The organism is Acidovorax sp. BLS4, assembly GCF_032929295.1.
GTDB lineage: Bacteria > Pseudomonadota > Gammaproteobacteria > Burkholderiales > Burkholderiaceae_C > Paracidovorax.
On the sequence record NZ_CP136797.1, the window covers coordinates 4,762,949 to 5,218,560 of the forward strand.

The 455,612-nt window shown below is 67.1% G+C and carries 382 protein-coding genes, 2 tRNA genes, 7 pseudogenes and 1 riboswitch (2 of these 392 running past the window's edge); of the genes and pseudogenes, 182 read left to right on the forward strand and 209 right to left on the reverse strand.

All coding sequences use genetic code 11. The features are described from left to right. Positions 1-620 carry the 5' portion of a GntR family transcriptional regulator gene (locus R1Z03_RS21970; protein ID WP_284429148.1) on the reverse strand. 58 nt of this gene lie to the left of the window's left edge, so the window shows 620 of its 678 coding nt (coding positions 1-620); the start codon lies at positions 618-620; its stop codon lies beyond the left edge, outside the window. A gap of 466 nt (positions 621-1,086) precedes the next feature. Between R1Z03_RS21970 and R1Z03_RS21975 the strand changes: the two genes are divergently transcribed. The 12 genes from R1Z03_RS21975 to R1Z03_RS22030 all read left to right on the forward strand — a co-directional run bounded on the left by R1Z03_RS21975 (position 1,087) and on the right by R1Z03_RS22030 (position 16,933). Further along, positions 1,087-1,848, forward strand: coding sequence for a DUF969 domain-containing protein (locus R1Z03_RS21975; protein ID WP_284429147.1), 762 nt, complete (start codon positions 1,087-1,089; stop codon positions 1,846-1,848). A 2-nt stretch (positions 1,849-1,850) separates the two neighbouring features. After that, a complete protein-coding gene (locus R1Z03_RS21980; protein WP_272564729.1) occupies positions 1,851-2,807 on the forward strand; it encodes a DUF979 domain-containing protein in 957 nt (318 codons plus the stop codon). Between the two features lie 18 nt (positions 2,808-2,825). Further along, positions 2,826-3,521: a pyroglutamyl-peptidase I gene (pcp, locus tag R1Z03_RS21985; RefSeq protein ID WP_284429146.1), complete on the forward strand. Its 696-nt coding sequence runs from the start codon at positions 2,826-2,828 to the stop codon at positions 3,519-3,521. A gap of 85 nt (positions 3,522-3,606) precedes the next feature. After that, the gene (locus R1Z03_RS21990; protein ID WP_284407592.1) at positions 3,607-4,374 is read left to right on the forward strand and encodes a LamB/YcsF family protein; all 768 of its coding nucleotides are present in this window, start codon (positions 3,607-3,609) and stop codon (positions 4,372-4,374) included. Then, a complete protein-coding gene (gene pxpB, locus R1Z03_RS21995) occupies positions 4,374-5,993 on the forward strand; it encodes a 5-oxoprolinase subunit PxpB (protein ID WP_317360458.1) in 1,620 nt (539 codons plus the stop codon). The genes R1Z03_RS21990 and pxpB overlap by 1 nt, the downstream gene beginning before the upstream one ends. Before the next feature lie 52 nt (positions 5,994-6,045). Beyond that, positions 6,046-7,788, forward strand: a complete 1,743-nt coding sequence (locus R1Z03_RS22000) for a biotin carboxylase N-terminal domain-containing protein (protein WP_284407593.1) — start codon at positions 6,046-6,048, stop codon at positions 7,786-7,788. Positions 7,789-8,256: 468 nt separating this feature from the next. After that, complete coding sequence (locus R1Z03_RS22005) at positions 8,257-8,820, forward strand: cytochrome b (protein WP_317355161.1); 564 nt, start codon at positions 8,257-8,259, stop codon at positions 8,818-8,820. 98 nt (positions 8,821-8,918) lie between these two features. Continuing rightward, a complete protein-coding gene (locus R1Z03_RS22010; RefSeq protein ID WP_317355164.1) occupies positions 8,919-9,494 on the forward strand; it encodes a YceI family protein in 576 nt (191 codons plus the stop codon). A gap of 77 nt (positions 9,495-9,571) precedes the next feature. Continuing rightward, entirely contained in the window at positions 9,572-10,150 is a 579-nt protein-coding gene (locus R1Z03_RS22015) for a YceI family protein (protein WP_284424585.1), read from the forward strand. A gap of 181 nt (positions 10,151-10,331) precedes the next feature. Further along, positions 10,332-10,790, forward strand: coding sequence for a hypothetical protein (locus R1Z03_RS22020; protein ID WP_317355168.1), 459 nt, complete (start codon positions 10,332-10,334; stop codon positions 10,788-10,790). Between the two features lie 270 nt (positions 10,791-11,060). Continuing rightward, positions 11,061-12,755 carry an amidohydrolase family protein gene (locus tag R1Z03_RS22025; RefSeq protein WP_317355170.1) on the forward strand — a complete coding sequence of 565 codons (1,695 nt, stop codon included), beginning with the start codon at positions 11,061-11,063 and terminating at the stop codon, positions 12,753-12,755. A gap of 197 nt (positions 12,756-12,952) precedes the next feature. Beyond that, positions 12,953-16,933, forward strand: coding sequence for a hypothetical protein (locus R1Z03_RS22030; RefSeq protein WP_317355172.1), 3,981 nt, complete (start codon positions 12,953-12,955; stop codon positions 16,931-16,933). 262 nt (positions 16,934-17,195) lie between these two features. Here the strand turns inward: R1Z03_RS22030 and R1Z03_RS22035 are convergent, their stop codons facing one another. From R1Z03_RS22035 to R1Z03_RS22050, 4 genes are all read right to left on the reverse strand, one after another. Next, complete coding sequence (locus R1Z03_RS22035) at positions 17,196-17,432, reverse strand: CARDB domain-containing protein (RefSeq protein WP_317355174.1); 237 nt, start codon at positions 17,430-17,432, stop codon at positions 17,196-17,198. A 30-nt stretch (positions 17,433-17,462) separates the two neighbouring features. Further along, entirely contained in the window at positions 17,463-18,299 is an 837-nt protein-coding gene (locus R1Z03_RS22040) for a hypothetical protein (protein ID WP_317355177.1), read from the reverse strand. Positions 18,300-19,207: 908 nt separating this feature from the next. Further along, positions 19,208-19,891 (reverse strand): hypothetical protein, encoded by a 684-nt coding sequence (locus tag R1Z03_RS22045; RefSeq protein WP_317355179.1) that lies wholly within the window; start codon positions 19,889-19,891, stop codon positions 19,208-19,210. 1 nt (position 19,892) lies between these two features. Further along, a complete protein-coding gene (locus R1Z03_RS22050) occupies positions 19,893-20,645 on the reverse strand; it encodes an RHS repeat-associated core domain-containing protein (RefSeq protein WP_317355181.1) in 753 nt (250 codons plus the stop codon). Between R1Z03_RS22050 and R1Z03_RS22055 the strand changes: the two genes are divergently transcribed. Together R1Z03_RS22055 and R1Z03_RS22060 are read left to right on the forward strand one after the other, a co-directional pair. Continuing rightward, positions 20,631-21,293, forward strand: a complete 663-nt coding sequence (locus tag R1Z03_RS22055; protein WP_317355183.1) for an RHS repeat-associated core domain-containing protein — start codon at positions 20,631-20,633, stop codon at positions 21,291-21,293. The genes R1Z03_RS22050 and R1Z03_RS22055 overlap by 15 nt on opposite strands. Beyond that, positions 21,290-21,736 (forward strand): hypothetical protein, encoded by a 447-nt coding sequence (locus tag R1Z03_RS22060; protein ID WP_284407380.1) that lies wholly within the window; start codon positions 21,290-21,292, stop codon positions 21,734-21,736. The genes R1Z03_RS22055 and R1Z03_RS22060 overlap by 4 nt, the downstream gene beginning before the upstream one ends. Before the next feature lie 58 nt (positions 21,737-21,794). Here the strand turns inward: R1Z03_RS22060 and R1Z03_RS22065 are convergent, their stop codons facing one another. Next, entirely contained in the window at positions 21,795-22,697 is a 903-nt protein-coding gene (locus tag R1Z03_RS22065; RefSeq protein ID WP_272549336.1) for a LysR family transcriptional regulator, read from the reverse strand. A gap of 186 nt (positions 22,698-22,883) precedes the next feature. Between R1Z03_RS22065 and R1Z03_RS22070 the strand changes: the two genes are divergently transcribed. The 5 genes from R1Z03_RS22070 to R1Z03_RS22090 all read left to right on the forward strand — a co-directional run bounded on the left by R1Z03_RS22070 (position 22,884) and on the right by R1Z03_RS22090 (position 28,420). Beyond that, entirely contained in the window at positions 22,884-23,609 is a 726-nt protein-coding gene (locus R1Z03_RS22070; RefSeq protein WP_317355187.1) for a pirin family protein, read from the forward strand. Positions 23,610-23,719: 110 nt separating this feature from the next. After that, a complete protein-coding gene (locus tag R1Z03_RS22075) occupies positions 23,720-24,406 on the forward strand; it encodes a hydrolase (protein ID WP_317355191.1) in 687 nt (228 codons plus the stop codon). 45 nt (positions 24,407-24,451) lie between these two features. Next, entirely contained in the window at positions 24,452-26,341 is a 1,890-nt protein-coding gene (locus R1Z03_RS22080) for an amidohydrolase (RefSeq protein WP_317355194.1), read from the forward strand. Positions 26,342-26,355: 14 nt separating this feature from the next. Beyond that, positions 26,356-26,763: a DoxX family protein gene (locus R1Z03_RS22085; protein ID WP_317355197.1), complete on the forward strand. Its 408-nt coding sequence runs from the start codon at positions 26,356-26,358 to the stop codon at positions 26,761-26,763. Further along, complete coding sequence (locus tag R1Z03_RS22090; protein WP_317355200.1) at positions 26,753-28,420, forward strand: MFS transporter; 1,668 nt, start codon at positions 26,753-26,755, stop codon at positions 28,418-28,420. The genes R1Z03_RS22085 and R1Z03_RS22090 overlap by 11 nt, the downstream gene beginning before the upstream one ends. A gap of 237 nt (positions 28,421-28,657) precedes the next feature. Here the strand turns inward: R1Z03_RS22090 and R1Z03_RS22095 are convergent, their stop codons facing one another. From R1Z03_RS22095 to R1Z03_RS22105, 3 genes are all read right to left on the reverse strand, one after another. Continuing rightward, positions 28,658-29,086 carry an Hsp20/alpha crystallin family protein gene (locus tag R1Z03_RS22095; RefSeq protein ID WP_317355203.1) on the reverse strand — a complete coding sequence of 143 codons (429 nt, stop codon included), beginning with the start codon at positions 29,084-29,086 and terminating at the stop codon, positions 28,658-28,660. Between the two features lie 26 nt (positions 29,087-29,112). Continuing rightward, complete coding sequence (locus R1Z03_RS22100) at positions 29,113-29,559, reverse strand: Hsp20/alpha crystallin family protein (protein ID WP_284431668.1); 447 nt, start codon at positions 29,557-29,559, stop codon at positions 29,113-29,115. A 261-nt stretch (positions 29,560-29,820) separates the two neighbouring features. Further along, a complete protein-coding gene (locus R1Z03_RS22105; RefSeq protein WP_317355205.1) occupies positions 29,821-31,905 on the reverse strand; it encodes a molybdopterin oxidoreductase family protein in 2,085 nt (694 codons plus the stop codon). Positions 31,906-32,002: 97 nt separating this feature from the next. Between R1Z03_RS22105 and R1Z03_RS22110 the strand changes: the two genes are divergently transcribed. Next, complete coding sequence (locus R1Z03_RS22110) at positions 32,003-33,145, forward strand: ABC transporter substrate-binding protein (protein ID WP_284431661.1); 1,143 nt, start codon at positions 32,003-32,005, stop codon at positions 33,143-33,145. A 22-nt stretch (positions 33,146-33,167) separates the two neighbouring features. Here R1Z03_RS22110 and argE read toward each other — a convergent pair whose 3' ends face one another. After that, the gene (gene argE / locus R1Z03_RS22115; protein ID WP_317355206.1) at positions 33,168-34,322 is read right to left on the reverse strand and encodes an acetylornithine deacetylase; all 1,155 of its coding nucleotides are present in this window, start codon (positions 34,320-34,322) and stop codon (positions 33,168-33,170) included. A 45-nt stretch (positions 34,323-34,367) separates the two neighbouring features. Beyond that, positions 34,368-36,077, reverse strand: coding sequence for a methyl-accepting chemotaxis protein (locus R1Z03_RS22120; protein ID WP_317355207.1), 1,710 nt, complete (start codon positions 36,075-36,077; stop codon positions 34,368-34,370). 339 nt (positions 36,078-36,416) lie between these two features. On the opposite strand from R1Z03_RS22120, the gene R1Z03_RS22125 reads away from it, so the two are divergent. From R1Z03_RS22125 to R1Z03_RS22140, 4 genes are all read left to right on the forward strand, one after another. Next, positions 36,417-37,622 carry a M20 aminoacylase family protein gene (locus R1Z03_RS22125; protein WP_272549320.1) on the forward strand — a complete coding sequence of 402 codons (1,206 nt, stop codon included), beginning with the start codon at positions 36,417-36,419 and terminating at the stop codon, positions 37,620-37,622. 152 nt (positions 37,623-37,774) lie between these two features. Next, entirely contained in the window at positions 37,775-38,878 is a 1,104-nt protein-coding gene (locus R1Z03_RS22130; protein ID WP_317355209.1) for a M14 family metallopeptidase, read from the forward strand. 198 nt (positions 38,879-39,076) lie between these two features. After that, a complete protein-coding gene (locus tag R1Z03_RS22135) occupies positions 39,077-40,888 on the forward strand; it encodes a methyl-accepting chemotaxis protein (protein WP_317355211.1) in 1,812 nt (603 codons plus the stop codon). A gap of 109 nt (positions 40,889-40,997) precedes the next feature. After that, positions 40,998-41,252 (forward strand): acyl-CoA-binding protein, encoded by a 255-nt coding sequence (locus R1Z03_RS22140; protein WP_284415135.1) that lies wholly within the window; start codon positions 40,998-41,000, stop codon positions 41,250-41,252. Positions 41,253-41,332: 80 nt separating this feature from the next. Here R1Z03_RS22140 and R1Z03_RS22145 read toward each other — a convergent pair whose 3' ends face one another. Together R1Z03_RS22145 and R1Z03_RS22150 are read right to left on the reverse strand one after the other, a co-directional pair. After that, on the reverse strand, positions 41,333-41,641 hold the full coding sequence (locus R1Z03_RS22145) for a polyhydroxyalkanoic acid system family protein (RefSeq protein ID WP_284407393.1): 309 nt from the start codon (positions 41,639-41,641) through the stop codon (positions 41,333-41,335). Continuing rightward, a complete protein-coding gene (locus R1Z03_RS22150) occupies positions 41,634-42,848 on the reverse strand; it encodes an aminopeptidase (RefSeq protein ID WP_317355215.1) in 1,215 nt (404 codons plus the stop codon). The genes R1Z03_RS22145 and R1Z03_RS22150 overlap by 8 nt, the downstream gene beginning before the upstream one ends. 95 nt (positions 42,849-42,943) lie before the next feature. On the opposite strand from R1Z03_RS22150, the gene R1Z03_RS22155 reads away from it, so the two are divergent. After that, a complete protein-coding gene (locus R1Z03_RS22155; RefSeq protein ID WP_317355217.1) occupies positions 42,944-43,630 on the forward strand; it encodes a DNA-3-methyladenine glycosylase I in 687 nt (228 codons plus the stop codon). Between the two features lie 15 nt (positions 43,631-43,645). Here the strand turns inward: R1Z03_RS22155 and R1Z03_RS22160 are convergent, their stop codons facing one another. Both R1Z03_RS22160 and R1Z03_RS22165 read right to left on the reverse strand, forming a co-directional pair. Continuing rightward, a complete protein-coding gene (locus tag R1Z03_RS22160; RefSeq protein ID WP_284427181.1) occupies positions 43,646-44,194 on the reverse strand; it encodes a hypothetical protein in 549 nt (182 codons plus the stop codon). Between the two features lie 72 nt (positions 44,195-44,266). Next, a complete protein-coding gene (locus R1Z03_RS22165) occupies positions 44,267-44,701 on the reverse strand; it encodes a helix-turn-helix domain-containing protein (protein WP_317355221.1) in 435 nt (144 codons plus the stop codon). Positions 44,702-44,775: 74 nt separating this feature from the next. Between R1Z03_RS22165 and R1Z03_RS22170 the strand changes: the two genes are divergently transcribed. Next, positions 44,776-45,663, forward strand: coding sequence for a class I SAM-dependent methyltransferase (locus tag R1Z03_RS22170; RefSeq protein ID WP_317355225.1), 888 nt, complete (start codon positions 44,776-44,778; stop codon positions 45,661-45,663). 6 nt (positions 45,664-45,669) lie between these two features. Continuing rightward, positions 45,670-45,837, forward strand: coding sequence for a hypothetical protein (locus R1Z03_RS22175; protein WP_317355228.1), 168 nt, complete (start codon positions 45,670-45,672; stop codon positions 45,835-45,837). Between the two features lie 107 nt (positions 45,838-45,944). On the opposite strand, the gene R1Z03_RS22180 is transcribed toward R1Z03_RS22175, so the two are convergent. The 7 genes from R1Z03_RS22180 to R1Z03_RS22210 form a co-directional block, all read right to left on the reverse strand. After that, complete coding sequence (locus tag R1Z03_RS22180) at positions 45,945-46,115, reverse strand: hypothetical protein (protein WP_272567028.1); 171 nt, start codon at positions 46,113-46,115, stop codon at positions 45,945-45,947. Positions 46,116-46,233: 118 nt separating this feature from the next. Continuing rightward, positions 46,234-46,629 (reverse strand): RidA family protein, encoded by a 396-nt coding sequence (locus tag R1Z03_RS22185; protein ID WP_372588286.1) that lies wholly within the window; start codon positions 46,627-46,629, stop codon positions 46,234-46,236. 2 nt (positions 46,630-46,631) lie between these two features. Continuing rightward, on the reverse strand, positions 46,632-48,311 hold the full coding sequence (locus R1Z03_RS22190; protein WP_317355232.1) for an AMP-binding protein: 1,680 nt from the start codon (positions 48,309-48,311) through the stop codon (positions 46,632-46,634). After that, positions 48,308-49,582 carry an acyl-CoA dehydrogenase family protein gene (locus R1Z03_RS22195; protein WP_317355235.1) on the reverse strand — a complete coding sequence of 425 codons (1,275 nt, stop codon included), beginning with the start codon at positions 49,580-49,582 and terminating at the stop codon, positions 48,308-48,310. Before R1Z03_RS22195 ends, R1Z03_RS22190 begins: the two co-directional genes overlap by 4 nt. Positions 49,583-49,586: 4 nt before the next feature. Further along, positions 49,587-50,441 carry an enoyl-CoA hydratase family protein gene (locus R1Z03_RS22200; protein WP_284401418.1) on the reverse strand — a complete coding sequence of 285 codons (855 nt, stop codon included), beginning with the start codon at positions 50,439-50,441 and terminating at the stop codon, positions 49,587-49,589. Further along, positions 50,438-50,938, reverse strand: a complete 501-nt coding sequence (locus R1Z03_RS22205; RefSeq protein WP_317355240.1) for a MarR family transcriptional regulator — start codon at positions 50,936-50,938, stop codon at positions 50,438-50,440. Before R1Z03_RS22205 ends, R1Z03_RS22200 begins: the two co-directional genes overlap by 4 nt. A 4-nt stretch (positions 50,939-50,942) precedes the next feature. Continuing rightward, positions 50,943-53,372, reverse strand: coding sequence for a bifunctional salicylyl-CoA 5-hydroxylase/oxidoreductase (locus R1Z03_RS22210; RefSeq protein ID WP_317355243.1), 2,430 nt, complete (start codon positions 53,370-53,372; stop codon positions 50,943-50,945). A gap of 117 nt (positions 53,373-53,489) precedes the next feature. Between R1Z03_RS22210 and R1Z03_RS22215 the strand changes: the two genes are divergently transcribed. The 3 genes from R1Z03_RS22215 to R1Z03_RS22225 all read left to right on the forward strand — a co-directional run bounded on the left by R1Z03_RS22215 (position 53,490) and on the right by R1Z03_RS22225 (position 55,931). Beyond that, positions 53,490-54,779, forward strand: a complete 1,290-nt coding sequence (locus R1Z03_RS22215) for a cyclopropane-fatty-acyl-phospholipid synthase family protein (RefSeq protein ID WP_317355245.1) — start codon at positions 53,490-53,492, stop codon at positions 54,777-54,779. 64 nt (positions 54,780-54,843) lie between these two features. Then, positions 54,844-55,167: a DUF1840 domain-containing protein gene (locus tag R1Z03_RS22220; protein ID WP_284415164.1), complete on the forward strand. Its 324-nt coding sequence runs from the start codon at positions 54,844-54,846 to the stop codon at positions 55,165-55,167. A gap of 353 nt (positions 55,168-55,520) precedes the next feature. Further along, on the forward strand, positions 55,521-55,931 hold the full coding sequence (locus tag R1Z03_RS22225; RefSeq protein ID WP_317355248.1) for a structural protein P5: 411 nt from the start codon (positions 55,521-55,523) through the stop codon (positions 55,929-55,931). Positions 55,932-55,968: 37 nt separating this feature from the next. Here R1Z03_RS22225 and R1Z03_RS22230 read toward each other — a convergent pair whose 3' ends face one another. From R1Z03_RS22230 to R1Z03_RS22270, 9 genes are all read right to left on the reverse strand, one after another. Continuing rightward, positions 55,969-57,027, reverse strand: a complete 1,059-nt coding sequence (locus tag R1Z03_RS22230; protein ID WP_372588187.1) for a Bug family tripartite tricarboxylate transporter substrate binding protein — start codon at positions 57,025-57,027, stop codon at positions 55,969-55,971. A gap of 218 nt (positions 57,028-57,245) precedes the next feature. Further along, complete coding sequence (locus tag R1Z03_RS22235) at positions 57,246-58,235, reverse strand: tripartite tricarboxylate transporter substrate-binding protein (protein WP_284401408.1); 990 nt, start codon at positions 58,233-58,235, stop codon at positions 57,246-57,248. A 183-nt stretch (positions 58,236-58,418) separates the two neighbouring features. Continuing rightward, complete coding sequence (locus R1Z03_RS22240; protein WP_272567046.1) at positions 58,419-59,666, reverse strand: phenylacetate--CoA ligase family protein; 1,248 nt, start codon at positions 59,664-59,666, stop codon at positions 58,419-58,421. A gap of 107 nt (positions 59,667-59,773) precedes the next feature. Then, positions 59,774-60,583 (reverse strand): ABC transporter ATP-binding protein, encoded by an 810-nt coding sequence (locus tag R1Z03_RS22245; RefSeq protein ID WP_272567047.1) that lies wholly within the window; start codon positions 60,581-60,583, stop codon positions 59,774-59,776. A 206-nt stretch (positions 60,584-60,789) separates the two neighbouring features. After that, a complete protein-coding gene (locus tag R1Z03_RS22250) occupies positions 60,790-62,115 on the reverse strand; it encodes an ABC transporter substrate-binding protein (RefSeq protein ID WP_317355267.1) in 1,326 nt (441 codons plus the stop codon). A gap of 53 nt (positions 62,116-62,168) precedes the next feature. Further along, on the reverse strand, positions 62,169-63,245 hold the full coding sequence (locus R1Z03_RS22255) for a branched-chain amino acid ABC transporter permease (RefSeq protein ID WP_272567051.1): 1,077 nt from the start codon (positions 63,243-63,245) through the stop codon (positions 62,169-62,171). A gap of 31 nt (positions 63,246-63,276) precedes the next feature. After that, positions 63,277-64,206 (reverse strand): branched-chain amino acid ABC transporter permease, encoded by a 930-nt coding sequence (locus R1Z03_RS22260; protein ID WP_272567053.1) that lies wholly within the window; start codon positions 64,204-64,206, stop codon positions 63,277-63,279. 16 nt (positions 64,207-64,222) lie between these two features. Next, positions 64,223-65,008, reverse strand: coding sequence for an ABC transporter ATP-binding protein (locus R1Z03_RS22265; protein WP_284401399.1), 786 nt, complete (start codon positions 65,006-65,008; stop codon positions 64,223-64,225). Positions 65,009-65,031: 23 nt separating this feature from the next. Beyond that, positions 65,032-66,978, reverse strand: a complete 1,947-nt coding sequence (locus R1Z03_RS22270; RefSeq protein WP_317355270.1) for an AMP-binding protein — start codon at positions 66,976-66,978, stop codon at positions 65,032-65,034. A 272-nt stretch (positions 66,979-67,250) separates the two neighbouring features. Here R1Z03_RS22270 and R1Z03_RS22275 point away from each other — a divergent pair, with 272 nt between their 5' ends. The 3 genes from R1Z03_RS22275 to R1Z03_RS22285 all read left to right on the forward strand — a co-directional run bounded on the left by R1Z03_RS22275 (position 67,251) and on the right by R1Z03_RS22285 (position 71,087). Continuing rightward, positions 67,251-68,435, forward strand: a complete 1,185-nt coding sequence (locus R1Z03_RS22275) for an ATP-binding protein (protein WP_317355273.1) — start codon at positions 67,251-67,253, stop codon at positions 68,433-68,435. A gap of 53 nt (positions 68,436-68,488) precedes the next feature. Next, complete coding sequence (locus R1Z03_RS22280) at positions 68,489-70,168, forward strand: AAA family ATPase (protein WP_317355276.1); 1,680 nt, start codon at positions 68,489-68,491, stop codon at positions 70,166-70,168. Between the two features lie 73 nt (positions 70,169-70,241). Then, on the forward strand, positions 70,242-71,087 hold the full coding sequence (locus tag R1Z03_RS22285) for a general secretion pathway protein GspB (RefSeq protein WP_317355279.1): 846 nt from the start codon (positions 70,242-70,244) through the stop codon (positions 71,085-71,087). 160 nt (positions 71,088-71,247) lie between these two features. On the opposite strand, the gene R1Z03_RS22290 is transcribed toward R1Z03_RS22285, so the two are convergent. Beyond that, positions 71,248-72,441, reverse strand: a complete 1,194-nt coding sequence (locus tag R1Z03_RS22290; protein ID WP_317355282.1) for an ABC transporter substrate-binding protein — start codon at positions 72,439-72,441, stop codon at positions 71,248-71,250. 127 nt (positions 72,442-72,568) lie between these two features. Here R1Z03_RS22290 and R1Z03_RS22295 point away from each other — a divergent pair, with 127 nt between their 5' ends. Next, entirely contained in the window at positions 72,569-73,354 is a 786-nt protein-coding gene (locus tag R1Z03_RS22295; RefSeq protein WP_284431645.1) for a Crp/Fnr family transcriptional regulator, read from the forward strand. Here R1Z03_RS22295 and R1Z03_RS22300 read toward each other — a convergent pair. Beyond that, positions 73,341-74,948 (reverse strand): methyl-accepting chemotaxis protein, encoded by a 1,608-nt coding sequence (locus R1Z03_RS22300; RefSeq protein WP_317355286.1) that lies wholly within the window; start codon positions 74,946-74,948, stop codon positions 73,341-73,343. The two genes, R1Z03_RS22295 and R1Z03_RS22300, sit on opposite strands and share 14 nt — an antisense overlap. A gap of 319 nt (positions 74,949-75,267) precedes the next feature. On the opposite strand from R1Z03_RS22300, the gene R1Z03_RS22305 reads away from it, so the two are divergent. The 3 genes from R1Z03_RS22305 to R1Z03_RS22315 all read left to right on the forward strand — a co-directional run bounded on the left by R1Z03_RS22305 (position 75,268) and on the right by R1Z03_RS22315 (position 79,303). Further along, complete coding sequence (locus R1Z03_RS22305; protein ID WP_372588188.1) at positions 75,268-75,888, forward strand: methylamine utilization protein; 621 nt, start codon at positions 75,268-75,270, stop codon at positions 75,886-75,888. Continuing rightward, positions 75,885-78,221, forward strand: coding sequence for an EAL domain-containing protein (locus tag R1Z03_RS22310; protein ID WP_317355289.1), 2,337 nt, complete (start codon positions 75,885-75,887; stop codon positions 78,219-78,221). Before R1Z03_RS22305 ends, R1Z03_RS22310 begins: the two co-directional genes overlap by 4 nt. A gap of 314 nt (positions 78,222-78,535) precedes the next feature. After that, positions 78,536-79,303: a pseudouridine synthase gene (locus tag R1Z03_RS22315; RefSeq protein WP_317360460.1), complete on the forward strand. Its 768-nt coding sequence runs from the start codon at positions 78,536-78,538 to the stop codon at positions 79,301-79,303. A 143-nt stretch (positions 79,304-79,446) separates the two neighbouring features. On the opposite strand, the gene R1Z03_RS22320 is transcribed toward R1Z03_RS22315, so the two are convergent. Then, entirely contained in the window at positions 79,447-80,739 is a 1,293-nt protein-coding gene (locus tag R1Z03_RS22320; protein ID WP_317355292.1) for a polysaccharide lyase family 1 protein, read from the reverse strand. Between the two features lie 240 nt (positions 80,740-80,979). Here R1Z03_RS22320 and htpG point away from each other — a divergent pair, with 240 nt between their 5' ends. Continuing rightward, complete coding sequence (gene htpG, locus R1Z03_RS22325; protein ID WP_272567069.1) at positions 80,980-82,968, forward strand: molecular chaperone HtpG; 1,989 nt, start codon at positions 80,980-80,982, stop codon at positions 82,966-82,968. Positions 82,969-83,084: 116 nt separating this feature from the next. On the opposite strand, the gene R1Z03_RS22330 is transcribed toward htpG, so the two are convergent. Further along, on the reverse strand, positions 83,085-83,555 hold the full coding sequence (locus R1Z03_RS22330) for a hypothetical protein (protein WP_317355296.1): 471 nt from the start codon (positions 83,553-83,555) through the stop codon (positions 83,085-83,087). A 309-nt stretch (positions 83,556-83,864) separates the two neighbouring features. Here R1Z03_RS22330 and xrtH point away from each other — a divergent pair, with 309 nt between their 5' ends. The 3 genes from xrtH to R1Z03_RS22345 are packed head-to-tail and all read left to right on the forward strand — an operon-like array spanning position 83,865 to position 86,702. Beyond that, a complete protein-coding gene (gene xrtH, locus R1Z03_RS22335; protein WP_272549279.1) occupies positions 83,865-84,422 on the forward strand; it encodes an exosortase H in 558 nt (185 codons plus the stop codon). A 13-nt stretch (positions 84,423-84,435) separates the two neighbouring features. Continuing rightward, complete coding sequence (locus R1Z03_RS22340) at positions 84,436-85,230, forward strand: exosortase H-associated membrane protein (protein ID WP_317355300.1); 795 nt, start codon at positions 84,436-84,438, stop codon at positions 85,228-85,230. 59 nt (positions 85,231-85,289) lie between these two features. Continuing rightward, positions 85,290-86,702 carry a carbohydrate porin gene (locus tag R1Z03_RS22345; RefSeq protein ID WP_317355302.1) on the forward strand — a complete coding sequence of 471 codons (1,413 nt, stop codon included), beginning with the start codon at positions 85,290-85,292 and terminating at the stop codon, positions 86,700-86,702. A gap of 491 nt (positions 86,703-87,193) precedes the next feature. On the opposite strand, the gene R1Z03_RS22350 is transcribed toward R1Z03_RS22345, so the two are convergent. After that, complete coding sequence (locus tag R1Z03_RS22350; protein WP_317355303.1) at positions 87,194-87,412, reverse strand: hypothetical protein; 219 nt, start codon at positions 87,410-87,412, stop codon at positions 87,194-87,196. Between R1Z03_RS22350 and R1Z03_RS24985 the strand changes: the two are divergent. After that, positions 87,384-87,965 (forward strand): annotated as a pseudogene (locus R1Z03_RS24985) (DUF6531 domain-containing protein); the annotation flags it as partial. The gene R1Z03_RS22350 and the pseudogene R1Z03_RS24985 sit on opposite strands and share 29 nt — an antisense overlap. A 696-nt stretch (positions 87,966-88,661) precedes the next feature. Beyond that, the gene (gene ligD / locus R1Z03_RS22360) at positions 88,662-91,211 is read left to right on the forward strand and encodes a DNA ligase D (RefSeq protein WP_317355308.1); all 2,550 of its coding nucleotides are present in this window, start codon (positions 88,662-88,664) and stop codon (positions 91,209-91,211) included. Between the two features lie 30 nt (positions 91,212-91,241). Here ligD and bioB read toward each other — a convergent pair whose 3' ends face one another. From bioB to scpA, 8 genes are all read right to left on the reverse strand, one after another. Further along, positions 91,242-92,300 (reverse strand): biotin synthase BioB, encoded by a 1,059-nt coding sequence (gene bioB / locus R1Z03_RS22365; protein ID WP_284399720.1) that lies wholly within the window; start codon positions 92,298-92,300, stop codon positions 91,242-91,244. A 352-nt stretch (positions 92,301-92,652) separates the two neighbouring features. Beyond that, complete coding sequence (locus tag R1Z03_RS22370) at positions 92,653-93,129, reverse strand: VOC family protein (RefSeq protein WP_284399723.1); 477 nt, start codon at positions 93,127-93,129, stop codon at positions 92,653-92,655. A gap of 171 nt (positions 93,130-93,300) precedes the next feature. After that, positions 93,301-95,349, reverse strand: a complete 2,049-nt coding sequence (locus tag R1Z03_RS22375) for an acetyl/propionyl/methylcrotonyl-CoA carboxylase subunit alpha (RefSeq protein ID WP_317355313.1) — start codon at positions 95,347-95,349, stop codon at positions 93,301-93,303. A gap of 75 nt (positions 95,350-95,424) precedes the next feature. Continuing rightward, entirely contained in the window at positions 95,425-95,964 is a 540-nt protein-coding gene (locus R1Z03_RS22380) for an NYN domain-containing protein (RefSeq protein WP_272569491.1), read from the reverse strand. 14 nt (positions 95,965-95,978) lie between these two features. Further along, on the reverse strand, positions 95,979-97,511 hold the full coding sequence (locus R1Z03_RS22385; protein ID WP_272569492.1) for an acyl-CoA carboxylase subunit beta: 1,533 nt from the start codon (positions 97,509-97,511) through the stop codon (positions 95,979-95,981). Positions 97,512-97,544: 33 nt separating this feature from the next. Beyond that, complete coding sequence (gene meaB / locus R1Z03_RS22390) at positions 97,545-98,702, reverse strand: methylmalonyl Co-A mutase-associated GTPase MeaB (protein ID WP_372588189.1); 1,158 nt, start codon at positions 98,700-98,702, stop codon at positions 97,545-97,547. Next, positions 98,699-99,163 carry a GNAT family N-acetyltransferase gene (locus tag R1Z03_RS22395; RefSeq protein WP_317355320.1) on the reverse strand — a complete coding sequence of 155 codons (465 nt, stop codon included), beginning with the start codon at positions 99,161-99,163 and terminating at the stop codon, positions 98,699-98,701. The genes meaB and R1Z03_RS22395 overlap by 4 nt, the downstream gene beginning before the upstream one ends. Before the next feature lie 61 nt (positions 99,164-99,224). Then, positions 99,225-101,390, reverse strand: coding sequence for a methylmalonyl-CoA mutase (gene scpA, locus R1Z03_RS22400; RefSeq protein WP_284431139.1), 2,166 nt, complete (start codon positions 101,388-101,390; stop codon positions 99,225-99,227). Positions 101,391-101,514: 124 nt separating this feature from the next. On the opposite strand from scpA, the gene R1Z03_RS22405 reads away from it, so the two are divergent. Together R1Z03_RS22405 and R1Z03_RS22410 are read left to right on the forward strand one after the other, a co-directional pair. Further along, positions 101,515-102,150, forward strand: coding sequence for a GntR family transcriptional regulator (locus tag R1Z03_RS22405; protein WP_284431140.1), 636 nt, complete (start codon positions 101,515-101,517; stop codon positions 102,148-102,150). Positions 102,151-102,311: 161 nt separating this feature from the next. Further along, positions 102,312-104,390, forward strand: a complete 2,079-nt coding sequence (locus R1Z03_RS22410; RefSeq protein ID WP_284431141.1) for a bifunctional diguanylate cyclase/phosphodiesterase — start codon at positions 102,312-102,314, stop codon at positions 104,388-104,390. Positions 104,391-104,431: 41 nt separating this feature from the next. Here R1Z03_RS22410 and xopAP read toward each other — a convergent pair whose 3' ends face one another. Further along, positions 104,432-105,412, reverse strand: coding sequence for a XopAP family type III secretion system effector (xopAP, locus tag R1Z03_RS22415; RefSeq protein WP_317355328.1), 981 nt, complete (start codon positions 105,410-105,412; stop codon positions 104,432-104,434). 381 nt (positions 105,413-105,793) lie between these two features. Further along, positions 105,794-106,915, reverse strand: a complete 1,122-nt coding sequence (locus R1Z03_RS22420; protein WP_317355331.1) for a saccharopine dehydrogenase NADP-binding domain-containing protein — start codon at positions 106,913-106,915, stop codon at positions 105,794-105,796. Between the two features lie 162 nt (positions 106,916-107,077). Here R1Z03_RS22420 and R1Z03_RS22425 point away from each other — a divergent pair, with 162 nt between their 5' ends. From R1Z03_RS22425 to rsxB, 5 genes are all read left to right on the forward strand, one after another. Continuing rightward, positions 107,078-107,530, forward strand: coding sequence for an Lrp/AsnC family transcriptional regulator (locus tag R1Z03_RS22425; protein ID WP_272569505.1), 453 nt, complete (start codon positions 107,078-107,080; stop codon positions 107,528-107,530). A gap of 162 nt (positions 107,531-107,692) precedes the next feature. Further along, positions 107,693-108,733 (forward strand): tRNA dihydrouridine(20/20a) synthase DusA, encoded by a 1,041-nt coding sequence (gene dusA, locus R1Z03_RS22430; RefSeq protein WP_317355334.1) that lies wholly within the window; start codon positions 107,693-107,695, stop codon positions 108,731-108,733. A gap of 126 nt (positions 108,734-108,859) precedes the next feature. Continuing rightward, positions 108,860-109,930 carry a (p)ppGpp synthetase gene (locus tag R1Z03_RS22435; protein WP_317355337.1) on the forward strand — a complete coding sequence of 357 codons (1,071 nt, stop codon included), beginning with the start codon at positions 108,860-108,862 and terminating at the stop codon, positions 109,928-109,930. A 214-nt stretch (positions 109,931-110,144) separates the two neighbouring features. Beyond that, complete coding sequence (locus R1Z03_RS22440) at positions 110,145-111,572, forward strand: polyhydroxyalkanoate depolymerase (RefSeq protein WP_317355340.1); 1,428 nt, start codon at positions 110,145-110,147, stop codon at positions 111,570-111,572. Beyond that, the gene (gene rsxB / locus R1Z03_RS22445) at positions 111,569-112,243 is read left to right on the forward strand and encodes an electron transport complex subunit RsxB (RefSeq protein WP_317355343.1); all 675 of its coding nucleotides are present in this window, start codon (positions 111,569-111,571) and stop codon (positions 112,241-112,243) included. The genes R1Z03_RS22440 and rsxB overlap by 4 nt, the downstream gene beginning before the upstream one ends. Before the next feature lie 76 nt (positions 112,244-112,319). Here the strand turns inward: rsxB and R1Z03_RS22450 are convergent, their stop codons facing one another. Next, positions 112,320-113,816, reverse strand: a complete 1,497-nt coding sequence (locus R1Z03_RS22450; protein ID WP_317355345.1) for a methyl-accepting chemotaxis protein — start codon at positions 113,814-113,816, stop codon at positions 112,320-112,322. A 212-nt stretch (positions 113,817-114,028) separates the two neighbouring features. Here R1Z03_RS22450 and dapC point away from each other — a divergent pair, with 212 nt between their 5' ends. From dapC to R1Z03_RS22480, 6 genes are all read left to right on the forward strand, one after another. After that, the gene (dapC, locus tag R1Z03_RS22455; protein ID WP_317355347.1) at positions 114,029-115,231 is read left to right on the forward strand and encodes a succinyldiaminopimelate transaminase; all 1,203 of its coding nucleotides are present in this window, start codon (positions 114,029-114,031) and stop codon (positions 115,229-115,231) included. 8 nt (positions 115,232-115,239) lie between these two features. After that, entirely contained in the window at positions 115,240-116,064 is an 825-nt protein-coding gene (gene dapD, locus R1Z03_RS22460; RefSeq protein ID WP_272569511.1) for a 2,3,4,5-tetrahydropyridine-2,6-dicarboxylate N-succinyltransferase, read from the forward strand. A gap of 88 nt (positions 116,065-116,152) precedes the next feature. Beyond that, complete coding sequence (locus R1Z03_RS22465; protein WP_284431151.1) at positions 116,153-117,313, forward strand: PilT/PilU family type 4a pilus ATPase; 1,161 nt, start codon at positions 116,153-116,155, stop codon at positions 117,311-117,313. A 40-nt stretch (positions 117,314-117,353) separates the two neighbouring features. Then, complete coding sequence (dapE, locus tag R1Z03_RS22470; protein WP_317355350.1) at positions 117,354-118,529, forward strand: succinyl-diaminopimelate desuccinylase; 1,176 nt, start codon at positions 117,354-117,356, stop codon at positions 118,527-118,529. Then, a complete protein-coding gene (gene prmB, locus R1Z03_RS22475) occupies positions 118,526-119,467 on the forward strand; it encodes a 50S ribosomal protein L3 N(5)-glutamine methyltransferase (protein WP_317355353.1) in 942 nt (313 codons plus the stop codon). Before dapE ends, prmB begins: the two co-directional genes overlap by 4 nt. A gap of 144 nt (positions 119,468-119,611) precedes the next feature. Continuing rightward, a complete protein-coding gene (locus tag R1Z03_RS22480) occupies positions 119,612-121,654 on the forward strand; it encodes an ATP-binding cassette domain-containing protein (RefSeq protein WP_317355355.1) in 2,043 nt (680 codons plus the stop codon). 410 nt (positions 121,655-122,064) lie between these two features. On the opposite strand, the gene phbB is transcribed toward R1Z03_RS22480, so the two are convergent. The 3 genes from phbB to R1Z03_RS22495 all read right to left on the reverse strand — a co-directional run bounded on the left by phbB (position 122,065) and on the right by R1Z03_RS22495 (position 126,036). Further along, complete coding sequence (gene phbB, locus R1Z03_RS22485; protein ID WP_284404332.1) at positions 122,065-122,802, reverse strand: acetoacetyl-CoA reductase; 738 nt, start codon at positions 122,800-122,802, stop codon at positions 122,065-122,067. 218 nt (positions 122,803-123,020) lie between these two features. Further along, entirely contained in the window at positions 123,021-124,202 is a 1,182-nt protein-coding gene (locus R1Z03_RS22490) for an acetyl-CoA C-acetyltransferase (protein ID WP_317355360.1), read from the reverse strand. 109 nt (positions 124,203-124,311) lie between these two features. Beyond that, a complete protein-coding gene (locus tag R1Z03_RS22495; protein ID WP_317355363.1) occupies positions 124,312-126,036 on the reverse strand; it encodes a class I poly(R)-hydroxyalkanoic acid synthase in 1,725 nt (574 codons plus the stop codon). A gap of 133 nt (positions 126,037-126,169) precedes the next feature. Between R1Z03_RS22495 and R1Z03_RS22500 the strand changes: the two genes are divergently transcribed. Beyond that, on the forward strand, positions 126,170-126,517 hold the full coding sequence (locus R1Z03_RS22500; RefSeq protein ID WP_317355366.1) for a hypothetical protein: 348 nt from the start codon (positions 126,170-126,172) through the stop codon (positions 126,515-126,517). Here R1Z03_RS22500 and R1Z03_RS22505 read toward each other — a convergent pair. Further along, positions 126,425-127,321: a laccase domain-containing protein gene (locus tag R1Z03_RS22505; RefSeq protein ID WP_317355369.1), complete on the reverse strand. Its 897-nt coding sequence runs from the start codon at positions 127,319-127,321 to the stop codon at positions 126,425-126,427. The two genes, R1Z03_RS22500 and R1Z03_RS22505, sit on opposite strands and share 93 nt — an antisense overlap. Before the next feature lie 14 nt (positions 127,322-127,335). Next, positions 127,336-128,004 carry a maleylacetoacetate isomerase gene (gene maiA / locus R1Z03_RS22510; RefSeq protein ID WP_317355372.1) on the reverse strand — a complete coding sequence of 223 codons (669 nt, stop codon included), beginning with the start codon at positions 128,002-128,004 and terminating at the stop codon, positions 127,336-127,338. Between the two features lie 159 nt (positions 128,005-128,163). Between maiA and R1Z03_RS22515 the strand changes: the two genes are divergently transcribed. Continuing rightward, complete coding sequence (locus R1Z03_RS22515; protein ID WP_317355375.1) at positions 128,164-128,859, forward strand: fumarylacetoacetate hydrolase family protein; 696 nt, start codon at positions 128,164-128,166, stop codon at positions 128,857-128,859. A gap of 95 nt (positions 128,860-128,954) precedes the next feature. Then, positions 128,955-129,503: an NUDIX hydrolase gene (locus R1Z03_RS22520; RefSeq protein ID WP_284431158.1), complete on the forward strand. Its 549-nt coding sequence runs from the start codon at positions 128,955-128,957 to the stop codon at positions 129,501-129,503. A gap of 135 nt (positions 129,504-129,638) precedes the next feature. On the opposite strand, the gene R1Z03_RS22525 is transcribed toward R1Z03_RS22520, so the two are convergent. The 10 genes from R1Z03_RS22525 to R1Z03_RS22570 all read right to left on the reverse strand — a co-directional run bounded on the left by R1Z03_RS22525 (position 129,639) and on the right by R1Z03_RS22570 (position 145,360). Further along, positions 129,639-130,421, reverse strand: a complete 783-nt coding sequence (locus tag R1Z03_RS22525; protein ID WP_372588190.1) for a transporter substrate-binding domain-containing protein — start codon at positions 130,419-130,421, stop codon at positions 129,639-129,641. A gap of 187 nt (positions 130,422-130,608) precedes the next feature. Further along, positions 130,609-130,833: a hypothetical protein gene (locus R1Z03_RS22530; protein ID WP_317355378.1), complete on the reverse strand. Its 225-nt coding sequence runs from the start codon at positions 130,831-130,833 to the stop codon at positions 130,609-130,611. Next, positions 130,830-131,360 (reverse strand): type VI secretion system amidase effector protein Tae4, encoded by a 531-nt coding sequence (locus tag R1Z03_RS22535; RefSeq protein WP_317355381.1) that lies wholly within the window; start codon positions 131,358-131,360, stop codon positions 130,830-130,832. Before R1Z03_RS22535 ends, R1Z03_RS22530 begins: the two co-directional genes overlap by 4 nt. Before the next feature lie 96 nt (positions 131,361-131,456). After that, the gene (locus R1Z03_RS22540) at positions 131,457-134,033 is read right to left on the reverse strand and encodes a transglycosylase domain-containing protein (protein ID WP_317355384.1); all 2,577 of its coding nucleotides are present in this window, start codon (positions 134,031-134,033) and stop codon (positions 131,457-131,459) included. Between the two features lie 104 nt (positions 134,034-134,137). Next, a complete protein-coding gene (gene ligA, locus R1Z03_RS22545) occupies positions 134,138-136,369 on the reverse strand; it encodes an NAD-dependent DNA ligase LigA (RefSeq protein WP_372588191.1) in 2,232 nt (743 codons plus the stop codon). Next, positions 136,359-136,895: a hypothetical protein gene (locus R1Z03_RS22550; RefSeq protein WP_284399789.1), complete on the reverse strand. Its 537-nt coding sequence runs from the start codon at positions 136,893-136,895 to the stop codon at positions 136,359-136,361. Before R1Z03_RS22550 ends, ligA begins: the two co-directional genes overlap by 11 nt. 33 nt (positions 136,896-136,928) lie before the next feature. Further along, complete coding sequence (locus R1Z03_RS22555) at positions 136,929-138,035, reverse strand: cell division protein FtsZ (protein ID WP_284425601.1); 1,107 nt, start codon at positions 138,033-138,035, stop codon at positions 136,929-136,931. A 28-nt stretch (positions 138,036-138,063) separates the two neighbouring features. Then, entirely contained in the window at positions 138,064-141,588 is a 3,525-nt protein-coding gene (gene smc / locus R1Z03_RS22560; RefSeq protein WP_284431160.1) for a chromosome segregation protein SMC, read from the reverse strand. Positions 141,589-141,798: 210 nt separating this feature from the next. After that, on the reverse strand, positions 141,799-142,131 hold the full coding sequence (locus R1Z03_RS22565; protein WP_317355388.1) for a YnfA family protein: 333 nt from the start codon (positions 142,129-142,131) through the stop codon (positions 141,799-141,801). Between the two features lie 76 nt (positions 142,132-142,207). Then, the gene (locus R1Z03_RS22570; protein ID WP_317355390.1) at positions 142,208-145,360 is read right to left on the reverse strand and encodes an EAL domain-containing protein; all 3,153 of its coding nucleotides are present in this window, start codon (positions 145,358-145,360) and stop codon (positions 142,208-142,210) included. A gap of 239 nt (positions 145,361-145,599) precedes the next feature. On the opposite strand from R1Z03_RS22570, the gene R1Z03_RS22575 reads away from it, so the two are divergent. Next, a complete protein-coding gene (locus R1Z03_RS22575; protein ID WP_284431163.1) occupies positions 145,600-146,070 on the forward strand; it encodes a CopD family protein in 471 nt (156 codons plus the stop codon). 60 nt (positions 146,071-146,130) lie between these two features. On the opposite strand, the gene R1Z03_RS22580 is transcribed toward R1Z03_RS22575, so the two are convergent. The 4 genes from R1Z03_RS22580 to R1Z03_RS22595 form a co-directional block, all read right to left on the reverse strand. Further along, complete coding sequence (locus R1Z03_RS22580; RefSeq protein ID WP_284431164.1) at positions 146,131-147,309, reverse strand: hypothetical protein; 1,179 nt, start codon at positions 147,307-147,309, stop codon at positions 146,131-146,133. A gap of 378 nt (positions 147,310-147,687) precedes the next feature. Further along, positions 147,688-148,026, reverse strand: a complete 339-nt coding sequence (locus tag R1Z03_RS22585) for a DUF3325 domain-containing protein (protein ID WP_317355397.1) — start codon at positions 148,024-148,026, stop codon at positions 147,688-147,690. After that, positions 148,019-149,701 carry a PepSY-associated TM helix domain-containing protein gene (locus tag R1Z03_RS22590; protein ID WP_317355400.1) on the reverse strand — a complete coding sequence of 561 codons (1,683 nt, stop codon included), beginning with the start codon at positions 149,699-149,701 and terminating at the stop codon, positions 148,019-148,021. The genes R1Z03_RS22585 and R1Z03_RS22590 overlap by 8 nt, the downstream gene beginning before the upstream one ends. An 88-nt stretch (positions 149,702-149,789) precedes the next feature. Then, positions 149,790-150,089 (reverse strand): iron uptake protein, encoded by a 300-nt coding sequence (locus R1Z03_RS22595; RefSeq protein WP_272569545.1) that lies wholly within the window; start codon positions 150,087-150,089, stop codon positions 149,790-149,792. A gap of 177 nt (positions 150,090-150,266) precedes the next feature. Between R1Z03_RS22595 and R1Z03_RS22600 the strand changes: the two genes are divergently transcribed. Beyond that, positions 150,267-150,938: a hypothetical protein gene (locus tag R1Z03_RS22600; protein WP_284404359.1), complete on the forward strand. Its 672-nt coding sequence runs from the start codon at positions 150,267-150,269 to the stop codon at positions 150,936-150,938. A 38-nt stretch (positions 150,939-150,976) separates the two neighbouring features. Here the strand turns inward: R1Z03_RS22600 and R1Z03_RS22605 are convergent, their stop codons facing one another. Continuing rightward, positions 150,977-152,242 carry an SLC13 family permease gene (locus R1Z03_RS22605; RefSeq protein WP_284431168.1) on the reverse strand — a complete coding sequence of 422 codons (1,266 nt, stop codon included), beginning with the start codon at positions 152,240-152,242 and terminating at the stop codon, positions 150,977-150,979. Between the two features lie 244 nt (positions 152,243-152,486). Here R1Z03_RS22605 and R1Z03_RS22610 point away from each other — a divergent pair, with 244 nt between their 5' ends. Continuing rightward, positions 152,487-154,322, forward strand: coding sequence for an ABC transporter ATP-binding protein (locus R1Z03_RS22610; RefSeq protein ID WP_317355405.1), 1,836 nt, complete (start codon positions 152,487-152,489; stop codon positions 154,320-154,322). A gap of 143 nt (positions 154,323-154,465) precedes the next feature. Here the strand turns inward: R1Z03_RS22610 and R1Z03_RS22615 are convergent, their stop codons facing one another. Next, positions 154,466-154,624, reverse strand: coding sequence for a hypothetical protein (locus R1Z03_RS22615; protein WP_284431368.1), 159 nt, complete (start codon positions 154,622-154,624; stop codon positions 154,466-154,468). 25 nt (positions 154,625-154,649) lie between these two features. Next, the gene (locus R1Z03_RS22620) at positions 154,650-155,633 is read right to left on the reverse strand and encodes a TerC family protein (protein ID WP_284431367.1); all 984 of its coding nucleotides are present in this window, start codon (positions 155,631-155,633) and stop codon (positions 154,650-154,652) included. A 229-nt stretch (positions 155,634-155,862) separates the two neighbouring features. On the opposite strand from R1Z03_RS22620, the gene R1Z03_RS22625 reads away from it, so the two are divergent. From R1Z03_RS22625 to priA, 3 genes are all read left to right on the forward strand, one after another. Then, complete coding sequence (locus R1Z03_RS22625) at positions 155,863-156,777, forward strand: LysR family transcriptional regulator (protein ID WP_317355411.1); 915 nt, start codon at positions 155,863-155,865, stop codon at positions 156,775-156,777. A 79-nt stretch (positions 156,778-156,856) separates the two neighbouring features. Continuing rightward, positions 156,857-157,969, forward strand: coding sequence for a uroporphyrinogen decarboxylase (gene hemE, locus R1Z03_RS22630; protein WP_317355413.1), 1,113 nt, complete (start codon positions 156,857-156,859; stop codon positions 157,967-157,969). Positions 157,970-158,621: 652 nt separating this feature from the next. Continuing rightward, the gene (gene priA, locus R1Z03_RS22635; protein ID WP_317355414.1) at positions 158,622-160,763 is read left to right on the forward strand and encodes a primosomal protein N'; all 2,142 of its coding nucleotides are present in this window, start codon (positions 158,622-158,624) and stop codon (positions 160,761-160,763) included. Between the two features lie 73 nt (positions 160,764-160,836). Here priA and R1Z03_RS22640 read toward each other — a convergent pair whose 3' ends face one another. The 5 genes from R1Z03_RS22640 to R1Z03_RS22660 form a co-directional block, all read right to left on the reverse strand. Then, positions 160,837-161,787 carry an AEC family transporter gene (locus tag R1Z03_RS22640; protein WP_317360465.1) on the reverse strand — a complete coding sequence of 317 codons (951 nt, stop codon included), beginning with the start codon at positions 161,785-161,787 and terminating at the stop codon, positions 160,837-160,839. Between the two features lie 135 nt (positions 161,788-161,922). Then, a complete protein-coding gene (locus tag R1Z03_RS22645) occupies positions 161,923-162,282 on the reverse strand; it encodes a hypothetical protein (protein ID WP_272566851.1) in 360 nt (119 codons plus the stop codon). An 85-nt stretch (positions 162,283-162,367) separates the two neighbouring features. Further along, positions 162,368-162,769 carry a roadblock/LC7 domain-containing protein gene (locus R1Z03_RS22650; protein WP_317355418.1) on the reverse strand — a complete coding sequence of 134 codons (402 nt, stop codon included), beginning with the start codon at positions 162,767-162,769 and terminating at the stop codon, positions 162,368-162,370. 6 nt (positions 162,770-162,775) lie between these two features. Beyond that, positions 162,776-163,318 (reverse strand): GTPase, encoded by a 543-nt coding sequence (locus tag R1Z03_RS22655; RefSeq protein ID WP_317355421.1) that lies wholly within the window; start codon positions 163,316-163,318, stop codon positions 162,776-162,778. After that, complete coding sequence (locus R1Z03_RS22660; protein ID WP_284431361.1) at positions 163,315-164,022, reverse strand: hypothetical protein; 708 nt, start codon at positions 164,020-164,022, stop codon at positions 163,315-163,317. Before R1Z03_RS22660 ends, R1Z03_RS22655 begins: the two co-directional genes overlap by 4 nt. A 270-nt stretch (positions 164,023-164,292) precedes the next feature. Between R1Z03_RS22660 and R1Z03_RS22665 the strand changes: the two genes are divergently transcribed. From R1Z03_RS22665 to R1Z03_RS22680, 4 genes are all read left to right on the forward strand, one after another. Next, entirely contained in the window at positions 164,293-166,356 is a 2,064-nt protein-coding gene (locus tag R1Z03_RS22665; RefSeq protein ID WP_317355424.1) for a UvrD-helicase domain-containing protein, read from the forward strand. Then, complete coding sequence (locus R1Z03_RS22670; RefSeq protein ID WP_317355427.1) at positions 166,353-166,556, forward strand: hypothetical protein; 204 nt, start codon at positions 166,353-166,355, stop codon at positions 166,554-166,556. The genes R1Z03_RS22665 and R1Z03_RS22670 overlap by 4 nt, the downstream gene beginning before the upstream one ends. Before the next feature lie 14 nt (positions 166,557-166,570). Beyond that, positions 166,571-167,800, forward strand: a complete 1,230-nt coding sequence (locus R1Z03_RS22675) for a phospholipase A (RefSeq protein ID WP_372588192.1) — start codon at positions 166,571-166,573, stop codon at positions 167,798-167,800. Positions 167,801-168,040: 240 nt separating this feature from the next. Further along, positions 168,041-168,427 carry a hypothetical protein gene (locus tag R1Z03_RS22680; RefSeq protein ID WP_272566840.1) on the forward strand — a complete coding sequence of 129 codons (387 nt, stop codon included), beginning with the start codon at positions 168,041-168,043 and terminating at the stop codon, positions 168,425-168,427. Between the two features lie 16 nt (positions 168,428-168,443). Here R1Z03_RS22680 and R1Z03_RS22685 read toward each other — a convergent pair whose 3' ends face one another. Further along, on the reverse strand, positions 168,444-168,929 hold the full coding sequence (locus R1Z03_RS22685; protein WP_272566839.1) for a universal stress protein: 486 nt from the start codon (positions 168,927-168,929) through the stop codon (positions 168,444-168,446). A gap of 131 nt (positions 168,930-169,060) precedes the next feature. Between R1Z03_RS22685 and tgt the strand changes: the two genes are divergently transcribed. Together tgt and R1Z03_RS22695 are read left to right on the forward strand one after the other, a co-directional pair. Next, entirely contained in the window at positions 169,061-170,233 is a 1,173-nt protein-coding gene (tgt, locus tag R1Z03_RS22690) for a tRNA guanosine(34) transglycosylase Tgt (RefSeq protein WP_317355432.1), read from the forward strand. 91 nt (positions 170,234-170,324) lie between these two features. Next, positions 170,325-171,014: a glutathione S-transferase family protein gene (locus R1Z03_RS22695; RefSeq protein ID WP_284431359.1), complete on the forward strand. Its 690-nt coding sequence runs from the start codon at positions 170,325-170,327 to the stop codon at positions 171,012-171,014. Between the two features lie 44 nt (positions 171,015-171,058). Here R1Z03_RS22695 and R1Z03_RS22700 read toward each other — a convergent pair whose 3' ends face one another. From R1Z03_RS22700 to R1Z03_RS22715, 4 genes are all read right to left on the reverse strand, one after another. Beyond that, positions 171,059-172,192 carry a zinc ribbon domain-containing protein gene (locus R1Z03_RS22700; RefSeq protein WP_317355435.1) on the reverse strand — a complete coding sequence of 378 codons (1,134 nt, stop codon included), beginning with the start codon at positions 172,190-172,192 and terminating at the stop codon, positions 171,059-171,061. 98 nt (positions 172,193-172,290) lie between these two features. Next, the gene (locus tag R1Z03_RS22705; protein WP_284431357.1) at positions 172,291-173,094 is read right to left on the reverse strand and encodes a DUF2145 domain-containing protein; all 804 of its coding nucleotides are present in this window, start codon (positions 173,092-173,094) and stop codon (positions 172,291-172,293) included. A gap of 11 nt (positions 173,095-173,105) precedes the next feature. Further along, complete coding sequence (locus R1Z03_RS22710) at positions 173,106-173,576, reverse strand: hypothetical protein (protein WP_317355436.1); 471 nt, start codon at positions 173,574-173,576, stop codon at positions 173,106-173,108. 95 nt (positions 173,577-173,671) lie between these two features. Continuing rightward, positions 173,672-174,199, reverse strand: coding sequence for a YiaA/YiaB family inner membrane protein (locus tag R1Z03_RS22715; RefSeq protein WP_284402463.1), 528 nt, complete (start codon positions 174,197-174,199; stop codon positions 173,672-173,674). Positions 174,200-174,417: 218 nt separating this feature from the next. On the opposite strand from R1Z03_RS22715, the gene R1Z03_RS22720 reads away from it, so the two are divergent. Next, on the forward strand, positions 174,418-176,010 hold the full coding sequence (locus tag R1Z03_RS22720; protein ID WP_317355438.1) for a surface layer protein NpdA: 1,593 nt from the start codon (positions 174,418-174,420) through the stop codon (positions 176,008-176,010). A 287-nt stretch (positions 176,011-176,297) separates the two neighbouring features. Beyond that, the gene (locus R1Z03_RS22725) at positions 176,298-177,911 is read left to right on the forward strand and encodes a surface layer protein NpdA (RefSeq protein WP_284431353.1); all 1,614 of its coding nucleotides are present in this window, start codon (positions 176,298-176,300) and stop codon (positions 177,909-177,911) included. A 158-nt stretch (positions 177,912-178,069) separates the two neighbouring features. On the opposite strand, the gene R1Z03_RS22730 is transcribed toward R1Z03_RS22725, so the two are convergent. Further along, positions 178,070-178,591 (reverse strand): Lrp/AsnC family transcriptional regulator, encoded by a 522-nt coding sequence (locus R1Z03_RS22730; protein ID WP_317355444.1) that lies wholly within the window; start codon positions 178,589-178,591, stop codon positions 178,070-178,072. A 218-nt stretch (positions 178,592-178,809) separates the two neighbouring features. Between R1Z03_RS22730 and R1Z03_RS22735 the strand changes: the two genes are divergently transcribed. Continuing rightward, positions 178,810-179,826, forward strand: a complete 1,017-nt coding sequence (locus tag R1Z03_RS22735; RefSeq protein ID WP_317355447.1) for a 1-aminocyclopropane-1-carboxylate deaminase — start codon at positions 178,810-178,812, stop codon at positions 179,824-179,826. A 23-nt stretch (positions 179,827-179,849) separates the two neighbouring features. Next, on the forward strand, positions 179,850-182,546 hold the full coding sequence (mdeB, locus tag R1Z03_RS22740; RefSeq protein WP_317355450.1) for an alpha-ketoglutarate dehydrogenase: 2,697 nt from the start codon (positions 179,850-179,852) through the stop codon (positions 182,544-182,546). Positions 182,547-182,592: 46 nt separating this feature from the next. Here the strand turns inward: mdeB and R1Z03_RS22745 are convergent, their stop codons facing one another. Together R1Z03_RS22745 and R1Z03_RS22750 are read right to left on the reverse strand one after the other, a co-directional pair. Next, positions 182,593-184,536: an MFS transporter gene (locus R1Z03_RS22745; protein ID WP_317355453.1), complete on the reverse strand. Its 1,944-nt coding sequence runs from the start codon at positions 184,534-184,536 to the stop codon at positions 182,593-182,595. 26 nt (positions 184,537-184,562) lie between these two features. After that, on the reverse strand, positions 184,563-185,534 hold the full coding sequence (locus R1Z03_RS22750) for a hypothetical protein (RefSeq protein WP_317355456.1): 972 nt from the start codon (positions 185,532-185,534) through the stop codon (positions 184,563-184,565). A 143-nt stretch (positions 185,535-185,677) separates the two neighbouring features. On the opposite strand from R1Z03_RS22750, the gene R1Z03_RS22755 reads away from it, so the two are divergent. The 5 genes from R1Z03_RS22755 (at position 185,678) to R1Z03_RS22775 (ending at position 190,381) form a co-directional block, all read left to right on the forward strand. After that, positions 185,678-186,409 carry a helix-turn-helix transcriptional regulator gene (locus R1Z03_RS22755; protein ID WP_284402471.1) on the forward strand — a complete coding sequence of 244 codons (732 nt, stop codon included), beginning with the start codon at positions 185,678-185,680 and terminating at the stop codon, positions 186,407-186,409. Between the two features lie 51 nt (positions 186,410-186,460). Beyond that, entirely contained in the window at positions 186,461-186,994 is a 534-nt protein-coding gene (locus tag R1Z03_RS22760) for a DUF2867 domain-containing protein (protein ID WP_317355460.1), read from the forward strand. Between the two features lie 137 nt (positions 186,995-187,131). Further along, positions 187,132-187,554: a YXWGXW repeat-containing protein gene (locus tag R1Z03_RS22765; protein WP_272566806.1), complete on the forward strand. Its 423-nt coding sequence runs from the start codon at positions 187,132-187,134 to the stop codon at positions 187,552-187,554. A gap of 148 nt (positions 187,555-187,702) precedes the next feature. Beyond that, positions 187,703-188,722 (forward strand): tripartite tricarboxylate transporter substrate binding protein, encoded by a 1,020-nt coding sequence (locus R1Z03_RS22770; RefSeq protein WP_317355463.1) that lies wholly within the window; start codon positions 187,703-187,705, stop codon positions 188,720-188,722. Between the two features lie 150 nt (positions 188,723-188,872). Further along, a riboswitch (glycine riboswitch) is annotated at positions 188,873-188,983 on the forward strand. Between the two features lie 93 nt (positions 188,984-189,076). Then, a complete protein-coding gene (locus R1Z03_RS22775; RefSeq protein WP_284431346.1) occupies positions 189,077-190,381 on the forward strand; it encodes a D-amino acid dehydrogenase in 1,305 nt (434 codons plus the stop codon). 147 nt (positions 190,382-190,528) lie between these two features. On the opposite strand, the gene R1Z03_RS22780 is transcribed toward R1Z03_RS22775, so the two are convergent. After that, positions 190,529-191,845 carry an FIST N-terminal domain-containing protein gene (locus tag R1Z03_RS22780; RefSeq protein ID WP_317355467.1) on the reverse strand — a complete coding sequence of 439 codons (1,317 nt, stop codon included), beginning with the start codon at positions 191,843-191,845 and terminating at the stop codon, positions 190,529-190,531. A gap of 71 nt (positions 191,846-191,916) precedes the next feature. Continuing rightward, positions 191,917-192,807 carry a PhaM family polyhydroxyalkanoate granule multifunctional regulatory protein gene (locus tag R1Z03_RS22785; protein WP_317355468.1) on the reverse strand — a complete coding sequence of 297 codons (891 nt, stop codon included), beginning with the start codon at positions 192,805-192,807 and terminating at the stop codon, positions 191,917-191,919. Positions 192,808-193,083: 276 nt separating this feature from the next. Here R1Z03_RS22785 and R1Z03_RS22790 point away from each other — a divergent pair, with 276 nt between their 5' ends. After that, a complete protein-coding gene (locus tag R1Z03_RS22790; RefSeq protein WP_284402479.1) occupies positions 193,084-193,578 on the forward strand; it encodes an HU family DNA-binding protein in 495 nt (164 codons plus the stop codon). 97 nt (positions 193,579-193,675) lie between these two features. Here the strand turns inward: R1Z03_RS22790 and R1Z03_RS22795 are convergent, their stop codons facing one another. Further along, positions 193,676-194,428, reverse strand: coding sequence for a tyrosine-protein phosphatase (locus tag R1Z03_RS22795; RefSeq protein WP_317355472.1), 753 nt, complete (start codon positions 194,426-194,428; stop codon positions 193,676-193,678). A 336-nt stretch (positions 194,429-194,764) separates the two neighbouring features. On the opposite strand from R1Z03_RS22795, the gene R1Z03_RS22800 reads away from it, so the two are divergent. From R1Z03_RS22800 to R1Z03_RS22810, 3 genes are all read left to right on the forward strand, one after another. Beyond that, positions 194,765-196,213: a diguanylate cyclase domain-containing protein gene (locus R1Z03_RS22800; RefSeq protein WP_317355477.1), complete on the forward strand. Its 1,449-nt coding sequence runs from the start codon at positions 194,765-194,767 to the stop codon at positions 196,211-196,213. Between the two features lie 189 nt (positions 196,214-196,402). Continuing rightward, entirely contained in the window at positions 196,403-197,236 is an 834-nt protein-coding gene (locus tag R1Z03_RS22805) for an alpha/beta hydrolase (protein WP_317355480.1), read from the forward strand. Positions 197,237-197,240: 4 nt separating this feature from the next. After that, positions 197,241-197,546: a cupin domain-containing protein gene (locus R1Z03_RS22810; protein ID WP_284431340.1), complete on the forward strand. Its 306-nt coding sequence runs from the start codon at positions 197,241-197,243 to the stop codon at positions 197,544-197,546. 127 nt (positions 197,547-197,673) lie between these two features. Here the strand turns inward: R1Z03_RS22810 and R1Z03_RS22815 are convergent. The 19 genes and pseudogenes from R1Z03_RS22815 to nirB all read right to left on the reverse strand — a co-directional run bounded on the left by R1Z03_RS22815 (position 197,674) and on the right by nirB (position 218,928). Beyond that, a tRNA-Phe gene (locus R1Z03_RS22815) sits at positions 197,674-197,749 on the reverse strand. 51 nt (positions 197,750-197,800) lie between these two features. Next, positions 197,801-198,496 carry a response regulator gene (locus R1Z03_RS22820; protein WP_284431266.1) on the reverse strand — a complete coding sequence of 232 codons (696 nt, stop codon included), beginning with the start codon at positions 198,494-198,496 and terminating at the stop codon, positions 197,801-197,803. Between the two features lie 38 nt (positions 198,497-198,534). Beyond that, on the reverse strand, positions 198,535-200,811 hold the full coding sequence (locus tag R1Z03_RS22825) for an ATP-binding protein (RefSeq protein WP_317355486.1): 2,277 nt from the start codon (positions 200,809-200,811) through the stop codon (positions 198,535-198,537). Next, entirely contained in the window at positions 200,808-201,431 is a 624-nt protein-coding gene (locus tag R1Z03_RS22830; protein ID WP_317355489.1) for a DUF4390 domain-containing protein, read from the reverse strand. The genes R1Z03_RS22825 and R1Z03_RS22830 overlap by 4 nt, the downstream gene beginning before the upstream one ends. Continuing rightward, positions 201,421-202,755, reverse strand: coding sequence for a 16S rRNA (cytosine(967)-C(5))-methyltransferase RsmB (rsmB, locus tag R1Z03_RS22835; RefSeq protein ID WP_317360466.1), 1,335 nt, complete (start codon positions 202,753-202,755; stop codon positions 201,421-201,423). Before rsmB ends, R1Z03_RS22830 begins: the two co-directional genes overlap by 11 nt. Positions 202,756-202,946: 191 nt before the next feature. Continuing rightward, positions 202,947-203,480: a LemA family protein gene (locus R1Z03_RS22840; RefSeq protein ID WP_272566791.1), complete on the reverse strand. Its 534-nt coding sequence runs from the start codon at positions 203,478-203,480 to the stop codon at positions 202,947-202,949. Positions 203,481-203,598: 118 nt separating this feature from the next. Then, complete coding sequence (rpoC, locus tag R1Z03_RS22845) at positions 203,599-207,834, reverse strand: DNA-directed RNA polymerase subunit beta' (protein WP_272566789.1); 4,236 nt, start codon at positions 207,832-207,834, stop codon at positions 203,599-203,601. A gap of 17 nt (positions 207,835-207,851) precedes the next feature. Further along, positions 207,852-211,964 carry a DNA-directed RNA polymerase subunit beta gene (gene rpoB, locus R1Z03_RS22850; protein WP_317355493.1) on the reverse strand — a complete coding sequence of 1,371 codons (4,113 nt, stop codon included), beginning with the start codon at positions 211,962-211,964 and terminating at the stop codon, positions 207,852-207,854. A gap of 275 nt (positions 211,965-212,239) precedes the next feature. After that, positions 212,240-212,617 (reverse strand): 50S ribosomal protein L7/L12, encoded by a 378-nt coding sequence (gene rplL, locus R1Z03_RS22855; RefSeq protein WP_272550599.1) that lies wholly within the window; start codon positions 212,615-212,617, stop codon positions 212,240-212,242. Between the two features lie 39 nt (positions 212,618-212,656). Continuing rightward, positions 212,657-213,181 (reverse strand): 50S ribosomal protein L10, encoded by a 525-nt coding sequence (gene rplJ, locus R1Z03_RS22860; protein ID WP_272566785.1) that lies wholly within the window; start codon positions 213,179-213,181, stop codon positions 212,657-212,659. A 35-nt stretch (positions 213,182-213,216) separates the two neighbouring features. Continuing rightward, positions 213,217-213,387, reverse strand: coding sequence for a hypothetical protein (locus R1Z03_RS22865; protein ID WP_317355499.1), 171 nt, complete (start codon positions 213,385-213,387; stop codon positions 213,217-213,219). 29 nt (positions 213,388-213,416) lie between these two features. Next, positions 213,417-214,112, reverse strand: coding sequence for a 50S ribosomal protein L1 (rplA, locus tag R1Z03_RS22870; RefSeq protein ID WP_272566783.1), 696 nt, complete (start codon positions 214,110-214,112; stop codon positions 213,417-213,419). 1 nt (position 214,113) lies between these two features. After that, positions 214,114-214,545 carry a 50S ribosomal protein L11 gene (gene rplK / locus R1Z03_RS22875; RefSeq protein ID WP_092941599.1) on the reverse strand — a complete coding sequence of 144 codons (432 nt, stop codon included), beginning with the start codon at positions 214,543-214,545 and terminating at the stop codon, positions 214,114-214,116. A gap of 107 nt (positions 214,546-214,652) precedes the next feature. Next, on the reverse strand, positions 214,653-215,246 hold the full coding sequence (gene nusG, locus R1Z03_RS22880) for a transcription termination/antitermination protein NusG (RefSeq protein ID WP_272566782.1): 594 nt from the start codon (positions 215,244-215,246) through the stop codon (positions 214,653-214,655). After that, positions 215,246-215,629: a preprotein translocase subunit SecE gene (secE, locus tag R1Z03_RS22885; RefSeq protein ID WP_317355509.1), complete on the reverse strand. Its 384-nt coding sequence runs from the start codon at positions 215,627-215,629 to the stop codon at positions 215,246-215,248. Before secE ends, nusG begins: the two co-directional genes overlap by 1 nt. A gap of 89 nt (positions 215,630-215,718) precedes the next feature. Next, a tRNA-Trp gene (locus R1Z03_RS22890) sits at positions 215,719-215,794 on the reverse strand. A gap of 13 nt (positions 215,795-215,807) precedes the next feature. Further along, positions 215,808-215,897 (reverse strand): annotated as a pseudogene (locus tag R1Z03_RS22895) (elongation factor Tu); the annotation flags it as partial. A gap of 121 nt (positions 215,898-216,018) precedes the next feature. Continuing rightward, complete coding sequence (nirD, locus tag R1Z03_RS22900; protein WP_317355512.1) at positions 216,019-216,417, reverse strand: nitrite reductase small subunit NirD; 399 nt, start codon at positions 216,415-216,417, stop codon at positions 216,019-216,021. 66 nt (positions 216,418-216,483) lie between these two features. Next, positions 216,484-218,928, reverse strand: coding sequence for a nitrite reductase large subunit NirB (gene nirB, locus R1Z03_RS22905; protein ID WP_317355515.1), 2,445 nt, complete (start codon positions 218,926-218,928; stop codon positions 216,484-216,486). 10 nt (positions 218,929-218,938) lie between these two features. On the opposite strand from nirB, the gene R1Z03_RS22910 reads away from it, so the two are divergent. Next, the gene (locus tag R1Z03_RS22910; RefSeq protein ID WP_317355518.1) at positions 218,939-219,079 is read left to right on the forward strand and encodes a hypothetical protein; all 141 of its coding nucleotides are present in this window, start codon (positions 218,939-218,941) and stop codon (positions 219,077-219,079) included. A 253-nt stretch (positions 219,080-219,332) separates the two neighbouring features. Here the strand turns inward: R1Z03_RS22910 and R1Z03_RS22915 are convergent, their stop codons facing one another. Then, entirely contained in the window at positions 219,333-219,920 is a 588-nt protein-coding gene (locus R1Z03_RS22915; RefSeq protein ID WP_317355522.1) for a MarR family winged helix-turn-helix transcriptional regulator, read from the reverse strand. Positions 219,921-220,036: 116 nt separating this feature from the next. Here R1Z03_RS22915 and R1Z03_RS22920 point away from each other — a divergent pair, with 116 nt between their 5' ends. From R1Z03_RS22920 to R1Z03_RS22930, 3 genes are all read left to right on the forward strand, one after another. Beyond that, positions 220,037-220,837, forward strand: a complete 801-nt coding sequence (locus R1Z03_RS22920) for an SDR family oxidoreductase (RefSeq protein ID WP_284431553.1) — start codon at positions 220,037-220,039, stop codon at positions 220,835-220,837. A 101-nt stretch (positions 220,838-220,938) separates the two neighbouring features. Further along, positions 220,939-222,015 (forward strand): alkene reductase, encoded by a 1,077-nt coding sequence (locus R1Z03_RS22925; protein ID WP_317355527.1) that lies wholly within the window; start codon positions 220,939-220,941, stop codon positions 222,013-222,015. Between the two features lie 140 nt (positions 222,016-222,155). Continuing rightward, positions 222,156-222,590: a GNAT family N-acetyltransferase gene (locus R1Z03_RS22930; protein WP_317355529.1), complete on the forward strand. Its 435-nt coding sequence runs from the start codon at positions 222,156-222,158 to the stop codon at positions 222,588-222,590. A 76-nt stretch (positions 222,591-222,666) separates the two neighbouring features. Here the strand turns inward: R1Z03_RS22930 and R1Z03_RS22935 are convergent, their stop codons facing one another. From R1Z03_RS22935 to R1Z03_RS22950, 4 genes are all read right to left on the reverse strand, one after another. Then, positions 222,667-224,385, reverse strand: coding sequence for a methyl-accepting chemotaxis protein (locus R1Z03_RS22935; RefSeq protein ID WP_317355532.1), 1,719 nt, complete (start codon positions 224,383-224,385; stop codon positions 222,667-222,669). Positions 224,386-224,796: 411 nt separating this feature from the next. Beyond that, positions 224,797-226,431 carry an efflux transporter outer membrane subunit gene (locus tag R1Z03_RS22940; RefSeq protein ID WP_317355536.1) on the reverse strand — a complete coding sequence of 545 codons (1,635 nt, stop codon included), beginning with the start codon at positions 226,429-226,431 and terminating at the stop codon, positions 224,797-224,799. Further along, on the reverse strand, positions 226,428-229,586 hold the full coding sequence (locus R1Z03_RS22945) for an efflux RND transporter permease subunit (protein ID WP_317355538.1): 3,159 nt from the start codon (positions 229,584-229,586) through the stop codon (positions 226,428-226,430). The genes R1Z03_RS22940 and R1Z03_RS22945 overlap by 4 nt, the downstream gene beginning before the upstream one ends. Before the next feature lie 13 nt (positions 229,587-229,599). Then, positions 229,600-230,934, reverse strand: a complete 1,335-nt coding sequence (locus R1Z03_RS22950; protein WP_317355542.1) for an efflux RND transporter periplasmic adaptor subunit — start codon at positions 230,932-230,934, stop codon at positions 229,600-229,602. Between the two features lie 521 nt (positions 230,935-231,455). Here R1Z03_RS22950 and R1Z03_RS22955 point away from each other — a divergent pair. The 3 genes from R1Z03_RS22955 to R1Z03_RS22965 all read left to right on the forward strand — a co-directional run bounded on the left by R1Z03_RS22955 (position 231,456) and on the right by R1Z03_RS22965 (position 234,535). Beyond that, a complete protein-coding gene (locus R1Z03_RS22955) occupies positions 231,456-233,105 on the forward strand; it encodes a methyl-accepting chemotaxis protein (protein WP_317355544.1) in 1,650 nt (549 codons plus the stop codon). Positions 233,106-233,236: 131 nt separating this feature from the next. Further along, positions 233,237-233,884: a DUF937 domain-containing protein gene (locus tag R1Z03_RS22960; RefSeq protein WP_317355545.1), complete on the forward strand. Its 648-nt coding sequence runs from the start codon at positions 233,237-233,239 to the stop codon at positions 233,882-233,884. Between the two features lie 204 nt (positions 233,885-234,088). Next, positions 234,089-234,535 carry a CBS domain-containing protein gene (locus R1Z03_RS22965; protein ID WP_272568313.1) on the forward strand — a complete coding sequence of 149 codons (447 nt, stop codon included), beginning with the start codon at positions 234,089-234,091 and terminating at the stop codon, positions 234,533-234,535. 31 nt (positions 234,536-234,566) lie between these two features. On the opposite strand, the gene R1Z03_RS22970 is transcribed toward R1Z03_RS22965, so the two are convergent. From R1Z03_RS22970 to R1Z03_RS22980, 3 genes are read right to left on the reverse strand one after another with little or no spacing between them, the layout of a single operon-like run. Then, positions 234,567-235,520, reverse strand: coding sequence for a DUF2145 domain-containing protein (locus R1Z03_RS22970; protein ID WP_317355552.1), 954 nt, complete (start codon positions 235,518-235,520; stop codon positions 234,567-234,569). Beyond that, positions 235,520-236,032, reverse strand: coding sequence for a hypothetical protein (locus tag R1Z03_RS22975; RefSeq protein ID WP_317355555.1), 513 nt, complete (start codon positions 236,030-236,032; stop codon positions 235,520-235,522). Before R1Z03_RS22975 ends, R1Z03_RS22970 begins: the two co-directional genes overlap by 1 nt. A gap of 8 nt (positions 236,033-236,040) precedes the next feature. Further along, positions 236,041-236,709, reverse strand: a complete 669-nt coding sequence (locus tag R1Z03_RS22980) for a DUF3313 domain-containing protein (RefSeq protein WP_317355558.1) — start codon at positions 236,707-236,709, stop codon at positions 236,041-236,043. Positions 236,710-236,868: 159 nt separating this feature from the next. On the opposite strand from R1Z03_RS22980, the gene R1Z03_RS22985 reads away from it, so the two are divergent. Next, the gene (locus R1Z03_RS22985; protein ID WP_284403023.1) at positions 236,869-237,489 is read left to right on the forward strand and encodes a TetR/AcrR family transcriptional regulator; all 621 of its coding nucleotides are present in this window, start codon (positions 236,869-236,871) and stop codon (positions 237,487-237,489) included. 164 nt (positions 237,490-237,653) lie between these two features. Next, the gene (gene treF, locus R1Z03_RS22990; RefSeq protein ID WP_317355560.1) at positions 237,654-239,324 is read left to right on the forward strand and encodes an alpha,alpha-trehalase TreF; all 1,671 of its coding nucleotides are present in this window, start codon (positions 237,654-237,656) and stop codon (positions 239,322-239,324) included. A 37-nt stretch (positions 239,325-239,361) separates the two neighbouring features. Here treF and R1Z03_RS22995 read toward each other — a convergent pair whose 3' ends face one another. From R1Z03_RS22995 to R1Z03_RS23020, 6 genes are all read right to left on the reverse strand, one after another. Continuing rightward, entirely contained in the window at positions 239,362-240,777 is a 1,416-nt protein-coding gene (locus tag R1Z03_RS22995) for a hypothetical protein (protein ID WP_317355562.1), read from the reverse strand. Positions 240,778-240,896: 119 nt separating this feature from the next. Further along, entirely contained in the window at positions 240,897-241,154 is a 258-nt protein-coding gene (locus R1Z03_RS23000; protein WP_317355565.1) for a hypothetical protein, read from the reverse strand. Positions 241,155-241,345: 191 nt separating this feature from the next. Continuing rightward, the gene (locus tag R1Z03_RS23005) at positions 241,346-242,152 is read right to left on the reverse strand and encodes an ABC transporter ATP-binding protein (RefSeq protein ID WP_284411785.1); all 807 of its coding nucleotides are present in this window, start codon (positions 242,150-242,152) and stop codon (positions 241,346-241,348) included. Further along, positions 242,149-243,096 carry a nitrate ABC transporter permease gene (ntrB, locus tag R1Z03_RS23010; RefSeq protein ID WP_317355570.1) on the reverse strand — a complete coding sequence of 316 codons (948 nt, stop codon included), beginning with the start codon at positions 243,094-243,096 and terminating at the stop codon, positions 242,149-242,151. The genes R1Z03_RS23005 and ntrB overlap by 4 nt, the downstream gene beginning before the upstream one ends. Positions 243,097-243,150: 54 nt before the next feature. Further along, positions 243,151-244,395 (reverse strand): CmpA/NrtA family ABC transporter substrate-binding protein, encoded by a 1,245-nt coding sequence (locus R1Z03_RS23015; RefSeq protein WP_284411788.1) that lies wholly within the window; start codon positions 244,393-244,395, stop codon positions 243,151-243,153. Between the two features lie 419 nt (positions 244,396-244,814). Further along, a complete protein-coding gene (locus R1Z03_RS23020) occupies positions 244,815-245,441 on the reverse strand; it encodes an ANTAR domain-containing response regulator (RefSeq protein WP_272568327.1) in 627 nt (208 codons plus the stop codon). Positions 245,442-245,684: 243 nt separating this feature from the next. On the opposite strand from R1Z03_RS23020, the gene R1Z03_RS23025 reads away from it, so the two are divergent. Both R1Z03_RS23025 and tsaD read left to right on the forward strand, forming a co-directional pair. Continuing rightward, positions 245,685-246,836: a branched-chain amino acid ABC transporter substrate-binding protein gene (locus R1Z03_RS23025; protein WP_284411791.1), complete on the forward strand. Its 1,152-nt coding sequence runs from the start codon at positions 245,685-245,687 to the stop codon at positions 246,834-246,836. 91 nt (positions 246,837-246,927) lie between these two features. Beyond that, on the forward strand, positions 246,928-247,968 hold the full coding sequence (gene tsaD / locus R1Z03_RS23030; protein ID WP_317355576.1) for a tRNA (adenosine(37)-N6)-threonylcarbamoyltransferase complex transferase subunit TsaD: 1,041 nt from the start codon (positions 246,928-246,930) through the stop codon (positions 247,966-247,968). A 179-nt stretch (positions 247,969-248,147) separates the two neighbouring features. Here the strand turns inward: tsaD and R1Z03_RS23035 are convergent, their stop codons facing one another. Continuing rightward, positions 248,148-248,573, reverse strand: coding sequence for a CopD family protein (locus R1Z03_RS23035; protein ID WP_317355579.1), 426 nt, complete (start codon positions 248,571-248,573; stop codon positions 248,148-248,150). Next, on the reverse strand, positions 248,570-248,896 hold the full coding sequence (locus R1Z03_RS23040) for a DUF3817 domain-containing protein (RefSeq protein ID WP_372588193.1): 327 nt from the start codon (positions 248,894-248,896) through the stop codon (positions 248,570-248,572). The genes R1Z03_RS23035 and R1Z03_RS23040 overlap by 4 nt, the downstream gene beginning before the upstream one ends. Before the next feature lie 112 nt (positions 248,897-249,008). Between R1Z03_RS23040 and R1Z03_RS23045 the strand changes: the two genes are divergently transcribed. Next, on the forward strand, positions 249,009-249,992 hold the full coding sequence (locus R1Z03_RS23045; RefSeq protein ID WP_317360467.1) for a helix-turn-helix domain-containing protein: 984 nt from the start codon (positions 249,009-249,011) through the stop codon (positions 249,990-249,992). 122 nt (positions 249,993-250,114) lie between these two features. On the opposite strand, the gene R1Z03_RS23050 is transcribed toward R1Z03_RS23045, so the two are convergent. Continuing rightward, positions 250,115-250,492 (reverse strand): Hsp20/alpha crystallin family protein, encoded by a 378-nt coding sequence (locus R1Z03_RS23050; RefSeq protein ID WP_284431568.1) that lies wholly within the window; start codon positions 250,490-250,492, stop codon positions 250,115-250,117. Positions 250,493-250,837: 345 nt separating this feature from the next. Here R1Z03_RS23050 and R1Z03_RS23055 point away from each other — a divergent pair, with 345 nt between their 5' ends. Together R1Z03_RS23055 and R1Z03_RS23060 are read left to right on the forward strand one after the other, a co-directional pair. Further along, on the forward strand, positions 250,838-251,647 hold the full coding sequence (locus R1Z03_RS23055; protein ID WP_284411802.1) for a DUF2242 domain-containing protein: 810 nt from the start codon (positions 250,838-250,840) through the stop codon (positions 251,645-251,647). 224 nt (positions 251,648-251,871) lie between these two features. Then, a complete protein-coding gene (locus R1Z03_RS23060) occupies positions 251,872-253,284 on the forward strand; it encodes a branched-chain amino acid ABC transporter substrate-binding protein (RefSeq protein ID WP_317355584.1) in 1,413 nt (470 codons plus the stop codon). 55 nt (positions 253,285-253,339) lie between these two features. Here the strand turns inward: R1Z03_RS23060 and R1Z03_RS23065 are convergent, their stop codons facing one another. The 5 genes from R1Z03_RS23065 to R1Z03_RS23085 form a co-directional block, all read right to left on the reverse strand. Further along, positions 253,340-253,906, reverse strand: coding sequence for a histidine phosphatase family protein (locus tag R1Z03_RS23065; protein WP_317355587.1), 567 nt, complete (start codon positions 253,904-253,906; stop codon positions 253,340-253,342). 59 nt (positions 253,907-253,965) lie between these two features. Further along, positions 253,966-255,048, reverse strand: coding sequence for a lytic murein transglycosylase B (gene mltB, locus R1Z03_RS23070; protein ID WP_317355588.1), 1,083 nt, complete (start codon positions 255,046-255,048; stop codon positions 253,966-253,968). Between the two features lie 7 nt (positions 255,049-255,055). Next, positions 255,056-257,104 carry a DUF3488 and transglutaminase-like domain-containing protein gene (locus R1Z03_RS23075; RefSeq protein ID WP_317355592.1) on the reverse strand — a complete coding sequence of 683 codons (2,049 nt, stop codon included), beginning with the start codon at positions 257,102-257,104 and terminating at the stop codon, positions 255,056-255,058. A 129-nt stretch (positions 257,105-257,233) separates the two neighbouring features. Continuing rightward, complete coding sequence (locus R1Z03_RS23080) at positions 257,234-258,274, reverse strand: DUF58 domain-containing protein (RefSeq protein WP_317355595.1); 1,041 nt, start codon at positions 258,272-258,274, stop codon at positions 257,234-257,236. 80 nt (positions 258,275-258,354) lie between these two features. Beyond that, positions 258,355-259,275: a MoxR family ATPase gene (locus R1Z03_RS23085; RefSeq protein ID WP_284427892.1), complete on the reverse strand. Its 921-nt coding sequence runs from the start codon at positions 259,273-259,275 to the stop codon at positions 258,355-258,357. Positions 259,276-259,312: 37 nt separating this feature from the next. On the opposite strand from R1Z03_RS23085, the gene R1Z03_RS23090 reads away from it, so the two are divergent. From R1Z03_RS23090 to R1Z03_RS23105, 4 genes and pseudogenes are all read left to right on the forward strand, one after another. Continuing rightward, positions 259,313-260,272: a histone deacetylase family protein gene (locus R1Z03_RS23090; RefSeq protein WP_272552001.1), complete on the forward strand. Its 960-nt coding sequence runs from the start codon at positions 259,313-259,315 to the stop codon at positions 260,270-260,272. 25 nt (positions 260,273-260,297) lie between these two features. Next, on the forward strand, positions 260,298-261,098 hold the full coding sequence (locus R1Z03_RS23095; protein WP_284407439.1) for an enoyl-CoA hydratase: 801 nt from the start codon (positions 260,298-260,300) through the stop codon (positions 261,096-261,098). A 110-nt stretch (positions 261,099-261,208) separates the two neighbouring features. Further along, entirely contained in the window at positions 261,209-262,531 is a 1,323-nt protein-coding gene (locus R1Z03_RS23100; protein ID WP_317355603.1) for a mechanosensitive ion channel domain-containing protein, read from the forward strand. Between the two features lie 140 nt (positions 262,532-262,671). Beyond that, positions 262,672-262,776 (forward strand): annotated as a pseudogene (locus tag R1Z03_RS23105) (electron transfer flavoprotein subunit beta/FixA family protein); the annotation flags it as partial. Between the two features lie 60 nt (positions 262,777-262,836). Here the strand turns inward: R1Z03_RS23105 and R1Z03_RS23110 are convergent. From R1Z03_RS23110 to R1Z03_RS23125, 4 genes are all read right to left on the reverse strand, one after another. Next, complete coding sequence (locus tag R1Z03_RS23110; RefSeq protein ID WP_372588194.1) at positions 262,837-263,112, reverse strand: H-NS family nucleoid-associated regulatory protein; 276 nt, start codon at positions 263,110-263,112, stop codon at positions 262,837-262,839. A gap of 127 nt (positions 263,113-263,239) precedes the next feature. Further along, positions 263,240-264,778 (reverse strand): hypothetical protein, encoded by a 1,539-nt coding sequence (locus R1Z03_RS23115; RefSeq protein WP_317355609.1) that lies wholly within the window; start codon positions 264,776-264,778, stop codon positions 263,240-263,242. Between the two features lie 224 nt (positions 264,779-265,002). Then, complete coding sequence (locus R1Z03_RS23120) at positions 265,003-266,550, reverse strand: hypothetical protein (RefSeq protein WP_317355611.1); 1,548 nt, start codon at positions 266,548-266,550, stop codon at positions 265,003-265,005. Between the two features lie 72 nt (positions 266,551-266,622). Next, positions 266,623-267,621 (reverse strand): DNA-binding protein, encoded by a 999-nt coding sequence (locus R1Z03_RS23125; protein WP_317355615.1) that lies wholly within the window; start codon positions 267,619-267,621, stop codon positions 266,623-266,625. 90 nt (positions 267,622-267,711) lie between these two features. On the opposite strand from R1Z03_RS23125, the gene R1Z03_RS23130 reads away from it, so the two are divergent. From R1Z03_RS23130 to R1Z03_RS23140, 3 genes are all read left to right on the forward strand, one after another. Further along, positions 267,712-268,911, forward strand: a complete 1,200-nt coding sequence (locus R1Z03_RS23130; protein ID WP_317355618.1) for a site-specific integrase — start codon at positions 267,712-267,714, stop codon at positions 268,909-268,911. A gap of 417 nt (positions 268,912-269,328) precedes the next feature. Further along, complete coding sequence (locus tag R1Z03_RS23135; protein ID WP_317355622.1) at positions 269,329-269,979, forward strand: hypothetical protein; 651 nt, start codon at positions 269,329-269,331, stop codon at positions 269,977-269,979. Beyond that, a complete protein-coding gene (locus tag R1Z03_RS23140) occupies positions 269,976-270,641 on the forward strand; it encodes a hypothetical protein (protein WP_317355623.1) in 666 nt (221 codons plus the stop codon). The genes R1Z03_RS23135 and R1Z03_RS23140 overlap by 4 nt, the downstream gene beginning before the upstream one ends. Before the next feature lie 205 nt (positions 270,642-270,846). Here the strand turns inward: R1Z03_RS23140 and R1Z03_RS23145 are convergent, their stop codons facing one another. After that, entirely contained in the window at positions 270,847-273,255 is a 2,409-nt protein-coding gene (locus tag R1Z03_RS23145) for a heavy metal translocating P-type ATPase (RefSeq protein WP_317355626.1), read from the reverse strand. A 173-nt stretch (positions 273,256-273,428) separates the two neighbouring features. Here R1Z03_RS23145 and R1Z03_RS23150 point away from each other — a divergent pair, with 173 nt between their 5' ends. Both R1Z03_RS23150 and cueR read left to right on the forward strand, forming a co-directional pair. Beyond that, a complete protein-coding gene (locus tag R1Z03_RS23150) occupies positions 273,429-273,620 on the forward strand; it encodes a heavy-metal-associated domain-containing protein (protein ID WP_100409530.1) in 192 nt (63 codons plus the stop codon). A gap of 98 nt (positions 273,621-273,718) precedes the next feature. Then, positions 273,719-274,279, forward strand: coding sequence for a Cu(I)-responsive transcriptional regulator (gene cueR, locus R1Z03_RS23155; RefSeq protein ID WP_317355633.1), 561 nt, complete (start codon positions 273,719-273,721; stop codon positions 274,277-274,279). 115 nt (positions 274,280-274,394) lie between these two features. Here the strand turns inward: cueR and R1Z03_RS23160 are convergent, their stop codons facing one another. From R1Z03_RS23160 to R1Z03_RS23180, 5 genes are read right to left on the reverse strand one after another with little or no spacing between them, the layout of a single operon-like run. Beyond that, complete coding sequence (locus R1Z03_RS23160) at positions 274,395-274,733, reverse strand: copper-binding protein (RefSeq protein WP_317355636.1); 339 nt, start codon at positions 274,731-274,733, stop codon at positions 274,395-274,397. 40 nt (positions 274,734-274,773) lie between these two features. After that, a complete protein-coding gene (locus R1Z03_RS23165; protein WP_317355638.1) occupies positions 274,774-275,259 on the reverse strand; it encodes a cupredoxin family protein in 486 nt (161 codons plus the stop codon). A gap of 39 nt (positions 275,260-275,298) precedes the next feature. After that, a complete protein-coding gene (locus R1Z03_RS23170) occupies positions 275,299-276,711 on the reverse strand; it encodes a multicopper oxidase family protein (protein WP_100409526.1) in 1,413 nt (470 codons plus the stop codon). Positions 276,712-276,730: 19 nt separating this feature from the next. After that, positions 276,731-278,164 (reverse strand): TolC family protein, encoded by a 1,434-nt coding sequence (locus tag R1Z03_RS23175; RefSeq protein ID WP_317355641.1) that lies wholly within the window; start codon positions 278,162-278,164, stop codon positions 276,731-276,733. Continuing rightward, positions 278,161-278,478 carry a hypothetical protein gene (locus tag R1Z03_RS23180; RefSeq protein ID WP_317355643.1) on the reverse strand — a complete coding sequence of 106 codons (318 nt, stop codon included), beginning with the start codon at positions 278,476-278,478 and terminating at the stop codon, positions 278,161-278,163. Before R1Z03_RS23180 ends, R1Z03_RS23175 begins: the two co-directional genes overlap by 4 nt. 146 nt (positions 278,479-278,624) lie before the next feature. On the opposite strand from R1Z03_RS23180, the gene R1Z03_RS23185 reads away from it, so the two are divergent. Next, positions 278,625-279,311: a heavy metal response regulator transcription factor gene (locus R1Z03_RS23185; RefSeq protein WP_317355645.1), complete on the forward strand. Its 687-nt coding sequence runs from the start codon at positions 278,625-278,627 to the stop codon at positions 279,309-279,311. Further along, positions 279,308-280,714 carry a heavy metal sensor histidine kinase gene (locus tag R1Z03_RS23190; RefSeq protein ID WP_317355647.1) on the forward strand — a complete coding sequence of 469 codons (1,407 nt, stop codon included), beginning with the start codon at positions 279,308-279,310 and terminating at the stop codon, positions 280,712-280,714. The genes R1Z03_RS23185 and R1Z03_RS23190 overlap by 4 nt, the downstream gene beginning before the upstream one ends. A 40-nt stretch (positions 280,715-280,754) precedes the next feature. On the opposite strand, the gene R1Z03_RS23195 is transcribed toward R1Z03_RS23190, so the two are convergent. Both R1Z03_RS23195 and R1Z03_RS23200 read right to left on the reverse strand, forming a co-directional pair. After that, positions 280,755-281,279: a DUF4148 domain-containing protein gene (locus tag R1Z03_RS23195; protein ID WP_317355649.1), complete on the reverse strand. Its 525-nt coding sequence runs from the start codon at positions 281,277-281,279 to the stop codon at positions 280,755-280,757. A 93-nt stretch (positions 281,280-281,372) separates the two neighbouring features. Then, positions 281,373-281,642, reverse strand: a complete 270-nt coding sequence (locus R1Z03_RS23200; protein ID WP_317355652.1) for a hypothetical protein — start codon at positions 281,640-281,642, stop codon at positions 281,373-281,375. 517 nt (positions 281,643-282,159) lie between these two features. Here R1Z03_RS23200 and R1Z03_RS23205 point away from each other — a divergent pair. From R1Z03_RS23205 to R1Z03_RS23245, 9 genes are all read left to right on the forward strand, one after another. Further along, the gene (locus tag R1Z03_RS23205) at positions 282,160-282,501 is read left to right on the forward strand and encodes a four-helix bundle copper-binding protein (protein WP_317355654.1); all 342 of its coding nucleotides are present in this window, start codon (positions 282,160-282,162) and stop codon (positions 282,499-282,501) included. Positions 282,502-282,529: 28 nt separating this feature from the next. Next, positions 282,530-282,943, forward strand: coding sequence for a DUF305 domain-containing protein (locus R1Z03_RS23210; RefSeq protein WP_317355656.1), 414 nt, complete (start codon positions 282,530-282,532; stop codon positions 282,941-282,943). A gap of 201 nt (positions 282,944-283,144) precedes the next feature. Continuing rightward, positions 283,145-283,384: a DUF2933 domain-containing protein gene (locus R1Z03_RS23215; protein ID WP_317355659.1), complete on the forward strand. Its 240-nt coding sequence runs from the start codon at positions 283,145-283,147 to the stop codon at positions 283,382-283,384. Between the two features lie 41 nt (positions 283,385-283,425). Further along, entirely contained in the window at positions 283,426-285,837 is a 2,412-nt protein-coding gene (locus tag R1Z03_RS23220; RefSeq protein WP_317355662.1) for a heavy metal translocating P-type ATPase, read from the forward strand. 313 nt (positions 285,838-286,150) lie between these two features. Further along, a complete protein-coding gene (locus tag R1Z03_RS23225) occupies positions 286,151-286,510 on the forward strand; it encodes a DUF4148 domain-containing protein (protein ID WP_317355665.1) in 360 nt (119 codons plus the stop codon). A gap of 211 nt (positions 286,511-286,721) precedes the next feature. Further along, positions 286,722-287,135, forward strand: coding sequence for a hypothetical protein (locus tag R1Z03_RS23230; protein ID WP_317355667.1), 414 nt, complete (start codon positions 286,722-286,724; stop codon positions 287,133-287,135). Between the two features lie 75 nt (positions 287,136-287,210). Then, the gene (locus R1Z03_RS23235; RefSeq protein WP_317355671.1) at positions 287,211-288,536 is read left to right on the forward strand and encodes a TolC family protein; all 1,326 of its coding nucleotides are present in this window, start codon (positions 287,211-287,213) and stop codon (positions 288,534-288,536) included. 12 nt (positions 288,537-288,548) lie between these two features. Further along, complete coding sequence (locus tag R1Z03_RS23240) at positions 288,549-290,066, forward strand: efflux RND transporter periplasmic adaptor subunit (protein WP_317355674.1); 1,518 nt, start codon at positions 288,549-288,551, stop codon at positions 290,064-290,066. Then, a complete protein-coding gene (locus R1Z03_RS23245; RefSeq protein WP_317355676.1) occupies positions 290,063-293,188 on the forward strand; it encodes an efflux RND transporter permease subunit in 3,126 nt (1,041 codons plus the stop codon). Before R1Z03_RS23240 ends, R1Z03_RS23245 begins: the two co-directional genes overlap by 4 nt. Before the next feature lie 53 nt (positions 293,189-293,241). On the opposite strand, the gene R1Z03_RS23250 is transcribed toward R1Z03_RS23245, so the two are convergent. The 4 genes from R1Z03_RS23250 to R1Z03_RS23260 all read right to left on the reverse strand — a co-directional run bounded on the left by R1Z03_RS23250 (position 293,242) and on the right by R1Z03_RS23260 (position 295,210). Next, positions 293,242-293,409, reverse strand: a complete 168-nt coding sequence (locus R1Z03_RS23250) for a hypothetical protein (RefSeq protein WP_317355679.1) — start codon at positions 293,407-293,409, stop codon at positions 293,242-293,244. Between the two features lie 74 nt (positions 293,410-293,483). After that, a complete protein-coding gene (locus tag R1Z03_RS24990; RefSeq protein ID WP_372588195.1) occupies positions 293,484-293,807 on the reverse strand; it encodes a heavy-metal-associated domain-containing protein in 324 nt (107 codons plus the stop codon). A gap of 233 nt (positions 293,808-294,040) precedes the next feature. After that, positions 294,041-294,493 (reverse strand): PaaI family thioesterase, encoded by a 453-nt coding sequence (locus R1Z03_RS23255; protein ID WP_317355682.1) that lies wholly within the window; start codon positions 294,491-294,493, stop codon positions 294,041-294,043. 279 nt (positions 294,494-294,772) lie between these two features. Beyond that, positions 294,773-295,210 carry a helix-turn-helix domain-containing protein gene (locus R1Z03_RS23260; protein ID WP_317355685.1) on the reverse strand — a complete coding sequence of 146 codons (438 nt, stop codon included), beginning with the start codon at positions 295,208-295,210 and terminating at the stop codon, positions 294,773-294,775. A 177-nt stretch (positions 295,211-295,387) separates the two neighbouring features. On the opposite strand from R1Z03_RS23260, the gene R1Z03_RS23265 reads away from it, so the two are divergent. Beyond that, on the forward strand, positions 295,388-295,828 hold the full coding sequence (locus R1Z03_RS23265) for a hypothetical protein (protein ID WP_317355688.1): 441 nt from the start codon (positions 295,388-295,390) through the stop codon (positions 295,826-295,828). On the opposite strand, the gene R1Z03_RS23270 is transcribed toward R1Z03_RS23265, so the two are convergent. Beyond that, positions 295,825-296,127: a helix-turn-helix transcriptional regulator gene (locus R1Z03_RS23270; RefSeq protein ID WP_317355692.1), complete on the reverse strand. Its 303-nt coding sequence runs from the start codon at positions 296,125-296,127 to the stop codon at positions 295,825-295,827. The two genes, R1Z03_RS23265 and R1Z03_RS23270, sit on opposite strands and share 4 nt — an antisense overlap. A gap of 111 nt (positions 296,128-296,238) precedes the next feature. Here R1Z03_RS23270 and R1Z03_RS23275 point away from each other — a divergent pair, with 111 nt between their 5' ends. Further along, positions 296,239-296,691, forward strand: coding sequence for an HAD domain-containing protein (locus tag R1Z03_RS23275; RefSeq protein ID WP_317355696.1), 453 nt, complete (start codon positions 296,239-296,241; stop codon positions 296,689-296,691). A 263-nt stretch (positions 296,692-296,954) separates the two neighbouring features. Here R1Z03_RS23275 and R1Z03_RS23280 read toward each other — a convergent pair whose 3' ends face one another. From R1Z03_RS23280 to R1Z03_RS23305, 6 genes are all read right to left on the reverse strand, one after another. Next, positions 296,955-299,915, reverse strand: coding sequence for a Tn3 family transposase (locus R1Z03_RS23280; RefSeq protein WP_317355701.1), 2,961 nt, complete (start codon positions 299,913-299,915; stop codon positions 296,955-296,957). A gap of 263 nt (positions 299,916-300,178) precedes the next feature. After that, a complete protein-coding gene (locus tag R1Z03_RS23285) occupies positions 300,179-300,787 on the reverse strand; it encodes a thioredoxin family protein (RefSeq protein WP_317355704.1) in 609 nt (202 codons plus the stop codon). Between the two features lie 131 nt (positions 300,788-300,918). Further along, positions 300,919-303,135: a thioredoxin family protein gene (locus tag R1Z03_RS23290; protein WP_317355707.1), complete on the reverse strand. Its 2,217-nt coding sequence runs from the start codon at positions 303,133-303,135 to the stop codon at positions 300,919-300,921. A 47-nt stretch (positions 303,136-303,182) separates the two neighbouring features. Beyond that, positions 303,183-303,986 (reverse strand): alanyl-tRNA editing protein, encoded by an 804-nt coding sequence (locus R1Z03_RS23295; protein WP_317355710.1) that lies wholly within the window; start codon positions 303,984-303,986, stop codon positions 303,183-303,185. Then, positions 303,983-305,488, reverse strand: coding sequence for an MATE family efflux transporter (locus tag R1Z03_RS23300; protein ID WP_317355712.1), 1,506 nt, complete (start codon positions 305,486-305,488; stop codon positions 303,983-303,985). The genes R1Z03_RS23295 and R1Z03_RS23300 overlap by 4 nt, the downstream gene beginning before the upstream one ends. A gap of 58 nt (positions 305,489-305,546) precedes the next feature. Further along, on the reverse strand, positions 305,547-306,563 hold the full coding sequence (locus R1Z03_RS23305) for a zinc-binding alcohol dehydrogenase family protein (RefSeq protein ID WP_317355715.1): 1,017 nt from the start codon (positions 306,561-306,563) through the stop codon (positions 305,547-305,549). Positions 306,564-306,664: 101 nt separating this feature from the next. On the opposite strand from R1Z03_RS23305, the gene R1Z03_RS23310 reads away from it, so the two are divergent. The 3 genes from R1Z03_RS23310 (at position 306,665) to R1Z03_RS23320 (ending at position 310,258) form a co-directional block, all read left to right on the forward strand. After that, positions 306,665-307,618 carry a LysR family transcriptional regulator gene (locus R1Z03_RS23310; protein ID WP_317355718.1) on the forward strand — a complete coding sequence of 318 codons (954 nt, stop codon included), beginning with the start codon at positions 306,665-306,667 and terminating at the stop codon, positions 307,616-307,618. A 71-nt stretch (positions 307,619-307,689) separates the two neighbouring features. Beyond that, entirely contained in the window at positions 307,690-308,049 is a 360-nt protein-coding gene (locus R1Z03_RS23315; RefSeq protein ID WP_317355722.1) for a DUF2946 domain-containing protein, read from the forward strand. Positions 308,050-308,194: 145 nt separating this feature from the next. Further along, positions 308,195-310,258, forward strand: coding sequence for a TonB-dependent receptor (locus tag R1Z03_RS23320; RefSeq protein WP_317355724.1), 2,064 nt, complete (start codon positions 308,195-308,197; stop codon positions 310,256-310,258). An 81-nt stretch (positions 310,259-310,339) separates the two neighbouring features. Here the strand turns inward: R1Z03_RS23320 and R1Z03_RS23325 are convergent, their stop codons facing one another. Then, complete coding sequence (locus R1Z03_RS23325) at positions 310,340-312,133, reverse strand: methyl-accepting chemotaxis protein (RefSeq protein ID WP_317355727.1); 1,794 nt, start codon at positions 312,131-312,133, stop codon at positions 310,340-310,342. A gap of 235 nt (positions 312,134-312,368) precedes the next feature. Between R1Z03_RS23325 and R1Z03_RS23330 the strand changes: the two genes are divergently transcribed. Continuing rightward, positions 312,369-313,697 (forward strand): sulfatase, encoded by a 1,329-nt coding sequence (locus R1Z03_RS23330; RefSeq protein ID WP_284407212.1) that lies wholly within the window; start codon positions 312,369-312,371, stop codon positions 313,695-313,697. A gap of 7 nt (positions 313,698-313,704) precedes the next feature. Next, positions 313,705-314,559: a creatininase family protein gene (locus R1Z03_RS23335; RefSeq protein WP_317355731.1), complete on the forward strand. Its 855-nt coding sequence runs from the start codon at positions 313,705-313,707 to the stop codon at positions 314,557-314,559. Positions 314,560-314,572: 13 nt separating this feature from the next. Here the strand turns inward: R1Z03_RS23335 and R1Z03_RS23340 are convergent, their stop codons facing one another. Further along, complete coding sequence (locus R1Z03_RS23340) at positions 314,573-314,965, reverse strand: carboxymuconolactone decarboxylase family protein (protein WP_317355733.1); 393 nt, start codon at positions 314,963-314,965, stop codon at positions 314,573-314,575. A 161-nt stretch (positions 314,966-315,126) separates the two neighbouring features. Between R1Z03_RS23340 and R1Z03_RS23345 the strand changes: the two genes are divergently transcribed. Both R1Z03_RS23345 and R1Z03_RS23350 read left to right on the forward strand, forming a co-directional pair. Further along, a complete protein-coding gene (locus R1Z03_RS23345) occupies positions 315,127-316,002 on the forward strand; it encodes a LysR family transcriptional regulator (RefSeq protein ID WP_317355736.1) in 876 nt (291 codons plus the stop codon). Between the two features lie 81 nt (positions 316,003-316,083). Continuing rightward, positions 316,084-316,605, forward strand: a complete 522-nt coding sequence (locus R1Z03_RS23350; RefSeq protein WP_284431381.1) for an HD domain-containing protein — start codon at positions 316,084-316,086, stop codon at positions 316,603-316,605. A gap of 25 nt (positions 316,606-316,630) precedes the next feature. On the opposite strand, the gene R1Z03_RS23355 is transcribed toward R1Z03_RS23350, so the two are convergent. Next, the gene (locus R1Z03_RS23355; RefSeq protein WP_317355741.1) at positions 316,631-317,536 is read right to left on the reverse strand and encodes a LysR family transcriptional regulator; all 906 of its coding nucleotides are present in this window, start codon (positions 317,534-317,536) and stop codon (positions 316,631-316,633) included. 96 nt (positions 317,537-317,632) lie between these two features. On the opposite strand from R1Z03_RS23355, the gene R1Z03_RS23360 reads away from it, so the two are divergent. From R1Z03_RS23360 to R1Z03_RS23370, 3 genes are all read left to right on the forward strand, one after another. Next, entirely contained in the window at positions 317,633-318,103 is a 471-nt protein-coding gene (locus R1Z03_RS23360; protein ID WP_317355744.1) for a cyclophilin-like fold protein, read from the forward strand. A gap of 102 nt (positions 318,104-318,205) precedes the next feature. Beyond that, entirely contained in the window at positions 318,206-319,360 is a 1,155-nt protein-coding gene (locus R1Z03_RS23365; RefSeq protein ID WP_317355746.1) for an alpha/beta hydrolase, read from the forward strand. Then, a complete protein-coding gene (locus R1Z03_RS23370; RefSeq protein ID WP_372588196.1) occupies positions 319,357-320,598 on the forward strand; it encodes an MFS transporter in 1,242 nt (413 codons plus the stop codon). The genes R1Z03_RS23365 and R1Z03_RS23370 overlap by 4 nt, the downstream gene beginning before the upstream one ends. A gap of 27 nt (positions 320,599-320,625) precedes the next feature. Here the strand turns inward: R1Z03_RS23370 and R1Z03_RS23375 are convergent, their stop codons facing one another. After that, the gene (locus R1Z03_RS23375) at positions 320,626-321,516 is read right to left on the reverse strand and encodes an aldo/keto reductase family oxidoreductase (RefSeq protein WP_317355751.1); all 891 of its coding nucleotides are present in this window, start codon (positions 321,514-321,516) and stop codon (positions 320,626-320,628) included. Positions 321,517-321,678: 162 nt separating this feature from the next. On the opposite strand from R1Z03_RS23375, the gene R1Z03_RS23380 reads away from it, so the two are divergent. Next, entirely contained in the window at positions 321,679-322,581 is a 903-nt protein-coding gene (locus R1Z03_RS23380; RefSeq protein WP_284431386.1) for a LysR family transcriptional regulator, read from the forward strand. A 45-nt stretch (positions 322,582-322,626) separates the two neighbouring features. Here the strand turns inward: R1Z03_RS23380 and R1Z03_RS23385 are convergent, their stop codons facing one another. The 12 genes from R1Z03_RS23385 to R1Z03_RS23440 form a co-directional block, all read right to left on the reverse strand. Beyond that, a complete protein-coding gene (locus tag R1Z03_RS23385; RefSeq protein WP_317355754.1) occupies positions 322,627-323,298 on the reverse strand; it encodes a histidine phosphatase family protein in 672 nt (223 codons plus the stop codon). 141 nt (positions 323,299-323,439) lie between these two features. Beyond that, positions 323,440-324,546 (reverse strand): hypothetical protein, encoded by a 1,107-nt coding sequence (locus R1Z03_RS23390; protein ID WP_317355757.1) that lies wholly within the window; start codon positions 324,544-324,546, stop codon positions 323,440-323,442. 3 nt (positions 324,547-324,549) lie between these two features. Beyond that, on the reverse strand, positions 324,550-325,644 hold the full coding sequence (locus tag R1Z03_RS23395) for a hypothetical protein (RefSeq protein WP_317355760.1): 1,095 nt from the start codon (positions 325,642-325,644) through the stop codon (positions 324,550-324,552). 485 nt (positions 325,645-326,129) lie between these two features. Next, positions 326,130-327,086: a threonine dehydratase gene (locus R1Z03_RS23400; RefSeq protein ID WP_317360469.1), complete on the reverse strand. Its 957-nt coding sequence runs from the start codon at positions 327,084-327,086 to the stop codon at positions 326,130-326,132. 74 nt (positions 327,087-327,160) lie between these two features. Next, positions 327,161-327,805: a LysE family translocator gene (locus R1Z03_RS23405; RefSeq protein ID WP_284431390.1), complete on the reverse strand. Its 645-nt coding sequence runs from the start codon at positions 327,803-327,805 to the stop codon at positions 327,161-327,163. Next, positions 327,805-328,509, reverse strand: coding sequence for a VOC family protein (locus R1Z03_RS23410; RefSeq protein ID WP_284431391.1), 705 nt, complete (start codon positions 328,507-328,509; stop codon positions 327,805-327,807). The genes R1Z03_RS23405 and R1Z03_RS23410 overlap by 1 nt, the downstream gene beginning before the upstream one ends. Then, positions 328,506-329,381 (reverse strand): PhzF family phenazine biosynthesis protein, encoded by an 876-nt coding sequence (locus R1Z03_RS23415; protein ID WP_284431392.1) that lies wholly within the window; start codon positions 329,379-329,381, stop codon positions 328,506-328,508. Before R1Z03_RS23415 ends, R1Z03_RS23410 begins: the two co-directional genes overlap by 4 nt. Before the next feature lie 218 nt (positions 329,382-329,599). Next, positions 329,600-330,466, reverse strand: a complete 867-nt coding sequence (locus tag R1Z03_RS23420) for a PhzF family phenazine biosynthesis protein (RefSeq protein WP_317355765.1) — start codon at positions 330,464-330,466, stop codon at positions 329,600-329,602. A 14-nt stretch (positions 330,467-330,480) separates the two neighbouring features. Continuing rightward, positions 330,481-331,101, reverse strand: coding sequence for a glutathione S-transferase family protein (locus R1Z03_RS23425; protein ID WP_284403002.1), 621 nt, complete (start codon positions 331,099-331,101; stop codon positions 330,481-330,483). 3 nt (positions 331,102-331,104) lie between these two features. Further along, a complete protein-coding gene (locus R1Z03_RS23430; protein ID WP_317355767.1) occupies positions 331,105-332,295 on the reverse strand; it encodes a PLP-dependent aminotransferase family protein in 1,191 nt (396 codons plus the stop codon). A 109-nt stretch (positions 332,296-332,404) separates the two neighbouring features. Next, on the reverse strand, positions 332,405-333,394 hold the full coding sequence (locus tag R1Z03_RS23435) for a DMT family transporter (protein ID WP_284431396.1): 990 nt from the start codon (positions 333,392-333,394) through the stop codon (positions 332,405-332,407). Between the two features lie 52 nt (positions 333,395-333,446). Further along, on the reverse strand, positions 333,447-334,046 hold the full coding sequence (locus R1Z03_RS23440) for a LysE family translocator (RefSeq protein WP_284403005.1): 600 nt from the start codon (positions 334,044-334,046) through the stop codon (positions 333,447-333,449). Positions 334,047-334,172: 126 nt separating this feature from the next. Here R1Z03_RS23440 and R1Z03_RS23445 point away from each other — a divergent pair, with 126 nt between their 5' ends. The 13 genes from R1Z03_RS23445 (at position 334,173) to R1Z03_RS23505 (ending at position 349,558) form a co-directional block, all read left to right on the forward strand. Beyond that, complete coding sequence (locus R1Z03_RS23445) at positions 334,173-335,645, forward strand: PLP-dependent aminotransferase family protein (RefSeq protein WP_284403006.1); 1,473 nt, start codon at positions 334,173-334,175, stop codon at positions 335,643-335,645. Positions 335,646-336,059: 414 nt separating this feature from the next. Beyond that, entirely contained in the window at positions 336,060-336,800 is a 741-nt protein-coding gene (locus R1Z03_RS23450; protein ID WP_284431512.1) for a 16S rRNA pseudouridine(516) synthase, read from the forward strand. 64 nt (positions 336,801-336,864) lie between these two features. Further along, the gene (locus R1Z03_RS23455; RefSeq protein ID WP_372588197.1) at positions 336,865-337,920 is read left to right on the forward strand and encodes a YncE family protein; all 1,056 of its coding nucleotides are present in this window, start codon (positions 336,865-336,867) and stop codon (positions 337,918-337,920) included. A 15-nt stretch (positions 337,921-337,935) separates the two neighbouring features. Continuing rightward, the gene (locus R1Z03_RS23460; RefSeq protein WP_317355773.1) at positions 337,936-338,751 is read left to right on the forward strand and encodes a polysaccharide deacetylase family protein; all 816 of its coding nucleotides are present in this window, start codon (positions 337,936-337,938) and stop codon (positions 338,749-338,751) included. Between the two features lie 38 nt (positions 338,752-338,789). After that, positions 338,790-339,833 carry a sterol desaturase family protein gene (locus R1Z03_RS23465; protein WP_317355776.1) on the forward strand — a complete coding sequence of 348 codons (1,044 nt, stop codon included), beginning with the start codon at positions 338,790-338,792 and terminating at the stop codon, positions 339,831-339,833. Positions 339,834-339,870: 37 nt separating this feature from the next. Next, on the forward strand, positions 339,871-340,746 hold the full coding sequence (locus R1Z03_RS23470) for an EI24 domain-containing protein (protein ID WP_317355779.1): 876 nt from the start codon (positions 339,871-339,873) through the stop codon (positions 340,744-340,746). Next, positions 340,743-341,564: a molybdopterin-binding protein gene (locus R1Z03_RS23475; RefSeq protein ID WP_317355782.1), complete on the forward strand. Its 822-nt coding sequence runs from the start codon at positions 340,743-340,745 to the stop codon at positions 341,562-341,564. Before R1Z03_RS23470 ends, R1Z03_RS23475 begins: the two co-directional genes overlap by 4 nt. 169 nt (positions 341,565-341,733) lie before the next feature. Beyond that, complete coding sequence (gene glnA, locus R1Z03_RS23480; RefSeq protein ID WP_272551879.1) at positions 341,734-343,149, forward strand: type I glutamate--ammonia ligase; 1,416 nt, start codon at positions 341,734-341,736, stop codon at positions 343,147-343,149. Between the two features lie 194 nt (positions 343,150-343,343). Continuing rightward, positions 343,344-343,850 (forward strand): hypothetical protein, encoded by a 507-nt coding sequence (locus R1Z03_RS23485; RefSeq protein ID WP_284431517.1) that lies wholly within the window; start codon positions 343,344-343,346, stop codon positions 343,848-343,850. 5 nt (positions 343,851-343,855) lie between these two features. Further along, positions 343,856-344,929, forward strand: a complete 1,074-nt coding sequence (gene glnL / locus R1Z03_RS23490) for a nitrogen regulation protein NR(II) (protein ID WP_372588198.1) — start codon at positions 343,856-343,858, stop codon at positions 344,927-344,929. Positions 344,930-344,971: 42 nt separating this feature from the next. Then, positions 344,972-346,588, forward strand: a complete 1,617-nt coding sequence (gene ntrC, locus R1Z03_RS23495; protein ID WP_317355785.1) for a nitrogen regulation protein NR(I) — start codon at positions 344,972-344,974, stop codon at positions 346,586-346,588. Positions 346,589-346,783: 195 nt separating this feature from the next. Beyond that, on the forward strand, positions 346,784-347,752 hold the full coding sequence (locus R1Z03_RS23500) for a PA2169 family four-helix-bundle protein (protein WP_317355788.1): 969 nt from the start codon (positions 346,784-346,786) through the stop codon (positions 347,750-347,752). A gap of 669 nt (positions 347,753-348,421) precedes the next feature. Then, positions 348,422-349,558 (forward strand): hypothetical protein, encoded by a 1,137-nt coding sequence (locus R1Z03_RS23505; RefSeq protein WP_317355790.1) that lies wholly within the window; start codon positions 348,422-348,424, stop codon positions 349,556-349,558. 35 nt (positions 349,559-349,593) lie between these two features. On the opposite strand, the gene xth is transcribed toward R1Z03_RS23505, so the two are convergent. The 3 genes from xth to R1Z03_RS23520 all read right to left on the reverse strand — a co-directional run bounded on the left by xth (position 349,594) and on the right by R1Z03_RS23520 (position 352,284). Further along, positions 349,594-350,370 carry an exodeoxyribonuclease III gene (gene xth / locus R1Z03_RS23510; RefSeq protein ID WP_317355793.1) on the reverse strand — a complete coding sequence of 259 codons (777 nt, stop codon included), beginning with the start codon at positions 350,368-350,370 and terminating at the stop codon, positions 349,594-349,596. Between the two features lie 341 nt (positions 350,371-350,711). Further along, positions 350,712-351,080, reverse strand: a complete 369-nt coding sequence (locus tag R1Z03_RS23515) for a response regulator (RefSeq protein ID WP_284427740.1) — start codon at positions 351,078-351,080, stop codon at positions 350,712-350,714. Positions 351,081-351,210: 130 nt separating this feature from the next. Beyond that, positions 351,211-352,284: a mechanosensitive ion channel family protein gene (locus tag R1Z03_RS23520; RefSeq protein WP_317355796.1), complete on the reverse strand. Its 1,074-nt coding sequence runs from the start codon at positions 352,282-352,284 to the stop codon at positions 351,211-351,213. A 403-nt stretch (positions 352,285-352,687) separates the two neighbouring features. Between R1Z03_RS23520 and R1Z03_RS23525 the strand changes: the two genes are divergently transcribed. After that, complete coding sequence (locus R1Z03_RS23525; RefSeq protein ID WP_317355799.1) at positions 352,688-357,604, forward strand: PAS domain S-box protein; 4,917 nt, start codon at positions 352,688-352,690, stop codon at positions 357,602-357,604. A gap of 12 nt (positions 357,605-357,616) precedes the next feature. Beyond that, on the forward strand, positions 357,617-358,747 hold the full coding sequence (locus R1Z03_RS23530) for a two-component system response regulator (protein WP_284427742.1): 1,131 nt from the start codon (positions 357,617-357,619) through the stop codon (positions 358,745-358,747). Between the two features lie 93 nt (positions 358,748-358,840). Here the strand turns inward: R1Z03_RS23530 and R1Z03_RS23535 are convergent, their stop codons facing one another. Next, positions 358,841-359,773 (reverse strand): inositol monophosphatase family protein, encoded by a 933-nt coding sequence (locus R1Z03_RS23535; RefSeq protein ID WP_284427743.1) that lies wholly within the window; start codon positions 359,771-359,773, stop codon positions 358,841-358,843. Positions 359,774-359,910: 137 nt separating this feature from the next. Here R1Z03_RS23535 and R1Z03_RS23540 point away from each other — a divergent pair, with 137 nt between their 5' ends. Beyond that, positions 359,911-360,705, forward strand: a complete 795-nt coding sequence (locus R1Z03_RS23540) for an RNA methyltransferase (RefSeq protein ID WP_317355802.1) — start codon at positions 359,911-359,913, stop codon at positions 360,703-360,705. A 45-nt stretch (positions 360,706-360,750) separates the two neighbouring features. Then, positions 360,751-361,536 carry a serine O-acetyltransferase gene (cysE, locus tag R1Z03_RS23545; protein ID WP_317355805.1) on the forward strand — a complete coding sequence of 262 codons (786 nt, stop codon included), beginning with the start codon at positions 360,751-360,753 and terminating at the stop codon, positions 361,534-361,536. Between the two features lie 106 nt (positions 361,537-361,642). On the opposite strand, the gene mog is transcribed toward cysE, so the two are convergent. Together mog and yjgA are read right to left on the reverse strand one after the other, a co-directional pair. Continuing rightward, positions 361,643-362,257: a molybdopterin adenylyltransferase gene (gene mog / locus R1Z03_RS23550; RefSeq protein WP_317355808.1), complete on the reverse strand. Its 615-nt coding sequence runs from the start codon at positions 362,255-362,257 to the stop codon at positions 361,643-361,645. Beyond that, entirely contained in the window at positions 362,250-362,915 is a 666-nt protein-coding gene (gene yjgA, locus R1Z03_RS23555) for a ribosome biogenesis factor YjgA (protein ID WP_284431525.1), read from the reverse strand. The genes mog and yjgA overlap by 8 nt, the downstream gene beginning before the upstream one ends. Positions 362,916-363,001: 86 nt before the next feature. Between yjgA and pmbA the strand changes: the two genes are divergently transcribed. Then, entirely contained in the window at positions 363,002-364,411 is a 1,410-nt protein-coding gene (pmbA, locus tag R1Z03_RS23560; protein ID WP_284402734.1) for a metalloprotease PmbA, read from the forward strand. A gap of 85 nt (positions 364,412-364,496) precedes the next feature. On the opposite strand, the gene R1Z03_RS23565 is transcribed toward pmbA, so the two are convergent. The 12 genes and pseudogenes from R1Z03_RS23565 to R1Z03_RS23615 all read right to left on the reverse strand — a co-directional run bounded on the left by R1Z03_RS23565 (position 364,497) and on the right by R1Z03_RS23615 (position 377,622). After that, the gene (locus tag R1Z03_RS23565; RefSeq protein ID WP_317355813.1) at positions 364,497-364,766 is read right to left on the reverse strand and encodes an IPTL-CTERM sorting domain-containing protein; all 270 of its coding nucleotides are present in this window, start codon (positions 364,764-364,766) and stop codon (positions 364,497-364,499) included. A gap of 488 nt (positions 364,767-365,254) precedes the next feature. Next, positions 365,255-366,067 (reverse strand): 4-hydroxy-2-oxoheptanedioate aldolase, encoded by an 813-nt coding sequence (hpaI, locus tag R1Z03_RS23570; protein WP_317355816.1) that lies wholly within the window; start codon positions 366,065-366,067, stop codon positions 365,255-365,257. Positions 366,068-366,123: 56 nt separating this feature from the next. Continuing rightward, positions 366,124-367,134: an NAD(P)-dependent oxidoreductase gene (locus R1Z03_RS23575; RefSeq protein ID WP_317355819.1), complete on the reverse strand. Its 1,011-nt coding sequence runs from the start codon at positions 367,132-367,134 to the stop codon at positions 366,124-366,126. 101 nt (positions 367,135-367,235) lie between these two features. After that, the gene (locus R1Z03_RS23580; protein ID WP_317355821.1) at positions 367,236-368,264 is read right to left on the reverse strand and encodes a tripartite tricarboxylate transporter substrate binding protein; all 1,029 of its coding nucleotides are present in this window, start codon (positions 368,262-368,264) and stop codon (positions 367,236-367,238) included. 158 nt (positions 368,265-368,422) lie between these two features. After that, positions 368,423-368,524, reverse strand: a pseudogene (locus tag R1Z03_RS24995) (aldehyde dehydrogenase family protein); the annotation flags it as partial. A gap of 137 nt (positions 368,525-368,661) precedes the next feature. After that, positions 368,662-370,296 carry an ABC transporter ATP-binding protein gene (locus R1Z03_RS23585; protein WP_317355824.1) on the reverse strand — a complete coding sequence of 545 codons (1,635 nt, stop codon included), beginning with the start codon at positions 370,294-370,296 and terminating at the stop codon, positions 368,662-368,664. 2 nt (positions 370,297-370,298) lie between these two features. Then, complete coding sequence (locus R1Z03_RS23590) at positions 370,299-371,177, reverse strand: ABC transporter permease (protein ID WP_317355827.1); 879 nt, start codon at positions 371,175-371,177, stop codon at positions 370,299-370,301. Positions 371,178-371,197: 20 nt separating this feature from the next. Further along, entirely contained in the window at positions 371,198-372,154 is a 957-nt protein-coding gene (locus tag R1Z03_RS23595; RefSeq protein WP_272568392.1) for an ABC transporter permease, read from the reverse strand. A 37-nt stretch (positions 372,155-372,191) separates the two neighbouring features. Continuing rightward, the gene (locus R1Z03_RS23600; protein WP_317355831.1) at positions 372,192-373,811 is read right to left on the reverse strand and encodes an ABC transporter substrate-binding protein; all 1,620 of its coding nucleotides are present in this window, start codon (positions 373,809-373,811) and stop codon (positions 372,192-372,194) included. A gap of 93 nt (positions 373,812-373,904) precedes the next feature. After that, a complete protein-coding gene (locus tag R1Z03_RS23605) occupies positions 373,905-375,194 on the reverse strand; it encodes an FAD-binding oxidoreductase (protein ID WP_284431441.1) in 1,290 nt (429 codons plus the stop codon). 41 nt (positions 375,195-375,235) lie between these two features. Continuing rightward, on the reverse strand, positions 375,236-375,901 hold the full coding sequence (locus R1Z03_RS23610) for a haloacid dehalogenase type II (RefSeq protein ID WP_272568388.1): 666 nt from the start codon (positions 375,899-375,901) through the stop codon (positions 375,236-375,238). Between the two features lie 215 nt (positions 375,902-376,116). Then, a complete protein-coding gene (locus tag R1Z03_RS23615; protein ID WP_317355834.1) occupies positions 376,117-377,622 on the reverse strand; it encodes an aldehyde dehydrogenase family protein in 1,506 nt (501 codons plus the stop codon). A 233-nt stretch (positions 377,623-377,855) separates the two neighbouring features. Between R1Z03_RS23615 and R1Z03_RS23620 the strand changes: the two genes are divergently transcribed. The 7 genes from R1Z03_RS23620 (at position 377,856) to R1Z03_RS23650 (ending at position 384,890) form a co-directional block, all read left to right on the forward strand. Beyond that, positions 377,856-378,755, forward strand: a complete 900-nt coding sequence (locus R1Z03_RS23620; RefSeq protein WP_284411889.1) for a GNAT family N-acetyltransferase — start codon at positions 377,856-377,858, stop codon at positions 378,753-378,755. A gap of 39 nt (positions 378,756-378,794) precedes the next feature. Beyond that, positions 378,795-379,730, forward strand: coding sequence for a glyoxylate/hydroxypyruvate reductase A (locus tag R1Z03_RS23625; RefSeq protein ID WP_317355837.1), 936 nt, complete (start codon positions 378,795-378,797; stop codon positions 379,728-379,730). A 191-nt stretch (positions 379,731-379,921) separates the two neighbouring features. Then, positions 379,922-381,325: an aspartate aminotransferase family protein gene (locus R1Z03_RS23630; protein WP_317355840.1), complete on the forward strand. Its 1,404-nt coding sequence runs from the start codon at positions 379,922-379,924 to the stop codon at positions 381,323-381,325. Positions 381,326-381,413: 88 nt separating this feature from the next. Continuing rightward, a complete protein-coding gene (locus R1Z03_RS23635; protein WP_272553201.1) occupies positions 381,414-381,908 on the forward strand; it encodes an Lrp/AsnC family transcriptional regulator in 495 nt (164 codons plus the stop codon). Positions 381,909-381,925: 17 nt separating this feature from the next. After that, positions 381,926-382,300, forward strand: a complete 375-nt coding sequence (locus R1Z03_RS23640) for a (2Fe-2S)-binding protein (protein WP_317355843.1) — start codon at positions 381,926-381,928, stop codon at positions 382,298-382,300. Next, positions 382,297-383,721: an NAD(P)/FAD-dependent oxidoreductase gene (locus R1Z03_RS23645; RefSeq protein WP_317355846.1), complete on the forward strand. Its 1,425-nt coding sequence runs from the start codon at positions 382,297-382,299 to the stop codon at positions 383,719-383,721. Before R1Z03_RS23640 ends, R1Z03_RS23645 begins: the two co-directional genes overlap by 4 nt. Continuing rightward, positions 383,718-384,890, forward strand: coding sequence for an FAD-binding oxidoreductase (locus R1Z03_RS23650; RefSeq protein ID WP_317355849.1), 1,173 nt, complete (start codon positions 383,718-383,720; stop codon positions 384,888-384,890). The genes R1Z03_RS23645 and R1Z03_RS23650 overlap by 4 nt, the downstream gene beginning before the upstream one ends. Before the next feature lie 10 nt (positions 384,891-384,900). Here the strand turns inward: R1Z03_RS23650 and R1Z03_RS23655 are convergent, their stop codons facing one another. Further along, positions 384,901-385,827: a LysR substrate-binding domain-containing protein gene (locus R1Z03_RS23655; RefSeq protein ID WP_317355852.1), complete on the reverse strand. Its 927-nt coding sequence runs from the start codon at positions 385,825-385,827 to the stop codon at positions 384,901-384,903. A 154-nt stretch (positions 385,828-385,981) separates the two neighbouring features. Here R1Z03_RS23655 and R1Z03_RS23660 point away from each other — a divergent pair, with 154 nt between their 5' ends. Next, the gene (locus R1Z03_RS23660) at positions 385,982-386,416 is read left to right on the forward strand and encodes a RidA family protein (protein WP_317355854.1); all 435 of its coding nucleotides are present in this window, start codon (positions 385,982-385,984) and stop codon (positions 386,414-386,416) included. Between the two features lie 21 nt (positions 386,417-386,437). Here the strand turns inward: R1Z03_RS23660 and R1Z03_RS23665 are convergent, their stop codons facing one another. From R1Z03_RS23665 to R1Z03_RS23680, 4 genes are all read right to left on the reverse strand, one after another. After that, positions 386,438-386,791, reverse strand: coding sequence for a cupin domain-containing protein (locus R1Z03_RS23665; RefSeq protein ID WP_317355857.1), 354 nt, complete (start codon positions 386,789-386,791; stop codon positions 386,438-386,440). An 80-nt stretch (positions 386,792-386,871) separates the two neighbouring features. Beyond that, positions 386,872-388,092, reverse strand: a complete 1,221-nt coding sequence (locus tag R1Z03_RS23670; protein WP_317355860.1) for a M20 aminoacylase family protein — start codon at positions 388,090-388,092, stop codon at positions 386,872-386,874. After that, on the reverse strand, positions 388,089-388,787 hold the full coding sequence (locus tag R1Z03_RS23675; protein ID WP_317355863.1) for an HAD-IA family hydrolase: 699 nt from the start codon (positions 388,785-388,787) through the stop codon (positions 388,089-388,091). The genes R1Z03_RS23670 and R1Z03_RS23675 overlap by 4 nt, the downstream gene beginning before the upstream one ends. A gap of 206 nt (positions 388,788-388,993) precedes the next feature. Then, the gene (locus tag R1Z03_RS23680; protein ID WP_317355866.1) at positions 388,994-389,953 is read right to left on the reverse strand and encodes a radical SAM protein; all 960 of its coding nucleotides are present in this window, start codon (positions 389,951-389,953) and stop codon (positions 388,994-388,996) included. A 655-nt stretch (positions 389,954-390,608) separates the two neighbouring features. Between R1Z03_RS23680 and R1Z03_RS23685 the strand changes: the two genes are divergently transcribed. From R1Z03_RS23685 to R1Z03_RS23710, 6 genes are all read left to right on the forward strand, one after another. Continuing rightward, on the forward strand, positions 390,609-391,886 hold the full coding sequence (locus R1Z03_RS23685) for a tyrosine-type recombinase/integrase (RefSeq protein WP_317355868.1): 1,278 nt from the start codon (positions 390,609-390,611) through the stop codon (positions 391,884-391,886). 557 nt (positions 391,887-392,443) lie between these two features. After that, positions 392,444-393,874, forward strand: coding sequence for a hypothetical protein (locus R1Z03_RS23690; RefSeq protein WP_317355871.1), 1,431 nt, complete (start codon positions 392,444-392,446; stop codon positions 393,872-393,874). A gap of 5 nt (positions 393,875-393,879) precedes the next feature. Beyond that, positions 393,880-395,763, forward strand: a complete 1,884-nt coding sequence (locus R1Z03_RS23695) for a hypothetical protein (RefSeq protein WP_317355874.1) — start codon at positions 393,880-393,882, stop codon at positions 395,761-395,763. A 3-nt stretch (positions 395,764-395,766) separates the two neighbouring features. Continuing rightward, positions 395,767-396,201: a hypothetical protein gene (locus tag R1Z03_RS23700; protein WP_317355877.1), complete on the forward strand. Its 435-nt coding sequence runs from the start codon at positions 395,767-395,769 to the stop codon at positions 396,199-396,201. 777 nt (positions 396,202-396,978) lie between these two features. Continuing rightward, a complete protein-coding gene (locus R1Z03_RS23705) occupies positions 396,979-397,704 on the forward strand; it encodes a hypothetical protein (protein ID WP_317355880.1) in 726 nt (241 codons plus the stop codon). Between the two features lie 15 nt (positions 397,705-397,719). Then, complete coding sequence (locus R1Z03_RS23710) at positions 397,720-398,358, forward strand: hypothetical protein (RefSeq protein WP_317355883.1); 639 nt, start codon at positions 397,720-397,722, stop codon at positions 398,356-398,358. Positions 398,359-398,546: 188 nt separating this feature from the next. On the opposite strand, the gene R1Z03_RS25000 is transcribed toward R1Z03_RS23710, so the two are convergent. Further along, entirely contained in the window at positions 398,547-398,765 is a 219-nt protein-coding gene (locus tag R1Z03_RS25000; protein WP_372588294.1) for a hypothetical protein, read from the reverse strand. A 107-nt stretch (positions 398,766-398,872) separates the two neighbouring features. Between R1Z03_RS25000 and R1Z03_RS23720 the strand changes: the two genes are divergently transcribed. Next, on the forward strand, positions 398,873-399,823 hold the full coding sequence (locus R1Z03_RS23720) for a LysR substrate-binding domain-containing protein (RefSeq protein WP_317355886.1): 951 nt from the start codon (positions 398,873-398,875) through the stop codon (positions 399,821-399,823). Positions 399,824-399,902: 79 nt separating this feature from the next. Here R1Z03_RS23720 and R1Z03_RS23725 read toward each other — a convergent pair whose 3' ends face one another. Next, the gene (locus R1Z03_RS23725) at positions 399,903-400,349 is read right to left on the reverse strand and encodes a GatB/YqeY domain-containing protein (protein WP_317355889.1); all 447 of its coding nucleotides are present in this window, start codon (positions 400,347-400,349) and stop codon (positions 399,903-399,905) included. A gap of 118 nt (positions 400,350-400,467) precedes the next feature. Continuing rightward, positions 400,468-400,680: a 30S ribosomal protein S21 gene (gene rpsU / locus R1Z03_RS23730; RefSeq protein ID WP_007833691.1), complete on the reverse strand. Its 213-nt coding sequence runs from the start codon at positions 400,678-400,680 to the stop codon at positions 400,468-400,470. A 300-nt stretch (positions 400,681-400,980) separates the two neighbouring features. Between rpsU and R1Z03_RS23735 the strand changes: the two are divergent. Next, a pseudogene (locus R1Z03_RS23735) lies at positions 400,981-404,277 on the forward strand (EAL domain-containing protein). On the opposite strand, the gene R1Z03_RS23745 reads toward R1Z03_RS23735, so the two are convergent. Next, positions 404,235-404,612, reverse strand: a complete 378-nt coding sequence (locus R1Z03_RS23745) for an antibiotic biosynthesis monooxygenase (protein ID WP_317355915.1) — start codon at positions 404,610-404,612, stop codon at positions 404,235-404,237. The pseudogene R1Z03_RS23735 and the gene R1Z03_RS23745 overlap by 43 nt on opposite strands. After that, positions 404,609-405,004, reverse strand: coding sequence for an NIPSNAP family protein (locus R1Z03_RS23750; protein ID WP_317355916.1), 396 nt, complete (start codon positions 405,002-405,004; stop codon positions 404,609-404,611). Before R1Z03_RS23750 ends, R1Z03_RS23745 begins: the two co-directional genes overlap by 4 nt. A 156-nt stretch (positions 405,005-405,160) precedes the next feature. Between R1Z03_RS23750 and R1Z03_RS23755 the strand changes: the two genes are divergently transcribed. The 3 genes from R1Z03_RS23755 to R1Z03_RS23765 all read left to right on the forward strand — a co-directional run bounded on the left by R1Z03_RS23755 (position 405,161) and on the right by R1Z03_RS23765 (position 409,702). Continuing rightward, positions 405,161-405,904 carry a helix-turn-helix transcriptional regulator gene (locus R1Z03_RS23755; RefSeq protein ID WP_317360472.1) on the forward strand — a complete coding sequence of 248 codons (744 nt, stop codon included), beginning with the start codon at positions 405,161-405,163 and terminating at the stop codon, positions 405,902-405,904. Positions 405,905-406,205: 301 nt separating this feature from the next. Then, positions 406,206-408,548 carry an FdhF/YdeP family oxidoreductase gene (locus R1Z03_RS23760; protein ID WP_317355917.1) on the forward strand — a complete coding sequence of 781 codons (2,343 nt, stop codon included), beginning with the start codon at positions 406,206-406,208 and terminating at the stop codon, positions 408,546-408,548. A gap of 38 nt (positions 408,549-408,586) precedes the next feature. Next, positions 408,587-409,702, forward strand: a complete 1,116-nt coding sequence (locus tag R1Z03_RS23765) for a catalase family protein (protein WP_317355918.1) — start codon at positions 408,587-408,589, stop codon at positions 409,700-409,702. 66 nt (positions 409,703-409,768) lie between these two features. Here R1Z03_RS23765 and R1Z03_RS23770 read toward each other — a convergent pair whose 3' ends face one another. Then, positions 409,769-411,022, reverse strand: a complete 1,254-nt coding sequence (locus R1Z03_RS23770) for an NAD(P)/FAD-dependent oxidoreductase (RefSeq protein ID WP_317360473.1) — start codon at positions 411,020-411,022, stop codon at positions 409,769-409,771. 8 nt (positions 411,023-411,030) lie between these two features. Then, positions 411,031-412,155: a sterol desaturase family protein gene (locus R1Z03_RS23775; RefSeq protein ID WP_317355919.1), complete on the reverse strand. Its 1,125-nt coding sequence runs from the start codon at positions 412,153-412,155 to the stop codon at positions 411,031-411,033. Between the two features lie 119 nt (positions 412,156-412,274). Here R1Z03_RS23775 and R1Z03_RS23780 point away from each other — a divergent pair, with 119 nt between their 5' ends. Further along, positions 412,275-412,775 carry an acyl-CoA thioesterase gene (locus R1Z03_RS23780; protein WP_284402939.1) on the forward strand — a complete coding sequence of 167 codons (501 nt, stop codon included), beginning with the start codon at positions 412,275-412,277 and terminating at the stop codon, positions 412,773-412,775. Between the two features lie 286 nt (positions 412,776-413,061). Here the strand turns inward: R1Z03_RS23780 and R1Z03_RS23785 are convergent, their stop codons facing one another. The 6 genes from R1Z03_RS23785 to R1Z03_RS23810 all read right to left on the reverse strand — a co-directional run bounded on the left by R1Z03_RS23785 (position 413,062) and on the right by R1Z03_RS23810 (position 427,603). Beyond that, positions 413,062-421,629: an RHS repeat-associated core domain-containing protein gene (locus R1Z03_RS23785; protein ID WP_317355920.1), complete on the reverse strand. Its 8,568-nt coding sequence runs from the start codon at positions 421,627-421,629 to the stop codon at positions 413,062-413,064. A gap of 90 nt (positions 421,630-421,719) precedes the next feature. Further along, positions 421,720-422,043, reverse strand: coding sequence for a hypothetical protein (locus R1Z03_RS23790; protein WP_284431546.1), 324 nt, complete (start codon positions 422,041-422,043; stop codon positions 421,720-421,722). Between the two features lie 172 nt (positions 422,044-422,215). Beyond that, the gene (locus tag R1Z03_RS23795; protein WP_272551932.1) at positions 422,216-422,452 is read right to left on the reverse strand and encodes a hypothetical protein; all 237 of its coding nucleotides are present in this window, start codon (positions 422,450-422,452) and stop codon (positions 422,216-422,218) included. A gap of 354 nt (positions 422,453-422,806) precedes the next feature. Next, positions 422,807-423,643 (reverse strand): uroporphyrinogen-III C-methyltransferase, encoded by an 837-nt coding sequence (cobA, locus tag R1Z03_RS23800; RefSeq protein ID WP_317355921.1) that lies wholly within the window; start codon positions 423,641-423,643, stop codon positions 422,807-422,809. Next, the gene (gene ybiB, locus R1Z03_RS23805) at positions 423,640-424,563 is read right to left on the reverse strand and encodes a DNA-binding protein YbiB (protein ID WP_317355922.1); all 924 of its coding nucleotides are present in this window, start codon (positions 424,561-424,563) and stop codon (positions 423,640-423,642) included. Before ybiB ends, cobA begins: the two co-directional genes overlap by 4 nt. A 64-nt stretch (positions 424,564-424,627) precedes the next feature. Continuing rightward, positions 424,628-427,603: a molybdopterin-dependent oxidoreductase gene (locus R1Z03_RS23810; protein WP_317355923.1), complete on the reverse strand. Its 2,976-nt coding sequence runs from the start codon at positions 427,601-427,603 to the stop codon at positions 424,628-424,630. Between the two features lie 231 nt (positions 427,604-427,834). Here R1Z03_RS23810 and R1Z03_RS23815 point away from each other — a divergent pair. The 4 genes and pseudogenes from R1Z03_RS23815 to R1Z03_RS23830 all read left to right on the forward strand — a co-directional run. Next, positions 427,835-427,927 (forward strand): annotated as a pseudogene (locus tag R1Z03_RS23815) (electron transfer flavoprotein subunit alpha); the annotation flags it as partial. Between the two features lie 79 nt (positions 427,928-428,006). Then, on the forward strand, positions 428,007-429,797 hold the full coding sequence (locus tag R1Z03_RS23820; RefSeq protein ID WP_317355924.1) for an acyl-CoA dehydrogenase: 1,791 nt from the start codon (positions 428,007-428,009) through the stop codon (positions 429,795-429,797). Between the two features lie 106 nt (positions 429,798-429,903). Further along, complete coding sequence (locus R1Z03_RS23825; RefSeq protein ID WP_284399013.1) at positions 429,904-430,860, forward strand: nitronate monooxygenase family protein; 957 nt, start codon at positions 429,904-429,906, stop codon at positions 430,858-430,860. Positions 430,861-431,020: 160 nt separating this feature from the next. After that, complete coding sequence (locus R1Z03_RS23830; RefSeq protein ID WP_317355925.1) at positions 431,021-432,163, forward strand: acyltransferase; 1,143 nt, start codon at positions 431,021-431,023, stop codon at positions 432,161-432,163. 65 nt (positions 432,164-432,228) lie between these two features. On the opposite strand, the gene R1Z03_RS23835 is transcribed toward R1Z03_RS23830, so the two are convergent. Next, positions 432,229-432,633, reverse strand: coding sequence for a hypothetical protein (locus R1Z03_RS23835; RefSeq protein ID WP_284431424.1), 405 nt, complete (start codon positions 432,631-432,633; stop codon positions 432,229-432,231). 157 nt (positions 432,634-432,790) lie between these two features. Then, positions 432,791-441,319 (reverse strand): GH36-type glycosyl hydrolase domain-containing protein, encoded by an 8,529-nt coding sequence (locus R1Z03_RS23840; protein WP_317355926.1) that lies wholly within the window; start codon positions 441,317-441,319, stop codon positions 432,791-432,793. A gap of 626 nt (positions 441,320-441,945) precedes the next feature. Between R1Z03_RS23840 and R1Z03_RS23845 the strand changes: the two genes are divergently transcribed. The 7 genes and pseudogenes from R1Z03_RS23845 to R1Z03_RS23875 all read left to right on the forward strand — a co-directional run bounded on the left by R1Z03_RS23845 (position 441,946) and on the right by R1Z03_RS23875 (position 447,394). Further along, positions 441,946-442,650, forward strand: a complete 705-nt coding sequence (locus R1Z03_RS23845) for a Crp/Fnr family transcriptional regulator (RefSeq protein WP_284431427.1) — start codon at positions 441,946-441,948, stop codon at positions 442,648-442,650. Between the two features lie 204 nt (positions 442,651-442,854). After that, positions 442,855-443,070, forward strand: a complete 216-nt coding sequence (locus R1Z03_RS23850; RefSeq protein WP_272552015.1) for a cold-shock protein — start codon at positions 442,855-442,857, stop codon at positions 443,068-443,070. A gap of 90 nt (positions 443,071-443,160) precedes the next feature. Then, a complete protein-coding gene (locus R1Z03_RS23855; RefSeq protein ID WP_317355927.1) occupies positions 443,161-444,234 on the forward strand; it encodes a serine protease in 1,074 nt (357 codons plus the stop codon). A gap of 341 nt (positions 444,235-444,575) precedes the next feature. Continuing rightward, the gene (locus R1Z03_RS23860) at positions 444,576-444,836 is read left to right on the forward strand and encodes a hypothetical protein (protein WP_272568362.1); all 261 of its coding nucleotides are present in this window, start codon (positions 444,576-444,578) and stop codon (positions 444,834-444,836) included. 185 nt (positions 444,837-445,021) lie between these two features. Continuing rightward, positions 445,022-445,285, forward strand: a pseudogene (locus R1Z03_RS23865) (radical SAM protein); the annotation flags it as partial. 162 nt (positions 445,286-445,447) lie between these two features. Continuing rightward, complete coding sequence (locus tag R1Z03_RS23870) at positions 445,448-446,029, forward strand: alpha-ketoglutarate-dependent dioxygenase AlkB (RefSeq protein WP_317355928.1); 582 nt, start codon at positions 445,448-445,450, stop codon at positions 446,027-446,029. A gap of 318 nt (positions 446,030-446,347) precedes the next feature. Continuing rightward, positions 446,348-447,394 carry a YaaC family protein gene (locus R1Z03_RS23875; protein ID WP_317355929.1) on the forward strand — a complete coding sequence of 349 codons (1,047 nt, stop codon included), beginning with the start codon at positions 446,348-446,350 and terminating at the stop codon, positions 447,392-447,394. Between the two features lie 170 nt (positions 447,395-447,564). On the opposite strand, the gene R1Z03_RS23880 is transcribed toward R1Z03_RS23875, so the two are convergent. The 4 genes from R1Z03_RS23880 to R1Z03_RS25005 all read right to left on the reverse strand — a co-directional run bounded on the left by R1Z03_RS23880 (position 447,565) and on the right by R1Z03_RS25005 (position 451,867). Next, positions 447,565-449,532 carry a DUF3732 domain-containing protein gene (locus R1Z03_RS23880; RefSeq protein WP_317355930.1) on the reverse strand — a complete coding sequence of 656 codons (1,968 nt, stop codon included), beginning with the start codon at positions 449,530-449,532 and terminating at the stop codon, positions 447,565-447,567. Next, positions 449,532-450,041, reverse strand: coding sequence for a three component ABC system middle component (locus R1Z03_RS23885; RefSeq protein WP_317355931.1), 510 nt, complete (start codon positions 450,039-450,041; stop codon positions 449,532-449,534). The genes R1Z03_RS23880 and R1Z03_RS23885 overlap by 1 nt, the downstream gene beginning before the upstream one ends. Further along, positions 450,038-451,213: an ABC-three component system protein gene (locus R1Z03_RS23890; RefSeq protein ID WP_317355932.1), complete on the reverse strand. Its 1,176-nt coding sequence runs from the start codon at positions 451,211-451,213 to the stop codon at positions 450,038-450,040. Before R1Z03_RS23890 ends, R1Z03_RS23885 begins: the two co-directional genes overlap by 4 nt. A gap of 339 nt (positions 451,214-451,552) precedes the next feature. Then, positions 451,553-451,867, reverse strand: a complete 315-nt coding sequence (locus R1Z03_RS25005) for a helix-turn-helix domain-containing protein (RefSeq protein WP_372588199.1) — start codon at positions 451,865-451,867, stop codon at positions 451,553-451,555. Between the two features lie 640 nt (positions 451,868-452,507). Here R1Z03_RS25005 and R1Z03_RS23895 point away from each other — a divergent pair. After that, on the forward strand, positions 452,508-453,116 hold the full coding sequence (locus R1Z03_RS23895) for an HAD domain-containing protein (RefSeq protein ID WP_317355933.1): 609 nt from the start codon (positions 452,508-452,510) through the stop codon (positions 453,114-453,116). A 118-nt stretch (positions 453,117-453,234) separates the two neighbouring features. Here the strand turns inward: R1Z03_RS23895 and R1Z03_RS23900 are convergent, their stop codons facing one another. Continuing rightward, positions 453,235-453,975 (reverse strand): hypothetical protein, encoded by a 741-nt coding sequence (locus tag R1Z03_RS23900; protein ID WP_317355934.1) that lies wholly within the window; start codon positions 453,973-453,975, stop codon positions 453,235-453,237. A gap of 204 nt (positions 453,976-454,179) precedes the next feature. Here R1Z03_RS23900 and R1Z03_RS25010 point away from each other — a divergent pair, with 204 nt between their 5' ends. Further along, complete coding sequence (locus R1Z03_RS25010) at positions 454,180-454,374, forward strand: helix-turn-helix domain-containing protein (protein ID WP_372588200.1); 195 nt, start codon at positions 454,180-454,182, stop codon at positions 454,372-454,374. 394 nt (positions 454,375-454,768) lie between these two features. Here R1Z03_RS25010 and R1Z03_RS23905 read toward each other — a convergent pair whose 3' ends face one another. Further along, positions 454,769-455,612, reverse strand: partial view of a hypothetical protein gene (locus R1Z03_RS23905; RefSeq protein WP_317355935.1) — the 3' portion only. Its footprint extends 110 nt past the window's final position; only the last 844 of its 954 coding nucleotides appear in the window; the start codon falls outside the window, past its right edge; its stop codon occupies positions 454,769-454,771.

Here is a 455,612-nt window from a genome sequence, read left to right on the forward strand (position 1 = left end):
GAATGCACGAGGTACTCGTTGAGCTGGTCCGAGGCCTCGCGCAGCTTGCCGGCCTCGAACAGATCGACGATCTTCACGTTCATGTCCACGTACGGCGCGTGCAGGAACTCGGGGTCGTTCAGCAGCCCGAAGGCCAGCCGCAGTTCGGCCAGGATGTGCGAGAACATCACGTTCAGGCGCTCGCTGTCGGCCAACTCCACGATGGCCATGTGGAACTCCATGTTGGCCGTGCCCACGCCCTGCCAGTCGGCCGCCTCGCGGCAGCGCACCGCCGAATCCACCGCCTCGCGCAGGTGTTTCTTGGCGGGGTGGCGCGGGTAGGCCTGGGCGATGGCCTGGCATTCGATGAGCCGGCGCACGCGGTAGATGTCGATGATCGAGGCGATGCTCGGGATGGCCACCGAGACGCCGCGGTTGGGCTCGTACTTGACCAGGCCTTCCTTGGTCAGCAGGCGAAAGACCTCGCGCAGGGTGTTGCGCGAAATCTCCAGGCTTTCGCTCAAGGCGGCCTCGGACAGCCGCTGGCCGGGCGAGAACTCACCCTTCACGATCTTCTGGCGGATCAGCTCCGCCGTGCGTTCGTTCAGGGTCTGGGCGTTCGTGGGGGTTTCGATGGTCATGCCTGGCGGTTCGGGGTGGGCGTGCGGCACGGTGTGCGCAGGCCGGGATCGGGGTTCCGCACTTTGTAGCAGATCGGCCTGCTTCGCAAGAATCCACCCTGTGGAATACCGCTTTCTAACCGCTTTTCCTAGGGTTTGTCCGGGTCGGTCGCCCGCCCTGTTGTTGGGCAAAATCGACCAATCGTGAAACAAATTGGTGCTGGTTGTCTCTTCAAGGTGCATCGATTGTTCAACAACTTGAAGTTTTTCAAGGGTTGATCCCCGGTTTGTTGTTCATGGATTGGCATGCAATTTGCGTTGTATGCCGTGTCGGTCCAGACCGCGCTCGGGCAGCAACCTCCCATTGCCCGCGCGCTGCCAGGCTGGCAGTGGGGCCCTACGGTTGTCCGCACCTCTTCGCCAATGGCGGCGAGGCGCACGCGACCACCGGACCGGCCAGGGCTGTACGTATTCAAGGAAGTTCAAGATGCAAAACGTAGTCAATCTGTGGCCGCTCATCGGGGTGGCGGTCATCATCGTGGGGTTCATCCTGCGGTTCAACCCGATGCTGGTGGTGATCGTCACGGCCATCGCGACGGCGTTTGCCGCCGGATTTCCGATCGACAAGATCCTGGCCACCATCGGCACCGGCTTCATCAAGACGCGCAACCTGCCGCTCATCATCCTGCTGCCCCTGGCGGTGATCGGGCTGCTGGAGCGCCATGGCCTGCGCCAGCATGCGCAGAACTGGATCAGCAGCATCAAGTCGGCCACTGCCGGCCGCCTGCTCATCGTGTACCTGGGCGCCCGCCAGATCACGGCCGCCATCGGCCTGACCAGCCTGGGCGGCCACCCCCAGATGGTGCGCCCGCTGCTCGCCCCCATGGCCGAAGGCGCCACCGAGGCGCGCTACGGCAAGCTGCCCGACCGCATCCGCCACAAGCTGCGCGCCTTCTCGGCGGCCACCGACAACGTGGGCCTGTTCTTCGGCGAAGACATCTTCGTGGCCTTCGGCGCCATCGTGCTGATGTCCACCTTCCTGCACGAGGCCGGCATCGACGTCGAACCGATCCACATCGCGCTGTGGGGCATTCCGACCGCGATCTGCGCGTTCGCCATCCACGCCTGGCGCCTGCACCGCCTGGACGGCGTGCTGGCCCGTGAACTGGCCGCGCACGCCGCCGAAACCGCTGCCCGCAATGGCAACGGCAATGGCGACGGCACCCTCTCCAGCGCCAAGGGAGCATGAACATGACACTGACCATCCAACACCTGTACTACCTCGTCGGCGCCATCCTGGCCATCACCGCGGTGATGACCGTGGCCGACCGTGACAACCCCAAGCGCTTTTCCAGCGGACTGTTCTGGGCGCTGTATTCCCTGGTCTTCCTCATCGGCGACCTGCTGCCGCCCATCTGGGTGGGCGCCGGCGCCGTGGTGATGGCGCTCATCGCCGGCTTCGGCGGCGTAGGCGCGGGCAAGCATACCCCCCGCACCCCGGCCGAGTACCAGACCAGCGCCAAGCGCCTGGGCAACCGCCTGTTCATTCCCGCGCTGGCGATTCCGCTCATCACGATGATCGGTACGCTGTCGGCCAAGCACCTGACCGTGGGCGGCGTGCCGCTGATCGACCCCAAGAACACCACCCTGGTGAGCCTGGGCGTGGGCTGCGTGCTGTCGCTGGCGCTGGCCTGCTGGCTGACCCGCGAGAGCCCCGTGCAGGGCCTGCGCGAATCGCGCCGCCTGACCGACGCGCTGGGCTGGGCCCTGGTGCTGCCGCAGATGCTGGGCATGCTCGGCCTGGTGTTCTCCGATGCCGGCGTGGGCAAGGCCGTGGCGTACATCACCACCAGCTACATCAACATGGACATCCGCTTCGTGGCCTGTGCCGTGTACGTGATCGGCATGGCGCTGTTCACCATCATCATGGGCAACGGCTTCGCCGCCTTCCCCGTCATGACGGGCGGCGTGGGTGTGCCGATCCTGCTGGGCGTGTACCACGGCGACCCCGCCGTGATGGCCGCGATCGGCATGCTCTCGGGCTACTGCGGCACGCTGCTGACCCCGATGGCCGCCAACTTCAACATCGTGCCCGCCGCGCTGCTGGAGCTTCCGGACAAGAATGCGGTGATCCGCGCACAGGTGCCGACGGCCCTCGCGCTGCTCACCTGCAACGTGTTCCTGATGTACTTCCTGATGTTCCGATAGTCCGAAGAAAGGCCGCCCGTGTCCGACGCCGCCCCCCACACTGTGCTGCTCACCGGCTTCGAGCCCTTCGAGCGCGATCCGGTCAACCCCTCGTGGGAGGTGGCGCGGGCGCTCGACGGCTGGCAGCATGGGGACGCCACGGTGCGCTCCGTGCAGCTGCCCTGCGTGTTCGGCAAGGCCGCGCAGGCGCTCGACGCGGCGCTGGCGCAGTGGCGGCCCTCGCTGGTGATCTGCCTGGGCCTGGCCGGTGGCCGCGCCGAGGTGTCGCTGGAGCGCGTGGCCATCAACCTGGACGATGCGCGCATTGCCGACAACGCCGGGCAGCAGCCGGTGGACACCGCCGTGGTGCCGGGCGCCCCGGCGGCGTACTTTTCCACGCTGCCCATCAAGGCGATCGTGCGCGACCTGCGCGCCGAAGGGCTGCCGGCCGCGGTGTCCAACACCGCGGGCACCTTCGTGTGCAACCACATCTTCTACGCGCTGATGCACCGCCTGGCGCAGCAGGCCGCGGGCGCCGCCACGCTGCCGGGCACCGCGGCGCCTGCGCGCGGCGGCTTCATCCACGTGCCGTACCTGCCCGAGCAGGCCGCGCGCGTGGGTGGCGGCGCGCCCAGCGTGGCGCTGGACACGCAGGCACAGGCCCTGCGCGCCGTCATCCGCACGGCGCTGGCCGTGCGCGAGGACGTTCGCGAAACCGCCGGGCAATTGCATTGACCGGCATGGTCATATAGACGGGGCGCTGCGCGCAGCGCTCCGCGGGTTTGAGATATCGGCGGCACCGACCGCCAGGAGAACGACGATGAAAATGGATCTGAACAGCGACCTGGGCGAGAGCCTCGGCGCATGGCGCATGGGCGATGACGCGGCCATGCTGGGCATCGTGAGCAGCGCCAACGTGGCCTGCGGCTTCCACGCCGGCGATGCCGCCGGCATCCTTCGCACGCTGCGCGAGGCCCAGGCCCGCGGCGTGGTGGTGGGGGCGCACGTGGCCTATCGCGATCTGGTCGGTTTCGGTCGCCGCAACATGGACGTGGAAAGCGCCGACCTCGTGGCCGACGTCATCTACCAGATCGGCGCGCTGCAGGGCCTGGCCAAGGCCGCCGGCACCGAGGTGCGCTACGTGAAGCCCCACGGCGCGCTCTACAACACCATCGCCCACGACGCCCGCCAGGCGCGCGACGTGATCACCGCCCTGCGCGAGATCGACGACCGCCTGGTGCTGGTGGCGCTGGCCGGCTCGCCGCTGATCGGCTGGGCGCGCGACGCCGGCCTGCGCGTGGTGGCCGAAGCCTTTGCCGACCGCGCCTACACCCCGGCCGGCACGCTGGTGTCGCGCCGCGAAAAGGGCGCCGTGCTGCACGACGCCGCGCTGATCGCCGAGCGCATGCTGCGCCTGGTATCCGACGGCGTGATCGAGGCCATCGACGGCAGCCAGGTGCGCATCGGGGCCGACTCGATCTGCGTGCACGGCGACAGCCCCGACGCCGTCGCGATCGCGCAGCAGGTGCGCCAGCGCTTTGAGCAGGCCGGCGTGACCATCACGTCGTTCGCAGGGCAGCCCGCATGATGCGCTTTCTGCCCGTCAACCTGAATGCGGTCATGGTCGAGCTGGACGACCTCGACCAGACGCTGGCGCTGCTGGCCTCGCTGCGGCGCGAGCCCATCGACGGCATCGAGGAAATGGTGCCCGCCGCGCGCACCATCCTCATCCACTTCCGCCCCGCCGTGCAGTCGCTGTCCGCGCTGGTGGACGCCATCGCCCGGCGCGACGTGAGCGCGCAGGCCGAGCGCAGCACCACGCTGATCGAGATCCCCGTGCACTACGACGGGGAAGACCTGGCCGAAGTGGCGCACATGCTGGGCATCACCCCCGAAGAGGTGATCGCCCGCCACACGGGCAGCGAATACACCGTGGCGTTCACCGGCTTCGCGCCGGGCTTCGGCTACCTCACCGGCGGCCACCCCAGCCTGAACGTGCCGCGCCGCACCACGCCGCGCACCCGCATCCCGGCGGGCGCGGTGGGGCTGGCGGGCACCTTCAGCGGCGTCTATCCGCAGGCCAGCCCGGGCGGCTGGCAGATCATCGGCACCACGCCCACGGCCATGTGGGACCTGGGGCGCCCCGTGCCGGCGCTGCTGCAGCCCGGCGACCGCGTGCGCTTCGTGGATATTGCTACAAAAAATGTAGCAGAACGCCCTAGTGAAACATGCGCTGACGGGAAAAAAGGTGCTGAACCCGCACCGGCGCCCGCCGCGCCCCCGGCGGCCAACGCGCTCGAAGTGGTCTCGGCCGGCCTGCAGACCCTGTTCCAGGACGTGGGCCGCCACGGCCAGGCGGGCCAGGGCGTGTCGGCCTCGGGCGCCATGGACCAGGCTGCCTGCAAGGCCGCCAACCGCCTGGCCGGCAATGCCTCCGATGGCGCCTGCCTGGAGACGGTCAACGGCGGCCTGCAGCTGCGCAGCCGCGGCGACACCGTCGTGGCCGTGACCGGCGCCGATGCACCGCTGACCCTCACCAACGCGGCCGGCCTGCGCTGGCCCGTGCCGAACTACCAGCCCATCGCCCTGGGCGACGGCGACACGCTCACCGTGGGCGAGCCGGTGGCCGGCACGCGTTGCTACGTGGCGGTGCGCGGCGGCTTCGCCGTGCAGCCGGTGCTGGGCAGCTGCGCCACCGACACGCTGGCCCGCGTGGGCCCGGCGGCGGTGGCCGGCGGCGACGTGCTCGGCGTGCGGCCCGTGGTGGGCAGCGCCGTGGTCGGCGCGCCCGAGGTGCCGCCGGCCGGCCTGCCCACGGTGCACGAAGACATCACGCTCGACGTGGTGCTCGGCCCGCGCACCGACTGGTTCACGCCCGATGCCGTCGCCCTGCTGGCGGCGCAGCGCTGGCGTGTCACGCCGCAGTCCAACCGCGTGGGCATCCGCCTGGCGGGCGACGAGCCGCTGGCGCGTGCCGTGGGCGGCGAGCTGCCCAGCGAAGGCACCTGCATCGGCGCCATCCAGGTGCCGCCGAGCGGCCAGCCCGTGCTGTTCCTGGCCGACCACCCGCTCACGGGCGGCTATCCGGTCATCGGCACCGTCGCGCCCCACCACCTGGACCGCGCAGGCCAGATCCCGGTCAACGCCTGGGTGCGTTTCAACCCGATCCGCGAATTCGAAGCCATCACGCGCGGCGCTGCCGCCTGACGGGCCTGAACGAGCACCCCCTTACCGAATACCGATTACCGAGCCCACTGACATGAAAAAAGTCCTCATTGCCAACCGTGGCGAGATCGCCGTCCGAATCGCCCGCGCTTGCGCCGACTATGGCGTGGCCTCCGTGGCCGTCTATGCCAATGCCGACATCGACGCCGTGCACGCCCGCATGGCGGGCGAGGCCTACGGCCTGGACGGCGACCGGCCTGCCGACACCTACCTGAACATCGAAAAGCTGCTGGCCGTCGCCCAACGCAGCGGCGCCGACGCGGTGCACCCGGGCTACGGCTTCCTGTCGGAAAGCGCCGCGTTCGCGCAGGCCGTGATCGACGCGGGCCTGACCTGGATCGGCCCCTCGCCCGAGGCCATCGCGCGCCTGGGCGACAAGGTCGAGGCGCGCAAGATCGCGCTCAAGGTCGGCGCGCCGCTGGTGGCCGGCACCTCCGAGCCCGTCAAGGACGCCAGCGAGGTCATCGCCTTCGCCGAGCAGCACGGCCTGCCCATCATCATCAAGGCCGCGTTCGGCGGCGGCGGCCGCGGCATGAAGGTCGCCTGGCGCATGGATGAGGTGGCCGAGCTGTACGACTCCGCCGTGCGCGAGGCCGTCACCGCCTTCGGGCGCGGCGAGTGCTTTGTCGAGCAGTTCCTCGACCGTCCCCGCCACATCGAGGCTCAGGTGCTGGCCGACACCCACGGCAACGTGCTGGTGCTGGGCACGCGCGACTGCTCGCTGCAGCGGCGCAACCAGAAGCTGGTGGAAGAGGCGCCCGCGCCCTTCCTGTCCGACGACCAGCGCGCGCGCATCCACCAGGCCGCGCACGACATCTGCGCCGAGGCGGGCTACGCCAGCGCGGGCACGGTGGAGTTTCTGCTCAGCGGCAGCGGCGCCATCTCGTTCCTCGAAGTGAACACGCGCCTGCAGGTGGAGCACCCCGTGACCGAGCAGACGACGGGCATCGACCTCGTGGTGGAGCAGTTGCGCATCGCCGACGGCCACCCCCTGGCCGTCACCGAAACGCCGCGCCCGCTGGGCCACTCCATCGAGTTCCGCATCAACGCCGAAGACGTGGGCCGGGGCTTCCTGCCCACGCCCGGCCCGGTCGTTGCGTTCTCCGCACCGTCCGGCCCTGGCGTGCGGGTGGACAGCGGCGTGCAGTCCGGCTCCACGGTGCCGGGCACGTTCGATTCGCTGATGGCCAAGCTCATCGTCTCGGGCGCCACGCGCGAGCAGGCGATCGCCCGCGCACAGCGCGCGCTGCGCGAGTTCAAGATCGAAGGCGTGGCCTCGGTGCTGCCGTTCCACCGCGCCGTCATCGGCCACCCGGATTTCGTGGGCGGCGACGGCTTCAAGGTCCATACCCGCTGGATCGAGACCGATTTCGCTCCCGACCTGGCCGCCGCCCTGCGCGCCGAGCCAGTGGCCGACACCACCCTGATCCGCACCGCGATGGAGATCGACGGACGCCGTGTCTCCCTGGGCCTGCCGCCCGAGCTGCTGCGCGGCCTGCAGTCCGTGCCGGGCGGCGCCCCGGCTGCACCGGGCGCGGGCGGCGGCGACAAGGCGGAACAGGACCCCAATGCCGTCGGCGCCCCCATCGCCGGCACGCTGCAGACCTGGAAAGTGGCCGAAGGCGACACCGTGGCCAAGGGCGACGTGATCGCCGTGATGGAAGCCATGAAGATGGAAATGCAGGTCACCGCGCACCGCGCGGGCACGATCGCGCTGAGCGCGGCGGCCGGCAGCTACCACGCGGCCGGCACGGCCATCGCGCGCATCCAGGACTGAAGACCGGGGGCGCGGGCAGACTGGGAGTGGCCTTGGGGCCAGACACCCGACACGGCCTTCCCGCGATCCGTCGCCGGAAGGCCCGTGCTTGGATCGCTGCCCGCGCTGGAGGCCCCGGCGCCGGCGGCCATTTTTTTGCCGAGGGATCCGCGCTGCGTTCGCGTTTCTCGCTCTTTTGCGCTTGCCCGACCAAGGCAAGCAGGCCAGGGCCTTCACGCGGGCCCCTCGTCGAGGGCTTGGCCGATCCCGATGGGGCGGGTAGTCTTCGGGCTGGGCTGCAAGCCCGTGCTGTGCTCACCGCTCCCGGGGGTGCCTTCATCGCTGCCGCCCAGGCGGGTTGAGCATTCACATTTTTTGAACCATTGCGTCAATTCCATTGAAACTTGGCGCACAAAAGGCTATCTACACTGCGCCATGCCTGAGTGTTGCATCGCAGCATTCCACCCCACGAAACCCAGACCACCCTCCATGACGCCTCCTCTGCCACGATCGTCCCGCTACGGTGCCACGGCCATCGCCCTGCACTGGATCCTCGGTCTGGCGCTCATCGGCATCTTCGCGGTGGGGTGGTACATGACGGGCTTGCCGTTCTCGCCCCAGCGCCTGAAGCTCTACAACTGGCACAAGTGGGCCGGCGTGACGATCCTGGCGCTGTCCACCCTGCGGCTGATCTGGCGCCTCACGCACCGCCCTCCCGCGCTGCCGCCGGCCGTGCAGGCGGCCATGCCCCGCTGGCAGCACATCGCGCACCACGGTACGCACCACCTGATGTACGCGCTCTTTTTCATCGTTCCGCTGGTCGGCTGGGCCTACAGCTCGGCGGCCGGCTTTCCCATCGTGTTCCTCGGCGTGCTGCCGCTGCCCAGCTTCGTGCCCGTGAGCCCCGAGCTGGCCGAGGCCATCAAGCCCTGGCATGAAATCACCGCCTATGCCCTGGCGGCGCTGGTCGTGCTGCACGTGGCGGCCGTGGTCAAGCACCAGGTCATCGACCGCGACGGGCTGCTGTCGCGCATGCTGCCGGGCCGGGGCTGATCGATCGTTTCGCTGGCCGTGCAGGCGCCGGGGTGCCCGGCCTCGCGGCCGGTTCTTCCTGAATGTTTGGTTTGTTGTTGACTGACGGAGTCCTGTCCATGAAATATTCGATGACGCTGGCTGGCCTCGCGCTGGCATCCACCACGCTGATGGCGGCCGCGCCGGCATTGGCCCAGCAAAAGCTCGTGCCCGAGCAAAGCGAGATCACCTTCGTGAGCAAGCAGATGGGCGTGCCGGTGGAAGGCAAGTTCAAAAAGTTTGATGCCCAAGTCGCGTTCGATCCGGCCAAGCTGGCCACCAGCAAGATCGCCTTCACCGTCGATACCGGCAGCGCCACCCTGGGCGTCAAGGAGTCCGACGCCGAACTGCCCAAGGCCACGTGGTTCAACGTGCCCAAGTTCCCGCAGGCCACGTTCCAGTCCACCGCCATCAAGGCCGTTGGCGCTGGTAAATACGAAGTGGCCGGCAAGCTCAGCATCAAGGGCGCCACGCAGGACGTCACCGTGCCCGTCACGCTGGCCCAGAGCGGCGCGACCACCACGGCCACCGGTGCCTTCGCCATCAAGCGCCTGGCCTTCAAGATCGGCGAGAACGAGTGGGCCGATACGTCCATGGTGGCCGACGACGTGCAGGTCAAGTTCAAGCTCGCGCTGACCGGCGTGGGCAAGCTCTGAGCCTCGGCGTTCGCCCGCTGAACCCCGTTTCTGGTTTCTTGTTCCCGTTTCTGTTTTTTCAACCCGGAGATATCGACATGCGCAAATCCCTCTTCGCCCTCGCCGCCGTGGCTGCAACCCTGGCCGCCGGCGCCGTGCAGGCCCAGACCGCCACGTATGCCGTGGACCCGACCCACACCTTCGCCACGTTCGAGATCAGCCACTTCGGCGCCAGCGTGAACCGCGGCCGCTTCGACAAGAAGGAAGGCACCGTGCAGCTGGACAAGGCCGCCAAGACCGGCAAGGTGGAACTGACGATCGACATCACCTCGATCAACACGGGCGTGGCACCGTTCGACAAGCACCTGCAAAGCGCCGACATCTTCGACGCCGCCAAGTACCCCACGGCCAAGTTCGTGGGCGACAAGTTCACGTTCGACGGCGACAAGCTGGTGTCCGTGGCCGGCGACCTGACCATCAAGGGCAAGACCCAGCCCGTGACCTTCAAGGCCAACCAGTTCGCCTGCTACCAAAGCCCCATGCTCAAGCGTGAAGTGTGCGGCGGCGACTTCGAAACCACCATCGACCGCACCCAGTTCGGCGCCGATTACGGCGTGCAGTACGGCTTCCCCAAGAACGTGCGCATCGTGGCGCAGATCGAAGCCGTCAAGCAGTAAACCTTTCCCCCATGGCCTTCGGGCCGTGGGCGGCCAGGGCCGGGCCCCGCGTGCACACCGCTGCGCGGGACCGGCCCTTTTTCGTGGCCGCGCACCCGCGGCGCCTGCCGGCAACACGGGGTGCGTGCCTTGGCTTCTTTTCCGAATGAACGAGGATGAAACAGGTTTTATGAGACCCCTGATGAAACGATGCATGCCGGCCGCCCGCAAGGCCCTGGCCATGGCGGTGATGGCGGGCGCCGTCACCGGTGCCGGCGCTTGGGCGGGCGAGGAGGCGGCACGCATTCCCGCCATCAAGCTGTACTCCACCCCGGACCACCACGCCGCTTTCGTGCGCGGCACGGTGTCGGCGTTGCACAAGATCCCCACCCAGCAGTTCTGGCTGAGCAACTCGGTGGAGCCGTGGGAGCAAAACACCCACCCGGCGCCCCGCCGGCAATACGTGGTGCCGCTGCAGGGCGTGCTGGAGTTTCGCGTGAGCGATGGCTCCACCTTCCGCCTGGCCCCCGGCACGGTCTTGCTGGCCGAGGACACCCAGGGCGAAGGCCACAGCTGGAAAATCGTGTCGAACGATAAGGAATGGGTGCGCGCCTATATCCCGATGGTGTCCGAAAATGATGAATTCGAAGCGGACAAGTAGCTTGGAATTTCTTCGCTAAGTGCCTTTTCTCTCGCCATTTTCGAATGGCCTCGCATATTGAGAGATGCTAAAAATGCCGTTATCTGGTCGGCCAGATAACGGCATTTTCTTTGGTCTGGCATATATACGACTAATGCGTCAGGAGTTCCGCTTGGCAAGGCAAATGTTCGCATCGCCGTCGCTTCTTTCGGGTGCTGGGCAAGGCAAAAGCAGCAGAGGTTAAGAATTAATAAGTCCAACAGATTATTTATTAACCACTGAAAGATCTATATGACCACTGTCAAATCGCCTTCGTCTTCCGCTTCCGTGACCACGCCGCTGCTCAAGCCGTCCGAATCCAAAAACGATGGTGCGGATTCGTCCACGCAAAAGTCGTCCAAGTTCAGCGGCAGTTCCGTGCTGGATGGCTTGCGTTCCGCGTTCACCGGCTCGGGCAAGGCAGCGTCCGTGCCTCCCCGCAGCAGCAGCATGGTGGTCACCCAGCCGAAGCGCTTCGGCGATGGCAGCGTGCGCCCCGACGCGCTGGTGGCCAAGCGGCACTCCAGCGCGGTCATTCACAGCGCGAAGACGGGCGAGGCGCTCATGGACGGCAACCACTTCGATGTGCCGGGCTTCGTCATGTCGAGCGGGCTGGATGCGCACAGCGATAGCCACATGCACCCCACCAATTACGTGCAGCGCGGCTTGAACCCCGAGCAGTTGCTGAAGATGATGGACGAGATCGGCGTGCGCAACACCACCTTGATGCCCATTCCCACCTCGCTGCTGCAGGCCAAGCTGCCGGGTGACGATGGCGCGACCACGGCCCTCAATCCCCACGAAATCTCCGAACAGATCGGCGGCGGCGAACACGCGCACCACTGCGGCCCGCTCGAGTTCTATTACGTGCCCAAGAAGATCGAAGACCGCGTGCTCGCCGGCCGCACGAGCGAAGAACTGGCCAGCCGTCCCAAGCTGGACATCGACGACTTCCGCAAGGACCCGGGCCTGATCAAGGAGATCGTCGATGCGTCCATCCTGTACGTGGACACCGCCGTCAACACCGACCTGGCCACGGCCATCAAGAGGTCCGTCACAAATGAGGCGCAGCGCAGCCGTCTCGATCCCATGATCACCGGCCTGCACTTGGGCGACAAACGCGTGTCTGATCGCCTGCTGCACGAGCTGTACAAGACTGCGGGCACCTTCACCGGCATTGGCGAGATCACCGTCCACAAGGAATTGGTGGAAGACATGTTCGCGGGCGGCCGGCTGCAGGCCAGCACACAGACCCCACGCATGGAGCCGCTCACGAATCTGATGGAAGTAGCCGGGGTCATCGGCATGCCCGTGGTGCTGCACTGCGACATCGACAACCTGCACGACCAAATCGAGGAGTTCAACAGCAAGGGCAAGGGCAAGGCCTCCGAAGCGCGCCCGCCGGCCAATCTGGAAGGCCTGCGCAAGATGTTCACCGATCCGCGGGTGCAGGACACCAAGATCGTCTGGGCGCACGGCGGCGGCCTGGGCCGTTTCGTGCAGCAGGGCGAGGGCCATCTGAACGCGCTGGAGAAGCTGCTGGCGGACTGCCCCAACCTGAACCTGGACATCTCGTGGAGCGAAGTGGCCAAGCAGATCGGCAAGGACGACCAGTCGCTCACCGCTTGGCGCGGCTTCATCGAGAAGCACAGCGAGCGCATCTGCTTCGGCTCCGACACGCTGGCGCCCAAGGAAACCGGCACCTGGGAAGCCACCAAGAAGATGTACGACGAAGGCCTGTTCCAGGGCATGAGCGCTAAAGCCAAGCACGACGTGCTCAACGGCACCTACGACCGCGTGTTCGTGGCATCGCGCAAGCAGGTGCGCGACTTCGAGAAGAACGTCCTGACCAAGGACTTCATAGAAACCCGCGTCACCAACAACGGTGGCGACCCCGTCACGGCCCAGACGCTGAAGGACCTGAAGGCCGCAGCGGCCACCGTTTGATGGTTTTGTAGGAAACGGCCGAGGGTGGTGGGTGCCGTGCACGCACCACCCTGCCAACGATTTTTTGGAGCGATGCGATGCGATTTCCCAACTTATGCGGCGTGCGGCCCTCGGACGTTGATGCGGGCCAACACCCGCGAGAACCCCAGGAGACCCGAGAGCCTCGCAGATCCAGCAAGCGCCTGGACTCCGGTGGAATGCCGTTGTCGCGCAGGGAAAGCCAGTCGGGGAGCAACGCATCGGGAGAACCCAACGATGCAAGACTGCCGGGCCAGGAAAAAAAGCATAAATCGATCAAGGCGAAGATCGCCAGCAATCTGAAAAAGGCGGTAGGCATCAAGTCGTCGAAGACAGAGGCATCGCCAACGCCGAAACCTTCCGCAAAATCGGAGGCACCACCAATCCCCAAATCCTCTCGCAATGCCGGCGAAAGCGGCTTCAGCGGGGGGACCTCCAACTCCGGCAGGAATCGCAACCCTTCGTTGGTAGAGCTTTTTGCATTGAAAGAAAACGAAGCCTCAGACCCCACGAAGGGCGCATCGGATCTTCAGGGAGACGCGACAACGTCGGGAGGCTCAAAAACCGATCCAAAGGGCAAGCAGCCCCTGCCAAAAAAGGCGGGTGCAGAGAACGATGTCCTCTCCGACGGGCTTGGCAAGGAAGAGACGGAAACAAAAAAATCCTCTGACGGAGGGGGACCTGATTCGAAGGTCGAGACCGACCCCAAACGCATTTTCACCAGCGGCGATGATGAAATCGAAGTCGTCGATGAGGATTCATCCCTTCAGTTTGTCGATCCGACCATGGGTACGGTGGTGCCGCCTGGAGGAGGCACTGGTGGCGGTGGCGGTGGTGACGGCAACAGCGTGCATGACGGCCAGAACTCCGTCGTGGCTTCCGCCAACGAAGAGCCTGTCGTCCAAGCCACGCCGGACCAGGACATGCGGCGCCAGAGTGGGCTGTCCAAGCTCAAGAAGGTCACCGAGGGCCTCAAGGAAGGTGCGTTCAAGCACGGCTTTGGCTTCTCCAGCACGACGGTATCGCCTGTCTGGAACCCTTTCCAGAGCAAGGTGTCGTCGGCCAAGCCCAAGATGGGCAGCTTCCTCGGGCAGGACGGCGTCGAGCCGCCCAAGGTGCCCAAGACACTGCAGAATGCCGCCCCGCGCGTGGGCCGCACGATGCCCCAGGAAGGCGCTGCGCTTCACAGGCTGAAAAAGGAATCGACGATCAATGGGATCATCACGAGCCAATTCAACGGTCCGCCGGACCAGAAAGCGGCCTTGCTGGCAAGCGTCATGCAGTTGAAAGAGGCCGCCGGAATGTCGTCAGAAGAGACCAACGTCTTGATCAAGGCGCTGGCTCTCCACAACGAGAAAGACCCGGCGCAGGCCCAACGCATTCTGCAAGCGTTGCCCCAGGTCCGGCTGGTGGGCGACCTGCTCACGCCGCGCCCCGCCGAGGAAATCACGGCCGATGTGCAACTGGCCTGGAACTTCGCGGCGAAAATCGAAGGCCTCAAAGGTGGCAAGGGGATGGACTTGCTGATCAAGGTCACCGCCAGGCCCGATGGCGCCGCCGAGGGCGCACCCGCCCTGACGGATGCGCAACGCGGCCCGATGCTCGCTTACCTGCGCGCTGCGGCCGAGGTGGCACGCGCCGCTGGCAGAAACGCACCGGCCTTGGACCCGAGCAGCATGTTTGCCCACGGCAAACTGGGCGACGCCGTTCGGGCCACGCCGAATGGCTGGCCAGGCCGCGCGGGTGCCCCGATTGCCAATGGCTCCTCGCTCACTCTGGCCGAAAAAGCGCTGCTGGCCGTGCGCGACGAACTCGACCCCGCCATCCAGGAAGTCCATGGATGCCGTCACGCGGTGCAGATGGTCCGTGGTGGTATGTTGACCGACAAGCCCCGCAATCCCGACGGCACCAAGAGCGAATTCCAGAAGGTCGAATCGCGGGCCTCCAAAACCATGGGCATGCATTTGAACCGTGCCATGGCATCGCGCACCGGCTTTCAGCGCATTGCAGACACGCTGCGCTACGGCACGCTGCACCACGGCAAAAGCCCGTTCTACGGGTACGACGCCATCGTGTCCTCGCGCGGCCAGAACATGGGATTCGAGCTGTCGCACATCGGCGGCATTCACGAAGGCCGCGCCATGAAAGACATGGTGGACGTGCTGGAGTCCACCCTTAAAGCCCGCGGCGGTGCGGGAGACGCGGGCTTGCCCACCGCGCAAAACGCGGTGGATGGTCAGGCGCTGCTGGACGACGCTGGCGCCGGTGGCACGCTGCTGCGCAACATGGTGCGATCTGAGATCCTTCAGCGTGCCAAGACGGAAGCGCTGCTGCTGCCGCGCCTTGCGCGGGGCGACAACCTTTCCGAGAGCGCGATTGCGCAGGTGCGCACGGCCGTGCTCGCCGCCATCCAGTTGCCCGAGTCTGCTTCGCAGGAGGTGGCGGTCGCCGATCAGGTGCAGGAACTGCTGACGGCAGCCCTGGCCGAGCAGAACGTTCCGCTGACGCCCGCCCGGCTGCTCGCCTGGGCCGGCGATGCAGGAGGCCCCACCGACGCCAAGTCGGTGCAGGAAATGCGGACTTTCAACCGCGAGGACGGACAGCCGGACTGGAAGTCGTTCTCGACCGCGTTCGACCGGCTGGTGAACAAAGACGTCCGCGTTCCGGCCAATACGCCCATCAAAGGCAAAAACCGCGCTGAAACCGCAGAAATCCTCGCCTCCATGATCCGTGGCGAAGAACTGGGCTCGGGCTTTTCGCTGGCCAATGCCGGCAACACGCAGGGCACCACCCGCAACGTGAGCGAAGTCATCTCGGGCGTCCTGTCCGGCGCCACCATGTCGGTTCGCGCGGACTTAGGGGGCGGGCGCACGCGCATCGTTTCCTTCGAGTCCGGCGTGTCCACGGACCGCAGTTCATTGCGCATGAGCGTATCGACCGTCCGCCGCAATCAGGAAGGGGCGGGTGCCTCGTTCGGCTTCCGTCTCGGCCAGGAAGAGGCCGCCTCTTTTTCGGCCTCCATCGGCGGTGACGTGGGCCACAGCTTCGAGCTGCTGGAGCAAGAAGGCGCCGTGTTCGGATTTCCGCGCCACAAGACGGGCGGCGTGGGCGGCGACCGAGACCTGGCCCAGCAAAAAGCGCGGCTCATCAAATTGCTGATCGGTGTGCCTGACAAGGCGGGGCCCTACCACGAGCCCGGCAACCCGGAAGACAAAACCTCTCTCGTCAAGCGTGCCTACCAGGAGTTCGGCGATGCCATTTCCATCGGTGCCTTCGAGGTCCGGCAGAAAGACCATCGCTTTACGGGAAGCTCGTCGGCCGGCGCGGGTGCCACCATCGGCAGCCTGCGGGTGGGGCTGCCGCAAGCCGGCGTGGCCGGCGAAACGCGCCTGGGGACGCTCGAATACAAAGACACCTCCGGCACGCTCAAGGTCATCCGTGAGTCCGAATCGAAAGCGTTCAAAGCCAGCGCCACCGGGGCTCTGGCCGCATTGAGCGGATTGATCGAAGGCGCCACCGCCCCGACACCCGCCCCGGGCGAAGTCGCGGCCGACGCCGTGACCAGCATGACATCGCTGGCGGTTGCCAATATCGGATCGATGTCCACCGATTTCTTCAGGGACGGCGAAACGCGCACCACGACCCGCATCCTGTACGACGAAAAGGAACTGCCCACGAGCTTTGCCACCCAGACCCTGGTCACCAGCAAGGACTTCGTGCAGAACCTGGCGGCCGACCTCGAAAACTTTGCGGAAGACAAAGCCAAGAAGTTCTTTCCCGCCCGGCACAGCGCCGACCGCGACCAGGCCGTGCAGACCGAAAAGAAAATCCTGGGCGAATTCGCCGGCCACTTGCGCCAACACCGCGATATGACGGGCACCTCGCAGCTGTACTGGGAATGGGGCCCCAGCCATGTGGATGCCAGCAACCTGCTGGAAGCGGACCGCGAACTGTCCGAAAAATTGGGCGACAAGGAAGGTGCCAAACAAGCGAAGCGCGACATCGACACGATCCACAAAGACCCCGGCTACCGGGAAGCGCGCTTCCTGATCAATGCCAACGAACAGTCGGCCAGCGACGTGAGGGGCGTGAACGGAATGATGGGCGTGCGCCACGATGTGAGAACGAGCGCGAATGTTCGGTCGTTGAACTTCACTTGATGGGGCGATCCGCGCCACGCCGACCGGCGCGGGGCGGAGTCCTGGCCTTGACCATGACACCGATAGCTGCTCCAGCCAAATGCGAAATGGTTGGGCTGTGAAGCACTTGTGCAGGCGCCTCTTGCGGTGCCATCCGCCGACGCGGGTGGCACCACTGCCAATGGATGCCTGCACGCGCTGCACACGGAGCCGGCTGCCATCGTGATGAAGTCCGGCTGGGCCTGCTGTCGTCCATCCAGCGGGCCAGACTCACTCCTTTGCCTCAGGGCTTTCCGCCGAACTGGCCCTTGTTGCGGTTGTTGGCCTCGTTGGTCTCCTGGACCGTGTTGGAGCGGTCCGCAATCGCCTCGTATTGGGCTTGCGACAGCAGGAACCCTGTTTGAACTGACAGAGTGATCTGCTGGCCAGGCTGGAGTGCCTGGATCTTTGGGCTGAACACCTTGAGGCTGCCGCCGAATGGCACAACGCGCAGCGCCAGGTAGCAGGCCGTGTGCCGCACCGCTGTTCCTGTAGCCGAGTACTTGAAATCTCAGTTAATTTCCAGTTTCTTTTTAAGAGTGTCGATCTCTTTCTTCAACGCGTTGAAATCTGGATTGCCACTTTTAGCTGTTTTTGTATGCAGCCATTTTTTTTCTGTAAATTTGCTTGCTTCCCATCCCAATTCGTTTAGATCAGAATATTTCAATTTGGTTGAATAATTTTTGTCTGTTGCTGATTTGACTGTAAGATTGTTTTCGTGAAAAAATTTTATAATAAGTAAAATGGCCTTCTCTGATATTTCGTTGATCGATTTAGACGGTAAAAAGTCTAAATCTCCGTAAGATTTTTTGAATGTTAAGAAATCTTCATGTTGTTTTGTTTTAATTGTTGATATTAGGCATTCAAGTATTTTTTGAGTGTGCTTGTTATAGCTATCTTTGGATGTTTTGACCGTGATGGAAATTGATGTGGTAAAGGATTCTTTGCATCCACCAATGAAGATGTCTTCATCCCTAAGTTTTATTAGATATCCATAGTAGCCCGAAAAGAATTCCGGGCCATTTAGGATCTTGTGGTTTGAATATTTCTTCTCTAGCAATTGAAGAATTTTTTCTTCACGAGTGGAGCTTGGTGTTAATGTCGCGTTAAATGCATGTTCAAAATATTCTGAGTTTTCTGTTATCTCTTGTAGAGATTTTTCTGTTTTTTCTTTTTGCAAATCAAGAATATACGTTCCTAAAATAGCTGTTTGGTTTGGATCGGATAATGTCACCCCTTCGATTTTGAAGTGAAAATTTTCAATAAAGATATGCTCGCCATTTTTTGAAATATCCGTGCTGAAGCTTGTCCAAAATGGTGGTGTAGTGATAATATATTCATTAATCAAGTTTTACCCCTTTTTTGTGCAATTGGTGGTCGCTTTTCAAATGTTTTGAAATCCCTTTGGAAACGTTTGCTCGGGATTTTTCTCCAGTCCAATGAACTACGACGTCATTTTTATTTCTAGACTAAAGAATTATTTAAATTTCATCAATTGCAAACCGATGCCTACCATCTTTCTATTGGACAGTTTTTATATAATTCCCAGCGCAAGGTGAAATTTGCGCTGTTTCCTTTGTACTACTTCTGCAGTGCTCGGTGCTCCATGTTGATAGTGTCCTGGATTTGGGTGATCAGGTTGTAAGACTCTAGCAACTGGCAGCCGATATGGCTGGACTTGCAACTCCACCATGGACAGGCGCGTGCCACGCAGGGAGTCATCGGCGCGCGGTGCGCGGCTCTGGCGAGGGCCAAGTCAGCCTCATCTGCTGCCTAACCGGAAAGGCCGACGGGGCGTGGCAGCGCGAAGGGGGATAAGAGAACGCTTCTGCACTGGCCTTATTACTCCTCATGCCTGCTGCCGCACTCCGAATCAGCTTCGACCAAAGGCGATTGAAGGTGTCTTCGGCACTTGCCTTGATGGAACATGCCTTCGATACCATCACTTGGCAGCGGTGATGGATCGGTGAAATCACATCAGTTCAGGAAGAGGATGAAAGGTGCTCGATGCCGTAGTTCTGATTGGCTCGGTCGCTATTAAATACATAGCAAATGGCTGTTGGATAGGCAAGCGCTTAGACGTCAAGCGGGTGGCTTTCCCAATTTGCAGGGTGCAACTCACTGCATCTGCAAAGCCTTGAATTTTGGCCGCAGGTTGAAGGAGGCGACCCGAACGAGTAGTGACTACTTCTAGCTTTGACTTCACTTTTGAAGCCGCCCTTAATATTATTTTGCTTCTAACTGCATCAGCCAAGATTAATATGGAAGAATAATATCTTCAATATTTTTGACTGATATGGATTTTAAAAATAAATCTCTTAATTTCTCGTAATCTATGGGCTTTAAAAATCTTTTCCAGTCATACAAAATATTAAATTCATTGCATGCTGGTTTAAGTTTCATTGCTAATGTTTCTATATATGGGTGATCGTACTCTTCGTCGAAGATTGATACTATCTCTTCATCCCATTGATCTGTGGGCTCGGTTGCGCTTCCTGTGATGCCTTCATAAATGGAAAAAGAGTTTTCCATATTTTTTTCTTCGATCCTGCATATAATTTCTATTATCTCATCATCGTAGGAAGTGTTCCCCGATAGATTTTGTATGCATTCTATATGTTTTTTTATTAATTCAATTTGGGGAATTTTTTGTGTTGAGTGTGAAAATCCCTTATCAAGCCTGTTTATATATCTTCTTAGGCTTTTTAGGGTAGTTTGATTAAGATTTTGAAAAACTTCTGCACTAATTTTTCTTTCGAGAGTTTTTTGATTCGAAGGGGCTTTTAAAATTTCCTGGGGGTTTTTTTTATGAGATTTTAGGATCCCCCTTGCTTTTTCATTGATATTGTTTTTCTCTATTTCTTCGATGTTTGGAAGTAGGGCGTCAATAGAGCATTTAAGGCTGAGTAAAATTCCCAAATCAATGATGCTTTCTGGCATGTTATCTTCCGGGTACGGTTGGGATATTTATTCTTGAGGCATCTCTAGTGGCTTGAGGGAGCTTTTTATGGCTTGATCCGCATCCTTTGGTGTCATAAGCCTCGATATCATATTTAAGATTTTCTAAAACTTCGTTTGCGGCGTTCAAGTGTCCATCCCAAGTGCCAACGCCATCAAGTGATCCCCCTTTCCCTTTAAAGCTTTCAGATTTAGCTCTTCGGAATAGATCGAGTTTGTCTTCCTGCAAATGCTCCACTCTCTCCAGCACCCCTCTTGATCCCTGTGTTTCTTTTCTTCCGATTGAAGTGCTTAATGCATCTTTATAAATTTCATCGCATGTTCTCTTGTCTTCGCAAGGGCACTTGCGTCGATCTCTTTTCGAGCGCAGTCCCAATTGATCAACCCAATTAATAGAATTTGGCGCATATATCGAAGCATTTGTTCCTCCCATTAATCCAATCGGATCTTGGCTAACAAACCTCCCCACAGCCGCATCGTAGTATCGGAATCGGTTGTAATGCAGACCGGTTTCCTCATCTAACTGCTGGCCTTGGAAACGGAAGGGTTGCTCAATGGGCGGCGGGACGGATGAACTGCTGCTAGCACCGTTGCTGTGGTCAGTTCCTGGCCCATGCCCCATTCGACGCTGGATAAGGCGGTCATCCGTCCCCGTCCTCGCGATGGTCCGCAATGTAGCTTCTCCCCACACCTTGTAATCCGCCGCCCAGGCGATGCGCCCTTGGGCATCCGTCAACTCCAGCGGCGCTCCGATCTGGATGCCGAGACCGGGCTGCATTACAACCGCTTCAGGTACTACGACCCTCACCTGGGGCAGTACATCACGCAGGATCCCATTGGATTGTCTGGCGGCGTGCATCCCAGTACCTATCCGGTCAATCCCGTTCAGTACATTGATCCGCTGGGCCTGTTCGAGTGGACCAATATCGAGATGCCGTCCCTTCCATCGTTCGATGGCAAAGGGGATACGGCAGTTTGCAGCTACTACGATGACATGGCGAAGAGCAAGCCCCAATGCAGTTATTACCCGGCCGGGGCATTGATATGCCGGGGCGAAAACATGAGTGTGAACGCGGTGGTCAAAACGGCCCTCGTCGCAGAGTCCGCCATCCAGGGAAAGTCGCTCAAGCAGTCCGAGGTTTTGACGAGCATCCGGGGGAAACTGGTCGCCTCGGACAAGGCGGCGCAGGCCGCGGGCAAGGTCGATCAAAACGGCTGTACGCAAGGCAATGAAATCGATGCGTACCACGACAAGGCCTTCACCGAATCCGGAGTCAGCAAAAACTTCTATGGCGGTAATTTGTGGCCCCAGGGTACATGGCCGAATCCTGTGCCCCTGGACCCCTCGGCATGGAAATACGACCCCAGGAGAATTTGGAATTGATGAAGAACCCGCGTCCCGAAGCATTGCAGGCCCCTTCGAAATGGATGGCTTACGCGTGTTGGATTCCATTCGCCGTTCTGGGCTTGGGCATCCTCGTGTTCTTTCTGTCGATGGTTGCATCGGCCTTTCAGGAACTGCTGCCCAAATGGGTGGCCGCCCATGATTATTTGCCCAAGGCGATGGCCTATCTGCTGCTGGGCGCCCACGTCCTTCTGACTTCGGGCCTGGCTTTTCTCGTCTTCATCCTGTTTTTCATCAGGAACAAGCAGCCGCGGCACGGGTTTTATGTGGGGATGTTTTTTCTCCTTTATTTTCCCTTGCGGGTGTTTTTCATCTTTATGGTGATGCCGCTTTTCCCGCTGTGGTTGGTCCTGGAATGCGGGGAAATATGGGTGCTGAAAAAGATCTATCGCAAATTCCCGCAGCGGCTGGCACCCCCCTGACGGGAATCGGCCGTCGCAGCGACGCTTGCCGCCGTGATCGGCCGAGTCGGCGGCGCCCTCACTGCGGCAGGATGCCCGGCAGCAGCGGCCGGTCCAGCCGCTGGCGCCACCATTTGAGCGCCTCGCCCATGTGCTCGGGTTTCCAGGCGAGCCAGAAGGTCTCGTCGGGGCGGGGTTCCTCCACCGGCAGCTCCACCAGCACCCCCGTCTCCAGCTCCACCCGGATGCACGCGCGCGGCAGGAAGCCGTGGCCCAGGCCCGCCGCCTGGCAGGCGATCTTGGCCTGCATCGACGGCACGGTGATGCGGCGCTGGCCCGACTGCAGACCCACGGTGCGGTCGGTGAGCGACCGTGCGCCGTCGCCCACCACCACGGCGGTGTGGTCCAGCAGGTCGCTGCGGGTGATCGGGCGCTGCAGCTGCGCCAGCGGGTGCGTGGCCGTCACGCAGAACACGAACGCCAGGCTGCCCACGGCCACCGCCTTGTAGCCGCCGCCGGCCGGGCCTTCGCCCGCCGCCACGACGATGTCGGCGCGGCCGTCGCGCAGCGCCTCCCAGGTGCCCGTGAGCGCCTCGCAGCCGATGCGCAGGCGCGTGCCGCAGTGCAGGTCCTCGAAGGCGCAGATGTCCTGGTTGAACGCGCTGGTGGGGATGAGCGAGTCGTGCACCAGCCGCAGCTCCGATTCGAACCCCGTGGCGATCTGCCGCATGCGCGATTCGAGCTGGTGCGCAGCCGTGAGCAGCCAGCGGCCTTCCTTGAGCATCTCCTGCCCCGCGGGCGTGAGCGCCACGCGCGGGCCGTTGCGGGTGAAGAGGGCGATGCCGAGTTGTTCCTCCAGTTTGCCGATGGCATAGGAGATGGTGGACGGCACCTTGTGCAGGCGCTCGGAGGCGCCGGCGAACGAGCCGTGGCGGGCGATGGCGTCCACCAGTTCGATGGCTTCGAGGGTGAGTTTCAGCATGGGGGCAGGCCGGGAGATTGAATCATCGAAATTATCGATGATGAACGGCCAAACCTTTCAACCTGCGCCCCATCACGGCGCGGGATACTTTCTTCACCGCAGCACTGAAGCCCAATGAAATCGAGGCGATTTCAGCGACAGGCACCCAGTGTGAATTTCATCGAAGAAACCGAAAGGAAACGCACCATGCTCGACATCCGCAAAGCCCACCAGCGCGGCAACGCCAACCACGGCTGGCTGCATTCGCACCACACCTTCTCGTTCGGCCATTACCGCGATGCCAACCAGCAAGGTTTTTCGGACCTGCTGGTCATCAACGACGACCGCGTCGCGCCGGGCAAGGGCTTCGGCACGCACCCCCACCGCGACATGGAAATCTTCTCCTATGTGCTGGAAGGCGCGCTGGAGCACCAGGATTCGATGGGCACCGGCTCGGTCATCCGCCCCGGCGACGTGCAGATGATGAGCGCCGGCACCGGCGTGCGCCACAGCGAGTTCAACCACTCGGCCGACGAGCCCGTGCACTTCCTGCAGATCTGGATCGTGCCCGGCGTGACCGGCGCCACGCCCCGCTACCAGCAGGTGCACTTCAGCGAGGCCGAAAAGCGCGGCCGGCTGCGGCTGATCATCTCGCCCGAAGGGACCGACGGCTCGCTGGCCGTGCACCAGGATGCCCGGGTGCATGCCGGCCTGTTCGATGGCGACGAGGCCGCCGAGCTGGACGTGGGCCCCGGCCGCAACGTGTATGTGCACGTGGCCCGCGGCAGCCTGGAGGTGAACGGCGAGCGCCTGTCCGAAGGCGACGGCGCCCGCATCCGCGACGCTGGCGCCCTGCGCTTTGCCAGGGGCGAAGGTGCCGAGGTGCTGGTGTTCGACCTGCGCCCCAACGAGCTGCCCGCCATGCCGCACTGACCGGTGAGGGGCGGCGGCACCGCCGCCCCGCCTGCCTTCTTTTTTGTCTTTCGATTCCCCGTTTTTTGTTTTCTCTCCTCCATTCACTCGATCCATCCAGGAGTTTTGCCATGACCGCCACCGCCACCAGCATCAACGCCGCCGCCAAGCCCGTCGCCACCGCCACGCCCGGCGCCACGCTGCTGAACCCGCAGGACCACACGCTGGTGATGATCGACTTCCAGTCGCAGATGGCCTTCGCCACGCATTCGATCGATGCGATCACGCTGCGCTCCAACGCCGGCCTGGTGGCCAGCGCGGCGGCGGGCTTCGGCGTGTCCACGATCCTGACCACCGTGGCGGAAAAGAGCTTCAGCGGCCCGATGTTCGAGGAGGTGACCGCGCCGTTCCCCGGCCAGGCGCTGCTGGACCGCACGTCGATGAACACCTGGGAGGACGAGGCCGTGATCCGCCGCATCAACGAGATCGGCAAGCCGCGCATCGTGCTGGCGGGCCTGTGGACCAGCGTGTGCATCGTGGGCCCGGCGCTGTCGGCGCTCGACCAGGGCTTCGAGGTGTACGTGATCGCCGATGCGAGCGGCGACATCTCCACCGAGGCCCACCACCGCGCCATGGAGCGCATGGTGCAGGCGGGTGCGAGGCCCATCACGGCGCTGCAGTATCTGCTGGAGCTGCAACGCGACTGGGCGCGCACGGACACGTACGACATGACGACCAGCATCGCCAGAAAGTTCGGCGGCGGCTACGGCCTGGGCATCACCTATGCCAAGGCCATGTTCAACGCCCACGAGGGTTGAAAAGAGCGCACCCTTCGCATTGCCGATCCCCCAAGGAGCCTGCCCATGACCCCGCCCACCCCTCCCGACCTGATCCTGTACAACGGCCGCTTCACCACGCTGGACCGCGCCAACCCCGCGGCCAGTGCCGTGGCGATCGCGCAGGGGCGCTTCACCCACGTCGGCATGGACCGCGACGTGCTGGCGATGGCCGGGCCGGGCACGCGGCGGATCGACTTGAACGGCCGCAGCGCGCTGCCGGGCCTGATCGACAACCACCTGCACATCATCCGCGGCGGGCTCAACTTCAACATGGAGCTGCGCTGGGACGGCGTCAAAAGCCTGGCCGATGCCATGGGCATGCTGCGGCGCCAGGTGGCGGTCACGCCCGCGCCGCAGTGGGTGCGCGTGGTGGGCGGGTTCACCGAACACCAGTTCGCGGAGAAGCGCCTGCCCACCATCGCCGAGCTGAATGCCGTGGCGCCGGACACGCCGGTGTTCATCCTGCACCTGTACGACCGCGCTTTGCTCAACGCCGCCGCGCTGCGCGCCGTGGGCTACACGCGCGACACGCCCGCGCCGCCCGGCGGCGAGATCGTGCGCGATGCAGCCGGCAATCCCACCGGGCTGCTGCTGGCCAAGCCCAATGCGGCCATCCTCTACGCCACGCTGGCCAAGGGCCCCAAGCTGCCGCACGCATACCAGGTCAACTCCACGCGCCACTTCATGCGCGAGCTGAACCGCCTGGGCGTGACGGGCGCCATCGATGCGGGCGGCGGCTTCCAAAGCTACCCCGACGACTACCAGGTGATCCAGGAACTGGCCGATGCCGATCAGCTCACCATCCGCCTGGCCTACAACCTGTTCACGCAGAAGCCGAAGCAGGAAAAGGAAGACTTCCTGAACTGGACGGCCACGTCGCAATACAAGCAGGGCACGGACTACTTTCGCCACAACGGCGCGGGCGAGATGCTGGTGTTCTCGGCGGCGGACTTCGAGGACTTCCGCCAGCCGCGCCCCGACATGGCGCCCGAGATGGAGGACGACCTCGAAGGCGTGGTGCGCATCCTGGCGCAGAACCGCTGGCCCTGGCGCATGCATGCCACCTACGACGAGACCATCGAGCGCGCACTCGACGTGTTCGAGAAGGTCGATCGCGACACGCCGCTGGCCGGCCTGAACTGGTTCTTCGACCATGCCGAGACCATCTCGGAAAAGTCCGTCGACCGCATCGCCGCTTTGGGCGGCGGGGTGGCCGTGCAGCACCGCATGGCCTACCAGGGCGAGTACTTCGTCGAGCGCTACGGCGCCGGCGCGGCCGAGGCCACGCCCCCCGTCAAGCGCATGCTGGAAAAGGGCGTGAAGGTTTCCGCCGGCACCGATGCCACCCGCGTCGCCAGCTACAACCCGTGGGTGTCGCTGTCGTGGCTCATCACCGGCAAGACCGTGGGCGGCCTGCAGATCACGCCGCAGCGCAACTGCCTGACCCGCGAGGCCGCGCTGCGCCTGTGGACCGAGAACGTCACCTGGTTCAGCAACGAAGAAGGCAAGAAGGGCCGCATCCAGGCCGGCCAGCTGGCGGACCTGACCGTGCCCGACCGCGACTTCTTCGCCTGCCCCGAATCCGAGATCGCCGACACCACGGCGCTGCTCACGGTGGTGGGCGGCAAGGTGGTGTATGGCGCCGCTGATTTCGCCCGCTTCGACGACGCGGCACCGCCGCCCGCCATGCCCGACTGGTCGCCCGTGCGCGCCTTCGGCGGCTATGCCGGCTGGGGCACGCAGGAGGGCGCGCCGCTGCAGGCCGTGGTGCGCCGCGCCGCCGCCGCGTGCGCCTGCGCCAACGATTGCAACGTGCACGGCCACCAGCACGCCACGGCCTGGAGCAGCCGGCTGCCGATTGCCGACCTGAAGGGCTTCTGGGGCGCCCTGGGCTGCGCCTGCTGGGCGGTGTGACCGTGGCGAACGGAATGGACGCGCTGCGCGGCGCCTTCACCGCGCCCTGGGTACAGTCGCTCGCGCTGCTGTGCCTGTGCGCGGCCTACCTGCAGGGCGGCATCGGCAAGGCGCGCGACTTCGCCGGCGCCGTGGCCGAGATGCGCCGTTTCGGCCTGGCGCCCGCCGCGCCCGTCGCGGCGGCCACCATCGCGCTGCAACTGGGCGCCTCGCTGCTCATCGTCTCGGGCTGGTACCGCTGGCTAGGCGCGCTGGCGCTGGCCGGATTCACCGTGCTGGCGGCGTTCCTGGCCGACCGCTTCTGGCAGGTGGCGCCGCCCGAGCGGCAGCGCGCCGCCAACGCATTCTTCGAACATTGGGGCCTGGTGGGCGGCATGCTGCTCGTCGCCTGGCACGACCTGGGAGGCCTCCATGGCACATGACGATCACCCACACGATTCACCGTCCGCCGCGGCCGCCGCCGCCGCCGTGCCCGCACCTTCGGGCAGCTTCGCGCCGCTGCGCCTGCCGCTGTTCGCGGTGCTGTGGTCCGCCACGGTGCTGGGCAACATCGGCAGCTTCATGCGCGACGTGGCCAGTTCGTGGATGGTGACCGAGCTGTCGTCCAGCCCCGCCGCCGTGGCGCTGGTGCAGACGGCGGCCACGCTGCCGATCTTCCTGCTGGCGATTCCGGCCGGCGTGCTGTCGGACATCCTGGATCGCCGGCGCTTTCTGATCGCCGTGCAGGTGCTGCTGGCCTGCGTGAGCGGCACGCTGCTGGTGATGGCGCGCACGAACACGCTCACCGTGGAGTCGCTCATCGTGCTCACCTTCGTGGGCGGCATCGGCGCGGCGCTCATGGGGCCCACGTGGCAGTCCATCGTGCCCGAGCTGGTGCCCCGCAGCGAGCTGAAGAGCGCCGTGGCGCTCAATTCGCTGGGCATCAACATCGCCCGCGCCATCGGCCCCGCGGCCGGCGGCCTGCTGCTGGCCAGCTTCGGCGCGGCCGCGGCCTACGGCCTGGACGTGGCGAGCTACGGCTTCGTGATCGCCGCGCTGCTGTGGTGGAAGCGCCCCAAGGCCGAGCCTACCGGGCTGAACGAGCAGTTCTTCGGCGCCTTCCGCGCCGGCCTGCGCTACGCGCGCGCCAGCCGCGAACTGCACGTGGTGCTGCTGCGCGCGGCGGTGTTCTTTCTGTTCGCCAGCTCCGTCTGGGCGCTGCTGCCGCTGGTGGCGCGGCGCATGCTGGGCGGCACGGCGGGCTTCTACGGCGTGATGCTGGGCGCGGTCGGTGCCGGGGCCATCCTCGGCGCGGTGCTGCTGCCCCGCCTGCGCAAGCGCCTGGATGCCGACGGGCTGGTGCTGCTGGCCTCGCTGCTCACCGCGGGCGTGATGGCCGTGCTCACCCTGGCGCCGCCGCGCGAGGCCGCCGTGGCGCTCATGCTGGTGCTGGGCCTGGGCTGGATCATCGCGCTCACCACGCTCAACGGCGTGGCCCAGGCCGTGCTGCCCAACTGGGTGCGCGGCCGGGGCCTGGCGATCTATCTCATGGTGTTCAACGGCGCCATGGCCGCCGGCAGCCTGGGCTGGGGCCTGGTGGCGGGGCAGGCGGGCCTGCCGGCCACGCTGCTGGCCGGCGCGGGTGGCCTGGTGCTGGCGGCGTGGCTCTTTCACCGCGTGAAGCTGCCCACCGGCGAGGCCGACCTGCAGCCGTCCAACCACTGGCCCGAGCCGCTGCTGGCCGAGCCCGTGGCGCACGACCGCGGCCCGGTCATGGTGCAGATCGAATACCGCGTGCGCACGCCCGACCTGCCCGCGTTCCTGCAGGCCATGCAGCACGTGGCGCGCGAGCGCCGCCGCGACGGCGCCTACGCCTGGGGCGTGGCCGAGCACACGGCCGAGCCGGGCCGCGTGATCGAGTGGTTCCTGGTCGAGTCGTGGGCCGAGCACCTGCGCCAGCACGGCCGCGTCTCCAGGGCCGACGCGGACCTGCAGGCCGAGGCGCTGCGCTACCACGTGGGGCCGGAGCGGCCCGCAGTGCACCACTATCTGGCGCTGGATGCGCAGAGCGTTGCGGCACCGGAAGGGGCGCCCGGCTGATGGCCGAGGGCGCGATTCACGCCGGTGCGGGTGCGGGGATGGCTGGCAAGCGGGGCCTCGGCCGCTGCGGGCTTGCATCCGCCGCAGGGCCGGGCGCCGCTCCCTGGCACGGCGGCGGCAGGGCTTGGGCCAAAAACGGCTCCACCGCAATATCCACTAGGGCATATTGCTATCAAATAAATAGCATCGAAATCTGCTGGGTGGAGCCGTCGGCGTGGGACGGGCAGGGTCTCGCGGTCAGGCCACCTGCACCTCGATGCGCCGGGGCTGGGCATGCTGCGCTTTCGGAATGCGCAGCTTCAGCACACCCTGGGCGAGTTCGGCCGACACGCGTTCGGGGTCCAGTTCCTTGCTGAGCGTGAACACCCGCCGGAACCGGCCCAGGCCCACCTCCGTGTGGCTGGAAGTGAGTCCCTGCGGCACGGCCAGATCGGACTCGGCCTCGATCGTGAGCGTTTCCGATTCGATGTGCAGGTTGAGCTTGTCGCGGCTCACGCCGGGCAGGTCCGCGTAGAGCGTGATGCCGCCCGCATCCTCGATCACGTCCACCGGTGGCGTGAGCGTTGCCTCCGCGTAGCGCGTGCCGTCCTGCGGCGCCGCGCCGCCGTTCTGGCGGGTCTGGGCTGGTGCTTGGGCAGGGTTCGAAGTCTGGAGGTCGTTGCGCATGGCTGTCGGTCCTTTCTTCTTGGGGGTCATGCGGGTTGCTGGATCGCGATGCGCCGCGGCTGTGCGCTCGCACGGCGCTGCACGCTGATGTGCAGCACGCCGTCGCGCAGCCTGGCCTGCACGGCATCCGGATCGGCGTCGTCGGGCAGGGTGAGCACGCGGCGGAACTTGCCGCCGAAGCGCTCGTGGATGTGCGCCGTGGCCTTGGCATCGGCCTCGCCGATGGGGCTCTTGCGCTCGCCTGCGATGGTCAGCAGGCCGCGCTCCAGATGCACTTCCAGCGTGCCCGGATCGACGCCGGGCGCGAAGGCATAGATCTCGATGGACTGCGGCGTCCCCCCGACGTTCAGGGCGGGAAACCCGTTGCGGGCAACGCCGCGGATGGTGGGCGAAAGATCGAAGGCCTGCTGCATCTCGCGCTGCAGGCGATCCATCTCGGCGAACATGTCGCGCGGAAACAGGGATCGGTACATGGCGAAACCTCGTGTGGTGTCGTTGATGGAAACGGAGCGCGGGCCAGGTGCCGCGCGCTTCCGGTTCATGAACTAGCAGCGGGTTTCGGGTTTTCAAGAGCCGCGGGGGCAGAAAAATTCGATACCCTTTTCGGTCCTTTTCCGGCCCTTTTTAGGCCCTTTCGTCGCCTGGTGCGGCGTCCGGCAGGCAGTGCCGCCAAAAAGTGCAGGCCACGTCAGTGCCCGCGCGAAGGCGGGGCTGAATCAGCGTCCCCTGGCGGCTCAGGCCGGCCCTTGCTCAGGCGCCGCCGCCACCTCCACCACGCAGTCGTAGAACGTGGGCGCCGCGCCGATATCGGACAGGGCCTGGCTGGTCAGCTCGTTCACGTTGGTGCCGTTCACGCCGAACTTGCGCCACCAGATGCCCAGGCCGTTGACCACGCCAGGGCGGGCGCGGCCGTTCACGGCGGCGTGGCATTCGTAACTGCCGCGGTCGTTGAACACGCGCACCCGCGTGCCGTCGGCGATCCCTCGGGGGGCGGCATCGTCGGGGTGGATCTCCAGCACCGGCTGCGTCTCGATGTTGCGCAGGCTCTGCACGTTCACGAAGGTGGAGTTCAGGAAGTTGCGCGCGGGCGGCGAGATCATGGCCAGCGGGTAGCGGCCGCCGGGCTGCGGCAGCTCGTGGTTGGGCACGTGCATCGGCACGGGCGGCAGGCCCTGGGCCGCCAGCCGCTCGCTGTAGAACTCGCACTTGCCCGACGGCGTGTGAAAGCCGCCTTCGGCGAACGGCGCATCGGGCAGGGGCAGGGGCGCGAAACCCACTTCCAGCAGCTGTCCGAAGTCGATGCGATCGCCGTAGGCCTGGCGGCACAGGGCCTCGTCGCTGTCGGTAAAGCACGGCTCGGTGTAGCCCATGCGCTCGGCCAGGTCGCGGAAGATGCGGGCGTTGGAGCGCGACTCGCCCAGCGGCGCGATAGCCGGGCGGTTGAGCAGCACGTCGGTGTGGCCGTAGGAGACGTGCACGTCCCAGTGCTCCAGCTGCGTGGTGGCGGGCAGCAGGTAGTCGGCGTAGTCGGCCGTGTCGGTGCGAAAGTGCTCCAGCACCACGGTGAACAGGTCGTCGCGCGCGAAGCCCCGGGCCACCTGCGCGGAGTCGGGCGCCACGGCCAAGGGATTGCTGTTGTAGACCACGACGGCCTCGATCTTCGGGCCGAACTCCGGCGAGGCTTCGCGCAGCAGGTCGTCGCCGATGGTCACCATGTTGATGGTGCGCGGCACCGGGCCCGTGTGCAGGTCGGGTCGCTGCAACTGGGCGCGCTGCACGGGAAAGTGGCCGGAGCTCGACAGCAGCAGGCCGCCCGCGCGGTGGCGCCATGCGCCGGTGAGTGCGGGCAGGCAGGCCACGGCGCGCGTGGCGTTGCCGCCGCCGCGCACGCGCTGCATGCCGTAGTTCAGGCGGATGGCGGCGGGCCGCGTGGTGCCGTAGTCGCGCGCCAGCTGGCGGATCTGCTCCACGGGCAGGCCGCAGACCTCGGCCGCGCGCTCGGGCGGCCACTGCAGCGCGTTCTCGCGCAGCGCGTCCCAGCCCACGGTGTACTGCGCGATGTAGTCGTGGTCGAGCCAGTCGTTGGCAATCAGCTCGTGCATGAGCGACAGGGCCAGGGCCGCATCGGTGCCGGGGCGCAGCTGCAGGTGTTCGTGGCACTTCTCGGCGGTCTCGCTCTTGCGCGGGTCGATGCACACCAGCCGGGCGCCGTCGCGCTTGGCCTGTTGCGCGTAGCGCCAGAAGTGCAGGTTGCTGCCGATGGAGTTGCTGCCCCAGATGACGATGAGGCGCGATTCGGCGAAGAACTCCACCTTCATGCCCAGCTTGCCGCCCAGCGTGTAGTTCAGGCCTTCGCCGCCGGCGGTGGAGCAGATGGTGCGGCCCAGCTGCGATGCGCCCAGCCGGTTGAAAAAGCGCCGGTCCATGCTTTCGCCCTGCACGAGGCCCATGGTGCCGGCATAGCTGTAGGGCAGGATGGCCTGCGGGGCGCGGGCGGCGATGCGCGTCAAACGCGCCGCGATATCGGTGAGCGCCTCGTCCCATGTCACCGCCTCGAACTGCGCCCCCGGGCCCTTGGGGCCGACGCGCCGCAGCGGCTGCAGCAGGCGGTCGGGGTGGTTCGTGCGCTCGGCATAGCGCGACACCTTGGCGCACAGCACGCCGCCGGTGTGGCCGTGCGCCGGGTTGCCCTGCACGCGCGTGGCCACGCCGTTGTCCACGGTGGTGAGCAGGGCGCAGGCGTCGGGGCAGTCGTGGGGGCAGGCCCCGCGCACTTGCCGGATCGGCTCGGAAATGGGGGGGATTTCAGTCGTGGACATAGGGGTTTTCCTGTCGATACACTCACCGACCAGCAGCGATGGCGGGGTGGCGACCCCGCGGAACGTCGACGTTTTTGATCGAAGAGGGGATTTCACCATGAAGCATATTGCGTTGGGGCGCAGACGGTTTTCCATTGGCCTGGGGGCCGCCGCGCTTGGCGGTTTCGGGCTGGCACGGGCGCAATCGGAGGCGCCGATCGTGCTGGGACAGTCCGCCCCGTTCAGCGGGCCCGCCGCGCAGCTCGGGGTGCAGTTGCACCAGGGCGCCCAGCTTTACTTCGAGCAGTGGAACGCCCAGGCGGGCTCCGGCCGGCGCACGGTGGAGCTGCGCACGCTGGACGACGGCTACGAGCCCGACCGCTGCGCTTCCAACACGCGCAAGTTCATCACCGACGATGTGTTCGCGCTGTTCGGCTACGTGGGCACGCCCACCAGCCTGGCGGCGATGCCGCTGCTCACGCAGGCCAAGCTGCCGTTCTTCGCGCCGTTCACCGGGGCCGAGGCCTTGCGCCAGCCCTTGAACAAATTGGTGTTCCACGTGCGCGCCTCGTACAACGACGAGACCGCCGCCATCGTGAACAAGCTCACCCACCTGGGCCTGAGCAAGATCGGCGTCTTCCATCAAAACGATGCCTATGGCAAGGCCGGACTGGATGGCGTGGCGCTGGCACTGGGCGCCCACAAGCTCGCCCCGGTGGCGCAGGCCACGGTGGAGCGCAACTCGGTGGACGTGGCCGCAGCGGTGCAGACCCTGGTGGCGGCCCGGCCCGAGGCGATCGTGCAGGTCGGCACCTATGCCGCCAGCGCCGCTTTCGTGCGCGCCGCGCGCAAGGCGGGCTACGGCGGCACGTTCTACAACCTGTCGTTCGTTGGCACGCAGGCGCTGATGGACGAGCTCAAGGCCGATGGCGCGGGCGTGGTGGTCTCGCAGGTGATGCCCTCGCCCTACCAGTCCGCCCGCCAGCTCACGCGGGAGTTCCAGGACGCGATCAAGAAGGGCGGCAACAAGGTCCAGGCCAATTACTCCAGCCTGGAGGGCTACCTGGCCGCGCGCGTGTTCACCGAGGGGCTGCGCCAGGCCAGCGGCCGGCCCACGCGAGAGTCGCTGATCTCGGCGCTGGAGGGGTTCGGCACGCAGCAGATCGCGGGCTTCCAGGTGGCGTTCGGCCCCGGCAACCACACGGGGTCGCACTTCGTGGAGATGTCGATGCTCACGGGCGACGGCCGCGTGCGCGTCTGACCCGGCGCGCGGTTTCCCCTTCCTACAGCTGGCGCGTCGCGGCCAGCCCCTGCATGAAGGCCTCGCAGCGGGCGAGCTGGTCCAGCGAGACGTATTCGTCGGGCTGGTGCGCCTGCTGGATGCTGCCGGGCCCGCACACCACGGTGGGAATCCCGGCGTTCTTGAACAGCCCCGCCTCGGTGCCGAAGGCCACCAGCGTGGTGCCTTGTTCTCCGGCCAGGCGCTGCGCGAGCCGCGTGACGGCATCGTCCCGGTTGCCCAGGAAGCTCGGGATCTCGCAGATCGTCTCGAAGGTGATGCCGGTGCTGGGCGCCACCTTCTGCATCGCGGGCTCCAGCGACCGGGCATAGGCGATCACCTCGGCCTGCATGCCGGCGGCGTCCGCCGTGGGCAGGTCGCGGAATTCATAGCGGAACTCGGCATCACGCGGCACTACGTTGTCGGCGATGCCGCCATGGAACTGGCCCACGCTGGCGGTGGAAAAGGGCACGTCGAAGCCTTCGAAGCGCGGCTCGTGCCGCTCGAAGCCCTCGGCCATGTCGCGCACGCGACCCACCACGCGCGCGGCCATCTCGATGGCATTCACCGAATGCGGCGTGAGCGAGGAGTGCGCCTCCTTGCCGCGCACGCAGCACTTGTAGCGGTACACGCCCTTGTGCGCGATGGCCGGCACCATGCTGGTGGGCTCGCCCACGATGCAGGCCAGCGGGCGGATGCCGGCGTCCTTCATGTCGGCGATGAGCTCCTTCACGCCGAAGCAGCCCACTTCCTCGTCGTAGCTGAAGGCGTAGTGGATGGCGAAGGGGGCATCGCTGTTCAGGAACGCTTCGGCCTGCGCGAGCGCGACGGCGATGAAGGCCTTCATGTCGGCGCTGCCCCGGCCGTACAGGCGCCCGTCCTGCACGGTGGCGCCCAGCGGGTCGAAGGTCCAGTCCTGGCCGTCCCACGGCACGGTGTCGGTGTGCCCGGACAGGATGATGCCGGCAGGCTTGCCCTCGCCCAGCGTGGCGAACAGATTGGCCTTGGTCTTGTCGGCGTTGAAGCTCAGGCGGCTTTTCACGCCGAGCTTTTCGAGCGTGTCGCGCACGAAATGGATGAGATCCAGATTGGAGTGGTGGCTGACGGTGTTCATGCGCACCAGCGTCTGGGCCAGTTGCAGGGCATTCGTGGAGATCATGGTTCCATTCTCCCGGATCCCGCCGGCCCGCGCTGCGAGCACGGCTCAAAAGCCTTCCCAGTCCTTTTCGCTGTGGGCTGCGCTCGCGCTCGGCGCGGTGCCCAGCCGCTTCACGGTGGCCTGCGAAGCTGGCAGCGGTGGCCGTACCGCGCTGGGGCGGGGGCGTGGCACGGCGGGCTGCTGTGGCTGTTGCAGCGATGCCCCGGGCGCGAGCTGGAATACCTCCATGGTCTGCACCAGTTGCTGCGCCTGCGTCTTCAGGCTCTGCGCCGCTGCGGCGCTTTCTTCCACCAGCGCGGCGTTCTGCTGGGTGACCTGGTCCATCTGGGTGATGGCCTGGCCCACCTGCTCCACGCCGGCGCTCTGCTCGCTGCTGGCGGCGCTGATCTCGCCCATGATGTCAGTCACCCGCCGCACCGAGGCGACCACCTCGTCCATGGTCACGCCAGCCTGGTTCACCAGCGTGGTGCCCTGGCCCACGCGGTCCACGCTGATGGTGATGAGGTTCTTGATCTCCTTGGCGGCCTCGGCGCTGCGCCCGGCCAGGCTGCGCACCTCGCTGGCCACCACGGCGAAGCCCCGGCCCTGCTCGCCGGCGCGCGCCGCTTCCACGGCCGCGTTCAGCGCCAGGATGTTGGTCTGGAAGGCAATGCCGTCGATCACGCCGATGATGTCGGAGATCTTCTTGCTGCTGTCGTGGATGCCCTTCATGGTTGCCACGACCTGCGTCACCACGTCGCCTCCCTTTTGCGCGATGGCGCTGGCGCCGGCGGCCAGCTGGTTGGCCTCCCGGGCGTTGTCGGCGTTCTGCTTGACGGTGGAGCTGAGCTGCTCCATCGACGCGGCGGTCTGCTGCAGCGCCGAGGCCTGCCGCTCGGTGCGCTGGGCCAGGTCGTTGTTGCCGGAGGCGATCTCCGCGCTGGCCGTGGCCACGCCTTCGGCGTTGTTGCGCACGTTCACCACGACGTCCGTCAGCGAAGCCTGCATGGTCGCCATGGTCTGCAGCAGCGGACTGAATTCGTCGTGGGCGCTGTCCATCACGGGCTGGGTGAAGTTGCCCTGGCGCACCCGGTCGGCCACGTCCTGCGACACCTTCACGCGGGTGCGCAGCAGCCTTGCGATGTACCAGGAAAAAGCGATCAGGCCAATGGCGATCACCGTGACCAGGGCGGTGAGCTGGCGCCGCGTGGCGTCGGCAGCGGACTGGATCCCCTGTACCTCCGTTGCCAGCGTTTGGCTCTGGCGCTCGCGTTCGGCCTTCAGCCAGGCCTGCATGGGCATGAAGGTGGGAATGGTCCTTTCCATCAGCATGGACTGCGCCTGCGGCTGCTGCCCCCCACGCACCAGGGCCATGTTGGCCTCGGCGGCGGGCCAGGTGGCGCGCTGCAGCTGTAGCCAGTCGCGCTCGAAGGCGTCGCGGCCGGCCTGGTTGGTCACCCCCTGCAGAAACGCGTCATCGTTGCGGGTGATCTGCTGGCGCATCGCGTCGATGTCCTTGGCCGCGGCGTCGATGCCCTGGGGCGACTGCACCAGCAGCGCCTGGCGCAGGTCCAGCAGCACCTGCGTCACGCTCAGCTCGGTGCTGGCGATGAGCCCGAGCTGGAGCACGCGTGTCTTGCCGGCCACGTCGGCCAGCCGCGCCACTTCCGAGAGCTGGAGCCAGGAGGTGAGGGCAAGGGCCGACAGTGCGGCGATCAATAGCAGGGACACGCCATGCAGGCGGGTGCCGATGCTCAGTCCGTTGAAGAATTTCATGGGGTTTCCTGGCTCTCTGCGCTGAAGGGATGCCCTGGGGGGCATCGGGGGATCGGACCGGTGGAAGATGGCTTGGACGTGGCACGTAGCGGTGCCCATTCGATCGAGTTTGCGAAGGGCCGAAACCTGCAGGCTGCGTGCTGGCCTGCTGGGACTATCGGCATCCTATGGAGGCGATTAGCATCCCAGGTTGCGCCAGGTCAATCAAAGCAGTTTCCGGCGTGTGGGGCAGGCAGGCCCTAGACTCGGTGCGTCAGGCATGCATGTTGCATTCCTGCCCTTCTTTTTCGTCATGGTCGCTGGGTCCAGCCCTGGTGCACCGCTAAAGGAATGTTCCCTATGAAAGTCCTCGACTCCATCGTTGCGCAGGCCGCCGGCATCGCCGCTGTGCGCCGCGACATCCACGCGCATCCCGAACTGTGCTTTGAAGAAGTCCGCACCGCCGACGTGGTGGCCGGCAAGCTCACCGAATGGGGCATTCCCATCCACCGCGGCCTGGGCAAGACGGGCGTGGTCGGCATCGTGCACGGGCGCGACGGCGGTGCCTCGGGCCGGGCCATCGGCCTGCGCGCCGACATCGACGCGCTGCCCATCACCGAATTCAACACCTTCGCCCACGCCAGCACCCACCCCGGCAAGATGCACGCCTGCGGCCACGACGGCCACACGGCCATGCTGCTGGCCGCGGCGCAGCACTTCGCCAAGCACCGCGACTTCGACGGCACCGTGTACCTGATCTTCCAGCCGGCGGAGGAGGGCGGCGGCGGCGCGCGCGTGATGATCGAGGATGGCCTGTTCGAGCAGTTCCCGATGCAGGCCGTGTTCGGCATGCACAACTGGCCCGGCATGAAGGCCGGCCAGTTCGCCGTGAGCCCCGGCCCGGTGATGGCCTCCAGCAACGAGTTCAAGATCGTCATCCGCGGCAAGGGCAGCCACGCGGCCATGCCGCACATGGGCACCGATCCCGTGCCGATCGCCTGCCTGATGGTGCAGGCCTTCCAGAACATCATCAGCCGCAACAAGAAGCCGGTGGATGCGGGCGTGATCTCGGTCACCATGATCCACACCGGCGAGGCCACCAACGTGGTGCCCGACAGCTGCGAACTGCAGGGCACGGTGCGCACCTTCAGCGTCGAGGTGCTGGACATGATCGAGCGCCGCATGAAGCAGGTGGCCGAACACACCTGCGCCGCGCACGAGGCCACGTGCGAGTTCGAGTTCGTGCGCAACTACCCGCCCACCATCAACTCGCCTGCCGAAGCGGAGTTCGCGCGCCAGGTCATGGCCGGCATCGTGGGCGAGGCCAACGTGGTGCGGCAGGAGCCCACCATGGGCGCGGAAGACTTCGCCTTCATGCTGCAGGCCAAGCCCGGCGCCTACTGCTTCATCGCCAACGGCGATGGCGACCACCGCGCCATGGGCCATGGCGGCGGCCCCTGCACGCTGCACAACCCGAGCTACGACTTCAATGACGACCTGATCCCGCTCGGCGCCACCTACTGGGTGCAGCTGGCACAAGGCTGGCTGTCCCGCCCGGCCGGCTGATCCGCTGGCGCGTGTCGGCCTCCATCTGGCTCCCACGGGCGCCGGATGGCATTCCTGTTTTTCGGGTGCTTCGGGCGCCTGCGCCCTGCCGCTCGCGGCGGGGTTTTTGCGTTGCCTTTTTTTGCCTCCCAGCCTCTTGAACGGAGATCTTCATGATCGGTATCGCCCCGGCGTTTTCCCCCAGCTACGCGCTCGCCCGCACCCAGTTCCTGGAGGCCGCCGCGGCCGCCGGATTGCTGGTGGAGTCGCACACGCACCCGCTCAAGGGGCGCGACGGCGAGACGCTGGCGATGGACGTGGTGCGCGACGGCCCGGACCATGCGCAACACCTGCTCATCGTGAGCAGCGCCTGCCATGGGGTCGAAGGCTACTGCGGCAGCGGCGTGCAGGTGTTCGCCCTGCACGACGAGGCCTGGCGCGCCAAGGCCCGCGAGCAGGGCGTGGCCGTGCTCTACGTGCATGGGCTCAACCCGTATGGCTTCTCGCACATCCGCCGGGCCACGCACGAGAACGTGGACCTGAACCGCAATTTCCACGACTTCACCCGGCCGCTGCCGGAGAACGCGGCCTACCGCGAGATCCAGCCGCTGCTGCTGCCCGACCAGTGGCCGCCCACGGCCGAGAACCGCGAGGCGGTGTTCCGCTTCATCGCCGAGCGCGGCGAGGCCGCGTGGCAGGCCGCCATCAGCCGCGGCCAGCATGAGTTTCCGGGTGGGCTGTTCTTCGGCGGCACGGCCCCGACCTGGAGCAACCGCACCTTGCGCCAGGTGCTGCGCGAGCAGGGCGAGCACGCCCGGCGCATCGCCTGGATCGATCTGCACACGGGCCTGGGGCCGAGCGGCCATGGCGAGCGCATCTATGCCGGCCGGGACGATGCCGCCTCGGTGCAGCGGGCGCGCGACTGGTGGGCCGGCGGCGGCGCCACGCCGGTCACCTCGATCTACGACGGTTCGTCCACCTCGGCTTTTCTCACGGGCCTGATGTGGAACAGCGTGTACGAAGAATGTCCACAGGCCGAAATCACCGGCATCGCGATGGAATACGGCACGGTGCCGGTGCTGGAGGTCATGCAGGCCCTGCGCGCCGAGCACTGGCTGAACCTGCATCCGGAGGCTCCGGCTGAGCTGGCAACGCAGATCAGGGCTCAAATGCTGGCCGCCTTCTACACCGACACCGATGCCTGGAAAGGCCAGGTGGTGAGCCAGGCGCGACAGTCGATGTTCCAGGCCGTGGACGGGCTTTGCGGCCCCGCATAGCGCTGCGGCGATAGATCCTCTGCATCCGTGGTGACACGGGGGGCTGGCATTTCCTGCGAATAACGCGAACAATGGCCCCTGCGCACCACCCGCAGCGCCCCGTATGGCCCGCCATGCGGCGGCGCTGTCAAAACAATCAAGGCACAGGGGATCGCTATGGAGGTTGGACAAGGACGGAACACGCTCGCACGCCGTTTGATGCTCATCAACGGGGTCATCCTGCTCCTGCTTGGCGGGGTGGCGGTCGCGATCTGGATCATGATGGGGCAGGTCACCGAGGACGCGGAGGTGGTCCGCTCCAGGAACGTGCCGCAACTGCAGCGGATCGCGGCCCTGGAGCTGAACGTGACGCGGGTGTCGCTGCAGCTGCGGCACTCGATCCTGTCGCGCACACCCGAAGAGCGGAATGCCGCGTTGGCCGACATCGCCGAAAAGCGCCAGCTGCTGCAAAAAACCCTGGAAGAGTTCGGCGCCAACATGGTCTCCGACGACGGGCGCCGCGCCTATGAGCCCCTGCCCGCGCTGATGCGCGCGTTCTGGGCCACCGGCGAGCAGAACCTCGCGCTGATCCAGGCCGATCGCAAGGAGGAAGCCTTCGCCTTCCTGGTGGACCAGACCATTCCCGCCCGCAACCGCCTGCTGGCGCCCTTGGGCCAGGAAAAGGACCGCCAGGGCGAGCGCCTGTCCTCCCGCATCAACGACGTGAAGGAATACGCGGCCACGGGCCGTGCGGTGGCAACGGCCGCGGTGCTGGCCGTGGTGGCTTGCCTTGCCGGCCTGAGCGTCTACCTGCGCACGGTGGTGCGGCAGCTCGGCGCCGATCCGTCGGAGCTCAAGCGTGTCGCGGACGCGGTGGCGGCGGGCGATCTGGCTTCGCGCGTTCCCGTGCGGCCGGGGGATACGAACAGCATCATGGCGGCGATGGCCAGCATGAGCGCGCGGCTGGCTTCGGTCGTGCGGACCGTGCGCAACAGCGCCGAAAGCGTGTCCGGTGCCAGCAGCGAGATCGATGCCGGCAACCACGACCTGTCCTCGCGCACCGAGCGGCAGGCCTCGGCGCTGGAGCAGACCGCGGCGTCGGCGGAGCAGCTGGGCAGCACCGTGCGCCAGAACGCCGACAGTGCGCGCCGGGCCAACGAACTGGCGCAGACCGCCTCGTCGGTGGCCGAGCAAGGGGGGGCGGTGGTGGCCGAAGTGGTGGACACCATGCGCGGAATCCAGGACAGCAGCGGCAAGATCGGCGAGATCATCGGCGTGATCGATGGCATTGCCTTCCAGACCAACATCCTCGCCCTCAACGCCGCGGTGGAAGCGGCCCGCGCGGGCGAGCAGGGCCGGGGCTTCGCGGTCGTCGCATCGGAGGTGCGCAGCCTCGCGCAGCGCAGCGCCGAGGCCGCCAAGGAGATCAAGGGCCTCATCACCGCCAGCGTGGACCGGGTGGAACGCGGCAGCGCGCTGGTGGACAAGGCGGGCCACACCATGGCCGAGGTGGTGGCCGCGATCCGCCGCGCCACGGACCTCATGGGCGAGATCAGCGCGGCCAGCGCCGAGCAAAGCAGCGGCGTGGACCAGATCAGCGAAGCCATCACGCACGTGGACCAGGCCACGCAGCAGAATGCGGCCCTGGTCGAGGAGATGGCCGCGGCGGCCAGCAGCCTGAACGCCCAGGCCAGCGAACTGGTGCGCGCGACCGCGGTGTTCCACCTGGGCGGCGAGGGCGCACTGCCCGCCGCGGCGCCACCACCGGTACCCCGGGCTGCGCCGGTGTCTGCACCACGGTTTGCGGCTTCCACGGCGGCCAAGCCGGCGGTCAAGCGCTTGTCGCCGGCCGTGGGCCCAAAGGCCGGGCCGCAGGCGCCGGACTCTCCGCCTGCATCGCCAACCGATGCCCCACCAGCCACTTCGCCAGCGCCCAAGCCCGCGCAAACCACCTCGGCATCGGCGGCGGCGAACCGCACCGCGCCACCGGCCTCCCGGCCCGGATCCGAGAGCGACTGGGAAACCTTTTGACGGGATGCGGCGCTGATGCGATGGGGGTCACGGCGCTCCGGGCGTTCCAGGGCGCAGGAGCAACAGAGGCCCTAAGATGGCAGTTCGACCACCAACGGAGACCCTTTCCATGTCCGATCTGAACGCGGCGTTCGAAGCCGCCGTCGCCCAGTCCAAGAACCTCAGCGAGCGCCCCGACAACCCGACGCTGCTCAAGATCTACGCGCTCTACAAGCAGGCCACGGCCGGCGACAATGCCGAGAAGAAGCCGAGCTTTTCCGATGTGGTCGGCCGCGCCAAATGGGACGCCTGGGAAAAGCTCAAGGGCACCGAGGGCGATGCCGCCCGCCAGCAGTACATCGACCTCATCGAATCGCTGAGCTGACGCCGCGCTGGGCGCCAGTGTTTCCATGCGGGGCCGTGCAGTGCGCGGCCCCGCATTTTTGTTGCAGTGGCCGATGCGGCTCAGGCCGCACTGGGCGACGGCCGGCCCAGCAGCTTGTCGAACTGCCCATCGATCTCGGCGGCGATGCGGTCCTTGAAGGCGCTGAACAGGAAACCCAGTTCCGCCTGCAGTTCGAAGCGGTCGGCATGCACCTGCAGCGTGCCTTCGATGCCCGGGCGCTGAAAGCGCAGCGTGTCCTGCGCCGCGCCTTCTTCGTAGGCGCATTCCATGTCGAACTTGGCCTGGGCTTTCTGGGCCCACAGGCCGGCGATCTTGCGGGCCTCGGGCAGGCCGAGCCGGTGGGGGCGTTGGATGTGGATGTCAGGCAAGGGGCTTCTCCGGGGATGGCGTGGGCAGCAGGGCGCGCATGGCGGCCTGGCGTTGTTCGTGCGGCAGGGCCGCGAGGCGTTTCACCGCATCATAAAAGCGCGGCCAGTCGCGGCCTTCGCGCTCGAACAGCGCCTCGAAGGCCGGCACCCATTCGTCGTAGGCGGCCTGCGCGCCGAACGTGGCGTTGTTGGCCTCTGCCACCCATCGGTCGTAGCCCGCCAGCTGCGCGGGGGTGGCGCCGTCCTCGGCGATCCAGCGGGCGCGCAGCGCGGCGTAATCGGCGCGAAACGCCTGCATGGCCTTCTGTTTCAAGGTTGCCATCTCCGCGCTGGCAGCGGCGTTTTCGGCCGCAGCGACCGCCGCAGCGGCGGAGGCCGGGGCCGGGGCTTCCGAAGCACGGGGCGCATGGGCCGCGTAGACGGCGGCCAACCGCTCGCGGGCGTTCCGTGTGAGCGCGCGGAACGCGTTGCGGCGGCCATCGCCGCGCGCGTAGTCGGCCCGCGCCTGCGGCGTGGCGCGCTCGGCCAGCCAGCGCGCCACGCCCAGGCGCTCCACGGCGGTGGCGAACGATTCATTGAACAGCGTGTCGCCATGGGCGTACACGACCTGGTGCGCCAGCTCGTGAAAGAGCAGCCGCACGAACTCGCCCTCGGGCCAGCCGATGAAGGTGTTGAGCAGCGGGTCGCCGCCCGCCCAGTTCATATAGCCCAGGGTGGAATACGCCGGCACGCCGTACACGCCCACCTCCAGGCCCTCGGTGGCCAGCCGATCCGCCTCGGCGCGCGCATCGGCCTCGTTGAAATAGCCGCGGTAGCCGATGCACCCCGTGATCGGAAAGCACCAGCGGTGCAGCGTGAGCGAATCGGGCGGCGCGGCCACCACGTTCCACACGGCCGCGCGGCGGCCCAGGTCGGCATAGCGGCGGTAGCTGGCGTTGTCGGGCAGCGCCAGCTCGGTCACGGCGAAGCGCCGGGCCTCCTGCGCCAGCTGCAGGCGATCGCGCAGCGGCTGCGAGGTGTCGCCCCGCGCGAGCCACGTGTCGATGGGTTCGGCCGCGTGCATGAGCTGCAGGTGCCCGCGCACCGACTGCCAGTAGTACGCCAGCGACTGCCCCGTGCTGGCGCAGCCGGAGAGCAGGAGCGAGGCGGCCAGCAGCAGGGGGCGGGGCGACCGCAAGGGTGACGGGGGAAAGGGTGGCAGGGGCATTCGGCAATGGGTCGGCGGTCGGTGGGCCAAGGATAGCGAAAGCCATTGTTCGCCGCCGGGTGCCCCCGCGTTCGGGGCGCGGGCAGAATCCCGGCATGCCCGCCCCTCTTTCCGCTCCCGTTTCCGCCCATCCGTCTTCCAGCCCGGACAGTGGCCTGTTCACCGACGAGGCCGGATGCGCCCGCTGCCAATGGTGCAGCGCCACGCCGCTGTACCGCCACTACCACGACCATGAATGGGGCTTTCCGGTCGCGGACGACCGGCGCCTGTATGAAAAGCTGTGCCTGGAAGGCTTTCAGGCGGGCCTGAGCTGGCTCACCATCCTGAACAAGCGCGAAGCCTTCCGCGCCGGGTTTGCCCATTTCGACGCCGAGCAGGTGGCGCGCTTCGGTGCGGCCGACGTGCAGCGGCTGCTGGGCGATGCCGGCATCGTGCGCCACCGCGGCAAGATCGAGTCGGCCATCCAGAACGCGCAGCGCGTGCTGGAACTGCGCCGCGAGTTCGGCTCGCTGGCGCACTACGTGTGGCGTTTCGCTCCGGCCGCCGCCGAGGGGCGCCCCGGCCGCATCACGCTGGAGTCGGTGCGCGCCATGCCCACCACGCCGGCCTCGGTGGCGATGTCCAAGGACTTGAAAAAACGGGGTTTCAGCTTCGTCGGCCCCACCACGGTCTATGCCTTCATGCAGGCCATGGGGCTGGTCAACGACCACTTCGAAGGCTGCAGCGTGCGCGCGGCGGCCGAGGCGGCGCGTGCGGCGTTCGTGGTGCCCGGTCCGGGCTGATCACCGGGCCGCGGGCTACACCACCGTGTCGGAGCGGATCACGATGCGGTCGAAGCCCAGGTGCTGCATGCATTCGCGCAGGATGAGCAGCGTGGCGGCGAAGGCGGAGCCCTCGGGCAGGCCCTCCTGGGCGGGCGGGCGGCCCAGGGCCACCGAGACCAGGCGGTTGAAAGTGCGCTCCACGGCATCCAGCGGCAGGGTCATCTCGGGCTGGGCTTCGATGCCGGCCGCCAGCGCCACCTGGCGGATGCCGGCATCGGCCGTGTAGAGCGTGGTGCCCGGCGGCAGCACCGCGTGCACGGGCATCACGGCCTCTTCCACCACCTGGATGGCGTGCTCCAGTTCGCCCTCGGCCGGGGGATCGTGGCGAAAGCAGGCGGCGGCCGTGGCGTAGTAGCCCACTTCCAGGGTGCGCAGCAGCCGGGCCTGGGCCTGGGTGCCGCTGGCGATGGACGAGTGGCCCGCTCCGATGCGCAGCGCCGTGATGGGGCTTCCGGCCAGCGGGCCCGCCTGCAACGCCTGGTACAGGGCGCCGGCGTCGTTCGGTGAAAGGTGGGTGGACATGGTGCGGTCCCGGCAGGTGGAAAAGGGTGGATCGATTGTGCCCTTTGCCGCAGGCCATGGGGCCCTGGCGGGTCAGTGGCCTGGATCGGCGGGCCGCCTGGGACGGCCGATGGCAGCCCCCGCCCCGGCGGCGCGCAGGAGGCGCCGGAAGGTGGGGCATTCCATGTGGCTGGGGGCCTTGCAGCGCGCGGCGTGCTGCAGCCCGTCGCGCATGGCGGTGAGCTGGCGGATGATGGTGTCCAGGTCGTCGGCCTGGGCCAGGAGCCGGTCGCGGTCGATGCGCGGCTGGCCGTCGGGGCCGAACATCTGCCCGATGGCGTCCAGCGAGAAGCCGGCCGCCCGCCCGAGCGCGACGAGCGCGAGCCGCTCCACCACGCCCGCATCGAACAGCCGCCGCAGGCCGTGCCGCCCGACGGAGGCGATCAGGCCTTTTTCTTCGTAGAAGCGCAGCGTCGATGCCGGCAGGCCCGAACGGCGTGCCACCTCGGCGATGTCCAGGATCTCCATGGGCTTGACCTCAAGTCGGCTTGAAGTCGCACAGTCTAGCTTTCACTCCCTTTCCAGGCACCCAGGAGGCCGCCATGAACCCACCCCTTTCGATCGATTCCCCGCAAGCCGCGCTCTGGAACGGCGCCGCCGGCCACGCCTGGGTGCAGGCGCAGCCCCTGCTCGACCGCATGTTCGCGCCCTTCGAGGCCCTGCTCGCCGAGGCGGCCGACGCCCCTGGCGCGGGGCCCGGCATGCAGGTGCTCGACATCGGCTGCGGCACCGGGGCCACCACGCTGGCCATCGCGCGCCGGCTGGGCGACCAAGGGCGCTGCACCGGGATCGACCTTTCCGCGCCCATGGTCGCCGCGGCGCGCCAGCGCGGCCTGCGCGAGGGGCTGACGGTGCCCCGCGCGGACTTCGTCTGTGCCGATGCGCAGACCCATGCGTTCGCGCCGGCTTCCGTGGATCGGCTGGTGTCGCGCTTCGGGGTCATGTTCTTCGGAGACCCGGTGGCGGCGTTCGCCAACCTGCGCCGCGCGGCGCGCCCCGGCGCCAGCCTGTGCGCCGTCGCGTGGCGCAGCGCGGCGGAGAACCCCTTCATGACGGCCGCCGAGCGCGCCGCCGCCCCGCTGCTGCCGGGCCTGCCCGTGCGCCAGCCGGATGCGCCGGGCCAGTTCGCGTTCGCGGACCGCGAGCGGGTGGCGGGCATCCTGCGGGCCAGTGGCTGGGCCGGCATCGAGATCGAGCCCCTGGATGTCGTCTGCACGCTGCGGCGCGACGAACTGGTGCCTTATTTCACCGGCCTCGGCCCGGTCGGCCTGGCCCTGCGCAGCGCCGACGGGCCGACCCGCACCCGGGTCGTCGCGGCCGCGCGGGCGGCTTTCGAGCCCTTTGTGCAGGGCGAGGCGGTGCGCTTCGGCGCGGCCTGCTGGCGGATCGCCGCGCAGGCCGCGGCGGGTGGCACGCAAGGCTGGCGTTAGAGGGCCGTGGCCCGCCTCCTGGCCCGCTGCGGGGTGAACGATCGCCTGCCGGCCGCGCTGAACGTGCAGAACGTGTTCGACCGCAAGGACATCGCCGCGATGTCGGGCTGGTGGTACTCGGGCAGGTACGGCGCGCCGCGCAGTGCGCAGGTGACGGCGCGCTACCGGTTCTGAGCCGGCGGGCCGAGCGCGCCGCCGCCGCGTTGGCGCGCCACCGTCGCACCATGAAAAAAGCCCTCCGGAGAGGGCTTTGGCGTTGCGCTGGGCGCGAAGGGGGCTTTTCAGCCGCCCTTCTTGGAGCGCTTGCCGGGGTTCTTCTTGCTGCGGGTGGCGACGCCACGCTCCAGGCTCACGCGCTGGCCGCGGCCGGGGGTGGCCAGGGTCACGCCGGGCAGTGGCTGGGGACGGGGGGTGCGCTTGCGGTCGGCTTCGGTAACGATCTTGTTGCCCATTTGGGAGGCTCCTGGAGAGAAAAGTGAAAAACACGCTATTAGGCCACATCGTGCAGCCGTGCCCGGTGCGGGCCGTTTCCGCCCCCGCCGGGGCGCTGGGAAGTGCAGGGGGCCGCGCTCAGTCCGGCAGCACGGCGGTGGCCTCGATCTCGATGCGCGCGCGCGCTTCCATGAGGCCGGCGACCTGCACGCAGGCCATGGCCGGAAAGTGCCGGCCCAGCACCTCGCGGTAGGCGGCGCCCAGCTCTTTCAGGCGCGCGTTGTATTCCTCGCGGTCCACCACGTACCAGGTCATGCGCACCAGGTGCTCGGGGCCGGCGCCGCCGGCCTCCAGCACGGCGCGCACGTTCAGGAAGGTCTGGCGGGCCTGGACGATGAAGTCGTCGCTCTCGAACTCCTGGCGGGCGTTCCAGCCGATCTGGCCGCCCACGAAGAGCAGCGTGCCGCGGGCGGCCACGCCATTGGCGTAGCCCTTGGGGGGCGCCCAGTCGGGCGGTTGCAGTCGGGTGTGCAGGGTCATGTCTTGGGGGATGGAAGTGGGGCGTTGGCGGCCGCAGCGGCCGCGCTGTCGCGGGCCAGCGCGGCGGCCTGGCGCAGTTTGAAGCGCTGCAGCTTGCCGGTCTCGGTGCGCGGCAGGGCGGTGGCGAACTCCACGATGCGCGGGTATTTGAAGGGGGCGATGCTGGCCTTCACGTGGTCCTGCAGTGCCTTGGCCAGGGCGTCGTCGCCGGCATGGCCGGGGCGCAGCACGCAGATGGCCTTGACGACCATGCCGCGCTCGTCGTCGGGCACGCCGATCACGGCGCACTCGGCCACGGCGGGGTGGCGCAGCAGGGCATCCTCGACCTCGGGGCCGCCCACGTTGTAGCCGGCTGTGATGATCATGTCGTCGTCGCGCGCCTGGTAGAAGAAGTAGCCGTCGGCGTCCTGCACGAAGGCGTCCCCGGGGTGGTTCCAGCCGTTCTTCACGTAGTTGGCCTGGCGCGCATCGTCCAGGTAGCGGCAGCCCGTGGGGCCGATCACGGCGAGCTTGCCGACCGTGCCGCGCGGCAGCTCGCGCCCGCGCCCGTCCACCACCTTGGCCTGGTAGCCCGGCACCACGCGGCCGATGGCGCCGCGCCGCACTTCGCTGCCGGCCGACGAGATGAAGATGTGGAACATTTCGGTGGCGCCGATGCCGTCGGTCATCTCGATGCCGGTGGCGTCCTTCCACAGCTGGCGCGTGGCGTCCGGCAGGGCCTCGCCGGCACTCACGCAGGTGCGCAGCGCGGGCAGGCCCAGGGCCTTGGCGAAGGGTGCCATCTGCCGGTAGAAGGTGGGCGCGGTGTAGCAGACGGTGGCGCCCACCTCGCGCATCAGCCGCACCATCACCTCGGGGGTGTAGGGCACGTCGGGAAAGTACACGCTCGCGCAGGCGGCCATGGGAAAGAGCAGCAGCCCGCCCAGCCCGAAGGTGAAGGCCAGCGGCGGCGAGCCGACCACGATGTCCTCGGGCGTGGAGCGCAGCACATGGTGCGGCCACGCGCCGCAGGCCGCCAGCACGTCGCGGTGGCTGTGCACCGGCGCCTTGGGATGCCCCGTGGTGCCCGAGGTGAAGGCCATGAGCGCGATGTCGTCCGCCGCGGTGGGGCAGGCGGGCAGCGGCGCGCAGCCGGCCGCGCGCACCAGCAGGTCGTCGGCCGCCGGCGCGGTGTGGAAGGGCACGATGGCGCGCAGCACCGGGTGCTGCACCTGCGCGGCCTGCAGCTCGTCCAGCAGCCGGCCGTCGCACAGCGCGGCGGCGGGCTGGGCGCGCTCGATCACGTCGGACAGCTCCCGCGCGCGCAGCAGCGGCATGGTGGCCACCGCCACCAGCCCGGCATGCACCACGGCCAGCCAGGCGAGCGCCATCTCGGGCGTGTTGCCGCCGCGCAGCAGCACGCGGTTGCCGGGCACCAGGCCCAGGCCGTCCACCAGCACGCGGGCGATGCGCGCGACCTCGTCCTGCGCCTGCGCGTAGGTCCAGGTGCGCGTGGGCGAGCGCAGCAGCGGCCGCCCGCCGTGCCCTGCCTGCGCGGCGCGATCGAACAGCACCTGCACGAGGTTGGCCTGCGCCGGCACCTGCAGCGAGGGCAGGTCGTAGTGCAGCGCGGGCCACTGCTCGCGCGGCGGCAGGCGGTCGTGGACGAAGGTGTCGGGCTGTGCGCTGGGGGTCATGCCTGCTGCTCCTGCAAGACGGCTTTGCCGATGATGAGTTGCTGGACCTCGGTGGCGCCTTCGTAGATGCGCAGCGCGCGGATGTCGCGGTACAGCGATTCGATCTTGGCGCCCACCTCGACGCCGCGCCCGCCGTGCATCTGCAGGGCCATGTCGATCACGCGCTGGGCGTTCTCGGTGGCGGTCATCTTGGCCATCGCAGCGGCGACGCTGCGATTCCGAGCCTCAGAAGGATCGTGCGCGCGGCCCGCGGACAGCGATTCATCGCGCATCCAGGCCGCCCGGTACGTGAGCAGCGCCGCGCCATCGACCAGCGCCGCCATCTCGCCCAGCTTGGCCTGCGTGAGCTGGAAGTCGCCCAGCGTCTGGCCGAACATGCGGCGCGTGCGCGCATGGTGCACCGCCTCGGCGAGCGCGCGCCGCGCCAGCCCCAACGCGGCGCCCGCCACCGAGGCGCGAAAGATGTCCAGCGTGCGCATGGCCAGCTTGAAGCCGCCGTGCAGCTCGCCCAGCAGCGCATCGGCCGGCACGGTGCAGCCGTCGAACGCCAGCGTGGCCAGCGGGTGCGGCGCCATCACCTGGATGTGGCGCGAATCGTCCAGGCCCGGCGTGGGCGCATCGACGATGAAGGCGCTGATGCCGCGCGTGCCGCCGGCCGGGTCGGTCTTGGCGAAGACGCAGTAGAAGTCGGCGATGCCGCCGTTGCTGATCCACGTCTTGGTGCCGTTCAGCGTGTAGGCGCCCATGGCCTCGCCCGCGGTATCGGAGTCGTTCGGGCCCGATGCCGGCGAATTGCTTGCCTGTGTAGCTATTGTTTTCATAGCGCCGACGTCGGAGCCGGCCTCGGGCTCGCTGAGCGCGAAGGCGGCGATCTTCTCGCCGCGCGCCACCGCGGGCAGGTAGCGTGCCTGCTGCGCGGCGCTGCCGGCCAGCGTGATCGCGCCGCTGCCCAGGCCCTGCATGGCGAAGGCGAAGTCGGCCAGGGGCGAGTGGTAGGCCAGGGTCTCGCGCAGCAGCACCAGCGCGCGGGAATCGAGTTCGGCCAGCGCGCCGCCGTGCGCGGCGGGCACGCAGTAGCGCAGCCAGCCGCCGTCGCCCAGGCGGCGCACCCACTCGCGGCAGGCGGCGCGGTCGTCGGATTCGTCCACCGCCTGCGCGGCGGCCCAGGGCACGAGGCCATCCACCAATGCCCGGTGGGCTTCGCCGAAGAACGGCAGGGCGAGGTGCGCCGTGGGCGGGGCGGCGGGCGCGGGGGGCGTGGCGGCGTGCATGGCCTCAATCCCCCGCGAACACGGGTTTCTGCTTGGCCGCGAACGCCTCGTAGGCGCGGCGGAAGTCCTGCGTCTGCATGCAGATGGCCTGCGCCTGGGCCTCGGCCTCGATGGCCTGGTCGATGGTCATGCTCCACTCCTGGCCCAGCATGGTCTTGGTCATGCCGTGCGCGAAGGTGGGGCCCTCGGCCAGCGAGCGGGCCGCGGCCTGCACGTGGGCCAGCAGGTCGGCCGATTCGTGCAGGCCGTTGAAGAAGCCCCAGGCCAGCCCTTCCTGCGCCGTCATCGCGCGGCCGGTGAACAGCAGCTCGGAGGCGCGGCCCTGCCCGATCATGCGCGGCAGCAGCGCGCAGGCGCCCATGTCGGCGCCGGCCAGGCCCACGCGGGTGAACAGGAACGCGGTGCGTGCGGCGGGCGTGCCGTAGCGCAGGTCGCAGGCCAGCGCCACCATGGCGCCGGCGCCGGCGCAGATGCCGTCGATGGCGCCCAGCACCGGCTGCGGGCAGGCGCGGATGGCCTTCACCAGGTCGCCCGTCATGCGCGTGAACTCCAGCAGTTCGGGCATGGTCATGCCGGTGAGCGGGCCGATGATTTCGTGCACGTCGCCGCCCGAGCAGAAGTTGCCGCCCGCGCCGGTCACCACCACGGCCTTCACGTCGGTCGCCGTGCGCAGCGCGCCGAAGAAGTCGCGCAGCTCGGCATAGCTCTGGAAGGTCAGCGGGTTCTTGCGCTCGGGCCGGTCCAGCGTGATGGTGCCCACGCCGCGGTCGAACTGCCAGGCGAAGTGCCGTGCCGCGTAGGGGGCCCGGGGCTCGAACTGCGGGCGCATGGGGTTGCCCGCGGAGATGTAGTGCTTCATGCGTTGGTTTCCTGGAGGGTGGGGGTGGCTGCCTGGGCGTGGGCCTTCACCTTGCCGAGCAGCCGGTGCAGGCTGGCGATGTCGCGCTCGCCGAGCGGGCCGAAGGCCTCGACGATCCACTGCGCGTGCGCGTGGGCCATCGCGTCGAACTGTTCGCGCCCGCACGGCGTGAGCCGCACGAGGAACACGCGGCGGTCGCCCGCCACGTCCACGCGTTCCACCAGCCCTTCGGCGACGAGCTGGTCGGTGATGCCGGTCACGTTGCCGCTGGTGACCATCATGCGGCGCGAGAGGTCCTTCATCTTCAGGCCCTCGGGCGCGCGTTCGAGCTGCGCCATCAGGTCGAAGCGCGGCAGCGTGGTGCCGAACTGGTCGCGCAGGCGGGTGCGCACCTGCTTTTCCACCAGTTGCGTGCAGGTGAGCAAGCGCAGCCACAGGCGCAGGGCCTCGGGGTGCTCGCTGGGGGCGGCGCCGTGCAGGCGGGCTTCGAGGTCCATCGTTTCAGTCCAGGGCATCGTTTGCTATTGTTTTAATAGCGTTATGCCATAGTACCGATTGCGCTGGGGCCTGTTTTTGCTTGGAGGCCTCGCGCAGCAGCTGGTCGCGGCCCGGGCCGTAGGGGCGCGGCCAGTGCACGTGGCGGCTGGCCGTCTCGCCCAGTTGCGCGGCGGCGTGCAGCGTCCAGGCCGGGTCGGCCAGGTGCGGGCGGGCGAGGGCACAGAGGTCGGCGCGGCCGGCGGCGATGATGCTGTTGGCATGGTCGGCCTCGCTGATGGCGCCCACGGCCATGGTGGCGATCTCCACCTCGTTGCGGATGCGGTCGGCGAACGGCGTCTGGTACATGCGCCCGTACACCGGCCGGGCGGCGCGCGTGGTCTGGCCGGAAGAGACGTCGATCAGGTCGCAGCCCGCGGCCTTGAACCACCGCGCCATCGCCACGGCGTCGTCCGGCGTGGTGCCGCCGGGTGCCCAGTCGTGGGCCGAGATGCGCACGCTCATGGGGCGCTCGGCGGGCCACACGGCGCGCACCGCCGCGAACACCTCGAGCGGGTAGCGGCAGCGGTTTTCCAGGCGGCCGCCGTATTCGTCGGTGCGCTGGTTGGTGAGCGGGCTGATGAAGCTGGCCAGCAGGTAGCCGTGCGCGCAGTGCAGCTCCAGCCAGTCGAAGCCGCAGGCGGCCGCACGCCGGGCGCTGGCCACGAAGGCGGCGGTGAGCGCGTCCATGTCGGCGCGCGTCAGCGCGGCGGGCGTCTGGTTCTGCGGGCCGTAGGGCAGGGCGCTGGCGGCGCGCAGCGGCCAGTTGCCGTGCGGATCGCCCTCGGGCAGGGGCTCGTCCGTGCCCTCCCAGCCCACGCGCGTGGAGCCCTTGGGGCCGCTGTGGCCCAGTTGCAGGCCGATCTTGGCGCGGCTGCTGCCGTGCACGAAATCCACGATGCGCGTGAAGGAGGCCTGCTGCGCATCGTTCCACAGCCCGGTGCAGGCGGGGGTGATGCGGCCGTCGGGCGTGGGGGCGGTCATCTCCACCATCACCAGCGCAGCGCCGCCGAGGGCGCGGGCGCCCAGGTGCACCAGGTGGAAGTCCTGCGGCACGCCCTCGACCGCGCTGTAGGTGGCCATGGGCGAGACGACGATGCGGTTATCGAGCGTGAGGCCGCGCAGCGTGAAGGGCGTGAGCATGGGCGGCACCGCGGCGCCGCTGTCGCCGGGCACGCCGACGGGTGCCGGGGCCGGCGCCGTGCCGACCGTGGGGCGCGCCTGGGCCAGCCAGGCCTCGTAGCCCTCCAGCCAGCGCGCATCGCGCAGGCGCAGGTTCTCGTGGCTGATGCGCTGGCTGCGCGTGAGCAGCGAATAGGCGAACTGCTCCACCGGCAGCCGGCTGTAGCGCGCCACGTTCTCGAACCACTCGGTGGAGTTGCGCGCGGCGTTCTGGATCTTGAGCACCTCGACGCTGCGGCGCGCCTCGTAGTCGTGCAGCGCCTGCTCCAGGGTCGCGCCGGTGGCCAGCGTCTGGGCCAGGTCGATGGCGTCTTCCAGCGCGAGCTTGGTGCCGCTGCCGATCGAGAAATGCGCCGTGTGCGCGGCATCGCCCATCAGCACGATGGGCACCGCCTTGCCGGCGATGGTTTCCCGATGCACCCAGGTGCGGCAGATCACGCGCGGAAAGCGGATCCAGTTGGCCGAGCCGCGCAGGTGCGTGGCGTTGCTGATGAGCGCGTGCCCGCCCAGGTAGGGCGCGAAAAGCCGCTCGCAGAAGGCGATGGCCTCGGGCTGCTCCATGCGGTCCAGCCCGTGGGCCTGCCACACGGCCTCGGGCGTCTCGACGATGAAGGTGGAGGTGTCGGCGTCGAACTGGTAGGCGTGCGCCTGGAACCAGCCGTGCTCGGTCTCTTCGAACGCGAAGGTGAAGGCCTCGAACTTCTGGTGCGTGCCCAGCCACACGAAGCGGCACTGGCGCAGGTCGATGTCGGGCTGGAAGACCTCGGCATAGCGCGTGCGGATGCGGCTGTTCAGGCCGTCGCTGGCGATCACCAGGTCGGCGCCGTAGCGCGCGGCGAGCGCCTGGTCGTCGGACACGTCGGTCTCGAACACCAGCTCCACGCCCAGCGCCAGGCAGCGCTCCTGCAGGATGTTGAGCAGCCGCTTGCGCCCGATGCCGCAAAAGCCGTGGCCGCTGGAGCGCACGCTGCGCCCGCGCAGGAACACCGCCACGTCGTCCCAGTGGTTGAACGCATCGCCGATCTGCGCGGCGGTTTCGGGATCGGCCGCCTGCAGGTTGGCCAGCGTCTGGTCTGACAGCACCACGCCCCAGCCGAAGGTGTCGAACGGCCGGTTGCGCTCCACCACCACGACGCGGTGCGCCGGGTCCTGCCGCTTCATCAGCAGGGCGAAATAAAGGCCGGCGGGACCACCGCCGATGCACAGGATGTTCATGTGAAAACAGTTTAGGCTTAAACGAATTACTGTCAATGGGGCCTGTGCCGATCGGGCGCGCCCGTGTCGGACAACGGCCATTGACGAGGCGTTGGGGCGGTTCAAGAATCGACGGCCATGAAACCGCTGCTGCACGCCCTGCAAGCCCGGCTGGAATCCCTGCCGGTGGACCTGTCGCTCGAACTGCCCGGCGGGCAGCGGCTGGGCCGCGCGCAGGCCCCGGTGGCGCTGCAGTTCCGCGACCGCCGCTCGCTGGCGGCGCTGCTCTCGGGCGAGGTGGGCGACCTGGGCGCGGCCATCGTCGAGGGGCGCGTGCGCTTCGAAGGCCGCATGCGCGACCTGGTGGCGGCGGCCGCCGCCCTGCTGCAGGGCGACCCGGCGCGCGAACAGGCCGGGTGGTGGACGCGCATGATGGCCCGCGCCCGCTCGCGCGCGGTGCACACCATCACGCGCGATGCGCAGCAGGTGCGGTTCCACTACGACCTGTCCGACGACTTCTACGCCCTGTGGCTGGACCCGCGCCGCGTTTATTCGTGCGCCTACTACCGCGACGGCGCCATGGACCTGGCCCAGGCGCAGGAGGCCAAGCTCGACCACATCTGCCGCAAGCTGCGGCTCGCGCCGGGCCAGCGCTTCCTGGACATCGGCGCGGGCTGGGGCGGGCTGCTGCTGTGGGCGGCCGAGCACTACGGCGTGGACGCCACCGGCATCACCCTGTCGCGCAACCAGCACGCGCACGTGTCGCGCCTCATCGCCGAGCGGGGCCTGTCGGGCCGCGTGCGCATGGAACTGCGCGACTACCGCGAACTGCAGCACCCCGAGCCCGCGCCGTTCGACCGCATCGCCTCGGTGGGCATGTTCGAGCACGTGGGCCGCGCGCACATGCCCGATTACTTCGCCACCGTGCGCCGGCTTTTGCGGCCCGGCGGGCTGCTGCTCAACCACGGCATCACCTCGGGCGGCGTGGACAACGCGCAGCTGGGCGCCGGCCTGGGCGACTTCATCGAAAAGTACATCTTCCCGGGCGGCGAGCTGCTGCATGTGAGCGCCGTGCTGCACGATCTGGCGGCCAGCGGCCTGGAGATGGTGGACACCGAGAACCTGCGCCCGCACTACGCGCGCACGCTCTGGGCCTGGTCCGACGCGCTGGAGGCGCGGCTGCAGGAAGCGCTGCGCGTGCTCTCGGCCGGGGTCGGCGCGCCGCAGGGCGAGCGTGCCCTGCGCGCCTACCGCCTCTACCTGGCCGGCAGCGCCATGGGATTCGAGCGCGGCTGGATGGCCCTGCACCAGATGCTGGCCGCGCGGCCCGACGGCGACCTGGCCACCGGCGCCCTGCGCGGGGCCCAGTCGGACTATCCTTTCACCCGCGACTACATGCATTCACGCACCGGCCCGGCCGGGCATTGACGGCTGCAAGCCACCCCATCACCCCTACCTAGCCACCCACCCTTACCAAGGACCCTCGCCACCCATGCTGTACAAGTTCAAATCCCGCGCCACCGCCGACGTCATCATGCTGGAGGCCAACGGCCGCCAGCTGCTGCAGATCATGGGCAAGGGCACCGACCCGCACGGCATCGTCACCGCCGCGCAGATCCCCGCCGCGCTCCAGGCACTGGAGGCCGCCGTCGCAGCCGACGACGCCAAGGGTCGGTCCGATGCCGGCGAGGCGCCGGGCAGCGAGGACGACGATGCGGGCGAGCGCCCCGACACCGTGCGCCTGCGCCAGCGCGCGGCGCCGATCATCGACATGCTCCAACGCAGCGCCGCGGAAGGGCACGACGTGGTCTGGTGAACCAGGCCGGACCGGCGCTGCGGCAGGCCGCCATGAGGCCGGTCACGCGGGCGTCGGCCGCGGCATGCAAGTCCCTCCTGGCGGAGGAAGTGAAGGCCAGGATCGGGGCCGGCATGCCGGATTTTTCAGGCGAGAACGTTTCGAATTTCCGCAGCGCGGCACCCGTGGTGCCGATCGGGCCGGCCCGACCTTAAAAGTTCTGAAACCTGCTTCAGCGCGGCATGGAAAGCGTGAATTTCAGGACCCGGGCACCTACAGTTCGAGTCCGAAGCCAGGGGTCGAGCGACCGTGACGCGAGACCCGGGCCCAGCGCCCCACCGTGGGCACCATATCCTGCGTTCTCACCGCTTTTCATGTTGACTCTCGTTCCGCGCGGCATCCGCAACCACAATCCCGGCAACATCGTGCGCAACCACATCGGCTGGCGCGGCATGGCCGAGGACCAGTCGGCCGACCCCCGGTTCGTGGTGTTCTGCGAGCCGTACTGGGGCCTGCGCGCCATGGCCCTGCTGCTGCGCAACTACCAGGCCAAGTACCAGCTGTGCACCATCGACGGCATCATCCGCCGCTGGGCAGCCTGCGGCGAGTGCGATCCCTGCGACTACGTGCGGCAGGTCGCCGGCAGCCTGGACATCAGCCCGCACGCCTTCATCTGCCTGAACGCCGCGATCCTGCCGCCGGTCATGCGCACCATCGTGCAGCTGGAAAACGGCATGCAGCCCTATCCGGATGGGTTGATCGCCCGGGCGGTCAGCGCGTACTGAACGCCCACCGGGAGGCGTGCGGCCGCGCCACCGCGGCTCAATCCACCTTTGCTCCTGACGCCTTCACCACCTGCGCCCACTTGCGGTGTTCGCTGTCGATGTGTTTGGCGAAGTCGGCCGGCGAGTTGCCGCCGGGGATCGCGCCCTGCGCCAGCAGGCGCTCCTTGACGGCCGGGGTGGCCAGGGCCTTGGCGGTTTCCTGCTGGATGCGGGCCACGATTTCGGGCGGGGTCCCGGCGGGGGCGAGCAGGCCGAACCACGAGCTGGCCTCGTAGCCCTTGAGATCCGGGCCGCCGACCTCTTCGACCGTGGGCACATCGGGCAGGGCGGGCGAGCGGTGGGCGCTGGTCACGGCCAGGGCCTTGAGCTTGCCGGCCTTGATCTGCGCCATGGAAGACGGCAGGTTGTCGAACATCACGTCCATGTTGCCGCCCACCAGGTCCAGCAGCGCGGGGCCGGAGCCGCGGTAGGGCATGTGCAGCATGTAGGTGCCGGTCATGCTCTTGAACAGCTCGCCAGCCAAGTGGATCGAGGTGCCATTGCCGCTCGATGCCATGTTCAGCTGGCCGGGGTGGGCCTTGGCGTAGCGGATGAAGTCGGGCACCGACTGGATGCCCAGCGTGCGCGCCTTGTCGGCGTTGATCTCCATCACGTTGGGCACGGCCGCCACCAGGGTGATGGGCACGAAGTCCTTGATGGGGTCGTACGGCAGCTTGCTGTACAGCGCGCGGTTGATGCCGTGCGTGCCGACCGTGCCCATCAGCAACGTGTAGCCGTCGGCGGGCGACTTGGCGACCACTTCGGCGCCGATGTTGCCGCCCGCGCCGCCCCGGTTGTCCACGATGAACTGCTGGCCGAAGGCGCGGCCCAGCTCGGGCGCCACGGCGCGCGCCAGGATGTCGGTGGTGCCGCCGGGGGCGAACGGCACGACGATGCGCACCGGCTTGGTGGGCCATGCGCCGGACTGGGCGTGGGCGCCGGGCATCGCGTTCCAAAGGCCGGCGGCCAGCAGCAGGGCGGCGAGCGCCAGTGCGCGGCGGCGCGGCGTGGCAAAGGGCTGTCGAAGGGTCTTGGACGGGGTGGCGGAAAAGCGCATGGGGATCGGTCCTTGGGGCTGGCGGTCAATCCCCCGTTGTAGGCCCCGCTGCGCGAGGCGGGCAGAGGGATGACCCGTAGGCCGGAGCGCGTTCCACGCCTCGCAAAATGCACGCCCCAAGAAAAAAACCGCCCGGGGCGCAAGGCCAGGGGCGGTCGGGGCGATGCGCGGGCGCTGCGTGTGGCGCAGTGCCCGGCCCGTCAGTGGGATCAGTCGGATCAGTCGGCGTAGGTGCCGGCCGCCTTGATGATGGGGCCCCACTTGTCGATCTCGGCCTGCACGAACTTCTTGTGCTCGGCGGGTTCGACGCGCTGGTCGGCCGCCACCACGGCGCCCAGGCCTTCCTGCTTCTTGATGAAGTCGGGGTCTTTCAGCGCGGCCTTCAGGGCGTCGTTGAGCTTCTTGAGCACGTCGGCGGGCGTGCCCTTGGGCGCGTACAGGCCGTGCCAGATCGTGACCTGGAAGTCCTTGACGCCTGACTCGGCCAGCGTGGGCAGGTCCTTGAGGGATGGCGTGGTGAGGCGCTTGGGCGTGGTGACCGCGTAGGCCTTGACCTTCTTGGCCTCGATCTGCGAGGTGGTGTTGGTGGTCTGGTCGCACAGCAGGTCGATCTGGCCACCGATCAGGTCGGTGATGGCGGGTGCCGTGCCCTTGTAGGGCACGGGGGTCATCTCGACCTTGATCGCGCTCTGGTACAGCAGGCCGCACAGGTGGGACGCGGCGCCCAGGCCCGCATGGCCCAGGTTGATCTTGCCCTTGTTCTGCTCGATCCAGGTGGCCAGTTCCTTGTAGTTGTTGGCGGGTAGCGTGGGGCGGGCGATGAGCGTCATGGGCACGTCGTTCACGACGCCCAGGTATTCAAAGTCGTTGGGCACGCTGAACGGCAGCTTGCGGTACAGCGCCGGCATGGTGGCCATGGCGATGTGGTTGAGCAGCAGGGTATAGCCGTCGGCACTGGCGCGCGCCACCTTGGCGGTGCCGATGCTGCTGCCTGCGCCCGCGGCGTTGTCGATCACCACGCTCACCCCACCCAGTGGCTTGCGCATGGCCTCCGCCAGATCGCGTGCCACGCGGTCGGTCGGGCCACCGGCGGCGAAAGGAACGACGATCGTGACCGTCTTGTCCTTGGAGGGAAAACCCTGCGCCTGCGCGCCGAAAGCGGCGGCCACGGCAACGGCCACCAGTGCGGTCTTGAATGTAGTTTTCATGAGGTTCCTTTGAAAAGACGCGCCATGATAGCCACCGGTTTTTACACCGCCATCAAGGTAATTACTTAGCAGTAACGTGTAGGGGTTTAAAGGTTTATAGGCCTGCAGCGCTTGTCTGTATTGGTTTTTCAGCTATTAATATGGGAGCGGCGGGTGCGGCGATCCGGTGGGCGGCTGCCGGGCTCATCGATAGCTGCGTGCGTCCTCGATCACACGGCCGTCGTTGGGCAGCGTGCCGGGGGCCACCATCTCGACCTCGCCGCGCAGCTTGGTCTGCTCGCGCATCGCCTCGGCCAATTGCACGGCCAGGCCGGCGGCGGTCTCGGTGGTTTCCACGCGCAGCAGCATCTGGTCGCTGGCCATCTCGCCGCTCACCACCAGGCGCGCGCGCAGCACCTGCGGAAAGCGCCGCACGATGTCGGCCACCTGGCCGGGGTGCACGAACATGCCGCGCACCTTGGTGGTCTGATCGGCCCGGCCCATCCAGCCCTGGATGCGGGTGTTGGTGCGGCCGGTGGGGCAGGTGCCGGGCAGCACGGCCGAGAGGTCACCCGTGCCGAAGCGGATCAGCGGGTAGTCGGGGTTGAGCGTGGTCACCACCAGTTCGCCCACCTCGCCTTCGGGCACCGGGTCGCCGGTGCCGGGCCGCACGATCTCCACGATCACGCCCTCGTCCAGCACCAGGCCTTCGCGCGCGGTGGTTTCGTAAGCGATCAGGCCCAGGTCGGCCGTGGCATAGCACTGGTAGCCGGCCACGCCCCGCCCGGCCAGCCAGTCGCGCAGCGAGGGAGGAAACGCCTCGCCCGAGACCAGGGCCTTGCCCACGCTGGGCAGCGGCGTGCCCAGCTCGGCCGCCTTGTCCAGCAGGATCTTGAGAAAGCTCGGCGTGCCGATGTAGCCCGCGGGTTTCAGTTCGGCCATGGCCTGCACCTGCTGCTCGGTCTGGCCCGTGCCGCCCGGGAACACCGAGCAGCCCAGCGCATGGGCGCCGGTTTCCATCATCGAGCCGGCGGGCACGAAGTGGTAGCTGAAGCTGTTGTGGATCAGCTCGCCGGGCCGAAAGCCGGCGGCGTGGATGGCGCGCGCCATGCGCCAGTAGTCGCGCCGCGTGCCCTCCGGTTCGTACAGCGTGCCGGGGCTGGCGAACACGCGCGGCATGGCCGCGCCGAACGACAGCGCGCTGAATCCGCCGAACACGTTGGTGGCACGGCCGGCCTGCTGGCGCGCGAGCAGCTCGTGCTTGCGCGTGACCGGCAAGGTGGCCAGCGCCTGGCGCGTGGCGATGCCCGCCGGATCGATGCCCTGCAGGATGCCGGCGAACGCGGGCGAGGCCCGCTGCGCATGCGCCACCTGCGCGGGCAGCGCGGCCATCAATGCGCTTTCGCGGGCTTCGGGCGGGCGGGTTTCGAGGTCGTCGTAGAAAACGCTCATGGATATACCTCCGGGGTGCACGTTCTGGGCGTGCTGGGGATGGGAGACAGGCAAATGGTGGGCTGGACTGCGCCGCGCGGTCGCGGCGCGCCGGATTCGCGGTGGACCTAGGCCAGCCAGCGCTTGCGGCGCTTGTAGCTCTTGACGTCCTTGAAGCTCTTGCGCTCGCCGCCGCCGACGCCCAGGTAGAACTCCTTCACGTCCTCGTTGTTGGCCAGGTCGCTCGCCGCGCCGTCCATCACCACGCGGCCGCTTTCCATGATGTAGCCGTAGTCCGAGTATTTGAGCGCCATGTTGGTGTTCTGCTCGGCCAGCAGGAAGGTCACCTTTTCCTTGGTGTTGAGGTCCTTCACGATGTTGAAGACCTCCTCCACGATCTGCGGCGCCAGGCCCATCGAGGGCTCGTCGAGCAGCACCATGCTGGGGTTGGCCATGAGCGCGCGGCCGATGGCGCACATCTGCTGCTCGCCGCCCGAGGTGTAGGCGGCCTGCGAGGTGCGGCGGGTCTTCAGGCGCGGGAAGTACGCGTACACCTTCTCCAGGTTGGCCGCGATCTCGGCGCGGCTGGTGCGGGTGTACGAGCCCGTCATCAGGTTCTCTTCGATGGTGAGGTGGGCGAAACAGTGGCGCCCCTCCATCACCTGCACCACGCCGCGCTGCACGAGGTCGGCGGGCGAGAGGTTCTCGATGCGCTCGCCCCGCAGCTCGATGCTGCCCTTGGTGACCGCGCCGCGCTCGCCCTGCAGCAGGTTGGAGATGGCGCGCAGCGTGGTGGTCTTGCCCGCGCCGTTGCCACCCAGGATGGCGACGATGCCGCCTTCGGGCACCTGCAGCGAGACGCCCTTGAGCACGAGGATCACGTGGTTGTAGATGACCTCGATGCCGTTGACGTTCAGGACGATGTTTCTGGGTTCCATGGTGTTGCCTTCGCTGTGCCAATCGAAAGCGCTGCGGTGCAACGCTTTCGATTGGCGGCTGTGAACACAGCCTCAAAAAACCGGCGCGCCCCACGCCAGCAGACGCCGCGCAAGGGCCGCCCCGCGGCGCTGGCGTCGTCCCCCTTCCGCTTCGCACAGCGAAGCCAGAGAAGGGGGAAGCCGCGCAGCGGCTCAGGGGGTTGTCCTTAGCTCTGGCAGTCGGCCGCATCCCGCCGCGTCATCTTCTTGTCGGCCAGGTACTTGTCGGAGCCGGCCTTGATCATGGGCTTCAGGATCTGCTCGTCGGCCTGGTACCAGTCGGAGGAGAAGTCCCACTTCTTGCCGTCCCAGGTGTGCACGCGCGACCAGGTGGAGCCCATGTGGTCGGAGCAGCTCGTGGACAGCGGCCGCATGATCCCGTTGAAGCCCAGCGCGTCGAGCTTCTTCTGATCGAGCGCGAGGTTCTCCATGCCCCAGCGCACCTGCTCGCCGGTCATGACCTTGCCCTTGCCGAAGCGCTCCTGCGCGCGGCGCACGGCCTCGACGGCCAGCATCTGGATGATCACGCCGCGCGTGTACAGCACCGAGCCCACTTCGTCCTTCGGCCCCGTGCCCTGGCCCTTGTCGTGCACGTTCTTCAGGATGTCCTGGATCACCTTGGACTGCGTGCCGTAGCCGTTCAGCGCCAGCGCGTGGTAGCCCTTGGCGCCTTCGCCCACGTCGCGCACATCCGGCTCGGCGCCGGCCCACCACACGCCATAGAGCTTGTCGCGCGGGAAGCCCGTGGCCTGCGCTTCTTTCAGGGCAGTGGAGTTCATCACGCCCCAGCCCCACAGCAGCACGTAGTCGGGGCGGCTCTGGCGCACCTGCAGCCAGGTGGCCTTCTGCTCCACGCCGGGAGCGGTCACGGGCAGCATCTGCAGCTCGAAGCCGTGCATCCTGGCGCGCTCCTGCAGCACCGGAATGGGCTCCTTGCCGAACGGGCTGTCGTGGTAGACCAGCGCGATCTTCTTGCCCTTGAGCTTGTCCAGCCCGCCGGCCTGCTTGCCGATGTGCTGGATCAGGATGTCGGCGCCCGTCCAGTAGCTGCCCATGAAGGGGAAGTTCCACTTGAAGGCCATGCCGTCCTGCGCGACCGACAGGCCGTAGCCCAGCGTCATCAGCGGGATCTTGTCCACCGGGGCTTTTTCGGTCAGCGCGAAGGTGATGCCCGTGGCCTGCGGATCGAACAGCGCCACGCCGGGGCGGCCCTTCAGGCGCTCGTAGCACTCCACACCGCGGTCGGTGGCGTAGCCGGTCTCGCATTCCTCGAACGTGAGCTTGACGCCGTTCACGCCGCCGTCGCGCGCGTTGATCATCTTGATGTAGTCCTGCTTGCCGTTGGCCCACGGCACGCCGTTGGGCGCATACGGCCCCGTGCGGTACGACAGCAGCGGAAAGAACTGCTCCTTGGCCTGCGCGACGGCGCTGGTCGACACGGACACACTGCCTGCCGCCACGAGGGCGGCGATCACGAGTTTCGAAAGCTTCATTTGTCTCTCCTTGGAAATTGAATGGATTGAAGCGCGGGGGGGAACCGGGTGGATCAGTGTGGGAAGGGCCACAGGCGCAGCTTTTGCTTGGCCGTGGACCACAGCTTGGCCAGGCCGTGCGGCTCGACGATGAGGAACCACACGATGAGCGCGCCGAAGATCATCAGCTCGGCGTGCGACACGCCGGCCGTGGAGATGTGGATGCCGAACAGGCCCATCAGCGCGGGCAGGAACTGGTTGAGCACGATGGGCAGCACCACGATGAAGGCCGCGCCGAAGAAGCCGCCCATGATCGAGCCCAGCCCGCCGATGATCACCATGAACAGCAGCCGGAACGACACCTCCACCGAGAACGCCGCAGGCTCCCACGCGCCCAGGTGCACGAAGGCCCACAGCGCGCCGGCCATGCCCACGATGAACGAGCTGACAGCGAAGGCGCTGAGCTTGGCGTACATGGGACGGATGCCGATCACCGCGGCGGCCACGTCCATGTCGCGGATGGCCATCCACTCGCGGCCCACTGCGCCGCGCACCAGGTTCTTGGCCAGCAGCGCCACCACCACGAGCAGGGCGAGGCAAAAGAGGTACTTGGACTGCGCGCTTTCGATGGGCATACCGAACACCTGCAGTCCGTTGACCGACACCGAGCCCGAGTCGGAGTTGTTGGTGAACCACTTGATGCGCAGGAACATCCAGTCGCTGAAGAACTGCGCCGCCAGCGTGGCTACCGCCAGGTACAGCCCCTTCACGCGCAGGCTGGGCAGCCCGAAGAGGATGCCGAAGAACGTGGCGCACAGCCCGCCCAGCACGATGGCCGGAATGAGCGGCAGGCCCGGCACGCGCACGAAGAAGTTGTAGGCCCCGTAGGCGCCCACGGCCATGAAGGCCCCCGAGCCCAGCGAGATCTGCCCGCAGTAGCCCACGAGGATGTTCACGCCCAGCGCGGCCATGGACATGATGACCAGCGGGATCAGGATCGCGCGGAAGAAATAGTCGCTCGCCAGCATCGGCACGGCGATGAAGGCCACGGCCAGCAGCACCACCATGGCGATGCGGTCCTGCGCGATGGGAAAGATCTGCTGGTCGGCGCGGTAGCTGGTCTTGAACTGTCCGTTTTCGCGGTAGAGCATGGCGTGTCTCCTGTGTTCTTGTCGTTATGGGTTACACGCGGTCAATGATCTTCTCTCCGAACAAGCCCTGGGGCCTGAAGAGGAGAAAGACCAGCGCCAGCACGTACGCGAACCAGATCTCGATGCCCCCGCCCACGAAGGGCCCCAGGTACACCTCGGAGAGCTTCTCGCCCACGCCGATGATCAGCCCGCCGATGATGGCCCCCGGCACCGAGGTGAGGCCGCCCAGGATCACCACCGGCAGCGCGCGCAGCGCCACCGTGGTGAGCGAGAACTGCACGCCCAGCTTGCTGCCCCAGATCATTCCGGCCACCAGCGCCACCACGCCCGCCACGCACCACACGATCACCCAGATGCGGTTGAGCGGAATGCCGATGGACTGCGCCGCCTGGTGGTCGTCGGCCACGGCGCGCAGCGCGCGGCCGGTGGAGGTCTTCTGAAAGAAGATGCTCAGCAGGATCACCAGCCCCGCGGCGATGGCGGCGGCGATCACGTCTTCCTTGTTGATGAGCACGCCGCCCTCGAACATCGACTCGAGGGCGAAGATCGGCTCCTTGGGCATGCCGATGTCGATCTTGTAGATGTCGCTGCCGAACATCGTCTGGCCCAGGCCTTCGAGGAAGTAGGTGATGCCCAGCGTGGCCATGAGCAGCGTGGCGCCTTCCTGGTTGACCAGGTGGCGCAGCACCAGCCGCTCGATGCACCAGGCCACCACGAACATGAGCGCGCCGGCCAGGACGAAGGCCGCGATGCCGGCCAGCAGCCGGCTGTCGATGCCGGTCCATTGGGGAATCCATTCGGACAGCCGGGCCATCGCGAGCGCCGCGAACAGCACCATCGCGCCCTGCGCGAAGTTGAAGACGCCCGAGGCCTTGTAGATCAGCACGAAGCCCAGGGCCACCAGCGAATACAGCATGCCCGCCATCAGGCCGCCGATCAGGGTTTCGAGAAAGAAAGCCATGGTGTGTGTTCTCCGGTCAGTGCGAGGTGCCGAGATAGGCGCTGATCACGTCGTCGTTGCTGCGCACTTCGTCGGGCGTGCCATCGCCGATCTTCTTGCCGTAGTCGAGCACGACCACGCGGTCGGAGATGTCCATCACCACGCCCATGTCGTGCTCGATGAGCACGATGGTGGTGCCGAACTCGTCGTTCACGTCGAGGATGAAGCGGCACATGTCCTGCTTTTCCTCCACGTTCATGCCGGCCATGGGCTCGTCCAGCAGCAGCACCTGCGGCTCCATCGCCAGGGCCCGGCCCAGGTCCACGCGCTTTTGCAGGCCGTAGGGCAGCTGGCCCACGGGCGTCTTGCGCCAGGCCTGGATCTCCAGGAAATCGATGATGCGTTCGACGAACGCGCGGTGGCGCATCTCCTCGCGCTCGGCCGGGCCGATGCGCAGCGCCTGCAGGAAGAGGTTGCTCTTGATCTTGAGGTTGCGCCCCGACATGATGTTGTCGATCACGCTCATGCCCTTGAACAGCGCCAGGTTCTGGAAGGTGCGCGCCACGCCCATCTCGGCCACCTGGCGCGAGTTCATGTGCGAGAACGTCTTGCCCCGGAAGGTGATGGAGCCGTCCTGCGGCGCATAGACGCCGTTGATGCAGTTGAGCATCGAGCTCTTGCCCGCGCCGTTGGGGCCGATGATGGCGCGGATCTCGTGCTCGCGCACGTTGAACGAGATGTCGGTGAGCGCTTTCACGCCCCCGAACCGTAGGCTGATGTTCTGGACGTCGAGGATGACGTCGCCGATCTTCTTGGTGGTCATGGTGGGGTCTTGCGGCGTTGCGGTCAGGCGGCCTGCTTCGTTGGGGCGAAGGTCCGGGCGTCGTTGAGCTTGAGCGTGGCGCTCACGCTGCCCGTGCGGCCGTCCTCAAACTTGACCTGCGTCTCGATGAACTGTTCGGTGCGGCCGGCGTACAGCGCCTCCACCAGCGTGCCGTACTTGTCGGCGATGAAGCCGCGGCGGACCTTGTTGGTGCGCGTGAGCTCGCCGTCATCGGCATCCAGTTCCTTGTGCAGCACGAGAAAGCGGCTGATCTGGCTGCCCGCCAGCAGCGCATCGCCCGCGAGGTCGGCGTTCACCTTCTCCACGCAGTCGCGGATCAGCTCGTACACCTCGGGCTTTTGCGCCAGGTCGGTGTAGCCCGCGTAGGGCAGGTTGCGGCGCTCGGCCCAGTTGCCCACGGCGTCGAAGTCGATGTTGACCATGGCGCACACCTTCTCGCGCCGGTCGCCCAGGGCCACGGCCTCCTTGATGTACGGAAAGAACTTGAGCTTGTTCTCCACGTACTTGGGCGCGAACATGGCACCGTCGTTGGCGCCGCCCTGGATGCGGCCCACGTCCTTCACGCGGTCGATGATCTTGAGGTGGCCGTGCGCATCGAGAAAGCCTGCATCGCTCGTGCGATACCAGCCGTCGGCCGTGAGCACCTCGGCCGTGGCGGTGGGGTTCTTGTAGTACTCCTTGAGCAGGCCGGCGGACTTGACGAGGATCTCGCCGTTATCGGCCACCTGGATCTGCACGCCGCGGATTGGCACGCCCACGGTGTCGGCGCGCGCCTGGTGGTCGGGCTGCAGGCACACGAACACCGCCGTCTCGGTGGAGCCGTACAGCTGCTTCAAGTTGATGCCGATCGAGCGGTAGAAGGTGAACAGGTCCGGCCCGATGGCCTCGCCGGCCGTGTAGGCCACCCGCACGCGCGAAAAGCCCAGGTTGTTGCGCAGCGGCCCATAGACCAGCAGGTCGCCCAGCGCGTACTTGATGCGGTCCAGCAGGCCCACGGGCTGGCCGTCCATGCGCGCCGGGCCCACGCGGCGGGCCACCGCCATGCAGGCGTGGAACATCTTGCGCTTGAGCGCGCCCGCGTCTTCCATGCGGATCATCACGCTGGTGAGCAGGCCCTCGAAGATGCGCGGCGGGGCGAAGTAGTAGGTGGGGCCGACCTCCTTCAGGTCGATGGAGACGGTGCCGGCCGACTCGGGGCAGTTCACCACGTAGCCGCAGGCCAGCCACTGCGAGTAGCTGAAGATGTTCTGCCCGATCCACGCGGGCGGCAGGTAGGCCAGCACCTCCTCGGCGGACGTCAGGCGGTCGAACTCGGCGCCGGCCTGCGCGCGGTCGAGCAAGGTGGCGTGCGTGTGCACCACGCCCTTGGGGTTGCCCGTGGTGCCCGAGGTGAAGAACATGGCCGCCACGTCGCCGGGCTGCACCCGGTCGACCTGCGTGCGGAACCAGCCGGGGTTCTGCGCCACGAAGGCGGTGCCGGCCTCGACCAGGGCATCGAGCGACGCCAGGCCCGGCTCGCTGTAGTTGCGCAGGCCGCGCGGATCGTCGAAATACAGGTGCGACAGGGCGGGGCACTGCGCGCGGATCTCCAGCAGCTTGTCCACCTGCTCCTGGTCTTCCACCACGCAAAAGCGCACCTCGGCGTTGTTCAGGGGGTAGATGCATTCGGCGGCCACCGCATCCTGGTACAGCGGCACGGGAATGGCACCCAGCGACTGCGCCGCGAGCATGGTGGCATACAGGCGCGGGCGGTTGGCGCCCACCACCACCAGGTGCTCGCCCGCGTGCAGCCCGGCCTGGTGCAGGCCGGCGCACAGCGTCTCCACCATCGCGGCCAGGCCCGACCAGGTGTGGGTCTGCCAGATGCCGTATTCCTTTTCGCGCAGCGCCGCGTCGGTGGGCCGTTCGGCGGCGTGCCGCAGCAGCAGTTGGGGGAAGGTGGTCGTCATGCCTGTTCCTACCGGTGGTGTCCGCCGAGGCTGCTGGCGGGGCGCGCAGCCATGCAATGGAGATGCAACGGATGGTAGGAACCGCTTTGACGTCTTCTTGTCTTGCCGACGACAATTTGCGGGAAACTCCTGACGGGTGTAACCCTGCTCGCGATGAAGGCCGATCGCGGGCTCGCCAAAGGGGGCGTTCAGTCGGGGCGCCATCCAGAAATATCCCTGTTTATCTCATTTTGTATAAACTATCTTTTCAGAGATAAAAGAGGATATTTGCGATGATTGCCTTCCAGCGGACCGCCCTGGCACAAGCGCTGGTGTCCGCGCTGCAGGGCAAGGCGTTGCTGGGCGATGCCCACAACGGGCTGTTCCTGGCCGCGCCGCGCCGTACCGGCAAATCCACCTTTCTTCAAGGGGACCTGCGTCCGGCCCTGGAGGCCGCGGGCGTGGTGGTGGTCTATGTGGACCTGTGGGCCGACGCTCGGCGCGATCCGGGTGGTTTGATCGCGGAAGCCATCGCCCGCGCACTGGAGCCCCGGCTGGGCCTCGTCGCACGCTCTGCCAGAAAGGCCGGCCTGGACAAGGTGAAGGTCGGCGGGCTGGAGGTGGACACCAGCAAGATCGGCAAGGTGGATGGCCTGACCTTGACCGAAGCCCTGCGCCTTCTGCACGAACGGGCGGGCCAGCCCGTGGCGTTGATCATCGACGAGGCGCAGCACGCTTTGACCAGCGAAGCCGGCGAGGCCGCGATGACCGCCCTGAAATCGGCCCGCGACCAGCTCAACCGGCCCGGGGCGGTGAACCTGATGCTCGTCATGTCGGGCTCGGACCGCGACAAGCTGCTGCGTTTGGTGAACACGGCGGCGGCCCCATTCTACGGATCCCAGATCCAGCGCATGCCTCCTCTGGGTCCCGATTTCATCGCCCATGTGGCCGCCTTGATCGAAGCCCAGCGGCCCGAACTGAAGCCGGTCGATCAGGCTGCGCTGCAGCAGGCGTTCGAGGTTTTCGGCGACCGCCCGCAGTTCTTCATGGCCGCCCTGGGACAGGTGTTGAGCCCCCTGGCGGCGCTGACCGGGCGCTTCGAGCCCGCGCTGCTGCAAGCCGCGCAGCAACAGCAGGCGCAGGACGAAGCGCAGATGGAGTCCGACTACCTCGGCCTCAAGCCGACCGAGCAGGCCGTGCTGTGGCGCATGCTGGAGCAGGGCCCGCGCTTTCGCCCCTACGATGCCGAAGCCCTGCGCTTTTACCGGGACAACGCCGGCCACCCGGTGACGGTGCCGCAGGCCCAGAAAGCGCTGGAGGCGCTGCGCCAGCGCATGCCCGCGCTGGTGTGGAAATCGGCGCGCGGCGAATACGCGCTCGAAGACGCGGCCATGCACCGCTGGTTCGAGGCCCGGGCCGTTGCGGGCCGCTGGCCGCCCGCCCCACTGCAGGGCCTGCTGCCGCTGCAAGACGATTGACCCGCGCGCCGGCCGCAGGGCGATCGCCACGGCAGGGCGGTATCCTTGCCGCCATGTACGCCCCGTTTTTCGGCCTGGAGCACGCGCCGTTTTCCATCGCCCCCGACCCGCGCTATCTGTTCATGAGCGACCGCCACCGCGAGGCGCTGGCGCACCTGCTCTACGGCCTGGACGCCGGTGGCGGCTTCGTGCTGCTGACGGGCGAGATCGGCACCGGCAAGACCACGGTGTGCCGGTGCTTCCTGGAGCAGATCCCGGCGCACTGCAACGTGGCCTACATCTTCAATCCGCGGCTCACGGTGGGCGAGCTGCTGCGCTCCATCTGCGACGAGTTCGGCGTGGCGCACACCCCGGCGGTGCCGGGCTCCGAGACGGTCAAGGACTGCATCGACCCGTTGAATGCCTTCCTGCTGCAGGCCCATGCGGCGGGCCGCAACAACGTGCTCATCATCGACGAGGCGCAGAACCTCTCGGCCGATGTGCTGGAGCAGTTGCGCCTGCTCACCAACCTGGAAACCAGCGAGCGCAAGCTGCTGCAGATCATCCTGATCGGCCAGCCCGAGCTGCGCGGCATGATCGCCGGCCCGTCGCTGGAGCAACTGGCCCAGCGCGTGATCGCGCGCTTTCACCTCGACGCCCTGAGCGCCGAGGAAACCCGCCAGTACATCGCCCACCGCATGGCCGTGGCCGGCCTGCAGGGCGCGTTGCCTTTCACGGCGCGCGCCCTGCAGCGCGTGCATGCCCTGGCGCGCGGCGTGCCCCGGCGCATCAACCTGCTGTGCGACCGGGCGCTGCTCGGCGCCTATGCCGGCGGCGTGCGCGAGGTGAACGAGGCCATCGTGGACCAGGCCGCGCGCGAGGTGTTCGATGCCGCGCCTGCCGCCCGCACGGGCGCCGCTCGGGCGCCGCGATGGGCGGTGGCGGGGGCCGGCGCCCTCGCCGGTGCGGCGGCCGTCGCGTGCGCGGGCTGGGCGCTGGGCTGGTGGCCGCCCACGGGCGCTGCAGTGGCGGGCCCGGGGCCGGTGGTGGCGGCCGGGCCGGCGTCCTCCGTGGTGCCACCGGTGGCCTCCCACGCGGCCTCCCTGCCCGCCGCCTCGGCCGCGGCCACCGTGCCCTCTTCGGCGCTGCAAGGCTTCCTGGCCCTGCAGCCCGAGGGCGAGCACGACGCCTGGCGCGCGCTGGCTGCGGCTTGGGGCGCCCCGTCCGCGCCCGGAGCCGATGCTTGCGCGGGCCTGGCTTCCCAGGGCCTGCGCTGCTTTCGCCAGCGCCGCACGGCGCTGGGCCTTGTGCGCCAGCTCGACCGGCCGGGCGTGATCACGCTGTTCACGGCGGACGAGCGCCCGGTGGCCGTCGTGCTGTCCCGGCTGGACGGCGCCGTGGCCACGCTGTCGGGCGCGGGGCGCACGCTGCAGGTGCCCCTGGCCGATCTGGCGCAGGCCTGGCGCGGCGAGTTCGCCACGCTGTGGCGTGCGCCGCCGGGCCTGCAGGACGGCAGCGATCTGGCCGACCAGCCCGCCACGCTGGCGTGGCTGGACGCCCAGTTGCCGCCCGCGGCCGATGCCGCCGCCGCGCGCAGCGCCCCGCGGGCGGAAGCCGCGCAGCGCCGCGCCCGCATCCAGCGCTTCCAGGTCGCGCAGGGCCTAGTGCCCGATGGCCGCGCCGGACCGCTGACCCTGATGCTGCTCAACCGCGCCGCGGGCGTGGCCGAGCCGCGCCTGAGCACTGCAAGTTAGCCCATGCCAGGCCTTCTCCGCACTTTGATGTCCCCGCCCGGCGGGCACCGCCCCACGCACTTTTTTCCATCCTATGTCCTACATCCTTGACGCCCTGCGGCGCGCCGAAGCCGAACGCGGCCGCGGCGCCGTGCCCGGCCTGCACACGCCGGCCGTGCCGGCGCCGGGCGCCCCGTCTGCGGCCGAACCGGCGCGCACCGGCGCCCTGCCGTGGTTGCCGGTGCTGGCGGCCGGCGTGGCCGTCGCCGGCGCGGCGGCGGGTGCGTCCTGGTGGTTCGCGCACCGCACGGCGGTGCCGTCCGAGCCGGTGCGGCTGGCGGCCGCGCCCGCGTCCAGCCCTGCAGGCCCGGTGGCCGCCCCAGCCGCTGCGGTGACGGCGCCCTTGCCTGCGCCGGCCCCCGCACCCGCCGAAGCACCCGCCCGCACCCGCGTGGCCCCGTTGCCGGCGCCAGCCCCCGCTCCGGCGCTGCGGCCGGAGCGTGTGGCCCCGGTCGCCGTGCCTTCGGCGGCGGTGGCACCTGCACCGGCGGCGCCGGCGGCCCCTGCGCCCGAACGCGCCGCCGAGCGCGCAGCGTCCACCCCCCTGTCGCGCGCTTCGGCCGCGGCAGCGGCCACCGCGCGCCTGCTGCCGCCGGCCCAGGCCCCGGCCGCACCCGCCGTGGCGCCGCCCGCCCAGGCCCCGGCCCAGCCCGTCGTGGCGCAGCGCGATCTGCCGCCGTCCGTGCGCGAGCAATTGCCGGCCATGCAGTTCAGCGGCGCCACCTATTCGGCCAACCCGGCCTACCGCATGGCCATCGTCAATGGGCAGGTGCTGCACGAGGGCGACCAGGCCGCGCCGGGCGTGGTGCTGGAGAAGATCGAGCCGTCCCGCACGGTGTGGGCATTCCGGGGCTACCGCTACGCCGTGCCGTCGCAGTGAAGGCGAAGCCAAGGGCGAAGTCGAGGGCGCAGCGGGTGCGCTGGTACAGGCCAAAACAGGCCCATGCCGGCGGATTGCATGCCTGTATTGCTATATATTTAATAGCAAATGATTCGTCCACCGCGCTCCGATGATCGCGGGCCGGCGACCGCTGAGCGGCTCAGCGGATGAACCGGCCGTCCCGCCCCACGAGGGTCAGCTCGACGAAGCGCGAGGCGCTGCGTTCCGGGCCGGTGGCGTTCACTTCGAAGCCGCCCAGGTCCCAGTTCTTGAGGCTCCAGGTCGCATCCACGAAGGCGGCGCGCGACGGGTTGCGGCCCGCGCGCTGCAGGGCCTGGGCGAACACGCGGGCGTTGATGTAGCCCTCCAGCGCCAGGTGCGAGGGCTCGGCCGTGGCGCCCACGGCTTTCCAGGCGGCCTGGAATTCGCGCACCACCGGCACCACCACGTTGGTGGGCAGCGGCACGACCTGCGAGATGGTGAGCCCGACGGCATCCGGTCCCAGGGCCTTGACGGCGGCCGAGGTGCCCATCACGGACGTGGCATACAGCGCGGTGCCGCGCCGAAGGCTCCGGAAGGCTTTCACGAACTCCAGCGCCGGTTTGCCGGCCAGGCCGATCAGCACCGCCTCGGGGTTGCCGTCGGCCACCTGGCGCGCCGTGGTGCCGGCGTTCGACGCATCGCTTTCGACGGTGCCGGACAGCGGTTCGCCCAGCTTCAGCCGGGCCATGGCGTCGCGGGCGGCGTTGAACACCTCCTTGCCGAAGGCGTTGTTCTGGTAGGCCACGGCGATGCGCCGGATGCCCAGCGTGGAGAAGTGCTGGACCAGCTTGTCGGCCTCTTCGGCGTAGGTGGCGCGCACGTTGAACACGCTGTGCGCGCCCTTCACGCGGCTGAGCATGGCGCCGGTGAACGGGGCGAAGAACGGAATGCCCGAGGGCAGCACCTTGGGCAGCATGGCCTCGACCATGGGCGTGCCCATGCAGTTGAAGAGCGCGAACTGCTCGCGGTCGGCGAGGAATTTGTCCACGTTGGCCAGCGCGCGGGGGATGTCGTAGCCGTCGTCCAGCGTGGTGAGTTCGATCGCCTGGCCCTGCACGCCGCCCTGGGCGTTGATGGCGGCGAAGGCGGCCTTGGCGCCCTGGTGCATGGCCGAGCCCAGGTCGCCCAGCGGCCCGGTGAGCGCGGTGGATTGCGCGATGCGCAGCGCCGTGCCCTGTGCGCGCGCCGGCGCGGCGCCGATCCAGGGCAGGGCCAGCGCGGCCGCACCCGCGAGCAGGCGGCGGCGCGCGGCGGGCGAGGCCGGCGTGGCGGACGGGGCGAAACAGGGGGCCTGTTGGAATAGTTCTGGCATGGTGTCTCCGTGGCCTTTGGGCGGATCATCGGCGCGAGCGGGCCGATTCTTTGTCGTCCCGGCAACAGTCCGCGTCGTGGTATTCCCGCAATCGCCCAGCGGCCTTCCTGCGCCATGCTCGCAGTCCATGAACGATGACCTTTCGCTGCACCAGCGCCGCCGCCTGCCGTCCCAGGTGGAGCTGGACGGCATTCCCTGGCTGGCGCTGCTGTCCGCGCCCGAGCGCGAGCGCGCCGTGGCCGCGCTGCTGGTGGGCGATGCGAAGGTGGGCGACTACGTGTGCCGCGTGGGCCGGCCGGTGACCTACTGGTTCGGCGTGGTGGAGGGGCTGCTCAAGATGAGCACCGACAACGCTCAGGGCCAGACGATGACCTTCACCGGCGTGCCCCCGGGCGGGTGGTTCGGCGAGGGCACGGCGGTCAAGCGCGAGCCCTACCGCTACAACATCCAGGCGCTGCGCAAGAGCGTGGTGGCGGGCCTGCCCATCGACACCTTCCACTGGCTGCTGGACCACTCCATCGGCTTCAACCGGTTCGTGATGAACCAGCTCAACGAGCGGCTGGGCCAGTTCATCGCCGCGCGCGAGATCGACCGGCTGGGCAACCCCGACGTGCGCGTGGCGCGCAGCCTGGCGGCGCTGTTCAATCCGGTGCTCTACCCGGGCGTGCGCGAGGTGCTGCGCATCACGCAGCAGGAGCTGGCGTACCTGGTGGGGCTGTCGCGCCAGCGCGTGAACGAGGCGCTGGCCGAGCTGCAGGCGCAGGGCGCGATCTGCGTGGAATATGGCGGTCTGCGGGTGCTGGACCTGCCCGCGCTGCGCGAGAGCGTGTTCGCCGCGCAGGCCGAGGTGCCCGTGCGGCGCGCCATCCGGGCGCCGGGGTCGCCGGACGCCCAGGCGGTCATGCGCGGCTGACGGGCGCTGCCAATTCGGGGGTGCGCGTCAGGCGGAAGGTGCCCACCATGTCCGTGAGCCGGCCAGCCTGGTCCTTGAGGCTGCCGGCGGCCGCGCTGCTTTCTTCCACCAGCGCGGCGTTCTGCTGCGTCATGGTCTCCAGCGCGCCCACCGACTGGCTCACTTCGGCGATGCGGTCGCTCTGCTCGCGGGCGGATGCGGTGATCTCGGCCATGATCCCCGACACCTGCTGCACCGACTGCACCAGTTCGCCGATGGTGGCGCCCGCGTGGCCCACCAACGTGGTGCCTTCCTGCACCTGATTGGCGCTGGCCAGGATCAGCGCCTTGATCTCGCGCGCGGCGTCGGCCGAGCGCCCCGCCAGCGCGCGCACCTCGCCGGCCACCACCGCGAAGCCGCGGCCCTGCTCGCCCGCGCGCGCGGCTTCGACCGCGGCATTGAGGGCCAGGATGTTGGTCTGGAAGGCGATGCCGTCGATCACGCTGATGATGTCCGCGATCTTGCGCGAGCTGGCGCTGATCACATCCATGGTGCGCACCACCTGCGAGACGACCTCGCCGCCGCGCTCGGCCACCTGCGAGGCGGCGGCGGTCATCTGGTTGGCCTGGCGCGCGGCATCGGCGCTTTGCTGCACGGTGTGCGTCAGGTCCTCCAGCGCCGATGCGGCCTGCTGCAGGTTGCCCGAGGTCTGCTCGGTGCGCTGGCTCAGGTCGAGGTTGCCCGAGGCCACTTCGGAGCTGGCCAGCAGGATCGAATCCGCCGTGGTGCCGATGCCGCCCACCAGCGAGCGCAGCTGCTCCTGCATGGCGGCGATGGCGTCCAGCAGCCGGCCGGTTTCGTCCTGGATGCGCACTTCCACCCGCGAGGTGAGGTCGCCGCGCGCGATGCGTTCGGCCACCACCACCGCCCGTCCGATGGGCTGGGTGATGCTGGCTGTCGTGCGCCAGGCGATCAGCGCGCCCAGCACGATGGCCAGCGCGACCAGCCCGCCGCCGATGGCGCGGGCCCGGTTTTCCATGCGCGACGCGCCGGCCGCGGCCTCGGTGTTGAGGTTGTTCTGCAGCTGCACCAGTTCGGCCAGCTTGTCGCGCCAGGCGGCTTCGGCAGGGGCCACGCGCGTCATGAGCGAGAGCGTGGCGCTCACGGTGTCACCGTCGGAGATGGCCTTGAGCGCCGTGTCCAGCTCGGGGCGGGTCTTGCGGGCCAGGGCCTGGATGTCGGTCTGCAGCTGGCGTTCGGCTGGCGTGGCGCCGGAGTCGAGCAGCGTGGCCAGCTCGGTCTCCTGCGCCGCGTAGCGCTGTAGTGCCTGGCCGACGCGGCGGGTCTGCTCGTCCGCGCTCTTGGGATCGACCTCGCCGAGCATCGCGGCCGAGCGCCCCTGGATGCCGATGGCGCTCACGTTCTCCAGCATGCTGTTGACCAGCCGCATCTTGGCGGCGCTGGCGCCGGTCATCTGCTGCATCTGCTGGTTGACCTCGTTCAGCGAGGCGTGCGCCACGAAGGCCACCGCGATGAGCAGCGCCAGCATGCAGCCGAACCCCAGGAAAAGACGGCGGGAGATGGAGAGGGTCTTGAAGAACGAAGCGGTCTGCATGGTGTTTTCCGTGGCCGATGGCCTTTGAACGAAATGCACAGCAAAAGCAGTGCCAGTGATCGGTGTGCGGCGCCGTCCGGGCAGTGGCCGCATTCGCAATGGGTGTTACATATGAAAGACCCAACAGGGAGTATCTGCCTCTAAAGTGCCGGGTGGATGGCGCACTTGTATGAATTGATTTAATCGCTCATATCTTATTAAATGCATCGTTCCGATGCTATTTTTTTGGTAGCGTAGCGCCGTGCCATTTTTGCGCATTCCACTTTGGCGCCCTTCGATCCGCCGTGGTCTTGTTACATTTTTGGAAGGAACCGGCCCCATGACCCGACTTCGCTCGACCATGCTCCGGAGCATGGTTGCCGTGCTCTGTGCACTGGCGTTGCCGGCGATGGCTGCGGAGGTCCAGGTGACGGTGCAGGATGGCTCCGGCAAACCGCTGCCGGGCGCGGTCGTGTTCCTGGATTCCCCGGAGGCGCACAAGCTGGTGCGTCCCATGGCCCAGCAGGACATGGGGCAGCTCAAGCGCCGCTTCGTGCCCGAGGTGCTGGCCGTGACGGTGGGCACCGAGGTGCGGTTTCCGAACAGGGACAACGTGCGCCACCATGTGTATTCGTTCTCGCCGGCCAAGAAGTTCGAGCTGCAGCTGTATTCCGGCACGCCGGCCAACCCCGTGCTCTTCGACCGGCCGGGCGTCGTGGTGCTCGGCTGCAACATCCACGACCAGATGGTCGCCTGGATCCTCGTGCTGGAGACACCGTATTTCGCGCAGAGTGCCGCGCCGTTCGGCAGCGCGCGCCTGGAGAAGGTGCCCGCGGGCAACTACACGCTGCGCGTGTGGCATTCGGGCCTGCCGGTGGGCGCCGCGGCCTATGCGCAGCCCCTGGCGGTGGCCGAAGGCGCGGCGCCGGTGGTCGTCCGCCTGACGGGGGTGACCCCTTGAACCTGCGCGCGCTGCACCGCAGCCTGATCCTTCGGCTGGTCGGCATTTCCCTGCTGCTGCTGCTGATCGTGCAGGCGGCGGGATTTGCCGTGGTGCAGACCTTCATCGTGCGCAATGCCCGCGCCCAGATCGAGCGCAGCCTGGACGTGGACGAACGCGTCTGGCGCTGGCTGCTGACGCAGAACGCCGTGCGGCTGCAGGAGGCCTCGGTGCTGCTGGCGGCCGACTACGGTTTTCGGTCCGCCGTGAATTCGGGCGACTCGGAGACGATCCAGTCCGTGCTGGAGAACCACGGCGCGCGCATCGGCGCCGCGATGACGGCGCTGCTGGACACCCGCATGCACCTGCAGGCCACCAGCCCCTCGCGCACTCCGGCCGACTACCAGAGCGCGGTGGACCAGGCCGTGCCCGCGCTGGTGGCGCAGCCACAGGGCAGCCAGATCGCCGTGGTGCACGGCATCCCGTACCAGTTCGTGATGGTGCCCATGCGGGCGCCTTTGCTGGTGGGCTGGGTGCTGATGGGTTTTCCGGTCAACGAGACGCTGGTGTCCGAGATGCAGCAACTGCTGTCGGTGGACGTGGCCATCCAGGTGCGCGATGCCACCGGTGCCGTGGCCGTGCCGGTGAGCACCCTGCCGGACCGCGCGCTGGCCGATCTGCGCGACTTCCGCATGGGTGGTGAGCAGGTGCTCGGCGGCGAGACGCTGCTGGTGCGCCCCGTGCGCCTGGACAGCGGCGCCACCAGTGCCCGGGCGCTGCTGCTTCGTTCGCTCAACGACGTGGTGGCGCCCTACCGCCAGCTGCAGGCCCTGCTGGGTGGGATCACCGTGGCTGGCCTGGTGCTCTTCGCGCTGGGCAGCGCCTTCATGGCGCGCCGCGTGACGACACCGCTGCGCTCGCTGGTCTCGGCCACGCACCGCCTGTCCCAGGGCGACTACGACGCCCCCATCGAGCACACGCGCCGCCTCGACGAGATCGGCAACCTCGCCCGCTCGTTCGACCGCATGCGCGTGGACATCGCAGGGCAGCAGGGCGAGATCCTGCGGCTGGCCGATACCGACCGGCTGACCGGCGTGCCCAACCGGGAGCGCTTTCGCCGCGCCATCATGGAGGCCATCGGCCCCGGCAGCGCAGGGCGCCCCGTGGCCGTGATCGCGCTGGACCTGGACCGATTCAAGCACGTGAACGGCGTGCTGGGCTACGCGCTGGGCGACCGGCTGCTGCAGGCCGTGGCCGAACGCATCAGCGGGCAGACGCGGTCGCCGCAGGACGTCATCGCCCGCCTGGGCGGCAACGAGTTCGCCATGCTGCTGCCCGGCGCCGACGAGGCGGCCGCGCGCGACATGGCCCAGCGCATCCTCCGGGCCTTCGAGACGCCCATGGCTTTCGACGACCGCACGGTGGATCTGAGCGCGGGCATCGGCATCGCCTGCTGGCCCGGTCCGGCGCAGGATGCCGACACCCTGCTGAGCCACGCCGAAATCGCCATGTACGCGGCCAAGCTGCGGCTCAGCGGGGCGCTGGTGTACGAGCCGTCGATGGATTCCTCCAGCGCCGTCTCGCTCTCGCTGCTGACCGAACTGCGCCGCGCGGTGGACCGCAACGAGCTGCGCCTGTTCCTGCAGCCCAAGGTGTCGCTGACCGGCCAGCCGGGCCACGCGGCCGAGGCCCTGGTGCGCTGGCAGCACCCTGAGCGCGGCATGGTGCCGCCGATGCAGTTCATCCCCTTTGCGGAGCAGACCGGCTTCGTGCGGCAGCTCACGCTGTGGATGTTCGAGCAGGCGGTGATCTTCCTGGCGCAGCCGCGCGTGCAGGATCTGGCGCTGCGCATCTCGATCAACCTGTCCACGCGCGACCTGCTCGACCCCGAGCTGAGCAACCGCCTGGGCACCCTGCTGGCGCGCCACGGCGTGAGCGCCGCGTCGTTCTGCCTGGAGATCACCGAGAGCGCCATCATGGACGAGCCCCTGCGGGCCGAGGCCATGCTCAACCGCCTGTCCGAGCAGGGCTTCAAGCTGTCCATCGATGACTTCGGCACGGGCTACTCGTCGCTGGCCTACCTCAAGCGGCTGCCGGTGGACGAGCTGAAGATCGACAAGTCCTTCGTCATCGGCATGGCCTCCGACGACGGCGACGAGCAGATCGTGCGCTCCACCATCGATCTGGCGCACAACCTGGGCCTGAGCGTGGTGGCCGAAGGGGTGGAGACCGTGTCCATCCTGGAGCGACTGCGGGCCCTGCATTGCGACGATGCGCAGGGCTACTACATCAGCCGGCCGCTCCCCACGGACGACTTTATCGCCTGGCACGCCGCGGCGGCCGAGCGAAAATAGCGCCCATGTCCGATTCGCCGCCCCGCCGCCGCCTCTCCCTTCCCCCCGCCGCCCCCGCCAAGGTGGCGCCGCCTGCGGCCACCGCACCCTCCGCACGCCGGGCACCGGCCACCGCGCAACCCGCCACCCGGGCGAATGCCGGCCCCGCCGCCCGGCCGTTCAATGGCCCGAATGCCGGCGCCAACAACGCATCGCCGCGCTCCGCTGTCCGTCCTGCCGCGGCCCAAGCCCCGTCCCGGCCCGAGCCTTGGCAGGGCCGGTCGCCGGACCGCGCACCGCAGGCGGCCGCCCGGCGCGGGCCTGCCGCTGCGCCCCTGGCGGGCGAGGGCGGCACCTCGCGCCTGAACAAGCGCATGGCCGAGCTGGGCCTGTGCTCGCGCCGCGAGGCCGACGACTGGATCGCGCAGGGTTGGGTCAAGGTCAACGGCGAAGTCGCGCCGATGGGGCTGCAGGTGCTGCCCACCGACCGCATCGAGGTCGAGCGCGTGGCGCAGGGCTTTCAGGAGCAGAAGGTCACCATCCTGATGCACAAGCCCATGGGCTACGTGAGCGGCCAGGCCGAGGACGGGCACACGCCCGCCGTCGCCCTCATCAACCCGCGCACGCACTGGCGCGAGGACCCGAGCCGCATGCGCTTTTCGCCGCCGCAGCTGCGGGGCCTGGCACCCTGCGGGCGGCTGGACATCGATTCCGTCGGCCTGCTCGTGCTCACGCAGGACGGCCGCGTGGCGCGCCAGCTCATCGGCGAGGACTCCGACGTCGAGAAGGAATACCTCGTGCGCGTGCAGTACGGCGAGGTGGCGCTGAACGTGCAGGACGCCTTTCCCGCCGACCAGCTGGCCCGCCTGTGCCATGGCCTGGCCCTGGATGGCCAGCCGCTCAGGCCCGCCCGCGTGGACTGGCAGAACCCCGAGCAACTGCGCTTCGTGCTCAAGGAAGGCAAGAAGCGCCAGATCCGCCGCATGTGCGAACTGGTGGGCCTGAAGGTGGTGGGCTTGAAGCGCATCCGCATCGGCCGCATCACCCTGGGCAACCTGCCCGTCGGGCAGTGGCGCTACCTGGGGGCGCACGAGAAGTTCTGACGCCGGGTGCGCGTGGGGCATGCCGCGGGCACCCATGGCAGGATTCTTGGGTGCTTTTGCCTCCATGCCCTAGTGAATCATGCCTTGATTGCTATTAAATTAATAGCAACTTCCTTGGGCAGGTTCCATCGGGGCACGGGCGCTCAGGGCAGGGCGCCCCCGGCGGTGCCGATCACGCCGACGCCCGCCTGACGCCGCACCGAGCGGGCCGTCTCGGCGGCGGATTCCGGCGCGATCAGCCAGGCCCGCCACGCACCGAAAGCCTGGATCGCCGGCGCATCCAGCGCTGGCGCGTCGGCGGTGCCGCTGGCCGTCTGGTCGTTGGGCACGCAGTCCCGGCCGATGGCCTGGCGGCACAGGCCATCGGGCGGGTCGGCCTGCCCGGCGAACGGGGCGAAGGCCGGGCCCGGGCCGGGCGCGTGCGGGTAGCGGTACACGGGCCGGGTCACATGGTCGAAATGGTTGCCCTCCATCAACAGGCGGGCCGTGGCCGTCAGGGGCATGGCCGCGCCTTCGCCGCTGAGGTTCTCGAAATAGTTGTTGACCAGGTGCGCGGCCACGGTGGCGTTCCGCATGCCGCCCGCATGCGGCCCGCGGCCCGAGGTGTCGTGCACGTAGTTGCGGGCCACGGTGATCGTGTCCTGCGCGCCCAGGAACAGCCACAGCCAGTAGTGGTGGCCGTCGCAGGTGGCCGACTGGCCGGTGCGCCCATCGAATTCGTTGCCGGACAGGGTGACGTGCGAGGCGCTGCCGAAGCCCGTCACCACCATCTGGCGGCCGATGCGCGCGAACAGGTTGTGGTCCACCCACACGCCGTCGGCGCCGTCGATGGTCAGCGCATCGCCGCCCCAGACGACGCCCGGGTTGATGTCGGTGATGCGGATGTTCTGGACGATGACGTTGTGGCTGCCGTCGCCGATGCGCAGGCCCCGGCCCTGGATGCCGGCGTTGCGCCCGACGCCGACGAGGGTCTTGTTGGAGCCCACGGGCAGGGGGCGGCGCCCGGCGTTGTCGTAGGTCACCGGGGCGGCCGGGCGGCCGTCGCAGAAGTGGGCGACGTTCAGGCCCCACTGGCCGCCCTGGCCCGGCGGGGCGTCCCGGCAGGCGAAGGCCAGGCACCCGGCCTCGGTGGTGGTGGCGGAGCCGTTGGCCTGCAGCGACCCCCGGAAGTCGAACAGGCGGTCCAGCACGATCACGCGCGGTGCGTCGTCGGTGCACCGCGGGCCCTCGGCGCGCTGGCACAGCGCGCGCTCCAGGCCCTCCAGCGAGGTGGGGTGAACCACCTCGGCCTGGCCGCCGCCGGTGACCCCGGCGGCGAAGCCATCGGGACGGCCCGTGGCCTGCTGCGCCCACAGCGGCGGCGCGGGGCCCAGCAGCAGGGCCAGGCACGCCGCCATCGGCAGGTGCCTGTGAAGCAGGCTTTGGAGTGGGCGCATGGATCGGGTTCCGTTGTCGGGTTGCGGCCCGGGGGCTGGGGGCTGGGGGCTGGGGGCTGGGGGCTGGGGGCTGGATGGCGGCTTGGAACGGGGCGCGCGCCCGGAGTTCAATGGCCGCCGGTGCCCCGGGGCGGGTCCTCGGCCGGGGGCGGACCCGCCAGCCTTGATAATGCGGCGCCTGCCCCGAACTGCCGGGGCATCCCTCTTTTTGTGAATGACCCCGACCTCCCAATCCACACCATGAGCAAACAGACCCATTCCTTCCAGGCCGAAGTGGCGCAACTGCTGCACCTGGTCACGCATTCGCTGTACTCCAACCAGGAAATCTTCCTGCGCGAGCTGATCTCCAATGCGTCCGACGCCTGCGACAAGCTGCGCTTCGAAGCCCTGAACAACAACGCCCTGTACGAAGACGCGCCCCACCTCGAAGTGCGCGTGGCCTTCGACAAGGACGCCAAGACGCTCACCATCACCGACAACGGCATCGGCATGAGCCAGCAGGAGGCCATCGACCACCTGGGCACCATCGCCAAGAGCGGCACCAAGGACTTCATGGGCAAGCTCTCGGGCGACCAGAAGGCCACCGCGTCCGAACAGGGCCAGTTGATCGGGCAGTTCGGCGTGGGCTTTTATTCCGGCTTCATCGTGGCCGACAAGATCACCGTGGAATCGCGCCGGGCCGGCCTGCCCGCCGAGCAGGGCGTGCGCTGGATCAGCGGCGGCACGGGCGACTTCGAGGTCGAGACCATCACCCGCCCCGAGCGCGGCACCAGCATCATCCTGCACCTGCGCGACGACGCCGAAGAGTTCCTGAACGCCTGGAAGATCAAGTCCATCATCGGCAAGTATTCCGACCACATCAGCCTGCCCATCCTGATGGAAAAGGAAGAGTGGAAAGAGGGCGAGCTGATCAACCCCGGTGACGAAAACGGCGGCCGCCAGCCCGGCGGCATGGTCAAGACCGGCGAGTGGGAAACCGTCAACAAGGCCAGCGCCCTGTGGACCCGCCCCAAGAAGGACATCACCGAAGAGCAGTACCAGGACTTCTACAAGGCCATCAGCCACGACCACGAGAACCCGCTCACCTGGAGCCACAACCGCGTGGAGGGCAACACCGAGTACACGCAGCTGCTGTACGTGCCCGCCAAGGCACCGTTCGACCTGTGGAACCGCGACAAGAAGGCCGGCGTGAAGCTGTACGTCAAGCGCGTGTTCATCATGGACGATGCCGAGGCGCTGATGCCCACCTACCTGCGCTTCGTGAAGGGCGTGATCGACTCCAGCGACCTGCCGCTCAACGTGAGCCGCGAGCTGCTGCAGGAAAGCCGCGACGTGCGCGCCATCCGCGAAGGCTCCACCAAGCGCGTGCTCGGCATGCTGGAAGACCTGGCCAAGCACGACAAGCACACCGCCGGTGAAGAAGGCGCCGACGGCGTGACCGATGTGGTGAGCGACGAGGACAAGGCCAAGGAAGGCAAGTACACGGCGTTCTATGCCGAATTCGGCGCCGTGCTCAAGGAAGGCCTGGGCGAGGACTTCGGCAACCGCGAGCGCCTGGCCAAGCTGCTGCGCTTCGCCTCCACGCAAAGCGATGCGGTCACCGTCTCGTTCGCCGACTACAAGGCGCGCATGAAGGAAGGCCAGGACGCCATCTACTACATCACCGCCGACACGCTGGCCGCCGCCAAGAACAGCCCGCAGCTCGAAGTCTTCAAGAAAAAGGGCATCGAGGTGCTCCTGATGACCGACCGCGTGGACGAGTGGGCGCTGAACTACCTGCAGGACTTCGACGGCACGCCGCTGCAGTCCGTGGCCAAGGGCGCGGTCGATCTGGGCAAGCTGCAGGACGAGGCCGAGAAGAAGGCCGCCGAGGAAGCCGCCGAGGCCTTCAAGCCGCTGCTGGCCAAGCTCAAGGAAGCCCTCAAGGACAAGGCCGACGACGTGCGCGCCACCACCCGCCTGGTCGATTCGCCCGCCTGCCTGGTCGTGCAGGACGACGGCATGAGCACCCAGCTGGCGCGCATGCTCAAGCAGGCCGGCCAGCAGGCGCCCGAGTCCAAGCCCGTGCTGGAGGTGAACCCCGATCACGCCCTGGTCAAGAAGCTGGACGGCAGCGTGCACTTCCACGACCTGGCGCACATCCTGTTCGACCAGGCGCTGCTGGCCGAAGGCGGCCTGCCCGAGGACCCCGCCGCCTATGTGAAGCGCGTGAATGCATTGCTGGCCTGATCGGCCTCCAGCGCATGATTCACTAGGGCGTATTGCTATTAAATAAGTAGCAATCAAAAAGCCCGGTCTTCTTGGGAGGCCGGGCTTTTTTTATTGGGCTGCGATGGTGGCCAGGGTTAATTCGGAGGTTCGCGGTCCGGCAGGTCCAGCAAGCCCGTGCACCGCGCGCAGTGCAGGTAGCGGCCGGACGCCTGCTCCTTGCCCGCGACGACCGGCGTGAGCAGGGCGGTGCCGGCATCGTTGGCGATGCCCAGCGTGGCAACGCGGCCATCCTTGAACCGGATGCGGGCCTCCGTGTAGCAGTCACCGGTGAGGAAATGGTCGTGCAGATAGGCACGGCGGTCGATGGGCCTCGAATGGGCCAGGAACCGGCGGACATCCTGTTCTGCCAGCGGCCGGGTGCCAACGCAGGGGGCGGACTCTCCCGCTGCGTTTTGCGCCGCGGGCCGCGTGATCTCGACCGATGCCACGGCTGCAACCGGATAGGACTTGCGCGCAGGGGCGGGCGACTTCGATTCCTGCGCATGGGATGGAAAGAGATGGGCGGCGATGCACAACGCCGCGATGGCATGCCGTTTCACCACCATATGGCGGTACTCATATTCATGATTTGGGAAAGAGGCTGGCACTGCCCTCCCGGCTGCACCATGCGCCGCATCATAGTGATGACTCAACCTGGATTAATTCCAGGTTGGTAACTGAAGGTTGCGGGCTCTGCGATGGGCTGATGCGTCCCATCGCGTTGCTTCAGCCCCTGCGGCTGGTCTATGAGCAGGCAAGGTGGAGCGCCTTTCCGGAAGTAGACGCCCATCCGCAGGCTTTTCCCATGGCGGGTGTAGGCATGCTGCCTGGATAATGTGCGGCGGTCCCTTTTCTACTCTGCGGAGCCTTCCGGCATGTTGCGCTTTTTCCTCCTCTTCCTGACCCTGCAGTTGACGATGTTCGGCATCAACATGCTGGGCTGGGTGCAGCAGCACCTGGTGCTGCCGTGGACGGCGCTGCTGGCGCGCATCTGCGCCGGATTGGTCACCTGGTTCGACAGCTCGGCCGCCGCCTCGGGCAAGGTGCTGTGGAACCAGGCCACGGGCTTCGGCGTCTCCATCGAGGCGGGTTGCAACGGCATCGAGGCGTGCATCGTGCTGTTCGCCGCCGTTATGGCGTTCCCGTCCACCTGGCGGCACAAGCTGGTCGGCCTGGTCGCCGGTTTCGTGGCCGTGCAGGCCATGAACATCGTGCGGGTGGTCAGCCTGTTCTACCTGGGGCAGTGGAACACCGCCATCTTCAACTTCGCCCACGAATACCTCTGGCAGGCGCTCATCATGGTGGACGTGCTCATCGTCTGGCTGCTGTGGGTGCGGGCCGGCAGCCGGGGCGGCGCGGGCGCCCCGCCGAACGAGCCGCCGGCGGCACCGCCCTCGGCACCGTCCGCCTCCCCTGCGGCCGTGCCGGCGTGATCCGCGGCACCGCATGCGCCGCGCCGCCAGCCTGAAAATCTTCGTCCTCGGCCTGTTCGCCGGGGTGGTGCTGCTCACCCTGCTGTGGATCCGGGTCTCGCCCTGGACCTCGTACCCCGTGGGCATGGTGGCCGGCGCGGTCCTGGAGCACGCCGCTCCCGGCTGGGTGCGCGAGACGCGGCTGCGGCCCGGGGCGTTCGAGGTCGATACCTCGGTGGCGGTCGCCACGCCGCAGACCGGCAACCGCCTGGTCGAGATCACCGTCGAATCCGACCCCGGCCGCTATGCCTACGGCCTGCCCATCTTCCTCGCCCTGCTGCTGTCTGCGCGCGGCCCGGGGCGCACCTGGCGCGCGCTGGTCGGCTTCGCGCTGCTCGTGCCGCTGCAGGCCTTCAGCCTGGTGATGCACCTGCTCATGCAGGTGGTGCTGACGGCTCAGCTCGACGTGCGCGTGCTCAAGGTCGCCCAGTGGCAACTGGAGGCGCTGGTGTACGGCTACCAGTTGGGCGTGCTGGTGCTGCCCACGCTCGCGCCCATGGTGCTGTGGCTGTGGCTGGACCGGCAGTTCGTCAACGAGGTGGTGATCGAGGCCTGGCGCCGCTCCCTGCCGGCCGCGCGCGCCGCCGCGCCCGTTCCGGCTGCGGCTGCGGCTGCGGCTGCGGTGGCATCGCCCGAGCCTGCCGCGGACGCGGTGGCCGAGCCTGCGGACGCCATCCCTGAGCCGGTCCCCCACGTGCCGCCCGGGCTGGGCGGCAAGGTCTCGGCCAGCGCTGCAGCCACCCTGCCTGTGCGCAAAAAACCACGCTGAAGCGCGCGGCGGTCGCGCGGACACGCGCCAGCCACCAGGGCCTGACAGAATGCCGCCGCATGCTGTTGCTCCTCTCCCATTTCTTGCGTGGCTTCGGGCCCCGGCGCGTGCTGCAGGCCGCGCTGGGCGGCACCGCGGCCGTCCTCGCTGCCCAGGCCCTGGCCGCCCCGTCCGGCGATGCCGGCAACCCGGCGGACGGTGACCCGCCCCCCTGGGCCCTGCACGCGCAGACCACCTACGTCTGGCAGCACAAGCCCTCGTTCGATGCGCCCTACACCGGCCCCAACAGCCTGGTGCCCACGGCCGAGCGCTCGTATTCCTTCACCGCCACCGCCGACCTCGGGCTGCGCCCCTGGAGCGGCGCGCAGATCCACTTCAACCCCGAGGCGGGGCAGGGCGTGCCGCTGTCGCACCTGTCAGGCGCGGGCGGGCTTTCCAACGGCGAGCTGGCCCGTACCTCGGGCGCGCAGATCAAGGCCTATCGCGCGCGCCTGTTCCTGCTGCAGCGCTGGGACGCGGGCGGCGATACCGAACGCATCGAGCCCGACTTCAACGAACTGGGTGGCAGCGCCAGCGCGCGCCGGTGGACCCTGGTGGCTGGCAACCTCTCGCTGCTGGACTACTTCGACAACAACCCCTACGCCAAGGACCCGCGCGAGCAGTTCTTCAACTGGTCCTTTCTGACGCCCGGCGCCTGGGACTACGCGGCCGATGCGCGCGGCTACACCTGGGCCGGCATCCTCGAATACCGCACGCCGCAGTGGGCCGTGCGCGGTGGCCGCGCCCTGCAGCCGCGCGAATCCAACGGCCAGCCGCTGGACCGCTCGTGGACCAAGCACTACGGCGACCAGATCGAGGCCGAATCCGACCTGCCCGTGGCCCTGCCCGCCGGCCCGCTGCACGGTCGCGTGCTGCTGTTCCGCAACCGCGCCGTCATGGGCGCGTTCGCCGATGCGCTGGCCGCGTCCCGGGCCGTTGGCGGCACGCCGGACGTCGGCGCCGTGCGCCGCCTGCAGACCAAGACCGGCTGGGCCCTGACCCTGGAGGCCCCGCTGGCGGAAGACGCCGGCGTCTTCGTGCGCGCCAGCCGCAGCAGCGGCCGCCAGGAAACGTACGCCTTCGCCGAGATCGACCGCCAACTGTCCTTCGGCGGCCAGATCGGCGGCGCCGCCTGGGGCCGCGCCGCCGACCGTGTGGGCGCCGCCTTGGCGGTCAACGGGTTGTCGGCCGACCACCGTAACTATCTCGCAGCGGGTGGGCTGGGGGCTTTTCTCGGCGATGGGGCGCTGCGCTACGGCAGCGAGCGGGTGTGGGAGGCGTATTACCGGCTCACGTTCGCCCCGGTGCCGATGCCGGGCGGACCGCTGCAGTCCGCCGTTTCGCTGGGGGTGCAGCACATCGTGCACCCGGGCTACAACCGCGACCGGGGGCCGGTGGACGTGGTGTCAGTGCGGGTGCATGCGGAGTTTTGAGGGCGGCTGGTCATGCATGAATTGATTGCTTGTGAGTCAATTGATTTGTGACTAATAATTTAGTTTTTTAGGCATTAGACAAAACAGCAGGCGGGAGAAGAAATGCAATGTGCAAAAAATGAGGCATCGGTTGACGGTGCCTTGACTGTGGGCTGCCGTGTGTTTGGCACGTCGGTGCTCAGAGCCGCGGGACTTCAAGGCGGTTTTTTGGGGTGGACAGCGTTTGTCATGCGCCGGCTGAGCGGGTTGTGCCGTTGCGCGATGGCGCGGGCACTGTTGCATGCTGCGTTGGGCCTTTTGATGCTCACAGGCAGTCTCGCTGCGCATGCGGAACTGCAAAAAAGCTTTCTGTACCATTGGTCGACGGGAAACCCGAAGTTCGCCACCAAGGAGGCGTACTGCGCATGGTTTGCTGGAGGCTATTCCAATGCCACAGGCTTTGTGGTCGCAGGCGACTACTGCGCCGTCGACTCCTCTGAAGGCCCGGCGGCTTACTGGGCCCCCATCTGGAAACAATCTACGTTGTCCTGCCCGCCCAACAGCACCACCACGGTGAGCGGCACCTGTGCCTGCCAGCCGGGGTTCGCCGAGGACGTGCCCACCAACGCCTGCATTGCCGCCACGCCCGAACCACCGGCATTTTCCTGCAGGGCCTCCGGCGTGGAGGTGGGGCAGCCCATCATGCCGTCGAACGAAGCCAAGGTTCGCACCGAGACCGATTGGAGTGGGCAAGGGCCTGCGGCGCTGTCTTTTACTCGGCGGTACGAAAGCACGTGGGGCAAAGACCCGGGCCGGCCCCAAGGGCCCTTGAGCATGGCCTGGAGTCACAATCATCAAGCGTTTTTGTTGGCCAGCAGTGCGGCCACCGGAATCAGCGTGAGCATCACGACGGGAGAGGGCCACCTGCGGACCTTCTTCAAGGCGACGGGCAGCAGCACCTGGACCACGGCCAGCAACGACGTGCTGACGCAATCGGCCTCCGGCGCCTGGACCTACCAGCGCAGCGACGACGACGCCACGCTGCAGTTCAGCAGCAGCGGCAAGCTGCAGTCGGTCACGGCGCGCAACGGCTGGGTGACGTCCTACGCGTACCACGCGTATGGACTCTTGGCCTCCATCACCAATCCGTTCGGGCAGAAGCTCTTGCTTGATTACCAACCGTCGGGCCGGCTGACCTCTGTTACCACACCGGATCAGCAAGTCATCCGCTATGCCTACGACGGCAGCGGCCGGCTCTCCACCGTCACCTATCCCGATGGCAAGAGCCGGTCCTTCCTGTACGAAGATGCGGGCTTCCCGCAGGCCCTCACCGGCATCGTGGACGAGACCGGTGCGCGCTGGGGCACCTTCGGCTACGACAGCACGGGCCGGGCCACCAGCACCGAACTGGCCGGCAGCGTCAACCGCTACCAGGTGAGCTATCCGGCAGCCGATGGCTCCGGCGCCACCGTCATCGACCCCCTGGGCACGGCGCGCACCTTCAACTACAGCCTCAACCTGGGCAAACTGGTCGTCAGTGGTGCCAGCAAGCCCGATCCACTGGGCAAGCCCGATGCCGCGCAGCGGGTGCAGAACGCGCAAGGGCTGATCGACTCCGAGACGGGCTTCTTTGCCCTGCAGCTGGCGAAACTGCAACTGCTCGCCCAGGGGCGTCTGGATGGTGACTCGGCGTGTCATGGGGAATGCCGGCCATGCCGGAATTTGTAACGGTAATGGGGTCCGCGAATGATATTCCCTTGTGTCTAATCACTTATTGGACATTTGACTCAAAATGTAATCTGCAAACCATTTGCACTATCCACCGAAGCAATTTTAATCAATAGGTATAAATACTTAATAATCATTTAATTAAAGCATTTTTTATTTAAATTCGCAGAATTTAATAAAAATATCATTTTTCTTGGGCTGGCGTTGGCTTCCTACATTCCTTATCAGCACGCCGCTGCTACGTTCATGAACATGGCCCGCTCCCGCACCACTCCCCCCGCCCTCGCGCTGTATGAACAAAAGCGCGACTTCTCGATCACCCCCGAGCCGCGCGGAGGGGCCGAGGCGACCGCCGATGCGCTGCGCTACGTGATCCACAAGCACTGGGCCACCCGGCTGCACTACGACCTGCGCCTGGAGCTGGAGGGCACCATGAAAAGCTGGGCCGTGCCCAAGGGGCCCAGCTTCGATCCGGCCGACAAGCGCATGGCGGTGCAGGTGGAGGACCACCCGATCGCCTACAACCAGTTCGAAGGGCAGATTCCGGCGCGGCAGTACGGGGCGGGCAAGGTCATCATCTGGGACAAGGGCTACTGGGTGCCGCTGGAAGATCCGGTGAAGGGCTACCGGGCCGGCAAGCTCAAGTTCGAGATCCACGGCCACAAGCTGCAGGGGCGGTGGACGCTGGTGCGAATGCGCTCCCGGGGGGCCAAGCAGGAGCGGCAGCCCGCATGGCTGCTGATCAAGGAGCACGACGGACTGGAGCGCCCGGCGGCCGAGTTCGACGTGGTGCAAGACATGCCCGACAGCGTGAGCGCCCTGCCCGATCTGCCGGGCGTGCCAGGCCAGGCGCCTCGGCCCGGCAAGGCGCGGGCAACGAAGGCCGCCCGAGGCGCCAAAGCCGACCAAGCGGTCAAGGCCCCGCTGCCAGCCGAGCTCAAACCCCAGCTCGCCACGCTGGTCCAGGGCCCGCCGCCCGATCTGGCCGACTGGCTGTTCGAACTCAAGTTCGACGGCTACCGGCTGCTCGCGCGCATCGACCATGGCAAGGTGCGGCTGTTCACCCGCAATGGCAACGACTGGGGCCACAAGATGCCCGACCTCGTGACGGCCCTGAAGGCGCTTCCCATCGACAGCGGCTGGATCGATGGCGAGATCGTGGTGATGGACCGCCAGGGCATGCCGGACTTCCAGGCGCTGCAGAACGCGTTCGAGAACGGCACGGCGGCAGGGCTGGTGTTCTACGCGTTCGACCTGCCCTTCGTGAACGGGGCGGACCTGCGCGCGCTGCCCGTCACCGACCGCCGCGAGGCCCTGCGCGCCATCCTTCCCGAGGGCGAGGGCCAGACGGTGCGCTTCAGCGAGGCCTTCGATGCGGCCCCGGGCCAGCTCATCGCCTCGGCCTGCCGGCTCGGCTTCGAAGGGGTGATCGGCAAGCGCAGGAGCGCGCCGTACGTCTCGCAACGCTCGGCGGACTGGATCAAGCTCAAATGCGGCCAGCGCCAGGAGTTCGTGATCGGCGGCTACACCGAGCCCAGGGGCACGCGCAACGGCATCGGCGCACTGCTGCTGGGCGTGCAGGACGAAGACGGGAGCCTGCGCTACGTGGGCAATGTCGGCACTGGGTTCAACGAGCGCAGCCTGGCGCAGTTGCGCGAGCGCCTGGAGGCGCTGACGACCTCCAAGAGCCCGTTCGCCAACGCAGCCCGGGGCGCGGCCAAGGTGCATTGGGTGCGGCCGCAATTGCTGGCGGAGGTGGCCTTCGCCAGCTGGACGCACAGCGAACGCATCCGCCACGCCGTGTTCCGAGGCCTGCGGGACGACAAGCCCGCCAAGGACATCGTGCACGAGCGCCCTCTTCCCGCCAAGGCGCTGGCCAAGGCTGCCACCCGCGCCAAGCCCTCGACCGCGCGAGCGGACACCCTGCGCGTGACCCACGCTGAGCGCGTCATCGACCCGGAATCGGGCACCACCAAGCTCGATCTCGTGCGCTATTACGCGCTGGTGGCGCCGCTGATGATGGAGCACCTGCACCAGCGCCCGGTCTCGCTGGTGCGGGCGCCGGCCGGTGTCGGTGGCGAGCTGTTCTTTCAGCGCCACCAGGAGCAAGGCAGCCTGCAGGGCGTGCAGCCGCTCAAGGCCTCGCTCTATCCCGGCCATCCGCCGCTGCTGGAGGTGGTGGGGCCGCAGGGCCTGCTGGCCGCTGCGCAGATGAACACGGTGGAGTTCCACACCTGGAATGCCCGCAAGGACCGCATCGACCGGCCCGACCGTATGACGTTCGATCTCGATCCCGGCGAGGGCCTGGCCTGGGACCGCATGCAGGAAGCGGCCACCCTGATGCGCGTGATGCTCACCGAACTCGGCCTGCCGTCGTTCCTCAAGACCAGCGGCGGCAAGGGCCTGCACGTGGTGGTGCCCATCCAGCGGCGGCACGACTGGGATACGGTCAAGGCGTTTTCGCAGGCCATCGTGCAGCACATGTCCCGCACCATTCCGGCCCTGTTCGTGGCCAAGAGCGGGCCCCGCAACCGCGTGGGCAAGGTGTTCGTGGACTACCTGCGCAACGGATTGAGCGCCACCACGGTCTGCGCCTGGTCGGCGCGCTCGCGGCCGGGCCTGGGCATCTCGGTGCCGCTGGCCTGGAAGGAGCTGGAAACCCTGACGGGCAGCGCAGAGTGGACCGTGCGCAATGTGGACGAGCGGCTGCGCACCGGCAACACCCCCTGGGAGGGCTATGCCGGCGCGGCGGTGTCGATCGCGGGCGCCATGCGCCTGCTGCAGTTCACGCCGAAGGCGTGAGCGGCGGCCGCGCGGCGGCGGCAGGGACGGTCAGGCCTGCAATGGCAGTTCGTCCGTTTCGGTGCGGGTGGTGCGGTGGCCCTTCAGCCCGAGCTTGGCGAGCAGCTTCACGTCGGCCTCGCCCTCCGGGTTGCCGGTGACCAGCAGCTTGTCGCCATAGAAGATCGAATTGGCGCCCGCCATGAAGCACAGCGCCTGCACGGCATCGCCCATCTGCTGGCGGCCGGCCGACAGGCGCACGCGGGCCTTGGGCATGGTGATGCGCGCCACGGCGATCACCCGCACGAAGTCGAGCGGGTCCACCGGTTCGCTGTCGGCCAGCGGGGTGCCGGGCACGCGCACCAGGCTGTTGATGGGCACCGATTCGGGGTAAGGATTCAGATTGGCGAGCTGGGCGAGCAGGCCGGCGCGGTGCACGGGCGCCTCGCCCATGCCCACGATGCCGCCGCAGCACACGCTGATGCCGGCGCCGCGCACGTGCTGCAGGGTGTCGAGCCGGTCCTGGTAGGCGCGGGTGCTGACCACGTCGGTGTAGTACTCGGGCGCGGTGTCCAGGTTGTGGTTGTAGTAGTCGAGCCCGGCGTCCTTCAGCGCCTGCGCCTGGTGCGATTCGAGCATGCCCAGCGTGGCGCAGGTCTGCATGCCCAGCCCTTTGACGGCGCCGATCAGCTCGCTCACTTTTTCGATGTCGCGGTCCTTGGGCGCGCGCCAGGCGGCGCCCATGCAAAAGCGGGTGGCGCCGGCATCCTTGGCGGCCTGGGCCGCAGCCGTGACTTCCTGCACGCTCATCAGCTTCTCGGCTTTCACGCCGGTGTCGAACTCGGCCGACTGCGGGCAATAGCCGCAGTTCTCGGGGCAGCCACCGGTCTTGACCGACAGCAGTGTGGCCAGTTCGATGTCGCCGGCAGGCCAGTGCTCGCGGTGCACGCTCTGGGCCTGGAACATCAGGTCCATGAACGGCTTGTCCAGCAGCGCCTGGATGGCCTCGACGGACCAGGGCCCGGCGGGCACCTGCGCGACCGGCGGGCGGCGGTGCAGTTGCACGGCTTGCGCCGCGGCGGGGGTGGGTGGGACAGCGGTGGTTGGCATGGTGGGTGGGCCCTTTCTCGTCTGGTTTTCGGCAGTCCGGCGTCTGGCCGGTCGTGGCAGGCGCAGATTCTGGCGGAGCCGGCGGCGCAAATCCAGATCCAGGCCTCACAAACCCGAGCACGATGGAGTGCCGTTATCTGCCGTCAACGGCCGGCCCGCGATCGGGCTTTTTAAGCGAGGTTGCGCGACATTGCCTGCACGATCGCACAGGTGCAAAACCTGTGTCGCCTTCTGTCGCGAAACCATGGCCATCTTTCCGAAAACACATCGCCCTACCGCGCAGCCATGCCCGGAGTTGCGTGCAGTTGGCGCCAGTGCCGCTGGAGGGCGGCAGGCAATGCCTGCGGATTCGTCAGCCCAGCGCCGCGATCACGTCTTTAGGGGCCTGCACCAGCTCGATGAGCACCCCCTCGCCCGCGATCGGAAACTCCGCGCTGGATTTGGGGTGCAAAAAGGTGATGTCGTGCCCCGCGGCGCCCTGGCGGATGCCGCCCGGCGCGAAGCGCACCCCCTGGGCGGTGAGCCATTCCACCGCGCGCGGCAGGTCGTCGATCCACAGGCCGATGTGGTTGAGCGGCGTGGTGTGCACGGCAGGCTTCTTGTCCACGTCCAGCGGCTGCATCAGGTCCACCTCCACCGCATGCGCGCCCCGGCCCATGGCCAGGATGTCTTCGTCGACGTTCTCGCGCTCGCTGCGGAAGGTGCCGGTCTGTTCGAGGCCCAGCATGTCCACCCACAGCGCCTTCATGCGCTCCTTGTCGGTGCCGCCGATGGCGACTTGCTGGATGCCGAGGACCTTGAACGGGCGTGCGGTGATGGGATTTGCCATGCGGATTCCAAAAAACGGTTTACTATGATTTTTATAGCAATATGCCCTAGTGGAATATGCGCCGCAGGCCAAAATGGTCCTGATCCACAGCGTGCCACCCCCAGGCATGCGCCACGCGGTGCCGGCCGGTTCGGGCCCTGCCCACCCTGCCCGCGACACCGCGCACGAAGATCACTGGAATTCCAGGATCACCTGGTCCACCGCCAGCGACTCGCCCTTGCCGGCGACCACCTTGCCCACGATGCCGTCCTGGGTGGCGAACAGGATGTTCTCCATCTTCATGGCCTCGATCACCGCGAGCTTTTCGCCGGCCTGCACCGCCTGGCCCGGCTGCACCGCCACGTCGACCAGCAGCCCGGGCATGGGCGACAGCAGGAACTTGCTCAGGTCCGGCGGCGCCTTGTACGGCATGAGCTGGTGCAGGCGAGCGCCGAGGGGCGACAGCACGATGGCATCGATCTGCGTGCCATTGTGCGAGATGCGCAGCGCCAGCGGACTGCGCGGCGTGCCGCGCTCGACCTGTGCGGTGAAGCCCGCGCCGTTGCACTGGCCCTGCACGCGGATCTGGCCGAGCGTGGCCGCGCTGCCGATCTGGTAGCTCTTGCCGCCCACCGACACGGCGCTGGAGCCCGAGCTGCCCTGGAAGTCCGTCACCGACACCGCGTGGTGCTCGTTGCGGCCTTCGTGCCCCATCACCACCACCACGAACTGCTCGCCCACCTTCACGTTGTGGCCGGCCAGCTGCCCGCTGATGCCCGAGGCACGCGCACGGTAGCGGCGGTTCATGTAGGCCGCCAGCGCCACCAGGAACAGCGGATCGTCGTGCGGCACGTCCTGCGAGGCAAAGCCCTGGCTGTAGTTCTCGGCGATGAAGCCGGTGTTGAAGTCGCCCGCCACGAAACGCGGATGGGCCAGCAGCGCGGCCTGGAACGGGATGTTGCTGCCCACGCCGCGGATCACGAACCCGTTGAGCGCGGCGCGCATCTTGTGGATGGCGTCCTCCCGATCCTGGCCGTGCACGATGAGCTTGGCGATCATCGAGTCGTAATACATGGGGATCTCGCCGCCCTCGTACACGCCCGTGTCCACCCGCACGCCCAGCTTTTTGGTGGTGTCGGCCTGGAACATCGACTCCTCCGGTGGCTGAAAGCGCACCAGGCGGCCGGTGGAGGGCAGAAAGTTGCGGAACGGGTCTTCGGCGTTGATGCGGCACTCGATGGCCCAGCCATCGCGCCGGACGTCGGCCTGGGTGAGCGGCAGCGGTTCGCCGGCCGCCACGCGGATCATCAGCTCGACCAGGTCCAGGCCGGTGATGCATTCCGTCACCGGGTGCTCCACCTGCAGGCGCGTGTTCATCTCCAGGAAATAGAAGTCCTGGTCCTTGCCGACCACGAACTCCACCGTGCCAGCGCTCTGGTAGTTCACCGCCTTGGCCAGGGCCACGGCCTGCTCGCCCATGGCCTTGCGCGTCGCGTCGGAGATGAAGGGGGACGGCGCCTCCTCGATCACCTTCTGATGGCGGCGCTGGATGGAGCATTCGCGCTCGTTCAGGTAGATCACGTTGCCCTGGCTGTCGCCCAGCACCTGGATCTCGATGTGGCGCGGCTCCTGCACGAACTTCTCGATGAAGATGCGGTCGTCGCCGAAGCTGTTGCGCGCCTCGTTGCGGCACGAGGTGAAGCCCTCCAGCGCCTCCTTGTCGTTGTAGGCCACGCGCAGGCCCTTGCCGCCACCGCCGGCGGACGCCTTGATCATCACGGGGTAGCCGATGTCGCGGGCGATCTCCACCGCGCGCTCGGCCGACTCGATGGCGTCGTTCCAGCCCGGAATGGTGCTGACCTTCGCCTCGTTCGCCAGCTTCTTGGAGGCGATCTTGTCGCCCATGGCGGCGATGGAATGGTGCTTGGGGCCGATGAAGACGATGCCCTCCTCCTCCACCCGCTTGGCGAAGGCTTCGTTTTCCGACAGGAAGCCGTAGCCCGGGTGCACGGCCTGCGCCCCGGTCTGCTTGCAGGCGGCGATGATGCGGTCGGCCTGCAGGTAGCTCTCGCGGCTGGGCGCCGCCCCGATGTGCACGGCCTCGTCGGCCAGCTTGACGTGGCGCGCCTCCTTGTCCGCATCGGAATACACCGCCACGGTGGCGATGCCCATCTTCTTGGCGGTGGCGATGACCCGGCACGCGATTTCGCCCCGGTTGGCGATCAGGATTTTGGTGAACATGGTGTTGGGGAGTGGAGGTGTTCTAACGGGCGGTGTCTTGCGTCTTTTTCGTCTGTCTGTCTTGCGGCACGGGGCTCATGCGTGCCGGTCGATGGCCGGGCTCATGTCTTCCATCCAGAGCACGTTGTCCGAGTACGACTGCAGGTCGGGCGAGAGGTTGGAGGTGGAGCCCGAGACCCACACCTCCTTGTGCAGCTCGGACTTCACGTAGGAGATGGCGTCTTCGAAGTCCCCGTCGCCGGCGGAGAGGATCAGCCGGTCGTACACGTTCTGGGCCGCCAGCTTGATGATCAGCGTGGCGATGCCCACGTCCACGCCCTTTTGCACCGACCGGTCGAACTGGTGGCTGCAGTTGGGGCAGTTGGCGTGCATGCGCTTGAGCTTGTAGAGCTGCACCCGGAACTTCGGCCCGATGGGTGGCGCGGTCTTGATCCAGGAGTGGAACGCGTTCTGGGCATCGGTGGATGGATCGCTCGCCGAGTTCAGGTAGTAGCTCTCGTGGATCGGCCCGCCGTTCAGGCGCGTGATCTCGTTCTTGAGCTTCAGGTAGTCGAAGGGCCGGCCCTTGCCGTAGTTGAAGAGGTAGGCGCCATCGACGATCCAGACGGTTTTCATGGGGCGTGCATCGCTCACAGCGGAATGTTCCCGTGCTTGCGCCAGGGGTTCTCCAGCTTCTTGCCCTGCAGCATGACCAGGCTGCGGCAGATGCGCTTGCGCGTCTCGTGCGGCAGGATCACATCGTCGATGAAGCCGCGCGCGCTGGCCACGAAGGGGTTGGCAAAGCGCTGCTTGTACTCGGCCTCGCGGGCGGCGAGCTTGGCGGGGTCGTTCTTGTCCTCGCGGAAGATGATCTCCACCGCGCCCTTGGCGCCCATCACCGCGATCTCGGCGTTGGGCCACGCCAGGTTGACGTCGCCGCGCAGGTGCTTGGAGCTCATCACGTCGTAGGCGCCGCCGTAGGCCTTGCGGGTGATGACGGTGATCTTGGGCACGGTGCACTCGGCATAGGCGTACAGCAGCTTGGCGCCGTGCTTGATGATGCCGCCGTACTCCTGCGACGTGCCGGGCATGAAGCCGGGCACGTCCACGAAGGTGACCACGGGGATGTTGAACGCGTCGCAGAACCGCACGAAGCGCGCGGCCTTGATGCTGCTCTTGATGTCCAGGCAGCCGGCCAGCACCAGCGGCTGGTTGGCGACGATGCCCACGGTCTGACCCTCCATGCGCGCCAGGCCGATGACGATGTTCCTGGCGTAGTCGGGCTGCAGTTCGAAGAAGTCGCCGTCGTCCACCACCTTGGTGATCAGCTCCTTCATGTCGTAGGGCTTGTTCGGGTTCTCGGGCACCAGGGTGTCGAGGCTGCGGTCCATGCGGTCGGCCGGGTCGTTGCTCGGTCGCACGGGTGGCTTTTCGCGGTTGTTCAGCGGCAGGTAGTTGTACAGGCGGCGCAGCATCATCAGCGCCTCGACGTCGTTCTCGAACGCCATGTCGGCCACGCCGCTGCGGGTGGTGTGGGTGCCGGCGCCGCCCAGCTCCTCGGCCGTGACTTCCTCGTGGGTGACCGTCTTGACCACCTCGGGGCCGGTCACGAACATGTAGCTGCTGTCCTTGACCATGAAGATGAAGTCGGTCATGGCGGGCGAGTACACGGCGCCGCCGGCGCAAGGGCCCATGATCATGCTGATCTGCGGGATCACGCCGCTGGCCAGCACGTTCTTCTGGAACACGTCGGCATAGCCGCCGAGCGAGGCCACGCCCTCCTGGATGCGCGCGCCGCCCGAATCGTTGAGCCCGATCACCGGCGCACCCACCTTCATGGCCTGGTCCATCACCTTGCAGATCTTCTCGGCATGCGTTTCCGACAGCGCGCCGCCGAACACGGTGAAGTCCTGGCTGAAGACGAAGACGAGGCGGCCGTTGATCATGCCGTAGCCGGTCACCACACCGTCGCCGGGAATCTTCTGGCCTTCCATGCCGAAGTCGGTGCAGCGGTGCTCCACGAACATGTCCCATTCCTCGAACGTGCCGTCGTCCAGCAGCAGCTCAATGCGCTCGCGCGCGGTGAGCTTGCCCTTCTTGTGCTGCGCGTCGATGCGCTTTTGACCGCCGCCCTGGCGGGCGAGTTGGCGCTTTTGCTCCAGTTGTTCGAGGATGTCTTGCATGGGTCGCTCTTTCGGTGGTGATTCTTTTGCTATTTATTTAATAGCGGTATGCCGGGAGTTTTCTTGTGCTGCGAGCAGATTCCGTGCGGCAGTGGACGCGGCGATGCGCCCGGCCGCCACGTCCGCCTGCAGCGTGGGCAGCAGCGCCCGCACCTCGGGGTGCTGGCGGAACGCGTGCCGCAGGCCCGCCTCGATGCGCTCCCACATCCAGGCCAGGGCCTGCCTTTCACGGCGGCGGGCGAGCCGGCCGCTGGCGGTCTGCAGTTGGCGGAACTGGCTGACGGCGGCCCAGAAGGCCTGCAGGCCCTGGCCCTGCAGCGCGCTGATCTGCAGCACCTTGGGCTGCCAGGGGGCGGCATCGGCCGGGGCCGGAGCCGGCTCGCTTTCGGCCGGCACCGCGCCGTGGCCCGCTGCCGGCACATGGCGGGGGTGGCCCAGCGAGCGCTCGGGGTTGCCGTGCTGGCTGAGCAGCCGCAGGCTGGAGGTGATCTGCGCCTCGGCGCGGGTGGCGGCGTGCGGGTCGATGTCGGCCTTGTTGATGACGACCAGGTCGGCGATCTCCATCACGCCCTTCTTGATCGCCTGCAGATCGTCGCCGGCGTTGGGCAGCTGCAGCAGCACGAACATGTCGGTCATGCCGGCCACGGCGATCTCGCTCTGGCCCACGCCCACGGTCTCCACCATGACGATGTCGTAGCCGGCGGCCTCGCACACCAGCATGGCCTCGCGCGTCTTCTCGGCCACGCCGCCCAGGGTGCCGCTGGACGGGCTGGGACGGATGTAGGCCTTCTCGTGCATGGACAGGTGTTCCATGCGGGTCTTGTCGCCGAGGATGGAGCCGCCCGACACGGTGGACGACGGGTCGATGGTGAGCACCGCCACGCGGTGGCCCAGGCCGATGAGGTGCAGGCCCAGCACTTCGATGAAGGTGGATTTGCCCACGCCGGGCACGCCGCTGATCCCCAGGCGAAACGACTGGCCGGTGTGCGGCAGCAAGGCGGTGAGCAGCTCGTCGCCCTGCGCGCGGTGGTCGGCACGGGTCGACTCCAGCAGCGTGATCGCCTTGGACATGGCCCGGCGCTGCACGGCCTGGGCGCCTTGGAGGATGCCGTCCAGCCAGCCGCCGGGCGAAGGTGGCCGATGGGGCGAAGCCCCCGTAGAAGAAGCGGTCGAAGGCCGGGGCGCGCTCATTCGGCCCCCTCTTCGGGCCGCCACTCGTAGTGCACGTCCACGTCTTCCTCGCCGGTCTGCACGAAGCCGTGGCGCTGGTAGAAGCGGTTGGCATCGCTGCGCTGCAGCGCGGTCACGCGCAGCACGGCGCCTTCGCGGCGCGCCCGGTCCTGCACCTGGGCCAGCACGGCGGCGCCCACGCCGGCGCCCTGCCAGTCCGGGTGCAGGTACAGGTGCTGCAGCCGCAGCGCCCGGCCGCCCTCGGGCCGCACGGTGACGAAGCCCATGCGCCGGCCGTCGGGTGCGACCAGGTGCCACATGTGCTCTGGGGTGAAAGCCGCGCGCAGCCGCTCGCGCGAGCGCTCGGGCGTGTAGCGGCCCACGCGCTCCAGGCTTTCGCGCATGGCCGCGGTGCGCAGCGCCAGCATGGGCTCGAAGTCCGCTTCGGCCACCGGATGCCAGGTGAATGCGGGGGCGGTCAATGCGGCACCTCCACGCGGCGCCATGCCATGCGCGCAGGCGCCCGGCCGACGGTCGCCGTCGTCATGCCGCGAAGGCCTTGCGGATCTGCTCCAGCACGTCCTTGGCGCTGGCCGGGATCGGCGTGCCGGGGCCGTACACGCCCTTGACGCCCGCCTCGTAGAGGAAGTCGTAGTCCTGCACCGGGATCACGCCGCCCACGAAGACGATGATGTCGTCCGCGCCCTGGTCCTTGAGCGACTGGATGATGGCCGGAACCAGCGTCTTGTGCCCCGCCGCCAGGGTGGAGACCCCCACGGCATGCACGTCGTTCTCGATGGCCTGGCGCGCGCATTCCTCGGGGGTCTGGAAGAGCGGGCCCATGTCCACGTCGAACCCCAGGTCGGCGAAGGCCGTGGCCACCACCTTGGCGCCGCGGTCGTGCCCGTCCTGACCGAGCTTGGCGATCATCACGCGCGGGCGGCGGCCTTCGGCCTCGGCGAACTCGTTGATCTCGGCCTTGAGCTGCTCCCAGCCTTCGGCCGAGTCGTAGGCGGCGGCATACACGCCCGTCACCTTCTGCGTGTCGGCGCGGTGGCGGCCATAGACCTTCTCCAGCGCATCGGACACCTCGCCCACCGTGGCGCGCAGGCGCATCGCCTGGATGGCCAGGTCGAGCAGGTTGCCTTCGCCGCTTTCCGCCGCGGCCGTGAGCGCGTCCAGCGCCTGCTGCACCTGCGCGGCATCGCGTTTTTCGCGGATGGCTTTCAGGCGCGCGATCTGCCCGTCGCGCACCTTCACGTTGTCGATCTGCAGGATGTCGACCGGGTCTTCCTTGTGCAGCTTGTACTTGTTGACGCCCACGATCACGTCCTTGCCCGAGTCGATGCGCGCCTGCTTCTCGGCGGCCGCGGCCTCGATCTTGAGCTTGGCCCAGCCGCTGTCCACCGCCTGGGTCATGCCGCCCATGGCCTCGACCTCTTCGATGATGGTCCACGCGGCATCGGCCATGTCCTGCGTGAGCTTTTCCATCATGTAGCTGCCGGCCCAGGGGTCGATCACGCTGGTAATGTGGGTCTCTTCCTGGATGATGAGCTGCGTGTTGCGGGCGATGCGGGCCGAGAACTCGGTGGGCAGCGCGATGGCCTCGTCCAGCGCATTGGTGTGCAGGCTCTGCGTGCCGCCGAACACCGCGGCCATGGCCTCGATGGTGGTGCGCACCACGTTGTTGTAGGGGTCCTGCTCGGTCAGGCTCCAGCCGCTGGTCTGGCAGTGGGTGCGCAGCATCAGGCTCTTGGGGTTCTTGGCACCGGTGGCCTTCATGATGCGGCACCACAGCAGGCGCGCGGCGCGCATCTTGGCCACCTCCAGATAGAAGTTCATGCCGATCGCCCAGAAGAACGACAGGCGGCCGGCGAACTCGTCCACGTCCAGCCCCGAGGCGATGGCCGTCTTCACGTACTCCTTGCCATCGGCCAGGGTGAAGGCCAGCTCCAGCGCCTGGTTGGCGCCCGCCTCCTGCATGTGGTAGCCGCTGATGGAGATGGAATTGAACTTCGGCATGTTCCGCGCCGTGTAGCCGATGATGTCGCCGATGATGCGCATCGAGGGCTTGGGCGGGTAGATGTAGGTGTTGCGCACCATGAACTCTTTCAGAATGTCGTTCTGAATGGTTCCCGACAGCTGGTCCTGCCGCACGCCCTGCTCTTCCGCGGCCACCACGTAGCCGGCCAGCACCGGCAGCACGGCGCCATTCATCGTCATGGACACGCTCACCTTGTCCAGCGGAATCTGGTCGAAGAGGATCTTCATGTCCTCCACCGAATCGATCGCCACGCCGGCCTTGCCCACGTCGCCCGTGACCCGCGGATGGTCGCTGTCGTAGCCGCGGTGCGTGGCCAGGTCGAACGCCACGCTCACCCCCTGCCCGCCAGCGGCCAGCGCCTTGCGATAGAAGGCGTTGGACTCCTCGGCCGTGGAAAAGCCCGCGTACTGGCGGATCGTCCAGGGCCGCACCGCGTACATCGTGGCTTGTGGGCCGCGCAGATAGGGCTCGAAGCCTGGCAGCGTGTTGGCGTAAGGCAGGTTCGCCGTGTCCTCGGCCGTGTAGAGCGGCTTGACCGTGATGCCATCGGGCGTCACCCAGTTCAGCGCCGCGACATCGCCACCGGGGGCCGACTTGGCGGCGGCCCGGGTCCACGCGGCGAGGTCTGCGGGGGCGAAAGAGGGGAATGGGGTGTTGCTGCTCATATCTGGGAAGGCTTCACGGGTCGCGAGAAAAGCGCGGTGGCGCTGCAACGATTTGGCACAGTGAAGCGAGTCTAACCCAATCTGTAATTATTAATTTATAGTTTTTCTGCGGTACATTCCCGCCATGTCAGCCGCCACCCTCACCCCCCGCGCCCTCTACGAAGAGGTGGCGGAGCAACTGCGCCAGCGCATCTTTCGGCGCGAGCTGCAGCCCGGCAGCTGGATCGACGAGCTGCGCATCGCCGAGGAGTTCGGCATCAGCCGCACCCCCCTGCGCGAGGCCCTCAAGGTGCTCGCCGCCGAAGGGCTGGTCACGATGAAGGTCCGCCGCGGCGCTTACGTGACCGAGGTGTCCGACAAGGACCTGCGCGACGTGTACCACCTGCTGGCGCTGCTGGAGAGCGATGCGGCCGGCGTGGTCGCCGCCAGCGCCACGGCCGAACAGCTGCGCGAGCTGGAAGGACTGCACCGCGAGCTGGCCGCCAGCGTGGCCGACCGCGAGCGCTTCTTCGCGGTGAACGAGCGCTTTCACATGCGGGTGCTGGAGATGGCCGACAACCGCTGGCGCAACCAGATGGTGGCCGACCTGCGCAAGGTGATGAAGCTCAACCGCCACAACTCGCTGCTCAAGCAGGGCCGCATCGAGGAATCGCTGCGCGAACACGGCCGGGTGCTGGCCGCGCTGCAGGCACACGACGCGCAGGCCGCCGCCTGCGCCATGCGCGAGCACTTCTCCAACGGGCTGCAGGCTGCCGCCTGAGCCGTGCCGCGGCCTGCGGGCCGCGTCCCCTGAAACACCCGGCGCTTGCCCCGCAGGGATATCGCCTTCATGATGCACCCGTTGTCCATAAACGATGGCACCGCGCGCGTGCGTTAGCCATCCCCCACGGCCAAGGCCGGTGACACACGGGAGGAGCTTGCATGCTGGAGCGGTTTTTCTTGCTGGGAGAGTCCCCTGCCGACCTGCTGGTGGCACAGCACGATCCGTGGCTGGTGCTGCTGTCGGTCGCGGTGGCCGTGGCCACGTCGACCCTCGCGCTGCACCTGGCGGGGCAGGCCCGGCTGACCCACGAACCGGTGCACCGCACGATGGCGCTGGCCACTTCCGCCGTCGCGCTGGGGGCGGGCATCTGGGCCATGCACTTCATCGGCATGCTGGCCTTCACCCTGTGCGTGGCGGTCCAATACGACGTTGGCATCACCCTCCTGTCGATGCTGCCGGGCCTGGCCGCCTCCTGGGTGGCGCTCACCGTGCTGGCCCGCCAGGAGGTCACCGGGCGGCAATTGGCCATGGGCGGATTGCTCGTGGGCGCGGGCATCGGCGCCATGCACTACGCCGGCATGGAAGCCCTGCGCATGGCGCCGGACCTGCGCTACGACCCGGCCTGGTTCGCCGCATCGATCGTGGTGGCGGTCGTCCTGGCCGTGCTGGCGCTGTGGGTGCGCTTCACGGTGCACCAGCGCAGCGGCATGTCCAACTGGCAGGCCACCGTGCTGTCGGGCAGCATCATGGGCATGGCGATCTCGGGCATGCACTACACCGCCATGGCGGCTGCCCGCTTCGTCGGGCAGGCCGACCCGGAAATGCCGGACAGCCACGCCTGGACGCAGGCGCTCGCGGTGATGGTGGCGCTGGTGACGGCCGGGGTGGGAATCTTCGCGGGCGTGGCCAACGGCCTGATCCGCTACCGCGACATGTACCGCAAGGTGCGCCGCAGCGAATCGCGCCTGCGCGCCCTGGTGGACACGGCGGTGGACGGCATCATCACCATCGACCATGAAGGCACGGTCCAAAGCTACAACCGCTCGGCGGAGCGCATCTTCGGCTGGCCGCCCACCGACGTGCTGGGCCGCAACATCCGCATGCTCATGCCGCAGCCCGACAGCGCCGCCCACGACGGCTACCTGCGCCGCTACCTGGAGACCGGCGAGGCGCGCATCATCGGCACGGGCCGCGAGGTGCTGGGGCTGCACCGCGACGGCAGCACCTTCCCGCTGCGGCTGGCCATCGGGCGCGCCGATGCACCCGGGAGCCCGATGTTCGTGGGGTTCGTCACCGACCTGCGCGGCGTGAAGGAAGCAGAGATGCGGCTGGGCATCGCCGCCAGCGTGTTCGCGCACAGCTACGAAGCGGTGCTCATCCTGGACGCCGAGCGTGCCATCGTGGACGCCAATCCCGCATTCGAGCGGATGATGGGCGAGTCCCGCACCGAAGTCCTCGGCCGCCACGTGCAGACGCTCTACGCCGCCGCGCCCCACCCCGACTTTCCTGGCGTATGGCATGCCGTGCAGGCCCAGGGCTACTGGCAGGGGGAACTGCTCGGGCGCAGCCCGCAGGGAGCCTTGCCGCAGCGCGTGTCCATCGCGGCGGTGCTGGGCGACGAAGGTTACCCGCACCACTACATCGTGGTCATCAGTGACATCACCCAGATCAAGGCGCACGAGCAGGAGCTGGAGCACATCGCGCTTTACGACAGCCTCACCGGCCTGCCCAACCGCCGCCTGCTGGCCGACCGGCTGGTGCTGGCGATCGCCCATGCGCAAAGGCACCGCGAACTGCTGGCCGTGTGCTATCTCGATCTCGACGGCTTCAAGCGCGTGAACGACCAGCACGGCCATGCCGCCGGCGACCAGTTGCTCATCGAGGTCGGCCGGCGCATCCAGTCGCATCTGCGCGCCGAGGACACGCTGGCGCGGCTGGGCGGCGACGAAATGGTGCTGCTGATCGGCGGGCTGCAGTCCCCCGACGACTGCGCCCCCCTGCTGGAACGGGTGCTGCAGGCCGTGCACCAACCCGTGCCGCTGCCGCACGGCCAGGGCTTCGTCTCGGCCAGCATCGGCCTGAGCATCTACCCGCTGGACGGCGACAACCCAGACCTGCTGCTGCGCCAGGCCGACCACGCCATGTACGAGGCCAAGCAGAACGGCAAGAACCACTGCCGACGGTTCCAGGGCGCCGAACCCATGGTGCAGGCGCCGCTGTACGCATCCGGCCGCTAGGTACCGAGCGCCGGCGGCAGTGGCGACTCCCGCTCCTGCCCCTACGGCGCGCTGAAGAGGTGCTCCAGGTCCACCGGATGCATGGCCGATGCGATCACGGGCTGCCACTGGGGCAGCTCGTGGTTGGCGGACAGATTGATCCGGTCAGCCCATCGGTCCTGGTAAGTGACGATCCGGGGATTGCCTGCCGCGGAGTAGGTCCCTGGCTGTGCCGACGCCACCCAGCCCGGGTGGTGCATGAGCATCGGCATGGACTGGATCGGGTCCAGCGACCGGGTGAACTGGCGCAGCGCGAAGGCCATGCCCCCTGCGGTCTTCGGGGCGACGTAGCGCTGCGCGACGGCCTCCATCCCCAGGCGCGGCGGGTTGAAGGCGTAGGTGCTGACCTTGCCACGCGCGCCGTTGGCGTCCAGAAAATGCGCGATGTCGAAGCTGGCCAGCGTGGCCACCGCCGCCCCGAGGCTGTGTCCCACCACCGAGACCGACAGTGCCTTACCGCTGTCCCGCGCCATGCCGGCATAGCGCATCAGCAGGCCACCCAGATCCAGCCCGTTGGCACGCGGCGCCAGCGCTTCGGCATGCCACCGCTCCTGCCAACCGCTGCCCACCTGTCCCAGGTCAGGAAGGCCCGGGTCCAGCGGATTGGCATGGGGCCGGGGAATCTGCGACTTGAGGTCGCACATCAGATCGTCGCGGTCTTCCATGCGTGTGCCGGCAAACCCCAGCACGACCGCGAGCACCTGCGGGTGCTCCAGGTGGTCCCAGCACTTGGTGGCCGCGCTGGACTGATCGGCGGCGAAGCGCATGCCGCCCCGGCCGGTGATCTCGTCGAAATCCACGGTGTACGCCTGCCCCGCGAAATCCCGCATGCCCTCCAGCACCGCCCGCTGCAAGGCCTGCGTGGCCCTGGACGGCAGGCTGCGGGCGCCGCCGGCGTGCGGCAGATCGACCACCCAAAGGGCATCGGCGATATCGACCGAGGCCATGTCGATCACCGTTGGGGCCTCCAGACGGGCCCGCATCGGCCCGGAGCCGGTAGAGAGGCGCGGCGGCCGTTGAACAGCCAACCCGTGCAACGGCCCTGCCGTGCTGTGCCGCATCGGGATGCGTACTGGGGCACCGGGTGGAGGGCCTTGCGGAGTGGGCGCGCCCACCGAATGCGGCGGTGCCGTCGCTGGAAGTGGCTGTCGGAAAAATGCCGTGGTCATCGATCAGAGGTGCGCGGGTGATGCACGCGGGCGGGGGATGGGCGCAGACCCTGGCACCGGCGCATGGAATGGAGGAGGAAACCGAGGCCGGTATTCCACTGCGCCCGCCGCGGTCCGGAGCGACCGTGGGCGAACCGAGATGCCGCCCCGCGAACTGCGCAGCCCTCCCCGTCCCCGGTCCATCTTCGCTCCGGTTCAGGCGGCAGTTGCCCCTTCAGCCTGCGCCAGCGCGTGATCGCGATAGGCCCGGCCGAAGCGATTGCCCAGGAAATCCCCCAGCGCGATCTGCTCCTGCCGGATGAACCCGGACTGCGGCAGCCGCCCCTGCACCACCAGGTCCAGTGCCGCGCAGATGCTGGCCGCCGTGGTCAGCTGGATGGCATTCAGCGCGTGCCCGCCCACCGTGGCGCCGACGATGCGTGCCGAGTACGCGTCCTGCACGAGCCGCCCGCCGCGCAGGCCCGATGCACTGGCGAAGACGACGATCACGTCCTGCTCGGTGGCCGGAATGGCGGCCTCGAAAATGTCCTTGAGCAGGTCACGCCGGTCGCGCAGGCGCAGGTCGTTCAGCAGCAGCTTCAGGATGGCGCAGTGCCCCGGGTAGCGGATCGACTGGTAATCCATGCGGCGGGCCCGGCCGGCCCAGGTTTCGGGCAGGGTGCCCAGCCCGCCCGAGGTGTTGAAGGCCTCGTATTCCACCCCGTCGAGCGCGAAGGTCTCCAGTCCGTCCAGCGCCGCCACGGTGGTGGGCTGGCCGTCCACGATGGCTTCGCAGGGGTTGCAGTATTCGTTGATGAGGCCTTCGGTGCTCCACGTCAGGTTGTAGCGCAGCGCGCCCAGCGGGTAGCGCGGCAACGCGCCCACGCGCATGCGCAGGTCGTGCAGCGTGTCGAAGCGCCGCGCCAGATCGTTGCCCACCACGCCGATGAAGCCCGGCGCCAGCCCGCACTGCGGCATCAGCACGCTGCGGGTATCGTGCGCGAGGGTACGGATCGCCTGGGTGCTGCGCACGTCTTCGGTCAGGTCGAAGTAGTGCACCCCGTGGCGGGCGCACAGCGTGGCCACCGGCACGGCGCGGTGGAACGGCAACGCATTCAATACGGCGAACTGCCCGGCCACGGCCGCCTCCAGGGCGCCATCGTCCTGCAGCAGCACGGTGCCGACGCCCAGCGCCGCCACCCGGGCCAGCGCCTCGGGGTCCCGGTCGGCCACGGTGATCTGGTATTCGCCCACCTCCTGCAGCAGCACGGCCATGGCAAAACCAATGTGGCCCGCGCCCAGGATGGCGATGCGATGGGTCGATGGGGTGGAAGGCATGGCGGTCTCCTCAAGGGGGTTGCAACGAAGGGATGGATGCAGCCATGCTAGGCGCCGATGCTGTCGATGTGTAGCGTGCAAAACGTCGTATTTGCTTCATTCATTCGCCGAAACGACGAAAATGACTGACGCATTCGCAGCCCTGTTCCAAAGGACCCCGCCATGGCCACCGAAATGGACGACACCGATCGCCGCCTGCTCAGCCTGCTGCAAGCCAACGCGCGCGAAAGCACCGCGCTGCTCGCCCGCCGCCTGGGCCTGGCGCGCACCACCGTCGTCGCGCGCATCGCCCGGCTGGAGCGAGAGGGCATCGTGGCCGGCTACGGCGTGCGGCTGGGCGCGCCGCTGCAGGCGCAGGCCGTGCGCGCCTGGTGCAGCCTGAGCGTGCTGCCCAAGGCCTCGCCGGCGGTGCTGCGCATGCTCGGTGCGCTGCCCGAGGTGGAAGAGGTCTCGGCCGTGAGCGGTGCGTTCGACTACCTCGTGTTTCTGCGCTGCACCAGCCATGAACAGCTCGATGCGCTGCTCGACCGCATCGGCCAGCTGGAGGGCGTGCACCAGACGCAGACCAGCATCGTGCTCAGCCGCAAGATCGACCGGCGGGGCGCCGGCGACTGAAGGTGCTGCCGTTTGCTCCTGATTGCATAGCAACACAGGCAATCAATCCGCCGGCATGGGCGCATTTCCCTTTGAATCCGTCTTCCCCGGTCCGATGGGATAATGCGCCCTGCCCTTCCCCAGCCCTGTCTCCCCTGCCTGCCGCTTTTTCTGTCCGTGCCCATGTCCACCGCTCCCTACAGTCCCTGGCGCCTGTCCGTCGCGCCCATGATGGACTGGACCGACCGCCACTGCCGCTACCTGCACCGCCTGCTGAGCCGCCATGCGCTGCTCTACACCGAGATGGTGACGACCGGCGCGCTGATCCATGGCGACGTGGAGCGGCACCTGCGCTTCAACGCCGAGGAGCACCCGGTGGCCCTGCAACTGGGCGGCAGCGAGCCGGCCGATCTGGCCCAGGCCGCGCGGCTGGGTGCGCAGTGGGGCTACGGAGAGATCAACCTCAACTGCGGCTGCCCCAGCGAGCGCGTGCAGCGCGGCGCTTTCGGCGCCTGCCTGATGAACGAGCCGCAACTGGTAGCCGACGGCGTGAAGGCCATGGTCGATGTGGTGGACGTGCCGGTCACGGTCAAGCACCGCATCGGCATCGACCAGAGCGAAGACTACGGCTTCGTGCGCGACTTCATCGGCACCGTGGCGGATGCGGGCTGCAACGTGTTCATCGTCCATGCGCGCAATGCCTGGCTCAAGGGCCTGTCGCCCAAGGAAAACCGCGAGATCCCGCCGCTGCGGTACGACGTGGTGCAGCGCCTGAAGGCGGATTTTCCGCACCTCACCATCGCCTTGAACGGCGGCCTGGCCACCGACGAGGCCGTGGCCGATGCGCTGGGCCGGGTCGATGGCGCCATGGTGGGGCGCGAGGCGTACCACAACCCCTGGTGGCTCGCGCGCTGGGACGCGCTCTACTTCGGCGCCGCCGACAACGCCCTCACGCGCGAGGGGGTCGAGGCTGCGATGGTGGACTACATGGCACGCGAGGCAGCGCTGCATGGCACCCACTGGTATTCGATCGCCCGCCACATGCTGGGGCTGCGCCACGGCCTGCCGGGCGCGCGTCGCTGGCGGCAGGTGTGGAGCGACCACCGGCTGAAGGGCCTGCCCGCGCACGAGGTGATGGCCCTCGCGCAGGCGCCGCAGCGCGGCGCGCCTTCCGATGTCCCGGCCGCCCTGGACACCTCGGCCGAACTGGCGGCCACGCGGTAAATCCGGCCGGCACGGCCGGCGCCGTTCCGGGCACCGGGCCCGGGCAATGCAGTTGGACTACGATGGCGGCTCGGACGGTGGCCCGCCGTGGAGGCCATCGCCCTCAAGCACCGTTTCTTTTTGCCCATGCCCTCGCTCGATTTCTCCCGGGAAGAAAAAGGTTTCGAAGCCGCCTATGCCCAGGAACTGCCTGCGCTGCAGTACGCCTGCGCCTCCTATATGGCGCTGCTGCAGGCCATCCTCTCGCGCACGCCCCACCTGGACATCACCAAGGTCGAGGGGCGCGTGAAGGACCGCCGCGAATGCGTGAACAAGTTCTCGCGCAAGTACCGCGCGGCGCTGGAAGAAAGCAACACCCCCTACGAAATCCGCCCCTACATCACCGACCTGATCGGCGTGCGGGTGGTGTGCCTGTACGAGGACGAACTGGAAAAGGTGGCGCAGGCCGTGCGATCGCACTTCGACGTGATCGACGTGACCGACAAGGTGACGGCGGTGGAGAGCACCGAGGACTCCTTCGGCTACAAGGGCCTGCACCTGGACCTGCGGCTGACGCCGACCCAGGCGGCCCTGGCCGAACACGCGGCCTATGCCCACCAGCCGGTCGAGCTGCAGGTGCGCACGATCATCCAGGACTCCTGGAGCGTGCTGGACCACAAGATCAAGTACAAGAAATCGATCCCCGGGCAGCTCAAGCGGCGCATCAACGTGCTGTCGGCCCTCTTCGAGCTGGCCGACCGCGAGTTCCTGCAGATCCGCGACGCGACCGAGGCCGAACTGCGGCAGGCACCCGACGAAACCGCCGAACCCGACGACGACACCGACCTGGAGTCGGCCCCCGCCGAGAAGGCGCAGGCGGCGGGCAGCGAGCTCAATGCGTTCACGTTCCTCAAGATCGCGAACCACTTCTTCAAGGACCAGGACTTCGAGCCGCACAAGGTGGACTTGTTCGTGGACGACATCCGCGCATGGTCGCCCACCATCACCCGGGCCCGCTTCAACACCCTGATGCGCGCCACCATCGGCACCGTCAAACGCTACAAGCAGCACTTCGAGGACCACAACCCGCAGGGCAGCTTCAACGCCTACACGGTCATCCGCCACTGCCTTTACCTGGGCGACCGCACCACGTTCCGACGGGCATTGCGCAACAGTTCGCGCGAGGCGTTCGAGGCATGGCTGAAAGAACAGGCCTGACGACACGTCCAGGCACCGACCACCAAAACAGCCCTCAGCGCAATCATCACTAGGGCATGGTGCTATATTTTTAATAGCAAACAAACAGCCTGCCGTCACGCGACAATTGTTTCCATTTGTCGCATAGGTGACTCGTTGTCAGTACTTTCACGCCATACAGGGGTTGCGTTGTACTGCTATATTGCACTGCAACATATCCGGAGTTTCGCGCCAAATGCTTTACAACATCTACGAAACCCAGCGTTCGCTCATGGAGCCGTTCGCGGACTTTGCCCAGACCGCCTCCAAGCTCTACAGCAACCCCGTGTCGCCCTTCAGCCAGACGGTCTTCGCCCAGCGCATGTCCGCGGGCTATGACCTGCTGTACCGCCTGGGCAAGGATTACGAGAAGCCGGTGTTCGGCATCCACACCGTCAGCGTGGAGGGCACCGATGTCGCCATCCACGAACGGGTGGAGATCGACAAGCCCTTTTGCGAGTTGCGCCGCTTCAAGCGCTTCTCGGACGACCCCGCCACCCTCACCCACATCAAGCAGCAGCCCGCCGTGCTGATCGTGGCGCCGTTGTCGGGCCACTACGCCACGCTGCTGCGCGACACCGTGCGCACCATGCTGCAGGGCCACAAGGTCTACATCACCGACTGGAAGAATGCCCGCCTCGTGCCGCTGGCCGACGGTGCCTTCCATCTGGATGACTACGTGAACTACGTGCAGGAGTTCATCCGCCACCTGCAGTCGCGCTACGGCAACTGCCACGTGGTCAGCGTGTGCCAGCCCACGGTGCCGGTGCTGGCCGCCGTGTCGCTCATGGCCAGCCGCGGCGAGACCACCCCGCTGTCCATGACCATGATGGGCGGGCCCATCGACGCGCGCAAATCCCCCACCGCGGTGAACAACCTGGCCACGAACCGCAGCTACGAGTGGTTCGAGAACAACGTGATCTACCGCGTGCCCGACAGCTTCCCCGGCGCGGGCCGGCGCGTTTACCCCGGCTTCCTGCAACACACGGGCTTCGTGGCGATGAACCCCGACCGCCACGCCACCAGCCACTACGACTACTTCAAGGACCTCATCAAGGGCGACGACGCCAGCGCCGAGGCCCACCGCAAGTTCTACGACGAATACAACGCCGTGCTGGACATGGATGCGGACTATTACCTGGAAACCATCAAGACCGTCTTCCAGGACTACAGCCTCGTGCACGGCACCTGGGATGTGCGCGCCCCTGACGGCCAGCCCGAGCGCGTGCGCCCGCAGGACATCCACACCACCGCGCTGCTCACCGTTGAAGGCGAGCTGGACGACATCTCCGGCTCCGGCCAGACCGAGGCCGCGCACAGCCTGTGCACCGGCATCGCCCAGAAGAACCGCAGCCACTACGAAGTGAAGGGCGCGGGCCACTACGGCATCTTCAGCGGCCGCCGCTGGCGTGAGCTGGTGTACCCCCAGGTGCGCGACTTCATCCTGGCCCATGAGCCCGCCCACGCGGCCGACACCGGCACCACGCCCCTGCCCAGCGACGACGCACCGCGCCGCCGCACCGGTGCTGCGGCGGCCGTGCACGCGGACACAGCCGGGCTGAAGGCCGCGGCCACCGCCGCCGCCAGCGCGCCGCGCGCCAAGCGCGCGCCCCGCAAGGCTTGACCCCCGCCGCGGACGCCGTCCGCGCGCTCGCGGCGCGCATCGATGCGGTGCTGCCGCAGACGCAGTGCACCCGCTGCGGCTACCCCGATTGCGCGGCCTATGCCCTGGCGGTCGCCACGGCCGAGGCAGGCATCAACCAATGCCCGCCCGGTGGCGCCGAAGGCGTGGAACGCCTGGCCGCCCTCACGCAGCGGCCAGTGCGGCCGCTGTCGCCCGAACACGGCACCGAAGGGCCGCGCGCCGTGGCGTTCATCGACGAGGCCTGGTGCATCGGCTGCACGCTGTGCCTCAAGGCCTGCCCCACGGACGCGATCCTGGGAGCCAACAAGCAGATGCACACGGTGATCGAGGACCATTGCACGGGCTGCGAACTGTGCATTCCCGTGTGCCCGGTCGATTGCATCGTGCTGGAAAACGCCAGCGGCAGCGCGACCGGCTGGGCCGCCTGGTCCGCGGCACAGGCCGGGCACGCCCGGGACCGCTACGCGGCCCGCACCCAGCGGCTGGCCCGTGACGCACAGGCGGCACCCGCCTTGCTGCCGACCCCGGAGCCCGCTACGGCCTCAGCCGACGCAGGGGCGGCCTCATCCTTGGCGCCGCCCGGAGATGCCAAGCAGGCCGCCATCGCCGCCGCCATGGAGCGGGCCCGCGCCAGGCGTTCCGCCGGCTGACGCGAGGGCCCGCAGGCAACGCAGGCCCATCCGTTTTCTTCTTTGGATGCCGGTGGTCTGGCCTGGCCGGCCGAGCTCAGGCCGAAGCAATGAGCGACTTGTAGACGCCGCAACCCAGGTAGATGTCCCCGGCCTTGCACACGAACGACATCTTGGTCTGCACCCCGCCGGTGGCCGGGTTGGTGATGTTGTACTCCACCCATCCCGGCCCCTGATCGGCCTGGCCCGTGATGGATGCCATCAGCGCCGCGCCGTCGATGCCGGGAATGTCCTGCACGCGGGACCCGACCTTGGCTGGATTGCCGCCGAAGGCCAGGTAGGTGCCGTCCAAGCGCAGGGCAAACACGTACATGTCCCGGTCATGAAAGGGCTGGGCCGGGTCCGTCAGCGTGCGCAGCAGGCTGGCCTGGGGCGCCGTGCGCGCCAGGGCCACAGCCCGCTCCACCAGCGCCTTGGCCTCGTCGGCGGTGCCCTGCTGCAGGCGGAACGACATCACCGCCCGCGAGAGCGTGGAGGCGCGGTGTTCCAGCGCCTCGGCCTGGTGCACGGCCTGGCCCACCATCTGGGCGTTGCGCTGGGTGATCTGGTCGAGCTGCTGGACGGCGGCGCTGATTTCGCTGAGGCCGGTGCTCTGCTCGGCGCTGGAGGCCGAGATCTCGCTCACGTTGGCGGCCACGCTGCGCACGCCACCCGCCATCTCGGCGATGCCCGAGCCCGCCGCCCGGATCAGCTGCGCGCTGGTCTCCACCTGGCGCACCGAGTCGCCGATGAGGTCACGGATCTCACGCGCCGCCGCGCCCGATCGCCCGGCCAGCGACCGCACTTCGGACGCCACCACGGCGAATCCCCGGCCCTGCTCACCCGCGCGGGCCGCCTCCACCGCCGCGTTCAGCGCCAGGATGTTGGTCTGGAAGGCGATGCCGTCGATCACCGCCGTGATCTCGGCCATGCGACTGGCACCCTGCTGGATGGCCTCGACCGACTGCACCGCCCGGCCCATGGCCTGCGCGCCCGCATCGGCCGAGGTGCGTACCTGGGCCGCCTGCTGGTCCGCCGAGCGGGCGGTTTCGGCGTTCTGCTGCACTGTGGAGGACAGTTGTTCGACGCTCGCGGCGGTCTGCTCCAGATTGGCGGCCTGCTGCTCGGTGCGCTCGGCCAGCGCCCGGTTGTCCGCGGCCAGGCTTTCGCCGGCATGGGCAACCAGCGCGGCATTGCTGCGGATGTCGGCCACCATCGACGACAGCATGAGCACCATGCGCTCCAGCAGGCCACCCAGTCGGGCCATTTCGTCCTGCCCCACGATGCGCGGCCGCGCTCCCAGGTCGCCGCGCGCTGCGCTGTCCATGGCATGGGCCAGCACCGCGAGGTCGTCCGCCATGCCGCGGTGCATCGCCGCCGCCAGGTAGGCGACCAGACCGCTTCCGGCAGCGAACCACCACCAGCGGCCCTGCGTGGCCAGCGCCAAGGCCAGCATCGAAGCCAACGCGGTGGCCGACAGCAGCGCCATCTTGGCGGGCAGCGCCAGGCGGCGCATCAGCCGCACGCCCGGCCCCATTGGCGAAAATGAACCCATTCCGATGTCTCCCCAAGCGCTTTTAGTGCGCGAATGCTAAAGGCTGCGACTTACGCGCGATTGACGCGCGCCGAACCCGAAACCGTGCCACCGGCGGCGAACACGGCGTGCGCCGGCCCGTCTCCACCGCCCCGCCAACCCCTTCCCGGGGCCATTGCGGGTGGACGCGTACCCGGCGGAAGGCCGCGCTCCATCCACCATAATGGCGGCCCATGAATCCCCTGCTCTCCCACCTGCAGCCCTACCCCTTCGAGCGGCTGCGACAGCTCTTCGCGGGGGTCACGCCCCCCGCGTCGTACCGCGCCATCAGCCTCGGCATGGGGGAACCCCGCCACCCCACGCCCGCCTTCATCAAGGAAGCGCTCACCCAAAGCCTGTCGGGCCTGGCCAGCTACCCCGCCACGGCCGGCGAGCCGCGACTTCGCCAGGCCTGCGCCGACTGGATGCAGCGGCGCTACGGCCTGGCGGTGGACGCCGCCACCCAGGTGCTGCCCATCAACGGATCGCGCGAGGCACTGTTCGCCTTCGCGCAGACCATCATCGACCCAACGCGCGCGGGCGCAACGGTGGTTTGCCCCAATCCCTTCTATCAAATCTACGAAGGCGCGGCGCTGCTGTCGGGCGCCACGCCCTACTACGCGCCCAGCGACCCGGCCCGCAACTTCGCCGTGGACTGGGACAGCGTGCCCGAGGGCGTCTGGCAGAACACGCAGCTGCTCTTCGTGTGTTCCCCGGGCAATCCGACAGGCGCGGTCATGCCGCTGGCCGAATGGCGAAAGCTCTTCGAGCTGAGCGACCGCCACGGCTTCGTCATCGCCTCGGACGAGTGCTATAGCGAGATCTACTTCCAGGGCGAGCCGCCGCTGGGCGGGCTGGAGGCCGCGGCCCAGCTCGGCCGCGCCGATTTCCGCAACCTGGTCGCCTTCACCAGCCTGTCCAAGCGCAGCAACGTGCCCGGCCTGCGCAGCGGCTTCGTGGCGGGTGACGCCCGGCTGATCCAGGCCTTCCTGCTCTACCGCACCTACCATGGCAGCGCCATGGGCCCGGCCGTGCAGGGCGCGAGCATCGCGGCCTGGAACGACGAGCAGCACGTGGACGAGAACCGCGCGCTCTACCGCCGCAAGTTCGAAGACGTCACGCCGCTGCTGGCCCGCGTGATGGACGTGGCGCTGCCCGACGCGGGCTTCTACCTCTGGGCCCGCGTGCCCGACGCCCTGGGCCTGACCGATGCGCAGTTCGCCCGCGAACTGCTCGCTCAATACAATGTGACGGTGCTGCCCGGCAGCTACCTCGCCCGCGAGGCCGGCGGCGTCAACCCCGGCGCGCAACGCATCCGCATGGCCCTGGTGGCCGAAGCCGAAGAATGCGTGGAGGCAGCCCAGCGCATCGTGCAATTCATCCAATCCCATCCCTGAACCGACCCATGACCCAACAACTTCAGACCCTCATCGACAACGCCTGGGACAACCGCGCCAGCCTCTCGCCCGCCGCGGCCCCCAAGGAGGTGCAGGATGCCGTGGAACACGTGATCGCCGAGCTGAACAACGGCAAGCTGCGCGTGGCCACGCGCGAAGGCGTCGGGCAGTGGACGGTGCACCAGTGGATCAAGAAGGCCGTGCTGCTGTCGTTCCGCCTCAAGGACAACGAAATCATGAAGGCCGGCGAGCTGGGCTTCTACGACAAGGTGCCCACGAAGTTCGGCCACCTGTCGGCCCAGGAAATGGCCGCCACCGGCGTGCGCGTGGTGCCCCCCGCCGTGGCGCGCCGCGGCAGCTACATCGCCAAGGGCGCCATCCTGATGCCCAGCTACGTGAACATCGGCGCCTACGTGGACGAAGGCACCATGGTCGATACCTGGGCCACCGTGGGCAGCTGCGCCCAGGTGGGCAAGAACGTCCACCTGTCCGGCGGCGTGGGGCTGGGCGGCGTGCTGGAGCCGCTGCAGGCCAACCCGACCATCATCGAGGACAACTGCTTCATCGGCGCGCGCTCGGAAATCGTCGAAGGCGTGATCGTGGAAGAGAACTCGGTCATCTCGATGGGCGTGTACATCGGTCAGAGCACCCCCATCTACGACCGCGCCACCGGCGAGACCAGCTTCGGCCGCGTGCCGGCCGGCTCGGTCGTGGTGAGCGGCAACCTGCCCAAAGACAATGGCCGCTACAGCATGTACGCCGCCATCATCGTCAAGAAGGTGGATGCCAAGACCCGCTCCACCACCAGCCTGAACGACCTGCTGCGCGACTGACAGCACCGCACGCCGCACCGCACCGCCCCGGATCCGATCCGCCCGTCCACCCGCGACCCGCACCCCGACGAACGAAAGAGCAATCCCCATGAGCACGATGGAACGGATTCTTCGACTGATGGCCGAAAAGCGGGCGTCGGACGTGTACCTGTCGGCCAACGCGCCGGCGCTGATCAAGATCAACGGCGAGTGCGTGCCGATCAACAGCCAGGTGCTTCCGGCCGACGCGCCGAAGAACCTGCTGGCCGAGATCGTCTCGCCCGACCGCATCGAGGAGCTGGAGGAAACCGGTGAACTCAACATGGGCGTGCCGCTCACCGGCGTCGGGCGCTTTCGCGTGAGCGCCATGCGCCAGCGCGGCAGCTACGCGGTGGTGATCCGCTTCATCGCGCAGCACATTCCGCCGCTGGCCTCGCTGAACCTGCCGCCGGTGCTGAGCGACCTCATCCTGGAAAAGCGCGGTCTGCTGCTGGTCGTCGGCGCCACGGGCTCGGGCAAGAGCACCACGCTCGCCTCGATGATCGACAGCCGCAACGAGCAACTCACCGGCCACATCCTGACCGTGGAAGACCCGGTGGAATACCAGTTCCGCAACAAGAAGTCGATCGTGAACCAGCGCGAGATCGGCGCCGACACGCAGTCGCTGCAGACCGCCCTGAAAAACGCCCTGCGCCAGGCGCCCGACGTGATCCTGATCGGCGAAATCCGCGACCGCGAGACCATGTCCGCAGCCATCGCCTATGCGCAGTCGGGGCACCTGTGCCTGGCCACCCTGCACGGCAACAACAGCTACCACGCGCTCAACCGGATTTTGAGCTTCTACCCCGTCGAGGTGCGCCCCACCATGCTGGGCGACCTGGGCTCGGCGCTCAAGGCCATCGTGTCGCAGCGCCTGGTGCGCACCCCGGCCGGCGACCGCGTGCCCGCCGTCGAGGTCATGCTCAACACCAAGCTGGTGGGCGACCTGATCGAGAAGGGCGACTTCTCGGGCGTGCGCGAAGCCATGGAAAAGTCCATGGCCGAAGGCTCTCAGACGTTCGAGGAGGCGCTGGCCCAGCTCATCCTCGAAGGCCGCATCGATCGCAAGGAAGGCATGGCCTATGCCGACTCGCCCACCAACCTGATGTGGCGGCTGCAGAACGATTTCTCCCTGGCTTCCAAGAACGCCAAAGCCCAGAGCGAGGCCGCGCGGGAAGAGGAAGACCAGCCGTCCTTCACCGAGATCGTGCTGGACGTCAAGCCGTCCTGACCTGCCCCGCCCTCCTTCGCCCGAACCGCCTGCCCACACGATGTCCCGAACCCTGCACTTGGCCGAACAGCTCATTGCCCGCCCCTCCATCACCCCGAACGACGCGGGCTGCCTGGAGCTGCTGGCCGACCGCCTTCGGCCGCTCGGCTTCGACTGCGAACGCATGGACAGCGGACCGGACGATTTCCGCGTCAGCAACCTGTGGGCAAAACGGCCCGCAGCGCAATCAGCACTAGGGCATGACGCTATCAAAACCATAGTATTCGCCGGCCACACCGATGTGGTGCCGACCGGCCCCGTCGAGCAATGGGGCAGCGATCCCTTCACGCCCATGCACCGCGGCGGCAAGCTCTATGGGCGCGGCGCGAGCGACATGAAGACCTCGATCGCCGCCTTCGTCGTCGCCGTGGAAGAGTTCCTGGCAGCCACGCCCCAGCCGGGCCTGCAGATCGCGTTCCTGCTCACCAGCGACGAAGAAGGCCCCTCGGTGGACGGCACCAAGGTGGTGGTCGATCGGCTCCGCGAGCGTGGCGAGGCGCTGCATTACTGCATCGTGGGTGAACCCACTTCAGTCGAGAAGACCGGCGACATGATCAAGAACGGCCGCCGCGGCACACTCAGCGGGCGGCTCACCGTGCGGGGCGTGCAGGGCCACATCGCCTACCCGCAACTGGCGCGCAACCCCATCCACCAGGCCCTCCCGGCGCTGGCCGAACTGGCCGCCATCCGCTGGGACGAGGGCAACGCCTTCTTTCCGCCCACCAGCTGGCAGATCAGCAACATGCACGGCGGCACGGGCGCGACCAACGTCATCCCGGGTGCGGTGGTGATCGACTTCAACTTCCGCTTTTCCACCGAATCGACGGCCGAGGGCCTGAAGCAGCGCGTGCATGCGCTGCTGGACCGCCACGGCCTCGAATACGGCCTGTCCTGGACCTTGGGCGGGCAGCCCTTTCTCACGGAGCCCGGCGAACTGGTGCGGGCCGTGCAGCAGGCGGTGCTGGATGAAACGGGCCTGGACACCGAGCTGTCCACCACCGGCGGCACCAGTGATGGGCGCTTCATCGCGCAGATCTGCCCGCAGGTGATCGAACTGGGCCCACCCAACGCCACCATCCACAAGATCGACGAGCACGTGGTCGTGGCCGACATCGAGCCGCTGAAGAACATCTACCGCCGCACGCTCGAGCATCTGAACGCACAGGCGGGCGCATGAGCGAAGCGGCGCAAACCACCGGGGCCCAGGTGCATGGCGACACGGTCGGCGCCCTGATCGCCTCCGGCACCGCGCGGCTGGAGGCCTCGGGCGTGGCCTTCGGTCACGGCACCGCCAATGCGCGCGACGAGGCTGTGTGGCTGGTGCTGTGGCGCCTGGGCATTGCCCTGGACGAGCCGCTGGACGATGGCCTGGAGCCCGTCTCCGCCCGCACCGTGGCTGCGGCCGATCAAGCCCGCGTGGCCGCGCTGTTCGAAGAGCGCATCGCCACCCGCAAACCCGCGGCCTACCTGACGCGCGAAGCGTGGCTGCAGGGCGTTCCGTTCTACGTGGACGAGCGGGCCATCGTGCCGCGCAGCTTCATCGCCGAACTGCTGGTGAATCCGCCACTGGACGGCGGCATCGACGGATTTTTGGGCGAGCAGACGCGGGCCGTGCTGGACCTGTGCACCGGCAACGGCAGCCTGGCTATCCTGGCGGCCATGGTCTATCCGGACGTGCAGGTCACCGGGGCCGACATCTCGCCCGAAGCGCTGGCCGTGGCCCGCATCAATGTGGACAAGCACGGCCTGCAAGAGCGCGTGGCCTTGCAACAGTCCGACGGGCTGGACGCTGTGCTGGGCCCGTGGGACCTGATCCTCTGCAACCCCCCCTACGTGAATGCCCAGAGCATGGCGGCGCTGCCCCCGGAATACCTCGCCGAGCCCGCGCTCGCCCTGGCCGGTGGCCCGGATGGCATGGACTTCGTGCGCCGCCTGCTGGCGCAGGCGCCCGGCTGCATGAGGGAAGACGGCGTGCTGGTGCTGGAGATCGGCAACGAGCGCAGCCATTTCGAAGCCGCCTTTCCGGACCTGCCTGTGTTCTGGCTCGACACGAGCACTGGCGAGGACCAGGTGCTGCTGATCACCCGCGAGGCATTGGTGGCACACCCGACCTGATTTCGCACTGCCGACCGGGGGCGCCCAGGCGCCCTGCTCCCTTCGCGCGGGCTGCCGTTTGCGGCGCGCGCCGGGCTGGTGCTTGCCATCCAGTCCTCCGTTTTTTCTTCGGGCGTTTTTGAACGCCCTTGCTGGTTCTTATCGATGATCACACTCAAAAACGTTACCTTGCGCCGCAGCGCCAAGGTCCTGCTCGACCGCGTCTCCGTCACCATCAACCCCGGGGAGAACGTGGGCCTGGTCGGGCGCAACGGCGCGGGCAAATCCAGCCTCTTCGCACTGCTCAACCGCACGCTGCACGAGGATGGCGGCGACTTCTTCATTCCACCGCAGTGGCGCATGGCCCAGGTCGCGCAGAACATGCCGGAGACCTCGGAATCGGCCACCGAATTCGTGCTCAACGGCGACACGCGACTGGCCGAACTGCGCCAGGCCTTGGTCCAGGCCGAGCAGGACGAGGACGGCATGGCCATCGCGCATGCCTATTCCGACCTGGCCGATGCGGGCGACCATGATGCCGTGCCGCGCGCCCAGGCGCTGATCCTGGGCCTGGGGTTCCGCGTGTCCGAGCTGGAGCACCCCGTGAACAGCTTCTCCGGCGGCTGGCGCATGCGCCTGCAGTTGGCGCGGGCGCTGATGAGCCCCAGCGACCTGCTGCTGCTCGATGAACCCACCAACCACTTGGACCTGGACGCTCTGGTGTGGCTGGAAGCGTGGCTCAAGCGCTATGCCGGCACGCTGATCGTCATCAGCCATGACCGCGAATTTCTCGATGCCATCACCAACGTTACGTTGCAGATCGAGAACGCCCAGCTGAACCGCTACGGCGGTAACTACAGCCGCTTCGAGGAACTGCGTGCCCAACAGATCGAGCTGCAGCAGGCCTCGTTCGCCAAGCAGCAGGACAAGATCGCCCACCTGCAGAAGTTCATCGACCGCTTCAAGGCCAAGGCCAGCAAGGCCAAGCAGGCACAAAGCCGCGTCAAGGCGCTGGAGCGCATGGAAAAGATCGCGCCCCTGCTGGCCGAGGCGGAGTTCACTTTTGAATTCAAGGAGCCGGTCAACCTGCCCAACCCCATGCTGGCGATCAGCGACGCGTCGTTCGGGTACACGCCCGAGGAAGGCGAGCCGACGACCATCCTGCGGCATGTGAGCCGGTCCGTGCTGGCAGGCCAGCGCATCGGCATCCTGGGCGCGAACGGCCAGGGCAAGTCCACGCTGGTCAAGACCATCGCGCGCGAGATGAAGCCGCTGGCCGGCTCGGTCATCGAGGGCAAGGGCTTGTCGATCGGCTACTTCGCGCAGCAGGAACTGGACGTGCTGCGGCCTTCCGACAATCCGCTCGAGCACATGATCCGCCTGGCCAAGGAACTGGGCCCCAACGCCCGCGAGCCCAGCCGCGAGCAGGACCTGCGCAGCTACCTGGGCAGCTTCAATTTCTCCGGCGACATGGTCAAGCAATCGGTCGGCACGATGAGCGGTGGCGAAAAGGCCCGCCTGGTGCTGGCGATGATCGTCTGGCAGCGCCCCAACCTGCTGCTGCTGGACGAGCCTACCAACCACCTGGACCTGGCCACCCGCGAGGCGCTGTCCATGGCGCTCAACGAGTTCGAAGGCACCGTGATGCTGGTCAGCCATGACCGGGCATTGCTGCGGGCGGTGTGCGATGAATTCTGGCTGGTGGGACGCGGCGTGGTCGGCCCGTTCGACGGCGATCTGGACGATTACCAGCGCTACCTGCTGGAGGAATCCAAACGCCTGCGCGAGCAGGCCAAGGCGGCCGAGTCCGCGGCTTCGTCGGCACCCGTGGCGGTGGTGACCGCCGCGCCGGTGGCAGCCCCCGTTGCCCCTGCGCCTTCGGTGACGCCCGCGCCAGTGGCCGCTGCGCCCGTGGCGCGCGATGCCCGGGAGCAACGCAAGCTGGGGGCCCAGGCCCGGCAGCAGCTGGCCGAGAAAACCCGGCCCTTGAAGCGCGAGCTGGAGAAGGTCAACCAGCGGTTGGCCGCGCTCACGGCCGAGAAAGCCGAGATCGAGGAACGCCTGACCCAGCCCCTGCCGCCGGCCGAAATCGCGGAAAACGGGCGCCGGCTGAAAGCCTGTGCCGATGAAACCGACCAGCTCGAAGAGCGCTGGCTGGAAATTTCATCCGAGGTAGAAGCTCTCGAATCTCAAGCCAGCGAAGCGTAAAACCATGTAACCATTGCCACTGAATTCCGATGCGGTGTCAAATGGGGACTCATTGATTAGCTACGTTTTTAGGAGCAAAAAAATCGCCGCCAACTGGTTGCGTTTTTTTGCATTCTTCTGTCAACGGGCCTTCCGGGCGGGGCGTTGTTCATCCATCACAGGAGATAACCGTATGACTACCACCGCTATCATGTCCGCCTGGCCCGAAGACGAACGCGACCGCAAGCGCGCACCGGCCCGCCTCTAACGGCTGGCGCTTCGACCCAGAAGGCTCAGGTCACTTCGACACCACAGCCTCCGCCAGCGCCTCCTTTCCTTCTCCCCATTTCCTCCCCCCAAATTGAAAAAACCCCGCCTCGGCGGGGTTTTTGTTGCCTTGACGGGTGCCGCGAAGCGGCATCCACCACCTTTCAGCCCATGTGCAGGCCGCCGTTGACCGAGAAATCGGCCCCCGTGGCGTAGCCGCCCTCTTCCGAGGCCAGCCAGGCGATGATCGATGCGATCTCGCTCGGTTCGCCCAGGCGTTTGACCGGAACCGTGGCAACGATCTTTTCCAGCACGTCGGGACGGATGGCTTTCACCATGTCGGTGCCGATGTAGCCCGGGCTCACGGTGTTCACCGTCACGCCTTTGGTCGCCAGTTCCTGCGCCAGCGCCATCGAAAAGCCGTGCATGCCGGCCTTGGCGGCGGAATAGTTGGTCTGCCCGGCCTGGCCCTTCTCGCCGTTCACGCTGCTGATGTTGATGATGCGGCCCCAGCCCTTTTCCACCATGTCGCCCACGACCTGTTTGGTCACGTTGAACATGCTGTTGAGGTTGGTTTCGATGACCGCATCCCAGTCTTCGCGCGACATCTTGAGGAACATGCGGTCGCGCGTGATGCCCGCGTTGTTCACCAGCACGTCGATGGTGCCGTGATCGGCTTTGGTGGCCGTGAAGGCCTCCACGGTGGAATCCCAGTCGCCGACATTGCCCACCGAGGCATAGAAGGTGTAGCCCAGCGCCTTTTGCTCGGCCAGCCATTTGGCGTGGTCGCGCGTGGGCCCGCAGCCCGCGATGACCTTGAAACCATCCTTGTGCAAACGCTGGCAGATGGCCGTTCCGATGCCACCCATGCCCCCTGTGACATACGCTACTTTCTGGTTCATGTGAGTTCTCCTTATCAACGATTCACGCGAGCACTCTAACCAAGATTCCACGCCCGGCCGCTGAGGAAAACACCGAGCCACACAAATTTTGACAAAGCCATGCGGGCCCCGCGTGCTATCAGAACCGCAGCAGCCACGCCGCAGGCAAAAAAAAGCCGCACCGAAGTGCGGCTTTTGGCTTGATGCAGCAGCGCGGTGGTAGAAGCACCGCGCGCCGCTCAGGCCCGCTCGACCGCCAGCGACACGCCCATGCCGCCGCCGATGCACAGGGCGGCCACGCCCTTCTTGGCGCCGCGGCGCTTCATCTCGTGCAGCAGTGTGACGAGCACGCGGCAGCCGGACGCTCCGATGGGGTGGCCGATGGCGATGGCGCCGCCGTTCACGTTCACCTTGGCGGCATCCAGGCCCAAAGCCTGGTTCACCGCGCAGGCCTGGGCGGCGAAGGCCTCGTTCAGCTCGAACAGGTCCACGTCGTCCGTGGTCCAGCCGGCGCGCTTCAGCGCCTTGCGGGTCGCCGACACCGGGCCCATGCCCATCGTGGCGGGATCCAGGCCGCTGGTGCCGTAGGACACGATGCGTGCCAGGGGCTCCAGGCCCAGTTCGGCGGCCTTCTTGGCGCTCATCACGACCACGGCGGCGGCGCCGTCGTTCAGGCCCGACGCATTGCCCGCGGTGACGGAGCCGGCCTTGTCGAAGGCCGGGCGCAGGCCCGACAGGGCTTCCGCATTGGTCTTGCGGTTGAGGTATTCGTCGGCATTGAAGAGCACGGGGTCGCCCTTCTTCTGCGCCAGGCTGACGGTCACGATCTCGTCGGCGAACTTGCCGGCATCCTGTGCCGCGGCGGCCTTCTGCTGGCTGCCCAGGGCCAGCGCGTCCTGCTGCTCGCGGGTGATGCCGTGTTCCTTGGCCACGTTCTCGGCGGTGATGCCCATGTGGTACTGGTTGTACACGTCCCACAGCCCATCCACGATCATGGTGTCGGCCATCTTCCAGTCGCCCATGCGCTGGCCTTCGCGCGAGCCGTTGAGCACGTGCGGCGACAGGCTCATGTTCTCCTGGCCGCCGGCCACCACGATCTCGCTGTCGCCCGTGGCGATGGCCTGGGCGGCCAGCATGACGGCCTTCAGGCCCGAGCCGCAGACCGCGTTGATGGTGAGGGCGGGGGTTTCCTTGGCCACGCCGGCCTTCATCATGGCCTGGCGTGCGGGGTTCTGGCCGACGCCGGCCGTCAGCACCTGGCCCATGATGACTTCGCCGACCTGATCCAGCGGCACCTTGGCGCGGGCCAGGGCCTCCTTGATGACGATGGCGCCCAGCTCGGTGGCGGGGGTCTTGGCGAGCGCGCCGCCGAACTTGCCCACGGCCGTGCGAACGGCGGAAACGATGACGATGTCTTCCATATCAGTCCTTTTTGTGCAGAAACGGGAATCTTGAAATCGGGGAGCCCTGCGGGCCGCAGCGCGCCCGTGCGGCAGATTGTGTCAGCCGCCCGGCGCGCGCACTGCGGCGTCAGGCTTTTTGCTTGACGTAGCGCCCCGGCGCCGGTTCGGTGGCCTTGAAACGCGTGCCGCGGCCATAGGCCTTGGGCGCCGCGACCAGCTTGCCCGCATGGCCCTTGAGCCAGCGCGACCAGTCGGTCCACCAGCTGCCAGGGTGCTCGGTGGCGCCCTTGAGCCATTCGTCGAGCGTGCCGGGCAATTGGCCGTCCTCGCGCAGCCAGTGGCTGCGCTTTTTCTTGGAGGGCGGGTTGATCACGCCGGCGATGTGGCCGGACGCGCCCATGGCGAAGCGCTTCTTGCCCGGCAGCACCTGGGTGGAGGCATACGCCGCGTCAATGGGCACGATGTGGTCTTCGCGCGAGCCGTAGATGTACACCGGCAGATCCACGAGGTTCAGGTCGATGGCCTCGCCGCACACCGTGAGCCGGCCGGGCCGCACCAGGTTGTTCTCGAGGTAGAAGTTGCGCAGGTACCAGGCATAGAAGGGCCCGGGCAGATTGGTGCTGTCGCTGTTCCAGTAGAGCAGGTCGAACGGCGGCGGCGTCTCGCCCTTGAGGTAGTTGCCCACCACGTAGTTCCATACCAGATCGTTGGGCCGCAGGAAGCTGAACGTGGAGGCCAGATCCTGCCCCTTCATCATGCCGCCCTTCCCCATCTGCAGCTCGCGGAACTGCACGAACGCCTCGTCGATGAACACGTCCAGGATGCCGGTGTTGGAAAAGTCGATGAGCGTGGTGAGGAAGGTGGCGCTCGCCACCGGCTCTTCGCCGCGCGCGGCCAGCACGGCCAGCGCATTGCTCAGGATGGTGCCGCCCACGCAGAAACCCAGGGCGTTGATCTGCGCCGCGCCGGTGATGTCCTGCACCGTGCCGATGGCGGTCAGCGCGCCCTCTTGCACATAGTCGTCCCAGGTTTGATGGGCCAGCGAATCGTCCGGATTGCGCCAGCTCACGACGAAGGTGCGGTGCCCCTCGCTCACCGCATGGCGGATCAGCGAGTTCTCGGGCTGCAGGTCGAGGATATAGAACTTGTTGATGCACGGCGGCACCATGAGGAAGGGCCGCTCGTGCACCTTGTCCGTGAGCGGCTTGTATTCGATGAGCTGGAACAGCGCGTTTTCGAACACGACCGCCCCCTCGGTGGTGGCCACGTTGCGGCCGACCTCGAACAGGCTTTCGTCGGTCATCGAGACGTGGCCCTGGCGCAGGTCGTGCAGCAGGTTGGCCACGCCCTTGGCGATGCTCTCGCCTTGCGTTTCGATGGCTTTCTTCTGGGCCTCGGCATTGAAGGCGAGGAAGTTGCTGGGCGCCATGGCCGCCATCCATTGCTCCACGCCGAACCGGATGCGCGCGCGGGTCTTGGCATCGGCTTCGACCGCATCGACCAGGCCCATGAGGGTGCGCGCGTTGAGCAGGTAGGCCGCCGCCGAGAAGGCGGCCACGGGGTTCTGGGCCCAGGCCTCGCCGCTGAAACGGCGGTCCGCGCTGGCGTTGGCCTGTGCGCCCTGCGTCCACAGCGCGGTGGCCTCCTTCACATACTGCTGCTGCAGGGCCGCGAGCTTTTCGGGGGCGAACTGCACCGAAGCAGCAGGCGCCTTGGCGAAGGCGCCGGCAGCGCCCGCCGGGGCGGCCTGCTGGAAAGCCTGCATCGCCTGGGTCCAACCCTTGCCCAGCATTTGCTGGAACTGCTGGAATGCCTGGGTGTCCGCTCCCCAGGGTGCTTCAGAATCCGCCATGTTCGTCTCCTCCACAAGAATATGCATGGCCGCGTCAGGGGCGGACCATTGCGGCCATTGTTGCCGAGCGGCGAGCACCGTGGCAACGCCGCTTGCCTTTTTTCACCAACTGCCTTCCAACCCAGGCCCTCACATGTATCTCGTTGTCATTGGATGGCTGTATGTCACGCTGCTGATGGCGGTGGCCGAAGCCATGGCCCCGAACGGCACGGTGCTTGGCGCCATCATTACCCTCGCCCTCTACGGGCTGCTGCCCATGTCGATCGTGGTGTACATCCTGGGCACGCCGGGTCGCAAACGCGCGATCCATGCGCGGCAGCTGGCCGAGCGCGAGGCCGCGCAGGCGGCAGCCGCAGGGCAGACGCCCGCCCCCACGCCAGCGCCGACATCAGCCGCCGGCGGCGCGGTCGAGCCAGATGCAGGCGGCGAAGCGCCCGCTGCCACCGAAGGCGCTGCCGTACCGGTGCGAAAAGAACCGTGACGGCTGGCCCACGGTGCACCACGCGGCGCTGCCGTCATTGCCGTGGACGCGGTCCACGCCCAGGGATTGCAGCCGCTGCCGCGCCAGGCCGGCCAGATCGGCGAGGTATTTGCCTCCGCCCTGCGGGCTGAAATGCCGGTCGGCCGCAGGCAGGGCGTCGCAGAACGCGGCGCGCACTTCCGGGCCCACTTCGAACGCCGTCGGGCCGATGCAGGGGCCCAGCCAGGCGATGCAATCAGCCCGGGAGTCGGCCGCCGGCTCCGCCACGGATTTCTGCGCCGGCGAAGCAGATGCTACGTTTTTTATAGCAATATGCCATAGTTCTGATTGTGCTGGAGGCCTAAAACACTCCAAGGCTGCTTCCAGCACGCCGCGGCCGTCCTGCCCTGCCAGCCCCCGCCAGCCCGCATGCGCGGCCGCCACGCGGGTGCCGCGCGCATCGGTCAGCAGGACCGGCAGGCAGTCGGCCACCATGATCGTGCAGGCCACACCCGGCCCGGTGGCCGTGCAGGCATCGGCCTCGGTGCCGTCCGGGGTGTCGGGGCCGAGCGCGGCCACCTGCCAGCCATGCACCTGGCGCAGGAAGACGGGCCGGGCCGTCTGGCCGCCGCCCCAGCGCAGCGCGTCGCCCAGGATGCGCCGGTTGGCCTGCACCGCCTGCGGATCGTCCCCCACGTGGTCGCCCAGGTTGAGGGCGCCGTAGGGCGCGGCGCTCACGCCGCCCGCGCGCGTGGTGCACAGCGCGCGCACATGGGCGGGCGCCGGCCAGTCGGGCACCAGCCAATCGTGGCCCGGTGGTGGCATGGGCATCGGCGCGGTCAGGCTTCGTGGTCCGGGCAGGCGGACGGGTGCGCGCCCTGGAAGGCGGGCAGCGCCATGGCGGCTTCCCACGCGGCCATGGTGAGCGGCAGGCCGTCCAGGTTCACGCGAAAGCGCTGGGCATTGAAGATCTGCGGCACCAGGCAGCAGTCGGCCAGCGTGGGCACGTCGCCCCAGCAGAACTGCGAGGGGGCCAGTCCGGCGGCCAGCCGCTCCTGCGCTAGCAGGCCCAGCTGGCGTTCGAAGGCCGCTAGGCCGTTGCGCGTCCAGTGGTGGTACCAGGCGGTCTTGGTGTCTTCGCTCTGCTGCAGTTCCTGCGTGAGGTACTTGAGCACGCGCAGGTTGTTGATGGGGTGGATCTCGCAGGCGATCATCTGCGCCAGCGCCCGCACCTGGGCGCGGCCGAGCGGGTCGGCAGGCAGCAGGGGCGGCTCGGGATGCATCTCGTCGAGGTACTCGATGATGGCCAGCGACTGCGCCAGGGTGTGGCCGTCGTCGGTGACCAGCGCCGGCACGAGCGGATCGCCCAGCCGGTCGGCATAGGCGGGAAGGCGGTGTTCGGCACGCACCAGATGCACCGGCACATAGTCGTAAGGCAGGCCCTTGATCCCCAGGGCGATGCGCACGCGGTACGAGGACGATGAACGGAAGTAGTTGAACAGCTTCATGGTGCGGCGAGCATAACGCCGCCCTGCCAGGGACAGCGACCACGCCGGCCCCGTGGCACACTGCCGGTTTGCGCCCGCGCCGGCACGATGCCGCCGCGCGGCCCTCCCCGCATCCGGCGCGGCCAGCCCCGCGCCGTCCCTTTTCGAAGAAAGGCAGACATGAGCTATGTGATTCCTCCCGCGGCCGTGGCCAGCGTTCCTGTCATCGGCACCGGCGACCGGTTCCCCGTGCACCGCATCTACTGCGTGGGCCGCAATTACGAAGAACACGCCAAGGAAATGGGCTTCACCGGCCGCGAGCCGCCCTTCTTCTTCATGAAGCCCGCCGACGCCCTGGTCGTGGTCGATGCCGGCCAGACGGGCACGCTGCCCTACCCCACGCTCACCGCCAACCTGCACCACGAGATCGAACTGGTGGTGGCCATCGGCAAGGGCGGCAAGGGCATCACCGCGGCCGACGCGCTGCAGCACGTGTATGGCTATGCCGTGGGCCTGGACATGACGCGCCGCGACCTGCAGAACGACATGAAGAAGCAGGGCCGCCCCTGGGAGATCGGCAAGGCCTTCGAGCACAGCGCCCCCATCGGCCCCATCACCCCGGCCGCGCAGGCAGGCAACGTGGCGCAGGCCGCGATCTGGCTGCAGGTGAACGGCGCCGACCGCCAGCGCAGCACCGTCTCGCAGCTGATCTGGAACATCGCCGAAACGATCGAGCACCTGTCGGCCGCGTGGGAGCTGCAGCCCGGCGACCTGATCTTCACGGGCACGCCGGAGGGCGTGGGCGCCGTGGTGCGCGGCGACACGCTCGAAGGCGGCGTGGACGGCCTGGGCACGCTGCGCCTGGCCGTGGCCTGACAGCCCCCTCGGGCCCCGCCCTGGCCTCGCGGCCATCGGCCGGGGCCGGTGTTCCCGCTCCGCCGCCCCACGACGCTTCATTTTCAGAAAAACGAATGACCTCCCGCAGCCCCATCAAGCACTGCCGCGAATGTGGAACGGCCGTGGTGTACCGCGTTCCCGACGATGGCGACACCAAGCACCGCGCCGTCTGCCCGGCCTGCCACACCATCCACTACGAGAACCCGCTGAACGTGGTGGGCACCGTGCCCGTATGGCACGACCAGGTGCTGCTGTGCCGGCGCGCCATCGAACCGCGCCGGGGCAAGTGGACCCTGCCCGCGGGGTTCATGGAACTGAACGAAACCACCGCGCAGGGCGCGGAGCGCGAGACCGACGAGGAAGCCGGGGCGCAGATCCAGATGGGGCCGCTGTTCAGCCTGCTGAACGTGCAGCACGTGGGGCAGGTGCATTTCTTCTACCTGGCCCAGCTGCTCAGCGACGCCTTCGATCCGGGCTATGAGACCCTGGAGGCGCGCCTGTTCACCGAGGAGGAGGTGCCCTGGGACGAGATCGCCTTTCGCACCGTGAAGACCACGCTGGAGCGCTATTTCGCCGACCGCAAGGCGGGCAGGTTCGGGCTGCACTGCGTGGACATCGACTGACCCGCCTGCCTTCGCAGGCCATGCGCTGCCGCCGGCTCCATGGAAAAAGGGCGCAGCCACATTACTGTGGCCTGCGCCCTTTGGCTTTTCGGGGAGTCGCTACCGGCGCGGTCGCCCGAAGATGGCGTCAGCCGATCACTTGAGCCACTTGTCGGCCGACTGCTTGAGCGTGCCGCGGGCATCCAGCAGGCCCCAGACGAACTCCATCACGCGCGAATAGTCGGCATCGTCCTTGGGCAGCATGAAGCCCAGGGTGTTGGTGGGCGTGAGCGGCGCGTCGATGAACGCGGCGGTCAGGCGCGGGTCGGCCTTGGCGTAGTGCAGGGCTTCGTAGGTTTCGGTGATCATCACGTCGCCCTTGCCTTCCGCGATGAGTGCGGGGATTTCGGCGTTCTTGTCGTGCGTGCTGACCTGCGCGGCGGTCAGGTTCTGCAGCACGAAGGTTTCGTTGGTGCCACCGGGGTTCTTGATGACACGCACGGACGATTTGTTCAGGTCCTGCAGCGTCTGGTACTGGGCCTTGTCGGCCGTGCGCACCAGCGCCACCTTGCCGAACGGCGCGTAGCCGGGGAGCATCTCGATCTGGCGAATGCGCGTGACGTTGCGGGTGATGCCGCCCACGGCCACGTCGAACTTGTCGCCCTGCATATCCTTCATGAGGTTGGGCCAGCTCGTGGCCACGTATTCGACCTTCACGCCCAGTTCCTTGGCCATGAGTTCGATCACGTCGATGTCGTGGCCGCTGTAGCCGGCATCGGTCTTGATGGCGAAGGGGCGGTAGTCGCCGGGCGTGCCCACGCGCAGGACCTTGCTTTCCATGATCTTGTCCAGCCGGGGGCCGGCGTGGGCAGCGGTCACGAGCGACAGGCAGATCACGGCGCCAGCGGCGACCAGGGAACGCATTTTTCGAGCAATCATGGCAAGGGTATCCAGAGGTTGAGGGGGAGGATCGCAACGGCACGGCGGCCATGGCACCGGCCGCGAACGCACCGCTGGCAAGCATAGCGGAGAGCGGTCGCGCTGCGGTGCATGGCATGCGGAAAGCGCGTGTATGCGACACCCGTACCCGTCAACAACACTTTGGCGCCCTCGAAAGCTATCGCGATCAAATCTTGCGCACGCGCCGCCGATGCAGTGCATAGCCGGTGATCGCGCCAACCAGCGTGGATACCGGCAAAACCCCGAACACCAACACGATTGCCAACGTGTTGGATTGCTCATCATTGAGGGGGTAACCCGCCCCAAACAGACGGTCGTAAGTCACAGAGCCCAGCACGCCGAAGGCCGCGCCCAACAGTGCCCCGAAAATGACGTGGAGAGCGGCTTTCATGCGAGTTGCCAGAACCATACGGCCTGGGCTTTTTCCATATCGGAAACGTCGCTAAAAATGCTGTGGACGCCAAAACCGCCGATGCGTAGGTGAATGCGCAGCCATGACCCACGGTCGCTCAACCGGCTACCGTTCCATAAGTCGATGTGGTCCCCCTGCATTCCTGGCCCCCAGTAGTTTTGAAAGAATACGAGCCCAGTGCGGTCCTTCATGCCCGCACTGCCCTCTGCGTGACCGAATGCCTGCGCGCCTGTGAACTTTTCTATGCGGATCGGCAAGCGGGTTCCTCCAGCCGCCACCCAGTCGGCCACCTCCTGCGCACGGATCGGGTACTTCTCCGTACCCTGTTGCCAGGATCGCACCCCTCGAAATGTTTTGAAGTTCACGCCGGCACGCATGAGGGCGGCTGAAAAATTAATAGCGCACTGGTTTTCGTAGGCCGCTTTGTTCAGCAGAGGCGCATCGCCTTTGACGTTTGGATGGTTTTTCCAGATATCTTGAAAGTTTGGCATTGCGCTGACGGTCATGCGTTTGTATTGCCCACCAGCAAATACCGGCCAGTGGCTTTCCCTTGGAGCCGGGCATTATAGGAACGCGCGCTTGTGTGAGACTGATTCAAGATTTCAAGGCTTGGATTCGATGAAGAACGGCAGCCCGCCGCCCGCCGAGGCCGGCGCCATGGGCGCGGCGGCATCGCCGGTGCCGCCATTCTGGGGAGAGGCCGGTGACGGCGCCGCAGGCTGCCCCGGTGACTGCGGCACCGCCGGCACGGTCGGCTGCCCGCCGAAGCTCGCGCCCGGCAGGCTGCCGCCCCCCTCGATCGGCGTGGCCACGGGCGGCGCGTCGGGCGTGGCATCCTGCAGCGGCTTGAGCGGCGCCTCGGAAATGTCCGGGGCCTCGGGCAGGTTCTGAGGCGCCGATGCCTCGGAGGCCGGGCGCATCGCGGGCTCGACCGGGGACATGCCCTGCGCGGGCGGTGGCGTGTCGGCGGCCGGACCGGTGCGGCGGCCGAAGAGGTCGTAGACCCAGGTGCGCACGCCGCCCACGGCGTTGTCCACCCAGCCGCTCTTTTCCTCCTCGTCGATGAACCGCTCGCGCGCATCGATCACCTTGGTGCGCAGCGCCTGCTGGAACACCTCGCCCACCATGGGCAGCGCGCTGTGGGCGCCCTGCCCCCAGTAATCGCTGCGCAGGGTGATGCGGCCGTCGTTGAAGCCGGCCCAGGCCCCCGCCACCAGTTGCGGGTGCATCAGGATGAACCAGCCGTCGGTGTTGTCCTGCGTGGTGCCGGTCTTGCCCGCCACGTCGGCGGTGATGCCGTAGCGGGTGCGGATCGCGGCGCCCGTGCCCTTGTCGATCACGCCGCGCATGGCGTCGCGCAGGGTCTGCACGGCCGAAAGGCCCGCGGCCCGCTCGGGGTCGGCAGGGGCGAAGTCTTCCAGCACCTTGCCGTTCTTGTCTTCGATGCGCGTGATGACGATGGGCGCGCGGTACTGGCCGCCGTTGGCGATGGTGCCGTAAGCGGCCACCATTTCCTTGAGCGTGACGGGGCTGGTGCCCAGCGCCAGCGAGGGCACCACATCCAGGCGCGACTCGCGCACGCCCATGGCCTGCGCCCACCGCGCCACGCGCTCGGGGCCGACCTTCTGCATGACCTGCGCGGTGATGGTGTTCTTGGAGTAAGCCAGGCCGTCGGCCAGCGTCATGGGCGCGTTGCTGGGCGGGCCTTCATCCGTGGGGCGCCAGACCTGGCGGCCGCCCAGGGGAATCTCCACCGCCTCGTCCATCAGCGTGTCGGTGGGCAGCATCCCGTTGGCGAAGGCCGCGCCGTACACGAACGGCTTGAAGGTCGAGCCCGGCTGGCGGCGTGCGGCCTGCACGTGGTCGAAGGGGTCGGTGGCGAAATCGCGGCTGCCCACCCAGGCCCGCACCTCGCCGCTGCGCGGGTCCAGCGCCAGGAAGCCGGCCTGCACGCGCGTCTTTTGCTGCCGCAGCTGGCGCATGAAAGCGGCGTCGTCCAGCAGGCCCTGCAGGGCTTCGTCGGGTGTGGCGCCCTTGGCCACGGCGGCCTCGTACTGCGCCGATTCGCGCACCAGCGCCTGCACCAGCGGGCCCTTGGGGTTCCAGGCGCTGCGCGAGGCCCAGGCGCCGTCGGCCACGCCCTGCAGCTGCCGGCCCTGGCGGGCGACCGCCTGGTTGGCAAGGGTCTGCAGGCGCGAATCGATGGTGGTGCGGACCACCAGTCCGTCGGCATACAGGCTGTAGCCGTTGCGGTCGGCCCAGTCGATGAGCTGCTTGCGCAGCTGCTGCGCCAGGTGCGGCGCGGGGCCGGCGGTTTCGATCTGGCGCTCGAAGCGGATGCGCAGCGGCCGGCGCGACAGGGTGTCGTACTGCTCGGCGGAGAGCTTGCCGCGCTTTTTCATCTGCGACAGCACGGTGTTGCGCCGCTCCTGCGCGCGCTCGGGGTTGAGCACGGGGTTGTAGTAGCTCGTGCCCTTGAGCATGCCGATCAGGGTGGCGCTCTCCAGCACGGTGAGCTTGTCGGCCGACTTGTCGAAGTACGTGCGCGCGGCCATCTCGATGCCGTAGGCGTTGTACAGGAACGGCACGGTGTTCAGGTAGGTCTCCAGGATCTCGTCCTTGGAGTACAGCACCTCGATCTTGAGCGCGGTGATGGCCTCCTTCAGCTTGCGCGTGAGCGTGGGCGCGCGGCCGATGTCCTCGGGGTAGAGGTTGCGCGCGAGCTGCTGCGTGATGGTGGAGCCGCCCTGCTTGTCGCCGCCCAGGGTGCGGATCAGCGCCGAGCCGGTGCGCCGCCAGTCGAGGCCGAAGTGGTCGTAGAAGCGGTGGTCCTCGGTGGCGATGAGCGCGTCCTTCACGGAAGGGGCGATGTCCTCCAGCGCCACCCATTCGCGGTTGACCCATTTGTATTCGGCCAGCAGGCGGCCATCGGCCGAGACGAGTTGCGCGGGCTGTTCGGTCTTGGCCTTGCGGATGTCGCTGATGGCCGGGGTGAACGGGACCAGGGCCAGCACGTACAGCAGCAGGGCCAGGGGCACGGCCAGCAACGCCCAGAGCACCGCGCGGCGGGACCGCAGGTGGCGGGCGGCGAAGGCCCAGGCGCGCGCCAGCAGCGGCGCGGCGTGGCCCCGCCACGCGGCCGTCAGGCGCGCGCGCAGGGAAGCAGACACAGGGGGCATCGGGGGCTCAATGGTCGAAAAGGGCTCACGCCCTAGGTTGATCTGCCTTGGCAGCTATCAAATACATAGCAAGCGAACAAACGCACGGTAGCGACCGCGCATGCTCATGCGCTCTCGCGGCCCAGCAAGGCCAGCATGCCGGCCTCGTCGAGCACGGGCACGCCCAGCTCCTGCGCCTTCACCAGCTTGCTGCCGGCCTCCTCGCCGGCGACGACGTAGCTGGTCTTCTTGCTGACCGAGCCCGCCACCTTGGCGCCGGCCGCCTCCAGCAGGTCCTTGGCCTCGTCGCGGCTCAGGGTGGGCAAGGTGCCGGTGAGCACGATGGTCTGGCCGGCCAGGGGCAGCACGGCCCGCTCGGCCGGCGCGCCCTCGGGCCAGGTGACGCCGCAGGCACGCAATTGCTCCACCACCTCGCGGTTGTGCGGCTGGTCGAAGAAGGTGCGAAGGGACTCGGCCACGATGGGGCCGACGTCGTTCACCTCCAGCAGTTGCTCCACGCTCGCGTCCATGATCGCGTCCAGGCCACCGAAGTGGCGCGCCAGGTCCTTGGCGGTGGCCTCGCCGATGTGGCGGATGCCAAGGCCGAACAGAAAGCGCGGCAAGGTGGTCTGCTTGGATTTCTCCAGCGCGGCGAGCACGTTCTGGGCCGACTTTTCCGCCATGCGCTCCAGGCTGCTGAGGGCGGTGAGGCCCAGGCGGTACAGGTCGGGCAAGGTGCGGATGACCTGGCCCTCGACCAGCTGGTCCACCAGCTTGTCGCCCAGGCCTTCGATGTCCATGGCGCGCCGCGCGGCGAAGTGCAGGATGGCCTCCTTGCGCTGCGCGGCGCAGAACAGCCCGCCCGAGCAGCGGTGGTTGACCTCGCCCTTTTCGCGCACCACGGCGCTGCCGCAGATGGGGCACTGCCGGGGCATGCGGAAATTGGGCACGTAGGGCTGGCGCGGCGGTGCGGGCAGGCTGACGGGCGCGTCGCTGCCGGCGGCATCGGCCAGATCGACCAGGTCCACCAGCGCATCGGTGGCCGCCGCGGCGGCGGCGTCTTCACGGATGGGCTCGGGCGCCGGCATGGCCGCGCCCAGCGCCGGCGGCACCACGGCCACGACCTCGGGAATCACGTCGCCCGCGCGCCGCACGATCACCTGGTCGCCCACCCGGGCCTTCTTGCGGCGCAGCTCGAACAGGTTGTGCAGCGTGGCGTTGGTGACGGTCACCCCGCCCACGAACACCGGCGCCAGCCGTGCCACGGGCGTGAGCTTGCCGGTGCGGCCCACCTGCACGTCGATGCCGTCCATGCGGGTGACCATCTCCTGCGCCGGGTACTTGTGCGCCACGGCCCAGCGCGGCTCGCGCGTGACGAAGCCCAGCTGGCGCTGCAGGTCCAGGCGGTTGACCTTGTAGACCACGCCGTCGATGTCGTAGGGCAGGCGATCGCGCGAGGCGCCGATCTCCTGGTGGAAGGCGATCAGCTCCTGAGCGCCGTGCGCCACGCGCACCTGCGCCGCCACCGGAAAACCCCAGCCTTTTAGCGCCTGCAGCATGTCGTAGTGCGTGCCGAAGTCGGGCCCGCCCTCGCCGGCCGGCGTGACGTCGCCCAGGCCATAGGCGAAAAAGCTCAGGGGCCGCTGCGCCGAGATGCCCGAATCGAGCTGCCGCACCGCCCCCGCCGCCGCGTTGCGCGGATTGACGAAGGTCTTGCCGCCGGCCTCGCGCTGGCGTTCGTTGAGCTGGTCGAAATCGGCGCGGCGCATGTAGACCTCGCCGCGCACCTCCAGCACCGGGGGGGCGCCGTTCTTGCCGCCCGTGGGCAGCGTCAAGGGAATCTGGCGGATGGCGCGCACGTTGTGCGTCACGTCCTCGCCGACCTCGCCGTCGCCGCGCGTGGCGGCCTGCACCAGGCGGCCGTTTTCGTAGCGCAGGCTCATGGCCAGGCCGTCGAATTTGGGCTCGGCCACGTATTCGACGGGCGCATCGCCCTCGGCCAGCTTCAGCTCGCGCCGCACGCGGGCATCGAAGGTGCGGGCGCCGCTGGCTTCGGTGTCGGTCTCGGTGCGGATGCTGAGCATGGCCACGCGGTGGCGCACGGGCGACAGGCCCTCCATCACCGCGCCGATCACGCGCTGGGTGGGCGAGTCGGGGGTGACGAGGTCCGGGTGGGCCTCTTCCAGCGCCTGCAGTTCACGGAACACGCGGTCGTACTCGGCATCGGGCACCGTGGGCTCGTCGAGCACGTAGTACTGGTGGGCCCAGCGGTTGAGCTGGGCGCGCAGCGCGTCGACGGCCTCGGCGGGTTGCAGGGGCAGTGCGCCGGCTGCGGAAGGTTTGGAATCAGTCACCACGGATGGAACCCAGAAAAGTAGGAGGCTCCTGCACGTTCACAGGAATGGCAGCGGGCATGGCGCGCTGCAGGAAATCCACGACCCGCGCATCGAGCCGACCGAACCCGGGGCGCACCTCGATGGGCTCGCCCGCGTGGCGCTCGAACACGTAGCTGCGCTGGCCCGGCGTACCCTTGACCACGATGGCCCGGACATCTGCCAGCGGCACCTGCACGTGGCCGGGGCGCACGTTCTGGGGCAGGCTCAGGAAGACTTCCGAGCCGTCGATGCGCACCAGGGGCTTGCCCATGCGGCCGAATTGGCGCCGTGCACGCCAACCAGCGATGGCGGGGGCGATGAACAACCCCAGGTAGACCAGCCCAAAGTAGTTGAACCTGCCGATCGTCCGGTACTGCCACAGCGCAACACCCGCGACGACCAGGCACCCGATGGCTGGCAACCACCGGTCCAGGACGGCGTTCGAGGGGCGAAACAGCCCCTGGGGTGTTTCCACCACCGGGGGAAACAGCACGTGCCACCAGCGCATGGGGTGTCCTTTCGGCCCGGGATGACCGGCCACTCAGCTGAACAGGCGGCGCGCCAGCAGCGAGCCGGCCGACAGCTCGCGGCTGTCGAGCTTGTCGTACAGCAGCTCCAGGTCGGCGGCGATGGGGTCCATGGTCATGGCGGGCAGCGGCGTGCCGTTCTGGTCGCACAGCGCGCCGTCCATGGCCTCGCCCAGGGCGGCGGCCACCTCGCGCAGGCGCGCGAACGGCTGCTCGGAGCGGTGCACCTGGGCCACGTCCAGGCTCAGCGTGATGTCGCGGATGGCCGACTGCTCGGGGTCGTCGGACAGGGCGAACTGCGTGTCGTAGGCCAGGGTGAGGACCGGCGGCAGGCCCGGGCCGCTCGCGGGCAGCACCAGCCGGCCGGGAATGGCGCCCGGCGTGAACCCCAGGCGCACGGCGTTCTGCTGCACGTAGCCGGGGCTCCAGGCCGCATGCCGCGCACGCAGCACGAAGGCCAGCTGCGCGTCGTGGTCGCCGGCGAACTGGTCCAGTTCGCGGGCGCGGGCCACCTCGTGCAGCATGTCGGGGAAGTCGGCCGCGGCGTTGATGGCGTCGGCGAAGCCCTGGGCCTTGACGACGAACTCCGAGAACTCGATCTCGTTGAGCGCGCCCACGCGGTTGGCCAGCTGCACGCCGGCCTGGAAGTGACTGTAGCGCTGGCCGGCCACGGGCGTCTCCCACTGCTGCGTGGATTCGTTGAAGCCCTCGATGGCGAAGGCCTTGCTGCCGGCGCGGCGCGTGGGCGGCAGGGCCGCCAGGGCCGCGTCGCCCGAGACGATCTGCTCGGCCACCAGCGGGGCGATGGCGTCGATCAGCGGGTCCAGCCCGCCGCGGCGCTCGGACGGCGGCACGGGCAGCTGCATCGCATCGCGCAGGTCCACGGTGTGGCCGTCGAAGGACGGGTCCGTTCCCGCGCCGGGCGCATCGGCACCCTCCACCGGGGCGCCGCCGGCATCGAAGGCGGGCTCCTGGCGCAGCGCGGGCTCGGCCGCGCCGTCGGGCTCGGGCGGTTTCGCGCGCTTGGGGGCGTTGCGGTGGGCGGACCAGGCGTTGAAGGCGACGATGGCCGCCAGAACGACGCCGCCCGCGATGATGAGGCCGAGTTGGAAGTTGCTCATGGTGAAAAAACGTGCGGCTTCTGGGGGTTCAGGCATCGGCCATGGACAGCGCGGACTCCATGTCCACGGCCACGATACGCGAGACGCCCTGCTCCTGCATGGTCACGCCGATCAGTTGTTCGGCCATTTCCATGGCGATCTTGTTGTGGCTGATGAAAAGGAACTGCGTGCCGCTGCTCATGCTGGACACGAGCTTGGCATAGCGTTCGGTGTTGGCATCGTCCAGCGGCGCGTCCACCTCGTCCAGCAGGCAGAACGGCGCGGGGTTGAGCTGGAAGATGGCAAAGACGAGCGCGATGGCGGTCAGGGCCTTCTCGCCGCCGGACAGCAGGTGGATGGTCTGGTTCTTCTTGCCCGGCGGCTGCGCCATCACCTGCACGCCGGAGTCGAGGATTTCGTCGCCGGTGATGATGAGGCGCGCATTGCCGCCGCCGAACAGCTCGGGGAACATGCGCCCGAAATGGCCGTTCACCGTCTCGAAGGTGCCCGAGAGCAGTTCGCGGGTTTCGGCGTCGATCTTGCGGATCGCGTCCTCCAGCGTGTTCATGGCCTCGGTCAGGTCCGCGGTCTGCGAGTCGAGGAAGGTCTTGCGCTCGCGCGCGAGATTCAGTTCCTCCAGCGCGGCAAGGTTGACCGCGCCCAGCGCCGCGATCTCGCGGTGCAGGCGGTCGATCTCGCTTTGCAGGCCGGCCGAGCGCACGCCGCCGGCCTCGATGGACTGCGCCACCGCCTCCAGGTCGGCCTGTGCGTCGGCCAGCAGCGTGGTGTATTGCTCCAGGCCCAGGCGCGCGGCCTGCTCCTTGAGCTGGAATTCGGTGATGCGGGCGCGCAGCGGATCGAGCGCGCGTTCCAGCTGCATGCGGCGCTCGTCGCTCGCGCGCAGCTTGGCGGTGAGGTCGTCGTATTCGCTGCGCTGGGCGCCCAGGGCCTTCTCGCGCTCCATCTTGAGGTCCAGCGCCTGCTGCAGGCCGCCCTGCGCCGCGGCGTCGGACAGCCGCGCCATCTCGTCGCGGGCGCGCTGCTGCTCGTCGGCCAGCGCGCGGGTCTGGCTGCCCGCCGTGTCCAGCGTGCGGGCGAGTTCGGCCCGGCGCGCCTCCAGGCTGCGGCGGGAGAACGTGGCCTCCTGCGCCTGGCGCTCCAGGCTGCGCTGCTGCTCGCGGCATTCGGCGAGCTTGCGCTCGGCGGCGATCACGCGCTCGTCCAGTTGCGCGTGGCGCTCCTGGCTGTCGGCCAGCTGCATGTCCAGCTCTTCGAAGCGCGCCTCGGCCGTCACGCGGCGCTCCTGCAGGTCGGCCAGTTGCGCCTCGACCTCGGCCAGGTCGGCGCCGATCTGCTCGCTGCGCGCGCGGGCCTGGTCGGCCAGTTGGGTCAGGCGCAGCGTTTCCACCTGCAGTTCATGGGCGCGGCTTTGCGCCTCGCTGGCTTCGCGGCGCGCGGCCACGAGGCGCTGCGAGGCGTCCGCGTAGGCCGACTCGGCGCGCACCAGGGCCGTGCGCGACTCCTCGCTGATGAGGGCCTGGGCGCGCAGTTCCTTTTCGAGGTGCTCGATCTCCTGCGCGCGGGCCAGCAGGCCGGACTGCTCGGAGTCCTGGGCATAAAAGCTCACGCTGTGCGCGCTGACCGCATGGCCCGTGGGCACGTAGACCACCTCGCCGGGCTGCAGCGTGGGGCGGCGGTTCAGGGCCTCGTCGAGCGTCTGCGCGGTATAGCAGCCCTGCAGCCAGTCGGTGAGCACGGCGCGCAGGCCGGCATCGCCCAGGCGCAGCAGGTCGGACAGGCGGGTGGCGGCGCCGGTGGGCTCGGGGATGCCGGCGGGCGGCGCGGTGTAGAAGGCCAGCCGGGCCGGTGGCGCATCGTTGCCGCCCGCGCCGAGAAAGCCGCGCACGCTGTCCAGCCGGCTGACTTCGAGGGCGCCCAGGCGCTCGCGCAGCGCGGCCTCCAGCGCGTTCTCCCAGCCGGGCTCGATGTGGATGCGGCTCCACAGGCCCTGGAGGCCGTCGAGGCCGTGGCGCGCCAGCCAGGGCTGCAGCTTGCCATCGGTCTTGACCTTCTCCTGCAGCGCCTTCAGCGCCTCCATGCGCGCCGACAGGTCGGCCTGGCGGGCGCTTTCCACGTTCACGGCCTGCTGGCGGGTGCGGCGGTCCTCGTCCAGCTGCGGCACGGATTCCTGCAGTTCGGCCAGCCGGGCCTCGGCCATTTCGGCGCCCTCCTGGGCGGCATCGAGCTGGCCGCGCAGGTTGACCAGCCGCGCCTCGTCGGGCGCGGCCAGCGCGTTGCGGTCGGTGCGCAGGCGCTCGTGGCGGGCATCGAGCTGGCGGCTTTGCTCGTCGATGCTGCGCTGCTCGGCGGCCAGCACACCGATCTGCTGCTGCACCTGCACCACGGCGCCGCGCTGCTCGTTGGCACGCTGCTGGCCCTGGCGCAGCGCCTCTTCGAGGTCGGGCAGCTGCAGGGCCTGTTCCTCAACCTGGGCGGCCAGCAGTTCGGCACGCTCGTCGGCGTCCACGCCGGCGCCGGCGAGGTTCTCCATCTCGTGTTCGGCCTCTTCCTTGCGGGCCGACCACTGCGCGATCTGCTCGGCGAGCTGGGCGAGGCGCAGCTCCACGCGCTGGCGGCCTTCCACCACGTAGCGGATCTCGGCCTCCAGGCGGCCCACTTCGGCCGTGGCCTCGTAGAGCTTGCCCTGGGCCTGGTTGACGTGGTCGCCCGCGGCGTAGTGCGCCTGGCGGATGGTTTCGAGGTCGGATTCGACCGAGCGCAGGTCGGCCATGCGCGATTCGAGGTCGTTCACGGCCTGCAGGCCGTCGGCGCGCACCTTGGCCTGCTCGGCCTCGGCATCGGCGCGCTTCAAGAACCACAGCTGGTGCTGCTTGAGGGTGACGTCGGCCTGCAACGCGTTGTAGCGGGCAGCCACCTCGGCCTGCTTTTCCAGGCGCTCCAGGTTGGCGTTCAGCTCGCGCAGGATGTCTTCGACCCGCGTGAGGTTCTCGCGCGTGTCCGACAGGCGGTTTTCGGTCTCGCGGCGGCGCTCCTTGTACTTGGAGACGCCCGCGGCCTCTTCCAGGAACAGGCGCAGCTCTTCGGGGCGCGACTCGATGATGCGGCTGATGGTGCCCTGGCCGATGATGGCGTAGGCCCGGGGTCCCAGGCCCGTGCCCAGGAACACATCCTGCACGTCGCGCCGGCGCACGGGCTGGTTGTTGATGAAGTAGCTGCTGTTGCCGTCGCGCGTGAGCACGCGCTTGACGGCGATCTCGCCGTACTGGTTCCACTGCCCGCCAGCGCGGTGGTCGGCGTTGTCGAAGACCAGCTCCACGCTGGCGCGGCTGGCCTGCTTGCGGCTGGTGGTGCCGCTGAAGATCACGTCCTGCATGGACTCGCCGCGCAGCTCGCTGGCCTTGGACTCCCCCAGCACCCAGCGCACCGCATCCATGATGTTGGACTTGCCGCAGCCGTTCGGGCCCACCACGCCCACCAGTTGGCCCGGCAGCATGAAGTTGGTGGGTTCTGCGAACGACTTGAAGCCGGCGAGTTTGATGGAGTTGAGACGCACGGGTCTGTGGGCGGGCTGGGGGCGTTGAAGCGCTCAAAACGGCGCGGCCGCGCCGCCGGGCGGGCCAGCGTGGCCAAGCCCCGGATGATACCGTGCCGGGGTGGCGCGACTGCCAGGGAAACGGCCCGCTCCTACAGCCGCCGCCGCTTCAAGCCCAAAAGGCCTCCAGCTCAATCAGCACTAGGGCATATAGCTATCAAAAAAGTAGCATCAGCCAGCGCGGGGGGCGAAGGCGATGATCGCCATGCCGGCCAGAGTGACGGCCACGCCCGCCAGGTCCCACGCGGTGGGGCGCACGCCGTCCACCGCCCAGAGCCAGCCGAGGGCCACCGCCACGTAGACGCCGCCGTAGGCCGCATACACCCGGCCGGCCGCGGCCGGATGCAGGGTGAGCAGCCAGGCGAACAGCGTCAGGCAGGCAGCGGCCGGCACCAGCAGCCAGGGGCTCGCGCCCTGGCGCAGCCACAGCCACGGCAGGTAGCAGCCCACGATCTCCGCCAGCGCGGTAACGGCGTACAGCGCCAGGGTTTTCAGTTCGAACATGGGACGGCTCGGAAGGACCGGGAGGGACTGGCAGGCCCGCAGGCGTTGCGGGGCGGCGGGCGGCGGCCGGGGCCCCTCACACGATCAGCGGGCTCAGGCCCGCGGCGTGATCGATCACCAGGCGTTCGAAGCCGTCCGCCGGCAGCGGCGGGCTGAGCAGGTAGCCCTGCCACACGTAGCACTGGTTGCGTGCCAGGAAGGCGCGCTGCGCCTCGGTCTCCACGCCCTCGGCGATCACGCGCAGGCCCAGGCTGGTGCCCAGGGCGACGATGGTGCGCGCGATGGCAGCGTCGTTGGGGTCGGTGAGCACGTCACGCACGAAGCTCTGGTCGATCTTCAACTCGTCCAGCGGCAGGCGCTTGAGGTAGGCGAGCGAGGAATAGCCCGTGCCGAAATCGTCGAGCGAGAAGCCCACGCCGTAGGCGCGCAGCTGGGCCATCTTGTCGATGGTGTCCTCCACGTCCTGCAGCAGCAGGCTTTCGGTCATCTCCAGCTTGAGCCGGCGGCCATCCGCCCCGGTGCTCGCCAGCGCCGCCAGCACCTGGCCCACGAAGCCGCTCTGGTGGAACTGGCGCGCGCTCACGTTCACGGACAGGCCCAGGTGCGAGAGCGCCGGCCGCTGCGCCCACCGCGCCAGCTGAGCGCACGCCGCCTGCAGCACCCATTCGCCCAGCGGCAGGATGAGTCCGGTCTCTTCGGTCAGGGGAATGAAATCGGCCGGGGAGACGAAGCCGCGCACCGGGTGGCGCCAGCGCAGCAGCGCCTCGGCGCCGGTGATGCGCCCGTTGTCCATCTGTGGCTGGTAGAACAGCTCGAACTGCTGGAGCGCGATGCCCTCGCGCAGGTCCGATTCGAGTGCCGCGCGGGCCGCCACCAACGCCTGCATCCGCGGGTCGTAGAACTGCAGGCTGTTGCGCCCGCCGGCCTTGGCCTGGTACATGGCCAGGTCGGCGCGCTGCAGCAGTTCGTCCACCGTCTCGCGCACACCCTGGAAGATGGTCACGCCCATGCTGAGCGTGCTGTGGTGGGCCTCGCCCTCCAGCACGAACGGCCGGCGCAGGGCCGCCAGGATCTTCTGGCCCATCTCTTCCGCGCGCGCGGCGGCGTCTTCGGGGCTGTCACCCAGGTCTTCCAGCACCACCACGAACTCGTCGCCGCCATGGCGCGCCACGGTGTCTTCGGCCCGCACGCAGTCGCGCAGCCGCAGCGCCACCTGGCGCAGCAGCATGTCGCCGCGCTCATGGCCCTGGGTCTCGTTCAGGGTCTTGAAGTTGTCCAGGTCGAGCATCAGCACCGCGCCGCAGCGCTGGCTGCGGGTGCTGGCGGCCAGGGCCTGCTGCAGCCGGTCGAGCAGCAGCCGGCGGTTGGGCAACTGGGTGAGCGGGTCGTAATAAGCGAGGTAGCGGATCTCTTCCTCCGCCGCCTTGTGCTGGCTCATGTCCACCACGGTGATGAGGCGGTCGTCGCCCAGCGCCACGCCGGCCAGGTCCACCGTGCGCAACTGCCCGCCCTTGCAGGTGATGGCGTGCTCGCGCGGCGCGATGGCCTCCTGGCCCGGCGCCTCGGCGCACACGGCCAGCCAGTCGGCGATGGCCTGCTCGCGCTGCGCCGCATCCGGAAACGCCAGGCGCCACCAGTCGTCCACCGTGGGGGCGTCTTCGGCGGTGTAGCCGCAGATCTGCACGAAGCGTTCGTTGCGAAAGCTCACCACGCCGTCCTTGCGCACCAAACACACGCCCACCGGCAGGCGGTACAGGATGCCGCGCAGGCGCAGCTCGCTGTCGCGCTGGCTCTCTTCCATCTGCTTGCGCTCGGTGATGTCCTGCACCACGGCGATGGAATGGTGCGCCGGGTTGCCGGGCATGCGCACGGGCGACACGGTGAGATCGGCCCAGATGACGCGCCCCTCCTTGTGGAAGTAGCGCTTTTCGTAGCGGAACTCCTCGATCTGCCCCTGGGCAATCTGCTCCATCAGCGACTCGCCGGCGGCCAGGTCGTCGGGGTGCGTGATCTCGCCCACCGTCTTGGTCGACAACTCGGCCTCGGTGTAGCCCAGGATGTCGCAGAACTTGCTGTTGGCCCGCACGAAGCGGCGGCTGCTGGCCTCGACCTGCGCGACGCCCACGGCAGCCTGGTTGAACAGCGCGCGAAAGCGCTCTTCGCTCTCGCGCAGGGCCGAGCCTGCGGCGGTGGCGAAGCTCACGGCCTGCGTGCGGCGGCGCACCAGCAGCGTGATGAGCGCGGACAGCAGGGCCGTCACCAGCAGGCCGCCGCCGCCCATCATCGCCGGCAACTGCGCCTCCGAGCGCGACAGGAAGGGCTGCAGGGGCTGGAAGGTCAGCCGCCAGCGCCGGTCGTGCACTCGAAGCTCACGTTCATAGCGCTCCATGGCGGGACGCACGCCGCTTTCCAGCGCCAGCAGCGTCCGTTCGGAAGACGCGGAGCCATCGCTCACGGAGCCGATGTCCCGCACCGACATGCCCACGCCCCGCAGTTGGCCCTCGGACTGCAGGGCCTTCACCATGTCGTAGAAGCGGATGGTGGCGGCCACCGAGCCGATGTAGCGGCGCACGCCGCCCGCGCCGTCGTCGAACACGGGCAGCCGGATCACGAACCCGGCGCGGTTGTCGCGCTCCTGCAGCAGGTCGAACGGTTCCGAGGCCACGATCTGCCCGGTGTCGCGGCTGTAGCGGATGGACGCCATGGTGGCCGGCAGCGAGCCGACATCCAGGCCCACGACGTACTCGTTGCCCACGATCGGCCAGATGTAGTCGGCCACTTGGTATTCGGGCCGGTCGCCGGGCGGGCGGATGGCGAACGTGGACGGCGCGCCCGTTCGCGCCAGGTCGTCGGCCCGCACCCGGGCCTCGTAGGCCTCCTTGTCGGCACGCGTCACGTAACGGGTGAAGGCCACGTTCTTCACGCCGGGGTAATGCTGGGCAAGGCGCAACTCACGCGCCGCATGTTCGAAATCGGCGCGCCCCAGCCGTGGGTTGACCAGGAACAGGCTGCGCAGACCGACCACCAGTTCGGTATGCGAGGCGATGCGGGCCTCCAGCGCCGTGGTGAACGACCGTGCCTCCTGGGTGAACCGCTCGCGTGCGATGCGCGCCACCGAATCGCTCTGCTGCTTCCACAGTGCCCAACTGGCAGCCATGCCGAGCAGCGCGCAGAGCACCCCTGGCAGCCAGGGCCAGCGTTGCAATCGCAGTGCTTTTGGAAGCGTCATGGGCAGATGGAGGAAATCCCGGGCGCGGCGCGGGGAATCCGTCCACGATAACCCACGAGGATAGCCACAATCGACGTCGGTTTTGACGTCAATAGCCTCAATGTTCTTTTTTGTAACAATGGCCTGTCCGTTTTCCATAGCCATTGCCGTGCTTGCACCCGCGTTGGCGCCCTATCCTCCCGCCCTGGCGCCCTGCCTGGGCGCCCGTCCCGGCTCCCGAACCCCTCAGAAAGTCTCCCATGCTGTACAACGCGCTCCAATTGGTCCATGTCCTGGCGATCATCGTTTGGCTGGGGGGCATGGCCTTCGCCCATTTCTTCCTGCGCCCGGCAGCCCAGGCGCTGGAACCTGCCCAGCGCGTGGCGCTGATGCACGGCGTGCTGCAGCGTTTTCTGGGGGCGGTGCTGGTAGCCGTCGTGCTGGTGCTGTCCAGCGGGCTGTGGATGATCGGCAACGTCGCCCGTGCCGCGGCGCAGTCGGGCGGCCGTTTTTCCATGCCGCTGTCTTGGACGATCATGGCCACGCTGGGCATCGTGATGATGGCCCTGTTCGGCCACGTGCGTTTCGCGCTGTTCAAGCGCCTGCAGCGCGCGGTGGCGGCGAGCGACTGGGCCGCGGGCGGCAAGGCGCTGGCTTCCATCCGCACCTGGGTGGGCGTCAATATCGCACTGGGCGCTGTGATCGTGGTGGTGGTGTTTCTGTTGCGGTGAGTGCAGACAGAGCGAGGCACCACCAGTGCCATTGCTCGTCACCTGCCCACCGATGGAATGTCAGTGCGTTGATGATCCGCCCACTTCGCTCGGCAGGAAAATGGCTTCCACCTGCCCATGGTCCGGGGCCTTGCTGCCGCTGTTGAAAAACTCCGCTGATTCCTGAATCTCCAAGCTGGTGCCATGGAATGGATCGCGAATGCTGAGAAAGAATTTGCCCTTGCTCTCGCGGACGTTGTCCAGCATCAGCATGTGCCCCCCCTTGCCGAGAATGCAGGGGCCGTATTGGTCGATTTTTTCCGCCAAGTCACGCCAGGCTACTTTTCTGCTTCTGTCTTTGCTGAACAGGCTGCTCTTGTAGCTTAACTCGTGCGTCACCTGGAAAGGCTCCAGGCCAGTGGCCAACTTAATCGAGTGCATGACGGCGCGGGTGTCCCGCGCGGTGTTTGAAGCATAGACCTTGGAAGAATTCAGATCCTCCAGGTCCACCTTCCCATGGTCCAGCAGCAGCATCAGCTCACAGGCTGCGGAGCAGTCTTTGAAGGCAGGCTGTGGAACCATGAATCGGTTTCCTGGCAGGGGATAGACACTGAAATGCCCGAATTTAATGGCCGGAACAGAAACGCCGTTCGCGACAAATACCGGTTTTTTTCCGTCACCACTGACTTCCAGTCCTGCAAACCGCTTTGTCGTCAGTTGCGCAGGAGCGTCATAAATCAAACCATTTTTGATTTGTTCCGCAAAATGCCCGAACTGGCCGCGAATTTCGGGAAAACGGCGTACGACCCCATCCTTTGCACGGATGTAGGGTTCGGCGAACCACTGCGCAGGACCTTGCGAGGGCAGCTTGGATTTGGAATGGTCTACCAACCCGATGATGTTGGAACACGTTGCGTAAAAGCCGCCAATTGTGCTTGCCGGAACCAGTGTTTTTTGCTCCGGGCTCTTCTCCGCTCGAGGCGGTGGCTCCAGCGATAGGTTGGCCAGCCAAGCGCGGGTGTCTATGGGCTCATCGTCGTCACTGCTGCTGGAGTATCCGGGAACACTCGCTCTGGCCGTCATAGGCCGAGGAATTTCGGGCGAGTCCTGCCGAGATCTGCGCTGCGTCAGGTTCTGCAGTTCCGGCGGGATGCGGGTCGAACTGCTGCCTCCGCGAGCGCTTGATGAGGCCGGAGTAGATTCTTGTGAAGACGAACTCGAAGTGCGTCCGCGCGTTCCAGAAAGAGAAAATGGGGTCATGGCACACAGATCCTTAGATCACGCCATGGTCGGCATGGACCTGATGCATCGCTTCACCGCAACCGAAGCATTGAGGACATCTGCGAAAAAATCCCGACCACACCGCCGTTCTCGCGTCACAGTGAGAGCGTTGCCCAAAATAAAACAAGGAACTCAACCGCCCCCACCGAAGCCGTGATTTGCCAGAGTCTTGCCTAATCGAATACGGTTAACCGCCCCGGTGCGGAATCAAGAATCGGTGCATTTAAGCCTCACCTAAGCTGGGATGGGAATCATGGACTCCAGTAGCCCGCATCAATCGATCTCCTCCTCCCTCCTGGGCTGCTTTTCGACCCGCTTCGGCGGGTTTTCTTTTTGTAGCGCAGTTCGCTCGTTCACTCAGCGGCCCGTACCCGTGGCGGCCAGCACCCACGGGACCAGAATTCCCAGTGTTCGCGGGCGCCAGGCCAGTGTCAGGGTGATGCCGAAGGCAGCCCCCGCCAGAGCCATCACCCACACCAGCGAAGCCATCGAGCCGTGGTCCACGCTCAGACACAAAGCCAACGATCCAACCAACGCGGCGGCGCCTGCCACGCGCAGCGCCACTGCCGTGCGGCGGGACTGGGGGGTGGCGTTGCCGAGTGCCTCGTCCCAGTGCACTTCCATGGACAGTGCCAGCCACCCCATCCCGGCGACGTTGGCCGCTACGGCGGCCAGCAAAAGCAATGCGTCAAGCACGAGAAGCCCCCGGTATGCCCTGGGCGGTGCGGCCCACCGTTGCGGCAGCGCTCCGCGCGCGCTGGCGAAGCCTGCGGGCCGCTACCAGGGCCAAAGCGGCGGCAGTCAGCAGGGCCAGGTCCATGCCCGCCACGGGCCAATAGCCGTTAGCAAGTGTGCGCAGCAGATGGTCGCCAGTCGTGGTCCAGTTCAGCAGCACGGCAACCACCGCCAACGCGGCCGCGGCCCAGCACTGCTCGGCCCACGCGGGCGCCATTCGGCCCTGCCCCACCGGCGCCGTGCGCCACACGCCATGCAGGAAAGCCAGCACCCACGCGCCCCAGAACACGGATTGCTCCCAAATGCCCCGGCCCGGCAGATCGGTCGGCAGCACCCGGTTGCCGATCAGCATGGCGAAGGTGGCGATGAGCATGCCGGTCACGGTGGTCACCGCGAAGGCGTCCACCCAGCGCGCGCCGGAGAGGCCTTGCCTGGCGTGCTGGCGCTTGCGCTTTTCCACGAAGAAGATGAAGCCGGTGGCGATGCAGACGCAGCCCGACAGGCCACCCAGCACGTACAGCCAGCGCAGCAGCCAGTGCCGGAAATGCTGCAGGTGCAGGCCGGTGAGGAAGTTGTTGATGCCCGCGATCGCCGTGGGCGGCGGGTCTTCGCGCAGCACCTCGCCGGTGGCGCCCTTGAAGTGGATGCCCTCCCCCGTGAGCGTGACGCGGTCGGTGCCGGCGCGGAACACGCTCACATAGGCATTGGCATCGCCCACGTGCTGCACGTTCAGATAGCCGACCTCGCCCGCCATGCCTTTGGCGGCCCAGCGGCGCTGGGCCTCGGCCACCATGGCGTCCACCGAGGCGAGCGTGCCGGGCGTGCCCGCGCGCTTGGCCGGCAGGCCGGTCTCCAGCGCTTCATGCTGCTCATGCAGTTCGTGCAGCGGATGCAACTGGGTTTCGGTGACGGGAAAGTAGATGCCGCCGAAGATCACCAGGCCCGAAAGCGCGAAGATGAAATGGAACGGCAGCGCCACCACGCCGGTCAGGTTGTGCAGATCAAGGGCGCTGCGCTGGGTGTGCTTGCGCGGCCGGAAGGTGAAGATCTCGCGGAAGATCTTGCGGTGCATGACCACGCCGCTGACCAGCGCCACCAGCATCATCAGCGCGGCGAAGCCCACGATCCAGTAGCCCAGGCTTTTCCATTCCAGGTGCAGGCTGTAGTGCAGCGGATAAAAGAACCGGCTGCCGATCTTGAGGTGGTCGTCCGGCAGCGGATTACCGTTGCGCGGGTCGATGGTGCGCGTGCCCCACACCTGGTCGTCCGCGTCCTTGGCATTGGGCAGGGCGAAGCTGGTGAACATGCCGAGCACCGGATCGCGGTGGGTGGTGTAGGCGCCCCAGCTGTTCACGATGGGGAAGGTGTCGGCCAGCGGGCCGTTCACCCGGCTGCGAGCCGCCTCGAGGTTGGCGGCATCGGGCCGCGTCATGGTTTGGAAGGCCGGCTGCAGCACGCGGTCGAACGACGGCATGGGCTGCGGGGCGAACCGGGTTTCGGGAATGGCCCAGCGGTCGATTTCGCGGTCGAACACCGACAGCGAGCCGAAGAAGAAAACGACCATGAGCACGAAGCCCAGCACCAGGCCGAACCAGGTGTGCAGCCAGGCCATGGTGAGCCGAAAGTTCTGGAACACGGGACGAATGCCTTTCCGCTAAAGACAGCACAGACAGGACCGACACGGCAACGGGACGGACACGAAAACCGCCGGCACAGGGGGCCGGTCAGATCAGCGCCATCTGCACCAGCGACGCGGTGCCGGCCATCAGCGCGCCGCCCCCCGCCAGCACCAGCCAGACACGGCCGAGCCGGGAATCCGAAAAGGCCCAGAGGAAGGCCACCAGAAACACGATGAAGCCCACGATGTAGCCCATGGCCTCGGCATCGTGGAACGGCATGCCCGCCGCGAATGCCAGGCCCACGCACAGCGCGATGAATCCCCAGGTGAATGCGTAGCCGCCCAGCATGCCGGCCGCGATGCGCGAGACGACATGCAGGCGGGACGCTGCAGTGCTGCCAGCCATCGTTTGCCTCGGTTTCAAAATGCGATTGGTTCTCAATTATGCCTGCGGATGCGTCCTCCGAAAACCCATGCGAGGCACGGGCCCACCCCCGCGGCCAGGCCTGTCGCTGCAGCCGGCTATGCTCTGCGCCTTGTCCTGCCCGGCCTTCTTCGCACCTTCTTCGCCCCTTCCTTGCTTATGTCACGTGCCCGCCTCACCCTCCTGACCCTGCTGCTGGCCATGCTGGCCGCCATCGCCGCCACGGCCTGGTGGGTGGCGCAGGGACGCATGCGCGCCGCGCGCGCCCAGGTCGCGCAGCTGCAGCAGGAGGTGAGCCAGAAGACCGAGCAGTTGCTGGGCTACACGCGCTATACCGACTACCTCACGGTGGGCAAGCAATCGCTGTCGGAGCAGATGAAGCTCATGGCGGCCACCGTGGTGCGCGAGGAAGGCACCACCCAGATCGTCGAAAAGTCCGTGCTGGGCCTGGCCTCCACAGGCGTGGTGGCGATCTGGTACTCGGCCGAATACTCGTTCGGGTACGACCTGCGGCCCCAGAGCTACGAGCTGCGCAGCACTCCGGCCGGCATCGAGATCCACCTGGCCAAGCCGACGCTGGTGGCGACCCCGGCCATCAGCCAGCTGCGCCACCGCGTGCTGTCGGGCGGCCTGCTGACCGACAACAAGGGCGCGGTCATCCGCCTCACGCAGGAGGCGTCGCAGCGCGCGGCCAAGCAAGGCGCGGCCATGGCGTCGGACCCGGCCGTGATGGCGCTGTGCGAAAAGAGCCTGATCGCGTTCCTGTCGGATTTCCTCTCGCGCCAGCCCGGGGTCAAGGCCGTGCCGCGCATCACCGTGGTGTACCGATAGGCCTTTGGGCAACGGCCTGGGCCGCCGTTCGCAGCCGGTCAGCGCAGCGCGACGTGCGTGATCCACAGGGTGAGCAGCGCCGCACCCAGCCCCAGGGGCATCACCCAGGCGCCCAGCCGCAGGAACTGCCAGCCACTGACCGATTGGCCTTCGCGCCGCAATGCGGCCAGCCACAGCAGTGTGGCCAGCGAACCGGTGATCGACAGGTTGGGCCCGATGTCGATGCCCATCAAGGCCGCGGCCCGCATCGACGGCGAGGCGTTCGCGGCATCCAGCGCCGCCCCCGCCAGCAGGCCGGCGGGCAGGTTGTTGACCAGATTGGCGGCGATGCCCAACAAGGCGCCCACCCCCACGTCCGCGCCGCCCGGCCAGGCCGTGGCCGCCTTGCGCAAGGCATCGGCCAGCAGCCCCACCACGCCGGTGTACTCCAGGGCCTGCACGAACACGAACAGCCCCGCCACCAGCGGCAGCACGCTCCAGGACACCGAGCGCACCGTGGGCCAGACAGCGCTGCCGCACCCGATGCGCAGCAGCGCCAAGGTCACCAGTGCCGCCCCCAGCGTGGGCCAGCCGAGCGGCACGCGCAACCACGCGCAGGCCACCAGCACCACCACCGACACGGCCAGCCCGGCGGCCGCCAGGGCGCCGCCGCGGCTCAAGGGGCTGGGAGGCACTTCGGTGCGGATGGTGGCGTCGATGCGGTGGCGCAGCGCGAACCGCAGCGCCAGGAAGGTCGCGGCGATGGACGCCAGCGAAGGCAGCGCGAACAGCGCCAGCCACTGGGGCAACGGCGGCATGTGCCCGCCCCAGAGCACCAGATTGGCCGGGTTGGAGATGGGCAGCACGAAGCTCGCCGCATTGGCGACGAAGGCGCAGATGAAGAGGTAGGGCAACGGCGAGGCACCCACCGCGCGGGCCACGGCGAACACCGCGGGGGTCAGCACCACCGCGGTCGCGTCGTTGGACAGGAACACGGTGACCAGCGTGCCCACCAGATAGACCCAGGTGAAAAGCCGGCTGCCCGAGCCGCCGGCACGGCGGGCCGCCAGGGCCGCCAGCCAGTCGAACACGCCTTCGCGGCGCGCCATCTCGGACAGCAGCATCATTCCGGCCAGGAACAGGTACACGTCTTCGCCGCGCAGCACGCCCCTCCAGGCCTGGCTGGCCGGCAGCAGCCCGAAACCCACCAGCGCCAGCGCGCCCGCCACGGCCCACACCGCTTCGGGCAGGCGCCAGGGGCGAAGGATGACCGCACTGGTCGCCACGGCGACCACGCCCCAAATCCACTGCTGCGGTGCAAGCATGAAAGCCTTTGTTCCAAAAGATTGATCGACGGCAGGAAAGAGGGCAAAAGAAGGAGCGCCCAGGACCCGGGGGGCGCGTCCGCCGTTCGCCCAGGCCGCTCTGCGGGGGATTCTATGCAGCGGCCCGAAGCGCAACACGTCGGACACGATCGAAGGATCGGGATGGCGAAACGGCAGCGCCAAGACCCCGCGGGCACACGGCCGACGGCGGCCCCTTACGATGGCGGCCCAAGGAGTTGAGCCTGTGTTTGAGTTTTTCGAAAAGCGACTTCCCCCCTACCCCGGCAACGAACCCACCCTGCCCCCCAAGGATTTCATGGCTTTCGTGTGGTCCGGCACACGCGGGCTGCGCCGCTACGTGGTGATGATGGCGGGCCTGTCGGCCGCCATCGCGGTGTACGAGGCCCTGCTGTTCGCCGTGCTGGGCCATGTGGTGGACTGGCTCACCCAGGTCAGCCCCGCGGCGCTGTGGGCCGAGCGCCGGGGCACGCTGGCGCTGGTGATCGGCATGCTGCTGGGCAGCATCGTGCTGGTGGCGGTGCAGACCAGCGTCAAGCACCAGACGCTGGCCATCAATTTCCCGCTGCGCCTGCGCTGGAACTTCCACCGGCTGATGCTGGGCCAGAGCATGGCCTTCTATGCCGACGAGTTCGCGGGCCGCATCACCACCAAGATCATGCAGACGGCCCTGGCCGTGCGCGACATGATCTTCACCACGACCGACGTGGTGATCGGCATGGGGGTGTACCTGTTCACCATCCTGCTGCTGGCCGCCGGCTTCGACTTGCGGCTGCTGGTGCCCTTTCTGGTGTGGATCGTCTGCTACGGCCTGGCGTGCTGGTACTTCGTGCCGCGCCTGGGCCAGGTGGGCAAGGCGCAGGCCGATGCGCGGTCGGTGATGACCGGGCGCATCACCGACGCCTATACCAACATCGCCACCGTCAAGCTGTTCTCGCACACCCGGCGCGAGGCCGAATTCGCCCGCGCGGCCATGGATGCGTTCAAGCACACGGGCTACGCGCAGATGCGCCTGGTGAGCCGTTTCGAGATCGTGAACCACATCCTGGTGGTGGCCATGATGATGGGCGCCTGCGGCACGGCCCTGTGGCTGTGGTCGCTGGGCCAGGTGGGCGCCGGCGCGGTGGCGGCCGTCACAGCGATGGCGCTGCGCGTGTCGGGCCATGCCCACTGGGTGATGTGGGAGATGACCACGCTGTTCGAGAGCGTGGGCACCATCCAGGACGGCATCAACACCCTCACCCGGCCACGCACCGTGGTGGACGCGCCCGATGCGCGCCCCCTGGCCGTGCCGCGCGGCGAGGTGCGGTTCGACAACGTGACCTTCGCCTACCAGGGCGGCAAGCCGGTCATCGACCGCTTGAACCTCACCATCCGGCCGGGCGAGAAGATCGGCCTGATCGGCCGCTCGGGCGCCGGCAAATCGACGCTGGTGAACCTGCTGCTGCGCTTTCACGACGTGCAGACGGGCCGCGTGCTGATCGACGGCCAGGACATCGCCCACGTGACGCAGGACAGCCTGCGCCAGGCGATCGGCATGGTCACGCAGGACACCTCCCTGCTGCACCGCTCGATGCGCGACAACATCCTCTACGGCCGGCCCGACGCCAGCGAGCAGGACCTGCACGCGGCGGCCCTTCGGGCGCAGGCTGCGGACTTCATCGACACGCTGACCGACCTGCAGGGCCGTCGCGGCTACGACGCCCACGTGGGCGAGCGCGGCGTGAAGCTCTCGGGCGGCCAGCGCCAGCGCGTGGCCATCGCGCGGGTGATGCTCAAGGATGCGCCCATCCTGCTGCTGGACGAGGCCACCAGCGCGCTGGACTCCGAGGTCGAGGCCGCCATCCAGCAGAGCCTGGACGGGCTGATGCAGGGCAAGACGGTGATCGCCATCGCCCACCGCCTGTCCACCATCGCCGCGATGGACCGCCTCATCGTGCTGGATGCGGGGCAGGTCATCGAAGAAGGCACGCACACGCAGCTGCTGGCACAGGGCGGTGTGTATGCCCGGCTCTGGGGCCACCAGAGCGGCGGATTCCTGGGCGAGTCGGAAGAGGACTGAGTAACCGTCTTTCAAGTCAAGCGCCGTGAAGCGATTGATCCCAAGGCTTGTTGGTTTTGACCATGGCGTTCTCAACGCCATGGTCAAAACCAACAAGCCTTGGGATCAATCGCTTCACGGCGCTTGACTTGAAAGACGGTTACTCAGACCACCAGCGCGGTCGCGGCGCCCACGCCGCACAGCGCGGTCAGGCCCGCGAGCAGCCCCACATCGCGGCGCTCGTTGCCCGCGCGCCAGCCGAGGAACGTGGTGATGACCAGGGTCGCCAGCAGGCACAGCAAAATCAATTCGATCATGGACATGGCAGGGCTCTCCTTGGCTGATTGATCAACGGGGGTCGTGGGGCAAGGCGGGCGTTTCGCGGGGCTGGCCGCGCGAGGTCCACAGCGAGGCAGCGACCGAGCCGGCGATCAGGCCCGCGGTGACCAGCAGCGCATAGCCGATCGGGATCTTGTACAGGTCGATCAGCAGCATCTTCGCGCCGATGAACACCAGCACCAGGGCCAGGCCATAGGCCAGCAGGTGGAAGCGGCTCGCCAGGTCGGCCAGCAGGAAGTACAGCGCCCGCAACCCCAGGATGGCGAAGATGTTGGCGGTCAGCACGATGAACGGATCGTTCGTGATGGCGAAGATCGCGGGAATGCTGTCCACCGCGAAGATGATGTCGGTCGTGCCGATCAGCACCAGCACCACGAAGAGCGGCGTGTAGTGCTTGACGCCGCCGATCATCGTCGTGAGCTTCTCGCCGTCGAACGTGTCGGAGATGCGCATGCGGCCCCGCAGGAACTTCAGCACCGGGTTGGTGGCGATGTCGGGCTCCTTGCCCGCGGCCAGCCACATCTTCACGCCGGTGATGACGAGGAAGGCGCCGAACACGTACAGCAGCCAGTGGAACGTGGCCAGAAGCCAGGCACCGGCCAGGATCAGCACGGTGCGCAGCACGATGGCACCGATGATGCCGACGATCAGCGCACGCTTTTGGTATTCCGCCGGGACGGCGAAGTAGCTGAACAGCATCAGGAACACGAAGATGTTGTCCACCGACAGGCTTTTTTCCACCAGGTAGCCGGTGATGAACTGCATCGATACCGTGTTGGCCACCTCGCGGCCCTGCGAGCCGTTGAGATACCACCACAGAATGCCGACGAACACGAAGGCCAGCGAGAACCAGAGCACGCTCCAGCCCACGGCCTCCCTGGTAGTCACCTTGTGCGCCCCCTGGCGCTCCATGACCAGCAGGTCGATCCCGATCGCGACGACCACGAAGACGGCAAAACCCGCCCACATCCACCAGGTTCCAATGGTTTCCATGGCTTTAGCCTCCGATCGGTTGAAAGCCGTGCGGCGACGGCGGTTGGGGGAATGCCGAAGGCGGCGCAAGGGAAACGGGCTGCAGGTGGTTCATGGCTTGTTGGAAAAGTAATTGGAGGGAGAACGAACCGGACTGTGGGGCCGCCGCAGCCAGAAAAGAAGATGCCTTCCCGGTACCATTGCTTCGGTTTTTCCGAACCATTCCATTTTCCCCACCGCCCGCCCCGCCATGAGCCAGAGCTTCAACTACCGCCACCTGTACTACTTCTGGGTGGTCGCCAAGGAAGGCGGCGTGGCCCGGGCGGCCGAACGGCTGGACATGGCGGTACAGACCATCAGCGCCCAGGTGCGCTCCCTGGAAAAGGACCTGGGCGTGGCCCTGCTGCGCAGCGAAGGGCGCAACCTCGTGCTGACCGATGCCGGCGTGGCGGCCCTGCACGAGGCCGACCACATCTTCGCCCTGGGCGAGCAGCTGCCCCTGCGCGTGCGCGAGGCCACCAGCGGGCAGGCGGTGCGGCTGAACCTGGGCATCTCCGACGGCATCGCCAAGCTGGCCGTGCACCGGCTGCTCACCCCCGTGCTGGACGAGCCCCACCTGCGCCTGCTGTGCCACGACGGTGAATTCCAGCCCCTGCTGGCCGAACTGGCGCTGCACAAGCTCGATGCGGTGCTGGCCGACCGCTCCGCCCCGCCCAACCCCGCCCTGCGCACCACCAGCCAGTTGCTGGGCACCAGCGCCATCGGCTGGTATGCGCCGCCGCTGTGGGCCCGCGCCGCCTCGCAGAACTTTCCGCACAGCCTGGCCGTGGTGCCGGTGATCCTGCCCACGGCCCACGCCGCGCTGCGCGCGCGCATCGACCACTGGCTGGAGCGAGAGCGCATCCGCCCCCGGCTGGCCGGGGAGTTCGAGGACAGCGCCCTGCTCAGCACCTTCGCCGCCGCCGGCATGGGCGTGATGCCGGCGCCCCTGCTGCTGGGCGAGCACCTGCAGCACACCTACGGGCTGGAGCCGGTGGGCACCACGGCGGACGTGCACGAGCACTTTCACCTGATCTACAGCGCGCGCAAGGTGATCCACCCCCTGGTCACCCGGCTGGCCGAGGCCGGCGCGGCGGGGCTGCAGGGGGATGCGGCCACGGATTGAAAGGGATGAACCGGCCGCCGGGGCCGGGCATGGACCTGGCGCAAAAACCCGGCCCCGCGGCTACGCCACAATCAGGGGCATGAGCTTCGCCCCCCTCCAGAACGACACCTTCCTGCGCGCCTGCCGGCGCCAGGCCACCGACTACACCCCCCTGTGGCTGATGCGCCAGGCCGGCCGCTACCTGCCGGAGTACAAGGCCACGCGGGCCCGGGCGGGCAGCTTCATGGGGCTGGCCACCAACGTGGACTACGCCACCGAGGTCACGCTGCAGCCCCTGGAGCGGTTTCCGCTCGACGCGGCCATTCTGTTCAGCGACATCCTCACCGTGCCCGATGCGATGGGCCTGGGCCTGTCGTTCGCCGAGGGCGAAGGCCCGCGCTTCGCCCACGTGGTGCGCGACGAAGCAGCCGTGGCGGCCCTGGCCGTGCCCGACATGGACAAGCTGCGCTACGTGTTCGATGCGGTCACCAGCATCCGGCGCGCACTCGACGGCCGCGTGCCGCTGATCGGCTTTTCCGGCAGTCCCTGGACGCTGGCCTGCTACATGGTGGAGGGCAAGGGCAGCGACGACTACCGCCTCGTGAAGACGCTGATGTACAGCCGCCCCGACCTGATGCACCGCATCCTGGCCATCAACGCCGACGCCGTGGCCGCCTACCTGAACGCGCAGATCGACGCGGGCGCCCAGGCCGTGATGGTGTTCGACAGCTGGGGCGGGGTGCTGGCCGATGGCGCCTTCCAGGCCTTCAGCCTGGCCTACACCAAGCGCGTGCTGGCCCAGCTCCAGCGCACCGGCGTGGACGGCACCGACGTGCCACGCATCGTGTTCACCAAGGGCGGTGCGCTCTGGCTGGACGCCATGAAGGACCTGGACTGCGAGGTGCTCGGACTGGACTGGACGGCCAATCTGGCCCGTGCACGCGCCCTGGTCGGCGGCGCGGTGGGTGGTCCCGGCAAGGCGCTTCAGGGCAACATCGACCCCAACGTGCTATTTGCCCCGCCCGAGCAGATCGCGCTGCACACGCGCGCCGTGCTCGACAGCTTCGGCGCCCCCCACACCGACCGGACCACCACCGGCCCCACGCACATCTTCAACCTGGGCCACGGCATCAGCCAGTTCACGCCCCCGGAGCATGTGGCGGCCCTCGTGGAAACGGTGCACCGCCATTCCCGCGCGTTGCGCCAGGCTTGAAAGCCCTTGACAGGCCTTGACAGCAGGGGCAATGCCAGCGAGCAAGTTATGCACACCGCGCGCACCACGTTGGCGCACGGGCGGCCTTCCTGGAAATTTTTTTGATGCGTCTCAAAACAATGGAGCGGCGCTGGTAAGTCTTTGATTCATAAGGACTCGCAGAATTTGCCGAATTTCCGGGCAATGTAACAAAACCACGTGTTTTCAAGGCTTGGCGGCCGGTCGGACAGTGATATCAACAAAGTTATCCACAGAAAATCGGTACTTTTGCAAAATCCTCGTCAAATCAAGTACTTGCGTTGCCCATTGAAGAAATTGCCCGACCTTCGCTGCCCGCCCTAGCACAAAATGGACTCTTGACAAGGCCAACGCGGATGCACTTATGCACAAGCCGCTTGATGCGGCGCAGCATGCGACCTGGCATGACACGCCTTGGGCAGCATTCACCGAATTTTTGATAGATCATTGATTCATATGGATTTTTTTGAACTACCCCCATCGCCGGCTGATGGTGGCGGGGGCGGTCTGCTCCCCCTGGGCTATCAGCCGGGCCGGGGATGTCAACAAAGTTATCCACAGAAAAAGCCCGCAACCCATCAAATCCCCGGCAAATCAACCACTTAACGCCTGAATCGCCATCCCACCTGAACAAGTGCCCGTAAACGAAGCTCCTCTCTCCCCGGCGCCCGCCATCCTGCAGATTGCCGTCCAGACCCCTGGGCACAGCAATGTGGGCGACCTGCTGAGCTACGCCAGCGACCGGCCTCTTCCCCCCGGGACGCTGGTGCGCGTGCCGCTGGGCACCCGCGAAGTGCTGGGCGTGGTCTGGGATGCGCCCGAGGGCGGGCTGCCGCCGCTGCCCGCCGGCCTGTCCACCCGCGCCGTTGCCGCGGTCCTGGAGGGCGTGGCGCCGCTGGCGGCGCCTTGGCGCCGGCTGGTGGCCTTCACCGCGCGCTACTACCAGCGCGGTCTGGGCGAGGTGGCCCTGGCCGCCTTGCCGCCCCAGTTGCGGGACCTGGGCCCCGCGCAGCTCGCGCGGCGCCTGCGCCGCCCGGCGGCGTCGTTGCAGGGTGGCGATGCACTGCCGGAGATCGACCTGAGCGCCGAGCAGGAAAGCGCCCGCGCCGCCATCGCCGCCGAACCCGGGCCCTTCCTGCTCTACGGCAGCACTGGCAGCGGCAAGACCGAGGTCTACCTGCGCTGCGTGCAGGAGGCGCTGGAGGCCGATCCGGCGGCGCAGGCACTGGTGATGGTGCCCGAGATCAACCTCACCCCCCAGCTGGAGGAGCGCTTCACCGCCCGCTTCGCGCCCCGCTACGGCGCGGGCAGCGTGGTCTCGCTGCACAGCGGCATGACCAACCCGCAGCGCCTCAAGAGCTGGCTGGCGGCGCATGCGGGCACGGCGCGCATCGTGCTGGGCACGCGCATGTCGGTGTTCGCCAGCATGCCGGGCCTGGCGCTCGTCGTCGTGGACGAGGAGCATGACGCCAGCTACAAGCAGCAGGAAGGCGCCCGCTACTCGGCGCGGGACCTGGCCATCTGGCGCGGCCGCGACCAGGGCGCCAAGGTGGTGCTGGGCTCGGCCACGCCGTCGCTGGAAAGCTGGCATGCCAGCCGGCCCGCCGAAGCCGGCATCCCGGCCGGGCGCTACCGGCGGCTGCACATGCCCAGCCGCATCGGCGCCGGCGAACTGCCGCACGTGCGTCTGGTGGACATGGGCCAGCAGCCGCGCGGCGCCGTGTTCTCCGCCCCGCTGCTGGCGGCCATCACCCAGCGCGTGGAGCGCGGCGAGCAGTGCCTGGTGCTGCTCAATCGCCGCGGCTTCGCGCCCGTGCTGCACTGCAGCGACTGCGGCTGGAAAAGCGACTGCCCGCACTGCAGCGCGCACCAGGTCTTTCACAAGATCGACCGCACCCTGCGCTGCCATCACTGCGGCTACACACAACGGGTGCCACACGCCTGCCCGGGCTGCGGCAACCCCGACATCGCCCCCATCGGCCGCGGCACCGAGCAGCTGGAAGAGCAACTGGCCGCCCTGCTGCGCAACGTGATCACGCCCGAGCGGCGGGCGGCACGCGTCGCCCGCATCGATGCCGACACCACCAAGGCCAAGGGCGCGCTCGAATCCCAACTGGCCCAGGTGCATGCGGGCGAGGTGGATGTGCTGGTGGGCACGCAGATGGTGGCCAAGGGCCACGACTTTCGGCGCATCACGCTCGTGGCGGCGGTGCAGCCCGACGGCGCGCTGTTTTCCAGCGACTTCCGGGCACCCGAGCGCCTCTTCGCCCTGCTGCTGCAGGCCGCCGGCCGCGCGGGGCGCGATGCACGCTACGTGGCCGAGCAAGGCAGCCGGTGCGAGATGTGGGTGCAGACCTACCACCCCGACCATGCGGTGTACGCCGCGCTGCGCCGGCACGACTACCCCGCGTTCGCCGACAGCCAACTGGCCGAGCGGGCCGAAGCCGCCATGCCGCCCTTCGCCTACCAGGCGCTGGTGCGCGCCGACGCGCGCACGCAGGAGGTGGCTCAGGCGTTCCTGGCTGCGGCCAGCGCCGCCGCGCAAGCCGATGGGTTGCCGGGGCTGGAGCATGTCACGCTGTTTCCCCCCGTGCCCCTGGCGATCCAGCGGGTGGCCAACGTGGAGCGCGCGCAGATGCTGCTGGAAAGCGGCAGCCGCGCGGCGCTGCAGCGCTTTCTGTCGGCCTGGCAGCCGGTGCTGCACGCCACGCGCGCGGCGCCGGAGCACAAGGGGCTGATCCGCTGGCTGGTGGATGTGGACCCGCTGACGATCTGATCCCCCGGCGGGGCAGCGCCTGGCAGGTCGGCGTCACGCAACATCGATCGCTATCAAATGTATAGCATAACGCCTAAGTCAATATTGCGGTGGCGGCCGAAAAGCTCAGAAATGCCAGCGCGGTGGAGACCAGGATGATCCGCGCGATGCGCCCGTTGTGGGCGCCGAAGCGCTCGGCCAGCAGCGACACGTTGCTGGCGCTCGGCAGCGCCGCCACCAGCACCAGCACCGTGTGTGCGAACGGCATGAGCGGCACGCCCGCCGCGATCGCACCGTGCCCCGCGCCCCAGACGAGCAGCGGATGCACGAACAGCTTGCCCAGCGCGACCGGCACGTAGTCGCGCGGGGGCACGCGGTCGTGCTGGTTCATCTGCGAGCGCGCCAGAACGGCGCCGATCGTGAACAGCGCCACGGGCGACGCCGCGCCGGCCAGCATCGCCACCGTCTGGTCGAGCGGGCCGGGTAACTGCCACTGGAATGCGGACGCCACGGCCCCCAGTGCGATGGCCCAGGGCATGGGGTTGCTCGCCATGCCGCGCAAGGCCCGTCGCACTGCCACCGCCACGCCGTGCGTGCCCACGCCGTCCAGCCGCGACAGGGCGATGCACAGCGAGGTCGTGAGCACCATGTCCACCAGCATCGTCAGGATGGCCGGCCCCGCTGCCGAGGCCCCCAGCAGCGCCACCAGCAGCGGCACGCCCATGAAGCCGGTGTTGGGAAAGGCCGCCACCAGCGCGCCGAAGGCGGCATCGTTCCAACCCAGTCGCACCCGGGTGAGCGCCACCGTGGCGCCGACTAGGGCCAGGCCGCACAGGATGTACAGGCCCGCCACCGCCGGGTCCAGCAACTGGCCGATGGGTGTGTTCGCGCCCAGGCGGAACAGCATGCACGGCAGCGCGAAAAACAGCACGAACGCATTCAGCCCGGGAATGGCCGCCTGCGGGAGCGCGCCCGCGCGCGCGGCCAGGTAGCCGCAGAGCACGAGCGCGAAGAAGGGAAAGGTGATGGAAAGAACGGACAGCACGGCCCATTGTCGGCGCAAGGCGGCGTGCAGAGCGCCGCGCGTCACCGCGAAAAAAAGCCCGCACGGGGCGGGCAGCGGGACCAGGGCCGATTCCAGGCCCCGGTGGCGTGGCGCAGCGCGCCGCAGCCTGTCCGGTCAGATCTGCACGCCCTGCTCCACTTCCTGCACCTTGCGGCGTGCCAGGGCGAGGTTGGAGCGCTCCTTGTCCAGCACCAGGTAGATGAACAGGCCTTCGTGCGCGGCCAGGGGGCGGATCACGTGGTACTGCTTGCCCAGCGTGATGAGGATGTCGTCGATCTTGTCGGCCAGGCCCAGCGAGCGCATAGTCTTGTTCTTGGCACGGACCACTTCGGTGTTGCCAGCGGCCGCCAGTTCCATGTCCACGCCGCTGCCGACGCTGCCCAGCAGCATGCCGCTGCCGCTGTCCACCACGGCCGCGCACAGGGCGCCGTCGATGGAATGGAGTTGGTTCAGAGATTCTTGAAGGGAGGCCATGGGTTCGATTCCTTAAAGAGAAAGAGACGAAAGGGGGAGCAAGCACACATGCGCGCCGCCGGCCGACCCGGCAACACGCGGGGAATCATTCGGGGCGGGCCAGTTGCTGGGCGACCTCGCCAGCGGTCCACAGGGCCCGCCCGAGCACGGCCTGCTTTTCCAGCACCAGGCACAGGATGCAGGGGAAGGCCCCGCCGATGGCCTGGAAGATCGCCAGGCCCGCCTCGGTCTCGAAGGTGAGGCGGCGGCAGCCGGGATAGTCGATTTCACGGCCCACGGCACGGGCCATGGCCATGAGCGAGCCCGCCATGGCCGCCAGCCGGCGCACCTCCAGGCCGCCGCCCACCGACAGCGAGGCCACCTCGAAGCCGTCGAGGGTGGTCACCAGCGCCATGCGCACGTCGCCCGCGGGGGCCACCACGCGGTCCAGCACCTCCCGGGCCGCCTGCGCGCGCTCGGGGGGGACGATGTTCGCCTTGTTCATCATGGGATTTCAGTCGATTTCATTCTGCAGGGAGAGCATGGAAGCCAGCACGCCAACGGCCTCCAGCAGTTGGCCGCGGTCGCGCGGATCGGCTTCCAGGATGGGGACCACGCCGTGCGGCGAGGCCGAGAGCGCGAGGCCGAACGCCTCGATCTGCGCGGGCGTGGCGGGACGGGCGCTGAGCACCAGGGCCAGCGGCGGATCGGGCTGCACGGCCATTTCGGCGAGCAGGTCGAGCGTCTCGCCCACGGCCGAGGGACGGGCCACGTCGGCCATGATGAAGACGCCCATCGACACCGAGAGGATCCATTGCCGCACGAAGTCGAAGCGGTCCTGCCCCGGGCAGCCGCACACCTGCACGTGCTCGCCATCGCCCAGGTCGATCTCGCCGAACTCCGCGCCCACGGTGGTGAACGCCTTGGAATGCGCCGCCCGGTCGAGGTTGGGCACGTCGGAAGACGCCATCACGTCGCCGCACAGCGAGCGCAGCGCGGTGGTCTTGCCGATGCCCATGGGCCCCACGAGCGCGATGCGCGGCAGTGCCCCGTTCATGCCTGGCCTCCACCGCGCACCCAGCGCGTGAGCCGCTGAACCAGCCCGCCGTGCCCGGAGGGCTTCGGGCGGTCGGCGCGCACGGCCGGTGCCGATGCCGCCGTTTCGGTGCGCAGCACGTTGCGGCGGGACAACTCGGCCAGCAGCGCCTGCGCAGCGGCGGGCTCCAGGCCGCTGTGCTCGCACAACTGCGCCAGGCTGACTGGGGCGCGGGTGAGCAACGCGAGCGCCCGCACATGGCCGCCCGAGCGGAACGGCGCCCCCAGGGACACCCAGGTGCTCAGCCGGAACCGCTGCTGGGGGTCACCGAACGCGGCGCGCGCCGCAGCGGGAGACTCCCACGCCGTGTCGGCGGAGGCGGCCGTCATCGTCTGGCGCGCCCGCCAGTCCATCAGGAACACGGCGGCACGGTCCAGCACGTCGATCAGGTCCGCCAGCGTATAGCCGGTCTGCAGTCGCGCGGTCCACTGCGCCTGGGGTGCCTTGTCGGGAAACGAGCCCCCCACGCAGACCAGGCACGGCGCGCGGGAGCCGGGCTGCGCCGCGCTGGCGTCGTCCAGCAGCAGCACCTGGGCCTCGGCGGCCGGCACTTCATGCCAGCGGAGCAACGATTTGCGCGACGCCACGCTGAACAGCTTGTGGAACCGCTCGTAAAAGTGGGGAGTGAGCATCTCTGCGGCCACCCCCGCTGAAGCATCGCGCATGGCGGTGACCCCGGTGGAAATCAAATGGATGGGCCCAGTATAAAGACGCACATTGATACATTGTCAAGAAATTGCTAAATATGAGAAAAATGATTTAGCTCTTTGCCCCCATTCCGGATTTCGCCGAACCACTCCTACAAAACCCGGTCAAAAGGGCCGGCTCGACTCCGGCCCATCCCGGTATCATTGCGCGCTCCTGCCCCTTCTCCCTCGGAAGCGGTGCTCCACCCGTGCCTCGCCGGCGCCTGTCCACCCCCTTCCTTTTTGCGCATGTCCGCCGGTCTCAATCTCGCCCAGCTCCAGGCGGTCCACTACACCGAGGGGCCATGCCTCGTGCTGGCGGGCGCAGGTTCGGGCAAGACGCGGGTGATCACCCACAAGATCGCCCGGCTGATCGAAACGGGGCTGGAGGCGCGCCGCATCGCCGCCATCACCTTCACCAACAAGGCCGCCGCCGAGATGCGCGAGCGCGCGCAGGGCCTCATCGGCCGTGCGGCCAAGGACGTGCTGGTGTGCACGTTCCATGCGCTGGGCGTGCGCATGGTGCGCGAAGACGGGCATGTGCTCGGGCTCAAGCCCCAGTTCAGCATCCTCGATGCGGACGACGTGACCGGCATCCTCAAGGACGCGGCCGGCGGCACGACCGACATGGCCACCGCCCGCCAGTGGCAGTGGACCATCAGCAAGTGGAAGAACATGGGCCTGAACGCCCAGGAATCGCTGGCGCAGGCCGCGGACGACAACGAGCGCAGCATCGCCGTCCTGATGGCGCGCTACGAAGAACGCCTCACCGCCTACCAGAGCGTCGATTTCGACGACCTCATCGGCATGCCGCTGCGCCTGCTGCGCGACCACCCCGAGGTGCGCAGCAAATGGCAGCGGGTGCTGGGCCACGTGCTCGTGGACGAGTACCAGGACACCAACGCCACGCAGTACGAGCTGCTCAAGCTGCTCGTGGGCGAGCGCGCGCGCTTCACCGCGGTGGGCGACGACGACCAGTCCATCTACGGCTGGCGCGGCGCCACGCTGGACAACCTGAAAAAGCTGCCGGTCGACTTTCCCCAGCTCAAGGTGATCAAGCTGGAGCAGAACTACCGCTCCACCAGCGCCATCCTGCGCGCGGCCAACAACGTGATCCAGCCCAACCCCAAGCTGTTTCCCAAGACGCTGTTCTCCGAGCTGGGCGAAGGCGAGCCGGTGCGCGTGGTGGACGCCGACAGCGAGGAGCACGAGGCCGAGCGCGCCGTGGCCCGCATCCAGAGCCTGCGTGCCGCGGCCAATCCGCCGCCGGCCTGGAAGAGCTTTGCCCTCCTCTACCGCGCCAACCACCAGGCCAAGCCGTTCGAGAAGGCGCTGCGCAAGGCCAACATCCCCTACAAGGTCTCGGGCGGCACGAGCTTCTTCGACCGCGCGGAAATCAAGGACCTGTGCGCCTGGTTCCGCCTGTGGATCAACAACAACGACGACCCGGCGTTCCTGCGCTCCATCACCAGCCCCAAGCGCGGCATCGGGCACACCACGCTGGGCGCACTGGGTGAATTCGCCACCAGGCACAAGCTGAGCATGTTCGGCGCGCTGTTCAACGGCATGCTGCCGGCCGCCATTCCCAAGCGCGCGCTCGACGGGCTGATGGAGTTCGGGCGCTACGTCAACGACCTCGAATACCGGGCCCGGCACACGCACGGCGCCGAGGATTCGCGCGCCTTCCTGGCCGACTGGCTCAAGGAAATCGACTACGAAAAGCACCTGTACGACGGCGAGGACAGCGAGAAGGTCGCCGCCGCGCGCTGGAGCAACGTGCTGGAGTTCTGCGACTGGATGTCGCAACGCGCCGGTGGCCAGATCGACGACACCTCGGGCAGCGTCGTCACCAAGGAGACCAAGAGCCTGCTGGAGGTCTCGCAGACCATCGCGCTGCTGTCCACTATCAGCGAGCGCGAGAAGGACCAGGACATGGTCACGCTGTCCACGCTGCACGCCTCCAAGGGCCTGGAGTGGCCGCATGTGGTGCTGGTGGGCGTGACCGAGGGCATGCTGCCCTTCAAGCTCGACGACGACGAGGGCCGCCAGCTCAAGGTGAGCGACGACACGCTGCAGCGCCTGCAGGAAGAGCGCCGCCTGATGTACGTGGGCATCACCCGCGCCCAGCGCAGCCTGGCCGTCAGCTGGACCAAAAAGCGCAAGAAGGGCCGCGAGATGGTGAACGCGCAGCCCAGCCGCTTCATCGCCGAGATGGGGCTGGACAAGAACACCGCCCGCGAAGACCCGCGCGAAAAGCTCAAGGCGCTGCGCGCCGAATTCGCCGCGCGCAAGGCCCAGAACGCCACGCCATGACCGGCCGTGCCATGATCCGCCGCCACGTCGCCGCCGGGCGGGCCGCAGCGTGCGCTGGCATGCGCCGGCCGCTGGCACAGAGCGTGCGTGTCGCTGGGCCGCGCAACCCCACCTGGGCGCGGGCATCGCGCGGGGCGGCCGGCAAGAAGAACATCAGCGCCACCTGGATCGGCCAGGTGGAACAAGGCAGTTGCGGCTAGGAGATACGAGGAACATGGAACAACGCACCACACCACACCACCGCCCCGTCCGTGCTGCGCAGGCAGTCCGGGCGGCCATGACACCGCGGCGCCTGGGCACCCTGGCCCTGGCCCTGTGCGCCCCCGCGGGCGCTGCGCTGGCGCAGACGCCTGCCCCGACGGAGGCCGCCGGCGACGCCTGGCGCCGTTGCACCGCCATGGCCGGCGACAGCACCGCCCGCCTGGCCTGCTTCGACCAGTGGGCGGGCCAGCAAGCCTGGAAAGCGCCTGCGGCATCGGCCAGCGCGGCGACCGGCAACACCACGGCCAGCACCGCGCCCCCCACCCCCGTGGACACCACGCTGCCGGCCACCCGCCTCATCGACGTGGCCCAGGTGGAAGGCTGCCGCGACGAGCAGTACAGCACGCTGTCGCGCTTTTGGGAATTGGAGTCGGGCAGCGATTGCGGCACCTTCCGCTTCCGGGGCTACCGGCCGATCAGCATCTCGGTGGTCAAGGGCAGCAACGTCAACCGCCAGCCCACCTCGCCCGTGCCGGACCACAACGCCACCTCGGCCGTGGACTACCGGACCACCGAGAACCGCATCCAGCTGTCGGTGCGCACCAAGATCGCCCAGGGCCTGCTCACGCAGGGCCATCCCACGCTGAAGGACTCGGTGTGGGTGGGCTACACGCAGCAGTCGTACTGGCAGCTGTTCAGCCCCGACATCTCGCGCCCCTTCCGCGCCACCGACCACGAGCCGGAAGTGATGTACGTGTACCCCACCGACGCCAAGCTGCCCTTCGGCTGGCGCTGGCGCTACAGCGGCATCGGGCTGGTGCACCAGTCCAATGGCCAGAGCCTGCCGCTGTCGCGCAGCTGGAACCGCGTGTACCTGATGACCGGCATGGAGCTGGACAACCGCTGGAGCGTGAACGCGCGCCTGTGGAAGCGCCTGAGCGAAAGCGCCGACAGCGACGACAACCCGGGCATCAGCGACTACATCGGCCGGGGCGAGCTGCAGGTGAACTGGAACTACGACCGCGACAACACCGTGGGCGTGACCGTCCGCCACTCGCTGGCTTCCACGCCGCGCGGCTCGGCGCGCATCGAATGGCTGCAGAACCTGGGCAAGGGCCTGGGCGGCAGCAAGAGCAACCTGCGCCTGCACACCGCCCTGTTCAGCGGCTATGGCGACAGCATGATCGACTACAACCGCAAGCGCACGGTGTTCAGCGTCGGCCTGAGCCTGGTCGATTTCTGAGCGCCTGAACGCACGGCCGGCACTCGCCCGCGCGGCAAGGGGCCGGCCGCATCACATCCCGTTACCCTTTTGACAGGGCTGCTGCCTTGAATCGGCGCACACGCGCCGACACAATGGCACGCACATCGCAGTCCGGCAGGCCCCGCGCACCACTCCCTGGAAAAAGAGGCGTTTTCATGCCGCTTTCTCCACCATTGCTGGTCCAAGCCCCCGGGACAATGCCCCTCGGAGGACGAAACCATGGACATGCAATATCAGCTCAAGGCTGGAAGTTACTACCTGTACGACATGCGCGAGGCGCCCAGTGCCGTCACGGGCGAGCGCCGTTTCAAGCTGAAGACCGATACCGTCGCCATTGCCTTCGATGCGCACACGGGCGAAGTCCACCAGCACGGCACGCCGTCGCGCATCCAGTCCTGGGCCAGCAACACGCGCCGGCGCCTGCGCGCGGCCGGTGCGCTGGATGTGGCCAACGACATCGTCGTCGTCTCCGGCCCGCTGCCGGTGGACGAGCTCAACAAGTGCCTGTGGATCAACGGCTACTGCCGGCGCATGTTCAAGCGCCTGGCGAGCCTGCCGCACGGCAAGCTGCAGCGCCCGAGCGAGCCTTTCCGCAAGGCCGCCTGAGGATTTTTGAAACGGGTCAGGCCAGGGTTTCCTGCCCGCCCTCGGCATTCACATCCACGGTTTCCAGCACGTCCGCGTGCTTGACGATGGTCACAGGCACATGGCTGGCATGCACCAGCGCCTGCGACACCGACCCCAGCAACGCGCTGCTGATCGCGCCCTGCCCGCGGGCGCCGATCACCAGCATGCCGCAGCCGTGGCGCTCGGCGATGTCCACCAGCGTGTTCGCCACGTCGCCCACGCCCACATCGGTTTCGTGCTCCACGCCCGCGGCCTCGAAGATCGCACGGGCCGGGGCCATCAAGTGCAGGCCGGCTTCCAGGCTGGCCGCCGCGATGAGGTCCGGGTCGCGCGACACCACCATTTCGTAGAGCGTGGCGGGCTCCTGCACATGGGCCAGCACGACGCTGGCGCGCAGCCCCTGCCGCAGCAGGGCCAGGGTGTGGTGCACCGCATCCAGGGAGAGGTCCGAGCCATCGACGGCGATGAGGATCTTGAGCATGTCCGTGTCCTTTCCGGGAGTCTGAGGGGCCTGCCGGCGATGCGCTCCGCTCGCCCGGCAGGCAGTGCGGTCCAGTGTACCGGCGCCCCGCCGCGCCCCCGACCCTGTGGGCGTCTGGGACAATGCGCGCCATGCTGCAGTTCGACCTCCTGACCACCGACCCCGAAAGCCACGCGCGACGCGGCACCCTTACCCTGAACCACGGCGTGGTGCAGACCCCCATCTTCATGCCCGTGGGCACCTACGGCACCGTCAAGGGCGTGATGCCGCAGAGCCTGCACGACATGGGCGCGCAGATCATCCTGGGCAACACGTTCCACCTGTGGATGCGCCCCGGGCTGGACGTGATGCAGGGCTTCGGCGGCCTGCACGCGTTCGAGAAGTGGGACAAGCCCATCCTCACCGACTCCGGCGGCTTCCAGGTGTGGAGCCTGGGCGCCATGCGCAAGATCACCGAGGAAGGCGTGCACTTCGCCTCGCCCGTGAACGGCGACAAGCTCTTCATGTCGCCCGAGGTGAGCATGCAGATCCAGACCACGCTCAATTCCGACATCGTGATGCAGCTGGACGAGTGCACCCCGTACGAAACCAAGGGCCACCTGACCACCGAGCGCGAGGCGCGCACCTCGATGGAAATGAGCCTGCGCTGGGCGCAGCGCAGCCAAGACGAATTCCACCGCCTGAACAACCCCAACGCACTGTTCGGCATCGTGCAGGGCGGCATGTTCGAGAACCTGCGGGCCGAATCGCTCGACCGGCTGGTGGAGATGGATTTCCCCGGCTATGCCGTGGGCGGCGTTTCGGTGGGCGAGCCCAAGGACGAGATGCTGCGCATCATGGCGCACACGCCGCACCGCCTGCCGGCGCACAAGCCGCGCTACCTCATGGGCGTGGGCACGCCCGAGGACCTGGTGGAAGGCGTCGCCCAGGGCGTGGACATGTTCGACTGCGTGATGCCCACGCGCAATGCGCGCAACGGCACGATCTTCACGCGGTATGGCGACCTGAAGCTGCGCAATGCGCGCCACAAGGCCGACCACCAGCCACTCGACACCACCTGCACCTGCCATGCCTGCGCAGGCGCCGAGGGCGTGGCCTGGGACCAGGGCGGCCGCGGCGGCTTCAGCCGCGCGTACCTGCACCACCTGGACCGCTGCGGCGAGATGCTGGGCCCGATGCTCACCACCATCCACAACCTGCACTACTACCTGAACCTGATGCGCGAGGTGCGCGAATCGCTGGATACGGGCCGCTTCGGCGAATTCCGCCGCCAGTTCGCGGCCGATCGCGCGCGCGGCGTGTAGCCGCGAAGCCCCGGCGCCCCAGGCCCCGGGCGATGTCCGCTGCGGGACGGCGGTGGTATGCGGCCCGGCGCGCGCCCGCTACGATGGCGCCATGCTGACCGTCCACCACCTCGAAACCTCGCGCTCGCAGCGCGTCCTTTGGCTCCTGGAAGAACTGGGCGTGCCCTACGAACTCCGGACCTACCAGCGCGACCCGCGCACCCGCCTGGCGCCGCCGGAGCTGCGCAAGATCCATCCGCTCGGCAAGTCGCCAGTCATCACCGAAGGCGACGAGGTCATCGCCGAATCGGGCGCCATCATCGAAGCCCTGGTGGACCGCTACGGCGCGCAGGCGCAGGGCGAGCTCGCGCACCTGGAGCCCGCGCGCGGCACGCCCGAACGCCGCCAGTGCCGCTTCTGGATGCACTACGCCGAAGGCTCGCTGATGAACTGGCTGGTGATGAAGCTGGTCTTCCAGACGCTGCCCAAACAGCCCATGCCGTTCTTCGTGCGGCCCATCGCGCGGGCCGTGTGCGGCAAGGCGGAGCAAAAGCTGGTGGATCCCAATCTGGCCACGGCCCTGGCCTTCATCGACGACCACCTGTCGCGCAACGCCTGGTTTGCCGGAGCCGACCTCACCATGGCCGATTTCCAGATGAGCTTTCCGGTCGAGGCGGCCATGAGCCGCGTGCAGAACGCCGACCAGCACACGCACCTGAAGGCCTACCAGGCCCGCATGCGGGCCCGCCCGGCCTACCAGCGGGCGCTGGCCAAGGGCGGCCCGGTGGTGATGGGCGGCTGAGGCGCCACGCCCCCTGCATCCCGGCGCCCTTCCCAGCGGATCCTCTAGAGCGGTCCCGCCGGGGCCGGGCCACCGGCCAATGGCCCGGCGGCGTGCGGCACCGCCGCCGCACTGGCGTCCGAGTCGCTGCCGGGTAGCAGCCCCCGGCCCGCGCCTGCGCCGCAGGCATGGCAGAACCGGGCGAATGCGCTCTTGCGGGTGTTGCAAGCGCCGCAGTGGTCGAACAGCCCGATGCCGCAGTGGGGGCAGAAGTCGATGGTGGGGTCCTTCAGGTCCACCGGCCGCTCGCACCCAGGGCACACGCCCTTGGCGAGGCGCGCCAGGGCGACGTCGTAGCTCAGTTCCTTGCGGCGCTCCTGGTCGGGCAGCGCCTCGGCCCGCTTCTGGCGCTCCAGGTAGCGGTTGAGCGCCACGATGGCGTAGCGCCCGACCAGCGCGGTCACGACGATGCCGACCACGTAGCGCACATAGCCGCCGTAGCTGGGCAGGTAGGGCACCAGCTCCACGAAGAACGCGAACAGCGCGAAGAAGATGAAGCCCCACACGAACGGCCAGTAGGTGCCCTTGCGCTTCTTCACGAACAGCCAGCCGGCCACCACCAGCAGCGGCAGCGTGAGGGCCAGCCGGTACAGGAACACGCGCAGCTGCACCTTGCGCTGCTGCACGGCCATGCGCTCGTAGCCATCCTTTTCCAGCGCGGCCAGCCGTTGCTGCGCGGCCGTGGCCGCCTGGCGCGCATCGAGCGCGGCCTGCTGCTGCGCTTCGACCGCCTGCTGGGTCTGGCGCTCGCGCAGCTGGAGCCGGTCCAGCGCCTGGGTGCGCTGCACCACCTCGGGGTTGTGTTCGGACTGCTGCGTGGCGCTGCGCGTGGCCAGCCAGTTGTTGAAGGTCTCGCGCTCCGCCGCGGTCTCGCTGCGCGACTTGGCGCGCTGCAGGCGGGCCTGGTCGAGCGCCGTCTCCGCGCGCTCCTCGGCCTGCTGCGCGTTGCGCACTTGGGCGCGCAGCGTCTCCGCGGCAGGGCGGTCCAGGAAATCGTCGAGCTGCAGCGTGGCCTCGACCTTGGGCAGGTCGTCCACGACGGTGCCGCCCAGCCCGATCAGGAAGCTGGCGAACACCAGCGACACCAGCCACAGGCCCCGGCGGAACCATTTTTCCGACAGGCGAAGGGATTTGCTCATGACCAGCTCCTCGGCATTGAAATACTATTAAATTGATAGCAAAACAGGCAATCAATATCCCGGCATCAGCGGCTTTTGACTATAAACCCGTGTTGGCGTCACGGCGGCGGCAGCGCCACCGGGGCCGATGCCAGTTGCGCGCGCTGCAGCCACGCCAGGGCCGAGTCCACGGTCACCGTGGCGATGCGGTTGGCGAAACGCTCGCTGTCCGGGTGGTCGTCGAACGCCACGTTCGCCGCCGTCACCCGCCCGCCCAGCCGCGTGAGCGCGCCGACCTTGAGCACGGTCGGCTCATACCCCTTGTAGCGCAGCCAGGCCTGCGCCTGATCGCGCCGGAGCACGGTGCCGGGCTCCATGGCCGCGGCCAGCGTCTCCATCGCCCACTGGTTCGACTGCTGGTACTTCGTGCCCCAGGCGTAGCTCACCATGCTGTAGGGCCGCTGGTGCATGGCCGTGGCGCGCGTGCGGTCGGCGAGCACGGCCATCATCCGCTGCTGCACCTCGGGCGTGGGCACGGCCCACACGGCCTCGTAGCGCCACAGGTCGTCGAGAAAGAACTCGCCCAGCCCCTGCCGGTACACCACGCCCACCGCGGTGCCGCACTCGTTGAGCTTGTGCACCACGCGCCACGGCCCCTGCGGCGTGCGGTAGGCCCAGCCCAGGTGCGAGTAGCGCAACCCGTACCGGGACAGGTCCTGCCCCGCACGCGCCAGGACCACCACCTGGGTGCCCGAGCGGGCGTGCTCCGCGTCCAGGGCACGGGCCGTGCGGGCGGCCAGATCCATGCCGCGCTCGATGAGCTGCGGGGTCGGCTTGCGCGCCTCGCAAGATCGGCCCGCGTGCGCGGCGCCGGTTCCCGCGAGAGCAACCGCCGCCAGAGCGGCCAGGGCCCGTCTGCGCATGGTCCGCCCCCTCACAGCCGCTCGTTGTAGAGCAGCGCACGGCCCAGGGCATTGGGCACGAAGGCCAGCGCCTCGCCCGCCACCGACAGGACGACGCCGGTGCCGATCACGCTGCAGGCCACCGCCGACCCCACGGCATGGACCGTGCCGGAGGCCGCGCGGCCGGCCACCTCCACGCTCACCTGCGCGCCATCGGACACCCGCTCCAGCACATACACGGTGCCGTTGGCCGACGCCTCCACGGCCTTCACGGTGAGGATCGCGCCGCCCACCGACAACGCGACGGGAACGGCCGCCACCGCCCCGGCGGCCGTGGACGCCACCGAAGCGGTGCCCACCACCGAGGCCACGGGCAGCAGCGACAGGCCGACGGACACCTCGCTATGCGCATGCACGGCGCCTGCCGACAGCGCAAAGGCCAGGCCGAAGCCCGCGGCCCGGCGGGCCCAGGAAAAACGGGGGATCAGAGTCTCGATGCGCATGGTCTTTCTCCAGAAAAAGGGCGCGACAGCGGGGCCGCCGTGCGCGCAGGGGACGGCCGGGAAAGCGGGCACCGCGCCCGCTCCGGCCCCCGGGGTCACTCCGCCGTCGCCTTGCCCGCCTTGTCCGGGGCGGCGGCCGGTGCGGAAGGGGTGCCGCCGGCTGGCATGGAGGCCTCGCGGCGGCCCTGCCAGCGGGCGTCCGCCAGGTCCGCCTCGTGGCGGTCGCGCAGCATCTTGGCCAGCGTGAAGGCGGTGGTGATCAGGTAGAGCCAGCTCACGCCCAGGAAGGCCTGGTAGGTGGGGTTGATGTCCATGCTCCACAGGCCCCAGCCCGTGAGGCCCACGGCCACCGCGAACGCGCCCCAGACGACCAGCTTGAACATCGGCGTGTCCGCACCGTGGCGCGTCTGGTTGTCCCGCACGAACTTCGCCAGCATGAACACGGCCGAGAGGCAAAAGACGTAACCCATCACCATGAAGGCACGCTCCATCGCCACCCCTGGCAGCCATGCCAGCCCCACCGCGCAGCAGAACACGGCGATGCCGAACGAAACCCAGACCTGCAGGCGCCAGGCGGGCGTATCGCGCTGGATCAGGGGCGAAGGAGCAAAGGGGTGTGACATGGAGAGAAGGGCTTGCGGCCCGTGGTGGAACATGGGGCGGATCATGCGCAGGCCGCCCACCCCGGCCCGCCCTGGAATGCACAGGTGGCGCGCTTTCGGCTGCCTGGTATCGCATGGCGATACTTTCCCTGCCTCGTCCAACCCCTCGGCAAGTGCCACAGCCGCGCGGATTGCGGTAATCTGCCGCCATCATTGGCTCTCCCTCCGAAGGACCCCGCATGCCTATCCAGAAGATCGCGGCCGCGTGCGCCCTGCTGTGCAGCGCCGGCTTCGCCTCCAGCGCCCTGGCCGGCGTCATCGCCGGCACGGGGGGCACGCCCTCCAGCAGCGTGATGGGCACCACCGATGCCACCACCTATGCCATCGCCGAAAGCGGCCCCGGCCACAGCCTCGTGGTGCCTTACTTCACGGCGCAGAACGGGCAGATGACGGTGCTGCACCTGGTCAACACCGACTTGAACAACGGCAAGGCCGTGAAGCTGCGCTTTCGCGGCGCCAACAACGGCGATGGCCTGCTGCACATGACCGTGCTGCTGGCCCCCGGCGACGTCTGGACCGGCGCGGTGACGGCCGGTGCCAACGGCATCGCGCAGCTCACCACCGCCGATGCGACCTGCACCTCGCCCCGGCTCGCGCCCGGCGTGGCGCAAGCCTTCGTGACCGAACGGCTCAACCCCCTGTGGACCGCCGACGTGCAGGCCAACCATACCCGCGAGGGCGCCATCGAGGCGATCGTGGCGGCCGACATTCCCGCCGCCGCCGTATACGGCGCGGGCCAGCAGGAGCGCTCCGCCCTCTTCACGGCCATCCGCCCGGTGAACGGCACGGCCCCCTGCACCGATGCGGCGCTGAACGCGGCGCTGCTGGAGGACACCAGCACCGAGGCCACGGCCGCTTCCCGGGGCCTGGCCACGCCCACGGGCGGCGTGGCGGGCACCTGGTACATCATCGACGTGCCCAACTCCACCACCTTCTCGGGGGCCGCCACCGCGATCCGCGCCGTCAACAACGCGGGCCGCAATGCACGGGGCAACTACGTGCTGTTTCCGCCCACCGCGCAGACCGTCACCGCGCCTGAGCGCTACACCGCCGACCCACTGCTGGTCTCGGCCGGCTTCGCCACCCGCGTGAAGAACATCGACGGCGAAACCAGCGAGCCCACCAATGCGGCCGTCATCCAGGCGCGCTACTACGACCTGCCCGATCTGTCCACACCCTACTACCTGCCGGCCGGCGAACGCAACGCGCGCAGGACGGCGGGGGACCTGTCGGCGCAACTGGCGGCCACCGAAGTGATGAACCAGTACGCTACCGACCCCTCCATTTCCGCCCGAACGGACTGGGTGCTGTCCATGCCCACCAAGCGCTACAGCGTGGCCTACGACTACAGCCAGCCCCCAGCGGTCGCCCGCGTGTATTCGGTGGTGCCGCCCTCGGACCTCGGCAGCCAGTATTTCTCGGGCGACGACACCCAGGTCAAGACCAGCCCCGAGAGCGTGTGCAGCCAGTGGAACCTGACCTATTTCGACCGCCAGACCAGCACCAAGCCCGCCCTCAGCCCCGTGGTGGCCTGCGGCACGGTGGCCACGTTGGGCTTCCAGGAGGCGGGCCGCTCCGGCGTCTCGGCCTCGATCACCGCGCAGCCCCGCTCGGACGCCTTCGTGTCCGGCTGGGCCAGCATCGCCACCAATGCGTCGGATGGCCGTCCAGTCATCGGCGCCGCCCTGCTCAAGCTCACCAACCCCAATGCCACACCTGGCGTCGCGGGCAATTACGGCCTGACCATGCCGCACATGTATAAAGCGCCCTGAGCGCACGCAGGGCGGCGGCCGATTGAGGCCGCCATGGGCCCGGCGCTCGGAACGGGTTCACGATCCTTGCCGGAGCCGCCGGGCACCATCGCCCGGCATGGCTCCCATCCTCAGCGCGGTGGTTTCGATTTGCGGGTGGCCTGCTGCATGCAGCGGCCGCCCAGGGCGGGCTTTTGGCCCCATCCCACCACCACCGTGCCGACCCCATCGCGTGACAGGCTGCCTTTGCGCAGCCTACGGGCGATGCGGAGACGTTCCCACCTGCCATCCCAATCACAGGAGAAACCGTGAAAGTCAAAACCATTTCCGGGGCGGTCAGCGCCCTGCTCGGCACGCTGGCCATGGCCGGCGCAGCACACGCAGGCGTGATCGCCGGCACTGGCGCCACGCCTTCCAGCACGCAGTTGGGCGGGACCGATGCCATCAGCTTCAAGGTGGCCGAAGGCCAGGCAGGCCATGCGCTGCTGGTGCCCTATTTCACGGCGCAGAACGGCCAGATGAGCGTGCTGCACCTGGTGAACACCGACCTCGACAACGGCAAGGTGGTGAAGGTGCGCTTTCGCGGCGCCAACAACGGCGACAGCCTGCTGAGCGTGCACGTGCTGCTGTCGCCCGGCGATGTGTGGACCGCCGCGGTGACGGCCGGTGCCGACGGCCTGGCGCAACTGACCACCACCGACCGCAGCTGCACGCTGCCGCACCTCGCGCAGGGTGTGGCGCAACCGTTCTCCACGGGCCGGCTGGACCCCGCGTGGACCCCCGAGGTGATGGCGGCCAACACCCGCGAGGGCGCCATCGAGGCCATCGTGATGGCCGACGTGCCGCAGGCGGCCCTCTATGGCCCCAACGGCGCCAGCCAGTCGGCGCTGTCCGTCGCCATTCAACAGGTGAAAGAGGTCGCGCCCTGCTCCGAATCCGTGCTCAATGCCGCGCTGATGCAGGACACGAGCAGCGAAGCCGTCGCCGCCAGCCGCGGCCTGGCCGCCCCCAGCGGCCAGCTCAGCGCCACCTGGTACGTCATCGACGTGCCCGGCTCCACCACGTTCTCCGGCGCGGCCACGGCCATCCAGGCCATCAACAACACGGGCCTGCCGGCGCGCGGCAACTACATGCTGTTCCCTCCCACAGACACGGCGGTCTCGCAGCCGGAGCGCTACACCGCCGACCCCCTGCTGGTGTCCGCAGGCCTTGCCACGCGCAACAAGGACGCGCAGGGCAACACCGCCTTCCCGACGACGGCGGCGGTCGTGCTGGCCCGCTACAACGACCTGCCCGACCTCTCCACGCCGGTCTACCTGCCTGCCACAGCAGACAGCGCCCGGGCCACTGCCGGCGATCTCTCCCGGCTGCTGGCCGTGCGCGAGTTCAAGAACCAGTACGTTCTCGACGACTCCATCTCCGCCCGCACCGACTGGGTCGTGGCGACCCCCACCAAGCGGTACAGCGTGGCCAAGGACTACAGCCAGTCGGACCCGTCGAACCAGCGCGTCTATTCCCTCGTGCCGCCCAGCGGCGGCGGCGAGCAGTACTTCCATTCGCTCAACACCCAGGTCCGCGACGGTGTCTGCAGCCGGGGCGGCAGCTGGAGCTTCCGCATGGGTTCGCGCGATGGCAGCCTCACCCCGGAAAGCGTGATTTCAGACGCGGCATCGCAACCCGAAAGCTGCGGCGCACTGTCCGTGCTTTCGTTCTCGGACACCCGGTCGGCCGTTTCTTCGTCCGTGGCCCGCAAGACGCTGCAAGGAACGTTTTCCAACGGCTGGGCCATCTTCCGGATGCCCGACGCGAGAGGCATTCCCCTCATCGGTACGGCCTTCACCAAGCTGAGCAACCCCAGCGCCACGCCCGGCGTGGCGGCCAACTATGGGCTGACCTTTCCGCATGTCGTGAAAGCGCCCTGACCTCCTGAGGCAGCCTCCCGTGACCTCCGCCCCGGCGGTGGTCACGCCCCAGGCATTCCAATGGCGGCTGCGCGGTGGATAAGGCGAGCCGCTCGCAGCGAAGCCACCCGGGCCGATCTTCCCGCCTTGCCGCGCGCCGCCGGCCTTCCGGCCACACGTCAGATCGCCATGGGCAGTTCGGTCGTCGAGAGCACGTTGCGGATCACCATGAACGAGCGCACCTGCCGCACGCCTGGCAGGTAAAGCAGCTGCTCCGCATGCAGGCGGTTGAAGCTCTCGCTGTCCCTGGTGCGCACCAGTAGAAAATAGTCGAACTCGCCCGTCACCACGTGGCATTCCATGCAGCCCGAGATCCTGGCGGCGGCCTTCTCGAACTCGGCGAACGACTCAGGCGTGGAGCGGTCCAGCACCACGCCGATCATCACCAGCATGCCCGCGCCCACGGCGCGCGGGTTGAGCAGCGCCACCACCCCGTCGATCAGCCCCAGGCGCTTGAGGCGCTCCACGCGCCGCAGGCAGGCCGGGGCGCTCAGGTGGACCTTGGCCGCCAGCGCCACGTTGGAGACCGATGCATCGCGCTGCAGGGCCCGCAGGATGGCCTTGTCGGTGCGGTCCAGTTCGCCGGTGAGATCGGCGGCGGGTACCGGCACCGCAGGCTTTCTTAATTTTGTTGCGCACATGAATGATTCCCCGCAATGAAGTCGAAGTAAAAAGGTTTCACGGCCTTTTTCAGGCCGATTTTCAATCCATTTTTGCAACCCTGTTGCGCCCGCATTTTCCTACCATTCCAGGCAACGGACTGCCCTTGTCGATTGCCCCTGCCACTGCGCGGCAGCAGCCATCCACCGCGGCGCCGGAGCCCCGCCCCCATGCCCTTCCCTTTGCCAGGATGCTTCCCATGAACTTGCAGAAATTCCCCCGCCATTCGCTGACCTTCGGCCCCACGCCCATCCAGCCGCTGCCGCGCCTGTCCACCCACCTGGGCGGCAAGGTCGATCTGTACGCCAAGCGCGAGGACTGCAACTCGGGCCTGGCCTTCGGCGGCAACAAGACGCGCAAGCTCGAATACCTCATTCCCGAGGCGATCGAAGGCGGCTACGACACGCTGGTCTCCATCGGCGGCATCCAGTCCAACCAGACGCGCCAGGTGGCCGCCGTGGCCGCGCACCTGGGGATGAAATGCGTACTGGTGCAGGAGAACTGGGTGAACTACTCCGACGCGGTGTACGACCGCGTGGGCAACATCGAGATGAGCCGCATCATGGGCGCCGACGTGCGGCTGGACGCCGCGGGCTTCGACATCGGCATCCGCCCGAGCTGGGAGCAGGCCATGGAGGACGTGCGCCAGGCCGGCGGCAAGCCATTTCCCATTCCCGCGGGCTGCTCCGAGCACCCCAAGGGCGGGCTGGGCTTCGTCGGCTTCGCCGAAGAAGTGCGCCAGCAGGAAAAGGAACTGGGTTTTCAGTTCGACTACATCGTCGTGTGCTCGGTCACGGGCAGCACGCAGGCCGGCATGGTGGTGGGCTTCGCGGCCGATGGCCGGGCCGACAAGGTGATCGGCATCGATGCATCGGCCAAGCCGGAGCAGACCCGCGCGCAGATCCTGCGCATCGCGCAGAACACCGCCCAACTGGTGGAACTGGGCCGTGACATCACCGAAGCCGACATCGTGCTGGACACGCGTTACGGCGGCCCCGAATACGGCCTGCCCAGCGAGGGCACTCTGGAGGCGATCCGCCTGTGCGCGCGCCAGGAGGCCATGCTGACCGACCCGGTCTATGAAGGCAAGTCGATGCACGGCATGATCGAGATGGTGCGCAACGGCGAATTTCCGGCAGGCTCCAAGGTGCTGTATGCCCACCTGGGCGGCGTGCCCGCCCTGAACGCCTACAGTTTCCTTTTCCGCAACGGTTGATCCCCCCAGGAGAACGCAGCACCATGACACGACTCGGCTGGCCCGGCGCCACCCCCTTGCCCGATACGCTCGACCCCGGGGAAGTCCAGGAATGGTGCGATGCGCTCGACGGCCTGCTGGCCGCCTGGGAGCCCCGCCAGGGGCGCGAGCGGGCCGCGGCGCTGCTCGACGCGTTGCTGGCCCATGCGCGCCAGCGCGGGCTGCAATGGAGCCCGGCCGGGATCACCTCGTACCTCAACACCGTGCGGGTGGAGGAACAGCCGCCCTACCCGGGCGACCCGCAGATCGAGCAGCGGCTGTCGGCCATCGTGCGGTGGAATGCGCTGGCCATGGTGGTGCGGGCCAATGCCGCGCAGGGCGAGCTGGGCGGCCACATCGCCAGCTACGCCTCGGCGGCGGACCTGTTCGAGGTGGGCTTCCACCATTTCTTCCATGCGCGCACCGAGCAGCACGGCGGCGACCTGGTGTATTTTCAGCCGCACTCCGCGCCCGGCGTCTATGCGCGCGCCTACCTGGAAGGCCGGCTGAGCGAAGACTCCCTGCGCCACTACCGGCAGGAACTGGCCGCCGAGGCCAAGGGCATCCAGGGCCTGACCTCCTACCCCCATCCCTACCTGATGCCGGATTTCTGGCAGTTTCCCACCGGCTCGATGGGCATCGGCCCGATCAAGGCGATCTACCAGGCGCGCTTCATGCGCTACCTGGCCGACCGGGGCCTGTGCGACACGGCGGGCCGCAAGGTCTGGGGCTTCTTCGGCGACGGCGAAATGGACGAGCCCGAATCCATCGCCGCGCTCACCCTCGCCGCGCGCGAGGGGCTGGACAACTGCATCTTCGTCATCAACTGCAACCTGCAGCGCCTGGACGGCCCGGTGCGCGGCAACGGCCGCATCGTGGACGAGCTGGAATCGCTGTTCACCGGCGCCGGCTGGAACGTCGTGAAATGCCTGTGGGGTTCCGAATGGGACGCGCTGCTGGCGCGCGACCATGGCCACGCACTGGCCCGGGCCTTCGCGCAGACGGTGGACGGCGAGTTCCAGACCCTGAGCGCGAACGACGGCGCCTTCAACCGCCGCCACTTCTTCGGCAAGAGCCCCGAACTGCAGGCCCTGGTGGCCCACCTGTCGGACGACGACATCGACCGCCTGCGCCGCGGCGGGCACGACCCGGCCAAGGTGCATGCCGCCTTCGCGCGCGCGGCCGGCCACACCGGCCAGCCCACCGTGGTGCTGGCCAAGACGATGAAGGGCTACGGCATGGGCAGCGTGGGCCAGGGCCGCATGACCTCGCACCAGCACAAGAAGCTGGGCGCCGACGAACTGCTGGCCTACCGCGACCGCTTCCACCTGCCGCTGACCGACGAAGAGGCCCGCACCGCCGCCTTCTGCAAGCCCGCCGACGACAGCGCCGAAATGCGCTACCTGCACGACCGCCGCCAGGCGCTGGGCGGCTACCTGCCCGCACGCCGCGCCCGGGCTCCCAAAGTGGCCGTGCCACCGCTGCCGGCCACCGGGGGCTTTGCGCTGGAGGCCGACGGCAAGGCCATGAGCACCACCATGGCCTTCGTGCGCCTGATGGGCAACCTGCTGAAAGACGAGGCGCTGGGGCCGCGCGTGGTGCCGATCGTGGCCGACGAGGCACGCACCTTCGGCATGGCGGGGCTGTTCCGCCAGGTCGGCATCTATGCGCCGTTTGGCCAGCTCTACCAGCCCGAGGACAACGCCTCGATGCTGGTGTACCGGGAAGAAAAATCCGGCCAGATCCTGGAAGAAGGCATCACCGAGGCCGGCGCGCTGGCCTCGTGGACGGCGGCGGCCACGAGCTATTCGACGCACGGGCTGTCAATGCTGCCGTTCTACATTTTCTACAGCATGTTCGGCTTTCAGCGCGTGGGCGACCTGATCTGGGCCGCGGCCGATCAGCGGGCGCGCGGCTTTCTCATCGGCGCCACCTCGGGCCGCACCACGCTGGGCGGCGAGGGGCTGCAGCACCAGGACGGCAGCAGCCACCTGATGGCCTCCACCATTCCGAACTGCCGTGCCTACGACCCGGCCTTCGCGGGCGAGCTGGCCGTGATCGTGGACCACGGCATGCGCCGCATGGTCGAGGCGCAGATCGACGAATTCTTCTACATCACCGTCACCAACGAGAACGTGGCCAACCCCAGCCTGCCCGCCGACGCGCACGACGGCGTGGTGCGCGGCATGTACCGGCTGCGGCAGGGCGCGCCGGCACTGGCGCACCGCGTGCAGCTCTTCGGCAGCGGCGCCATCCTGGGCGAGGTGCTCAAAGCCGCCGACCGGCTGGAGCAGCAGCACGGCGTGGCGGCCGATGTGTGGAGCGTGACGAGCTACGTGGAACTGGCGCGCGAGGGGCAGGCCTGCGAGCGCGGCTGGCGCCAGGGCGAGCGCGATGCGGTGGGCAGCTGGTTCGAGCAGCAACTGGCACCCACTTCCGGGCCCATCGTCGCCGCGAGCGACTACGTGGTGGCATTGCCCGAGATGGTGCGCGCCTTCGTGCCGCCGGGCCGGCGCTATGTGACGCTGGGCACCGACGGCTTCGGCCGCAGCGACTCGCGCGCCGCCCTGCGGGCGCACTTCGCGGTGGATGCCGATGCCATCGTGCAGGCCAGCCTGCGCGCCCGCGAGGAGGACGACACCGACGAGGCGTCGGCAGAACAGCGGCGGCTGCAGGGGCTGGCCTCGCTCGCCGTCACCTGAGGCGGCGCGCCCCGCCTCCGCGGCGGGGCCTCTGCAATGACGGCCTTCAGTCGGCCAGCAGGCCCGCCACCCGTTCGCGCAGCAGATCGGGCTGCACCAGCGTGGCCGGCACGGCCGGCCCGACGTTCAGGCCCACCCGGTTGAACAGGCCGCGCCGGAAGGGCCGCGCCATCGCGGTGCCGCGCTCGATGCGGCTGAAATACGAGCCCCACAGGTTGGTCAGCGCCATCGGGATCACCGGGGGCGCCACGCCTTCTTCGCGGGCGCGCTCGAGGATCTTCATGATGCCGCCCTTGAACGGCTGCAGCTGCCCGTCGCGCGTGATGCCACCCTCGGGAAAGATCGCCAGCAAATCCCCTTCCCGCAGCACCTGCGCGGCGCGCTCGAACGCCGCGGCATAGACCGCGGGATCTTCCTTTTGCGGGGCGATGGGAATGGCCTTGGCCAGGCGGAACAGCCAGCCGAGCACCGGCACGCGGAAGATGCGGTGGTCCATCACGAAGTAGATCGGGCGCGGGCTGGCCGCCATGAGCAGCACCGCGTCCACGAAGCTCACATGGTTGCACACCAGGATGGCCGCGCCCTGGGTGGGCAGGTGCTCGTCGCCCCGGATCCTGAAGCGGTAGACGAAGCGCGAGGCCACCCACGCCACGAAACGCAGCAGGTACTCGGGCACCAGCAGGAAGATGTAGAACGCCACGATGGCGTTGGCGATGCCCGTGAACAGGAAGATCTGCGGCACCGAAAAGCCCGCGCCCAGCAGCGCGCCGGCGATGAGCGAGCTGCCGATCATGAACAGCGCGTTCAGGATGTTGTTGGCCGCGATGATGCGCGCCCGGTGCGTGGGCTGGCTGCGCATCTGGATCAGGGCATACATGGGCACGCTGTACAGGCCGGCGAACAGGCTCAGCAGCGCCAGGTCGGCCATCACGCGCCAGTGCGCGGCCTGCGCCACGAAGGCGCCCAGCCCCATCTCGGGCGCGGGCGGCAGGGAGCGGGAGGCAAAGTACAGGTCGATGGCGAACACGCTCATGCCGATGGCGCCCAGCGGCACCAGGCCGATCTCCACGTGCCGGCGGCTCAGCACCTCGCACAGCAGCGAACCCACGCCGATGCCCACCGAGAACACCACCAGCAGCAGCGAGGCCACGTGCGCATCGCCGTGCAGCACCTCCTTGGCGAAGCTCGGGAACTGCGAGAGGAACACCGCGCCGAAGAACCACATCCAGCTGATGCCCAGCAGCGAGCGGAACACCACGGGGCTGGCGTGCGCGAGTTTCAGGTTGCGCCAGGTCTCGGTCACCGGGTTCCAGTTGATCGACAGGCCCGGGTCGGTGGCCGGCACGCTCGGGATGAACTGCGCCACCGCGCGACCCGCCAAGGCCAGCAGCACGCAGGCCGCCGCCACCCAGGCATGGCCGATGTCCGGCACCGCCACCAGCAACCCGCCCGCCACCTGGCCCAGCAGGATGGCGACGAAAGTGCCCATCTCCACCATGCCGTTGCCGCCCGTCAGCTCGCGCTCGTTCAGCACCTGCGGCATGTACGCGAACTTGACCGGCCCGAACAGCGTGGAATGCAGCCCCATGAGGAAGGTGCAGGCCAGCAGCACGGCGGCGCTGGAGGCAAGGAATCCCCAGGCCGCCACCAGCATGATGGCGATCTCCAGGTTCTTCACGAAGCGGATCATGCGGGTCTTGTCGAACTTGTCCGTCAACTGCCCCGACGTGGCCGAAAACAGCAGGAAGGGCAGGATGAACAGCGCGCCGATCACCAGCCCGGCCATGGACGGCGGCATCCACGACACGCTGAGCTGGTAGGTCACCATCACGGTGAAGGCGAACTTGAACAGGTTGTCGTTCGCCGCGCCGGCGAACTGCGTCCAGAAGAAGGGTGCGAAGCGGCGCTGGCGCAGCAGGGCGAACTGGTTGGGGTGCGACGGCTCGGCCGCGCGGGGGTGGTCGGCCATGCGGGCCTGTTCTTGGCTCATGCCGTGCTCCTGTGTGGAATGGTTCTTCAGACGCGTCGCGCCGCGGCGCCAGGCTGGGCCCCCTCGTCCGCGCTGGCGGCGATTGTGCCCCGGCGCAGGCCCGTTACGGCCGCCGCCGGGCGGCGCCAGGACACCGCCCGCATGCACTGCGCCCAGTAGGCGCCCGGCAGCGGGGCGCGGCGCGGTGCCAGCGCTGCGATCACCGGCCATGCGGCCAGGGCCGCCGCCACGTGCTTGAGGCTGTGGCCCGACACCCAACCGCCCGTCCAGCCGAACACCGCGTGGTCGCCCAGCTCCAACAGCTTGGCCAGGGCATACCAGCCGATCACGGCCACCAGCGACAGGGGCGGCCGGCTGGACCGCGCCGGCACCATCGCCAGCGCCGCGACCAGCAGCATGCCCCCGCCCTGCAGCACGCCCCAGGGCAGCACCTGCCCCGCCATGCCCCAGGCCCGCAGCGACAACGCGCCCGCCAGCGGCAGCACACAGGCCAGCACCCAGGCGGGCCGCGCACCCATGCGCCCATCGACCGCCAGGCCCACCAGCCCGGTGAAGGCCACCAGCATGCCCATGCGGTCCCACAGCAGCGTGATGTCGTGCGGCACCGCGTGGTACAGCGCCGAGGCGCCGGCCGTGAGCAGCAGGCCCGAGAAGAAGACCGCCGCCATCACCGCCGTGGTGGTGCGGCCGGTGCCGGCCGCCTGCGCCACCCCCTCGCCGCACCCGCCAGCCTTGCCGCTGCGCACCCATTGCACCAGGCGCCGCACGCCCAGCAGCCCCATGAGGGCGAACGGCAGGTTGGTGAGCACGTCCATCGCATGCGCGATGCCCCACAGCGTGCGCTGGTCGGCAAAGGCATGCTGGTGCGGGTCCGCCGCCACCTGCGGGCCCCAGGCGCCCACGGCGGCCAGCACCGCCAGGGCGCCATACAAGGCCCATTCGGCCGGGGCAGGACGCGAGAGGAAGGCGCGGGAAAAAGAACGGGTGGACAACGGCATGGACGAAACTCCGGAAGGCAGCGGGATGGAACGGGGGACGGGAAGGGGACTGGAACGCAGTCTCTCCACCCTGGCCACACCAGGGCGCACGAAACGCGCCCAGGCCCATCGCCAGCCACGCCGGGTATCCATAATCGATACCCATGAGCACCACCGCCGACCTCGTTGCCGCCCTCAAGAAGGAACTCAAATCCGCGCAGATGACCTATGCGGACCTGGCCCAGGCCCTGGGCATGGCCGAGTCCAGCGTCAAGCGCATGCTGGCCAAGGGCGACATGCCGCTGTCGCGCATCGATGCGATCTGCCGGGCGCTGGCCCTCGACTTCGCCGACCTGGCGCGGCGCGTGGCCGATAGCCAGCCCCTGCTCAAGGAACTGAGCCAGGCGCAGGAAACGGCCGTGGTGGCCGACAAGAAGCTGATGCTCATGGCGATCTGCGTGCTGAGCCAGTGGACGCTGGAGCAGATCGTGACCACCTACCGCCTGAGCGAGGCCGAGGGCGTGAAGTACCTCGCGCAGCTCGACCGCATCGGCATCATCGAATTGCGCCCCCTGAACCGCTACCGCCTCAAGCTCGCCAAGACCTTCCGCTGGCGCCCCCATGGCCCGGTGATGCACTACTTTCGCGACCATGCGCTGCTCGACTACTTCGCCGGCAGCTTCGACGGCCCGGGCGAAGGCGTGCTGCTGGTGCACGGTGCGATCAGCCGCAGCCTGGCGCCGGCCTTCTGGGAACGCATGCAGCGCGTGGCGCACGATTTCGCGCAGCAGCACCTGGCCGACCAGCGCATGCCCGAGCGCGAACGCGAGGGCTACACCGTCCTGCTGGCGCTGCGCAGCTGGGAGTTCGACGTGTTCACCAGCATGCGGCGCTGAGCCGCGCCGCCCTTCGTTTCCGGCCCACCGCCCCAGCACCCGATACACCCCATGCCCCATCCTCCAAAGATCACCACCGTCGCGGTGCCACCCGGCAGCGCCATTGCATCGGCGCTGCCCGGTGCCTACTTCGCCGACAGCTATGAAGCCACCGACCCCGAGCCCGCGGGCAGCGCGCTGCAGGCCTGGCTGTCCACCCTGGCCCACGTGCCCGGCTGGACGAACCGGCTCATGGCGCTGCGCAACCGGCTGGTGCGGCTGGCAGGCCTGAAGGACCTGGGAGCGCTCGGTGGCGATGCCGCCCACCCGCTGCGCGACGCCGCCAGCTACCGGGTGGGCGACCGCGTGGGCATCTTCCGGATCCGGCACCTGGCCGAGGACGAAGTGGTCATGGGCCAGGACGACCGCCACCTCGACGTGCAGGTGTCGCTGACCAAGCGGCAACCGGCGGAGGGGCCGCCCCGCATCGCCCTGAGCACCGTGGTGCATGTGCACAACACGCTGGGCCGGGTGTACATGGCGCTGGTGGTTCCGTTCCACCGGCGCATCGTGCGCACCCTGCTGGCGCGCTACGCCGCCCGGTGAGGCGCGGGCGCTCGCCCCTGCCAGGCCGGAAACACCCGGTCACAACACTTCGCGCCGCGGCGACACCGGCTTGACGTTGGAGGATCACGATGGAGGTGCTGAAAAAAACACACAGCGCTTTTCCAAAGGAGATCGTCATGACCCGCAAGACCATTGCCCTCACCGCCGCCACGCTGGCCCTCGCCGCGATGGGCTCCGTCACCACCGTGGCACGGGCAGCCACCAGTGCCACCGTGATCGTGCAGTCTGGCGGACCGGTGTACCAGCAGCCCGGACCCGTGATGGTGCAGTACCAGGCACCGCCCCCGCCCCGCCGGGAAGCCGTGCCGCCCCCGCGCCGCGGCATGGTGTGGGAGACGGGCCATTGGGAATGGCGCGGCCATCGCCATGTCTGGGTGGCCGGCCACTGGGTCCGCGCCCGCCCCGGCTATGTCTACCGCCAGCCGGCCTGGGTGCAGCACGACGGCCGCTGGGAGATGCGCCGCGGCGGCTGGGACCGCGACGGCGACGGCGTGCCCAACCGCCAGGACCGCCGCCCGGACAACCCGAACCGGTACTGAGCCACGCGGGGCCCGCGCGGCCCCGCGCCCGCCGCATTCCCCCATGGCGGCGGCGCGCCCCCGGTCCATATGCATATGGCGCGCGGCGCATGAACGCTTGCCCACAATGGCGCATCGGTTCTCAACCCGCATTCAGCGCCCCTCTGCCATGCCGCTCCTTTTTCCCATCACCCACCACGCCACCCGCCGCATCGCCGCCGCCCTGGCCTGCGCCGCGGCCGCCACCTTCAGCTTCGCCGCCCACGCCGAAGCGGCCGGCTGGCCCCGGCAACCCATCACCCTGATCCTGGGCTTTCCGGCGGGCTCGGGCATCGACGTCGTCGCCCGCGCGGTGCAGGAGCCCCTGACCCAGAAACTCGGGCAGCCCATCGTCATCGACTACAAATCGGGCGCCGCCGGCAACATCGCCAGCGAGTTCGTGGCCCGCGCCCGGCCCGACGGCTACACGCTGGCCTTCGGCACCGCCGCCACGCATGGCAGCAACGCCGCGCTCTACCCCAAGCTGCCCTTTGACGTGGAGAACGACTTCGTCCCGGTGGGCCCGCTGATCGATGTGTCGAACGTGCTCACCATCAACCCCGACGTCATCGACGCGAAGACGCTCCAGGAGTTCGTCGCGCTGGTGAAGGCCCACCCCGGCCAATACAACTACGCCTCCACCGGCAACGGCGCCGGCACGCACATGGCGTTCGCCGAATTCAATGCGCGCCTGGGCCTGGACATGGTGCACGTGCCCTACAAGGGCGGCCCCGAAGCCATCACGTCGGTGGTGCGCGGCGAGACCTGCTGCATCATGAACCAGGTGCAGACCGTGTTGCCGCACTACAAGGCCGGCAGGGTGCGCCTGCTGGGCGTGACCACCGCCAAGCCCGTGGCCGCCGTCAAGGAGGTGCCCACCATCGCCTCCAGCGGGCTGCCGGGCACGCAGGGCTTCGACAGCTCGATCTGGTTCGGCCTCTTCGCGCCCAAGGGAACGGACGCCGCCGTGGTGCAGAAACTCAACACCGCCCTGCGCCAGGTGCTGGAGCAGCCCGAGGTGCGCGAGCGCTTCGAATCGCAGGGCAACGCCGTGCGCATCGAGACGCCCGCGCAGTTCCGCCAGACCGTCCACACCGACCGCGCCAAGTGGGCCCAGGTGGTGAAGGACGCCCGGATCCGCATCGACTGACCGCACGGCCCGCCCCCTTCGCCGCGCACGGGGTTTGCGCCGCGCGGCTTCGCTGCTACGATGCACCCCGCAGGAGAGCGAACGGCCCCCGGGCCGCTCCACCGAAGGCGCAAACTCCCATACACGCTCAGGTCCCGTACTGCACCACCATCAAAGCCGTCTGGAGAGCCGCCATGCATGCCATGGCGCACCGAAGGAGCAAGCCCCTCGCCGTGTTGGCGCAGGGTGAATCTCTCAGGTACCAAGGACAGGGGGAGCGGCAGCACGGCAGATCGCCGTCGGCTGCACGCTATCGAGTCAATAGCACCACGCCGGCGATCTGCTTGCGCAAACCTTCCAAAAGGCTTGTGAATCATGCGCGTGATCGTTCTCGGTGCCGGCCTGCTCGGCACCACCTCCGCCTATTTCCTGCAGCAACTCGGCCACGAAGTGACCGTCATCGACCGCCAGGGCGTTCCCGGTGCGGAAACCAGCTTCGCCAACGGCGGGCAGATCTCGGTGAGCCATGCCGAGCCCTGGGCCAACCCCGGTGCGCCGTTCAAGGTGCTGAAATGGCTGGGCCGCGAAGACGCCCCCCTGCTCTTTCGCCTGCGCGCCGACATGCGCCAGTGGCTGTGGGGCCTGCAGTTCCTGCGCGAATGCACGCCGGCCCGCACGCGGCACAACATCGAGCAGATCGTGCGCCTGGGCACCTACAGCCGCGACACGCTGCAGCAGCTGCGCCGCGATACGGGCATCCAGTACGACCAGCGCACGCAGGGCATCCTGCACTTCTACACGAGCGCCCGGGAGTTCGATGCCGCGCTCGCTCCCGCCGAGCAGATGCGCGCCCTGGGCTGCGAGCGCCGCGTGGTCAGCGCCGACGAGGCCGTGCGGCTGGAGCCCGCGCTCGCCCACATCCGCCCGCAACTGGCCGGCGCCACCTACACGGCCGAGGACGAATCGGGCGACGCCAACACCTTCACGCGCGAGCTGGCCCGGCTGGCGCAGGCGGCGGGCGTGCAGTTCCGTACCGGCTGCCACATCACGGCGCTGCGCACGGCAGGCGGCGCCATCGACCATGCCGAGATCACCAACGCGGAAGGCCGCTTCGAACGCGTGCGGGGCGATGCCTACGTGCTGGCCATGGGCTCGTTCAGCCCGCTGCTGGCCGAGCCGCTGGGCATGCGCCTGCCCATCTACCCGGCCAAGGGCTATTCGGTCACGATGCCCGTGCGCGATGCCTCGGCGGCCTACGAGGTGAGCCTGACGGACGATGAATTCAAGCTCGTCTTCTCGCGCTACACCAGCGAGCGCGGCGACCGCCTGCGCATCGCCGGCACGGCGGAACTCAACGGCTACCAGCGCGACTTGAACCCCGTGCGCTGCGAAGCCATCGTGCGCCGCGTGGAAGAACTCTTTCCTGGCGCGGGCGACACGCGCCAGGCCCAGTTCTGGACCGGGCTGCGCCCCGCCACGCCCAGCAACGTGCCGCTGATCGGCAAGACGAAGATCGGCAACCTGTTCCTCAACACAGGGCACGGCACGCTGGGCTGGACGCACGCCTGCGGCTCGGGCCGCTCCATCGCCCGCATCGTGAGCGGGCTGGCGCCGGAAGTGGACTTCGCCTTCACCGGCATGCCGCGCACGGCCGCGCCCGCGCTCCTGCCAGTGACCTGAAGTCAAATGCTATTATTTTTATAGCTTCCAACGCATGATTTTCTAGGGCGTGAGGCCAAAAAGGCTCAACATCCCGTTGGGCCACCCCCGGGAAGGGGCGCACGGCCTGCGGGCCTGCCGGCGCGGGGCCTCCCGCGGTCGCTGGGCTCAGACCGGCGCGTGCTCGCTGGTGAACACCGTGAGCACGCCGGTGTAGCCGTACAGCCGGTGGTGGGCGATCTCGCCGCCGGCGAAGAACCCCACCAGCGGTACGTCGCCCAGCGCGTGGCGCACGATCTGCAGTTCCGCGCTCGGCCCGCCGAAATGCGGGCCGCCGCGCCCGGAGCAACTCACGTAGATCGCGCCCACGATGTGCCGCTGCACGGGCGCGCGCGTGGCCCCGTCGGCACCGCCGCCCAGGGCCTGTGCCAGCGCACGGCGCTCGCTGTCGGTCGACGGTGCGGGCAGGGTCTCGGCCTCCTCGGGCGTGAGTTCCTCGCGGATCTCGGCGCAGATGCGCATCAGGTCGGCGCGGGCCGCCGCCACGTTGCGCTGGCAGAACGCCAGGCGCATGCCCTCTTCCACCTGGTCGGCCAGGGCCACGCCCCGGCGCGTGGCGTCGAGCCCCACGATGTGGCGCACCCGGGTGTCCGTGCCGAAATGCCCGGCCCGGCCGAGCGGCTGCACGCCGGCATCCACCAGGCCCGCGAGCGTGGCCCGCACTTCGCGCAGCGCGGGCTGCGGGTCACCGTCGAGCGAGATGTGCAGCGTGTCCAGCAGCGCATCCAGCGCCGGCTGGCCGTCGAGCGCCAGCACCACGTTGTCCTGCGCCTCGGTGATGGTGCACAGCGGCCCCACGGGCTGGCAACCCTGCGTGACGCGCGACAGCAGGCTCACGCCCTCGCTGAAGGCCACGCCCGACAGTCCGCCGTCGAACACGCCGCGCGCGCCGCCCTGCCCCGCGATGTTGCCGTTGCCGCCCACGGCGAACTGCACGCTTGCGTTGCGGCTGGCCGACAAGCCGCCGAACAGGTAGCCGGTGGCCGTGCGGTCGGCCATTTCATCGATCAGCTCGGCCAGGTCGGGCGTGCGGCCGTCCGCGTGCACGAGCGCCGTGTGCGCGACGAACCCGCTGGCCGCATTGCGCGCCAGCGGCGCCACGCCGGAGAACACGCGGTACTGGTCGGACCGCAGGTCCAGCAGCATGACGGACAGCGCCGGCTCGTCGAAGTATTCAGCGTTGTTGGCCGCCACGCCCACGCCCACGGTGCCGCTCCAGTCGGTCACCTCGGGCAGTTCGGCCGACACGAAGTCGAGCAGGGCCTGCGCCTCGTCCGCATAGTGGTCGGTGATGTAGAGCACCCCCAGGGTGGGCGCGCTGGCGTACTGCGGCAGCGCCATCTGCGCGCGCAGTTGCGCCAGCACCAGCGCGGCCGCCATGCGCCACTGGGGATGGGTGGCGTGGCCGTTGGGAAAGAGTTTCATGGTCGGTGGCAAAGGTCGCGGCGGCCCGCTGCGCGGGCGGCCATGTCAGAAAAAAGTGCGGGTGGTGGCGGTCACTGGCCCGTCCGCTTGCGCGGCGCGGCGGACCTGGCTGCGGCCGGCGCGGCGGTGCGCCGGGCCGCTGGAGAAGGCGCCGCCGCCGGTTTCCTGGCGGCCGCCTTCTTCGGCGCAGCCGCCGGCCGGGTGCGAGGGGCTGCGGTACCGGGCGCGGCAGATTGGCGGCTGCGGGCCGTTGCCGCCTTGGCACCCTGCGGCGCCTGGGCCATGCGCGCGGCCTCCTGCACGCCCTGCAGCCCCTGTGAGGCCAGTTGCGTGGCCATGTCGGTGGCGGTCTTGAAGGCCTCGGCCGCCGCGCCGCGCGTGGCCTCCACCGCGGCCTGGTGCGACGCGTCGCCCATCGCCTGGGCCGCGATCTGCTGGAACTGGCTGGTCAATGCACCCCACCACTGCATCGGGTCCACGACGCCGGGCAGCGCGGTGGACGCCGCGCCTGCGGCTGCGTGGTCGCTGGCGGCGTCTTCTTGGGCCGCGGACTCGGAAGCGGGCGCCTCGGCCGGTGGCTCGCGCTGGGGCTCGCGGTAGGCGGCGGGGCTGGCACGTGCGGGCTCGGGGGCGGGCGCCGCAGGCGATGGCTTGGGCGCGAAGGCACCGGCCAGATCGCCCATCGCCACGTTCATACCCTTGAGCGTGGCGAGGGTCATCTTCTGCACCTCCAGCGCCTGCACCGTGGCGCTCAACGCGCGCGAATTTTGCTCCAGCCAGAACTGCACGGCCTTCAATTCATCGATGCGTTTTTCCAGTTCTTCCACGCTGACCGTCGGGGCCACCCAGCTCGACAGGCTGGGCATCTGCGGCACGCCGCCCGGCGCGCCTTTGGCCAGGTTCTGGAGGAAGTCGAAGCCCGGCACGAACCTGCCGAAACCGAAGGGGGATGTGTCGCTCATGGCCATTCCTTTGCGATGCGCTGCATGGCGCCGGTGGGGATGGGACAGCTTAACGCGATTGCCCCGCGGGGCCAACGCAGCGGGCATCGCCCGGCATCGCCAGGGCACCTCGCCGGCACCGCTTTCTGCGCGCGCCTCGGGGCCTTCGAACCCAGCATCCATGCCGCTTGCAGCGTGCAATCCGCGTGCGGCCCGCGCCCGCCGATGCAAACCCCCTAGAATCCGGCGACCAGCATGCTGGAATGTTCACCACTTTTTCCGAGAAATACCAACACCATGGCAACTGCAAAGAAAACCACCGCGCCTGCAAAGAAGGCCGCTCCCGCAGCCAAGAAGGCGGCAGCCCCCGTGGCCAAGAAGGTCGCAGCCCCGGCCAAGAAGGCCGCTCCCGTGAAGAAGGTCGCAGCCCCCAAGGCCAAGGCCCCCGTCGCCGCCAAGGCCGCCCCTGCCGCGCTCAAGCCGCTGAAGGAAGTGTTCACGAAGACCTCGCTGATCGCCCACCTGGCACAGCAGGCCGGCGTCGAGCCCAAGGCCGCCAAGGCCGTGCTCGCAGCACTGGAATCGGCCATCCTGGCTTCGGTGCACAAGAAGGGCTCCGGCGAATTCACGCTGCCCGGCCTGATGAAGATCGGCCTGCAGCAAGTGCCTGCCAAGAAAAAGCGCTTCGGCAAGGACCCGTTCACGGGTGCCGAGCGCTGGTTCCCCGCCAAGCCCGCCTCGGTCAAGATCAAGACCCGCGCGCTGAAGAAGCTCAAGGACGCCACGGTCTGATCGACCAGTGCGCTCCGCGGTGCCTTGGCGGCACCGCCAGCCCAACAAAAAAAGCCGGCACCTGTGCCGGCTTTTTTCCATGCGCACCGCGCTCCCATCAGGGCTCCAGATACCACTGCGCCAGGCGCTTGCGCTCGCCGGGGCCCACGCCCAGCCGCTGCTCCAGGTAGCGCAGCACGCCGCCATGGTCCGTGTCCACGGCATGCAGCGCCGCTTCGAGAAAGTCCTGCTGCACGCGCCACAGCACGTTCAGCACCGCCTCCGGCGCAGCCCCGTTCACCTGCGCGGGCCGCCGATACAGCCCGTTGGTGAGCAGGTAGTCCTGCATCACCACCTCGCGCGACACGCCCAGCGCCAGCAGGATGAGCGCCGCCGCGAAGCCCGTGCGGTCCTTGCCCGCGGTGCAGTGAAAGACCAGCGGCGTGTCGTTGTCCAGCAGGTGTTCGAACAGCGCGGCGAACTCGCGCGTGTTGTGCGCGACGAAAGCGCGGTAGGTGTCGCGCATCAGCCCCATCGCGATCTCGGGCGTGAGCGTGTGGCCCGACAGCGCCATCTCCTTGGCACGCTGCACCACCGTGGGCTCGATGGACAGCGGGTAATAAGCCACGTCCGGCAGCACGTAGGCCAGCGTGGCGCGCTCGTGCTCCCCCCGGAAATCCACGGCGCGCGCCAGACCCAGCGCCGACAGCGCCCGCGCGTCTTCGGGGGTCAGCGCGGCCAGGTGGTCGGAGCGGAACAGGCGGCGCCAGCGCACGGGCCGCCCCTGCTCGCCCGGGTAGCCGCCCAGATCGCGGAAATTCGTGGCGCCCAGCAGGTTCAGCGAACGGGTGTAGGAAGGTGAGTCGCTCATGCAGCCACTTTATGCGAAAGGCGCGCGGACCGGAGGGGCCGCAAGCGCATCGCCCGCAAAGCCCATCCCAGGCGAACCCCTGCCCCAATCGCAAGGCGCCCCCTATACTGGCTACGGAGCACCCGACCCCGCTGGAAGCCATGGCGGTGGCATGGATGCAAGTGCACAGAAAGAGGCACGGAGAAAGAACGCAAGGGCGAATGCCGCCCCCCTGCCAAGCGGGTCCCCGGCGCGAGGGGCCGGGTTCGAAGCGGAGAGGTACATGAAGAATCCAAGGCCAGCGACCGTCCACGGTCCGGCCTTCCATTCCATAATTTCAGGAGGAGGCTTGCATCCATGAAGAAGACGCTGGCGAACGCTTCCACCAGAAAGCTCCTGATGCTGCTGGTTCCGGCGCTGATCATCGTCCAGGTGGTGGCGTTCGTCTTCCTGCACTTCGCCAACCGCAACATCGCGCTGGAAAGCGTGGACTCCGCGCTGGAAGGCGGGGCGCAGACCTTTCTGTACACGGCCGCGACCCGCAAGGACAACCGGCAGCAAACCTCGCTCCTGGTCACGAAAGACTACGGGCTGCAGCACACGATCGCCAACGGCAACCGTGCAACCATCGAGTCGGCGCTGGCCAGCCAGCTGGCCCGCACGGGGGCCGAACTGATCGTCCTCACGGACCTCAACCACAAGGTCGTGGCCCGCGCCTCCGCGACCCAGCTTCTGAACGAGCGCGACATGGACCTGGACGCCACGCTGGAGGCCCTGGCGACCGAGATCAGCGAGACCGGCCGCAGCATCGGGCCGCTGGCTGCGGGGGAGCACACGCCCGTGCTCTACAACTGGGTCAAGGCCACCATCAGCGCCCCCATGCCCATCATGAACATCTTCCTGGGCTACCGCGTCAACACCATGGCGGTAGAGCAGTTCACCAAGATGACGCAACTGAAAATGGCGTTCCTTTCGCAGGAGAGCGAAGGCGATTTCGTCATCCACACCTCGACCCTGCCCGGCATCGTGCTCAACCGCAGCATCCACGAGCATGCGCAGTCGTCCGAGAACTTTTCGGCGGAAGGGACGGACGGCGCGCAGTACCGGGCCAAGGTCATCAACCTGGGCGGGCTGCAGGGCTCCAACGTCATTGCCGTGGTGGCCAAGCCGTTCGCGCCGGTCTTCTCGCCTTTCCTGCGGCTGGAGGCGCTGTTCGCCGCCAGCATCCTGTTCAGTTCGTTCCTCTCCATCCTGGCCGCGAACCTCATCACCAACCGGGTGGTCGTGCCGCTCGAGAACGTGGCGCACCGCGATGCGCTGACCCATCTGGCCAACCGGCGGCTGTTCGAGATCAATCTGCAGAACGCCGAGCAGAACCAGCAGGCCCTGAACACCGGATACGCGATCTTGCTGATGGATCTCGACAAGTTCAAGGCCATCAACGACAACTACGGCCACGAAGCGGGAGATGCCGTCTTGAAGGAAGTGGCGCTGCGCACCAGGAAGCACGTGCGCTCGTCGGACACGCTGGCGCGCCTGGGCGGAGACGAGTTCGCCATCCTGATGCGCTCGCAGGACCTGCAGCGCGTGCAGGAGGCCGCCGCCGCCATCGTCAACGCCATCCGGCAACCCATCCAGGTGCGGCCGGACCAGTGGGTGAACGTCGGAGCCAGCATCGGCATCGCGCGCTCGCCCGAGAATTCGACCGTGGCCGCCCAGGTGCTGCATTGCGCCGACCTTGCCATGTATGGCGCCAAGCAGCAGGCCAGCGGGCTGCAGGTGTATGAGGGCACACCGCCAACGTGACGCCGCACCGCCACCGCAGACACCGCGCTCGCGAAGGTGATTGCGTTGCAGCCCGTCCTGCGCGCAGGACCGAACGCGCCAACGGTTGAGTAGGACAGGTCTGATTGACGTGATTTGAAATTCTGGACCCAATGGACTTCCTTCACCCATCCCCGCTCACATCCACCCACTGCCGAGGTCCGCACGCCCATGCCCAAGCTCCAAACCGAATCCAGCGCCCGCCATCCCGTCGAGATCCACTACGAAGATTACGGACAGGGCGCCCCCGTCGTGCTCATCCATGGCTGGCCCCTGAGTGGACGCTCGTGGGAAGCCCAGATCCCAGCACTCGTCGAAGCGGGCTACCGCGTGATCGCCTATGACCGCCGCGGCTTCGGCGCATCGTCGCAACCCTGGGAGGGCTACGACTACGACACCTTCGCGAAAGACCTCGATGCGCTGATGACCGGGCTCGATCTCACGGGCGCCACACTGGTCGGCTTCTCGATGGGCGGCGGCGAACTCGCGCGGTACATCGCCAAATACGGCAGCCAGCGCGTGGCCAAGCTGGTCTTCGCGGGCGCCGTTCCGCCGTACCTCTACAAGAGCGCCGACAACCCGGAGGGTGGACTGGACGACGCGACGATTGCGCAATTCCAGGAAGGCGTCAAAAAAGACCGTATGGCGTTCCTGGAAGACTTCACGCACAACTTCTTCAGCGTGGACGGCAAGCTCAAAGTCAGTGAGGAACAGCGCCAGTACGCCCGCGACATCGCCGCCATGGCATCGCCCAAGGGCACGCTCGACTGCATCCAAGCCTTCGGCAAAACCGACTTCCGCGAAGACCTCAAAAGCGTGAAGGTCCCAACGCTGGTCCTTCACGGTGATGCCGACGCGATCGTGCCGCTGGAAGTGAGCGGCGCCCGCACCCACAAGGCGATTCCTGGCAGCGTGCTCAAGGTCATCGCCGGGGCGCCGCATGGTTTCAACCTGTCGCATGCGCAGGAATTCAACGCCGCCTTGATCGCATTCCTGAAAAGCTGACGCCATGGCCGAGCCACATGCCCCCATTCCAGCGACCTTCGAAGACTTCGAGCGTCAGGCGCTGGCGAAAGGCTACGAGCAGGCACTCGTTCGCACCTGGGCCCCGCAGCAAATCGTGCAGGAGCATCGGCACGATTTTCATGCGAGTGCATTGGTGGTGGCGGGCGAGATGTGGCTGACGCAGTCGGGCACCACGCGCCACCTGGTGCCCGGCGATACGTTCGAACTGGATCGGTTGGAACCGCACGAGGAGCGTTACGGCCCGGATGGGGCCACGTACTGGGTGGCGCGGCGGTCGAGTACGGCTTGAATCGGCGGGATGCTTGGGATTGCGGGATTGCAGTGGTGGCGCAATAGCAAGCCGACCCAGAACGACAGTGGAAAGTCCGCCCAAGGCAAAAAGCCCTTGGTTCGCAAGAACCAAGGGCTTTAATGACTGGTGGCCTGGGGCGGAATCGAACCACCGACACAAGGATTTTCAATCCTCTGCTCTACCGACTGAGCTACCGGGCCTAAGCCTCAAATTATAACCAGAAAAAAGAGGCGTTCTGAAACTCTGACGACTTAATTGCGTTTGCCGCGGCCCAGGTCCACACCGAGCTGGCGCAGCTTGCGGTACAGGTGGGTGCGCTCCAGGCCCGTTTTTTCGGCCACGCGTGTCATGGAGCCGCCTTCGCGCGCCAGGTGGAATTCGAAGTACGCCTTCTCGAAACCGTCGCGGGCTTCACGCAGCGGCCGGTCCAGATCGAAGCCCTGGTGCGCATGCGGGCCGGGGTCTTTCGTCACCACGGGCAAGGCCGCCACCGGAGCGCCCTGTGCCTCGGGTGCGGTTGGGATGGCAGCAGCGGGCGGTGGGGTGGCGGCCGCCGTGGTGGCCGATGCCGCCGGCTGGGCGGCGCTGCGCGCCAGGCCCTGTTCGACCGCTTTGAGGAGCTTCTGCATCGTGATGGGCTTTTCCAGGAAGGAAAAGGCGCCGATGCGGGTGGCTTCGACCGCGGTGTCGATGGTGGCGTGGCCGCTCATCATGATGACCGGCATGGTCAGCGTGCCGGCCATGGCCCATTCCTTGAGGAGCGAGACGCCATCGGTATCGGGCATCCAGATATCGAGGAGCACGAGGTCGTACGCATTGGCGGCACGGGCGGCGCGGGCCTGCGTGGCGTTCTCTGCGAGGTCCACGCTGTGCCCTTCGTCGTTCAGAATTTCCGACAACAGGTCACGGATGCCCAGTTCGTCGTCGACCACCAGAATGTTTGCCATGGGTTTTGATCAGCCTCGCGATACGTTTCCAAGTGTTGTTAATGTGCCACCACGTGGCCAGGGGCGAATGATAGCGACACTTGCGCGCCCAGCACCACCCCTTCTTCCACCCGATTGACAAGATCGACACGGGCCCCATGCTCGTCGGCGATCTTCTTCACTACAGCAAGTCCCAGGCCAGTGCCTCGCGGCTTGGTGGTTACATAGGGTTCGAAGGCGCGCTGAAGGATGTGGTTGGGAAATCCGGTTCCGCTGTCGGTCACCGTCAGCCGCACGCGCCGCGACGACTGGCTCCAGCGCGTGGTGATGCGCACGGGTGCGCCGGCGGCCCCGCCCTGCTCGCGGGTGGGCTCGCTGGCGTCCTGCGCGTTCTGCAGCAGGTTGTGGATGACCTGGCGCAGTTGCTGGGCATCGCCCGCGATCTCGGGGCAACGGGGATCGAGTTCGGCCTCCACGGGCACGGTCGCGTTCTCGGCGCCGTAGAGCTGCAGCACGTCGGTGACGAGGGTGTTCAGGTCGAGCGCATGCAATTCCGCCGCGGGCAGGCGGGCATAGTCGCGAAACTCGTTGACCAGCCGCTTCATCGCATCCACCTGATCGACGATGGTGCGCACGGATTTGGTCAGCACGGCCTGCTCGGCATCCGGCAGCTTGCCGGAGAGCTTCATCTCCAGGCGCTCGGCGGACAGCTGGATCGGTGTGAGCGGGTTCTTGATTTCATGGGCCAGGCGCCGGGCGACTTCGCCCCAGGCCTGTGCACGCTGGGCCGAGACGATTTCGGAGATGTCGTCGAACACCAGGAGGCGCAACGCGTTGGGCAGCTCCGCCCCCCGGGCCACCAGGCTGGTGCCATTGGCGACCACCCCCGAGGCGGGCGAGCCGTAAAGGTCGAAGGAATGCTGCCAGTGGTCCAGTCCATGCTGCTCGCGGTCGCCCAGGAAGGCCTCGAAGTGGCCCTGCACGGCACTGGCGAATTCGGCCAGCCCGGGCACGTCGGCCAGCGGCCGGCCTTCGAAGGCAGCCATCGGGGCCCGCAGGATGCGGGTGGCGCCGGGGTTGGTGGAGCGGATGCGCCCCTCGGCGTCCAGCACGATCACGCCCGCGGTGAGGTTGTCCAGAATGGTCTGCAAGTGGGCCCGCGCCGCATCGACCTCGCCCATGCTGTGCTCGACGGCGGTGCGGGCGTCGGACAACTGCTGGGTCATCACGGCGAAGGAGCGGGTCAGCCCGCCCAATTCATCGTTGCCCTGCAGCACGGCCTTGGGGCTCAGGTTGCCCGATGCGACCTCGCGCACGCCCTCGGCCAGCACCAGCAGGGGGCGTGCCAGTTGGCGGCCCAGCAGCACGGCGAGCAGTACGGCCCCGAAGACGGCCAGGAACAGGCTCAGGGTGAGCGTGCCGATGTACATGCGCCGCAACCCTTCGCGGGCCAGGGCGCGCTCCTGGTACTCCCGGTTGGCTTCCTGCACGGCGATGGCGTTGGACACCAGCACCTGCGGCAGCCGCAGCGTGGCCTGCAGGTAGCGGGGTTCCACCAGGAGCCCCACGCTGGCGTTGCCGACGGCCACGAGGGTCTTGACCCGCGCGTTCTGCACGGCAGCGGGGTCGGCGATGTCGTCCAGCCCCTCGATCTGGAAGGTGGCGCGCTGCTGGCGCGCGTTGCGCAGCAACTGGGCGCTGGGCCGCTCGGGGCTGAGATCGAACCGGGATTGCCCGGCACTGGCCACCGGCTGGCCCGCCGTGCTGAACAGCACCACGTCGCTGGCCCCCAGCTGGTCGCGGATGCGTTCGAGCACCACGCCGGCCGCCGCGTCGGGCACCTGCGCCAGTTGGCTGCTGGCGGTGCGTGTTTGCATGGCCATGTCGCTGGCAATCGTGTCCAGCGTGACCCGGGCCAGGCTGACGCCGGCGGACAGGGCGCCCTCCACCTTCACGTCGAACCAGCTTTCGATGGAGCGCGACACGAACTGGTAGGAGACCACATAGATCAGCAGACCGGGCAGCAGCCCCACGACCGCAAAGATGCCCGCCAACTTGACCAGCAGGCGGCTGCCAAACCGCCCCCGCCGCAGCCGCACCGCCAGGCGCACCACGACCCACACCAGCACGGCGAGCAGCAGCACGGCCACCAGGACGTTCAGGCCGAACAGCCAGGCGTAGTTGCGCTCGTACAGCGCGCGGTTGTTGGTGGCGACGGTGAGCAGGAAAAGCAGCACCAGCCCGATCGCGCACATGATCGCCACGCCCACGCCCAGGGCCCAGCGGGAGGCACGGGCTTGCTGGGGCGTGCGGGGAACGCTGTGGTCGTCGGTCATGGCGCGCGCTCGGCCACGGCGCGCACGCTGCGCGACAGCATCAGGTCCCAGCCCGAGCGTCCCACCGCGCCGATCTGGAAGGGGCGGGGCAGTTGGGACATGTCGAGGCGGAACTGGAAATGCACGGTATACGGCCCGCCGGAGACCTCGTCCGCGTCGGCGATCTTCCAGCGGCTGATGCGCTGCATGGCGGAAAGCGCGTCGCCCAGTTCGTCGAAGTTCTGCCCCAGGGCAACCCCCAGCCCGGTGTTGGCGAACGGCGTGGCGGACTGATTGAGGCGCCACCGGCGCGTGAGCGGCTGGTAGCTCAGGCGCAGGTAGCGCACCGAGTGGGCCACCGCCTTGTCGTACCAGTACCAGCGCTCGCGAACCACATCGGCCTCGGCCACGAAGTACATCGAGATGCCCTTGTAGAGGGCATCTTCCGCCAGCTCGGGCAGGTCGAAGTGCAGCGTGGTCGACAGGTACAGGCCCTCGTCGTTGGCTTCGACGCGCAGGTCGCCCGCGTCGGGCTGCGCCAGCACCGCCGGGGACCACAGCGCCAGCCACATGCACAGCAACGCAGCCACGGCCACCGAAAGCCACGCGGCAGGGCGCGAAGCGGTCCGTTCAGCCGGCATGTTTTTGCAACAGCGCGTAAAAGAATCCGTCATGGTCACCCGGACGATTCTCCGAGACGCCGCCGCTTTCGTCCGGTTTACCGGGTATTAAATGGCCGGGAGACGGCATCAAACGGGCGTCGGTGTTGCGCGCAAGAAACGTTTGCACCTGTGCTTCACCCTCGGCACGAAACACGGAGCAGGTGCAGTAGAGCAGCCGCCCGCCGGGCTGCAGCAGCGGCCAGAGCGTGGCAAGCAGGCGGGCCTGCTGCTGGGCCAGTTGCTCGATGTCGGACTCGCGCCGCAGCCAGCGCACGTCGGGGTGGCGGCGGACGATGCCCGAGGCCGTGCACGGCGCATCCAGCAAGATGGCGTCGAACCGCCCGCCCCCACTGGCGTCCAGCCACCCGTCCTGCGGCCGTGCCGCATCGGCCACGAGGACCTGGGCCCGCACCCCCACCCGGTCCAGCGTTTCGTGGATGCGGGTGGCGCGGTCGGCGTCGATTTCCAGCGCCACGACCTGCATCGGCGAGGCGGCACCCGCGTATTCGAGCAAGTGCGCGGTCTTGCCGCCGGGCGCGGCACAGGCGTCCAGTACGCGCAGCGGCTGCGACAGGTCCAGCCCCTCCAGCAGCAGCGGCGCCGCCATCTGCGCCGCGGTGTCCTGCACCGAGACGTGGCCGTCTGCAAAGGCCGGCAACTGCTGCACGGCCACCGGGCGGTCCAGGACGATGCCGAACGGCCCTGCGGGAAATGCTTCCAAATTAATAGCAGAAAGCCCTAGTAAATATTGCGCTGGAGTCGTTTTTTGCACATTGACCCGGAGCGCCATCGGCGCGTGGGCATTGTTGGCCTGCAGGATCTGCTGCCAGTGCTGCGGGTGGTCCTTGCGCAGCCGGGCGATCCACCAGGCCGGGTGGTTCCACTGGGCGACCGGATCGCCGTCGGTGGCGGCCACCAGCGCATCGCGTTCGCGCAGAAAGCGGCGCAGGCAGGCGTTCAGGAACGGCGCCTGCGCTTGCGATGCCGGGTTGCGCTTGGCCGCTTCTACCGCCTGGTTGACGAGGGTGAACGCCTCGTAAGGCGCCTCGTCGAACGACCACGCCAGCGCCAGGGCCGTGCACAGCAGGGCATCGGCCCGTGGCGGTGGGTTGCGGGGCGCCAGTTGCTTGCGCAGCGCCTGCGCCCGGCCCAGGTTGCGCAGCACCTGGAACAACAGCGCCTGCACCCCGGGCCGCAGACCCGGCTCGACCGCGGCCAGGGCCGCCGTGCCCGACTGCCCGCCGCGCACGGCCTGCAGCGCGTTCACCACCGCATCCAGCTGGCGCCACAGCGCGGGCTCCATGCGGCGTTCGCCCTCCGCGGGGGGCGGAAAGAAACGGGAGGGCGGGCGCGGCTGCGGATCGGTCATGTTCTGTCTGAGCCTGTCTTGAATAGGAAAAAACCGGTTGCGGTTGCGGACGCCGTCGCGGCCACGCCTTGAATCAATGTCAAACCATCCACGCCCCTCCCGGGATGCGGGGATGGGCACGCAGCCTACAGCGTTCTGGCCGCCTTGAACCCGAACAGCCACGCCAGCAGGCGCGCCGGGAACTGGCCGATGGCCTGGTTGTACTGCAGCGCCGCATCGTTGAACTGCCGGGTGGCCAGCGCATTCTGGGCCACCAGCTCCTGCCATCGCTGCGCCCACAGGGGCAGCGCCGCGCCTTCGCCCGGCGCGGGCGGAACCTCCGCCACGCGCACCATGGCCAGCCAGGCGGCTTCGAGCACCTCGCGCCCCGTCAGCAGCGCGGCCGCGGCGCCGGCGTCCAGCGGGCGGGCCCGCGCTACGGCCAGCGACGCGCCGAACTGGGTGGTGGCGGCCCACAGCGCCGCCCGCGCATCGGCATGGGCCGCGGGCGCGGGACCCTGCGCGGCCTCGTATTCACCCAGCATGGCCATCATGCGCATGAGGTGTGCGTCCAGGCCACCGAAGGCCTGGATGGCGGCCGAGCGCAATCGCACGATCCGGTTGTAGGCACCCACGGCCCAGAACAGCAGCAGGGCAAGAAAGATCCAGGAGGACAGCATTGCATCTGCCGAGCCCGCAGGGTCCGCGGGCTCGGCGCAAAAAAGAGAAAACGGATAAGAAAACGCTCCCGGTCTGCCAAAGCGCAGAGCGGGAGCGTTTCAGGGAGCGTACCGTGGCTTATTGGGCCGTGGCGTCGCCCAGGCTGGTGGTGCTTTCGACGTCGGAAGAGTCTTCGGTCGTGGCAGCCATTTCAGCGGCTTCGGCATCGGCGATGGCGCGGCGCTCGGCGTCGTCCATGGCTTCCTTGGCCTTGCGCGCCTGGTGGTAGGCCAGGCCGGTACCGGCAGGGATCAGGCGACCCACGATGACGTTTTCCTTCAGGCCACGCAGCTCGTCGCGCTTGCCCATGATGGCAGCCTCGGTGAGCACGCGGGTCGTTTCCTGGAAGGAAGCGGCCGAGATGAAGGAATCGGTCGACAGCGAAGCCTTGGTGATCCCCAGCAGCACGTTGCTGTACGTCGAAGGGATCTTGCCTGCGGCCTGCAGCGCCTCGTTCGTGTTCAGGATCTCCGAACGCTCGACCTGCTCGCCGGCGATGTAGTTGGACTCGCCCGGGGCCTCGACCACGACGCGGCGCAGCATCTGGCGAACGATCACCTCGATGTGCTTGTCGTTGATCTTCACACCCTGCAAGCGGTACACGTCCTGCACTTCATCGACGATGTAGCGCGACAGCTCTTCGATGCCCAGGAGGCGCAGGATGTCCTGCGGATCGGCCGGGCCGTCCACCACGGACTCGCCCTTGTTCACGACCTGGCCTTCGTGCACCAGGATGTTCTTTTCCTTGGGGATCAGTTCATCCCAGACCTTGCCGTCCGGATCGGTGATCTGCAGGCGCACCTTGCCCTTGGTTTCCTTGCCGAAGGACACCGTACCGGTGATCTCGGCCAGCATGCCCTTGTCCTTGGGCGAGCGCGCTTCGAACAGTTCGGCCACGCGGGGCAGACCGCCGGTGATGTCGCGGGTCTTCTGGCCTTCGACCGGAATCCGCGCCAGCACTTCGCCGGGGCCCACGTCCTGGCCATCGCGCACCTGGATCAGCGAGCCGATCTGGAAGCCGATGGTCACCGAGTGGTCGGTGCCGGGGATCTTCACTTCCTGGCCTTGCGCGTCGATCAGCTTGACCTGCGGGCGCACCACCTTGGCGGAGCCGCGGCGCTTCGGATCGATCACGACCAGCGTGGACAGACCCGTCACATCGTCCACCTGCTTGGCGACCGTGAGGCCTTCCTCGACGTTCTCGAACTTCACCTGGCCGGCGAACTCCGTGATGATCGGGCGGGTCAGCGGGTCCCAGTTGGCGAGGATGGTGCCGGCCTTGACCGTCTGGTCGGCCTTGACCGCCAGCGTCGCACCGTACGGCACCTTGTGGCGCTCGCGCTCGCGGCCGTGTTCGTCATGGATGACGATCTCGCCGGAACGGGCGATCACCACCAGCTCGCCCTTGGTGTTGCTCACGTAGCGCATCGTGGCGTTGAAGCCGATCACGCCGTTGGACTTGGCCTCCACGCTCGATGCGATGGCAGCGCGCGAAGCGGCGCCACCGATGTGGAACGTGCGCATGGTCAACTGCGTGCCGGGTTCGCCGATGGACTGGGCGGCGATCACCCCCACGGCTTCGCCGAGGTTGATCAGGCCGCCGCGGCCCAGATCGCGTCCGTAGCACTTGGCACACAGGCCGTAGCGGGTTTCGCAGGTCAGCGCCGTGCGCACCTTCACCTCGTCCACGCCGGCGACTTCGAGTTCCTCGATGAGGTCTTCGTCGAGCATCTGGCCGGCAGGGGCCAGCACTGCGCGCGTTTCGGGGTGCAGCACTTCGTCGGCCGTGGTGCGGCCCAGGATACGGTCGCGCAGCGATTCGATGACTTCACCGCCCTCGACGATGGCGCGCATCAGCGAGCCATTGGAGGTGCCGCAGTCTTCTTCGGTCACCACGAGATCCTGCGTCACGTCCACCAGACGGCGGGTGAGGTAGCCCGAGTTGGCCGTCTTCAGCGCCGTATCCGCCAGGCCCTTACGGGCACCGTGGGTGGAGATGAAGTACTGCAACACGTTCAGCCCTTCACGGAAGTTGGCCGTGATGGGGGTCTCGATGATGGAGCCGTCCGGCTTGGCCATCAGGCCGCGCATGCCGGCCAGCTGGCGAATCTGCGCTGCGGAGCCGCGGGCGCCGGAGTCGGCCATCATGTAGATGGAGTTGAACGACTCCTGGTCCACCTCGTTGCCGTGGCGGTCGGTGGTCTTTTGCTTGGCCAGCTGGGCCATCATGACCTTCGACACTTCGTCGCCGGCCTTGCCCCAGATGTCCACCACCTTGTTGTAGCGTTCGCCAGCCGTCACCAGACCGGACACGTACTGCTGTTCGATCTCCTTCACTTCCTTCTCGGAACGCTCGATGATCCCGGCCTTTTGCGGCGGCACCAGCATGTCGTCCACGCAGATGGAAATACCGGCGCGCGTGGCGAGGCGGAAACCGTTCTGCAGCAGCTTGTCGGCGAAGACCACCGTCTCCTTCAGGCCGCACTTGCGGAAGCTCACGTTGATGAGCTTGGAGATTTCCTTCTTCTTCAGCGCCTTGTTGATGTTGCTGAAGGGCAGGCCCTTGGGCAGGATCTCGGACAGCAGCGCACGGCCGGCCGTCGTTTCCACCAGCGACGTGGAAGGCACGAATTCACGCGTTTCCTTGTCCTTGGTCCACTCGGTCAGACGCACCGTGATGCGCGCGGCCAGTTCGACCTCGTTGGCATCGAGAGCGCGCTGCACTTCGCCGGTGTCGGCGAACACCAGGCCTTCGCCCTTGCCGTTGATGCGATCGCGGGTGGCGTAGTACAGGCCCAGCACCACGTCTTGCGACGGGACGATGGAAGGCTCGCCCGAGGCCGGGAACAGCACGTTGTTGGAGGCCAGCATCAGCGTGCGGGCTTCCATCTGCGCTTCCACAGACAGCGGCACGTGAACGGCCATCTGGTCACCGTCGAAGTCGGCGTTGAAGGCCGCGCAGACGAGCGGGTGCAGCTGAATGGCCTTGCCTTCGATCAGGATGGGCTCGAACGCCTGGATGCCCAAACGGTGCAGTGTGGGCGCACGGTTCAGCATCACCGGGTGTTCCTTGATGACCTCTTCCAGGATGTCCCACACCACCGGCGTGCCGGATTCGACTTCCTTCTTGGCGGCCTTGATCGTCGTCGCGATGCCCATGGCTTCCAGGCGCGAGAAGATGAAAGGCTTGAACAGCTCCAGCGCCATCAGCTTGGGCAGACCGCACTGGTGCAGCTTGAGCGTCGGGCCCACGGTGATCACGGAACGACCGGAGTAGTCCACGCGCTTGCCCAGCAAGTTCTGGCGGAAGCGGCCGCTCTTGCCCTTGATCATGTCGGCCAGCGACTTGAGGGCGCGCTTGTTCGCGCCCGTCATGGCCTTGCCACGGCGGCCGTTGTCCAGCAGCGAATCGACGGCTTCCTGCAGCATGCGCTTTTCGTTGCGCGCGATGATTTCCGGGGCCTTCAGCTCCAGCAGGCGGCGCAGGCGCGAGTTGCGGTTGATGACGCGGCGATACAGGTCGTTCAAGTCGGAGGTCGCGAAGCGGCCACCGTCCAGCGGCACCAGCGGACGCAGGTCCGGCGGCAGCACGGGCAGCACGTCCAGCACCATCCACTCGGGCTTGATGCCGGACTTCTTGAAGGCTTCCAGCACCTTCAGGCGCTTGGCGTTCTTCTTGACCTTGACTTCGGAGCCGGTCAGATCGCCGCGCAGCTTTTCGATTTCGAGGTCGATATCGATGGCTTCGAGCAGGTCCTTGATGCCTTCCGCGCCCATCTTGGCGATGAACTCGTCACCGTATTCCTTGCGCTTGGCGTCGTAGTCGTCCTCGGACATGATGCTGAACTTCTTCAGCGGGGTCATGCCGGGGTCGGTCACCACATACGCTTCGAAATACAGCACGCGCTCGATGTCGCGCAGCGTCATGTCCAGCACCAGGCCCAGGCGCGATGGCAGCGACTTCAGGAACCAGATGTGGGCGCAAGGCGCGGCCAGATCGATGTGGCCCATGCGCTCGCGGCGCACCTTGGTCTGCGTGACTTCAACGCCGCACTTCTCGCAGATCACACCGCGGTGCTTGAGGCGCTTGTACTTGCCGCACAGGCATTCGTAGTCCTTGATGGGACCAAAAATCTTGGCGCAGAACAGACCGTCGCGCTCGGGCTTGAACGTGCGGTAGTTGATGGTCTCGGGCTTCTTCACTTCGCCGAAAGACCACGAACGGATCTTCTCGGGCGACGCCATGCCGATGCGGATGGCATCGAAATGCTCGTCCGGGGTGAATTGCTTGAACAGGTCGAGTAGTGACTTCATAAACCTAGTCCCTTCGATTAAGAACGTTCGAGTTCGATGTCCAGGCCCAGGGAACGGATTTCCTTGACCAGCACATTGAACGATTCCGGCATGCCGGCCTCGATGGCGTGTTCGCCCTTGACGATGCTCTCGTACACCTTGGTACGGCCCTGCACGTCGTCGGACTTCACGGTCAGCATTTCCTGCAGCACGTAAGCGGCGCCATAGGCTTCCAGCGCCCACACTTCCATTTCCCCGAAACGCTGGCCACCGAATTGGGCCTTGCCGCCCAGAGGCTGCTGCGTGACGAGCGAGTAAGGACCCGTGGAGCGGGCATGCATCTTGTCGTCCACCAAATGGTGCAGCTTCAGGTAATGCATGTAGCCGATGGTGGTCGGGCGCTCGAAGCGCTCGCCGGTGCGGCCGTCGAACAGGTACGCCTGCGTGCGTGCGGAGGTCAGGCCCTTGCGCTCGGCGATGTCGTCCGGATAGGCAATCTTGAGCATGTCCTTGATCTCTTCTTCCGAAGCGCCGTCGAACACCGGGGTGGCATACGGCACGCCGTTGGTGAGGTGACCGGCCATGACCATCAGTTCATCGTCGTTGAACTGCGACAGGTCTTCCTTGCGGCCGCGCGAGTTGTACACCTCTTCGAGGAACTTGCGCATGTCGGCCGCCTTGGCCTGCTCCTGCAGCATGTTGCCGATGCGCTGGCCGATGCCCTTGCCGGCCCAGCCCAAGTGCACTTCGAGCACCTGTCCGATGTTCATGCGCGATGGCACGCCCAGCGGGTTCAGCACGATGTCGGCAGGGGTGCCGTCGGCCATGTAGGGCATGTCTTCGACCGGGACGATCTTGGACACCACACCCTTGTTGCCGTGGCGGCCGGCCATCTTGTCGCCGGGCTGCAGGCGGCGCTTGACGGCCAGGTACACCTTGACCATCTTCAGCACGCCCGCAGGCAGCTCGTCGCCTTGCGTGAGCTTCTTGCGCTTTTCCTCGAAAGCCAGATCGAAGCTGTGGCGCGTCTGCTCCAGCGAGTTTTTGATCGACTCGAGCTGCGTGGCCACTTCGTCTTCCGCCGGGCGGATGTCGAACCAGTGGAACTTCTCGACGGAGGCCAGGTAGGCCTTGTCGATCTTCGTGCCCTTGGCCAGCTTTTGCGGGCCGCCGTTGGCCACGCGGCCGTTCAGCAGCTTTTCGATCCGGTCGAACGCGTCGGCTTCCACGATGCGCAGCTGGTCGTTCAGGTCCAGGCGGAAGCGCTTGAGTTCGTCGTCGATGATTTGCTGGGCGCGCTTGTCGCGCTGAATGCCTTCGCGGGTGAACACCTGCACGTCGATCACGGTGCCTTGCGAGCCCTGGTCCACGCGCAGCGAGGTGTCCTTCACGTCGGAAGCCTTCTCGCCGAAGATGGCGCGCAGCAGCTTCTCTTCGGGCGTCAGCGTGGTCTCGCCCTTCGGCGTGACCTTGCCCACCAGCGTATCGCCGGGTTGCACTTCGGCACCCACGTAGATGATGCCGGACTCGTCCAGGCGGTTCAGCTGCTGCTCCGACAGGTTCGGAATGTCGCGCGTGATTTCTTCGGCGCCCAGCTTCGTGTCGCGGGCCATGACCACCAGTTCCTCGATGTGGATCGAGGTGTAGCGGTCTTCTGCCACGACGCGTTCGGAGATCAGGATCGAATCTTCGAAGTTGTAGCCGTTCCAGGGCATGAACGCGATCAGCATGTTCTGGCCGATGGCGATTTCGCCGAAGTCCGTCGATGCGCCGTCGGCGATCACATCCCCCTTGGCCAGCACATCGCCCTTCTGGACGATGGGGCGCTGGTGGATGTTGGTGTTCTGGTTGGAACGCTGGTACTTGATGAGGTTGTAGATGTCCACGCCCACTTCACCGGCCACCGCTTCCGCGTCGTTCACGCGGACCACGATGCGGGTCGCATCCACATAGTCCACCACGCCACCGCGGTTGGCGGTCACCACGGTGCCCGAGTCCACGGCCGCCACGCGCTCGATGCCGGTGCCCACCATGGGCTTTTCCGGACGCAGCACGGGCACGGCCTGGCGGGACATGTTGGCACCCATCAGTGCGCGGTTCGCGTCATCGTGCTCGAGGAACGGCACGAGCGAGGCGGCGACGGACACGATCTGTGCAGGCGACACGTCCATGTACTGCACGCGCTCGGCGCTCAGCAAGGTCGACTCGCCCTTTTCACGTGCCGACACCAGGTCGCCCGTGAGGCGGCCTTCCTTGTCGAGCGTGGCATTCGCCTGGGCGATCACGTACTTGCCTTCTTCGATGGCGGAGAGGTAATCGATCTGGTCGGTCACCTTGCCGTCCACCACGCGGCGGTACGGCGTTTCGATGAAACCGTACTCGTTCAGGCGGGCGTACAGGGCCAGCGAGTTGATCAGCCCGATGTTCGGGCCTTCCGGCGTTTCGATCGGGCACACGCGGCCATAGTGGGTCACGTGCACGTCGCGCACCTCGAAACCGGCACGCTCGCGGGTCAGACCACCCGGGCCAAGGGCCGATACGCGGCGCTTGTGGGTGATTTCGGCCAGCGGGTTGGTCTGGTCCATGAACTGCGACAGCTGGGACGCACCGAAGAACTCCTTGAGCGCCGCGGAAATCGGCTTGGAGTTGATCAGGTCGTGCGGCATCAGCGGCTCTTGCTCGGCCTGGCCCAGACGCTCCTTCACGGCCTTCTCGATGCGCGCCAGACCGGTGCGGTACTGGTTCTCAGCCAACTCGCCCACGCAACGCACGCGGCGGTTGCCCAGGTGATCGATGTCATCGACTTCGCCGTTGCCGTTGCGCAGGTCCACGAGGATCTTGACCACGGCCAGGATGTCCTCGTTGGAGAGCACCATCGGGCCGGTAGATTCGTCGCGGCCGATCTTGGCGTTGAACTTCATGCGCCCCACGCGCGACAGGTCGTACGTGTCAGGGTTGTAGAAGAGGCGCTGGAACAAGGCCTGCACCGCGTCTTCCGTCGGCGGCTCGCCGGGGCGCATCATGCGGTAGATCGCCACGCGCGCAGCGAATTCGTCCACCGTTTCGTCGATGCGCAGCGTCTGCGAGATGTAGGCGCCCTGGTCGAGTTCGTTCGTGTAGATGACTTGCAGGTCCTGCACGCCGGCGGAGCGCAGCTTCTTGAGCAGCGCTTCGGTCAGCTCTTCGTTGGCCTTGGCAATGATTTCGCCGGTGTCGCCGTCGACGATGTTGCGCGCCACCACGCGGCCGATCAGGAAGTCTTCGGGCACGCTGATGTGCGTGGTGCCGGACTGCTCCAGTTCGCGGGTGTGGCGGGCCGTGACGCGCTTGTCCTTGGCCACGACCACCTTGCCCGACTTGTCGGTGATGTCGAAACGTGCCACTTCGCCACGCAGGCGGTCGGAGACGAACTCCATCTGCGCGCCGCTGTCCATCAGGCGGAAGTTGTCGTTGACGAAGAAGTTCGCCAGGATCGATTCGGGGTTCAGGCCGATGGCCTTCAGCAGGATCGTGACCGGCATCTTGCGGCGGCGGTCCACGCGGAAATACAGGATGTCCTTCGGATCGAACTCGAAGTCCAGCCACGAACCGCGGTAGGGAATGATGCGCGCCGAGAACAGCAGCTTGCCCGAGCTGTGGGTCTTGCCCTTGTCGTGCTCGAAGAACACGCCGGGCGAGCGGTGCAGCTGCGAAACGATCACACGTTCCGTGCCGTTGATGATGAACGAGCCCTTGTCGGTCATCAAAGGCACCTCGCCCATGTAGACCTCTTGCTCCTTCACTTCCTTGACGACCTTGGACTGCGACGTGGAGGACTCGCGGTCATAGATGATCAACTGCACCTTGGCCCGCACGGCCGAGGCAAAAGTCAAACCACGGGTCTGGCATTCACGCACATCGAATGCCGGCTTGGCGAGGTTGTACTCGATGAACTTCATCTCGACAAACCCATTGTGCGAGACGATCGGGAAAGCAGCGTCGAACGCGGCCTGCAAGCCTTCTACGGTTCTTTTCTGGGGGGCTTTGTCAGCTTGCAGGAACGCGGTGTATGCGTCCTTCTGCATCTGCAGCAGGTAAGGGACTTCCAGCACGCTGTCGCGGCTGCCGAAACTTTTGCGAATCCGCTTGCGTTCGGTATAGGAATAGGCCATGAGATCTCCGGGCAAAGACATGAGTCCTGGGTCTTCGACGACTGACCTGCAAGGGCGCTTCCTTGCAGGCTTGGCGGTTGGCCACTACCAACCATGGCGGACGGCGATGCGTTGCACATCACCCGAACCAAGGTATCTTCTGCTGTCGGGATGGTCAGAAGACACTAGAAAGCAGTGGCGTGGGCACTGCTTTCTGGTGCGCTCTGGGCGTGAACCCCATAAGCACCAAAGGCTGGGAGCCCTTGCGGAGCCCCCAGCCCTGGAATCCAGGCGAATTACTTGAGTTCAGCCTTGGCGCCAGCTTCCACCAGCTTCTTGACGGCAGCTTCGGCGTCGGCCTTGGCAATGCCTTCCTTGACGTTCTTCGGAGCGCCGTCCACCAGATCCTTGGCTTCCTTGAGGCCCAGGCCGGTGATTTCGCGCACGGCCTTGATCACGGACACCTTGTTGGCGCCGGCTTCGGTCAGCACCACGTTGAATTCCGTTTGCTCTTCTGCAGCTGCAGCAGCACCACCGCCGCCGCCAGCAGCAGGAGCGGCCATAGCGGCTGCGCTCACGCCAAACTTTTCTTCAATGGCCTTCACCAGCTCATTGAGTTCCAGAACCGTCATGCTGTCCAGCGCGGTCAAAAATGCGTCTTTATCGAATGCCATTTTTATTTCCTAACAATTGGTTGGTTGTCTGCCGGGCACTCAAGCCGCGACAGGTTCGGCGGCCGTTTCGGCAGCGCCTTCGCCTTTTTTGGCCGCCAACGCGCCCAGCACAACGGCCGTACGCGAAATGGGGGACATAAGCAAGCCGCAAATCTGAGCCAACAAAACTTCCTTGGGAGGAATGTTAGCCAGTTGCTTAACGCCGTTGATATCCAGGGCTTTGCCACCGAAAGCGCCACCGCGAATCACCAATTTGTCGTTGGTCTTCGCGAAATCGGCCACCACCTTAGCGGCGGCCACAGCGTCTTCGGAGAAGCCATAGATCAGCGGGCCGGTCATCTGGTCCGCCACCACGTCAAACGCGCTGCCAGCCACAGCACGGCGAGCCAGGGTGTTCTTCAGAACACTCAGGGTCACGCCCTTGCTGCGAGCATCAACACGCAGTTTGGTCATGTCGGCGACCGTGATGCCACGGTACTCCGCGATCACAAGCGTTTGAGCTTTAGCGGCGAGGCTGGTCACTTCACTGATGACCGCTTCTTTCTCACTGCGATTAAGACTCAAGGTCTACTCCTTAAAATGCGCACTCGGCACAGGCCTCATACACGCTCTTGTTGCAGCGACCAACTGTTCAGGAAATTTTCCATCTGCAGCGGGATCGCCATCTGCGTTGGCATCACTGTGGATTTAAGCGCGACCGGTTCGCGCACCAACGGTCTTGGATGGCCTGCGGCGACCGAAGCAGCCGCAGCCCACCACATCGAACCCATCCAGGGATGGATTCGAAGATTTCTTGCAATTACGCTGCGATGGATTGCGTATCCACGCGGACACCCAGGCCCATCGTGGAAGACACAGCCACCTTGCGCAGGTACACGCCCTTGCTGGTTGCAGGCTTGGCCTTGGTCAGCGCTTCGATCAACGCAGCCAAGTTGCCTTGCAGCTTGTCGTTGTCGAACGAGCGGCGGCCGATCGTGCTGTGCACGATACCGGCCTTGTCGACGCGGAATTGCACTTGACCTGCCTTGGCGTTCTTCACGGCCGTAGCGACGTCAGGCGTCACAGTGCCCACCTTGGGGTTTGGCATCAGACCGCGTGGGCCGAGGATTTGACCCAGCGTACCCACAACGCGCATGGCGTCGGGGGCGGCGATCACCACGTCGAAAGGCATGTCACCGGCCTTGACCATCGCGGCCAGGTCGTCCATGCCAACGATGTCAGCGCCAGCAGCCTTGGCTTCTTCAGCCTTGGCGCCTTGGGCAAATACCGCCACACGGGTCGTCTTGCCAGTGCCGTTCGGCAGCACCACGGCGCCGCGAACCACTTGGTCAGACTTCTTGGCATCAATGCCAAGCTGAACAGCCACATCGATGGATTCGTCGAACTTGGCCGTAGCGGCTTCCTTCACAATTACGACGGCGTCAGCGAACGCGTACAGCTTGTTGCTGTCGACTTTGCCTTGCAGGGCTTTTTGTTTCTTGGTCAGCTTGGCCATTTTATAAACCCTCCACCGTCACGCCCATCGAGCGAGCGGAACCGGCCAGCGTGCGCACAGCGGCGTCGACATTGGCAGCGTTCATGTCCTTCATCTTGGTCTTGGCGATCTCTTCGAGTTGCGCACGAGTGATCTTGCCGACCTTGGTGCTCAATGCGTTGGCAGAGCCCTTTTCAAGCTTGATGGCCTTCTTGATCAAGGTCGTCGCAGGCGGCGTCTTGATGATGAAGGTGAAGCTCTTGTCGGCAAATGCCGTGATGACCACGGGCAGTGGCAGACCTGGTTCCACACCTTGGGTCTGCGCGTTGAACGCCTTGCAGAACTCCATGATGTTGAGACCACGCTGACCCAGCGCAGGGCCAATTGGTGGGGATGGATTGGCCTTACCAGCTGGAACTTGCAGCTTGATAAAACCGACGATTTTTTTCGCCATGGTTTACTCCTTGCGGGTATTAGCGCCTAGGCCAGTGGCCTCAGCTCCCCGGGGTTTACGACTCATCAAACAATTCGCACCGAGTCGAAAAATGCGAATCCAAACAATCAGGTTTTTTCGACCTGACCAAATTCCAACTCTACGGGGGTAGAACGGCCGAAGATCATCACCGATACACGCACCCGGCTTTTCTCGTAATTGACTTCCTCGACGGATCCATTGAAGTCGGTGAAGGGACCCTCTTTAACACGGACCAGCTCACCCACCATGAATTCAATCTTGTGCCGAGGCTTGTCCGTGCCTTCCTGCATTTGGCTGACGATCTTCTGAACTTCTTCTTCAGAAATAGGAGCCGGGCGATTCTTGGCACCACCAACAAAACCCGTCACCTTGTTCGTGTGCTTGACCAAGTGCCAGGTGTCATCGTCCATGACCATTTCCACGAACACATAGCCGGGAAAGAGTCGACGTTCAGTGGTCTTGCGCTGACCATTCTTCATTTCAACGACCTCTTCGGTCGGAACGAGAATGCGGCCGAACTTCTGCTGCATGCCAGCGCGACCGATGCGCTCCACGATGTTGCGCTCAACCGCCTTTTCCATGCCGGAATAAGCATGAACGATGTACCACCGCAAATCAGGATTCACAGGAGTGGCCGGGCTGGCAGCGTCAGTGCCGCTGACTTCGATAGCGTCCGTCATTACTTTCTCCACCCCAGAATCAAATCGTACAAAACCCATTCCAAGGTCTTGTCGGTGAACCAGAGAAAAAGCGCCATGATGACAACAAACGCAAAAACGTATGCCGTCATTTGAAGCGTCTCTTTCCGCGTGGGCCAGACAACCTTCCTGACTTCACGCCAGGCATCCTGCGCGAAACCCACGAATTGACGGCCAGGCTCAGACACCAAAAACACAGCTACCGCAATTGCAAGCCCGACAAGCAACGCAGCCCACTGGACAATCGGCCCTTGCTTTCCAAGCAAATAGAACCCGGCAATCGCTGCAAGAACAATTGCCACCACCGCAGCAAGCTTGGCTTTATCAGCGCCCGTACTAACAGTTTCAACTTGAGACGTGGCCATACTTAACTGGTTTCTTACTTTAAGTTTCGGCATCCACAAGACACCGAAGCCCGCCAGGGCCTGGCGGGCTTGTAATTGCCACGATCAAGTGGCAGGGGCAGTAGGAATCGAACCTACAACCTTCGGTTTTGGAGACCGACGCTCTGCCAATTGAGCTATACCCCTACATTCACGCTTTTTAAGCAATGATCTTGGCCACGACGCCGGCGCCGACGGTACGGCCGCCTTCACGGATGGCGAAGCGCAGGCCTTCTTGCAGCCAGCAGGGTCGCCTTTTCTTTGCTTACTTTCTTTTGGCGAAGCAAAAGAAAGTGAGTGCGCCGCCGGGCGCACACCCCGGCCCCGGGAGAAAAATCCGCAGCCACCGCAAAAACAAAACACAGCCAGCCTCAAGCATCCAACCCAGAACCAACAACACCCCGCCTCAAAGGCCCCGCCACCGGCCGCAAAAACTCCACCGCATGCCCCGCCAACTCAACAGCATCCAAAAACACCTCCCCCCCCTCCACCTTCACCGCAAACTTCGGCGTACACCCCTCGTCCGGCGCCGAAGCCTGCCCATCGCACAACCCGATCGTCCAGTTGTGCAGCGGACACGCCACGCTCGTCCCGAACACGATCCCCTGCGACAGGGGCCCCCCCTTGTGCGGACACCGGTCCAGCAGCGCGAACACCTCGTCCGCCCCGTTGCGGAACACCGCCACGTCCAGGCCCTGCGGCCGCGCCACGCGGCGCGAGCCCAGCACGGGAATGTCGTCCACACGGCAGATGTATTTCCAGTCGCTCATGGCGGCTCCTTGCGAATCGGGGGGATGAATGAATGAAAGGGGTGGTGGCAATGGCTGGGCCGGGGCTCACGGCGCGATGGCGGCGAACTGCCGCGTGTCCACGCGGGCTTCCTGGAAGTCGAACCACGGGTCGGGCTCGCCATCCAGCGCGAACTGCAGCTGCTCCCACAGCGCGCGGCGGCCTTCGTGGTCTTCGAGGATGCGTTTTTTCACGTGATCGAGGCCCACGCGGTTCACGTAGTGCACCGTGCGCTCCAGGTACCAGCCTTCCTGGCGGTACAGCTCGCAAAAAGCCCCGGTGTACTCCAGCACCTCGGCCGCGGTCTTGAGCTTGGTGAAGAAGTGCGCCACCTCGGTCTTGATGCCGCCGTTGCCGGCGATGTACATCTCCCAACCGCTGTCCACGCCGATGATGCCCACGTCCTTGATGCCGCTCTCGGCGCAGTTGCGCGGGCAGCCGCTCACGGCGAACTTGACCTTGTGCGGGGCGTACATGCGCCACATGGCGCGCTCCAGGTCCTTGCCCATCTGCGTGCTGTCCTGCGTGCCCATGCGGCACCACTCGCTGCCCACGCAGGTCTTCACCGTGCGCAGGGCCTTGGCATAGGCGTGGCCGCTGGGCATGCCGATGTCCTTCCACACGGCCTGCAGGTCTTCCTTCTTCACGCCCAGCAGGTCGATGCGCTGGCCGCCGGTCACCTTCACGGTGGGGATCTGGTATTTGTCCACCACGTCGGCGATGCGGCGCAGTTCGCTGGCCGTGGTCTCGCCGCCCCACATGCGCGGGATCACGCTGTACGTGCCGTCCTTCTGGATGTTGGCGTGGCTGCGCTCGTTGATGGCGCGGCTTTGCGGGTCGTCCTTGGCCTCCTTCGGCCAGGTGCTGATCAGGTAGTAGTTGACGGCCGGGCGGCAGGTGGCGCAGCCGTTGGGCGTCTTCCATTCCAGGAAGGCGAACACGTCGCCGATGGACAGCAGCTTGTTGGCGCGGATCGCATCGCGCACCGCCTGGTGGCCGTGGTCGGTGCAGCCGCACACGGCCTTGGTCTTGGGCGTGGCGGAGTAGTCGCCGCCGGCCGTGAACATGATGATCTGCTCCACCAGGCCCGTGCACGAGCCGCAGCTGGCGCTGGCCTTGGTGTGCTTTTTCACGTCGTCCAGCGTGAACAGGCCCTTGTCCTTGATGGCTTTGCAGATGGCGCCCTTGGTCACGCCGTTGCAGCCGCACACCTCGTCGGTGTCGGCCATGGCGGCGGCCTTGCTGTGGCCCTGGTGGCCCGCGTCGCCGATGTTGCTCTCGCCGAACATCAGCTTGTCGCGGATGTCGCCCACCGTGCGGCCGTCGCGCAGCAGCTTGAAGTACCAGCTGCCGTCCACCGTGTCGCCGTAGAGGCACGCGCCCACGAGCTTGTCGTCCTTGATGACGAGTTTTTTGTACACGCCGCCGAAGGGGTCGCTCATCACGATTTCCTCGGTGCCTTCACCGCCCTGGAAGTCGCCCGCGCTGAACAGGTCGATGCCTGTCACCTTGAGCTTGGTGGAGGTGAGCGAGCCCTGGTAGCGCCCGATGCCGAACTCCGCCAGGTGGTTGGCCAGCACCTTGCCCTGCTCGAACAGCGGCGCCACCAGCCCGTAGGCGATGCCCCGGTGCGCGGCGCACTCGCCCACGGCGTAGATGCGCGCGTCGGTGGTGGTCTGCAGCGTGTCGCTCACCACGATGCCGCGGTGGACGTGCAGGCGCATCTTTTCGGCCAGCTGCGTGTTCGGGCGAATGCCCACGGCCATCACCACCAGGTCGGCGGGCACCTCGGTGCCGTCCTTGAACCGCACGGCGGTGACGCGGCCGTCCGCCCCGCCCACCAGCTCCTGCGTCTGCGCCTTCATCAAAAATTGCATGCCGCGCTCGGCCAGGGACTTTTGCAGCATCTTGCCCGCCACGTCGTCCAGTTGGCGCTCCATGAGCCAGTCGCCCACGTGCACCACGCTCACCTGCATGCCGCGCTTCATGAGGCCGTTGGCGGCCTCCAGGCCCAGCAGCCCGCCGCCGATGACCACCGCGTGCTTGTAGGTGGTGGCGGCGTCGATCATGGCCTGCGTGTCGGCGATGTCGCGGTAGGCCAGCACGCCCTGCAAGTCCTTGCCCGGAATCGGCAGGATGAACGGGTTGGAGCCGGTGGCGAGGATCAGCCGGTCGTACTCGGCGCTGATGGCCTCGCCCGCCGCGTTGGTGGCGTGCACCACGCGGCGCACGCGGTCCACCTCGTTCACAGTGAAGCCCGTGTGCAGGTGGATGCCGTGCTCTTCGTACCAGGACCAGTCGTTGAGGATGATCTCGTCGATGGTCTGCTCGCCCGCCAGCACGGGCGACAGCAGGATGCGGTTGTAGTTGGGGTGCGGCTCGGCGCCGAACACCGTGATGTCGTAGAAGTCCGGAGCGATCTTGAGCAGCTCTTCGAGCGTGCGCACCCCGGCCATGCCATTGCCCACCATCACCAGCCTGGATTTTTTCATCGTGACCCCCATGGGTGCCCACCGCGGCGCTGCAAAAATGGATGAACAGCGCCTGCCGGCAGACGAAGCCGAAACCAAAAACAAAAAAGGCGTCCGCACAGGGCGCGGGCCGATGAAGCCTGCACTGCCTGTGGGGACGCCTTCGTCCTGACTGCCCCGTTTCCGCCATTGGAAGGGGCCAGCCATGTGACCGGCATTGGTCACGGGGACGCTGTTGCAATGCGCGTGCCAGGTGCGGGTGGGATCAACAGTCTTGAAGGGAAATCGGGCCCCGGCGCATATTCCACTAGGGCATCGTGCTATTGATCTAGTAGCGAATGGCCGCGTGGCGTGGCCTGCACGGAGGCGAGGGCAGGGCGGGGGGCGACCCGCCTTGGTGCATGGCGCCCAGGCCGGTGCGTGGGTCAGTCCTCTTTCGCTGGCGGCGCGCTCCGGGAAGGCAGGGGCACCCGCGCCGGGTTCTCTGCCTGATAGGCCACCATGAACGCATCCGATGCCACCTGGTCGGCCAGCGCCCGCAGGCTCGCGGCCGAGGCCGGGCCCAGGACGGCCTCGACCCGCTCGTTGGCGGCGGCCCAGCGCCCGATCGCCTGCGCCAGCAGTTGCTTGCCGCGCGCGGTCAGCACGGCGTGCTTGGTGCGCCGGTCCTGGGCGTCCTGCCGCAACTCGGCAATGCCGTCGCGCACCAGGGGCCTGAGGGCATGGGTCAGCGCCGATAGTTGAATGGCCAGCCGGTTCGCCAGGTCCTGCAGGGTCGGCCCCTGCCCATCGGCACTCTGGAACTTGCCGATCTCGACCATCAGCGCCAGCTGCGTCGCCTTGATGTTCAAGGGCGCGAGGGCGTCGTCGTACAGCTGCCCCAATCTGCGCGCCGCCAGGCGCACCGACGTGTTCGTGCAGACCTGCGCACCGGTCGCGGCGGTGACCTCCGCGATCGCCTGATTCAAGGCGCAGTCGGCATCCGCAGCCGCACCGACAGGGTGGTTCGTCATTCCCATATTTTCCAAATGGTTGAGTGCTGCACTATTCGAAATGCATCGCTGTCCTGCTCTACATTTGAGCCCTCAACTTATTTGGTTGAGCCCTCAATTTTATTGGAGAACACCCGATGACCCGTCCCCATTCCAGCAAAGTCGCATTGATCACCGGGGCTTCTTCCGGCATCGGTGCGGTCTATGCCGATCGCCTCGCTGCCCGTGGATACGATCTTATTCTGGTGGCCCGGCGTGCCGACCGCCTGCAAGCCCTCAGCGCCCGGATCGCCGAGGCCCATGGCGTGAAAGCCGAGCCGGTGGCGGCGGACCTCGGCAAGGCCGAGGACCTGGCGCGCATCGAAGCCCTCCTGTCCACCCACGAACGCCTGCACATGCTGGTGAACAACGCCGGGATCGCCCGCCTGGGGCCCGCCGCCCAGCGGTCTGCCGATGACGCGGTGTCCCAGATCGACCTCAACATCACCGCCCTGACGCGGCTGACCCAGGCGGTGCTGCCCCCCTTCATCGCCAGGAAGCAGGGCGTGATCGTCAACATCGCCTCCGTGCTGGGCATCCATGCGCTGCCCGTCAGCGCGGTCTACAGCGGCACCAAGGCTTTCGTCCTGCAATACACCCGAGGCCTGCAGCAGGAACTGGCCGACACGGGGGTGCAGGTCCAACTGGTCCTGCCCGCATCGACCGCCACCGAACTCTGGGACCTGTCGGGCGTGCCGCTGGCGGCACTTAACCAAGACACCGTGATGACCACCGAGCACCTGGTCGACGCCGCGCTCGCCGGGCTGGACCAGGGCGAAACGGTCACCTGGCCGTCCGTTGCCGACACCGGCCTGTGGGATCGCTACGAGGCGGCCCGCGCCGCGCTGCTCGCCGGCAGCCAGGTGGGAACGCCGGCCCCTCGCTACAACGTCGTTTGACGCCAGCCCATGGACCCCACCGCCATCGGACGCGGTTCTCCGCACGCCGCTGGCCTTTTCCTCCGTCGTTTTCGCCCTGCTTTTTTCCAAGGACAGCCCCGATGCTTTTCGAACCCTTTTCCTTGCGCAACATCCCCCTGGCCAACCGCGTGGTGATGTCGCCGCTCACCCGCAGCCGCGCGGTGGACCACAACACGCCCAATCCGCTCATGGCGACCTACTACGCGCAGCGCGCGACGGCCGGCCTCATCGTCACGGAAGGCACGTCGCCGTCGCCCAACGGCCTGGGCTATGCCCGGATTCCCGGCCTGTTCAACGATGCCCAGGTGCAAGGCTGGAAGCGGGTGACCAGCGCCGTGCACGCCCAGGGCGGCAAGATCGTCGTGCAACTGATGCACACGGGCCGCGTGGCCCACCAGGCCAACCTGCCCGCCGGCGCCGAAGTGCTCAGCGCGTCGGCCGAGGCATGCCCCGGCGAGATGTACACCGATTCGCAGGGCAGCCAGCCGCACACGCCACCGCGCGCCATGACCGAGGCCGACATCCAGGCCGTGATCGGCGAATACGCCACGGCCGCGCGCCTGGCCATCGAAGCCGGTTTCGACGGCATCGAGCTGCACGCGGCCAACGGGTATCTCCTGGAGCAGTTCCTGAATGCCAACATCAACCGCCGCACGGATGGCTACGGCGCAACCGCCGAGGGGCGCAACCGGCTGGTGCTCGAAGTGGCGCGGGCCACCGCCAAGGAAATCGGCGCCGAACGCGTGGGCATCCGCCTGTCGCCGCATGGAGTGGTCAACAGCGCGGGCGCCTTCGACGGCGTGGACGGTCAGTACCTGGCCCTGGTGAAGGCGCTGTCCGCGCTCGGCCTCCTGTACGTCCACGTGCTGGACCACTCGGCCATGGGAACGCCACCGGTTCCCGCCCAGCTCAAGGCCGACCTGAAGGCGGCGTTCGACGGCCCGTTCATCCTGGCCGGCGGCCTGGACAAGGCCGGTGCGGAGCGCGCGCTGGAGGGCGGCCTGGCCGACCTCACCGCCTTCGGCCGTGCATTCATCGCCAATCCGGACCTGGTCGAACGGATGCGCCAGGGCGCGCCGCTGAACGCGCCCGATCCGGCCACGTTCTATACGCCCGGGGCCCAGGGCTATACGGACTATCCGGCGCTCGCCGGTTAGCCACCGTTGGTGCGTATCGAGGCGGCGAGGAGAGCGCCGCCCGGGCCGATGGCCTTCGGCTGCGGCCACCTTCCTTCGGACGCCTGGCCCGGCCCGCGCGGGCGCGCGCCTAGGCTCGGTGCCCACGGAGGTTTAAAACAATGTCGTACCAAGAGATGAAAGCCAGCGTCGAGCTGCTGCCCGCCCAGGCCCCGAAATTCGAGACCGAGCGGTTCGTGGTCGTTCCGCTGGGGCCCGAGCCGGCGCGCGACCTGCTGAACGTGCTGCTGCAGGACGAACGGCTGGCCGGGCAACTGCCCTGGATGGTGGAGAAATCCGCCGATGGCGCGTGCAAGGAGGCGTTCCTGATCGGCCTGCAATGCGCCGCCGAGACCACGCTGGTCTGGGGCATCGTCGAGCGGGCGCGCAGCGCCTACATCGGCGCGGTGCTGGCGCGCAGCACGCTGGAGGGCCTGGACGTGGAGGTGCTGTGCGCCTCGCAGTTCTGGAATCAGGGCGTGGCCGACGAGGCCGGCCTGCCAGTCGCGGACTGGCTGGAAGAGCACGCCGCCGTCGAGCTGGTGCCTGCCGCCTGAAGCCGGCCTGTCGATCCGTCGGCGCAACCGGCCTGGCAACGGGCAGCCGCCAATCCTGGCGGTCCTGCCCGCCCTCTCAATGGGCCGCCCACTCTTGCTGCTGCACCGCGCTGGCAGGCTTTGCAAGTGCCGGCCGGCTCGCCACGGGGGCGGCCCGCAACGCGGGGGAGGCCGTGGGCAACGCGCGCGAGGCGGCCGGGGCGCCGACGGGCAGCGGCGCGGACGTGCCCCCATGGAAGCTGCTGCCGTCCAGGTCGATGCGGAAGGTGCGCACGATCTCGGTGAGCCGCTGGGCCTGCTGGCTCAGGTTGTCGGCCGCGGCCGAGCTTTCCTCCACCAGGGCCGCGTTTTGCTGCGTGGTCTGATCCAGCTGCGTGACGGCCGCGTTGATCTGGCCGATGCCCTGGGTCTGCTCGCTGGTGGCGGCGCTGATCTCGGCGATCAGGTCGGCCACGCGCTGGACCTGCTGCACGATGTTCTCCATTGACATGCCCGCGTCGCCCACGAGCTGCGAGCCGGTCTCCACCTTTTCGACGCTGGCGGAAATGAGGGCCTTGATCTCCTTGGCGGCGTCGGCCGAGCGTCCGGCCAGGCTGCGCACCTCGCTGGCCACCACGGCGAAGCCCCGGCCCTGCTCGCCGGCGCGGGCGGCTTCCACAGCGGCGTTGAGCGCCAGGATGTTGGTCTGGAAGGCGATGGAGTCGATCACGCTGATGATGTCCGCGATCTTGCGCGAGCTGCCGCTGATCTCGCCCATGGTGTCCACCACCCGGCGCACGACCTCGCCCCCCTGCTGCGCGGCGGCGCTGGCGGAGTTGGCCAACTGGGTGGCCTGCAGGGCCGTGTCCGCGCTGCTGCGCACGGTGGTGGTGAGCTGCTCCATCGAGGCGGCGGTCTGTTGCAGGTTGCTGGCCTGCTCTTCGGTGCGGTGGCTCAGATCCACGTTGCCGGAGGCGATCTCCCGGGCGCCAGTGGAGATGCTGTCGCTGCCCTGGCGAACGCGGCTCACGATGTCGCGCAGGCTGTTGCGCATTTCATTCATGGCCGCGAGCACGCTGTCCTTGTCTTCGTTGCGCAGGGAAATGTCCACCATCAGGTTGCCCTTGGCCACCTCGCGCGCCACGTTGACGGCGTAGGCGGGCTCGCCGCCGAGCTGGCGCAGCAGGTTGCGCACCACCAACAGGCTGCCGGCAACACCCAGCAAGGAGATCAGCACCAGCGCCACCAGTGCCACCGTGCGGGTGCTGGCACCCGTCGCCAGTTGCTCCTGGAGCTGGGTCTGAGCGCCTTGCTTGATGCGCGTGGCGATCTTGTCCAGCGTCGTGAAGACGGCGTTGGCGTTGTCCTTCACCTCCAGCCGGTTCACCTCGGCACCGCCCGGGATGTCGTTAGCCTCGATGCGCTCGATCTGGCGGTTCATGCCCGCGCGCATCTTGGTGTAGGCCGACTGCAGGTCGGCGGCGAGCGGCTTGCCCTGGTCATCGATGTTGTCGGCCAGTTTGGCGATGAGCTGATCGGCCTTGGCGAAACGTTCGGTGTTCTCGGCCTTCCACGTTTTGATGAGGGCTGGATCGCCGATGGCGATCATGCGCAGGATGTTGATGTCCACCCGGGTGAGCAGCCCGTCGAGTTCGCTCACGTAATAGGAGTTGGTGAAATCTTTCTGATAAAGCTGAGTCAGCCCCTGGGTGATGTCGGACATCTTGACCAGTTGGAACACGCTGAGGCCAGAGAACGCGAGCAGCACCGCAGCGATGACACTCAAAAGCTTTTGGCGAATGGAAAGCGAATTCATACGAGATCCTTGGCTAGAAATAAGACACATGCCCAGTTTGCTCGTAATTTAAAAATTTGTGAGATTTTGTGCGTATTGTGTGTAAATCGCAACAAATGCGGCTTCGATCGGGTTTGGAAGGTTGATTTTGATAGAAAAATATCATTTCTATCAAAATCAAGGCTAAAAAAGACGCCATAATGCCGGATTAAGACCCATGCTGCGCGCGACTTGTCATCCGGGTTTTTCGGGGTTGAAATGGGTCGAGAGCTTTTTTTGCGACCAAATGCCTGTCGCATTGCCTTCAACCGGGTAGTGCAGGCCGGGCGCACGCGGGCCTCGCTCAGGCCCTGTGCCCGCCTCCTTTTCGGCCCGCTCCGCAGGCTTGCGGATGAGCGATGGCCTTTTGAACGGCTCTGGGAAGTGAGCCGTTCAGGGTGCGGCGGTGGGGGTGTCGGCAGCCCAGCCACCCCCCAGCACCTTGTACAGCGTGACCCGGTTGGTCTGCTCGGCCAGCAGCAGGGTGATCTGCGTCTGCTGCGCCGCGTACAGCGAGCGCTGCGCGTCCAGCACCGTGAGGAAGCTGTCGGCCCCCAGCCGGTAGCGCGCGTCCGACAGGTCCAGCGCGCGCTGGGTGGCGTCCAGCAGCGAGCGCTGGGCGGCCAGGCGCTCGTCCAGCGTGGCGCGGTCGGCCAGCGCGTCGGACACTTCGCGGAACGCGGTCTGGATGGATTTTTCGTACTGGGCCAGGGCCGTGTCGCGCGCCACTTCGGCCACGCGCAGGTTGGCGTTGTTGCGGCCGGCGTCGAAGATCGGCAGGCGGATCTGCGGCGCGAAGCTCCAGGTGCCGTTGCCGCCGTCGAACAGGCCCGACAGCGCATTGCTGGCCGTGCCGATGGAACCGGTGAGCGTGATGGACGGAAAGAACGCCGCGCGCGCCGCGCCGATGCTGGCGTAGCTGCCCTGCAGCGTGCGCTCGGCCGCGCGCACGTCGGGCCGGCGCAGCAGCACGCCGGAGGGCAGGTCGGCGGGCACGGCCAGCAAAGCGGCGGCCGGCGTGGCAGGCACGATGGCGGTGCTGGTGTTGCGGGGGGCACTGCTATGCGAAATGCCGTCGGCCGTTGCCGTTGCCGTTGGCGTGGCGGGCGGCACCGTGGCGGGTGCGGCATTCGCCGCGGCGGCCAGGGCCACGGGCGGCAGCAGGTCGTCGGGCACGGCGGCGCCCACCAGCAGCGCCAGCGCGTTGCGGTCGCGCGCGACCTGGGCGGTGTAGGTGGCGACGTCGGCGCGCGCGGTGTCCACCGTGGTCTGCGTCTGCGCCAGGGTCAGGCCCGAGGTGGCGCCCAGCGCATGGCTGCGCTGCGTGAGGTCCAGCGACTGCTGGCGCGTGCGCAGCGTGTCGCGCGCCAGTTGCAGGCGGCGGCCGTCGGCATCGAGGGTGAGCCAGGCGTTCACGGCCTCGGCCACCAGGCTCAGCTGCACGCTGCGGCGGTTCTCGGCGGCGCGGAAGAACTCCTGCAGCGCGGCGTCGTTCAGGTTGCGCACGCGGCCGAAGAAGTCGATCTCGTAGCTGGCAAAACCGAGTTGCGCGCTGTATTGCCCGCCCACGTTGGAGCGGCCCGCGGTGGTCAGGTCGTCGGCCGTGCGGCTGCGGCTGCCCGCGCCGGTGGCGTTCACGCCGGGGAACAGGTCGGCGCGCGAGACGCCGTACTGCGCCCGCGCCCGCTCGATGGCCAGCACGGCCACGCGCAGGTCGCGGTTGTTGGCCACGGCCATCTCGGCCAGGGCGCGCAGGCGGGGTTCCTGCAAGAATTCAGCCCATTCCAGGGGGCGGTCCAGCGGATCGGCCGGGACCGCCGCGGCGGACCCGTCCCCCAGGGCGGCGGGCGCGGTCACGGCCACCGGCACGGAGCCCGTGCCCAGGGCGGCCGGCACCGGCAGCGCGGGCGCCTGGTAGGGCGGCGCCAGGTTGGTGCAGCCGGGCAGCGCGGCCAGCGCCACGGTGGCGGCCACCGCCCAGGCCAGCGGGCGCAGGGCGGGGAGGGTGGGGGCTTGGCGCGGCGTCATGCGGGGGCTCCGGTGGGCTGGCCGCCGGCCTTGGCGGCCCGGTTGGCGAAGAAGCCGCGGATGAGGACGAAGAACACGGGCACGAAGAAGATGCCCAGCACGGTGGCGGAGATCATGCCGCCCAGCACCGCGGTGCCGATGGCCTGCCGCCCGCCCGCGCCGGCGCCCGTGCCGATGGCCAGCGGCAGCACGCCGAAGCCGAAGGCCAGCGAGGTCATGAGGATCGGGCGCAGCCGCAGGCGCACGGCCTCCAGCGTGGCGTCGATCACGCTCTTGCCCTGGGCCTGCAGCTGGGTGGCGAACTCCACGATCAGGATGGCGTTCTTGGACGACAGCCCCACGGTGGTGAGCAGCCCGACCTGGAAGTACACGTCGTTGGACAGCCCGCGGATGCCGATGCCCAGCAGCGCGCCCACGATGCCGAGCGGCACCACCAGAATCACCGAGAACGGCACCGACCAGCTTTCGTACAGCGCCGCCAGGCACAGGAACACGAACAGGATGGACACGGCGTACAGCAGCGGCGCCTGCGAGCCCGACAGCCGCTCCTGGTAGGAGGCGCCCGTCCATTCGTAGCCGATGCCGGGCGGCATCTCCTTCATGATGGTTTCCACCGCGTCCATGGCCGCGCCGGAGCTGACCCCCGTGGCCGCGTCGCCCACGAATTCGTAGCTGGGGCTGCCGTTGTAGCGCTGCAGCTGGGGCGAGCCGTAGGTCCAGCTGGTGCTGGAGAACGCCGAGAACGGCACCATGAGGCCCTGGCTGTTGCGCACCGTCCAGGGCGCGATGTCCTGCGGCAGCATGCGGTAGGGCGCATCGCCCTGCATGTACACGCGCTTGACCCGGCCCTTGTTCAGGAAGTCGTTCACGTAGGTGCCGCCGATGGCGCTGCCCAGCGTGTTGTTGACGTCGGTGGTGGCCAGGCCCAGGGCGCCGGCCTTGGCGTCGTCGATGGCCACGCCCAGCTGCGGCGTGTCGTCCAGGTTGTTGCTGCGGGTGTTGGACAGCTCGGGCCGCTGGCCGGCCAGCTGCAGCACCTTGTCGCGCGCGGCCACGAGCGCGTCGTGGCCCAGGCCGTTCAGGTCCTTGAGCTGGAAGTTGAAGCCCGCATTGGCGCCCAGGCCGCGCACGGCCGGCGGCAGCACGACGAAGATGCGCGCGTCGCGGATCCTGGACAGATCGCGCGTGGCCTTGCGGGCGATGGCGTCGGCGCTTTGCGAGGCCAGGGGGCGCTCGCTCCAGTCTTTGAGGCGCACGAAGCCGCGCGCCGAACTCTGGTCGCCGTTGGAGCCGGTGATGGAGTTGAAGCTCACCACGTCGGGCTGCGCGGCGAAATACTTCTGCACCTCGGCCATCACCACCTGCAGGCGGGTGTTGGAGGCGCCCGGGGGCAGGGTGATCTGCACCTGCACGGCACCCTGGTCCTCATTGGGCAGGAACGAAGTGGGCAGGCGCATGAACAGCACGGCCATGCCGCCCACGATGAGCGCATAGACCAGCATCATCCGCCCGCCGCGGCGCACGATGCGGCCCACGCCGCGCTGGTAGCCGTCGGCCGTGCGGTCGAAGCGGCGGTTGAAGCCGGTGAAGAAGCGGTCCACCCAGCCCAGCACGCCCCGGCGCGGCGCGCCGTGCGGGCTGTGCTGGCCCTGGGGGATGGGCTTGAGCAGCGTGGCGCACAGCGCCGGCGTGAGCGTGAGCGCCACCAGCACCGACAGCACCATGGCCGAGACGATGGTGATGGAGAACTGCCGGTAGATCACCCCCGTGGAGCCGCCGAAGAACGCCATGGGGATGAACACCGCCGACAGCGTGAGCGCGATGCCCACCAGCGCGGGCGTGATCTCGGCCATGGACTTGCGCGTGGCCTCCTTCGGGGGCAGGCCCTCCTCGCTCATCACGCGCTCGACGTTCTCCACCACCACGATGGCGTCGTCCACCAGCAGGCCGATGGCCAGCACCATGCCGAACATGGTCAGCGTGTTGATCGAGTAGCCCGCCACCGACAGCACGCCGAAGGTGCCCAGCAGCACCACGGGCACCGCGATCGCCGGGATCAGTGTGGCGCGGAAGTTCTGCAGGAAGATGTACATCACCAGCACCACGAGCAGCATGGCCTCGACCAGCGCCTTGACCACCTCTTCAATGGAGGCGCTCACGAAGGGCGTGGTGTCGTAGCTGGTGAAGGGCTTGAGCTGGTACGGAAAGAACGGCTGCAGCTCGGCGATCTTGGAGTTCACCGCGTTGGCCACCGCCATGGCGTTGGCGCTGTCGGCCAGCACCACGCCCATGCCGGCGCCGGGCTGGCCGTTCAGGCGCGAGGTGATGGTGAGGTTCTCGGCGCCCAGTTCGATGCGCGCCACGTCTTTCAGGCGCACGATGGCGCCGTCCACGGTGGACTTGAGAACGATGTTCTCGAACTCCTCGCGCGACTGCAGCTTGCTGCGCGCGGTGATGGTGGCGTTGAGCTGCTGCTCGCCCACGGCGGGCAGGGCGCCCAGCTGGCCGGCGGAGACCTGGGCGTTCTGCGCGTTGATGGCGTTGCCGATGTCGGACGGCATGAGCGCGTATTTCTCGAGCTTGGCCGGGTCCATCCACACGCGCATGGCGTAGGGCGTGCCCAGCGTGGCCACGTCGCCCACGCCGTCGATGCGGCTGATGACGTCCACCAGGTTGCTGGAGATGTAGTCACCGATGTCCACCTGCGTCACGCTCGGGTCGGGCGAGGTGAAGGTGACGATCATCAGGTAGTCGTTGCCGCCCTTGGTGACGGTGACGCCCCGGCTCTGCACCGCGGGCGGCAGGCGCGACATGGCCTGCTGCAGCTTGTTTTGCACCTGCACCTGCGCCACGTCGATGTTGGTGCCGGCATTGAAGGTGAGCGTGGTGCGCGAGCCGCCCGAGGCATCGCTGGTCGAGCCCATGTAGATCAGGTTGTCGAGGCCCTTCAACTGCTGCTCGATCACCTGCGTGACCGATTCCTCCACCGTCTTGGCCGAGGCGCCGGTGTAGGTGGCGCTGATGGACACGCGCGGCGGCGCGATGTTGGGGTACTGCTCCAGCGGCAATGTCTTGATGGACATGGCCCCCGCCAGCATGATGACGATGGCGATGACCCACGCGAAGATGGGCCGGTTGATGAAGAACTGTGCCATGGCGGGCGGTCCTTCAGCGGGCGGCCGGGGCCGCAGCGCCGGACGCCGCGGGTGCCGCCGCCGATGCGGCCGGTGCCGCCGAGGAGGCGCCGCCTGCCGGGGCTGCCGCCGCCTTGGCCGCCACCTCCACCGGCTTGACCGTGTCGCCCACCTTCACGCGCTGCAGTCCGTCCACCACCACGCGGTCGCCGGCGGCCAGGCCGCCCACGGCCTGCCAGCGGTTGCCCACGGCGGCCTCGACCTGGATCTTGCGGCGCTCGACCTTGTTCTCGGCATTGACCAGCAGCACGCTGGCGTTGCCGGCGGTGTCGCGCGTCACGCCCTGCTGGGGCACGAGCAGGGCCTGCTCGTTCACGCCCGTCTCCAGCACCGCGCGCACGTACATGCCCGGCATCAGCAGGCCGTCCGGGTTGGGGAACACCGCGCGCAGGGTGACCGCGCCGGTGGCGGGGTTCACCGTCACGCCGCTGAACTGCAGCCGGCCGGCCTGGGCATAGGTGCTGCCGTCCTCCAGCTTGAGCGCCACGCGCGCCTGGCCTTCGCCCGCGCGCTGAAAGCGCCCCTTGGCCAGGTCGGTCTTCAGGCGCAGCACGTCGGTGCTGGACTGGGTCACGTCCACGTAGAGCGGGTCGATCTGCGAGATGGTGGTGAGCGCCGTGGTCTGGTTGGCGGTGACCAGCGCGCCCGGCGTCACCGCCGAGGTGGTGGTGCGGCCCGAGATGGGCGCCTTGATGCGGGTGTAGCCCAGGTTGATGCGGGCGTTCTCGACCGCCGCGCGGTTCACGGCCAGGTCCGAGCGGGCCTGCACCAGCACCGCCTGGCTGTCGTCATACACCTGGCGGCTGATCGCATCGATCTTGACCAGCTCGGCATTGCGCCGCGCGTTGGTCTCGGCCGTGCCCACGGTCGCCTGGGCCTTGCCCAGCGACGCTTCGGCGCTCGCCAGCGCCACCTCGAAGGGCGACGCGTCCAGCTGGTACAGCACCTGCCCGGCCTTCACGTCCGCCCCTTCGGTGAAGAGCCGCTTTTGCACGATGCCGCCCACCTGCGGCCGGATCTCGGCGACCAGGAACGCGCTGGTGCGCCCGGGCAGCTCGGTGGTGATCGACTGCCGCTCGGGCTGGATCGTGACCACGCCGGCTTCCACCGGGGCGCGCGGCGCGGGCTGCTTGGCGGCCTTGTCCGAACACCCGGCCACCACGAAGGCGGCCGCCAGCACGGCAGCGCCGGCCCGGCGCAGGGCACCGGGGGCAGCGGTCACACAGGAAAAGGTCAAGGAGGAGGGCCGTGGGGCCATGGCAGCGGGGGCGGAGGGCAGCGAGCGTGTGGCAGGGCGTGGGCAATTCATGGACAAGGCACGGCTTTCGTTGTGGCGAGCATTCTGACGGTCAATTGAAAAGATCGTGTGAAGCTGTAGCAGGCTGGAAAGCCCTCCGGCGGGCCTCGTGTCCGGACCTTGCAACCTTCATGCCGCGTGCGGGCCGCACGTGCCCCTCGCAGGCGGTGGCGGACCCCTCGGGCGCTGGCCCCGGGAGTGTGTGGCCACGCTGGCGGGCCGCCGGCCGGCCGGGCCGTCGATCCGAAGGGTTTCTGCGGGGCGGAACGGGGTTTTGAGAGCCAAATCGCCCGCATGCCGGCGTTTTCATTGTCTTGGTAGCTATTCAATTGATAGCAAATGGGTGGTCGGGAAACGACGGTCCGCGTTCGCAGCGTCCCCGGGCTCTTGACCCAGATCAAGCCCCGGCCGAAAGGTTTCCACAAGCCGGGATGTGCCACCTACCATCGGCCGCACTGCATCCCGCAGGGGCCCGCGGCGCCGTGCCGCACCGTCCGTACGAGACAAAAGCTTCTTCCCCAGAAAGGCTTCCCATGCGAAGAAATCTTCCGGTCAGCACGCAGGAATACCCGTTTCCTTCCGGCGAAACCCTGGTGTCCACCACCGACCTGAAAGGGCGCATCCTGTACTGCAACCCGATGTTCATCGAGGTGAGCGGCTACGAGCGCGAGGCCCTGCTGGGCCAGCCCCACAACCTGATCCGCCACCCCGACATGCCCGAGGAGGCGTTCCGCGACATGTGGGACACCATCGGCCAGGGCCGGCCCTGGTCGGCCGCGGTGAAGAACCGGCGCAAGAACGGCGACTTCTACTGGGTGATGGCCAACGTCACCCCGCTGATGGAGGGCGACCGCCCCGTGGGCTACCTGTCGGTGCGCACCGAGGCCACCCGCGAGCAGGTGCAGGCCGCCGACGCGCTCTACGCCCGCATGCGCGCCGAGGCCGAGGCCGGCCGCCCGGTGCACGTGCTGCGCGCGGGCCGGCTGGCACGCCTGACCGCCCTGGGCCGCGTCGCGGAGTGGACCCGCATCGGCGTGGGCGGCCAGGTGGCCATGGCGTTCCTGTCCGTGCTGGTGGCCGCCTTCCTGGCGGGGCTCGTGGATGAAGAGCAGGGCCTGTTCTCGGCCGCGGCCTGGGCTGCCGTGGCCGGCGTGGCGATGGCCGCCTTCGCCCAGGTGCGCCGCGTGGCCGTGCTGCCGCTGTCGGACATGGTGCGCGCCGCCAACCGCATGGCGGCCGGCGACCTGACCGAGCGCCTGCGCGTGACCCGCTCCGACGGCGTGGGCGACCTGCAGAAGGCGCTGAGCCAGCTCAACGTGAACCTGCAGTCCATCGTGCGCGATGCGCTGCAGGAGACCGAGAAGATGCGCGTGTCCAGCCGCGCCATCGCGCAAGGCAACCAGGAGCTGTCCGGCCGCACCGAGACGCAGGCCAGCAACCTGCAGGAGACGGCCGCCTCGATGGAGGAGATCACCGGCACCGTGCAGCAGACGGCCGAATCGGCCCGCCAGGCGGCCGACCTGGCGCGGCAGGCCACGGGCGTGGCCGAGCGCACCAGCGGCGCGGTGGACGGCGTGGCCGCCACCATGCAGCAGATCCAGGCCGCCTCGGGCCGCATCGGCGAGATCACGCAGCTCATCGACTCCATCGCCTTCCAGACCAACATCCTCGCGCTGAACGCGGCGGTGGAGGCGGCGCGGGCGGGCGAGCAGGGCCGGGGCTTCGCGGTGGTGGCCGGCGAGGTGCGCAGCCTCTCGCAGCGCACGCTGACCGCCGCGCGCGAGATCCGCCAGCTCATCGACCAGTCGGCCGAGAAGGTGGGCGAGGGCCGCCAGCGCACCGAGAGCGCGCAAAAGACCATGCAGGAGTCGCTGGACCTGGTGCGCCGCGTGGGCGCCCTCATCGGCCAGATCCACAGCGCGGCCGACGAGCAGCAGGCCGGCATCTCGCAGGTGAACAGCGCGGTCTCCCACCTGGACGGCATCACCCAGCAGAACGCGGCGCTGGTGGAGGAGAACGCGGCCCTGGCGCTGGAGCTGCAGTCCCAGGCGCAGACGGTGTCGGACGCGGTGCAGGTGTTCCGCGTGCACGGCGGCCCGCGCGGCGCCGCGGCGTCCGATGCCGTGGCCCTGCGCAGGGCGGCGCGCCCCGGCCCATCGCTCATCGCCGCGCGGGGGGCTTGAGGGCAAATGCGGGGGCGGCCGGGGGGGCGCCCGGCCGGATAGCATGGGGCCCTGGGCCGATGTCCGGCCGCCACGCCCACGGCAACGCCACGCGCTGCCACCCGCACCGAATGTTGATGAAGGAGCCGCCCATGAACCCGTCCACCCCCTCCCTGGCCGATGAACTGATGGCCCAGTTGCAAGGGGCCCCGCTCCAGCAGCTGTCCAGCCAGCTGGGCACCGACGCCACGCAGACCCGTTCCGCGGTGGCGACCGCGCTGCCCCTGCTGCTGGGCGCGCTGGGCCGCAACGCCGCGCAGCCACAGGGCGCCGAGGCCCTGCTGGGCGCCCTGCAGCGCGACCACCAGCCGGCCGCCGGCGGCGGCGCGGGCGGGCTGGACCTGGGCGGGCTCCTCGGGTCGCTGCTGGGCGGCGGCAGTGCCGCCGGCAGCGGGCAGGGCGCCGACATCCTGGGCCACGTGTTCGGCAGCCAGCGCCCGCAGGCCGAGGCCGGGCTGGCCCAGGCGACGGGCCTGGGCGCCAACGCGGGGCAACTGCTCCAGCTGCTCGCGCCCATCGTGATGTCGTTCCTCGCGCAGCGCGTGCAGGCCGGCGGGCTGGATGCCGGCAGCCTGGGCCGCACCCTTGGCCACGAGCGCGACCGCGCCCGGCAGCCGGGCGGCCTGGGTGGCCTGGGTGGAGGCGTGCTGGGCAGCCTGCTCGATCAGGACGGCGACGGCCAGGTCGGCCTGTCGGACCTGGTCAAGCTCGGCGGCGGCCTGTTCGGCGGGCGACGCTGAGCTGAGAGCGCAAGCGCGGTGCGATGGCCCGGCGACCGGCGACCGGCGACCGGCGACCGGCGACCGGCGACCGGCGACCGGCGGCGCGCGGGTTTGCAACCAACTGCATCGCCGCCCCGGGCGGCTTCGCAAACCCCTGTTGCGCGCACCCCGCCGTTGGGCGGAAACTGCAGCCATCCACGCCACTTCACTCAGGGAGGCCCCATGACCGCAGTCGCCGACATCCTCAAGTCCAAGCCCCATGCCCAGGTCCACACCATCGGGCCCTCCGATTCGATGCTCGATGCGCTGCGGCTCATGGCCGACAAGGGCATCGGCGCGCTGCTGGTGATGGAGGGCGAGCAGATCGCCGGCATCGTGACCGAGCGCGACTACGCCCGCAAGGTGGCCCTGCTGGGCCGCACCTCCGGCGCCACCCAGGTGAGCGACGTGATGACCCGGGCCGTGCGCTTCGTGCGGCCGCACCAGAGCAGCGAGCAGTGCATGCAGCTCATGACCGACAACCGGCTGCGCCACCTGCCGGTGGTGGACGACGCCAATCGGCTGGTGGGCCTGATCTCCATCGGTGACCTGGTGAAGAACATCATGTCCGAGCAGCAGTTCATCATCGAGCAGATGGAGCAGTACATCACCGGCGGCCAGCGCAACTGACGCCGCCGCGCAACCGCCCGGCCCCATCAGGCTAGGGATCGAGGGCGATCACCTCGTCCTGCGGCCCGGCCTCGCACCCCGGGCCCAGCGCCTGCCAGCCGCGGCGCACCACGATCTGGCGGCGGTCGTGGCACAGCTCGATGCGCTCGGCGCCCGGCATGCGATCGTGCACGAAGGCCTCCAGCGAGGCCGGCAGGCTCACCCGCATGCGCAGCGCGTAGAGGTCGTCCCGCGGGTGGTCGTCCACATGCACCAGCGGCGCGAAATGCGCGGCGAACACCATGCCGTGCGATCCCAGCCCGATCGGCTCCGGCCGGTAGCCCTCCGAGTGCAGCCACGCCTGCGCACGCTCGCGCGTCGGGGGCGCGTCGCCGGCCGGCGCCCAGGCGCTGGCCATCATCTCCGCCACCCACTGGTTGCAGTTCTGGTAGCGCGTGCTGAACGGGTAGGCATTGGCGCTGTAGTCGGCCGCCAGCAGGGCCAGCGCGGCGCGCTTATCCTGGGCCGTGCGTTCCAGCGCGTCAGCGGGCAGCGCGGGCAGCAGCACGATGGCAACGCAGCCCCGGGACGGATCGTCCCGGCCCATCAGGAACCCCGCAATGCCCTGGTCGAACAGCCGGGGCCGCGACTCCTCGCAGGTGTAGTACAGCTGGCGCACCGCCCACGGGCGGTCCGGCTGCGGCCGCAGGGCCAGGCCGGCGTGCGAGTAGCGCACCCCGAAGCGGCCCAGGTCCAGGCCCGAGCGCGAGATCAGCGCCACGCGCTGGCCCGAGGCGTCGAGCACCTGCTTGACCACCGCGGCAAAGCGCAGGATGCGGTCCTGATCGGTGGCGCTCAGCGGCGCGGCGGCATCGCACAGGCCCCAGGTGCCGGCGCGGGCCGGAACCTCCGCCCCCAGCGCGGCGAGGCCGATGGCGGCGATCCCGGTCCAGCGCGCCAGCGCGCGCCGGTGCCGCACGCGGGATGGCAAGGCGGCACGCCGCATCACAGGGCGAGCGGCCGGGAGTCCATCTCCTCGTACCAGTCGTCGTTGAGCACCAGGAAGAAGGCTTCGCGGGTGTTGCCGCGCGCGAACTCGAAGCCATAGGGCCGCTCGCGCGCCTGCACCAGATCGCCGGCGGCAAGCGGCCGCGCGCCCTGCGCCTGGCGCGGCAGGTTCAGCACGAACTCGCGCGCGGCGCCGGTCTCGGTCGCGCGCAGCCTGAGGCCCGTGGCGTCGGGCCGGCCGGGCACCTGCTCCACGCCGATCACGCGGTACTCACCCTCGGCCAGGCGCCGGTCGCGGCCCCCGCGGCCGCTCGAATGGCCGATCGAGTCCGAGGCGCTCGAGGCCGCCGACCCCGCGCTGGAGGCCATGGAGGTGAACAGTTCCGCATGGCCGGGCAGGGCGGCGGTAGCGAGCAGCGAAGACACGCACGCGGCGCGAACGAAGGCAATCAGGGGCATGGCAATCCTCGGGGCCGCGGCGGGCAGGGGGGCGGGGTGGGTGGGGATCATGGCGGCGGTCACTGGAACTGGGCGGTGAGTTCCTGCGCGCCCTTTTCGATGCCTGCCTGCGCTGCATCCAGGGTGCCGAAGGTCGCGCCGATGTTCAGCGCGTTCGGGTATTGCTTGGTGACGAAGGCGTCGAGCAGCTGGTTCGACACCGCGTCGAAGATCTCCACGGCGTAGCTGACCGAGCCGGTGAAGGTGCCTTCCTTGCCGCGAATGCCCTGCACCAGGTTGTAGGGCCCACCGCCGATGTCGAAGCGCGTGAAGGTGCTCAGGCCCCGCGTGGTGAGCCTGGCGCCGGTGAGCGTCACGCGCAGGCGCAGCGTGGCGGGGGCGGGCTGGGCCACGATCTGAAAGCGCGTGGCCAGCCGCGCCGTGAACTGCCGGCGCATGTCGCCAGCCAGCTGGCGCCGCTGGGCCTCGGGCACGTCCTCGAACTGGTGGTCGGGCCCGGAGTAGATCACGATGGGGTCGAGGATCACCTTGGTGTACTGGCTCCAGTCCCGGTGCGATGCCACGCGGTAGGGAATGCGGCCGGTGTCGTCGTCTAGGTTGGGCCGCAGCTGGGGCGCGGACTGCAGCCCGGTGTAGGCGATGGGCTGGGTGCTGGCGCAGCCGGCCAGGGCGGCAAGGCACAGCAGGGGCAGGAGCGTCGCGGGGCGCAGAAAAGGGGTGGCATGCATGGAGCTTCTCCAAAAGAAAGGGACGAAGGGGGTCCAGCCCCGGGCCGAGGGGCCAGGGGATGGGGCTATAACTGAACATTCATGTACGGTATAGTATGATTTGCCCGAGGGAGCCCTGTCAAGTAAAGAGTACAAGTTAGTTCACTTTTGGAGATGCGAATGCGGGTCAGGACCCAGGCGCGGCGGGATGCCATCGTGGAAGCGGCGGCCAAATTGTTCGAAGAGGTGGGGTACGAGGCGGCGTCGATGAACGAGCTGGCCAAGCGGCTCGGGGGCTCCAAGGCCACCCTCTACGGCTATTTCCCGTCCAAGGAGCCGCTGTTCGTCGCCGTGGTGCAGTCGCTGGCGACCTCCCACCTGGCCGACGCCACCTCCCACCTGCTGGCGGCGCTGGAAACGCGCCCGCCGATGCGGCCCACGCTGACCCGGTTCGGGGACGAGGCGCTGCAGGTGATGCTGAACGACCGCCGCGCGCTCTCGGTGTACCGCATGGTGCTGGCGGACGCGGGCCGCTCCAACATCGGCGAGCTGTTCGACGGCGCCGGCCCGCGCCAGTGCATCGACGCGCTCACCCGCTTCATGGGCGCCGCCATGGCGCACGGCGAGGTGTGCGAGGGCGATCCCCAGGTCATGGCGATGCAGTTCATGGCGTTGCTCACCGCGGAAACCGGGCCGCGCCTGTACCAGCAGGACCCACCGGCCGTCTCCGTCGCCGACATCCACGCGCGGGTGGTGCGGGCCGTGGACTTCTTCCTGCGGGGCGCGGCCCCCGGGCGCTAGGTGCGACCCGAAGCGCGTCGGCATGCCCTGCGGCGCCGACGCCGGTTCGGCGTCTTGTCCTGCGCATTTGCCGGGGTCGCGGGCCAGTGCGGTCGGCTCAGCCGTCGTTCAATAGGGCCATCCCCCGCCGACCCTTCTCTTTGGCCCCTTCGCCTGGAACCCGAATGTCCGCCTTGCCGTCCCGCACCGAGTCTCCCGCCGCACCGCCGCTGTCCTTGCCGGGCGGCGATTCGCCCACTCACCGCGCGCACAGCGCCTCGCGGCGCGCCGCGGCCGCGCTGGCGCCGCCGGCCGACACCCACACGCCCGCGGACCGCTACGAAGAGCTTTTCATCGAAGTGCAACGCCAGCGCATCTTCGAAGACTCCAAGACCTTCGTGGACTGCGCCCCGCGCCAGCCGCCCGAGACCATCCTCGCGGCCTACCGCGCGCAGTGCCAGGCGCCGGGCTTCGACCTGCATGCCTTCGTGCACCGGCATTTCAAGCCCCAGACCCGCGCCTGCGACGGCCCCACGGTCGAACCCGGGCTGACCATGGCGGCGCACATCGATGCGCTGTGGGACGAGCTCACCCGCCACCCGGCCCACCACCCCCCGCGCGGCTCGCTGCTGGCACTGCCGCACGCCTACGTGGTGCCGGGCGGCCGGTTCGTGGAGATGTATTACTGGGATTCGTACTTCACCATGCTGGGCCTGGTGCGCAGCGGCCGGCGGCACCTGCTGCACACGATGACGGACAACTTCGCCTACCTCATCGACACCTACGGCCACGTGCCCAACGGCACCCGCACCTACTACCTGAGCCGCTCGCAGCCGCCGGTGTTCTCGTTGATGGCCGAGCTGTGCGAATCGTGCGCGGGGCATGGCGCCGCGCAGTACCTGCCGCAGATGCGGCGCGAATACGACTTCTGGATGGAGGGTGCCGACACCCTGGCCCCGGGCAGCGCCCACCGCCGCGTGGTGGCGCTGCCGGACGGCGCCGTGCTCAACCGCTACTGGGACGACCGCGACACGCCGCGCGAGGAATCGTGGCGCGAGGATGTGGAGACCGCCGCCCAATGCCAGCGCCCCGCGAACGAGGTGTACCGCGACCTGCGCGCCGCCGCCGAGTCGGGCTGGGACTTCAGCGCGCGCTGGCTGGACGATGGCGCCTGCGGCACCTGCCGCACGCAGACCCTGTCCACCATCGGCACCACACGCATCCTTCCGGTGGACCTGAACGCGCTGCTGCACAAGGCCGAGACCACCATCGCCCGCCTGAGCCGCAGCGTGGGCGACACGGCCACAGCCGACGCGTTCGACCACCGGGCCCGCCAGCGCGCCGAGGCCATGTCCCGCGTGCTGTGGAACGCCGAGGCCGGCGCCTTCCTCGACCACGACTGGCAGGCCGGCACGCCACGCCCCTCGCTCAATGCCGCCACCGTGGTGCCGCTCTTCACCGGCACCGCCACGCCCGAGCAGGCCCATGCGCTGGCCGCCACCGTGCGCCGGCGCCTGCTGGTGCGGGGCGGCCTGTCCACCTCGGAGACCGCCAGCGGCGAGCAGTGGGACCGTCCCAACGGCTGGGCGCCGCTGCAGTGGATGGCGGTGGAAGGCTTCGCCGCCTACGGCGCGGCCGACGAAAGCTGCTGCCAGCTGTCGGACGACATTCGCACGCGCTGGGTCAAAACCGTGCAGGACGTGTACGACCACGAGGGCAAGCTGGTCGAAAAATACTCGCTGTGCGAATCCGGCGACAGCCCCTCCACCGGAGGCGATGGCGGCGAATACCCGCTGCAGGACGGGTTCGGCTGGACGAACGGGGTGGTGCGGGGCTGGCTGGACGACCCCGCCTGACGGCCCGGCGGCCGCGCCACCCGTCGGACCACGTCCCTTATGAGGGAATGGCCCAGACCGTCGTGGTGGCCCGCGTCGGGGTATTGGCCTTCGTGGTCACGATGCACGCGGTGCCATGGGCGCCATCGGTGCCGAAAGACATCACCACGTCGGGATTGCCGACGGGGTAGGCCAAGATGTACATCAAAGGGACGTAGATAATGCTTTTGACATTATCTCCGTTGTAGGTCACGCTGTTTTCGCCATTCACCGCGAGCCGGTCGCCCAGGCGGTTGGTGAGGGGCTGGCCAGCGAAGGCAGATAAAGGAACGGGGTTGAAGGGGGTCGATCCCGTTATTTTCTGTCCGTTGATCGTGCCGCTCATTTGAACCAGCGATCCATTGGCGGGATTGTATTTTCGGGTGAGTTGCAGGTGGATATTCTGCTCGGGCATGTCCAGAATGCCATCCTTGAAACTCATTGTGAATGGATTGAAATAATAGGCCTGGGAATTGATGCCATCCGTTGAAATGCTGATGGCCACGAAATTCAGATCCCAGTCGGTGCCCGGCAGCAGCGTTGCGTATTGCGCCTGGATGGAGACGAAAGACCGGCTTTGCAGGGTCTCGATGTCGAATTGGAAGGGGTAGTAGCCGCTGAAATCCGCCAGTTCGCACCCGCTGAGGTCGTACAGCGCGAAGTCGGGTTTCGCGGCTTGGGGAATGGTGACGAGCGACCGGATCTGCGCGGGCTTTTGCCCATCGGTCACCATGTTGTTGCAGGCGAAACCCTGCTCGGCAGCGGTGCCCATGATGAGCGACACGGTCTCGCTGCCCTGGGCGACCGTGAAGAAGTACATGTTCAGGTTGTACGCATAGGTGTGCACCGGCTGGAGATTCCCGGTGGTGCCAGGGTCGTACTGCAGCTGGTTGTCCGAGCCGATCCGCATCACCTTTTTTCCGGTCGCCGTATCGACGTAATCGCCGGCGAAGAGGGCGGCTGCAATGGGGTTGTTGTAGGTGGCGCCGGAGACATCGACCTTCGTTTGCTTCGGCAAGGTGATGCTTCCCGAACAGAAGGCCACCGGCCCGTACGTGTCGCCCGCGCGGGTGAACTCCAGCTCGACCGTGAGCCCCTGGTCGGACGTCTGGTGCAGGGTCTTGCCGTCGAAGCTTCCCGTGAAGGGGTAGCGGGTGGCGGAGGTTCCGTCCAGCGAGATGATCAGCGACACGTGGTACGCGGGGGCGATGGTGCCTGCTTGAAACACCATGTTGGTGTCGACTGCGAAAAAGGCGCCCTGGGCGTTTCCAAGGGTGTAGTAGCCGTTGAAGGTCTGCAGCGCCGGTGCGTCGGGCCGGGCGGAAGGCGAAGCCCCGAGCGCTGGTTGGGCGGGGTTCAACAGCTGCAGGTGATGGGCTTGCGTGTCCTCGACGGAAATCGAGCGCGGCACGGACGGAATGGGGGTCGGGGTCATGGTGGAGGGCGTTTCAAGGGTTGCGATCTGCCGAGGCCGGCAGGGCGGAGGGGCCCGCCCAGGGGCTCAGCGCTTCCTGGGCGGCGGTGGCGTGTGCGGCGATGGGCGCGGGCGCAGCCTCAGGATGGGGACCAGGCCACCGTCAAAGCCCCTGCGGGATCTTTCGTGATGGCACGCACCCGGATGCAGTCGCCATCGCTGCTTCCGGTGTGGGTTACCCGCCTGTTCGGCAGGTTGCAATGGTCCCCGGGGTAATGAACGCTGTTGAGCGTGGCGTTGACGCCGGCACCATTGTCAATGGTGGTGATTTTCTGGTCTGCCATGGCGTCGCTAATCCCCGTTTTGGTGAATAATGCGCAAATATCGTGATATTCCATTCCCCTGATCGGGGTGCTGAACTGGAATCAGGATTTTCACGGTGGCGCACGGGCCACTGCGCGATATTATGGGGACGGCTTTCTAACAGATTGAAAAATCCCTGAAAATTGCTTAAACGATCTGATAAAACATGAAAAACAATCGGAGCGCACGGCCTACGCGGTGCCGTGCCTCCGGGGCCGCCGCTGCCTCAGGCTGCCTTCTCCACATGCGCCTGGCGCGTGTACAGGAAATCGATCACCGCCTTGCGGCTGCGCAGGTAGCGCGGGTCTTCGGCCAGGGCCACGCGGTTGCGGGGGCGCGGGATGTCCACCGCCAGCACCTCGCCGATGGTGGCGGCCGGGCCGTTGGTCATCATCACGATCTTGTCGGACAGCAGCACGGCCTCGTCCACGTCGTGGGTGACCATGACCACCGTGCTCTGCGTGCGCGCCACGATCTCCAGCAGCTCGTCCTGCAGCTTGGCGCGGGTGAGGGCGTCCAGCGCGCCGAAGGGCTCGTCCATCAGCAGCACCTGGGGCTCCATCGACAGCGCCCGGGCGATGCCCACGCGCTGCTTCATGCCGCCCGAGATCTCGCCGGGGCGCTTTTGCGCCGCGTGCGTGAGGCCCACCATGGCCAGCGCGGCCTCGGTGCGGGCCTTGAGCTGGGCCTTCGGTTCCCGCTTGCCGAACACGCGCTCGACCGCCAGGTGCACGTTGCCTTCGCAGGTCAGCCAGGGCAGCAGGGAATGGTTCTGGAACACCACCGCGCGCTCGGGGCCGGGGCCCTTGATCTCCTTGTTGGCGCACAGCAGCGCGCCGGCGGTGGGCACGGTGAGTCCGGCGATCAGGTTGAGCAAGGTGGATTTGCCGCAGCCCGAGTGTCCGATGAGGGCGACGAACTCGCCCTTGGCGATGGACAGGTCGATGCCCTTGAGCGCCGGAAACAGCCCCTTGGCGGTCTTGAAGGTCTGGGCCACGCCCTGGACCTCGATGAATTTCGCGGGGTTATTCATGCCTTCACCTCTTCGAACGTGAATGCCGTGGCCAGCTTGACCAGGGCGTATTCGAGCAGCAGCCCGACGATGCCGATCACGAAGATCGCGATGATGATGTTCTTGACGTTCAGGTTGTTCCACTCGTCCCAGACCCAGAAGCCGATGCCCACGCCGCCGGTCAGCATCTCGGCCGCCACGATCACGAGCCAGGCGGTGCCCACGGCCAGGCGCACGCCGGTCAGCATGTAGGGCAGCACGGCGGGGAACAGGATGGTGGTGGCGATCTTCCATTCCGAGAGGTTGAGCACGCGGGCCACGTTCATGTAGTCCTGCGGCACGCGCTGCACGCCCACCGCGGTGTTGATGACCATGGGCCAGATCGAGCAGATGAAGATGGTCCAGATGGCGGCCGGGTTGGCGCCCTTGAACACCAGCAGGCCGATGGGCAGCCACGCCAGCGGCGACACGGGCCGCAGCAGGCTGATGAGCGGGTTGAACATGCGCGAGAGGAAGTGGAACCGCCCGATCACGAAACCCGCGGGAATGCCCACCAGCGCTGCCAGCCCGAAGCCGACCGCCACGCGCTCCAGCGAGGCGAGCACGTTCCAGCCCACGCCCTGGTCGTTGGGGCCGTTGCGGTAGAAGGGGTTGCTGAAGACTTCCAGCGCCTGCTTCCAGGTCTCCAGCGGGCCGGGAATGCTCTGGCCAGTGGTGGAGGACACCACGGCCCACAGCCCGATCAAGAGGCCCAGGCCGCAGGCCGGCGGCAGCACGGCGAGCCAGAAGGCGCGCGAGGCGGTCGCCCAGTCGCGGGGCGCCCGCGGCGGGCTGGGCGGGGCGGATTGCAGTGGTTTTTGCCCCGATGCCGGCGTTTTGATTGCCGGTGTTGCTATCGTTTGCATAGCAGAAGGGGCCGCGGCTGGGGTGGGCTCCGGCGGGGCGTGGAAGACGGCGCTGACCATGGTGGGATTCTCCTGGCGGGGGCTGGGGGCGGGCGGCTCGGGCGGGGCCCGGGGTCAGGCCTTGATCTTGAAGCTGTCGGCGTACTTGGCCGGGTCCTTGCCGTCCCAGACGACGCCGTCCATCAACTTGCTGGAGCGCATGTCGCTCTTGGGCAGGGGCACCTTGGCGGCAGTGGCGGCCTGCTTGTACAGCTCGGTGCGGTTGATCGACTTGGCGACGGCCAGGTAGTCCGGGTGGTCCTTGAGCAGGCCCCAGCGCTTGTGCTGCGTGAGGAACCACATGCCGTCGGACAGGTAGGGGAAGTTCACCGCGCCGTCGTTGTAGAACTTCATGTAGTTGGGGTCGTCCCAGGTCTTGCCCAGTCCGTTCTGGTAGCGGCCCAGGATGCGCTGGTTGATGGCGTCCACGCTGGTGTTCACGTAGGCCTTGCCGGCGATGGTTTCGGCCATCTTGTTCTTGTTGGCGAGGCCCTCGTCGATCCAGCGGCCGGCCTCCAGGATGGCGGCCGTCACGGCGCGCGCGGTGTTGGGGTACTTCTGCACGAACTCCGACGTGGTGCCCAGCACCTTCTCGGGGTGGTCCTTCCAGATGTCCTGCGTGGTGGTGGCGGTGATGCCGATGCCGTCCATGATGGCGCGGTGGTTCCAGGGCTCGCCCACGCAGAAGCCGTCCATGTTGCCCACGCGCATGTTGGCCACCATCTGCGGCGGCGGCACGGTGATGACCTTGGCCCCCTTGAGCGGGTCGATGCCGTTGGCGGCCAGCCAGTAGTACAGCCACATGGCGTGCGTGCCGGTGGGGAAGGTCTGCGCGAAGGTGTATTCGCGCTTTTCCTTGGCCATGAGCTGGGCCAGGCCCGCGCCGTCCACCGCGCCGGCATCGGCGAGCTTCTTGCTCAGCGTGATGGCCTGGCCGTTGTTGTTCAGGGTCATGAGCACGGCCATGTCCTTCTTGGGGCCGCCGACACCCAAGTGCACGCCGTACACCAGGCCGTACAGCACGTGGGCGAAGTCCAGCTCGCCGTTGGCCAGCTTGTCGCGCACGCCGGCCCAGCTCGCTTCCTTGGAGGGCACGATCTTCACACCGTACTTCTGGTCGATGCCCAGCACCGAGGCCATTACCACGCTGGCGCAGTCGGTGAGGGGGATGAAGCCGATCTTGACTTCCTTCTTTTCCGGCGCGTCGGAGCCGGCTGCATGCACCATGGAGCGCAGCGCGGGGCTCACGCCCACGGCCCCCACGGCGGCGGCCTGCAGCACGGTGCGGCGGTGGAGACTGGTTTTGGACAGGTCGGTCATGGAAGGCATCCCTTGGCTTGGCTGGCAACGTGAAAAACAAAAAAGGCGTCCTCACACGCCCGCAGGCTGCCTTGGGGGCAGCGCCGCGAGCGGTGGGGACGCCTTTGTCCGGGTTCTGCCAGATCGCACCCGCCATTGGGTGGGGCCTGGCAATCGACCAACGTTGGTCTTGCCTCCGTCATTGCAAGCCTTGTGCCAGAGCGGGCCATGCGGGGTGTATGCTATTGTTTTTGTAGCGATATGCCCTAGTGTTGATTGCGCTGGGGGCCTTTTTGCCTCGAACCGTCCGGCGCCGGGCGCCGCGTGGCCCTGGGCCGAAGCGGGCCAAAGCGGGCCGCAGCGCGTGCAGGGCCAGGCACGGAAGCCGCGCGATGGTGCAGTGCCGCACTGCCCTTGTGCAGCGCCGCCGGCCGCGCCGGTCAGCCCAGCAGGTCCGCCACGTCCAGCATGCGCTGGGCCACCTCGACCAGCTTCATGCCCTTGTCCATCGCGCTCTTGCGCAGCTTGTCGTAGGCGGCCTGTTCGGTCAGGCCCTGGCGCTGCATCAGCAGGCCCTTGGCGCGGTCGATGGTCTTGCGGTCCTTCAGCTCGCTGCGCGCATCGGCCAGTTCGGCGCGCAGGGCCTGCTCGTGCTGGAAGCGCGCCATCGCCACGTCCAGGATGGGGCGGATGCGCTGGGGCGACAGCCCGGCCACGATGTAGGCCGACACGCCTGCGGCCACTGCCTGCCGCACGTGGGAGGGATCGTCGTCGTTGGTGAACATCACGATGGCGCGGGGCGCATCGCGGGTGGCCATCACCACGTGCTCCAGCGCGTCGCGGGCGTCGCTCTCGGCGTCCACGATCACCAGGTCGGGCTGCAGCTGCGCGAGCCGCTCGCTCAGGAACACGTCGGCCGGCAGCGTGGCCACCAGGTTGAAGTTGTTTTCCAGCAGGCCGATGCGCAACGCCCGCGAGCGCTCGGCCTGCAGCTGGGCGTGCTCGTCGTCCTCGGCGCCCACCGCCAGGTCGGGGGCCACCACCACGATGCGCAGGGAGTCGGTCATGCCCCAAGCTTAAGCAATAAATACGCCCATGCTGGTGCGCCGGCGGGGTGCAAACCCCGATGGATCGCCGCGGATGCGCGAAAGCGCACTGTGCGGGTGCATTAGCACCGCTTTCGGCCTGGGACGGAAATTGCTAATGGATGTAACTTGCTATGGAGCAGGGGTTACCCGATAGCGTAAGACTCTTCGGTCTTATATACATCCGGATACATGTAAACCACTGAATGGATTGGAGCTGGGTCTATGAGCACACAAGGAAGCAGGCGTGCCGCGCTGCTGGCGATCGCGGCGCTGGCCGCCACGTTGGGGGCAGGGTGCAGCAAGGTGCCCGACACCATCAAGATCGGCGTGGCCCAGCCGCTGTCGGGGCCGCTCGGCGCGCTGGGGCAGGATATGCTCAACGGCGTGACGCTGGCGGTGCAGGAGCTCAACAAGTCCGGCTTCACGGTCGATGGCAAGACCGTCACCCTGGAAGTGGTCGCGCAGGACGACCGGGCCGACGCCGACTCCGGCAAGAAAGCCGCGCAGCAGCTGGTGGAGTCCGGCGTGGTGGCGGTCATCGGCAACCTCAATTCGGGCGTCAGCATCGCGGCGGCGCCCATCTATGCCGAAAAGGGCATCGCGCAGCTGGCCATCTCCACCAACCCGCGCTTCACCGAACTGGGCCTGCAGACCACCTTGCGCCTGGTGGCCAATGACAACCTGCAGGCCCGCGCCATGGGCTCGTTCGCGGCCACGCAGCTCAGCACCGCCAGCTACGCCGTGCTGGACGACGGCACGCCCTACGGCAAGGGCCTGGCCGATGGCGCGGCCAAGCAGCTGGCGACGGAGAAGAAGGAAGTCACCGTGCGCCAGTCGTTCGACGACAAGACCACGGATTTCGACGAGGTGGCCCGCCGCATCCAGACGGCGAAGGTGGGCGTGATCGTCACCACGCTCAACGACTTCCAGGTGCTGGCGCTGCTGCAGGCGCTGCAGAAGATCAACTACACCCAGCTGTCCGTGCTGGGCGGCGACACCATCAAGACCACCGACATGGTCAAGGGCATGGGGATGGTCACGGCCATCTATGCCACCTCGCCCGTGCTGGAGGCGCGCGAGTTCATCACCGGCCGCCAGTTCCTGGACCGCTACAACACCGCGTTCAAGAAGCCGCCCGCCTACGGCGGCCACTACAGCTACGACGCCACCTACGTGCTGTCGGCCGCCATCAAGCAGGCCAAGTCCGCCGATCCGAAGGAGATCACCAAGGCCCTGCGGGCCATCAACGGCTACGCGCCCGTCACCGGCACCATGACCTGGGACGAAAAGGGCGAGCAGCGCTACGGCGCCGTGGGTGTGTACAGCCTGCGCGCCGGCAACTGGGAACTGCGCATGCGCTCCGACCGCTGGTGAGCGGGCCGCCGCCCGGCGCCACCACGGCGTCCGAGGCCGCGCCATTCCACGGGGCGGGGAGGGGCGGGCCCCAGGTCCTACACTCGGGCGCATGAGTCTGTTGATCCTCGGAATCGAATCCTCCTGCGACGAAACCGGCGTGGCGCTGGTGCAGTCGCCCACCGGCGACGGGGTGCCCACGCTGCTCGCCCATGCCCTGCACAGCCAGATCGAAATGCACCAGGCCTACGGCGGCGTGGTGCCCGAACTGGCCAGCCGCGACCACATCCGCCGCGTGCTGCCGCTGACGGAAACCGTGTTGGCCGAATCCGGCCGGCGCCTGGCCGACGTGGATGTGGTGGCCTACACGCGCGGCCCGGGGCTGGCCGGCGCGCTGCTCGTGGGCGCCGGCGTGGCCTGCGCCCTGGGCGCCGCGCTCGACAAGCCCGTGCTGGGCGTGCACCACCTCGAAGGGCACCTGCTGTCGCCCTTCCTCAGCGCGGACCCGCCGGAATTTCCCTTCATCGCGCTGCTGGTCTCGGGCGGCCACACGCAGCTGATGCGCGTGGACGGCGTGGGCCGCTACGAAATGCTGGGCGAGACCATCGACGACGCCGCGGGCGAGGCATTCGACAAATCCGCCAAGCTGATGGGCCTGGGCTATCCCGGCGGGCCCGCGCTGTCGCGGCTGGCCGAGCAGGGCGACCCGGCCGCCTTCAAGCTGCCGCGACCGCTGCTGCACAGCGGCAACCTCGATTTCTCGTTCGCCGGCCTCAAGACCGCCGTGCTCACCCAGGCGCGCAAGCTGGGCGACGACCTCGACGCGCGCAAGGCCGACCTGGCCGCCAGCACGCAGGCCGCCATCGTGGACGTACTGGTGCGCAAGACGGCCGCCGCGCTGCAGCAGACCGGGCTGCGCCGCGTGGTGGTGGCGGGCGGCGTGGGGGCCAACCGGCACCTGCGCGAGCAGCTCAATGCCGCCTGCGCCCGCGCCCAGGTGCGCGTGCACTACCCCGAGCTGCACCTGTGCACCGACAACGGCGCCATGATCGCCATGGCCGCCGCCATGCGCCTGCAGGCCGGCCGCCAGCAGGCCAACCGCGACTACGCCTTTGACGTCAAGCCGCGCTGGCCGCTCGATACGCTGCAGTAAGGAGCGGCGGGCGGAAGTGGCGGCCAGACCGCTGAGCAACCGCTGGCAGGCGATGGCGCCGTCGAGCGGACGCCTTGCCAGCCGGGTGAACCGTTGTCGCTCGAAGCGGATTCGCCGCTGGCCGCAGCCCGCGACCAGGCGTGGGGACGCTCTGCCACCGGATGGGCGAACTTCGGCGACTACGGCTTCACTGTCACCAACACGGCGATGGCCGCCGAAAGCGCGGCGACTGCCGTGGGGCCGTGTCGAAACGGCGACGGCTGGGGCCCGGTCTCGCTTTGCAGGCGCCGGCGAAGCGTCGCCGACATCACCCCGTGAATCGCTGAAAGGGCGATGACCAGCGCCATCTTGCCGAAGAGCCAGCCTTGTCCGATCCAGCCACCCCCTGCCGCGAGGCCGAGGCCAAGCACCCACACCAGCGCCATGGACGGTGTGGTCACGCGCCGGTCCCACTGAAGCACCGCCGTACCCAGGCGCTTTTCATGCGGCAGGAGCACGCCGCCGGCCGCGGGCCATCGCGATGCCACCACAGACAGCAGCAGCAGGCCTCCCACGAAGATGAGGGCCGCGCCGACGTGCAGGCCCTTGATCCACAGGTACGTCATCGAAGAACCCATCTGCTGTAAAGCCCTCCGAAGGGAAAGCAGGCAGCGAGCATCAGCTTTCCCGCGGCCTGCTTTGAAAGTCCTCCGCTTGCCACTGCTCGCACTGCGGCCCATCCCAACGCGAGGAATGCAAATCCGTGTATCGGCCCCATCACCGAGACGGCCATGGGAAAGCCCCCCAGGTGCTTCAACGGCACCGCGACAAAAAGCAGTGCCAACAGCGTGGTCGCTTCCAGGACGCACCAGGTGCGTAGCGCTGCGACACCGTGAGCGGGCCCATCCGGGCGGGCACAAGAGTCAGGGGCTGGATCGTGATGCGTCATTCCCCATTCTTGCTGGAACCCCTACACTGGGACAGTGGCAAGAATGCCAGTATTCGATGGTTTTGAGACAGCGCCGCAGATTGCGCTGCACGGCTCTGGTGCCCCCTCCCGCATGACCTCAACGAGACCTCCGCTTCAAAGACCCCATCGCATTGCATGTCTGGCGCTCCCGGGCGTCTTGTCGTTCGATCTGGCGACCGCCTGCGAGTCCTTTCGATTTGCGACGAATGCTTCTGGCGCGCCCTGCTACCAGATCGCGGTATGCGCGGAGCAACAGGAACTCGACGCAGGCCCCTTCGCCATACGCATCAGGCACGGCCTGGAACCGCTCGATACGGCTGACACGATCGTCGTGCCGGGCATCCTGCTGCCTTCGCCACCCCTGTCTCTTGCCGCCTCGCAAGCTCTGCGCCGGGCGGCCAAGAGAGGCGCTCGCATCGCTTCCATCTGCTCTGGCGCCTTCGTTCTCGCGGAAGCGGGTTTGCTGGATGGGCTGCGGGCGACCACCCATTGGGTGGCCGCGCCGGCACTGGCCCACCGGTATCCTGCGATCGATGTCGATCCGTCGGTGCTGTTCGTCGACAACGGACAGATACTGACCTCTGCAGGGGCCGCTGCGGGCCTGGACCTCTGTCTGCACATGATCCGCGCAGACTTTGGCGCCGCCGTCGCTGCGCACGTGGCCCGGCTGTCCGTGGTGCCGTTGCAGCGCGAAGGGGGACAAGCGCAGTTCATTCCACCGCCGGCACAGGCCACCGACAAAAGCCTGCAGCCCCTGGTCAGTTGGGCCCTGGCAAACCTTCATCGGCCAATGACCCTCACGTCCCTGGCCCGGCAGGCGTGCAGCAGCACCCGGACGCTGCACAGGCGGTTCAATGAGCAGTTCGGACAGTCGCCCGCGCAGTGGCTGTCCCGGATGTGCGTGCAGAGGGCGCAAGAACTGCTGGAACGCAGCCGTCTCTCGGTGGAGCAAATTGTCAGCCAGGTGGGCCTGGGTTCTGCCGCGAACTTCAGGCTGCAGTTCCAGCGGATCGTCGGCGTGAGTCCAAGCCACTACCGCAAGAGTTTCGGCCGGCGCCTCGGTACGGGCGATTAGCCCGTTCGCAGCCCGTTCAGCCGTGAAACGGCGCCTTTCCATGGAGACGCCGGGGACACAAAAAAGCGCCCTGGCGTTTCGGCCAGGGCGCTTTGCGTTCTGCCTGCCTCGGCGGGACGGCCTCAGGCGATGGTCAATTGCGTGGCGCGGCTCACCGGCACCACCTTGCCCAGCACCAGCGTCAGCACGCCGTTTTCCAGCTTGGCGGAGCTGGTGGACACGTCGATGTCCGCCGGCAGCTCCCAGGCGCGCTGCACCTGGCGCGGCGCACCCTCCACGCTGGTCAGGCGCACCTGATTGCCTTCGATGGTCAACTGCAATTGGTCACGGCTCAGGCCGGGCAGATCCATCTGCAGGGTGACGGTTTTTTCGTCCTGCTGCACGGTGTAGCCGGCAGCCGTTGGGGCCGACAGGGTATGGTTCAGGAAGCGCTGCAGGGCCACGTCGGCGGAGCGGGGGGCGTTGAAAGCGGCGCGGCGGATCACGGGGGCGAAAATCATGGAAAAACTCCTGGAAAAACAGTGTCTTCGCGGCTCCCGGGTCGTTCGCCGCATGGTCCACAAATGTGTGTGGCGCGCTGCATTTCAAGGGCTTTTGAGCACGCGAATCGGCGCTTCACGCGCATTGGATCGGCCTGGGGATGCCTGCCGTTTTTACAAGGTGCCCCGCGCACGGGGTTGCGCGGCCGGAACCCGCGCGGCGCTGCCGCATCCCATGTGCAGCCGCCCCCGCGCCGGTTGCGCGGGGTTACATCCCTTTGTCCGGACGCGTCTTTCGCAGCCTTCACAATGCACGCTGATCAGGGAATCGCCATGCCTACTCTTCGTCCATCACCTTCAAGCCCCATGCCTTCGCGCCATCCCCGCACCGTCTGGGTGCTCGCGCTGTCCGCTGCGCTCGTCGCCACCCTGGCCGGTTGCGCTTCCAGCTCGGTCCCCGGCCTGGACCGCACGCCGCGCTTCGACCCGGACGACTTCGACAGCGCCAGCATGCACACCCGCCACATCAATGCACCGCAGGCGCGCGTGTGCGAAGGCGCCCGCCGCGCCCTCCTGAGCCAGGGCTACCTGGTGAGCACCGCCAGCGCCGAAGTGGTGGCCGGGCGCAAGTACTTCCAGCCGTCCAGCGACATCCACTACGAGGTCGAGATGCGCGTCGTCTGCGCCACCGAGGGCGGCGACAAGACCCGCACCGCCGCCTTCGCCAGCGCCCTGCAGGACCGCTACGTCATCAAGAAGATCAACAACTCCGCCTCGCTCGGCGTGGGCGCGCTGGGCTCGGTGTCGCTGCCGTTTTCCGCCAGCGACGACACGCTCGTCAAGGTGGGCAGCGAGACGGTGACCGACCCGCGCTTCTACGACCGCTTCTTCCAGCTGTTCGACCGCTTCGTGCCCGCCGCGCGCGAGCAGGTGGGGCAGGCATCGCCCGCGGTTCCGCCCACGGTCGCCAACGAAACCGCGAAGAAAGAGGCCCGCGAATCCGGCGAGGTGCACGAGATCCTGCCCATGCCCGTCACCATCCCCGCCCCGGTGCCTCGCCCGCCGGCCGTCACCGGCTTTCCGATGCCGCCCGCCGCGAACGCCGGGGTGGAAACGCCAGCGGCCGAACCAGCTGCGGCGCCTGCTTCGGCACCGGCCTCCACGCCGGCGAACTGAACGGCGCACGGCGCCGGGAGCGCGGTGCCTGCCGCGCGATGCCCACAGGGCCCCGTGCGATGCTGTTCCGCGGCCGGGCCGGGCCGGGCGGGCCGCCTGAGGGCGGGCGGCGGTGATGGCGCGGGGCTGGGGCGCCATCCGCGCCCGGCCGCTCCGATACACTGCGCGCCTTTCCCATCCCGGGCGGCTGCCCTGCCGGCAGCGCGGCCCACAGGACCGCTCGCATGACCCATTCCTCCTCGCCCGCCGCGCGCCGCGCGCGCACCCTGGCCGTGGCCGCCGCCACGCTCGCTCCCCTGGCTTTCATCACGGCCAGCGCCGTGCAGGCCGCCCCGGCAGCCGCTGCCGCATCGGGGCCCGGTCCGGTGGCGTCGCCATCGGCCGCTGCGACGTCCCAGGCCACGCCCGCCAGCGCGCCGCGCAAGGCGGCCGCAGCCACCGGCGCGCCCATCCAGGTGGCACTCATCGAAAGCATGTCCGGCCCCTTCGCCAACACCGGCGAGGCGGTGTTCCGCAACGTGCTGTGGGCCACCGAGCGCGTGAACGCGCGCGGCGGCGTGCGCCTGCCCACCGCGGCCGGCGGTGCGCGGCCCCTGGCGATCGAGCGCTACGACAGCAAGGGCCAGAACGAAGAGGCCCTGTCCGCCCTGCGCGCGGCCATCGACGACGGCGCGCGCGTCATCCTGCAGGGCAACTCGTCGGCCACTGCCGCCGTGCTGATCGAGGCCATCAACAAGCACAACGAGCGCGAGCCGGGCAAGCGCGTGCTGTTCCTCAACTACTCGGCCGTGGACCCCATCCTCACCAACGAAAAGTGCAGCTTCTGGCACTTTCGCTTCGACGCCCATGCCGACATGCGCATGGCCGCCCTCATGGACGTGATCCGCGAGGACAAGGCCCTGAAAAGCGTGTACCTCATCGGGCAGGACTACAGCTTCGGCCAGGCCGTACTGCGCGAGGCCAGGAAGCAGCTGGCCGCCCAGCGCCCCGACGTCGCAGTGGTGGGCGACGAGCTGCACCCCGTCGGCCGCGTGAAGGACTTCGCCCCCTACGCCGTCAAGATCAAGGCCAGCGGCGCCCAGGCCGTCGTCACCGGCAACTGGGGCAACGACCTCACCCTGCTCGTCAAGGCCGCGCGCGAGGTCGGCTACGACGGCATGTTCTACACCTTCTACGGCAACGCCCTGGGCGCGCCCGCCGCGCTCGGCGATGCCGGCGTGGGCAAGGTCGTGGCCGTGGCCGACTGGCTGCCCAACGTGCCGGGCGCGCAGAGCGAGGCCTTCTACCGCTCCTTCCGCCAGCGCTTCCCGCAGCCCGCCGACGACTACGTGCACATGCGCATGCAGCTCATGGTGGAGACCCTCGCCCAGTCCATCGAGCGCGCCGGCAGCACCGACGCCACCGCCGTCGCCCGCGCCATGGAAACCGCGAAGGTGCAGCTGAACGGCCAGGCCGGCACCATGCGCGCGGCCGACCACCAGTTCCAGCAGCCCCTGGCCGTGGGCGTGATGGACCGGCAGGGCGCGCCCGGCGTGCCGTTCGATGTGGAGGGTTCGGGCTATGGGTTTCGCGTGGTGCGCCAGATCGCCGCGGAGAAGGCGGAGCAGCCGCAGAGCTGCAAGATGGTGCGGCCGTGATTCCCTGCGGGGGACCAGGGCGGCCCGAGGCCGGATCGCGGGGATGGTTGGGCCGCTAGCCCTTGATCCGCCGCAGCACCATCGGCGCTCCATCCACGCCATCCCCCCGCCGCAACACCAGCACCTCGCCCGACGCCGGGTAGATCCCCGTCAATGCCGTGATGTTGACCTGGTGCGTCACCCACACCTCGACCTGCCCGGTGGGCACCGCTGCCAGCGCTTTCCGCAGCGCTGCGGTCTGCGCGCCTTGAGTGTCCCCGCCATCGAAGAACGAATTCAACGCGTCCCATGGCTCCATCTGGCCGAAGGCCAGCATGGCGGTGTCCTGGCAGCGGCACCAGGCGCTGGAGCGCACCCGCTGGGGCGCCAGGCCTTGCTGCTTCAGCAGTGCCCCGATGCGCTGGGCCTGCGCGCGCCCTTCGGCGCTGAGGTTGCGTTGCGTGCTGCATTGGCCCAGGGCGAAGCCGGGTGGATCGCCCGTGCCGGGGTCGGTCTGCGCATGCCGCATCAGCAGCACGGTGCCGGGCTCGGTGGCGGCGTAGGAGGAGGAAGCGGCGGTGGAGAACAGGGCGCCAGCCAGGCTGGCGGCCGATCCCAGGCGCAGGAGTTGACGGCGTTGCATGCGGTCCATTGTGGCCCCCGAAGCGGGGAGCGCTCGCTTTTTTCTTCCGCCGGGTTTTGCTACCGCGCCGCGTTCACTTCGCGCCCCAGCTCGATCACGGCCATGGCGTAGTAGCTCGACCAGTTGTAGCGCGTGACGGCATAGAAGTTCTCGGTGCCCGCGTAGAAGACGGGCGATGCCACGCCGTTCTGCAGCTCCACCAGGGCCAGTGGGCCGCGGTGGGTGGCGCCGTCGCCCTGCACCAGTGCGCCCAGTTCGGCCATGCGGGCCACCGTGAAGGTGGGCAGGATGTCGGGGGCCAGCAGGTCTTCGAGGCGCAGCCGGGCGGGGTCGAACTCGACCGCGTAGTGCGTGGGCATGCCGGTGGTCCAGCCGTGGCCCTTGAAGTAGTTGGCGACCGAGCCGATGGCGTCGGCGGGGCTGTTGAAGAGGTCGATGCGGCCGTCGCCGTCGAAGTCCACCGCGTAGCGCGCCCAGCTGGAGGGCATGAACTGGCCCAGGCCCATGGCGCCCGCGTAGCTGCCGCGCGGCTCCAGCGGGTCGGCGTTGGTGCGCTGCATGAGGCTCAGGAACTGCTCCAGCTCGCCCCGGAAGAACGCCACGCGCTCGGCCGCGCGCGGGTGGGCCATGGGAAAGTCGAACGACAGGGTGGCGAGCGCGTCGATGACGCGGAAGTTGCCCATCTGCTGGCCATAGATGGTTTCCACGCCGATGATGCCGACGATCATTTCCGCGGGCACGCCGTATTCGCGCTCGGCGCGGGCCAGGGTGTCGGCGTTGTCGTGCCAGAAGCGCACGCCCGCGCGGATGCGCACGGGCTCGACGAAGCGGCTGCGGTACACGCGCCAGTTCTTGGGCGTGCCGGGCGGCGGCGGCAGCATGAGGCGCGGCACCTGGCTCAGAAAGCGCGCCTGGCCGATGGCTTGGCGCACCCATTCGCGGTCCAGGTCGCGGCGCGCGGCGATGTCGTCGGCGAACTGCATGGCATCGGCGCGCTGGTCGTAGAAGATCGCCGGCTGTGGGGCCGCGGCCGGGGCCCGGGGCGGGCTCTTCTTGACGGGATTTTGGGCGATGGCACCCGGGGACAGAAGGGCGGCGGCGATCAGCAGCAGGGCGTGGCGAAGGAAGGCGAAGGAGGGCATGGGGCGGTCAAGGGGTCGGCGGCTGGCGCGCCGGCCAGGGCAGGCGGCGCAGGTCGCGCCGCAGGTCGGCCAGGGCGGTGGCCGGTTCGGGGGCGTAGCGGGTGTGTTCCAGGCGCAGCAGCCAGTCGGCGATGGGCGCGCTGGCGGCGTCGCCGAACCGCGCCCGGGCCCGCTCGGCCATGGCGCGCGGCGGCAGGGTGGCGGGCAGGGGCAGGCCGGCGCGGGCGAGCCGGTCGCGGGCATGGGCCAGCAGGCGCAGCCAGGGGTCGTGCTGGCTGCGCTCCCACAGCGTCCAGCCGGCGCCCACGAGCGCGGCCAGCGCGGCCAGCCCGCCCAGGGCCCGGGCCAGGTCTTCCCAGCTGGGCGATTCGATGCCCAGGGCTTTCAGCATGTCGAGCTGGCGGCCCTGGGTGTAGTTGAGCACCCACTGGTTCCAGCCGTTGTTGACGGCCTCCCACACGGCGCGCATCTGCTGCACCATGCCGGGGCTGATCATGGTGTCCATGGCGTTGCCGAACACGCCGCGCGGGGCCTGCAGGCGCTGGAAGGCGCCAATGCGGCCGGGCGAGACGGCGCCGGTCGGGTCCACGCGCACCCAGCCGCGGCCTTCGAGCCAGACCTCGGCCCAGGCGTGTGCATCGCTCTGGCGCACGGTCCAGTAGCCGTCGACCCCGTTGCGTTCGCCGCCCTGGTAGCCGGTGACGATGCGCGCGGGAATGTCCATCGCCCGCATCAGCACGACGAAGGCCGAGGCGATGTGTTCGCAAAAGCCTTCCTTGATGTCGAACCAGAAGGCGTCGGCGGTGTGCTGGCCGTACACGCCGGGCTCCAGCGTGTAGTTGTAGCCGCCGGTGCGCAGCCGGGCGAGGGCGGCGTCGACCAGGGCGGGCGGCCCGCCGGCGGCCAGGCGCGGGTCGGCCAGCATCTCCTGCGCCAGGGCGCGGGTGCGCGGGTCGAATCCGTCGGGCAGCTCCACGTAGGAGCGCATCTGCCCGGTGCGCTGCGCCGGGCCGTGGGTGAAGCGGGGGTAGCTTTCGGCGCGGTAGCGCATGACCTCGTTGACCGGCCGGTTGACCACCCACTGCAGCTCCTGCGTCATGAAGGCCGACAGGCCCTCGGGCAGTTCGGGCCGGTCGCGGGCCGCGTCCAGGGTGAGCAGCCAGGGGCGCCGCAGCGGCTCCAGCGTGACAGCGTAGCGCAGGGGCTCGCCCTCGGTCTGCAGCCGCGCGGGCGCGGGCGGGCGAAAGGCCGAGGCCGGCGCGCCCGACTGCCCGAGGGCGAACCACTGGCGGCCGTTGAAGGCGGTGAGCACCGGGCCGCGAAAGTACAGGTCGCTCTGCGGCGGCGCCGCGCCGCCCGGCGTGTCGAACTGCACGCGCATCGCCACGCTGTCGTCCAGCGCCAGCGAGGCGACGTTGCCGATCTCCATCTCGCCCGACAGCCCGCTGCGCCCCGAGGGGTTGTCGTTGGGCATGCCCCACAGGGGCGCCATCCGCGGGAACAGCAGGAACAGCGCCAGCATGATGGGCGCGCCCAGCAGCGCCATCTTGCCGGCCGTGCGCATGGATTGCGCCAGCGGCGGGCGGCCGACGGGCATGTGGGCGTTGACCAGGGCGGTGAGCAGCCCCAGCAGCGCGACCAGCATGGCGGTCGCCGTGAGCAGCGACTGCGAGAAGAAGAAGTTGCTGAGCATCGTGAAGAAGCCCAGGAAGAAGATGACCATGGCGTCGCGCCGCGCGCGCAGCTCCAGCGTCTTGAGCGCCAGCAGCATCACGATGAGCGTGACGCCCGCATCGCGACCCACGATCGTGCGGTGCGACGCCAGCGTGAGCGCCACCGACACCACCAGCAGCCCGCCAGTGGCCCAGCGGCCTGGCAGGGGCCGGCCTTCCAACGCCAGCCAGCCGCGCCAGGCCAGCACCAGGGCGGCGAGCGCCGTGGTCCACACGGGCAGATTGGCGGCCTGCGGCGCGATCACCCAGGCGATGACGACGATGAGGAACAGGGTGTCGCGGGTGTCGCGCGGCAGGGTGGCGAGCGTCTGACGCAGGCTCATGGGCGGACGCTCCGTGCCACCGGCAGGCGGCCGGCCGGCACCGACAATGCATTGCTACTATTTTTGTAGCGATACGCCCTAGTGTTGATTGCGCTGGATGGCATTTTGATCATGAAAGGTGGGCGGTGCTCAGCACAGGGCCAGCGCCTCCAGGCAGCGGCGGCGGTGGGCGGCGCCGCTGTCCTGGGCGATCTCGCCGCTTGGCAGGCGCAGCCCGTATTCCACGCCCAGCCGGTCGGCCTGCAGCACCCAGGCGGCCAGGCGCGACAGGCGGGCTTCGGGGTCGCTCAGGCCGGTGACGGCGGGGTCCAGCCACAGCTCCTGCCGCTGGGCCTGCTGGGCGTCGCGGCTCACCAGGTCGTCGGTGCCGGTGGCCAGCGACTTGGCGGCCTTCTTCCAGACCACCAGCTTGAGCGGGTCGCCCCGGCGGTAGGCCCGCACGCCGTCGAACTCGCCGATGCCCTGCGTGGGCGTGCTGCCCGCGCCGCCCGAGCGCGGCTCGCCCGCGGGCAGCGGCGGTGGCGGCACCTCGGGCTGGGGATACACCAGCACCTGCGCCGCGGGCCGCCAGAGGGTCCAGACGCGGAAGGTGCCCAGCGGAAAGCGCGTCTCGGCCGTGAGCGTGGGCGCATCGTGCAGCCCGCGCCGCAGCGGCTGGTAGGCCACCTGCACGCTGGCCGAGCCCTCGGCGGGCACATCGGTCCAGACCCATTTGGTGTCCGTGCCCGCTCCGTGCACCGCCACCGCGATGCCGTGGCGCGCGGTGCGCCGCGTGTGGCTCAGCTGCACTTCCAGCGCGGTGCTGGTGCCCAGGAACTGCGGCTCCGGCGCCACCAGGTGCAGGGTGAGGCCGCGCAGCGTGCCGTGGCAGATGTGGATGCCCACCACCGCGCTACCGGCGAGCAGGAAGGTGAGCAGGTAGCCCAGGTTGAGCTGGAAGTTGATGGACGCCACCAGCAGTACCAGCAGCGTGAGCGCCAGCATCCAGCCCGCGCCCGTGGGCAGGATGTACACGTTGCGCTGGGTGAGCGTGACGGTGTCGGTGCGCTTGATGCGCGACTGCCACCAGCGCTGCCAGCGCCGCTGCAGGGCGGACAGCGGCCAGGGGGCCGGGCGCGGGGCGTGCGGCGGCAGCTGCGGGGTGAGCGGGGGCGGGGCGGCGGCCGGCATGGCGGGGCTGGGCGATGTGGTGGGGGTCCGGGGAGCAGGGAAAGGGGGAGCGATGGGCGGGCCGGCGGCGGAGGGCGGATTCAGGGCAGCGGCACGGCATCCACCATGGCCCGCACCTGCTCCACGGCGCCGCGCCCCGCATCGCCCACGGGCACCAGGCGGTGGGCGACGGTCTGGGGCAGCACGGCCTGCACGTCGTCCGGGGCCACGTAGTCGCGCCCCGAGATCAGCGCCTGCGCCTTGGCCGCGCGCACCAGCGCGATGCCGGCGCGGGGCGACAGCCCCTGCAGGAACCACCGGCCCGAGCGGGTGGCGGCCATCAGGTCCTGCACGTAGTTCAAGAGCGGGTCGGCCGTGTGCACGGCCAGCACCTGCTGCTGCAGTTGCTCCAGCTCGTCGCCCGAGAGCAGGGGCAGCATGCTGTCCACCATGTCGCGCCGGTCGGCCCCGGCCAGCAACAGGCGTTCGGCCGCGCGGTCGGGGTAGCCGATGGAAATGCGCATCAGGAAACGGTCCAGCTGCGATTCGGGCAGCGCGAAGGTGCCCAGCTGGTCGTGCGGGTTCTGCGTGGCGATCACGAAGAACGGGTGGGGCAGGGCGCGGGTTTCGCCCTCCACCGAGACCTGCTTTTCTTCCATGGCCTCGAGCAGGGCGCTCTGGGTCTTGGGGCTGGCGCGGTTGATCTCGTCGGCCAGCAGCACCTGCGCGAACACGGGGCCGGGGTGGAACACGAACGATTCCTTGCCGCGCTCGTACACCGAGACGCCGGTGAGGTCGCTCGGCATCAGGTCGGCGGTGAACTGCACGCGCGAGAACTGCAGCCCGAAGGTGCGTGCCAGCGCGTGGGCCAGCGTGGTCTTGCCGACGCCGGGAACGTCCTCGATCAGCAGGTGGCCGCCGGCCAGAAGGCAGGCCACGCAGTCCTGGACCTGGGCGCTTTTGCCCACGATCACCGTGTTAAGCTGGTCCAGAAGCGACTTGATTTTGTGCTGTGCTTGCATGGTGCGACGTTATCCGAAAAAGAACGAGGCTACGGGAATGACTGTGGGCATGACAGGCTATTTCACCCATCGCGAATGCTGGAAGCACGAGATGGGCCCGGGGCATCCCGAATGCCCGGCGCGGCTGGATGCCATCGAGGACCGACTGCTCGCCACCGGCGTGGCCGACGCGCTGGAACGCATCCAGGCCCCCGAGGCGTCGCTGGCCGACATCGAGCTGGCGCACGACCGCCGCCATGTGGATGCCCTGCGCGGCATGTCCGAGCGGCTGGCCGAAGAGCTGCTGGCCGGCGGCCCGGCGCATGCGCAGATCGACCCCGACACCTCCATCAACACCCACACCTGGAACGCCGCGCTGCGCGCCGCCGGCGCGGCCCTGGCCGCCACCGATGCGGTGATGGCGGGCGAGCTGGAGAACGCCTTCTGCTGCGTGCGCCCGCCGGGCCACCACGCCACGCGCGACAAGGCCATGGGGTTTTGCTTCTTCAACAACGTGGCCATCGCCGCGCGCTACGCGCTCAAGCGCCACGGCCTGCGCCGTGTGGCGGTGGTGGATTTCGACGTGCACCACGGCAACGGCACCGAGGACATCCTGGCCGGCGACGACCGCGTGCTGATGGTGGGCATCTTCCAGCACCCGTTCTATCCCTACAGCGGCGACCGCGACCCGGCGCCCAACATGCTCAATGTGCCCGTGGCCGCCTACACGCGCGGCATGGACATCCGCGAGCTGATCGAGATGCTGTGGATTCCGCGGCTGGAGGCCTTCAAGCCCGAGATGATCTTCGTGAGCGCCGGCTTCGACGGCCACCGCGAGGACGACATGGGCCAGCTCGGCCTGACCGAGCAGGACTACACCTGGATCACCCAGCGCGTGAAGGACGTGGCCCGCCGCCACTCCAAGGGCCGCATCGTCTCGTGCCTGGAGGGCGGCTACATGATGGATGCCCTGGCGCGCAGCGTGGAAGCCCACGTGCGCGTGCTGGCCGACCTGTGACCTTCTGCCTTAGCCGCCCCCTCGCATGACGACCCCTTCCGCCCCCCCGAACCCCCTGGCCGTTTCGCGCGATGCGCGGGGCGTCGTCACCCTCACGCTGGACGACCCCGCGCGCTTCAACGCGCTGGGCGACGGCATGCTCGCCGCGCTGCAGCAGGCGCTGGCCGACGTGGCCCGCGACGACACCGCGCGGGTGGTGGTGCTGGCCGCCAGCGGCAAGGCCTTTTGCGCCGGCCACAACCTGAAGGACATGGCCGCCCACCCCGACAAGGCCTGGTACCAGAAGCTCTTCGCCCAGTGCAGCCGCATGATGCTCGCCATCCAGCAGCTGCCCGTGCCGGTGATCGCCCGCGTGCAGGGCATGGCCACGGCGGCCGGCTGCCAGCTGGTGGCGCAGTGCGACCTGGCGGTGGCGGCGGACGACGCCACCTTCGCCACCAGCGGTATCCACTACGGCCTGTTCTGCGCCACGCCCAGCGTGCCGCTGGTGCGCAACGTGCCGCTCAAGCGCGCCATGGAAATGCTGCTGACGGGCGACTTCATCGATGCGCGCACTGCGCAGGCGCAAGGGCTGGTGAACCGCGTGGTGCCGCAGGCGCAACTCGATGCCGAGGTCGAACGGCTCGTGCAGTCCATCCTGGAAAAGCCCCGCGCCGCGGTCGCCATGGGCAAGGCCCTGGTCTACCAGCAGCGCGAGCTGGGCGTGGAGGCGGCCTACCAGCTCGCGGGCCAGGCCATGGCCACCAACATGATGGACGCGGCGGCGCAGGAGGGCGCGCGCGCCTTCGCCGAAAAACGCACGCCGGCCTGGAAGCCGGCGCGCTGAGCCCGCTGGCCATGCCGCCGTCCCCGGTTCCCGATCCCTGCACCCTTTCCGATCCTGGCGCCGCCGCGTGTGGCGCCTTCTTCTGCCTCTGCTGCTTCTTCTGACTGCCGATGGAAATCTTCGACACCCTGTCGCGCGACTTCAATAATTCCAGCACCTGGCTGGAGATCGCCGTGCTCGCGGCCTGCATCGCCCTGGCCTACCTGGCCAGCCGCGCGGTGGGGCGCCAGCAGCCGGCCGATTCGGTGTGGTTCGGGCGGCGCACCGTCGATGGGCTGATGTTCCCGCTGCTCTCGCTGGCGCTGGTGTATGCGGCGCGCGTGGGCGTGGAGCATTACCAGCCGGTGTTCCTGCTGCGCGTGGCGGTGCCGGTGCTGACCTCGCTGGTGCTGATCCGCTTCTTCGCGCGGGTGCTGACCGCCGCGTTCCCGCGCTCGGCGGCCATGCGGCTGGTCGAGCGCATCGTCTCGTGGGTGGCCTGGGGCGTGGCCGTGCTGTGGATCGTGGGGCTGCTGCCGCTGGTGCGCCAGGAACTGGCCGACATCACCATCAGCTTCGGCAAGTCGCAGGTCAGCCTGCTCATGCTGCTGCAGGGCGTGTTGTCGGCGGGGCTGGTGATGGTGCTGGCGCTGTGGGTGTCGTCCACGTTCGAGCGCCGCGTGCTGAGCAATGCCGTCAACGACCTGTCCATGCGCAAGGTGGCGGTGAACGCCACGCGCGCGGTGCTGCTGATGATCGGCATGCTGTTCGCACTGTCGGCCGTGGGGGTGGACCTGACCGCGCTGTCGGTGCTGGGCGGCGCGGTGGGCGTGGGCCTGGGATTCGGGCTGCAAAAGCTCGCCTCCAACTACGTGAGCGGCTTCGTCATCCTGCTGGAGCGCTCGCTGCGCATCGGCGACAACGTGCGGGTCGATGGCTTCGAGGGCCGCATCACCGACATCAAGACACGCTACACCCTCATCCGCGCGGGCAACGGCCGCGAGTCCATCGTGCCGAACGAGACCCTCATCACCCAGCGCGTGGAGAACCTCTCCGACGCCGACCGCAAGTTCAACGTCACCACCAACATCGTCGTGGGCTACGACAGCGACGTGGCCCAGGTGCAGCGGATCCTGTGCGAGGCCGCCGCCGCGCAGGCCCGTGTGCTCAAGGAACCGCAGCCCGTGGCCTACCTCGTCAACTTCGCGCCCGACGGGCTGGAGTTCAGCCTGAACTTCTGGATCAGCGATCCCTCCGCCGGCTCGGTCAACCTGCGCTCGGCCATCAACATCGCCATCCTGGAGGGCCTGCGCGGGGCGGGCATCGACATTCCCTACCCGCAGCGGGTGGTGCAGATCCGGGGCGACGCCGTGCCTCCGGTACCGGCCGGCGCTGTCGCCGACGTGCCAGCACCCGCACCGCAGCGCCCGGAGGCCGGAGACACTGGCCTATAATTCTCAAAAAAGCACGATCGTTCTTTTTGTGGATGGGCGCCATCCCACTGCCTCGCGCAGGGGTATGCGCCAGGGGTGCGGAATAGAATGTTTCGGTTTACGTAAACGTCAATTAATCAACAACTCTAGGAGCCGCAGCAATGAAGGTTTTGGTCCCTGTCAAGCGTGTGGTGGACTACAACGTGAAGGTCCGGGTGAAGTCGGACAACACGGGTGTGGACATCGCGAACGTGAAGATGAGCATGGGGTGATATCGGTTTTTGTGCAGAAACAGAAATCTCTGGAAAAAACACTCTTTAAATCAACTACTTAGGCTTGCTTCCCCACGGTGCGCCAAACTGAAAGTCTTCCAGCGTTTTGCCGCTCGCAAGCGCTTCATTCAACCAGGTGGGGCGTCGCCCGCGCCCACCCCACGTGTTGCCATGGGCGTCCCGATACAGGGCCGTGGTCGTCTCAGAGCTGCGCCCGTCGAAAAGATCGTCCGGTTCCAATCCAAATCGGGCAATGGCCTGCTTTATCAGCGGAATGATCGCCTCCGCTTCAGTGGCCTCGGTCATTGCATCTTCAAGCCGCTTCTTCATCTGAGCAAGTGTCTTTGGCAATGCAAACTCCCATTGATATGCGAGGTGACGCGCCCAGTGCCGCACAACCACGGCGCACGGACGCCATCAGCAGTCCAGGGCCAATATTTACTGGTGCGTGACCAGGTCATCGAGGTGTGGCCTGTTCCCCCCGGGCTTGGGACCGCTCGCTCCACTCCGACAAGAATTCTGCAACGCCACGGTTGCGTTGAAGTGCCAACTTTGTGGCAGCTGATGTGATTGTTCCAGCACTGAGTAGCTGCCCCATTTCATCTTGCCACCGTACTGCCCGGTGCGCCTGCAGGAGTTCGATCAAGTCTTCGAACTTTGTGGGTACGGCCATAGGCTTCTGCTGGCGTACGTAGAGATCACTGACCGTTGCTGTGCCGTCCACGCCGGGAATGTTTTTCACGCCAAGTATGGCGATGATCCGAGAAAGCAGATCGCCTTCGTTACGCAAGCTTCCAAAGCGCAAGGCACTCATGAACACTTCATCAACACCGCTGCCATAGGTGCCGGAAATCAACAAGCAATCGTCGCTGAAGCGCATCAGAAGCTCCGACGGCGTGTAGCTCGGTGCAAAAATCATGCGCCGGTAGCCTTGATCGTATGCACTCTCTGGAGATGGAAGGAACGGCAGTTCCTGGATGCTTTGTGGCACCTGCCAATCTTTGGCGGGGGTCGAACGATGCCGGGGCATGATGCGTGCGGCCGGACCTGCATGTTCGGTCATGGACAGTGCCGCAGCCACTAGTTCTATCGCGGCGTGGTCACGGACTTCGGAAGAGCCCAAGAGCAGCAGCCCGGCTGTTTGCCCAGTAATCACTCTCTCCATTTGGGTGCGTACCGAAGCGGGGATCGCGTCTGGCGTTGCCACGCTGCGTACCCTTTTCGGGATCGGGCGTTGTCCCCCGAAGGGTTGACGCAACTGGAGTTGGCCATCAGCGTCAACAAGGCCGAGCAATGCGGTTTCGCAGTCGTCGTCCTCTGCATGTGCAGAGGCAACCATAAGCTGGATGTCTTCGAACATCGTCGCTGGTGCAGGTGTTTCAATGAGCACCGCAACCCGGTGCTGAGCTCCTTGAGCAATCAGGCAAGCCATGTGCAGATGCTCTGAGCTGTCAGTCCATGATTGTTGGTCGAGCATCAGCGGCCCTACAACGATCAACGTGCCGCTCGGCACGCGTTGCAGACCGCTAGACCACAAGCCGCCCTCGCCAAGATCAATGCGGCTCTCCCAGTGGTTGCCGGCGCGTTCGGCGTACACAAGGGCACCATCTGTCGCTTCCTCATAGCTTTCAAGCAGAGCGTTGATCGCATCCTGCGAGTCGGTGATGTAAACGCCAGGGGACGAGCCAGTCGGCCAGATCTGTGGTGTCGGCGGCTCCTTCATGGTGCCTGGAGGATGCAAAGCCGCCAACATCGACTGCGGCGAGAAATCTAGATCGAATTTACGCTTGAGCCTGAATACCAGGCGGCCCGTCGACACCTGATCAAGTTCGCAAGCTGCGACACGATCAGGAAATGCTTGCACCTCTGGCCAGTTGCGCAGGCCGGGCAGCGCTGCAATCAAGTCGAGTGACTGGTTGTGACCGATGGAATGTCGAGATTGCTCCAGCAGGCCGCGCACGCGTCCCGCCAGCAGCTTCAACTGCTGAATGTCCATTGTTTTCTCCTGGGCGGATATGCCGGTGCACGCATTGCGGGCCGCCCATGGAAAAACAAGGATAGGGTGAGGTCTGCAGGAATTTCCGTCTTCGTCGTACTCATGCTGAGCGCGTGCGGCAGGTGACGGTCACCAGCATGAACTCTACAGCACAAACGTCCGGCAAGAAAGACAACATTGGTGCCGCGGCAGGCGCCATATTCACATATCGAACGTGGGTATCGTCATTGCTGCACATCGAAGTATGTTTGGCTCGTGAATTTGTCCGCCATTTCAATCCGCAAGCTAAAGTCCACGACCTCCTTTTTCTTCTTTTTCCTCAGGATATGCAGCCTTACGGGTGAGTGATAGCTTGTTGTCTGTGGGAGTTCGTATGGCTTCCCATAAATAGTGACCATAGATGCGGGTTCTTTCTGCTGGAGTACAGAAAACTCTCCTTTGCGCACTAACTCCATCAGGGTTTCACCCCCATCTGAACACGCGATCCTCACATTGGACGAGCCGGTGATTTGGGAACGCTGGTACGAAAGCTTGCCCTCGACGATATCGCTGGCTCTCGCCAGAGCACGGTGGTCATCCGTGGAAATGGCCTCGAAGATATTGATCGGTGTACTTATCCGTAGGTATCTGAGTACATTTCTCGCTCGCCTTACATAGTGAGAAAATGCAAGCGTTTCGTTCATCTCCTCAACGTGCTTAGGAGTATGAAATTTACCCGTCGACACCTGATTTCCCTCGACCTCCAAAATGAATGAGACGAAGGCGGAGGAGTCAACGATAGTTTCGAGCAGATTGATGAATGCGTCCAGGTACGGAGGGTTGGCAGCCTCCTTTCCCTGCCAAGCTTTCACGTTAGTGGTCAGGGTCGATACTGAGTGAACCCCATCACCAACGGTCGGTGTGAACACTATTTCTACGTCTAGAAGTCCGCCACACCCGGAGCCTGAGAACCTGATTTGTTTGCGCCCAGCTGACAATTGGCCAGCAATGCTTTCAAAAACCGCAGGTACATTCTGTGGTGCCAGTATCTTTAGTACGGCTGGGCGTGCCGCCGGGATGATCGTTATCGATGATAAGTCGGCGTCCTTATGCAGCACATCAAAGAGTCTTGAACCTTCAAACACGACCCCATCGAGTGGCAGCGTGGCTTCACATCCCCCGTCGATGGCAGCATGCAGGCCCTCGCGCCAGGCCGCAGCCGATTCCGGCCCAATCTTGATCGAGAAAGACACCGTCTCTTTCGCGCCCACCAGAATCGTTGTTTTGTCACCTGAGTATGCCGTTGAAACTGTGAACCTCGGGTCAACAGACTCCAGTTGACTGACCAACGATCTGTGAACATTGCCAATGGCTTCAGGATAGAAACCTGGCGATCCGTGGCCCATGGTCATCGCCGCCATGCGATAGATGTCCTTTTCATCGGGAAGCCGTTTGCCCTGCTCCATTAGAGCCCTTGCTTCAGCGGATGATTTCCATTTCTTGAGCTTTTCTGCAGGATGAGAGTCGGGGTCTCGGTCGATGATCGTCGAGCAAGTCTGGCATAGCCAGATGATGTTGCCGAAGCCGCTCCGATCCTCCGCCGTCATCGCGGCGAGATACCGAGGTCCACCGGGAGATGCCGCGTGTATATGCGCGCCGACCCCAACGTTGGAGAAATCAGCTTTGCCCACAGGCGCGGAGGTTGTTGCGCGGCAATCGGGATTCGAACAACGGCCAGCCACTCTTTGGAAAGCCTGATTCTTGGTGGGTTTTGTGAAGTCGTCTCGTGCCATGGGATTGCCGCTACCTTGAATGCAAATTCTGCCTGACTCTTTTTCGCCGACGGGCGGTCGACGCGCAAGCAATCAATGGCCGTCCACCGGTTTTTTCTTGCGTGCGGGCCTGGTCGGCGGTTGAAATTGCGCGACCAAAGTGCGCAGGGTGTCTGCCTCAGCTTTGTACTGCGCCACCGCCTGAAGGGCTTGCTGCAGCTCAATACCTTGCGTCTGATCCACCCTGGCTCGTTCATCTAAGGTGGCCCGGGTACTGTCCAGTTCCGCCGCCAACCGTGTTTGGGCTGCATTGGCTTCCAAGAGCCTGTTGTGGTGATCCCGCTCGGCCTCTGTGAGCTTGCTCCGCAATTGCTCCGATTGCTTTTCTGCCTGTGCACGTGCGGTACGCTCTCGATCAATCTCGCGAAGAGCGCGATGCTCCGCTTCCGTGGCACGTTGGGCGGCTTCATCAATGGCTGCGCGACCCTTCTCCAATTCAGCGCTGAAATGCTGCCTGCTCTTGGACTGCTCCAGCTTCAGCTCATCCACCTGCCGCGAAAGGGCCTCACCCCGCGCTTCGCTCGCAGCGTGCGCACGCCGCTCTTGCTCAAGCTCTGTAGCAAGGGCTTGAGCTCGGGTCTCCAGCTCGGTGATTTTGGCCTGTGCGGTCTGTATCTGGGTCTCCAGCATGGCGCTTCGTTGCAGAGCCTCCTGCAGATCTGCCTGGGCACTCTGGGCCTCTGAGCGCGTCTCTATGCGCAGCACTGCCAGCTCCTCGCGCGCTAATTCCGTTGCCTGCGTCCAAAGCACGCTGACTGCCTCGCCTGCTGCCTGCTTTAGAGCATCGGGCAGGTCTGGGTGACCAATTTCCACCCGCGCTTTGCCACGCAACTCTTCCCAGAACTTGGCTAAAGCATCGGCCGGGGCGCTCATGGATCCTTTTCGCACGTGCTGATACAACTTGCTCGCGGTTGGCGTGATGCCATACCGGAAGAACAGCAACGCACAAACCTCGCGGTACAGCGCTTTTGTGTCGCTGAAACGCTCCCGCAGGGCTTCAACTTCGGCTTGGATTTCGGATTCTTCACTCATTGTCAAATAATACAACGTATAACGTATAAATTAATGATCTAAATTTCAATCTCTGGACATAATTACTCTAATGTCCATAGAATCAGGCTTATGAGCAGTTTGATCGTCCCACCGGCCGTTTTGGCGCATCTTGAGCCTTTGGAGGGCTTGGTGCTACCCCGTCACCTGTCCGGAGAGCGTGGTCGAAATCGGGCCCAGGGCGTGCCCCAGGTCGCGGCCAATGACGACCGCTCTGCAGTTTTGGCTTGGCTGGCGCGCTACAAGGATTCAAGAGCCACCCTGGCCAGCTATCGCAAGGAAGCAGAAAGACTTCTGCTTTGGTGCGTGCACCAGCACGGCAAGGCCCTGTCCGATTTGACCCACGAGGACTTCCTGGCCTACGAGTCCTTTCTTGAAGATCCGCAGCCGGCCGACCGATGGTTGATGAAAGTTGCCCAAAAAGCGCCGCGCTCCTCGTCTCAATGGCGTCCGTTCGCCAAGCCGCTGGACCAGATGAGCCAGCGACAGGCGCTGTCGATCCTCAATAGCCTCTTCAATTGGCTAGTCCAGGCTGGATATCTGGCGGGTAATCCACTTGCTTTGCGGCGCCGCAAATCCGTCGCGCGACCAGCCCAAACTGCCAGGTTCCTCCCTCGCGAACATTGGGCGCATGTGCGCGCAACCGTCGAGTCACTGCCCACCGGGACGCCTCGCGCGGCCCTCCAGGCAGCGCGGTTCCGTTGGCTTTTCTCCCTTCTCTACATCGGAGGGCTACGAATCTCTGAGGTCTGCAACAACTCTATGGGTGACTTTTACTGGCGCCGTGGAGTTGATGGACGGGAACGCTGGTGGCTCGAAGTTCGAGGCAAGGGAGAAAAAACCCGGGTCATCCCAGCAACCGATGAGCTCGTGTCGGAGTTGATGCGCTACAGGAAATCAAACAACCTGACACCGTTGCCGCGTGAGGGGGACACTCTTCCGCTTTTGTTGCCCCTGATCGGCGGTGTCCGACCAATGGGGCGCACCGGCGTCCACGAATTGGTTAAAGACATCTTTCGTCAGACCGCAGCGCGCTTACGGGCTCTAGGGCCTGATCATGAAGGGGCGGCGGCCCATGTTGAGCAGGCCTCTGCCCACTGGATGCGTCATACGGCAGGTACCCATCAAAGCGACAACATGGATTTGAAGGCCGTGCGCGATAACCTGGGCCACGCGAATATCGCCACAACAAGCATCTATGTTCACACGGAGGACGATGCGCGCCATGACCAAACTTCCAGCTCACACAAGCTCGGATGGCAGGCATCTTAAGCGTCCACATGTTCAGTCGACGAGCGCATTGCCACAACGGCATCGACAACATGAAGTGGCTGGATTTACTTCGATGACCGCGCGCCATGATTGCTCGGATCGGCTGGTCCAGCCAATGAGCCTGACCTCCCCGTCTTTGACATTCGGTGCTTGGGCCTGGAGCTAACGTACGGGAGAATTGCTGTTACGAAATAAGGGGGGGATATGGCTCAACCTGGGCAGATGCTATTGCGAGTATGGGACGTGCAACATGGCGCGTGCGCGATGTTGCATCACCAAATGGACGGTTCCGCAGGACGACTCGCAATGATCGATTCTGGGTGCACTTCAAGTTGGCGTCCGAGCACTTTTATCAAGTACGCACTTGATCGGAACCAACTGGACTACCTTTTCATTACCAATGCGGACCAAGATCACATGAATGATCTGCAAGGACTTTGGGATGAAGCGATCTATGTTCCCGTCTGGTTTCGCAATCCGAGTCCAAGCGCCCAGCACTGGAGAGAGATGAAACTCGCAGGTGGTCCGCTCACGAAGGATGCAAAACGCTTCATCGCCAACTGCGACAATTTTCAAGGAGTTCCTGCCCAGCCATTTAATCAAAATATGGGCGGCATTACCTGCACGACCTTCTACAACACCTACCCGCAATTCACAAATACGAACGATCTCAGTTTGGTTGTATTTATCGAATTTGATGGGTTCAAAATTATTTTTCCTGGAGACCTGGAAAAACCCGGCTGGCGGGCCCTGCTGCAGCGCACTGATTTTTGCGCCAAGCTGCGCGATACAAACATTCTCGTGGCGTCCCATCATGGGCGCGAAAGTGGCTTCTGCCCTGAGATTTTTGAGCACTTTACCCCTGATGCGGTTGTGATCTCGGATAAGCCAATTGAACACGAAACACAAAAAATGGTCCCAGACTACAGCCGGGTCGTTCGCCATAGTGGCGTTCGTGTACGCAGTACCGGAAGAGACAGACATGTGCTGACGACGCGACGTGACGGATGGATCCAATTCACGATTGCGGACGGCAGCTACTTCATCGACACGGAGTACGCGGGATGAAAGCGGTCTCTCCCCGAACCCTGAAATCGCTCAATCTGGTTTGGCTTACTTCCATCGCATTGATTGACTTGGGTGTCGTGCTGGCTTTGGCAGCTCCAGAATGGGTGCAAGCACAAACACTGACGCGACTGGGCATGGCTCGCCTCGTGTTCTCATTGGCACTGCCGGTACTGGTTCTTCTGGTGATCAATGTTCTCCCGCACGATGTCAAGTCGATGCTCGTTTATTGGAAGCCCTTAGGGGTCCTGCCAGGGTGCCAGGCCTTCACAAGGTATGGGCCTAGCGATAAGCGAGTCGACATGAGCGCATTGAAGAGGCATGTTGGAGTCCTGCCCAAGGATCCTGCAGAGCAGAACGCCAAGTGGTACAAGCTGTACAGGCAGGTGGGTACCGAACCTGAGGTCGCCGAGGCCCACAGGTTGTTCCTTTTGTACCGTGATATGGCAACCGTCTCGCTGCTGCTTCTTGCGCTTGTCCTCCCGGCCCTTCACTATTGCGGTGCTTCTACGACTGCCTTTTGGGCATCTGCTGCGCTATTCGTTGTTCAGTACCTCCTCACTGCGCTGAGTGCGCGGTGGAGCGGTGTGCGTTTTGTGTGCACTGTTCTAGCTGTGCATTCGACCAAAAAGGTGAACGCGCGTAAACCTGTCGCTGCTTCGTGAGTTCATAAATCTATCTAGCCACGACGAGAGAACTGTTCCCATGCAGACAAAGCAGACAAACCGTTCAGCCGACCCAACGAGTCGACATAGAGAAAAGCCAGTCCCGGCTGTTCAGAATACTGATCAATCAGCGGACTTTTGTTCAGAAAGTTGAACAAACAGATTAGTGGTTCGAGATCAGCTAGTGAACGTAGAAAGGCTCGGTTCACCTCTTCCAAGACCGCAGCAGGAGTGCATTGCTCACCACACTCACGCTGCTAAGGGCCATGGCAGCTCCAGCCACCATGGGGTTTAGGAGTCCAAACGCGGCCAAGGGGATCCCGACAACGTTGTACGCGAATGCCCAAAACAAGTTTTGGCGGATCTTCGCGTATGTGCGCCGGGAGATATCGATGGCATCGGCGATAAGCGCGGGGTCACCGCGCATGAGAGTGATGCCTGCCGCATGCATGGCCACGTCCGTACCCGTGGACATGGCGATGCCGACGTTCGCGGCCGCCAAAGCGGGCGCATCGTTGATCCCGTCGCCGACCATTGCAACGTGTCTGCCGCTCGCTTTGAGCTGGACAACAATATCAGCTTTGCCCTCCGGCAGCACCTCGGCGCAGACCTGATCTATGCCCAAGGCGCGAGCCACCGCCTCTGCGCTTCCTTTGTTGTCACCGGTGATCAGAACGGTCTGGATGCCAAGGCTGTGCAGCTGTGCAATGGCCTGTTGCGAGCTGCGTTTGACGGTATCTCCGAACGCTAACAGACCCATTACGGCAGGGGCATCGGTTACATCGGCAAGCCACGATACGGTGCGTCCCTCTTGCTGCATCTGTGCTGCCTCCGCCGTCAGGGCTGCTGTACTCACGCCCAACTCAACCATGTAACGGGTGCTTCCTAGGCGTATCTGGCGTCCCTTGACGGTAGCGGACATACCCCGGCCAGCAACAGCAGTCACCTCGGTGGCCCGAGGGACAATCAATCCCTTAGCACGCGCTGCATCCATCACCGCCTTTGCCAACGGGTGCTCGCTACCGTTTTGAATGGCCGCAGCAAATGGCAGTAAATGCTCGCCATGCTGATCAGAAGGAATCGATGCCGCCAACGTGGGCTTGCCTTCAGTCAGGGTGCCGGTCTTATCAAAAGCTACGGTGTCGATGCGGTGGGCGACCTCAAGTGCCTCCGCATCCTTGATCAAGATGCCGTGACGTGCGGCGACGCCTGTGCCTGCCATGATCGCAGTCGGAGTCGCCAAACCCAGCGCGCATGGACACGCGATGACCAGCACCGCGACGGCATTGACAATCGCCTGTTCCCAATTGCCTGTGGCAACACCCCAGCCTACCAGCGTGATTGCGGCAAGGCCAAGGACGACGGGCACAAAGACCGCACTGACCTCATCAACGACCCGTTGAATTGGAGCCTTTTTGGCTTGCGCCGACTCGACCATGCGGACGATCCGCGACAACGTGGACTCGGCCCCAATAGCGGTGGTTCGAACCAGCAACAAGCCTTCTGCGTTGACGGCGCCCCCGGTCACCTTGTCGCCGACATGCTTTGCGACGGGCAAGCTCTCTCCGGTAATCAGCGACTCATCTACCTGACTGGCTCCCTCGATCACCGACCCGTCCACCGGAACTCTCTCCCCAGGACGAATGACTACCGTATCTCCCATTTTCACCCGCCCGAGCGGCAGATCAACGTCGCCAGCATCTGTGCGGACGCGCGCCATCTCAGGCCGCAGCGCGTGCAACGCCCGGATTGCCTCCGTGGTTTGGTGCTTTGCTCGGGCTTCCAGCCATTTCCCAAGCAGAACGAGGGTCACGATGACAGCAGAGGCCTCAAAGTACAGGTGGGGTGTTCCGTGCTCCGCATGCTTGAACAGCAGGTACAAGCTCAATCCGTACCCGGCAGACGTACCCAATGCAACCAGCAAATCCATGTTCCCTGCACCGGCGCGCAGCGCCTTCCAGCCGGCACGATAAAACCGTGCGCCCAGCCAGAACTGCACAGGCGTGGCCAAGGCCAGCTGAAACCAGCCGTTGAGTGCCCAGTCCTGACCAAACAGCATGCCCAGCATGGGCAGCACTAGGGGGGCGGATAAGCCGGCCGCCAACGCAACGGGCCACCAAGGAGCAGACTGCTTTCCGGTTGCGGACGGAGTGCTCGCATCCACAACCTGTGCCTCGTAGCCCGCCCTCACGACGGCGGCGATCAAACGGTCGGGCGGGACTCCCGCATCGAAGCGAACCTGCGCTCGCTCTGTCGCCAGATTGACCTCGGCGTGTTTAACGCCAGGCACGGCCTTCAGCGCTTTTTCGACCCGGCCGACGCACGACGCGCACGTCATTCCCTCTATTGCGAGCTCCAGTGACTCTTCTGGCACTGCGTAGCCCGCCTTTTCTACCGCTGCTGCTAAGGTGGGTACCTCCACTGAAGAAGCAGCGACCACTGAAGCTCGCTCAGTAGCGATGTTCACGGTCACCTCACGGACACCCGGTACGGCTCTAAGAGCCTTCTCGACCCGCCCAACACAGGAGCCGCAGGTCATGCCCGCAATAGGGAAGGTCAGGTGAGTGGTCGAAAGAGAGGCGGACGTTAGCGCCTCGATGGCTGTGGCATTCATGTCAACTCCAAGTGTTTGGCTCCGGCAGTTACCGGCAGTCGAACTGTCAGGCTTGACACGGTGGGAGACACAAGTGGCGAACACGCGGCTTCTGAACACCAACGGACTTGACCTTACCCCTGTGGCAAACCCGAGACTGGGCACCTCTTAACTTTTCTCCAAGAGGTGAAAAAATGCATGAATTCCAACTTCCCGACATGACCTGCGGCCACTGCGCTGGAATGGTGAGCCAGACACTGCAGATGACCGATCCAGAGAGCAAGGTCCAGGTGGACATGGCTAAGCGCACCGTCACTGTCCAAAGCACCGAAGACCGCGCGACGCTCGCCGAAGCTTTGACCGAAGCCGGGTACCCTCCCGCCTGAGTTGCGTCGTGCTCCGAAGACTGTCCGGGGCCTTGACATTGACATCGTGGCAAGGTGGACAGTCCTGCTATCGACCATTCACCAGACAGGAGCCTCCCATGAGCACACTCATGAATATCGGCGATGCAGCCAAGGCGGCCGGCGTGTCCGCCAAGATGATCCGCCACTATGAGCAGACCAGCTTGTTGCCCGAAGCCGAGCGAAGTGAATCTGGCTACAGGAAATACGGGGAACGCGAGGTTTCTGTGTTGCGGTTCATCCGGCAGTCGCGCCGTCTGGGCTTCTCGATGGCTCAGATTGCGGAATTGATCGGCCAGTGGGGTGACACGGGCCGTACCAGTCGGCAAGTCAAAGCGATTGCCGAGCGTCATCTTGCAGATCTGGAAGAGAAACTCAGAGAAATTGTCGAGATGAAAACAGCGTTGGAGCAGCTGGTTTCCATATGCGCTGGCGACGACCATGCGCACTGCGCGATCCTGGACAACCTTGCAGCCGACAGTCCCTCCGTGCCTAACCACAACGCAAGTTTTGTCAAACCGAAGCGGCGCGATGCCAAGGCTAGCCCAACTCGTACGGAACCGACCAAGCAGTCCCCGAACAGCCATCTCGATCTAATGACCTGGATGCGGGGAGTTCATAGCCATCTTGGCTCGCATTAACGCCCCTTTTGACGCCTTAGCGCCGACGCCCGAAGAGGCGACGGCTGGAAGGCATATTTCTCGGGGGTGAGGAAACTCCCTCCCGATTGAGGGCACTGTCCAAAAGTCGCTTGGCTTACTTGGCTGGCTCGATGGCCGTCACGACCATCTTTCCGCCTTCGCTTACCGCCATAAAGCTGACCTTGTCGCCGACCTGTACCTTGTCGAGCAGGGACTTGTCCTTGGCGTTGAACACCATGGTCATGCCCGGCATCTCCAAATGCTTGATTTCCCCGTGCTTGATGGTGATCTTGCTGCTGTCCTTATCGATCTTGCGAACCTCGCCATCGGTCATGGAGGCTGCGGCAGGGGACGACTTGGCGGCATCACCTGCAGCTTGCGCCATGGTCGAGACTGGCAGCAGCGTGGCCAGCGACAGCAACACGGCGGAAATGGCGGTATTGGTTTTCTTCATAAGAGTTCCTTGTTCAGTGGGTTGGTCAGCAACCCGGGATTTACTTCTTGGAGACCTTGACCTGGCCCTTCATGCCAGCGTCGTAGTGGCCTGGATACAGGCAAGCAAAATTCACATCACCGGCTTTGGTGAATTGCCAGATGATTTCGCCCTGTTTGCCTGGTGCGAGAGAGATCTTGCTGGGCTCGTCATGCTCCATCTCGGGGAACTTCTTCATGGTCTCGTAGTGCTCCTTGAGCTCGGCCTCGGTGCCCAGGCTGAATTCGTGCTTGACCTGACCACTGTTCTTGATCACGAACTTGATGGTTTCGCCCTGCTTGACGGAGATCGCTGCCGGCGTGAAGCGCATGGTGTCAGCCATGTCCACGTTGATTGTGCGGGTCACCTTGGCAGCCTTACCGGGTTGACCAATGGCTGACTCCTCGCTTGCGTGGCCGTGACCACCGCTATGAGTACCACCTGCAAAGCTGTTGAAGGACAGAGCCACCAGGGCGGAGGCTGCGATCAGGGTGAGGGTGCGTTTCATAGTTGCCTTGGGTTCTGGATGTGATGTGGAACGTAGCGATCAGTGGCCGCTGTGCGAAGACGGCTTTTTGACCTTAACGACGGTGTCTGAGCTGGATTTCTCTTTGCGAGGCATGGACTGCCCACCCTCGGCCTTGAAGCGGGCCGGTTCAGCCATCGGCCCGGTGTACTCGTAGGCCACAGTTCCCTCCGGGTTCTTGTACCAACCCGGGTTCTTGTAGTCGCCCGGCTTCTGGTCGCGGCGTACTTTGAGGACGCTGAACATCCCGCCCATTTCGACCGAGCCGAACGGGCCTTCTCCTGTCATCATGGGAATGGTGTTGTCCGGGATGGGCATCTCCATTTCGGTCATGTCTGCCATGCCGCGCTCGCCCATGACCATGTAGTCGGGAATCAGGTTGTTGATCTTCTTGGCAACGCCCCGATGGTCCACGCCAATCATGGTGGGAATGTCGTGACCCATTGCATTCATGGTGTGGTGGCTCTTGTGGCAGTGGAATGCCCAGTCGCCTTCTTCGTCCGCGAGGAACTCGATCTGGCGCATCTGGCCCACGGCCACGTCGGTGGTCACTTCATAGAGACGCGTGCTCTTTGGTGTGGGACCGCCATCCGTGCCGGTGACCAAAAACTCATGACCGTGCAAATGCATCGGGTGGTTAGTCATGGTGAGGTTGCCGATGCGAATGCGCACCTTGTCGTTGAGCCGGACGTTCAAGGAATCGATGCCAGGAAAGATGCGGCTGTTCCAAGTCCATAGATTGAAATTCAGCATTTCCGCGACCTTCGGCGTAGCGGCCCCGGGCTCAATATCGTAGGCACTGAGCAGGAAGCAAAAGTCTCGATTCACTTCATCAATCAGCGGATGCTTGGTCTTCGGATGCGTGATCCAGAAGCCCATCATGCCCATGGCCATCTGGGTCATCTCATCGGCGTGCGGGTGGTACATGAAGGTACCTGGACGGCGCGCCACGAATTCGTAGACAAAGGTCTTGCCCGACTGGATCGCGGGCTGGTTCAGTCCTGCCACACCGTCCATGCCGTTGGGCAAACGCTGTCCGTGCCAGTGGATGCTGGTGTGCTCGGGTAGCTTGTTGGTCACGAAAATGCGAACGCGGTCGCCTTCCACCACTTCGATGGTGGGGCCCGGACTTTGGCCGTTGTACCCCCAAAGATGCGCCTTGAAGCCAGGTGCCATCTCGCGCACGACCGGTTCAGCCACCAGGTGAAACTCCTTTACCCCCTGATTCATGCGCCAGGGCAGTGTCCAGCCGTTGAGCGTGACGACCGGGTTGTAGGGGCGCCCGGAGTTGGGTACGAGCGGCGCCATCGTGTCTGGGCTTGTCTGGTACACGGGTTCCGGCAGAGCTGCCATCGCGACCCGGCTCACACTCGCTGCGGCCACGGCCCCTCCGGCAATGCCCGCAAATCGAAAAAAATCTCTTCTTGAATTCATGTTGGTTTCCTTGAGGGGATCAGTGGCCTGCACCAGCTTCGGCAGCGGCTGCGCCACCGCCCGTGACGCCAGCACTGGTGGGCTTGCCGATGAGAGAAGCCTGAAGGGCTGCGTCCGCCTGCCAGAACTGCTGTTCGGCGTTCAGAGCCGCCATCACTGAGTTCACCTGGTCGCGGGAGTCAGCGAGCAACTCGAAAACGCTGATCAGCATCCCGTTGTAGCGAAGCTGGTTTTCTTCTGAAATGGTTTTTCTCAGGGGGATTACCTCATCGCGATGGTGACGCGCGATGTCGTATGCCGTGCGGTACGCGGAGTAGCTTTCCCGAAGGTTGGAGCCCGCCGCGCGGGCAGTCGCCTCAAGGCGATTGGCTGCAGCCAGGGTCTGCGCGTTCATAGCGTCGCGCCGCATGCCACCCCAATCGAAGATCGGCAACTGCAGGCTGATCTCGAAGCCGCGCCGTGTGGAGTGGGTGTTTTCGGCGGCATCAAAGACCGAATCGCGCCTAACTCCCAGCTCGATGTCCGTGAAAGTGGTGAGCGTGTTCCAGCCTTGGGACCGAGCCGCTGCGTCGTAGTCGGCCTTCGCGAGCTGCAGATCCAAGCGCCCCTTCGATGCCTGGCGGGCAGCGTCGGATGGGGACAGCGGCTCCTTGGGCAGTGTGGGCAGACGCTCGGGCAACTTGAGCTGTTGGGCCTGGCTGTCGTCCAGGCCCAGCAGCCGTACCAGCTCCTCGCGGGAGGCCGTGACCTGGTGCTGGGCAGTGGCCAGTTGGGTCGCTGTGTCGGCATAGAAAGCTTGCTGGCGTGCACGGTCAAGCTTGTTGAAATTGCCCACCGCCTGCATGCGCTTGGCAAGTTCCGCGCTGGCTTGAGCGCTGGCGAACACCTGCTGTGTGTAGGTGAGGTTCTGTTGTGCGGCCACGCCGCGTACCCAGGCCTGACGCACCTGCGTGACTTGATCCACCACGTCGCTGCTCAGACGCAACTGCGTCTGCTTGATGCGTCGCTCGGCAATGCCCTTGCGCGTTGGCAAGGTCAGCAAGTCCAGAAGACCGAAGGACAGGAGGCGTCCGATTTCCGTCTCATCTCCCAAGCGCACACGCTCCAGGCTCAGGATGGGGTTCGCGATGCGGCCGGACTGAGCTGCCGTTGACGCGTCCGCCCAGTTCTGGGCCACGATGGCCTGCAGGGATGGGCTATTGACGAGTGCGAGTTGCACAGCATCCTTCTGACTGAGCGGCTTGGCCAGCAGATCCGAAGCGCGCTGTCGCAACGCATCTCGCTCGCTCTGGTCCCGGGCCAGGGTGAGCTGGCCGTCCGTGAAGCTGCTTGCCGCCGCGTTGGCGCTGGACAGGTTTTGCTCCAGATTCACGCTGGCGCAGCCAGACAACACGGCAACTGCGGCCACGGCGATCACGAGTTTGGCGCGGGGCATGCGCAAGGGGCGATTCATTGTTTGCCCCCGTGGTGTGCATCATGGCCCTGCGCGGGTTGTTCCTGCCCGGTTGCCGGTGGCGTCTGGCGCATTTCCCTGGCATAGGCACGCCACCCGCCGATCTCGCCCACCTTGTCGTTAGCCGCCTTCCAGGGTTGGACGGATTGCTCTTTGTAAGCTTCGTAGCCTGAGAGGGCTGAACGGTACGAAAGCTGGTAGTCCATCTTCGCGGTTTCGCCCTCGGGCAGCTGCGCCAGGGCAAGGGACGGCGCCAATAGCGCTGCGGCCAGCCAGGGGGTTGAGGTAGGTCGCGAAAGCCAGGAAATTTTCATAGGTTCACCATGCGTTCTTGATGCAACGCATTGTGTGAGCCAATGGCTTCCGACGACATAACGGCTTCATTACATCTTTGTCATGTTCAAGAAAGCCAGCGATCCACGGGCACACTTGCGGCCACACGCAGTGTCAGGGAGACCGCATGAAGATATTGGTCGTCGAGGATGAAATCAAAACCGGCGAATACCTGCGCCAAGGGTTGCGCGAGGCGGGATTCAACGCCGACCTTGTCCACAACGGAATCGATGGCCTGCACCTGGCCCAGGAAGGTGACTACGACCTGGTGATCCTGGACGTGATGCTTCCTGGGATGGACGGATGGCAGGTGCTCACCAATCTGCGCCGCCACGGCGAGAAGATGCCCGTCCTGTTTCTCACGGCCAAGGACCAGGTGCAAGACCGAGTGAAGGGCCTGGAGCTGGGTGCTGACGACTACCTAGTCAAACCGTTCTCCTTTGCCGAGCTGCTGGCGCGGGTGCGCACTATCCTGCGACGCGGCCGCAATGGCACGGAGGTGACGGTACTGCAGGTGTCCGACCTTGAGCTGGACCTTCTGCGCCGGCGCGTCAGCCGCTCAGGCAAGCGCATCGACCTCACGGCCAAGGAGTTCGGCTTGCTGGAGCTATTGATGCGCCGCCAAGGGGAAGTCCTGCCGCGTTCGCTGATCGCCTCCCAGGTGTGGGACATGAATTTCGATAGCGATTCCAACGTGATCGAGGTGGCGATGCGCAGGCTGCGGGCCAAGATCGATGACGCCTACGACACCAAGCTGATCCAGACGGTGCGGGGAATGGGGTATGTGCTTGAGGCACCGCAGGAGAGTGTGTGAAAGCCCGGTACTCGCTCACGACGCGGCTGACGGTCTTTTTTACGCTGGCTTCCGGGCTCGTCCTCGTTGGCCTGGGGACGCTTGTCGCCATTTCCATTGACCGGCATTTTGTGGAACTTGACCGGGACACGCTGCGTGACAAGATTCATCTGACACGGGAAGTCATCGGAAAATCCAAATCCCAGCAGGATCTCCAAACTCGGCTGGATGATGTGCTTCATAGTCATGAAGGCCTCTTTGTCAGCGTGCTTCGGGGCGGGAAACCGCTCTACGCGACCACCGATTTCCAGTTCCCAGCGGACTTGGTCGCCCTAACCCAGAAGGCCCGCCTAGGGGCTGCATCCTGGCAAACCAAGGACCGCGAGTACCGCGGTATGTCCGAATCCGTGTCGTTGCCGGGCTCCTCGGAAGCATCGATCCAGATCTGGGTCGCGTTGGACATTGCACACCACAAGCATTTCATGCAGGGCCTCACTCGGGTGCTCGTGGGTTACGTCGCATTGGCAACGCTGGTGGCCGGGGTTCTGGGCTGGTGGGCCGCAAAGAATGGCTTGGCCCCCCTTCGGGCCATGCGGTCCCGCGCGATGGCCATCACGGCACAGCGACTGGACGAGCGGATGCCGACCCAGGAGTTTCCGGTGGAGATGGCAGACCTGGCTACCACTCTGAACGAAATGCTCCGGCGCCTAAAGGAAGAATTCGACCGCCTCTCAGAGTTTTCTTCGGATCTCGCACACGAGCTGCGTACGCCCATCAACAACTTGATGACGCAAACGCAGGTCACGCTCAGCCAGACACGTTCTTCAGACGAGTACCGGGACATTCTTGCCTCCAACGCCGAGGAGTACCAACGTTTGGCCCGCATGGTCGCCGACATGCTGTTCCTTGCAAAGGCCGATCACGGACTCATCCTTCCCAGTACCGAGAAAATCGCCGTTCACGATGAAACTCGGGCACTGTATGACTTCTATGAAGCGCTTGCCGAAGAAAAGCAGGTGCGGCTGGAGCTCCTTGGGCAGGCAGAGGTTTGGGGTGATCGATTGATGCTCCGTCGAGCCCTGAGCAATCTTTTGTCCAATGCGATTCGCTACACACCCGCTGGTGAGCGAGTGGTCATCGACGTCATGGGCAACGCCAATGGAACAACGGTCAATGTCTTGAACGCAGGCCCTCCCATCGACGAGCAAATGATCCCCCGCCTGTTCGATCGGTTCTTCCGGGCCGACAAATCGCGAAAGCAATTGGACTCAGATGGAGCGGGCCTTGGCCTGTCCATCACCCAGGCCATCGTTCACGCGCACGGCGGCAGCATGTCAGTGAGTTCGGTCGATGGCATGACCTGCTTTTCGATGCATTTTCCGAGCACGCGCAGTGCTGGCAAACACCTCACCACCGAGGCATGACTCTCTGCATATCCTCATAGACTGCTTCAGGCGGAACCCACTAGAACCGGGGCGCCTTGGTGGAATCATCTGAACTTGGGGCCACGGTTGAATGGTGCGCTGCATGGTAGCGGTCAGGATAGATCTCGTTGAGCTTGCGGCCGTCTTCGCCCACAGCGACAAGTTCGCCTTCGCGGATGGCGCGGGCCAGCTCACTCTTGACCTCGTCCCGGGACTTGTAGGATTTGGCGGCAATGGCTGGGTAGCGGCGCGACATGAGTTCATTGAGCTTGGCGCCTGATTCTCCTGCCGCAAGCATCTCGCCCGTCTGGATTGCCCGATCCAGTTCCGCGCGCACTTGCTCGCGAGTTTTGGGGGCCTGGGTTAAAGCACTCACCGGGTATGCAGTGGGGTTTATTTGCTTGAGCGTCAGACCCGATTCGCCAGAGGCGAGCATCTCGCCGCTTTGCTGAGCCTGCACCAACTCAGCCCGCACTTGTTCGCGCGTTTTGCTGACCACCCGATCCGAAGCAAATGCGGGGGCGGCGATGAGAGAGAGGACGATGAGGGTGGATTTTATTTTCATGATGGGATTTCCTTCTTGAGTTGATGTGGTGGTTTAAGTGCGACCGCAAGCCAGTTTTTGAAGGCACGCGGTCGCGGGTGTCCCTGAGGGCGTTCAGGGCAGTTGGCGGGCGTTGACCCAACCTGCTTCGCCGCCCAGGTCGCGCATGCCATCGCTGGTGATGCGGTTGCGCTTGGCGGCCTGCAGCTCATCCGTGACTTGCTGGCGAGTCTTGGTCAGCTTGGGGCCCTGGACGAGTGGATAAGTGGCGGGGTAACCACGGCTGATCCAGTACAGCGAACCGTCCTTTTGGGCGGCCACAACGGTGCCTGCGACAGCCTCGCGACTGACCGCGTTACCCAGATGGTCGGGGGCCAGGCTCACGCCTTCTTCCTGGCTTGGACTTGCGTGGTAAACGGAAGTGGCGAAGGACGTCGTAGCGAATGCAGCAAGGCTGGCGACGAAGATTGCGGTACGAATCTCATGATGGTCTCCTGTGGCGCCGGATGCCCGATATGGTCCATCCAGGTGGCGTTTTTCTGCACCACGGAGAGAAGTCTAAAAATCGCCCCCCTACTTGGCGGTGACCCTCAGATTACGCTTTTAATAGCCGCATTCACTGCCTGCGAGAGCAGTGCACCAATAGGACATGGTTGCCGCGCACAGCGAATAGCAATGGGTCTTTTCGGCAACTCCTTGCGCCAATGTGACGCACTGATTACAGCCCTGAAATCTACTCGTAATCTTTGGCCCGAAACCAGGGCAAATCGCTCGAAAGCCGCGTCAATCGGTGGTTCCAGCCTACAGCGCCGAATACCCCGGACGGCAAAAGATTGAGGCTCCTCGCAGCCAACTGCGCAGGTTCCCGCTCATCTTTCGAGCTACTTATCAGGAGATTTTGATGAACCACACCCCGAACCAATACATGTCTTGCATCGAGGCTTGCCAGGCGTGCGCCACTGCTTGCCATCAGTGCTTCGCGGCTTGTCTGAAAGATGACGACGTAAAAATGATGGCGCGCTGCATTGCCCTGGACGCGGACTGCGCGGCGATCTGCGGCTTGGCGGCCGATGCCATGGCGCGCAACAGCGAGCACGCGACTGCTATCTGCGCGCTGTGCGCACAGATCTGCAAGGCCTGCGGCGATGAGTGCGCCAAGCACGAGGCTGACCATTGCAAGGCCTGCGCACAGGCTTGCCTCAAGTGTGCTCAGGAGTGCGACGCCATGGCGCGTGCTGCTTGATCGCGTTGCTCAACACTTGGAGAACACCATGAAAAAATTCCCCGCTTCTCACTCGCTATCCGCCGCCGCTGTCGTCGCTTGTGGCTTGTTGTCGCCTTTGGCACTGCATGCCCAGACCACCCCGCACTCGGGCATGAAGGGCGCCGGTATGGATCAATCAATGCCTCACGGCAAGATGGACATGAAGGCAATGATGAAAGAGAACAACGACAAGATGGCCTCCGTGCCAATGTCGGGCAACCCTGATGTGGATTTTGCCCAGATGATGCGGGTCCACCACCAGGGTGCGATTGACATGGCCCAGGCCCAGTTGCGGGATGGCAAAGATCCAAAAATGCTCAAGATGGCCAAGGACATCGTTGCAGCGCAGAAAAAGGAAATCGCTGAACTGGATGCATTCCTGGCCCGCACCGGCAAGACGCCTGCCGCTGCCGCCAAATAGTCCTGAGTCCGATGTCGCTGCCCTGGCTCTTGGATCGTCGAAATCCAGGGCAGTGCCGTTTGAAAAGGGGTGGATGCCTGTTGCAGTCCAGGCCCTTGACTGAGGTCAAAGGTGGCAAAGGCTCTTGCTTGACACTCCCACCGTGTTAAGCCTTATCGTTCCCACGAGGTCCGCCACCTGTGACCTTTTTTGGGGAACACCATGAACCACACCCACACCACCGAGCATTCGGGCGCTACAAAGCCTGCAGGAAGTAGCAAGAAGTTGATCGGTGCAGTGATCATGCTTGGACTGCTCGGGGCATTCTTACTGTTCAGAGAGCACAGGTCGCATATCGCAGGTTATTGGCCTTACCTCCTCTTGTTGGCCTGCCCGCTAATGCACCTGTTTCATGGACATGGTGGACACGGCTCGCATGGCGGCGGATTTGGCCGCAATTAATCCCGTGCAGGACAAGACACTCATCTTCAGGAATCACCACCATGGCTAGAGCAGCACCGCACGATCATGCTCACCACGAGCATCCGCTTCATGAAGGTCATGAAGGTCATGAAGGTCATGAAGGTCATGAAGGTCACAAACCTCCATCCTCGACCGCGCTGAAAGACCCCGTCTGCGGTATGGCGGTGACTGCCCAGTCCCAATACACCGCGCTCCACGACAGTCACAACTACTACTTTTGCAGCGCGAAGTGCCAGGGGCGCTTTGTCGAGGCACCGCAGAAGTACGCACCGGACGCTCTGGGCACGTCTGGGGCCGAGCCTGAAGCAACTCAGCCCGGCACTATCTACACCTGCCCCATGCACCCAGAGGTGCAGCAGGACCATCTCGGAAACTGCCCCAAGTGCGGCATGTCGCTGGAGCCCATGCTGCCCACGCTGGACGAGGGAGAAAACGCCGAACTCGTGGATTTCCGGCATCGTTTCTGGTGGACGCTGCCACTGACCGTGGTGGTCACCGTCCTGGCCATGGTGGGCCACCGGCTGCAGTGGTTCGAAATGGCCACCCAGAGCTGGATCGAGCTCGTGCTGACGGTGCCCATCGTGCTATGGGCTGGTTGGCCCTTCTTCGTGCGCGGTGCGCAGTCGGTCGTGAACCGCAGTCCCAACATGTGGACGCTGATCAGCCTGGGCACCGGTGCCGCTTTCGTCTACAGCGTGGTCGCCACCGTGGCGCCTGGGGTGTTTCCAGCCTCATTCCAGGCTATGGGCCGCGTGGCGGTGTACTTCGAAGCTGCAGCCGTCATCATCTCTCTCACGCTGCTGGGTCAGATGCTGGAGCTCAAGGCGCGCTCGCAGACTTCGGCCGCCATCAAGTCGCTGCTGGGCCTGGCCCCCAAGACCGCGCGGCGTATTGACGCCAACGGTCAGGAGAGTGATGTTCCCTTGTCCCATGTCCATGTGGGAGATCTCTTGCGCGTGCGCCCTGGTGAGAAGGTGCCGGTGGATGGCGTGGTGGTCGAGGGGAGCAGCGCGGTGGACGAAGCCATGCTCACTGGCGAGCCGGTGCCCATCGTCAAAGGGCCTGGTGATGCCGTCATCGGTGCCACACTCAATACCAACGGGGCACTGGTGATCCGGTCCGAGCGGGTGGGCTCCGCTACCATGCTGTCGCAGATCGTTCAGATGGTTGCGCAGGCACAGCGCTCACGGGCCCCCATGCAGCGCATGGCCGACCAGGTGGCGGGGTACTTTGTCATGGCCGTGGTGGGTATCGCGTTGCTCACGCTGTTCGCGTGGGGCCTGTTTGGTCCGGAGCCACGCTGGGTCTACGGCCTGGTCAATGCAGTTGCGGTGCTGATCATCGCGTGCCCTTGTGCGTTGGGCTTGGCAACGCCCATGTCCATCATGGTGGCCACAGGCCGGGGGGCGACCAGCGGCGTGCTGTTCAGGGACGCGGCAGCCATCGAGAACCTGCGCAAGGTGGACACGCTGATCGTGGACAAGACTGGCACCCTCACCGAGGGCAAGCCCTCCTTTGAACGTGTGGTGGCTATGCCTGGCCTGTCCGAGGACGAAGTGCTGCGCCTGGCAGCCAGTCTGGACCAAGGCAGCGAGCATCCGCTGGCCGATGCCATTGTCCAAGCGGCCCGAGCCAAGGGCCTACCTCTGGACAAACCCGAGGACTTTGAGTCCGGGTCGGGTATCGGTGTACGCGGACAGGTCGCTGGACGCCAGCTCGCCCTGGGCAACACGGTCCTCATGGAGCAGGTGGGCGTTTCTGCGAATCCGTTGCTTGCGCAGGCAGAGGCCTTGCGCGCCACAGGCGCCAGTGTGATGTACCTGGCGGCCGACGGCCAGCTTCAAGGCCTGCTGGCGGTCTCGGACGCCATCAAGGCAAGCACGCCGGAAGCCTTGGCAACGTTGCATGCGGCAGGACTGCGCATCGTCATGGCCACGGGCGACGGCATGACCACCGCCAAGGCGGTAGGTGCAAAGCTGGGGATTGATGAGGTCCACGGCGAGGTCAAGCCTGCGGACAAGCTGGCTCTGGTGTCCCGACTACAAGCCGAGGGCCGTGTCGTTGCCATGGCTGGAGACGGCATTAACGATGCGCCAGCCCTTGCCAAGGCAGACGTGGGGATCGCGATGGGCACTGGCACTGATGTGGCCATGAACAGCGCGCAGGTCACCCTGGTCAAGGGCGATCTGCGGGGGATTTCCACGGCGCGGGAACTGTCGGAGGCTACGGTAGGAAACATGAAGCAAAACCTGATGTTTGCCTTCCTCTACAACGCGCTGGGCATACCGATTGCCGCAGGGCTGCTCTATCCCTTCACTGGCTGGCTGTTGTCGCCAATGATCGCAGCCTTGGCAATGAGTCTTAGCTCAGCTTCGGTCGTTTTCAACGCTTTGCGTCTCCAGACTCCATTGATAGTTCAGCCGCGTAGGTGAAAGTGGAACTCTGCATCGGCGATCCGCTTTGACGGGAGGCTTTTGGGCCTAATCTGCAGGTGGCACTACTTGATCGAGACTTCTTCGGAAAATTCAAGACCTTTATGTCCATCTGTCTCATTCAGAGACAAGACGGATGCGAGCTTCGCTCGCTGAAATTCTCTTTGTTTCGGCCGTTCTCAAATCACGCAATCTTTCAAAAAACCAGAGCTTTCCAACTTGTAACGTGGCGGTCACCGTTGAGTCGATACGACCTTCATACAGTTGACATCACGACACGGAAATTCCAGATCCGGAGTCGATTTTCAATCTTATGAAGGAGTTTTTTTCTATGTCTCGCATTAACACTTTGCTGTCGGTCGCCTTTGTATCGATGATTTCTGCGACCTCTCTAACAGCATTTGCCAGCAGTGGTTTTACCCCTGCAGCAACTGAAGTCGGCGGTGCATCCCACGCGATGCCAGTGACCCAAACACGAGCCCAAGTTGAGTCGGAGTTGCAAGCCGCGCGCGCAGGCGGCTCGCTTGCAAAAATATCTAGCGAGGCTGGCTATGCCCCCGAATTTGAAAAAACTACCCAAGGTGGACTCACACGAGAAGCGGTTCTTCAAGAGTTGCGTCGCGCTCAGGAAGACGGATCAATGCGTCGCATCAACAGCAATCGAGGGTACTAAACTGCGTTGACATGTCAACATGTGGAAAGAACTGTGAGCGACACATTAATTCGACCACACGTACACCTCATGAGCCAGCAAGGGGGTGAGCATGGTCAGCGATTCTCAGCGTTGCGCTAATTTGACCTTGGTCAAATGAGTATCGCCACCAACTGCCTAATATCTGATTATGATTTTCTTCAGGAGTACCGTATCGCGACAAGGGCGCTGGATGACCAGTGTTCTTGCCACAGCGTTGCTTCTGATGCAGTTCGCGTTGGCTGTGTACGCCTGCCCCAAGCTGGATTCGACCGCCCACATGGCATCGATGCAAAAAGCTGGGATTGACATTGAGAATGCCGTTGGCATGCCCTCCATGCCCGATTGCCACGCGATGGCAGGTACTATGGATGAACAAGATCCACAGCTGTGCCGAGCCCATTGCAATGGCGACAGCCTGTCGTCCCCCTCGCAACAGGGCCTTGAATTGCAGTTGATCGCGGCGCACGCAATTTGGGTTGCCTATGTGCTCCCGGTTGTGCTCGAATCAGGGCGCGATACTGACCCACGGGCTGTCTACGCAGAGTTGGACAGTCGAGCGGGCTCCCCCCCCATCTATCTGACCCATCAGGTCTTTCTGAATTGATCGTGCACGGCGCGTGCGCTGCCTTGCAGCGTGCGCGCAGGTCTGACTTCGTGCCCATCAATTTCGAGGACCACCATGCCCATCATTTCTTTCGACGCTCCCGGCGAGCGTCTGTCTGCGCAGCTGCGCATTCTTCCCATCTCACACGACAGCCAGGCGCGCAATATCTTCCATCTGCGCCGGAGCGCTCTGGGGTTCCTGCTGGCTGGCATCGGTTTGGCTGGCGGCCAGGTACATGCCCTCAGCTTTACCGATGCCCTAGACCTGGCGGAGCAGCACAGTCCCCGCATCACTGCCCAGCGGCTGCAGATTGACGCGGCCAGCAGTTCCCAGAAGTCGGCAGGAACGCTGCCGGACCCCAAGCTGTCGGTTGGTGTAGAGAACTTCCCTATCAGCGGCATGGACCGCTTCAGCCTCACACGCGAGTCCATGACCATGCAGCGCCTGGCGCTGATGCAGGAGGTGCCGAACCGGGCCAAGCGCGATGCCCAGATCGCCAGTGCACAGGCCAAGGTGGAGCGTGAACGCGCCACCCTGGCGGTCCAGCGCCTGCAGATTCGCCAGGAGCTGAGCCAAGCGTGGATCATGGCCCAGGCCATTGAACAGCGCGACCAGGTACTTGCCGATTTAATGAGTGAGAACCAGCGACTGCAGGACAGCCTGCCTGCTCGCATCGCTGGGGGGACTGCCCAAGCGGGCGATCTCCTGATGGCCAAGCAGGAGGCTCTTGCGCTGTCGGACCGCAGGGACGATCTGCAGCGGGACCGATCCAAGGCCAGGGCGATGTTGCGGCGCTGGGTTGGCGTCCGCGCCGACGAGGCGCTGCAGGGAGTTCCCGGGCCGCTGAGCCGCACTTTGGACCAGCTTCGGTCAGAGGTACACCGCCACGCGGAACTCGCGCAGTACCCCGCCATGCAGGCCATGGCCTTGGCGGAAACGCACGAAGCCCAGGCTGAAGCCAAGGGTGATTGGTCCTGGGAAGTCGCCTACAGCCGCCGCGACCGCCGCTGGGGCGACATGGTGTCATTCCAGGTGACCTTTGACCTTCCCTGGCAACAGGAGCGGCGCCAGGGACCCCAGATCAAGGCCAAGCAGCTGGAGCTGCAGCGCCTGGAAGCCGAGCAGGAGGACGTGACCCGCAGGCACCTGCAGGAGCTGGAGGACAGTGCCTCAGAGTTGGTGTCACTGAACAGCCAGATCGAGCGGCTGCAGTCGGCTGGCATGGGCTTGGCACAGGGCCGCGCCGAACTCGCGCTGGCCAACTACCAGTCCGCCAAGGGCGACTTAAGCGCTGTGCTGGCGGCTCGGGCTCAAGTGCGGGAGACGCACTGGCGGCTCATTGAGCTGCAGACACAGCGGGATACCGTGATTGCCCGCCTGAACAGCTTGATCGTCGACTGAGGGGAGAACAACGTGACCAATATCGATTTCAAGAAGACCGCTGTGGCCGTAGCACTGGTGGCTGCCGGCATCGCCCTCGGCTGGGGTGTCTCCCAATGGCGCGCCGCTAGCAGCCACGCCTCTGGCACTGCTCCTGCCTCAGCCGAAACTGCGAAGACCGACCGCAAGGTGCTGTACTGGTACGACCCCATGGTACCAACGCAGAAGTTCGACAAGCCCGGCAAGTCGCCCTACATGGACATGGCGCTGGTTCCCAAGTACGCTGATGAGGACGCACAACAAGGCACCGGTTTGAATGTCTCGGCACAGGCGGTGCAAGCCCTCGGCCTGCGCACCGCCACGGTGGAGCAACGGGACATTGGGGCCGATGTGGATGTGCTGGGCACGGTCCAGCTCAATGACCGGGATGTGAGCATCGTCCAGGCGCGTTCTGCAGGATTTGTTGAGCGTGTCTACGCCCGGGCCCCGGGCGACGTCGTGGCCGCGGGCGCGCCACTGGCCGATCTACTGCTGCCAGAGTGGGTGGCTGCGCAGCGCGAGTTCCTCGCGGTGCGAGCGCTCAAGGACGAATCGCTGACCACAGCGGCACGGCAGCGGTTGACGCTGCTTGGCATGCCAGCCTCGCTCGTGGCTCAGGTGGAGCGCGCGGGCGAACCTCAGGGCCGTTACACGGTTTCCTTCCCGCAGGCTGGGATGGTGGCTGAACTGATGGTGCGCCAGGGCATGACGGTCTCTTCCGGGGCCACCCTGGTGCGCGTGAACGGTCTGGCCAGCGTCTGGATCGAGGCCGCCGTTCCGGAAGCGCAAAGCGGCCCCTTGCAATTGGGGCAGGACGCCCAGGTCCGCCTGGCCGCGTTTCCGGGCGAAACCCTCAAAGCCCGTGTCGTGAGCATCCTCCCAGAGGCCAACCGGGACACCCGCACGGTGCGCGTGCGCCTGGAGCTACCCAACCCCACCCAGCGCCTGAAGGCGGGCATGTCCGGGCAGATTGTCCTGTCAGGACGCACACAGCCAGCGCTGCTTCTCCCCAGCGAAGCGGTGATTCGTACCGGCAAGCGGGCACTGGTCTACGTGGTGGACGGCCCCGGTAAGTACCACCCCGTCCAGGTGCAACTCGGCGCTGAAATCGATGACCGCCTCGTCGTACTGAGCGGGCTGACCGCAGGGCAACAGGTGGTCGCGTCGGCACAGTTCCTGATCGATTCGGAGGCCAGTCTGCGAGGCATCATGCCCATACAGCCTCAAGGCAGCGGCACACCGCCGACCAGCGAACGAGGTGCTTTGAATTTTGCTGCGCCCGCATCCAAGAGCTTTACTGTGCGAGGGGTGGTCGATGAGGTCACGCCCACCGAGCTGACCCTCACCCATGAGGCCGTGCCTGAGCTGAAATGGCCCGGCATGACCATGCCTTTCAAGCTGGCGACACCTGAACTGGCCAGAGCCCTGAAACCCGAACAGCAGGTCAAGTTCACCTTTCAGCAGCAAGGCAAGGACTTCGTGATCACTGCCGTGGAAAGGATCAAGCCATGATCGCAGGTCTGATCCGCTGGTCAGTGGCAAATCGATTGCTGGTTTTACTGGCGACTTTAATGCTGACCGCTTGGGGCGTATGGGGCGTGCGCAGCACCCCCGTGGATGCGCTGCCGGACCTCTCGGACGTCCAAGTCATCATCCGCACCTCCTATCCCGGCCAGGCACCGCAGATAGTGGAGAACCAGGTCACATACCCCTTATCCACCACCATGCTGTCCGTCCCCGGCGCCAAGACGGTGCGAGGTTTCTCGTTCTTTGGCGACTCGTTCGTCTACATCTTGTTCGAGGATGGCACGGACCTGTACTGGGCGCGTTCGCGGGTGCTGGAGTACATGAACCAGGTGCAAGGACGACTACCCGCTACGGCCAAGTCGTCATTGGGCCCAGATGCCACTGGGGTCGGCTGGATCTTCCAGTACGCCCTGGTCGACCGCACCGGCAAGAACGACCTGGCCCAGCTGCGCGCCCTGCAGGACTGGTTCCTGAAGTTCGAACTCAAGAGCCTGCCCAACGTCGCGGAAGTGGCGTCGGTGGGCGGCATGGTCAAGCAGTACCAGGTTGTGCTCGATCCGATCAAGCTCGCGGCCCAAGGGCTGACTCAGGGGCAAGTGCGCGAGGCCATCATGGGAGCCAACCAGGAAACGGGGGGATCGGTGCTGGAGTTGTCCGGGGCCGAGTACATGGTGCGCGCCAGCGGCTACCTCAAGACGCTGGACGACTTCCGGGCCATCCCACTTGTGTCGCGCGCCGGCACTCCGGTGCGCCTGGGCGATGTTGCAACGCTCCAGATCGGGCCGGAGATGCGGCGCGGCATCGCCGAACTCGACGGCGAGGGGGAAGTGGCCGGTGGCGTGGTGGTCCTGCGCTCGGGGAAAAATGCCCAGGAAACCATCAAGGCCGTCAAAGCCAAGCTCAGCGAACTGCAAAGCAGCCTGCCCCAGGGCGTGGAGATCGTCACCACCTACGACCGCAGCGCGCTCATTGAGCGGGCGATCCAGAACCTCACCACCAAACTCGTGGAGGAGTTCATCGTGGTGGCTGTGGTCTGTGTCTTGTTCCTCTGGCACCTACGCTCCGCGCTGGTCGCCATCATCTCCTTGCCTCTAGGGATCATGGCGGCGTTTCTGGTCATGCGCTACCAGGGGATCAATGCCAACATTATGTCCTTGGGCGGCATTGCCATTGCTGTGGGCGCCATGGTGGATGCTGCGGTGGTGATGATCGAGAACGCCCACAAGAAGCTGGAGGCCTGGCAGCACAAGCATCCCGACCGCCAACTGGTGGGGGAAGAACGCTGGAAGGTGATCACCGAAGCTGCCGGGGAAGTTGGGCCCGCGCTTTTCTTCTCGCTGCTCATCATCACGCTGTCGTTCGTGCCGGTTTTTACGCTGGAAGCACAGGAAGGCCGCTTGTTCGGACCGCTGGCGTTCACCAAAACCTACGCGATGGCCGCAGCTGCGGCCCTCTCGGTCACGCTGATCCCTGTCTTGATGGGCTACTGGATCCGGGGCCGTATCCCTGATGAGCAGAAGAACCCGATCACGCGCGCGCTGATCGCCGTGTACCGACCTTGCCTGGAGTGGGTGCTGCATCGCCCAAAATCCACCTTGGTCATCGCCGTACTCGCACTGACGACCACGCTCTGGCCATTGTCGCGTTTGGGGGGCGAGTTCTTGCCCAGGCTGGATGAAGGCGATCTGCTGTACATGCCTTCGGCGCTCCCAGGCTTGTCGGCACAGCGGGCGACGGAGCTGCTGCAACTGAGCAACCGGATGATCAAGACGGTGCCCGAGGTCGAACGCGTTTTCGGCAAGGCGGGCCGCGCGGAGACCGCCACTGATCCGGCACCACTGGAAATGTTCGAGACCACGGTGAAGCTCAAACCCAGAGACCAATGGCGTCCAGGAATGACGCCCGAGGGCCTGATTGATGAGTTGGACAAGGCCGTCAAGATTCCCGGTCTGTCCAACATCTGGATTCCGCCCATTCGCAACCGGATCGACATGCTCGCGACCGGCATCAAGAGTCCTATCGGGGTCAAGGTGACCGGCAACGATCTGAAGGTGATCGATGGGATCGCGGCCCAGGTCGAGCAGGTCGCCAAAGATATTCCGGGGGTGGCTTCGTCACTGGCCGAGCGCCTGACGGGGGGGCGCTATGTCGATGTCCGCATCGACCGCACGGCCGCAGGGCGCTACGGGCTGAACGTTTCCGATATCCAGGCTGTGGTCTCCGGGGCCATCGGTGGTGAAAACGTCTCGGAAACCGTCGAGGGCCTAGCCCGCTTCCCGATCAACCTGCGCTATCCGCGTGAGTGGAGAGACTCGCCAGAACGCCTGGTGCAGTTGCCCATCGCCACCCCAATGGGGCAGCAGATCACGCTGGGTACGGTAGCCAGCATCTCTATCACCGATGGACCGCCCATGCTCAAGAGCGAGAACGCCCGCCCATCGGGCTGGGTGTATGTCGATGTGCGGGGGCGCGATCTGGCATCCGTGGCCAATGACCTGCGCGATGCGGTCAGCCGCCAGATCAAGCTGGAGCCCGGGGTCAGCATCACGTACTCAGGCCAGTTCGAGTACCTTGAGCGGGCCAACGCCCGCCTCCAGGTGGTGGTGCCAGCCACCTTGCTGATCATCTTCGTGCTGTTGTATTTAACCTTCTCGCGCATGGGTGAGGCGGGACTGATCATGGCGACGCTGCCATTTGCGCTCACCGGAGGCATCTGGTTCCTGTACCTGATGAACTACAACCTTTCCATCGCCACCGGTGTGGGCTTCATCGCCCTGGCGGGCGTCGCAGCAGAATTCGGTGTGGTCATGCTCATCTACCTCAAGCAGGCACTCGTGGAGCGGTGCCCTGATGGCAGGCAGCCCACGCTTGAAGAGCTGCTGGCTGCAATTCGGGAAGGTGCCGTGCTGCGCGTGCGCCCCAAGGCCATGACCGTGGCAGTCATTCTGGCGGGCCTGGTGCCCATCGTGTGGGGCAGCGGGACGGGATCGGAGGTCATGAGCCGCATTGCGGCGCCCATGCTGGGCGGTATGGTGACCGCGCCGTTGCTGTCCTTGTTCGTGATTCCTGCAGCTTATGTGCTGATGCGAAGGCCGAAAAAAGCGTGACTGCCCGGACTCCGAGTCTTCGTGAGGCTGGCTTGAAGCGTCCCGGGAAGGTGTCAGTAGGTTCCGCAACGCCAGGCGAGGAGGATCATATTGAGAAAACCCACTGATATACCGATGCCACCAGAATTACCCGCGCCCATCATGTCCATGCCTGACTGCATGAGCGTCATGTGTTCATCCATCAGCGCAGAACGTTCGGCGGGAGTCTTCGTCGCCTGCATTTTCTTGTGCAGTTCCTGATCGCCTTCATCTGACCATCAAAGGTGCCCGGTGCAGGCGTGGGCTCCTTGGTAATTCAACTACAGCATGACGACGTCTGCCTTGTGCCGTCTTGATTCACGTCGACAGAGGTTGCGGGCCGAGCTGCACAGCAGCAGCCCCCGGCTGTTCGGCGCGATGAAGGACCCACCACTGCGTCTGCCTTGTATCCAGCACGCTCAATCGCAGAGCGGACAAGCTCCACTGCTCCGTTTCCGGCCTGCTCAGGAATGCGTACCTGCCGCGTAGCCACATCAATTTCTACATCGACGCCCGCTGGCAGTTGGGTCTGAGCTATTGAACGACTAATGCGTTGGGCGCAGCTGCCGCACGTCATCTCAGGAACATTGAAATGGACCATGTGAGCCTCCTTCGGTTGATTCACGTGTTGACTATGAACCTTGCCACCGTGACAAGGTCAAGGTCTTAAGGCAACCAATCGCACAGAAGATCGGAACGCAGCAAAACGGAGCCGATGCGGTGTCGTCTCTGCGGGTTGAGCACTCAAGTCTTATGTGAACAGCTGCCGAGCATCCCTTGGATCCCCTCAGCCGAAGGGGACGGGCACGTTTGACGTTGTGTGCCGCGTTGCACCTAGCGCGCAGGCGCAACCATGGCTGTGGCTATTGCCAAATGCTGGCCTGCTTCTGTATCCGTACGCGAGAGAAAACCCTCCGAGAACGAGAAATGTTTAGCGGAGCGGACCACATGCGCTCGGAAGGCAAGCGACTCGCTAACAATTGCAAGTGACAAGAACTTCACCGACAACTCCAGGGTGACAACGACCTTGGAATCGTAGTGGCCCAAACCGGCAAGTACGAAGGCTGCATCAAACCCTGCGGCGATGACGCCGCCATTGATTGCCGTGGTTCCTCCGCCTCCCTGAAGGCCGGATTCGATTTTGGTGAAGCTGATGATCGCCAAGCCCGGCTCTTCAAACGCCCCCCTAAACCCAAACCAAGCGACTTCTTTCCTGGCGTTGAATTGAGCCAATGGCTCTTCGCGCTGCGAAGAAGCTAGACGAAACGGGATGGTCGGACTTTGCATGGGAAAGCTGGCCGGAGGAATGGAGCGTTTAGCGTCCAAATCTACATTGAAGTACCGTCCAAATCTACATCGAGGGTGCGTCCAATCTTGCATCCAAAGCGCTTGCAGAGGGGATTTCTCGAATGAAGACTCGTAGTTTGACCCACTGCAAGTCCCCTTGTACCCCGCGAGCTGCTCACGCGAAAAAACTACGGGTTGGGAGCCGACAGACCCAGACCTGCACACCGCGAGGGGTGGCGCGCTACACGGAGTTGTGTCGAGAGGAGCGCCGGCGCGGAATCACCAGAGGCCCCGCTTGCTCACTTTTGCCAGTGCGCTGGTCAGGGCCATCAGCGTTTCCGCATCTACCAGCGCCTCGGCTCCCCTCAAGGTCACCGGCAATGGAATTCCAGCAATCTCTTGTGTGCGTCTGAGCACCTGCTCCACCAAACTGGTTCGCGGAACAAACATGTAGTGCACTTCACAATCCAGGCCATGAGCCAAACGTGCAAGCGTATTCAGCGTGATCGTGCCGTTGGCCTCGGCTTGCTCCAGTTTGCGTGCCCCCTGCGCCGTCATGCCCAAACGCTCCCCTAGCGCTATGGAGCTCATGCCCAAGGCCAATCTAACCCTCTTTGCCCAACCACACCCGGGCGTGACGTTGCGCTGCAGTTTTGCAAAGTCGCAAAACTGTCTGTCGAGTTCGGCCAAGCGGGTGAGATCCAGGCGATTTTTCATGGGAGCAAACGCATGAGGCAACAGACTGGTTGCCTCGTTAGGCCATTTGGGCAACCGGTTGATTTCCATTGGGAGACGGGCGCACTTTGAACGAAAAAACGCAATCCCTGTTCAGTTATCTTCGCACGCCACGGTCTCGGACGGGACCAATTAGTCTCATATTAACTTGAATGGCGAATGATGCTGCGTTTGGAAAAAGCGAATCTCGGAGAATTTAGAGCACAGGACATGATGGGCCTGATCACGTCGCGGGGATGGGAGGCCATCTTGCCGGATGCGCTGGATGACAACCACCTTTTGGTGGTGTCAAACCAGTTCCGAGACCTTCTGTCTGGCGTAGGTTGGAGTGGTGCTCATGATCCCGCTCGCGCTGCCTTACCGCTCACCCTGTTGCTTCTGACAAAGGCGGGTGCCAAACGGTCAGGAGACAGCCTGGAAATGGGTCTGGAAACTTTGCAAGAAGCGCTGTGCTTGCTCAGCACTGCCGTGGATCGGGAGATCGTCAATCGCATGCTTCAACGCCAAGATCCCATTCCCATTGGCACCAGTCTGCTACAAGGCCTACAAATGCTGGTACAGCACGCCCAGGAGCACACCGATTCGGAATGCCACGCCTAGTCTGACACCATGGCCCTGAGATCCGCTTTGACTGTCTCGAGGATCTCATTGACGGAGGCGGCATCAAGACCCGGGCAGTATGCGGCAGCGACCAGTGTCAATGGATGAATCTGCATTTGCTCCGCCAACAACTCAATGGTTCGGACACTGGGTACTTGATGTCCTTGCTCGATACGACTGATATGTCGTCGGCTCGTGGCCAGCAACATGTCTTCCTGGACCAAGCCACGTGCCGCGCGCAACTGCTGCAGCGCCCGACCAAAGTCGGCTTGGGGTGGGACACGCTTTCGGGAAGGCATTCCCCCGATTTCCGCCCAATGGGACCAAAAAGACCACGACCAACTAGTCTCATTGGCTTTCTCATTTCATAGAAATCTTCCCCTGTTGGAAATCCGATTCTGAATACCGCTGTGCCCATCCTGTTTCTAGATTTTGATGGGGTCTTGCACCCAGAGCATTGCCATGAGTCGAAGCACTTCTGTTGCCTACCCTTCTTGGAAGATGCGGCACGGCAGGTGCCTGAGTGCAAGGTGGTGATCACAAGCACCTGGCGGCTGGAACAACCATTGGAGGCTCTTCTGCAAAGGTTTTCCCCGGACGTAGCCGTCATGATCGAAGGCGTCACCCCTAAATACAGCGATCTAACAAACGTGCCGAATACGCTGGTGGGATACGAGCGGGAGGCGGAGTGTCATGCCTGGCTTTGGGCCAACGACGTGCCGCATCTCAGCTGGGTGGCTCTGGATGATCGATCATGGCTTTACAGGCCGTTTTGCAGGTCGTTGTTTATGGTCAATGGGCGCACAGGGCTGACGCCCACTTCTGGGTCGCAGCTGGCGTCTCGCCTTCAATGTCTGCTGTGAACCACATCTGGGTTTAAAAACCGAGCAGGGTCAAGATCCGGGCAGGACCCGACCTGTGTTCGGATGCGACGGCATGGCAAACCGGGAAGAAAAGTCGGTTGCGTCTGACCAGTCCGAACGCTCGGATCTAACGTTACTTTCCGGTTTTGCTCGAAAAAAAGAAAAGACGAAATAGCGGACAACGCTAAGTCGTTGATTCATAAAGGGCAGCTTTCCGATTTTGCAAAGAAAAAATTGAAAACGAAAATGCGACGCTTCTGGACTCAATTGGTCCGAGCCCGTTTTGGCGGGTGTTGGCCCCTCAGAAGCACGCTAGCATACCGGTCAACGCTAAAGCTCATCAGGCCCCGAAAATTGATGTGACCGAAGTGCACTGGACCGATGCGCCGAAGAACGTTGTCTTCAATCCGTTGTCCACCAGCCTTAAGTCGGTCCACGGTTTCCTGCAACTTCATCGTGTTCCAGCCGATCACCATGTTGGTGAGCAGAGCGTGAGCACCCGAGATGGACTTCAGTTCATCGCGGCGTCGGCCGCGCTCCGCAGTGACGCGCCCGTAGTAGATGGCGCGTTGCAGCAAGTGAACCGATTCGCCACGATTGAGCAGGGTGTGGATCTCTCGCCTGAACACCTCATTGGTGAAGTAGTCGCACAAAAACACGGAGCGCAGCAAGCGGCCATACTGGTCGAGACAGCGGCGCACGTCGTCTCCAGCGGCGGCGCTGCCGTGGCGAGCCAATGCCCAGGCAACGCTGACCCGTCCTGACTTGATCGAGGCAATAAGTCGCATCGCTTGATCCCAACCGTCACGGATGGCTTTTTCTGTGATCGTGGGAATTGCCACTTTCTCCAGGGCCTCAGGCACCTGAATCGAGCGTGGCGTCCAGATTTTGCGGTCGGGCAGGCCTGCCAGCTGCGGACACAAATCGAACTTCAGCAGCTTGGCCACGCTCATGCCGGAGTAGGTATAGCCGTGTGTATCAACCGCCAGAAGATCGACTTTGATGCGGTCATCACTGTTGGAGTTGTACGCGTCGATCCCATGCACAGCGGGAGCATCCTGGCGCGTCATCAGCACAATAGGCTGATCGAAGATGACGGGATAGCTGCCGAGAATGTGGGTGTAGATACCTGCAGCTGCGGTCTTTCGACGAGGATCGGTTCGGGCAATAGATAGGTGGCGCGTAGCGTCCAATGCCATCATGTCCGAAGAGGCTTTTGTTCCATCGCTCCACAGGTTGACTATGGGAAACCGCTGCTGAAACGCGACCACGCTGTCGTTTGCAGCCCTAAGGCGACCAGGTGCTTCCAGCATGCGCATGGCTGCGGACACATGACTTACCGGCACGCCGGGAATCATTGAGGCTGCCGCTTTTGCGTCGATTTCAGTGCCATGGGCGAGCAAGCCCGCATACAGGGCAACAAGTTCCTGGGACGTCTCTGGCTGCCGCCCCAGCAGCATGGTGCTGATCTGGGTGCGACTGTCGACCTCCAGAATGATGTCTGGTAATTGAGTCGTTCCAATGGTTTCGCTTAGGAACTGGTTCGTGCGCCGCAGTTCAGGCTCTTCCTCCATGGCCCTGATGGCAGGGATTCGCACCGAACCGCCTTCGTCGATTTCGAGAAGGCCTCTCTCAAGACCGGCCTCAACATCTGCAAGCCCAGCTCGTAGCAATTCGTACTGGAGATCGAGAGCTCTTCTTGGGTTGAGCTCCAGGCCGTAGGCCGCGCACAGTGATTGCTTGTTCCGCTCCCATTCTTCCTGTGGGATCAGCAGACTCTCTTTGCTTTGGTAAGTCGCACTGTGATTTACATAAAAGCTGCCGCCGCGCAAGCCCTTGCAAATGCGCCGCAACGCGCACCCTTCGAAAGCCCGAAGAGCGGCTACGCGGTCGGGAACCTCCAGCAACGGCCGCCACTTTGAATCGACCAGCGACGTGTCAAAGTCGGCCGGCAGTTCTTTGGCCTCGTCCGCCTGCAAAGCCTGCAGTGCGGCAAGAAGCTTGCTGTCTGCATGCGTTGAATCCGCTTGCAGATCCAAAGAGGACATCCCGTTAAGTAACGTACGAACCCTCGTCGTTTGCTCGGTCAGGGTTTCCCTGACGACCTCAGCATGGCTGACCGGAGGGAGCCCCAAGACACCCTCAGCTAGGGCCATGATGGCCGCCAGGCGTTCCTCGGCGTTCATATCGGTGTTGGCCGCTATGTCCCGCATCGATTCGATGGAGCAGCGGTACTGTTGGGCCCGCTGCGCCTGTTTTGCTTGCACACGTGTAGATCCCAGACGAATGATGTCGCTGGTATGCCTGTTGTTGCGAAAGATTGCCTCGTCACTGAGTTCACCAAGCAGGTGCTTGAGGAAACAGACGATCTCTACGGAGCGCGTGTCCTCAACGCGGCGGGCTGTCTCCGAGGGCGGTCGGTTGACCACGGCCTGGGCGAAGGCGTGGATGCGGCCAATAGAAAGCCCTTGCAGATCCCACAAATGGACGCCGAGCGCCTTCAGGGCGTCTATACGCGTGTTGACCTCTTTGAGGGCCTTCAAGCTGTGTTTTCCCGCTGACTGCTTGAGCCACTCAAGGACGGAAATCCCAGGTGCCATGCTTTCCTCGTGCATGACCTTGAGGACGGCACGAAGACGCACCGGCGTCACTGCAGAGCGAATAGTGGTGAGCGCCAATTCCTCGACCACTCGGAAGGCCGAGCGAGCAAGGTCTTGAAGGTGGCGCTTGCCCGGCAGGACGATCTTGTTATCGAAAAGCCATTGCTCAGCGGAGCTGAAGAGTTCATCGACAGAAGCGACGTCGAGCGCCTGCTGTGAGAGCGCCGCCTGCAAACGTTCTTGAGCGCTTGCATCGTAGGCAGCAAGGCCAAGCCTCTCTCGAACCCATGCACGATGGTTGGCTAGCGTGCGATCAGCGTTCTGGTATAGCGCCTTGAGAGATCCAATCGCGGTGGTATTGGAATAGATGCCAAGCTGCTCACACAACAGGCGCAGCATTGCCGTCGGCATTCGGAGTTTGCTGTCTGGATTTCTGCCAGTCAGGGCAAGGAAGGAGAGTTGGACAGCAAGCCCCAGGTGGTAGCGCTTTGCATAATTGCTATCGCGAATCTCCTTGACCAAGCGGTCAGGCAGACGGCAGTGCAACTGCACATCGTCAGCGTTCAGGCCCGATGGAAGTTTCTCATAGCCGACAAATCTGTACCGGTAGCTCGACATCAGCATCCTCCCCAATCCGGGAGACACTATAAAACGCTGCTAAGTTGTTGTCGCTGGTCAGTTTTTTGACGCAGGATTCCGATTTCACAACGAAACCGAGATCACCCCCGCTGCACGGACCGGTCTGGCCGCCTCATCGGCAGTCAAACTCTACCGCGCTGGTCTGGTCTGAAACATACAAGCGCACCACGGCACGCGGCCCGCCCGGGGCCGTGCTGCCATGCCCATTGCCGGCGGATGGCAGACCCGTCGCCGGGCCCGTCGCCGGCTTATGCCGGCGATTTGTATTTGATCGAGCAGCCGTAGGGCTGCGTGGTGGGCACCGCGATCGGCTTGCCCGCCAGGGCGTCGGCCAGGCCGGCCTTTACGTAGTTCGTGGCCTTCGGGATGTCGGCCGGGCGGGCCGAAGGAATGCTGTCGATGCCGCCCGCATACACCAGCGTGCCCTTGGGATCGACGATGTACAGGTGCGGCGTGGTGCGCGCGCCATAGGCATGGCCGGCGGTGCCTTCCTCGTCCAGCAGCAGGGCGGTGGGCACCGCCTTGCGCTCGGTGAACCAGGCGGCCAGTTGCGCGGGGGCCAGGTAGTCGCTGCTGGCCTTCTCGGTGGAGTTCACCGACAGCCACACCACCCCCTGGTCCACCGCGCCCTTTTGCGTGGCCGGCAGGTTGCCGCTGTCGTAGTGCTTGCGCACGAAGGGGCAACCCGGGTTGGTCCACTCCAGCACCACGTGCTTGCCCTTGAAGTCCGACAGCCGCACGGTCTTGCCGGTGGCGTCCTTCAGTGCGAAGTCGGGCACGGGCTGGCCCACGGTGGCCGCCGCCTGGGCAGCGCCCGTGGCGAGGAAAAGGCAGGCGAAGAGGGTCCGTCGAAGCATGGCATTTCTCCTGTCGAAAGAACGAACGGGGCCGGGGCCCCGGGGCGGCCCAGTGTCACCGAGCCTCCAGCGCGTCGCCACCCAAAACCCCCGTGCCGGCAGGGCGATGGGGCGCCTGCTGGACCAGGCGCTTACAGGCCGGCGATGGCCGCGCGCACTTCCTGCACGCCCAGGATTTCCGACAGCACCACGGGGGGGCGGCCCGGCGCCTGCATCACGTACACCGGCACGCCGCTGCGCCCCAGTTGCGCCAGTGCGGCGGTGATGGCGGGATCGCGGCGCGTCCAGTCGGCGCGCAGCAGGGCCACGTTCTTGGCGGCGAAGTCCTTCAGCACGTCCTCGTGCGCCAGGGTCGTTTTCTTGTTGTACTGGCAGGTCACGCACCAGGCGGCGGTGTAGTCCACGAACACGGGCTGGCCCTTGGCCACCAGTTCCTCGGGCAGGCCGGGCTGCCAGGGGCGCCAGCCGCTGGCAGAGGGCACCGCTGCGGCCGAAGCCGGCGCGATTTCAAGCACTTTTGGTGCCCATGCCGTAGTCAAATATGCCAGGAGTGCTATCGAAATAGGAGCAATTGCCCAGCGGGTGCGCCCGGCGAGCGTGAGCGCCCAGACCGCCATGCTGAGCGTGACCAGCAGCGCCAGCAGGGCCGCCGCGCCGTCGATGCCGCTTTGCTGGCCCAGCACCCACACCAGCCACACCACGGTGGCGAACATCGGGAACGCCATGAACCGGCGCAGCGTGTCCATCCAGGCGCCAGGGCGGGGCAGGGCGCGCGCCACCGCGGGCACCCAGCTGGCGGCCAGGTACGGCAGCGCCAGCCCCAGGCCCAGCGCGCCGAACACCGCCAGCGCCTGCGCGGCCGGCAAGGTGGCCGTGAGGCCGAGCGAGGCGCCCATGAACGGCGCGGTGCAGGGCGAGGCCACGGCCACGGCCAGCACGCCGGTCAGGAAGGCATCCACCGCCGGGTGGCGGGCCTGCAGGCTGGCCACCGAACTGGGCAGGAAGCGCCCGAACTCGAACACGCCCGCCAGATTCAGCCCGATCACGGTGAACAGCGCCGCCAGCAGGGCCACCACGCCGGGCGACTGCAGCTGAAAGCCCCAGCCCACGGCCTCGCCCGCGGCGCGCAGCGCGAGCATGAGCGCGCCCAGCGCCATGAACGACAGCACCACGCCCGCCGTGTACGCCAGCCCGCCGATGCGGTGGGCGCGGCGGTGGTTCGCATGCTGGGCAAAGCCCACCACCTTGATCGCCAGCACCGGGAACACGCAGGGCATGAGGTTCAGGATCAGCCCGCCCAGCAGCGCGCCCGCCAGCGCCGCCAGCAGGGTGCCGAGCGGCGCGGCGGTAACGGCGGGCGCGGCCGGCGCGCCGCCGCCCTGGGCCGCGTTGGCGCGCAAGGCCGCCTCCAGCGCGGGTGAGACGCTGGCCATCGCCGCGAGCGGGGGCCAGCCGCCCTCCAGGGGCAGTTCGGCCCGCCAGCCCTGGCCGGCATGGGCCAGCACCACGGGCATGGGCGTGGGGCTGGCGCTGCGCTGCGGCGACAGCGGCACGCGCGCCGTCCACACGTCGCCCTGCCAGGCCTGCGTCCAGTCCGCCGCGGTTTCGATCACGCCGGTGGTTTCGGGAAAGAACTCCAGCGCCTTGCCGCGCAGAGCGGCGGGCAGCCCGGCCACGGTGAGGGCGATGGCGTTGCCGTCCACGCGCGCGCTGCTGGCCGGGGCGCCGGCCGCGGGCGCCGGCAGCGGCTGGGGGTGCGCCTGCTGCGCGGCATCGAAGGCCCCGGCGCTCAGCGCCGTGGTGCTGCGGATCGGCAACTGCAGGGTGAAGTCGCCTTCTTCGGGGATGCATTCCTTGCGGCACACCAGCCACGAGGCGCGCAGGTGGAAGGTGGCGGTGCGCGCCAGCGGGCCAGGCGCGAACGCATCGGAGACGGCCATGGGCACCGGCAGCAGCACCGTGCCCTCGTAGCCGTAGTTGGCCAGGTTGCCGATGGGGATCTTGCGCGGCACGGGCCAGGCGATGTCGCCGGCCTCGATGCCGGCGGGCACCTGCCACTCCAGCTGCGTGGGCAGGCCCGAATCGCCCGAATTCATCCAGTAGGTGTGCCACTCGGGCTGGTGGGTGATCGACAGGCCCAGCCAGAGCGGCTTGCCCGGCGCCACACCCTCGGGGGCGTGGGCCACCAGCTCGGCCTGCACATGGGGGGTGGTGACGGTGCTGCTGCCGCTGCCGCTGCCGGTACCGGTGGTCTTGGGGCCCAATTGGGCCCCGGCGCCCATGTGGAAAGCGCTGAAAGCTATCAAAAAAAGAGCGGGCAGCAAGCGCTGGAGCAGGCGGTGTGACATGTCGCAGGGTGGGAGCCGCAGCCCGGGGTTTGGTTCCTGGGCCGGTGTCAGGCGGCGAAGCCGAGCACCACACGGCGAGACAGGGCGCCTTTCTTCTCGATCTTGGTCACGACCACGGCGCCGATCTCGCCGGTGTGCGCCACGTGCGTGCCGCCACAGGGCTGCAGGTCGATCTGCGGCGCGCCCGCCTCGCCGGTGCCGCCCACGCGCACGGTGCGCACCTGGCCCGTGCCGCGCGGCGGCTGCACGCTCATGCTCTTGACCAGGGCGGGGTTGGCGTCCAGCTCCGCATCGGTGACGGTGCCCAGGGTGATGGCATGGCCTTCGGCCACCAGGCGCGCGATGCCGGCGGTCAGGGCGTCCTTGTCCAGCGCGCCGTCCATGTGGAAATCGAGCCGCGCGTAGTCGGGGGTGATCGAGCAGCCGTTCACGGGCTGCGCCACCAAGTGGCACAGCAGGTGGGTGGTGGTGTGAAAGCGCATCAGCCGGTGGCGGCGCTCCCAGTCGATGCGCGCGGTCACGGCCTCGCCCACCGTCCAGGGCGCGACTTCGCCCGGTGCGGGCACGTGCACGATGGCGGCCGTGGGCCGGCCTTCGGCATCCTTGCCCTTGCGTGTGTCGGCAATGGCGACGGTGCTGCCGTCCGCCCGCAGCAGCACGCCGCTGTCGCCGGCCTGGCCGCCCCCGAGCGGGTAGAACACGGTGCGGTCCAGCACGATGCCGCCGTCCGGCTGCACCGCCACCACGGTGGCTTGGCATTCGCGCAGGTAGGCGTCTTCGCGGAAGAGGTCTTGCGTGGCCAGCGTGGGGGTGGGGGTGGTCGCAGGGGGGGAGCGGTCGTCGGTCGTCATGGCCCGATGGTAACGGCGGCGCCTGCGGGAGCGCCCTCCGTGCGGCGCGCCGTGGGCGTGGCGTGCGCCGGCGTACACACCGGCGCGGGCGGAAGGCCGCCCACCTCGGCGGGCGTGGCCACCGATTCGCCGGGCGGCAGCATGCGCGCCTGGCGCCAGCGGCCGAACCGGTAGTAGGCGATGGACATCAGCATGGCGCACAGCGCGCTGGCCGGAAAGCTCCACCAGATCGCGTCCGCGCCCAGCACCGGCTGCAGTCCGTACGCGATGGGCAGGCGGATGCCCCAGAGCGCCAGCCCGAGGATGATGAGCGGCGGCACCACCGCGCCCGTGGCCCGCACCACGCCCGACAGCACGAAGGTCACGCCGAAGAACAGGAACGACCCCACCGCGATGTGGTTCAGGTGCCGGGCGGCTTCCAGCGAGGCGCTGCCCTCGGGCAAGAAGAGCGACAGCGCCATGCGGTCCAGCAGGATGAGCGGCGCGATCAGCGCGCCCGTGAGCAGAAAGTTGAACAGCGTGCCACTGCGCGCCACGCCGTCCACCCGGTCCCAGCGGCCGGCCCCCACGTTCTGCGCCGCCATCGACGAGCACGCGGCGCCGATGGCCATGGCCGGCATCTGCACGTAGGTCCACAACTGCAGCGCCGCGCCATACGCCGAGGCCGTGACCACGCCCTGGGCATTGACCATGCCCATCACCATGAGCATGGCCAGCGAGATCATCACCATCTGCACGCCCATCGGAATGCCCTTGACCACCAGCGCCCGCAGGATGGCGGGGTCGGGCACGAACAGGCGCCACTGCGCCCGGCCGATCCACAGCGGATGGCGCCGGTGGCGCAGCCAGGCCAGCAGTGCCGCGAAGCTCAGGGCATTGGCCACCAGCGTGGCCATGGCCGAGCCGGCGATCCCCATGCGCGGCAGCGGCCCCAGGCCGAAGATGAGCGGCGGGTTCAGCGCCGTGTCCAGCACCACCACCAGCAGCAGGAACAGGAACGGCGTGCGCGTGTCGCCCGCGCCGCGCAGCACCGCCGACACGAACGCGAACAGGTACAGCAGCGGAATCGCCAGGAACAGCGTGCGCAGATAGGCCTCGGCCAGCGGCAACGCGTCGGCTGGCGTGCCCATCCAGCCGAGGATTTCGCGCGACAGCGGCAGCCCCACCAGCGCGATGAGCACCGAGGTGCCCCCGAAGAACGTGGCGCTGGTGCCCATCACGCGCTGGGCCTGCGCCAGGTTCCTGGCACCCATGGCCTGCGCCACGAGGATGGTGGCCGCCATGCCCACGCCGAACACGGCACCGATCAGCAGGAAGAGGATGTTGTTGGCATTCGCCGTGGCCGTGAGCGCCGCCTCCCCCAAATAGCGCCCCACCCAGATGGCGTTGACGGAGCCGTTGAGGGACTGCAGCACGTTGCCCGCGAGGATGGGCAGTGCGAACACCAGCAGCGTGCGGCCGATGGGGCCTTGGGTCAGGTCGCGCGTGGGGGGCTTTGGCATGCGGCATGGTGCCAGCCGCCCGGGTGGCCCGGCTGTCGGCCGATGCCGGCACCCGCCATCAGAACCCCTGCAGCACGACCTTGCCGATGGCGCGGCCGCTTTCCACCAGCGCATGCGCCTGGCGCAGGTGGGCCGCGTCGATGCGCCCGCCGTCGGTGGTGAAGGTGCTGCGCAGGCGCCCGGCGTCCAGCAGGCGCGCCACTTCGGCCAGCAGCTCGCCCTGGCGGTGCAGGTCGGGCGTGCCGAACAGCGAGCGGGTGAACATCATTTCCCAGTGCAGCGAAATGCTCTTGCGCTTGAGCGGCATCACGTCCAGCGAGGGCATGTCGTCGATCACGGCGATCTGCCCCTGGGGCCGCACGCAGTCCACGTACTGCGCCATGTAGGCCGGCGTGTGAGTGAGGGCGGCCACATGGTCCACCTGCGGCACGCCCAGCGCGGCCAGTTGCGGGGCGAGCGGCTGGCGGTGGTCGATCACGTCGTGCGCGCCCAGGTCCAGGCACCACAGGCGCGTCTCGGGACGTGAGGCGGTGGCGATCACGCGCAGGCCGGTCAACTGGCGCGCGAGCTGGATCAGGATCGAGCCCACCCCGCCCGCGCCGCCCACCACCAGCAGGGACTGGCCCGCCGCAGCGCCGTCGCCCGAGGGCACGCTCAGCCGGTCGAACAGGATTTCCCAGGCCGTGATGGCGGTCAGCGGCATGGCGGCGGCCTGCGCATCGGACAGCGTGGCGGGCGCATGGGCGGCGATGCGCGCATCCACCGTGTGCAGTTCGGCGTTGGAACCGGGGCGGTCGATGGCGCCGGCGTAGTACACCCGGTCGCCCACGGCAAAACCCTGCACCGCGCTGCCCAGCGCCTGCACGGTGCCCACGGCGTCCCAGCCCAGCACCTTGGCCGCGCCGCCTTCGGGCGCCGCGCTGGCGCGCACCTTGGTGTCCACCGGGTTCACCGACACCGCGTGAACGCGCACCAGCAGATCGTGCTCGCCGGGGAGCGGCGCGGGAAGGTCCAGGTCCACCAGGGCTTCGGGGTGGTCGATGGCATGGGGGGCGTGGTAGCCGATGGCTTTCATGGGTGGCTTTCTCTGAAAAGAAATGGGAAAAACAGCGATGGATGCACTGTAGGTTGGCAAAATGGATTTGATAAGTCGGCTTGGATGCCTATCTCTTTCAAATGAAATTTGAAAATATCTCCGACCTGCGCGTGCTGGTGGAAACCGCCCGGGGCGGCAGCCTCACGGCTGCGGCGCGGGTGCTGGAAATCACGCCCGCGGCGGCCAGCGCCATGCTCAAGCGGCTGGAGGCGCAGGTGGGCGCGCGCCTGTTCGAGCGCTCCACCCGCGCCATGCGGCTCACCGACCAGGGGCAGACCCTGCTGGACTACGCGGCGCGGGCGCTCGAGCTGCTGGAGGAGGGCGCGAGCCAGGCGGCCTCGGAGGCTGGCGCGCTGCGCGGCACCGTGCGCGTGGCCGCGCCGTCGGACCTGTCGCGCAGCCTGCTGCTGCCGTGGTTCGACCGCTTCCTGCAGCAGCACCCGGGCGTGCACCTGGCCTTGTCGGTCAGCGACCGGGTGCAGGACGTGCGCCGCGATGCGGTGGACGTGGCCCTGCGCTATGGCGCGCTGGCCGACTCGCAACTGATCGCCCGGCCGCTGTGCATCACCCGGCGCGTGGCCTGCGCCGCACCGGCCTACCTGGCGCGGCGGGGCGTACCCCGGCACCCCGCCGAGCTGGCGGGGCACGACTGCCTGACCCTGCACATCGCCGGCCGGCGGGAGGTGCGCTGGCATTTCGAGCGGGCGGCCGATGGCGAGGCGGTCTCGGTGGCCGTGGAGGGCGAGCGCAGCGTGGACGACGGCTCCATTGCGCATGAATGGGCGCTGGCGGGTGGCGGCATCGTCTACAAGTCGGCGATCGACGTGCGCGCCAGCCTGCGCTCGGGCGCCCTGGTCGCGCTGCTGCCCGACTGGCGGGGACAGCGCTATGCCCTGCACGCCGTGCTGCCCAGCCACCGGTTCATGCCGGCGCGCGTGCGGGCGCTGGTCGATCACGTGGCGCAGTGCTGCGCAGCCCTGGTGGCCGAAGAGGCTGCGATGCCCGGCCATCCCGGCTGGGTGGCCCTGCCGTGACGCCGCGCGCCTTTCTTTGATGGTCGGGCCGCCATGCGCGCCCGGCCCCGGCGCCGATAATCCCCCCGCCCATGAATGCGCTGCGCACGCCCTTCCTCACCGCCCGCTGGCTCCTGGCGTGGTTCGCTTTGGCGCTGGGCGTGGCCGCGGTGTCGCCCCTGGTGCACCCGCAGTCGCTGATGGTGGTGTGCAGCGCCGCAGGCGTGTTCCAGCTCGTGGCGCAGGACGATGGCACTGTGCCCGATGGCGGGGGCCTGCACACGCTCGACTGCGCGCTGTGCCTGCCGGGCGGCGCCCCGCCGCCGGCGCTCCGGGTGCGCGCCGCGCCGCCGCAGCCGCTGGCCCATGCCGTTCAGCCCGTGGCGGCTGCGCGCATCGCCGCCCTGGTGGGCGCGCCACTGCCCGCACGCGGGCCTCCGTTCGTTTCGTGATGCCTTGAATCGTGCGCCGCACCCCGGCTGGGCCCGGGGTGCGGCGCGTGGGCGAGCGCCTGGGCGCAGCCCTTCGGTTTTCTTCGCCCTCGCCCTGCATCGCCACGCACCGGCCGATGCGGGAGAGGGCCCACGGACGATGGCCATGAAACGACTTTCCTTTTCCTCGGGCGCTGCGCGCCACACCCTTGCGCTGGCCACCGCCACGGCCCTCGCGGCCCATGCGCAACCCGCGCCCGCCGCCTCGGCAGAACCCACGGCCGATGCCGTCCTCACGCTCGGCACCGTGCAGGTGCAGGCCGCCAGCGCGGGCCCGCTGCCCGTGCGCAACGTGTTCAGCTCGGTCGACATCCTGGGCGCCAGCGTGCTGCAGGACCAGCATGTGGACCACGCCTGGGAGTTGTTCGCGCGCGCGCCGGGCGTGCAGGTCACGCCGTTCCGCCAGGGCACCGATGCCGGGCGCTTTTCGATGCGCGGCTTCAACGGCGAGGGCCGCGTGAACGCCGTCAAGCTGCTGATCGACGGCATTCCTTCCAACGACAACGCGGGCGGCATGCCCTACCTCGATGCGGTCTTCCCCATCGACATCGAGGCCATCGAGGTGGTGCGCGGCACCAACGACCCGCGCTACGGGCTGAACAACATCGCGGGCAATGCCAACGTGGTCACGCGCACGGGCGGCAACGAGGGCCGCGCCATCGCCACGGTCGGCAGCTTCGGCACGCGCGAGGTGCAGGTGGCCAAGGGCATCGAGAGCGGCAACTGGAGCCAGAACTACACGCTGGCCTGGCGCGAGTCGGACGGCTACCGGGCGCACGCCGACGGCACGCAGCGCGCGCTGTCGGGCAAGTGGTTCTACACCAGCGACGACGGGCGCTGGCGCACGGGCCTGACCGCCCGCTACTACCGCAACCGCGCGCTCGAATCGGGCTATCTCACGCGCGAGCAGGCCGAGGCCGCGCCGCGCTCGTCCCCCGCCTACGCCAGCGCCGACCGCAGCGAGCGCGAGACGGGCCAGCTCGCCCTGCACATCGACGGCGAACTGGCCGACCGCCTCTCCTGGTCCGCCAAGGCCTATGGCAATCATTACGAGAACCAGCGCTGGGTGCGCTTTTCACAGGCCGCCGTGCAGCAGGAGCGCGACAACGACGAGACACACCGGGGCGCCCTGACGTCGCTCACCTGGCGCCCGCGGGTGGACTGGGCGCACGAGTTCACGCTCGAAGGCGGTGTCGATGCCCAGTGGCAGAGCAACGCCGCGCAGCGCTACCGCACCATCGAGCGCGTGCGGACCTCGACGTTTCGCGACTGGAACTTCGACCTGGACACGCGCGGCGCGTACCTGCAGGCGGTGGTGCGGCCCGTGGCGGCGCTGAAGATCGTGCCCGCGCTGCGGGTCGACCGCATCGGCGGGCATTTTTCCGACGGGCTCGCGGGCACCAGCGCGCCCGTGCACGACTACGGCACCATTCGCCAGCCCAAGCTCAGCGTGGCCTACGCGCTCACACCCGACACCAGCGTGTACGGCAACTGGGGCCGCACCTTCCAGATCGGCACGGGCATCGATGCCTACCGCACGCAGTCGCGCAACCTCGATCCCTCGATCAACGACGGCTGGGAGGTGGGTGCCAAGTTCCGCCCGCTGCCCTGGCTGGAGGCGCGCGCGGCACTGTGGCGCCAGCGCGCCTCGGGCGAGGTGGCGCGCGTGCTGGGGGTGGATGGCGTTCCCGATCCCGGGGGCCTCGGCAACGTGGGCCGCACGCTGCGCAAGGGCTACGACCTGCAGCTCAACGTGCAACTGCACGCCCGCTGGACCGGCTGGCTGGCCTATTCGCGCCAGGTGGCACGCATCACCACGCCCGACCCGAGCGCGCCCGTGACGGCAGGCCGCGAGGTCGAGAACGTGCCGCATCACCTGGCGACCGCCGGCATCACTTACCGCGCCAGCGAGCAATGGGAGCTGAGCGCCTCGGCCAGCGCGCAGGGCGACTACTTTATGGACCGCACCAACACGCAGGGCCGCGCCGGCCGCTACGCGCTGCTGAACCTCGGCGCCACCTGGCGCCTCACGCCGGCGATGGACGTGTCGGTGCAGGTGAAGAACGCCACCCACCGCCGCTACGTCTATGCGTGGTACGACAGCGGCTCGTCGGGCTACTCGCCGGGGGATGGCCGCAGCGTATCGGCCTCGCTCGGCTGGCGGTTCTAGGCGCCGCGCGGGACGCCCCAGAAAAACGCCCCACAGCCGGAGGGGCGTGGGCGGCGTCCGGTGGCGCAGGGGGCGGTGGCGTCAGAAGGTTTCCCAGTCGTCCGCGCCCGTGCCCGCCATCGCTGGCTGCTTGGCGGCTTTGGCGGGCGCGGCCACCAACGGGGCCTTGGCGGGCGATGCCTGCAGTTTCCGCGCAGGGGCGGGCATGGCGCGCGGGGCCTTGGGCGCCGGGGCAGGCGCCGAGGCCAGCGAGGGCGTCGGCACCGGCGCCGTCCGGCTTTGCGCCTGCGCGCGGCGGATGACAGCGCTGGAGGCCGATTCTTCGAGCCGGAAGACGCTCACGATCTCCACCAGGCGGGTGGCCTGGTGGTTCAGGCTGTCGGCGGCCGCGGCGGATTCCTCCACCAGCGCGGCGTTCTGCTGCGTCACCTGATCGAGCTGGTTCACCGCATCGCTCACCTGCGAAATGCCTTGCTCCTGCTCGCGCGTGGCGGCGCCGATCTCGCCGATCAGGTCGGCCACGCGGCGGGCCTGATCGACGATCTCGTTCATGGTGGCGCCGGCTTCGCTCACCAGCGCCGAGCCCTGTTCCACCGTCTGCACGCTCTGGCCGATCAGCGCCTTGATCTCCTTGGCCGCGTCGGCGGAGCGGCCCGCCAGGCTGCGCACCTCGCTGGCCACGACGGCGAAGCCCCGGCCCTGCTCGCCCGCGCGGGCGGCTTCCACCGCGGCGTTCAGCGCCAGGATGTTGGTCTGGAACGCGATGGAGTCGATCACGCCGATGATGTCGCTGATGCGGCGCGAGCTGGCGGTGATGTCTTCCATGGTGCGCACCACATTGCCCACCACCTCGCCGCCCTTGGAGGCGGTGGCGCTGGCCGAGCTCGCCAGTTGCGAGGCGGTGCGCACGGTGTCGGCGTTCTGCTTGACGGTGGAGGTCATCTCTTCCATCGATGCCGCCGTCTGCTGCAGGTTGGAGGCCTGCTCTTCGGTGCGCTGGCTCAGGTCGGCGTTGCCGGTGGCGATCTGCCCGGCGCCGGTCGCGATGGATTCGCTGCTTTCGCGCACCTGGCTCACGATCCCGCTCAGGCTGGTGCGCATGGCGTTCATGGCCGCCAGCACGCTGTGGGTGTCGCCCTGTCGCAGTTGCACGCCGACCGCCAGATTGCCGTTGGCCACCTGCTGCGCGACCTCGGAGGCATAGGCCGGCTCGCCGCCCAGCTGCCCCTTGATCTGCCGGGTGATGGCCCAGGCCACCATGGCGCCTGCGGCGGCCGCGAGGGCTGCCAGCGCGAGCATCAGCGTGCCTGCGGCGACCGCGTCCTTCTCGGACTCGTCGGCCGTGCGCACGGTGGCGGCCTTCTGGTAGTCGACCAGGTCGTCCAGCGCCTTGAAATAAGCGGCTTGCACAGGGCGCACCGGGCCGAGCAACTGCTCGCGTGCCTGATCGTTCTGGTTGGCCAGGCCCAGGTCGACGGCCTTGTTCAGGGCCTCCACATAGGCGGGCCGCGCCTGCCCGATCTGGGCAACCAGGGCTTTTGCCTCGGGACTGGTCATGCGCTGGTTCAGTTGGCTGAGCAGTTCTGCGTTGCGTGCCTGGGCCTTGTCGATGCGGCGTTTTTCATCGGCCATCTGCGGAAGGTCTTCCAGCAGCGCGATGTTGCGTGCGGCCCGGGCCACCGTGTTGATGCCGTCCTTCATCTCCTGCAGCACCAGCAGGTTGGCGATGCGCTCATGCGACAGCAGCTTGATGTTGCCGCCGATGTGATCGAGCTGTACCCGTCCGAAGGCGGCCACCAGGAAGCCGATGGCGATCACGAGAGCAAAACCCGAGCCCAGCAAGGTGCCCAGTTTCATGCGTTGGAAGAAGTTCATGGATGCAGCCTTTTCGCTAGAGTCGAATGCCGATTTGGCCGGCGGGATGGGTGTGTGTCAATGTGTAATTTTTAATCCTCTGATGTAATCGATCTGTAGGACACAAACCAGCCTGCCGGTGCGCAGATGGCGGGCGGACGGGCGTTCAGGTGCCGGTCAGGCGGCGACAATCGAGGGCCCCTTGCTGGTTTGCGCCGTCCCAATTTCGAGCCAATCCCCTCACTGCGACCGGTCCATGACGTCCTCCCGCCCCAATCTGATCTTCATCCTTGCCGACGACCTGGGCTATGCCGACCTGGGCTGCACCGGCGCCCGCGATGCCTACAGCGTGCCCGTGGATGTCTCGCCGCGCCTGGACGCGCTGGCGGCCGAAGGCCTGCGATGCACGCGGGGCTATTCCAATTCGGCCGTGTGCTCCCCCACGCGGTTCGCACTGGCCACGGGGCGCTGGCAGTACCGCCTGCGCGGCGCGGCCGAGGAGCCGCTGGCCAGCGTGCACGGCGACAAGGTGCTGGGCCTGCCACCCGGCCACCCCACGCTGCCTTCGCTGCTGCGCGACGCGGGCTACGCCACCGCCCTGGTGGGCAAGTGGCACCTGGGCTACCCGCCGCACTTCGGCCCGCGCATGTCCGGCTACGACACGTTCTATGGCTTCCATGCCGGCGGCTCGGACTACTTCGCGCATTGCGACCCGCGCGGCCGCCCGGACTTCTGGGTCAACGAGACCGAGCACACCGAAGACGGCTACCTCACCGACCTGCTCAGCCGCCGGGCGGTGGACTTCGTGCGCGATCAGTCGGCGGACCGCCCCTTTCTGCTGAGCCTGCACTACAGCGCGCCCCACTGGCCCTGGCTCACGCGGGACGACCGCGCCGAATCGCAGCGGCTCGCCGGCTTCGGCAAGCACATCGACGGCGGCAGCCTGGAAACCTACCAGCGCATGGTCCACCACATGGACGAGGGCATCGGCTGGGTGCTGGATGCGCTGCAGGAAAAGGGCCTGGCCGAAAACACCCTGATCGTCTTCACCAGCGACAACGGCGGCGAGCGCTATTCCAACAACTGGCCGTTCGTGGGCCAGAAGATGGACCTGCTGGAGGGCGGCATCCGCGTGCCGCTGCTGGCGCGCTGGCCCGCCCGCATCGCTCCGGGCCGCGTGAGCGACACGCCCAGCCTCACCATGGACTGGACCGCCACCTTCCTCGACGCGGCCGGCGTGGCGGCCCACCCCGACTACCCGCTGGACGGCACCAGCCTGCTGCCGCTGTTCGACGACCCCGCGTGGAACCCGGAGCGCGACCTGTGCTGGCGCATGAAGCACCGCGAGCAGCGCGCGCTGGTGCGCGGCCGCCACAAGTACCTGCAGGTGGACGGCGTGGAATACCTGTTCGACGTAGTGGCCGATCCGCGCGAGCGCGCCAACCTGCGCGATCGCGAGCCCGCGCGCCTGGCCGAGTTGCGCGCCGCGTGGCAGGCGTGGGATGCAGCGCTTCCCGCGATCCCGCCGGAGGCCAAGGTCTCGCTCGTGTTCACCCGCAACGAATTGCCGCAGGCCACCTTCTGAACCGCCCATGACCTCACCCCGCACCGCTCCCCCGGCCCCGCCTTCCCGCTTCTGGGCCGAATGGTCCGCCCGCGATTTCGCGCAGGCGCAGGCCTCGGGCCGGGCGGCGCAAACCGTCGCCGTGCTGCCGGTGGCGGCCATCGAGCAGCATGGCCCCCACCTGCCGCTGAGCGTGGACGCGGCCCTGCTGCAGGGCGTGATCGATGCCGCGCTGCCGCAACTGCCGGCCGAGGTGCCGGCGCTGTTCCTGCCGCCGCAGAACGTGGGCCTGAGCACCGAGCACACGGCCTATGCCGGCACCCTCACGCTCAAGCCCGCCACCCTCATCGCGCTGTGGACGGAGCTGGGCGAATGCGTGGCCCGCGCGGGCGTGAAGAAACTGCTGCTGCTCAACGGCCATGGCGGCCAGGTGAGCGTGATGGACATCGTGGCGCGCGAGCTGCGCCAGCACTGTGGCCTGCTGGTGTACAGCGCCAGCTGGTTCAGCCTGCCGCTGCCCGAGGTCGTGAGCGCGCAATTCAGCGCCGAGGAGCACCGCTTCGGCATCCACGGCGGCGAGATCGAGACGTCGATGATGCTGCACCTCGCCCCCGGCACCGTGCACATGGCGCAGGCGCAGCACTGGCGCTCCACCTCGCAGGACCGGGCGGAGCGCTACGCCCTCCTGGGCAACGGCAAGAGCGCCAAGATGGGCTGGGCCATGCAGGACTACCACCCGGCCGGCGCGGTGGGCAATGCGGCCGGCGCGACGGCCGAAAAAGGCCGGGCGGTGGTCGAAGCCGCGGCGGCAGGACTGGCCCAATTGCTGGGCGAGATTCACGCGCTGCCGCTGGACACGGTCGTGGCCCGCGGGTCGTCATGAGGTGCAGCGGGGTTTAAGCCAGCGGCAGTGCGATGCCCGATTCCGCGAACACTTCGCGAACGACCGACAAGCCGTTGAGTGCCGCCGGAAACCCGGCATAGACCGCCATCTGCATCACCACTTCCACGATCTCGCCCGGCTTGCAACCCACATGCAGCGCCGCATGCACGTGCACCCGCAACTGCGGCAGGGCATGGCCCAGCGCGCACAGCGCGGCCACCGTGGCCAGCTCGCGTTCACGCAGGCCCAGACCCTCGCGGGCATAGATGTCGCCAAACGGAAACTCCAGCAGGTAGCGCGCAAAGTCGGGGAACGACTTCGCCAGTCCCTCGACCACCGCCAGGCCCGCCGGCCCGTCCACGGCGCCCAGCATGCGCATGCCGCGCTCGTAGCGTTCGTTGCTCATCGGACGCTCCCTGGGTGTTCGCAGGGTTCCGTGCCGCGCGAAACGGCGGCACGAGGGCAGAAGGAAAAGGCCATGGTATTTCTCTGAAAGATGTCGAAGCCGCTCAATGTAGGGAGCGGCCGCCGCGCAGGGAATGATCTATTTCGTGATACCTTTTTGATATGAACAACCTCCTGGATTCCCGCTCGCTCGCGCTGTTCCTCGCCGTGGCGGATGCGCTGAGCTTTCGGCAGGCGGCTGAAACGCTCCACCTGTCGCAACCGCCCTTGAGCCGTGCCATCCGGGAGCTGGAAGAGCGCTTGGGCGTGCGGCTGTTCGACCGCAACACGAAAGGCGTGAGCCTCACCGAGGCGGGCCACCGGCTGGTGCCCTACGCGCGCGGGACTGCGAAGCTGCTTCGCGACGCGCAGGCCGCTCTCGCCAGCCCCGGCATGCCTGCCACGCTTCGGCTGGGCCTTACCAGCGCGGTGGAACCCGCCTGGTTTCGCGGGCTGGCGCAGCGTGTGCAGGCGACCCACCCTGGCACCACGGTCTCCATCGTTTCCGACACGTCCCCCCGCTTGGTGCACCAACTGGGCAGCGGCAAGCTGGACGCGGCGTTCGTCGCGCTGCCCACCCGTGCGCCGGGCCTCGAAGTGGTCGAGCTCGATCGCCTGCCGATGGTGGTCGCCCTGCCGTCCGCGCATCCGCTGGCCAGGCGCAAGGGGCTTCGCCTGGCCGACCTCGCGCACGAAACGGTCTTCTGGTTCGAGCGGGCGCGCCAGCCCGCTTTCTACGACCATTGCCAGCAGGTGTTCTCGCACCATGGCTTCGCGCCAAAAAAGCTCAGGGAGCCGACCGACCACCATGTGCTGCTGGCGGAGGTGGCGAATGGCCGCGGCGTGGCGCTGCTGCCGAAGTCGTTCACCGGTCTGCGGCGAACGGGCGTGGTGTACCGCGCCCTGGCGGAGGGCGGTGCGCTGTCGGTGGGCATCGGCCTGGCCACGCGCGCGGGTCGCCAGGCCATGCGCCAAGGGCTCGTTGCCGCAGCGCGTTAGCTGGCGCGGCTTTTTACGTCTTGTGCCACTTCACCAGATCTCCCACGTTCTCTCCGCCCACCGCTGAATCACACTCTCCCCATGCAGACCTCCAAACTCTCCGTGGCCCGCGCCTACGCCGTCGGCATGCACGGCGCCCAGCGATACGGGGCGCTTCCCTATTCGCACCATCTGGATGCGGTCGCGGCGGTGCTCGCGCCGTACGGTGAAGACGCTCAGCTCATCGGTTATTTGCACGATGTGGTCGAAGACACGGGCGCCACGGTGGACGACGTGCGGGCACGTTTCGGCGATCGGGTGGCCGACTGCGTCGCCTTGCTCACCGACGAACCGGGCGAGACGCGGAAAGAGCGCAAGACCAAGACGTACGCCAAGCTGGCCCGGGTGACGGAGCCGCAGCACCTGGCGCTGGTGGTGAAGGTGGCGGACCGGCTGTGCAACGTGCGGGCGTGCGTGGCGGATGCCAACCGCCCGATGTGGGCCGTGTACCAAGGCGAGCACCCGGTGTTCAAGGCGTCCGCGTTTCGCCCCGGTCTGTGCGACGAACTGTGGACCGAACTGGACCGCCTGCTGAGCGAAGACGCGCTGCCGCCAGGCGCCTGAACCGCCGGCGCACGCTGCGCAGGGCCTATTGCCGGCCCGATGCCCCCAGCCTCAGCGCCTGCAGAACGAGTGAAAACGCGGGCGAGGGCTGGCGCCGGCTGGGGTAGTAGAGGTGGTAGCCGGCGAAGGGCGGGCACCAGTCTTCCAGCACCCGCACCAGCCGGCCCGCTGCGATGTGAGGCCCCAGTTCATCCTCGGGCAGCAAGGTGATTCCCAGCCCGGCCAGCGCGGCGTCGATCTGGGGCGGTGCGGTGTTGAAGATCAGCGGGCCGTCCACGCGCACGTTGACCACCTTGCCGCGCCGGGAAAAATCCCACACGTACAGCCCGCCGGAGGTGGGCATGCGCTGATTGATGCAGCGGTGGGCCGTCAGATCGTGCGGCGTCTTCGGTGCCGGGTGGGCCGCGAAGTACGCGGGCGATGCCACCACGGCCATGCGCAGCGGCGGGCCGATGGGCACGGCGATCATGTCCTTGTCGATGGTGTTGCCCAGGCGCACGCCGGCGTCGAACCGGTCGGCCACGATGTCGCGAAAACCGTAGTTCATGTCGAACTCCAGCGTGACGTCCGGGTACGCGTGCAGCAGCGGCATGAGCTTGGGCAGCAGCACGGTGTGCATCACGTTGTCACCGCAGGTGATGCGTACCGTGCCGGCCGGCTTGTCGCGCAGCGCGGTGAGGGCGTCGAGTTCCGCCTCGATCTCGTCGAAGCGGTGGCCGATGGCGTGCATCAGCCGCTCCCCGGCCGGCGTGGGCGAGACGCTGCGCGTCGTGCGGGTGAGCAGTCGGATCTGCAACCGCTCTTCCAGCCCCCGCAGGGCCTGGCTGAGGGCCGACTGCGTCACACCCAAAGTGGCGGCAGCGCGGGTGAAGCTGCCTTCGCGCGCCACGGTGACGAAGGCGAGCAGATCGTTGAGGTTGCGCCGTGCCATGTGCGTGCCCGCCTTTTGATTGATTAGTGAGGCTGATAAATCTATTAAGCATTCATTATCTAGTCGGCCCGGCGATGCCTTGGCAAACTTCCCGGCATGGCAGACAGCAACCGCATTCCCTTTCTTCGGCGCACGGCGCTGGCCTGCGGCGCTGCGCTGGCGGTCGGGCTGTGTGCTTCGCTGGCCGCTGCCTCCTTCGCTCAGGGCACCCCTATGAAGATCCGCCTGCAGGTCGGTGGCGAGACGGCCACGGCCACGTTGAACGACAGCGCCGCCAGCCGTGATTTCGCCGCACTGTTGCCACTGACCCTCACGCTGGAGAACTACGCGGGGGTGGAACGCATCGCCCCCTTGCCGGCCAAGCTCTCGGCGGCCGGGTCGCCGGACGGCATTGCGCCTCGCACGGGTGACATCGCTTTCTACGCGCCGTGGGGCAACTTGGCGGTTTTCGTCGGCGATGACGTCTATGCCCGCGGGCTTTTGCGGCTGGGCCGGGTGGACACGGGCCTCGCGACGCTGCAGCGCCAGGGGCCGTTCCCGGTGCGCATCGAGCGCCTGCCGGACTGACCTCCGAACCCTGCGCCCACCCCGCCATCCGCCAACACCCTGCCAGTGGCGCCATCGAGCGCGCCATGGTTTTGCTCGCCTTTTTCATTGCAGGAGCCCTCCATGAACCACCCCACCGACCACCTTTCGCACACCGAAGACCTGCCTGGCGGCCCCGCCTCGGGCCGGCGCGATTTCCTCAAGGCCGCGGGCACCCATGCGACGGCGCTGGGCGTGTGGTCCGCCACCACCAGCGCGGCTTTCGCGGCCGATGCGCAGGCAGGCGACCTCGTGCCGGCCGATGCCGAGAATTTCTACCGCAGCGACCGGGTTCTCGTGCAGAAGGTGGGCTTCAAGAACCAGTACCGCATGGAGGTCGCGGGCAATCTGTTCCTTCCGCGCGGTCTGCACCGCGGCCAGAAGGCGGCTGCGATCATCGTGGGCCATCCCATGGGTGCGGTGAAGGAGCAGAGCGCGAACCTGTACGCCACCAGGATGGCCGAGCAGGGCTTCATCGCCCTGTCGCTGGACCTGTCGTTCTGGGGCGGCAGCGCCGGCCAGCCGCGCAACGCGGTGTCGCCGGACATCTATGCCGAAGACTTCAGCGCCGCGGTGGACTTCCTGGGCACCCAGCCAGCGGTGGACCGCCATCGCATCGGCGCCATCGGGATTTGCGGCAGCGGCAGCTTCGTGATCAGCGCCGCCAAGATCGACCCGCGCATGAAAGCCATTGCCACGGTGAGCATGTACGACATGGGTGCGGTCAACCGCAACGGGTTGCGCAAGGCGCAGACTCTCGACCAGCGCAAGGCAACCATTGCCGAGGCCGCTGAGCAGCGCGATGCGGAATTCACGGGCGGCGAAACCCGCTACACCGGCGGTACCGTGCTGGCACTGACGCCGAACTCCACCGCCATCGAGCGCGAGTTCTATGCCTTCTACCGCACGCCGCGCGGTGAGTACACGCCGCCTGGCCAGTCGCCCGCACGGACCACGAAACCCACGCTCACGAGCAACGTGAAGTTCATGAACTTCTACCCGTTCGCCGACATCGAGGCGATATCGCCCCGGCCGCTGCTGTTCATCACCGGCGACCATGCGCATTCCAGGGAGTTCAGCGAAGACGCCTACCAGCGCGCAGCTGAACCGAAGACCCTGCACATCGTGCCCGGCGCGGGCCATGTGGACCTGTACGACCGGGTGAGCCTCATCCCCTGGGACACGCTGAACACCTTCTTTCGCACCCACCTTCAGCCATCGGCCGTGGGTCCCGCATGACGGCGCGCATGACGGCGCAGCCGTGCAACGCCTCCAGCAGCGGCACCACTGCGCCAACGCACCCCGCTGGCTGGAGCGGTATTTTCGCGATGGCGCTGTGCGTGTTTGCGCTGATCGCGTCGGAGTTCATGCCCGTCAGCCTGCTGACGCCCATGGCCGCCGATCTGGGCGTGACCGAAGGGCTGGCGGGGCGGGGCATCGCGGTGTCGGGGGCGTTCGCGGTTCTGGCGAGCCTGTCCATCGCCAGCGTGGCCGGGCGCATGGACCGCAGGACGCTCCTGCTGGGGCTGACCGGGTTGATGTGCCTCTCCGGCGCCGTCATCGCCCTGGCGCCGAATTACGCCACGTACTTGGCAGGGCGCGCGCTCATCGGGGTGGTCGTGGGTGGGTTCTGGTCCTTGTCGGCGGCCACGGCCATGCGGCTCGTGCCGGGCCCGCAGGTGCCGCAGGCCCTGGCGGTCTTCAATGGCGGCAACGCGCTGGCCACGGTGGTCGCAGCGCCCCTGGGCAGCTACCTGGGCGCGGTCATCGGGTGGCGCGGTGCCTTCCTGTGCCTGGTGCCGGTGGCGGTCGTGGCCTTCGCCTGGCAATGGGTGAGCCTGCCGCCCCTGCCGGCCGGACCGCGTGCGGCGGGTTCGGCCAACGTGTTCCGGCTGTTCCAGCGCCGGGCGGTCCGGCGGGGCATGCTGTCGGTCGGTGCGTTCTTCATGGGGCAGTTCATGCTGTTCACGTACCTTCGCCCGTTTCTGGAAACGGTGACGCGGGTGGGCGTTTCCACGCTGTCGCTCATGCTGCTGGGCATCGGCGTGGCAGGCGCCGTCGGTACCACCGCCATCGGCGCGCTGCTGAAAAGAAGCTTCTATCCCACGCTGGCGGCCGCGCCGGTGGCCATGGCCTTGGTGGCGGTGGCGCTGATCGCCTGGGGTTCGCAAGGCACCGCCGTGGCGGCCTTGCTGGGCGCATGGGGCCTGGTGGCCACCGCGACGCCTGTCGGCTGGTGGACCTGGGTGGCCCGGGCGCTGCCGCAGGATGCCGAAGCCGGTGGCGGCCTGATGGTGGCGGTGGTGCAACTGGCCATCGCGCTCGGCTCCACTGCCGGTGGCTGGCTGTTCGATGCCAGCGGCTACCAAAGCACCTTCGCGGCGGCGGCCGGCATGCTGCTGGTCGCCGCCGTGTCGGTGGGCTTCACCGCGCGGGCGGACCCTTCGGCTGCGGCTGGCGCGCAAGCCGGCCCATGACCCGGCGCCGACCGGCCGGCCCTGCCGTCAATGCCTGGAGGCGTCGGCCATGTGGTCCAGCGCCTGCATCGCATCGGGCGGCAATGGCAGCGTGGCTGCGGCCAGGTTCTCACGCAGGTGCGCCACCGACGATGTGCCGGGGATCAGCAAGATGTTGGGCGAGCGGCGCAGCAGCCAGGCCAGCGCCACCTGCATCGTGGTGGCGCCCAGGCGCTCGGCCACGCCGGACAATGCGGACGACTGCAGCGGCGTGAAGCCCCCCAGCGGAAAGAAAGGCACATAGGGAATGCCGTCCTGCGCCAGCGCGTCGATCAGCGCGTCGTCGCCGCGGTGCACGAGGTTGTAGTGGTTCTGCACGCAGGCGATGCGGCAGATGCCGCGGCCTTGTGCTACCTGCGCGGGGGTCACATTGCTCAGGCCGATGTGGCGCACCAGGCCCTGGCGCTGCAGCTCGGCCAGCGCAGTGAGCGGTGCTTCGATGGATCCTTCGGCAGGGCCGTGCACGCTGAACATGGCGCGAAGGTTCACCACCTCCAGCGTGTCGAGGCCGAGGTTGCGCAGGTTGTCGTGAACCGCCTGTTGCAGCGCCTCGGCCGAGAACGCGGGCAGCCAGCCGCCTTGGGCGTCCCGCACCGCACCGATCTTGGTGACGATGGCCAGATCGTCCGGGTAGGGCGCGAGCGCTTCGCGAACGATCTGGTTGGTGATGTGCGGGCCGTAGAAATCGCTGGTGTCGATGTGGTTCACCCCACGCTCCACCGCATCGCGCAGCACGGCCACCGCTGCGCTCCGGTCCTTGGGCGGGCCGAATACGCCGGGCCCCGCGAGCTGCATGGCCCCGTAGCCGAGCCGGTGGACGCTGCGGTCGCCCAGGGGGTAGTGAAGGGGGGCGGCGGGGGAAAGGATGGCGGTGGTCATGGCGGTGCTTTCGTGGCGATCGTGATGGGGAATGGGGAGAGCCGAAGGGCCCGCTGCGGCGTGTCGTTCGGGGCGCTTTCTCAGCCTTCGGCCCAGTCTAGGCAGGCGCCCACTGTTTGATAAGCCAAAATAATCGGCACAAGCTGTGCGGAATTCAAAACAATGAATGTGGACCTCGGTGATCTGAACGCCTTCGTGGCGGTGGCGCGGGCCAGGGGCTTTCGCGAGGGCGCGCGCCTGAGCGGCGCGAGCGCCTCCGCCCTGAGCGAGGCGGTGCGCCGGCTGGAGGCGCAGATGGGTGTGCGGCTGCTGCACCGCACGACGCGCAGCGTGGTGCCGACCGAAGCCGGCCAGCGCCTGCTGGAGCGGCTGAGCCCGGCGCTGGCCGAGGTGCAGTCGGCGCTCGACGTGGTGAACGGCTTTCGCGACCGGCCCGTCGGCACGCTCAAGCTGAACGTGCCCGTCAGCGCCTCGCGCCTCGTGCTCCCGTCCATCGTGCCGCGCTTTCTCGCCGCCTATCCGGACATTTCCCTGGAGATCATCTCGGAGGATGGCTTCGTCGACCTGCTGGCGGCCGGCTGCGATGCGGGCATCCGCTACGACGAGCGGCTGGAGCAGGACATGATCGCCGTGCCCATCGGGCCCCGCGTGCAGCGCTTCGCCGCGGCGGCGGCCCCGGCCTACCTGGATCGCCATGGCCGGCCCGAGCACCCCCGCGACCTGCTGGCGCACCACTGCCTGCGGGGGCGCTTTGCCAGCGGGGCCATGCCGCTGTGGGAATTCCAGCGCGGGGAGGAAGCCGTGGTGCGTGTCGATGTGACCGGGCGGCTGATCGTGCGGCTCGGCGGGGCGGCTGACCTGGCGGTGGATGCCGCGATCGCCGGCGCCGGTGTGGTGTACCTCTTCGAGGAATGGCTGCGGCCCCACTTGGACAGCGGCGCGCTGGAGCCGGTGCTCGAACCCTGGTGGCTGCGCTTTTCCGGCCCCTTCCTGTACTACCCCGGCCGCCGGCTGGTGCCGGCACCGCTGCGGGCCTTCGTGGACTTCATTCAGGGCGCGCCCTGAACGCGCGCCGAGCGCACGCTGCGCGCGGGCGCCGCCCGCATCGGGTCAGGCGTGCGTCACCCAGCTCGCGTGTTCTTCGGTGTCCAGGTGCGGCAGCGTGTTGAACGTCTGCATCATGAGCCGCTTGGGGGCGATGCTGAACTCGGTCACCGCGCTGTTGCGGATGCGCATGTTGAGCGCGATCGTCACTTCGGGCGGCGTGCTCAGCACCTCGCCCACGGCGGTGGAGATCGGCCCGCCGCTGGACACCAGCAGCACGTGGTGTCCCACGTGATGGCGGCGCACATGCTTCAGCGCCGCGCGGATGCCGCTGGAAAACGCCACCCAGCTGGGCATGCCCGCCGGGCTGATCGTGCCGCCCATCCACTGCGCCAGCGCATCGCACAGCAGCCGGAAGTGGTGCCGGTACCGCTCGGGCGTGTCGGGCGGGGGCAGCGGGTGGGGATGGATGGCGGCGATGAGCGCCGCGCTGTCGTACTCGTTCAGGGCGGGCAGGGCCAGTGGCTGCGGCGTGATCTGCAGGCCCTCGGCGATGCCCTCCAGCGTCTGCACATGGCGGCGCAGCGTGCCGGTGATCACCGCATCGAAGCGCACGTTGCGGGCCCGCCAGTACTCGCCCAGGCGCACCGCCTGCTCGCGCCCGCGCGGGCTCAGCTGGTCGTAGTCATCCGCGCCAAACGAGGCCTGGCCGTGGCGCACGAGGTAGAGGGTTCCCATGCCGGCGATTCTGGGCGGGGCCTGGGCGCGCCTTTGTCTCGCGGGTGACGAGTGCTATTGTTTTAATAGCTGTGTGCCGGCGTTTTCATTGTGCTGGCGGCCATTCCGATGCGGGTGTTGCGCAGAATCCGCAACGGGGCGTCAACGGACCGTATCCATCCGATCCAGGAGGTAGCGCAGATCGAACATCAGCGCCCTGGCCGCCAGGCGGTCGAGCGCTGGAGCGGGCGTGGCGCTGCGTTGTGCGGGTGTGCGCGGCAACGCGACCGAGGCTTGCGCGTCATCGTCTTCGCCGGCCTTGGCATCCACCAGATCGCGATGGTGATCGGTGCATTCCTTGCGCATCGCCGCGACGGCCGCGCGCGCGGTGGGCCGGTTGTTCATTTCCAGCGCGGGAATCAGAACGTCGAACTGACGGTTCAGTCGGGCCAGCACGTCGGCACTGGCGTGCCCGTACTTCGGCCAGGATTGAACGTGGGTCCTCAGTCTGCGAGCCAGTTCCGCGCCGCTGTATGGTGTCGGCACGGCAATCACGGGGGCCAGAACGGGAACCAGGACGTAGTCCAGGTCCTGGATTTCGTCGATTTTCTGGCTCCAATAGGGCGTATCCGGCAGGTTATCCAGTCCCCAAGGCTCCGGGGTGGATCCCGTCAGCTTGGCGCGTGCCATGCCGGGCAACTCCGCCCGGGTCACGAGAAAGCCATCTTGTGTTTTTCCTGGAGAGATACCGTCCGGATCGGTGTCCTTCAAACCGGGTGTCCAGACGAAACTGGTCTGGCCCACATGCTCGTCAACGCGCAAGTTTCCACTCCAACCTTGGGGCGCTTTGATCACGCTGGTCTCGAAATTTCTCTTGGCAGTCAATTGATCCCAGTACTGCTGGGTCCACTTGTCATTTTCTGTTCGCGCGCTTGCCGTCACCGGCGGCAAATCCGGTATGGCGTATACCAAAGGAATTCCCCAGATTCGAAAGAGGTCGATTGACTGTTTTGCATCACGGCGGTTAACTAGTCGATAACGGTATGCGTATGCTGATCCGCTGGCTTGCACGATCGAATGGATGCTTGGCTTGATCGCATTCTGCTGAAAATAGGTTTTACTTACCCACTGCGCAGTTTCCGGATCCTGGTAGTAAAGCTTCCACGCATTTTTTGAGGCATCGAAGGTGGCGCTGTCTTGAGCGAGGGCCAAACCGGTGCACAGCATTGGGGCCAGCAGCGCAGATCGGACGAGTTGGATAACGTTCATAGTTCAGTGCTCCGATTTGAAGCAGGCTTTCTGCTTTTCGAGAAATACGTGGAAGTGCGGTGCTGAGGCGTAATGATGAAGCATTGAGAAAGGAACTTCGGCTGCATGGGTCTCGCAAAACTTTTTGTAGAAATTATTCTGCTTGTCGGCAGGCACTGGATTTCTGGCGCGGGTGAACGAAATGTCAATTTCACGGCCATCACGATGCGCCGCGTGTGGCGCTCTCCAATTCGACGTAATGTCGTAGCGCCCTCCCCAAAACAAACTGGCATCGTTCAGGGCCACCGTACCCCAGCCTTCAGCAGCAAAAGACCCAATCAAACTCAGCAGGTTTTGCAATGACTGTTGTGTCAGGTAATACTGATTGTGGTGATACCGCCCATTGCCCTGATGCGTCCTGTCCACGCTGGTCAGGGCATAGACAAAAGTGCCATCGGCGTTTTGCGGCGGATTCGGAGAAATGGGCAGCAGGTCTGCCACCTTGACCCTGATCTCTTTGGACGCCGGACTGTTGGAGCAAATGGCGCAAGCGACTTGCAGGGTATGAATTCCTGCCACTTCCGGGGCTTTGAAGGTGACTTTGACTTCGCCATTCGCGTCGGTGACGCCCTGGGTTCCGCTCAAAAGGCCCTTGGGCCGGGCCACGTCATGGTGTTCATGCCCGCCGGAATGGGCAGTGACATCGACCGAGAAGCCGAGCGCCACCCCGGGCTTGGCGGTGGTGCTGTGAGTGACCTTGGCGATCAGCGTGATTTCGGCCGAGCCTCCCGTGTGGGCGGGGCGCGTTTCCGACGGCCCTGACAAGGTAACCACCGTGGGATATTGCTCGTAATGGCACCGGTTGATCGCCTCCCAATGGCGCCAGCCGTCGTCTGTCTCTTCGCAGGTGTAGCCGGTTGCCGTATAGGGTGCGGGAGACAGCTGGCCGTTGCCGCCAAGGGTGCAGGCTTCCTGGACCGAGGGATAACAGCTTCTCCCATCGGCGCCCCTTCTTCCAACCGTCCAGCCTTGAACGGTGACCTGGGCCCAAACCGCGGGCACCGTCACGGCCACCAGCGCAAGAGAAAGCGCGCCCTTTCGCGCCAGGGATCGATGCATCGGCATTGGATTTCGTTGTGTAACTATTAAAAACGCACCGAAGGTTAACATGAATGCCTGCGCCGTTTCTGCCGCCTTGTTATCCGCTCCACGCGTTGGAAAAGGCTTTCGTGGGATCGGTTTGCAAGCCGCGACGCGCTGAAATGGGTAATGGGCTTGGGCGGTGTGGTCCTATGGGCGTTCGACCCGAAAACCCACGCAGGGAAGGCGCGGTGATATCCACGGCTTTCTGTTGCACGGCGAACCGGGCCAGCGCAGCGCCGCAGGGGGATTGCCGCATCGGATGTCCCGGTCCATGGCCGTTTTGCCATCGGGGCTGCGTGGGCATGGTGCGGACGCGGACCCCAAAGCAGCCGCTATATTTTCAATAGCGTCATGCCGGCGTTTTCATTGTGCTGACGGCCCTTTTCAATGCGAATCCATCTGCGGAGGGGCCGCCCCCTGCGCTGGCGAAAGGGGCCGTGGAGATGGGAGGCGCTGGCCGATCACAGCACGCCGGAAAACATCGCCGCATCCACGTTGCCGCCCGTGAGCGCCAGCCCCACGGGCAGGCCGGTGAGCGATCCGCGCTCCTGCATCGCGGCGGCGAATGCGGCGGCGCCCGCGCCTTCGGCGACGTTGTGCGTGTCGGTGAACAGGGCGCGCATGGCGGCGGCCACTTCGGCGTCGGTCACCTTCACCACGTGGTCCAGGTGCGGCGCCAGGATGGCGAGCGCGGCCGGGTCGGCCACGCGGCAGGCCATGCCGTCCGCCAGTTGCGTGGTGACCGGGGCCTCGACCACGTGGCCGGCGGCGATGGAGTCGGCATACGTGGTGGCATGGGCGCTGACCACGCCGACGATGCGAACGCCGTGGCCCAGCGCGCGCTTGGCCGCGATGGCCGAGCACGCCCCCGACCCCTGGCCGATGGGCACGTAGGCGATCGCCATCTGCGGCACCGCGCGCAGGAATTCCCACCAGTACGTGGCCACGCCGCGCAGCAGATCGGCATGGAAGCTGGGCACCATGTGCGCGCCGCGGTCGGCCGCCAGTTGGATGGCGTGCTCGCGCGCCTCCTGGAAGTCGTCGCCATGCTCGATCAGGGTGACGCCCAGGGCGCGCATGGCGGCGTTCTTTTCCACCGAGTTGCCGCGCGGCACGACGATGGTGCAGGCCACGCCATGGCGGCGCGCGGCCCAGCCCATGCTCTGGCCGTGGTTGCCGCGCGTGGCGCTGATCACCTCGCGCGGCAGCGCGCCGTGCCGGGCGAGCTGGTCGAAGTACGTGAGCCCGCCGCGGATCTTGAAAGCGCCCACGGGCGTGTGGTTCTCGTGCTTGAGCCAGCATTCGGTGCCCAGCCGCTCGCCCAGCAGCGCCCAGCGGTACTGGGGCGTGGGCGCGAAGTCCGCGTACACCACCTGGGCGGCGGCCTCGATGTCGGCGAGCGTGGGGAGTGCGGCCATGGCGTGCAGGCCCGCGCTGTCCGTGGCGGGTGCCGATGCGGGAGCGAAGGCGTCGATGGCGGTGGTGGGGGCGTTCATGCGGTGGCTTTCTTTTCGGACAGGATGCGAAGCGCGAGCAGGCCGAGCACGGTGCCCATCACGTAGCGCTGGGCGCGCACCCAGCCCTCGCTGCGGTGCAGGAACCGGGCCACCTGGGCGGCGAACAGGATCAGCAGTGCGTTCACGGTGGCGCTGGTCGTGATCTGCACGGCCCCGAGCGCGAGGCTTTGCAGCAGCAGGTGGCCGCGTTCGGGGTGCAGGAACTGCGGGAAGAACGACAGGTAGAACATGGCGACCTTGGGGTTGAGCACGCTGGTCATGAAGCCCATGAGAAACAGCTTGCGCGGCGCGTCGTGCGGCAGGTCGCGGGCCTGGAACGGCGCGGAGCCGCCGGGCTTGACGGCCTGCCACGCCATCCACAGCAGGTACGCCGCACCGGCGATGCGCAGCGCATCGAACGCCATGGGCACGGCGGCCAGCAGGGCCGACAGCCCGAGCGAGGCCGCCAGCAGGTGGGTGCCGAAGCCGGCCACCACGCCCAGCAGCGACAGCAGGCCCGCGCGCGGCCCCTGCGTGAGGCTGCGGGACACGCAATAGACCATGTTGGGCCCGGGCGTGAGCACGAGCACCAGCGCGGCGAACGCGAACAGCAGGATTTCCTGGAAGGTGAAGAGAAACATCAGACGGGCTCCTTCGATGCGAGGGTGACGGGGCCGCGGGGCGTGGCCAGCACGGCCTGCAGGCGCGGCGCGGCCCCGGGCGACACGGCCACCTGCGCGCCCAGGCCGAGGGCGGCGCAGGCGCTGGCCAGCGCCGGCGCCTCGGGGTGCTCCAGCCGCAGCGACTGCAGTTGCACGCCGCTGGCCGCGGGCAGGCTGTAGCAGGGATGGCGCTCGCCCCACTGGATCAGCGTGGGCAGGCAGCCGCCCAGCAGGCGCTGGCCGTCCGGCCGCAGGGTGATCTGCCACTGCAGCAGCCCCAGCGGCGTGGGGCGGCTGGCGGTGGCGACCCCGCCCCGGTCCAGCCCGCGCGCGGCCAGCGCCGCATGGGCGGCGGCCACGTCGCGCACCGAGGCCACCCAGTGGATGAGCTGCGGGCCGTCGCGCGCCACGCGGGCCTGCAGCGCGGGGTCGTCCATGTCGAACCAGCGCCGCGTGCCCGCCGCCGGCCCGGGGGCGGCGGGGTTCATGGCGATGATTTCCAAATAGGTGCGCGGGTGCGCCGGGCCGCTGAGGTTGAGCAGGCGGTTGTGCGTGCCCATGAGCGGGTGCTCGCCCCCCATGGCCGGCACCACGCCCAGCGTGCGGCGGCACCAGTCCACGCCGCTGTCCAGGCGGTCGGCCATCACCACGAGATGGTCGATGCAGGCGTCGGGCAGGTTCACAGCCGCACCTCGCCGTTCACGCAGGTGACCGATCCGCCGCCGACCCAGATGCGCTCGCCGTCCTGGTGCACGTGCACGCGCCCGGCGCGGCCCATCGCGGTGCCCTGGCTGGCGACGTAGCTGGGCGGTGCCAGGTGCGCGCCGATGAGCCACTGCGCCAGGGCGGCGTTCAGGCTGCCCGTCACCGGGTCTTCGGCCAGGCCGTTGTTGCCCGGAAAGAACGCCCGCACCTCGAAGGCGATGCCCTCGTCGGCATGCGCGCCGACCACGCCCACCTTGCCGCGCGGCCCCACCACGCCGATGTCCAGCTGGCCGAGGACGGCGCTGTCGGGCTGCAGGGCCAGGACCTGCTCGGCGCTGGCGAGCATCACGCCGCGCCAGTTCGGGCCGTTGTCGCACCAGGCGTGCGCCACGATGTCGCTGCGCTCGATGCGCAGGCCGCGCGCGATCAGGGCCACGTCCTCTTCGGCCAGCGGCCCGCTCTTGAGCAGCGGCGGCGCGGCGAAGGCCAGCCGGTCGCCGTCGCGGCGCAGCGTGATCAGGCCCAGCGCGCATTCCTGCACCACCTCGCCATCGGTGCGCGGCTGGCCACCTGCCTCCAGCCAGGCGTGGCAGCTGCCCAGCGTGGGGTGCCCCGCGAACGGCAGCTCGCGGCCGGGGCAGAAGATGCGCACGCGGTAGTCGGCGCCGGCGGCCCGGCCGGCTTCGGTGGGCGGCAGCAGGAACGTGGCCTCGGACAGGTTGGTCCAGTTGGTGAAGTGCTGCATCTGCTCGGTGGACAGGTCCGAGCCGTCGAGCACCACGGCCAGCGGGTTGCCCAGGTAGGGCTGCTGGGTGAACACATCGACTTGCTTGAAAGGGCGTTGGCGCATGGTGTGGGCCTCTTTGCGGGGAAGGAAAGGCCGGCCGGTGGGCCGGGGGCGGTGGAAAACGGGGTGGAAGCGGGTCGGCAGGCCGGCGTTTCGGGCCGCGCGCCCATGCGGCGGCGCGGCGCGGCCGGCGCCGGGACCCATCGACCCACAAAAAAAGGGAGCGGCGCGTCAGCCGGTGGGGATCTGGCGCGGCGGCGCGGTGGCGGGCGGGGCGCAGCTCATAGGCGGGCGGTTCCCTCGATGCAGGTGAGGCTGCGGCCGCCGACCCAGACCTGGCCCTGCGCGTCCTGGCGGATGTGCACGCGGCCGGCCCGGCCCAGGCTCTCGCCCTGGGCCACGAGGTAGCTGTGCGGCGCACGGCCTTCGGCGATGAGCCACTGCGCGAAGCTCGCGTTCAGGCTGCCCGTGACCGGGTCTTCGGGGTTGCCCATGGGCGCGGCGAAGGCGCGCACCACCACGCCGGGCTGCGTGGCATCGTGGGCGTCGGCGCCGACGTGGATCACGCCGACATCCTGGCCCAGGTCCTTCAGCCGGGCGTGATCGGGCCGCAGGCGGTGCACCGTCTCGGCGCTGTCGAGCACCAGGCCCAGCCAGCGCGGGCCGTTGTCCAGCAGCTGGGCGGCCGCGATCTGCTGCGGCCGGATGCCCAGCGCCCCGGCGATCAGCGGCACCAGCGCGGGGCTGGCATCGCTGCGGTGCAGCGGCGGCGCCGCGAACGCCAGCCGTTCGCCGCTGCGCTGGATGCGCACCAGCCCGCCGGCCGACTCCTGCACCACCAGGCCGGCATCGCGCGGCACGTGGCCAGTCTCCAGCCAGGCGTGGCAGGTGCCGAGCGTGGGGTGCCCGGCGAACGGCAGTTCGGTCCCACGCGGCGTGAAGATGCGCACGCGGTAGTCGGCCCCCGCCGTGCGGCCCGCCTCGGTGGGCGGCAGCAGGAAGCTGGTTTCCGACAGGTTGGTCCACGCGGCGAAGCGGCGCATGTCGGCATCGTCCAGGCCTTGTGCGTCCAGCACCACGGCCAGCGGGTTGCCGTCGCCGGGGCGGTGGCTGAACACGTCGATCTGCTTGAAGGGGCGCTGGCGCATGGCGGGCGATGGTGTCAGGCGAGCGGCTGGTCGATCACGCCGCGCGCGCCGGGGCGCGACAGCAGGCCCTGGTACCAGGCGTCGAGGTGGGTGCGCGCCACGCGCTCCTGCGGCAGGCCCCACCAGCGGTGGATCTCGCAGCCCACCACGATGTCGGCCATGGTGAAGCGCTCGCCGGCCAAGCACGGCTGCTGCGCCAGGTGCGCCTCCAGCCGGTCCAGGAGCGGCTCGGTGGCCGCCACCGACCGCGCGATGGCGGCCGGGTCGCGCTGCGCCTCGGGCGTGCGCACCCACTGCAGGAACGCGTCGCGCCCCGCGGGGTTGAGCGTGGTCTGCTGCCAGTCCATCCACTGCTCGGCCACGAAGCGCGTGCGCAGGTCCTCGGGGTAGAGGGTGCCGCTGGCGTGCTTGGCGCACAGGTAGCGCACGATGGCGTTGGACTCCCACAGCGTGAAGCCGTCGTCCTCGATCAGCGGCACCATGCCGTTCGGGTTGAGCCGCAGGAACTGCGGCTCGCACACGATGCCGAACTGCCCGCCCGCGTCGGTGCGCTGCAGCTCCAGGCCCAGCTCCTGCACGGTCCACACGACCTTGCGCACGTTGATGGACGACAGCCGTCCCCAGAGCCGCAGCATGCGTCAGGCCTTCTGGGCGACGCGCGCCCGGATGGCCGCGGCCAGCGCGCCCACGCCGGTGTTGATCTGCGCGGCGCTGGCCGTCACGAACGACAGGCGCAGGGTGCGCTGGTCGGCGTTGTCGGCATAGAAGGCCGCGCCCGGCACGAAGGCCACGTTGCGGTCCACGGCCTCGGGCAGCAGGTCGATGGCGCTCATGCCTTCGGGCAGGCGCACCCACAGGAACATGCCGCCGTCGGGCTTATTCCAGTGCACGTCCAGGCCGGCCATCTCGCGCGTGAGCGCCTCCAGCATGGCGTCGCGCTGCTGCTTGTACAGCGCGCGGATGGTGGGCACGTGGCGGCCCAGGAAGCCGTCCTTCATGACCTCGTGCACCATGCGCTGGTTGAAGCCCGGGCTGTGCAGGTCGGCCGCCTGCTTGGCCTGCAGCAGCTTGGGGAACACGGCCTTGGGCGCCACGATGAAGCCCAGGCGCAGGCCGGGGGCGAGCACCTTGGAGAACGAGCCCAGGTAGATGCAGCCTTCCGGGTTGCGCGCGGTCAGCGGCGCGGGCGGGGGCTGGTCGAACCACAGGTCGCCGTAGGGGTTGTCCTCGATCAGCGGCAGGTTCAACTCGGCGGCCTTGGCCACCAGCGCGGCGCGGCGCGCCTCGCTCATGGTGCGGCCGGTGGGGTTCTGGAAATTGGGCAGCACGTACAAGAAGCGCGCCTTGTCGGCACCGCTGCCGGCCTTGGTGGCCAGGTCCTCGATCTGCACGCCTTCGTCGTCGCTGGCCACGCTCACCACTTCGGGCTCCATGGGCGCGAAGGCCTGGATCGCGCCGAGGTAGGTGGGCGTTTCCACCAGGATGCGGCTGCCGGCGTCGATCAGCACCTTGGCCACGAGGTCCAGGCCCTGCTGCGAGCCGGTGGTGATCAGCACCTGCTCGACGCTCACGTCCCACGGCAGGAAGTCGGCGACCGCCTGGCGCAGCGGCTGGTAGCCCTCGCTCGCGGCGTATTGCAGGGCCGACTGGCCGTCCTGCGACAGCACGGCGCTGCAGGCCTTGGCGAAGTCGTCGATGGGGAAGGTCTTGGGGGAGGGCAGTCCGCCCGCCAGGCTGATGATGCCGGGCTTCTCGGTCACTTTCAGGATCTCGCGGATCACCGAGGGGTTCATCTTCGCGGCGCGTGCGGCCAGGGTCCAGTTCGTCATTGAGTGCATCTCCAGGGGGCGCTTGTTCTCCGGGGCGCCGGGGTCGTCGTTGAGGAAGCCGTTGTGCGGCGGGTGGCGGGCATGCGGGTGGGCCCGCCGGGGAAAGAGCTTAACCGCGCATCGCGGCGGGTTGGGGGTTCCTGGCGGGGCCTTGTCGCACCGGGGCGCGTCGGCCGACCACCACCGTGGCCATCACCGCGATGCCGAAGCCCAGGCTGACCGCATCGAGCGATTCGCCCAGCAGCGGCACCGAAAACAGCATGCCCAGGAACGGCTGCACCAGCTGCACCTGGCTCACGCGCACCGTGCCGCCGAGCGCCAGGCCCCGGTACCACGCGAAAAACCCCAGCCACATCGAAAACACCGACACATAGGCCAGCGCGCCCCACGCCGATGCCGGCATGGGCGCCGTGGGCCACGACCAGGCCCCCAGCGGCAGCGTGGCGGGCAGCGAGATGACCAGCGCCCAGCAGATCACCGAGCCCGAAGGCATGCGCTGCGACAGCCGCGCGCCGTAGCCGTAGCCCACGGCGGCGCACAGCACGGCCGCGAACAGCAGCAGGTCGGCCGGGTGCAGCGACAGGCCTGCGCTGCCCGAGCGCAGCACCGCGAACGCGACCACCATTGCCGTGCCCAGCAGCGCGCACAGCCAAAAGCGCGGCGACGGGCGCTGGCGGTGCAGCAACGCGCCCACGCCGGCCGTGGCCAGCGGCAGCATGCCGATGATCACGCTGGCATGCACCGCGCCCACGTGGCGCATGGCCAGCGAGGTGAGCAGCGGAAACCCGAACACCACGCCCAGCGCGGTGAAGGCCAGCGGCCGCCAGTCCTCGGGCCGCGGCCAGGGCGCGCGGCGCGCCCACAGCAGCAGTGCCGACAGCACCCCCGCGATCGCCGCCCGGCCCATGGCCATGAAGACGCCGGACATCTGCGGCGCCTCGGGCGTGCCCACGGCCAGCCGCGTCATGGGCAGGGTGAAGGCGAAGATGGTGACGCCCAGCAGGCCCCACAGCAGGCCGCGGGTTTCGGGCGACTGCCAGCCGGTGGCCGGCGCCGTGGGGGCGCCGGGGGCGCTCGGCGAGGTGGCGGGGTGCGTCATGGGCGGGGTCCGGTGAAACAAAGGGGGCGCAAGCGGCGGCGGGGGCGGGCGGTCATGCGTTCACCATCCAGGCGGCGGTGAGCGCGAGCACCAGCGCCATGGCGCGGTTGAACCACAGCAGCCGCGTGCCCTGGGCGAGCCAGTGGCGCAGCAGCGCGCCCGTGGCGGCATACACCAGGTTGCTGGAGAAGGCGAACACCACCATCACCGGCAGCACCACGCCCAGCCGCGCCAGGGCATCGTCGCGCCCGGCGATCCAGCCGGCCACGATGGTCAGCGCCAGCAGCCAGGCCTTGATGTTGACGAACTGCATCGCCGCGCCCTGCCAGAAGCCCACGTCCATGCGCCCGGCCTGCGCTTGGCCCAGTTGGGCGCTGCGGCTCAGCTTGAAGGCCAGCCACAGCAGGTAGCCGATGCCCAGCACCTTGATGCCCAGGCGCACCGCCGGCACCGCCATCACCAGCGCGCCGACGCCGCCCGCGCACACGAGCAGCAGGGCGCTCCAGCCCAGGGGCACCGCCCAGACGAAGCGCATCGCGTGGCGCAGGCCGCGGTTGGCAGCGATCGCCGTGGCCAGCGTGGTGTTGGGCCCGGGGCTGAAGCTCATGGCGGTGGCCAGCGCCAGCAGGGCGGTGAATTCGACGAAGGGCATGGGGTGTTGCAGGGGTTGTGGCTTCCAATGTAGGAGCAGATTCCATTACAGTTGCAATACAGTTATTTCGACAATTTCATGATCTGTATTGGTGTTTGCATCAGCACAGTGAAGGAGCCCCCCGCCATGCTGACCCGCACCGCCCGCCGATCCCTGACCGAGCAACTGGCCGAGCGCTTCGCCGAACGCATCCGTGCCCGGCTGCTGCCCGCCGGCGCGCGGCTGCCTTCGGTGCGCGAATGCGCACGGCTGCAGGGCGTGAGCGCGTACACGGTGGTGGCCGCCTACGACCAGCTCCTCGCGCAGGGCCTGGTGGAGGCCCGCAGCCAGCGGGGCTTCTATGTGCGCGACATTGCGCAAAAAATGCCTGAAGGGCATATTCCACTAGGGCATGGCGCTATAGAAAAAATAGCAAACGACCGCAAGTCTTCCCCCGTGCTGTCCCCGCTGCCCTCGGGCTCGTGCGTCAATGCCACGGCGCTGATCCGGGGCATGTTCCACCAGGCCTCCAGCCACCCGCAGCCGGGGGCCGGTGTGTTCCCCCGCGACTGGCTCGAGAACACCTTCATGGGCGCGGCGGTGCGCAAGGTCTCCAGCGGCCGGGCGCTGCAGGACAGCTCGCTGCAGTACGGCGACCCCATGGGCGAGCCCACCCTGCGCGAGGTGCTGGCCCGGCGCCTGCAGGGCTTCGGCGTGCCCGCACAGGCCAGCCAGGTCATCACCACCATGGGCGCCACGCACGCGCTGGACATCGTGAGCCGCACCCTGCTGAAGGCGGGCGACACCGTGATGGTGGAAGAACCCGGCTGGTCGGTGGAGTTCGCGCGGCTCGATGCACTGGGCATGCGCATCCTGCCGGTGCCGCGCGGCGCCCAGGGCCCCGACCTCGCGGTGATGGAGCGCTACTGCGAGGTGCACGCCCCCAAGCTTTTCGTGAGCGTGAGCGTGTTCCACAACCCCACCGGCTACTGCCTCACGCCGGGCAGCGCGCACCAGGTGCTGCAGCTGGCCGGGCGGCACGGCTTTCACATCGTCGAAGACGACACCTACAGCCACATCGCGCCGGAACACGCCACCCGCCTCACGGTGCTGGACGGCCTGGCGCGCACCATCTACGTGAGCGGCTTCGCCAAGATCCTCGCGCCCAACTGGCGCATTGGCTACCTGGCCGCGCCGCCCGATCTGGTGGAGCCGCTGCTGGACACCAAGCTGCTGTCCACGCTGACCACGCCCTCGCTGCTGGAAAAGGCCATGGCCCTGTGCATCGAGCAGGGCATGCTGCGCCGCCACAGCGACCGCATGCGCCAGCGGCTGGCCCAGGCCCGGGCGCGCAGCGTGCAGCTGGCGCTGGAGGCCGGCTGCACCTTCGCGGCCGAGCCGGCCGGCATGTTCGGATGGGTCGAGACGGGCGTGGACACCGACGTGCTGGCCCAGCGCATGCTGGACGAGGGCTACCTGCTCGCGCCGGGCGCGCTGTTCCACGCCAGCCGCCAGCCGTGCACGCTCATGCGCATCAACTTCACCACCACGCAGGACGCGGCGTTCTGGCGCGTGTTCCAGCAGCAGGCGGCGGCCCTGGCCGGGGGCGTGCGGGGGTGACTGCGGGGGAGGCCCGGTGGCCGCCGGGCGGTGCCCCATGGGCCTGGAGATGAGGCGGCCGTCTGTGTGATTTCGTGTGCGTTGCGGCCGAAACGGCCGCAATTGGTTACATCTAGAGGCATTTTCCCGCTGGCGGGGGGATTTCCGGGGGGTGGGATGCGCTCAGCCGCGCACTATCATTCGGCCCATTCCAATCCGACCCACCGGCCCTTCGCGGCCGCTGCACCCATGACACGCCGAGTCACCATCCAGACGCCCCTGGGCGAGCAGTTGCAGTTTCGCCAGCTGCAGGGCAAAGAAGCAAGTAGGTCATCGTCAGGCTCTTACAGCCCAAACCGCCCCGACATCCAACGATGTCGGGGCGTTTTGCTTTGGGGAAGAAAATTTTGAATTAAGCAATACAGTTGTAGTCACATGCAATTACAAGATATTCTTTATTCTCAGGGTTTCGGAACACGAAGGGTATGTGCAGGGTTGATTCAACGGGGCTTAGTGCGCTTGTTTGACCCGGAAGCTAATGCATTCAGCGTTTGCGTGGATTCCTGCGTTGATGTAACTCCGGATGGATTGCGTTTTCAGGTTCAAGAGGAAACGTGGGTGTACCAACCCAAAGCCTATGTGATGCTTCATAAGCCATCTGGAACCGAATGCTCTCAGAAGCCTTCCACATATCCAAGTGTCTATACGTTGCTGCCTGTGCCGTTGCGACAACGACCTTGTAAAAGTGCGATACAGGGTGTGCAAGCGGTAGGGCGTTTGGATCAAGACACCACGGGACTGCTGTTACTTAGCGATGACGGGCAATTCATTCATCGCATGAGTTCTCCCAAAAAACATGTTCCCAAAGTGTACGAAGTGGCGACGAAACACCCTGTGAGTGCAGTTCAAATCGCTCGCTTGCTCGAAGGCGTGGTGCTTGATGACCATCCTGTTGCGGTAAAAGCCGCTGCTTGTGTTCAGACATCCGATCACGGTGTAAGCCTTACTTTGACGGAGGGTAAGTACCATCAGGTCAAACGCATGCTCGCTGCAGTGGGGAACCGGGTAGAGACATTGCACAGGTCGCGTGTCGGCAATCTGGCATTGCCGGCGGATCTGGCGCCAGGGCAGTGGAAATGGCTTGATGACAAGGATCTTGCAGCATTGACGAGCTAGCCTGCCGCCGACCGTCAATCTTGGTCTCTTGGGGTGGTTGAAGAGGCGCTGGGTTGTTACCTGAATGGGCAGATGCGGTGTACTTGCACCGGCTACACTGCCGCGTGTTGTGAAAGTACATGCTGTGAAGTTTTCATTTGGCGGATGTTTCCGCGGTGCGTTGTTGGGGTGGACTTTTTTTGCTGCGACCGTGGTCAGTGCGGCCCCTTCGTCACCGCCTCCTGTGTTCGTGCTGAACTCGCTTGAAGCGGATATCAGCGTGATTGATCCGGCTACTTGGACGGAAACCTCTCGGATTCCCACGGGGAAAGAGCCGCACCACATGTACCTGACACCAGACGAGAAATCTCTCGTAGTGGCAAATGCGTTGGCAGATACGCTGACCTTCATTGATCCGAAGACCGCTCAAGTGCAACGCACGGTGCGAGGCATTGTTGATCCTTACCATTTGCGGTTCACCCCCGATATGAAGTGGTTGATCACCGCGGCCAATCGCTTGAACCACGTGGACTTTTATCGTTGGGATGGCAAAGACCTGACTTTGGTACAAAGGGTGGCGACGGCCAAAACCCCGAGTCATCTTTGGGTGGATAGCCAGAGCCGAACGGTCTACTCCACGATGCAAGACAGTGATGAACTTGTGGCGATCGACATCGCAACCCAGAAGATCAAATGGCGAATCAGGACCGGCGCCATGCCGGCCGATATCTACGGGAGCCCAGACGATAAATTCCTGTTCATCGGTTTGACTGGCAGCGATAGCGTCGAGGTGTTCGACGTGTCTGAAAATGCGCCTCGCAGCGTCCAAAGGATCAAGACCGGTAGCGGTGCCCATGCGTTCCGCGGCGCGGGTGACAAGCGCCATGTGTTTGTCAGCAATCGGGTGGCCAATACGATCAGCAAGATCGACATGGTCAAACGTCAAGTGGTCGATACCTATCCGGCGCCTGGCGGACCAGATTGCATGGACGTTTCTGCCGATGGCCGATGGATCTACGTCAGTGCCCGATGGGCTCGCAAGATGCTGGTCATCGACACGGTAGAACGGAAGGTCGTTCAGAAAATCAATGTGGGCAAATCGCCTCACGGCGTCTGGACCCTTCAGCACGCTCCACGGTGAGGACTCAAGGAAAAGATGGCATTGCGCAACCAGACGCTCTTAGGGGTGTATGCTACTTTTTTAATAGCATCTGTGCCCGTCAATATTGCGTTAGCGGCCGAAACTGCGGATTGTCAGAAACCGCTGTACCTGACCTTCGATACGGGGCACATGGAAATTGCCCCCTTGGTTGCTGATGTGCTTAAACGAAAAAAAGTCCTCGTCACTTTTTTTGCAGCCAATGAAAAAACAAAAACGGGCGATGGCAGTTTGGGGGCTGCGTGGGCACCGTGGTGGCATGCCCGGGCGGCAGAGGGGCATGCTTTTGCCTCTCACACGATGGACCATACCTATTGGCGCGCCGATGCTGGTGCGCCGAATGCGCCGCAGTTCCATGTGCGTTCCTCATCTGGCCCCCAGGCAGGCAAGGATTTGACCCTCAGCGCAGAGCAGTACTGCACCGAGATACGAAGGGCTTCCGATCGCCTGCGCGAAGTGACGGGCAAGGCACCCCTTCCACTTTTCCGAGCGCCTGGCGGAAAGACATCGCCTCGCCTTCTGGCCGTTGCCAAATCCTGCGGCTATGCGCACGTGGGGTGGTCGCCGGCAGGTTTCTTGGGCGATGAACTGCCCAGTGAGAAATTCAGTAATGCAGCGTTGTTGAAGAAAGCGCTGGACAATATTCGCGGCGGAGACATTCTGCTGGCACATCTGGGTATCTGGTCGCGGAAGGACCCGTGGGCTCCAACGGTGCTGGAGCCCCTGATCGACGGGTTGAAGCAGCGCGGGTTCTGCTTCAGAACGCTGAATGACCATCCCGATTACCGTGATTGGCTGGCGGGCAAGCGTTGAGTCCAAACAGTCGATGGACAGGACAGGAGTTGTGAGCGATGGATTGGTTGAGTAACGGTTTCGACACCGCACAGCAATGGCTGTTCGAGTCGGTGATTCAGCCTGTCATGTTCGCAACGGGCATGGCGGGGCTGTTGGAGGATGGCTATGCTGCCACCGGGTGGCTGCTGGTCGGATTGCTGCAGTTGGTCGTGATGTTGGCAATCATTGCGCCGCTGCAGCGCTGGCGGCCCGTGGAGCCCCTGGTTGACCGGGCTGCGGTGCGAACGGACATCCTCTACACACTGATTCACCGCCTCGGCTTGTTCCGGTTGGCGCTTTTTTTCAGTGTCGATCCGTTGTGGGATGCATTTTTCGGTGCGCTGCGCATGGATGGGATCAGCACGTTCCATCTGGATGCGTTATGGCCGGGCGTGACCGACCTGCCTTGGGTCAGCCTGCTGGTTTATCTGGCAGTGTTTGATTTTCTGGACTACTGGATTCACCGCGGACAACACCATTTCGAATGGTGGTGGCGGCTGCATTCGCTGCACCATTCGCAGCGGCAAATGACGATGTGGAGCGACAACCGCAACCACCTTCTCGATGATCTGCTTCGGGATGCCATCGTGGTCACTGTGGCGCAACTGATCGGTGTGGCCCCGGGCCAATTCGTGGCCATTGTGGCCTTGACCCAGTTGAGCGAGAACTTCCATCATGCCAATTTGCGTTTGTGGTTCGGTCGCTGGGGGGAGCGTCTCTGGGTGAGTCCCCGGTTTCACCGCCTGCACCATGCGATCGGCATCGGGCATGAATCGGTGGCAATGCGCTCAGTCCCGTCTCCAACGAAGGTGATGGCGGAGCGGTATGTCCAGGCCGAGCCCGTTCAGAAGCCCGTCACGGTGTTGGGCGGCTGCAATTTCGGCGTGTTGCTGCCTTGGTGGGACATGCTCTTTCGGACTGCCAATTTCGAACTCCGATACGATCCGACCGGCGTCCGTGATCAGGTCCAGCCAGGGCCGGATGGCCGCGTTCGCAACTATGGGCAAGGGTTTTGGGCGCAGCAGTGGCAAGGTGTTTTGCGCCTGCTGGGCAAAGCCTAGCCGCCGACTGGACTCGTGTCCACGCTATGCTCGCGCCATGGCATTGCTGATCGATTCCTTCTGGCGCGCGGCCGCTTATTGCCTGCATCCTCGCGTCATCGCGCTTTCCCTGCTGCCGTTGCTGCTCATGCTGCTGCTGGCCTGGGTGGTCAGCCATTTTTTCTGGGGCTTTGCGGTGCAGGCGGTCCGCTCGGCGTTGGAGTCATCGGACATCCTGGCGATGGTGTGGGGATGGTTCCAGGCCTGGGGCATCGAGCAGGCACCCGCCGCCATCGCTCCTTTGATCGTGGTGGTTCTCTCGACACCGGTGATCATGATCGTTTCGGTGCTGGTGGTCGCAGTGATCATGACGCCTGCTCTCGTGACAGTCGTGGCCAGGCGCCGTTTCCCATTGCTGGAGCGCAAGCGCGGCGCGTCGATGGTGGCCAGCCTGGCATGGTCTCTCGGCGCGACGATGGCCGCCATGGCGGCGCTGGTGGTGTCCGTTCCGCTCTGGCTCATTCCACCGCTGGTGCTGGTGCTGCCACCGCTGATCTGGGGTTGGCTGACCTACCGCGTCATGGCGTTTGACGCCTTGGCCGAGCATGCGAGCCGACAGGAGCGCGAAGTCATTTTCAAGCGCCACCGCATGCGCCTGCTGACCATCGGCATCTTGTGCGGCTACCTGGGCGCAGCGCCTGGAATCGTCTGGGCGTCCGGGGTGTTGTTCGCGGCGGCGTTTTTCGTCCTGATTCCGTTGGCCGTCTGGATCTACACCCTGGTGTTCGCCTTCTCCTCCTTGTGGTTTACCCACTATGCGCTGGACGCGCTGCAGCAGTTGCGCGCCGAGCACGCTGGCGGTCCTGGTGGTGGCGTTGGCACTCCACCAGCCCCCATCCTTCCCCCCATTGCCCTCGCAAACCCGACACCATGACCCCCTCTTTCGGACTCATCATCATTGGCGACGAAATCCTGTCCGGCAAGCGCGCCGACAAGCACCTGCCAAAGGTGATCGAGCTGCTGGGCGCGCGCGGTTTGCAGCTGGCCTATGCCGACTATGTGGGTGACGACCCAGGCCGCATCACCGCGACCCTGCAGCGAGCCTTTGCTTCCGGGGATGTGGTGTTTTCCTGTGGTGGCATCGGTGCCACGCCCGACGATCACACCCGCCAGTGTGCTGCGCGCGCGCTGAGCGTTCCGCTCCGATTGCATCCGGAGGCCGAATCGCTGATTCGGGAGCGGATGCAGGATGTCGCGATGGAGCAGGGCGTGGCTTATGAACCCGACCGTGCGGACAATGTGCACCGGCTGAACATGGGGGTGTTTCCCGAGGGGGCTCGCATCATCCCGAATCCGTACAACAAGATTCCTGGTTTTTCATGCGATGGCAGTGCCGGTGGTGCCGTGCACTTCGTGCCAGGCTTTCCCGTGATGGCGTGGCCGATGGTGGAGTGGGTGCTGGACCATCACTGTGCGCAGTGGTTCAACCGTGCGCCCCAAACCGAGCACTCCGTCGTCGTCTACGGCGCGATGGAGGCAGCTTTGACGCCGTTGATGGAGCGCATTGAAAGCCAGCACGCGTCGGTACGTGTTTTCAGCTTGCCGAGCGTGGACCATCCCGTGCACGGGCGCCATATCGAACTCGGCGTCAAGGGGCCTGCAGAGCTTGTACCTGCCGCCTGGACCGCTTTGCAGGCGGCTTTGCATGAATTTGGTGCAAACTGCGGCCCTGAAATGGTGCGAGATATTTGAAACGACGCTGCGCTCGATGATTTGCACTTTAATGGTGCAAATTCGGTGGCGCGGCAGGTTTGGAGGAGGGCGTGCTCCGCCTTAGTGCATTGCAGCACCTGGCTGGCACGCAACCTGCTTTTCTTTCGTGGTGTTTTTTTCAACAAGCGCTTAAATCCTGGAGAACCTGATGGCAAAGACCGTTGCAGACGTGATGAAGATGGTGAAGGAGAACGAGGTCAAGTTTGTTGACTTTCGCTTCACCGATACCCGCGGCAAGGAACAGCACGTGACTGTGCCCGTGTCCCATTTCGATGAGGACAAGTTCTCTTCGGGTCACGCATTCGACGGCTCTTCGGTGGCGGGCTGGAAGGGCATTGAAGCTTCGGACATGCAGCTCATGCCCGATCCCAACACCGCCAACATCGACCCGTTCTTCGAGGAAACCACGCTGTTCCTGCAATGCGACGTGATCGAGCCGGGCGATGGCAAGGCCTACGACCGCGACCCCCGCTCCATCGCTAAGCGCGCTGAGGCCTACCTGAAGGCCTCCGGCCTGGGCGACACGGCGTTCTTCGGTCCTGAGCCTGAATTCTTCATCTTCGACGGCGTGCGCTGGTCCAACGAGCCCGGCAAGGTCATGTTCGAGATCGAAGAATACGAAGCGCCCTGGAACTCCGGCGCCAAGCTCGAAGGTGGCAACCGCGGCCACCGTCCCACGGTCAAGGGCGGCTACTTCCCCGTGCCCCCCGTCGACAGCACGCAGGACATGCGCGCTGAAATGTCCCTGATCCTTGAATCTTTGGGCATCCCTGTCGAAGTGTTCCACCACGAAGTGGCGGGCGCTGGCCAGAACGAGATCGGCACCAAGTTCAGCACGCTGGTCGAGCGCGCCGACTGGACGCAGGTCCTGAAGTACGTGGTCTGGAACGTGGCCAATGCCTACGGCAAGACCGCGACCTTCATGCCCAAGCCTTACGCTGGCGACAACGGCTCCGGCATGCACGTGCACCAGTCCATCTGGAAGGACGGCAAGAACCTGTTCGCTGGCGACGGCTATGCCGGCCTTTCGGACTTCGCCCTGTACTACATCGGCGGCATCATCAAGCACGCACGTGCCCTGAACGCCATCACCAACCCTGGCACCAACAGCTACAAGCGCCTGGTGCCCGGCTTCGAAGCCCCGGTGAAGCTGGCCTACTCGGCTCGCAACCGCTCGGCCTCGATCCGCATTCCTTACGTGGCCAACCCCAAGGGCCGCCGCATCGAGGCACGCTTCCCCGATCCATCGGCCAACCCGTACCTGTGCTTCTCGGCCCTGATGATGGCCGGCCTGGACGGCGTGGAAAACAAGATCCATCCCGGCGAAGCCGCCACGAAGGATCTGTACCATCTGCCGCCTGAGGAAGACAAGCTGGTGCCGACCGTGTGCCACAGCCTCGATCAGGCGCTGGAGTATCTGGACAAGGACCGCGGCTTCCTGACCAAGGGCGGCGTGTTCTCCGATTCCATGCTCGACGCCTACATCGACCTGAAGATGGGCGAGGTCACGCGTTTCCGCATGGCTCCCCACCCCGTGGAATACGACATGTACTACTCGCTGTGATCCCCGGGCTGCGGCCACGGGACACACCATCAAAAGGCGGCTTCGGCCGCCTTTTTTCATGGCGCTGCCAGCGCCGTGGTCCCTGGGCGAATAACCGCTCCCGACCGGGGGCGCCGATTGGCGAGGCCCAGCGATTGGGAGATACTCCCCTGGCATCTCCCGCATGCCGCCGGCATGCCTTGCGAGGAACCTGAATGAAAAAAACACTCATCGCACTGATGGCCATCGCCGCCGTGGCGCCCGCCGCGTGGTCGCAGGATCGCATCTACCGCTGCGGCAATGAATACACCAACAATGCCAGCCAGGCCAAGGAGCGTGGCTGCAAACTGGTCGAAGGCGGCAATGTGACGGTCGTGCAGGGGGCGCGGCCAGGCGGGACGCCAGCGGCCTCGGGTGGCAGCGCGCCGAGCGCCAGCACCTCGCCCGCTAATGCCCCCCGGGTGGACACCAACGACCAGCGCGCAAGGGACTCCGATGCGCGCGCCATCCTGGAAGCCGAACTACGCAAGGCGGAGGCACGTCAGGCCGAGATCGCCAAGGAATACAACAACGGCGAGCCCCAGCGCACGGCCCTCGAACTGCGCAACCCCCAATTGTGGATGGAGCGCACCGCCGAGCTGAAGGCCAGCCTCGCCCGCGCGGACAGCGATGTGGCCGGCATCAAGCGCGAACTCGCCCGCCTGCCTGCGGCCAATCGCTGAGCGTGGTGGCTTCTTCCAAACCCGATACCGCGCGCTACCAGGCGCTGGACCTCGTGTCCACGCTCGTGGCCGTGCTGCAACCCGACGGGGCCGTGCTGTTCGCCAATGCGTCCCTGGAGAACATGCTGGGGCTGTCGCGGCGCACGCTCGAAGGCTCTGACTTCAGCGGCTATTTTTCCGACCCGGCGCTGCTGCAGACAGCCCTGGCCGGAGCGCGCGGACAGGACTTCGCCGCGCTGCGCTTCGAGGCCGCGCTGCGCCGTGCACAGCAGCAGGATGCGATGCCCGTTCATGTGCACCTGGCGGTCGCAGAGCACACCGGCGAGATCCTGGTCGAGCTGTGGCCCCTGGAGGCTCAGGCCCGGCAGGACCGCGAGGAGCGCCTGCGTGAACAGGCGCTGGCCAACAAGGAGTTGATCCGCAACCTGGCGCACGAGATCAAGAACCCCCTGGGCGGCATTCGCGGCGCGGCGCAGTTGCTGGAGATGGAACTCGACAATCCCGAGCTCACTGAATACACGCAGGTCATCATCCACGAGGCGGACCGGCTGCAGAGCCTGGTGGATCGCCTGCTGGCACCGCACCGCCATCCGCACCTGGTGGGCGACGTGAACATCCACGAGGTGTGCGAGCGTGTGCGGTCGCTGGTGCTGGTCGAGTACCCGCAGGGGCTGCGAGTGCAGCGCGACTACGACACCTCCATTCCCGAGTTCCGCGGCGACCGCGCACAACTCATCCAGGCGCTGCTGAACATCGTGCAGAACGCGGCGCAGGTGCTCACGGATCGCATCGCCGTGGGCGACGCGCTGATCACGTTGAGCACGCGCGTGGCGCGCCAGGTCACCTTCGGCCGGCAGCGGTATCGGCTGGCACTGGAATTGCATGTCATCGACAACGGACCGGGCGTGCCCGAAGCCATCAAGGAGCGGATTTTCTATCCCTTGGTGACAGGGCGTGATGGGGGATCGGGGTTGGGGCTGACGCTGGCGCAAACCTTTGTGCAGCGGCACCACGGATTGATCGAATGCGACAGCGTGCCGGGTCGCACCGATTTCCGAATCCTCATTCCCTTGCCTTGAGGTCCCGATAAGCAATCCATGGGAACAAGGTAGAACCAACACATGAAGCCGATCTGGATAGTAGATGACGACCCCTCGATCCGCTTCGTCCTAGAGAAGGCGCTGGCACGCGAGAGCTTGCCGACGCGCAGCTTCACCCACCCGCGCGAGGTGCTGGAAGCGCTGGCTGAAATCACCCCTGGCGATCCCGAGCGGCAAGGTCCGCAGGTGCTGGTGAGCGACATCCGCATGCCGGGTGGCTCGGGCCTGCAACTGCTGGAGAAAGTGCGCGAACAGCAGCCGGGCCTGCCCGTCATCATCATGACGGCGTATTCCGATCTGGACAGCGCGGTCTCGGCCTTCCAGCGCGGCGCTTTCGAATATCTTCCCAAGCCCTTCGACCTGCCCAAGGCGGTGGAGTTGATCCGCCGCGCCGTCGAAGAAAGCCAGCGCGAAGAAGTCACCGAAGAGCGCCAGACCGCCACCCCTGAAATGCTGGGACAGGCCCCGGCCATGCAGGACGTGTTCCGGGCGATCGGGCGGCTGAGCCAGAGCCAGGTCACGGTGCTCATCACCGGCGAATCGGGTTCTGGCAAGGAGCTGGTAGCGCGCGCGCTGCACAAGCATTCGCCCGTGGCCGGCGGCCCCTTCGTGGCCATCAACACCGCGGCCATCCCGAAAGACCTGCTGGAGAGTGAACTGTTCGGCCACGAGCGCGGCGCCTTCACCGGCGCGCAGACGCAGCGGCGCGGGCGCTTCGAGCAGGCGGAAGGCGGCACGCTGTTCCTTGATGAAATCGGCGACATGCCGTTCGACCTGCAGACGCGGCTGCTGCGCGTGCTGTCCGATGGCCAGTTCTACCGGGTAGGTGGCCATGCCGGCGTCAAGGCCCACGTGCGGGTGATCGCGGCGACCCACCAGGACCTGGAACGCCGGGTGAAGGACGGCGTGTTCCGTGAAGACCTTTTCCACCGCCTCAACGTCATCCGGCTGCGCCTGCCCGCGCTGCGCGAGCGCCATGAAGACGTGCCCATGCTGACGCGGCATTTCCTGCAGCAGAGCGCGCGGCAACTGGGCGTGGAACCCAAGCGCATCTCCGACGCCGCGCTCGTCCGGCTGGGCCAGTTCGGCTTTCCTGGCAATGTGCGGCAGCTGGAGAACATCTGCCACTGGCTGACCGTGATGGCGCCGGCGCAGGTGATCTCGCTGCAGGACCTCCCGCCCGAAGTGCTGGAGGCGCCCGTGGCGGCGGCGCCACTGGAAGCTGCACCGGCCGTGCCGGAGCCGCGCAGCGAGGCGCCGGTTTCCACGCTGGCGGCCCCGGCTTTACAAGGCACTGCACCGGCCATTCCTGCGGCGGCGCTGCCCCGGGAAGACCGGGTGTTTGCCGCACCGGCCCTGGGGACGGCCTTCCCGCCGGCCGGGGCGTCGCAGGCGATCCTGGCGGACTCGCCGGGTTGGGAGCAGGCGCTGGAGGCCGAGGCGCACAAGCTGCTGTCCGGGGGGCAGACCGAGGTCTGGGATGCGCTGTCGCGGCGTTTCGAGTCGCGCCTCATCCGCACAGCGCTGGCCGCCACGCACGGCCGGCGCATGGAGGCGGCGCAGCGCCTGGGCATTGGCCGCAACACCATCACGCGCAAGATCCAGGAGCTGGGCCTGGACGCGCCCGAAGATGCATGAAAAAAAGGCCTCCACGGCAATGAAAACGCTGGCATGTAGCTATTAATTTTGTAGCAAAGAAGCAATATTCGGCCAGTGTTTTCACACAGCCCTGTGCAGGCACGAGTCCTACAGGCGTGCGGTGCACAGGCCGACCTCCGGCGCAATGGATGCCTTGAAGAATGAAGGCACTGTTCAACCAACCGGAGTTACTTCATGTCCGATTTCAACGATGCAAACCGCGACCCTCTGACCAACGAGCCTGGCGCGCACCCCGTGGGCACCGGCGTCGGCGCTGCTGGTGGCGCAATGGCGGGAGCGGCGGCCGGTGCCTTCGGCGGCCCGATCGGCGCTGCCGTCGGCGGTGTGGCGGGTGCCGTGGTCGGCGGTCTGGCCGGCAAGGCCGCCGCCGAGTCGGTCAACCCCACGGTGGAGGATGCCTACTGGCGTGAAAGCTACGACCGCGAGCCCTACTACGTGAAGGGCCGCGCCTATGACGAATACCGTCCTGCCTACGAGCTGGGCTGGAGTTCGGTTGGCCGCTACGACGGCGATTTCGACGCCGTCGAACCCAACCTGGCCCGCGATTGGGGCACGGCACGTTCCACCAGCCGCCTCGAGTGGGAAGAGGCCCGCCCCGCTGCCCGCGCCGCCTGGGAGCGCGCAGGCCGTGGCACCACGCTGGGCTCCGACTCCGCTTACGGCAACACCTACGACAACACCACTGCCCTGGTGGACAACGACGACGTGGTCGATGTGCTGGACGACCTGCTCGAATCCTGCCGCGACGGCGAATACGGCTTCAAGGCATCGGCCGAGCATGCCGACTCGCCTGAACTGAAGGGCATCTTCCTGCGCCACGCCAGCGAATGTGCGGCGGCCGCCACCGAGTTGGAGCGCGAAATCCGCACTCACGGCGGCGAGCCTTCCAGCGGTGGTTCCATGTCCGGCGCACTGCACCGCGGCTGGGTGTCCGTCAAGGCGGCGATGTCCACCCGTGACGACAAGGCGGTGCTGGAAGAGTGCGAGCGCGGCGAAGACGCGGCCGTGGCCCGTTACCGCAAGGCGCTGAAGGCGTCCCTGCCGGCGAACGTGCGTGCCATGGTGGAACGCCAGGCCGAGGGCGCGCAGCGCAACCACGACGAAGTGCGTGCCTTGCGCAATCGCTTCCAGGCTGCGGCATAACGCTTGTATAGCCGGTTCTGCGAAAGCTGAGGAGCCGCTGTTACCGCCACCGCGGTGACCATGGCGGCGTCCATTTCGCTGCAACCCGATACCCCCGAAGCCCCGGACCCGGGGCTTTTTTGCGTCTGCGGGCAATTCCTCACATCCGTTCGCATCGTGCTGCGGCGCTTCGCCTGGGGGCTTTGAACGGTCCATGGACGAACCCTAGAGTGAGCGGTTCACCGGTGTTGTAACAACCCGGTCGACCATTTCGTTCACAACAAAGGGGGGGATTTCATGAACGCAATCTACAGCAGCCCGGTATCCGCACGGCGACCGGTCCCCGAGCGGGGGCAAAGCTTTCCTGGTGCCGATCGGCGCGAGGCCAATGCCAACAGGGCTGAGCCCCAGCAACGCTCCCGTACGCGCACCACGGTGTCTTCCGACGGGCTGCAGCCGCTTTTTCCGCGCTCTGGCCGGGTCAGCGGCGGTGCCACCATGCCTTCGCCCCGGGCCGAATTGCCGCGCCCATCGGTGCCGGTGCAGCCGGCTGGAGACGTACATGCCGCCGTGCCTGGGTCAATCTTCCTGGAGGCCGCTTCATTCGTCGAGGTCGACCTGTCCGACAGTGTGTCCGACCAGACATCGGTCTATTTCTCTGGCAGGACGTCTCTCCCTCGGGAGGAGGCATTGCATGACGTTGTCGAGGACGCCATCGCCACTCTCCTGGGCCCGGCCGCCGCGCAGGCACCGGACGTCGTCGCGCGGCTGGAGCGCAACACCGAAGTGCTTTTCACGAAAGGCATCGACACCCCGAAGAAGCTCCACGATTTCCTGAGCCAGGCGTGGCGGCACGATGCGGTGCTGAGTTTTATCGGGATGGGCTTTGCCGACGGCGCGGGCTACATGGCCGGAATGACGGCGGCCAACGAAAAGCTGGTGGCGATGCTGCCGTTGACGCTGCTCAGGAATCCCTCGCTGCTGGGGCTGGCGGTGGGCGTCGGCGTGGGCGCGGTCGATGTGTTCACCAGCGTGGTGGGCGGGGCCATCATCAAGCCCGGCATCTACAACGACTATGGCGGCAACGCCCGGTTGCCGGCGTCGTTGCGGCCGGATCCGCACGCGGAGATTCTGAAGAACGCGGGCGTTTCGGCGGGTCTCAACGTGGCCAAGAACCTGCCCAGGACGGTGGAGCCCTACATCCAGGCTGCCATCGAGGGCCGGGGCGACCACAGCGTGAACCGTGCCTGGGCGGACCGCATCGACGCGACTTTCATCGATGGGTTCGGCGGCATGCTGGCCGCCGGGGCGAAAAACGTGATGAAGCTGTCGCAGACGGTGCCATATGACGCCCGCATGCTGCTGCGCGACGACCTGCCCGAAGTCATCGACAAGACCCAGACCTCCTGGGGCGACAGGATCAAGGCCATGGGCCCGTCGGCGCTGCAGGGCGCCAAATCCCTGGTGACCTCGCCCGTGCCGGTCGCGGTGGTGGCCACGGTGGGCCTGTTTGCATCCGAGCTCTTTGCCGCCAACGCCAGCATCGACCTCGCAGGATCGCCGGCATCGCTGCCCCCCGACCGGGCCGATGCCGGCATGCTGGCGGGCAAGCGGGCCTCGTCGGTCATGCTGTTCGGACTCATGTCGGGGTTGATCGAAATCGGGGTCCCGTATGTGGCCCAGGGCGGTGCCTACGCCGCCCGGAAAATCCAGGACGGTTGGCAGCAGGCGCCCAACGTGATGGCCTGGGCGCAGGAGCGCCTGGGGCCCGCCGCCCGCAGGCCGCTGGATGTGGAAATGGGGCTGGCGGGCACGGCCCGTCGCTGACCGCCGCCGGCCGCGAGGGGCCGCGGTTTCGTTGGTCAGTCCAGCGTGGCGACGACCGGCGCGTGGTCGCTGGGCTGCGGGTTCTTGCGCGGCGCGCGGTCGATCGTGCAAGCGGTCACGCGCGCCCGCAGCGCTTCGCTCACCAGGATGTGGTCGATGCGCAGGCCGCGGTTCTTCTGGAAGCCCAGCATGCGGTAGTCCCACCACGAGTAGCTCTTTTCGGGCTGGTCGAACAGTCGGTAGGCGTCGGTCAGGCCCAGTTGCAGCAGCTGCTGGAAATGGCCGCGTTCCTCCACGGTGTGGTGGATGGTGTCCTTGAGGCCCACCGGATCGAACGAGTCGCGGTCTTCGGGGGCCACGTTGAAATCGCCCAGCAGGGCCAGGCGCGGGTGCGCCTGCAGTTCCTCACCCAGCCAGCGGTGCAGCGCTTCGAGCCACAGCATCTTGTAGGCGAATTTTTCCGACCCTGGCGCCTGGCCGTTGACGAAATAACCATTCACCAGCCGCAGGGGGCCGTCCGGGGTGTCCAGCGTGGCGGCGATCACGCGTGCCTGCGCGTCTTCGTGGGCGGGGATGTTCCGCACCACGTCGCGCAGCGGGGTGCGGCTCAGGATGGCGACGCCGTTGTAGGTTTTCTGGCCGAAGGCCACCGCGTGGTAGCCGATCTCCTTCAACGCGTCATGGGGAAACTTTTCGTCCACCAGTTTCAGTTCCTGCAGGCACAACGCGTCCACGGGGTTGTCGGCGAGCCAGGCGATCACCTGGGGCAGGCGCACGGAAAGGGAGTTGATGTTCCAGGTGGCAAGTTTCATGTTCGACCCATCTTGGTGGCGCAAGCGCCGTTCGTCTTCGGAGCATCCTCCGCTTGCGGCCATGTGGCTTCGCGTGGGGATGAATCCGCCGATTTTCCCCCGGGTGGGCAAGGCCCGTGCGAAATCGCTGGGCGAGGCGTCGCTGCGGTGTCGTGGAGGGCCGCTCGCCGTGTCGCTTGTGGGTCGAGAAGGCCTGCAATGCCCGGGAAAAGAGGCCTGAGTGGCAGCGCGAGGAAACCGATGGCGGCAGGCCGCGCGGCGGAGAACGAAGGCGTCGTAAAGGCAGGGGAGGGGTTTCTGCGCGGCGCCTTGAAGCCGCAACCTTCGCCCAGCGAAAGCGTTCAGCGCAGCGGCGACAGAATGCCCGTGAGGCGCCGCCAGTCGACGGGCTTGAGAAAGTGGTGGTCCACCACCGCCAGCAGTTCGGTGACGCGGTCGTTGGTGTCCGTCCAGCCGGTCAGGGCGATCAGGACGATATCGTCGTTGTGCTTATCGCGCACGCGCCGCGCCAGTTCCAGGCCATCCATGCCTGGCATGTCGAAATCCAGCAGCACGCAGGCCGGCTGGTGCTTTTCGATGTAGTTCAGCGCGTCCGCGCCACTGTTGGCAATCGCAGCGGTAAAACCATCCAGTTGGAGGGCCATCGCTGCCAGCTCCGCCGTCTCGGGATGATCGTCCACCACCAGTATTTCCGCCGCCCTTTGGGTCATTCCGCTCGTCTTTCTAGTAACTGCGTTTTATACCTGCAAGCGCTCCAACCGCCTATGTCAAAAGACATGGCATGGCCGCCAGCGCCGCGTGGCAAACGGAGTTCCTGCAATAGGGGTTTGTGGGTGGTCGTCACGGCGACGGGGCGAGCGATGCGTCGGCACGCGCGGTCTCCTTCGGGCCACGCACCTGCGGCAGGCAGTCCGGGTATTCGCGCTGGATGAAGGTGACCAGCGCCTCGCGCACGCGGCAGCGCAGGTCGAACGCCAGGCCCGACGATCGGGCCGAGACCAGCACGCGGATCTGGATGGTGCGCTCGGTCACGTCGGTGAGCTGCAGCACGCTCACGCGCCGGTCCCATTCGGGGGCCGTCTCCAGGATGCGGCTCAGTTCGGCGCGCAGCGGGTCCAGCGGCAGGCGGTAGTCCGCGAACAGGAACACGGTGCCCAGGATCTGCGAGCTGGTCCGTGTCCAGTTCTGAAAGGGGTTCTCGATGAACCACTGCAGCGGGATGATCAGCCGCCGCTCGTCCCAGATGGCCAGCACCACGTAGGTGCCCGTGATCTCTTCCACGCGGCCCCATTCTCCCTGCACGATCAGCACGTCGTCGATGCGGATGGGCTGGGCGAGCGCGATCTGCAGGCCCGCGATGATGTTGCTGAACACGGGCCGTGCCGCGATACCGGCCACGATGCCGACCACGCCGGCCGAGGCCAGCAGGCTGGCGCCCACCTGCCGTGCGCCAGGAAAGGTCATGAGCATGAGCGATACCGCGGCCATCACCACGCCCGTCATGGCGGTGCGCGACAGCACCCGGGCCTGCGTGGCCACGCGGCGCGCCGTCAGGTTGTCTTCCACGTTCGCCGGGTAGCGGGCGATGAGCCCGTCCGCGACCCCGCCGATGGCGGCGATCAGCGCCCAGGCCGTCACCGCGATGAGCGCCAGCCCCGTGAGGTGCCGCACCGTGCCGAGGTGGGGCAGCGTATCGGCCGCGGCCACCCAGACCAATTGCGTGGCGAACAGGGGCAGCAGCACGCGCATGGCGGGGACGCAGGCCTGCACGACGGTCTGCAGCACGGGCAGCCCGCGCGTGGCCCGCAGGGCGAGCAGCGCGGCGATGCGGTGGGCCATGGCACCGGCCATGGCGGCCAGGCTGGCGCCGAGCAAGGTGGCGAGCCAGGGGGAGAGGGACAGGAAATCCAGCATCGTCGAGGGGGCTCCTTGGGGTGGGGTGGCAAGAAAAGAAACGGCGGCGGGATGGGCGGGCCGCTTCGGGGCGGCCGCTCGCCGGCCGGGCGAGATGGGAAACGAACAGGACCGGTTGACCCCCCGGTTTTGACAGGGCGGTGCCCTGGCCGCAGCGGGCCGGGCGCGGGTACATCCCGATTGTCCAGAAACGGCTTGGAAGTAAAAGGTTCCAAGAACTGTTACGTTTTGACATACTGCAGGGCGCGTGCCCCTCAGGCATGTCCTGACCAGTGTGTGTGTCCTGCCGTGATGGAAGGTTCAAAGCGACTGTGATGGTGTCTCCACGAATGCATAGCGAGCGCGCTACCTGCGCGACCGCCTTCGGCCTCCGGGGCCGGCCAGCGGCATGGGGTACCGGCCCATGGCGGTGAGCACCCGCTCCGGCGGCATCGGCGGCCTGCACGACCACGCCATGGGCGACGCGCGGTGGCGCCGGGGGGCCGCGCTGGTCATCGCCATGGCGCTGCTCGGTGCGTGGCTGGTGGTCGAAACCGTGGCGCACGTGCGTGCGTCGGGCCGGGGGGAAGAACGCAGCCGCCAGCTGGCGCACACGGCCGATTCGCTGCTTAACCAGAGCATGGGCAGCCCGATCCTCGGTGCCGTGACGCTGCTGGGGCTCAGCGAGCCCGCGCTCAAGGAGGTGGCGACCGGCGAGCTGCCCCCCGATGCGCCCGAGGCGCTCGCCCGCCTGGCCGTGGTGCGCGGCCGGTTCCTCATGAGCGGCGTGTACGTGCTGTCGCGCGATGGCACCGTGGTGGCGCACGAGACGCCGGGCGCGCCGTCCACCGGCATCAACCTGGCCTACCGGCCGTATTTCAAACAGGCCATCCGGGGCGGCGTGAACGTGTACCCGGCCCTGGGCAGCAACACGCAGGAGCGCGGCCTGTACTACGCCGCGCCGCTGTACGAGGGCGATTCGCCGGCCAGCGCCATCATCGGCGTGGTGATGGTCAAGGTGTCGTTCGACGCGTTCGATGCGCAGATGGCCCGCTCGGGCTACCCCATGCTGCTGATGTCGCCCAAGGGCGTGGCCTTTTCGGCCACCCGGCCTGAATGGCGCTACGCCATGGCGCCGCCGCTCACCCAGGCACGCATCGATGCCGTGCGCGACCAGCGGCAGTTCGGCAAGGTCTTCGACAACGGCGTGGCGTCGGCGCTGCCGTTTCGGCTCGATGCGCGCGAGGTGGTGGTGAACGGGACGACCTACGCGCTCGAAAAGCACCCCCTCGACTGGAAGGACCCCGACGGCACCTGGCAGCTTGTCGCGCTGGACGATTTGAGCGCGCTGCTTCCCCCGTCGCGGCGCTGGCTGATCGGCGGCGGTACGTTCGCCCTGCTGCTGTTCATGGGCGGGATGATGCTGGAGATGCTGCGCCACCGCGCCCGCATGACGTCCGCGATGGAGCGGTTCCAGGTGCTGGGCGCGGCGCTGCAGACCAGCCCGGTGGCGGTGGTCATCACCGACGCGCAGGGGCGCATCGAGTGGGTCAACACCGAGTACGAGCGCAACAGCGGCCGCACGCTGCAGGAGGTGCGTGGCCGCAAGCCCTCGGTCATCTCCAGCGGCCAGACGCCACCCGAGACCTACCAGCAACTGTGGGCGCGGCTGCTGTCGGGCCAGTCCTGGCGCGGCGAATTCATCAACCGCCGGGCGGACGGCACCCTGTTCCATGAAGAGGCGACGCTCTCGCCTGTGTTCGACCAGCGGGGCCGGCGCATCGCCATCGTCGGGCTGCACGAGGACGTCACCGACCGCATCACCGCCCACCACGAACTGCAGCGGCGCGAGCGCCTGCTCAACGACCTGCTGGCCCAGCAGACCGCCATCTTCGACAACGCGCCGCCCATCCTGCTGGTGTGCGACGGCGTGTTCCGCCAGTTCAACCCGGCATTCGCCGAGTTGATGAAAGGCTCGGCCACCGAGTTGCTCGGCCACTCCGTGTCGCGAATGTTCGGCGGCGCGCAGGGCCATGGCGTGTTTCTGGAGCGCACCGGCGCCCGGCTGGCGGCGGGCGAGGCGGTCCGGGAGGTCTGCACGCTGCACCGACTGGACGGCACGACGTTCGAGGCCCGCGTGTCCGGCCGCGGCCTGGAGATGGACGGCTTCAGCGATTCGTGCCTGTGGGTGATCGAGGACGTGAGCGAGGCGCGCGCGGCCGAGGAAGCCATGCGCGAGATCAACGACCGCCTGGCGCTGGCGCAGGAGGCCGGCAAGGTGGGCGTGTTCGACCTGGACCTGGCCTCGGACCGGCTGGTGTGGAGCGACAAGCTCGAATCCCTGTACGGCGTGCCGCCGCAGCCTGAAGGGCGCAGCCTGCAGGACTGGCTGGACCGCCTGCACCCCGAGGACCGGGCCCGCGCCCAGGCGCGCATCGACAGCGCCCTGGCTGGCAGCGACGGCCAGTTGCAGGACTCCTGGCGCGTGGTGCGGCACGATGGCAAGGTGCGCTGGTTCCTGTGCGCGGCGCGCATCATCCGCGATGACGAAGGCCGCGCGCGGCGACTGATCGGCGTGCAGGTGGACGTGAACGACCAGAAGCTGCTGGAGGCGCAGGTGGCCGAGCAGCTGGTGTTCCAGCAGGCGCTCATCGACGCGATTCCCGTGCCGCTGTTCTACAAGGACGCGGAGGGGCGCTACGTGGGTTTCAACCGCGCCTACGAGCGCGCCTTCGGCGTGCGGCGAGACGACCTCATCGGCCGCACCGTGCTGGACCTGCATTACCTGTCCGAGGCCGAGCGCGCCGCCTTCGACTCCGATGCGCAGTTCGCGCTGAGCGGCGCGCAGTCGGTGCACAAGGAGGTGGACCTGCCCTATGCCGACGGCGAGATCCACCACACGCTGTTCTGGCTGCACGGGTTCCAGAGGCCCGATGGCACGCCGGGCGGCGTGATCGGCACCTTCGTGGACATCACCGACCGCCAGCGGGCCGAGCGCGAGCTGCGCCGCGCCAAGGAGATGGCGGAGGAGACCACCGCGCTCAAATCCAACTTCCTGGCCAACATGAGCCACGAGATCCGCACGCCGATGAACGCCATCATCGGCATGTCGCACCTGGCGCTCAAATCGGGCCTCACGCCGCGCCAGAGCGACTACGTCTCCAAGATCCAGCAGGCCGGCCAGCACCTGCTGGGCGTGATCAACGACATCCTGGATTTCTCCAAGATCGAGGCTGGCAAGCTCATCGTCGAAAAGCAGCCCTTCGTGCTCGACCGCATGCTGGAGGGCGTGGCCGACGTGGTGGGCTACAAGGCGGGCGTGAAGGGACTGGAGCTGGTGCTTGATGCCGCCGCCGACGTGCCCGCGCACCTGGTGGGCGATGCGTTGCGGCTGGGACAGATCCTCATCAACTTCGCCAACAACGCCATCAAGTTCACCGAGCGCGGCGAGATCCACATCCTGGTGCGCGTGCTCGAGCGCGCGGGCCAGCGCGTGCTGCTGCGCTTTGAGGTGCGCGACACCGGTATCGGCATGACCCCCGAGCAGATGGGGCGGCTGTTCCAGAGCTTCCAGCAGGCCGATGCATCCACCACGCGGCGCTACGGCGGCACCGGCCTGGGCCTGGCCATCTGCAAGAACCTGGCCGAACTCATGGGCGGCGAGGTGGGTGCCGAGAGCGAACCCGGCAAGGGCTCGGCCTTCTGGGTGACGCTGCCGCTCGATTGCGGCATGACCGCTCCCGCGCTGCGGCCGCCGCCCGGCGTGCGCGGGCGCCGCGTGCTGGTGGTGGACGACAACCAGACGGCGGCCACCGTGCTGTCCGACATGCTGCAGGCCATGGGCTTTGAGACGACCCAGGTGGAGTCCGGCCTGCAGGCGCTGGCTGCGCTGCGCCAGGGCATCGACGAGCGGCACCCCTACGGCCTGCTGTTGATCGACTGGCACATGCCGGGCATGGACGGCATCGAGCTGGCCCGCCGCATCCGCGAGATCGGCCTGGACCGCGTGCCGCAGATGCTCATGGTCACCGCCTACGGTCGCGAGGAGGTCATGCTCGCCGCCCGTGCCCAGGGCATCGAGACCGTGCTGGTCAAGCCGGTGAGCGCCTCGGTGCTGTACGACACGCTCATGCAGCCGCTGGAGCACGGCTGGATGCCCACGCAGGCCCACCTGGCCCAGCCCGGCGGCGATCAGCCGCCGCTGGCCGTGCGCGGCGCCACCGTGCTGCTGGTGGAGGACAACGAGCTGAACCAGCTCGTGGCCCTGGAGCTGCTGCGCGATGCCGGATTCGTGGTGGACGTGGCCGCGCACGGGCAGGCCGCGCTCGAATGCATCGAGCGCCAGGACTACGACGCCGTGCTCATGGACATGCAGATGCCCGTGATGGACGGCGAGACCGCCACGCGCGCGCTGCGCGCGGACCCGCGCCACTCCAACCTGCCGATCATCGCCATGACCGCCAACGCCATGGAGTCCGACCGCCAGCGCTGCTTTGCCGCCGGCATGAACGACCACGTGCCCAAGCCCATCGAGCCGGCGGTGCTCTGGCGGGCGCTGGCCCGGTGGATCCGGCCGCGCCCGGGACTGGGCGTGCGCCTGGACGAGGCCGGCGGGGCGGCGGAACCCTCGGCGGCCGCCGGCCCGACGGGCTCCGGGGCCTCGGCCGCGACCGCCGCGGCGCTGGGTGGGCCCGCGCAACCGCCTCAGGGCGTGCCGGGGCTCGACACGGCACTCGGGCTGCAGCGCGCGCTGGGCCGGCCCGCGCTGTATGTCGACATGCTGCGCCGCTTCGCCGAAGGCCAGCGGCACGTGGCGCGCGACCTGTCGGGCGCGGTGCGGGCGCAGGATTGGGAGCAGGCCGAGCGGCTGGCGCACACGCTGCGCTCGGTGGCGGCCAACATCGGCGCACAGCCGCTGTCGCACGAGGCCGAGGCGCTGGAGCAGGCGCTGCGCACCGGCCAGCGCAGCGCCACGCTGCAGCGCCTGTGCGACGGCGTGGACCGGCGCGTGGCCGAGCTGCTGGAAGGCCTGGACGCCTGGGCGGCGGCGGCGCAACCCGCTGACCCCTTGCCGGCGGATGCGCTGCCGGGCCAGCCGGCGCCGATGGCGCTGCGCCCGGCCTTGCAGCGCCTGCAGGTGCTGCTGCAGGCCGACGACCCGGCCGCCGTGGACCATCTGCAGCAAAATAGGCCGGTGCTGGAAAGTGCGTTGGGCGTGGCGTTCGCCGCGCTGGAAGCGGATACCCGGAGTTTCGAGTTTGAGCGGGCCTTGGACACGCTGCATGCCGCGGCGCAATCGGACCTCGACGGGTCCGAGCCTTCACCAGGCGGGGCCGCATGACAGGACCACCCCATGGACATTCCCCATTTCTATGCCGACGAGTCCCTCTTTGTCGAAAAACCCATCGCCACCGTGCTGGTGGTGGACGACACGCCCGACAACCTCACCCTCATGGGCACGCTGCTGCGTGACCACTACCACGTCAAGGTCGCCAACCAGGGCGAGAAGGCCTTGCGGATCGCGCAGTCGTCCCCGCCGCCCGACCTGATCCTGCTGGACATCATGATGCCGGGCATCGACGGCTACGAGGTCTGCCGCCAACTGAAGGCGCATCCGCAGTCGCGCGACATTCCGGTGATCTTCCTCACCGCGCGCTCCACCTCGGACGACGAGCGCACGGGCCTGGCGGCCGGTGCGGTGGACTACATCACCAAGCCCATCAGCCCGCCCATCCTGCTGGCGCGCGTGCACACCCATTTGGCGCTGAAGGCCACCGCCGACTTCCTGCGCGACAAGAGCGCCTACCTGGAGCGCGAGGTGGCCATGCGCACGCTGGAAGTGCAGGCCATCCAGGACGTGACCATCATGGCCATGACCTCCCTGGCCGAAACGCGCGACAACGAGACGGGCAACCACATCCGCCGCACGCAGCTGTACGTGAAGGCGCTGGCCGAGCACCTGCGCCTGCACCCGCGCTTCGAGCAGACGCTGACCGAACGCATGATCGAGCTGCTGTACAAATCGGCGCCGCTGCACGACATCGGCAAGATCGGCATCCCCGACCGCATCCTGCTCAAGCCCGGCAAGCTCACGGTGGAAGAGTTCGAGGTCATGAAGACGCACACCACGCTGGGCCGCAATGCCATCGAGGACGCCGAGCGCCGCCTGGGCATGCGCGTGGCCTTTCTGAGCGTGTCCAAGGAGATCGCCTACAGCCACCAGGAAAAGTGGGACGGCAGCGGCTATCCGGAGGGCCTGGCGGGCGATGCCATTCCCGTCTCGGCCCGGCTCATGGCGGTGGCCGACGTGTACGACGCGCTCATCAGCAAACGCATCTACAAGCCCGCGTACTCGCACGAGCAGGCCTGCGCCACCATCGTGCGGGGCCGCGGCACGCATTTCGACCCCGACATGGTGGATGCCTTCGTGGACCTGGCCGACGACTTCCGCCACATCGCGCTCAAGTACCCCGACCCGGAATAGGCCCACACGGGCCACGGGCCCGAAAAGAAAAAAGGGACTGCCGCGCGGCCCGCGGGCCCAAGCGGCAATCCCTTCGCGCGGGCGCTGCCGGTCTCAGCGGGCGCCGGTGGCGGCTTCGCCGTCCTCGGCCGGGGTGGCCGGCACCACGTCGTCCAGGCCGTCCGTGGGCAGCGAGAGGTTGGCCGCCGCCTGGCGCACGGCCGCCTTGTCGCCGGCGCTGGCGAACTGGCTGTACTTGGTGAGGATGGGCACCAGCTGGCCGTAGATGCGCGGTGCGCCGGCCAGGCATTCGCGCTGCTCCAGGAAGTCCGCCTCGCCCGTGAAATTGCCGACCAGGCCGCCGGCCTCGGTCACCAGCAGCGAGCCGGCCGCCACGTCCCAGATCGACAGGCCGGTCTCGAAGAACGCTTCGGTGTAGCCCGCGGCCACGTAGGCCAGGTCCAGCGCGGCGGCGCCCGGGCGGCGCAGGCCGGCGGTGCGCTGCATCACGTCGGCCATGATGTTCAGGTAGTTCTTGAAGTTGTCGCCCGGGCGGAACGGAAAGCCGGTGGAGATCAGGCATTCCTTGAGCTGCGTGCGCTTGGAGACGCGGATGCGGCGCTCGTTCAGGTAGGCGCCGCGGCCCTTGGTGGCGGTGAAGAGGTCGTTGCGGGTCGGGTCGTAGATGACGGCCTGCTCGACCTTGCCGCGCACGGCCAGCGCGATGCTCACGCAATAGACCGGAAAGCCGTGGATGAAGTTGGTGGTGCCGTCCAGCGGGTCGATGATCCAGACAAACTCCGAATCCTTCGCGCCGTACTCGCTGCCCGATTCCTCGGCCAGGATGCCGTGGCCGGGGTAGGCCGTGAGCAGCGTCTCGATGATGGCCTTTTCGCTCGCGTGGTCCACCTCGGTCACGAAATCGTTGATCTGCTTTTGCGAGATCCGCACGGATTCCACGTCCAGGGCCGCGCGGTTGATGATGGCGCCGGCGGCGCGTGCGGCCTTGATGGCCACGTTGAGCATGGGGTGCAGATTGGTCGACATTGGATTGTGGCGTGGGCCGGGCGCGCGGCAAGGGCGGCCTGGCGGTTCAGGAACGGGGAATGGCGCCCCGGCGATGCGGACGGCGACAATGAGCGCGCGATTTTACCCGTACTGCCTTTTTTCACCGACCGCGCGCCATGAAGACCCGTTTCATCCTCCTGCACACCAGCCATGCCGGCAACGTCGGCGCCGCCGCCCGCGCCATGAAGACCATGGGCTTCGGCGACCTGGTGCTCGTCGCCCCGCGCTGGGCCAACGTGCTGCGCCGCGAGGAAACCATCCAGCGCGCCAGCGGCGCCTTGGACGTGCTGGAGAACGCGCGCATCGTCGCCACGCTGGACGAGGCCCTGGACGGCATGAGCCACCTGTGCGCCACCGCCATGACCCCGCGCGACTTCGGCCCGCCCACGCGCTCGCCGCGCGAGCATTTCGAGTTGCTATTAAAAAGTGAGCAACATGCCCTAGAAGAACATGTGCTGGATCCCGATTCGGCTCCCACTCCCACTGCGGAGGCCGGCGTGGCCTTCCTGTTCGGCAGCGAGCGCTTCGGCATGGCCAACGACGACGTGTACCGCTGCCACGTGGCGCTGTCGATTCCCACCAACCCCACCTTCGGCTCCCTCAACCTGGGGGCAGCCATCCAGGTCGTCGCCTACGAATGGCGCCTGGCACTCGGCGGGTTCGCCGCCGCCGACGGCGCGGCGGCCGCAGCACCCGCCACCGAGCGGGCCGATGCCGCGCAGGTGGCCGGCATGCTGGCGCACTGGGAGCGCGCGCTGGTGGACATCGGCTTTCTCGACCCCGCCGCGCCCAAGAAGCTCATGCCGCGCCTGAACCAGCTGTTCAACCGCGCGCAACTCACACCCGAGGAAATCCACATCCTGCGCGGTGTCGCCAAGGCCATGACCGGCGCCGCGCAGGCAAAGCGCTAGACTCGGCGGCTCTTTTTCCGCTGCGCCCCCACGCCCCACCACCCCATGTTTGCCCGCCTGCGCTCCGACGTCCAGTGCATCCTCGACCGCGACCCCGCCGCGCGCAGCACCTGGGAGGTGGTCACCTGCTACCCCGGCCTGCACGCGATCTGGCTGCACCGTCCGGCGCACTGGTGCTGGCGCCACGGCCTGCCTTGGCTGGGGCGCTTCATCTCGCATTTCGCGCGCTGGATGACCGGCATCGAGATCCACCCGGGCGCCAGGATCGGCGAGCGCGTCTTCTTCGACCACGCCATGGGCGTGGTGGTCGGCGAAACCGCCGAGATCGGCGACGGCTGCACCATCTACCAGGGCGTGACGCTGGGCGGCACCTCGCTCTACAAGGGCGCCAAGCGCCACCCGACGCTGGGCAGGGACGTGGTGGTGAGCGCCGGCGCCAAGGTGCTGGGCGGCTTCGAGGTGGGCGACGGCGCCAAGATCGGCAGCAACGCGGTGGTCATCAAGCCCGTGCCGCCAGGCGCCACGGCCGTGGGCATCCCGGCCCGCATCATCCCCTCCAAGGCCGGCCAGAGCGCCGACGTGACCGAGCCGCAGGCCGCGCGCCCCTTTACTGCCTACGGCATCACGCAGGAAGACGATCCGCTCTCGCAGGCCATGCGCGGCCTGATCGACAACGCGTCGTCGCAGGAGCACCAGATCGCGCTGCTGTGGCAGGCCATCGAAAAGCTTTCGGCCAATCCGCAGGCACCGGCCAAGGACTGCGTGCCCTGCGACGCGGCGCGCGAGGAGCAGTTCCAGGCGGACAAGCTCAATGAGCTGGTGGGGAAGTAGCCGGCGCGTTGGCCGGTGGCCGGTGGCGGCCCCGGCTTCGGTGTGCAAGCCAAAAAGGCCTGCAGCACAATAAATACTAGGGCGTTATGCTATAAAAAATATAGCATCAGCGCCGCACGGCCGATTTCGGCCGGAACGCCTTGCACACCGCGTCGTGCGTTTCCAGGTACGGCCCGCCGATCAAATCGATGCAGTAGGGCACCGCGGCGAAGATGCCCGGCACGATCTGGCTGCCGTCCTCGCCCCGCAGGCCTTCCAGCGTTTCCGCAATCGCCTTGGGCTGGCCGGGCAGGTTGATGATGAGCGTGCTGCCGCGCACCACCGCCACCTGGCGCGAGAGGATGGCCGTGGGCACGAAGCGCAGGCCGATCTGGCGCATCTGCTCGCCGAAGCCCGGCATCTCCTTGTGGGCCACGGCCAGCGTGGCCTCGGGCGTCACGTCGCGCAGGGCGGGGCCCGTGCCGCCGGTGGTCAGCACGAGGCTGCAGCCGGCGGTGTCGGCCAGCTCGATCAGCGTGGCGCTGATGGTGGCCTGGTCGTCGGGGATCAGCCGGGGCTCGAAGGCGATGGGGTTGCGCAGCGCACGGGTAAGCCAGTCCTGCAATGCGGGCAGGCCCTTGTCCTCGTAGACGCCGGTGCTGGCCCGGTCGCTGATGGAGACGATGCCGATGCGCACCGGCTCGAAGCCGCCGGTCGCGGCAGGTGCCACGGCCTCAGGCATCGCGGCCGGTCTCTTCGTGGCGGGCGTGGGTGGCCGCGTCTTCCATCTGTTCGCGCACGAGCTGGAACAGCTCGCGGTAGGCGCGGCCCTTGCGTGGGGCCAGGCCCTCGGACACCTGCACGTTCGCGGTCTTGCCCTCGGGCTGCGCATCCTTGCGCGCCTGGCGGATCAGCGCGCGGATCTGCTGCGTGTCGGTGCGCGGAAAGCGCTCCAGCCAGTCGGGCAGCGCGGCGTCGTCGGCGATCAGCCGGTCGCGCCAGCGCTCGGAGGCGTGCAGCGCGAGCTTTTCAGCGGCCGATCCGTTGTGCTGCTCGTCCAGCGCGGCCTGGGCGGCGGCCACGGCGGCGGGATCGAGCTGGCGCATGATCTTGCCGACGTACTGCATCTGGCGGCGCTTGCCCTCGAAGTTGGTGATGCGCCGGGCCTCGGCCAGCGCGTCGCGCAGCTTCTCGGGCAGCTGCAGGCGTTCCATCAGGTCGGCGCGCAGCGTGAGCAGGTCTTCGCCGAGCTTCTGCAGCGCATCGCTCTCGCGCTTCAGGTCGGTCCGGCTCGCTTCGTGCGTGCCTTTGAGCTCGGCTTTCAGTTCGATGTCCAGCTCGCTGCCTTCGGCAACGAACTGGCCTCGCACGTAGTAGCCTTTTTTGGGTTTGCGTGACATGGTGGGGGCAATGGGAGGGGCACGCGTGTGCCCATACAGGCTTCGGCACCTTGGTGCCGAAGGCGGCAAGTATCATAGCCGCCGATATGAATACACCCAGCCCACGCGCCGCCGGCGCCGCCCCGAAGACACCCGACAGCGGTTTCAGCTACACCCGCCCGTTTTTCGAAGACCTCGTGGACCGAGCCCTGGCGCACGCCAAGAAGCTGGGCGCCACCGACGCCGGCGCCGAGGCCTCCGAGGGCTGCGGCCTGTCGGTCAGCGTGCGCAAGGGCGAGCTGGAGAACGTCGAGCGCAACCGCGACAAGTCGCTGGGCGTGACGGTCTACATCGGCCACCGGCGCGGCAACGCCAGCACCTCGGACTTTTCCAGCGCCGCCATCGAGCAGACCGTGCAGGCGGCCTACGACATCGCCCGCTTCACTGCCGAAGACCCGGTGGCCGGCCTGCCGGACGAGGCCGACATCGCCCCCGAGGACTCGCACCGCGAGCTGGAGCTGTTCCACCCCTGGGCCATCACCAGCGAGGAGGCCGCGCGCATCGCCATGGAATGCGAAGCCGCCGCGCTGCAGACCAGCCGCCGCATCACCAACAGCGAAGGCGCGGGCGTATCGGCCCAGCAGAGCCACTTCTTCAGCGCCCACACGCGCGGCTTTCGCGGCGGCTATGCCAGCTCGCGCCACAGCCTGTCGGTGGCGCCCATCGCCGCGCTGCCCGGCAAGAATGCCGACATGCAGCGCGATGCCTGGTACAGCTCCATGCGCGATGCGCGCGAGCTGGCCGCGCCCGCCCAGGTGGGCCGCTACGCCGCCGAACGTGCCCTGAGCCGCCTGGGCAGCCGCAAGATCCCCACCACGCAGTGCCCCGTGCTGTTCGAGTCGCCCCTGGCGGCCGGCCTGCTGGGCGGCTTCGTGCAGGCCGTGAGCGGCGGCGCGCTGTACCGCAAGAGCACGTTCCTGCTCGACTCGCTGGGCAAGCCGGTTTTACCGAAGCACATCGACATCCTGGAAGACCCGTTCATTCTTCGCGGCAAGGGCAGCTCGCCCTTCGACGACGAAGGCGTGCGCGTGGCGCCCCGCAAGGTGGTGGATGCCGGCCGCGTGGAGGGCTACTTCCTCTCGAGCTACTCGGCGCGCAAGCTGGGCATGAAGACCACCGGCAACTCGGGCGGCTCGCACAACCTCACGCTCACCTCGCGCCGCACCCGCGCGGGCGACGACCTCGACGCCATGCTGAAAAAGCTGGGCACTGGCCTGTTCGTGATCGAGCTGATGGGGCAGGGCGTGAACTACGTGACGGGCGACTACTCGCGTGGCGCCAGCGGCTTCTGGGTGGAAAACGGCCAGATCGCCTACCCGGTGCATGAGATCACCATCGCCGGCAACCTGAAGGACATGCTGAAAGGCATCGAAGCCGTGGGCGCCGATGCCTACAACTACGGCGCCAAGACCGTGGGCTCGATCCTCGTGAACCGCATGAAGGTGGCGGGCAGCTGATGCAACACGCAGCGGTGCCGAAAGCGCCGGCCCCAACAAAAAACCCGCCAGCGGCGGGTTTTTTGTTGGGCTGAACGAAAGCCGATCAGCGCTGGCGGCGCAGGCGGGCGATGCCGAACATGCCGAGCAGCGAGGCCATCAGGATCAGGCCCCATTCGGACACCGTGGGAATGGGCGATGCCGTCACCGCGGCCGCGGCCATCGCGTAGCTCACGGGGGCGTTGTTGGCCGTGCTGCGCGAGGTGTCGGTCACGGTCGATGTCAGGCAGGTATCGGTCGCGCCGCTGTTGCCCGTGCCCGTGTTCTGGCAGCCGGAGTTGTGGGTGGAGGTGCTGGTGGCGCCGGAGACGATCACGGCCGCGAAGCGGTCCGCCGTGGTGTGCGGTGCCCGTCATCCACAGCACGGCCTGCATCAGGTTCACGTTCGTGATGTTGCCGGAGGCGTCCGTGGAGATGCGCAGCGTGTTCAGACGGGCGTTGGGGTCGGTGGAGGCCACGGTGTCCAGGCCGCTGGAGAAGCTGTAGGAGGTGACGGTCGAGCCGATCTCCAGGTTGCTGGCGCTGGCGGGCAGGTTACCGGCCGTCGTGAACGTGCCGGTGACGTTGTTCGTGGTCAGGTAGTTGGCGCACAGGCTCGCGGGCGTCGTGGTGCAGTTCGTGTAGTTCTGCAGGCTGGCGTAGTTGCCGGTGCTGTTGATGTTGACCGTGGCTCCGAACGACGTGCCTGCCGCCAGGGGAGCACGGTGCCCAATAGGATTTTCCTCATAACCGCCTCCAAGTCCCCCGTCTCCCCATCTCCCCGGCGGGCCGCAGCGCGCCCGCACCCTCCGCCGCGGGGACCCCTCAATACGCGGCACCCGCCTGCGGAGGCACCGCCGCTGCCGCCGCCGCTGGCCCGCCGAACTGCGCGCGCAGCTTGCGTGCCGCGCCGACGAACATCAGCACGTCCACACCCACCGCCACGAAGGTGCAGCCCAGGTCCAGGTAGCGCTGCGCCAGCACGGGATCGGAGGTGAGCGTGCCGGCGGCCTTGCCGCTGGCGATGATGGTCCGCATGGCGCCTTCGATGGCGGCCTGCACGTCGGGGTGGCCGGGGTTGCCGCGGTGGCCCATGGACGCGGCCAGGTCGGCCGGGCCGATGAAGACGCCGTGCACGCCGTCCACCGCGCAGATGGCGGGCAGGTTCTGCAGCGCCGTCACCGTTTCGGCCTGCACCAGCAGGCAGACCTCGTCGTCGGCCACCTGCAGGTAGTCCGTGCGGCTGTTCCATTGCGACACGCGGGCCACGGCGCTGCCCACGCCGCGCGTGCCGTGCGGCGGGTACTGCGTGGCGGCGGCGATGGCGCGGGCCTGCTCGGCCGTGTCCACCATGGGCACGAGCAGGGTGCGCGCGCCGATGTCCAGCATCTGCTTGATGAGCGCGGTGCTGCCTTCCACTACGCGCACCACCGGCTGGGCGGGCTGCGCGGACACGGCCTGCAGCGTGGCCAAGGTGCTGCGCACGTCGTTGGGTGCGTGCTCGCCATCGATCAGAAGCCAGTCGTAGCCGGTGGTGGCCGCGGCCTCGGCCAGGTACGGGTCGGCCATCGACAGCCACAGGCCGATCTGGGGCTGGCGGGCGGCGAGGGCGGATTTGAAGGGGTTGTGTGCGGGCATGGTGCGGGTCGTGCGTGAAGCGAAGGGGAAGAAGAACGAAGGGTAGCCGGCCGGGCTCAGACCCCGGCCAGCAGGTGGCCGGGCGGCAGCGGCCGGCCCTGCAGGTGGTCCACGATGTTGCGCGCCGTGGCGGTGGCCACGCGCAGCGCGGCATCGCGCGTCACGCCGGCGACGTGGGGCGTCAGCAGCACCTGGGGCAGGGCGTGGAGCGGGTGGTCCGCAGGCAGGGGCTCGGTGTCGAAGGTGTCCAGCCCCGCGCCGGCGAGGTGGCCGCTGCGCAGCGCCGACAGCAGGGCCGCTTCCTCCACCACCGGGCCGCGCGCGGTGTTGACGAGAATGCTGCCGGGCCGCAGGCAGTCCAGCTCGCGCGCACCGATCAGGCCGCGCGTGCGGTCGGTCAAGGGGCAGTGCAGGCTCAGGATGTCCACGCGCGCCAGGAAGGCATGCAGGTCCGGCTCGGTCGCAAAGCCGTCGGCCTGGCCTGCCGGGCGCAGCACCAGCACCCGCGCGCCCAGCGCGGCGGCCAGCCGCGCGGTGGCGCGGCCGATGCTGCCGTAGCCCACGATGCCCACCGTGCTGCCCCGGAAATCCCGGCCCTGCCACTGGCTGTCGGCCCAGCCGCCCGCGCGCACGCGCCGGTCCAGCTCGGGCAATTGGCGCGTGAGCGCGAGCATCAGCGCCATCGCGTGCTCGGCCACCGCATCGGCATTGGCGCCCAGGGCCACGGCCACCGCCACCTGGCGCCGCTGTGCCGCTGCCCGGTCCACGCTGTCCACCCCGGCGCCGTTCTTGGCCACGATGCGCAGCGCGGGCGCGGCGGCCATCACGCGCTCGGTGATGGGCTTGGAGCCGCGCAGCACGATGGCCTGCGCGCCGGTGGCGGCCAGCCGTTCGGACAGCGTGTCCTCGGTGATGGGCTCGGCCATGCAATGCACGCGGCCGCCGCTGCGGCGCACCAGGTCCTGCGCGGCCTCAGGCCAGTGCGCGGCGGTGACGAGGACATCGAACGGGGCGGGGGAAGGTGCCAGGGAGGATGGGGCCGGATCGGGCGTCGTGGAAACGTTCATGGCGCGTGCGTGCGGTGGGGCAAATGGGTAAATGGGGGTCGGCGAGCTGGACAGGCGCAATGCAGGGCGGGCCGGGCCACGCCCGCCCCGTGCGTGCCGTGTCAGTCGATGCGGATGCCGTTGGCCTGGATCACCTTGCCGTAGCGGCCCAGCTCGTCCTGCGTGAAGCGGGCCAGGGCCTGCGGCGTGCCCGGCTGGGGGCGCACGCCCAGCGCGGCCATGCGTTCCAGCACCTCGGGCTGGCGCAGCACGGCGTTCAGCGCGGTGTTCAGGGTGGCCACCACGTCCTTGCTGGTTTTGGCGGGGGCGTACAGGGCATACCAGGCGTTGACCTCGAAGCCGGGGTAGCCCGACTCGGCGAAGGTGGGCACGTCCGGCAGCTCGGGCAGGCGCGTGGGCGCGGCCACGGCGAGCGCCCGCACCTTGCCGCCCTTGATGAGCGGCGAGGCGCTGGTGAGCGTGTCCAGGATCATGTCCAGCCGCCCGCCCATCAGGTCCATGGTGTGGGCGTTGCCGCCCTTGTAGGGCACGTGGTTGATCTGCACCTGCGCGGCCTGCTTGAAGAGTTCCGCCGCCAGGTGCAGCGGCGAGCCGTTGCCCGACGAGCCGTAGTTGAGTGCCCCCGGCTGCTTGCGCGCGGCCTCCACCAGCGCGCGCACGCTGGTGTACGGCGAATCCTGCGCCACCACCAGCACCATCGGCACCACGCCGATCAGCCCGATGGGCGTGAAGTCGGCCACGGCGTCGTAGCCGGGCTTGGCATACAGGTGCGGGCTCACCGCGTGGCTGGCCAGCGAGCCCAGCACCAGCGTGTAGCCGTCCGGTGCGGCTTTGGCGGCCACCGTGGTGCCGATGGTCGTGCCGGCCCCGGGGCGGTTGTCGATCACCATGGGCTGCTTGAGCGCATCGCCCAGCTTCTGCCCCACGAGCCGCGCCACGGCATCGTTGGCGCCGCCGGCCGGGTAGGGCACCAGCAGCGTGACGGGCTTGGTCGGATAGGCGTCGGCCGCGTGGACGGCGGCGAGCGGCGCGGCCAGCCCGCACAGGGCGATCGCGGCCGAGAGCAGCAGCCCGCGGCGGCGAGGGGCGGTGCGCGCGCGGGGGCGTGCCGGGAAAGCGTTGGGAACCATGGTTTGTCTCCTTGTGTGTGTGGTTTTACGTCGGCAGGCAAACCGGCCCGGCGCCCATGTCGCGCCGTGCCGGTGGGGGAAATCGGCTCAGTCCATCGGGGCGTCGTCCTGTGGTTTTTTTGGGGGGGTGGGCGGGTTGGGTTGCGGCGGTGCCGGGCTCACCCCAGCCCCCCCTGGCACACGTACTTCGTGTGCAGGTAATCCTCCAGCCCGTGCGTCGATCCCTCGCGCCCGTAGCCCGACTCCTTCACGCCCCCGAAAAGCCGAAGCGCTCGGCCGCGGTCTGGATGGCCCGCAGGCCTTCGGGCATGACTTCCTTGCCGATGCCGTCGCCGGGAATCACGGCGATGCGGAAGATGGGGTGCATGGGGTGTCTCCGGTAGGGATCGCCTGTTTGTCAGGCCGCGGCGGCCAGCACGGCCGGTGCGCCGGCCCTTTCCTCCAGCCAGCCCTGGCGCAGCTCGGGCACCGAGCGCGCCAGCAGTTCGTAATACGGGTGGTGCGGCCCGCGGTCGTAGTCGGCGCGCGCCACCTGCGCGAGTTTGCGGCCGTGCTGCATGACGACGATTTCGTCGCACACGGAGCGCACGGTGTGCAGGTCGTGGCTGATGAAGAGGTACGACACGCCCAGCTCGCGCCTCAGCTCGGCCATCAGGTCGAGCACGGCGGCGCCCACCACTGTGTCGAGCGCGGAGGTCACTTCGTCGCACAGGATCAGGTCGGGGTCGGCCGCGAGCGCGCGGGCCAGGTTGACCCGCTGCTTCTGCCCGCCCGACAGGCCGCCGGGCAGGCGATCCGCCACGCTGTGCGGCAGCTTGACCAGGTCGAGCAGCTCGCGGATGCGCCGCTGCAGCGCCTCGCCCTTGAGTCCTTTGTAGAACTGCAGCGGCCGGGCCAGGATGCGCTCGATGGTGTGCGATGGGTTGAGCGCCGTGTCGGCCATCTGGAACACGATCTGGATGCGGCGCAGCTCTTCCTTGGTGCGGGAGCCCAGGGTGGTCTTGAGCTCCGAGTTGCCGAACAGCATGGTGCCGTGCCAGGGCTGGATGAGCCCGGCGATGGCGCGCGCCAGCGTGGTCTTGCCCGAGCCCGATTCGCCGATGACGCCGATGGCCTGGCCGCGGTAGAGCTTGATGTTGATGTCTTCCAAGATGAGCGAGGCGGGGCGGCCGGTGGCATCCACCGGGCCGTAGCCGGCGGACAGATCGCGCACATCCAGCAGCAGCTCGCCCTCGCCCCGGCAGTGCTCGGCCACGCGCGGCGTGGGGCGCGCGGCGGCCAGCAGGCACCGGGTGTACTGGTGGGCCGGGGCGGCGAGGATGTGCGCGGTGGTGTCCACCTCCTGCATCTGGCCGTTGCGCAGCACGAGGATGTGGTCGGCCATCTGCGCCACCACGGCAAGATCGTGGCTCACGTAGACGGCGGTGGCGCGGCGTTCGCGCACCACGCGGCGAAAGGCGAGCAGCACTTCGATCTGCGTGGTCACGTCCAGCGCGGTGGTGGGCTCGTCGAGGATGACGAGGTCAGGGTCGGTGATGAGCGCCATGGCGGCCATCAGCCGCTGCAGTTGCCCGCCCGAGACCTGGTGGGGATAGCGGTCGCCGATGGTGTCCGGATCGGGCAGCGCGAGTTCGCGGAACAGCTGCACCGCCTTGGCCTCGGCCTCGGCGCGCTTCAGGGTGCCGTGGATGCGGGTGGGCTCGACCACCTGGTCCATGATGGTGCGCGACGGGTTGAACGACGCGGCGGCGCTCTGCGCGATGTAGGCCACGGTGCGCCCGCGCAGCGCGCGCTGGGCGGCGGGCGCCAGGTGCAGCACGTCGACGTCGCCGATGCGCACGCTGCCGCCGGAGATGGTGCAGCCGTGCCGTGCATAGCCCATCAGCGCGAGCGCCGTGGTGGTCTTGCCGGAACCGGATTCGCCGATGAGCGCCAGCACCTCGCCGGGCGCGATGGTGAAGCTCAGCGCATCGACCAGCGTCTGGTCGCCCGCGGTGATGCTCAGGTCTTGGACGACAACGGATGCCCCCATGTTCAACGCCCTCCGCGTTCGCGGGCCGCGCGGCCCGGCAGGTTGTCGATGACGAGATTGACCGCGATGGTCAGGCTGGCGATGGCCAGCGCCGGCGCGATGACCGAGGCGCCGGCGTCGGGCAGCGCGCCGATGTTCTCGCGCACCAGCGACCCCCAGTCGGCCGCGGGCGGCTGGATGCCCAGGCCCAGGAAGCTCAGGCCGGCGAGCAGCAGCACCACGTAGACGAAGCGCAGCCCCAGGTCGGCCAGCATGGGGCCCACGATGTTGGGCAGGATCTCGCGCAGCATGATGTAGAGCGTGCCCTCGCCCCGGGTGCGCGCCACGGTGACGTAGTCGAGCGCATTGATGTTGACGGCCAGCGACCGCGCGATGCGGTAGGCGCCCGGGATGTAGATGACCGCCGCCGTGGCCACCAGCATGGCGACGGACGAGCCGAAGCCGGCCACCAGGATCAGCGCGAACATCTTGCTGGGAATGGCGGTGAGGGTGTCCAGCACGCGGCTCAGAATGGTGTCCACCTTGCCGCCCATGGCGGCGGCGAACAGCGCCAGGGCCGTGCCCGTGCCGCTGGCCAGCAGGGTGGCCAGCAGGGCCACGCCCACGGTGTAGCGCGCACCGTCAATCACGCGCGCCAGCATGTCGCGGCCCAGGTAGTCGGTGCCCAGCCAGTGTTGGGCGCTGATGGGCGCGAACACGTCGGAGCCGCCGCCCGCCTGCAGCGGGCCCGGCAGCAGCATGGGACCGGCCAGGGCGGCCAGCATCCAGCACAGCAGCACCGCCAGGCCGATCAGGCCGGAGATGCCGAAGCCCGAGAGCCAGCGGCGCACCGCGTGGCGCGGCGTGGCGGGCGGGCCGGAAGGGTGGGTCAGGGAATCCATGGGTCGGCCCTTCGGTGTGGTCAGCGGTGGCGCAGGCGCGGGTTGGCGAGGATGCCGCACACGTCGGCCGCCGTCACCAGGATCAGGTAGCCCGCGCAGAAGATCATGGCGCAGGTCTGCACCAGCGGCATGTCGCGCTGGGTCACGCCATCGACCATGAGCTTGGCGATGCCGGGGTAGTTGAAGATGGTTTCGATGATGATGACGCCGCCCAGCAGGTACGACAGCGACAGCGCCACCGCGTTGGCGATCGGCCCGATGGCATTGGGCAGCGCGTGGGCCATGACCATGCGCAGGGGCGAGGCGCCCTTCAGGCGCACCATCTCGATGTAGGGCGCCTCCAGCTGGTCGATGACGGCGGCGCGGCTCATGCGCATCATCTGCGCGACGATCACGCAGCACAGGCTGAGCACGGGCATGGCGAAGGCCCGCAGCATCTGCCCCACCGATTCGATGTCGCTCACGTAGGACAGCGCGGGCAGCCATTTGAGCTTGACGGCGAACACCAGCACCGCCAGCGTGGCCACCAGGAACTCGGGCACGGACACCACGGCCACCGCCGCCGACGAGGCCAGGCGGTCAAACCACGAGCCGCGCCACACGGCCGAGGCGATGCCCAGGGTGAGCGCGATGGGCACCGAGAACAGCGCGGTCACGGCCGCCAGCAGCAGCGAATTGGGCAGGCGGCTGGCCACCAGCTCGCCCACCGGCATCTGCGTGGTGACCGACTGGCCCAGGTCGCCGCGCACGATGCCGCCCAGCCAGCGCAGGTAGCGCAGCGGGGCCGGCACGTCCAGCCCCATCTGGGCGCGCAGCGCGGCGAGGGCCTCGACCGTGGCGTCCTGGCCCAGCTGCTCCTGCGCGGCATCGCCCGGCAGCACGGCGGTGATCGAGAAAACGATCACCGAGACCGCCAGCAGGGACAGCAGCGCCAGCAGGATCCGCTGGACCAGGAGCTTGAGAATCACACGGTTCATGGCGCGGCGGCTTCCAGTGCTCGGTGCGTGCGGGGCGTCAGGCTTCGAGCCAGACGTGCTCGGCGAAAGAGTAGCCCATCAGGCCGCCCAGCGGAATCGGGGACAAGCCCTTGAGCTTGGTGGAATGTCCGTCGATGCTGGCCAGGAACAGCGGAATGCCGATGCCCGCCTCCTGGTGGATCATGGTCTGCATGTCGGCGTACATCTGGCGGCGTTTGGCCAGATCGGTCTCGGCGCGCGAGGCCAGCAGCAGCTGGTCGAACTGCGGGCTCTTCCAGCGCGATTCGTTCCAGGCCGCATCGGACTTGAAGAACTGCGTCAGGATGGTGTCGGCGCTGGGGCGCGGGTTCACGTTGCCAAAGCCCACCGGGCTGTTGAGCCAGTGGTTGGACCAGTAGCCGTCGGCCGGCATGCGCTTGATGTCCAGGTCCAGGCCGATGCGCTGGCCCGATTGCTGCAGCAGCAGCGCGGTCTCGGTCGAGTACATGGCGGCCGGCGAGGTGACCACCGGCACCTTGCCCGTCACGCCCGACTTCTGCAGGTGGAACTTGGCCTTGTCCAGATCGAACGTGCGCTGCGGCAGGTCCTTGAAGTAGAACCGGTTGGTCGGGTCGATGGGCTGGTCGTTGGCGATGACGGCGTAGTCGAGCGCGATGCTCTTTTTCATCTGCTCGCGGTCGAACAGGTACTTCATCGCCAGGATGAAGTCGGGGTTGGCGCCCGGGCCCATGTCCTTGCGCAGGATGAGGTCGGAGTACTGGCCCGACTGCGTGGTGAAGATGGCGTAGCCGGGCGTGCCCTTGACCCGCGCCACGGCGCGCGGGTTGACCGAGGCCACCAGGTCCATGCCGCCCGACAGCAGCGCGTTCACGCGGGCGCTCTCGTCGCCGATGCCCACGAACTCGATCTCGTCCAGGTAGGGCTTGCCGGGCTTCCAGTAGGCCTCGTTGCGCACCATCAGCGACCGCACGCCGGGCTTGAACTCCTTGAGCTTGTAGGGGCCGGTGCCGATGCCGGCGTTGAAGTCGGTGGTGCCTTCCTTGACGATGTGGAAGTGGAAGGTGCCCAGGATGACCGGCAGGTCGGCGTTGGGCGCGCTCAGCTCGATGGTCACCTCGTTCGGGCCCGAAGCCTTGACGGTCTCGATCTGGTCGGCCAGCACCTTGGCCTTGGAGGCCGTGGCCGGGTCCTTGTGGCGCAGGATGGAGAACACCACGTCGGCCGGCGACAGGGCCTTGCCGTCATGGAAGGTGACGCCCTTGCGCAGGGTGAACACCCAGGTCTTGGCGTCCTGCGTGGCGGACGATTCGGCCAGCGCGGGCTGCGGCGTGAGCGAGCCGTCCAGCACGAACAGGCCGTTGTAGAGCATGGTGCCGCGCGAATAGTCGGTCTGGTTGGACTGCTTGGCCGGGTCCAGCGTGTCGGTGGCCGCGGCCGTGGCGCCGGCCACGCGGATGCGGCCGCCGCGGCGGGGCGTCTGCGCATGCGCGGTGACCGCCATGCCCGCCAGGCCACCGGCCAGCGTGGCCTGCATGCCGCCCGCCACCAGCATGGCGAGCACGTCGCGGCGCGTGGCGCCCCGCCGCAGCGAGTCCATCACGCGAAGGCTTTCTTGGGGACCGACGAGGGTGTCGAACGGGGTGCGGCTGTCGCTCATGGTGATGCTCCTGTGACGGGTGGCAGTGGGGGGGTGAACGGGGATCTTGGAATGGTGCGAATCAAGGGAAGGTGGCGGGCGCCCGCAGGGACGTCAGGCCAGCCGGTCCTTCAGGCGGTAGTACAGCCCCACCGCCGGCAGGAACCACGGCGGGCCGAAGTGGCCGGGCACGGCGGGCCAGCCGCGGCCGCGCCAGGGATTGGCCTCAGCATCGCCGGCCATCACGGCGGCCATGCGCTCGCCCATGTGCACCGACATCTGCGTGCCGTGGCCGCTGTAGCCCATGGAATAGAACAGGCCGTCGCGCTCGCCGGCGTGCGGCAGGCGGTCCTGCGTCATGTCCACCAGGCCGCCCCAGCAGTGGTCGATGCGCACGCGGCCCAGTTGCGGAAAGGTCTGCGCCAGGCCGGCGCGCAGGATCTCGCCGCTGGCGGCGTCCTGCTGCGGGCTGGAAATGGCAAAGCGCGCCCGGCCGCCGAACACCAGCCGGTGATCGGCCGTGAGGCGGAAGTAGTGGTGGATGTTGGCGATGGTGACGTAGGTGCGCCGCTCGGCCAGCAGGGCCTGCGCGCGCGCCGCGCCCAGCGGCTCGGTCACCACGATGAAGCTGCCGATGGGCACGATGCGCCGGCGCAGCCAGCCGAACGTGCCGTAGCCGCCGTGGCGCGAGGCGCCGGTGGCCAGCAGCACCTGGCTGGCCTGCACCGCGCCGCGCGCGGTGTGCAGCCGGTGCACCTGGCCCTGCACGCGCTCGATGCGGTCCACGCAGGTGCCGGTGTGGATCTGCGCGCCCTGGCGCTGGGCGGCCAGGGCCAGCCCCTGGGCGAACCGCCCCATGTGCATCTGCGCGCTGCGCCGGTACAGCAGCCCGCCTTCGAAGCGGTCGCTCTGCACCTCGGCGCGCACCCGGGCGGCGTCGAGGATCTCCACGTCGGTATCCACCCCGTCGGCGATGAGCCGCTCGGCACTGCGCCGCAGCGCCTCCAGGTGGTGGGGTCGGGTGGCGAGCTTGAGCTTGCCGTGGCGCAGGAAATCGCAGTCGATGGCCTCGTCGCGCACGATGCGGGCCACGGTGTCCACCGCGGCGTCGTAGGCGTGGTACCAGGCCCGGGCCTGCGCCACGCCGACCTTGGCGGCCACCTCGGCATAGTCCACCGCCAGGCCGTTGTTGACGTGGCCGCCGTTGCGGCCCGATGCCTCGGGCGCCACGCTGGCGCCCGCCTCCAGCACCGCCACGCTCGCGCCGCGCCGGGCCAGGGCCAGCGCGGCCGACAGGCCGGTGAAGCCCGCACCGACGATGGCGACATCGACCTGCCTCGGCAGATCGTGCGGCGCCAGCGCCAGCGGCGGGACCGAATCGTTCCAGTAGGACTCGAGCTTCATGGCAAGGGGCGTGCGGGCTGTGGGAAGGAAGGAAAAACCGCTCAGAGGCCGACGACGCCCGGCAGGCCGCCGATGTCTTCGATCTGCACGTAGTGGTAGGCCGGGTTGCCCGGGCCGTGGCCGCGGTTCACGAACACCTTGTTCTTGATGCCGATGTCGTCGGCCGACATCAGGTCGTAGCGCAGGCTGGAGGACACGTGCAGCACGTCCTGCGGGCCGCAGCCCAGCGAGTCGAGCATGTATTCGAACGCTTTGAGGCGCGGCTTGTAGGCCTGGGCCTGCTGCGCGGTGTACACGCGGTGGAACGGCGCGCCGAGCATGGCGACGTTCTTCTGGATCTGGTCGTCGGAGGCGTTGGACAGGATCACCAGCGGGATCTCCTTGGCGACCTTGGCCAGGCCCGCGGGCACGTCGGCATGCGGGTCCCAGGTGGGCACGGCGTCGTAGAACTTCTGGCCGTCGGCGTCCAGGTACTGGATCTTCCACTGCTTGCACAGGCGGCGCACGGCGTTCTTGAGCACCACTTCGTAGGGCTTCCAGTCGCCCAGCACTTCGTCGAAGCGGTAGGCGCTGAAGTCGGCGATGAACTGCTCCATGCGCTCGGCCGGAATGCGGTCGGCGAAGAGTTCACGCGTCATCTCGCCCATGCGAAAGCGGGTGAGCGTGCCGTAGCAGTCGAAGGTCACGTACTTGGGACGGAAGGTCATGGTCTCGGAATCCTCGGGTTGGGCCGGTCACCGACCGGGGCGGTTCGCAGCGCCTGATTTGGCATTTGCGACAGTGTCATTACGAAGTGATTGAAGCACGCGGTTTCGCGGGTGTCATAGGGAAATGCAGGGGTGCGGCGCGCGAAAGCTGCGGTTTGCCGGGGGCCTTGCGGCATGCCGTGCGGTCTGCACCGCCGGCGTGCAACCGTGCACCGTTAGTGCGCCGCAGCAAAGTCGATGAGCACGCTTTTGAAGCGCAGGTTGGCCTCCACGGCCTGGCGGCCCAGGTCCTTGCCGATGCCCGACTGGTGGTAGCCGCCGGTGGGGATGACGAAGTCCGCGCTGCGCCCGTAGCGGTTGATCCAGACGGTGCCCGCGCTGATGCCGCGCATGGCGCGCAGCGCGCGGCCGATGTCGGCGGTGTGCACGCCAGCTGCCAGGCCGTAGTGCGCGTGCGCGGCCAGGGCCAGGCCTTCTTCCTCGGTGTCGAAGGTCTGCACCGTGAGCACGGGGCCGAAGATCTCTTCCTGCACGGCGGGGCTGTCTGCCGCCACGCCTTCGAGCAGCGTGGGCTGGAAGTACGCTCCGCCCGCCGCACCGGCCGCCACGCCGCCGGCCACGTCGTCGAACAGCCCCCCGCCGCAGCGCAGCTGCGCGCCCGCGTCGCGCGCGCGCTCCACGATGTCCAGGATGCGCGCGGCCTGCGGCGCCGAGATGATGGGCGGCAGCGTGGCGGTGTCGTCCCAGGTGGCGCCGGGCCGCAGCGCGGCGAACCGCGCGCCGATGCGCTCCACCAGTTCCGGCGCGATGCCGCGCTGCACGATGAGCCGCGACCCCGCCACGCACACCTGGCCCGCGTTGCCGGTGATGGCACCGGCGATGAGGCCGGCCAGCCGGTCGACATCGGGCGCGTCGTCGAAGACGAGCTGCGGGCTCTTTCCGCCCAGCTCCAGCGTGACGGGCTTGGGGCCCTGCAGCGCACAGGTGGCCATGATGGCGGCGCCCGTGCGCGTCGATCCGGTGAAGGTCATCTTGGCGATCCGGGGGTGCCGCGTGAGCGCATCGCCGGTGGTGCGGCCATCGCCCTGCACCACGTTGAAGAGCCCGGGCGGCACGCCCGCCTCCACCGCCAGCTGGGCCAGCCGCACGGCGGAAAACGGCGTCATCTCGGAAGGCTTGAGCACCACCGCGTTGCCTGCGGCCAATGCGGCGCCCACCTTCCACGACATCATCACCAGCGGGAAATTCCACGGCGTGATGGCGCCCACCACGCCGTAGGGCTCGGCCACCACCATGCCCAGGTGGTCGTGCCGCGTGGCGGCCACCTCGCCGCCGAGCTTGTCGGCGTACTCGGCGAAAAAGCGCAGTCCTTCGGCGGTGAAGGGCACGTCCCACGCAGCGGCATCGCGCGCCGGGCGCGTGGAGCAAACGGCCTCCAGCGGCGCCAGCTGCGGGCCGTCGGCCTCGATCATGTCGGCCCAGCGGCGCAGCACGCGGGCGCGCTCCCGCGGGGCGCGGCGCGCCCAGTCGGTGGTGCGCCAAGCCTGCCACGCATCCTGCACCGCAGCGTCCACGGTGGCGGCATCGGCCAGAGGCAGGTCGGCATGCCATTGGCCGTCGGAGGGGCGCAGCACGGCGATGCGGCCGGCATCGGGCACGAGGCGCCCGCCGATGAAATGGCCGGCGGGAACGGCGATGGACCGGGGATCGAAAAGCAGCATGGAACGGGGGCGCGCAAGGGGCTGCGCGCAGTTGGAAAAAGGTGCTTCGATGCTAGGCAGGAAGGTCCAGCATTTGTGCCCGTAACGCCCCGCGTCACCGCAGCGAATTGCAAAACGCACGCGCCCGGCAGACGAAGCTTGCAAGTTGCGGGCAAACCCGAATTCGGAGTGGTGCGGCCTGCCGATGTCGTCCAAGATAGACGCCCAATCCCTTCGCAACGAGGACGCCGCCCATGCTCTCCACCGCCCTGCCCGCCACCCCTGCCACCGCCGAGGACGGCGTGCTGCTGCGCCCCATGACGCCCGACGACCTGCCGCAGGCGCAGGCGCTGTCGGCCGAACTGCGCTGGCCGCACCGGCTGGCCGACTGGGAGCAGGTGTTCGCGCATTCCGAGGGCCTCGTGGCCGAGCGCGACGGGCAGACCATCGCCACCGCCCAGCGCTGGAAATGGGGCGACCGGCACGCCACCATCGGGCTGGTGCTCGTCACCCCGGCCTGCCAGGGCCGGCGCATCGGCCACCGCCTGATGACCACGCTGCTCGACGGGCTGGACGGCCACACGGTGCTGCTGCATGCCACCGCCGAGGGGCGCGGCCTGTACGAGCGCCTGGGCTTCGTGCGCACGGGCGAGGTGCGCCAGCACCAGGGCGTGGCCCGGCCCACGCCGCTGATCGCCCTGCCCCCCGGCTGGCGCCTGCGCCCCTCCGGCCTGAACGAGGCGGCCGCGCTGCACCGGCTCGACGCCCAGGCGCGCGGCATGCCGCGCGATGCCCTCATCGACGACCTGCTGGCCCGCAGCGATGCCTGCGTGGTGCTGGACCACGACGGCGAGCAGCGCGGCTTCGCGCTGCTGCGGCGCTTCGGCCGCGGGCACGCCATCGGCCCCGTGGTGGCACCGGATGCGGAAAGCGCCAAGGCGCTGATCGCCCACCTGGCCGGCATGAACGCCGGCCACTTCACGCGCATCGACATCGATTTCGACAGCGGCCTGGCCGAGTGGCTGGAGAGCATCGGCCTGCTGCGCGTGGACGCGCCCACCACCATGGTGCGCGGCGGCACCCTGCCCTCGGCATCGGACGCCCCGCACGGCGCCCCGCGGCTGTTCGCCCTGGCCACCCAGGCGCTGGGCTGAGCCCACCCCTTTGACAACCCACCCTGCCGGGGCCTTGCCGTGACCTCCACCACCTTCCTCTACAAATCCGACCCCGTGCGCGGTCGCCAGTGGGCCGGCGTGTTCCGCGACCGCGCGCCCGAGATCGACTTTCGCATCTGGCCCGACATCGGCGACCCGGCCCAGGTGCGCTTTCTCGCGGCCTGGGAACCGCCGCAGGATCTGGCCACGCGCTTTCCGCAGCTGCAGGTGCTGTTTTCATCGGGCGCGGGCGTGGACCAGTTCGACTTCGCCGCGCTGCCGCCCGAGTTGCCCGTGGTGCGCATGGTGGAGCCGGGCATCGTGCAGGGCATGGTGGAGTACGTGACGCACGCCGTGCTGGGCCTGCACCGCGACATGCCCCAGTACCGCCGTCAGCAGCAGCAAGGCGAATGGCGCGTGCTGCCGGTGCGCCCGGCCAGGGAACGCCGGGTGGGCGTGCTGGGCCTGGGCTCGCTGGGGCAGGCGGTGCTGGCCCAATTGCGGGGCCTGGGCTTCGACTGCGCGGGCTGGAGCCGCTCGCGCCACCAGTTCGCCGGCGTGCACTGCTACTCGGACCGGCACGAACTGCCGGCCTTCCTGGCGCGCACCGACATCCTGGTGTGCCTGCTGCCGCTGACCGATGCCACACGGGGCTTTCTGAACAAGGACCTGTTCGCGCAACTGCCGGCCGGTGCCGGGCTGGTGCACGTGGGGCGCGGGCCGCAATTGATCGACACCGACCTGCTGGCCGCGCTGGCCGTGGGGCAGATCGGCGAGGCGGTGCTCGACGTGACCGACCCCGAGCCCCTGCCGCCGTCGCACGCCTTCTGGCGGCACCCGCGCGTGCAGCTCACCCCGCACATCGCGAGCATGACCCAGCCCCTGAGCGCCGCCAACGTGGTGGTCGACAACCTGCGCCGGTTCGAGGCCGGCGAGCCCATGGTGGGGCTGGTGGACCGCTCGCGCGGCTACTGACGCATGGCGGCCGGCAGCCAGCGCCCCGGGGGCACCGCACGATCTGCTGCCACCGCGCCAACAACCGCAGCGTGCTGCGCCAAACCCCGCCAAAGCAGCACCACGCGCAGTGGCCCCTGGCCTAACCTTGGGGCCATCGACAGACGCCTCACCACCGCCACCGAACCCCTGGCCCGCGACCGGACCCCGCCATGACCCAACTCACCGACCTGCCCCAGCTCGCCTCGCTCGATGCCATCGACCGGGCGCATTTGATCCACCCCGTCTCGCCCTGGCGAGCGCACGAGCGCCGCGGCCCGACCGTGCTGTCCTCGGGCCGGGGGGCATGGCTTACCGATGCCAAGGGCAACGAGCTGCTGGACGCCTTCGCCGGCCTGTGGTGCGTGAACGTGGGCTACGGCCAGGAGAGCGTGGTGCAGGCCGCCGCCGAGCAGATGCGCCGCCTGCCCTACGCCACGGGCTACTTCCACTTCAGCAGCGAGCCGGCCATTCTTCTGGCCGAAAAGCTGGTGCAGATCACGCCGAAATCGCTGAACCACGTGTACTTCACGCTGGGCGGCTCCGAAGCGGTGGACGCCGCCGTGCGCTTCATCGTGCAGTACCACAATGCCATCGGCCAGCCGGCCAAGAAGCACTTCATCGCGCTGGAGCGCGGCTACCACGGCTCGTCGTCCACGGGCGCCGGGCTCACCGCCCTGCCCGCCTTCCACCGCGGGTTCGACCTGCCGCTGCCGACGCAGCACTACATTCCCTCGCCCAACCCCTACCGCGCCGCGAACCCGTCGGACGGCCCGGCCATCATCGCGGCCTCGGTGGCGGCGCTGCGGGCCAAGGTGGCCGAGCTGGGCGCGGACAACGTGGCGGCCTTCTTCTGCGAGCCCATCCAGGGCTCGGGCGGGGTGATCGTGCCGCCTCAGGGCTGGCTCAAGGCCATGCGGGAGGCCACGCGCGAGCTGGGCATCCTGATGGTGGTGGACGAGGTCATCACCGGCTTCGGCCGCACCGGCCCGCTGTTCGCCTGCGAGGCCGAAGGCGTGTCCCCCGACATCCTCACGCTGGCCAAGGGCCTGACGGCCGGCTACGTGCCCATGGGGGCGACGGTGATGTCGGATGCGCTGTACGCCGGCATCGCCGACGGCGCACCCGAGGGCGCGCCCATCGGCCACGGCGCCACCTACTCCGCCCACCCGGTGAGCGCGGCGGTGGCGCTGGAAGTGCTGCGGCTGTACGAGGAAGGCGGCATTCTCGCCAACGGCCAGCGCGGCGCCGCGCCTTTCGCGGCCGGGCTGGATGCCTTGCTGGCGCACCCGCTGGTGGGCGACTCGCGCCACCGCGGCCTGCTGGGCGCGCTGGAGCTGGTGAGCGACAAGGCGACCCGGCGCGGGTTCGATCCGGCGCTAGGCCTGTCCGAGCGCATCGCGGCCACGGCATACCGCAACGGCATCGTGTTCCGCGCCTTCGGCGACAACATCCTGGGCTTTGCGCCCGCGCTCACCTACACCGAGGACGAGTTCGCCGAAATGTTCAAGCGCCTGCGAAAGACGCTGGACGACGTGCTGGACGCGCCCGACGTGCGCGCCGCGCTCAAGGGCTGAAACCGGCGGCAACGCCCCAGCAACGCCAACACAGCGACCGCGCGCCGCCGCAGAATCGAAGCCTCCTTCACGTCCCGATGCCGCCATGATGAACGAAGCCTTCAAGATCGACCGCCTGGACCTGCGCATCCTCGCGCAGCTGCAGAAGAACGGGCGCATGACCAACGTGGACCTGGCGGACGCGGTGGGCCTGTCGCCCAGCCCCTGCCTGATCCGCGTCAAGCGCCTGGAGCAGGCGGGCTACATCGCCGGCTACGGCGCGCACCTGCGACTGGAAAAGCTGGGCGACACGCTCACCGTGTTCACTGAGGTCACGCTCACTGACCACCGCCGCGAGGACTTCACGCGCTTCGAGGCCGCGATCCGCGAGGTGGACGAGGTGCTCGAATGCCACCTGGTGAGCGGCGGCTACGACTACCTGCTGCGCTTTCTGACGCGCGGCGTGAACCACTACCAGGAGGTGATCGAGGACCTGCTCGAACGCAACCTCGGCATCTCCAAGTACTTCAGCTACATCGTCATCAAGACGCCGTTCATCAAGACGCACTGTCCCATCGAGCGGCTTTTCCCCCACCAGCGCTGACCGCCCTCCAGACGCCCATGCCCGACACCGCCCACCGCCCGCCGGCCCGCTTCGTGCGGCTGGCCGAGACCGATCGCCCCCCGATCGCCCTGACGATCGATGGCCTGCCTGCCGCCGCGCTCGCTGGCGACACCCTGCTGGTGGCGCTGCTGCAGCACGGGCGGCGGGTGCGCGACAGCGAGTTCGGCGACGGCCCGCGCGCGGGCTTTTGCCTCATGGGCGCCTGCCAGGACTGCTGGGTGTGGACGCCTTCGGGCAATCGGCTGCGCGCCTGCTCCACCCCGGCCGAAGCCGGCATGGAGGTGCTCACCCACCCGCCCGCGGCGCACTGGCCGGTGACGCCGGACCTGCGCGAATCGCTGGCGCGCCATGCGCAAGGGGAAGCGGCATGAGCGCCCCCACCGCCACCCCAATCACCACCCCCACCGGCTCGCCCCGCATCGTGGTGGTCGGCACCGGCCCGGCCGGCGTGCGCGCCGCCCAGGCGCTGGTGCAGGCCGGCCTGCGCCCCACCGTGGTGGATGAAAGCCGGCGCGACGGCGGGCAGATCTACCGCCGCCAGCCCGAAGGCTTCAAGCGGCCCTACGCCAAGCTCTACGGCAGCGAGGCCGGCAAGGCCCAGGCGCTGCACCGCGACTTCGACGCCCTGCGCCCATCGGTCGATTACCGGCCCGACACCCTGGCCTGGAACGTGACCGCCGGCGAACTGCACGTGGTGCATGCCGGCGAGCCGCAGACGCTGCCGTTCGACGCGCTGCTGGTGTGCTCCGGCGCCACCGACCGCCTCATGCCCGTGCCCGGCTGGCACCGCGCCGGGTGCTACAGCCTGGGCGCCTCGCAGATCGCGCTGAAGGCGCAGGCCTGCGCCATCGGCTCGCAGGTCGTCTTTCTGGGCAGCGGGCCGCTGCTGTACCTGGTGGCCTCGCAGTATGTGCAGGCCGGCGCGCGCGTGGCGGCGGTGCTCGACACCGCGCCCGCATCCAAGCCCTGGGCCGCCATCGCGGGCCTGCTGGCGCGGCCCACGCTCGCGCTGCGCGGCCTGGGGCTGATCCGCGGCCTGCGGGCGGCGGGCGTGCCGGTGCTGCAGGGCGTGGCGCCACTGTCCATCGACGGCGACGACCGCCTGGGTGTGCAGGCCGTGGCCGTGCGCGATGCACAGGGCCAGGAACGACGCTTCGAATGCGATGCCGTGGGCCTGGGCTGGCACCTGCGGGCCGAGACGCAACTGGCCGATCTGGCGCGTTGCACGTTCGCCTTCGAACCCGTGAGCCGCCAGTGGCTGCCCAGCATCGACGCGGACGGCCGCAGCAGCACGTCGGGCGTGTACCTGGCGGGCGACGGTGTGCGCATCCTGGGGGCCGACGGGGCCGAGGCCGCGGGCCGCCTGGCCGCCCTGGCGGCGCTGGCCGACCTGAAGCATGCCGCCGGCAGCGCCCGCTACGGCCAGGAGGCGCCCGCGCTGCGCCGCACGCTGGGCCGGATGGACCGCTTTCGCCAGGGGCTGGCGCGGGCCTTTCCCTGGCCGCATGCGCAGGCCGCGGCGCTGCCCGATGCGGCCGTGGTGTGCCGCTGCGAGGCCGTCACCGCGGGCGAACTGCGCCGCTGCGTGACCGAGATGGACAGCCAGGAAGTGAACCGCGCCAAGGCCTTCAGCCGCGTCGGCATGGGGCGCTGCCAGGGGCGCTTTTGCGGCCATGCCGCGGCGGAGATCGTCGCGAGCGCCTGCCACGTTCCCGTGGAACAGGTGGGCCGCCTGCGGTCGCAGGCGCCGGTCAAGCCTTTGATGATGAACACGCGCGAGGTGCAGGCATGAACCACGGCAGCCAGAACGCCACGGCGCACGACACCGACGTGCTGGTGCTGGGCGGTGGCCTGATGGGCACCACCACGGCCTTCTTCCTGCGCCAGCACGGCCTGTCCGTCACGCTGCTGGAGCGCGAACTGGTGGGCCGACAGGCCAGCGGCACCAATTTCGGCAACGTGCGCCGCCAGGGGCGCGAGCTGCACCAGATGCCGCTGGCCAACCGCGCGCGCGCCGTGTGGGGCCGCATCCGGTCGCTGCTGGGCGAAGACGCCGAGTTCGTGCCCTACGGCCACCTGCGCGTGTGCTACACCGAAAAGCAGGCCGCGGTGCTCGAAAAGCACGCGCACGACGTCAAGCCCCTGGGGCTGGACCTGCAGCTGTTCACCGCCGAGCAGTTGCGCCAGCGCTGGGGCATCTTCGCGCCCGGCGTGGTGGCGGGGTCCTACTCGCCCCAGGACGGCCACGCCAACCCCCGCCTGGCCGGCCCGGCGTTTGCCCGCGCGGCGCGGCGTGCGGGCGCGAACATCGTCGAGCATGCCGAGGTGATGCAGGTGGAGCGCGACGCCAACGGCTTCGTCGCCCACACGGCCGACGGCCGGCGCTTTCGCGCCCCGCAGATGCTGGTGGCCTGCGGCGCGTGGTCCAACCGCATGGCCGAGCAGTTCGGCGAGCCCGTGCCGATGGAGGCCCGCGGTCCGCAGATGGGCGTGACCGAGCCCCTGCCCTACGCGCTCGGGCCGTCCATCGGCCTGTCGTCCCCCATCGAGACCGAAGGCCTGTACTTCCGGCAGATTGCGCGCGGCAACATCGTCTTCGGCGGCGGGCTGAAAGGGCCTGCGCATGCCGACCGCATCCGCGCCTACGTGAAGCCCGACAACGTGCTGCGCCAGCTGCGCGAGCTGCGCCGCTTCGTGCCGGCGTTCGAGCACGTGCAGCTGATCCGCGTGTGGAGCGGCATCGAGGGCTACACCCCCGACTGGCAACCGGTGATGGGGCCGAGCGCCAAGGTGGCGGGGCTGCACTACGCCTTCGGCTTCAACGGCGAGGGCTTCGCCATCAGCCCCGGCGTGGGCGAGACCATGGCCGAACTGATCGCCACGGGCCAGACGTCGATTCCGCTGGCGCCCTACTTCATCGGCCGGTTCGCGGCATCGCAGCCGGCGCAGCAGGCCGCCTGACAGGCCCCCATCATGCCGGTGGCCGGCCGGCCAGGGGTGCATGCCGCTCCATGAGGCCAGCCACCCACTCAATGAACACGCGCAGCCGCGGGCTGACGTGCCGGTGCGGCGCATACGCGATGTACAGCGGCATCGGGTCCAGGCGCCAGTCCTGGAACAGCCGCACCAGTTGGCCCCGCTCCAGGGGCTCGCGCGCCAGGTAGTCCGGCAGCCAAAGCACGCCCAGGCCCGCCACGCCGGCCGCCAGGTACGCGTTGCCGTCGTCCACCGAGAACACATGGCGGCCCCGCACGGCCAGGCGCTCGCCCTCGCGGTGCATGGCATACGGCAATGCCTTGCCGGTGCGTGCCCACAGAAAGCCCACCGTGCGGTGGTGCGAGTTCTCCAGCTCGTTCGGGTGCAGCGGCGTGCCCGCGCGCTCAAGGTAGCCGGGCGCGGCATACACGCCCAGCTGCAGGTCGCCCACGCGCCGCGCGACCAGGGACGGATCGGTGGGCTCGCCCCCGCGCACCACGCAGTCCACGTTCTCGCCGATCAGGTCCACGATGCGGTCGCTCACGCCCATGTCGATCTGGATGTCCGGGTACCGGGTGTGGAAGGCCGGGAGCGCCGGCACCAGGATGGCTCGGGCCAGCGGGCTGGGCACGTCCACCCGCAGGCGGCCCCGGGGCAGCGCGGAGGCGCTGGACAGGCTGCCCTCGGCATCGTCCATGTCGGCCAGCAGGCGCACCACGCGTTCGTAATAGGCCGCGCCGTCGGCCGTGACGTTGACCTTGCGGGTCGTGCGGTTCAACAGCTTCACGCGCAGCCGCGCCTCCAGCTGCTGGACGAGCTGGGTCACGGTGGTCTTGCTCATGTGCAGGGTCTCGGCCGCCTTGGTGAAGCTGCCGGCCTCCACCACGCGGGCGAAGGCCTGCATTGCATCGAAACGGTCCATGGGCGCTGTGCTTTCGGTGGCGTGGCGGTGGCGGAGGGATTGTTTGGAGTCTACAAACAGTGATGGGTGGACTGGGCCCTTTATTCTCCGCACGCCGCTGCCTACAGTGCCTTCATCGCCAACCACCGGGCGGCTTCGCCCCGATGAACCTTTGATGCATCCCACCAGCACGCCCCAACGCGACGTCGTCTTCCCCACCGGGCGCCGAGCGCTCTACGACCGCAACCGCTATTCGCCAGCGGTCCGCTCCAACGGCTTTCTGTTCGTGTCGGGCCAGGTCGGCAGCCGCGAGGACGGATCGCCCGAGCCCGACCTGCCGGCGCAGGTGCGGCTGGCGTTCGACCACCTGAACGCCATCCTGCAAGCGGCCGGCTGCACCTTCGACGACGTGGTCGATGTCACGGTCTTCCTCGTCGATCCCGAATCGACGTTCGAGACCGTGTGGGCCATCGTGCCGGAGTACTGGGGCAACGCGCCCCACCCCACGCTGACCGGCGTGGGCGTGACCTGGCTCTACGGCTTCCAGTTCGAGATCAAGGTGATCGCGAAGCTGCCCGCGCCGAGCGGCGACGGACCTGCACGCCCCTGAACACAGGCGCCGATGGAGGCTTTACGCCGCCAGCACCACGAACACCTTGCGCAGCGTTTGCGTCACATGCCATTCGCCGGTGGTGTTCGACGGGAAGAACAGCGTGTCTCCGGCTCGAATGGATTGCGGCTCGCCGCCCGTGGGCGTGAAGGTGCAGGCCCCGGCCAGGATGTGCATGACCTCGGCATGGGCCAACTGGCGCTCGAAGCGGCCGGGCGTGCATTCCCACAGCCCCGAGCGGTTCTCGCCCGCGCCCTGCAGATCGACGTCGATGCCGCTGAACTCGCACGGCGGCAGGGTCAGCGGACGGGCGGGGGTGCCCTGGTGTTCGAAGCCGCCGAGGGTGGCGGACTGGCGCAGCACGGTGATGCTCATGGGATGGTCCCTTGGGTCGATGAAGTGGATGGAAGGAATCAAAGTGCGGCGCCGGGGCGATGCCAGGCTTCAAGCCCGCATCAGGTGGGAGCCAGGGCGCGCGCCGCCACCTCGCAGAACCAGCGCACGCCCAGCGGCAGCGCGTCGTCGTTGAAGTCGTAGCACGGATGGTGCAGCGCGCGCTCGCCGTCGGGCCCGGGCTCGGCGCGGCCCTGGCCGAGCCACAGGTAGGCGCCCGGGCGGCGCTGCAGCATGAAGGCGAAGTCTTCCGAGGTGAAGGCGGCGCGCGGTGCCACGCCGGCCTGCAGGCCGATGGCGCGTGCGGCCTGCAGTGCCAGATCCGCCTCGGCCGGGGTGTTCACCGTCGCGGGGTAGTAGCGCAGGTAGGTCACCTCCACCTGCGTGCCGCTGGCCAGGGCAATGCCCTCGGCGGTGGCGCGCAGCGCGGCCTCGATGCGGTCTTGCGATGCGGCGTCGAAGCTGCGCACCGTGCCAGTGATCTGCACCTCGGCCGGCAGCACGTTGTGGCTGTGCCCGCCCTCGATGCGCGTGACCGACAGCACGGCCGACTCGCCGGGGTCGATGCGGCGCGCCACGATGGTGTTGAGCTGGGCCACCAGCTGGCTCGCGGCCAGGATGGCATCGGGTGTGTGGTGCGGCTGCGCGGCATGGCCGCCGCGCCCGCGCACGGCGATGTCGAAGCGGTCGGCCGCGGCCATGATGGGCCCGGGCCGGGTCTGGGCGTGGCCCAGCGGCAGGTCGGGCCAGTTGTGCAGCGCGTAGACGCTGTCGCACGGAAAGCGCTCGAACAGGCCGTCCTCGATCATCTTGCGCGCGCCGCCCTGGCCTTCCTCGGCGGGCTGGAAGATGAAGTGCACGGTGCCGTCAAACCCGCGCGTGCGCGCCAGCTGGCGCGCCGCGCCGATCAGCATGCTGGTGTGGCCGTCGTGCCCGCAGCCGTGGTGTGCGCCCGGGTGGCGGCTGGCATGGGCGGACGTGCCCAGTTCCACCATGGGCAGCGCATCCATGTCGGCGCGCAGGCCCATGCTGCGGGGCCCGCTGCCGCAGCGCAGCGTGCCGACCACGCCCGTGCCGCCGATGCCTTCGTGCACCTCCAGGCCGAGCAGCCGCAGCGACTGCGCCACGATGCCGGCCGTGCGCCGCTCCTGAAAGGCCAGCTCGGGGTGCGCATGCAGGTCGCGCCGCAGGGCAATGAGCTCGGGCAGCAGGTCGGCCACCGGCCGGGCGATGCGCTGCAGGCCCTCCAGGGCGGACAAGCGCTCGTGGCCGTCCAGGCTCATTGCCCCGCCTCCACCGCGTCGGCCAGCTGGGCCAGCGTGTGGAAGTGGTAGTCCGGCACGGTGTGCTCGGATTCGATGGTGCCGCCCGAGTCCTTCATGCCGTGCCGCCGTTCGATCCAGCAGGTGGCGATGCCCAGCCGCTTGGAGATGCCGATGTCGTGGTACTGGCTCTGCGCCACGTGCAGGTTGTCGGCCTGCCGGTAGCCCCAGGCGCCCTCGTAGCGGCCGCGGGCATAGGCGAAGTAGCGCGCGTCGGGCTTCTCGCACATCGCGTCGTCGCAGCTGAGCAGCAGGTCGAAGGGCGAGCCCAGGGCTTTCTGGAAGTGCTCCAGCGCCCAGGCCTGGGCGTTCGTCATCGTCACGAGCTTGAAATGCCCGCGCAGGCGCTGCAGCGCCTGTACCGAGTCGGGGAACGCCGGCCAGTCGGCCACCGAGTCGCGCAGGCCGCGCGCCAGCGCCTCGCTGTCGGGCAGGCCCAGCGACGGCGCGATCGCATGCCAGCAGCGCTCCAGGTCGTCGGGATAGGCCCAGGTGTCGCCGCTCTTGCGGGCGGCGCGGTAGGCCGCGAGGAACGCCTCGTCGGTCACGGGGCTGCCGGGCACGGCCCGGCGCAGATAGGCGAGCATGCCGCCCTCGAAATCGATGAGGGTGCCGACCACGTCGAAGGTCAGCACTTTGAAATCACGCAAGGCCATGGGTCGCACTCCAGACAGCAGGAAACGGCGGAAAGCCGGCCACCGCAGGAAACGGCAGCGGCCACAGAACATTCACGGCCGAGCTTAGAACCGCGGCCGCCCCGCGTGGCACTGAAGCGGGGGCCGGCGACAGCAGCAAGTTGCGTTGTCCGGCGCATTGCGAAAGATTGTTTGCAGCCCCCCCGGCCGCGCCGTCCTTCGCGGCGTCAGAACAGGCTGCCCTGCCCCCGCGCCAGCCCGGGCCGGTACTGCGACAGGTCCAGCTCCACGCGCTGGCGGTTCAGGCCCAGGCGCCGGCACGCGGTGGCGAACCGCTGGCGCACCAGGTCGGCCCACAGCCCCGTGCCCTTCATGCGCGTGGCGAAGTCGCTCTGGTAGCTCTTGCCCGCCGCGCGGGCCTCGGCGCTCAGGCCGTGCAGGTCCTGGATGCGGGCCATCACGCGCGCCGCGCGCTGCGGGTAGTGCAGCGCCAGCCACTCGCGCATGAGCGGCGCCACCTCCCAGGGCAGGCGCACCACGGTGTAGAAGGCGGTCGTGGCGCCGGCATCGCGCGCGGCCTCCAGCACCTGTTCCATGTCTTCGGTGATGAACGGGATCTGCGGCGCCACGCTCACGCCCACGGGCACGCCGGCCTCGGCCAGCGCGCGGATGGTGCGCAGGCGCCGGTGCGGCGCGGCGGCGCGCGGCTCCAGGCGGCGGGCGAGCGCGGCGTCCAGCGTGGTGATGGTCACGTAGGCGGCGGCCAGGCGGTCGCGGGCCAGGGGGGCGAGCAGGTCGAGGTCGCGCTCCACCCCGCTCGACTTGGTGATGACCGAAAACGGGTAGCGGGCCTCGCCCAGCACTTCGATCAGCCCGCGCGTCAGGCGCAGCTCGCGCTCCACGGGCTGGTAGCAGTCGGTGGCGGATCCGATGTTGAGCAGCTGCGGCACATGCCCGGGCCGGGCCAGTTCGCCGCGCAGCACCTCGGCGATGTTGTGCTTGGCGATGATCTGCGTCTCGAAGTCCAGCCCCGGCGACAGGTTCAGGTAGCTGTGCGTGGGCCGCGCGTAGCAGTTATAGCTTATGGCCCTACTCAGGTCCCTCTCTTGAGTTTTTAGGGAGGGACTACCTACGTGCGCCGCGCATGCGCTAGCTACTTCATTTCGGCCGCGATTCTGTGTACGCACTTCTCACGAGTTCTAGTCTCTGGAAGGCGGAGACGTCATAGCCCGACACGAAGCAACGCTGCACTACTGCAACCAACATCTCAGCGCAGGCATCGGTTACAGACCTACGAGCACTTGACCTCGCGCCAGGGAATAGCAGTCCAAGCGTGATGCCTTTCTAGTGAGTTACCGGTGACACGGCTACGCCTGAGTGCAATGCGCAGCTCCAGTTCCACAGTCGCTAGAGCTTCACGATCACACGTACGTCCACCGTTCATCTAGTCATATACACAACAGTTCCGCCCTATCTAAAAAATAACACTCTCTATCAAAAAAAGATAATTTCACTGCAAAAGGTGACCACGACGAACATATTTCACCCAGCTTCTTTTCTATCCACCTGGATAGATTGTCCTATCCAAGTGGATAGAAAATAGGAGCTTCATACGCGCGAAATCCTATTCAAACAGATATATGCCAATCTGAGGTCAATTAATCGAGATGAACTATAAAAAATAATTTATCCTGCCCGCAAAGACTGTCAGCAGACAAAAGGCATGAACATCAGGTGGATTGGGGCAATTTCATTCATTGACGCCAGAAAAAAAATATTCGATAGTTCTCTGGAGACGTAGCAGCAGCCTCTTTGCTCAAGTCAACGTGTGAATGAATATCGATGTCTCAACTTCTCTTCCCCAGGCTGGTTACTCCGGAAGTTCTGAACTTAGTTCACGAAGCGATCCCTCAGGTCCCCCCTGCCAGGGTCGACTACTTGCTCGCAAGAGTCGACATCACAACCCCGTTTATCGTTGACTCCGCTGGGCTGCCACGGGCATTTGAGAACAGCTACTTACGCAAACGGCGCACGGGCAAGCTAGAAGATTTTTCGCTAAAACGCCTCAAGGCGAACTCAATAACAGCCTTTGGCTACGACCTCACCTACTTCCTCAACACCTATCAAGAAGCAACGCCCTATATATTGGCAGAACAGGCCGCGTCCGGGGACCTGCTGGAAGGGTATGTGGATCACCTGCAAGACAAAGATACCGAGTTAGCGGCATCTACTATCGAGCGGAGAGCCATCGTTGCCAGGGAGTTTCTTACAGACCTATGCACACAAACTAATAAACCAGGGAATGCGCTCAGCGTTATCACGCATGTATTTGAGAAAAACTTTTTTGGCGACGCAGAGAGGCCTATAAAGTATTTCCAGACAAGCCATCTGCCTGGCACTCGGCGCCGGCAACCTTCTTTAATCTCTATCCTCCCGACCAAGCATCTAATCACCTTCATTAATTCATTTCTGGACCCAGTTCACAAAATTATTGCGAAATTGATCTATTCAACAGGCCTACGGCGTTCAGAAGTCGCAAGCCTAACCGTTAAAGACGTCGCTCTCTTATCCCCTATTTATCCAGGCGGACCAGCAACAATCACGGTTATCGGCAAGGGAGATAAAGAGCGAAAAATCGAGATTGAGGCACCGACAGTTGCGATGCTAAGAAATTATCTTTCCTCAAGAGCGCGGAGAGACCGGCTTAAAAAAGCCGCCAAAGAATTGATCGCCGAGCCAGCAGCAACCCCCCTCTTCCTTACACAAGGCGGATTGCCAATGTCCGGAGATGCCATCGGTGATGCATTTCTGAGGGCCAGTGAGCGATGCGGCATTAAGCGAACGCCTCACGAGCTTCGCCATGAGTTCGCCGTCAACTATCTCCTAACCTCGTATCGAAATCTGCAGCAAAGCATCAGCAAAGACTCTCTGGATAAATGGCTTGTCCGATTAATGATAGATAAAACAAGCTTGGCCGTTGAGAAGTTAGCACGCCTTCTAGGTCACTCATCGTCCGAAACCACGAAAAGTACCTACCTTGCAACTTTGATAAGTAGTGATCCTTCTATTCGCGAAGACTGGAATCAACACCTAGACGAAATTGAGCGGGGTCTCGCATGACTCAGGGACCGAAGACAAGAAAGTCTTTTGACATTTCAGGCGCAACGGCTCAGCCTACCCCTCCAACAGAAGCGCCGCTGCTGTCTTGGATCGTCGAGAGCGGCCCCGAGGAACAGCACTACCGTGTTGACTTAAACGCCCTACTCCCCCAAGAACGCAATGATGTGCAAATAGTCTCGCTAATACATCGAAAGCGAGCACCATCCATCCGTGACCTGGCGCGGCCAATCAGGAACCACTGGCACATGATTCTTAGCGCCATGGCGCCGTCAATCCGGAAGTGGACCAAAGATAGAGCGTCCCGGTCTACGTTTGAAGAACTGACAAAACTGAAGTGGCTCTTCCACTTTCTTGATGACCAGGCAAGCCTACATTCAGAAATTATTGGTGACGGGTCCCTGGAGTCTCTATCAGAAGAGCAAGGAGTCAAATTTGCAGAATGGCTGCGCCATCAGAAGTCATTGAAGAGCACCCGTATGGGCGCCATCTACAGCTCCGTCGCGCGGTTTATCAAGGACGCCATGAGAACGAGTGTGTGGCGACCATCACCCTTCAGCATGCAAAAAGCGACCATCGACAGAGAGGAGTACAGCGAAAAACAGTACCTTGCGCTGGTACGCATGAGCAAGAAGGTTATTGCACAGTTCAAAAAAGACAGAGCCAAAGTGAAGCAAATTTTCCGCAGCGTCCAACGCGACGATCCGACGGCTCGGAAGAGACCATTCGACGTGGGCAACAAGTTTCGCAAAAGCTATCAGATTCGAGATGCCATCCTTGCCGCAAGGATCGCGCTGAGCCGTAGCGAATCACCTTCTGGTCCGGGACTTTTCCCTTTCACCGAGACATTCCTGGCCCCGACCGTAGACCTTGTGGCGGCAGAAATTCTGCTTGTCATAGCCCGCAGCGGTGCGAATGAACAGCCAATTCTAGACCTGCCCCCCGGCCAAGGTCTAATGGCTGGCAAGTGGCTGCGCCCAAATCCGTTTGGGTTGGACTACAGAATTATCATGGGACTAAAGAATCGAAATGGGATGAAAAAAAATGACCCCAAGCCCATTCCAATGCCATTTAGAGCGAAGCCAGAGTTCTACCCTGTCAAGGTAGTCCGTTACCAAGAGCTCCTTGGGGCATGGTGTCGCCGCGTTATTCAGAACTCCAATCCAAAACCCACCCTAAAGACTCCATCCGGGATAGCCGCGATAGCTTCATCAAAGAGTATGTGGATATATTGGAACGAGGGAAAATGGCAGCATCTTAATGGCCAAAATGTTCAGGGAATAATTAATCGCTTAATAGCCAGAGAGGCCCAATCGACCCCCGACTTGTTAGACGAAGACGGGAAGCCGATAAGCTATAACGCGAAACTTCTTCGGGACGCCTATCTTAGGTACGTCGCACACAAAAGTGCCATGGACATAAAGATCGCGCAGGGCGAACTAGGTCATAGTGAAGATTCACGCACAATATACGATTACCTCAGAAGGAAATGGGTAAAGACCTATGCACACGATGGACTGCGGCAGTATCAGTCCGCATCGCATGCAATCCTTGACTCTGACGAAACGGTTTTGCAGCCGGCGATGATCCGAAAGATGCAAACACCCGAATCTCGAGAAGCTCTTACACACAACCACTCGAAGCTCGTAAAGGTCCGCTCCGGGTTCTGCTGTGAAGACCCGACGGCACCACCAAAAGGCATCTACCGTCCCAAACATTCCGGAGACGTGTGCCCAGCAGTACGCTGCTATGACTGCGATATGGCCAGAAGCTTTCGCTCAGGCCTTCCCGAAATGGGTAAAAGCATACTCAACCTGCGCAGTCGGAGAGATAAGTCGAGCGCACACCTTTGGGATGGCTCTGCAGCGGATCGAGAGCTCAGGAACCTTGAGGATGTATTTGCAAGGTATTCCGCGGAAGATCAGACAAGCGCAATGCGTGAGGCGGAGACCCTCGACGTGCCTCTTCTGTTTTATAGGCCGGCAAGATGACCCAAATGAACCCACTTCTGATGGGCCTGCAACCCAGGAGCGACAGCGAAAAGCGAGATGCTGCCATTGTGAGCTGGCACCTTCACGGCAACGTACCGACGGTAATAAGCCGGTTCTCTGACATGGTCTGGGAAGGAGCGCCAGTCGGCGCAATGGCCGCGATGCCGACTAAAGCTAGGCAAATCGACTTCAAAAAAATGCCTACGCCTTTAGTCCCACTATGCAAGGACATTCTCTATGCCTTCCTACGCCACCCCATCAATATCGCGTCCACACCGAGCTTTGCCTCACTCATAAAGCGTGGACAAGCAGTTGCCGCTTTCGCATCCATGATTCAGGAGAAAGGGTTGTCGCAAGAGACGCTAACCACCAGCGAAACGAGAGCATTCCTGTTAGATAGAGCGAGAAAGGCAAAGCATATTGAGACACTGGTGAGTATCGTGGCGACTCTACGAGGAGCAGCCGTACACCATGGTCAAGGGCTCATTGCTTACAGCGTTCAGTATCCGTTTCCAATTCACAAAGGCGCTCAAGCGGTTGCCAAGGCACTCTGGCACGAAGCCCATGGAAGAGATTTTGATGGCCGAGGAGAGATTCCATACAGTGATGAGGACCTGACCTTAATTGTGCGTAACGCTCACTTCTATGTCGAGGAACTTGGGCCGCATGTACGCAACGCGATTGATGAATGTCTAACAATTGCTGATCGCTTTCCGAATCTCCGTGAAAGCAAGAGTGCGGACGGCCATTGTTATAGAGCTCAGAAAAAATACATCAAGGATTATTCTTGGCCTCATTCTGAAGCGGGTTTATTCGACTGGCCCCCCACTACTTTTAAATCGCTGATGGGCCACGCCAGACTGTGCAGTGCGGCATCTACAATCACGGTCAGCTTCGCCACGGGTTCTCGTCGAAGTGAGATTAACTCCATCAGTGACGGCTGCATAAGAAACAAGTATGGAGAGGCATTCTTAACCTTGACACACTATAAGGGCAGAGATGAATCCGACGGCGAAATCGTCGCTCTTCCTGTCGATGATAAGGTAATCTGCGCAATAGAGCTTCAAAGTTCGCTGAAGAAGCAGATTCGACGCTACATCCATGCAGACTTAGAAGGGACGCATGCTTTTACCGATAAGCTCTTCGTGCAATCTAAGTATCAAGCCCATGGAGATACCGAAGAGGCGAGCTATACGATAGAAGGGGCCGCGCTGTCTGCCAATGCGCATAACCATGTTTTGGCAAAATTCTCGGCCTGCATACTGCCTGACCTCGGCGAGAACATCTCTTTCACACGTCTGCGAAAGTCAGTAGCCAGGCTCATTACGCTATCGATGGAAGGAGCGACTGTCATTTTGCAGAGCATCTTTGGGCACGCGACATATAGAACCACTCTAGGCTATATGTTCGCATCCCCAATGATTCAAGATGAACTTCTGACAGCCTACCCCGAGCTCACGGTGAAGAATCTGAAGACTCTCTTCGCGGAGCGCGACTCGTTGATGGGAGGGGGTGCGCCAGCGCTACGCGCCGCCATTAAGACCGAATCAGACATTGACATGACAGAGAATGAGTTCGTTGAACTCGGCCTCGACATGATGTCTATGGGCCAAATGCTTCTCAGCGTGTTAGGCCAGGGGATGTACTGCTTGAAGCCACTGGTTGCACGTGGTCCCTGTAACTCAGATTCCGGATTACCTCTACCCAACCTAGGCAACTGCAGTGGCTCGTGTAGCCACCACCTGCTCCTTGGCTCAGAGCGGCCAAAGCTAATCCGTCAGGCGCAGTGGCTTAAGGCGAAAATCCAAGACCCTCTTTTGAGCGAACCTATGAAAAACTTCTATAAAAAGAATCTTGATGAGATTCAATATGTGATCGAGAAGACCTAGTTAATGGAATCAACATCAAAGCAAAAGGCCGGAGCCACTAAGAAAGAAACATATAGAGCTTCGATCCTTAACGCCTTCGAACAACTCGCAGCTGACCGCTCGCGCAAGAGTCTATCCGTCGAAGAAGTATGCAAGCAGGCAGGCTTGACAAGCTCGCCAATATACAAACCTCATCATGACACCCTGCGCGCTGAGCTTGAGCTCAAGATAAAGGGTTGGAATCTTTCACGTGGAAAGAAGAAAAGGCGAGCGGCCACCGAAACCGAACAAGACGTCCTGATTAGCAACCTAAAAGCCGAGAACAGCCTACTTAAGATACAGCTTCGAAATACACAAGATGCGCTGAACATATTGGGCCAAATGCTCGAGACCGCCCTAGGAAACGGTGGCGCTAGCACAGTTGTTCCCCTAAGAGCGAAAATTCCTAAAGCTCAGTAGTGCAGACTTCGGGTGCAATGCTCAGCATGAATGGCAGCGTCCTTGCCCCATGCTCAGTGCATATTCTGATGAACTGTCCGTCTGTGTCGGTCGCGGCAGCCCAAACTGCTGGCAATGACCGACTAAGTTCGGTCACAAGCCGCCGCTCGCTGCGCGGTCAGAAACCAGAGAGAAGCTGACTTAGGCTCACCAATATCTGTTCAAAGCTTCAAGCACTTCTCCGTAAGGCACATGCCCACATCTCCGACCGCCGCTCTCCAACGAGTCCGCAACAGAATCATTGAGTACCTTGAACTTGCGTCGTCATTTGATGCACAGATCGCGTATCAAGCTGCTGTGCCAGCCGTGCGAGTGCCGTACGAAGTCATAAATCAATGGGAAGACTGGGTGGACGGAGATTGGCAGAGTTATGAGCCAGTCCTCTCACCAGAAGAAATCATCGCTATTGACCGCTTTCACTCTGTGTGGGAAGAGGTGTGTGACGCCACGCCATCAGAGCTGCCCAGTCTCGATGAACTATTTCTTACGTCACCGTGGCTCCGGCTTGCGGCGGGAGCGACGGAAGCGTTAGCGGTGTTTATGCGGGTAGGTCCCCGCCCAGACTTTGACCGATAGGGGAGAACACGCGCACACACGACGCGCATGTCCACCTGGGGACCGCTATGGGAGACTGCAAATCGTCTGCTGCTGTACGCGCTCGGAACGGGTTCCGCAGCATCTCCTGGCCGATAAACACCATGTCAGCTCGGCCGTTGCGGAGATCCGATCAAAATACAGGTGCAGATCAAAGCAAAGGGAGTGATCACGATGGCTTGTTCAAGAGGCGCCGCATCGCCTGACCTGCATACTCAGAAGAGGCTATTCGCCGCCTCCGCTGGCTACTGTCAAAACCCCGGGTGTGCCAACGAACTGTTTGTCGAGGCAGCAGGGAAGTCGATTCACATCGCAGAGATGGCGCACGTCTTTGCCGCCAACGATGGCGGCCCCCGTGCAAATCCCGAGCTTAGCCAGGAAGAGCGTGGAGCTTTCGAGAACCTAGTCATGCTGTGTGCCAACTGTCACACCATGGTCGACAAGGCGCCGGAGGCGTTTCCCGACGCCATGATGATGGGCTGGAAGCGCGATCACGCTCATAAGCTTTTGCAGATATTCGGGGCGGTGAAGGTCGAAGGGCGTGGCGACGCCCGACAGGTCATAGAGCCTCTGCTGGCCGAAAACCGGGCGATCTTTGAGCGCTATGGACCACACATTGATGCTGCTCAAAATCCAGAGAGCGGCGCGGCCGAGCAATGGAAGCGAAAGATGCTGAGTCGTATCCTGCCCAACAGCAGGCGGATGCTTGCACTACTCGACGTTAACCGGGGACTGTTGACTATCGAAGAGAAGGAAACACTTGAACGATTTCGACAGCACATTGACGATCTGGAGGCGTTTCACATCGAAGGAGTCGACGAGGATGCGTCCCGGTTCCCTGCCGAGTTTTCGCAGATTTTGGAGGGCTGAAACGTGGGTGGTGACATGACCGCATGGGTGGCCGCAAAGCTGGCCGAACGCAAGGACGTCGAGGTAATTGAAAGGACCCCCGAGGGGTTTCTGGCAGTGCGAGCAATAGGAGGCTATGAGTTTGCAGTTGCTGTCCTGGGGGTGCCCGTAAGCAGAGTCATCGAACTGGCCGATGTCGACCCGCTCTTCTTAAAGCACAGTAAGCCGGAGCTGGTCATCAACGTGCCATCAGGGACGTTATGGAGCGGCGCAGCCATAGGCCGTGTTCACGCAGCATTTGCCTCCTTCGGGACCTTGGGTGATATAGCCCGAGCAGCTAAAACTGGAGATGCAGGCTCCTTCCGCGATAAGGGCATGGGGTACTTCATCACGGCCATGACTCAGCATTCAAATGTTGCCAGCGTCTCATACGTCTATGACTCGGTAGTCAGGGCCGAGCGCCGACACGGTGAGCCTATAACTGTCGCAGTGATCGACGCCTACAACATGGGCGCTGAGCATGTGCGAAACGCGCGAGCGCGCGTCGGCCCTTTCGACGTCATTGTGAAGTCTTCAAGCTATGGCGGGATCAGCTCTGCTGCGCATGCCGCAGCCATGGACATGGGCGCGCAGGCACTGGGCGTCCGTGATCTGATGAAACGGCTGGGCTCTTGATTCGCCAGAGAGTCGTCGCGTGCCTGCGACAAGCTGCGCTGGCCCTTGGACCGGCAATAGCAGGCACCGAGTGGTACCTCTTCGGCTCGGTTGAGCGAGACGAGGAGGATGCTGAAGACATTGACTTAATGATCCTCTGCATCAGCGATGACCAGGCTGATGCGCTTCGGCTGTACCTACACCCGGACTCATTGCCCCTTCCTCTGCACGCATGCTTTCTGGGGTGATCTCGGTTTCGTTGTGAAATCGGAATCCTGCGTCAAAAAACTGACCAGCGACAACAACTTAGCAGCGTTTAAGCCGAAGCGCTCGGCCGCGGTCTGGATGGCCCGCAGGCCTTCGGGCATGACTTCCTTGCCGATGCCGTCGCCGGGGATCACGGCGATCTGGTACTTGGTTTTTTGCATGGGGGTCCTTGTGGAAAAAAGCAGAGCGGCAGGTGCCGGATGGGGCATTGTTCGGCAGTGCCTCGCAAAATACAATCCGCCGCCTGTGGTCTCATTCTTCACACTTCGTGCACAAAATTCCTTCCAACGACGACCTGCGCGTGTTCACCGTGGTGGTGCGCAAATCGAGCTTCGGCGAGGCTGCGACCGAGCTGGGCACATCGCCCGCCTATGTGAGCAAGCGCATCCGACTGCTGGAGGAGGATTTGGCCGTCAAGCTGCTGCACCGCACCACGCGCCGCGTGGTGGTGACGGAGGAGGGCGAGCGCGTCTTCCACTGGGCGCAGCGCATCCTGGACGATGTGGATCAGTTGCTGCAGGAGGTGGCCGTGACGCGGCGCGAGCCCCGCGGCCTGCTGCGGGTGAGCTGCAGTTTCGGCTTCGGGCGGCGCGTGGTGGCGCCGGCGCTGTCGCGGCTGGTGGAGCGCCATGCGGCCCTGCAGGTGCGGCTGGAGGTGTTCGACCGGCTGGTGGACGTGGCGGGCGAGGGCTTTGACCTGGACGTGCGCGTGGGCGACGAGATCGCGCCGCACCTCATCGCGCGGCGGCTGGCCGACAACCACCGGGTGCTGTGCGCGGCGCCCGCCTACCTGGCGCGCCATGGCACGCCGCGCACGCTGGCGGAGCTGTCCAGCCACGACTGCCTCGTCATCAAGGAGCGTGACCACCCGTTCGGCGTGTGGCGCCTGCGCAGCGGTGGCGTGGAAGAGTCGGTGAAGGTGCGCGGCCCGCTGTCGGCCAACCACGGGGAAATGGTGGTGCAGTGGGCCGTGGACGGCCGCGGCATCACGCTGCGCTCGCTGTGGGATGTGGGGCCGCAGTTGCGCGCGGGGCACCTGGTGCCGGTCCTGCCCGAGTGGCGGCAGGAAGCGAATGTGTGGGCGGTGTATCCCACGCGGCTCCATCTGTCGGCCAAGGTGCGCGTGTGCGTGGAGTTTCTGCAGGAGCACTTCCGCCAGGAGTGGGCGGCCGGTGGCGACGGCGCACGCATTGGCGCGGTGGGCGGTACGGGGGAATGAGGAGGGAAATATGGCGGGGTGCAGCGCGCTGGCACCCCGCTTTGCAAGGACGCGCATGGCACGCGTCCCGAGGGCCCGATCAGCCGGCCAGCGCGGCCTTCACGGCGGCGGACACCTGGCCCATGTCGGCCTTGCCGGCCAGCCGCGTCTTCACCACGCCCATGACCTTGCCCATGTCGCCGGGGCCCGCGGCACCCAGTTCAGCCACGATGGCTTTCACGGCGGCCAGGGTTTCGTCGGCCGACATGCGCTCGGGCAGGTAGGCCTGCAGCACGGCCATTTCGGATTTTTCCTTGTCGGCCAGGTCCTGGCGGCCCGCGCCTTCGAAGGCGGTGATGGAGTCCTTGCGCTGCTTGATGAGCTTGTCCAGGATGGCGACGACGGCAGCGTCGTCCAGCGTGATGCGCTCGTCGACTTCCTTTTGCTTGATCGCCGCCTGCAGCAGGCGGATGGTGCCCAGGCGCTCGACGTCCTTGGCGCGCATGGCGGTCTTCATGTCTTCGGTGATCTGTTCTTTGAGGCTCATGGTGTTCTCCGTTCAAACCAGGGGTGGGTGGGGTGGCGCGCTGTGCCCCAAACGAAAAAACCCGCGCTTGGCGTCCCTAGCGCGGGTTTTGCGGCGGTGAGGCCGGCTCTGTCAGAGCTTAGTACAGCTTCTTGGGCAGCTGCATGCTGCGAACGCGCTTGTAGTGGCGCTTGACGGCGGCGGCCTTCTTGCGCTTGCGCTCGGCTGTGGGCTTCTCGTAGAACTCACGGGCGCGCAGGTCGGTCAGCAGGCCGAGCTTTTCGATGGTGCGCTTGAAGCGGCGCAGGGCGACGTCAAAGGGTTCGTTTTCTTTTACGCGGATGGTGGTCATTAGCTAATGGTTTCCAAAATGTGCCCACAGAGGGTATCCAGGAGATCGGGCCTGAATGCCGTGTGCAGCGGGTTCCCCGTCTGTAACTAGTATTGGCCGACGGGGTATTGCCAGCAAAGCCGAAGATTATAGCCCTGTAATCCGCTCTGTCGATGACTGCGTTCCGATCGCGTGGCCATCGGGCGTGTGGCTTGGAATTTGCATGGGGCTCTGGTGGCGCTGATTCGATTCATCCCCCCGTTCGTTCCCGCAACCGCCCCGCGCCTTTCTTTCCCCGCGCGGGGCCCCAAGCACGACACCATGGCAATCATGCACCGCGTATCGGGCTGGCTGGGCCGGCTCAGTGTGGGCCGCAAGCTCATGCTCATCTACCTGCTGGACCTGACGGCCGTGATCTACGTCTCGGGCATCCTGATCCACGAGAAATTCCTGGCCATCGATTTCGCGCGCAAGGAGATCGTGGGCACCGCCTACGCCTCGGTGGTGCGCGATGGGCTGATGGGGGCGTTCATGGAGGGCGACGGCATTGCGGGCATCCTGCTGATCGACCGGCTGGCTGCGGTGCGCAGCGCGCACGACGGCGCGCTCAAGACCGGCGAGCCGGCTGCGCGCTTCGAGGCGCTGTTGCGCCAGTCGGCCGCCGGCGACCCCGCGGGCGAGGGGGGGGTGGGCGAGCCGGTGCGCGGACCGCTGCTGCGCCAGGGGCGCGAACTGCTCACCACCGTGGGCAACCAGTCCAACCTGATCCTCGATCCCGACCTGGACAGCTACTACGTGATGTCGTTGATCCTGCTGCGCTTTCCGGAGCTGCTGCAGGTCACGCACGACACGGCGGCCTTCCTGAATGCGCCCGGTGCCCGCCAGGGCGACCACCGCGCGGCCGAACTGCTCACGCTGGCGGGCCGGCTCGATGCGGTGATGCTGGGCATCGATGCCGACTACGACCAGGCCTTCATCGCCGGCTCGCCCGCGCTGCGGGCGGCGCTGGACGCGCAGCGCGCGGCCTTGCGCCAGGCCGGCAACGATCTGCAGGCGCTGCTGCAGGGCATCGCCCAGGGCGAGGGGCGCACCGCCGCGGCCGAGCTGCCCGCGCGCCAGCGCGCGCTGCTGGGCGCGCTGCAGACGGCGTGGGTGCAGGGCACGGCGCAGCTCGACCGCCTGCTCTACACCCGGGTGGACGACCTCTTCGCGCGCATGTGGCTGCACCTGGGCACGGCCGTGCTGCTGCTGGGCTGCATCCTGAGCCTGGTCACGCTGGTGGCGCGGCAGATCGCCAAGCCCCTGCAGCAGCTGGCCCGTGTGGCCGACGAGGTGCGTCGCAGCGGCGACCACACCCTGCGCGCGCACTGGATCAGCCGCGACGAGATCGGCCGGCTGGTGACGGCCTTCAACGGCATGCTGGCGCAGCTCGACCGCGAGCGCGTGCTGCAGCAGGAGCTGGCCGCCAGCGCGCGCGCCGCCGAGGCCCAGCGCGAGCTGGTGGAGGCGCTGCCCATTCCGATGGTGGTCACCTCGGTGCCCGAGCACGAGGTGCTGCACGCCAACGCCCCGGCCGGCCTGTGGCTGAACGGCACCACGCTGGACCCCTGGCGCACGGGCATGGAGCCGGGCGTGCGCGCACGCTTTTTCCAGCGGCTGGCCGACCAGGGCGTGGTGGACGAGTTCGAGGTGCGCTGGAAGGGCAGCGCCGAGCCGCTGTGGGCCGTGCTGTCGGCCCGGCGCCTGCACTTCCAGGGGCGCGATGCCATGCTGACCGCCTTCACGCCCATCAACGTGCTCAAGGTGATGGAGCAGCGGCTGGAGCTGTGGGCCAAGGTGTTCGAGGCCTCGTCCGAGGGCATCATCATCATGGCGGCGGACCAGAAGATACTGAGCGTGAACAAGGCGTTCTGCCGCAGCACGCACTACGACTTCTACGAGGTGATCGGCGAGAACCTGGGCTTCCTGCTGGAGGACCCGGGCGAGCCGCCGCTGGGCGCGCGCATCGCCCGCACGCTGCTGGACAAGGAGTCCTGGCAGGGCGAGGTGCGGTTCCGCCGCCGCTCGGGCGAGACCTACCCGGCCTGGCTGATGGTGTCGGCGGTGCGCGAGGGCGGCAAGGGCGGCGCCGTGGCCAACCACATCGGCATCGCCATCGACATCACCGACCGCAAGCGCAACGAGGAGCGCATCCAGTTCCTGGCCCACCACGACGTGCTCACCGAGCTGCCCAACCGTTCGCTGTGCGTGCAGCGGCTGCAGGCGGCCATCGCGCATGCCGCCATCACGGGCGAGCGTGTGGCGGTGCTGTTCATCGACCTGGACCGCTTCAAGTCCATCAACGACACGCTGGGCCACCACATCGGCGACGGACTGCTGCGCTCGGTGGCGGCGCGGCTGCTGCAGGCCGTGCGAACGCACGACACCGTGAGCCGCCTGGGCGGCGACGAGTTCGTGATCGTGATGCGCGACGTGGAAGGCCCGGACGACGTGCTGCAGGCCGTGGAGCGCCGGCTGATCCCGCTCATCCGCCAGAGCCATCCGGTGCAGGGGCACGAGCTGAACGTGTCGTGCAGCGTGGGCATCGCCGTGTACCCCGACGACGGCACGGGGCTGGACGAGCTGATGCGCCGCGCCGACGCCGCCATGTACGAGGCCAAGACCACCGGCCGCGACATGGCGCGCCTGTATTCGCTGGAGACCGACCGGCGCGTGCAGGCCCGCCAGGCCATGGAGCAGATGCTGCGCCGCGCGCTGGAGCGCCACGAACTGGAGCTGCACTACCAGCCGCGCGTGGACACGTGATCGGGCCGCCTCACGGGCGTGGAGGCGCTGGTGCGCTGGAACCACCCAGTGCTCGGCCAGGTGCTCCCGGGCGAGTTCATCCCCATCGCGGAAGAGGCCGGCCTGATCCGCGCGATCGGCGGCTGGGTGCTGGAGCAGGCCTGTCTGCAGTGGACGCGCTGGCAGGCCGCGCACGGCGGTGGGCGTCACGCCGCAGGCCCGGCAGCGCAAGGCGCGGAGGAGGGCCAGGCCATCGCCCACGACGCCCGGCGGGCGCGGCCGCCCGTGGCGCTGGCGGGGCTGCCGGTGTCGGTCAACCTCTCCGCCGCGCAACTGGCCGACCCGGCCCTGGTGCCCGACATCCGCGCCCTGCTGGCGCGCTGCGGCATGCCCCCCAAGTGGCTGGAGCTGGAGCTGACCGAGTCGCAGCTGATGGAGAATGCCGAGGCCACGCAGCAGCAGCTGGCCGCGCTCAAGGGGCTGGGCGTGCAGCTGTCCATCGACGATTTCGGCACCGGCTATTCGAGCCTGGCCTACCTCAAGCGCTTTGCCATCGACAAGCTCAAGGTGGACAAGTCGTTCATCCGCGACATGCTGACCGATGGCGCGGACATGGCCATCACCCGCGCCGTCATCGCGCTGGGCCACACCCTGGGCCTCAAGGTGGTGGCCGAAGGCGTGGAGGATCTGGCCACGGCGCAGGCGCTGGATTCGCTCGACTGCGACGAATTGCAGGGCTACCACTTCAGCCAGGCGCTGCCCGTGCCGGCCCTGGAGGCCTGGGTGCGGGGCTACGCGGGCGAGCGCCCGCGGCTGGCGCTGCTGCCGTCGTGAACCGTGCGCGAATCGGCCGGCGCCTGCGCGCGCTCGTTCAGCCCGTAGTCGCGCAGCACGGCCGCTACGCGCAGCCGGTAGTCGGCGAACACGCCCGCGCGGCCGGCGGCCTGCGCCTGGCGGTGGCTCTCGCACTGGCGCCACCGCGCCACGGCGGCCTCGTCGCGCCAGAACGACAGCGACAGCAGCTTGCCCGGCTGGCTGAGGCTCTCGAACCGCTCGATGGAGACGAAGCCGTCCATGCGCTCCAGCTCGCAGCGCAGCGCAGCGGCGGTGTCCAGGTAAGGCTGGCGGCCTGCGGCGCTGGGCAAGACCTCGAAGATGACGGCGATCATGCGGCGGCTCCGGCGGCGGGCGGCTCCCCTGGGAATGCCAGCAGCGACAGCGGCGGGTGCGGCGGCAGGGCAGGGCGCTGGAACGTGCCCTCCACCACCTCGGCGAACGTGCGCTGCTCGCGCAGGATGAAGCGCTGGCGCTGCGCCCGCTCGAAGTTGGCGCGGCCTTGCGGGTCGGTCCGCAGACGCGCGCGGTAGGCCTCGTAGGCCGCGAGGCTGCCGAACGCGATCAGGCCCCAGGCCTCGTCGTTGGTGCCCTCGCTGGGCACGAAGTAGCCCAGAAGGTGGCCGCCGCAGCGCGGAATGATGTGGCCCCATTGCGCGGCGTACTCGCGAAACGCGGCGATCTGGAAGGGGTCGAGCTGGTAGCGAATGAAGCAGGTGAGGGCCATGGAGGGTTCCTTGGGTAGAAGGTTGGGGGCGAAGGCACGGGGCCGGCGGGGCGCCGCATCCGCACGGCATGGTGGCCATTGGGCCGCGTTCCGCGGGGTCGATGCTTCGCCATGGAACGAAGCATCGCGGCCGGCGCCTGCGGCACACTGGCCGGCATGAACACCAACCAGATCGCGCACATCGCCGCGCTCGTGGGCGAGCCGGCGCGCACCGGCATGCTGCTGGCGCTGATGGACGGGCGGGCGCTCACGGCGCGCGAGCTGGCCGATGCCGCGCACATCACCCCGGCCACCGCCAGCCGGCACCTCGCGCTGCTGGTGCAGGCACGCCTGCTGTCCGTGCAGAGCCAGGGCCGCCACCGCTACCACCGCCTCGCCTCGGCCGAGGTGGCGCGGCTGCTGGAGGGGCTGATGCAACTGGCCGCGGGCCAGGCCCCGCCGGCGCGTCCGGTGGCGGTGGGCCCGCGCGATGCGGCGCTGCGCAGGGCGCGCACCTGCTACGACCACATCGCCGGGCGCCTCGGCGTGGCGGTGGCCGAGCACCTGCTGCAAGAGGGCGCGATCGTGTTCGACACCGAGGCGGGCGGGCAGGTGACCGACCGGGCCGCCACCGTGCTCGGGCGCCTGGGGCTGGACCTGGCGGGCCCGTCCGCCGGCGCGCCGCAGCGGGGCCCGCGCCCGCTGTGCCGCCCGTGCCTGGACTGGAGCGAGCGGCGCCCGCACCTGGCCGGGCGCCTGGGCGCGCTGGTGTGCGCGCACTGCCTGGACCAGGGCTGGCTGGTGCGCCGCGAAGGCTCGCGCGCGCTCGCCATCACCCCACCCGGGGCCGCCGCCCTGCAGGGCTGGCTGGGCACCGCGCGCTGGAGCGGCGTGGTGCAAGCGCCATCGCCCGGCGCCTGAAACGACGAAGGCCCTCCCTGGCCTGCAGCGGCAGCCGCCCGGCCCGCCGCCCCGCCGCGTCGGCGAAGCACCCATCGGCCCGCTGTCGGCCAACGCGCATGGCCATTAGGCGCTCCATCCGACAGGGCCTGCACGGCCCCCAGCCGCGTAATCGGGGGCCACGCCCCATTGCCCGCCGAGCCCCGCATGCCACCCCCTTCGATCGATCGATTCCGACACCGCCATCCACTGCGCGTCCGCTCTGGCTTCCTGGAGCGGGCCGCTGCCCCGCACCGCCGCAGGCCCGCGTTGAAAGCGGTCCATGTCCGATAAGCCGTCGCCCCCCGCCCAAGACCTGGCCACGCCAGCCAGCAGCGCCTCCCCCGATGCAGGGCAGGATCCTCCGCCGTCCGGCGGCTGGGGCTCCGTCAGAGCGGTCGCCGGCACCTTGCTGCGCGATCGCCCGGGCGTCACGGTGATCAAGGCGCTGGCCCTGCAGAACAAGCACGACGGTTTCACCTGCTCCAGCTGCGCCTGGGCCAAGCCGTTGCATCCGCATCCCGCCGAGTTCTGCGAGAACGGCGCGAAGGCGACGTCGTGGGAGCTGACGGACCGGCGCCTGGACGCCGCCTTCTTCGAGGCCCACCCCTTGGCGGAACTCGCCGGCTGGACCGACCACGCGCTGGAGGCGGGTGGGCGGCTGACGGTTCCTCTGCGCTACGACGCCGGCCGGGACCGGTATGTCGAGGTCTCCTGGCAGGAGGCCTTCGACGGCATCGGCCGGGAGCTGAAAGCGCTGCAGCCCGATGCGGTGGTGTTCTACGCGTCGGGCCGGGCGTCGCTGGAGACGTCGTACCTGTGGCAACTCTTCGCCCGGCTGTATGGGACCAACAACCTGCCCGACAGCTCGAACATGTGCCACGAGAGCACATCGGTCGGCCTCAAGCAGTCCATCGGGTCGCCGGTGGGCACGGTGGACCTGGACGACTTCGACCGGTGCGACGCCATCTTCTTCTTCGGCCAGAACGTCGGCGTGTCCAGCCCGCGCATGCTGCATCCCCTGCAGGATGCGCGGCGCCGGGGCGTGCCCATCGTGACCTTCAATCCGCTGCGCGAGAGCGGCCTGGTGGCGTTCAACAACCCCCAGTCGCCGGTGGACATGCTCACGCCGGGCAGCACCGCCATCAGCACGCAGTACCTGCAGGTCCGGCCCGGGGGCGACATCGCCGCGCTGACCGGCCTGTGCAAGTTCGTGATCGAGGCGGACGACGCCGCGCTGGCATCGGGCGGCCCCCGCGCCATCGATGCCCGGTTCGTCGCCGAGCACACGCAGGGCTACGACGAACTCGCGCAGGCGATGCGCGCCGCCCCGTGGGCCGACATCGAAAGCGACTCCGGCCTGTCCCGCTCGGCGCTGGAGGAGGCCGCACGCACCTACCTTGCGGCCGAACGCGTCATCGGCATCTACGGCATGGGGCTCACGCAGCACCGCGAGGGCGTGCTGAACGTGCAGATGCTCGCCAACCTGCTGCTGCTGCGCGGCAACGTGGGCAAGCCCGGTGCCGGGCTGTGCCCGGTGCGCGGGCATTCCAACGTGCAGGGGCAGCGCACGGTGGGCATCACCGAGAAGCCGGAACTCGCCCCGCTGGACCAGCTGGCCTCGCAGTTCCAGTTCGAGCCCCCGCGCAAGAAGGGCCTGGATACCGTCGCCGCCTGCCGGGGCATCCTGGACGGGTCGGTGCGGGCGTTCCTCGGCCTCGGCGGCAATTTCGTGCGCGCGGTGCCCGAGACGGCGCTGATCGAGGCCGCGTGGCGCCGGATGCGGCTGACCGTTCAGATCGCGACCAAGCTCAACCGCAGCCACGTGATGCATGGCGAGGTGGCGTACCTGCTCCCGTGCCTGGGCCGGGTGGAAATCGACCGGCAGGCCAGCGGCGAGCAAACGGTGTCGACCGAGGATTCGACAGGTTTCATGCACCCCTCCCGTGGCGTGGCCGAGCCGGCGGCCGCGACGCTGCGCTCCGAGCTGTCGATCGTGGCGGGCATCGCGCAGGCCACCCTCGCGCCGAACGCCTGCGTTCCATGGGCCGGGTGGAACGACGACTACGCCCGCGTGCGGGACGCCATCGCGCTGACCTTCCCCAGGATCTTCCACGACTTCAACCGCCGGTTGGCCGTCCCGGGCGGCTTCGCGCGGCCCATCGCGGCCCGCCATCGGGTGTGGGAGACCGACAGCGGCAGGGCCGCTTTCGTCGCGCCCGGCGGCCTGCAGGCCGATCCGGACCAGGTGCCCACGCCCGTGGACGGCGAGGTGCTGCGCCTTTTCACGATCCGCAGCGACGACCAGTTCAACACCACCATCTACAGCCTGAACGACCGCTTTCGCCGGATCGAGGGCACGCGCCAGGTGCTGTTGATGAATGCCCACGACATCGAACGGCTCGGCTTGCAGGCCGGCGCCCGCGTGACGGCGCGCACGCAGTGGCGGCAGGACGACGTGCGCCGCGAGGTGTCCGGACTGACCGTCGTGGCCTACGACCTGCCGCGCGGTGCCGTGGCGGGCTACTACCCCGAACTCAATCCGTTGATGCCCCTGGACCACCACGCCAGGGAAAGCCACGTTCCCGCCGCCAAGTCCATTCCCGTCCGCCTGTTCCCAGGCTGATGCGCCCGCCCCAACCCTCTCACTGCCAAGGACCCGCCATGCGCCAAGACCCCGCCAGCCAGTCGCCCGTTCGCTACCACCCTGCCGTCGAGCAGGCCGATCCCGACGAGCCGCAGGTGTTCGCCGACCTGGACCAGACGCTCGCCAAGATCCGCGAGACGACGTTCGAGCACAGCGGCCACGCGCGCCGCAGCGTCCATGCCAAGGCGCACGGCGTGCTGCGGGCGCAATTGACGGTGCTGCCGGACTTGCCCGAGCCGCTCGCCCAGGGGCTGTTCGCCCGGCCCGGCACGTACGACGCCATCCTGCGGTTCTCCACCAATCCGGGCGACGTGCTGGACGACAAGGTGTCCTTGCCCCGGGGCCTGGGCTTGAAGGTCCTCGGCGTCGAGGGCGCGCGGCTCCCGGGGTCGGAGTCCGACACCACCCAGAACTTCGTCTTTGCGGACAGCCCGGTCTTCGCCGCGCCCACGGCCCGGAAATTCCTGAGCAACCTCAAGCCCCTGGCGGCCACGACCGATGTGGCGGAGGGGGCGAAGAAAGCGCTGTCGGCCACCCTGCAGGTGGCCGAGAGGGTCGTCGAGGCCTTCGGCGGCAAGAGCGGCAAGCTGATCTCGCTGGGCGGGCATGCCCCGACGCACGTGCTTGGCGCCACCTTCTTCTCGGGCGCGGCCTTGCGGCACGGCCAATACATCGCCAAGCTGTCGCTGGCGCCGGCATCGGACGCCTTGAAGGCGCTGGTGGACCAGAAGGTCGATCTCGACGGCCGGCCCGATGGCCTGCGCGAGGAGGTGGTCCGCTTCATGGCGGTGAACCCCGCGCAGTGGGACCTGCGGGTGCAGCTGTGCACCGACCTGGAGTCGATGCCGGTCGAAGACGCGTCCGTGGAGTGGCCGCAGGAACAGAGCCCCTACATCACCGTGGCCCGGCTGGTGGCGCAGCCGCAGACCGCGTGGAGCGAGGCCGTGGCCGCCGTGTCGGAAGACGGCCTCTTCTTCAGCCCCTGGCGCGGTCTGGCGGACCACCAGCCCCTGGGCAACGTGATGCGCGCCCGCAAGCTGGCGTACGAACGCTCGGCGCAGTTCCGCGCGGACCGCAACCAGACGCCCGTGCGCGAACCGAGCGAGATTACGCCGTCCATCGGGCGCGCATGACCGCAGGCCCTGGCCTCGTGCCGGGGCCCGGGCTGCCGCCGGTGCCCGTGCCCGTGCCGGCGGGGCTCAGCCGCCCGGCAGCGCCTGCGCACAGGCATGCGCGCTGGCCCAGGCCCACTGGAAGTTGTAGCCCCCCAGCCAGCCGGTCACATCGACCACCTCGCCGATGAAGTACAGCCCCGGCTGGGCCTTGGCTTCCATGGTCTGCTGCGACAGCGCCCGCGTGTCCACGCCGCCCAGCGTCACCTCGGCCTTCTTGTAGCCCTCGGTGCCCGTAGGCACCAGCTCCCAGCGCGACAGCCGCTCGGCCAGCCGCGCCAGCGCCTTGTCCGAGGCCTCGTTGATGGGCCGCTGCCAGTCCGCGTCCTGCTGCACCCAGGTGTCGGCCAGGCGGCTGGGCACCAGGCCGGCCAGTTCGTTGGCGATGCGCTTTCTCGACCGCGCCTTGGCCTGCGTGAGCAGGGCGGGCAGGTCGGTGCCCGGCGCGAGGTGGATGGACAGGGGCAGGCCCTCCTGCCAGTAGCTGGAGATCTGCAGCACCGCCGGGCCCGACAGCCCCCGGTGGGTGAACAGCAGGTCTTCGTGGAAGGCCATGCGCGCCTTCCTGGCGCCCGTGGAAATCTCCACCGGCAACGCCAGCCCGGCCAGCTGGGCGTAGGGCGCCCAGGCATCGCCGTCGAACGTCAGCGGCACCAGCCCCGGGCGGCGCTCCACCAGCGGGATGGCGAACTGCTGCGCGATCCGGTAGCCGAAGTCGGTGGCGCCGATCTTGGGGATCGACAGCCCCCCGGTCGCCACGACCACGCTGCGGGCCAGCACGGGACCGCGATCGGTATCAATTTGATAGCAGAACGCCCTAGTGGAATCTGTGCTGGAGGCCGAAAAGACCAAATTTTTCACCCGGCACGGCTGCCAGCGCTGCACGCCGCCCGCGGCGCATTCGGCCAGCAGCATCTGGATGATGTCCTCGGCCGAGCGGTCGGCGAAGAGCTGGCCCTTGTGCTTTTCGTGGTGGGCGATGCCGTGCCGGTCCATCAGCGCGATGAAGTCGGCCGGCGTGTAGCGCGACAGCGCCGAGCGGCAGAACTGCGGGTTTTGCCCCACGAAGTGCTTGTGCGGCGCGGCCGGGTCCAGGTCGCGGTTGGTGAAGTTGCAGCGACCGCCGCCCGAGATGCGGATCTTCTCGGCCACCTTCTCGGCGTGGTCGATCAGCAGCACCGAGAGGCCGCGCTGCCCCGCCTGCGCGGCGCAGAACAGGCCCGCCGCGCCGGCGCCGATGACGACGGCGTCGAACTGCCGCGCGATGTCCGCCGTATCCATGGAAGCCACTAGCCCTTCCACGTGAACGGGAACTTGAGCTGCTTCATGAACCCGTTGGGCACGTAGTCGCCCAGCACGCCGTAGTGCTCGGGCCAGAGCCTGGTGCTCTTGACCGCCGTGCCGAAGGCGTAGTCGATGAAGGCGAAGTGCGCCGCGTAGTTCTTGTCCAGCGCCTCCTGGTCCTGGCTGTGGTGCCAGTGGTGGAAGTTGGGCGTGACGATCAGGTAGCGCAGCGGCCCCAGTCGCACGCTCACGTTGGCGTGGTTGAACACGGCCTGGAAGCCCACGATCACGATGTACGCGTCGATCACCTCCTTGGAAAAGCCCAGCACGTAGATCGGTGCCAGCACCAGCGTGCGCGTGATCAGCAGTTCCAGGATGTGCTGGCGCGAGCCGGCCATCCAGTCCATGCTTTTCACGCTGTGGTGCACCGCGTGCAGGCGCCACAGCACCGGCACCTCGTGGTAGGCCCGGTGCGTCCAGTACTGCACCAGGTCGGCCACCAGGATGATGAGGAACAGCGCCACCCAGAAGTTCAGCCCCTGCACCCAGCCGCGGACGCCGTCGCTCGCGGCCCAGCCGAAGAACTTGTGCACCAGCAGGTTGGTGGCCAGCAGCACGAAGCCCACCACCATGTGGTTCACGATGAAGTGGTGGAAATCGGTCTGCCACTCGGCGCGGAACACCGGCTGATCGCGCCGCAGGGCGAACAGCTTTTCGATGAAGATGAAGATCAGCGCGCTGCCCAGCAGGTCGAGGATGAACCAGTCCAGGCCGATGTAGGGCGTGTTGTCCGCGAAGTCGTTCACCGGCACCTTGTGCCCGCCCAGCAGCGCGGTGGACACCACCAGCAGGAAGGCCGCCGCCGACAGCCAGCGCGAGCGGTTGAACAGCATGTTGACGAGGGAGATGCCGCCCGCCGCCACCAGCGCGGCCAGCATGATCATGCGGATCACGTCCACGTTGTAGCTCTTGCGCAGCTCCGGCGTGGTGAGGTACTGCGGGAAGTGGAAGGCCAGCACCCCCAGCATGCACAGGATGGCCAGCGACAGGGCGATGACGCCCGAGACCAGGCCGCGGCCGGTGCGCAGTTCGCCATGGCTGGCGGTGAGTTCGTTGAGTTTGTCGAGCATTTTTTCTCCGGGCGGGAACGCCGGGCGCGAGTGTAGCGAAGCCGCATCACCGGCCCGATCCGCGCCACGCAAGGCCCGTGCCGCGGGCCCTTGCGCTTCTAAAATCGCGCGCCATGACGATCAACCTTCCGGCCAACCAGCTCAGCATGACCGTGCTGATGTCCCCCGACATGGCCAACTTCTCGGGCAACGTGCACGGCGGCGCGGTGCTGCGGCTGCTGGACCAGGTGGCCTACGCCTGCGCCACGCGCTACTCGGGCTGCTACGCCGTCACGCTCAGCGTGGACCAGGTCACCTTCCTGCAGCCGATCCACGTGGGCGAGCTCGTCACCTTCCTGGCCTGCGTGAACTACACCGGCAACTCGTCGATGGAAGTGGGCATCAAGGTGGTGGCCGAAAACATCCGCACCCAGGTGGTGCGCCACGTGAACAGCTGCTTTTTCACCATGGTGGCCGTGGACGAGGACCGCAAGCCCGTCGCCGTGCCGCCCCTGTCGCCCTCCACCGCCGACGAGCGCCGCCGCTGGGAGGCCGCGCTGCTGCGCAAGGCCCTGCGCAAGGAGCAGGCCGAGCGCTTCGAGCAGGTGCGGCTGGCGGCGGCGGGGCCGGCCGGCCTGTAAGAGGTAAGAGACGCCAGAGTCGCGGTGGCCGTGCGCCGGTGCGCGCACGGCTTCGCATGGTGGCATGCCCCGGTTGGGCCTGCCGCCCACCATGCTCCCCCCACCGCCCGCCCGAGGGCGGGGCGCCTAAGGGAGCGAGCCATGGAAACGACCGACCGGGCCGCTTCCCGCCAGAGCCTCGGACACCCGTTGCCATGCGCCGCTGCGAGGCCGGCGCGAGTGGCGGGGCTGGACCGCCTGCCCGCGGGTGTTTCCATCCGCCTCGGCCCATCCACCGCATCGCGCGTCAACGCGGATCGAAACGGATCCAGGGGGTCGCCACATCGGGGTTCGGGTTGACCACCCACCAGTGGGCGTACACGCTGACCCCCATCTCGTTGGCGAGCGATTGCGCCAGGCTGAACCGCCCCGGCATGCCGGCGAAGCAGGTAACGAGCTTGATGGGCTGGTTCGTTCCGGTGGCACCATAGCCTTCCTGCCTGAGGAAGGCTGCCAGCGTCTGGGCGGACACAGGGCGGTTGATGGGTGTGCCGTTGGGTGCGGTCCACTCCACCATCGCGCTGCCGGCAATGCCGTGGGTCGCCACCACGTCCACGCTGGTGCCGTTGATGGTGGTGAGGTTCTGCTCGAACGTGGCGCGCTGCACAGGATCCAGGTGGGTCCAGGTATTTTCCATGGACTGGGTGACAGGGTCGTTGGGCATCAGGATCCGTACTTTTCCCCTCAGCATCCCGTCCCCGGCGTTTCTCGGAAAATTGGGATTGGCCGCCGGGTCCGGGAAGGACGGGATCTGCGTGTGCTCCGTGAGCGGTGTCGGGTTGACCCCCAGCGATTTGCCGCCGGTGAAAAAGGTCAGGTGCGCACCTGCCGCCATGAGTCCCGCCCCGCCGCCCGCGATGCCGCCAATGGCGATGTTCAGCAACGTGGCGCGGCTGAAGAAGGGCTGCCCGGACATGTAGGCGGAAACACCGGAGCCCGCCGCGGCCCCCGCCACGCCACCGGAAATGCCGGACACCACCGAGATCGATATCGTGGTGGCCGCCTTGCCGGCGCCAACGGCCAGCGCGGCGCGCGCGGTCAGCGAGCCCAGCGCGCCGCCTGCTAGCGCGCCGGCCGCCCCGGATGCCGCGCCCGCCAGCGCATCGATGCCGAACTGCTTCCAGGAGATGGGGTCTCCCGTGGCCATGCTCACCAGATCGCCCGCCATCGACCCCACCACGCCTGCCACGACGCCGACGAGAATCGCAGCGCCCACGCCGGTCCCCAGCAGCAGCACGCCCGCCACGCCGATCGCCAGGGTCGCCACGGCCCCCGCGATGATCCCCCACACGTTCATGCCCTGGGGGTCCGTGAAGCACAAGGGATTGTTGCCCACGTACACGTAGGGCGAGGGGCTTTCCAGCAGCGGGTCCACGCTGAGATAGCGACCCAGCAGGGGGCTGTAGAAGCGGGCATTGCAGTCGTACAGGCCCGAGTCTTCGTCGTAGTTGTGGCCGGTGAACAGCCGCGGCCATGGCACCTGGCAGGGCACCACCGCCGTCGGCGCGCCGTAGATGTCGTAGCGCCACGCCCCGACCACCACGTTGTCGGCATCCAGCACGACACGCACGCTTCCCAGATGGTCCAGCAGTCCGAAATAGAACTTTCCATCGATCCACGCCACCTGCACGTCGATGGCGGAGATGAAGCGGGCGATGGAGGTCGACGTGCCCGAATCCTGCACGAGCACCTCGCCGCCGGGCGAGGGCATCTGCCAGCGTTGCTGCCGCTCTCCGGTGCCGGCCGTGCGCGTGAGCTGTGCGCGGTGGCCGTCGGCGTCACGCAGGATGTCCAGGGACGTTCCGTCGCCGCCCCGGTAGGACACCGGGCGGCCGGTGCAGGCGTCATAGCCGGTTTCCCATGCGGGCGCGCCGCCGGGACCGCGGGCCTGGGAAATGGCCCCTGCACGGTCGTATTCCATGGTGAGCGTGCCGTCTGCCGCTGCATAGCTGGAGAGCCGGTTGGTCCCATCCTGATAGGCATAGGTCGCGCTGCTGCCCGCCCGGTCGTGGCGGGTGAAGTTGCCGTTCAGATCCATCTGCCAGCTCTGGGTGTTCATGCCGGTGCCGCAGCCGGTCAGCCTGCCCAGCGCGTCCATGTGCGTGCACAGGGGAGGCTCGGGCAGGTCGGCGATGCTGGAGTCGATTCCCTGCCGGGCGATTTCCCCGTTGTAGTAGCCCTGGCCGTCGCACGCACCGCTGGTGTAGTTCAGCGTTTCGTTCCACAGCGGGCCCGCGTCGAGGGTTCGCGGCCAGCCCGGCGCTTCGTAGGTGAAGGTGCGCTCCAGCAGGGCGCCCGAAGGGGTGGGCAGCAGCGTCGTCGTTTCGGGCTTGCCCTGCGGGGAGTAGGTGTGCGCGACGAGGACCGTGTCCAGGCCGTTCACTCGGGCCGACACCGAGGTCACGCGTGCGAGCGGGTCGTAGGCCAGCAGGCTGGTCAACCGGGTGGACGAATCGGTGCTCGACAGCAGGTTGCCGCCCCGCGACCAGGTGTTGGTGACGGTGCAGGAGCCCTGCGGCGAGCCGGGAATCGTCCGGGCGCGCCGCTCGATCCTCCCGGCCCGGTCGTAGGCGAATGTCTCCACCAGTTGCGCGCCGCCTTGTGCGCCTTGCTGCATCTCCACCTTCCAGAGCCGGCCTACGAGGCTGTCGGCCTGCGTCGCCTCGCTGCCGTCGCCGTCGAAGTAGCGGCGAATGCCCCATGTTGTCGGCGAGGGGGGCCAGGAGGCGTCGTCGGCCTTTTGCTGCAGCAGTTCCCTGTCCCACGCCTGCTGCACCGTGCCTTCCTCCACGATCCGGCTCAGCGAGTCGTACTTGCGGTAGATGATGTGGCCGTCGGGCAAGCCGCTGCCGTTGGAGAGAAAGCGTGCCAGGCCTGAAGTGCTGTACACCATCTCGCAGTGGCCGCTGTCGGGGTCGGTGGTGCCGATGCGGTGGCCCGCGAAGTCGTAGGTGGCGGTCGCACTGCCCGCCGGAATCCCGTTCTGTGACGCTCCAGCGGCCGCATAGGAATTGGGCGGCACGGAGGCGATGGTGCGGCCGGATGCGTCCTGTACCTGGCTCATGCGCCAGTTCAGCGATGTGTCCTGGGCGGAGGTCTGCACCACCCGGCCAACGAGGTTTTCCGCGGTGTCCTTCCAGGCCTGCGTCACCGCGCCGTTGGGGTCGGTGTCGATGACCAGGTGGTATTCCCCGAGCGGCAGCGGGTAGGCGAATTCGCCGGGTGTCTGATTGGTGGAATAGGCCCGGGTGGCGTAGTGCGTGCTGCCCGGCCGGATCGCATAGTCGAAGCCGGGCTGCCCCATCGCCACGGGCCGCGCGAGCGGGGCCGCCTCGAAGGCCGTGCGTGAAAACGGATAGCCACCGGCCTGCGGGTGGTATTGGCTGGACAGCAGGCCTTCCAGGGGCGCTCCGCTCCAGAGGCTGCCGCCTTCTCCGGCGTTGGTGGCCATGCCCGCCTGGTATTCGAAGAGCGCTGCATTTCCCTGCACGGTGATGCGGCTGTCGAGCGCCTTGACCGCGATGTTGCCGCGATCGTCATACAGCCCCATCTCCAGGATGGCGCTGTCACCGGACTCCAGGGAGAGGGTCTGCAAGCTGCGGGACAGGCCGTCGGCATAGCTCACACCCAGCGCGATGTCCTGCGCCACCACGAAGCCGCTGAAGGTGCCGGGTGCGCTCATGCCCACCTGGATGCCGAAGGGGGCCGTGACGTCCTGGCCGGCGTATTCGAAGACCTTGAGGCCGTCCGCGAAAAACAGCAGCCTGCCGGGCGTGGCCACCAGCAGCCACTCGCGCGCACGGCCATCGGCGGCGGCCTGTGCGGACACCGCGCCGGCCGCGTTCCGAAGCTGCCATTCGGGTTCGTCACCCCCGGTGCGCGCCACGAACCATTCGCCCGTGCCCAAGAGGACCTCGCCCAGGCTGGCCGGGTCCACCAGGATCCGCGCGGCCAGGCTCTCGGCCGTGAATCCCGTGCGCGCCAGGCGCGCGCCGAGCGGCTGTTGCGACTGCCCCTGGTAGATGAGCCGTCCCTGGCCGCAGGTCCATTCGGATTCGGAGCCGGAGACCGCCGTGTAGCTTTGCAGGGCATCGTCGGCGAAGGGGTCGTAGAAGCCGTCGCCGTTGCCCTGGATGTTGATGGCCGCATTGGGACGGTCCGTGGGGAAGGGATGGGTGCTGTCCACCACGTGGTCCTGCCGGCAGAAGTAGGCCATGCAGATCAGGCTCGGGTTGTTCCACGGGCCGATGGTCGCGGCGGGTTCCGACACCGGGTTGTAGACCGTGCGGGAGATGTTGCCGTTGGGGGTCAGCGCTCCGACCGTCCGAAGGCTCGCGCTGTCGTACACCACGGCCTGGAACTGGCAGTCCAGGGGGGCGAAGGCGATGTCGTCCAGGCGGATCCAGGGGACGGATGGTCCATCGATCTGCACCGCGATCGCCAGGGTCACGGTCGCCGGGCCCGCAAGCCCCAGTCCCGACATGTCGATGGTCCACTGCACGGGCTGCCATTGCCCGGCGGTCGGCTCCAAGGGGCGCTCCAGGCTTTGGCCTTGGGACGAGGTAAGGCGCAGGGTGGCCGAGAAATCCGTGCCGGCGGCGCCCTGGGGCGTTTTCATCCAGAGCGAGAACACCTGCGGCGCCTGGCCCTGCGCGATGGACACGCTGCGCGTCAGCGTGCCCGACGCACTGACCTGCAGGCAGGATTGGCCGGTGGCGGCATCGCCGGCCTGGACGACGCTGCCCTCGGGAAGGCTCCAGGTGGGGGCCTGGTAGTCCTCGAAACTGTCGTAGGCATTGCCCGAGGCGGAGTTGACGAACCCGGCGATGCGGAACCTCGCCCGGTCGTCGAACAGGGAGGCCATGGGGCGGCCCGCGAGGTCATGGGACAGCAGCACCTGCCCCAGTCCGTCCCGCTCGGAGATGCGTTCCTGCAGGAGCCAGCCGTGGCCCGGGTCCGTGCCGTCCCAGGCGGTGAAGGGCACCGCATCGGCCTCGTTCGCCACCCAGGTGTCCGCTTCCGCCCAGTAGGGCGTTCCATCGGCATGCTGCCAGGTCCGGAAGGTCTGCACCTTGCCCGCCTGAAACTGCCAGGCGCCGTCGTCGTCCTGGTTGTGCATCAGGGCCTGCGCCACGGGAGCCAGGATGTTCGCGCTCCAAAGCGCCGGATAGACCTCGAACCCGAAAACGGACGAGCGCATGGTGGCCCGCCATTGCCCGGTGCTGCCGTAGTACCCGGTCTGTACGGTATCGGGACTGCCGCCGGCCAGGGAATAGGTGAACGCCATCGTGCGTGAGACGCCCTGCAGCACCTCCGTGGACGAGGTCACCTGCGGAACGCCACCATACAGGTTGCGCAGCGTGCCGCCGGCGGGCGCCGTTGCGACCTGGTCGACGTAGGTCCATTCGCTGATCTGCGACGACAAAGCGCTGCCGTCAGCGCCGAACACCTGCTTGGAGATGAGCATGCCCGCCACGAGCGAGTAGGCGTCTTCCACCGCGAATCGGGTGTCCGCCAGCGCCCCGGCCCGCACCTGCCGCTCGGCAGCGGCCTGGAAGCTGCGCGCTGGCAAGCCGTTGTAGAAGTGGCTGGTCGTCCCGCCGTACTGCTGGAGCGCGGGATCGGTGGTGGCCGCGTATTCGGTGACCGTGGCGAACTGCACCACACTGCCGGAACTGTCGGTGGCCGCAGAGACATCGGTGTAGGCGTAGGCTTTTTTCAAGACACCGTAGCCGCTGTCCTGCGTGAGCGCGGTGACAACGAAGGCCCTCAGCGGCGCTTTCACGGAATGGTTGGCATAGCGGTGCAGCGTCATCTCGACGGACGCATCGATGTCGCTGCCGGTCGGGAAGGTCACGAAGCCCGATGGAATGGCCGGCAGTTTCCCGGAAACGGCGGTCTCGTAGCGCAGGGTGTGGTTCAGCATGCGGAACATCTGCTGCCCGGCGAATGTCTCGCGCACCGGCTCGCCTTGCGCATCTTTCAGGAGCCCGCCATTGCGGAAGAACAGCACCTGCGTGTCCTGGGGAGCGCCGTCGGCGTCCAGCGTCATGTAAGCCAGGAAGTCCGGCGCCTGGTCGATGACCGTCGTGCTGTCGAAGGAGGCCGCGGTGATTTCACCGAGCCGGTGCGACTGCACCGGAGCCCAGCCGGGCCAGACGGACTGCGAATACAGCGTTCCCCCCTGCGAGGCATAGGTGCCCGCGAGGGTGGGAAAGCCGAGCGTCTCGCGCGATGGCGGCGGGGGATCTTCGTCCTGCAGCACCTGCGTGGTCCAGCCCGCGGCCGGATCGCTGGGGTCGAAACTGTCCAGGGCGGAGTACAGCGCCGAAGTCGTGTTCTCCGTTTTCAGCACCGCTTGCCCGTTCCAGGCATACCAGTAGAACTGGGTGCTGGGGTCGGCGCCGGGTGCGTACTGGATCCCGGCGAAGTGGTAGGACCAGTCGACGCCATCGAACCGCAGCACGTTCGGTCCGGAGCCCACGAGGCTGCCGCCGACGAGGGAAGGCCCCAGGGTCTGCAGGAAGGCCGTGGAGAGGTTGGTGAAGCCGGGGCCGTCGAAGACGTCCGGCAGCGCCTGGAAGGCGAGATCGCCGTAATCCGCGTCCCAGCGCAGCACGGCCAGGCGATAGTCGAACGCCTGGATGGCGCTGCCTTTCGCGGTGAACTCCGTGATCCACGCGGCCGCCGCCATGCCGCCTTCGGTGGTCATCTGAAAATACGACGTGGTCCCGAAGGCTGGAATCACCACCTGCGTCGTCGCCAGCGACGCACCCTCGTGCCAGGCCAGCAAGGGGTCCCGAAAGCGAAGGTTGAAGAGTCCCTGCTCAGTGTCCGGGTCGTAGCAGAAGGTCAGATAGTGCTGGCCCGCGGCGCAGGCGAACAGACGGGCGTTGTTCCCGCTCTGCGGTGCCGTTTCCGTGGCGATGTCCCAGGACCGGGATTGCCAGTTCAGCGCATAGCGGGTGAACTGGCGGTTGTCCTTGTCCACCACCACATAGAAGTCGCTGCCGCCCACGACCTGCAGCTGGCCGCTGGCATGGGGATAGGGCTCGGGTTGGCCGCCCTCGGAGGCGAAGGCCCAGTCGGCCACCGCGATGGGGCGGCGGGAGGCCAGATAGACCGCGGTGGCGCTGTCGTCCAGGCGGGGCAGCATCAGCACGAAACTGTGCTCGCTGGTGGTCGCGCCGATGCGGTCGACATCCAGGGCGCCGTCGAAACGCTGCCAGGTCTGCCAGGCGGGCATCCATCGGCCCACCCAGGTCAGAACATTCGCCAGCAAGGCGTTCTGCGCGCTGTCATACCAGGCCATCACCACGTAGTCCGAGCCGTACCAGACCCGGGGCGTGGCAGCCGTGTCGCTGCCGAAGGGGTTCGCAATCGTCAGGTTGCGGGCGCCGGGGTCCAGTTCGGCATCGGCCCCGACGTCGATTTCCGAATATTCGTAGCGGGTGATGCCACCGGTCGGCAAGGTGATGGCGGTCAGGGCGCCTGGGAGCGGCCCCTGCCCCTGCAGGTCGTACTCGAAGGAGATGCCGGGCCTGCTGGCGCCCCCGGGAAGGACATCGGTGACCGCCTTGAGGTACCGCTTGAAGCACGCCCCCGTGCCCAGCGGATTGCTGGCATCCGGGGGCGTGAGGTTCACGAGGTCATGCCATTCGAAGTTCAGGCGGACCTGGGGGGCGCCTGCGTCGTTGAACACATCCACGCTGTCCAGGTAGACCGATTCGAAACGGTCCTGCCAGGCGTTGGGCACCTGGCCGGGGCGCTGCCGTGGGTCCGAGTGAAGGGCGAGGTATTCCTTGGGGGCATCCAGCGACGTGTTGTCGTACGTCATCGGGCTCCAGTTGAATCGGCAGGACCAGCCCAGGTCGTTTTCCATCCGGGCCATCTGGCATTCGCGGGTGTAGGTGAGCGTGCCGGCGCCGACGGTCTGCTCCGACGTGCGGTACGCGAAGGCGATCCAGTTCCCCGCCGTGTTGCGCAGCTCCGCCAGGTTCCAGGCCTGTGCATGGCGCGCCTGCCCTTGCGCCTGCGTGCTCGGCCCGGTCCAGTTGTCCCAGTGGATGCCCCACTGCACGAGATGGCGGTCTTCGATGCCGTCGAGCTGGCGGTCGCTCTCGCCGTAGATCGCGACCGAGCCGTCGGGGCGCACCACTTCCCAGCTGTTCCATTGGGGATAGAACGTGACCTGCCAGAACTGGTAGGGCACGGTCTCATAGGACTGGCCCGCCGTCTCGATGCCCAGCGTGCCGTCCGCTTGCGGCACCAGGGCGTGGGAGCGGCGCTGCTGCGGATCGTCCAGGCGCCATTCGCCCGGCCGCTCCGTGGGCCGGATCAATGCCGCGCTGGAGGGGCGCCAGCCATGCGTTTCCAGTGCCGTGACCAGCCCCGGCGGCACCCGCCCCGGCAGCGCGCCGGCGAGCACTTGCGCGCTGACCGTGCCACGGCTCCACTGCGTCGGAATGGGCACGAGGCGCAGGGCCTGCCCCTGGTTCATCAGGTAGTACTCGGCATCCTGCAGCGGAGCGCTGCCGGTGTTCGCCACGATCTGATCCATCGGCATGTTCCACCCCACGCCGAGCCCGCCGCTGGGGTGCGTGAGGTTCCACTGCGCCACCTGGTCGGCCACGCTGCTCTGGTACATGAGCGTCAGATCGCAGGCCAGTCCGCCCCGCGCCGGGAGCGTGAGCAACTTGAGCGGAAAGGCCAGGTTGCCCCGGAACAGGTTGACGCCCGTGCCCAGGCTGCCTGCGTCGAACTGGAGAATTCCGAGGGCTGGGGCGCTGGATGACTGACCGGCGGTGGATGGCATGGCGACTCCTTGGAAAAAGAAAAGGCTCCAATGGGAACGGCCCTCCTTCACGCAGCAAAGGAGGGCCGTCCGGTCGGTGAATCAGTGGATTTACTGCGCCCAGGCAATCACCGAGGCGGTCAGGCTGCAACTGGCCGGGTTGAGCTTGTTGTTGCTGTTGTCCAGCAACTGCAGGGTGCCCGTGATCGTCACCGTGGGGGAGTTGGCCTGGGTCTGGACCTGGACGCTGGCGCCCACGGTGCGCAGATGGTGGTCCGTGTTGCCGAAGGACGCGGTGTAGGCGGCAACGGAGGCTCCGGCCGAAATCACGTTCGTCGGGAAGCTGTAGGTCGTCTGTGCCGTGACGACGCCCGCGTCGGACACCGAGGCGTTGGCGACCGGAATCGAAATGTTCTGAACGTACATGGATGGCATGGATTACTCCTTGTTCAAGGTGGGGTGAAATGGGTCCTGCCGCGCCCTCGCGTGCGGATCCCGCTGAACCATGGAGCCACGGCATGGCCCACCGGGCCCGCAGCCAGTGCCGTGAATGCATGGAATACAAAAAATGAAGGCGGGCCGGCACCGGGGGCCCGCAGCGCCGTGCTCAGGGGACGGTGATGCCGTGCTTGTCGTTTTCGCCGGTCACACCGGACGACGTCACGCTGTTGGTGGTCCAGAAGATGTAGAGGTATTTCCGCTCGCCTGGGGCCGGATCGCCCCAGTTGTTGTTGGCGGTGAAGACGCGGGTGCCTTTGGCATACGCGTCCGCCACCTGCGCGGTCACATCGATGGTCTGGTTGTAGACGCCGTAGCCGGCGTTTTCGATCACGGTAATCGCCATGGTTCTCTCCCTTTGAATATTGTTTTTGGCGGTGCCGCATCGTGTGATGGCGGTGCCTGCCAGGGAGCCAATGTACCGATGCGCTGCCCGTTTTTCACGGGTCTGTAGGCCTTGAATGTGAAATTTCAGAACACTTCAGCTGCTGAAGCATGGCGCGGTATTCGGGCTCCGGCCGGCCGCGCGGTGAGTGCCTGCGACCGGGCCGAGAGAAAGCGCGCGCGCGGGTTCATCGGCCACTTTCCGCGGGGTTTCGGGGGCCCTCTAGCGTCGCCCGGCGCAGGGCGTCGGGCGGTCCTCGGTTCAGCGTTCGCTGCAGGCCGGCGCTGGCCTGCAGGACGCGGGGCTGCCGGCGTGTCAGCCGCCCACGGCGTTGCGCAGCGAGACGGGAGTGGTGGTGGCGGGGCGCGCCGCGCGAGGGGCGCCGGCTGCCGCCACGCCGCTCACCACGTCGCCCACGACGATGACCGAGGGGCTGGCGAGCTGCTCGCGCTCGATGGTGGCGTGCAGCTCGCCCAGGATGGTGAGCGCGTGGCGCTGCTGGGGCAGGCTCACGTGCTGGATGACGACCACGGGGGTGCTGGCGGGCAGGCCGGTGAGCAGCTCCTGCTGGATGTGCGCGGCGCTGCTCACGCCCATGTAGATGACCAGGGTGAGGCGTGCATCGCGCGCCGTGGCGGCCAGCTGGCGCCAGTCGGTGCCGGCGTCGCCGGGCTTGGCGTGGCCGGTGACGAACACCACGCCGTGCGCGTGCTCGCGGTGGGTGAGGGGCGTGCCCAGCAGCGTCATGCCGGCCAGGCCCGCGGTGATGCCGTTGACCACCTGCACGTCGATGCCGGCCGCGCGCAGGTGCTCGACCTCTTCGCCGCCGCGCCCGAAGATGAATGGGTCGCCGCCCTTCAGGCGCACGACGTTCTCACCTTCGTTCACGGCCATGACCATGAGCTTTTCGATGAAGGCCTGGGGCGTGCTCTTGCAGCCGCCGCGCTTGCCCACATGGACGATGCGCGCGCCGGGCGGGGCCATGGCCACGATCTCGTCGCTGACCAGGTCGTCCACCAGCAGCACGGTGGCGGCCTGGATGGCCTTGAGGGCCTTGATGGTGAGCAGTTCCGGATCGCCCGGGCCGGCGCCGACCAGCGTGCAGCGGCCGGGGGGAACGCCTTCGAAGGCGGGGGGGGATGGGCGATTCATGGGTTTGTCTCCAAAGGGATTTGCCCGGCCAGACGCAAGATGTGTTCCACCTGACGGGACAGCGGCGCGGGCACCGGCAGCGCGCCGTCGAGCACCTGGCGCGTGTAGCGGGCGGTGGTGTCCACGTCGATGTCCTGGGGCAGGCCGGGCACCTCGCTGGCCGTGCCGGGCTGCTGCTCTTCCCACAGATGGTGCGCGCCGGCGACGAAGGCGTCGTAACGGGGCGTTCGTCGCGGGTCGGCGGCCACTTCGCCTTCCAACCCGCGCGAGAGCAGGGCGTTCATGCCCAGCGTGGCGAAGGTGGCGTGCAGCATGTCCTGGTACTCGGGGTGGGTGTAGGCGGTGACGACCAGCGACGGCCCGGCGCAGGGGCTCATCAGCTTGACCACGCTGTGGCCCGGGTTGCGCAGGCCGACCACTTCGCGCGCGGCCAGCAGGCGGGCCAGGCCCGGGTGCAGGGCTTCGGTGTGAATGTGGGCCACGGTGCCGTTTGCTATCTTTTCAGGAGCATTCAGGGCAGATATTCCTAGGGCGTCGAGCACATCCGATGCCAGAATGCGCCGCGCCTCGGTGCGCATGCCGTGCAGCAGCACGGGCAGGCCCTCGCGCGCCAGCAGCAGCGCCAGCAGCGGGGTGAGCACGGGTAGCTTGCGCGCGCCGTTGTAGCTGGGCAGCACGACCACGGGCCGGTCGCTGGCGGGCAGGCGGGCCAGGCGGGCGTGGGTGGCGTCGAGAAAGCCGCACATCTCCTCGGCGGTCTCGCCCTTGATGCGCATGGCGATGCAGAAGGCGCCGATCTCCAGGTCGGTGACCTGGCCGTCCAGCACCTGGCCGAACAGGTCATTGGCCTGCTCGCGGCCGATGGCGCGGGCGCCGCGCGCGCCGCGGCCGAGGTCCTTGAGATAGTGGCTGATGGCCATGGCGTGGGGTTTTTCTGGCGGATCGAAGGGGACCGGATTCTCCCCCACTTCTGCCAACTTTTGGTTATATGGAGAGGGCTGCGGCGGGGGCCTGCGGGGAGGCCGGGGCCAGCGGCCCCGTGGCGCGCACCATGCGCTTGAGCTCGGGCACGCACGAGCCGCACTGGGTGCCGCAGCGCAGCGCGCCCTGCAGCTGCGCGAGCCGGTCGGCATCGGTGCCGTGGCACTGCGCCAGGTGGGCGGTGATGGCGGCGTCGGTCACGTTCAGGCAGGAGCACACGGGCTTGCCGCGCGACTGCACGGCCTGCGCGCCGGAGGGCGCCTGGCCGCCGGGCACGAGCAGCAGGCGGCCGTAGCCTTGCGCGGGCAGCTCTTCCTGCAGCAGGGTCTTGAGCCAGGCCTCCGCCCGGGTGTCGCCGGCCAGCAGCATGCCGGCCAGCAGGGTGTCGCCGCCCTGGCGCTCCAGGCGCAGCGCGCGGCGCTGGCCCTGGCGGCGGTCGGCGTAGCGCAGGGTGTCGGGAGTGTCCAGGCCCAGCAGGGCCTCGATGCGTTCGATCAGCGCATCGGGCGCGGGCTCGTGGCCGGCGGCGCGCAGCAGCACGCCGTGGCGTTCGCGCTGCGGGCCGGCCAGGGGCGCGTTGTTGCTGAAGGGCACGCAGCTGGCGAAGGGCAGGGCGGGCATCAGCGCGGCCAGCGCCTCGCGCGCGGCCAGGGCGCTGTCGGCCGGCAGCCAGGCCATGGCGAGCAGCCGCCAGGGCAGCTCGGCCTTCAGGATCTTGACGGCGGTGTGCTTGAGTTCGGGCTGCTTGGAGGTGGGGCAGAAGGCCGGCGTGGTGAGCGCGTTCACGCCCGCCAGCGGCGTGCCGGTGGACGACTGCCCGCTCAGGTATTCGCTGCCCCAGTGCATGGCGATGAAGGCCTGCGACAGGCCCACGTCGGTGCTGCCCTGCACCGGCACCACGATGGCGCCGCGCGCGCTGGTGACGTGCACCAGGTCGCCCTCGGCCAGCTGGCGGCGCGCCATGTCCTGCGGGTGCATCTGCACGCTGGGCTCGGCCACGTGGCCGAACAGGCGGCCCAGCGTGCCGGTGCGGCTCATGCCGTGCCACTGGTCGCGCAGGCGGCCGGTGGTCAGGCTGAACGGGTAGCGCGCCTGGCGCGGCTCGGCCACCGGCTGCCAGGCGTTGGCGGCGAAGCGGGCGCGGCCGTCGGCGGTGGGGAACACGCCGTCTTCGTACAGGCGCGCTTTGCCCAGCGGGCGGGGCGGGGCCGAAGGGTCGGCATCGGCATCGGCATCGGCATCGGCATCGGCATCGGCATCGGTTTTTTCGGCGCAGCCGGCCGGGCAGGGCCACTGCTGCGGGCCCTGCGCATCGAGCAGCGCCCACGACAGGCCGGTGATGTCCAGGTCGCGCCCGCGCGTGCTCTCGCGGTGCTCGTTCCACACGGCCTCGGCGCCGCGCTCGGCTTCGCCGTCGCCAGTGGCGTACGGAAAGAGCGTGGGCCGGCCCGGGCGCAGCCGCGCCTCCAGCCGGTGGGCGAACTGCACGGCGATGGCCCAGTCGTGGCGCGTGTCGCCGGGCGCAGGCACGGCGGGGCGCACGCGGGAGATGCGGCGCTCGCTGTTGGTCACCGTGCCGGTCTTCTCGCCCCAGGTGGTGGCGGGCAGCAGCAGGTCGGCGTACTGCGCGGTGGCGGTGGTGGCGAAGGCCTCCTGCACCACCACGAACTCGGCGCGCTCCAGCGCGCGGCGCACGGTGGCCTGGTCGGGCAGGCTCTGCGCCGGGTTGGTGCAGGCGATCCACAGCGCCCGGATCTCGCCGTCGGCCGCGGCCTGGAACATCTCCACGGCGGTCTTGCCGGGCGTGCCCGGCACCTCGGGCACGCCCCACAGCGCGGCCACTTCGGCACGGTGCTGCGGGTTGGCCAGGTCGCGGTGGGCCGACAGCAGGTTGGCCAGTCCCCCCACCTCGCGCCCGCCCATGGCGTTGGGCTGCCCGGTGAGCGAGAACGGCCCCGCGCCCGGTCGGCCGATCTGTCCCGTGGCCAGGTGCAGGTTGATGAGGGCGGCGTTCTTGGCCGTGCCGCTGGTGCTCTGGTTCAGGCCCTGGCAGTAAAGGCTGAGCGTGGGCTGGCGCGCGGCACTGGCGCCGGCACTTGCACCGGCACCCACACCGGCAAACCAGCGCGCGGCGGTGGCCAGATCCGCCTCGCTGATGCCGCACACCTCGGCCACGCGGGCGGGCGTGCAGTCGCGCACCAGGGCCTTGAGCGCGTCGAAGCCGGTGGTGTGCGCGGCGATGTAGGCGCTGTCCACCCAGCCTTCCCACAGCATGAGGTGCAGCATGCCGTGGAACAGCATGACGTCGCTGCCCGGCTGGATGGGCAGGAACAGGTCGGCCAGCCCGGCGGTCTCGGTGCGGCGCGGGTCGGCCACGATGATCTTCATGCCCGGGTTGGCGGCCTTGGCGTCCTCGATGCGGCGAAACAGGATGGGGTGCGCCCACGCGGTGTTGCTGCCCACGATGAAGAGGCACTGCGCGTGCTGCACGTCGTCGTAGCAGGTGGGCGGGGCGTCGGCGCCGAGCGTGGTTTTGTAGCCCGCCACGGCGCTGCTCATGCACAGGCGCGAGTTGGTGTCGATGTTGTTGGTGCCGACCAGGCCCTTGGCGAGCTTGTTGAAGACGTAGTAGTCCTCGGTGAGGAGCTGGCCGGAGACGTAGAAGCCAACGGCGTCGGGGCCGTGCCGGGCGATGGTGTCGGCGAATTTTTGTGCGGCGGTGTCGAGGGCTGCTTCCCAGGCGATGGGCTGGGGCTTGTCGCCGCGCTGGGGGCGGTGCTGGGGGGTGAGCAGTCTTGTCTGGAGGGTGACGGGGCTGGCGGCGGTGAGGTGAAGGGTGGAGCCCTTGGTGCACAGGCGGCCGAAGTTGGCGGGGTGGGTGGGGTCGCCTCTCACGCCGGTGATCTGGGGGCCGGTGGATTCGATGATCACGCCGCAGCCTACGCCGCAGTAGGGGCAGGTGGATTGGGTTTGGGTCATGGCGTGATTTTTGGTTAACTTTGACTTTGGTTGGGCTGACCGATGGGGTAGGTGCTAATTTTTGGTTGATTGCTGATAAGTTACGTTTCGGGGCCGGGAGTTGCGCCCGGCGGCGCACTCACTTTCTTTTGCTTCGCCAAAAGAAAGTAAGCAAAGAAAAGGCGACCCTACTGTCCGTGTCCCCTGCGCTTCGCTCCGGGGCAACCTGCGGTGCTCGCGGCTGGCGGGGTCCGCGACCCGGAGGCGCCGATCTTCAGCGTGGCCGACTACGGCCTGGAGGCCGACCTGTTCACGGCCGTGCCGGAACTGGTCAAGGCGCTCTGATCGCGCGGCCCCGTTCCCCGGAAGGCATCGCTTGCGATGCCTTTTTTTCCGACATTTTTCGCCCCCGGAGACTTCTTCCATGAGTTATACCGCCCCCGTCAAGGACATGCTGTTCGCGATCGAGCACCTGGCGAACATCGAGCAAGTGGCCCGGCTGCCCGGTTTCGAGGACGCCGGCCTCGACACCGCCCAGGCGGTGCTGCAGGAATGCGCCCGCTTCAACGAGGGCGTGGTGGCGCCACTGAATGGGGTGGGGGACCGCAACCCGTCGTCCTGGAAGGACGGCGTGGTCACGACCACGCCGGGGTTCAAGGAGGCCTTTCGCCAGTACGCCGAGGGCGGCTGGCAGGGCCTGCAGCACCCGGCCGACTTCGGCGGCCAGGGCCTGCCCAAGACCATCGGCGCGGCCTGCATCGAGATGTGCAACAGCGCCAACCTGAGCTTCGCGCTGTGCCCGCTGCTGACCGACGGCGCCATCGAGGCACTGCTCACGGCCGGCAGCGATGACCTCAAGGCCACCTACCTCGAAAAGCTGGTGACCGGCGAGTGGACCGGCACGATGAACCTCACCGAGCCACAGGCCGGCTCGGACCTGGCGCTGGTGCGCACGCGCGCCGAGCCGCAGGGCGACGGCACCTACCAGGTGTTCGGCACCAAGATCTTCATCACCTACGGCGAGCACGACATGGCCGCCAACATCGTGCACCTCGTGCTGGCGCGCGTGCAGGGCGCGCCCGAGGGCGTGAAGGGCATCAGCCTGTTCGTGGTGCCCAAGTTCCTGGTCAACGCCGATGGCAGCCTGGGCAAGCGCAACGATGCGCACTGCGTTTCCATCGAGCACAAGCTGGGCATCAAGGCATCGCCCACCGCGGTGCTGCAGTTCGGCGACCACGGCGGCGCCGTGGGCTACCTGGTGGGCGAGGAAAACCGCGGCCTCGAATACATGTTCATCATGATGAACGCGGCGCGCTACGCCGTGGGCGTGCAGGGCATCGCGGTGGCCGAGCGCGCCTACCAGCAGGCCGTGGGCTACGCGAAGGACCGCGTGCAGAGCCGGCCCGTGGACGGCAGCGTGAAGGCCAGCGCCACCATCATCCACCACCCCGACGTGCGCCGCATGCTCATGACCATGCGCGCCTACACCGAAGGCTGCCGCGCCATGGCCACCGTGGCCGCGGCCGCCTACGACGCCTCGCACCACCACCCCGATGCCGAGACGCGCCGGCAGAACACGGCGTTCTACGAATTCATGGTGCCGCTGGTCAAGGGCTACAGCACCGAGATGAGCCTGGAGGTCACCAGCCTGGGCGTGCAGGTGCATGGCGGCATGGGCTTCATCGAGGAGACCGGCGCCGCGCAGCACTACCGCGACGCGAAGATCCTCACCATCTACGAAGGCACCACCGCCATCCAGGCGAACGACCTCGTGGGCCGCAAGACGGCGCGCGACGGCGGCCAGACGGCCAAGGCGATCGCCGCGCAGATCGCGGCGACCGAGGGCGAGCTCCACGCCAGCGGCACGCCCGCTGCCCGCGCCGTGGCCCGGCGCCTGTCCCAGGCCCGCGCGGCGTTCCTGGAGGTGGTGGATTTCATCGCCGCCAGCGCCAAGGCCCAGCCCAACGCCGCCTATGCGGGCAGCGTGCCTTACCTGATGCTGGCCGGCAACCTGGTGGCGGGCTGGCAGATGGGCCGCGCGCTGCTGGCCGCGCAGCGGCTGTTGCCGGAGGGACAGGACGAAGCCTTCCTGCGCGCCAAGATCGCCACCGCGCAGTTCTACGCGGACCACATCCTGGTCAAGGCCGGCGGCCTGCGCGATGCCATCGTGGAAGGTGCCGACAGCGTGACCGCGCTGGCGCCCGAGGCGTTCTGACACTGCTTTGGCTGCCTTGATTGCTATTGAATCGATAGCTGAATGCCCTGGAGCAATATGCGCTGGGGCCGTTTTTCGTCATTAATACCAACCCCGGAGACCGTCCATGTCCCAGTTGCCACCGGCGCTTCAGAAACTCTCGCTGCCCGTCATCGGTTCGCCGCTGTTCATCATCAGCAACCCCCAGCTGGTGATCGCGCAGTGCAAGGCGGGCATCGTGGGCTCGATGCCCGCGCTCAACGCCCGCCCGGCCGAGCAGCTGGACGACTGGCTGGCCGAGATCACCGAGGCGCTGGCGGCGCATGACAAGGCGCACCCCGACCGGCCGTCGGCCCCGTTCGCCATCAACCAGATCGTGCACAAGAGCAACGACCGCCTGGAGCACGACATGCAGGTCTGCGCCAAGTACAAGGTGCCGATCGTCATCACCAGCCTGGGGGCGCGCGAGGACGTGAACCAGGCCGTGCACGGCTGGGGCGGCATCGTGCTGCACGACATCATCAACAACAAGTTCGCGCACAAGGCGATCGAGAAGGGCGCCGACGGCCTCATCGCCGTGGCCGCGGGCGCGGGCGGGCATGCGGGGGTCAAGAGCCCCTTCGCGCTGATCCAGGAGATCCGCCAGTGGTTCGACGGCCCCGTGGCGCTGTCCGGCGCGATCGCCTCGGGCGGCGCCGTGCTGGCCGCGCAGGCCATGGGGGCCGACTTCGCCTACATCGGCTCGGCCTTCATCGCCACGCACGAAGCGCGGGCGCAGGAGGCCTACAAGCAGGCCATCGTGGACGGCAACTCCGACGACATCGTCTACAGCAACCTGTTCACGGGCGTGCACGGCAACTACCTGGCGCCCTCGGTGCGCGCGGCCGGGCTCGACCCCGACCACCTGCCCGAGTCCGACCCAAGCAAGATGAATTTTGGCGGCGACGCTAAGAAGGCCTGGAAGGACATCTGGGGCTGCGGCCAGGGCATCGGCGCGATCACCGAGGTGACCGGCGCGGCCGACCTCGTGGCCCGCCTGCGCCGCGAGTACCAGGCCGCGCGGGGCCGCCTGGCCGTCCTCTGAGCCGCGCCGCCGGGCCGGCTGCCCCGGCCCGGGACGCTATACTTTTCGACCCCCGCGCTCCCGGCGCTGCCGCATGGCAGTGCCGGGAGCGCTTTTTTGCGGGCCCGCGGGCACTTTGCCGCGCGGCCCGTTCCATGGTTCGTCCCTCGCCGGTTTCCGCATGTCCTCCGCCTCCCGCAGTTCCCTGATCGACACGGTCAAGGGCCTGGCCTGCGCGACCATCGTCGCGCACCACCTCGTTTTCTACGGCCCCATGTCCGATGTGGCCCTGCCGCTGATGCCGCAGGTGATGGCGTGGCTGTCCCAGCATGGGCGGATGGCCGTGCAGGTGTTTCTGGTCCTCGGCGGCTACCTGGCCGCGGCCAGCCTGGCGCCCACCGGCGCGGCGCGCTTCGACAGCGCCTCCGAGCAGATCGGACGGCGGTTCGTGCGGCTGGCCGTGCCCTACGCCGTGGCCCTGGTGCTGGCGGTGCTGGCCTCCGCCGCGGTGCGGCCCTTCCTGGACCACCCCTCGGTGCCGGGCGAGCCCAGCCCCACCCAGCTGGTGGCGAACGCGCTGATGATCCAGGACATCGTGGGCGAGGAGGCGCTGTCCGCCGGGGTCTGGTACGTGGGCATCGACTTCCAGCTCTTCGCGCTGGCGGCGCTGCTGTTCTCGGCCGTGCGCCGCTGGCCGGGCGTGAGCCGGCCCCAGGCGGAGCGCCTGGGCAAGGCGCTGGTGCTGGCCGGCACGGCGCTGTCCCTGCTGTGGCTCAACCGCGAGCCGGGCCTGGACATGTGGGCCTGCTATTTCTTCGGCTCGTATGGCCTGGGCATGCTCGCGTGCTGGACCGTGCGCGCGCCCCGTGCGCGGGCGGGGCTGCTGGCCATCGCCGCGCTGGGGGTGGTGGCGTTGGCGGTGGAGTTCCGCGAACGCATCGCGGTGGCCTGGGTGGCCGCGCTGGTGCTGGTGCTGTGGCTGCGCTGGGGGCAGCCCTGGCTGTCGGCGCGCTGGCCTGCCGGGGCACCCAGTGCCGTGCCCCATCCCCTGGAGCGGCTGGGGCGCATGTCGTATTCGGTGTTCCTCGTGCACTTTCCCGTGTGCCTGCTGGTGAATGCCGTGTTCCAGCAGGCCTGGCCGGACTCCGCCGCGATGAACCTGCTGGGCATGGCCACCGCGTTCGGCCTGTCGCTGGCCGCGGGGCGCCTGCTGTACTGGCGGGTGGAGCGCCACGTGCCGTCGTGGACGGTGGCGCTGCGCTGGCAGGCCGGGCTCGTGGGCACCGGCGTGGTGGTGGCGTTCGCGGCCGGGCGCTTCGGCTGATCAGGCCCGGCGGTGGGCCCGTGCGTTCAGGCTCGGGGCCCCGCCATGCCAGGCCGGGATGACGCTCAGGCGGGGTCCTTCGCCACCTCGCGCCCGCGGCGGCGCCAGTCGATGAACCAGGCCATGAACGGCAGGATGAGCATGGAGCCGGGCACCACCCACACCAGCAGGTAGGGGCTGACCGACGAGGCCGAGCGCATCACGCTGCGCAGCCGGTCGCGCTCCTCGGCCGTCCACAGCCCCTGGCGGCGCTGCTGGACCAGCCACGTCACCGACCCCTTCATGGTGGCCAGTTCCTTGAGGAAGCGGTTCTTCTCCCGGTTGCTGCCCGCCAGGAAGGCACAGAACCATTCCGGTGCGCACTCGACGCGGCGCTGCAGGGCCGCGGCGGACGCGGGATCGGACGCCTGTGTCAGGGCGGTGTCGGGCGGAAGCGGGGGCTCCGGATCGTGGGGAGAAGCGGTGGTCATGGGTTGGGGGGCGTTCACTGCGCAGTGCCGGGCGGGTTGCCTGCAGGCGTGCCCTCCGACTGTGCCACAGAGCGAAATCCATGGTGGGCCAGAGTGTACTGAGTGTCTGTATTTAAATACAGTATGGGCGGGCTTTGGTGCATGGGGCGCACCGCGATCAGAGCGTCAGCAGCAAATCATGCTCTCCACCGTCGAGCGGCACGCGCACGCCGCTGTCTTCGCAGGGCACGGAGACACCGTCCAGCCAGGCCTGCGGCGGGCCGCCGGCACCCGGGGCACGGGCGACGCGGATCGCGCAGTGGCTGGTGCCGATGGTGACCGTCGCCTCGAGCCCCGGCCAGTCCGCAGGAATGCAGGGCCGCACCCGCAGCGCCGTGCCTTCGCGGCGCAGCCCCAGGATGCCTTCGATGCCCGCGCGGTACATCCAGGCGGCCGAGCCGGTGTACCAGGTCCAGCCGCCGCGCCCGGCATGCGGGGGCACGGCATAGACGTCGGCCGCGACCACGTAGGGCTCGACCCGGTAGCGGGCGACCTGCTCGGGCGTGCTGGCGTGCAGGATGGGGTTCACCAGCCGGAACAGCGCGGCGGCCCGGTCGCCATCGCCCTGCTGCGCGAAGGCGAGGATGGACCACATGGCGGCGTGGCTGTACTGGCCGCCGTTCTCGCGCAGGCCGGGCGGGTAGCCCTTGATGTACCCCGGGTCGCGCGGCATCTGGTCGAACGGGGGGGCTAGCAGCAGCGCGAGCCCGTCGTCCTGGCGGATCAGGTGCCGCTCCAGCGAATCCATGGCCTGGGCGGCCCTTGCCGGGTCGGCGGCCCCCGACAGCACGGCCCAGGCCTGGGCGATGGCGTCGATGCGGCACTCTCCGCTGTCCTGCGAGCCCAGCCAGGTGCCGTCGTCGAAGGTGGCGCGGCGATACCAGGCGCCGTCCCATGCCACCGCCTCGATGGCGGCGCGCACCGATTCCGCGTGCGCGCGCCAGAGCGCGGCCCGGGCGTCGTCCCGGCCTTCGGCCAGCGGCGCGAAGAGGGCGACGGTGCGGATCAGCAGCCAGCCCAGCCACACGCTCTCGCCTTGCCCTTCGGCGCCCACGCGGTTCATGCCGTCGTTCCAGTCGCCGGTGCCGATGAGCGGCAGCCCCTGCCGGCCCGTGAGCGCCATGCACTGGTCCAGCGCGCGGGCACAGTGCTCGAACAGCGAGGCCGACTGTCCGGACGGCATGGGCTGGAAGAACGCATCGTGTTCGCCGGGCTGCAGCGCCGGGCCTTCGAGGAAGGGCACGGCTTCGTCCAGCACGGCGTGATCGCCCGAGGTGGCGACATACTCCGCCGCCGCATAGGCCAGCCAGGCGCGGTCGTCCGAGATGCGGGTGCGCACGCCCTGGCCGGAGTGCGGCAGCCACCAGTGCTGCACGTCGCCTTCCGGGAACTGGCGGCCGGCGGCGCGCAGCAGGTGCGCGCGGGTCTGCTCCGGGTGGGTGAAGCGCAGCGCCATCCCGTCCTGCAACTGGTCGCGGAATCCGTAGGCGCCGCTGGCCTGGTAGAAGGCCGCCCTGGCCCAGAGCCGGCAGGCGATGGTCTGGTAGAGCAGCCAGCCGTTGAGCAGGATGTCCATGGCCCGGTCGGGCGTGCGCACCTGCACCGCGCCCAGCGTCTGACGCCAGCCTGCGGTCACCTGCGCCAGCACGGCATCGAGATCGCAGGTGCGGTAGCGGGCGATGAGCGCCTGCGTGGCCTGCAGCGAGTCGCCTTGCCCCAGCAGGGACACGACCTCCACCGAAGCCCCCGGGGCGAGTTCGACCACGCACTGCAGCGCCGCGCAGGGGTCGAGCCCGGCGCCCGTGCGGCCCGACAGCGGCACATGGCCTGTGAGCGCGGCAGGCGCTCCGGGCCCGCCGTGGCGGCCCAGGAACTCCGTGCGGTCGGCCGTCCACGCCGTCTGCTGACCGCGCAGGTCCGCGAAGGCCACCCGGCCGGCAAACGCCATGTCCCAGGGCTTGTGGGCGAGCAGGGCGCCGCTGCCGGCATCCACCGCGGTCACGATGAACGGCGCCGACGCGCCGCGCGAGGTGCCCAGCACCCATTCGGCATAGGCCGTGACGGTCAGGCGCCGGGCCTTGCCCGAGGTGTTGCGCAGGGTGAGGCGCGAGATCTTGACGGGGTCCTCGCCGGGCACGTACTGCAGCAGCTCCAGCCCCAGGCCGCGCGCCGCGTGCGCGAACCGGCTGTAGCCGTGGCCATGGCGCGCTTCGTACAGGCCATCGTCGCCCAGGGGCTGCGCCGTGGCGGTCCACGCTTCGCCCGTGGCTTCGTCGTGCACGTAGATCGCTTCTCCGGACGGATCGCTCACCGGGTCGTTGGACCACGGGGTCAGCTGGTTCTCGCGGCTGTTGGTGCACCAGGTGCAGGTGCTGCCGCGCTCGGACACCTGGAACCCGAACCCCGGGTTGGCGATGACGTTGATCCAGGGCGCCGGGGTGGCCTGGCCTGCGCCCAGCCGCACGACATACTCCCGCCCGTCCAGAGCGAATCCGCCCAGGCCGTTGAAGAACTCCAGGTCGTCGGATGCCGCTGGGGCGGGTGCCGCGCCAGGCGCCAGCGGGGAGGGCGGCGGCACCCAGGCCGGCCGGGCGGTGGCCGGTGCCGCGCCCGGGGAGGGCGGCGCCATGCGGGCGAGCCGGTCGGCGACCGGGCCCTGGCGCGCGACGAGTTCCAGGCGCGCCGCCGACTGCAGCAGCGCGCGCCCCTGGACCCCGAGCAGGTCGGCCCGCAGCACATGGACCGCGCCCTGCGCCAGTCCCGACGCCATGGCCGGGCGCGCCTGGCTGCTGCGCACCGCGGTCTCGATGGCCACCTGCAGGTCCTGCACGTAGGAAGACGCGCGTTCGTTGAGGATGACCAGGTCCACGCTCAGCTGCTTCATGCGCCAGTATTCGTGGGCCGTGAGCAATTGCCGCACCTGCGGCATGTCCTCGATGTCGTCGATGCGCAGCACCACGATGGGCAGGTCGCCGGAGACCGCGTGCGGCCACAGCCCCGACTGCGGCCCGGCGCCTTGCAGCAGGGTCTCGGGATGGGCGCGGAACCGGCGGTCGGCATACAGCAGCGGGGCGGCCAGGCGCTGGAAGTCGGCGGCTTCCTCGCCGTCCACTCCCAGGTGGCGCAGCTGCACCTGGGCTTGCGTCCACGACAGCGTGGCGGCGCGGTCGAAGGCGCTGCGCTCGTGGTGCTGATCGATCAGGTCCAGCAGCCCCGCGCGGGTCGATGCCACCACCGTCCAGAAGGCGATGCGCGCCAGCCCGCCCGGTGCCACGCGCACCCGCTGGCGCAGGGCGAACACCGGGTCCAGTACCGTGCCCACGGCGCCCGACAGCGGCAGGTCCTGCAGCACGGCGGCGGCGGTGGCGGGGTCGCGTCCCCGGCCCAGGAAGCCCGCGCGGTCGGAGCCGTACTGGGGCGCCGCGGTGATCTCGCCTTCCAGCACCGCGAAATGCCCGGCCCATGCCTGCGGCTCGTGCGGCGTGCGCGGCCGGCGCGTGGCGATCAGCGCGCCGAATTCCGGCAGGTACTCGGTCAGCACGAAGAGCTTGGAGAACGCGGGATGCGCGTCGTCCGCGGCCTGCGGCGCCAGCACCACCTCGGCATAGGAGGTCACATCGATCTCGCGCGCCCGGCGCCCGCTGTTGGCCAGCGAGATGCGGCGCACCTCGCCGTCGGTCTCGCCGGACACCAGCACATCCAGCGTGGTGAGCAGGCCCTTGTCGTGGTGCGAGAACGTGGCGTGGTCCTCGCCGAACAGAACGTCGCCGTGGTGGTGGCTGGCCCCCAGGGGCTGGGTGGTGGGCGACCAGAGCTGGGCGCTCTGCACATCGCGCAGGTAGATGAAACTGCCGTGCGAATCCCGCGTGGCGTCCTCGCGCCAGCGGGTCACCGCCACCCCGCGCCAGCGGCTGTAGCCCGCGCCGGCGGCCGTGAGCATGACCGTGTAGCTGCCGTTGGACAGCAGGTGCGTGACCGGCCCCGGCGCTCCGGCCACCAGTCGGCGCACGGTGGGTGGCTGGCCCACGCCGCCGTCCAGCGAGGCCTTGACTTCTTCGGCGCGCGGCCGGTCCACCGCCACGTTGCGCGGCGTGCGCTCCTGCAGCAGCAGTTCGCTGGACTGGACCATGGGCTCGCGGTGAAAGCGCTCGCGCATGCGGCCGTCCTTCAGCACGTTGAGCAGGGCCACGATGGTCATGCCCTGGTGATGGGCCATGTAGTTGCGCACGATGGCCACCGGCTGCCCCTCGGGCAGGCGCGTGGGCGTGAAATCCAGCGCTTCGTAGAAGCCATGGTGGCCCAGCGCGCCCAGGGCGGCCAGGCGCTCGTAGTTCAGCAGCGCCGCGCGCGGCTCCACCATGGCCGCCAGGCCGGTGGCGTACGGCGCGATGACGCGGTTGTCGCCGAGTCCGCGCTTGAGGCCCAGGCCCGGCACGCCGAAGTTGGAGTACTGGTAGGTGAACTCCCGGTCGCGCGCGTTGTAGGCAGACTCCGAGATGCCCCACGGAATGCCGAGCGCCTGCCCGTACGCGATCTGCCGCTGCACCACGAGGCGGTTCGTCTGCTCCAGCAGGCTGCCCGCGGGCGCCCGCATGACCAGCGAGGGCATCAGGTATTCGAACATCGAGCCGGACCAGGAGATCAGCGCCGAACTGCCCGCAAGCGGCGTGGCAGCACGCCCCAGGCGGAACCAGTGGCGGGTGGGCGCATCGCCCTTGGCGATGGCGAAGAGGCTCGCCAGCCGGGCTTCGGACCCGAGCAGGTCGTAGCAGTTCTCGTCCAGGCGCTGCTCCGCCAGGGCGTAGCCGATGGACAGCAGCTTGCGCTCCGGGTCCATCAGGAACGCGAAATCCATGGCCAGGGCCATCTCACGCGCCGTGCCGGCCAGTGCCTGCAGCCGCTGGGCCAGTGCCGGCGCCGGGGTGGGCGCCAGGGCATCTTCGGCGTGCGCCGCGGCCACGCGGGCGATCTCGCGGGTCCAGAACAGCATTTCGTCCACGCCCGGATCGCCGTCCACCGAGCCCGCCGGCGTCGCCGCGCTGGCCGCCTTGTCGGCCAGACGGCCCAGCGCGGGCGCCAGCTCCCGCAGGGGCAGGGGGCCATCGATCAGGGCGGCCATGCCGTCCAGCAGCTCGCCCATGCGCTGCGCCAGGGGCACGCCGCGCGCACTGGCCAGGCCCGGCAGGTCCGCACGCGCCAGCTGCAGCGCGTCGCCGATGCCCGTGCGAACTTCCGCGCAGGGGCCGCCCTGGGCCCGCCACTCGTCGCAGGTGTTGGCCAGGGCGATCAGGTGGCCGGCGAGATTGCCGCTGTCCACCGACGACACGTAGGGCGGATCGAGCGCGCGCAGGTCCGCCGTGCCATACCAGTTGAAGAAGTGGCCCCGAAAGCGCTGCAGCTGCTGCAGCGTGGCGAACGTCGCCTCCAGGCGCGCCACCGTCTCCAGCGTGCCGGCCCAGCCGAAATCGCGCGCCGCGGCCGTCGCCAGCAGGTACAGGCCGATGTTGGTCGGCGAGGTGCGGCGCGCCACCACGGGCCGGGGCGTTTCCTGGAAGTTGTCGGGCGGCAGCATGTGGTCCGCCGGCGTCACGAAGGTCTCGAAGTAGCGCCAGGTGCGCCGCGCGATCCGGCGCAGCGCCAGGGCCTGCGCGGGCTGCAGGTCCAGCAGGGGCGCCGTGCCTGGCGGCCGGCTGGCCCATGCGGCGAGGGCGGGCGCCGCCAGCCACAGCGACAGCATCGGCAGCAGGAGCGCCAGCGTGGCCGCCCAGTGCGATGGCGCCGCCGCGATGGAGGCTATTGCCACGGCCAGGCCGAGCGCCATGCCCGGGGCCATCTGCCGGTAAAAGCCCCGCACGCCCGGCCGGGGGCGCTGGCCGGACTGCGCCGCGGTCGTCCATTCCAGCAGGTGGCGGCGGGTGGCGAACATTCTGGCCAGCGTGCGCACCAGGGCATCGCCCATGCGCCAGGCCTGGTCCGCCAGCAGGCTCCAGGCCAGGACGGTCTGGGCGCAGGCCATCCGCGCATCGGCGGCCAGCACCCGCCATTGGCTGCGCAGCCGCACGCCCGGCCGGTGCGACCAGGCGCTGGAGAGCAACGGCAGGCAGGAAGGAATGGCCAGTACCAGCAGCACCAGCAGCATGGCGACGGCGGCGGGCGCCGTGGGCATCGCCCAGGCCATGCCCAGCGCCAGCAGCGCCGATGGCGCCAGCAGCGAGCGGCGCAGGTTGTCGATCATCTTCCAGCGCCCCACGGCGGACACGGCCTGGGGCCCGCTCCAGTGGCCCATGATCCAGGGCAGCAGCTGCCAGTCGCCCCGGGTCCAGCGGTGCTGGCGCCGCGCGGCCACGTCGTAGCGGGCGGGGGCTTCCTCGATCAGTTCGATGTCGGAGGCCAGGCCGGCGCGCGCGAAAGTGCCTTCGAAGAGATCGTGGCTCAGCAGGGTGTTGTCCGGCACCCGGCCCTGCAGCGATGCTTCGAAGGCATCCACGTCGTAGATGCCCTTGCCGGTATACGAGCCTTCGCCGAAGAGGTCCTGGTAGACGTCCGAGATGGCCATCGCATAGGGGTCCATGCCGCCCGGGCTGGAGGAGATCCGCTGGTAGAACGAGCCCTGGCTGCCGGTGGGCAGCGACGGCGTGATGCGCGGCTGCAAGATGGCGTAGCCGCCCACGACGCGTTGCGACACCGGGTCGAACCGGGGGCGGTTGAGCGGGTGGGCCATCTTGCCCACCAGGCGCAGCGCCGCGTCGCGCGGCAGCCGCGTGTCGGCGTCCAGCGTGATCACGTAGCGCACGCCCTGCGGCACGGCCGGGGTGGGCACGAAGCTGGTGTCCGCCGCGCCGCGCAGCAGCCGGTTCAGCTCATGGAGCTTGCCCCGCTTGCGCTCCCATCCCATCCAGGTGGTCTCCGCCGCATTGAACAGGCGGCGGCGGTGCAGCAGCAGGAATCGCGGCCCCTGCGGCGCGGGGCCGTGGCGCAGGTTCAGCGCCGCGATGGCCTGCTCGGCCAGTGCGACGAGGGGGGCATCGGAGGGCAGGTCCTGCGTGGGCGCATCCACGCCATCGGCCACCAGCGCGAAGGCGATGTCGCCCTCGCCGCCCGCCAGGTAGTGCACCTCCAGCCGCTCGATCTGCTCCAGCAGGTCCGCCGCGCTGGTGAACAGCGTGGGCATGGCCACCAGGGTGCGCATCGAGGCCGGAATGCCCCCGGCCAGCTCCAGCCCGGGCAGGGGCGCCGCGCCCAGGCGCCAGGCCACCAGTCGGTGCACCAGGCTGGTGGCGACCTCGGAGGCGGGCAGCAGCAGGCCCAGCAGCCACAGTGCGGTCAGCCACGCGCCTGCGCCCACGGGCAGCACGAGCCAGCCCGCGGCGCACAGCGCGCCCGTGGTCAGCGCGATGGCGCCCACGTAGCCGCGCAGGCTGTGCTCGCCCCGCAGTCGCGCCAGGCGCCAGTGCAGCGGCGCATGGAAGCCGATGGCCTGCTCGAGCGCCCTGCGCCCCCCGGAAATGAGGTGGTAGCCGGGGTCGTCGGCGCCGTCGCTGCGCTCTGCACCTGGGGCGCTGGCGGCGGCCTTCGCGGCGGCCAGCGCGTGCTCGGCGATATCCAGCTCCGAATGGCGGGACCGGCGCGCCAATTGCTCGATGGCGTCGCGGTAGAGGTTGCGCGTGGGAAAGTCCATCGCGGCGAAGTGGCTGCCTTCGCGCAGCCGCTCGTCCACCAGGCTCACGCTTTCGAACAGGTCGGCCCAGTCGATGTCGGACATGAGGCGCAGGCTGGTGATCACGTTGCGCACGGTGACGTTGGAGGCGCCCTGGCGTTGCTGGGCATGCGACACCACTTCGTCGATGGTGGTGCCCTGCTGCTGCAGGCGCTCCTGCAGCCAGCCCAGTGCCGGCATGGTCCGCGGGTCGTGGTCGCGCAGCCGCTTGGCAAGCTGGGCGGCGAACAGCTCGGACAGCGCCAGGGGCGACCGCGCGGCGATGTCCTCGTCCAGCGCCGAGCGGGCAGAGCCCAGGGCCATCAGGTGCGTGGCGAGCCGGTCGGCGTCGGCCCGCGCGGCGCGTCCCACGGTCATCTGGTCCACCAGCCGGCGCAGGTTCTCGATCAGCACGATGCGCAGCGTGATCGCCACCGCCCACAGCTCGCCGATGGTCAGCGGCTGCACGCGCTGGTAGGCCTGCAGGAAGGCCCGCAACGTGCCCGCATCCACATGGCTGTCGGTGTGGGCCACGAAGGCCCAGGTCAGGCCCAGCACCCGGGGATAGCCCGCGAAGGGGCCCGATGCGAGCTTGGGCAGCTGCCGGTAGTAGTCGGCCGGCAGATCGCCCCGGATGTCGCGCACCTGCTTTTCGACGAGGTGGTAGTTGTCCAGCAGCCACTCGGCGGCGGGCACGACCCGCCGGCCCGCCTCCAGCTCGGCCGCGCTGGCGCGGTAGGCGGCCAGCAGCACCCGGGCGTTGTCGTCCAGGCGCCGGCGCAGCGGGGCGACGGCCGGAGGCCTGGCGCTGACGGCTTGCGCGGCGGCCAGGCTCTGGGCGTGCTGCTCCAGGCGCTCCAGCCCGAACAGTTCGCCGCGCACCGGCGCCGAGCCGGACCACAGCGATGCATCGCTGCCGCGAAACAGGAGGCGTTGGAGGAAGGGGGTCATGGTGCCTTTCGGTGGGCTGTGGGCGGTGGTGCGCCCAGGCGACTGAACGGCGGATCGGGCAACGGAAGGCGGGGCGAAAGAGGGCGCGCGTGCGCGGCCGGCCGCTCTAGGGCGCGCGCAGGTCGAACTCGCGCAGCATCACGGGCTCGATGGCGCCCTGGTCCACGCGGCGGCGCGCCGCGGCCTCGATCTCGGGGGCGTGGCTGCGGTAGGTGTCCATCGGGTCCTCGTCCGCGCTGCCGGGCTGTAGCGGTAGTGCAGGGCATCCTTGCCGACGCTGGCACCGATCCATTGCGACTGGACCTCGACCCAGAAGCGCACCGTTCCCGAGGCTTCGTGGAAAAAGGGAGGCTGTGACATGGGGAACTCCGAAAAGGTGGGGGGTGATCGCATGCCGCCGGGCGGTGGGTGCACCGGCGCGGGCATGGGGTGGAGCGCGCAAGGAAAGCCAAAGAGGGCGGCGAAAGACTTGGCACCGCTTGGCCTGCGAGGCTATCGCCGGCCCGCCCGCCTGTCTGTGCGCTGGCACACACAGGCCGGGCCCGGGCCGCGCCCTATACTGAACCGGGCGAATCGTTGCCGGTGGCTGTTCCATCGCTGATGCATCCGGCTTTCTGGAGAATGCGATGCCCCACCGTGAAGAACCCCGGCGCAACCGCCTGCTCGCCGCCCTGGGCGACACCGAGTGGCAGCGCCTGCAACCCGACCTCGAATCCGTGAGCCTCGGCGTGGGCCAGGTGCTCGGCGAGCCGGGCGAGCGCGTGGGCCATGCGGTGTTTCCCACCACCGCCATCGTCTCGCTGCTGCACCGCCTGGAAGACGGCGGCTGCGCGGGGGTCGCCGTGGTCGGCTTCGAGGGCATGGTGGGCGCGTGCATCGTGCTGGGCGGCGAATCGATGCCCCACCGCGCCGTGGTGCAGTGCGCAGGCCGCGGCTGGCGCGTGCCGGCCCATGCGCTGCTGGACGTGCTGCAGCAGTCCGCCGCGTGGCAGCGGCAGTTGCTGCGCTACGCACAGGCGCTCCTGGCGCAGATCGCGCAGACGGCCGTGTGCAATCGCCACCACTCGCTGGACCAGCAACTTTGCTGTTGGCTGCTGACCAGCCTCGATCGCCTGGAGGGCCCGGACGTGGTGGTGACCCAGGAGCTCATCGCCCACATGCTGGGCGTTCGCCGCGAGGGGGTGACGGAAGCGGCGGGGCACCTGCAGCAGGCCGGATTGATCCGCTACCGCCGTGGCCGCATCACCGTGCTGGACATCGATGGACTGCTGCGCCGCAGCTGCGAATGCCACCGGCTCGTGCAGCGCGAGTACGAGCGGCTTTTGCCGTGAGCGCGGCGCGGCGCCAGGGCGGTTGCGGGAACGGGTGTACCATGGGCCGCGTAGACATGTGCAAGACCGTCACTCCCTAGGTCGCTCCCCAGTTGCCCGCCGGCGCCCTGCCGGCGGATGTTGTCGAATATCCCATCGATGATTTTCTTGGCGTCTCTGCGCCGCAGGCACGTTCGCGCCGCGGCAACTTGAAAAGGAATCGATATGACGACACAAACCGGCACCGTGAAATGGTTCAACGATGGCAAGGGCTTCGGCTTCATCGCCCCCGATGACGGCAGCAAGGACCTGTTTGCCCACTTCCGCGAAATCCAGGGTGGCAGCGGCTTCAAGACCCTGGCGGAAAGCCAGCGCGTGCAGTTCGAAGTGACGCAAGGCGAAAAGGGACCGCAGGCGTCCAACATCCGCGCCGTCGAATAAGGCGCCAGGCCCGGGCGGTGTCCGCCCCGGCCGCACCTCTCCCGAAACGCGGCCCTGGCCGCGTTTTCTTTTTTTGGAAGGCGCATCCCCATGAAAAACCTGCAAGACGTTACCGAGCGCATCTGCGAACTCAAGGGCAGCCTCATCGCCATCGACGCGCTGCTGCCGGCCCTGCTCGATGCCCTGCCGTCCGGGGCGCACGGCACCCTGGCGCGGTCGTTCGACGCGCACGTCGAAGCGGCCCGGACCGTGATGCTCCACGCCCCCATCTCCGACCATGTGCTGTCCACCTTCGAGCGCGACGCCGCCCGCATGCACGGCGTGATCGCCGCGCTGCCTGGCACGCCGGCGCCGCTGGCCGAGTCCGAGTCCGGACCCGTGGCGCAGTCCCAGGCTCCGGCCACCGAATCCGTGCTGCTCACCAGCACGCGCATCAGCACGTTCGACGGACCGCGCTCGCTGACGGGCGCGAGCGGCTTCTTCTTCCGGCGCGACGGGCGGCTTTTCCTGGTGACGAGCCGGCACGTGCTGGCCGACGCGCCCAGCGCCCATTTTCCGGACCGCATCGAAATCGACCTGCACCTGCACCCGCAGGACCTCACGCGCGTGGCCGTGTTCTCGCTGCCGCTGTACCGCGACGGCCTGGGCCTGTGGCGCCAGGCGGTGGACAGCGGGGGCGAGGTGGACGTGGCCGCGATCGAGATCGACATCGCCCGCCTGCCCGAGGGCTGCGTCTTCGAGGCGTTCGACGCCGGCCACCTGCAGGCCGTGGGCGATCCGCCCCAGGTCGGCGATGCGCTGGTCGTGATCGGGTTCCCGCTGGGGTTTCACGACACGGTGCACCGCCTGCCCGTGGTGCGCGCGGCCTCGGTGGCCTCGGCCTACGGGGTGCGGTTCCAGCAGCAGGGCTATTTCCTGACCGATGCCCGCACCCACCGCGGCAGCAGCGGCGCCCCGGTGCTGCGCCGGCGCGTGGGCGCCGGGCCGGCGCCGGCGCCGCTGCCGTGGCAGCTGCTGGGCGTGCACTCGACCCGCATGGACATGAGCACCCGCGACTTGGTGCAGGACGAATCGCTGGGCCTGAACTGCGCCTGGTATGCCGACGTGCTGATGGCGCTCACGGGCCCCGGGCCGGCGGCCGCCCCGCCCGTGGCGGCCGACTGAGCCACGGCGCGCCGAACGGCGCACCGGCACGACGCCGGGGGTGGCGGGCTCGCAACGCAGGGGCCACGGGATGGGCGCACCATGGCCGCCGCCGAGCGCGGCCGACCTTCATTTTGCTATTAAATAAATAGCATAACGCCCTAGTGTCGATTGTGCTGGAGTCCAAAAACACCCAAACCGTTGCCGAGCGCAGCACCGTGACCTCCTGTCCGGCCGTGCTTGTGCTGCACCGCGTTGTCGCCTACCGTGTGCCTTCCCTGAGGGCGGCAGCCTTGGCGCCACGGATTCGATCCCCGAGTTCCGGCCGGTGCGCGCGCCAGCCCTGTGAAGAAAGTGCGCATATGAACGTCGTGTTCCTGGGTAAGGTGGCGGAACAGCCCCTGCCGTTCACCACCTCCGACCCCGAGGAAATCCAGCATTTCGAGCTGCTGCGCGCCGCTGGCCTGCTGACGGGCACCACCGCCGTGGAGGAGGAGGGCGGCCCGGTCTGCGCCCGGATCACGGGCTTCACCGAGGAAGGCCGCGCGCTGCAGGCGCTGGATGTGCAATTGCAGCGCATGCACCTGCGCGGCCTGCTGCGCCGCCTCTCCCTGGCCGCCTGAACCGCAGGCGGTCGCCCGGGCCAGTGCAGGCCCACGGCATCGGGGCGAACGGCGCCCGGCGAAGGGACGGAGACATCCCGAGCGAACGGCGCTAATATCTGTGTTTATATACAGTCTTTGGCTGGCCGCAGGCAGGCGTCGAACCGGCGTCGCCCCTGGCCCAGCCCGCAGCCGAGGCGCCGTCCATGTCCGAATTCCAGATCCCACTGCACGCCATCAAGGGGCGGGGCGCCGCGACGCGGATCCCGCACCGTTTCCTGCGCGATGCGCGCGACGCCTTCGACGATGGCTGGGCCGGGCCCGGCGAAGGGCCGGACGCCGCCGCCCCCCAGGCCACGCACGTGGTGCTGGAGACCGCGCGCAGCGCCATCTGCGCCAACGACTCGCCGGACATCTTCTTCGAGCACTCGGTCAACCCCTACCGCGGGTGCGAGCACGGCTGCATCTTTATAGCGGGGTTCTGAACTCTAGCCTTTGACATCTTTTGGGTTGAACAGGTTGGCAGCGCCAGGGCGAGGTGTGCAATCTCATCGCTGAGAAGCTGGTGGACCTTAGCCACCTCCTAGGACGGTTGTCGACCGAGAGCAGAAACCTCAGGTAAGGAGCTTCCTATGAGTCAATCCGGACTGTTCGATGACGATGCGCTGGTGACGTTGATCCCTGGCCTCGCGTACGAATCCGAATTCCTGACGCGTCAGGAGGAAGCCGCGCTTATCGATGTCATTCAGTCTCTGCCACTGCATGCTGCGCGCTACAAAGAATACTTCGCAAGGCGTCGCGTGGTGAGCTTCGGCGGTAGCTACGACTTCGATGCCAACAAGCTGCTTCCGGCTCAGCCATTGGACGAACGCCTTACTTGGCTGAGGCAGCGAGTGGCCGATTGGGCGCGGGCATCCTCAGACCGTTTGGTGCATGCACTGGTCGCTGAGTATTCGCCCGGCACGTCCTTGGGATGGCATCGGGACGTCCCCGACTTCGAGCGTATCATCGGCGTGTCACTTGGCGGCGACGCCACCCTGCGCTTCCGCCCGTACCCCTACGCTCCAGAGTTGGTCGGGCAGGTCCAAAACCTGCAGGTGGCACCACGGTCAATCTACATGATGGCCGGCGATGCCCGTTGGAAGTGGCAACACAGCGTTGAGCCAACGGTCGAGCTTCGCTGGTCAATAACATTCCGGGATTGCCGCCGCTGACTGAATTTGCATCGAACCATCCGGCAAGTGCCGGTTTTTCTATTTTGCGCGCGGCGGAGACGGACTATCTTCCATGGGCGCTACGCCGCGCCTGGTTGGCTAGACTGAGCGATGCGTAGTATTTGAAGTTGTGGCGCCACTGGTCCTGCGTCAGACCGGGATTTGCAAGCAACATTTCACCTACTCGGGAGTTATGAAGATCGCCGTCTGTGAGTTAGCCGCGTTCAGGAGGAATGAGTGACCAGCGTATCCTGTGCGTTCCAGGTTATGCCGCAGGTTCTGCGGAACACACTACGTTAGGTCTGACAGGAGCAAGAGGTGCCATTTACCAACATCGAATACAAAGGCAAGCACCTTACGGTCCACAAGGCCATGACTGCGCCTGACTTTGGAGGAAAGACAGTCTTGGTCACCGATACCTGGGACTACGTCGATCTATGGCTAAGGAGGTCAGGTAAGCACACCGCCCGCTTCTATTGGCAGCAAGCTCGCTCTTTTTACGAAGCGACTCGTGAGCTTCCCAAGACGGCTGCCCCACTCACCGCCTACTACTGCTTCCTGAATGCAACGAAGGCCCTGCTTTCTGCCAAAAACGTCCCTGCTGGCAACCAGCATGGCGTTTCTGGGCACACATCCATTGGCCGAACATCGTTGGCAAACGAGCATGTCAAATTCAAGCCAGGCGGGGTACTCGGGTCATTGTGCAATCACCTGGGAGAGCCCGTCCCAGCAGGCGGTCAAACCTACTCATTGGACGACCTCTTATATAACCTTCCCTTTGTGCACCGTGCGTACGACCTAACATTCGAGAGTGCTAAAGAACTGTTTCTGCCGATAGCTGAACCGCGCATAGTCAAGTCCACCACGACACATGAGGCTTGGTTTGTCGCAGAGTTTGTCGGCAAGTACGCCAACAAGGCGACTTTGGCAAAGCTGCCAACTTCTTTCGAACAAGAGCTCGGCGCAGGCAACGACAAGCAAATTCTCGTGCGCAGTAAGCAACGGTTCGATTGGAGGCCTCGAGATAAGCCGGCGAGTCTCGGTCGTTACACAAATTTTCACCGCTCTCTTCGAGGGCAGTTGTTCTATATCGCTGGGCCACAGCGGCTTTGGTATCTAAAGCGTGGCGGTAACATTCACGGCGAGGTCTCCCGTTCCTCTATGACGATCACCTTTGCGGTTATGCACAAGCTGAGCGAGTTAGCTCGGTATACGCCGGAACGCCTCGCCCGGCATTTCGAGTGCCATCACAACTGGCTGCTCTCTGAATTCATCGCATCTGCCCCGACGCAATTCATTGACGAACTTTCCTCTGAAATGACGGGTCAGGAGTTCATGATGCCTGGCAGGGCCTTGCGCAAATAAGACTCAATCATTCCATCGGAAGGGCGCTGCCCGGCAAGCCGGTCAGCGCCTCTCATGTCAAACGTTGAACGTTCGCTTCCGTCTGCCGCGACCGGCGGCTAGAGCGAAAGAATGGGCACTACATGACTGGTCCGCGACGAGCGGCACAGGCGGTCAGGTCGTGACAAAAACTACGGGGTTGCCCTGGCCCACGAATCGGGAACGAGTCCCTTTCCACGCCATTCTTCGACGAGGTGAACGTTCTTTAGCCCTCCCCAAACCTCTTCGTTCGCGTGGTCGAGGACAATGATTTGAAGACGCCCATTAGTCTTCATGATGATGTGGTCAAACAGCGCGAAGACCTTTCTGACCGCAACAACATCTTCATTCTCCCAAGTCGGGTCGAGTTCCTCCTCTGATTCCGATCTAGCGCGACGAGCAGGAAAGTAGACTTGACTCGGCTGGTCGTAGATCAGGAGTGCAGGAACCGGGTGCTGAGGCAATCGCAAGAAGTACCCCTGCAGGGCCAGACTAAGGGCAACGTGATAGGCAAGCCAATTTGCCCCGCTGCCAATCTCCCAAAGGAAGTCGTCTCGCGTTTCTCGGATAACTCTTACGGTGAGGTCTTGGATCACAAGTCGAATGGGCGCATCGGGCCACTCACCGTCAAGTTGTGGAATCAACCTTCCAGAGATGTCCTGAACGGTATTGAGTGCGTTCTCCAGTTTTCGGCCAATCTCATGCTCTGAAACAAGTTTGGCGAGCCTGTCGACCTCTTCCCGCAGCATTAAAACTTCTTGGTTTAACTCCGAGGACGTGTCGGCCGCTTCGTACAACCTAAGTGCTTCCTGCAGCCGACCCAGGAATCGGGAAACTTCCTCGCCTCGGGTGGTGACTTTCCGTGCCTCATCAGACTGCCCCTCCAGGCTGCGAATCTCCGTTCGTACTGCGGATAGGTTGCTAAGCACGGTATCAATAGCTAGGCGCTGACGCTGCGTCTCTTTTCCGAGCGACTCCGCAACTCCTGGATACGACCGCAGGCGCAACTCAATACCTTCAAGTGCTTGGCACAGTTGGTCAACGCGCGCACGGCCTGCCTCACTCGGTTCAAGAACCGCAGCAGGGTGCTCCGACGCAAGGTCGCGAATCCAAGCAGATAAGCCCAAGCGGTCACGCTGAATGCGAAGACCATCACGATACTCGTCACTGCTTTCGTCGAGACGCCGCAGCTCATGAAGTCGTTGACGCGATTGGTTGAGTTCCATCGTCAGCTTAGACTCGACTGCGCGCAGCTCAGTGAGTCTGCTCATGATGACATCCATCGCCGCCAACGTAGGCGTTGCGGACCGTGTGTCGCTGCTAAGCGCCTTTCGCAGCAAGTCGACGGTCGACGGCCAGTCGTCGGGCACCTCGGTGTGGGTCGGCAGAAGCCCATACTCAATCGCAAGACGAGCCCAAGCGAATCCCTCTCGCTCCCACGCCGCACCTGTTTCCCGACGCGCCTTCAATTCGCCCTCCTTGCGACGCAGAAGGCGTGCCAGCCGGTCAAGGTCATGCCTCGCCTGAAGCAGTTCCGGACTAACCGCGCCCAGCACGTAAGGGAAGATGGTTTTCAGCTTCTCTCGATGCTCAGTCGTGTCCGCCTTGAAGAAGAGAACGTCGGGGTTGGCAACGATGTTCTGAGGCTGAAACAAGAAGGCCATCAGATCGCGGAAGCTCACGCGCGACTTAAACCTCTCATCTGTTCCCGGCTCGAACTGCAAGTTCGACAGACCTGAGAGCCTGTTCAGTACAGCCTTCACATAGTCGACGTTCTGGTTCTTTTCCGTGATGGTTGAAGGGACCTCAATGATGGGGCCTTCCAGGAGCAGCATTTCGTGGGAGGCTTTCAGCCCCCCTGGCTCCCGTCGGGCGAGCAGCTTCTGCCCTTCAAGCGTGTCAACAAGTACGCCAAACCAAGAACATGCCTCCCGAATAACGCCCACCGGAATCGCACACTTTTCAGAGCCGAGACAGTAATCAATGATGGGGATGACAGATGATTTCCCCGTTTTTGAGGCGCCGCTGATGACGTTCACCATGTTCGGCTCAAACTTGACGACCCTAGGCTCACCGCCTGCCCGCGGCCACAAAATGACTTTCAACAGTTGGAAGTGCATCAGAACCCTATCTTCAGTGTATGAGCAACCTGTTGGTCAGACAGGCCGGCAAACCAGTACCCAATCTTTTCGCAAGCCGGTGCAATTCGTCGGATTCGCTCAGGGAGCGTGGGAGCCTGCAGTTGGTGGTGAGAACTGAATGCCCGGACGGTTGCGGCACTCGGTTCTATGCGAATCAGCTGCGATTGCTCGGCGAGCATGAGCGACGACAGTGTCAGTTGGCGAAGCCCTAAAGCACGACCATGAACGGCCAGCAAATCCTCGCGATGCTCTCCGAGTTTTCCGGCGAAGAGATGCAAGCCTGAGGCTTTTTGCGTGCCCAGCACAGTGGTCAGGGTGGGTGCGTGAAAAACCAACGGTAAGAGCAAGAACGTAAGAGGTAAGGTCACAGCCTGCCCATCACGCTCCTGGAATCCGATACAGAATCGCCAGATGGCATACGCGCCCAGCGCCTCGTTCTGAACTATTGCAGCCTCTCCAAGGCGCACTACATGAGCGCCGTCCGTCACGTCTTGTCCTCCCCATTCAGAAGAGTCTCGTGATCGGGGTGCCAGCCCAGTCGTCGGCTGTCAGCCAAGTCGTTGAATGCGCCATGGGTGAAAAATCCGGGAACAGCCCGACTGTCAAGAGGCACATCCATCGCGGCGCAGCGACTGTAGATGATCCGACCTTGAACGTTCTGAGCTTCCTTAGAGTGTGTGTATTGAACCTCGGTCTGCGCCGCGTCATGCTTGCGCAGTAACGAGTCTTCCCAGTCCTTGAAGGTGCCGTCGAAGACGAGACCTTGATCTGCCCATTTCACTTTTTCGCCGGACGTGCGCAGGAGGTCACTTGCCGCCCTAAGCTGCTGTGCTTCGGTCGCCTCAATCAACTCTAGTTGTCGCTGGAAGACGGGACGGCCTGCCAACAAAGCCTTAGCGACATCTGTGGACGGAGCGGAAGTAAAGGCCGGAAGGTAGCCGGCCATGTTGTTCTGCCTGACAAAGGCGTGGAAATTCCTTCGGAACTCAGCAACACTCAGTAATGCTGGAACCTTTCTGCGGATGCACTTGTCGGCCGCTTCCTTCGCCTGACCAATTGCGGAGGCGCAGATCACGTCGAGCGACTCTTCTGGGACCGTGGACCTAAGCCGCTCACGAAGTGGCTCCAATGGGTCGACATCGGTGGCAACAATCGAAGTCTTTCCAACGACCGCTAATCGAAGCGCATCGGTCGTATCAAGAAACCTCTGAACGTGCGCTACGCACTCGGGAGGGTTGGCCCGCTTTTTCAGCTTGTCTCTTACCTGTTTGACAAGCTCCTCAACGTCCTTCGCGTCTGTCGCTGTGTGAATCGCGGCGCTCAGCTTGCCTGCCTTGGGAGGCGTCACGTAGAGCTGGAAGCAGGTTTTCTTCCCATCTACGCTCTGCTTCTCCACTAGAGTCAGCCAATTCTGTACTGTCTTCCAGAGGTCATTGGACCAATCAGAAATGGGGTTGTGCGACAGAGCGCTCTTGCATTGCTCCAGCAGCAACGTGTCATCAGCATAGTGGACAGCAACATCATCTAGGTACTCGAGCGATACGCTTGCATCACTCGGACCACTTAAAAGGTAGTAGCACAACCTGACCTGCTGCAAGGAAAACCCAAGATAAGGGCCGGCCGCAGCGTGCTTTATCAGCACGGGTGACAGTGCGCTCATAAAACCGGCCTGCCGAATGACTGCAGCGGCGAGCTTACGGTATGAAACCTAAACTTCATGATGCCCCCCTTCATTGACGCTACCAGTTATCGCAAGGTGGCGCCATTACATTTAGTTGCGAGGATAGCGGATTAGGCGGCCACTTCAGTCGTTGATTGGATTCAATGGATCAAGATCAGAAGGATGGGGCGAGAACGTCATTGATCGCATCAAGCGACCTGAAGTTCTTGGTCCCGTGGCTCCAGTACGACTTAACAGTCGCAGCGCGAGTGTCGATTGCAAACGCCAACACTCATATGGGTGTATCAGGCACGTAACGTCACGTTGGCGGTGCGATGGCTAGAGACCAACTTTCAATGGCCTGCCCTTCTTGCGTTGGTCCTCCAACTCCAAGAGGGCCTTCTCGAACAACGATTGGTCAGACACCAACATTTCAACCTCCCTCAGAAGGTCGGCTGGGCCAACCTCAAGGGCAGTGGCTACCTTCAGCAGGCTCTCGAAACTAAGGTTGGTCCCCCCACGCTCCAGCTTCTGAATGGCATTGCGGGTGAGTCCCACATCGTGGGCGAATGCTTCTTGGGACAACGCCCGCTGTTGGCGGCGGCCTCGTACGACAAGGCCTAGCCCAACCTTCCAAACCTCAACAGCGTCCATCTCAAGCAATCATGAAATGGTGGAAGTCTCATCTGGATGGCCATATCAAATAAACCATTCATAAATGGCATAGCATGGAATGCAATGTATAGTATGCTTTATCTTGAATCTCTAGTTTGTGGCGGTGAGCTCTGGCGAGGCAGCTGACGCTGGACCCGCTACTCATTTCGCGCGGCAGACCGGAACCAGGCGGGAAAGAACTTTTTTATTTGTCTACTTACGCAAGCGGGGGGACAGGGCGATGGCAGGCCACGAGGACGCGCTCACCGGAGTACAGCTGGAGTATGTATTTGCCCGGGCTGCTGGGTTCGACGTGATCGGTACTGAGCGCGGGCCTTTCGCCCTTCACGCTGAGGACGAAAACAGCATCGTGATTTTTGGATCGCACACTTCGATAAGGCTTGGATCATTTGATCGGTCCGATGCTGAAGTTCCGCTGGATATGGCACAAGCGCTTGGAGCCACACTGCGGGTTTGTGATGGGCGCGTGATATGCGAAATAGGCCCGATTGTTGCCTCAGGCTCGAGCTACTTAGAGGCGACTCTGAGAGCGCTCGTGGCACATCTATCTGATCGCTCTCGCGATCAGCCACTTGATTCGCTAAGGCGTTGAACTGAAGCGATAGAAGTTGGATTACAGATGGATGAAACAAGCCCAAGAGAAGCAAAAAGCCTAAGCGACAGGGAGCCGAATTTCGCACGGCAAGCCTGTAGAAGCCGTGTTCCTCCCGACATGGCGTTGTACCTCGACATTGACGGAGTGTTGCATCACGAAGCCGTTATGTGGCATCACCGCAGAGGCATCTTCATGTCGCCAAGCGAAGCACCTGGACGCAAATTGTTCGAATGGGTTGGCTATCTCGAGGAAGCGCTTGAACCGTTCCCCAAGGTATCGCTGGTTCTGAGCAGCTCATGGTGTGTCAAGCCCGGATATGGAAAGACGCTCAAATGGCTTCCCGAACGGCTGCGCCAACGCTTTATCGGAGGCACCTACCACAAGCGAATCCACGGTGCTGATCCTTGGGCCATCTCAGCGTTCAAATCAATGTCCCGCGGAGAGCAGATCGTCGCGGACGTGCGACGTCGGCAACCTAGGGATTGGATCGCACTTGATGACGATACGGTTGGTTGGCCGCCCCATGCAATGCACAACTTGATTGAGTGCGATGGCCAGCGAGGTCTATCTTGCGCTGCCGTACGGCATGCTCTCGCCAAGAGGCTTGAGGCATGGAATGAACAGGCTCGCTGAGCATGACACCGCGCAGTCCATGAATCTTGCAGGCATGCCGGGGACCGGCGCACCATCTTGGCAACGTCCTCCGGCATCTGCAGCCTAGTCGTACGAAATTGCAACCGGGAATTCGGCGTCAGACTGGAATTGCAGCTCCAGTGCTTTTTGAAGCGCGGTGCGCAGAGAGAATTGCTTCCCGTAATTTTTGGGACGCCGCAGCCTCGCCAGAGTTGAAGCCTGCTTTACGTTGCAGTCCGGCCGGCCAGTCTGTGTCACCCTTGGGGATGACACCAGGCTGCTCTCCGAACTCGTTCACGAGTTGTTCCCGCACATTGCCGGCGAGGAATGTTGAGGTGGCTACAGCGCATGGGAGGTACTCAAGGAGAGTAGGGTGCTTGTGCCAACGGCCGTTCTGGATGGCGCGTTCAAGAGACCGGTCGTAATGCGAAAGGAGGATGGCGAGTGCGCCCATGCGCCGGGTCATTGGGGCGCCACTGCTGAGTTGGTCGTAGCCGAACTCTCGCTTCATCTCTTCGCGCTCTTTGTACGGCAAGGGGAGGAAGCCTAGCGAGAGTTGGGCTTCCTCGAAGAGCTGGTGGCGCTCCTGGTGAAGCTTGCGGTCCCCCGCATCGAAGTCCGAAAAATTCAAATGGCAAAAGCGGCAGTGATGGGCGCCAGCCAGTTCGACGTGGCTTGCTACATGCGCTTCGTAACGCTTCTGCAGTTCGTGGAAGTGGCGTGCGCCGAACTCTGACACTGCTAGTGCGTCGAGGCGCTGGGCGTGAGAGAGCTGCGCAAGAGCGCCGGTAGCTGCTTTAGCAGCCTTCTTAATACGGACCAAGTCGGCCCAAGTGATGGGGGTTGCAAGAGTGTTCATCGGTTATCTCAATCCGAGGTTTCCTAGGGCCCGCTCTGTAGAAATCCGAGGTTGAGATTCCAACGAAGTTGCGCTGAAAGCGCTAAATGATGGCAGTGACTGAACTTTGCCGTTGCGGGCGGCGTGCATCTGCTGGGTGCTTTTTTAGTATAGCTCGCACCAGCAAAAAACATCAAGAGTAACTTGCCCGCACGGTTGTGCTGATTGGCCATCAAGCTGCGTATTCGGGGCACCCATGAACACAGTGCCCGTGTCGGCCAGGCGCTTCACTTGCTTCTGACCTCCAGGTTGCCCGTCAAGACAATTGCTGCCCGGGTGGGGTACGACTCTGCCGCTACGTTCTCTAAGCGGTTCTCAGAGCGCTATGGGCTTGATCCGGCCCAGGTCGGGCGGCGGTAGGTGCTCATTGGGCTGAGCGAAATCCAACGTAGATGACTGATTGTTTCAGGCATTGCTGGGTTGTCCCCGGCAATGCCAGTTTGTCCGCAGGAAGGTCCACTGGAACCCCGTGGACTCTCGCGCAATTGGCGATCAGTGGCTACCGTGAAGGCTCCGCCCTGCTTTGACGGCCGCGATTGCCTCCGCGCGGACCTCTGCGCGGGTCAACTGACTGGGTTGTTCATTGAGGCTTCGAGGAGCTTCCGATACGTCGCCATCGCGGAGCGTGCCATTCGCACGGTCGCTTTGAGTTCGGCGATGACCGCTTCGCGAGTCAGCGTACTGGGCGTGGACTGAATGCTCGGGTAGTTTGAAGAGTCGCCTTCATAGGGTGACTGCGCCTGAGCTGCAAACCTCAATGACTGAAAACCGGAGACACCGAGAACTTCATTGTCGCTTCTTCCGTCTCCAGCGTGCCAAAGGGGATGACCTGATGCTCAATCCTGTCGAACCCGCAACTGCGCAAGCCATTGGAGATCAGGGGGTAATTTGCGTAACGGACATGGTTGTACCGTGGAAGCATGAAGTTGATGAGGTATGCCTCGGCGTCGTTGACGATTTCATTTCTGAACCGTTCAAGACGGGTGCTCAGCAACGCCTCTTCGGCCTCTTTATCGCTCAGTGGCCGGCCCTGCGAGTCACTCAACTCTCCTCCGTCAAGAATCTGAAATGTGACAGGAGTCGATGCGTAATCGAGCCCAAAGAACAGCAGTGAAATCTCCATGGTGGGAATGTCTTGGGCGATCCTGGGGAACTCTCGTGCAAGGATCCGCTGAAAGGTTTCATGACGTCGCAGCCGACGTTCTATCGGCTGATCCTGGGCCTGCCCGATGTAATGAACCTCATAGCGGAGCAAGGCAGAAATATCCCCCTTAATGCGCGCGAATTTGCCTATGCGCAAGTGCTCAAACAGTAGCCTCTCGGGACTCAAGTAGCCGGTGAATTTGTTTTCCGAATCGAAAAATTTAATGGCAGCGACGTTCTTGAGAGGTGGAGTAGGCGTGGGCTGGTGGTCGTAGAAGTTAAACTCGATGATCGTCTCGCTGGTCGAACCGAAGTAGGGCTGACCGGGAAGTATGTCCAGCTCAAACCTCAATGCCGTAGCGTTTCCACGCTGGCGAATCCTTCCGCTGATAACACCGCTCTCAGCCACGACGTCATCGAAGAAGATCACCGGCCGTTGGCAGATCATGTAAAGC

What these genes read in the sequence shown, in the direction of transcription:
- ybiB (WP_317355922.1), bottom strand. Translation starts at nt 424,563, where the DNA reads ATGGCCATCAGCCACTATCTCAAGGACCTCGGCCGCGGCGCGCGCGGC.
- R1Z03_RS23365 (WP_317355746.1), top strand. Translation starts at nt 318,206, where the DNA reads ATGAACCACCCCACCGACCACCTTTCGCACACCGAAGACCTGCCTGGC.
- hemE (WP_317355413.1), top strand. Translation starts at nt 156,857, where the DNA reads ATGAGCTTCGCCCCCCTCCAGAACGACACCTTCCTGCGCGCCTGCCGG.
- R1Z03_RS23855 (WP_317355927.1), top strand. Translation starts at nt 443,161, where the DNA reads ATGAAAAACCTGCAAGACGTTACCGAGCGCATCTGCGAACTCAAGGGC.
- R1Z03_RS22555 (WP_284425601.1), bottom strand. Translation starts at nt 138,035, where the DNA reads ATGAGCAACTTCCAACTCGGCCTCATCATCGCGGGCGGCGTCGTTCTG.
- R1Z03_RS22535 (WP_317355381.1), bottom strand. Translation starts at nt 131,360, where the DNA reads ATGACCGTCAGCGCAATGCCAAACTTTCAAGATATCTGGAAAAACCAT.
- R1Z03_RS22095 (WP_317355203.1), bottom strand. Translation starts at nt 29,086, where the DNA reads ATGCGCAACGACCTCCAGACTTCGAACCCTGCCCAAGCACCAGCCCAG.
- R1Z03_RS23810 (WP_317355923.1), bottom strand. Translation starts at nt 427,603, where the DNA reads ATGACCCAAACCCAATCCACCTGCCCCTACTGCGGCGTAGGCTGCGGC.
- R1Z03_RS23315 (WP_317355722.1), top strand. Translation starts at nt 307,690, where the DNA reads ATGAATGCGCTGCGCACGCCCTTCCTCACCGCCCGCTGGCTCCTGGCG.
- prmB (WP_317355353.1), top strand. Translation starts at nt 118,526, where the DNA reads ATGAGCGAAGCGGCGCAAACCACCGGGGCCCAGGTGCATGGCGACACG.
- R1Z03_RS23135 (WP_317355622.1), top strand. Translation starts at nt 269,329, where the DNA reads ATGAATGATCTGCAAGGACTTTGGGATGAAGCGATCTATGTTCCCGTC.
- R1Z03_RS23210 (WP_317355656.1), top strand. Translation starts at nt 282,530, where the DNA reads ATGAAAAAATTCCCCGCTTCTCACTCGCTATCCGCCGCCGCTGTCGTC.
- pmbA (WP_284402734.1), top strand. Translation starts at nt 363,002, where the DNA reads ATGAATACACCCAGCCCACGCGCCGCCGGCGCCGCCCCGAAGACACCC.
- R1Z03_RS23795 (WP_272551932.1), bottom strand. Translation starts at nt 422,452, where the DNA reads ATGGCGATTACCGTGATCGAAAACGCCGGCTACGGCGTCTACAACCAG.
- R1Z03_RS22670 (WP_317355427.1), top strand. Translation starts at nt 166,353, where the DNA reads ATGACCGGCCGTGCCATGATCCGCCGCCACGTCGCCGCCGGGCGGGCC.
- R1Z03_RS22795 (WP_317355472.1), bottom strand. Translation starts at nt 194,428, where the DNA reads ATGAGCGACTCACCTTCCTACACCCGTTCGCTGAACCTGCTGGGCGCC.
- R1Z03_RS22105 (WP_317355205.1), bottom strand. Translation starts at nt 31,905, where the DNA reads ATGTCCACGACTGAAATCCCCCCCATTTCCGAGCCGATCCGGCAAGTG.
- R1Z03_RS23535 (WP_284427743.1), bottom strand. Translation starts at nt 359,773, where the DNA reads ATGTCGACCAATCTGCACCCCATGCTCAACGTGGCCATCAAGGCCGCA.
- mog (WP_317355808.1), bottom strand. Translation starts at nt 362,257, where the DNA reads ATGCCTGAGGCCGTGGCACCTGCCGCGACCGGCGGCTTCGAGCCGGTG.
- xrtH (WP_272549279.1), top strand. Translation starts at nt 83,865, where the DNA reads ATGTTGCGCTTTTTCCTCCTCTTCCTGACCCTGCAGTTGACGATGTTC.
- R1Z03_RS22420 (WP_317355331.1), bottom strand. Translation starts at nt 106,915, where the DNA reads ATGCCTTCCACCCCATCGACCCATCGCATCGCCATCCTGGGCGCGGGC.
- R1Z03_RS22595 (WP_272569545.1), bottom strand. Translation starts at nt 150,089, where the DNA reads ATGGCTGGCAGCACTGCAGCGTCCCGCCTGCATGTCGTCTCGCGCATC.
- R1Z03_RS23515 (WP_284427740.1), bottom strand. Translation starts at nt 351,080, where the DNA reads ATGACCCAAAGGGCGGCGGAAATACTGGTGGTGGACGATCATCCCGAG.
- R1Z03_RS23280 (WP_317355701.1), bottom strand. Translation starts at nt 299,915, where the DNA reads ATGCTGATGTCGAGCTACCGGTACAGATTTGTCGGCTATGAGAAACTT.
- R1Z03_RS22515 (WP_317355375.1), top strand. Translation starts at nt 128,164, where the DNA reads ATGAGCTATGTGATTCCTCCCGCGGCCGTGGCCAGCGTTCCTGTCATC.
- R1Z03_RS23900 (WP_317355934.1), bottom strand. Translation starts at nt 453,975, where the DNA reads ATGAACACTCTTGCAACCCCCATCACTTGGGCCGACTTGGTCCGTATT.
- R1Z03_RS23220 (WP_317355662.1), top strand. Translation starts at nt 283,426, where the DNA reads ATGGCTAGAGCAGCACCGCACGATCATGCTCACCACGAGCATCCGCTT.
- R1Z03_RS22370 (WP_284399723.1), bottom strand. Translation starts at nt 93,129, where the DNA reads ATGGCAAATCCCATCACCGCACGCCCGTTCAAGGTCCTCGGCATCCAG.
- R1Z03_RS22805 (WP_317355480.1), top strand. Translation starts at nt 196,403, where the DNA reads ATGCCCAAGCTCCAAACCGAATCCAGCGCCCGCCATCCCGTCGAGATC.
- R1Z03_RS22665 (WP_317355424.1), top strand. Translation starts at nt 164,293, where the DNA reads ATGTCCGCCGGTCTCAATCTCGCCCAGCTCCAGGCGGTCCACTACACC.
- R1Z03_RS23110 (WP_372588194.1), bottom strand. Translation starts at nt 263,112, where the DNA reads ATGAAGAAGCGGCTTGAAGATGCAATGACCGAGGCCACTGAAGCGGAG.
- R1Z03_RS22765 (WP_272566806.1), top strand. Translation starts at nt 187,132, where the DNA reads ATGACCCGCAAGACCATTGCCCTCACCGCCGCCACGCTGGCCCTCGCC.
- R1Z03_RS22200 (WP_284401418.1), bottom strand. Translation starts at nt 50,441, where the DNA reads ATGAAGCACTACATCTCCGCGGGCAACCCCATGCGCCCGCAGTTCGAG.
- dapE (WP_317355350.1), top strand. Translation starts at nt 117,354, where the DNA reads ATGTCCCGAACCCTGCACTTGGCCGAACAGCTCATTGCCCGCCCCTCC.
- R1Z03_RS22975 (WP_317355555.1), bottom strand. Translation starts at nt 236,032, where the DNA reads ATGATCCCCACCCACCCCGCCCCCCTGCCCGCCGCGGCCCCGAGGATT.
- R1Z03_RS22915 (WP_317355522.1), bottom strand. Translation starts at nt 219,920, where the DNA reads ATGACGAACCACCCTGTCGGTGCGGCTGCGGATGCCGACTGCGCCTTG.
- R1Z03_RS22210 (WP_317355243.1), bottom strand. Translation starts at nt 53,372, where the DNA reads ATGAACATCCTGTGCATCGGCGGTGGTCCCGCCGGCCTTTATTTCGCC.
- xopAP (WP_317355328.1), bottom strand. Translation starts at nt 105,412, where the DNA reads ATGCGGGCCCGTCTGGAGGCCCCAACGGTGATCGACATGGCCTCGGTC.
- R1Z03_RS22760 (WP_317355460.1), top strand. Translation starts at nt 186,461, where the DNA reads ATGCCCCATCCTCCAAAGATCACCACCGTCGCGGTGCCACCCGGCAGC.
- R1Z03_RS23115 (WP_317355609.1), bottom strand. Translation starts at nt 264,778, where the DNA reads ATGGACATTCAGCAGTTGAAGCTGCTGGCGGGACGCGTGCGCGGCCTG.
- treF (WP_317355560.1), top strand. Translation starts at nt 237,654, where the DNA reads ATGTCCGCCTTGCCGTCCCGCACCGAGTCTCCCGCCGCACCGCCGCTG.
- R1Z03_RS23605 (WP_284431441.1), bottom strand. Translation starts at nt 375,194, where the DNA reads ATGAAGCTCGAGTCCTACTGGAACGATTCGGTCCCGCCGCTGGCGCTG.
- R1Z03_RS22465 (WP_284431151.1), top strand. Translation starts at nt 116,153, where the DNA reads ATGAGCACGATGGAACGGATTCTTCGACTGATGGCCGAAAAGCGGGCG.
- R1Z03_RS22520 (WP_284431158.1), top strand. Translation starts at nt 128,955, where the DNA reads ATGACCTCCCGCAGCCCCATCAAGCACTGCCGCGAATGTGGAACGGCC.
- R1Z03_RS22005 (WP_317355161.1), top strand. Translation starts at nt 8,257, where the DNA reads ATGACGCCTCCTCTGCCACGATCGTCCCGCTACGGTGCCACGGCCATC.
- R1Z03_RS22600 (WP_284404359.1), top strand. Translation starts at nt 150,267, where the DNA reads ATGTCACGTGCCCGCCTCACCCTCCTGACCCTGCTGCTGGCCATGCTG.
- R1Z03_RS22135 (WP_317355211.1), top strand. Translation starts at nt 39,077, where the DNA reads ATGCTCATCAACGGGGTCATCCTGCTCCTGCTTGGCGGGGTGGCGGTC.
- R1Z03_RS23015 (WP_284411788.1), bottom strand. Translation starts at nt 244,395, where the DNA reads ATGACCGACCTGTCCAAAACCAGTCTCCACCGCCGCACCGTGCTGCAG.
- R1Z03_RS23835 (WP_284431424.1), bottom strand. Translation starts at nt 432,633, where the DNA reads ATGACCACCGCTTCTCCCCACGATCCGGAGCCCCCGCTTCCGCCCGAC.
- dusA (WP_317355334.1), top strand. Translation starts at nt 107,693, where the DNA reads ATGTCCACCGCTCCCTACAGTCCCTGGCGCCTGTCCGTCGCGCCCATG.
- R1Z03_RS23090 (WP_272552001.1), top strand. Translation starts at nt 259,313, where the DNA reads ATGACTGTGGGCATGACAGGCTATTTCACCCATCGCGAATGCTGGAAG.
- R1Z03_RS22255 (WP_272567051.1), bottom strand. Translation starts at nt 63,245, where the DNA reads ATGCTCTACCGCGAAAACGGACAGTTCAAGACCAGCTACCGCGCCGAC.
- R1Z03_RS22215 (WP_317355245.1), top strand. Translation starts at nt 53,490, where the DNA reads ATGAAACCGCTGCTGCACGCCCTGCAAGCCCGGCTGGAATCCCTGCCG.
- R1Z03_RS22820 (WP_284431266.1), bottom strand. Translation starts at nt 198,496, where the DNA reads ATGGCAAACATTCTGGTGGTCGACGACGAACTGGGCATCCGTGACCTG.
- R1Z03_RS23825 (WP_284399013.1), top strand. Translation starts at nt 429,904, where the DNA reads ATGTCCCAGTTGCCACCGGCGCTTCAGAAACTCTCGCTGCCCGTCATC.
- R1Z03_RS22240 (WP_272567046.1), bottom strand. Translation starts at nt 59,666, where the DNA reads ATGAGCGTTTTCTACGACGACCTCGAAACCCGCCCGCCCGAAGCCCGC.
- R1Z03_RS23500 (WP_317355788.1), top strand. Translation starts at nt 346,784, where the DNA reads ATGTCCGATTTCAACGATGCAAACCGCGACCCTCTGACCAACGAGCCT.
- R1Z03_RS23305 (WP_317355715.1), bottom strand. Translation starts at nt 306,563, where the DNA reads ATGAAAGCCATCGGCTACCACGCCCCCCATGCCATCGACCACCCCGAA.
- R1Z03_RS23645 (WP_317355846.1), top strand. Translation starts at nt 382,297, where the DNA reads ATGAGCGCCCCCACCGCCACCCCAATCACCACCCCCACCGGCTCGCCC.
- R1Z03_RS23250 (WP_317355679.1), bottom strand. Translation starts at nt 293,409, where the DNA reads ATGCAGGCGACGAAGACTCCCGCCGAACGTTCTGCGCTGATGGATGAA.
- R1Z03_RS22985 (WP_284403023.1), top strand. Translation starts at nt 236,869, where the DNA reads ATGCGGGTCAGGACCCAGGCGCGGCGGGATGCCATCGTGGAAGCGGCG.
- R1Z03_RS23040 (WP_372588193.1), bottom strand. Translation starts at nt 248,896, where the DNA reads ATGACGCATCACGATCCAGCCCCTGACTCTTGTGCCCGCCCGGATGGG.
- R1Z03_RS23265 (WP_317355688.1), top strand. Translation starts at nt 295,388, where the DNA reads ATGATGCTGCGTTTGGAAAAAGCGAATCTCGGAGAATTTAGAGCACAG.
- R1Z03_RS23300 (WP_317355712.1), bottom strand. Translation starts at nt 305,488, where the DNA reads ATGCCAAAGCCCCCCACGCGCGACCTGACCCAAGGCCCCATCGGCCGC.
- R1Z03_RS22065 (WP_272549336.1), bottom strand. Translation starts at nt 22,697, where the DNA reads ATGCTGAAACTCACCCTCGAAGCCATCGAACTGGTGGACGCCATCGCC.
- rpoB (WP_317355493.1), bottom strand. Translation starts at nt 211,964, where the DNA reads ATGGCCTATTCCTATACCGAACGCAAGCGGATTCGCAAAAGTTTCGGC.
- R1Z03_RS23530 (WP_284427742.1), top strand. Translation starts at nt 357,617, where the DNA reads ATGGACATTCCCCATTTCTATGCCGACGAGTCCCTCTTTGTCGAAAAA.
- R1Z03_RS23450 (WP_284431512.1), top strand. Translation starts at nt 336,060, where the DNA reads ATGCAATTACAAGATATTCTTTATTCTCAGGGTTTCGGAACACGAAGG.
- R1Z03_RS23100 (WP_317355603.1), top strand. Translation starts at nt 261,209, where the DNA reads ATGGAAATCTTCGACACCCTGTCGCGCGACTTCAATAATTCCAGCACC.
- R1Z03_RS22000 (WP_284407593.1), top strand. Translation starts at nt 6,046, where the DNA reads ATGAAAAAAGTCCTCATTGCCAACCGTGGCGAGATCGCCGTCCGAATC.
- xth (WP_317355793.1), bottom strand. Translation starts at nt 350,370, where the DNA reads ATGAAACTTGCCACCTGGAACATCAACTCCCTTTCCGTGCGCCTGCCC.
- R1Z03_RS23375 (WP_317355751.1), bottom strand. Translation starts at nt 321,516, where the DNA reads ATGACCACCGCCATCCTTTCCCCCGCCGCCCCCCTTCACTACCCCCTG.
- R1Z03_RS22775 (WP_284431346.1), top strand. Translation starts at nt 189,077, where the DNA reads ATGCGCGTGATCGTTCTCGGTGCCGGCCTGCTCGGCACCACCTCCGCC.
- R1Z03_RS22625 (WP_317355411.1), top strand. Translation starts at nt 155,863, where the DNA reads ATGAGCCAGAGCTTCAACTACCGCCACCTGTACTACTTCTGGGTGGTC.
- R1Z03_RS22110 (WP_284431661.1), top strand. Translation starts at nt 32,003, where the DNA reads ATGAAGCATATTGCGTTGGGGCGCAGACGGTTTTCCATTGGCCTGGGG.
- R1Z03_RS22225 (WP_317355248.1), top strand. Translation starts at nt 55,521, where the DNA reads ATGTTGACTCTCGTTCCGCGCGGCATCCGCAACCACAATCCCGGCAAC.
- R1Z03_RS22290 (WP_317355282.1), bottom strand. Translation starts at nt 72,441, where the DNA reads ATGCCAGAACTATTCCAACAGGCCCCCTGTTTCGCCCCGTCCGCCACG.
- R1Z03_RS22965 (WP_272568313.1), top strand. Translation starts at nt 234,089, where the DNA reads ATGACCGCAGTCGCCGACATCCTCAAGTCCAAGCCCCATGCCCAGGTC.
- R1Z03_RS23830 (WP_317355925.1), top strand. Translation starts at nt 431,021, where the DNA reads ATGTCCTCCGCCTCCCGCAGTTCCCTGATCGACACGGTCAAGGGCCTG.
- R1Z03_RS22910 (WP_317355518.1), top strand. Translation starts at nt 218,939, where the DNA reads ATGGGTGCCCACCGCGGCGCTGCAAAAATGGATGAACAGCGCCTGCCG.
- R1Z03_RS23140 (WP_317355623.1), top strand. Translation starts at nt 269,976, where the DNA reads ATGAAAGCGGTCTCTCCCCGAACCCTGAAATCGCTCAATCTGGTTTGG.
- R1Z03_RS23745 (WP_317355915.1), bottom strand. Translation starts at nt 404,612, where the DNA reads ATGATCGCCGTCATCTTCGAGGTCTTGCCCAGCGCCGCAGGCCGCCAG.
- R1Z03_RS22220 (WP_284415164.1), top strand. Translation starts at nt 54,844, where the DNA reads ATGCTGTACAAGTTCAAATCCCGCGCCACCGCCGACGTCATCATGCTG.
- R1Z03_RS22995 (WP_317355562.1), bottom strand. Translation starts at nt 240,777, where the DNA reads ATGACCCCGACCCCCATTCCGTCCGTGCCGCGCTCGATTTCCGTCGAG.
- R1Z03_RS22970 (WP_317355552.1), bottom strand. Translation starts at nt 235,520, where the DNA reads ATGCGGCGTGCCGCCTTGCCATCCCGCGTGCGGCACCGGCGCGCGCTG.
- meaB (WP_372588189.1), bottom strand. Translation starts at nt 98,702, where the DNA reads ATGAGCGCGCCCCGGCCTTCGACCGCTTCTTCTACGGGGGCTTCGCCC.
- R1Z03_RS23350 (WP_284431381.1), top strand. Translation starts at nt 316,084, where the DNA reads ATGCAGACCTCCAAACTCTCCGTGGCCCGCGCCTACGCCGTCGGCATG.
- R1Z03_RS23850 (WP_272552015.1), top strand. Translation starts at nt 442,855, where the DNA reads ATGACGACACAAACCGGCACCGTGAAATGGTTCAACGATGGCAAGGGC.
- R1Z03_RS23675 (WP_317355863.1), bottom strand. Translation starts at nt 388,787, where the DNA reads ATGGCCTTGCGTGATTTCAAAGTGCTGACCTTCGACGTGGTCGGCACC.
- R1Z03_RS23130 (WP_317355618.1), top strand. Translation starts at nt 267,712, where the DNA reads ATGAGCAGTTTGATCGTCCCACCGGCCGTTTTGGCGCATCTTGAGCCT.
- R1Z03_RS22075 (WP_317355191.1), top strand. Translation starts at nt 23,720, where the DNA reads ATGACCGCCACCGCCACCAGCATCAACGCCGCCGCCAAGCCCGTCGCC.
- R1Z03_RS22435 (WP_317355337.1), top strand. Translation starts at nt 108,860, where the DNA reads ATGCCCTCGCTCGATTTCTCCCGGGAAGAAAAAGGTTTCGAAGCCGCC.
- R1Z03_RS23080 (WP_317355595.1), bottom strand. Translation starts at nt 258,274, where the DNA reads ATGCCGGCCGCCGCCCCGCCCCCGCTCACCCCGCAGCTGCCGCCGCAC.
- R1Z03_RS23165 (WP_317355638.1), bottom strand. Translation starts at nt 275,259, where the DNA reads ATGAAACGCACCCTCACCCTGATCGCAGCCTCCGCCCTGGTGGCTCTG.
- R1Z03_RS23685 (WP_317355868.1), top strand. Translation starts at nt 390,609, where the DNA reads ATGTCTCAACTTCTCTTCCCCAGGCTGGTTACTCCGGAAGTTCTGAAC.
- R1Z03_RS22205 (WP_317355240.1), bottom strand. Translation starts at nt 50,938, where the DNA reads ATGGACCTCGAAGCCCGCCTGCACGGCGCCGCCCCCAGCGAGCACCCC.
- rpoC (WP_272566789.1), bottom strand. Translation starts at nt 207,834, where the DNA reads ATGAAGTCACTACTCGACCTGTTCAAGCAATTCACCCCGGACGAGCAT.
- R1Z03_RS22320 (WP_317355292.1), bottom strand. Translation starts at nt 80,739, where the DNA reads ATGCGCCCACTCCAAAGCCTGCTTCACAGGCACCTGCCGATGGCGGCG.
- R1Z03_RS22575 (WP_284431163.1), top strand. Translation starts at nt 145,600, where the DNA reads ATGCTGTACAACGCGCTCCAATTGGTCCATGTCCTGGCGATCATCGTT.
- R1Z03_RS23485 (WP_284431517.1), top strand. Translation starts at nt 343,344, where the DNA reads ATGAAAAAAACACTCATCGCACTGATGGCCATCGCCGCCGTGGCGCCC.
- R1Z03_RS22085 (WP_317355197.1), top strand. Translation starts at nt 26,356, where the DNA reads ATGGACGCGCTGCGCGGCGCCTTCACCGCGCCCTGGGTACAGTCGCTC.
- R1Z03_RS23525 (WP_317355799.1), top strand. Translation starts at nt 352,688, where the DNA reads ATGGCGGTGAGCACCCGCTCCGGCGGCATCGGCGGCCTGCACGACCAC.
- R1Z03_RS22410 (WP_284431141.1), top strand. Translation starts at nt 102,312, where the DNA reads ATGCTGGAGCGGTTTTTCTTGCTGGGAGAGTCCCCTGCCGACCTGCTG.
- R1Z03_RS23125 (WP_317355615.1), bottom strand. Translation starts at nt 267,621, where the DNA reads ATGAGTGAAGAATCCGAAATCCAAGCCGAAGTTGAAGCCCTGCGGGAG.
- R1Z03_RS22675 (WP_372588192.1), top strand. Translation starts at nt 166,571, where the DNA reads ATGGAACAACGCACCACACCACACCACCGCCCCGTCCGTGCTGCGCAG.
- R1Z03_RS22955 (WP_317355544.1), top strand. Translation starts at nt 231,456, where the DNA reads ATGCGAAGAAATCTTCCGGTCAGCACGCAGGAATACCCGTTTCCTTCC.
- R1Z03_RS22245 (WP_272567047.1), bottom strand. Translation starts at nt 60,583, where the DNA reads ATGGAACCCAGAAACATCGTCCTGAACGTCAACGGCATCGAGGTCATC.
- R1Z03_RS23255 (WP_317355682.1), bottom strand. Translation starts at nt 294,493, where the DNA reads ATGCAAAGTCCGACCATCCCGTTTCGTCTAGCTTCTTCGCAGCGCGAA.
- R1Z03_RS23295 (WP_317355710.1), bottom strand. Translation starts at nt 303,986, where the DNA reads ATGACGACCGACGACCGCTCCCCCCCTGCGACCACCCCCACCCCCACG.
- R1Z03_RS22150 (WP_317355215.1), bottom strand. Translation starts at nt 42,848, where the DNA reads ATGCCCCTGCCACCCTTTCCCCCGTCACCCTTGCGGTCGCCCCGCCCC.
- R1Z03_RS23475 (WP_317355782.1), top strand. Translation starts at nt 340,743, where the DNA reads ATGACCCCCTCTTTCGGACTCATCATCATTGGCGACGAAATCCTGTCC.
- R1Z03_RS23120 (WP_317355611.1), bottom strand. Translation starts at nt 266,550, where the DNA reads ATGGCACGAGACGACTTCACAAAACCCACCAAGAATCAGGCTTTCCAA.
- cobA (WP_317355921.1), bottom strand. Translation starts at nt 423,643, where the DNA reads ATGAATCGCCCATCCCCCCCCGCCTTCGAAGGCGTTCCCCCCGGCCGC.
- R1Z03_RS22125 (WP_272549320.1), top strand. Translation starts at nt 36,417, where the DNA reads ATGAAAGTCCTCGACTCCATCGTTGCGCAGGCCGCCGGCATCGCCGCT.
- R1Z03_RS22100 (WP_284431668.1), bottom strand. Translation starts at nt 29,559, where the DNA reads ATGTACCGATCCCTGTTTCCGCGCGACATGTTCGCCGAGATGGATCGC.
- R1Z03_RS22830 (WP_317355489.1), bottom strand. Translation starts at nt 201,431, where the DNA reads ATGCCGGCTGAACGGACCGCTTCGCGCCCTGCCGCGTGGCTTTCGGTG.
- R1Z03_RS23665 (WP_317355857.1), bottom strand. Translation starts at nt 386,791, where the DNA reads ATGAGCATCACCGTGCTGCGCCAGTCCGCCACCCTCGGCGGCTTCGAA.
- R1Z03_RS22790 (WP_284402479.1), top strand. Translation starts at nt 193,084, where the DNA reads ATGGCAACTGCAAAGAAAACCACCGCGCCTGCAAAGAAGGCCGCTCCC.
- R1Z03_RS22695 (WP_284431359.1), top strand. Translation starts at nt 170,325, where the DNA reads ATGCTGACCGTCCACCACCTCGAAACCTCGCGCTCGCAGCGCGTCCTT.
- R1Z03_RS23465 (WP_317355776.1), top strand. Translation starts at nt 338,790, where the DNA reads ATGGATTGGTTGAGTAACGGTTTCGACACCGCACAGCAATGGCTGTTC.
- tgt (WP_317355432.1), top strand. Translation starts at nt 169,061, where the DNA reads ATGCTGCAGTTCGACCTCCTGACCACCGACCCCGAAAGCCACGCGCGA.
- R1Z03_RS23260 (WP_317355685.1), bottom strand. Translation starts at nt 295,210, where the DNA reads ATGAAAAATCGCCTGGATCTCACCCGCTTGGCCGAACTCGACAGACAG.
- R1Z03_RS22580 (WP_284431164.1), bottom strand. Translation starts at nt 147,309, where the DNA reads ATGACCCCATTTTCTCTTTCTGGAACGCGCGGACGCACTTCGAGTTCG.
- R1Z03_RS23215 (WP_317355659.1), top strand. Translation starts at nt 283,145, where the DNA reads ATGAACCACACCCACACCACCGAGCATTCGGGCGCTACAAAGCCTGCA.
- R1Z03_RS23185 (WP_317355645.1), top strand. Translation starts at nt 278,625, where the DNA reads ATGAAGATATTGGTCGTCGAGGATGAAATCAAAACCGGCGAATACCTG.
- R1Z03_RS22615 (WP_284431368.1), bottom strand. Translation starts at nt 154,624, where the DNA reads ATGTCCATGATCGAATTGATTTTGCTGTGCCTGCTGGCGACCCTGGTC.
- R1Z03_RS23000 (WP_317355565.1), bottom strand. Translation starts at nt 241,154, where the DNA reads ATGGAATATCACGATATTTGCGCATTATTCACCAAAACGGGGATTAGC.
- R1Z03_RS23460 (WP_317355773.1), top strand. Translation starts at nt 337,936, where the DNA reads ATGGCATTGCGCAACCAGACGCTCTTAGGGGTGTATGCTACTTTTTTA.
- R1Z03_RS23695 (WP_317355874.1), top strand. Translation starts at nt 393,880, where the DNA reads ATGAACCCACTTCTGATGGGCCTGCAACCCAGGAGCGACAGCGAAAAG.
- R1Z03_RS22570 (WP_317355390.1), bottom strand. Translation starts at nt 145,360, where the DNA reads ATGACGCTTCCAAAAGCACTGCGATTGCAACGCTGGCCCTGGCTGCCA.
- htpG (WP_272567069.1), top strand. Translation starts at nt 80,980, where the DNA reads ATGAGCAAACAGACCCATTCCTTCCAGGCCGAAGTGGCGCAACTGCTG.
- R1Z03_RS22530 (WP_317355378.1), bottom strand. Translation starts at nt 130,833, where the DNA reads ATGAAAGCCGCTCTCCACGTCATTTTCGGGGCACTGTTGGGCGCGGCC.
- R1Z03_RS23175 (WP_317355641.1), bottom strand. Translation starts at nt 278,164, where the DNA reads ATGAATCGCCCCTTGCGCATGCCCCGCGCCAAACTCGTGATCGCCGTG.
- hpaI (WP_317355816.1), bottom strand. Translation starts at nt 366,067, where the DNA reads ATGCCCGCACACAACCCCTTCAAATCCGCCCTCGCCGCCCGCCAGCCC.
- R1Z03_RS23235 (WP_317355671.1), top strand. Translation starts at nt 287,211, where the DNA reads ATGCCCATCATTTCTTTCGACGCTCCCGGCGAGCGTCTGTCTGCGCAG.
- R1Z03_RS22945 (WP_317355538.1), bottom strand. Translation starts at nt 229,586, where the DNA reads ATGGCACAGTTCTTCATCAACCGGCCCATCTTCGCGTGGGTCATCGCC.
- R1Z03_RS22280 (WP_317355276.1), top strand. Translation starts at nt 68,489, where the DNA reads ATGTACGCCCCGTTTTTCGGCCTGGAGCACGCGCCGTTTTCCATCGCC.
- R1Z03_RS23755 (WP_317360472.1), top strand. Translation starts at nt 405,161, where the DNA reads ATGAACACCAACCAGATCGCGCACATCGCCGCGCTCGTGGGCGAGCCG.
- R1Z03_RS23620 (WP_284411889.1), top strand. Translation starts at nt 377,856, where the DNA reads ATGCTCTCCACCGCCCTGCCCGCCACCCCTGCCACCGCCGAGGACGGC.
- rplK (WP_092941599.1), bottom strand. Translation starts at nt 214,545, where the DNA reads ATGGCGAAAAAAATCGTCGGTTTTATCAAGCTGCAAGTTCCAGCTGGT.
- R1Z03_RS22730 (WP_317355444.1), bottom strand. Translation starts at nt 178,591, where the DNA reads ATGTGCGCAACAAAATTAAGAAAGCCTGCGGTGCCGGTACCCGCCGCC.
- R1Z03_RS22495 (WP_317355363.1), bottom strand. Translation starts at nt 126,036, where the DNA reads ATGGCGGATTCTGAAGCACCCTGGGGAGCGGACACCCAGGCATTCCAG.
- R1Z03_RS23770 (WP_317360473.1), bottom strand. Translation starts at nt 411,022, where the DNA reads ATGGATACGGCGGACATCGCGCGGCAGTTCGACGCCGTCGTCATCGGC.
- R1Z03_RS22780 (WP_317355467.1), bottom strand. Translation starts at nt 191,845, where the DNA reads ATGAAACTCTTTCCCAACGGCCACGCCACCCATCCCCAGTGGCGCATG.
- R1Z03_RS22340 (WP_317355300.1), top strand. Translation starts at nt 84,436, where the DNA reads ATGCGCCGCGCCGCCAGCCTGAAAATCTTCGTCCTCGGCCTGTTCGCC.
- R1Z03_RS22375 (WP_317355313.1), bottom strand. Translation starts at nt 95,349, where the DNA reads ATGTTCACCAAAATCCTGATCGCCAACCGGGGCGAAATCGCGTGCCGG.
- R1Z03_RS23765 (WP_317355918.1), top strand. Translation starts at nt 408,587, where the DNA reads ATGCGCCAAGACCCCGCCAGCCAGTCGCCCGTTCGCTACCACCCTGCC.
- R1Z03_RS21990 (WP_284407592.1), top strand. Translation starts at nt 3,607, where the DNA reads ATGAAAATGGATCTGAACAGCGACCTGGGCGAGAGCCTCGGCGCATGG.
- dapD (WP_272569511.1), top strand. Translation starts at nt 115,240, where the DNA reads ATGACCCAACAACTTCAGACCCTCATCGACAACGCCTGGGACAACCGC.
- R1Z03_RS23050 (WP_284431568.1), bottom strand. Translation starts at nt 250,492, where the DNA reads ATGATTTTCGCCCCCGTGATCCGCCGCGCCGCTTTCAACGCCCCCCGC.
- R1Z03_RS22810 (WP_284431340.1), top strand. Translation starts at nt 197,241, where the DNA reads ATGGCCGAGCCACATGCCCCCATTCCAGCGACCTTCGAAGACTTCGAG.
- R1Z03_RS22260 (WP_272567053.1), bottom strand. Translation starts at nt 64,206, where the DNA reads ATGGCTTTCTTTCTCGAAACCCTGATCGGCGGCCTGATGGCGGGCATG.
- R1Z03_RS23370 (WP_372588196.1), top strand. Translation starts at nt 319,357, where the DNA reads ATGACGGCGCGCATGACGGCGCAGCCGTGCAACGCCTCCAGCAGCGGC.
- R1Z03_RS22550 (WP_284399789.1), bottom strand. Translation starts at nt 136,895, where the DNA reads ATGCGCTGGTGGCACGTGCTGTTTCCCCCGGTGGTGGAAACACCCCAG.
- R1Z03_RS24990 (WP_372588195.1), bottom strand. Translation starts at nt 293,807, where the DNA reads ATGGTCCATTTCAATGTTCCTGAGATGACGTGCGGCAGCTGCGCCCAA.
- R1Z03_RS22235 (WP_284401408.1), bottom strand. Translation starts at nt 58,235, where the DNA reads ATGAAAACTACATTCAAGACCGCACTGGTGGCCGTTGCCGTGGCCGCC.
- nirD (WP_317355512.1), bottom strand. Translation starts at nt 216,417, where the DNA reads ATGAGCGACTGGAAATACATCTGCCGTGTGGACGACATTCCCGTGCTG.
- R1Z03_RS22620 (WP_284431367.1), bottom strand. Translation starts at nt 155,633, where the DNA reads ATGGAAACCATTGGAACCTGGTGGATGTGGGCGGGTTTTGCCGTCTTC.
- R1Z03_RS22305 (WP_372588188.1), top strand. Translation starts at nt 75,268, where the DNA reads ATGACCCGACTTCGCTCGACCATGCTCCGGAGCATGGTTGCCGTGCTC.
- R1Z03_RS22190 (WP_317355232.1), bottom strand. Translation starts at nt 48,311, where the DNA reads ATGACCCCCAGCGCACAGCCCGACACCTTCGTCCACGACCGCCTGCCG.
- R1Z03_RS22030 (WP_317355172.1), top strand. Translation starts at nt 12,953, where the DNA reads ATGCCGTTGTCGCGCAGGGAAAGCCAGTCGGGGAGCAACGCATCGGGA.
- R1Z03_RS22505 (WP_317355369.1), bottom strand. Translation starts at nt 127,321, where the DNA reads ATGCCACCACCGGGCCACGATTGGCTGGTGCCCGACTGGCCGGCGCCC.
- R1Z03_RS22710 (WP_317355436.1), bottom strand. Translation starts at nt 173,576, where the DNA reads ATGCGCATCGAGACTCTGATCCCCCGTTTTTCCTGGGCCCGCCGGGCC.
- R1Z03_RS22645 (WP_272566851.1), bottom strand. Translation starts at nt 162,282, where the DNA reads ATGGCCTCCCTTCAAGAATCTCTGAACCAACTCCATTCCATCGACGGC.
- R1Z03_RS23520 (WP_317355796.1), bottom strand. Translation starts at nt 352,284, where the DNA reads ATGCTGGATTTCCTGTCCCTCTCCCCCTGGCTCGCCACCTTGCTCGGC.
- R1Z03_RS23760 (WP_317355917.1), top strand. Translation starts at nt 406,206, where the DNA reads ATGTCCGATAAGCCGTCGCCCCCCGCCCAAGACCTGGCCACGCCAGCC.
- R1Z03_RS22010 (WP_317355164.1), top strand. Translation starts at nt 8,919, where the DNA reads ATGAAATATTCGATGACGCTGGCTGGCCTCGCGCTGGCATCCACCACG.
- R1Z03_RS22250 (WP_317355267.1), bottom strand. Translation starts at nt 62,115, where the DNA reads ATGAAGCTTTCGAAACTCGTGATCGCCGCCCTCGTGGCGGCAGGCAGT.
- R1Z03_RS23435 (WP_284431396.1), bottom strand. Translation starts at nt 333,394, where the DNA reads ATGACGCACCCCGCCACCTCGCCGAGCGCCCCCGGCGCCCCCACGGCG.
- R1Z03_RS23415 (WP_284431392.1), bottom strand. Translation starts at nt 329,381, where the DNA reads ATGCGCCAACGCCCTTTCAAGCAAGTCGATGTGTTCACCCAGCAGCCC.
- R1Z03_RS23230 (WP_317355667.1), top strand. Translation starts at nt 286,722, where the DNA reads ATGACCAGTGTTCTTGCCACAGCGTTGCTTCTGATGCAGTTCGCGTTG.
- R1Z03_RS23320 (WP_317355724.1), top strand. Translation starts at nt 308,195, where the DNA reads ATGAAACGACTTTCCTTTTCCTCGGGCGCTGCGCGCCACACCCTTGCG.
- R1Z03_RS22770 (WP_317355463.1), top strand. Translation starts at nt 187,703, where the DNA reads ATGCCGCTCCTTTTTCCCATCACCCACCACGCCACCCGCCGCATCGCC.
- R1Z03_RS22720 (WP_317355438.1), top strand. Translation starts at nt 174,418, where the DNA reads ATGCCTATCCAGAAGATCGCGGCCGCGTGCGCCCTGCTGTGCAGCGCC.
- R1Z03_RS23725 (WP_317355889.1), bottom strand. Translation starts at nt 400,349, where the DNA reads ATGAGCCTCAAAGAACAGATCACCGAAGACATGAAGACCGCCATGCGC.
- R1Z03_RS23860 (WP_272568362.1), top strand. Translation starts at nt 444,576, where the DNA reads ATGAACGTCGTGTTCCTGGGTAAGGTGGCGGAACAGCCCCTGCCGTTC.
- R1Z03_RS22090 (WP_317355200.1), top strand. Translation starts at nt 26,753, where the DNA reads ATGGCACATGACGATCACCCACACGATTCACCGTCCGCCGCGGCCGCC.
- R1Z03_RS22755 (WP_284402471.1), top strand. Translation starts at nt 185,678, where the DNA reads ATGAGCACCACCGCCGACCTCGTTGCCGCCCTCAAGAAGGAACTCAAA.
- R1Z03_RS22525 (WP_372588190.1), bottom strand. Translation starts at nt 130,421, where the DNA reads ATGATTGCTCGAAAAATGCGTTCCCTGGTCGCCGCTGGCGCCGTGATC.
- R1Z03_RS23670 (WP_317355860.1), bottom strand. Translation starts at nt 388,092, where the DNA reads ATGAGCCTGGACGGCCACGAGCGCTTGTCCGCCCTGGAGGGCCTGCAG.
- R1Z03_RS23225 (WP_317355665.1), top strand. Translation starts at nt 286,151, where the DNA reads ATGAAGGAGTTTTTTTCTATGTCTCGCATTAACACTTTGCTGTCGGTC.
- R1Z03_RS23195 (WP_317355649.1), bottom strand. Translation starts at nt 281,279, where the DNA reads ATGAAAATAAAATCCACCCTCATCGTCCTCTCTCTCATCGCCGCCCCC.
- R1Z03_RS23395 (WP_317355760.1), bottom strand. Translation starts at nt 325,644, where the DNA reads ATGCATCGATCCCTGGCGCGAAAGGGCGCGCTTTCTCTTGCGCTGGTG.
- yjgA (WP_284431525.1), bottom strand. Translation starts at nt 362,915, where the DNA reads ATGTCACGCAAACCCAAAAAAGGCTACTACGTGCGAGGCCAGTTCGTT.
- R1Z03_RS23445 (WP_284403006.1), top strand. Translation starts at nt 334,173, where the DNA reads ATGCTGACCCGCACCGCCCGCCGATCCCTGACCGAGCAACTGGCCGAG.
- R1Z03_RS22440 (WP_317355340.1), top strand. Translation starts at nt 110,145, where the DNA reads ATGCTTTACAACATCTACGAAACCCAGCGTTCGCTCATGGAGCCGTTC.
- R1Z03_RS22680 (WP_272566840.1), top strand. Translation starts at nt 168,041, where the DNA reads ATGGACATGCAATATCAGCTCAAGGCTGGAAGTTACTACCTGTACGAC.
- R1Z03_RS23180 (WP_317355643.1), bottom strand. Translation starts at nt 278,478, where the DNA reads ATGAAAATTTCCTGGCTTTCGCGACCTACCTCAACCCCCTGGCTGGCC.
- R1Z03_RS22120 (WP_317355207.1), bottom strand. Translation starts at nt 36,077, where the DNA reads ATGAAATTCTTCAACGGACTGAGCATCGGCACCCGCCTGCATGGCGTG.
- R1Z03_RS22745 (WP_317355453.1), bottom strand. Translation starts at nt 184,536, where the DNA reads ATGAGCCAAGAACAGGCCCGCATGGCCGACCACCCCCGCGCGGCCGAG.
- R1Z03_RS22155 (WP_317355217.1), top strand. Translation starts at nt 42,944, where the DNA reads ATGCCCGCCCCTCTTTCCGCTCCCGTTTCCGCCCATCCGTCTTCCAGC.
- R1Z03_RS23160 (WP_317355636.1), bottom strand. Translation starts at nt 274,733, where the DNA reads ATGAAGAAAACCAATACCGCCATTTCCGCCGTGTTGCTGTCGCTGGCC.
- R1Z03_RS23020 (WP_272568327.1), bottom strand. Translation starts at nt 245,441, where the DNA reads ATGACCGACTCCCTGCGCATCGTGGTGGTGGCCCCCGACCTGGCGGTG.
- R1Z03_RS22705 (WP_284431357.1), bottom strand. Translation starts at nt 173,094, where the DNA reads ATGCGCAGACGGGCCCTGGCCGCTCTGGCGGCGGTTGCTCTCGCGGGA.
- R1Z03_RS23820 (WP_317355924.1), top strand. Translation starts at nt 428,007, where the DNA reads ATGAGTTATACCGCCCCCGTCAAGGACATGCTGTTCGCGATCGAGCAC.
- R1Z03_RS22405 (WP_284431140.1), top strand. Translation starts at nt 101,515, where the DNA reads ATGTCAGCCGCCACCCTCACCCCCCGCGCCCTCTACGAAGAGGTGGCG.
- R1Z03_RS23470 (WP_317355779.1), top strand. Translation starts at nt 339,871, where the DNA reads ATGGCATTGCTGATCGATTCCTTCTGGCGCGCGGCCGCTTATTGCCTG.
- R1Z03_RS23385 (WP_317355754.1), bottom strand. Translation starts at nt 323,298, where the DNA reads ATGGGAACCCTCTACCTCGTGCGCCACGGCCAGGCCTCGTTTGGCGCG.
- nusG (WP_272566782.1), bottom strand. Translation starts at nt 215,246, where the DNA reads ATGACGGACGCTATCGAAGTCAGCGGCACTGACGCTGCCAGCCCGGCC.
- R1Z03_RS22750 (WP_317355456.1), bottom strand. Translation starts at nt 185,534, where the DNA reads ATGCCGTTGTCCACCCGTTCTTTTTCCCGCGCCTTCCTCTCGCGTCCT.
- R1Z03_RS23615 (WP_317355834.1), bottom strand. Translation starts at nt 377,622, where the DNA reads ATGCTGCTTTTCGATCCCCGGTCCATCGCCGTTCCCGCCGGCCATTTC.
- R1Z03_RS23145 (WP_317355626.1), bottom strand. Translation starts at nt 273,255, where the DNA reads ATGAATGCCACAGCCATCGAGGCGCTAACGTCCGCCTCTCTTTCGACC.
- R1Z03_RS22715 (WP_284402463.1), bottom strand. Translation starts at nt 174,199, where the DNA reads ATGTCACACCCCTTTGCTCCTTCGCCCCTGATCCAGCGCGATACGCCC.
- R1Z03_RS23085 (WP_284427892.1), bottom strand. Translation starts at nt 259,275, where the DNA reads ATGCAAGCACAGCACAAAATCAAGTCGCTTCTGGACCAGCTTAACACG.
- R1Z03_RS22925 (WP_317355527.1), top strand. Translation starts at nt 220,939, where the DNA reads ATGCTTTTCGAACCCTTTTCCTTGCGCAACATCCCCCTGGCCAACCGC.
- R1Z03_RS23580 (WP_317355821.1), bottom strand. Translation starts at nt 368,264, where the DNA reads ATGGTTCCCAACGCTTTCCCGGCACGCCCCCGCGCGCGCACCGCCCCT.
- R1Z03_RS22180 (WP_272567028.1), bottom strand. Translation starts at nt 46,115, where the DNA reads ATGGGCAACAAGATCGTTACCGAAGCCGACCGCAAGCGCACCCCCCGT.
- cueR (WP_317355633.1), top strand. Translation starts at nt 273,719, where the DNA reads ATGAGCACACTCATGAATATCGGCGATGCAGCCAAGGCGGCCGGCGTG.
- R1Z03_RS23880 (WP_317355930.1), bottom strand. Translation starts at nt 449,532, where the DNA reads ATGCACTTCCAACTGTTGAAAGTCATTTTGTGGCCGCGGGCAGGCGGT.
- R1Z03_RS23590 (WP_317355827.1), bottom strand. Translation starts at nt 371,177, where the DNA reads ATGGATTCCCTGACCCACCCTTCCGGCCCGCCCGCCACGCCGCGCCAC.
- R1Z03_RS23600 (WP_317355831.1), bottom strand. Translation starts at nt 373,811, where the DNA reads ATGAGCGACAGCCGCACCCCGTTCGACACCCTCGTCGGTCCCCAAGAA.
- R1Z03_RS23035 (WP_317355579.1), bottom strand. Translation starts at nt 248,573, where the DNA reads ATGACGTACCTGTGGATCAAGGGCCTGCACGTCGGCGCGGCCCTCATC.
- R1Z03_RS22385 (WP_272569492.1), bottom strand. Translation starts at nt 97,511, where the DNA reads ATGCAAGACATCCTCGAACAACTGGAGCAAAAGCGCCAACTCGCCCGC.
- R1Z03_RS23775 (WP_317355919.1), bottom strand. Translation starts at nt 412,155, where the DNA reads ATGCTCGACAAACTCAACGAACTCACCGCCAGCCATGGCGAACTGCGC.
- secE (WP_317355509.1), bottom strand. Translation starts at nt 215,629, where the DNA reads ATGGCCACGTCTCAAGTTGAAACTGTTAGTACGGGCGCTGATAAAGCC.
- R1Z03_RS22700 (WP_317355435.1), bottom strand. Translation starts at nt 172,192, where the DNA reads ATGAGCAAATCCCTTCGCCTGTCGGAAAAATGGTTCCGCCGGGGCCTG.
- argE (WP_317355206.1), bottom strand. Translation starts at nt 34,322, where the DNA reads ATGATCTCCACGAATGCCCTGCAACTGGCCCAGACGCTGGTGCGCATG.
- R1Z03_RS23095 (WP_284407439.1), top strand. Translation starts at nt 260,298, where the DNA reads ATGACGACCCCTTCCGCCCCCCCGAACCCCCTGGCCGTTTCGCGCGAT.
- R1Z03_RS22685 (WP_272566839.1), bottom strand. Translation starts at nt 168,929, where the DNA reads ATGCTCAAGATCCTCATCGCCGTCGATGGCTCGGACCTCTCCCTGGAT.
- R1Z03_RS22080 (WP_317355194.1), top strand. Translation starts at nt 24,452, where the DNA reads ATGACCCCGCCCACCCCTCCCGACCTGATCCTGTACAACGGCCGCTTC.
- R1Z03_RS23335 (WP_317355731.1), top strand. Translation starts at nt 313,705, where the DNA reads ATGACCTCACCCCGCACCGCTCCCCCGGCCCCGCCTTCCCGCTTCTGG.
- R1Z03_RS23390 (WP_317355757.1), bottom strand. Translation starts at nt 324,546, where the DNA reads ATGAACGTTATCCAACTCGTCCGATCTGCGCTGCTGGCCCCAATGCTG.
- R1Z03_RS22950 (WP_317355542.1), bottom strand. Translation starts at nt 230,934, where the DNA reads ATGAATTGCCCACGCCCTGCCACACGCTCGCTGCCCTCCGCCCCCGCT.
- maiA (WP_317355372.1), bottom strand. Translation starts at nt 128,004, where the DNA reads ATGAAGCTGTTCAACTACTTCCGTTCATCGTCCTCGTACCGCGTGCGC.
- R1Z03_RS23325 (WP_317355727.1), bottom strand. Translation starts at nt 312,133, where the DNA reads ATGAACTTCTTCCAACGCATGAAACTGGGCACCTTGCTGGGCTCGGGT.
- R1Z03_RS22270 (WP_317355270.1), bottom strand. Translation starts at nt 66,978, where the DNA reads ATGACGACCACCTTCCCCCAACTGCTGCTGCGGCACGCCGCCGAACGG.
- pxpB (WP_317360458.1), top strand. Translation starts at nt 4,374, where the DNA reads ATGCGCTTTCTGCCCGTCAACCTGAATGCGGTCATGGTCGAGCTGGAC.
- R1Z03_RS23845 (WP_284431427.1), top strand. Translation starts at nt 441,946, where the DNA reads ATGCCCCACCGTGAAGAACCCCGGCGCAACCGCCTGCTCGCCGCCCTG.
- R1Z03_RS23785 (WP_317355920.1), bottom strand. Translation starts at nt 421,629, where the DNA reads ATGCCATCCACCGCCGGTCAGTCATCCAGCGCCCCAGCCCTCGGAATT.
- R1Z03_RS22015 (WP_284424585.1), top strand. Translation starts at nt 9,572, where the DNA reads ATGCGCAAATCCCTCTTCGCCCTCGCCGCCGTGGCTGCAACCCTGGCC.
- R1Z03_RS22160 (WP_284427181.1), bottom strand. Translation starts at nt 44,194, where the DNA reads ATGTCCACCCACCTTTCACCGAACGACGCCGGCGCCCTGTACCAGGCG.
- mdeB (WP_317355450.1), top strand. Translation starts at nt 179,850, where the DNA reads ATGACACGACTCGGCTGGCCCGGCGCCACCCCCTTGCCCGATACGCTC.
- R1Z03_RS22345 (WP_317355302.1), top strand. Translation starts at nt 85,290, where the DNA reads ATGCTGTTGCTCCTCTCCCATTTCTTGCGTGGCTTCGGGCCCCGGCGC.
- R1Z03_RS22330 (WP_317355296.1), bottom strand. Translation starts at nt 83,555, where the DNA reads ATGGTGGTGAAACGGCATGCCATCGCGGCGTTGTGCATCGCCGCCCAT.
- R1Z03_RS23430 (WP_317355767.1), bottom strand. Translation starts at nt 332,295, where the DNA reads ATGACGAACTGGACCCTGGCCGCACGCGCCGCGAAGATGAACCCCTCG.
- R1Z03_RS23405 (WP_284431390.1), bottom strand. Translation starts at nt 327,805, where the DNA reads ATGTTTCTCTTCACCTTCCAGGAAATCCTGCTGTTCGCGTTCGCCGCG.
- R1Z03_RS22025 (WP_317355170.1), top strand. Translation starts at nt 11,061, where the DNA reads ATGACCACTGTCAAATCGCCTTCGTCTTCCGCTTCCGTGACCACGCCG.
- R1Z03_RS22265 (WP_284401399.1), bottom strand. Translation starts at nt 65,008, where the DNA reads ATGACCACCAAGAAGATCGGCGACGTCATCCTCGACGTCCAGAACATC.
- R1Z03_RS23025 (WP_284411791.1), top strand. Translation starts at nt 245,685, where the DNA reads ATGAGCACACAAGGAAGCAGGCGTGCCGCGCTGCTGGCGATCGCGGCG.
- rsmB (WP_317360466.1), bottom strand. Translation starts at nt 202,755, where the DNA reads ATGGAGCCCGCGCTGTGGCGCCAGCTGGATGCGGTGGTGAACGCGCTG.
- R1Z03_RS23355 (WP_317355741.1), bottom strand. Translation starts at nt 317,536, where the DNA reads ATGGCACGGCGCAACCTCAACGATCTGCTCGCCTTCGTCACCGTGGCG.
- R1Z03_RS23640 (WP_317355843.1), top strand. Translation starts at nt 381,926, where the DNA reads ATGCCCGACACCGCCCACCGCCCGCCGGCCCGCTTCGTGCGGCTGGCC.
- R1Z03_RS22275 (WP_317355273.1), top strand. Translation starts at nt 67,251, where the DNA reads ATGATTGCCTTCCAGCGGACCGCCCTGGCACAAGCGCTGGTGTCCGCG.
- R1Z03_RS22130 (WP_317355209.1), top strand. Translation starts at nt 37,775, where the DNA reads ATGATCGGTATCGCCCCGGCGTTTTCCCCCAGCTACGCGCTCGCCCGC.
- tsaD (WP_317355576.1), top strand. Translation starts at nt 246,928, where the DNA reads ATGAGTCTGTTGATCCTCGGAATCGAATCCTCCTGCGACGAAACCGGC.
- R1Z03_RS23790 (WP_284431546.1), bottom strand. Translation starts at nt 422,043, where the DNA reads ATGCCATCCATGTACGTTCAGAACATTTCGATTCCGGTCGCCAACGCC.
- R1Z03_RS22020 (WP_317355168.1), top strand. Translation starts at nt 10,332, where the DNA reads ATGAAACGATGCATGCCGGCCGCCCGCAAGGCCCTGGCCATGGCGGTG.
- R1Z03_RS23170 (WP_100409526.1), bottom strand. Translation starts at nt 276,711, where the DNA reads ATGAATTCAAGAAGAGATTTTTTTCGATTTGCGGGCATTGCCGGAGGG.
- R1Z03_RS23400 (WP_317360469.1), bottom strand. Translation starts at nt 327,086, where the DNA reads ATGGCCGCACTCCCCACGCTCGCCGACATCGAGGCCGCCGCCCAGGTG.
- R1Z03_RS22480 (WP_317355355.1), top strand. Translation starts at nt 119,612, where the DNA reads ATGATCACACTCAAAAACGTTACCTTGCGCCGCAGCGCCAAGGTCCTG.
- R1Z03_RS23290 (WP_317355707.1), bottom strand. Translation starts at nt 303,135, where the DNA reads ATGTCACACCGCCTGCTCCAGCGCTTGCTGCCCGCTCTTTTTTTGATA.
- R1Z03_RS23750 (WP_317355916.1), bottom strand. Translation starts at nt 405,004, where the DNA reads ATGGCCCTCACCTGCTTCATTCGCTACCAGCTCGACCCCTTCCAGATC.
- R1Z03_RS25000 (WP_372588294.1), bottom strand. Translation starts at nt 398,765, where the DNA reads ATGCAAAAAACCAAGTACCAGATCGCCGTGATCCCCGGCGACGGCATC.
- R1Z03_RS22140 (WP_284415135.1), top strand. Translation starts at nt 40,998, where the DNA reads ATGTCCGATCTGAACGCGGCGTTCGAAGCCGCCGTCGCCCAGTCCAAG.
- R1Z03_RS23345 (WP_317355736.1), top strand. Translation starts at nt 315,127, where the DNA reads ATGAACAACCTCCTGGATTCCCGCTCGCTCGCGCTGTTCCTCGCCGTG.
- R1Z03_RS22170 (WP_317355225.1), top strand. Translation starts at nt 44,776, where the DNA reads ATGAACCCACCCCTTTCGATCGATTCCCCGCAAGCCGCGCTCTGGAAC.
- R1Z03_RS22165 (WP_317355221.1), bottom strand. Translation starts at nt 44,701, where the DNA reads ATGGAGATCCTGGACATCGCCGAGGTGGCACGCCGTTCGGGCCTGCCG.
- R1Z03_RS22490 (WP_317355360.1), bottom strand. Translation starts at nt 124,202, where the DNA reads ATGGAAGACATCGTCATCGTTTCCGCCGTTCGCACGGCCGTGGGCAAG.
- R1Z03_RS21980 (WP_272564729.1), top strand. Translation starts at nt 1,851, where the DNA reads ATGACACTGACCATCCAACACCTGTACTACCTCGTCGGCGCCATCCTG.
- rplA (WP_272566783.1), bottom strand. Translation starts at nt 214,112, where the DNA reads ATGGCCAAGCTGACCAAGAAACAAAAAGCCCTGCAAGGCAAAGTCGAC.
- R1Z03_RS23205 (WP_317355654.1), top strand. Translation starts at nt 282,160, where the DNA reads ATGAACCACACCCCGAACCAATACATGTCTTGCATCGAGGCTTGCCAG.
- bioB (WP_284399720.1), bottom strand. Translation starts at nt 92,300, where the DNA reads ATGCCAACCACCGCTGTCCCACCCACCCCCGCCGCGGCGCAAGCCGTG.
- R1Z03_RS23585 (WP_317355824.1), bottom strand. Translation starts at nt 370,296, where the DNA reads ATGGGGGCATCCGTTGTCGTCCAAGACCTGAGCATCACCGCGGGCGAC.
- R1Z03_RS22565 (WP_317355388.1), bottom strand. Translation starts at nt 142,131, where the DNA reads ATGTTCGAACTGAAAACCCTGGCGCTGTACGCCGTTACCGCGCTGGCG.
- R1Z03_RS23060 (WP_317355584.1), top strand. Translation starts at nt 251,872, where the DNA reads ATGACCCATTCCTCCTCGCCCGCCGCGCGCCGCGCGCGCACCCTGGCC.
- R1Z03_RS23360 (WP_317355744.1), top strand. Translation starts at nt 317,633, where the DNA reads ATGGCAGACAGCAACCGCATTCCCTTTCTTCGGCGCACGGCGCTGGCC.
- R1Z03_RS22540 (WP_317355384.1), bottom strand. Translation starts at nt 134,033, where the DNA reads ATGCCCCCTGTGTCTGCTTCCCTGCGCGCGCGCCTGACGGCCGCGTGG.
- R1Z03_RS23630 (WP_317355840.1), top strand. Translation starts at nt 379,922, where the DNA reads ATGACCCAACTCACCGACCTGCCCCAGCTCGCCTCGCTCGATGCCATC.
- R1Z03_RS21975 (WP_284429147.1), top strand. Translation starts at nt 1,087, where the DNA reads ATGCAAAACGTAGTCAATCTGTGGCCGCTCATCGGGGTGGCGGTCATC.
- rplL (WP_272550599.1), bottom strand. Translation starts at nt 212,617, where the DNA reads ATGGCATTCGATAAAGACGCATTTTTGACCGCGCTGGACAGCATGACG.
- R1Z03_RS22380 (WP_272569491.1), bottom strand. Translation starts at nt 95,964, where the DNA reads ATGAAAACCGTCTGGATCGTCGATGGCGCCTACCTCTTCAACTACGGC.
- R1Z03_RS22935 (WP_317355532.1), bottom strand. Translation starts at nt 224,385, where the DNA reads ATGAATTCGCTTTCCATTCGCCAAAAGCTTTTGAGTGTCATCGCTGCG.
- R1Z03_RS22425 (WP_272569505.1), top strand. Translation starts at nt 107,078, where the DNA reads ATGGCCACCGAAATGGACGACACCGATCGCCGCCTGCTCAGCCTGCTG.
- R1Z03_RS23650 (WP_317355849.1), top strand. Translation starts at nt 383,718, where the DNA reads ATGAACCACGGCAGCCAGAACGCCACGGCGCACGACACCGACGTGCTG.
- R1Z03_RS22195 (WP_317355235.1), bottom strand. Translation starts at nt 49,582, where the DNA reads ATGCACGCCGCCACGCCCCCCGCGCCCGCCGCCCCGCCCACGGCGCAC.
- R1Z03_RS22735 (WP_317355447.1), top strand. Translation starts at nt 178,810, where the DNA reads ATGAACTTGCAGAAATTCCCCCGCCATTCGCTGACCTTCGGCCCCACG.
- R1Z03_RS23075 (WP_317355592.1), bottom strand. Translation starts at nt 257,104, where the DNA reads ATGAGCCTGCGTCAGACGCTCGCCACCCTGCCGCGCGACACCCGCGAC.
- cysE (WP_317355805.1), top strand. Translation starts at nt 360,751, where the DNA reads ATGTTTGCCCGCCTGCGCTCCGACGTCCAGTGCATCCTCGACCGCGAC.
- R1Z03_RS23055 (WP_284411802.1), top strand. Translation starts at nt 250,838, where the DNA reads ATGCCTTCGCGCCATCCCCGCACCGTCTGGGTGCTCGCGCTGTCCGCT.
- R1Z03_RS22800 (WP_317355477.1), top strand. Translation starts at nt 194,765, where the DNA reads ATGAAGAAGACGCTGGCGAACGCTTCCACCAGAAAGCTCCTGATGCTG.
- R1Z03_RS23710 (WP_317355883.1), top strand. Translation starts at nt 397,720, where the DNA reads ATGACCGCATGGGTGGCCGCAAAGCTGGCCGAACGCAAGGACGTCGAG.
- R1Z03_RS22285 (WP_317355279.1), top strand. Translation starts at nt 70,242, where the DNA reads ATGTCCTACATCCTTGACGCCCTGCGGCGCGCCGAAGCCGAACGCGGC.
- R1Z03_RS23065 (WP_317355587.1), bottom strand. Translation starts at nt 253,906, where the DNA reads ATGCAACGCCGTCAACTCCTGCGCCTGGGATCGGCCGCCAGCCTGGCT.
- R1Z03_RS23700 (WP_317355877.1), top strand. Translation starts at nt 395,767, where the DNA reads ATGGAATCAACATCAAAGCAAAAGGCCGGAGCCACTAAGAAAGAAACA.
- R1Z03_RS22300 (WP_317355286.1), bottom strand. Translation starts at nt 74,948, where the DNA reads ATGCAGACCGCTTCGTTCTTCAAGACCCTCTCCATCTCCCGCCGTCTT.
- ligD (WP_317355308.1), top strand. Translation starts at nt 88,662, where the DNA reads ATGGCCCGCTCCCGCACCACTCCCCCCGCCCTCGCGCTGTATGAACAA.
- R1Z03_RS23425 (WP_284403002.1), bottom strand. Translation starts at nt 331,101, where the DNA reads ATGCTGCGGCTCTGGGGACGGCTGTCGTCCATCAACGTGCGCAAGGTC.
- R1Z03_RS23575 (WP_317355819.1), bottom strand. Translation starts at nt 367,134, where the DNA reads ATGAACGTTTCCACGACGCCCGATCCGGCCCCATCCTCCCTGGCACCT.
- R1Z03_RS23330 (WP_284407212.1), top strand. Translation starts at nt 312,369, where the DNA reads ATGACGTCCTCCCGCCCCAATCTGATCTTCATCCTTGCCGACGACCTG.
- R1Z03_RS22960 (WP_317355545.1), top strand. Translation starts at nt 233,237, where the DNA reads ATGAACCCGTCCACCCCCTCCCTGGCCGATGAACTGATGGCCCAGTTG.
- R1Z03_RS22605 (WP_284431168.1), bottom strand. Translation starts at nt 152,242, where the DNA reads ATGCTTGCACCGCAGCAGTGGATTTGGGGCGTGGTCGCCGTGGCGACC.
- R1Z03_RS23890 (WP_317355932.1), bottom strand. Translation starts at nt 451,213, where the DNA reads ATGAGCGCACTGTCACCCGTGCTGATAAAGCACGCTGCGGCCGGCCCT.
- R1Z03_RS23895 (WP_317355933.1), top strand. Translation starts at nt 452,508, where the DNA reads ATGGATGAAACAAGCCCAAGAGAAGCAAAAAGCCTAAGCGACAGGGAG.
- R1Z03_RS23340 (WP_317355733.1), bottom strand. Translation starts at nt 314,965, where the DNA reads ATGAGCAACGAACGCTACGAGCGCGGCATGCGCATGCTGGGCGCCGTG.
- ntrC (WP_317355785.1), top strand. Translation starts at nt 344,972, where the DNA reads ATGAAGCCGATCTGGATAGTAGATGACGACCCCTCGATCCGCTTCGTC.
- R1Z03_RS25005 (WP_372588199.1), bottom strand. Translation starts at nt 451,867, where the DNA reads ATGGACGCTGTTGAGGTTTGGAAGGTTGGGCTAGGCCTTGTCGTACGA.
- R1Z03_RS22785 (WP_317355468.1), bottom strand. Translation starts at nt 192,807, where the DNA reads ATGAGCGACACATCCCCCTTCGGTTTCGGCAGGTTCGTGCCGGGCTTC.
- R1Z03_RS23420 (WP_317355765.1), bottom strand. Translation starts at nt 330,466, where the DNA reads ATGCGCCAGCGCCCCTTCAAGCAGATCGACGTGTTCAGCCACCGCCCC.
- R1Z03_RS23455 (WP_372588197.1), top strand. Translation starts at nt 336,865, where the DNA reads ATGGGCAGATGCGGTGTACTTGCACCGGCTACACTGCCGCGTGTTGTG.
- R1Z03_RS23840 (WP_317355926.1), bottom strand. Translation starts at nt 441,319, where the DNA reads ATGACCCCCTTCCTCCAACGCCTCCTGTTTCGCGGCAGCGATGCATCG.
- R1Z03_RS22450 (WP_317355345.1), bottom strand. Translation starts at nt 113,816, where the DNA reads ATGGGTTCATTTTCGCCAATGGGGCCGGGCGTGCGGCTGATGCGCCGC.
- rpsU (WP_007833691.1), bottom strand. Translation starts at nt 400,680, where the DNA reads ATGACCACCATCCGCGTAAAAGAAAACGAACCCTTTGACGTCGCCCTG.
- scpA (WP_284431139.1), bottom strand. Translation starts at nt 101,390, where the DNA reads ATGAGCAGCAACACCCCATTCCCCTCTTTCGCCCCCGCAGACCTCGCC.
- R1Z03_RS22660 (WP_284431361.1), bottom strand. Translation starts at nt 164,022, where the DNA reads ATGCGCGATGCTTCAGCGGGGGTGGCCGCAGAGATGCTCACTCCCCAC.
- R1Z03_RS23270 (WP_317355692.1), bottom strand. Translation starts at nt 296,127, where the DNA reads ATGCCTTCCCGAAAGCGTGTCCCACCCCAAGCCGACTTTGGTCGGGCG.
- R1Z03_RS23540 (WP_317355802.1), top strand. Translation starts at nt 359,911, where the DNA reads ATGAAGACCCGTTTCATCCTCCTGCACACCAGCCATGCCGGCAACGTC.
- R1Z03_RS22840 (WP_272566791.1), bottom strand. Translation starts at nt 203,480, where the DNA reads ATGCTGTCCTCCTGGATCTTTCTTGCCCTGCTGCTGTTCTGGGCCGTG.
- R1Z03_RS23245 (WP_317355676.1), top strand. Translation starts at nt 290,063, where the DNA reads ATGATCGCAGGTCTGATCCGCTGGTCAGTGGCAAATCGATTGCTGGTT.
- R1Z03_RS22230 (WP_372588187.1), bottom strand. Translation starts at nt 57,027, where the DNA reads ATGCGCTTTTCCGCCACCCCGTCCAAGACCCTTCGACAGCCCTTTGCC.
- R1Z03_RS23690 (WP_317355871.1), top strand. Translation starts at nt 392,444, where the DNA reads ATGCAAAAAGCGACCATCGACAGAGAGGAGTACAGCGAAAAACAGTAC.
- glnA (WP_272551879.1), top strand. Translation starts at nt 341,734, where the DNA reads ATGGCAAAGACCGTTGCAGACGTGATGAAGATGGTGAAGGAGAACGAG.
- R1Z03_RS23285 (WP_317355704.1), bottom strand. Translation starts at nt 300,787, where the DNA reads ATGCTTCGACGGACCCTCTTCGCCTGCCTTTTCCTCGCCACGGGCGCT.
- R1Z03_RS22930 (WP_317355529.1), top strand. Translation starts at nt 222,156, where the DNA reads ATGTCGTACCAAGAGATGAAAGCCAGCGTCGAGCTGCTGCCCGCCCAG.
- R1Z03_RS23870 (WP_317355928.1), top strand. Translation starts at nt 445,448, where the DNA reads ATGAGTCAATCCGGACTGTTCGATGACGATGCGCTGGTGACGTTGATC.
- R1Z03_RS22045 (WP_317355179.1), bottom strand. Translation starts at nt 19,891, where the DNA reads ATGCCAGAAAGCATCATTGATTTGGGAATTTTACTCAGCCTTAAATGC.
- R1Z03_RS22650 (WP_317355418.1), bottom strand. Translation starts at nt 162,769, where the DNA reads ATGATGAACAAGGCGAACATCGTCCCCCCCGAGCGCGCGCAGGCGGCC.
- R1Z03_RS23045 (WP_317360467.1), top strand. Translation starts at nt 249,009, where the DNA reads ATGACCTCAACGAGACCTCCGCTTCAAAGACCCCATCGCATTGCATGT.
- R1Z03_RS23150 (WP_100409530.1), top strand. Translation starts at nt 273,429, where the DNA reads ATGCATGAATTCCAACTTCCCGACATGACCTGCGGCCACTGCGCTGGA.
- R1Z03_RS22825 (WP_317355486.1), bottom strand. Translation starts at nt 200,811, where the DNA reads ATGACCGACGACCACAGCGTTCCCCGCACGCCCCAGCAAGCCCGTGCC.
- R1Z03_RS22070 (WP_317355187.1), top strand. Translation starts at nt 22,884, where the DNA reads ATGCTCGACATCCGCAAAGCCCACCAGCGCGGCAACGCCAACCACGGC.
- R1Z03_RS23440 (WP_284403005.1), bottom strand. Translation starts at nt 334,046, where the DNA reads ATGCCCTTCGTCGAATTCACCGCCCTGCTGGCGCTGGCCACCGCCATG.
- R1Z03_RS22655 (WP_317355421.1), bottom strand. Translation starts at nt 163,318, where the DNA reads ATGAACGGGGCACTGCCGCGCATCGCGCTCGTGGGGCCCATGGGCATC.
- R1Z03_RS23595 (WP_272568392.1), bottom strand. Translation starts at nt 372,154, where the DNA reads ATGAACCGTGTGATTCTCAAGCTCCTGGTCCAGCGGATCCTGCTGGCG.
- R1Z03_RS22500 (WP_317355366.1), top strand. Translation starts at nt 126,170, where the DNA reads ATGTATCTCGTTGTCATTGGATGGCTGTATGTCACGCTGCTGATGGCG.
- dapC (WP_317355347.1), top strand. Translation starts at nt 114,029, where the DNA reads ATGAATCCCCTGCTCTCCCACCTGCAGCCCTACCCCTTCGAGCGGCTG.
- R1Z03_RS23380 (WP_284431386.1), top strand. Translation starts at nt 321,679, where the DNA reads ATGAATGTGGACCTCGGTGATCTGAACGCCTTCGTGGCGGTGGCGCGG.
- R1Z03_RS22980 (WP_317355558.1), bottom strand. Translation starts at nt 236,709, where the DNA reads ATGCATGCCACCCCTTTTCTGCGCCCCGCGACGCTCCTGCCCCTGCTG.
- R1Z03_RS22940 (WP_317355536.1), bottom strand. Translation starts at nt 226,431, where the DNA reads ATGACGCCGCGCCAAGCCCCCACCCTCCCCGCCCTGCGCCCGCTGGCC.
- phbB (WP_284404332.1), bottom strand. Translation starts at nt 122,802, where the DNA reads ATGAACCAGAAAGTAGCGTATGTCACAGGGGGCATGGGTGGCATCGGA.
- R1Z03_RS23310 (WP_317355718.1), top strand. Translation starts at nt 306,665, where the DNA reads ATGAAATTTGAAAATATCTCCGACCTGCGCGTGCTGGTGGAAACCGCC.
- nirB (WP_317355515.1), bottom strand. Translation starts at nt 218,928, where the DNA reads ATGAAAAAATCCAGGCTGGTGATGGTGGGCAATGGCATGGCCGGGGTG.
- mltB (WP_317355588.1), bottom strand. Translation starts at nt 255,048, where the DNA reads ATGCCCTCCTTCGCCTTCCTTCGCCACGCCCTGCTGCTGATCGCCGCC.
- R1Z03_RS23655 (WP_317355852.1), bottom strand. Translation starts at nt 385,827, where the DNA reads ATGGACCGTTTCGATGCAATGCAGGCCTTCGCCCGCGTGGTGGAGGCC.
- R1Z03_RS23005 (WP_284411785.1), bottom strand. Translation starts at nt 242,152, where the DNA reads ATGAATAACCCCGCGAAATTCATCGAGGTCCAGGGCGTGGCCCAGACC.
- R1Z03_RS23635 (WP_272553201.1), top strand. Translation starts at nt 381,414, where the DNA reads ATGAACGAAGCCTTCAAGATCGACCGCCTGGACCTGCGCATCCTCGCG.
- R1Z03_RS23660 (WP_317355854.1), top strand. Translation starts at nt 385,982, where the DNA reads ATGCATCCCACCAGCACGCCCCAACGCGACGTCGTCTTCCCCACCGGG.
- R1Z03_RS22920 (WP_284431553.1), top strand. Translation starts at nt 220,037, where the DNA reads ATGACCCGTCCCCATTCCAGCAAAGTCGCATTGATCACCGGGGCTTCT.
- ntrB (WP_317355570.1), bottom strand. Translation starts at nt 243,096, where the DNA reads ATGGTCAGCGCCGTCTTCCACGCCCCGCCGGAGCCCACCCCAGCCGCG.
- R1Z03_RS22865 (WP_317355499.1), bottom strand. Translation starts at nt 213,387, where the DNA reads ATGGGTTCGATGTGGTGGGCTGCGGCTGCTTCGGTCGCCGCAGGCCAT.
- R1Z03_RS22295 (WP_284431645.1), top strand. Translation starts at nt 72,569, where the DNA reads ATGAACGATGACCTTTCGCTGCACCAGCGCCGCCGCCTGCCGTCCCAG.
- R1Z03_RS23610 (WP_272568388.1), bottom strand. Translation starts at nt 375,901, where the DNA reads ATGACCTTCCGTCCCAAGTACGTGACCTTCGACTGCTACGGCACGCTC.